The 461,373-nt window shown below is 63.4% G+C and carries 408 protein-coding genes, 2 pseudogenes and 1 riboswitch (2 of these 411 running past the window's edge); of the genes and pseudogenes, 148 read left to right on the top strand and 262 right to left on the bottom strand.

Features of this window, described 5'->3' with window-relative positions:
* The 5 genes from MUU55_RS17610 to MUU55_RS17590 form a co-directional block, all read right to left on the bottom strand.
* Nucleotides 1-1,063, bottom strand: partial view of a nucleotide disphospho-sugar-binding domain-containing protein gene (locus tag MUU55_RS17610; protein ID WP_244762047.1) — the 5' portion only. 230 nt of this gene lie to the left of the window's left edge; only the first 1,063 of its 1,293 coding nucleotides appear in the window; the start codon lies at nucleotides 1,061-1,063; its stop codon lies off the left edge, out of view.
* A complete protein-coding gene (locus tag MUU55_RS17605; protein ID WP_244762046.1) occupies nucleotides 1,012-2,127 on the bottom strand; it encodes an ABC transporter ATP-binding protein in 1,116 nt (371 codons plus the stop codon). The genes MUU55_RS17610 and MUU55_RS17605 overlap by 52 nt, the downstream gene beginning before the upstream one ends.
* The gene (locus tag MUU55_RS17600) at nucleotides 2,124-2,915 is read right to left on the bottom strand and encodes an ABC transporter permease (protein ID WP_244762045.1); all 792 of its coding nucleotides are present in this window, start codon (nucleotides 2,913-2,915) and stop codon (nucleotides 2,124-2,126) included. Before MUU55_RS17600 ends, MUU55_RS17605 begins: the two co-directional genes overlap by 4 nt.
* The gene (locus MUU55_RS17595) at nucleotides 2,912-3,712 is read right to left on the bottom strand and encodes an ABC transporter permease (protein WP_244762173.1); all 801 of its coding nucleotides are present in this window, start codon (nucleotides 3,710-3,712) and stop codon (nucleotides 2,912-2,914) included. Before MUU55_RS17595 ends, MUU55_RS17600 begins: the two co-directional genes overlap by 4 nt.
* Before the next feature lie 174 nt (nucleotides 3,713-3,886).
* The gene (locus MUU55_RS17590) at nucleotides 3,887-4,945 is read right to left on the bottom strand and encodes a polyamine ABC transporter substrate-binding protein (protein ID WP_244762044.1); all 1,059 of its coding nucleotides are present in this window, start codon (nucleotides 4,943-4,945) and stop codon (nucleotides 3,887-3,889) included.
* A gap of 204 nt (nucleotides 4,946-5,149) precedes the next feature.
* On the opposite strand from MUU55_RS17590, the gene MUU55_RS17585 reads away from it, so the two are divergent.
* The 3 genes from MUU55_RS17585 (at nucleotide 5,150) to MUU55_RS17575 (ending at nucleotide 8,837) form a co-directional block, all read left to right on the top strand.
* Nucleotides 5,150-6,082 (top strand): GntR family transcriptional regulator, encoded by a 933-nt coding sequence (locus MUU55_RS17585; protein ID WP_244762043.1) that lies wholly within the window; start codon nucleotides 5,150-5,152, stop codon nucleotides 6,080-6,082.
* A gap of 6 nt (nucleotides 6,083-6,088) precedes the next feature.
* The gene (locus tag MUU55_RS17580) at nucleotides 6,089-7,366 is read left to right on the top strand and encodes a glycosyltransferase (protein ID WP_244762042.1); all 1,278 of its coding nucleotides are present in this window, start codon (nucleotides 6,089-6,091) and stop codon (nucleotides 7,364-7,366) included.
* Between the two features lie 238 nt (nucleotides 7,367-7,604).
* Entirely contained in the window at nucleotides 7,605-8,837 is a 1,233-nt protein-coding gene (locus MUU55_RS17575; RefSeq protein ID WP_244762041.1) for an AGE family epimerase/isomerase, read from the top strand.
* A 747-nt stretch (nucleotides 8,838-9,584) separates the two neighbouring features.
* On the opposite strand, the gene MUU55_RS17570 is transcribed toward MUU55_RS17575, so the two are convergent.
* On the bottom strand, nucleotides 9,585-10,625 hold the full coding sequence (locus MUU55_RS17570; protein WP_244762040.1) for an AI-2E family transporter: 1,041 nt from the start codon (nucleotides 10,623-10,625) through the stop codon (nucleotides 9,585-9,587).
* Nucleotides 10,626-10,901: 276 nt separating this feature from the next.
* Here MUU55_RS17570 and MUU55_RS17565 point away from each other — a divergent pair, with 276 nt between their 5' ends.
* On the top strand, nucleotides 10,902-12,095 hold the full coding sequence (locus tag MUU55_RS17565; protein ID WP_244762039.1) for a M14 family metallopeptidase: 1,194 nt from the start codon (nucleotides 10,902-10,904) through the stop codon (nucleotides 12,093-12,095).
* A gap of 193 nt (nucleotides 12,096-12,288) precedes the next feature.
* On the opposite strand, the gene MUU55_RS17560 is transcribed toward MUU55_RS17565, so the two are convergent.
* Nucleotides 12,289-13,698, bottom strand: a complete 1,410-nt coding sequence (locus MUU55_RS17560) for an amidase (RefSeq protein ID WP_244762038.1) — start codon at nucleotides 13,696-13,698, stop codon at nucleotides 12,289-12,291.
* A gap of 97 nt (nucleotides 13,699-13,795) precedes the next feature.
* On the opposite strand from MUU55_RS17560, the gene MUU55_RS29390 reads away from it, so the two are divergent.
* Nucleotides 13,796-13,969, top strand: coding sequence for a LysR family transcriptional regulator (locus MUU55_RS29390; protein WP_367892194.1), 174 nt, complete (start codon nucleotides 13,796-13,798; stop codon nucleotides 13,967-13,969).
* 469 nt (nucleotides 13,970-14,438) lie between these two features.
* On the opposite strand, the gene MUU55_RS17555 is transcribed toward MUU55_RS29390, so the two are convergent.
* A complete protein-coding gene (locus tag MUU55_RS17555) occupies nucleotides 14,439-16,310 on the bottom strand; it encodes a calcium-binding protein (protein ID WP_244762037.1) in 1,872 nt (623 codons plus the stop codon).
* 470 nt (nucleotides 16,311-16,780) lie between these two features.
* On the opposite strand from MUU55_RS17555, the gene MUU55_RS17550 reads away from it, so the two are divergent.
* Nucleotides 16,781-17,188 carry a DUF3307 domain-containing protein gene (locus MUU55_RS17550; protein ID WP_244762036.1) on the top strand — a complete coding sequence of 136 codons (408 nt, stop codon included), beginning with the start codon at nucleotides 16,781-16,783 and terminating at the stop codon, nucleotides 17,186-17,188.
* A gap of 36 nt (nucleotides 17,189-17,224) precedes the next feature.
* Here the strand turns inward: MUU55_RS17550 and MUU55_RS17545 are convergent, their stop codons facing one another.
* Nucleotides 17,225-18,097 carry a hypothetical protein gene (locus MUU55_RS17545; RefSeq protein ID WP_244762035.1) on the bottom strand — a complete coding sequence of 291 codons (873 nt, stop codon included), beginning with the start codon at nucleotides 18,095-18,097 and terminating at the stop codon, nucleotides 17,225-17,227.
* 251 nt (nucleotides 18,098-18,348) lie between these two features.
* On the opposite strand from MUU55_RS17545, the gene MUU55_RS17540 reads away from it, so the two are divergent.
* From MUU55_RS17540 to MUU55_RS17525, 4 genes are all read left to right on the top strand, one after another.
* Nucleotides 18,349-19,398, top strand: a complete 1,050-nt coding sequence (locus tag MUU55_RS17540) for a helix-turn-helix domain-containing protein (RefSeq protein WP_244762034.1) — start codon at nucleotides 18,349-18,351, stop codon at nucleotides 19,396-19,398.
* Between the two features lie 79 nt (nucleotides 19,399-19,477).
* Nucleotides 19,478-20,851, top strand: a complete 1,374-nt coding sequence (locus MUU55_RS17535) for a transaminase (RefSeq protein ID WP_244762033.1) — start codon at nucleotides 19,478-19,480, stop codon at nucleotides 20,849-20,851.
* On the top strand, nucleotides 20,848-22,236 hold the full coding sequence (locus MUU55_RS17530) for a glutamine synthetase family protein (protein WP_244762032.1): 1,389 nt from the start codon (nucleotides 20,848-20,850) through the stop codon (nucleotides 22,234-22,236). Before MUU55_RS17535 ends, MUU55_RS17530 begins: the two co-directional genes overlap by 4 nt.
* Nucleotides 22,237-22,238: 2 nt before the next feature.
* Nucleotides 22,239-23,273, top strand: a complete 1,035-nt coding sequence (locus tag MUU55_RS17525) for a histone deacetylase family protein (RefSeq protein WP_244762031.1) — start codon at nucleotides 22,239-22,241, stop codon at nucleotides 23,271-23,273.
* A 3-nt stretch (nucleotides 23,274-23,276) separates the two neighbouring features.
* Here MUU55_RS17525 and MUU55_RS17520 read toward each other — a convergent pair whose 3' ends face one another.
* From MUU55_RS17520 to MUU55_RS17465, 12 genes are all read right to left on the bottom strand, one after another.
* Complete coding sequence (locus tag MUU55_RS17520) at nucleotides 23,277-23,567, bottom strand: type II toxin-antitoxin system RelE/ParE family toxin (RefSeq protein ID WP_244762030.1); 291 nt, start codon at nucleotides 23,565-23,567, stop codon at nucleotides 23,277-23,279.
* 6 nt (nucleotides 23,568-23,573) lie between these two features.
* Nucleotides 23,574-23,810 carry a CopG family ribbon-helix-helix protein gene (locus MUU55_RS17515; RefSeq protein WP_244762029.1) on the bottom strand — a complete coding sequence of 79 codons (237 nt, stop codon included), beginning with the start codon at nucleotides 23,808-23,810 and terminating at the stop codon, nucleotides 23,574-23,576.
* Between the two features lie 41 nt (nucleotides 23,811-23,851).
* On the bottom strand, nucleotides 23,852-25,000 hold the full coding sequence (locus tag MUU55_RS17510; RefSeq protein WP_244762028.1) for an alpha-hydroxy acid oxidase: 1,149 nt from the start codon (nucleotides 24,998-25,000) through the stop codon (nucleotides 23,852-23,854).
* Between the two features lie 222 nt (nucleotides 25,001-25,222).
* Nucleotides 25,223-26,266 carry a class II fructose-bisphosphate aldolase gene (gene fba / locus MUU55_RS17505; RefSeq protein ID WP_244762027.1) on the bottom strand — a complete coding sequence of 348 codons (1,044 nt, stop codon included), beginning with the start codon at nucleotides 26,264-26,266 and terminating at the stop codon, nucleotides 25,223-25,225.
* Nucleotides 26,267-26,513: 247 nt separating this feature from the next.
* The gene (locus tag MUU55_RS17500) at nucleotides 26,514-29,219 is read right to left on the bottom strand and encodes a DNA translocase FtsK (RefSeq protein WP_244762026.1); all 2,706 of its coding nucleotides are present in this window, start codon (nucleotides 29,217-29,219) and stop codon (nucleotides 26,514-26,516) included.
* 107 nt (nucleotides 29,220-29,326) lie between these two features.
* Entirely contained in the window at nucleotides 29,327-30,394 is a 1,068-nt protein-coding gene (locus MUU55_RS17495) for an ABC transporter ATP-binding protein (RefSeq protein ID WP_244762025.1), read from the bottom strand.
* 11 nt (nucleotides 30,395-30,405) lie between these two features.
* Entirely contained in the window at nucleotides 30,406-31,239 is an 834-nt protein-coding gene (locus tag MUU55_RS17490) for a carbohydrate ABC transporter permease (protein WP_244762024.1), read from the bottom strand.
* 4 nt (nucleotides 31,240-31,243) lie between these two features.
* Nucleotides 31,244-32,167, bottom strand: coding sequence for a carbohydrate ABC transporter permease (locus MUU55_RS17485; RefSeq protein WP_244762023.1), 924 nt, complete (start codon nucleotides 32,165-32,167; stop codon nucleotides 31,244-31,246).
* An 86-nt stretch (nucleotides 32,168-32,253) separates the two neighbouring features.
* A complete protein-coding gene (locus tag MUU55_RS17480; protein WP_244762022.1) occupies nucleotides 32,254-33,513 on the bottom strand; it encodes an ABC transporter substrate-binding protein in 1,260 nt (419 codons plus the stop codon).
* A 37-nt stretch (nucleotides 33,514-33,550) separates the two neighbouring features.
* Nucleotides 33,551-34,723, bottom strand: coding sequence for a PLP-dependent transferase (locus MUU55_RS17475; RefSeq protein WP_244762021.1), 1,173 nt, complete (start codon nucleotides 34,721-34,723; stop codon nucleotides 33,551-33,553).
* The gene (locus tag MUU55_RS17470) at nucleotides 34,720-35,442 is read right to left on the bottom strand and encodes a FadR/GntR family transcriptional regulator (RefSeq protein WP_244762020.1); all 723 of its coding nucleotides are present in this window, start codon (nucleotides 35,440-35,442) and stop codon (nucleotides 34,720-34,722) included. The genes MUU55_RS17475 and MUU55_RS17470 overlap by 4 nt, the downstream gene beginning before the upstream one ends.
* A 175-nt stretch (nucleotides 35,443-35,617) precedes the next feature.
* Nucleotides 35,618-36,466: an ATP-grasp fold amidoligase family protein gene (locus tag MUU55_RS17465; RefSeq protein ID WP_244762019.1), complete on the bottom strand. Its 849-nt coding sequence runs from the start codon at nucleotides 36,464-36,466 to the stop codon at nucleotides 35,618-35,620.
* Nucleotides 36,467-36,643: 177 nt separating this feature from the next.
* Here MUU55_RS17465 and MUU55_RS17460 point away from each other — a divergent pair, with 177 nt between their 5' ends.
* A complete protein-coding gene (locus tag MUU55_RS17460) occupies nucleotides 36,644-38,152 on the top strand; it encodes a lipopolysaccharide biosynthesis protein (protein WP_244762018.1) in 1,509 nt (502 codons plus the stop codon).
* A gap of 6 nt (nucleotides 38,153-38,158) precedes the next feature.
* On the opposite strand, the gene MUU55_RS17455 is transcribed toward MUU55_RS17460, so the two are convergent.
* From MUU55_RS17455 to MUU55_RS17425, 7 genes are all read right to left on the bottom strand, one after another.
* Nucleotides 38,159-39,277, bottom strand: coding sequence for a GumK N-terminal domain-containing glycosyltransferase (locus tag MUU55_RS17455; protein WP_244762017.1), 1,119 nt, complete (start codon nucleotides 39,275-39,277; stop codon nucleotides 38,159-38,161).
* A 127-nt stretch (nucleotides 39,278-39,404) separates the two neighbouring features.
* Nucleotides 39,405-39,803: a monovalent cation/H(+) antiporter subunit G gene (mnhG, locus tag MUU55_RS17450; RefSeq protein ID WP_244762016.1), complete on the bottom strand. Its 399-nt coding sequence runs from the start codon at nucleotides 39,801-39,803 to the stop codon at nucleotides 39,405-39,407.
* The gene (locus tag MUU55_RS17445) at nucleotides 39,800-40,081 is read right to left on the bottom strand and encodes a K+/H+ antiporter subunit F (protein WP_244762015.1); all 282 of its coding nucleotides are present in this window, start codon (nucleotides 40,079-40,081) and stop codon (nucleotides 39,800-39,802) included. Before MUU55_RS17445 ends, mnhG begins: the two co-directional genes overlap by 4 nt.
* Entirely contained in the window at nucleotides 40,078-40,554 is a 477-nt protein-coding gene (locus tag MUU55_RS17440) for a Na+/H+ antiporter subunit E (protein WP_244762014.1), read from the bottom strand. Before MUU55_RS17440 ends, MUU55_RS17445 begins: the two co-directional genes overlap by 4 nt.
* Nucleotide 40,555: 1 nt before the next feature.
* Nucleotides 40,556-42,187, bottom strand: coding sequence for a monovalent cation/H+ antiporter subunit D (locus MUU55_RS17435; protein WP_244762013.1), 1,632 nt, complete (start codon nucleotides 42,185-42,187; stop codon nucleotides 40,556-40,558).
* Complete coding sequence (locus tag MUU55_RS17430) at nucleotides 42,184-42,522, bottom strand: Na+/H+ antiporter subunit C (RefSeq protein WP_117370310.1); 339 nt, start codon at nucleotides 42,520-42,522, stop codon at nucleotides 42,184-42,186. The genes MUU55_RS17435 and MUU55_RS17430 overlap by 4 nt, the downstream gene beginning before the upstream one ends.
* The gene (locus MUU55_RS17425; RefSeq protein WP_244762012.1) at nucleotides 42,522-45,440 is read right to left on the bottom strand and encodes a monovalent cation/H+ antiporter subunit A; all 2,919 of its coding nucleotides are present in this window, start codon (nucleotides 45,438-45,440) and stop codon (nucleotides 42,522-42,524) included. Before MUU55_RS17425 ends, MUU55_RS17430 begins: the two co-directional genes overlap by 1 nt.
* A gap of 176 nt (nucleotides 45,441-45,616) precedes the next feature.
* On the opposite strand from MUU55_RS17425, the gene MUU55_RS17420 reads away from it, so the two are divergent.
* Entirely contained in the window at nucleotides 45,617-45,787 is a 171-nt protein-coding gene (locus tag MUU55_RS17420; RefSeq protein WP_244762011.1) for a hypothetical protein, read from the top strand.
* 531 nt (nucleotides 45,788-46,318) lie between these two features.
* On the top strand, nucleotides 46,319-46,636 hold the full coding sequence (locus tag MUU55_RS29385) for a DUF2934 domain-containing protein (RefSeq protein ID WP_425314191.1): 318 nt from the start codon (nucleotides 46,319-46,321) through the stop codon (nucleotides 46,634-46,636).
* Here MUU55_RS29385 and MUU55_RS17410 read toward each other — a convergent pair whose 3' ends face one another.
* From MUU55_RS17410 to MUU55_RS17400, 3 genes are read right to left on the bottom strand one after another with little or no spacing between them, the layout of a single operon-like run.
* The gene (locus tag MUU55_RS17410) at nucleotides 46,637-47,683 is read right to left on the bottom strand and encodes a glutathione synthase (RefSeq protein WP_244762010.1); all 1,047 of its coding nucleotides are present in this window, start codon (nucleotides 47,681-47,683) and stop codon (nucleotides 46,637-46,639) included.
* A gap of 11 nt (nucleotides 47,684-47,694) precedes the next feature.
* On the bottom strand, nucleotides 47,695-49,587 hold the full coding sequence (locus tag MUU55_RS17405) for a flavohemoglobin expression-modulating QEGLA motif protein (protein ID WP_244762009.1): 1,893 nt from the start codon (nucleotides 49,585-49,587) through the stop codon (nucleotides 47,695-47,697).
* Nucleotides 49,584-50,396, bottom strand: a complete 813-nt coding sequence (locus MUU55_RS17400; protein WP_244762008.1) for an N-formylglutamate amidohydrolase — start codon at nucleotides 50,394-50,396, stop codon at nucleotides 49,584-49,586. Before MUU55_RS17400 ends, MUU55_RS17405 begins: the two co-directional genes overlap by 4 nt.
* 141 nt (nucleotides 50,397-50,537) lie before the next feature.
* Here MUU55_RS17400 and MUU55_RS17395 point away from each other — a divergent pair, with 141 nt between their 5' ends.
* Together MUU55_RS17395 and MUU55_RS17390 are read left to right on the top strand one after the other, a co-directional pair.
* Nucleotides 50,538-50,903 carry a YbaN family protein gene (locus tag MUU55_RS17395; RefSeq protein WP_244762007.1) on the top strand — a complete coding sequence of 122 codons (366 nt, stop codon included), beginning with the start codon at nucleotides 50,538-50,540 and terminating at the stop codon, nucleotides 50,901-50,903.
* A 4-nt stretch (nucleotides 50,904-50,907) separates the two neighbouring features.
* Nucleotides 50,908-52,347 carry a cryptochrome/photolyase family protein gene (locus MUU55_RS17390; RefSeq protein WP_244762006.1) on the top strand — a complete coding sequence of 480 codons (1,440 nt, stop codon included), beginning with the start codon at nucleotides 50,908-50,910 and terminating at the stop codon, nucleotides 52,345-52,347.
* Here MUU55_RS17390 and phnN read toward each other — a convergent pair.
* From phnN to phnG, 14 genes are all read right to left on the bottom strand, one after another.
* Nucleotides 52,344-52,949 carry a phosphonate metabolism protein/1,5-bisphosphokinase (PRPP-forming) PhnN gene (gene phnN, locus MUU55_RS17385; RefSeq protein ID WP_244762005.1) on the bottom strand — a complete coding sequence of 202 codons (606 nt, stop codon included), beginning with the start codon at nucleotides 52,947-52,949 and terminating at the stop codon, nucleotides 52,344-52,346. The genes MUU55_RS17390 and phnN overlap by 4 nt on opposite strands.
* Nucleotides 52,946-54,079 carry an alpha-D-ribose 1-methylphosphonate 5-triphosphate diphosphatase gene (locus tag MUU55_RS17380; protein WP_244762004.1) on the bottom strand — a complete coding sequence of 378 codons (1,134 nt, stop codon included), beginning with the start codon at nucleotides 54,077-54,079 and terminating at the stop codon, nucleotides 52,946-52,948. Before MUU55_RS17380 ends, phnN begins: the two co-directional genes overlap by 4 nt.
* A gap of 1 nt (nucleotide 54,080) precedes the next feature.
* Nucleotides 54,081-54,788 (bottom strand): DUF1045 domain-containing protein, encoded by a 708-nt coding sequence (locus MUU55_RS17375; protein WP_244762003.1) that lies wholly within the window; start codon nucleotides 54,786-54,788, stop codon nucleotides 54,081-54,083.
* A gap of 96 nt (nucleotides 54,789-54,884) precedes the next feature.
* Complete coding sequence (phnE, locus tag MUU55_RS17370) at nucleotides 54,885-56,387, bottom strand: phosphonate ABC transporter, permease protein PhnE (protein WP_244762002.1); 1,503 nt, start codon at nucleotides 56,385-56,387, stop codon at nucleotides 54,885-54,887.
* Between the two features lie 9 nt (nucleotides 56,388-56,396).
* Nucleotides 56,397-57,353 carry a phosphonate ABC transporter, permease protein PhnE gene (gene phnE, locus MUU55_RS17365; protein ID WP_244762001.1) on the bottom strand — a complete coding sequence of 319 codons (957 nt, stop codon included), beginning with the start codon at nucleotides 57,351-57,353 and terminating at the stop codon, nucleotides 56,397-56,399.
* A gap of 160 nt (nucleotides 57,354-57,513) precedes the next feature.
* Nucleotides 57,514-58,419 (bottom strand): phosphonate ABC transporter substrate-binding protein, encoded by a 906-nt coding sequence (gene phnD / locus MUU55_RS17360; RefSeq protein WP_244762000.1) that lies wholly within the window; start codon nucleotides 58,417-58,419, stop codon nucleotides 57,514-57,516.
* Nucleotides 58,420-58,498: 79 nt separating this feature from the next.
* A complete protein-coding gene (gene phnC / locus MUU55_RS17355; protein WP_244761999.1) occupies nucleotides 58,499-59,347 on the bottom strand; it encodes a phosphonate ABC transporter ATP-binding protein in 849 nt (282 codons plus the stop codon).
* Nucleotides 59,348-59,501: 154 nt separating this feature from the next.
* The gene (locus MUU55_RS17350; protein WP_244761998.1) at nucleotides 59,502-60,116 is read right to left on the bottom strand and encodes a DapH/DapD/GlmU-related protein; all 615 of its coding nucleotides are present in this window, start codon (nucleotides 60,114-60,116) and stop codon (nucleotides 59,502-59,504) included.
* A complete protein-coding gene (phnL, locus tag MUU55_RS17345) occupies nucleotides 60,113-60,820 on the bottom strand; it encodes a phosphonate C-P lyase system protein PhnL (RefSeq protein ID WP_244761997.1) in 708 nt (235 codons plus the stop codon). Before phnL ends, MUU55_RS17350 begins: the two co-directional genes overlap by 4 nt.
* A 2-nt stretch (nucleotides 60,821-60,822) precedes the next feature.
* Nucleotides 60,823-61,599, bottom strand: a complete 777-nt coding sequence (gene phnK / locus MUU55_RS17340; protein ID WP_244761996.1) for a phosphonate C-P lyase system protein PhnK — start codon at nucleotides 61,597-61,599, stop codon at nucleotides 60,823-60,825.
* Nucleotides 61,596-62,495: an alpha-D-ribose 1-methylphosphonate 5-phosphate C-P-lyase PhnJ gene (locus MUU55_RS17335; RefSeq protein ID WP_280518993.1), complete on the bottom strand. Its 900-nt coding sequence runs from the start codon at nucleotides 62,493-62,495 to the stop codon at nucleotides 61,596-61,598. The genes phnK and MUU55_RS17335 overlap by 4 nt, the downstream gene beginning before the upstream one ends.
* Nucleotides 62,492-63,598, bottom strand: coding sequence for a carbon-phosphorus lyase complex subunit (locus tag MUU55_RS17330; protein ID WP_244761995.1), 1,107 nt, complete (start codon nucleotides 63,596-63,598; stop codon nucleotides 62,492-62,494). Before MUU55_RS17330 ends, MUU55_RS17335 begins: the two co-directional genes overlap by 4 nt.
* Before the next feature lie 4 nt (nucleotides 63,599-63,602).
* Nucleotides 63,603-64,211 carry a phosphonate C-P lyase system protein PhnH gene (gene phnH / locus MUU55_RS17325; protein WP_244761994.1) on the bottom strand — a complete coding sequence of 203 codons (609 nt, stop codon included), beginning with the start codon at nucleotides 64,209-64,211 and terminating at the stop codon, nucleotides 63,603-63,605.
* Nucleotides 64,211-64,690 carry a phosphonate C-P lyase system protein PhnG gene (gene phnG, locus MUU55_RS17320; protein WP_244761993.1) on the bottom strand — a complete coding sequence of 160 codons (480 nt, stop codon included), beginning with the start codon at nucleotides 64,688-64,690 and terminating at the stop codon, nucleotides 64,211-64,213. Before phnG ends, phnH begins: the two co-directional genes overlap by 1 nt.
* 93 nt (nucleotides 64,691-64,783) lie before the next feature.
* On the opposite strand from phnG, the gene phnF reads away from it, so the two are divergent.
* Entirely contained in the window at nucleotides 64,784-65,527 is a 744-nt protein-coding gene (gene phnF, locus MUU55_RS17315) for a phosphonate metabolism transcriptional regulator PhnF (RefSeq protein WP_244762171.1), read from the top strand.
* Here the strand turns inward: phnF and MUU55_RS17310 are convergent.
* From MUU55_RS17310 to MUU55_RS17285, 6 genes are all read right to left on the bottom strand, one after another.
* Nucleotides 65,524-66,306: a class I SAM-dependent methyltransferase gene (locus tag MUU55_RS17310; protein ID WP_244761992.1), complete on the bottom strand. Its 783-nt coding sequence runs from the start codon at nucleotides 66,304-66,306 to the stop codon at nucleotides 65,524-65,526. The genes phnF and MUU55_RS17310 overlap by 4 nt on opposite strands.
* Nucleotides 66,306-67,112: an ABC transporter ATP-binding protein gene (locus MUU55_RS17305; protein ID WP_244761991.1), complete on the bottom strand. Its 807-nt coding sequence runs from the start codon at nucleotides 67,110-67,112 to the stop codon at nucleotides 66,306-66,308. The genes MUU55_RS17310 and MUU55_RS17305 overlap by 1 nt, the downstream gene beginning before the upstream one ends.
* On the bottom strand, nucleotides 67,109-68,137 hold the full coding sequence (locus MUU55_RS17300) for a FecCD family ABC transporter permease (RefSeq protein ID WP_244761990.1): 1,029 nt from the start codon (nucleotides 68,135-68,137) through the stop codon (nucleotides 67,109-67,111). Before MUU55_RS17300 ends, MUU55_RS17305 begins: the two co-directional genes overlap by 4 nt.
* Nucleotides 68,134-69,171, bottom strand: a complete 1,038-nt coding sequence (locus MUU55_RS17295) for an ABC transporter substrate-binding protein (RefSeq protein WP_244761989.1) — start codon at nucleotides 69,169-69,171, stop codon at nucleotides 68,134-68,136. The genes MUU55_RS17300 and MUU55_RS17295 overlap by 4 nt, the downstream gene beginning before the upstream one ends.
* A 179-nt stretch (nucleotides 69,172-69,350) precedes the next feature.
* Nucleotides 69,351-69,583: riboswitch (cobalamin riboswitch) on the bottom strand.
* Nucleotides 69,584-69,619: 36 nt separating this feature from the next.
* A complete protein-coding gene (locus MUU55_RS17290; RefSeq protein WP_244761988.1) occupies nucleotides 69,620-70,474 on the bottom strand; it encodes a MurR/RpiR family transcriptional regulator in 855 nt (284 codons plus the stop codon).
* A 67-nt stretch (nucleotides 70,475-70,541) separates the two neighbouring features.
* Nucleotides 70,542-71,534: a polyamine ABC transporter substrate-binding protein gene (locus tag MUU55_RS17285; protein WP_244762170.1), complete on the bottom strand. Its 993-nt coding sequence runs from the start codon at nucleotides 71,532-71,534 to the stop codon at nucleotides 70,542-70,544.
* 230 nt (nucleotides 71,535-71,764) lie between these two features.
* Here MUU55_RS17285 and MUU55_RS17280 point away from each other — a divergent pair, with 230 nt between their 5' ends.
* The 4 genes from MUU55_RS17280 to MUU55_RS17265 are packed head-to-tail and all read left to right on the top strand — an operon-like array spanning nucleotide 71,765 to nucleotide 75,711.
* Entirely contained in the window at nucleotides 71,765-72,847 is a 1,083-nt protein-coding gene (locus MUU55_RS17280) for an ABC transporter ATP-binding protein (protein WP_244761987.1), read from the top strand.
* 1 nt (nucleotide 72,848) lies between these two features.
* On the top strand, nucleotides 72,849-73,751 hold the full coding sequence (locus MUU55_RS17275; RefSeq protein ID WP_244761986.1) for an ABC transporter permease: 903 nt from the start codon (nucleotides 72,849-72,851) through the stop codon (nucleotides 73,749-73,751).
* 11 nt (nucleotides 73,752-73,762) lie between these two features.
* Nucleotides 73,763-74,593 carry an ABC transporter permease gene (locus MUU55_RS17270; RefSeq protein ID WP_244761985.1) on the top strand — a complete coding sequence of 277 codons (831 nt, stop codon included), beginning with the start codon at nucleotides 73,763-73,765 and terminating at the stop codon, nucleotides 74,591-74,593.
* A gap of 2 nt (nucleotides 74,594-74,595) precedes the next feature.
* A complete protein-coding gene (locus tag MUU55_RS17265; protein ID WP_244761984.1) occupies nucleotides 74,596-75,711 on the top strand; it encodes a DmpA family aminopeptidase in 1,116 nt (371 codons plus the stop codon).
* A gap of 17 nt (nucleotides 75,712-75,728) precedes the next feature.
* On the opposite strand, the gene MUU55_RS17260 is transcribed toward MUU55_RS17265, so the two are convergent.
* The 5 genes and pseudogenes from MUU55_RS17260 to MUU55_RS17240 form a co-directional block, all read right to left on the bottom strand.
* Nucleotides 75,729-76,100 (bottom strand): hypothetical protein, encoded by a 372-nt coding sequence (locus MUU55_RS17260; RefSeq protein ID WP_244761983.1) that lies wholly within the window; start codon nucleotides 76,098-76,100, stop codon nucleotides 75,729-75,731.
* A gap of 59 nt (nucleotides 76,101-76,159) precedes the next feature.
* Nucleotides 76,160-77,578, bottom strand: a pseudogene (locus MUU55_RS17255) (NAD(P)-dependent oxidoreductase); the annotation flags it as partial.
* A 126-nt stretch (nucleotides 77,579-77,704) separates the two neighbouring features.
* On the bottom strand, nucleotides 77,705-80,881 hold the full coding sequence (locus MUU55_RS17250; RefSeq protein WP_244761982.1) for an error-prone DNA polymerase: 3,177 nt from the start codon (nucleotides 80,879-80,881) through the stop codon (nucleotides 77,705-77,707).
* Nucleotides 80,878-82,401 (bottom strand): DUF6504 family protein, encoded by a 1,524-nt coding sequence (locus tag MUU55_RS17245; protein ID WP_244761981.1) that lies wholly within the window; start codon nucleotides 82,399-82,401, stop codon nucleotides 80,878-80,880. Before MUU55_RS17245 ends, MUU55_RS17250 begins: the two co-directional genes overlap by 4 nt.
* Entirely contained in the window at nucleotides 82,316-83,077 is a 762-nt protein-coding gene (locus tag MUU55_RS17240; protein ID WP_244761980.1) for an ImuA family protein, read from the bottom strand. Before MUU55_RS17240 ends, MUU55_RS17245 begins: the two co-directional genes overlap by 86 nt.
* A gap of 174 nt (nucleotides 83,078-83,251) precedes the next feature.
* On the opposite strand from MUU55_RS17240, the gene MUU55_RS17235 reads away from it, so the two are divergent.
* The gene (locus MUU55_RS17235; protein WP_244761979.1) at nucleotides 83,252-83,557 is read left to right on the top strand and encodes a hypothetical protein; all 306 of its coding nucleotides are present in this window, start codon (nucleotides 83,252-83,254) and stop codon (nucleotides 83,555-83,557) included.
* 54 nt (nucleotides 83,558-83,611) lie between these two features.
* Here MUU55_RS17235 and MUU55_RS17230 read toward each other — a convergent pair whose 3' ends face one another.
* The 3 genes from MUU55_RS17230 to MUU55_RS17220 all read right to left on the bottom strand — a co-directional run bounded on the left by MUU55_RS17230 (nucleotide 83,612) and on the right by MUU55_RS17220 (nucleotide 86,008).
* Nucleotides 83,612-83,935 carry a hypothetical protein gene (locus MUU55_RS17230; protein WP_244761978.1) on the bottom strand — a complete coding sequence of 108 codons (324 nt, stop codon included), beginning with the start codon at nucleotides 83,933-83,935 and terminating at the stop codon, nucleotides 83,612-83,614.
* Nucleotides 83,936-84,003: 68 nt separating this feature from the next.
* The gene (locus MUU55_RS17225) at nucleotides 84,004-85,023 is read right to left on the bottom strand and encodes a GlxA family transcriptional regulator (RefSeq protein ID WP_244761977.1); all 1,020 of its coding nucleotides are present in this window, start codon (nucleotides 85,021-85,023) and stop codon (nucleotides 84,004-84,006) included.
* Between the two features lie 121 nt (nucleotides 85,024-85,144).
* Complete coding sequence (locus MUU55_RS17220; RefSeq protein ID WP_244761976.1) at nucleotides 85,145-86,008, bottom strand: DMT family transporter; 864 nt, start codon at nucleotides 86,006-86,008, stop codon at nucleotides 85,145-85,147.
* A 142-nt stretch (nucleotides 86,009-86,150) separates the two neighbouring features.
* On the opposite strand from MUU55_RS17220, the gene MUU55_RS17215 reads away from it, so the two are divergent.
* A complete protein-coding gene (locus MUU55_RS17215; RefSeq protein WP_244762169.1) occupies nucleotides 86,151-87,512 on the top strand; it encodes an aminotransferase-like domain-containing protein in 1,362 nt (453 codons plus the stop codon).
* Here MUU55_RS17215 and MUU55_RS17210 read toward each other — a convergent pair.
* From MUU55_RS17210 to MUU55_RS17185, 6 genes are all read right to left on the bottom strand, one after another.
* Entirely contained in the window at nucleotides 87,509-88,291 is a 783-nt protein-coding gene (locus tag MUU55_RS17210) for an ABC transporter permease (protein ID WP_244761975.1), read from the bottom strand. The two genes, MUU55_RS17215 and MUU55_RS17210, sit on opposite strands and share 4 nt — an antisense overlap.
* A gap of 2 nt (nucleotides 88,292-88,293) precedes the next feature.
* Entirely contained in the window at nucleotides 88,294-89,472 is a 1,179-nt protein-coding gene (locus MUU55_RS17205) for an ABC transporter permease (protein ID WP_244761974.1), read from the bottom strand.
* Nucleotides 89,469-90,575 carry an ABC transporter ATP-binding protein gene (locus MUU55_RS17200; protein WP_244761973.1) on the bottom strand — a complete coding sequence of 369 codons (1,107 nt, stop codon included), beginning with the start codon at nucleotides 90,573-90,575 and terminating at the stop codon, nucleotides 89,469-89,471. Before MUU55_RS17200 ends, MUU55_RS17205 begins: the two co-directional genes overlap by 4 nt.
* A gap of 50 nt (nucleotides 90,576-90,625) precedes the next feature.
* Nucleotides 90,626-91,678: an ABC transporter substrate-binding protein gene (locus tag MUU55_RS17195; RefSeq protein ID WP_244761972.1), complete on the bottom strand. Its 1,053-nt coding sequence runs from the start codon at nucleotides 91,676-91,678 to the stop codon at nucleotides 90,626-90,628.
* A 188-nt stretch (nucleotides 91,679-91,866) separates the two neighbouring features.
* Nucleotides 91,867-92,607, bottom strand: coding sequence for an SDR family NAD(P)-dependent oxidoreductase (locus MUU55_RS17190; protein WP_244761971.1), 741 nt, complete (start codon nucleotides 92,605-92,607; stop codon nucleotides 91,867-91,869).
* Between the two features lie 78 nt (nucleotides 92,608-92,685).
* Nucleotides 92,686-93,366, bottom strand: a complete 681-nt coding sequence (locus tag MUU55_RS17185; RefSeq protein WP_244761970.1) for a GntR family transcriptional regulator — start codon at nucleotides 93,364-93,366, stop codon at nucleotides 92,686-92,688.
* Nucleotides 93,367-93,554: 188 nt separating this feature from the next.
* Between MUU55_RS17185 and MUU55_RS17180 the strand changes: the two genes are divergently transcribed.
* Entirely contained in the window at nucleotides 93,555-94,619 is a 1,065-nt protein-coding gene (locus tag MUU55_RS17180) for a phosphotransferase (RefSeq protein ID WP_244761969.1), read from the top strand.
* A 2-nt stretch (nucleotides 94,620-94,621) separates the two neighbouring features.
* Entirely contained in the window at nucleotides 94,622-95,938 is a 1,317-nt protein-coding gene (locus MUU55_RS17175) for an aspartate aminotransferase family protein (RefSeq protein WP_244761968.1), read from the top strand.
* A gap of 55 nt (nucleotides 95,939-95,993) precedes the next feature.
* Here the strand turns inward: MUU55_RS17175 and MUU55_RS17170 are convergent, their stop codons facing one another.
* From MUU55_RS17170 to MUU55_RS17140, 7 genes are all read right to left on the bottom strand, one after another.
* Complete coding sequence (locus tag MUU55_RS17170) at nucleotides 95,994-96,332, bottom strand: RidA family protein (RefSeq protein ID WP_244761967.1); 339 nt, start codon at nucleotides 96,330-96,332, stop codon at nucleotides 95,994-95,996.
* Between the two features lie 321 nt (nucleotides 96,333-96,653).
* A complete protein-coding gene (locus MUU55_RS17165; protein ID WP_244761966.1) occupies nucleotides 96,654-98,666 on the bottom strand; it encodes a putative bifunctional diguanylate cyclase/phosphodiesterase in 2,013 nt (670 codons plus the stop codon).
* 147 nt (nucleotides 98,667-98,813) lie between these two features.
* On the bottom strand, nucleotides 98,814-99,746 hold the full coding sequence (locus MUU55_RS17160; RefSeq protein ID WP_244761965.1) for a phosphatidate cytidylyltransferase: 933 nt from the start codon (nucleotides 99,744-99,746) through the stop codon (nucleotides 98,814-98,816).
* Nucleotides 99,746-100,396 carry a lysophospholipid acyltransferase family protein gene (locus tag MUU55_RS17155; protein WP_244761964.1) on the bottom strand — a complete coding sequence of 217 codons (651 nt, stop codon included), beginning with the start codon at nucleotides 100,394-100,396 and terminating at the stop codon, nucleotides 99,746-99,748. The genes MUU55_RS17160 and MUU55_RS17155 overlap by 1 nt, the downstream gene beginning before the upstream one ends.
* Nucleotides 100,396-100,833 (bottom strand): hypothetical protein, encoded by a 438-nt coding sequence (locus tag MUU55_RS17150; RefSeq protein ID WP_244761963.1) that lies wholly within the window; start codon nucleotides 100,831-100,833, stop codon nucleotides 100,396-100,398. Before MUU55_RS17150 ends, MUU55_RS17155 begins: the two co-directional genes overlap by 1 nt.
* Nucleotides 100,830-102,164, bottom strand: coding sequence for a phosphatase PAP2/dual specificity phosphatase family protein (locus tag MUU55_RS17145; RefSeq protein WP_244761962.1), 1,335 nt, complete (start codon nucleotides 102,162-102,164; stop codon nucleotides 100,830-100,832). The genes MUU55_RS17150 and MUU55_RS17145 overlap by 4 nt, the downstream gene beginning before the upstream one ends.
* Nucleotides 102,165-102,171: 7 nt before the next feature.
* A complete protein-coding gene (locus MUU55_RS17140) occupies nucleotides 102,172-103,908 on the bottom strand; it encodes a bifunctional alpha/beta hydrolase/class I SAM-dependent methyltransferase (RefSeq protein ID WP_244761961.1) in 1,737 nt (578 codons plus the stop codon).
* Between the two features lie 122 nt (nucleotides 103,909-104,030).
* On the opposite strand from MUU55_RS17140, the gene MUU55_RS17135 reads away from it, so the two are divergent.
* The gene (locus MUU55_RS17135) at nucleotides 104,031-104,630 is read left to right on the top strand and encodes a CDP-alcohol phosphatidyltransferase family protein (RefSeq protein ID WP_244761960.1); all 600 of its coding nucleotides are present in this window, start codon (nucleotides 104,031-104,033) and stop codon (nucleotides 104,628-104,630) included.
* Nucleotides 104,631-104,649: 19 nt separating this feature from the next.
* Here the strand turns inward: MUU55_RS17135 and MUU55_RS17130 are convergent, their stop codons facing one another.
* From MUU55_RS17130 to MUU55_RS17100, 7 genes are all read right to left on the bottom strand, one after another.
* Nucleotides 104,650-105,966, bottom strand: coding sequence for a replication-associated recombination protein A (locus MUU55_RS17130; protein ID WP_244761959.1), 1,317 nt, complete (start codon nucleotides 105,964-105,966; stop codon nucleotides 104,650-104,652).
* A gap of 102 nt (nucleotides 105,967-106,068) precedes the next feature.
* Nucleotides 106,069-106,614: a flavin reductase family protein gene (locus tag MUU55_RS17125; RefSeq protein WP_244761958.1), complete on the bottom strand. Its 546-nt coding sequence runs from the start codon at nucleotides 106,612-106,614 to the stop codon at nucleotides 106,069-106,071.
* Nucleotides 106,615-106,793: 179 nt separating this feature from the next.
* Nucleotides 106,794-107,186, bottom strand: coding sequence for a RidA family protein (locus tag MUU55_RS17120; RefSeq protein ID WP_244761957.1), 393 nt, complete (start codon nucleotides 107,184-107,186; stop codon nucleotides 106,794-106,796).
* Nucleotides 107,187-107,208: 22 nt separating this feature from the next.
* A complete protein-coding gene (locus MUU55_RS17115) occupies nucleotides 107,209-108,297 on the bottom strand; it encodes a D-TA family PLP-dependent enzyme (RefSeq protein WP_244761956.1) in 1,089 nt (362 codons plus the stop codon).
* A 124-nt stretch (nucleotides 108,298-108,421) separates the two neighbouring features.
* Entirely contained in the window at nucleotides 108,422-109,171 is a 750-nt protein-coding gene (locus MUU55_RS17110) for an SDR family NAD(P)-dependent oxidoreductase (protein WP_244761955.1), read from the bottom strand.
* 10 nt (nucleotides 109,172-109,181) lie between these two features.
* A complete protein-coding gene (locus MUU55_RS17105; RefSeq protein ID WP_244761954.1) occupies nucleotides 109,182-109,961 on the bottom strand; it encodes an SDR family NAD(P)-dependent oxidoreductase in 780 nt (259 codons plus the stop codon).
* A gap of 34 nt (nucleotides 109,962-109,995) precedes the next feature.
* Nucleotides 109,996-110,727: a GntR family transcriptional regulator gene (locus tag MUU55_RS17100; RefSeq protein WP_244761953.1), complete on the bottom strand. Its 732-nt coding sequence runs from the start codon at nucleotides 110,725-110,727 to the stop codon at nucleotides 109,996-109,998.
* A 202-nt stretch (nucleotides 110,728-110,929) separates the two neighbouring features.
* On the opposite strand from MUU55_RS17100, the gene MUU55_RS17095 reads away from it, so the two are divergent.
* Entirely contained in the window at nucleotides 110,930-111,943 is a 1,014-nt protein-coding gene (locus MUU55_RS17095; protein WP_244761952.1) for an SIS domain-containing protein, read from the top strand.
* A gap of 95 nt (nucleotides 111,944-112,038) precedes the next feature.
* Nucleotides 112,039-112,851: a PfkB family carbohydrate kinase gene (locus MUU55_RS17090; RefSeq protein WP_244761951.1), complete on the top strand. Its 813-nt coding sequence runs from the start codon at nucleotides 112,039-112,041 to the stop codon at nucleotides 112,849-112,851.
* A 3-nt stretch (nucleotides 112,852-112,854) separates the two neighbouring features.
* Here the strand turns inward: MUU55_RS17090 and MUU55_RS17085 are convergent, their stop codons facing one another.
* From MUU55_RS17085 to MUU55_RS17035, 11 genes are all read right to left on the bottom strand, one after another.
* On the bottom strand, nucleotides 112,855-113,724 hold the full coding sequence (locus tag MUU55_RS17085) for a DMT family transporter (protein WP_244761950.1): 870 nt from the start codon (nucleotides 113,722-113,724) through the stop codon (nucleotides 112,855-112,857).
* 7 nt (nucleotides 113,725-113,731) lie between these two features.
* Nucleotides 113,732-114,703, bottom strand: a complete 972-nt coding sequence (locus MUU55_RS17080; RefSeq protein WP_244761949.1) for an amino acid ABC transporter permease — start codon at nucleotides 114,701-114,703, stop codon at nucleotides 113,732-113,734.
* Nucleotides 114,704-114,732: 29 nt separating this feature from the next.
* Nucleotides 114,733-116,013, bottom strand: a complete 1,281-nt coding sequence (locus tag MUU55_RS17075) for an NAD(P)/FAD-dependent oxidoreductase (protein ID WP_244761948.1) — start codon at nucleotides 116,011-116,013, stop codon at nucleotides 114,733-114,735.
* 61 nt (nucleotides 116,014-116,074) lie between these two features.
* Nucleotides 116,075-116,902, bottom strand: a complete 828-nt coding sequence (locus tag MUU55_RS17070) for a transporter substrate-binding domain-containing protein (RefSeq protein ID WP_244761947.1) — start codon at nucleotides 116,900-116,902, stop codon at nucleotides 116,075-116,077.
* 221 nt (nucleotides 116,903-117,123) lie between these two features.
* Nucleotides 117,124-117,882, bottom strand: coding sequence for an iron ABC transporter ATP-binding protein (locus tag MUU55_RS17065; protein WP_244761946.1), 759 nt, complete (start codon nucleotides 117,880-117,882; stop codon nucleotides 117,124-117,126).
* Entirely contained in the window at nucleotides 117,879-118,820 is a 942-nt protein-coding gene (locus tag MUU55_RS17060) for an iron chelate uptake ABC transporter family permease subunit (protein ID WP_244761945.1), read from the bottom strand. The genes MUU55_RS17065 and MUU55_RS17060 overlap by 4 nt, the downstream gene beginning before the upstream one ends.
* On the bottom strand, nucleotides 118,813-119,790 hold the full coding sequence (locus MUU55_RS17055; protein WP_244761944.1) for an ABC transporter permease: 978 nt from the start codon (nucleotides 119,788-119,790) through the stop codon (nucleotides 118,813-118,815). Before MUU55_RS17055 ends, MUU55_RS17060 begins: the two co-directional genes overlap by 8 nt.
* Complete coding sequence (locus tag MUU55_RS17050) at nucleotides 119,787-120,689, bottom strand: siderophore ABC transporter substrate-binding protein (RefSeq protein WP_244761943.1); 903 nt, start codon at nucleotides 120,687-120,689, stop codon at nucleotides 119,787-119,789. Before MUU55_RS17050 ends, MUU55_RS17055 begins: the two co-directional genes overlap by 4 nt.
* Before the next feature lie 33 nt (nucleotides 120,690-120,722).
* On the bottom strand, nucleotides 120,723-121,022 hold the full coding sequence (locus MUU55_RS17045) for a DUF2218 domain-containing protein (RefSeq protein ID WP_244761942.1): 300 nt from the start codon (nucleotides 121,020-121,022) through the stop codon (nucleotides 120,723-120,725).
* A gap of 94 nt (nucleotides 121,023-121,116) precedes the next feature.
* Nucleotides 121,117-122,730 carry an alpha/beta hydrolase-fold protein gene (locus MUU55_RS17040; RefSeq protein ID WP_244761941.1) on the bottom strand — a complete coding sequence of 538 codons (1,614 nt, stop codon included), beginning with the start codon at nucleotides 122,728-122,730 and terminating at the stop codon, nucleotides 121,117-121,119.
* The gene (locus MUU55_RS17035; RefSeq protein WP_244761940.1) at nucleotides 122,724-124,883 is read right to left on the bottom strand and encodes a TonB-dependent siderophore receptor; all 2,160 of its coding nucleotides are present in this window, start codon (nucleotides 124,881-124,883) and stop codon (nucleotides 122,724-122,726) included. The genes MUU55_RS17040 and MUU55_RS17035 overlap by 7 nt, the downstream gene beginning before the upstream one ends.
* 228 nt (nucleotides 124,884-125,111) lie before the next feature.
* On the opposite strand from MUU55_RS17035, the gene MUU55_RS17030 reads away from it, so the two are divergent.
* The gene (locus MUU55_RS17030; RefSeq protein WP_425314190.1) at nucleotides 125,112-125,984 is read left to right on the top strand and encodes a helix-turn-helix transcriptional regulator; all 873 of its coding nucleotides are present in this window, start codon (nucleotides 125,112-125,114) and stop codon (nucleotides 125,982-125,984) included.
* A gap of 6 nt (nucleotides 125,985-125,990) precedes the next feature.
* Here MUU55_RS17030 and MUU55_RS17025 read toward each other — a convergent pair whose 3' ends face one another.
* Nucleotides 125,991-127,286, bottom strand: coding sequence for a GGDEF domain-containing protein (locus MUU55_RS17025; protein WP_244761939.1), 1,296 nt, complete (start codon nucleotides 127,284-127,286; stop codon nucleotides 125,991-125,993).
* Nucleotides 127,287-127,453: 167 nt separating this feature from the next.
* Between MUU55_RS17025 and MUU55_RS17020 the strand changes: the two genes are divergently transcribed.
* The 5 genes from MUU55_RS17020 (at nucleotide 127,454) to MUU55_RS17000 (ending at nucleotide 132,531) form a co-directional block, all read left to right on the top strand.
* Nucleotides 127,454-128,380, top strand: coding sequence for a bifunctional enoyl-CoA hydratase/phosphate acetyltransferase (locus MUU55_RS17020; RefSeq protein ID WP_425314189.1), 927 nt, complete (start codon nucleotides 127,454-127,456; stop codon nucleotides 128,378-128,380).
* Nucleotides 128,377-129,480, top strand: coding sequence for an acetate/propionate family kinase (locus tag MUU55_RS17015; protein WP_244761938.1), 1,104 nt, complete (start codon nucleotides 128,377-128,379; stop codon nucleotides 129,478-129,480). The genes MUU55_RS17020 and MUU55_RS17015 overlap by 4 nt, the downstream gene beginning before the upstream one ends.
* Before the next feature lie 94 nt (nucleotides 129,481-129,574).
* The gene (locus tag MUU55_RS17010) at nucleotides 129,575-130,231 is read left to right on the top strand and encodes a helix-turn-helix domain-containing protein (RefSeq protein ID WP_244761937.1); all 657 of its coding nucleotides are present in this window, start codon (nucleotides 129,575-129,577) and stop codon (nucleotides 130,229-130,231) included.
* 15 nt (nucleotides 130,232-130,246) lie between these two features.
* Nucleotides 130,247-131,350 (top strand): M24 family metallopeptidase, encoded by a 1,104-nt coding sequence (locus MUU55_RS17005; RefSeq protein WP_244761936.1) that lies wholly within the window; start codon nucleotides 130,247-130,249, stop codon nucleotides 131,348-131,350.
* A 158-nt stretch (nucleotides 131,351-131,508) separates the two neighbouring features.
* Nucleotides 131,509-132,531, top strand: a complete 1,023-nt coding sequence (locus MUU55_RS17000; RefSeq protein ID WP_244761935.1) for an LLM class flavin-dependent oxidoreductase — start codon at nucleotides 131,509-131,511, stop codon at nucleotides 132,529-132,531.
* 5 nt (nucleotides 132,532-132,536) lie between these two features.
* Here the strand turns inward: MUU55_RS17000 and MUU55_RS16995 are convergent, their stop codons facing one another.
* A complete protein-coding gene (locus MUU55_RS16995) occupies nucleotides 132,537-132,971 on the bottom strand; it encodes an Lrp/AsnC family transcriptional regulator (protein WP_244761934.1) in 435 nt (144 codons plus the stop codon).
* 126 nt (nucleotides 132,972-133,097) lie between these two features.
* Here MUU55_RS16995 and MUU55_RS16990 point away from each other — a divergent pair, with 126 nt between their 5' ends.
* Nucleotides 133,098-136,148 carry an aminotransferase class III-fold pyridoxal phosphate-dependent enzyme gene (locus MUU55_RS16990; RefSeq protein ID WP_244761933.1) on the top strand — a complete coding sequence of 1,017 codons (3,051 nt, stop codon included), beginning with the start codon at nucleotides 133,098-133,100 and terminating at the stop codon, nucleotides 136,146-136,148.
* 46 nt (nucleotides 136,149-136,194) lie between these two features.
* Here the strand turns inward: MUU55_RS16990 and MUU55_RS16985 are convergent, their stop codons facing one another.
* The 7 genes from MUU55_RS16985 to MUU55_RS16955 form a co-directional block, all read right to left on the bottom strand.
* Nucleotides 136,195-136,959, bottom strand: a complete 765-nt coding sequence (locus MUU55_RS16985; protein ID WP_244761932.1) for a gamma-glutamyl-gamma-aminobutyrate hydrolase family protein — start codon at nucleotides 136,957-136,959, stop codon at nucleotides 136,195-136,197.
* Between the two features lie 8 nt (nucleotides 136,960-136,967).
* The gene (locus MUU55_RS16980) at nucleotides 136,968-137,930 is read right to left on the bottom strand and encodes an ATP-binding cassette domain-containing protein (protein ID WP_244761931.1); all 963 of its coding nucleotides are present in this window, start codon (nucleotides 137,928-137,930) and stop codon (nucleotides 136,968-136,970) included.
* Nucleotides 137,927-138,838 carry an ABC transporter ATP-binding protein gene (locus tag MUU55_RS16975; RefSeq protein ID WP_244761930.1) on the bottom strand — a complete coding sequence of 304 codons (912 nt, stop codon included), beginning with the start codon at nucleotides 138,836-138,838 and terminating at the stop codon, nucleotides 137,927-137,929. Before MUU55_RS16975 ends, MUU55_RS16980 begins: the two co-directional genes overlap by 4 nt.
* Nucleotides 138,835-139,656 carry an ABC transporter permease gene (locus MUU55_RS16970; RefSeq protein ID WP_244761929.1) on the bottom strand — a complete coding sequence of 274 codons (822 nt, stop codon included), beginning with the start codon at nucleotides 139,654-139,656 and terminating at the stop codon, nucleotides 138,835-138,837. The genes MUU55_RS16975 and MUU55_RS16970 overlap by 4 nt, the downstream gene beginning before the upstream one ends.
* Before the next feature lie 3 nt (nucleotides 139,657-139,659).
* Complete coding sequence (locus tag MUU55_RS16965) at nucleotides 139,660-140,595, bottom strand: ABC transporter permease (protein WP_244761928.1); 936 nt, start codon at nucleotides 140,593-140,595, stop codon at nucleotides 139,660-139,662.
* Between the two features lie 80 nt (nucleotides 140,596-140,675).
* Complete coding sequence (locus MUU55_RS16960) at nucleotides 140,676-142,268, bottom strand: ABC transporter substrate-binding protein (protein WP_244761927.1); 1,593 nt, start codon at nucleotides 142,266-142,268, stop codon at nucleotides 140,676-140,678.
* 59 nt (nucleotides 142,269-142,327) lie between these two features.
* Nucleotides 142,328-143,953, bottom strand: a complete 1,626-nt coding sequence (locus MUU55_RS16955) for an amidohydrolase (RefSeq protein WP_244761926.1) — start codon at nucleotides 143,951-143,953, stop codon at nucleotides 142,328-142,330.
* A 183-nt stretch (nucleotides 143,954-144,136) separates the two neighbouring features.
* Between MUU55_RS16955 and MUU55_RS16950 the strand changes: the two genes are divergently transcribed.
* A complete protein-coding gene (locus MUU55_RS16950; RefSeq protein WP_244761925.1) occupies nucleotides 144,137-145,078 on the top strand; it encodes a LysR family transcriptional regulator in 942 nt (313 codons plus the stop codon).
* Here MUU55_RS16950 and MUU55_RS16945 read toward each other — a convergent pair whose 3' ends face one another.
* The 4 genes from MUU55_RS16945 to katG all read right to left on the bottom strand — a co-directional run bounded on the left by MUU55_RS16945 (nucleotide 145,079) and on the right by katG (nucleotide 150,154).
* Complete coding sequence (locus MUU55_RS16945; RefSeq protein WP_244761924.1) at nucleotides 145,079-145,879, bottom strand: M55 family metallopeptidase; 801 nt, start codon at nucleotides 145,877-145,879, stop codon at nucleotides 145,079-145,081.
* Nucleotides 145,876-146,913 (bottom strand): DmpA family aminopeptidase, encoded by a 1,038-nt coding sequence (locus MUU55_RS16940; protein WP_244761923.1) that lies wholly within the window; start codon nucleotides 146,911-146,913, stop codon nucleotides 145,876-145,878. The genes MUU55_RS16945 and MUU55_RS16940 overlap by 4 nt, the downstream gene beginning before the upstream one ends.
* Before the next feature lie 27 nt (nucleotides 146,914-146,940).
* Nucleotides 146,941-147,792: a D-amino-acid transaminase gene (locus MUU55_RS16935; protein WP_244761922.1), complete on the bottom strand. Its 852-nt coding sequence runs from the start codon at nucleotides 147,790-147,792 to the stop codon at nucleotides 146,941-146,943.
* 178 nt (nucleotides 147,793-147,970) lie between these two features.
* Complete coding sequence (gene katG, locus MUU55_RS16930) at nucleotides 147,971-150,154, bottom strand: catalase/peroxidase HPI (RefSeq protein WP_244761921.1); 2,184 nt, start codon at nucleotides 150,152-150,154, stop codon at nucleotides 147,971-147,973.
* A 167-nt stretch (nucleotides 150,155-150,321) separates the two neighbouring features.
* Here katG and MUU55_RS16925 point away from each other — a divergent pair, with 167 nt between their 5' ends.
* Nucleotides 150,322-151,242 (top strand): hydrogen peroxide-inducible genes activator, encoded by a 921-nt coding sequence (locus MUU55_RS16925; protein WP_244761920.1) that lies wholly within the window; start codon nucleotides 150,322-150,324, stop codon nucleotides 151,240-151,242.
* 198 nt (nucleotides 151,243-151,440) lie between these two features.
* On the opposite strand, the gene MUU55_RS16920 is transcribed toward MUU55_RS16925, so the two are convergent.
* The 15 genes from MUU55_RS16920 to MUU55_RS16850 all read right to left on the bottom strand — a co-directional run bounded on the left by MUU55_RS16920 (nucleotide 151,441) and on the right by MUU55_RS16850 (nucleotide 166,938).
* On the bottom strand, nucleotides 151,441-152,127 hold the full coding sequence (locus MUU55_RS16920) for a TetR/AcrR family transcriptional regulator (protein WP_244761919.1): 687 nt from the start codon (nucleotides 152,125-152,127) through the stop codon (nucleotides 151,441-151,443).
* 69 nt (nucleotides 152,128-152,196) lie between these two features.
* Nucleotides 152,197-153,624 carry an amidase gene (locus MUU55_RS16915; protein ID WP_244761918.1) on the bottom strand — a complete coding sequence of 476 codons (1,428 nt, stop codon included), beginning with the start codon at nucleotides 153,622-153,624 and terminating at the stop codon, nucleotides 152,197-152,199.
* A gap of 38 nt (nucleotides 153,625-153,662) precedes the next feature.
* Nucleotides 153,663-154,694, bottom strand: coding sequence for an extracellular solute-binding protein (locus MUU55_RS16910; protein WP_244761917.1), 1,032 nt, complete (start codon nucleotides 154,692-154,694; stop codon nucleotides 153,663-153,665).
* Between the two features lie 245 nt (nucleotides 154,695-154,939).
* A complete protein-coding gene (locus MUU55_RS16905; protein ID WP_244761916.1) occupies nucleotides 154,940-155,254 on the bottom strand; it encodes a hypothetical protein in 315 nt (104 codons plus the stop codon).
* A complete protein-coding gene (locus MUU55_RS16900; RefSeq protein WP_244761915.1) occupies nucleotides 155,251-157,545 on the bottom strand; it encodes an FdhF/YdeP family oxidoreductase in 2,295 nt (764 codons plus the stop codon). The genes MUU55_RS16905 and MUU55_RS16900 overlap by 4 nt, the downstream gene beginning before the upstream one ends.
* Before the next feature lie 84 nt (nucleotides 157,546-157,629).
* Complete coding sequence (locus tag MUU55_RS16895; RefSeq protein WP_244761914.1) at nucleotides 157,630-158,049, bottom strand: EVE domain-containing protein; 420 nt, start codon at nucleotides 158,047-158,049, stop codon at nucleotides 157,630-157,632.
* Between the two features lie 3 nt (nucleotides 158,050-158,052).
* Nucleotides 158,053-158,421 carry a VOC family protein gene (locus MUU55_RS16890; protein WP_244761913.1) on the bottom strand — a complete coding sequence of 123 codons (369 nt, stop codon included), beginning with the start codon at nucleotides 158,419-158,421 and terminating at the stop codon, nucleotides 158,053-158,055.
* Between the two features lie 65 nt (nucleotides 158,422-158,486).
* On the bottom strand, nucleotides 158,487-159,182 hold the full coding sequence (locus MUU55_RS16885) for a helix-turn-helix transcriptional regulator (protein ID WP_244761912.1): 696 nt from the start codon (nucleotides 159,180-159,182) through the stop codon (nucleotides 158,487-158,489).
* Nucleotides 159,183-159,241: 59 nt separating this feature from the next.
* Entirely contained in the window at nucleotides 159,242-159,985 is a 744-nt protein-coding gene (locus tag MUU55_RS16880) for an ATP-binding cassette domain-containing protein (protein ID WP_244761911.1), read from the bottom strand.
* A gap of 11 nt (nucleotides 159,986-159,996) precedes the next feature.
* Nucleotides 159,997-161,196: an alanine racemase gene (locus MUU55_RS16875; RefSeq protein ID WP_244761910.1), complete on the bottom strand. Its 1,200-nt coding sequence runs from the start codon at nucleotides 161,194-161,196 to the stop codon at nucleotides 159,997-159,999.
* Nucleotides 161,197-161,207: 11 nt separating this feature from the next.
* Nucleotides 161,208-162,200: an ABC transporter permease gene (locus MUU55_RS16870; protein WP_244761909.1), complete on the bottom strand. Its 993-nt coding sequence runs from the start codon at nucleotides 162,198-162,200 to the stop codon at nucleotides 161,208-161,210.
* A 59-nt stretch (nucleotides 162,201-162,259) separates the two neighbouring features.
* A complete protein-coding gene (locus MUU55_RS16865) occupies nucleotides 162,260-163,324 on the bottom strand; it encodes a substrate-binding domain-containing protein (protein WP_244761908.1) in 1,065 nt (354 codons plus the stop codon).
* Between the two features lie 55 nt (nucleotides 163,325-163,379).
* On the bottom strand, nucleotides 163,380-164,435 hold the full coding sequence (locus MUU55_RS16860) for a substrate-binding domain-containing protein (RefSeq protein WP_425314196.1): 1,056 nt from the start codon (nucleotides 164,433-164,435) through the stop codon (nucleotides 163,380-163,382).
* A gap of 38 nt (nucleotides 164,436-164,473) precedes the next feature.
* The gene (locus MUU55_RS16855; RefSeq protein ID WP_244761906.1) at nucleotides 164,474-165,727 is read right to left on the bottom strand and encodes a M20 family metallopeptidase; all 1,254 of its coding nucleotides are present in this window, start codon (nucleotides 165,725-165,727) and stop codon (nucleotides 164,474-164,476) included.
* Complete coding sequence (locus tag MUU55_RS16850; protein ID WP_244761905.1) at nucleotides 165,724-166,938, bottom strand: ROK family transcriptional regulator; 1,215 nt, start codon at nucleotides 166,936-166,938, stop codon at nucleotides 165,724-165,726. The genes MUU55_RS16855 and MUU55_RS16850 overlap by 4 nt, the downstream gene beginning before the upstream one ends.
* A gap of 328 nt (nucleotides 166,939-167,266) precedes the next feature.
* Between MUU55_RS16850 and MUU55_RS16845 the strand changes: the two genes are divergently transcribed.
* The 7 genes from MUU55_RS16845 to MUU55_RS16815 are packed head-to-tail and all read left to right on the top strand — an operon-like array spanning nucleotide 167,267 to nucleotide 175,102.
* A complete protein-coding gene (locus tag MUU55_RS16845) occupies nucleotides 167,267-168,937 on the top strand; it encodes an ABC transporter substrate-binding protein (protein WP_425314195.1) in 1,671 nt (556 codons plus the stop codon).
* Between the two features lie 14 nt (nucleotides 168,938-168,951).
* Complete coding sequence (locus tag MUU55_RS16840; protein ID WP_244761904.1) at nucleotides 168,952-169,935, top strand: ABC transporter permease; 984 nt, start codon at nucleotides 168,952-168,954, stop codon at nucleotides 169,933-169,935.
* Complete coding sequence (locus MUU55_RS16835) at nucleotides 169,932-170,831, top strand: ABC transporter permease (protein ID WP_244761903.1); 900 nt, start codon at nucleotides 169,932-169,934, stop codon at nucleotides 170,829-170,831. The genes MUU55_RS16840 and MUU55_RS16835 overlap by 4 nt, the downstream gene beginning before the upstream one ends.
* Nucleotides 170,831-171,646, top strand: a complete 816-nt coding sequence (locus tag MUU55_RS16830; protein ID WP_244761902.1) for an ABC transporter ATP-binding protein — start codon at nucleotides 170,831-170,833, stop codon at nucleotides 171,644-171,646. The genes MUU55_RS16835 and MUU55_RS16830 overlap by 1 nt, the downstream gene beginning before the upstream one ends.
* On the top strand, nucleotides 171,643-172,575 hold the full coding sequence (locus tag MUU55_RS16825) for an ABC transporter ATP-binding protein (RefSeq protein ID WP_244761901.1): 933 nt from the start codon (nucleotides 171,643-171,645) through the stop codon (nucleotides 172,573-172,575). Before MUU55_RS16830 ends, MUU55_RS16825 begins: the two co-directional genes overlap by 4 nt.
* A gap of 11 nt (nucleotides 172,576-172,586) precedes the next feature.
* Complete coding sequence (locus tag MUU55_RS16820; protein ID WP_244761900.1) at nucleotides 172,587-173,060, top strand: GNAT family N-acetyltransferase; 474 nt, start codon at nucleotides 172,587-172,589, stop codon at nucleotides 173,058-173,060.
* A gap of 23 nt (nucleotides 173,061-173,083) precedes the next feature.
* On the top strand, nucleotides 173,084-175,102 hold the full coding sequence (locus MUU55_RS16815) for a beta-N-acetylhexosaminidase (protein WP_244761899.1): 2,019 nt from the start codon (nucleotides 173,084-173,086) through the stop codon (nucleotides 175,100-175,102).
* Nucleotides 175,103-175,110: 8 nt separating this feature from the next.
* On the opposite strand, the gene MUU55_RS16810 is transcribed toward MUU55_RS16815, so the two are convergent.
* The 3 genes from MUU55_RS16810 to MUU55_RS16800 all read right to left on the bottom strand — a co-directional run bounded on the left by MUU55_RS16810 (nucleotide 175,111) and on the right by MUU55_RS16800 (nucleotide 179,082).
* Entirely contained in the window at nucleotides 175,111-176,307 is a 1,197-nt protein-coding gene (locus MUU55_RS16810) for an ROK family transcriptional regulator (RefSeq protein WP_244761898.1), read from the bottom strand.
* A gap of 164 nt (nucleotides 176,308-176,471) precedes the next feature.
* Complete coding sequence (locus MUU55_RS16805; RefSeq protein WP_244761897.1) at nucleotides 176,472-177,182, bottom strand: YczE/YyaS/YitT family protein; 711 nt, start codon at nucleotides 177,180-177,182, stop codon at nucleotides 176,472-176,474.
* A 160-nt stretch (nucleotides 177,183-177,342) separates the two neighbouring features.
* Entirely contained in the window at nucleotides 177,343-179,082 is a 1,740-nt protein-coding gene (locus MUU55_RS16800) for an amidohydrolase family protein (RefSeq protein WP_244761896.1), read from the bottom strand.
* 180 nt (nucleotides 179,083-179,262) lie between these two features.
* Between MUU55_RS16800 and MUU55_RS16795 the strand changes: the two genes are divergently transcribed.
* Both MUU55_RS16795 and MUU55_RS16790 read left to right on the top strand, forming a co-directional pair.
* Entirely contained in the window at nucleotides 179,263-180,192 is a 930-nt protein-coding gene (locus MUU55_RS16795; RefSeq protein ID WP_244761895.1) for a LysR family transcriptional regulator, read from the top strand.
* A gap of 26 nt (nucleotides 180,193-180,218) precedes the next feature.
* On the top strand, nucleotides 180,219-181,394 hold the full coding sequence (locus MUU55_RS16790; RefSeq protein WP_244761894.1) for an ATP-grasp domain-containing protein: 1,176 nt from the start codon (nucleotides 180,219-180,221) through the stop codon (nucleotides 181,392-181,394).
* On the opposite strand, the gene MUU55_RS16785 is transcribed toward MUU55_RS16790, so the two are convergent.
* The 8 genes from MUU55_RS16785 to MUU55_RS16750 form a co-directional block, all read right to left on the bottom strand.
* Entirely contained in the window at nucleotides 181,379-182,368 is a 990-nt protein-coding gene (locus tag MUU55_RS16785; protein ID WP_244761893.1) for a Rieske 2Fe-2S domain-containing protein, read from the bottom strand. The two genes, MUU55_RS16790 and MUU55_RS16785, sit on opposite strands and share 16 nt — an antisense overlap.
* The gene (locus tag MUU55_RS16780; RefSeq protein ID WP_244761892.1) at nucleotides 182,365-183,486 is read right to left on the bottom strand and encodes a GNAT family N-acetyltransferase; all 1,122 of its coding nucleotides are present in this window, start codon (nucleotides 183,484-183,486) and stop codon (nucleotides 182,365-182,367) included. Before MUU55_RS16780 ends, MUU55_RS16785 begins: the two co-directional genes overlap by 4 nt.
* Nucleotides 183,483-184,754, bottom strand: coding sequence for a CoF synthetase (locus tag MUU55_RS16775; protein WP_244761891.1), 1,272 nt, complete (start codon nucleotides 184,752-184,754; stop codon nucleotides 183,483-183,485). The genes MUU55_RS16780 and MUU55_RS16775 overlap by 4 nt, the downstream gene beginning before the upstream one ends.
* Entirely contained in the window at nucleotides 184,751-185,572 is an 822-nt protein-coding gene (locus tag MUU55_RS16770) for an MBL fold metallo-hydrolase (RefSeq protein ID WP_244761890.1), read from the bottom strand. Before MUU55_RS16770 ends, MUU55_RS16775 begins: the two co-directional genes overlap by 4 nt.
* Complete coding sequence (locus tag MUU55_RS16765; protein ID WP_244761889.1) at nucleotides 185,569-186,549, bottom strand: NAD-dependent epimerase/dehydratase family protein; 981 nt, start codon at nucleotides 186,547-186,549, stop codon at nucleotides 185,569-185,571. Before MUU55_RS16765 ends, MUU55_RS16770 begins: the two co-directional genes overlap by 4 nt.
* 6 nt (nucleotides 186,550-186,555) lie before the next feature.
* Nucleotides 186,556-187,515, bottom strand: coding sequence for a 3-oxoacyl-ACP synthase III family protein (locus MUU55_RS16760; RefSeq protein WP_244761888.1), 960 nt, complete (start codon nucleotides 187,513-187,515; stop codon nucleotides 186,556-186,558).
* A gap of 271 nt (nucleotides 187,516-187,786) precedes the next feature.
* Complete coding sequence (locus tag MUU55_RS16755) at nucleotides 187,787-188,296, bottom strand: NUDIX hydrolase (protein WP_244761887.1); 510 nt, start codon at nucleotides 188,294-188,296, stop codon at nucleotides 187,787-187,789.
* A 115-nt stretch (nucleotides 188,297-188,411) separates the two neighbouring features.
* Complete coding sequence (locus MUU55_RS16750) at nucleotides 188,412-189,491, bottom strand: LacI family DNA-binding transcriptional regulator (protein ID WP_244761886.1); 1,080 nt, start codon at nucleotides 189,489-189,491, stop codon at nucleotides 188,412-188,414.
* A gap of 175 nt (nucleotides 189,492-189,666) precedes the next feature.
* Between MUU55_RS16750 and MUU55_RS16745 the strand changes: the two genes are divergently transcribed.
* From MUU55_RS16745 to MUU55_RS16730, 4 genes are all read left to right on the top strand, one after another.
* Entirely contained in the window at nucleotides 189,667-190,647 is a 981-nt protein-coding gene (locus tag MUU55_RS16745) for an ABC transporter substrate-binding protein (protein ID WP_244761885.1), read from the top strand.
* Between the two features lie 121 nt (nucleotides 190,648-190,768).
* Nucleotides 190,769-192,259: a sugar ABC transporter ATP-binding protein gene (locus tag MUU55_RS16740; RefSeq protein WP_244761884.1), complete on the top strand. Its 1,491-nt coding sequence runs from the start codon at nucleotides 190,769-190,771 to the stop codon at nucleotides 192,257-192,259.
* A gap of 1 nt (nucleotide 192,260) precedes the next feature.
* The gene (locus MUU55_RS16735; protein ID WP_244761883.1) at nucleotides 192,261-193,271 is read left to right on the top strand and encodes an ABC transporter permease; all 1,011 of its coding nucleotides are present in this window, start codon (nucleotides 192,261-192,263) and stop codon (nucleotides 193,269-193,271) included.
* An 11-nt stretch (nucleotides 193,272-193,282) separates the two neighbouring features.
* Nucleotides 193,283-194,266, top strand: coding sequence for an ABC transporter permease (locus MUU55_RS16730; RefSeq protein WP_244761882.1), 984 nt, complete (start codon nucleotides 193,283-193,285; stop codon nucleotides 194,264-194,266).
* 51 nt (nucleotides 194,267-194,317) lie between these two features.
* On the opposite strand, the pseudogene MUU55_RS16725 reads toward MUU55_RS16730, so the two are convergent.
* The 6 genes and pseudogenes from MUU55_RS16725 to MUU55_RS16700 all read right to left on the bottom strand — a co-directional run bounded on the left by MUU55_RS16725 (nucleotide 194,318) and on the right by MUU55_RS16700 (nucleotide 203,600).
* Nucleotides 194,318-196,116, bottom strand: a pseudogene (locus MUU55_RS16725) (NAD(P)/FAD-dependent oxidoreductase).
* A gap of 64 nt (nucleotides 196,117-196,180) precedes the next feature.
* Nucleotides 196,181-197,254, bottom strand: a complete 1,074-nt coding sequence (locus MUU55_RS16720) for a 2,3-butanediol dehydrogenase (RefSeq protein WP_244761881.1) — start codon at nucleotides 197,252-197,254, stop codon at nucleotides 196,181-196,183.
* A gap of 166 nt (nucleotides 197,255-197,420) precedes the next feature.
* A complete protein-coding gene (locus MUU55_RS16715) occupies nucleotides 197,421-199,292 on the bottom strand; it encodes a sigma-54-dependent Fis family transcriptional regulator (protein ID WP_244761880.1) in 1,872 nt (623 codons plus the stop codon).
* A 68-nt stretch (nucleotides 199,293-199,360) separates the two neighbouring features.
* On the bottom strand, nucleotides 199,361-201,301 hold the full coding sequence (locus tag MUU55_RS16710) for a MacB family efflux pump subunit (RefSeq protein ID WP_244761879.1): 1,941 nt from the start codon (nucleotides 201,299-201,301) through the stop codon (nucleotides 199,361-199,363).
* A gap of 7 nt (nucleotides 201,302-201,308) precedes the next feature.
* Nucleotides 201,309-202,565, bottom strand: a complete 1,257-nt coding sequence (locus MUU55_RS16705) for an efflux RND transporter periplasmic adaptor subunit (RefSeq protein WP_244761878.1) — start codon at nucleotides 202,563-202,565, stop codon at nucleotides 201,309-201,311.
* A gap of 129 nt (nucleotides 202,566-202,694) precedes the next feature.
* Nucleotides 202,695-203,600 carry an SMP-30/gluconolactonase/LRE family protein gene (locus MUU55_RS16700; protein ID WP_244761877.1) on the bottom strand — a complete coding sequence of 302 codons (906 nt, stop codon included), beginning with the start codon at nucleotides 203,598-203,600 and terminating at the stop codon, nucleotides 202,695-202,697.
* A 139-nt stretch (nucleotides 203,601-203,739) separates the two neighbouring features.
* Between MUU55_RS16700 and MUU55_RS16695 the strand changes: the two genes are divergently transcribed.
* The 12 genes from MUU55_RS16695 to argE all read left to right on the top strand — a co-directional run bounded on the left by MUU55_RS16695 (nucleotide 203,740) and on the right by argE (nucleotide 216,921).
* A complete protein-coding gene (locus tag MUU55_RS16695; RefSeq protein ID WP_244761876.1) occupies nucleotides 203,740-204,324 on the top strand; it encodes a tyrosine phosphatase family protein in 585 nt (194 codons plus the stop codon).
* 128 nt (nucleotides 204,325-204,452) lie between these two features.
* The gene (locus MUU55_RS16690) at nucleotides 204,453-205,709 is read left to right on the top strand and encodes a flavin-containing monooxygenase (RefSeq protein WP_244761875.1); all 1,257 of its coding nucleotides are present in this window, start codon (nucleotides 204,453-204,455) and stop codon (nucleotides 205,707-205,709) included.
* Between the two features lie 152 nt (nucleotides 205,710-205,861).
* Nucleotides 205,862-206,821 (top strand): LysR family transcriptional regulator, encoded by a 960-nt coding sequence (locus tag MUU55_RS16685; protein WP_244761874.1) that lies wholly within the window; start codon nucleotides 205,862-205,864, stop codon nucleotides 206,819-206,821.
* Nucleotides 206,818-208,299: an aldehyde dehydrogenase gene (locus MUU55_RS16680; protein WP_244761873.1), complete on the top strand. Its 1,482-nt coding sequence runs from the start codon at nucleotides 206,818-206,820 to the stop codon at nucleotides 208,297-208,299. The genes MUU55_RS16685 and MUU55_RS16680 overlap by 4 nt, the downstream gene beginning before the upstream one ends.
* Before the next feature lie 299 nt (nucleotides 208,300-208,598).
* Nucleotides 208,599-210,680, top strand: coding sequence for an oxidoreductase (locus MUU55_RS16675; RefSeq protein WP_244761872.1), 2,082 nt, complete (start codon nucleotides 208,599-208,601; stop codon nucleotides 210,678-210,680).
* A gap of 10 nt (nucleotides 210,681-210,690) precedes the next feature.
* On the top strand, nucleotides 210,691-211,764 hold the full coding sequence (locus tag MUU55_RS16670) for an ABC transporter ATP-binding protein (protein WP_280518990.1): 1,074 nt from the start codon (nucleotides 210,691-210,693) through the stop codon (nucleotides 211,762-211,764).
* The gene (locus MUU55_RS16665) at nucleotides 211,761-212,690 is read left to right on the top strand and encodes an ABC transporter permease (RefSeq protein WP_244761871.1); all 930 of its coding nucleotides are present in this window, start codon (nucleotides 211,761-211,763) and stop codon (nucleotides 212,688-212,690) included. The genes MUU55_RS16670 and MUU55_RS16665 overlap by 4 nt, the downstream gene beginning before the upstream one ends.
* Nucleotides 212,687-213,496 carry an ABC transporter permease gene (locus MUU55_RS16660; protein ID WP_244761870.1) on the top strand — a complete coding sequence of 270 codons (810 nt, stop codon included), beginning with the start codon at nucleotides 212,687-212,689 and terminating at the stop codon, nucleotides 213,494-213,496. Before MUU55_RS16665 ends, MUU55_RS16660 begins: the two co-directional genes overlap by 4 nt.
* Nucleotides 213,497-213,531: 35 nt before the next feature.
* Nucleotides 213,532-214,548 (top strand): extracellular solute-binding protein, encoded by a 1,017-nt coding sequence (locus MUU55_RS16655; RefSeq protein WP_244761869.1) that lies wholly within the window; start codon nucleotides 213,532-213,534, stop codon nucleotides 214,546-214,548.
* Nucleotides 214,549-214,606: 58 nt separating this feature from the next.
* A complete protein-coding gene (locus MUU55_RS16650; RefSeq protein ID WP_050743390.1) occupies nucleotides 214,607-215,029 on the top strand; it encodes a RidA family protein in 423 nt (140 codons plus the stop codon).
* Between the two features lie 10 nt (nucleotides 215,030-215,039).
* Nucleotides 215,040-215,717, top strand: coding sequence for a DUF1028 domain-containing protein (locus tag MUU55_RS16645; protein ID WP_244761868.1), 678 nt, complete (start codon nucleotides 215,040-215,042; stop codon nucleotides 215,715-215,717).
* A 49-nt stretch (nucleotides 215,718-215,766) separates the two neighbouring features.
* A complete protein-coding gene (gene argE, locus MUU55_RS16640) occupies nucleotides 215,767-216,921 on the top strand; it encodes an acetylornithine deacetylase (RefSeq protein WP_244761867.1) in 1,155 nt (384 codons plus the stop codon).
* On the opposite strand, the gene MUU55_RS16635 is transcribed toward argE, so the two are convergent.
* The 8 genes from MUU55_RS16635 to MUU55_RS16600 form a co-directional block, all read right to left on the bottom strand.
* On the bottom strand, nucleotides 216,918-218,594 hold the full coding sequence (locus tag MUU55_RS16635) for an ABC transporter ATP-binding protein (protein ID WP_244761866.1): 1,677 nt from the start codon (nucleotides 218,592-218,594) through the stop codon (nucleotides 216,918-216,920). The two genes, argE and MUU55_RS16635, sit on opposite strands and share 4 nt — an antisense overlap.
* Entirely contained in the window at nucleotides 218,591-219,535 is a 945-nt protein-coding gene (locus MUU55_RS16630) for an acetamidase/formamidase family protein (RefSeq protein WP_244761865.1), read from the bottom strand. Before MUU55_RS16630 ends, MUU55_RS16635 begins: the two co-directional genes overlap by 4 nt.
* 68 nt (nucleotides 219,536-219,603) lie before the next feature.
* Nucleotides 219,604-221,220: an ABC transporter substrate-binding protein gene (locus tag MUU55_RS16625; RefSeq protein ID WP_244761864.1), complete on the bottom strand. Its 1,617-nt coding sequence runs from the start codon at nucleotides 221,218-221,220 to the stop codon at nucleotides 219,604-219,606.
* 21 nt (nucleotides 221,221-221,241) lie between these two features.
* Nucleotides 221,242-222,162, bottom strand: a complete 921-nt coding sequence (locus MUU55_RS16620) for an ABC transporter permease (RefSeq protein ID WP_244761863.1) — start codon at nucleotides 222,160-222,162, stop codon at nucleotides 221,242-221,244.
* On the bottom strand, nucleotides 222,162-223,010 hold the full coding sequence (locus tag MUU55_RS16615) for an ABC transporter permease (protein WP_244761862.1): 849 nt from the start codon (nucleotides 223,008-223,010) through the stop codon (nucleotides 222,162-222,164). The genes MUU55_RS16620 and MUU55_RS16615 overlap by 1 nt, the downstream gene beginning before the upstream one ends.
* Nucleotides 223,010-223,594 (bottom strand): ANTAR domain-containing response regulator, encoded by a 585-nt coding sequence (locus MUU55_RS16610; RefSeq protein WP_244761861.1) that lies wholly within the window; start codon nucleotides 223,592-223,594, stop codon nucleotides 223,010-223,012. The genes MUU55_RS16615 and MUU55_RS16610 overlap by 1 nt, the downstream gene beginning before the upstream one ends.
* The gene (locus MUU55_RS16605) at nucleotides 223,591-224,727 is read right to left on the bottom strand and encodes a transporter substrate-binding protein (protein ID WP_280519009.1); all 1,137 of its coding nucleotides are present in this window, start codon (nucleotides 224,725-224,727) and stop codon (nucleotides 223,591-223,593) included. The genes MUU55_RS16610 and MUU55_RS16605 overlap by 4 nt, the downstream gene beginning before the upstream one ends.
* 175 nt (nucleotides 224,728-224,902) lie before the next feature.
* Nucleotides 224,903-225,307 (bottom strand): MerR family transcriptional regulator, encoded by a 405-nt coding sequence (locus MUU55_RS16600; protein ID WP_244761859.1) that lies wholly within the window; start codon nucleotides 225,305-225,307, stop codon nucleotides 224,903-224,905.
* Nucleotides 225,308-225,358: 51 nt separating this feature from the next.
* Here MUU55_RS16600 and MUU55_RS16595 point away from each other — a divergent pair, with 51 nt between their 5' ends.
* The 7 genes from MUU55_RS16595 (at nucleotide 225,359) to MUU55_RS16565 (ending at nucleotide 232,905) form a co-directional block, all read left to right on the top strand.
* A complete protein-coding gene (locus tag MUU55_RS16595) occupies nucleotides 225,359-226,138 on the top strand; it encodes a glutaredoxin family protein (RefSeq protein ID WP_244761858.1) in 780 nt (259 codons plus the stop codon).
* Nucleotides 226,139-226,302: 164 nt separating this feature from the next.
* Nucleotides 226,303-227,379, top strand: coding sequence for a hypothetical protein (locus MUU55_RS16590; protein ID WP_244761857.1), 1,077 nt, complete (start codon nucleotides 226,303-226,305; stop codon nucleotides 227,377-227,379).
* Nucleotides 227,380-227,386: 7 nt separating this feature from the next.
* Nucleotides 227,387-229,318, top strand: coding sequence for an asparagine synthase (glutamine-hydrolyzing) (asnB, locus tag MUU55_RS16585; RefSeq protein WP_244761856.1), 1,932 nt, complete (start codon nucleotides 227,387-227,389; stop codon nucleotides 229,316-229,318).
* 18 nt (nucleotides 229,319-229,336) lie between these two features.
* Entirely contained in the window at nucleotides 229,337-229,591 is a 255-nt protein-coding gene (locus tag MUU55_RS16580) for an acyl carrier protein (RefSeq protein ID WP_244761855.1), read from the top strand.
* 11 nt (nucleotides 229,592-229,602) lie between these two features.
* A complete protein-coding gene (locus MUU55_RS16575) occupies nucleotides 229,603-231,123 on the top strand; it encodes a class I adenylate-forming enzyme family protein (protein WP_244761854.1) in 1,521 nt (506 codons plus the stop codon).
* The gene (gene nadE / locus MUU55_RS16570) at nucleotides 231,123-232,103 is read left to right on the top strand and encodes an NAD(+) synthase (protein WP_425314188.1); all 981 of its coding nucleotides are present in this window, start codon (nucleotides 231,123-231,125) and stop codon (nucleotides 232,101-232,103) included. The genes MUU55_RS16575 and nadE overlap by 1 nt, the downstream gene beginning before the upstream one ends.
* Nucleotides 232,104-232,143: 40 nt before the next feature.
* Nucleotides 232,144-232,905 carry a response regulator transcription factor gene (locus MUU55_RS16565; protein ID WP_244761852.1) on the top strand — a complete coding sequence of 254 codons (762 nt, stop codon included), beginning with the start codon at nucleotides 232,144-232,146 and terminating at the stop codon, nucleotides 232,903-232,905.
* On the opposite strand, the gene MUU55_RS16560 is transcribed toward MUU55_RS16565, so the two are convergent.
* From MUU55_RS16560 to MUU55_RS16530, 7 genes are all read right to left on the bottom strand, one after another.
* A complete protein-coding gene (locus tag MUU55_RS16560) occupies nucleotides 232,894-233,988 on the bottom strand; it encodes a polyamine ABC transporter substrate-binding protein (protein ID WP_244761851.1) in 1,095 nt (364 codons plus the stop codon). The two genes, MUU55_RS16565 and MUU55_RS16560, sit on opposite strands and share 12 nt — an antisense overlap.
* A 10-nt stretch (nucleotides 233,989-233,998) precedes the next feature.
* Nucleotides 233,999-235,111 carry an agmatine deiminase gene (aguA, locus tag MUU55_RS16555; RefSeq protein ID WP_244761850.1) on the bottom strand — a complete coding sequence of 371 codons (1,113 nt, stop codon included), beginning with the start codon at nucleotides 235,109-235,111 and terminating at the stop codon, nucleotides 233,999-234,001.
* Nucleotides 235,112-235,190: 79 nt separating this feature from the next.
* Nucleotides 235,191-236,915 (bottom strand): acetyl/propionyl/methylcrotonyl-CoA carboxylase subunit alpha, encoded by a 1,725-nt coding sequence (locus tag MUU55_RS16550; RefSeq protein WP_244761849.1) that lies wholly within the window; start codon nucleotides 236,913-236,915, stop codon nucleotides 235,191-235,193.
* Between the two features lie 9 nt (nucleotides 236,916-236,924).
* Nucleotides 236,925-238,517, bottom strand: coding sequence for a 5-oxoprolinase subunit B/C family protein (locus tag MUU55_RS16545; protein ID WP_244761848.1), 1,593 nt, complete (start codon nucleotides 238,515-238,517; stop codon nucleotides 236,925-236,927).
* A gap of 7 nt (nucleotides 238,518-238,524) precedes the next feature.
* Complete coding sequence (locus MUU55_RS16540) at nucleotides 238,525-239,334, bottom strand: putative hydro-lyase (protein WP_244761847.1); 810 nt, start codon at nucleotides 239,332-239,334, stop codon at nucleotides 238,525-238,527.
* A 9-nt stretch (nucleotides 239,335-239,343) separates the two neighbouring features.
* Nucleotides 239,344-240,111, bottom strand: coding sequence for a LamB/YcsF family protein (locus tag MUU55_RS16535; protein ID WP_244761846.1), 768 nt, complete (start codon nucleotides 240,109-240,111; stop codon nucleotides 239,344-239,346).
* 18 nt (nucleotides 240,112-240,129) lie between these two features.
* Nucleotides 240,130-241,395 (bottom strand): NRAMP family divalent metal transporter, encoded by a 1,266-nt coding sequence (locus MUU55_RS16530; RefSeq protein ID WP_244761845.1) that lies wholly within the window; start codon nucleotides 241,393-241,395, stop codon nucleotides 240,130-240,132.
* 243 nt (nucleotides 241,396-241,638) lie between these two features.
* Here MUU55_RS16530 and MUU55_RS16525 point away from each other — a divergent pair, with 243 nt between their 5' ends.
* A complete protein-coding gene (locus tag MUU55_RS16525; protein WP_244761844.1) occupies nucleotides 241,639-242,298 on the top strand; it encodes a GntR family transcriptional regulator in 660 nt (219 codons plus the stop codon).
* Here MUU55_RS16525 and MUU55_RS16520 read toward each other — a convergent pair.
* Complete coding sequence (locus tag MUU55_RS16520; RefSeq protein WP_244761843.1) at nucleotides 242,295-244,307, bottom strand: putative bifunctional diguanylate cyclase/phosphodiesterase; 2,013 nt, start codon at nucleotides 244,305-244,307, stop codon at nucleotides 242,295-242,297. The genes MUU55_RS16525 and MUU55_RS16520 overlap by 4 nt on opposite strands.
* A gap of 547 nt (nucleotides 244,308-244,854) precedes the next feature.
* Here MUU55_RS16520 and MUU55_RS16515 point away from each other — a divergent pair.
* Nucleotides 244,855-245,661, top strand: coding sequence for an alpha/beta fold hydrolase (locus MUU55_RS16515; protein WP_244761842.1), 807 nt, complete (start codon nucleotides 244,855-244,857; stop codon nucleotides 245,659-245,661).
* Here the strand turns inward: MUU55_RS16515 and MUU55_RS16510 are convergent.
* From MUU55_RS16510 to MUU55_RS16450, 13 genes are all read right to left on the bottom strand, one after another.
* Nucleotides 245,658-247,283: a GMC family oxidoreductase gene (locus MUU55_RS16510; RefSeq protein ID WP_244761841.1), complete on the bottom strand. Its 1,626-nt coding sequence runs from the start codon at nucleotides 247,281-247,283 to the stop codon at nucleotides 245,658-245,660. The two genes, MUU55_RS16515 and MUU55_RS16510, sit on opposite strands and share 4 nt — an antisense overlap.
* Nucleotides 247,280-248,809, bottom strand: coding sequence for an FGGY-family carbohydrate kinase (locus tag MUU55_RS16505; RefSeq protein WP_244761840.1), 1,530 nt, complete (start codon nucleotides 248,807-248,809; stop codon nucleotides 247,280-247,282). The genes MUU55_RS16510 and MUU55_RS16505 overlap by 4 nt, the downstream gene beginning before the upstream one ends.
* 77 nt (nucleotides 248,810-248,886) lie before the next feature.
* Entirely contained in the window at nucleotides 248,887-249,729 is an 843-nt protein-coding gene (locus tag MUU55_RS16500; protein WP_244761839.1) for a class I fructose-bisphosphate aldolase, read from the bottom strand.
* Nucleotides 249,702-251,447 (bottom strand): glycerol-3-phosphate dehydrogenase/oxidase, encoded by a 1,746-nt coding sequence (locus MUU55_RS16495; RefSeq protein WP_244761838.1) that lies wholly within the window; start codon nucleotides 251,445-251,447, stop codon nucleotides 249,702-249,704. The genes MUU55_RS16500 and MUU55_RS16495 overlap by 28 nt, the downstream gene beginning before the upstream one ends.
* 12 nt (nucleotides 251,448-251,459) lie before the next feature.
* Nucleotides 251,460-252,455: an aldo/keto reductase gene (locus MUU55_RS16490; RefSeq protein WP_244761837.1), complete on the bottom strand. Its 996-nt coding sequence runs from the start codon at nucleotides 252,453-252,455 to the stop codon at nucleotides 251,460-251,462.
* Nucleotides 252,452-253,450, bottom strand: coding sequence for a sugar-binding transcriptional regulator (locus tag MUU55_RS16485; protein WP_244761836.1), 999 nt, complete (start codon nucleotides 253,448-253,450; stop codon nucleotides 252,452-252,454). Before MUU55_RS16485 ends, MUU55_RS16490 begins: the two co-directional genes overlap by 4 nt.
* 1 nt (nucleotide 253,451) lies before the next feature.
* Nucleotides 253,452-254,441 (bottom strand): ABC transporter permease, encoded by a 990-nt coding sequence (locus MUU55_RS16480; RefSeq protein WP_244761835.1) that lies wholly within the window; start codon nucleotides 254,439-254,441, stop codon nucleotides 253,452-253,454.
* A 22-nt stretch (nucleotides 254,442-254,463) separates the two neighbouring features.
* Nucleotides 254,464-255,990, bottom strand: a complete 1,527-nt coding sequence (locus MUU55_RS16475) for a sugar ABC transporter ATP-binding protein (protein ID WP_244761834.1) — start codon at nucleotides 255,988-255,990, stop codon at nucleotides 254,464-254,466.
* A gap of 61 nt (nucleotides 255,991-256,051) precedes the next feature.
* A complete protein-coding gene (locus tag MUU55_RS16470) occupies nucleotides 256,052-257,080 on the bottom strand; it encodes a substrate-binding domain-containing protein (RefSeq protein ID WP_244761833.1) in 1,029 nt (342 codons plus the stop codon).
* A gap of 256 nt (nucleotides 257,081-257,336) precedes the next feature.
* Complete coding sequence (dmeF, locus tag MUU55_RS16465; RefSeq protein WP_425314187.1) at nucleotides 257,337-258,317, bottom strand: CDF family Co(II)/Ni(II) efflux transporter DmeF; 981 nt, start codon at nucleotides 258,315-258,317, stop codon at nucleotides 257,337-257,339.
* A gap of 25 nt (nucleotides 258,318-258,342) precedes the next feature.
* Complete coding sequence (locus MUU55_RS16460) at nucleotides 258,343-258,615, bottom strand: metal/formaldehyde-sensitive transcriptional repressor (protein WP_244761832.1); 273 nt, start codon at nucleotides 258,613-258,615, stop codon at nucleotides 258,343-258,345.
* Nucleotides 258,616-258,761: 146 nt separating this feature from the next.
* A complete protein-coding gene (locus tag MUU55_RS16455; RefSeq protein ID WP_244761831.1) occupies nucleotides 258,762-261,203 on the bottom strand; it encodes a GcvT family protein in 2,442 nt (813 codons plus the stop codon).
* Nucleotides 261,200-262,111 (bottom strand): phosphotransferase family protein, encoded by a 912-nt coding sequence (locus MUU55_RS16450; RefSeq protein ID WP_244761830.1) that lies wholly within the window; start codon nucleotides 262,109-262,111, stop codon nucleotides 261,200-261,202. Before MUU55_RS16450 ends, MUU55_RS16455 begins: the two co-directional genes overlap by 4 nt.
* A gap of 225 nt (nucleotides 262,112-262,336) precedes the next feature.
* Here MUU55_RS16450 and MUU55_RS16445 point away from each other — a divergent pair, with 225 nt between their 5' ends.
* Complete coding sequence (locus MUU55_RS16445; protein ID WP_244761829.1) at nucleotides 262,337-263,098, top strand: DeoR/GlpR family DNA-binding transcription regulator; 762 nt, start codon at nucleotides 262,337-262,339, stop codon at nucleotides 263,096-263,098.
* Between the two features lie 72 nt (nucleotides 263,099-263,170).
* Here the strand turns inward: MUU55_RS16445 and MUU55_RS16440 are convergent, their stop codons facing one another.
* The 8 genes from MUU55_RS16440 to MUU55_RS16405 form a co-directional block, all read right to left on the bottom strand.
* Nucleotides 263,171-265,330, bottom strand: coding sequence for a TonB-dependent siderophore receptor (locus tag MUU55_RS16440; protein WP_244761828.1), 2,160 nt, complete (start codon nucleotides 265,328-265,330; stop codon nucleotides 263,171-263,173).
* A gap of 180 nt (nucleotides 265,331-265,510) precedes the next feature.
* Complete coding sequence (locus tag MUU55_RS16435; protein ID WP_244762164.1) at nucleotides 265,511-266,395, bottom strand: helix-turn-helix domain-containing protein; 885 nt, start codon at nucleotides 266,393-266,395, stop codon at nucleotides 265,511-265,513.
* 127 nt (nucleotides 266,396-266,522) lie between these two features.
* Nucleotides 266,523-268,028 (bottom strand): tripartite tricarboxylate transporter permease, encoded by a 1,506-nt coding sequence (locus MUU55_RS16430; RefSeq protein WP_244761827.1) that lies wholly within the window; start codon nucleotides 268,026-268,028, stop codon nucleotides 266,523-266,525.
* 10 nt (nucleotides 268,029-268,038) lie between these two features.
* Nucleotides 268,039-268,500 (bottom strand): tripartite tricarboxylate transporter TctB family protein, encoded by a 462-nt coding sequence (locus tag MUU55_RS16425; protein ID WP_244761826.1) that lies wholly within the window; start codon nucleotides 268,498-268,500, stop codon nucleotides 268,039-268,041.
* Nucleotides 268,501-268,593: 93 nt separating this feature from the next.
* On the bottom strand, nucleotides 268,594-269,577 hold the full coding sequence (locus tag MUU55_RS16420; RefSeq protein WP_244761825.1) for a tripartite tricarboxylate transporter substrate-binding protein: 984 nt from the start codon (nucleotides 269,575-269,577) through the stop codon (nucleotides 268,594-268,596).
* A gap of 199 nt (nucleotides 269,578-269,776) precedes the next feature.
* Nucleotides 269,777-271,132: a sigma-54-dependent transcriptional regulator gene (locus MUU55_RS16415; RefSeq protein ID WP_244761824.1), complete on the bottom strand. Its 1,356-nt coding sequence runs from the start codon at nucleotides 271,130-271,132 to the stop codon at nucleotides 269,777-269,779.
* Nucleotides 271,129-272,952: a sensor histidine kinase gene (locus tag MUU55_RS16410; protein WP_425314186.1), complete on the bottom strand. Its 1,824-nt coding sequence runs from the start codon at nucleotides 272,950-272,952 to the stop codon at nucleotides 271,129-271,131. Before MUU55_RS16410 ends, MUU55_RS16415 begins: the two co-directional genes overlap by 4 nt.
* An 88-nt stretch (nucleotides 272,953-273,040) precedes the next feature.
* Nucleotides 273,041-273,541: a heme-degrading domain-containing protein gene (locus MUU55_RS16405; RefSeq protein WP_244761823.1), complete on the bottom strand. Its 501-nt coding sequence runs from the start codon at nucleotides 273,539-273,541 to the stop codon at nucleotides 273,041-273,043.
* Between the two features lie 162 nt (nucleotides 273,542-273,703).
* Between MUU55_RS16405 and MUU55_RS16400 the strand changes: the two genes are divergently transcribed.
* Nucleotides 273,704-274,285, top strand: coding sequence for a LysE family translocator (locus MUU55_RS16400; protein ID WP_244761822.1), 582 nt, complete (start codon nucleotides 273,704-273,706; stop codon nucleotides 274,283-274,285).
* Nucleotides 274,286-274,294: 9 nt separating this feature from the next.
* Here the strand turns inward: MUU55_RS16400 and MUU55_RS16395 are convergent, their stop codons facing one another.
* The 5 genes from MUU55_RS16395 to MUU55_RS16375 form a co-directional block, all read right to left on the bottom strand.
* Complete coding sequence (locus tag MUU55_RS16395; protein ID WP_244761821.1) at nucleotides 274,295-274,588, bottom strand: DUF6074 family protein; 294 nt, start codon at nucleotides 274,586-274,588, stop codon at nucleotides 274,295-274,297.
* Nucleotides 274,589-274,680: 92 nt separating this feature from the next.
* The gene (gene repC, locus MUU55_RS16390) at nucleotides 274,681-276,003 is read right to left on the bottom strand and encodes a plasmid replication protein RepC (protein WP_244761820.1); all 1,323 of its coding nucleotides are present in this window, start codon (nucleotides 276,001-276,003) and stop codon (nucleotides 274,681-274,683) included.
* A 157-nt stretch (nucleotides 276,004-276,160) separates the two neighbouring features.
* Nucleotides 276,161-277,189 carry a plasmid partitioning protein RepB gene (repB, locus tag MUU55_RS16385; protein WP_244761819.1) on the bottom strand — a complete coding sequence of 343 codons (1,029 nt, stop codon included), beginning with the start codon at nucleotides 277,187-277,189 and terminating at the stop codon, nucleotides 276,161-276,163.
* 1 nt (nucleotide 277,190) lies between these two features.
* On the bottom strand, nucleotides 277,191-278,399 hold the full coding sequence (gene repA / locus MUU55_RS16380) for a plasmid partitioning protein RepA (protein ID WP_244761818.1): 1,209 nt from the start codon (nucleotides 278,397-278,399) through the stop codon (nucleotides 277,191-277,193).
* A gap of 266 nt (nucleotides 278,400-278,665) precedes the next feature.
* Entirely contained in the window at nucleotides 278,666-279,250 is a 585-nt protein-coding gene (locus MUU55_RS16375; RefSeq protein ID WP_425314194.1) for a DUF2585 domain-containing protein, read from the bottom strand.
* Nucleotides 279,251-279,339: 89 nt separating this feature from the next.
* Between MUU55_RS16375 and MUU55_RS16370 the strand changes: the two genes are divergently transcribed.
* Nucleotides 279,340-280,356: a fumarylacetoacetate hydrolase family protein gene (locus tag MUU55_RS16370; protein WP_244761817.1), complete on the top strand. Its 1,017-nt coding sequence runs from the start codon at nucleotides 279,340-279,342 to the stop codon at nucleotides 280,354-280,356.
* A 4-nt stretch (nucleotides 280,357-280,360) separates the two neighbouring features.
* On the top strand, nucleotides 280,361-281,005 hold the full coding sequence (maiA, locus tag MUU55_RS16365; RefSeq protein WP_244761816.1) for a maleylacetoacetate isomerase: 645 nt from the start codon (nucleotides 280,361-280,363) through the stop codon (nucleotides 281,003-281,005).
* A gap of 145 nt (nucleotides 281,006-281,150) precedes the next feature.
* Here the strand turns inward: maiA and MUU55_RS16360 are convergent, their stop codons facing one another.
* Nucleotides 281,151-282,632, bottom strand: coding sequence for an NAD-dependent succinate-semialdehyde dehydrogenase (locus tag MUU55_RS16360; RefSeq protein ID WP_244761815.1), 1,482 nt, complete (start codon nucleotides 282,630-282,632; stop codon nucleotides 281,151-281,153).
* Nucleotides 282,633-282,727: 95 nt separating this feature from the next.
* Nucleotides 282,728-284,005 carry a 4-aminobutyrate--2-oxoglutarate transaminase gene (locus tag MUU55_RS16355; protein ID WP_244761814.1) on the bottom strand — a complete coding sequence of 426 codons (1,278 nt, stop codon included), beginning with the start codon at nucleotides 284,003-284,005 and terminating at the stop codon, nucleotides 282,728-282,730.
* A 248-nt stretch (nucleotides 284,006-284,253) separates the two neighbouring features.
* On the opposite strand from MUU55_RS16355, the gene MUU55_RS16350 reads away from it, so the two are divergent.
* The gene (locus MUU55_RS16350; RefSeq protein ID WP_244761813.1) at nucleotides 284,254-285,069 is read left to right on the top strand and encodes a MerR family transcriptional regulator; all 816 of its coding nucleotides are present in this window, start codon (nucleotides 284,254-284,256) and stop codon (nucleotides 285,067-285,069) included.
* Between the two features lie 61 nt (nucleotides 285,070-285,130).
* Nucleotides 285,131-285,526: a VOC family protein gene (locus tag MUU55_RS16345; protein ID WP_244761812.1), complete on the top strand. Its 396-nt coding sequence runs from the start codon at nucleotides 285,131-285,133 to the stop codon at nucleotides 285,524-285,526.
* Here the strand turns inward: MUU55_RS16345 and MUU55_RS16340 are convergent, their stop codons facing one another.
* From MUU55_RS16340 to MUU55_RS16300, 8 genes are all read right to left on the bottom strand, one after another.
* A complete protein-coding gene (locus MUU55_RS16340; protein WP_244761811.1) occupies nucleotides 285,527-286,426 on the bottom strand; it encodes a DMT family transporter in 900 nt (299 codons plus the stop codon).
* Nucleotides 286,427-286,537: 111 nt separating this feature from the next.
* Nucleotides 286,538-287,416 carry a DMT family transporter gene (locus tag MUU55_RS16335; protein ID WP_303276387.1) on the bottom strand — a complete coding sequence of 293 codons (879 nt, stop codon included), beginning with the start codon at nucleotides 287,414-287,416 and terminating at the stop codon, nucleotides 286,538-286,540.
* A gap of 149 nt (nucleotides 287,417-287,565) precedes the next feature.
* Nucleotides 287,566-288,999, bottom strand: coding sequence for an aldehyde dehydrogenase family protein (locus tag MUU55_RS16330; protein WP_244761810.1), 1,434 nt, complete (start codon nucleotides 288,997-288,999; stop codon nucleotides 287,566-287,568).
* A 12-nt stretch (nucleotides 289,000-289,011) separates the two neighbouring features.
* Nucleotides 289,012-289,740, bottom strand: a complete 729-nt coding sequence (locus MUU55_RS16325) for an MBL fold metallo-hydrolase (protein ID WP_244761809.1) — start codon at nucleotides 289,738-289,740, stop codon at nucleotides 289,012-289,014.
* A gap of 5 nt (nucleotides 289,741-289,745) precedes the next feature.
* Nucleotides 289,746-290,831, bottom strand: coding sequence for an ABC transporter ATP-binding protein (locus MUU55_RS29380; RefSeq protein ID WP_367892196.1), 1,086 nt, complete (start codon nucleotides 290,829-290,831; stop codon nucleotides 289,746-289,748).
* Complete coding sequence (locus MUU55_RS16310; RefSeq protein WP_244761808.1) at nucleotides 290,828-291,616, bottom strand: ABC transporter permease; 789 nt, start codon at nucleotides 291,614-291,616, stop codon at nucleotides 290,828-290,830. Before MUU55_RS16310 ends, MUU55_RS29380 begins: the two co-directional genes overlap by 4 nt.
* 2 nt (nucleotides 291,617-291,618) lie before the next feature.
* Entirely contained in the window at nucleotides 291,619-292,482 is an 864-nt protein-coding gene (locus MUU55_RS16305) for an ABC transporter permease (protein WP_244761807.1), read from the bottom strand.
* 187 nt (nucleotides 292,483-292,669) lie between these two features.
* Entirely contained in the window at nucleotides 292,670-293,746 is a 1,077-nt protein-coding gene (locus MUU55_RS16300; protein ID WP_244761806.1) for a polyamine ABC transporter substrate-binding protein, read from the bottom strand.
* 130 nt (nucleotides 293,747-293,876) lie between these two features.
* On the opposite strand from MUU55_RS16300, the gene MUU55_RS16295 reads away from it, so the two are divergent.
* Together MUU55_RS16295 and MUU55_RS16290 are read left to right on the top strand one after the other, a co-directional pair.
* The gene (locus MUU55_RS16295; protein WP_244761805.1) at nucleotides 293,877-294,503 is read left to right on the top strand and encodes a TetR/AcrR family transcriptional regulator; all 627 of its coding nucleotides are present in this window, start codon (nucleotides 293,877-293,879) and stop codon (nucleotides 294,501-294,503) included.
* Nucleotides 294,504-294,510: 7 nt separating this feature from the next.
* Nucleotides 294,511-294,903 (top strand): YybH family protein, encoded by a 393-nt coding sequence (locus MUU55_RS16290; protein WP_244761804.1) that lies wholly within the window; start codon nucleotides 294,511-294,513, stop codon nucleotides 294,901-294,903.
* 50 nt (nucleotides 294,904-294,953) lie between these two features.
* Here the strand turns inward: MUU55_RS16290 and cueR are convergent, their stop codons facing one another.
* The 6 genes from cueR to MUU55_RS16260 all read right to left on the bottom strand — a co-directional run bounded on the left by cueR (nucleotide 294,954) and on the right by MUU55_RS16260 (nucleotide 301,107).
* Entirely contained in the window at nucleotides 294,954-295,364 is a 411-nt protein-coding gene (cueR, locus tag MUU55_RS16285) for a Cu(I)-responsive transcriptional regulator (protein WP_244761803.1), read from the bottom strand.
* The gene (locus tag MUU55_RS16280) at nucleotides 295,361-297,850 is read right to left on the bottom strand and encodes a heavy metal translocating P-type ATPase (protein ID WP_244761802.1); all 2,490 of its coding nucleotides are present in this window, start codon (nucleotides 297,848-297,850) and stop codon (nucleotides 295,361-295,363) included. The genes cueR and MUU55_RS16280 overlap by 4 nt, the downstream gene beginning before the upstream one ends.
* Before the next feature lie 74 nt (nucleotides 297,851-297,924).
* Complete coding sequence (locus MUU55_RS16275; protein WP_244761801.1) at nucleotides 297,925-298,134, bottom strand: heavy-metal-associated domain-containing protein; 210 nt, start codon at nucleotides 298,132-298,134, stop codon at nucleotides 297,925-297,927.
* 78 nt (nucleotides 298,135-298,212) lie between these two features.
* Nucleotides 298,213-298,680: a MarR family winged helix-turn-helix transcriptional regulator gene (locus MUU55_RS16270; RefSeq protein WP_244761800.1), complete on the bottom strand. Its 468-nt coding sequence runs from the start codon at nucleotides 298,678-298,680 to the stop codon at nucleotides 298,213-298,215.
* 219 nt (nucleotides 298,681-298,899) lie between these two features.
* Nucleotides 298,900-300,072, bottom strand: a complete 1,173-nt coding sequence (locus tag MUU55_RS16265) for an aminotransferase (protein WP_244761799.1) — start codon at nucleotides 300,070-300,072, stop codon at nucleotides 298,900-298,902.
* An 18-nt stretch (nucleotides 300,073-300,090) separates the two neighbouring features.
* A complete protein-coding gene (locus tag MUU55_RS16260; RefSeq protein WP_244761798.1) occupies nucleotides 300,091-301,107 on the bottom strand; it encodes a LysR substrate-binding domain-containing protein in 1,017 nt (338 codons plus the stop codon).
* Nucleotides 301,108-301,293: 186 nt separating this feature from the next.
* Here MUU55_RS16260 and speB point away from each other — a divergent pair, with 186 nt between their 5' ends.
* The 6 genes from speB to MUU55_RS16230 all read left to right on the top strand — a co-directional run bounded on the left by speB (nucleotide 301,294) and on the right by MUU55_RS16230 (nucleotide 307,068).
* A complete protein-coding gene (speB, locus tag MUU55_RS16255; RefSeq protein ID WP_244761797.1) occupies nucleotides 301,294-302,343 on the top strand; it encodes an agmatinase in 1,050 nt (349 codons plus the stop codon).
* 68 nt (nucleotides 302,344-302,411) lie between these two features.
* Nucleotides 302,412-303,500, top strand: a complete 1,089-nt coding sequence (locus tag MUU55_RS16250; RefSeq protein ID WP_280518988.1) for an ABC transporter substrate-binding protein — start codon at nucleotides 302,412-302,414, stop codon at nucleotides 303,498-303,500.
* A 101-nt stretch (nucleotides 303,501-303,601) separates the two neighbouring features.
* The gene (locus MUU55_RS16245; protein WP_244761796.1) at nucleotides 303,602-304,636 is read left to right on the top strand and encodes an ABC transporter ATP-binding protein; all 1,035 of its coding nucleotides are present in this window, start codon (nucleotides 303,602-303,604) and stop codon (nucleotides 304,634-304,636) included.
* Nucleotides 304,633-305,487: an ABC transporter permease gene (locus MUU55_RS16240; protein WP_244761795.1), complete on the top strand. Its 855-nt coding sequence runs from the start codon at nucleotides 304,633-304,635 to the stop codon at nucleotides 305,485-305,487. Before MUU55_RS16245 ends, MUU55_RS16240 begins: the two co-directional genes overlap by 4 nt.
* A complete protein-coding gene (locus MUU55_RS16235; RefSeq protein ID WP_244761794.1) occupies nucleotides 305,484-306,281 on the top strand; it encodes an ABC transporter permease in 798 nt (265 codons plus the stop codon). The genes MUU55_RS16240 and MUU55_RS16235 overlap by 4 nt, the downstream gene beginning before the upstream one ends.
* 4 nt (nucleotides 306,282-306,285) lie before the next feature.
* On the top strand, nucleotides 306,286-307,068 hold the full coding sequence (locus tag MUU55_RS16230; RefSeq protein ID WP_244761793.1) for a carbon-nitrogen hydrolase family protein: 783 nt from the start codon (nucleotides 306,286-306,288) through the stop codon (nucleotides 307,066-307,068).
* Between the two features lie 54 nt (nucleotides 307,069-307,122).
* Here the strand turns inward: MUU55_RS16230 and MUU55_RS16225 are convergent, their stop codons facing one another.
* The 7 genes from MUU55_RS16225 to MUU55_RS16195 form a co-directional block, all read right to left on the bottom strand.
* Nucleotides 307,123-308,004 (bottom strand): DMT family transporter, encoded by an 882-nt coding sequence (locus tag MUU55_RS16225; protein ID WP_244761792.1) that lies wholly within the window; start codon nucleotides 308,002-308,004, stop codon nucleotides 307,123-307,125.
* A gap of 72 nt (nucleotides 308,005-308,076) precedes the next feature.
* The gene (locus tag MUU55_RS16220) at nucleotides 308,077-309,747 is read right to left on the bottom strand and encodes an amidohydrolase (RefSeq protein ID WP_244761791.1); all 1,671 of its coding nucleotides are present in this window, start codon (nucleotides 309,745-309,747) and stop codon (nucleotides 308,077-308,079) included.
* Between the two features lie 114 nt (nucleotides 309,748-309,861).
* Nucleotides 309,862-311,043, bottom strand: coding sequence for a serine hydrolase domain-containing protein (locus MUU55_RS16215; RefSeq protein ID WP_244761790.1), 1,182 nt, complete (start codon nucleotides 311,041-311,043; stop codon nucleotides 309,862-309,864).
* Between the two features lie 74 nt (nucleotides 311,044-311,117).
* Nucleotides 311,118-312,152, bottom strand: a complete 1,035-nt coding sequence (locus MUU55_RS16210) for an extracellular solute-binding protein (RefSeq protein ID WP_244761789.1) — start codon at nucleotides 312,150-312,152, stop codon at nucleotides 311,118-311,120.
* Nucleotides 312,153-312,168: 16 nt separating this feature from the next.
* Nucleotides 312,169-312,981, bottom strand: a complete 813-nt coding sequence (locus MUU55_RS16205) for an ABC transporter permease (protein ID WP_244761788.1) — start codon at nucleotides 312,979-312,981, stop codon at nucleotides 312,169-312,171.
* On the bottom strand, nucleotides 312,974-313,897 hold the full coding sequence (locus tag MUU55_RS16200) for an ABC transporter permease (protein WP_244761787.1): 924 nt from the start codon (nucleotides 313,895-313,897) through the stop codon (nucleotides 312,974-312,976). The genes MUU55_RS16205 and MUU55_RS16200 overlap by 8 nt, the downstream gene beginning before the upstream one ends.
* Before the next feature lie 4 nt (nucleotides 313,898-313,901).
* Nucleotides 313,902-314,999, bottom strand: coding sequence for an ABC transporter ATP-binding protein (locus MUU55_RS16195; protein ID WP_244761786.1), 1,098 nt, complete (start codon nucleotides 314,997-314,999; stop codon nucleotides 313,902-313,904).
* Between the two features lie 259 nt (nucleotides 315,000-315,258).
* Between MUU55_RS16195 and MUU55_RS16190 the strand changes: the two genes are divergently transcribed.
* A complete protein-coding gene (locus MUU55_RS16190) occupies nucleotides 315,259-315,945 on the top strand; it encodes a GntR family transcriptional regulator (RefSeq protein ID WP_280518987.1) in 687 nt (228 codons plus the stop codon).
* Between the two features lie 86 nt (nucleotides 315,946-316,031).
* Nucleotides 316,032-316,193 (top strand): hypothetical protein, encoded by a 162-nt coding sequence (locus MUU55_RS16185; protein ID WP_244761784.1) that lies wholly within the window; start codon nucleotides 316,032-316,034, stop codon nucleotides 316,191-316,193.
* 6 nt (nucleotides 316,194-316,199) lie between these two features.
* On the opposite strand, the gene MUU55_RS16180 is transcribed toward MUU55_RS16185, so the two are convergent.
* From MUU55_RS16180 to MUU55_RS16135, 10 genes are all read right to left on the bottom strand, one after another.
* Complete coding sequence (locus MUU55_RS16180) at nucleotides 316,200-318,188, bottom strand: oxidoreductase (RefSeq protein ID WP_244761783.1); 1,989 nt, start codon at nucleotides 318,186-318,188, stop codon at nucleotides 316,200-316,202.
* Between the two features lie 32 nt (nucleotides 318,189-318,220).
* A complete protein-coding gene (locus MUU55_RS16175; RefSeq protein ID WP_244761782.1) occupies nucleotides 318,221-318,580 on the bottom strand; it encodes a cupin domain-containing protein in 360 nt (119 codons plus the stop codon).
* A 21-nt stretch (nucleotides 318,581-318,601) separates the two neighbouring features.
* A complete protein-coding gene (locus tag MUU55_RS16170) occupies nucleotides 318,602-319,987 on the bottom strand; it encodes an NAD(P)/FAD-dependent oxidoreductase (protein WP_244761781.1) in 1,386 nt (461 codons plus the stop codon).
* A 17-nt stretch (nucleotides 319,988-320,004) separates the two neighbouring features.
* Nucleotides 320,005-321,120 (bottom strand): ABC transporter ATP-binding protein, encoded by a 1,116-nt coding sequence (locus tag MUU55_RS16165; protein ID WP_244761780.1) that lies wholly within the window; start codon nucleotides 321,118-321,120, stop codon nucleotides 320,005-320,007.
* Nucleotides 321,121-321,122: 2 nt separating this feature from the next.
* The gene (locus tag MUU55_RS16160; protein WP_244761779.1) at nucleotides 321,123-321,908 is read right to left on the bottom strand and encodes an ABC transporter permease; all 786 of its coding nucleotides are present in this window, start codon (nucleotides 321,906-321,908) and stop codon (nucleotides 321,123-321,125) included.
* A gap of 3 nt (nucleotides 321,909-321,911) precedes the next feature.
* Entirely contained in the window at nucleotides 321,912-322,802 is an 891-nt protein-coding gene (locus MUU55_RS16155) for an ABC transporter permease (RefSeq protein WP_244761778.1), read from the bottom strand.
* 60 nt (nucleotides 322,803-322,862) lie between these two features.
* The gene (locus MUU55_RS16150) at nucleotides 322,863-323,933 is read right to left on the bottom strand and encodes an extracellular solute-binding protein (protein WP_244761777.1); all 1,071 of its coding nucleotides are present in this window, start codon (nucleotides 323,931-323,933) and stop codon (nucleotides 322,863-322,865) included.
* A gap of 45 nt (nucleotides 323,934-323,978) precedes the next feature.
* Nucleotides 323,979-324,596, bottom strand: a complete 618-nt coding sequence (locus MUU55_RS16145; protein ID WP_244761776.1) for a helix-turn-helix domain-containing protein — start codon at nucleotides 324,594-324,596, stop codon at nucleotides 323,979-323,981.
* A 97-nt stretch (nucleotides 324,597-324,693) separates the two neighbouring features.
* Nucleotides 324,694-326,256: a D-aminopeptidase gene (locus MUU55_RS16140; protein WP_244761775.1), complete on the bottom strand. Its 1,563-nt coding sequence runs from the start codon at nucleotides 326,254-326,256 to the stop codon at nucleotides 324,694-324,696.
* Between the two features lie 110 nt (nucleotides 326,257-326,366).
* The gene (locus MUU55_RS16135; protein ID WP_244761774.1) at nucleotides 326,367-328,418 is read right to left on the bottom strand and encodes an oxidoreductase; all 2,052 of its coding nucleotides are present in this window, start codon (nucleotides 328,416-328,418) and stop codon (nucleotides 326,367-326,369) included.
* A gap of 121 nt (nucleotides 328,419-328,539) precedes the next feature.
* Between MUU55_RS16135 and MUU55_RS16130 the strand changes: the two genes are divergently transcribed.
* Nucleotides 328,540-329,157: a TetR family transcriptional regulator C-terminal domain-containing protein gene (locus MUU55_RS16130; protein WP_244761773.1), complete on the top strand. Its 618-nt coding sequence runs from the start codon at nucleotides 328,540-328,542 to the stop codon at nucleotides 329,155-329,157.
* A 95-nt stretch (nucleotides 329,158-329,252) separates the two neighbouring features.
* Here the strand turns inward: MUU55_RS16130 and MUU55_RS16125 are convergent, their stop codons facing one another.
* The 11 genes from MUU55_RS16125 to corA form a co-directional block, all read right to left on the bottom strand.
* On the bottom strand, nucleotides 329,253-330,155 hold the full coding sequence (locus tag MUU55_RS16125; RefSeq protein ID WP_244761772.1) for a siderophore ABC transporter substrate-binding protein: 903 nt from the start codon (nucleotides 330,153-330,155) through the stop codon (nucleotides 329,253-329,255).
* Between the two features lie 47 nt (nucleotides 330,156-330,202).
* Entirely contained in the window at nucleotides 330,203-331,036 is an 834-nt protein-coding gene (locus MUU55_RS16120) for a sugar phosphate isomerase/epimerase family protein (RefSeq protein WP_244761771.1), read from the bottom strand.
* Nucleotides 331,033-332,328, bottom strand: a complete 1,296-nt coding sequence (locus tag MUU55_RS16115) for a DUF6005 family protein (protein WP_244761770.1) — start codon at nucleotides 332,326-332,328, stop codon at nucleotides 331,033-331,035. The genes MUU55_RS16120 and MUU55_RS16115 overlap by 4 nt, the downstream gene beginning before the upstream one ends.
* Nucleotides 332,325-335,318, bottom strand: a complete 2,994-nt coding sequence (locus MUU55_RS16110; RefSeq protein ID WP_244761769.1) for an IucA/IucC family protein — start codon at nucleotides 335,316-335,318, stop codon at nucleotides 332,325-332,327. Before MUU55_RS16110 ends, MUU55_RS16115 begins: the two co-directional genes overlap by 4 nt.
* A complete protein-coding gene (locus MUU55_RS16105) occupies nucleotides 335,302-337,068 on the bottom strand; it encodes an IucA/IucC family protein (RefSeq protein ID WP_244761768.1) in 1,767 nt (588 codons plus the stop codon). The genes MUU55_RS16110 and MUU55_RS16105 overlap by 17 nt, the downstream gene beginning before the upstream one ends.
* An 89-nt stretch (nucleotides 337,069-337,157) precedes the next feature.
* The gene (locus tag MUU55_RS16100) at nucleotides 337,158-337,445 is read right to left on the bottom strand and encodes a DUF2218 domain-containing protein (protein ID WP_244761767.1); all 288 of its coding nucleotides are present in this window, start codon (nucleotides 337,443-337,445) and stop codon (nucleotides 337,158-337,160) included.
* Nucleotides 337,446-337,508: 63 nt separating this feature from the next.
* The gene (locus tag MUU55_RS16095) at nucleotides 337,509-339,836 is read right to left on the bottom strand and encodes a TonB-dependent receptor (RefSeq protein WP_244761766.1); all 2,328 of its coding nucleotides are present in this window, start codon (nucleotides 339,834-339,836) and stop codon (nucleotides 337,509-337,511) included.
* Nucleotides 339,837-339,967: 131 nt separating this feature from the next.
* Complete coding sequence (locus MUU55_RS16090; protein ID WP_244761765.1) at nucleotides 339,968-340,900, bottom strand: FecR family protein; 933 nt, start codon at nucleotides 340,898-340,900, stop codon at nucleotides 339,968-339,970.
* 152 nt (nucleotides 340,901-341,052) lie between these two features.
* Entirely contained in the window at nucleotides 341,053-341,565 is a 513-nt protein-coding gene (locus MUU55_RS16085; protein ID WP_244761764.1) for an RNA polymerase sigma factor, read from the bottom strand.
* Nucleotides 341,566-341,743: 178 nt separating this feature from the next.
* Nucleotides 341,744-343,588: a potassium transporter Kup gene (locus MUU55_RS16080; protein ID WP_280519004.1), complete on the bottom strand. Its 1,845-nt coding sequence runs from the start codon at nucleotides 343,586-343,588 to the stop codon at nucleotides 341,744-341,746.
* Between the two features lie 188 nt (nucleotides 343,589-343,776).
* Nucleotides 343,777-344,742, bottom strand: coding sequence for a magnesium/cobalt transporter CorA (gene corA, locus MUU55_RS16075; RefSeq protein ID WP_244761762.1), 966 nt, complete (start codon nucleotides 344,740-344,742; stop codon nucleotides 343,777-343,779).
* A 377-nt stretch (nucleotides 344,743-345,119) separates the two neighbouring features.
* Here corA and kdpF point away from each other — a divergent pair, with 377 nt between their 5' ends.
* From kdpF to MUU55_RS16000, 16 genes are all read left to right on the top strand, one after another.
* Complete coding sequence (gene kdpF / locus MUU55_RS16070) at nucleotides 345,120-345,209, top strand: K(+)-transporting ATPase subunit F (RefSeq protein WP_244761761.1); 90 nt, start codon at nucleotides 345,120-345,122, stop codon at nucleotides 345,207-345,209.
* A 31-nt stretch (nucleotides 345,210-345,240) separates the two neighbouring features.
* Nucleotides 345,241-346,947: a potassium-transporting ATPase subunit KdpA gene (gene kdpA / locus MUU55_RS16065; protein WP_244761760.1), complete on the top strand. Its 1,707-nt coding sequence runs from the start codon at nucleotides 345,241-345,243 to the stop codon at nucleotides 346,945-346,947.
* A 21-nt stretch (nucleotides 346,948-346,968) separates the two neighbouring features.
* Complete coding sequence (locus tag MUU55_RS29125; RefSeq protein ID WP_280518986.1) at nucleotides 346,969-347,103, top strand: hypothetical protein; 135 nt, start codon at nucleotides 346,969-346,971, stop codon at nucleotides 347,101-347,103.
* A 33-nt stretch (nucleotides 347,104-347,136) separates the two neighbouring features.
* Entirely contained in the window at nucleotides 347,137-349,185 is a 2,049-nt protein-coding gene (kdpB, locus tag MUU55_RS16060) for a potassium-transporting ATPase subunit KdpB (RefSeq protein ID WP_244761759.1), read from the top strand.
* 12 nt (nucleotides 349,186-349,197) lie between these two features.
* Nucleotides 349,198-349,764, top strand: a complete 567-nt coding sequence (gene kdpC, locus MUU55_RS16055; RefSeq protein WP_244761758.1) for a potassium-transporting ATPase subunit KdpC — start codon at nucleotides 349,198-349,200, stop codon at nucleotides 349,762-349,764.
* Nucleotides 349,765-349,823: 59 nt separating this feature from the next.
* The gene (locus MUU55_RS16050) at nucleotides 349,824-352,529 is read left to right on the top strand and encodes a sensor histidine kinase (RefSeq protein WP_244761757.1); all 2,706 of its coding nucleotides are present in this window, start codon (nucleotides 349,824-349,826) and stop codon (nucleotides 352,527-352,529) included.
* Nucleotides 352,526-353,218 carry a response regulator transcription factor gene (locus tag MUU55_RS16045; protein WP_244761756.1) on the top strand — a complete coding sequence of 231 codons (693 nt, stop codon included), beginning with the start codon at nucleotides 352,526-352,528 and terminating at the stop codon, nucleotides 353,216-353,218. The genes MUU55_RS16050 and MUU55_RS16045 overlap by 4 nt, the downstream gene beginning before the upstream one ends.
* A 28-nt stretch (nucleotides 353,219-353,246) precedes the next feature.
* Nucleotides 353,247-353,687, top strand: a complete 441-nt coding sequence (locus tag MUU55_RS16040) for a PTS sugar transporter subunit IIA (protein WP_244761755.1) — start codon at nucleotides 353,247-353,249, stop codon at nucleotides 353,685-353,687.
* Between the two features lie 148 nt (nucleotides 353,688-353,835).
* Nucleotides 353,836-354,045: a hypothetical protein gene (locus MUU55_RS16035; protein ID WP_244761754.1), complete on the top strand. Its 210-nt coding sequence runs from the start codon at nucleotides 353,836-353,838 to the stop codon at nucleotides 354,043-354,045.
* Complete coding sequence (locus MUU55_RS16030; RefSeq protein WP_244761753.1) at nucleotides 354,038-354,457, top strand: hypothetical protein; 420 nt, start codon at nucleotides 354,038-354,040, stop codon at nucleotides 354,455-354,457. The genes MUU55_RS16035 and MUU55_RS16030 overlap by 8 nt, the downstream gene beginning before the upstream one ends.
* Nucleotides 354,458-354,471: 14 nt before the next feature.
* A complete protein-coding gene (locus MUU55_RS16025; protein WP_244761752.1) occupies nucleotides 354,472-355,392 on the top strand; it encodes a dihydrodipicolinate synthase family protein in 921 nt (306 codons plus the stop codon).
* A gap of 11 nt (nucleotides 355,393-355,403) precedes the next feature.
* Nucleotides 355,404-355,556 carry a hypothetical protein gene (locus MUU55_RS16020; protein ID WP_244761751.1) on the top strand — a complete coding sequence of 51 codons (153 nt, stop codon included), beginning with the start codon at nucleotides 355,404-355,406 and terminating at the stop codon, nucleotides 355,554-355,556.
* A gap of 69 nt (nucleotides 355,557-355,625) precedes the next feature.
* Entirely contained in the window at nucleotides 355,626-355,844 is a 219-nt protein-coding gene (locus tag MUU55_RS16015; RefSeq protein ID WP_342346060.1) for a hypothetical protein, read from the top strand.
* A gap of 119 nt (nucleotides 355,845-355,963) precedes the next feature.
* On the top strand, nucleotides 355,964-356,827 hold the full coding sequence (locus MUU55_RS16010; RefSeq protein ID WP_244761749.1) for a bile acid:sodium symporter family protein: 864 nt from the start codon (nucleotides 355,964-355,966) through the stop codon (nucleotides 356,825-356,827).
* A gap of 300 nt (nucleotides 356,828-357,127) precedes the next feature.
* On the top strand, nucleotides 357,128-360,769 hold the full coding sequence (locus MUU55_RS16005; protein WP_244761748.1) for a TonB-dependent receptor domain-containing protein: 3,642 nt from the start codon (nucleotides 357,128-357,130) through the stop codon (nucleotides 360,767-360,769).
* A gap of 399 nt (nucleotides 360,770-361,168) precedes the next feature.
* Nucleotides 361,169-361,717 carry an RNA polymerase sigma factor gene (locus MUU55_RS16000; protein ID WP_244761747.1) on the top strand — a complete coding sequence of 183 codons (549 nt, stop codon included), beginning with the start codon at nucleotides 361,169-361,171 and terminating at the stop codon, nucleotides 361,715-361,717.
* Nucleotides 361,718-361,773: 56 nt separating this feature from the next.
* Here MUU55_RS16000 and MUU55_RS15995 read toward each other — a convergent pair whose 3' ends face one another.
* The 9 genes from MUU55_RS15995 to MUU55_RS15955 all read right to left on the bottom strand — a co-directional run bounded on the left by MUU55_RS15995 (nucleotide 361,774) and on the right by MUU55_RS15955 (nucleotide 372,999).
* On the bottom strand, nucleotides 361,774-364,128 hold the full coding sequence (locus MUU55_RS15995; protein WP_244761746.1) for a polysaccharide biosynthesis tyrosine autokinase: 2,355 nt from the start codon (nucleotides 364,126-364,128) through the stop codon (nucleotides 361,774-361,776).
* 84 nt (nucleotides 364,129-364,212) lie between these two features.
* A complete protein-coding gene (locus MUU55_RS15990; protein WP_244761745.1) occupies nucleotides 364,213-365,118 on the bottom strand; it encodes a UTP--glucose-1-phosphate uridylyltransferase in 906 nt (301 codons plus the stop codon).
* Nucleotides 365,119-365,122: 4 nt separating this feature from the next.
* Nucleotides 365,123-366,133 (bottom strand): glycosyltransferase family 2 protein, encoded by a 1,011-nt coding sequence (locus MUU55_RS15985; RefSeq protein ID WP_280518985.1) that lies wholly within the window; start codon nucleotides 366,131-366,133, stop codon nucleotides 365,123-365,125.
* Nucleotides 366,130-367,053, bottom strand: a complete 924-nt coding sequence (locus tag MUU55_RS15980; RefSeq protein WP_244761744.1) for a glycosyltransferase family 2 protein — start codon at nucleotides 367,051-367,053, stop codon at nucleotides 366,130-366,132. Before MUU55_RS15980 ends, MUU55_RS15985 begins: the two co-directional genes overlap by 4 nt.
* Entirely contained in the window at nucleotides 367,050-368,048 is a 999-nt protein-coding gene (locus tag MUU55_RS15975) for a glycosyltransferase family 2 protein (protein WP_244761743.1), read from the bottom strand. The genes MUU55_RS15980 and MUU55_RS15975 overlap by 4 nt, the downstream gene beginning before the upstream one ends.
* Nucleotides 368,038-369,243, bottom strand: a complete 1,206-nt coding sequence (locus tag MUU55_RS15970; RefSeq protein WP_244761742.1) for a glycosyltransferase family protein — start codon at nucleotides 369,241-369,243, stop codon at nucleotides 368,038-368,040. The genes MUU55_RS15975 and MUU55_RS15970 overlap by 11 nt, the downstream gene beginning before the upstream one ends.
* Nucleotides 369,244-369,255: 12 nt before the next feature.
* The gene (exoK, locus tag MUU55_RS15965) at nucleotides 369,256-370,032 is read right to left on the bottom strand and encodes an endo-1,3-1,4-beta-glycanase ExoK (RefSeq protein ID WP_244761741.1); all 777 of its coding nucleotides are present in this window, start codon (nucleotides 370,030-370,032) and stop codon (nucleotides 369,256-369,258) included.
* A 2-nt stretch (nucleotides 370,033-370,034) separates the two neighbouring features.
* The gene (locus MUU55_RS15960; RefSeq protein ID WP_342346059.1) at nucleotides 370,035-371,156 is read right to left on the bottom strand and encodes an acyltransferase family protein; all 1,122 of its coding nucleotides are present in this window, start codon (nucleotides 371,154-371,156) and stop codon (nucleotides 370,035-370,037) included.
* Nucleotides 371,157-371,520: 364 nt separating this feature from the next.
* Entirely contained in the window at nucleotides 371,521-372,999 is a 1,479-nt protein-coding gene (locus MUU55_RS15955) for a lipopolysaccharide biosynthesis protein (protein ID WP_244761740.1), read from the bottom strand.
* A gap of 124 nt (nucleotides 373,000-373,123) precedes the next feature.
* On the opposite strand from MUU55_RS15955, the gene MUU55_RS15950 reads away from it, so the two are divergent.
* Entirely contained in the window at nucleotides 373,124-374,083 is a 960-nt protein-coding gene (locus MUU55_RS15950) for a glycosyltransferase family 2 protein (RefSeq protein WP_244761739.1), read from the top strand.
* Between the two features lie 23 nt (nucleotides 374,084-374,106).
* Nucleotides 374,107-375,030, top strand: coding sequence for a polysaccharide pyruvyl transferase family protein (locus MUU55_RS15945; protein WP_244761738.1), 924 nt, complete (start codon nucleotides 374,107-374,109; stop codon nucleotides 375,028-375,030).
* 51 nt (nucleotides 375,031-375,081) lie between these two features.
* Here MUU55_RS15945 and MUU55_RS15940 read toward each other — a convergent pair whose 3' ends face one another.
* Both MUU55_RS15940 and MUU55_RS15935 read right to left on the bottom strand, forming a co-directional pair.
* Nucleotides 375,082-376,074: a glycosyltransferase family 2 protein gene (locus MUU55_RS15940; protein ID WP_425314193.1), complete on the bottom strand. Its 993-nt coding sequence runs from the start codon at nucleotides 376,072-376,074 to the stop codon at nucleotides 375,082-375,084.
* Nucleotides 376,075-376,175: 101 nt separating this feature from the next.
* On the bottom strand, nucleotides 376,176-376,499 hold the full coding sequence (locus tag MUU55_RS15935; RefSeq protein ID WP_244761736.1) for an exopolysaccharide production repressor protein: 324 nt from the start codon (nucleotides 376,497-376,499) through the stop codon (nucleotides 376,176-376,178).
* 708 nt (nucleotides 376,500-377,207) lie between these two features.
* On the opposite strand from MUU55_RS15935, the gene MUU55_RS15930 reads away from it, so the two are divergent.
* The 4 genes from MUU55_RS15930 to MUU55_RS15915 all read left to right on the top strand — a co-directional run bounded on the left by MUU55_RS15930 (nucleotide 377,208) and on the right by MUU55_RS15915 (nucleotide 381,535).
* Nucleotides 377,208-377,885, top strand: a complete 678-nt coding sequence (locus MUU55_RS15930; RefSeq protein WP_244761735.1) for a sugar transferase — start codon at nucleotides 377,208-377,210, stop codon at nucleotides 377,883-377,885.
* A gap of 137 nt (nucleotides 377,886-378,022) precedes the next feature.
* Nucleotides 378,023-379,246 (top strand): polysaccharide biosynthesis/export family protein, encoded by a 1,224-nt coding sequence (locus MUU55_RS15925; RefSeq protein WP_244762157.1) that lies wholly within the window; start codon nucleotides 378,023-378,025, stop codon nucleotides 379,244-379,246.
* Between the two features lie 7 nt (nucleotides 379,247-379,253).
* Nucleotides 379,254-380,507: an O-antigen ligase family protein gene (locus tag MUU55_RS15920; protein WP_244761734.1), complete on the top strand. Its 1,254-nt coding sequence runs from the start codon at nucleotides 379,254-379,256 to the stop codon at nucleotides 380,505-380,507.
* Nucleotides 380,504-381,535 carry an acyltransferase family protein gene (locus tag MUU55_RS15915; RefSeq protein ID WP_244761733.1) on the top strand — a complete coding sequence of 344 codons (1,032 nt, stop codon included), beginning with the start codon at nucleotides 380,504-380,506 and terminating at the stop codon, nucleotides 381,533-381,535. Before MUU55_RS15920 ends, MUU55_RS15915 begins: the two co-directional genes overlap by 4 nt.
* Here the strand turns inward: MUU55_RS15915 and MUU55_RS15910 are convergent.
* Nucleotides 381,507-381,968, bottom strand: a complete 462-nt coding sequence (locus MUU55_RS15910; protein WP_244762156.1) for an Lrp/AsnC family transcriptional regulator — start codon at nucleotides 381,966-381,968, stop codon at nucleotides 381,507-381,509. The genes MUU55_RS15915 and MUU55_RS15910 overlap by 29 nt on opposite strands.
* A 115-nt stretch (nucleotides 381,969-382,083) precedes the next feature.
* On the opposite strand from MUU55_RS15910, the gene MUU55_RS15905 reads away from it, so the two are divergent.
* From MUU55_RS15905 to MUU55_RS15895, 3 genes are read left to right on the top strand one after another with little or no spacing between them, the layout of a single operon-like run.
* Nucleotides 382,084-383,283 carry a diaminopropionate ammonia-lyase gene (locus tag MUU55_RS15905; protein ID WP_244761732.1) on the top strand — a complete coding sequence of 400 codons (1,200 nt, stop codon included), beginning with the start codon at nucleotides 382,084-382,086 and terminating at the stop codon, nucleotides 383,281-383,283.
* Entirely contained in the window at nucleotides 383,280-384,518 is a 1,239-nt protein-coding gene (locus MUU55_RS15900) for a Zn-dependent hydrolase (RefSeq protein ID WP_244761731.1), read from the top strand. Before MUU55_RS15905 ends, MUU55_RS15900 begins: the two co-directional genes overlap by 4 nt.
* Before the next feature lie 2 nt (nucleotides 384,519-384,520).
* Nucleotides 384,521-385,675: a M20 aminoacylase family protein gene (locus tag MUU55_RS15895; protein WP_244761730.1), complete on the top strand. Its 1,155-nt coding sequence runs from the start codon at nucleotides 384,521-384,523 to the stop codon at nucleotides 385,673-385,675.
* A 78-nt stretch (nucleotides 385,676-385,753) separates the two neighbouring features.
* On the opposite strand, the gene MUU55_RS15890 is transcribed toward MUU55_RS15895, so the two are convergent.
* Nucleotides 385,754-386,605, bottom strand: a complete 852-nt coding sequence (locus tag MUU55_RS15890; protein ID WP_244761729.1) for a MurR/RpiR family transcriptional regulator — start codon at nucleotides 386,603-386,605, stop codon at nucleotides 385,754-385,756.
* A gap of 153 nt (nucleotides 386,606-386,758) precedes the next feature.
* On the opposite strand from MUU55_RS15890, the gene MUU55_RS15885 reads away from it, so the two are divergent.
* The 3 genes from MUU55_RS15885 (at nucleotide 386,759) to MUU55_RS15875 (ending at nucleotide 389,683) form a co-directional block, all read left to right on the top strand.
* Entirely contained in the window at nucleotides 386,759-388,219 is a 1,461-nt protein-coding gene (locus MUU55_RS15885; RefSeq protein WP_244761728.1) for an MFS transporter, read from the top strand.
* Between the two features lie 5 nt (nucleotides 388,220-388,224).
* The gene (locus MUU55_RS15880; protein WP_244761727.1) at nucleotides 388,225-388,902 is read left to right on the top strand and encodes an aspartate/glutamate racemase family protein; all 678 of its coding nucleotides are present in this window, start codon (nucleotides 388,225-388,227) and stop codon (nucleotides 388,900-388,902) included.
* Between the two features lie 169 nt (nucleotides 388,903-389,071).
* Nucleotides 389,072-389,683 carry a TerC family protein gene (locus MUU55_RS15875; protein WP_244761726.1) on the top strand — a complete coding sequence of 204 codons (612 nt, stop codon included), beginning with the start codon at nucleotides 389,072-389,074 and terminating at the stop codon, nucleotides 389,681-389,683.
* A 70-nt stretch (nucleotides 389,684-389,753) separates the two neighbouring features.
* Here the strand turns inward: MUU55_RS15875 and MUU55_RS15870 are convergent, their stop codons facing one another.
* Entirely contained in the window at nucleotides 389,754-390,455 is a 702-nt protein-coding gene (locus MUU55_RS15870) for a GntR family transcriptional regulator (RefSeq protein ID WP_244761725.1), read from the bottom strand.
* Between the two features lie 124 nt (nucleotides 390,456-390,579).
* Between MUU55_RS15870 and MUU55_RS15865 the strand changes: the two genes are divergently transcribed.
* From MUU55_RS15865 to MUU55_RS15835, 7 genes are all read left to right on the top strand, one after another.
* Entirely contained in the window at nucleotides 390,580-392,094 is a 1,515-nt protein-coding gene (locus MUU55_RS15865; RefSeq protein ID WP_244761724.1) for an aldehyde dehydrogenase family protein, read from the top strand.
* 124 nt (nucleotides 392,095-392,218) lie between these two features.
* Nucleotides 392,219-393,169, top strand: a complete 951-nt coding sequence (locus MUU55_RS15860; protein ID WP_244761723.1) for a sugar ABC transporter substrate-binding protein — start codon at nucleotides 392,219-392,221, stop codon at nucleotides 393,167-393,169.
* 72 nt (nucleotides 393,170-393,241) lie between these two features.
* On the top strand, nucleotides 393,242-394,261 hold the full coding sequence (locus tag MUU55_RS15855) for an ABC transporter permease (protein ID WP_244761722.1): 1,020 nt from the start codon (nucleotides 393,242-393,244) through the stop codon (nucleotides 394,259-394,261).
* Nucleotides 394,261-394,992: an ATP-binding cassette domain-containing protein gene (locus tag MUU55_RS15850; RefSeq protein WP_117370010.1), complete on the top strand. Its 732-nt coding sequence runs from the start codon at nucleotides 394,261-394,263 to the stop codon at nucleotides 394,990-394,992. Before MUU55_RS15855 ends, MUU55_RS15850 begins: the two co-directional genes overlap by 1 nt.
* Nucleotides 394,993-395,016: 24 nt before the next feature.
* The gene (gene kduI / locus MUU55_RS15845) at nucleotides 395,017-395,859 is read left to right on the top strand and encodes a 5-dehydro-4-deoxy-D-glucuronate isomerase (RefSeq protein ID WP_244761721.1); all 843 of its coding nucleotides are present in this window, start codon (nucleotides 395,017-395,019) and stop codon (nucleotides 395,857-395,859) included.
* A complete protein-coding gene (gene kduD, locus MUU55_RS15840; protein ID WP_244761720.1) occupies nucleotides 395,856-396,611 on the top strand; it encodes a 2-dehydro-3-deoxy-D-gluconate 5-dehydrogenase KduD in 756 nt (251 codons plus the stop codon). Before kduI ends, kduD begins: the two co-directional genes overlap by 4 nt.
* Nucleotides 396,612-396,619: 8 nt before the next feature.
* Nucleotides 396,620-396,946, top strand: a complete 327-nt coding sequence (locus MUU55_RS15835; RefSeq protein WP_244761719.1) for a cupin domain-containing protein — start codon at nucleotides 396,620-396,622, stop codon at nucleotides 396,944-396,946.
* On the opposite strand, the gene MUU55_RS15830 is transcribed toward MUU55_RS15835, so the two are convergent.
* Both MUU55_RS15830 and MUU55_RS15825 read right to left on the bottom strand, forming a co-directional pair.
* A complete protein-coding gene (locus MUU55_RS15830; RefSeq protein ID WP_244762155.1) occupies nucleotides 396,947-397,894 on the bottom strand; it encodes a GGDEF domain-containing protein in 948 nt (315 codons plus the stop codon). It lies immediately after the preceding gene.
* 148 nt (nucleotides 397,895-398,042) lie between these two features.
* Nucleotides 398,043-399,791, bottom strand: a complete 1,749-nt coding sequence (locus MUU55_RS15825; protein ID WP_244761718.1) for a peptidoglycan D,D-transpeptidase FtsI family protein — start codon at nucleotides 399,789-399,791, stop codon at nucleotides 398,043-398,045.
* 272 nt (nucleotides 399,792-400,063) lie between these two features.
* On the opposite strand from MUU55_RS15825, the gene MUU55_RS15820 reads away from it, so the two are divergent.
* A complete protein-coding gene (locus MUU55_RS15820) occupies nucleotides 400,064-400,732 on the top strand; it encodes a DUF2161 domain-containing phosphodiesterase (RefSeq protein WP_244761717.1) in 669 nt (222 codons plus the stop codon).
* 71 nt (nucleotides 400,733-400,803) lie between these two features.
* A complete protein-coding gene (locus MUU55_RS15815) occupies nucleotides 400,804-401,859 on the top strand; it encodes a bifunctional transcriptional activator/DNA repair enzyme AdaA (RefSeq protein WP_244761716.1) in 1,056 nt (351 codons plus the stop codon).
* A gap of 9 nt (nucleotides 401,860-401,868) precedes the next feature.
* On the opposite strand, the gene MUU55_RS15810 is transcribed toward MUU55_RS15815, so the two are convergent.
* The 12 genes from MUU55_RS15810 to MUU55_RS15755 all read right to left on the bottom strand — a co-directional run bounded on the left by MUU55_RS15810 (nucleotide 401,869) and on the right by MUU55_RS15755 (nucleotide 414,927).
* The gene (locus MUU55_RS15810; RefSeq protein WP_244761715.1) at nucleotides 401,869-403,353 is read right to left on the bottom strand and encodes an MDR family MFS transporter; all 1,485 of its coding nucleotides are present in this window, start codon (nucleotides 403,351-403,353) and stop codon (nucleotides 401,869-401,871) included.
* A 132-nt stretch (nucleotides 403,354-403,485) separates the two neighbouring features.
* A complete protein-coding gene (locus MUU55_RS15805; protein ID WP_244761714.1) occupies nucleotides 403,486-404,385 on the bottom strand; it encodes a DMT family transporter in 900 nt (299 codons plus the stop codon).
* Nucleotides 404,386-404,425: 40 nt separating this feature from the next.
* Nucleotides 404,426-405,772, bottom strand: a complete 1,347-nt coding sequence (locus tag MUU55_RS15800; protein WP_244761713.1) for an NAD(P)/FAD-dependent oxidoreductase — start codon at nucleotides 405,770-405,772, stop codon at nucleotides 404,426-404,428.
* A gap of 147 nt (nucleotides 405,773-405,919) precedes the next feature.
* Entirely contained in the window at nucleotides 405,920-406,309 is a 390-nt protein-coding gene (locus MUU55_RS15795; RefSeq protein WP_244761712.1) for a DUF983 domain-containing protein, read from the bottom strand.
* 140 nt (nucleotides 406,310-406,449) lie between these two features.
* Complete coding sequence (locus tag MUU55_RS15790) at nucleotides 406,450-407,850, bottom strand: aminotransferase-like domain-containing protein (RefSeq protein WP_244761711.1); 1,401 nt, start codon at nucleotides 407,848-407,850, stop codon at nucleotides 406,450-406,452.
* Between the two features lie 160 nt (nucleotides 407,851-408,010).
* A complete protein-coding gene (locus MUU55_RS15785; protein WP_244761710.1) occupies nucleotides 408,011-409,291 on the bottom strand; it encodes an FtsX-like permease family protein in 1,281 nt (426 codons plus the stop codon).
* Nucleotides 409,288-409,974 (bottom strand): ABC transporter ATP-binding protein, encoded by a 687-nt coding sequence (locus MUU55_RS15780; RefSeq protein WP_244761709.1) that lies wholly within the window; start codon nucleotides 409,972-409,974, stop codon nucleotides 409,288-409,290. The genes MUU55_RS15785 and MUU55_RS15780 overlap by 4 nt, the downstream gene beginning before the upstream one ends.
* A gap of 2 nt (nucleotides 409,975-409,976) precedes the next feature.
* Nucleotides 409,977-410,441 carry a hypothetical protein gene (locus tag MUU55_RS15775; protein ID WP_425314184.1) on the bottom strand — a complete coding sequence of 155 codons (465 nt, stop codon included), beginning with the start codon at nucleotides 410,439-410,441 and terminating at the stop codon, nucleotides 409,977-409,979.
* A 75-nt stretch (nucleotides 410,442-410,516) separates the two neighbouring features.
* On the bottom strand, nucleotides 410,517-412,271 hold the full coding sequence (locus tag MUU55_RS15770) for an alkaline phosphatase (protein WP_244761708.1): 1,755 nt from the start codon (nucleotides 412,269-412,271) through the stop codon (nucleotides 410,517-410,519).
* A gap of 85 nt (nucleotides 412,272-412,356) precedes the next feature.
* The gene (locus tag MUU55_RS15765; RefSeq protein WP_244761707.1) at nucleotides 412,357-413,016 is read right to left on the bottom strand and encodes a class I SAM-dependent methyltransferase; all 660 of its coding nucleotides are present in this window, start codon (nucleotides 413,014-413,016) and stop codon (nucleotides 412,357-412,359) included.
* Between the two features lie 5 nt (nucleotides 413,017-413,021).
* Nucleotides 413,022-414,392: a BtaA family protein gene (locus MUU55_RS15760; RefSeq protein ID WP_244761706.1), complete on the bottom strand. Its 1,371-nt coding sequence runs from the start codon at nucleotides 414,390-414,392 to the stop codon at nucleotides 413,022-413,024.
* 238 nt (nucleotides 414,393-414,630) lie between these two features.
* The gene (locus MUU55_RS15755) at nucleotides 414,631-414,927 is read right to left on the bottom strand and encodes an antibiotic biosynthesis monooxygenase family protein (protein ID WP_244761705.1); all 297 of its coding nucleotides are present in this window, start codon (nucleotides 414,925-414,927) and stop codon (nucleotides 414,631-414,633) included.
* Between the two features lie 265 nt (nucleotides 414,928-415,192).
* On the opposite strand from MUU55_RS15755, the gene MUU55_RS15750 reads away from it, so the two are divergent.
* The 3 genes from MUU55_RS15750 (at nucleotide 415,193) to MUU55_RS15740 (ending at nucleotide 420,470) form a co-directional block, all read left to right on the top strand.
* Complete coding sequence (locus MUU55_RS15750) at nucleotides 415,193-416,584, top strand: sigma-54-dependent transcriptional regulator (protein WP_244761704.1); 1,392 nt, start codon at nucleotides 415,193-415,195, stop codon at nucleotides 416,582-416,584.
* Nucleotides 416,577-418,586 (top strand): sensor histidine kinase, encoded by a 2,010-nt coding sequence (locus tag MUU55_RS15745; protein ID WP_244761703.1) that lies wholly within the window; start codon nucleotides 416,577-416,579, stop codon nucleotides 418,584-418,586. Before MUU55_RS15750 ends, MUU55_RS15745 begins: the two co-directional genes overlap by 8 nt.
* 231 nt (nucleotides 418,587-418,817) lie before the next feature.
* Nucleotides 418,818-420,470, top strand: coding sequence for an OFA family MFS transporter (locus MUU55_RS15740; RefSeq protein WP_244761702.1), 1,653 nt, complete (start codon nucleotides 418,818-418,820; stop codon nucleotides 420,468-420,470).
* 78 nt (nucleotides 420,471-420,548) lie between these two features.
* Here MUU55_RS15740 and MUU55_RS15735 read toward each other — a convergent pair whose 3' ends face one another.
* The gene (locus MUU55_RS15735) at nucleotides 420,549-421,178 is read right to left on the bottom strand and encodes a TetR/AcrR family transcriptional regulator (protein ID WP_244762153.1); all 630 of its coding nucleotides are present in this window, start codon (nucleotides 421,176-421,178) and stop codon (nucleotides 420,549-420,551) included.
* Nucleotides 421,179-421,324: 146 nt separating this feature from the next.
* On the opposite strand from MUU55_RS15735, the gene MUU55_RS15730 reads away from it, so the two are divergent.
* Nucleotides 421,325-423,361, top strand: coding sequence for an NADH:flavin oxidoreductase (locus MUU55_RS15730; protein ID WP_244761701.1), 2,037 nt, complete (start codon nucleotides 421,325-421,327; stop codon nucleotides 423,359-423,361).
* 236 nt (nucleotides 423,362-423,597) lie between these two features.
* Here the strand turns inward: MUU55_RS15730 and MUU55_RS15725 are convergent, their stop codons facing one another.
* From MUU55_RS15725 to MUU55_RS15710, 4 genes are all read right to left on the bottom strand, one after another.
* The gene (locus tag MUU55_RS15725) at nucleotides 423,598-424,875 is read right to left on the bottom strand and encodes an ArgE/DapE family deacylase (protein WP_244761700.1); all 1,278 of its coding nucleotides are present in this window, start codon (nucleotides 424,873-424,875) and stop codon (nucleotides 423,598-423,600) included.
* 73 nt (nucleotides 424,876-424,948) lie between these two features.
* Nucleotides 424,949-426,322: an aspartate aminotransferase family protein gene (locus MUU55_RS15720; RefSeq protein WP_244761699.1), complete on the bottom strand. Its 1,374-nt coding sequence runs from the start codon at nucleotides 426,320-426,322 to the stop codon at nucleotides 424,949-424,951.
* Between the two features lie 34 nt (nucleotides 426,323-426,356).
* Nucleotides 426,357-427,853 (bottom strand): NAD-dependent succinate-semialdehyde dehydrogenase, encoded by a 1,497-nt coding sequence (locus tag MUU55_RS15715; RefSeq protein ID WP_244761698.1) that lies wholly within the window; start codon nucleotides 427,851-427,853, stop codon nucleotides 426,357-426,359.
* Between the two features lie 116 nt (nucleotides 427,854-427,969).
* Complete coding sequence (locus tag MUU55_RS15710; protein ID WP_244761697.1) at nucleotides 427,970-428,452, bottom strand: Lrp/AsnC family transcriptional regulator; 483 nt, start codon at nucleotides 428,450-428,452, stop codon at nucleotides 427,970-427,972.
* A gap of 102 nt (nucleotides 428,453-428,554) precedes the next feature.
* On the opposite strand from MUU55_RS15710, the gene ehuR reads away from it, so the two are divergent.
* The 10 genes from ehuR (at nucleotide 428,555) to doeB (ending at nucleotide 438,144) form a co-directional block, all read left to right on the top strand.
* Nucleotides 428,555-429,940: a MocR-like ectoine utilization transcription factor EhuR gene (ehuR, locus tag MUU55_RS15705; protein ID WP_483315989.1), complete on the top strand. Its 1,386-nt coding sequence runs from the start codon at nucleotides 428,555-428,557 to the stop codon at nucleotides 429,938-429,940.
* 122 nt (nucleotides 429,941-430,062) lie between these two features.
* Entirely contained in the window at nucleotides 430,063-430,848 is a 786-nt protein-coding gene (gene ehuA / locus MUU55_RS15700; protein WP_244761695.1) for an ectoine/hydroxyectoine ABC transporter ATP-binding protein EhuA, read from the top strand.
* A gap of 87 nt (nucleotides 430,849-430,935) precedes the next feature.
* Entirely contained in the window at nucleotides 430,936-431,763 is an 828-nt protein-coding gene (ehuB, locus tag MUU55_RS15695; RefSeq protein WP_425314192.1) for an ectoine/hydroxyectoine ABC transporter substrate-binding protein EhuB, read from the top strand.
* A gap of 72 nt (nucleotides 431,764-431,835) precedes the next feature.
* Nucleotides 431,836-432,495: an ectoine/hydroxyectoine ABC transporter permease subunit EhuC gene (ehuC, locus tag MUU55_RS15690; RefSeq protein WP_244761693.1), complete on the top strand. Its 660-nt coding sequence runs from the start codon at nucleotides 431,836-431,838 to the stop codon at nucleotides 432,493-432,495.
* A 2-nt stretch (nucleotides 432,496-432,497) separates the two neighbouring features.
* The gene (gene ehuD, locus MUU55_RS15685) at nucleotides 432,498-433,160 is read left to right on the top strand and encodes an ectoine/hydroxyectoine ABC transporter permease subunit EhuD (RefSeq protein WP_244761692.1); all 663 of its coding nucleotides are present in this window, start codon (nucleotides 432,498-432,500) and stop codon (nucleotides 433,158-433,160) included.
* Nucleotides 433,160-433,942, top strand: a complete 783-nt coding sequence (gene eutA / locus MUU55_RS15680) for an ectoine utilization protein EutA (protein WP_244761691.1) — start codon at nucleotides 433,160-433,162, stop codon at nucleotides 433,940-433,942. Before ehuD ends, eutA begins: the two co-directional genes overlap by 1 nt.
* Nucleotides 433,939-434,940 carry a hydroxyectoine utilization dehydratase EutB gene (gene eutB / locus MUU55_RS15675; RefSeq protein ID WP_244761690.1) on the top strand — a complete coding sequence of 334 codons (1,002 nt, stop codon included), beginning with the start codon at nucleotides 433,939-433,941 and terminating at the stop codon, nucleotides 434,938-434,940. Before eutA ends, eutB begins: the two co-directional genes overlap by 4 nt.
* Entirely contained in the window at nucleotides 434,937-435,929 is a 993-nt protein-coding gene (gene eutC, locus MUU55_RS15670) for an ectoine utilization protein EutC (protein ID WP_244761689.1), read from the top strand. Before eutB ends, eutC begins: the two co-directional genes overlap by 4 nt.
* Nucleotides 435,930-435,963: 34 nt before the next feature.
* Nucleotides 435,964-437,145 carry an ectoine hydrolase DoeA gene (gene doeA, locus MUU55_RS15665; protein WP_244761688.1) on the top strand — a complete coding sequence of 394 codons (1,182 nt, stop codon included), beginning with the start codon at nucleotides 435,964-435,966 and terminating at the stop codon, nucleotides 437,143-437,145.
* Nucleotides 437,146-437,148: 3 nt separating this feature from the next.
* On the top strand, nucleotides 437,149-438,144 hold the full coding sequence (doeB, locus tag MUU55_RS15660; RefSeq protein WP_244761687.1) for a N(2)-acetyl-L-2,4-diaminobutanoate deacetylase DoeB: 996 nt from the start codon (nucleotides 437,149-437,151) through the stop codon (nucleotides 438,142-438,144).
* 55 nt (nucleotides 438,145-438,199) lie between these two features.
* Here the strand turns inward: doeB and MUU55_RS29120 are convergent, their stop codons facing one another.
* From MUU55_RS29120 to MUU55_RS15625, 5 genes are all read right to left on the bottom strand, one after another.
* Nucleotides 438,200-446,245: a cadherin domain-containing protein gene (locus tag MUU55_RS29120; RefSeq protein WP_280518984.1), complete on the bottom strand. Its 8,046-nt coding sequence runs from the start codon at nucleotides 446,243-446,245 to the stop codon at nucleotides 438,200-438,202.
* Nucleotides 446,246-446,554: 309 nt separating this feature from the next.
* Entirely contained in the window at nucleotides 446,555-447,229 is a 675-nt protein-coding gene (locus MUU55_RS15640) for a spermine/spermidine synthase domain-containing protein (RefSeq protein ID WP_244761686.1), read from the bottom strand.
* A 320-nt stretch (nucleotides 447,230-447,549) separates the two neighbouring features.
* Entirely contained in the window at nucleotides 447,550-448,323 is a 774-nt protein-coding gene (gene dapB, locus MUU55_RS15635; RefSeq protein ID WP_244761685.1) for a 4-hydroxy-tetrahydrodipicolinate reductase, read from the bottom strand.
* Nucleotides 448,324-448,333: 10 nt separating this feature from the next.
* Nucleotides 448,334-449,365 (bottom strand): ABC transporter ATP-binding protein, encoded by a 1,032-nt coding sequence (locus MUU55_RS15630; RefSeq protein ID WP_244761684.1) that lies wholly within the window; start codon nucleotides 449,363-449,365, stop codon nucleotides 448,334-448,336.
* Complete coding sequence (locus MUU55_RS15625) at nucleotides 449,362-450,885, bottom strand: ABC transporter permease (RefSeq protein ID WP_244762151.1); 1,524 nt, start codon at nucleotides 450,883-450,885, stop codon at nucleotides 449,362-449,364. The genes MUU55_RS15630 and MUU55_RS15625 overlap by 4 nt, the downstream gene beginning before the upstream one ends.
* Nucleotides 450,886-451,161: 276 nt before the next feature.
* Here MUU55_RS15625 and MUU55_RS15620 point away from each other — a divergent pair, with 276 nt between their 5' ends.
* Nucleotides 451,162-452,169 (top strand): iron ABC transporter substrate-binding protein, encoded by a 1,008-nt coding sequence (locus MUU55_RS15620; protein ID WP_244761683.1) that lies wholly within the window; start codon nucleotides 451,162-451,164, stop codon nucleotides 452,167-452,169.
* Nucleotides 452,170-452,222: 53 nt separating this feature from the next.
* On the opposite strand, the gene MUU55_RS15615 is transcribed toward MUU55_RS15620, so the two are convergent.
* Entirely contained in the window at nucleotides 452,223-452,573 is a 351-nt protein-coding gene (locus MUU55_RS15615; RefSeq protein WP_244761682.1) for a putative quinol monooxygenase, read from the bottom strand.
* A gap of 79 nt (nucleotides 452,574-452,652) precedes the next feature.
* Here MUU55_RS15615 and MUU55_RS15610 point away from each other — a divergent pair, with 79 nt between their 5' ends.
* From MUU55_RS15610 to MUU55_RS15570, 9 genes are all read left to right on the top strand, one after another.
* Nucleotides 452,653-452,970 carry an ArsR/SmtB family transcription factor gene (locus tag MUU55_RS15610; RefSeq protein WP_244761681.1) on the top strand — a complete coding sequence of 106 codons (318 nt, stop codon included), beginning with the start codon at nucleotides 452,653-452,655 and terminating at the stop codon, nucleotides 452,968-452,970.
* Between the two features lie 159 nt (nucleotides 452,971-453,129).
* Nucleotides 453,130-453,954 carry a transporter substrate-binding domain-containing protein gene (locus MUU55_RS15605; RefSeq protein WP_244761680.1) on the top strand — a complete coding sequence of 275 codons (825 nt, stop codon included), beginning with the start codon at nucleotides 453,130-453,132 and terminating at the stop codon, nucleotides 453,952-453,954.
* Nucleotides 453,955-454,006: 52 nt separating this feature from the next.
* Nucleotides 454,007-454,804 (top strand): amino acid ABC transporter permease, encoded by a 798-nt coding sequence (locus MUU55_RS15600; protein WP_244761679.1) that lies wholly within the window; start codon nucleotides 454,007-454,009, stop codon nucleotides 454,802-454,804.
* The gene (locus MUU55_RS15595; protein WP_244761678.1) at nucleotides 454,801-455,724 is read left to right on the top strand and encodes a homocysteine S-methyltransferase family protein; all 924 of its coding nucleotides are present in this window, start codon (nucleotides 454,801-454,803) and stop codon (nucleotides 455,722-455,724) included. Before MUU55_RS15600 ends, MUU55_RS15595 begins: the two co-directional genes overlap by 4 nt.
* Before the next feature lie 146 nt (nucleotides 455,725-455,870).
* Nucleotides 455,871-456,821, top strand: coding sequence for a sulfonate ABC transporter substrate-binding protein (locus MUU55_RS15590; protein WP_244761677.1), 951 nt, complete (start codon nucleotides 455,871-455,873; stop codon nucleotides 456,819-456,821).
* Nucleotides 456,821-457,660, top strand: a complete 840-nt coding sequence (gene ssuC / locus MUU55_RS15585) for an aliphatic sulfonate ABC transporter permease SsuC (RefSeq protein ID WP_244761676.1) — start codon at nucleotides 456,821-456,823, stop codon at nucleotides 457,658-457,660. The genes MUU55_RS15590 and ssuC overlap by 1 nt, the downstream gene beginning before the upstream one ends.
* Nucleotides 457,657-458,400: an ABC transporter ATP-binding protein gene (locus MUU55_RS15580; RefSeq protein ID WP_244761675.1), complete on the top strand. Its 744-nt coding sequence runs from the start codon at nucleotides 457,657-457,659 to the stop codon at nucleotides 458,398-458,400. The genes ssuC and MUU55_RS15580 overlap by 4 nt, the downstream gene beginning before the upstream one ends.
* A 41-nt stretch (nucleotides 458,401-458,441) precedes the next feature.
* Nucleotides 458,442-458,777: a protein tyrosine phosphatase family protein gene (locus MUU55_RS15575; protein ID WP_244761674.1), complete on the top strand. Its 336-nt coding sequence runs from the start codon at nucleotides 458,442-458,444 to the stop codon at nucleotides 458,775-458,777.
* A 141-nt stretch (nucleotides 458,778-458,918) separates the two neighbouring features.
* The gene (locus tag MUU55_RS15570; protein WP_244761673.1) at nucleotides 458,919-460,286 is read left to right on the top strand and encodes an FAD/NAD(P)-binding protein; all 1,368 of its coding nucleotides are present in this window, start codon (nucleotides 458,919-458,921) and stop codon (nucleotides 460,284-460,286) included.
* A 28-nt stretch (nucleotides 460,287-460,314) separates the two neighbouring features.
* Here MUU55_RS15570 and MUU55_RS15565 read toward each other — a convergent pair whose 3' ends face one another.
* Nucleotides 460,315-461,268: a carbohydrate kinase family protein gene (locus tag MUU55_RS15565; protein WP_244761672.1), complete on the bottom strand. Its 954-nt coding sequence runs from the start codon at nucleotides 461,266-461,268 to the stop codon at nucleotides 460,315-460,317.
* A protein-coding gene (locus MUU55_RS15560) for an ureidoglycolate lyase (protein ID WP_244761671.1) crosses the window boundary here: on the bottom strand, nucleotides 461,265-461,373 show its 3' end. It continues 401 nt past the right edge of the window; the window shows 109 of its 510 coding nt (coding positions 402-510); its start codon lies off the right edge, out of view; it ends in the stop codon at nucleotides 461,265-461,267. Before MUU55_RS15560 ends, MUU55_RS15565 begins: the two co-directional genes overlap by 4 nt.

The raw sequence follows: 461,373 nt of genomic DNA, 5'->3' as shown, positions 1-461,373 counted from the left end.
CCCAGACATAAGGCATGATGATCGCCGGCTTGCCGAAATAGAGGCATTCCGTGAACGAGTTGTTGCCGCCATGATGGATCGCCGCATCGACCTGCGGGATGACTGAAGGCTGCGGGAACCAGCTGTCGACGATGACATTGCCCGGCAGGTTCTCATACTGGTCCTTGTAGTCGCCGACATTGACCAGCGCTCGGTAAGGCAGCTTGCCGATGGTCGCAATCAGCCGCTTCAGAAGGTCCGTATCCCCGGCCCCGAGCGAACCGAAGGAGATGTAGATCAGCGGCTTGTCGTTATTTTCCGCGAAGGCCGGCACCTCATAGGGCTTCTCCTTACGCACGCAGCCTTCCAGATACTGGAATTGTTTCGGATCGAGCGGGTGTTCGCGGTCGAACTTCACCGCCTCCGGATAGAGCAGCAGGTTCATGAAGGGCGAGGCCTCGAAGAACTGGCCGATCGGGTAGGCCGCCTCGCCGTTTTCGCCAAGGAAGCCGTTGAAGTCGTCGTGGATCGGCTTGATCACTTCGTTGAAGTGATCGCGATAGGCGGCATGGCCGGCAAAATCCTTCTCGCCGCAGCCGGAGAGATGCGGCGGGATTTTCGGATCCTCGATCTCGTTTTCCGAGCAGGAGATGATGCGCACCCAGGGCGTGCCATATTGCTTGATCGCCGGGAAGAGGATGACATTGTCGACGCAGATCAGGTCCGGCTTGATCTTCGCCAGCACGCCCGGCAGGTCCTTCTGCGCCCATTTCGCGCTGTCGACGATCGCCGTCCAGCAATCCTTCACATAGTTGTCGACCTGGTCGTAGGGCGATTTGCGGAAGTTCGGGATGTGACCATTGATGAAATCCTCCCAGAATTTTGCCATCTGCTCGGGCGGCATGGGTTCGGAAAGGTTCACCGGATGGGCCTCGAAACCGTAGCCCTCATAGACCGAGACGAAACCGGGATCGGAGAGGAAGACGGCCTTGTGGCCGAGCGCTTCGACGGCCTGGGCGATGCCGACGGAATTCAGCGCCGGGCCGAAGGCCGCTTCCGGGAAGAATGCAATGGTCTTGGACATGGTGTTCCCCTCTTTATTGATTGGAAGAGCCGGCATTTCGCCGGATCGATCTTGAGGCTCAGCGCATCGCCGATCTTCCAGTTGCCCGCCCCGCTGGCGGGAATGCGGACCTGAAGCGGCGTGGCCGTCGCGGCCGTCTTGACGTGCAGCACCCGGTCGAGACCGTGATAGGCGATATCGACGATGGCGCCGGATACCGGTTGGTCGCCGGGCGGGCCGATGACAATGTTCTCAGGGCGCACGGCAAGCGTCGCCGGACCGGCATTGCCCGTTGCCTTCACCTCAAGGCCCTCCGCGCGGAAAAGACCGTCCGCGCCGACTGCGCCCTCGATGAAATTCATCACGCCGATGAAATTGGCGACGAAGCGGTCGGCGGGGCGCTCATAGACCTCCTCCGGCGCGCCGACCTGCAAAAGGCGGCCGTCCCTAAGGATCGCCATACGATCAGCCATGACCAGCGCTTCCTCCTGATCATGCGTGACGATGATGAAGGTGATGCTGGCCTCATGCTGCATGCGCTTCAGTTCGAGCTGCATCTTTTCGCGGAGCTTCTTGTCGAGTGCACCCAGCGGCTCGTCGAGCAGCAGCACCTTCGGCCGCTTCACCAGCGCGCGGGCGAGCGCCACGCGCTGCTTCTGGCCACCGGAGAGTTGCTCGGGCTTGCGGTCGGCGAATTGCGTGAGGTCCGTCGTCGCCAGGGTCTCGTCGACTCGGCGGCGGATCACGGCCTTGTCCAGTCGCTCCATTTCGAGGCCGTAGGACAAGTTCTGCCGCACCGTCATATGCGGAAACAGCGCATAAGACTGGAACATCAGGTTGAGCGGCCGCTTTTCCGGCGGCAGCGGCGAGATGTCCTTTCCTTCCAGCAGGATGCGGCCGGCATTCGGGCTTTCGAAGCCGGCGAGCATGCGCAGCAGCGTGGTCTTGCCGCAGCCGGAAGGGCCGAGCAGCGCGAAGAATTCGTTCTCACGGATGTCGAGCGTCACATTGTCGACCGCCGTCACCGGCCCGAACGCCTTGCCGACGCCTTCGATGCGCAGGATCGGATTACTGGATGCGTTCATGGGACCTGCTGTTCTCTGTTGAGCCATTGCGAGATCAGGAGCGCCGTCGCACTGACGCCCATGACGATGGTGGCGAGCGCATTGACCTCGGGCGTGATGCCGAAGCGGATCATCGAATAGATCTGCATGGGAAGGGTGATGGACGAGCGCCCTGCGCCCGCCGTGAAGAAAGCGATGATGAACTCGTCGACCGAGAGTGTGAAGGCGAGCAGGCTGCCTGCAACGATCGAGGGCAGCAACACTGGAAAGGTGACGCGCCAGAAGGTCGTCCAGCCGGAGGCACCGAGATCGCGCGAGGCTTCGACGATGGAGAAGTCGAAATGCTTGAGGCGCGCCCGAACGACCGAGCAGACGAAGGCGAGGTCGAAGATGACATGGCTGATGACGATGGTGTGCAGGCCCATCGCAAGGCCGAGGCGCGAGAAGAACGTGAGCAGCGCCACGGCGAGCACGATATCCGGAATGACCATCGGCGCGAAGGCGAGCGCTTCCAGCCCGTTGCTCTTGCGGCGACGCGTCTCCATGCCGAGCGCCATGAGCGTGCCGAGCACGGTGGAGATGACGGTGGCGAAGACCGCGACGATGAGCGTGTTGCCGGCGGCGCGCAGGATGTCGGTGTTGGCGAGCAGCGCGCCGTACCAGCGGATGGAGAAGCCCGACCAGGAGGTCGGCAGGCCGCTGTCGTTGAAGGAGAGCAGCACGAGCACGGCGATCGGCAGATAGAGGAAACCGAAGACCAAAAGCAGCACGATCCGGCCCGGCAATTTTCCGGAAAACGAGGCGTTCATTGCGCCGCCTCCCCCTTGCGCTCGCCGCTAGCATGCGCCGTGGCGCGGGCCTGCAGGAGAAGCAGCGCGATCATGGTGAGGATCAGCGCCGCACCGAGTGCTGCGCCGAAGGGCCAGTCGTTCGCCGTCAGGAACTGGTCATAGACGAGGTTACCGACCATCTGGAACCGCCCGCCGCCGAGCAGCGCCGGCGTCACGAAATTGCCGATGGACAGCACAAAGACGAAGACGCCGCCGGCCGCTACGCCCGGAAGGGTGAGTGGCAGCGTGACGCGCAGGAAGGTGCGGATGGGACCGGCCCCGAGATCGCGCGAGGCTTCCATCAGCTCCGGACTCAGCCGCGACAGCGTGGAATAGATCGCAAGGATGACGAAGGGCAGGTAATTGTAGACGAGGCCGGTGATGACGGCGCTCTCGGTATAGAGCATCGACAGCGGCTCGCCGGTGTAACCCAGCCAGCGCAGCAGATTGTTGATCAGGCCCTCGCGGTTCAGCAGCACGATCCAGGCATAGGTGCGGATCAGATAATTGCTCCAGAAGGGCAGCACCGCGAAGAACAGCAGGATCGGCTGCGACATCCTCGGCGCACGGGAAATCGCGTAGGCCGCGGGATAGGCGATGAGGATCGCCACCACCGTCGCCGTCAGCGCGATGCGCGCGGAATTGAGGAAAATCTTCGCATAGAGCGGGTCGAGGACGCGGGCGAAATTCTCGAGCGTAAAGGTGTATTCCACCCCGCCCCAGACGCCGCGCTGGAAGAAGGCATAGCTCAGCACCAGCACGCATGGCACCACCATGAAGGCGACGAGCCAGGCGACGCCGGGCGCGGCGAGCAGGTTCGGTCTGGTGGCATTGAAGGACAAGGCTTCGCTCCCGCGATGCCGTCACGGCACCGCGCATAAAGGGATTTCAGATGGAAAATCACCCGTGGCGGCGGGCCGCCTCCCGGCCGCCACGGGAAGGGGTCGAGCTTAGTTCGCGGCCTTGATCTCGCTCACGATGCGCGAATAGTCCTTCTGCGCCGTCCCGAGATCCCGCAGCAGCTCGTATTTCACGAGATCGGCCGGCGCCATCGCCATGGTAGGGTATTGCTCGGACAGCGCCTTATCGAGGCTCTCCATCGCAGCTTTGTTCGGCACCTTGTAGAGAATGTTCTGCGCGGCCCAGGCATGGTTCTTGGCGTCGAGGATGAAGTTGATGAACTTCAGCGCCGCTTCCTGCTTCTCTGAGCTTTTCAGCACGACGATCGTGTCGATCCAGAGGTCGGAACCTTCCTTCGGCACGATGAATTTGATGTCCTTGTTCTCGGTGATGCCGTAGTTGCACCAGCCGTCCCAGGCATGCACCAGCGACGCTTCGCCCGAAACGAGCTTGGAATAGAAGGTCGTGTCGTCATAGGCGAGCAGAGTCTTCTTCGCCTCGATGAGTAGGTTCTTCACCTCCTCAAGCTTGGCCGGATCCTTCTCATTGACCGAATAGCCCTTGGCGAGTTCGCCCGCCGCCATCAGCCAGCGGTCGGTCGCCAGCATGGTCGTCTTGCCCTTGATGGCGTCGGCAGGCTGGAGCAGGTTCAGCCAGCTGTTCGGCGTGTCCTTGACGAGATCGGAGCGGTAGCACAGGCCCGTCGTGCCCCAGGTGTAGGGCACAGAGAAGGTGTTGCCGGGGTCGTAGGCGAGCGTCGTCGCCTCCAGGTAGAGATTGGCGAGGTTCGGCACGGCGGCCTTGTCGATCGGCGCTGCGAGCCCCTGCCCGTTCAGGATTTCGGCGAAGGGCGAGGAGACGAAGACGACGTCGTAGCCCTTGCCGCCGCTCGCCATCAGCTTGCCCATGACTTCTTCATTGGTGGCGTGATTGACCACCTCGATTTCGAGCCCCGTCGCGGCCTTGAACTGTTCCGCAATATCTGGGGCCATGTAGCCGGCCCAGTTCGAGATGACGAGATCGGCGGCGGACGCCTTCCCCGCCGCAAGGCATGCGGCAACGAGCGCCGCGGCCGCGCAGGTCGCAGTCAGTCGGTTCTTCACGGTCACGGAAGACTCCCTTGTTTTACGTTGTTCCAACCTCTTCGACGGGCGCGCCGGTTCTCCGGTCTCATTCCCTGTCGTCTGGCAGTATTATTTAGAAAAAAAATACGTCAATAGGCCAAGTGCATTTTTGTGGCGCGCGTATTTCCGGACTTGCGAAACCACGGCTCAAAGGGCAGCATGCAAGGCAATGGAAGGCAGACGCGAACAATGACCCCCGAGCCGAAACGCCCCAATTTCCGCCATGTCGAATTGGCGCAAAAAATACTGGATGTCGCCGGCGAACGCGGCATGGCGCCCGGGGAACGGCTCGCCGAGCAGGCGCTGGCGTCGCTCTGCAAAGTCTCGCGAACGCCGATCCGCAAGGCTTTGCAGATACTTGCCGAGCGCGAGATGGTGACCTCGGACAGCGAGGGCGGCTATCTCCTGGCGGTCGATCCGGCCGCGACGGCGCGGCTCGAAGATATCGCGGACGGTGACGGCGACAGCGAAATCTATGCCGCGATCCTGCGGGACCTCGCCGCCGGACGCATCGCGGAAAACCAGACCGTCGCAGCACTCCAGCGTCGCTATGACGTCTCACGCCAGACGGTACAAAATGCTCTGATGAAACTGGCGGAGGAAAATCTTGCCGAGCGCGGCGCCGGGCAACAATGGCTGCTGAAGCACTTCGCGATCAGCGGCGATGCGGCAGCGAAAAGCTACGAGTTCCGTCTCGCGACCGAACCGCTGGCACTGACCTTGCCGGACTTCAAGCGCGACATCCCGGCAATGACGGCACTGCGCCAGTCCATGCTGATCCTGCGTGGCATGAACGAGACGAATTTCGACCGCAAACTCTTCGACCGGACGGACTACGATTTCCACCTGCTGATCGCCCGCTCCTGCGGCAATCCCTTCATGGCGGAAGCACTTGCCAATCACCATCGCCGCCGCCGCGCCAGCCCGCCGGCCGGCCACGTCAACGCCTACAGGTTGATGCAGTCCAACCTCGAACATATCCAGATCCTCGAGCAGATCGAGCGCGGCCAGATGGAGCTTGCCGCCGATCTGATGCGTGTGCATATACAGCTTTCCCAATCGCAGCGCCCCCGGCTCGCCGGCCGCGGCGTTCCCCCCGCCTTCAAGCTTGTCGTGCGTTAGTCCTCCATGGCGCCAGCAAAGACCATCGCCCTCTTTCCGGAAGCAAGCTACGGCGCCGCGCTCAACTGCGTCGGCATCGCCCAGGAATTGCGGCGTTTGGGCCATCGCCCGGTCTTCCTGTGCCACCCCGGCTTTTCCGGCGTCTTCGCCGAATACGGCTTTGCCGAATACCAGCTGACCGAGGCGGATGCCGCACCGACGGACTGGACGGAATTCATCGAGCGCCACCAGGACGCCTTCCGCCAGACACCGCTCGACCAGCTCGAAAGCTATGTCGGCCCAACCTGGGAGGCGATTGTCGACACCGCGATGCGGGTGGAAGAGCCGCTGCGCCAGCTTCTGGCCCGGCTGAAGCCGGATGCCATCGTGCTCGACAACGTCGTGATGTTCCCCGCCATCGCCAATGCCGGCGTGCCCTGGATCCGCGTCGTCTCCTGCGCCGAAACGGAGATTCCCGACGAGAATGTGCCGCCCTATCTCTCCGGCTGCGGCGACAACGAGCGCACGGCCTGGACTGTCTTTGCCGGCCGCTATGAGAAGACCGTCGCCCCCGCCCACAGACGCTTTTCCGCCTTCATGGCCGAATGTGGCCTCAAGGCCCCGGCCGCGCCGACATTCCTCGATCTCTCCCCTTGGCTAAACCTGCTGCTCGCGCCCGAGATCATCCGCCATGCGCGCCGCGCGCCGCTCGATCCGCAAAACGTCGTTTTCCTCGATGGCTGCGTGCGCCACGAGGCACCCTATACGCCGCCGCGTTTCGCCAGCCACAACGATGCCCCGCTCGTGCTTACGAGCTTCGGCTCGCTCGGTGCGATGGATGTGGCGATGACGAAACGCATGATCGCCGTCTTCGCGACGCTGCCCTATCGCTTCCTCGTCAATGCCGGGCACTGGCGCGAGGATTATCGCGACGTGCCTGACAATGTCTTCATCGATAGCTGGTTCCCGCAGCCCTCCGTGGTCGAGCAGGCGAGCCTGTTCATCCATCACGGCGGCAACAATTCCTTCTGCGAGGCGCTCTATTACGGCGTGCCGTCGCTCGTCATGCCCTATTGCTGGGATGGCCACGACAATGCGGCACGCGCCGCCGAAACCGGCGTCGGCCGGCGGCTTAACCGCTACGACTGGAGCGATGCCGACCTCACCGCCGCGATCGAAGGCCTGCTCGGCGATCAGGCCATGCACAAGCGCCTCAAGGCGAATGCGGTGAAAATGCACAAGGCTGCGGGCGTTACCCGGGCCGCGCAGGAAATCGACGGACTTCTGACCGGCATCTCCCGCTGAAGAGGGATGGAACCCGGAGCGCGCGGATCAAGCCAGCCTGAGATGAGACCTGCCACTGGCGGGTTGCGACGCCATGCGTTCTGGGCCATAAATCGCTCCCCACCTGTCGAAGGCCAGCCGTCATCATGAGTGTTGCGGGCCGTGCGTGATCTCTCACGCCACGGCAAATCCCCCCGCGCTCCGGTCTGGCCCCGGCATGGGAAACGACAATGCGGACCGACAAAAAGGAGAACGCATCATGGGACACCTTGGCACGGCCTGGCGCAAACGCGACTACCATCGTCAATGGCTTTGGCGGGAAGCAAACCGCCTCTTCGATTTCTTCCAGAACAGGGCCTTCAACCCGCTCGGCGGCTTCCACGAACTCGACGCCGAGGGGCGGCCGATCAATCCCGGCAATCCGATCCGCGGCATCCATTCCACCGCGCGCATGGTGCATTGCTTTGCGATCGGCAGCCTGCTCGGCCGGCCGGGTTCCGACGACATCGTCGACCACGGCATGAAATTCCTCTGGGAAAAGCACCGTGACCACGAGCGCGGCGGCTATCACTGGTCGCTCGACAATGCCGGCCTGCTCGATGCGAGCAAGCAGGGCTATGGTCATGCCTTCGTGCTTCTGGCCTCCTCCAGCGCCAAGCTCGCCGGCCATCCGGATGCCGACCGCATGATCGCAGACGTCACCGACGTGCTGGAAAGCCGCTTCTGGGAAGCCAAGCACGGCGCGATCGCCGAGGAGTTCGAGGCCGACTGGTCGCCGGTCCCCGGCTATCGCGGCCAGAACTCCAACATGCACCTGACCGAAGCTCTGATGGCCGCTTTCGAGGCGACCGGCGAGAAAAGCTATCTCGACAAGGCCGAAAGCATCGCCGACCTCGTCATCCGCCGTCGCGCGGGTGAAAACGGTTTCCGCGTGCCCGAGCATTTCGACGAGAACTGGGTGCTCGACAAGGAGTATCGCGGCAACGAGATGTTCCGCCCCTCCGGCACCACACCCGGCCACTGGCTGGAATGGTCTCGCCTCATCCTCCAGCTCTACGTGCTCGGCGGCAAGAAGCATGACTGGATGCCGGAGGCCGCGAAGGCACTCTTTGCGCAGTCTATCGCGCTTGGCTGGGACAAGGAGAAGAGCGGCTTCTTCTATACGCTCGATTGGGCGGACGAGCCCGCCAAACGCAACAAGCTGTGGTGGCCGATGGCCGAGGGCGTGGGTGCGGCGGCGTTCCTTGCCGAACATCTGCCGAGCGATTTCCACGAGACCTGGTATCGCAAGATCTGGGACGGCATTTCCCGCCATTTCCTGGATCAGGACCGCGGTGGCTGGCACGAGGAACTGACAGAAGATCTCGTGCCGAGCTACACCCTCTTCGCCGGCAAGGGCGACATCTATCATGCGCTCCAGGCCTGCCTGATCCCGCTCTATCCGGCGACCGGCAGCCTGACAAAGGGTATCGTCGAGGCGAGCGGCCACTAAGATCAGGCGTCACGAAGCAGTCCGAAGACGGCGGCCGCTGCATGCATATCCCGAAGGAGGGTATGCATGCAGCGACCGTTTCAGGTGGTTGCCGTTGGCATCCATGATCAAAAATCGATCCGTCACATACGTATCGGCGGGTCTAGAGTGACGGACCTGCCGGACAAGCGTGATCGAGACTGAATTGGGTAGCAACGATCCTGTCCTATGCGTCCTTGGGCAGGCTGCTGGCAAACAGCTATCCGCTCAACAGCGCTTCCTGACAGAACCGTCCCCAAAATTGGCCCCTCGCCCCAAAATCGCGGATTTTCCTTTGCCGCGCCTTGACAAGTTGGCACGCGCGGAACCTATCGTTACAGAGCTGAAAATCAGTGGAGGACGAAGATGCGCAAAAACACGTGGTCGGCATTGGCTCTCGCATTCAGCCTCATGCTCCCAGTCGCGACACCCGCACCGGCTCTCGCCGTGTCGGTGGACATTCACGTCGGGTCCAGCCTCAATTTCGGACGCGCCATCACCTGCCGACAAGGGCAGAGGCTTATCGAAAATCGTGGTTTCCGAAGCGTACGCCGCATCGATTGCAGAGGGCGAACGTATGTCTATCACGCACGGCGCGGTGATCGCCATTTCGAAATCGCCCTCAGCTCGCGGACCGGCCGCGTCGTCGACGTTCGTCGCCTTCGCCGATAGGGTTCGTGAATTTCGACAGACAGCGTGGATGCTCGCGACCGGGACGACGCGATGGTCTTATGCCGCCTGATCGTTTTGTGACCCGGTCGGCGCGCCGAAGATTTCGGCGATCCATCGCGTCGAAGGAAACTGCGCACAGAACGTCAGGATCGCGATCGTGATCGGAACGCCGATGAAGGCTCCGAATACCCCCCAGACGAACGACCAGAAGAAAACCGAGAAGAGAACGAGGAACGGCGACATGCTGAGCGCATAGCCCGCCACTCTCGGTTCGATGTAACTTCCAATTACGAACTGGATGACGTTAAGACCGCCAAAAATGAGGATGGCTGCTTCCGGCGATCCGAATTGCGCGAGCGCGTAGGCGCTCGGCAGCAGCGTCGCCACGAACGGCCCCATGAAGGGGATGTAGTTGAGGGTAAAGGCAATGACGCCCCATTCCGCGGCGAAGCGAAGCCCGAAGACCTCGGCCAGTGCCCAGACCATGACGCCGGTGATAAGGCTCATGACGGTTCGTACGAGCATATAGCGGCGCAGCTTGGCAGCGGTGAGCGCCCCGCCCTCGATCACGGCACTTGCGGTTCCCTCGGCAAGCGCCCTGCGGATATTCCGTGTGACGGCTTCCGTATCGAGCAGGCCGAGCAGCACATAGACGACGACGACGATCCAGAACGAGATCGTGGTGTTCAGCCGCGCCGTCACGCCCTGTAACATGCGCAGCAGCCAGCCGACGTTGAAATGCTCGGCCCACATGCCGGCGACCACGATGCCGTGCCCCTCGAGCCATTCGGCAAGCTGGCCGTAGAGTATCTGGAGCCGCGCGCCATCGGCGACAATGGAGCGGCCGATGCGCCCGAACCCCCAGGCGGCAATCGACGTCAGCACGACGAAGACACAGACAATAATGCCGACCACAAGCGCCAGTGCCAGCAGCTTCGGCAGGACCCGTTGCAGGTTCTTCTGAAACGGCCAGACAAGCGCGATGACGAAAAGCGCGCCGGCTACTGGAGCAAAGACCGCTGCGGCGATCTGCAAGGCAGAGACGAACGCAATCACCGCGACGATGAGAACGGAAGCAAGCAGTGCTCGGTGACTCATGAAGGCGATGTTTCCTAACGCGCTGCCGGCACGATCCGTGGCCAAGAGAAATATCGCCCAACCTACAACCGCTCGTCGCACAGGACAACCGGTGAATCGGCATTTTCACAGCAGCATCGGCGGTGCAAACACGCTGATGTCGCGCGCCCGGCACTCGCGCGGATTGGTCGCAACGTCGATGACAGTCGTTCCTGATCGACGACAAGCCGCAGGTGGCATAAAGTTTATTGCACCGGCCGGCCTGGCCGATGGAAAGAAAGAGCGAGGGACGGAACGATGGCAGCGCAGGACAATGAGGGCGTGGATCGCCGCAGCTTCATGATCGCTTCGGTTGCCACGGTGGGCGCAGTCGGCCTGATGGCAAAGACGGCTGGTGCTCAAACCGCCTCCGGCCAGGACAGCAGCCCGCCGGCAAACGCACAGGGAACCGTCTATACCGGCGACGTCATCGACGGAAAGCGGGTGATTTCCTCGCTCGACATCGCGGACCTCGAACCGGGAAAGAAGCATAGCTTCTATTTCAAGGGTGTGCAGATGCCGACCGGCCAGACCTGGCACGTCTCCGTGATGATCGCGAAAGGTGCTACGCCGGGCAAGCGGCTGGGGCTGATCGGCGGCGTCCATGGCGACGAGATGAGCCCCGTCCGCACGATCCAGCTGGTGATGGATCAGCTCGATCCGGCCGCGATGTCCGGAACGGTGATCGCGGTCTTCGACATCTCCCGCCCCGCTCTTGAGGGCATGGCCCGCCGCTGGCCGAGTTCGGGGAGAGGCATGGATCTGATCGATATCAACCGCGTGTTTCCAGGCAATGAGCAGGCGCCGGAGGCCGCTGTGCGCCATGCGGGCCTCGTTTTCAACCGGCTGCTTCGCCCCAACCTCGATTACGGCATCGACTTCCACACGGCCGCCACCGGGATGGACATGACGACCTTCCACCTCGCCCGGATGGACCTTCCGGAGGTCCGCGCCATGGCCGAACTCTACCCGATCAAACAGATTTTCGACAACAAGGCGGAGCCGGGCCTTCTCGCCAACGCCCTCATCGACGCCGGTATTCCCGCCTTCACGCCAGAAATCGGCCGGCCGCGCGTTTTCGACTACGAAATGATCGATCTGTTCGTCGAGGGCACGATGAACGTGGCCAAGCACCATGGCATTGTGTCCGGAGCCATAGGTCGTACCGGCAAGGACTCCAACATCTTCATCGCCGACGGCATGTTCCCTGTGATCACAACACACGGCGGCTTTGTCGAACTTCTGGTACAGCTCGACGAGACCGTAGAGGCCGGCCAGAAGGTCGCAATCCAGAGAAATACGTTCGGCGAGGTGGTAGCGGAGTATGAGGCGGCACGTGGCGGCAAGGTCGGCGCGCGGCGAACGGACGCAACGGCAGAACCCGGAACACCGATCGTCTTCATCATATTCGACAGCGCAAGCGCCGTCGGTGGCGATGTCGTGGTCGAATAAACCGAGATCACGGCGTCTCGAAATCGGAAGGCAACCGCGATTTTGCGGATCGGAAAGAAGTTCAGCCACCTTGTCCATGATGGTGCATGCGGCTGCTACGGCCCCGCTCTTCGATGATGGCAGGCCGAGAGCGACGAGATCAGGATGCTCATCAGCGTCAGTGCATTGAGGGAAAGGGAGACGATATCAGGTATCAAGCGCCTCCCAACAGACGGCCGGCCGCTTCGGCGGCATCGAGCACGAAACCGTCCGCCCCGCGCGGGCCTACGATCTGCAGGCCAACCGGCAATCCTTCCGCCAATCCGCAGAAAAGGGTGCAAGCCGGCTGCTGGGACAGGTTTATCGGGTAGCTGAACCCGGCCCACTCGGTCCAGCGCGCCATGCCGGAGCCTTCCGGAACCTCCCGGCCCGCCGCAAAGGGCAGGCAGGCGGTGGTCGGCGAAAGGAGAAGATCATAATCGGCAAGCAGCTGGTCCATCGCAGCGCCGAAGCGCGCGCGGGCCTGCTGGGCGGAGATATAGTCCCCCAGGCTGAATCGGCTCCCCTCCGTCGCGGCCTCGATGAAGCCGGGATCGATGTCTTTGCGCGCCTCCGGGGAAATCTGTGAAAGACGGCTTGCCGCTCCCGTCATCCAGTGCGCGTGGAACATTTCGTGCAGGCTGTCTCCCGGCAGCAGAATTGGCTCGACGATCGCGCCGGCCGCCTCGATCTGCCCGGCGGCATCCGAAATCACCCGCTTGATCGCAGGGTCGAGCGTGCCTGCTGGCGGCACCATCCAGAGGCCGATTTTCCGGCCTTTCCAATCGAACGGCCTGGTGTCGAGCGAAGGCATCGTGCCCCATGGCTGGCTCCAATCGCGAAGGCTCCGGCCACCCATCGCGGACAGCATCGCCCTTGCATCCGCGGGGCTGCGCGTCATGGGCCCGATATGGGCGACCGTTCCGAAGACGCTCGGCGGATCCGCGGGCACGCGACCGAAAGTCGGCTTCAGGCCGAAGGTGCCGGTGAAAGCCGCAGGCACCCGGATCGATCCGCCCCCGTCCGTGCCGAGATGGAGAACACCCGCACCCGTGGCGGAGGCAACTGCGGCGCCGCCCGACGACCCTCCAGGCGTGCGCTCGGGATTCCAAGGATTGCGCGTGATACCGAAGGCCGGGCTGTCGGTCACGGCTTTCCAGCCGAATTCCGGCGTCGTGGTCTGGCCGACGAAGACGGCGCCCGCGGCCCGGAGGCCCGCAACCGACGGCGCGTCCTGAAGCATCGGCGCAGCATCCGTCGCCCGGCTCCCGTAGCGGACTGTCCACCCCTCTACATGCACGATGTCCTTGAGCGTCGTGGGAACGCCGTCGATGGCCGACAGCGCCGCCCCCGCCCGCCAGCGGGCCTCGGCGGCGCGCGCGCCTTCCAGCGCACCGGCGCGATCGATGAAGGTGAAGGCGTTAAAGCGTGGCTGAACATCCTGAGCGCGGGCAAGCGCGGCTTCGGCAACCTCGACCGGAGACAGTGCGCCGGATGCGAAGGCCGCCGTCAGGGCGGCGACATCCAGTCGGCAGAGGTCCGGGGCGTCGGAAATTGGCGGGATGGGCTGACGGCTGCTGTTCAACGGTGTCTCTCCTGAAAACCGGTGAAGGCACCATGGCCGAAAAACTGAATTCCATAAAATGCAAAATATGAAGCTACTTGTTACACAGGATAGTTGAATGAACCTGCCCCCTCGTCAGCTTCGCTCCCTTGTGTTTGTCGCCGAGACAGGAACGATCTCGGCGGCGGCGCGTGCCTGCCGTATCGCCCAATTCTCCGTCCTGGCGGCGATGGCCGAGGCAGAGTGCGAGGAGGCTCGCGGCTCTTCGAGCGAGGGCCCTCCGAGGGCGTAACGCTCACACCCACCGGCGAACGCTTCACGACCTCGGCGCGCCGCCGAGACGGAATTTGAGTGCATCTTGGACACACCCGGGATGCCTCCGGTCCTAAAAATCGGTTGTTTCGAGCTCTTCGGCGCCCTCTTCATACCGAAACTGCCGCACCGTTCGTTGGCGTAAGCAATACAAAAGTCCAGCTCGTCGAAGGAGAGCAACCGCAGCTCCTCACATGGCTGGAATTGAACACACTCGATGCGATCGTCGCTGATGACATCGGCCCCCTCGGACGCCGTGCCCCTCGCCCATGTGCCGGCCCATGCCGTGCTTTACGCCGACGATCCGCTGGCCCGCAAGGCATGTCTCCGCCTCGAGGTAGATTGGCTTTCTGATCGACCAGCACCGGCATCGCCCGCGCTTCGTACGTATTTCCCCGCCGTGATCGCACGGCGGGGACTTTCAATCGATGACGTTACGGTAGCCGGCCTTACAGCAGGAAATCCGAGCCGGAGACGCCAGCGATACCGATCAGATCGATCCGGAAATCGGCCGCGCCGTCGCCGCTGAGATCGCCGTAGACGGTTGTGTTGCCGTTTGCCTTGGTCGTCCACAGGGCGCCGGCGGAGGCGTCCGCCGGTTTGGCGCTGGTGAAACTGAAGGCATTGTTGCCCCCGGCGGTGAGATCGGCGTCGATCGAAGAGAGATCGATCTTGTCCAGCCCGCGCTCGAAATCCTTGATCGTGTCCCAGCCCGTGGTCGCGCTGTCGGAAATCGACTTGAACTTGAACGTATCGGCACCAGTGCCGCCCCAGAGGCTGTCGCCGAGTGCGCCGCCAACCAGCGTATCGTTACCCGCATCGCCGTGCAGGGCGTCGATGTCGGCACCGCCGTCGAGCTTGTCGTTTCCGTCGCCACCCCAGAGTATGTCGATGCCGACGCCACCATTGACGAAGTCGTTGCCTGCGCCGCCATAGACTTCGTCATAGCCGTCGTCGCCGTTGAGGATATCACCGCCGGCACCGCCGTCGATGATATCCTTGCCGGTGCCGCCCCAGATGAAATCGACACCGTCCTGGCCGTAGAGGGAATCGTCGCCGTTTTCGCCGTAGATCAGGTCGTCGCCAACGCCGCCGCCGATACCGTCGTTTCCGTCGCCGCCATGCAGCGTGTCATTGCCGCCGATACCGAAAATCGTGTCATTGCCGGCACGACCGTCGATATAGTTGTTGCCATTGCCGCCGGAGAGACTGTTGTCGTAGCGATTGCCATAGCCGCTTTGGTCTCCTTCGCCGCCAAGCGAGAGGTTTTCGATGTAGTCGCCGATCGTGTAGCTCGCCACCTTGGAGATGATTTTGTCGCTACCGCCGCCACCGCTTTCGATTGCCTTGTCCGCAAGGGTGTCGATCACATAGGTGTCGTTGCCCAGGCCACCCCACATCGTATCCGCGCCGGTGCCGCCATCGATGATGTCATTGCCGTCGCCGCCATCGATCCGGTCGGCGTCGCGCCCGCCGTTGAGGTGGTCGTTGCCGGCGCCGCCATAGAGATTGTCTTTACCGTCATCGCCCAGCAGCGTGTCATTGCCGCTGTCGCCGAACAAGCTGTCATGCCCGTCCTTGCCGCTGATGTAGTCATTGCCGGCGGCGCCACGGAAGGTCTCGCTGCGGCCGGCGCCCGTCATGCGGTTCGCCAGTTCGTTGCCCTTCAGTTCGCCGCCACCGTCAGGCGTTTCGAAATCGGCAAGCGTCATCGTGGTTTCCTTGTAGATGTAGTCGTCTACCTCCAGGTTCTCCACATTGGCGTCGAGCTTATAGTCGATGCCGAGCAGCACGCGTACCGTGTCTGTGCCACCATTGGCGTCCTCGTGGATGCGGGTTTTGAAGTCGCCGCCGATGTCGATATAACGGTCATCACCGGCGCCGCCATAGAGATCCATATCGAGGTTGTCGTCGACATCGCCGATATTGAACGTGTCGTTGCCATTGCCGCCATAGGCCTTGCCATAGCCGGCCAGGATGAACTCGTCGTTGCCATCCTCGCCATAGAGCTTGGCGCTGCTGTCGGTATAGTTGATGATGGTATCGTCCCCGCTGCCACCGTAGACGATGCCCTCTCCGGTCGGGAAAAATTGCGCGATCGTGCCGATGCGGATGGTGTCATTGCCGCTACCGCCGTAGATCATGTCGTAGCCGTCTTCGGATTTGATGATATCGTCGCCGATGCCGCCATAGATGTAGTCGTCGCCGTCGCCGGTGATGATCGTGTCGTTGCCGCCTTCACCTTCGATGTAGTAGTTGTCGTCGTCCGGGGCTTCCCACTTGTTGTCGCCCGATCCCAGTTTGATTTGATACTGTCCCATCTGATGTCCACCTTCTGATTGGTTTCGAAAATCCGCATGTCGGTTGCTACCGACTGGATGGGAGCACTATCCTTCGATTTCATTTCAGTTTGAGATCGTTTTACTTTCGGAAATGTTTCAATTGTTTCAACAGCCCGCCCAGATCGCAAGAATCGAAGAAATCCACTGGGTCCTGTTCGTTTGCGCGCATGCCTGTCGAGGCCGGCAGCGCTTTCGGCAGCCTCGCCATTACGGCTCGCGTACCGTCAGCGCACTCAAGAACAGTCGATGACGGTCGTCATGGTATGGCGCACCGTTACTTCCGCGCTCGATTTGACGGGCGCAGATATCCGATGCCCCATTGTCATACCCGAAGCGGAGGTTCACCCTCGATCGCCGGACAGGGATGAGCGTTTCCGCGTTTCTTCGAATCGCGAAAACATTCTATTCCTTCGTTTCTGCGCAACGCATCGTCGGCAGACGGGAGTGGAATGATCGACATACCGAACCAGATCTCGACCGCATGGTTCGCCGCCGCCTCGGTGGCGTTTCTCGTAAAACACTACCTGGCGGATTTTCTCCTGCAGACGGACTGGATGGCCACGGGCAAGGATCGGTCGGAAGGCTGGCTCCTGCCGCTTGCCGCCCATGCCGGCATGCATGGCGCGATGACCGCGGTTCTCTTTCTGGTCGTCGCCCCGCCTCTGGTCTGGCTGGGGCTTGTCGATATGCTGATCCACGGCGCCATCGACCGCCTGAAGAGCGTTTCGACACGCCGCAAGGCTCTGACGCCGCGCCAGACCGCATTCTGGTGGCTGTTCGGTCTAGACCAGACGCTGCATCACCTAACCCATATCGGTCTTGCGATCATTCTCGCCGCCGCCGGGTCCGTCGTCTAAAGAATTTCTGGTGAACTCTCGCTAACCGGAAATGCTTCAGGACAGCGCCTCGCGCAACAAGAGATCGGCAAGCGCAAACTGATCGGCAAACCAGCGATCCGCCGCATGCCACATCAACGGCGTCAGCCTGATGTCGTGGCCGCCCCGCGCATCCGTCTCGACAAGACCCGCATCACGCGCCGCCTCGACGATACGGCGCACATGGGTGCGTGAGACGCCGGTCTGCATCGCCAGCCGCTGATAACCGGTCGTGACAGTCGAACCATCATTTCCCCGCGCACCTCGCAGAAGCAGCAGCATGACCATGTAGCCGCAGTCATGCGCAAGGAACGGCGCGAGCGGAAGATGCCGGCGGATCAGGCGGCTGATATCAGGCAGATGCGCCAGCGTCGCACGCCGCATGCTCCGGTGCAGCGCCGGCTCCGGCGCGCCCTTCCGCCCTTCCATCGGCGACAGACCGAGCGACGAAAGCCCATCGAGAAGAAGCCCGAGAACCTTCGCGTCGCGCGCCAGGAACGCATTGCTCGGCACCAGCAGGCGCACGCGCCGGTCGGAGGCGTGGGGTTGCTGGGAGAGAAAACCATATTTGCGCAGGTAGGAGACCTGTGCCTCGACGCGGTTGCGGCTGGCGACACCGAGCTCCGTCACCTCCCGCTGCAGGCGGCCGAGCGTCAGCCATGTGGAGGATTGCGCGGTATCCTGGCCGGCATGCAGCGCCAGGACGGCAAGATAACAGAGAAAACGTCCCTCCTCGAGGATCAGCCGGTTGAAAAGGTGGTTTCCCTCATAGAGCGCCAGCTTGCCGTCAATCAACCTGTCGCGTGCCTCCGCGAATCCCGGCGCTGTCAGGAATTGGTACGAGGGCACATGAAACGCCACCGAGGCATCGTCGAACGTCACTTGATCCATGCTGCTTCCCCCATCCGGATCAGCGCCCTGCCCGGCGCCGTGGCCCAAAAGACCCAATATTTTCCATGGGGTTCGAGTGCACGCGAACTGTCAATCGTGGCTGTTCGCGCCTGAACCAATATGAGACGTAGCGACAAAAGAATGATACGCAGTGCCAAACCGTTCAAACGCTAGGCCTTGTGAATTTCCAGGAACCTTCGCTCGTCCCGGGACTTAAAGACATGTACGTTTCCCAACAATCGTGAGTCGCAATGAGTCCTGCCGACAAGCTGCCCTCCAATTCCGTAGCCGCACGGGCCGGCGCAGACGTCCGCCATGCAAGCCACCTTTTTGCCGAAACGCTCGACCCGGTGTTTCGGACCACGCTTCTGACACCGGAACGGCTGGACGGTTTTCGCGCGGACCTTTCCACCTTCTTCCTGGGGCCGGCTCTGTTCTTCGCCGCCGACATGGCAGGTACGACCTATACGTTCTCCCGCGATCTGCGCCGGATCGCCCGCACCGGGCTCGACCTCATCCTTGTGCAGGTGACGCTTGACGGCAGCGATATCCGCACCGTCAACGGCGAGATTATGCGTGTCGAGGCCGGCGATATCTCCATGTTCGATCTGTCGCGCCCCATGCAGGCCGAAACCCAGGGCTGCCGAAATCTCACCCTCGTGCTGCCGCGCCATATGCTCTTCAGCAAAGACGTACAGAATGACGCCCTGCACGGTCTCGTTCTGAAACGTTCGACCAGCACAGCCCGGCTGATCGGCAGCCACCTGCGCACGCTCTTCGACGACATTTGCGATATTACCCCTGCCGAAGCGCCGGCAATCGTGACGGCCACGGCAAATCTCGTCACCAATCTCGTCGGCACGCAGCTCAACGATCGCAGCCAGCGGTCTCCGACCGTGCGTGGAGCCGTCATCATGGAAATCCGGCGATACATCGAACAGCACATGGCCCTTCAGGACCTTGGTCCGGATCATCTCTGCAAGATGTTCGGCCTGTCTCGCGCCTCGCTCTACCGGCTTTTCGAGCCGGTCGGCGGCGTTACCGACTATATCCGGACCAGGCGCCTGCGCGCCGCATTCGACATGTTGGCAAACGATAGCAAACGCACCGTCGGCGAAATCGCCTACGCCTCCGGCTTTCCTGATATTTCGACGTTTTCCCGCGCCTTTCGACACCAGTTCGGCATGAGCCCGAGCGAGGTTCGCGAGACGGGCGACCGCGGTCCCCGTACCCTCAACGCCGCCGAGCGGCAGGCCGCCGCGTCGGTCCACGAGTGGTTGCGCATGATCGGCTCTCTGTAGGCATCTTGCCGTTTGACAGCTGGCATCACATCAAACAATATGTGATCACATTTCTTGAATGCACCAGCTGGAGAACGGGATGGAGAGGGCGAACCTGGAGGCGCGCGCCCGCGCGCTCATCGAGGCGGAAGCGGAAGTGTTTCGCGCAAAGCGGCCGCGCTGTGCGGCAGCGCATGACGAGGCGACCTCCGGTTTCTTCGACGGCGTGCCGCAGCACTGGATGCTCGACTGGCCGACACCCTTCCCGCTCGTCGTCGATCAGGCGAGCGGCGTCGAACTCGTCGATCTCGATGGCAACCGCATCGTCGATGTCTGCCTCGGCGATACCGGCGCCATGTTCGGCCATGGGCCGGCGCCCGTGCTTGAGGCGCTGAAGAATGCCGGCACGCGCGGCCTGACCACCATGCTGCCCTCCTCGGATGCGCAGATCGTCGGCCACCTGCTGGTCGAGCGCTTCGGCCTACCGCGCTGGCAGCTGGGAGCGACGGCCAGCGATGCCAACCGTTTCGCCATTCGCGTCGCCCGCGCCGTCACCGGCCGTGCCAAGCTTCTGGTCTTCGACGGCTGCTACCATGGCGCCGTGGATGACACGCTGGTCGATCTCGTCGACGGCAGGACCATTTCGCGCCGCAACCTGCTCGGCCAGGTGCGCGATCTCGGCGAACTCACCGTCTCCATTCCCTTCAATGACGAAGCCGCTCTGGAAAAGGCGCTTGCCACGCACGATATCGCCTGCGTGCTCGCCGAACCGGTCATGACCAATTGCGGCATGATCCCGCCCGCCTCCGGCTTCCACGATGCGCTGCGCCGCCTGACCCGCGCCGCCGGCACGCTGCTGCTGATCGACGAGACGCACACCATTTCCACCGGTCTTGGCGGCTATTCGATGGTGCATGGGCTGGAGCCCGATCTCGTCGTCATGGGCAAGCCGATCGGCGGCGGGGTTCCCGTCAGCGTCTGGGGCATGACCCAGGCGATTTCCGACAGGCTGCATGTCATCCGCCGCGAGCAGAGCGGTCACGGCCATTCCGGCATTGGAACGACGCTCTCCGGCAGCGCGCTTCAGCTCGCCTGCCTGCGCGCCTGCCTCGAACACGTCATGACCGAGGACGCCTATGCCAAGATGCAGGCCAACGCCGATCGCATCGAGACGGGTTTCAGGGCCGCGATTGCGGCTGCCGGTCTCGACTGGACGGTTTCGCGCGTCGGCGCGCGGCTGGAGGTCGTCTTCTCGCCCGTCCCGGTCACGAACGCCGCCGAGGCCCGCGCCGCCGCCTCCGATGTCATCGAAGCCGCGCTGCACCTCTCCATGCTGAACCTCGGCTATCTCCTGACGCCGTTCCACAACATGGTACTTGTCAGCCCCGCCCTTTCGCATGAACAGGCCGACGGTCTCGTCGCCGCCTTCGCGACCGTCATCGGCCGCCTCGCGGAACGGAGGGCCGCAGCGTGAGCCGTGACCTCGCCACCCGCCCGCCACAGGCCGCGGATATTGCCGAAGCGGAAGCCTTCCTTGCAGCACATCCGGAGATTACATCCTTCGATCTCGTGCTGATCGACCTCAACGGCATCGCGCGCGGAAAGATCATCCGCCGGCATGAACTGCTGCCGATCTTCCGTTCCGGCCGCCACCTGCCCGGCTCCATTCTCGGTCTCGACGTGACCGGCGAGGATGTCGAGGAAACCGGCCTCGTCTGGGCGGACGGCGATGCCGACCGCCGCGCCTGGCCGATACCGGGCTCGCTGGTTCCCCTGCCCTGGACGTCGCCTTCGCGCGGCGAAGTCCGCCTCGCGCTCTACGAACTCGACGGCACGCCGATGGCGGCCGATCCGCGCCATGCGCTGGCACGCCAGGTGCAGCTGCTGGAGGCCGATGGTTTCCACCCGGTGCTCGCCTATGAGCTGGAGTTCTACCTGCTCGACCGCGAACGCACCGCCGACGGCAATTTCCAGCCGCTCCGCCTGCCGCTGTCGGGCGAACGGCCGGATGGTATCCAGGTCTATGGCGTCACCGAACTCGACCGGCTGGAACCCTTCATAGACGCAGTCTATCGCGGCGCGGAAGCACAGGGCCTGCCCGTCGAGACGATGATCTCGGAATATGCCCAGGGCCAGTTCGAACTGACCTTGCGCCATGGCAGCGCGTTGCGGGCTGCCGATGACATCGCCATGTTGAAGCGGCTTATCCGGGCGCTCGCCGTGCGTCACGGCATGATGGCATGCTTCATGGCCAAACCCTTTGCCGGCCGCGCCGGCTCGGGCATGCATGTCCATGCCAGCCTTGCTGACAGCGCAGGCAACAACCTCTTCGCAGACCAGGGCGAGGCACTGTCGCCGCTCCTGAAACAGGCCATCGCGGGCCTGCTTGAAACCATGCACGAGTCCATGCTGGTCTTCGCCCCGCATTTCAATTCCTGGCGCCGCTTCTCCGCGCAGAGTTATGCACCGACTACGCCGACCTGGGGTACCAACAACCGCAGCGTCGCCGTGCGCGTCCCCGCCGGCTCGCCCGCCGGCCGCCATCTCGAGCAGCGCGCCGCCGGTATCGATTCCAATCCCTATCTGGTCGGTGCAACCGTGCTGGCCGGCATGCGTAAGGGGCTTATCGCCAAGGCTGACCCCGGCCCGGAAACCACCGCCTATGCCGAGGCCTCGGGCGACGAGCTGCCGCCGGATTGGCGCGGTGCCATTGAGACGGCAACCCGCTCCACCTTCCTCAAGGAAGCACTCGGCGAACGCCTTCATCACGTCTACCTCGCCCTCAAACGCGCCGAATACCGCCGCTTCGCCAGCGAAGTGACCGCGCTGGAACGCGCGCTCTACGGCGAGATCGTCTGACCATGAAAACCTTCTACACCGCCGACCATCATCTGCATCACAGCGGCATGGAGCTCTCCTTCGGCCGCATCGTCGAAACCTTCGAAAAGCCGGTGCGCGCCGAAATCGTGCTGAAGCGCGTGCAGGATGTCGGCCTCGGCCCGGTGCTGGAGCCGGCTTCCTACGACCGCGCCGCCATCGAGCGCATCCACACGCCCGACTATCTCGACTTCCTGGAAAACGTCTTTGCCGAATGGCGGGCGGCAGGACGTGACGGCGAGGTCTGGCCCTATAGCTGGCGCCACCGCTCCATGCCGATGATCGACGCCCCGCCATCCGGCCTCGACGCACGCCTGTCCTACTATTCCTTTGACATGGCGGGCTCGATCACAGAGACGACATGGCGGGCCGCCAAACGGGCCGCCGATACGGCCCTCGCCGGCGCCGACGCCGTGCTCTCCGGCGAACGCGCGGCGTTCTCGCTCTGCCGCCCGCCAGGCCATCATGCCGGCCGCGATTTCTTCGGCGGCTATTGCTATCTCAACAATGCCGCCATCGCCGCCCAGCGCTTCCTCGACAACGGCCACGCCCGGGTCGCGATCTTCGATGTCGACTACCACCACGGCAACGGCACGCAGGAAATCTTTTACGATCGCGACGACGTGCTGCTGGCGAGCCTGCACGGCGACCCGGATTTCGAATTCCCCTTCCATCTCGGCTATGCCCGCGAACGTGGCGCCGGCAAGGGCGAAGGCTACAACCTCAACTACCCGCTGCCGGCAGGCACGCCCTGGAGCGAATGGCAGGCCGCCTTCGAGGACGCCCACGAAAAGATCCGTGTTTACGCCCCGACCGCCCTCGTCATCTCGCTCGGTGTCGACACGTTCAAGGACGATCCGATCTCGCAGTTCAAGCTGGACAGCGAGCATTTCACAACCATCGGCCGCCGTATCGCCGATTTCGGCCTGCCGACGCTCTTCGTCATGGAAGGCGGTTACGCCGTCGATGCCCTCGGCATCAACGCGGTGAACGTACTGCAGGGATACGAGGGCGCCTGACGGTCAGAACGCGTCCGGCCACTCGCGCGCACCATGCTGCATGAAGAGCACTTCGACGCGCGTTTCGAGGACACGATAGGCAACAACATAGGGCGTACCCGGCACAACGAGTTCCCGGGTTCCCTCGATCTCTCCGGTACGGCCGATAAAGGGATTACCGGACAGTAGGCGTTCCGTGCGCCCATGAATATTCGCGACGACTTTGCCGGCAGCAGCGGGATTGCGTTCAGCAATATAGTCGCCGATCGCCTGCAATTCGCGGAGATAGCGGCGGGTCCAGACGACCGGTGTCATCTGCAATCAGCGCGATGCGTATCTGTTGAGGACGGCGGCGATCTCTTCCTCACTGGCGAAGTCGCCTCGATCCGCATCCGCAAGCCCGGCTTCGACACCCTCGATCCATTTTTCCTGCCAGGCGAGCGATCGGCCATGCGTGAGCGCGTCCTCAATGATCTGGCCGCGCGTCAGGGACGACCGCGCGGCAAGGGCATCGATGCGGCGGTCGAGGTCAGCGGATATGTCGTTGTGCTTGTCCATGCCGCATTCTCGCATGAACCGCCCGACCTAGCCAGCCCGCCTCAAACGTCCTTCAGCAGGTTGTTGCGCGACAGGTTCTTCACGTCGCGCTCGCCGCAGAGCGCCATGGTGATGTCGAGCTCCTTGCGGATGATCTCGAGCGTGCGGCGCACGCCGGCTTTGCCGCCGGCACCGAGGCCATAGAGGAAGGGGCGGCCGATGTAGGTGCCCTTGGCACCGTAGCACAGCGCCTTCAACACGTCCTGGCCAGAGCGGATGCCACCGTCGAGATGGACTTCCATCTGGTCGCCGACGGCATCGACGATGCGCGGCAACATGCTGATCGAGGAGGCGGCACCATCAAGCTGGCGGCCTCCGTGGTTGGAGACGATGATCGCGTCCGCGCCGCTGCCGAGCGACATGCGCGCGTCTTCCTCATCAAGGATGCCCTTGAGGATCAGCTTGCCGCCCCAGCGCTCGCGGATCCATTCGATATCCTTCCAGGACAGCTGCGGATCGAACTGTTCCGAGGTCCAGGAGGAGAGCGAGGCAAGGTCGCCGACACCCTTGGCATGGCCGACGATGTTGCCGAAGGTCCGGCGCTTGGTGCCGAGCATGTCGAGGCACCAGAAGGGCCGCGTCGCCATTTGCCAGAGATGTTTCGGCGTGAAGCGCGGCGGGGCGGAGAGGCCGTTGCGCAGGTCCTTGTGGCGCTGGCCGAGGATCTGCAGGTCGAGCGTCAGCACCAGCGCGGAGCAACCGGCGGCCTTCGCCCGGTCGATGAGGTTGAGCACGAAATCCCGATCCTGCATCACATAGAGCTGGAACCAGAAGGGTTTTGACGTGACGGAGCGCACATCCTCGATCGAGCAGATGCTCATCGTCGAGAGCGTGAACGGCACGCCGAATTCTTCGGCCGCCTGCGCGGCCAGCATTTCGCCGTCGGCATGCTGCATGCCCGTAAAGCCGGTCGGCGCAATGGCGACGGGCATCGAAACCTTCTCGCCAATCATCTCGCTGGCGAGCGACCGATTGGTCATGTCGACGAGCACGCGCTGGCGCAGCTTGACCTTGTGGAAGTCCTCTTCATTGGCGCGATAGGTGCCTTCGGTCCAGGCGCCCGAATCCGCGTATTCGAAGAACATTTTCGGCACACGACGACGTGCCTGTTCTTTAAGGTCGGCGATCGTCAGGGCCTGTTCTACGCTCATCTCGTCCTCACAAGTCGCGGCGCTGCCACGACATTCCGTCCATCGGGGATGTGAAATCTTTAAGAGCAGGATGGGGAGGCGGCAAGGGTTCGCACGCACAATCCGTCGTGAATGATCTATTTATCAATAAAATATTTTGCCGATATGCATCAACAAGTGCTCTAAAACGCAAACGCCCTCCCGGCAGGGCCGGAAGGGCGCGGAACGATACTGCGATCGCACTTACTTGGTGGCGTAAAACTTCGCCATGTCGGGCAGGCGCTTGGTGCGGATGCTGGAGGCCTTGCCGGCGGTGCGGAAGGCTTCGAAACGCTCGCGGCAAACGTCCTGCATGCGGGCGGTGGCCGGCTTCAGGTAGGTCCGCGGGTCGAAATTGTCAGGCTTTTCCTTGAAATTCTTGCGGATCGTGCCTGTCATGGCGAGGCGCAGGTCGGTATCGATATTGACCTTGCGCACGCCGAGCGGGATTGCCTTCTGAATTTCTGCGACCGGAACGCCCCAGGTCTGCTTCATCTCGCCGCCATAGGCCGTGAAGAGATCCTGCAGGTCCTGCGGAACCGACGAAGAACCGTGCATGACAAGGTGCGTGTTCGGCAGCTTCTTGTTGATCTTGGCGATCGTCTCGATCGACAGGATGTCGCCGTCCGGCGCGCGGGTGAACTTGTAGGCGCCGTGGCTGGTGCCGATGGCGACGGCGAGTGCGTCGACGCCGGTCTTGGAGACGAAATCGAGCGCCTGGTCGGGATCGGTCAGGAGTTCTTCACGCGTCAGCTTGCCTTCGAAGCCGTGGCCGTCTTCCTTTTCGCCGGCGCCCGTTTCCAGGTTGCCGAGACAGCCAAGCTCACCTTCGACCGACACGCCGGCCGCATGCGCGATCTTCACGACCTCGGCTGTGACATCGACATTGTATTCGTAGCTGGCGATCGACTTTCCGTCGGCGAGCAGCGAGCCGTCCATCATGACGGAGGTGAAGCCGTTGGTGATGGCCGAGATGCAGGTCGAGGGCTGGTCACCGTGGTCGAGATGGAGGCAGACCGGGATGTGCGGGTATTCTTCGGCCGCACCGAGGATGAGGTGACGCAGGAACGCATCGCCCGCATAGGAGCGCGCACCGCGGCTGGCCTGCAGGATCACCGGGGAGTCCGTCGCATCCGCTGCGCGCATCACCGCCTGGACATATTCCAGGTTGTTGACGTTGAAGGCCGGCAGTGCGTAGTCGTTCTCCGCTGCGTGGTCGAGCAATTGCCGCATGGTGATCAATGCCATTCCTGTCCTCCTTTAGGATGCTGATTTCACGGGTTGGCGGCACTATTCACAGAACACTCCGCCATATGCAACAGGCCTCAAAGACCCCAGTGTAAGCCAAATCGATTAAATGGCATAAGCGAAATAAATTTCCCGTGGACAGGGTAAAAATCCGGCCCGCTCGCGCAGGCCGGATCCGGAAAATCCATCCATTTCAAATAAGTAGGACAAATGCCCGGCGATCGGGCATTCGCCGCTGGAAAAGATGTCAGTCGTCTTCGGCCGGTTCCGGCGCCTGGAAGCTGCCGCGTTCACCCGAGATGATCTCACGTTTGCCGACATGGTTTGCGGGGCCGACGAGACCTTCCTTCTCCATGCGCTCGACGAGAGACGCAGCGCGGTTGTAGCCGACGGCAAGACGGCGCTGGATATAGGAGGTCGAGCACTTGCGGTCGCGCAGCACGACCTTGACGGCCTTCTCGTAGAGATCGTCGCCGTCTTCGGCAGCGATATCGCCCTTGTCGAAGACGGCACCACCGGCAGCCGGCTTTTCCTCTTCCTCTTCTTCCTCGTCGGCCGTCACCGTTTCCAGATATTCCGGACGGCCCTGGGCCTTGAGGTGCAAGACGACCTTCTCGACTTCCTCGTCGGAAACGAAGGGGCCGTGGACGCGCGAGATGCGCCCGCCACCGGCCATGTGCAGCATGTCGCCCTGGCCGAGGAGCTGTTCGGCCCCCTGCTCACCGAGGATGGTGCGGCTGTCGATCTTCGACGTCACCTGGAAGGAGATGCGCGTCGGGAAGTTCGCCTTGATCGTGCCGGTGATGACGTCGACCGAGGGACGCTGCGTCGCCATGATCAGGTGGATACCGGCGGCACGGGCCATCTGGGCGAGACGCTGGATCGCGCCTTCGATCTCCTTGCCGGCGACCATCATCAGGTCGGCCATCTCGTCGACGATGACGACGATATAGGGCATGGGCTCAAGCGAGAGTTCCTGCTCCTCGTTGATCGCCTCGCCGGTTCCCTTGTCGAAACCGGTCTGTACGCTGATCGAGATCGTCTCGCCCTTGTCGCGGGCGGCGGCAACACGGGTGTTGTAGCCGTCGATATTGCGCACGCCGAGGCGCGACATCTTGCGATAGCGGTCCTCCATCTCGCGCACGGCCCATTTCAGTGCCATGACGGCCTTCTTCGGGTCGGTGACGACGGGGGTCAGGAGATGCGGGATGCCGTCATAGATCGACAGTTCCAACATCTTGGGATCGACCATGATCAGGCGGCACTCTTCCGGGCGGAAGCGATAAAGCAACGACAGGATCATCGTGTTGATGGCGACCGACTTGCCCGAGCCGGTGGTGCCGGCGACGAGCAGGTGCGGCATCTTCGCGAGTTCCGCGATGACGGGTTCGCCGCCGATGGTCTTGCCGAGGCACAATGGCAGCTTGAAGCCGGTACGGGCAAAATCCTGGCTTTCGATCATCTCGCGGAAATAGACCGTCTCGCGCGTCTGGTTCGGCAGTTCGATGCCGATGACGTTGCGGCCGGGCACGACCGCCACACGGGCCGAAAGAGCCGACATCGAGCGGGCGATATCGTCGGCAAGGCCGATGACGCGGGAGGATTTCACACCCGGCGCTGGCTCGAATTCATAGAGCGTGACGACCGGGCCCGGGCGGACATGGATGATCTCGCCGCGAACGCCGAAATCTTCCAGAACGCTTTCGAGGAGGCCGGCATTCTGCTCAAGCTGTTCCTGTGTCAGAACGAAGCCGACGGTGCGCGGCGGCTCCTGCAACAGGTCGCGCGGCGGATATTCGTAGGTATCGCCGGCCGGCGTCGCCAGGGTAACCTGGAATGGCTTGGCACGGGAGAGAACCGAGGACGGCATTTCACGCACGGGCTCGGCAAGCGCAACCGGGGAAACGGCGGCGGCCGGCGTCGGCTTGAATTCGAAAACCGGCAGGACGACCTCGGCAACGGTTTCGACGACCGGCGACGGAGCGATCGCAGCCGGCTCGACCTTCACTTCGGGCACAATGACGACAGCTTCGGCGATGATGGAGCGGGCCGTTGCCGGACGGCATTCGACGACACGGAAGAGTGATGCGATTGAAGACGGTTCTTCACGTGTCTCGGCGGCCGGCATCGGTGCGGGCGGGACGACGATAGGCGCCGGCGTTGGCAGCGGCATGCGCACAACGGTGGCGACCACAGCAGGTTTTGCCCGGACCTCGACGGCATCTTCGTCGGGAACGAACGTCTCCCAGAATGCATGGTCCGAGAGATTGGCAAAGCCGGCGATGGCGGCGCGGACATCCGCCTTCACGGCGGGGTTTGCTGCGGCAACGGCGGGTGCAGCCAGCCGCGGGGCAATGGGCGCACTCGGCTTGAACACCACGGCGGCATCTGCCGGCGTACCGGTGGTACCGGCGGCAACCACGGCCTGGACGAGCGGCGGGGCGGGTTCGGCCGGAGCGGGCGCAGCCGCAGCGGCCTCTGCCCGCTGCTCTTCTGAGCGGCGGCGGCGATCCTCGAGAGCCTCGCGCAGGCGCTGAAGCAATTCGGCCTGGCTGAGCTGCGGCGTCAGGACGGGCTGGGCGGCCTCAACGGGCTGCTCAGCCGTTTCGGCGACCGACTGGCTCCGTTGTGCTTCTTCGGCAGCAGCTTCCTCGATCTTCGCCGCGACCTTGTCGGGCGTGCGGGTGAAACGCACGTTCGGGGCCATGTAAAAATGGCTCTCCCAGCTGCCGTCGGAAAACTGGCCGGGATCGTAGCTGCGCAGCGCCGGCGAGCGGAACCTCGGATGATAGGCCTCGTCGTTCGCCACCGGCTCATCCGCGGCGTGCCAATCCTCTATTTCCGGCGCAATATCCGGCAAAGCGTTGTTTTCATAGGAGTAGTTCGGCGAGTGCTCGCCGTTCTGCTCTTCGGTTTCGAGGATGGGATAGAAGTTTGTTCTGGAAATACGCATGAACCTGCACACTCGACGATCATTGCCGATAGGGATGCGTAGATGGTTAGGAAATGAAGGTTAACAATGTCTTTGGACCGGACGGAAATCGTGTTCCCATTCCCGTTTCAATCCACCCGTTTCCCATCGCTCTCGAACAGATGCAGCTTGTCCTGCGGCAGGTCGACGCGGATCGTGGGACCGGGTTTCAGCATCCGCCTGTCCTGTGAAAATATTTTCATCGGGATACCGTGGATCGTCACGTGCATGATGATTCCGAAGCCCGTCGGCTCGATGAGATCGACCTTAGCCTCCAGCGCACCGTTGTCGGCGAGAATCACATGCTCCGGACGGATGCCGAGCGTCGCCGCCGAACCTGATTCGACACCATCGCGCTTGCGCACCGGCATCGTCGTGCCATTCGGGAGCCTGAGGTCGGCATGATCGCCCGAAACGAGATACCGCCCCTCGAAGAAGTTCATGCCGGGAGAGCCGATGAAGCCAGCGACGAAGAGATTGGCCGGCCGGTCGTAGAGCTCGAGCGGCGAGCCGACCTGCTGGACGATGCCGCCATGCATGGCGACGATGCGGTCCGCCAGCGTCATCGCCTCGATCTGGTCGTGCGTGACGTAGATGGAGGTCGCGCGGAGATCGCCGTGCAGCTTCTTGATTTCAGCGCGCATCTGCTCGCGCAAGCGCGCATCGAGATTGGACAGCGGCTCGTCGAACAGGAATGCCTTCGGCTGGCGCACGATGGCGCGGCCCATGGCGACGCGCTGGCGCTGGCCGCCGGACAGCGCCTTCGGGCGTCGTTCCAGCAGGGGTTCGAGGCCGAGCTTTGCGGCGGCCCCGCCGACGGCACTGGCGATCTTCTCCTTGGTGGAGCGGCGCAAGCGCAGGCTGTAGCTCATGTTGTCGGCGACGCTCATATGCGGATAGAGCGCGTAGGACTGGAACACCATTGCGATATCGCGGTCTTTCGGCGCGAGGTCGTTGACCCGCTTGCCATCGATGCGGATATCCCCCGACGTCACGTCCTCAAGCCCCGCAATCATGCGCAGCAGGGTGGACTTGCCGCAGCCGGAGGGGCCGACGAGCACGATGAACTCGCCGTCACGGATGGTGAGATCGACGCCGTGCAGGACGGGGAACGCACCGAAACTCTTGCGGATGCTCTGGATATCGATGGAAGCCATGGGAAAACCTTTCAGCCTTTGACCGCACCGGCCGTCAGGCCCTGCACGAGGTAGCGCTGGATGAGCAGGAAGAAGAGGCAGGCCGGGATGAGCGCGAGAATGCCTGCCGCCATCATCTGCCCGAAATCGACCGAGAATTTCGAAACGAAGGTGAGCAGCCCGACGGGGAAGGTCGCCGCATCGTTGCCGGAGATCAGCATCAGCGCGAAGAGCAGTTCGCTCCAGGCGGCGGTGAAGACGAAGCCGAGGGTGGCGGCGATGCCGGGCAGCGTCAGTGGCAGGATGATCTGGCGGAAGGCGACGAACTGTGTCGCCCCGTCGATCATCGCCGCCTCCTCCAGATCCTTCGGAATACCATCGAAGAAGGACTGCATGAGGAAGGTGGCGAAGGGCACGTTGAAGGCGGTGTAGACGATGACGAGGCCGGTCAGACTGTTGGTGAGGCCGAGCGGCGAGAGCATCTTGAAGATCGGCGCCACCAGCATGACCAGTGGGAACATCTGCGTGATCAGCAGCAACGCGACGATCCAGTACTTGGCCCGGAAATTGAAGCGCGACATCGCATAGCCAGCGAGCGAGGCGAGGATGGTCACGGCGACGGCCGTGGAGCCCGCGACGATCAGACTGTTCTTGAAGAAAGTCGGAAAGGCGCTGTGCGCGATGACGAAAGTGTAGTGCTCGAAGGTCGCGCGCGACGGCCACATCCGCACGCCTTCGCTGTAGAGCAAATCGTTCGGCGTCACCGAGACCTTCAGCAGCCAGAACAGCGGGAAGAGCGCCACGACGATATAGGCGAGGATGGCGAGGCGGTGCGCGACGGTGAGGAGGAGCTTGCTGGTTCGCATGGCGTCAACCCTTGTTCAGCAGCGTCTGGCGCAGCACCACGATGAGCATCGAATAGGCAAGCAACAGGACCAGCAGCACCAGCGCGATCGCCGACGCATAGCCGAAATCGAGCCGCTTGAAGGCCTGCGTGAAGATGTAGCTCGCGACGATCTGTGTTCGGTCCGCCGGCCCGCCATTGGTCATGACCACGATGAGGTCGGCGAAGTTGGAGATCCAGACGGTGCGCAAGAGAATGGTGATGGCGATGGTTGGCGCCAGAAACGGCAGCGTGATCGAAAGGAAGCGCTGCACGGGCCCTGCCCCGTCTATGCTGGCGGCCTCATAGAGGTCGCGGGGGATCGCCTGAAGGGCAGCGAGCAGCGTGATCGCGAAGAACGGAATCCCCCACCAGACATTGGCGACGATCGGCCCCCACATGGCGAGATGCGGATCGGAAAGGATATTGTTCGGCGCATCCATGATGCCGAGCGCATACATCCAGTGTGGCAGCGGCCCGATCACCGGATTGAACAGCCACGCCCAGTTGAGGCCCGCGAGGAAGCTCGGCACCGCCCAGGGCAGGAAGACCAGCGCCTGCGCAAGGCCACGGCCGGCAAAGGGCTTATCCAGAAGCAGCGCGAGGATGAGGCCGAAGAAGAATTGCAGAAAGACCGAAGCGCCGGTCCACCAGAGCGTGTTGCGCAATGCACGGAAAAATGCCTGATCCTCGGAGAGCGCGCGAAAATGATCGAGCCCGATAAAGCCGCCGGAAAACGGGTTCAGCAGCTGGATATCGCGGAACGCGTAGGAAATGCCGAGCACCAACGGCACCAGCATGACCGTGACGATGAGGATCAGCGCCGGGGCACTATAGAGATAGGGCTCCGACGCGTCGGCGATCCGCTTCCTGAGCGGCTTGGCGGCTTTCTGATGGGCGACAATGGTCATCGTCTCGCTTCCGTTCCCGGGTTGCGCGGCGTTTCAGAAGATGGCTTCGGGCGGAGCCTCGTTTCTCCGCCCGGAAGTTTCCCGGCCTATTTCTTGGCCAGGAACTTTTGCTGTGCCTTGGTGAGGTAATCGGCCCACTGGTTCGCAAGGTCTTCCGGCGTGATGTCGCCGAGGAGCGCTTCCTGCGAGGTCTTGATGACCAGCGAATCCTTGAAGAAGGCGAATTCTTCGAGATGCGTCGGCATCACGGTCGGCACGGCATCCTTGTCCTCAAGCTCCGCGAACCAGCCTTTGAACTGCTCGCTGGCATAGAAGGGATCCTTCTCCGCCGAGGTGTGCACCGGCAGCGCGCCCGTGCGCTTGTTCCACTCGATATTGCCTTCGGGCCCCTCGAGCGTCTCGATCAGCTTCCAGGAAAGGTCCTTGTTTGCGCTGGAGGCAAACATCGACCAGCCGGCAAAGCCGATCGTCGGGAAGGTCTTGCCGTCCGGGCCCTTCGGCATGGTCATGATGCCGTAGTCTTCCGCCTTCATGCGCTCGGCAATGGCGATGAGCGCATCCGGGTCCTGGTCGAGGAAGGCGCAGGTGCCGGAATAGAAGCCGGCAACGATCTCGTTGAAGCCCCAGTTGACGCTGTCCTTCGGCGCATAGCCATTCTTATATAGGTCGATCACCCAGGTGAGACCCTTGACCCAGCCCTCGCTGTTGAAGGTGGAAGTGCCGTCCTCGTTGAAGAACGTGTTGTCGCCGGCCATGGAGGCACCGAACATCACCCAGCCGTTCAAGCCGCCCGGACCGCCGCGCAGGCAGTAGCCGTATTTTCCTGGCAACGCCGACACCTTCTTGGCGGCTTCAGCGAATTCGTCCATGGTCTTCGGCGGCTCGGAAACACCGGCTTCTGCCAGCAGCTTCTTGTTGTAGAACATGGCCCGCAGATAGAAGCCGTAGGGCAGCATATAGGCCGTATCCTTGATGTCACGGCCGAGCTCCAGCGCGCGCGGCGTCAGGCCCGCCGTGTGCTCCCACTTGGCGAGGTAGGGCTCCAGGCTTTCGAGCATGCCGTTATTGGCATAGAGCGACAGCCAGGTGTCGGGCATTTCGATGACATCCGGCACTTCGCCGGCCGACACCATGGTGGCGAATTTCTGGAACGCCTCGCCCCAGGGCAGCGAGATGATCTCGACCTTGGTGCCGGGGTTGGCGGCCTCGAACTTGCCGACGATGGATTTCAGCGTCTCGGTGCGCTCGGGACTGGTGATCACCTCGACGAGCTTCAGCGTCGTGTCGGCCAACGCGCTCGTCGTCATCAACGCGGTGAGCAGGGCTGCGGTCAAAAGTCTCTTCATGGTCGTTCCCTCTTTTCGTTTGCTTTGGATTTCGACGTCAGGTTTCGGTCGCGGCGGCCATCGCCGCTTCCAGATCACTCCACAGGGCCTCGGTTCCCTCCAGGCCGATATGAAGACGCACGGACCGCGCATCGATGCCGAATGTATGCGCGGAATTGGGTTGGGCCTTCTGCTCCAGCACGACTTCGCCCGGCACGATCAGGCTCTCATGCCCGCCCCAGGAGACGCCGAGCTTGAAGAGCTTGAGGTGATCGGCGAAGGCGCGCACATCGACGCCCTCGCGGAAGATGAAGGAGAACAGGCCGGAGGTGCCGGTGAGGCCCGGCGGCAGGCGGTTGGCGAGCGCGGGATGGCAGACCGTCTCGACGATATCGAGCGCCTGCAGCCGTTTGGCGATCTCCAGCCCCGCCGCCTCATGCGCCTTCATGCGGATCGGCAGGGTGCGCAGGCCGCGGATCAGGAGCCAGGCATCGAAGGGCGAGAGCTTGCCGCCGAGATAGGGATAGGCCTCGGAGCGGATGCGCCCGATCAGTTCCTTCGAGCCGGTCACGATACCCGCAACCACATCGCTATGGCCGCCGAGATATTTCGAGGCCGAATGCAGCACCAGATCGACGCCGAGCGTCAGCGGACGCTGGAAGATCGGGCTCGCCCAGCTGTTGTCGATGACGCTGACGGCGCCATGGCGCCTGGCAATCGCGGCGAGCGCGCCCACGTCATGCGCCTCCATCACCCAGCTCGTCGGACTTTCGAGATAGAGCAGCTTGGCGCCGGGCATGGCCTTCTCCATGGCCTCCTCGTCGCGCCCGTCGATATAGGTCACCTCGATCTTCATGCGCTTCAGATGCGTGCCGAACAGGCGGAAGGCATCCGGGTAGCAATGGCGCACGGCGACGATGCGGTCGCCCGGCTCGACGAAGGAGAGCACGGTGGAAGAAATCGCCGCCATGCCGCTGGCAAAACCCAGTGCATCCTCGCCGCCCTCAAGCTTGGCCAGCATCTCCTCGAAGGCACGCACGGTCGGGTTGAGGCCGCGCGTATAGATCGGGCGAACGATTTCGCCGCGATAGGCCGAGACCATCTCGTCATAGCTGCCGAAGGTGAAGAGCGAGGTCTGTACGATGGGCGGCACCACGGCCTCGAAAGCGTTCGCCTCGTCGTGAGCGACGATGAGCGAGGCAAGGTCAAACGGATCGGCTCCGTTGGTCATTTGGACATTTCCTTGATGTCTTCCTCGACGACTTCGAGGATCTTGAGCGTTTCGATGCGCGCGGTCTCGGGATCCTGCGCGGCTATCGCATTGAAAAGCGTGCGGTGGAACGGGAAGGAGCGGCGGGCAAAGTCCTGCCGGTCGAAGGGCTCTTCCCAGAAGCGCTCGAAGGCGCCGCGCATCTGTTCGAGAAGCTGCTTGAACAACGGGTTGTGCGTGGCGTCGTAGATGGCGAGGTGGAATGCCAGATCCTCGGGACCGGAGGTGCCCTTGGCGATATGCACGCGCTCCATCTCGTTGAGCTTTTCCTCGATGATGACGAGGTCCTCGGCCGTGCGGCGCTTGGCAGCCACCATGTTGGCCTCGCATTCGAGACCGCGGCGGACCTCCAGCGTCTGCAAGAGGATGTCGCGCAGATGCGCCGCATCGAAGGAGAGCGGCATGTGCACGGTCGCCGTGGTGATCGGCTTCAGGAGATAGGTGCCGCTGCCCTTGCGGCTTTCGATGACGCCGAGCGCCTGGAAATGACGGATCGCCTCGCGGATTGTCGAGCGCCCGACCACCAGCGCCGCCATCAGCTCGCGCTCGGCCGGCAGCCGGTCACCAGCCTTGAGGCTGGCCCGGTCGATATAGGACGCCAAAGCCTCCGTCACCTGCCGCGCACGGTCGATGGGCGGCAAAGGCGCGATCTGCGGCCTGCTGCTCGGTTCTGTCGGCATGACGCCGTCCCCTGTTTGATGTCAGCTTCTCAAATTGGTCTGACATCTTAGCATTATGCGGCGACCTGCCGGTGTCAAGGCATTAATCATCCGCAAGCAGACGGATCACCCATGAAAACGCGAAGGGCCGCTCGAGAGAAGGGCCCTTTATCGATAGTTCGGAGGCGAAGTCGGTTCAGTCAGGATGGGGGATCTCAAAACCGAGAGCCCATCTGTCGCCGAAGATGCGATCGTATTGCGGAGGGTCGAACAACTCGAAACCACCGCCAGGATAAAGGGTCAGTTCGCCAAGCTTGATCCAGTCGTCGCAGGCATAGAGGTCGATGCGCAGGAAATCGAAGCCTTTCCCGATCGTTTGCGCAATGCGCATCATCTCGTCGAACCGGGCCGGCTTCGGCACCTCGCCGGGATATGGCGCGAGATAGTCAGGATCCTGAAGAGGCAGGCGTATCCAGTCGGCGGTGTAGCAGCAATCGTAACCCTTGCCGTCGACGCGCAGATTCACCTCGATATGCGAAACCACGCCGTCGAAAGTAAAGAACCGGTAGTCCCACGGCACCCCGCCATCAACGACCAGCATCGCCTCGATCAAAACCTGCGGCTTTACCTGGCTATAGGCCCATTCGCGATTGAACCGCGCGTGATCGAGCGCCAGCCATGCCGGGAGCGGGTTTTCGTCGAGCAGGCGGCGAATGTCTTCCTGGGTGTAGAGGAAGCGCCCCTGTGCACTGGCATGCGTGGGCTTCACGACAGCCGGCAGCGGCACCTGAGACCAGTCCACCGTCGAAAGATCGGTTCCGACCCAATATGTCGGCACCACATAGGCAGGCCCAAGTCGTTCTTCGACGAAGGACTTCACAGCAGCCTTGTCGACCAGTGTGGCATAAATCGGCTTGCGGTCGTATAGTTTGCGCGCCTGAACCTTCTCGCTGAAGGTTTTAGGGTGATCGACGTCGGGCCAGCTACCCTTGATGACCCAATATTTCAGCCTTATGTAATATTTATCCGGCAGCGGTGCGATCACGCGCCAGATCAGATGGTGGAACATCTCTCTGAGCGTTCGCCGCTGATAGCCGGGAACAAGGAACGTTTCCTTGCGAACCGGGCTTTCCATGTTCGCCCCCAATATCTTTATTTTGCCCCCCTCACCAATGCCCGGCTTTATTTAATTCAAAGTTATCTTTTCATGCGAAAAGGGCGGATGACCAGCGTCCTCAGCTCCTCCCTGCTCAACCTGGCGGCAACGATCGTCTCGCTGGTCGCCGGCTTCCTCGTCAGCGTCATCAATGCGCGCGTGCTCGGTCCGGCGGGTTCCGGCCTCGTCGCCTATGCCATGTGGGTCATCGTCTGTGCGGCCGCCGTGGCGGATCGCGGATTTCCGCAATTGGTGCTGCGCTACGTGGCGGCCGCAAGCGACAAGGGCCAGCATGCCTGGGCGCCGCTCGTGCGCCGCGCCTTCGCCGTCTTCCTGCCGGCGGTGGTCGTTACCTTCCTCCTGTTGCTTGCCTATGGCGTCCATCATCATCTGTCAGGAGCGCCGGCCTCCTGGTTGTGGATCGGCGCGAGCCTGCTGTTCCTCGCCTATACGCTCTCGGCCTTTTCCGTCGCCGTCGCCCGCGGACGCGGACGCTTCGGCGAGGTGGCCGCCACCACGGTGGTCGGCAGCCTGCTCCAGGTACCGGTCGTCTTCGCGGGCGCCGCCATCATCGGCCCAGGCGGCGCGCTGCTCGGCATGCTGACCCGCTACCTGCCGCAGGTCTTCTGCCTGTCCGGTCATCTCGACCGCCGCACACCCGCCCCGCCCTCGGCCCTGACACGCGAGATGCAGGCCTATCGGCGCAACATGTGGACCAACGATGCGATCGACATCGTACTCCTCACGCGCATCGAGTTCCTCGTCGTCGGTTTTTTCCTTGGCGAGGCGGATATCGGTTACTTCGCCGCAGCCATTGTCTTCTCCGGTCTGGTCAGCCAGTTGACGCTTCAGCTTTCGCCGGCCTTCCTGGTCGGCCTTGCCGCGCGCGCGGCAACCGAGGACACGGCTCCGCCCCATGCCCTCTATCGCAATTGCCTGCGGTTCGCGGCGCTTTTCGTCATGCCGCTCGGCATCGGCGGAGCCGCAATCATCCCCGCACTCATCCCTGTCGTCTTCGGCGCGGACTTTGCCCCCGCGGTGAATTCCGGCGTGCTCTTCATGCTGGCTTCGGTTCCGGCGGGCCTTGCGGTCGTGCCCTGGGCGTATCTCGCGGCCCGCGAGCAGGGCAACCGGCTGCTTCGGGTGACGCTCGTCTCCGCCGTCCTCGTTTTCGTCCTGCTCCTCGTCGCCGTCCCCGCGGGCGGCCTGCTCGGCGCCGGATGGGCGCGCATCCTCGCCGAGAGCCTGACGTTCGGGCTTCTGCTGATGGCGGTCAGTACCCATGGCGGCCCCACGGCTCCCTGGGGCGCCCTCTCCCGCACATTCGTCGCAGCGAGCGCATGCGGTGGTGGCGCCTATGTCGTGACGGTTCTGCTGCCGGGCCTTTTGGGGCTACCGGTCGCGGTGACGTTGGGAGCGTTGGTCTATGTCGCCGCCGCACGCGTGCTGGGATTGATTGCCCCAGAGGAAGCGGTACGGATCGTCGGGATGGTCGAAGGGCGCCTGCCGGGCGGCCTTCGACCGCTGGCACGCCGTATCGCCGGCCTCATCGCGCCTGCGCCAGGTTCCGGCTGATGCCTCTCAGGCATGCACCGTGGCCAGCGTCTGCCGCGCCACGTCGTCCCAGGTCAGGATGCCGCGACGATAGGAATCGCTATGCGGCCAGGCAAGAGCAGCGTCGATGATCGCCCGCCAGTCGTTCTCTCCATCCAGCGAGTAGGTGATCTCGTTGCCGCGCGATACCGGAATGATGTCGGGCAGAAGGACGGGTAGACGGCAATAGGCATATTGCAGGAGTTTCAGGCTCGATTCGGCAAGATAGACTTCGCTGCTTTTCACGCGATAAGGCGCAAGGCCGATATCGGCATGCCGGATATACCCCGCCAGCGTCTCGAAGGATTGCTCGCCATGCACCCGGATGTTGCCCGGCGCATCGCCGACCCAGCGTATGCCGAACAGATGGAAGGTCACGTCAGGCGCGGCCGCGGCCATTCCGGCGATGGAACGCTGATCGAAGAGCATGTCGCCGACCGCAATCGCGTTGCGACTGCCAACTGGATAGGGTGAGGCCGCCGCACGGTCGAAAACCTCGCCCTCGATGCCCTGCGGCACGAAATGCACCTTGCCGCCGGGTGGCAGCATCTCGCCCAGTCGGCGCGAGGGGACGCAGACGCTGTCGAAAAACCCGATGCCCCGTTCTTCCACCGACCGCAGATAGGGCGCCGCCCCGACACTGCGCAGCAGGTCGCGGCAGAAATAGAGAAGCTTCGCCTGCGGGTTCAGCCGGCGCACGAGATCCAGGAAGACGACAGGCGTGCCGCTTTCGATCACGACGAGATCGGCACCGACAATCTTTTGACGAACGAATTCAGGCAGGTGACGACCGTAGAGGGCAAAGAGCGGCTTCACCAGCGCATTGACGAGCGGCCTGCCCGTGCTGAAGGCGTGCAATGGCGGCAGATAGGCACCGGCAAACAGCCGGGGCTCGACCTCGGCATAACGATTGTCCTGTGCGCAGCGCAACGCTTCAAGGCGCTGCTTCTGCTTGAAGCGGCTCATCCAGCTATGCCCGACGGTGGTGAAGAAGACCTCGCTGCCGGCAGAGGCCCAGCGCCGCGCCACGAAATGGATGCTCGCTTTCCGGAAGCCGTCCAGAAAGACATGCGACGACAGGATGACGATCCTCCTGCCATCAAGCATAGGCGTCCCTCGGATCGACGTCTCGCGATCGACGGAAAATGAGCGACTGTGGTCCATGGGGAAAAAGGTATACGAAACAACCTTAACATTACCGGAATAATGCCTGCGAGTTTTCGCGCGCCCTCGGTCAATCCGCCCTGGTTGCCGCGCCCTCCCGGTTCCCTGCTTCCACCGGCTCTTCAGCCGGAACACCCGGATTTCCTTCAGCTCGGTCCCGGTGCAAGGTCGCACGGGCAAGCAGCATCAGCGTCACCGGCGTCGTTACGGTCACAAAAATACCGATCAAAATCTCGTGAACGACGGGCCTCGTGGACAGAACCGTGAAGAAGATCATCGAGGCCATGACGATGCCGCCCGTGCCCCAGCTCGTGCCGAGCGTCGGCGCGTGGATGCGCTCATAGAACGTCGGCAGACGGACAAAGCCGATCGTACCGATCAGCGTCAGGCCCGCGCCGATGACCAGGAAGAAGGAAACGGCAAGCGCCGCCCAATCCGGCAGGTCGCCTGCATGCTCGATCGTGCTCATTCGATCACCTCGCCGCGCATCAGAAATTTGGCAAGCGCCACGGTGGCAACAAAGCCGAGCATGCCGATGACGAGCGACGCCTCGAAATAGATGACCTTGCCGGTGCGGATACCGAAGACCATCAGCAGCAGCATCGAGTTCACATAGAGCGTGTCGAGCGCAAGGACACGGTCCTGCGCACGGGGGCCCCGCGACATGCGCAACGCGGCAAGCGCCATGGCGGCGACCAGGCACACCTGCGCGAACACCATGGACCAGGAGAGGATCGTCTGGCTCATTCGAAAATCTCCATCAGCAGCGCCTCGTAGCGCCCCTTGATCAGGGTCTGCCATTCCGCCTCGTCGACGAGATCGAGAACGTGGATCAGCACGGTCCGGCTGAGCGAATTGTATTCAAGCCACGCGGTGCCCGGCGTGCTCGTCACCACGACGGCCAGCACCGCGAGCGCCGTCGGGTTCTGCAGGTCGAGCGGCACGGTGATGAAGCCCGACCGGAAACGCCGTCCCCGTCCCGCCACCAGGATCGAGGCGACCGCAATGTTCGAGCGCACGATATCGTAGAGCACAATGGCGACGAGTTTCGGCAACAGATACCATTTCGGCATGCGCGGCTTGACCGGACGCAGCGAGGCCATGCCCCATGAGGCGAAGACCGCGACGATACTGCCGAGAATGAGATGGCCGAGCGTAAAGCCGTTGAGGGCGAGCCACATGAGGAGGAGCGAGGCGCTGAGCAGCGGATAGGGCAGCATGTCAGATCCCTCCCCCGCCATCCGGCCCGCTCGCCTCCGCGACACCGGCACGGCGCGCATTGATCACGGCGTCGATATAGGTGCCGGGCTGCTGCAGGTTGCGTACGGTCTCTTCCATGTAGTGCATCGCCGGGCCGGCCTTGATGGTCAGCATCAGCGTGAGCGCGATCAGGAGCATGACGGGCGCCATTTCCATGACGAGCACGCGTGGCACCGTTCCTTCCATGGAAGCCCAGAAGGTGCGGATGCCGGCACGCGTCATCGAGATCAAGGCGGCAAGGCCCGACAGGATGAGCAGAGCGACGATCCACCAGACGGAGGCGGGGATCGGCTGGTCGGCCACCGCTTCGGTCCCGATCATGCCCGTCAGCATGGCGAATTTCGCGACGAAGCCGGAGAGCGGCGGCAGGCCGGACAAGAGAATGCCGCAGGCGGCAAAGCAGGTGCCAAGCACCGCGATCGTTCCCGGCATGGTCACACCGATCTCGACCTCCTGCTCCTCCTCGTCCGCGTCGCCATAGGCTTCCATGGTGACGGCGAGAACCGAGGCGCCGGCATCCTGACCGCGCTCGACGAGCTCGATCAGCATGAAGAAGGCCCCGATCGTCAACGTGGAACTGACCATGTAGAAAAGCGCGCCGGCGGTGACCTCCCCGTTGCTGAGGCCGAGAACGGCGAGCAACGTACCGGACGACACGAGCACGCTGTAACTCGCCAGACGCCCGAGCGCCTGGGACGCGAGCACGCCGATCGTACCAAAGGCGATTGTAGCCATGCCGCCATAGAGCAGGACATTGAGCCCGAGGCCGGCGGAATCGCCCTGTCCGAAGACGAGGAGCGACAGACGCAGGATGACGTAGATGCCAACCTTGCTCATGATGGCGAAGATGCCGGCGACGGGCGCTACCGCCGCGCTATAGGCGCCAGGCAGCCAGAAATTCAGCGGCCACATGCCGGCTTTGATGAGGAAGACGACGCCGAGAATGGCAGCACCCGCCTCCAGCAGCATGCGCCGCTCGCCCTCGATCTCGCCGATGCGCACGGCAAGGTCGGCCATATTGAGCGTGCCTGCGGAACCGTAGATCGCGCTGACGCCGATCAGGAAGCACAGCGCGGCGGCGAGATTGACGGCGATGTAGTGCAATCCCGCCTTGACGCGCATGGGGCCGGAGCCGTGCATCAGGAGCCCGTAGGACGCGGCGAGCATCACCTCGAAGAAGACGAAAAGATTGAAAAGGTCCCCCGTCAGGAAGGCCCCGTTCAACCCCATCAGCAGGAATTGGAACAGCGAATGGAAATGCGCGCCGGCGGCGTGCCAGCGGGCCAGCGCGAAGACCAGCGCGGGAATGGCGAGGATAGAGGCGAGCACCAGCATCAGCGCCGAGAGCCGGTCGACAACCAGCACGATGCCAAAGGGGGCCGGCCAGTTGCCCAGCAGATAGACGCCTTCGAAATCGCCGCCATTGGCAAGCCGGAACAGGTTGATCGCGACAGCCGCCAGCGCCAGCGACGAGACGACGCTGATCATGGCTTTGACGACGCGCTGACGCTCGTCGAAGAACAGGAGAAGCGCGCCTGCGACCAGCGGAATGACGATCGGCGCGATGATGAGATGTTGCTGCCAGCCGCTCATTTCGGTTGCTCCCGGCCATCGACATGGTCCGTGCCGGTCAGCCCGCGAGCGGCGAGCAGCACCACGAGGAAGAGTGCCGTCGTCGCAAATCCGATGACGATTGCGGTCAAGACCAGCGCCTGCGGCACGGGGTCCGTCAGGGTCGAGACATCAACGCCTTCACCCAGCAATGGGGCGGCATTGGACTTCACGCCACCAACCCCGAAGATGAAGAGATTGACGGCATAGGAGAGCAGCGACAGGCCGATGATGACCTGATAGGTGCGCGGGCGCAGGATGAGCCAGACGCCCGAGCCGGTCATGATGCCGATACCGATTGCAAGAACAAGTTCCATCAGGCTTCCTCCGCCTTGGGGGCGTCGAGACTGCGAACCCGATGCATGCGTACGGACTGGTGGGCAAGCGCGATGAGGATCAGCACCGTCGCGCCGACGACGAGCGAGAAGACACCCAGATCGAAGAGCAGCGCGCTCGCTGCCGGTACCTTACCGATGAACGGCACCTCTATGTATTGCGAATGGGTGGTCAGGAACGGATAGCCCAACAGCCAGGCTCCCATGCCCGTCGCCGCCGACATCAGCAGGCCGAAACCCATCCAGCGCAGGGGCAGGATGCGCAGGCGATCCTCCGCCCAGCGCACGCCGCCCGCCAGATATTGCAGCAGGAAGGCGATCGCCATTGTGATGCCAGCGGCAAAACCGCCACCCGGCAGATCGTGGCCACGCATGATGAGATAGACCGAGAAGGTTACGATTACGGGGAACATCCACTGCATGATGACCGAGGGCACGAGCAGATAGTCGCGGACCGTATCGCCGGCCGAGCGCTCGGGGCGCTCCGCGTCATACGCGTTCTGGATGCGTTGTTGTTCCGGCTTTTCGATACTGTCCGGCGCCGGACGGAAGCGGCGCAACAGCGCGAAGACCGTCAGCGCCACGATGGCCAGCACCGCGATCTCGCCCATCGTGTCGAAGCCGCGGAAATCGACGAGGATGACGTTGACGACGTTGCGCCCGCCACCTTCGGTGTAGGCCTTGTCGAGGAAGTAGCTCGCAATCGCATCCGGCACCGGCTGCGTCATGATGGCATAGGAGAACAGGAACATGCCGAAGCCGCAGGAAATCGCGAGCAGGAAATCGCGGAAACGGCGGCTTCGCGCGGCAAACGAGACGGAATTGTCGACCTTTTCCGAGCGCTTCGGCAGCCAGCGCAGGCCGAGCAACAGGAGAACCGTCGTTACGATTTCCACGACGAGCTGCGTGATGGCCAGATCGGGCGCCGAGAGCCAGACGAAGGTGATGCAGGTGGTGATGCCAGCGCCGCCGAGCAGCACCAGGGCTGCGAGCCGGTGGTACTTTGCCTGATAGGCCGCCCCGAGAGCGCAAAAAGCACCGATGCACCAGACGGCGGCGAAGATCGGATCGACATCCCCGAAGGACAAAGGCTTCGGAGAAAACCCCGCGAGATAAAGCGACACTGCGCCGGCCAGGAAGCCCGCGGCCGCGATGAGGCGAAGCTGCGGCTGAAGATGGCGCGTCCCGAGATTGCTTTCCAGCCAGCGCGCCCATTTCCAGGAAACGGTGACGAGGACACGTTCGAAGATGCGCTGGCCGGCAAGGTGCCGGAAAAGCGGCGGCCCGTCGTCGCATTTGGCGAGATAGTCCTTCATCACGAAGTATAGCGCCGCGCCGCCGACCAGCGCGATCAGGCTCATGATCAGCGGCGTGTTGATGCCATGCCAGACGGCAAGGCTGTATTCCGGAGTGCGGTCTCCGAGAACGGAGATGACCGCCGAGTGCAGGAACGGACCGATCGACAGGCTCGGAATGATGCCGACGACCAGGCAGGCGAGCACGAGGAACTCGATGGGGAAACGCATCCAGTGCGGCGGCTCGTGCGGCTTCGGTTTCGGCAGATCCGTAGGTTCGGGGCCGAAAAACACCATATGGATGAAGCGCAGAGAATAGGCGACGGAGAAGGCGCCGGCGAGCGTCGCAACGTAGGGCAGGATGCGGTCGAGCACGGAATCGGCATGCGTTTCCACAGCTTCGGCGAAGAACATTTCCTTGGAAATGAAGCCGTTGAGCAACGGCACGCCGGCCATGGCCGCACTCGCCACCATGGCAAGCGTGCCCGTTATCGGCAGGTATTTGAGCAGCCCGCTCAATCGTCGCATGTCGCGTGTGCCGGTCTCGTGGTCGATGATGCCGGCGGCCATGAAGAGCGAAGCCTTGAAGGTGGCGTGGTTCATCATGTGAAAGATCGCAGCGACCGCAGCGACGGGACTGCCAAGGCTGAGCAGCGTGGTGATGAGGCCGAGATGGCTGATCGTCGAGTAGGCGAGCAGGCCTTTCAGGTCCTGCTGGAACATGGCGAAGTAGGCGCCGAGAAGCAGGGTACTGATACCAGCGATGCCGACCAGCATGAACCACTCATAGGTGCCCGACAGCGCCGGCCAGAACCGCACCAGCAGAAAGACGCCCGCCTTCACCATGGTGGCGGAATGCAGATAGGCCGAAACCGGCGTCGGCGCGGCCATGGCGTTCGGCAGCCAGAAATGGAATGGCACCTGCGCGCTCTTGGTCAGCGCGCCGATGAGGATGAGCACGAGCGCCGTGAGATAGAGCGGATGTGCCTTGATCAGGTCGCCGGAGGCGAGCACGACATCGAGATCGTAGCTGCCGACGATATGGCCGAGCACGAGCAGACCGGCCAGCAGGCAGAAACCGCCGATACCGGTGATCGTCAGCGCCATGCGCGCGCCGTCGCGGGCCGCGGCATTGTGATGCCAGTAGCTGATCAGCAGAAAGGAGAAGATGCTGGTCAGCTCCCAGAAGACGGAGAGCAGGATGATGTTGCCCGACAGCACGATACCGAGCATCGAGCCCATGAAGGCAAGCAGGAACGAGAAGAAGCGCGGTACCGGATCCTCTTCCGACATGTAGTAGCGAGCATAGAGCACGACAAGGCAACCGATGCCGGTGATGAGCATGGCGAAAAGCCAGGCAAATCCATCCATGCGCAGCGTGACATTCAGGCCGAGTTGCGGCAGCCATTCGAGATCGAGCCGAACCTTGCCGCCTTCGCGCACGGCGGGATAGAGCGCAGCCGTCAGCAGGAGTGCGGCAAACGAGACGACGCCCGACATGCGCGCAGCAAGAATGCGGGAATCCGTCCGCAAGAGAATGGTCGCGGCAAGGCTTCCCGCGAAGGGGAGGCAAACCAGCAGGACCAGAATCAATTCGCCAGTCATCGGTTGGTCGGTCGCTTTCGAACGTCAGAGCTTCTCTGGAGTGCCGGAGCGACACCCATCGGAAAGGCAGCGCGATCGATGTCGGTGATCGATGCGGCCGTCAGGTGAAAACCATCGGAGGCGCGCGCGCCCTATGCGTTTCGACGCCTCCCTTGCCGGCCGCATCTGGCGGAACCATGGCAACGGAAACCCGCTCCACCGCCTTCAAACGAAAGCCGAAACTCTCCGGCAGGCAGGCAGGATCGACGCCCACGCTCGCCGGAGAGGCGATCTTTCCGGCACTGGTACGCTTGCGGCAGTCCCGCTCGTCGATGGAAGCCTGTCCCGTCGGCTTCTGCGTGCCGTAACGAAGCACTTTTGCAGCAGCGCTGGCGGCAGACGGTGACGGCGCCGTGTTTATCAACAGAAGAAGACAGGTCAACGCTGTGCAAAGAAGGCCAAAAGCCCGACGAACCGGTCGATGCTGTTGCTTCGTTGCTGCCAAACGCCCTGCCTCTCGATGCCGTTGCCCAGTTTGAAGATTCTCTCATTCGGACAATACGTTGGCCGGATCGGCGCTGTCCACCCGCGCGGGAAAAGTTTTGCAAAATTTCGCCGATTTATCGCACATCCCGTAAAGATTCGCTTCGACCGGCCACGGCGAGAGAAAGGATGTCGCGGTCGCGCGCCTTGAAGCACCCCGTCTTTGGGCGCATTCTACCTGCGCGAATCGCTTGAAGCAGACCTGCTCCAGAGAGGCCGTGGCCCGGAGCAAAGGTGCGTCGAATATCTGGACCTGCCGGTCATCCCGGCCGTCCAGCGAGTTCCGTTTTCCGGTTCTGCCGGCACAGCCCGCGGCACCGGCACGGCGTCAGTTCACTCTCAAACGGGGATATACGATGACGGATGCACGCAAGGAATGGATCAGCAAACGGGCCTACTCGATCTGGGAAGAAGCGGGCCGGCCCCATGGCCATGACAATGCCCATTGGGAGCAGGCCGTGCGCGAGCGCGACGAACTCGAGCGCGTGGCCCTGAAACCGGATGCCGCCACCGCCAAGGTGAGCAAGAAGCCGCTGATCGAGATTTCCAAGACCAAGGACGCCGAGGCCGCGAAGCCGAAGAAGAAAGCCGCCGGCGCTGAAAAGCCGGCCGCTGCCGCCAAGGCCATCGCGAAAGTGAAATCCGCCAAGGCGGCGAACAGCAAGCCGATCTGATCAGAGCGCCGCCAGGATCCTGTTGGCGATCGCCCCATCATAGGCGTCGCGCTGGGCGACCTTGCTTTCCAGCGCGACGATGATGTTTTCGGAAAAATCCACGCCATAGAGGTCGAGCATCACGCTCAGCCCGCCGGGCGTGAAGACGTTGATTTCCAGGATCTTGTCGCCGACAATGTCGAGGCCGACGAGAAACATGCCGTCCTCCACCAGCTTGGGCCGCACCATCTCGGCGATCGCCAGAATTTCCGGCGTGATCTCCACCTTCACGGCCGTGCCCGCAGCGTGAATGTTGGAACGGACCTCGCCTTTCGCCGGCACGCGGCGGATCGCGGCATAGGTGCCATCTTTCTCCAACGGACGGCCGTTCATCAGGAAGAGGCGGATATCGCCCTCGGTCGCAGCCGCCAGGTAATTCTGGGCGATCAGGTAGCCCTCGCCGCTGACGGCCTCGAAAATCTGGTTCAGATTGGCTTCCCCTGTCGAACCGATCTTGAAGACGTTCCGGCCGCCGGACCCCTGCAGCGGCTTCATGATCACCCCCTCCTTGTGCAGATCGATGAAGCCGCGGATTTCATCGATGCTCTTGGAAATCAGCGTCCGCGGCCGCACGGCCTGCGGGAAACCCTGAAAATAGAGCTTGTTCTGGGCGAGCGACAGGCCGTCGGGATCGTTGACGACGAGTGTGCCGCGCGCAGCGGCCAACCGCCCGAACATTGCTCCGACATGGGCCGCCCACGGTCGGCCGTCGGCGTCGAGCGAAGGGTCGTTGCGCAGGAACAAAACGTCGACCTCGCCGATGTCCATGGTCTCGACCGTCGCCTCGTCGCCCTGGAGGGCGGCGTGAAAACTTTCCGCTTTCTTGTAGCGCTTGCCGGGCAGCACGCGGCCGCGCACCGAAAGACTGTCATCCGCCCTGAGCACGAAGTCGCCCGGCGTCAGATAGCAGATGTCATGCCCTCGCGAGAGCGCGGCCATGGCAAGTGAGGTGGTGGTGAAGGTGGGAGTCTCGTCTTCGATCGAATTGACGAAAAAGGCGATACGCATGGTTGCTCTCCTCAAGCTTCGAGCATGGCAAGGGGGGTGAGGCCGTCGCGGGCGCGCTCCAGCCTTGCGCGCCCGCGTTCGGTTTCAAGACAAAGGGGCCGCAGGACCGGCGCCTTCAGAAGGCCACGCGCACCGAGCTCTTCCATCACGGTGAAATCGGCCGCGGAAATCTTGCCCATCCAGAATGGATCGAGCGCCCCCCCGCCCTTGAAATGGCTGAGCAGAGACAGGAGCCCGCGCAGATAGATTGCGTCCTTCGCAAGCCCTCCTCCTCGGAAGACGCGCAGCAGCAGGCCGAAGGCGGTTTCCGCGTCAAAACCGTAGCGATCCGTCAGATGCCGGAAGCTTTCGACGAAGGAGGCACCCGACAGCATGAGATCACAGCCGATGACGCGCGCGGCCAGCAGCCGCAGCCGCTCCGGCGTGAAACCGCCGGCCAGGAACTCGGCGAAGACCGCCAGCCCCTCCTGCATGCCCTCGTAACCTGCAAGGCCCGTGCGAAAGACACGCAGCCCCTGCGCCGAGCCGTTGAAGTAGGTCAGAAGATGCACGCCGACCTCGTGACTGAGCAGAGCATCGACGCGCTGGCGCATCATGCGTGTGCGGCGGGAGATGAGCAGCCGCGGCCCGGAGACGAGCAGGCCGGGCGGCACGTCGTCGCGAAGTTCGATCGATGCATCGAAGCCTTCATGGCGCCGCTGATAATCCGCCATCATCGACCGGGCACGGTGCTCGACAAAAAAGCAGTCAACGACGTCGTCATCGGACGCGAGCGCGGATATGCGGCTTGCCTCTCCCGTACCATCGAGAACCTCTCGCGCGGCCTTCAGCAGCGACGGTTCGACCGGACCGTAGAGCGCACGGCCGAACTCGACGAAACGGGCTTTTTCCCGATGACCGATGAGGGTGAGCTGGAGGTCGAGCTCCTGCTGCTTTTCACGATAGATCTGGTGCAGGACGGGGTCTTCGAGATGATCGAGCGAAATCGAATAAAGGCGGCGCTTTTCCCGCTCCACCAGAAGGCTCAACGGCCGGTAGAGAAAGCGCGGAGGCTTGTCGTGATGATTTGCCTTGAACTCTTTCCACGCAGCGTTCGCATTGATCGGCGTCACACAGAGCAGGAAATCGAAACTGGAAGCGACATCGTCCATGCCGCGATCCGCCCGCTCCACCGCATCGACAAAAGCCTTGCGGCCGAAGGCGCGGTAGGTGACGGGCTTGGGAAAACCGTCCGCATCGAGAAAGGCGGCGACGGCCTGCAGACCCGCATCGAGGAAATTGCCGACGAGGCGTTCGCGCAAATCCGGATAGGTCGCATCCGACCCGGTGACGCGGTAGATCGGGGCAAACCGCAGGGTGAGGAGCGGCAGCCGCAATTTCAGAAGCTCCGGCCGCGCGCAAGGATCTTCCTGCGCCTCGCAAAGATCGACATGCGGCGTGCGGAATCGCGCCTCGAAAGCCTTTACCGCCGCACCGAAGGCTTTTACCGCCCGGTTAGCCGCAAGGCCGCGTGTCGCCGAAAGGGTCACCTCGAACGGCTGGAGAAAGGGAGCGTCATCGGAGAGCAACCGGTCGCGCTCCAGCTCGTCGATATCGACAAGCACGAACGTGCCAAATGCCTTGCGCAGGATACCGGCAATCGGCCCGAGCAGCGCGACGGCATCGTCGATCTCTGCTGTCACCAGATGGGAGGCATTGGCGCTTGCCACCTCGCGCGCCACCACATGCTTCTCGGGATCACCGACATGCAGGAAGAGAAAGGGCTGCGGACGGTCGATGTGCAAGCGTCCGCCCTCGAATTCGCGGCGCACCGGCTTGCCAGCCTCCAGCGCCGCGATCACATCCTCGACGAGGCTCTTTTCCTTCTTTGCGCGCGGCCTGCGCGCCGCCCTGGTTAGGCTCATGCAACCTCCCGCAGCGCACTTTCGAGCACCGGCACCGAGGCGGCGATCAGCGAACGAAGTGCAGAAATCGCCTGCCAGTCCGGCACGCCGGTCCATTCGTCCATAAAGATCTTCTTGAACTCGATGGCGATAGCACAGCCGCTTTCCGGGAACCGCTCATGGATGAAGCGGGTCTGCTCGCCGCGTCCCTGGAAGGCGACATTCTCGCGCACGTCCAACCGACGCCCAAGGAAATCATAGTCCGCGCAGAAATCCATGAACGTATCGACGACGGGCGCCCAGCGGGTGCGGTCCATGGATATCGTGCCGATATTGATATCGGGCGCTTCGACCGCCTGCGTCGGCGCACCCGAAGCTCCGCCACGACGGTGGTTGTAGCTGTGGATGTCGAGCACGACGAAGGCGCCGTACTGCGCTTCCACATCGCGCAGATAACTCTCCAGCATGCTGTAGTAAGCATCGTGCAATGCAAGGCTCTCGGCCAGTTCGGTGGCGGAGAGCGGTTCACGCCAGACATTCAGGCCCCAGGCCTGCTCCGGCCGCTGATAGACGGCGGCATCTCGCGCACGATTGAGATCGATCTCGAAACGAGAGCGCTGGAAGACGATGCGGTTGGCAAGGTCATGGATGGTTTCGGCCGTGAAGGGGTCCTCCTCGCGCAGTCGCGCGTCGCCGTCGAGCGCCATCCGCGAGGCAAGCGCTCCCCTGACGGCGTGACCGTTGTGGATAGCAGTGCCGACGATGCGCGATGGCCCGCGCGAGGTCATCCACCACACATGGTCGCCGGTAAATTCGCTGTCATCCAACATGCGTCATCACACTCCAGTCCCAGGTCCACCAGGAATGCCCGACAATCATCTTCGTTCCACCGCCGCGGCACCTTGGCCCCTTGGACAGGAACGCAAAGCACTCTATCTGAACGCTCGACGCGATTTTCGGCGAGGAACCCTGTGCGCACGATCTATTTGCTGGCCGGCCTGCTGATGACGGCGCTCGGCATCGTCGGTGCGTTCCTGCCGCTCCTGCCGACGACGCCGTTCCTGCTCCTCGCGGTGTGGTGCTTTTCGCGTTCCTCGCCCCGGCTGGAACAATGGCTGATCACGCACAAGACGCTCGGCCCCCCATTGACGAACTGGCAGCGCGAGGGCGCGATCTCCGGCCGCACCAAGGTCGTCGCCGTCAGCCTGATCGTCGCGAGCTACGCCTTCTTCGTCTACCGCACCCAGCCTTCGGTCCTGCTGGCGGTCGTCGTCGGCCTCGTGCTGTCCTGCAGTGCCCTTTTCATTCTCACCCGCCCGCTGCCAAAAGGAAAATGAGACGATGCCGGACAAAAGCAAGCCGCCCGTCATCGTCTGGTTCCGCCGTGACCTGCGCACGGATGATAACGCAGCCCTTTCCGCAGCCGCCGACAGCGGCCAGCCCGTTGTGACGCTCTACATCCGCGAAGCGGCCGACGGAACCGGCCCGCTCGGCGCGGCGCAGGACTGGTGGCTGCACCATTCGCTGACAACGCTCGGCACGTCGCTCAGGGCGCTCGGCACGCCGTTGATCCTGCGCAGCGGCGATGCGGGCAAGGTTCTGGACGACCTGATCGAAGAAACCGGCGCCGAAACGGTCTACTGGAACCGCCGGCACGACCCCGCCGGCATCGAAATCGATACGGACATCAAGGCCTCCCTGAAGGGACGAGGTCTCGCGGCGAAGAGTTTTGCGGGCGAGCTGCTGCACGACCCGACCCGCCTTCTGACCGGGGAGAAGAAACCCTACCGCGTCTACACACCCTTCTGGCGCGCCTTCGAGCGGGATGGTGAGCCGCATGAGCCGATCGATGCACCGGAAAAACTCGTCGCCTTGCATCCCGCGCCGAAATCCGAAGCGCTCGACGACTGGAACCTTCTGCCGAGCAAACCGGACTGGGCGACCACGTTCAGCGACATCTGGACGCCGGGCGAAGACGCGGCACGGGAGCGCCTCGAAACCTTCGTCGACGGCGCCATTAATGGTTATCAGGCCAAACGCGACCATCCCTCCATCGACGCCACCTCCATGCTGTCGCCGCATCTGGCCATGGGCGAAATCTCCCCGGCGCGGGTCTGGCATGCAACGCGCGGCCTGAAGGCGCCGACGGACGACGTGATCCATTTCCGCAAGGAGCTGGTCTGGCGGGAATTCTGCCACCACCTGCACTTCCATTTTCCGGCTCTGGCGGAGAAGAACTGGAACGACCGCTTCGATGCCTTTCCCTGGGAAGGCAGCACAAAGGAATTCAAGGCCTGGACGCGTGGCAAAACCGGCTATCCCATCGTCGACGCCGGCATGCGGCAGCTCTGGCAGCACGGTTTCATGCACAATCGCGTGCGCATGATCACCGCCTCCTTCCTCATCAAACATCTCATGATCGACTGGCGACGTGGCGAACAATGGTTTCGCGATACGCTCGTCGATGCGGATGCAGCGTCGAACGCGGCGAACTGGCAGTGGGTCGCCGGCTCCGGCGCCGATGCCTCCCCCTTCTTCCGCATCTTCAACCCGATCCTGCAGGGCGAGAAATTCGATCCTGACGGCACCTATGTGCGCCGCTTCGTGCCGGAACTCGAAAAGCTGGATGCTGCCTTCATCCACAAGCCCTTCGACGCCCCCGAAAGCGTGCTGAAGAAGGCGGGCGTGGTGCTGGGCAAAACCTATCCGAGGCCGCTCGTCGACCATGCCAAGGCCCGCGAACGGGCGCTCGGTGCCTACAAGACGTTGAAGGACGGCTAGTTGCCGCGCGACAGTCTCGAGACAAGCAGCGAGACGAATGCTTCGCCAGCGTCCTCCAGCGCACCGCTGTTGTCTATGACAACGGTATCGGCGGCGATCACGATTTCCGGCACTGTGCGGTCGAGGCGTTTGGCGATGGCCTCGGCGCTTTCCCGGCCGCGTGCGGCAAGGCGAGCCGCGAGGATTTCCGGGCGCGCGGTGATCAGCACGACCACGAGCTTCGCATAGGCTTCAGCAAAAGCCGGCAGCGCGGAGCGGCTGCCATTGGCAATCAGCGTCACGCCGTCAGCAAGATCATCGAGCGTTTCGCGCGGAATGCCGTAGGAAAGACCATGGGCATCCCAGGAGACCGCAAACCCGCCCGCGGCCTCGCGGCGGCGGAATCCATCTGCATCGATCGCCTGATGCGCCTCCCCGCCGGCATCCGCCGGGCGGGTGACGATACGGCGCACGAATTTCACCCGCACCTCATCGTCGAACTGTCGGGCAGCATAGGACATGACGCTGTCCTTGCCCGCCCCGCTTGGACCGACCACCACCACCATCGTGCCGGCCGCAACCGGCAAGGATGGTGTGACAACGATATCGCCGGCCTTGCTCATGCCACCCGCTTGCCTTGCCGCCAGACCGAGCGCACGACCGGCACGCCCTCAGGGCGACGCACGCGCACGATATCGGCGCGAAGCCCCCTGGCGATGGCGCCGCGATCATCGAGACCGACGGTACGGGCAGGCGTGGTCGAGACCATGGCGATCGCCTTGGAAAGGTTCATGCCCTCGTCGGCAAGGATGAAGGGCGCATGCATCAGACTGAAGGGCACGTAGTCTGACGAAAGCACGTCGAGAACGCCCATCCCGGCGAGATCGCGCGCGGCGATATTGCCGGAGTGGGACTTGCCGCGCACGATGTTCGGCGCGCCCATCAGGACACTCATGCCGGCACCGTGCGAGGCCTTGGCGGCTTCGACGCTCGTCGGGAACTCGGCAAGACGGATGCCGTAGCCGATGGCTTCCTCGACATGCTCGAGCGTCGCATCATCGTGGCTGGCGACCGAGATGTTTCGGGCCGCGCAGGAGGCGGCGATGGCGTCGCGGTGCGGCTTGGCATAGCGGGCGGAGAGATCCTGCTGACGTTTGCAGAACTCGGCGAACTCGGCATCCGAAAGGCCACGCTTCTTCTGATAGTAGAGCACATACTGCTCCATCGTCTGGAACTGTCGCTGGCCGGGCGCATGGTCCATAAGCGAGACGAGACGCACCAGCGCATCGTCCTCGAACTCCTCATAGTGATCCAGCACATTGTCGGTCGAGACCTCGCAACGCAGGTGGATGAGGTGCTCGGCGCGCAGGCGATCCTCGTTCTGGGCTTGTGCGATGGCGTCGGCCATACCCCGCATCTCCCCCTTCTCGAAGCCGCCATCGGCATCCGAGCCCATGCGCAGGCAGTCGAAGACCGTGGTGATGCCCGAGGTCACGACCTGCGCATCATGCGCCTGGATCGCCGCCGTCAGGCCCCAGCGCACGCCGGGACGCGGCGAGTAGTGCGCTTCGAGGTGGTCGGTATGCAGCTCGACGAGGCCGGGGATCAGGAAGTCGCCTTCCATATCCTCGCCGGCCGCCGACGAACCTTCGGAAATATCGGCGATGAGACCATCGCGCAGCACCAGCGTGCCGTCGAGGATCTGGTCCTCCAGCACGATGCGGGCATTGGAAAGAACGGTTTCGCGGGTCATGTCAGGCGGTCTTTCTGTTGGCGGCCCCACCCAGCGGGAAGAGCGAATGGACGGTGAAGTCGGCGCTGCGCGAGGGTTCCCGGAACAGCGCAAGGCCTGAAACCGGCAGCGCCTTGCCGTGGAATTCGGCGAACTGATTGTGAAGCACGCCTTCGACGGCATCGCGGCGGTCCGCCGGTACGCGCCCTGTCAGCGTCATGTGGAAGCGGAACTCGTCGAACACGTAGGGGTAGCCCCATTGCACGAGGTTCCGGCGCTCGTCCGTCGTCAACTCGTCCGGCTTTCGGCGCGCGATGTCGGCCGAGCTGAGCGGCGCGCGGAAGCGTTCGAAGCGACGCACGACCTCTCCGGCGAACGCCTGCAGCGGATCGCACTGATCACCCGGCACGAGCGCGAAGAACGAGCCGAGACGTCCGACGACGACTTCGGGAATCTCGAAGGGGTCGATCTCGGATACGAAACGGCCGATCTCGGCGATCAGTTCGGCCTCGCTGCGGCCCTCGGCAAGCGAGAACGGCGCTTTCAGCGTGGCGTGAAAACCATAGCGGCGCGGATCGGCGGTCAGGCCCGCAAGCGCCTCGGCTTCGAAACCGCTCACGGCCGGCTGTTCCAGGCGTGCCCCCGTAAAGGCGTTGCGGCCCAGCCAGCGCTGCGCGGCAAGGGTCAGCGGATCGCTGGCGGACGGGGTGAAGTAGAGGGCGTAACGCAAGGGCTCATTCCTGTAAAAGTCGTTTGACGCCGCCTTGAAGGGCGACGCCGGAGCTTGAAGGGATTCGTGTGGCAGCATCATGCCGCCACGGCGATATCAATGCGCCGGCTTGCCCATCAGGCGCGAGCGAAGCGCATTTGAGATTCCGTCGAAGACGAAGACGACGATGAGGATCAACAGCACCATATAGGCGACATTCTCCCAGTCCGAATTGGTGCGCATCGCTTCCCAGAGTTTGAGGCCGATGCCGCCAGCCCCGACCGCGCCGATGATCGTGGCAGAACGGGTGTTCGATTCCCAGAAATAAAGCGCCTGCGAGGCAAAGAGCGGCATGACCTGCGGCAGCACACCGTAGCGCTGTACGGCGACGGGTGCGGCACCCACGGACTTCACACCCTCGCGCTGCTTGTCGTCGATGTTTTCAAGCGCTTCGGAATAGAGTTTTCCAAGCGTTCCGGTATCCGTGAAGAAGATCGCCGAGATACCGGCGAGCGGTCCGGGGCCGAAGGCACGGGTGAAGAACAGCGCCCAGATCAGCATGTCGACGGAGCGCAGGAAGTCAAACAGACGCTTGGTGATCTGGTTGGAGAACCAGTTGCGCGTGATGTTGCGCGCCGCAAGGAAAGCGAGCGGGAAGGCGAGCAGCATCGCAAAAAGCGTGCCGACAAAGGCCATGACGATGGTCTGGAGCAGTTTGGTCCAGACGTCGAGATGCTGCCATTCCGCATTATAGAGAATGTTGTTCCAGGCAAGCGACAGGTTCGACTGCTTCGGGTCGATCCGGTCGGCCGAGGCGATCAGCGAAAAGACCTCCGACGTCGACTTGCCGTGGAACGGCGAGTTCGTGTCGAAGATGAAGTTCGCCCAGCCGAGGAAGCGCCTGCGAATGCTGACGTCGCCGGCCTCGATTTCGCCCCAGCCGGCAAATCCGAAGGCGAGCGTGATTTTCTCTCCCGGCCTTTTCTGCGTCGCCCAGGCGGGCAGATCGCCATCGATTTTCATCGCGCCGTTATCAAGAGCGACGAGAAGCGTCTGGCCGGCATGCTCAACGGTCACACGATCCGGCACGACCTCGACGCTCGTCGAGGAGTTGAGCGTGATCCTTGCCCGTTTGACCACCTCCTCCTCGCGTGTCGTCGCTGTCGCCATGCCTTCCGCAGCAGCGGCCGAGCCGCCCAGGACGGCACCCTCGCCCATGAAGCCCATGGAGGCTGGCTTCTTGACCGTGGTGCTCGAAGCTTCCGCGGCCGGCATCGTGCGGGTCATCGTGCCACGCTCGATTTCCACCCAGTCCGGCTCGGCATTCGGCCCGAGCGGCGAAAAGCGCGGATAGGTGAGCTTCATCGCGCCATCGGGCGCGATCGTCACTTCCGGGCGGACCTCGTAGGACACCCAGTCGGCGAGATAGGTGCCGGCGATGTTCCAGTTGGCGGTGCCGAGCACATGGCCGATAGCGAAGAACCACCAGCAATAAAGGGCGTAGAGCACGAAGCCGCCGGCGATGATGGCGACGCGGAAACGCTGCCAGAACGAGCGGTGGAAGACGGCCGGATGGCGTGCCGCGATCTCATCCATCTCAGCGGGATTGAGGGTCGTCATGGCGCACTCCTATTGGGCCAGCCGAAAGGCTTGATCGCCGACGAGCCTGCGGCGCAGCCAGGCGGAAAACTGGTCGACAGCAATGATGGTGATGAGCAGCAAAAGCACGATGGCCAAAGTTTTCGCCTGATGGTTCTGGCCGATCGACAGGCGCAGCAGCTCGCCGATGCCGCCGCCGCCGACGGCGCCGATGATCGTCGAGGCGCGCACGTTGATTTCAAGGCGCAGCAGGAAATAGCTCATGAAGTTCGGCATGACCTGCGGCACGATGCCAAACCAGACACGCTCGATCCAGCTCGCGCCGACAGCGCGAAGCCCCTCCTCCGCCTTCATGTCGGCATTCTCGACCACCTCGAAGAACAGTTTGCCGAGCGCGCCGACCGTATGGATCGACACGGCGATAACGGCCGGCAACGGCCCAAGCGAGAGGATGGCGAGGAAAAAGCCGGCGAGAACCACTTCCGGAAAGGCACGGAGGATTTCCATGAAACGGCGCACGAAACCGCGCAGCAGACGATTGGCGACGAGATTCTTGGCCGCCAGGAAACAGAGCAGGAAGCCGAAGAACATGCCGATAATGGTAGAGAACAGCGCGATGTTCAGCGTCTCCAGCATCTTGTGAAAATATTCCGGGATGTAGAAGCTCTCGGCAATGTAGAGCCGTCCCTCGGGATAATTGTACTTGAAGCTGCCGTCGTCATAGGGCGAAGGCAGATCGAACAGGGCGCGGAAGACCTCAAGGCCATCGCGCGGCACCATGTCGCCGACGAAATCGAAGAGATGGGGCAGCCGGTCGAAGAATTTTCCGGCATTCGTCTCGTTGGCGAACCAGAGCGAACCGGACAACGCAACCGCCAGGATGGCAAGGCCGAGCCAGGTGTAGAGGCGGCGCCGGGCGTTCAGCTCCTGCCAGTGCCGCTCGATGAGCGCGCCCTTCTCGCTGAAGCCGTCGTGAAGCGTGTTCATGGCCATGGTCTGTCCGCCTTGCGGTTCCCTGCACAGTTCCGGCCAACGCACCCCTCCTCCGTCATCCTCGGGTCAAGCCCGAGGATGACGGAGGAGGGGTAATGGCATCGGCAAAAAGCGCCGGCCGGTTGTCCAGCCGGCGCTTGAAGCATCGTTGCGATCAGCCGCCGATCGTTGCCTTGCGGGCGTCGATGATCGGCTTGTAGAAGTCGACGTTCACTTCCGTGAAGGACGTGAAGTCACCGCCCATGACGGCTGCGAAGCAGGCGGCGTCCTTCTTCGGCAGGTCGAGCATGAACTGCTTGAACTTCGCCTTGGTCTCGTCGGCAAGCGACGTGCGAACGACGATCGGGCCGTTCGGGATGAGCGGCGACTTCCACAGTTCGACGATGTCGTTCATGTCGAGAATGCCTTTCTCGACCATCTTGTGCAGGTTGCCGGACGTGTAGCCGTCCTTCCATTCGCCAACGCCCGAACCGAAGGTCGTGCCGGCGTCGAAGGTGCCCTTCAGCACTTCGAGAACGAGGTTTTCGTGACCGCCGCCGAAGCCGGTTTCAGCGAAATATTCCTTGACCGGGCCGCCGATGGCTTCCGGCAGGGTAACGAGCGGAACGAGGTAGCCCGAGGTCGAGTCCGGGTCTGCGAAGCCGAGCTTCTTGCCCTTGAGGTCTTCGAGCTTGGTGATGCCCGAATCCTTGCGGGCGACCATGATCGAGTGGTAGCCGGTCGAGCCATCGGTCTGGACGGTCGTCAGGATCGGCTCGACGGCATCGGCCTTGGCGAGGTAGATCTTGGCAAAGCCGGAAGCGCCGAGTTCGGCATAGTCGAGCGTACCGCCGAGCAGGCCCTGGATGACGCCGTCATAGTCGGCGGCCGGGAAGAACGAGACCTTCTCGAAGCCGAGCTCGGCCTTCAGGTGATCGCCGAGGCACTGGTAGTTGCGCAGGCGGTCGGCTTCGTTTTCACCGCCGATGATGCCGACGCGGAATTCCTTGAGGTCTTCAGCCTGGACGTGACCGGCAAGGGCGATGAGCGCGACGGCGCCCAGAAGGATCTTCTTCAGCATGGTCTCTCTCCTGTTTGGCCGGCTTTGCCGTGCCTTGAAGTGTATGGCCCTTTACGCGGGCCGTTCGATCCCGGCGGGGTTAAAGCCCGGCCAGTGCCAGCGGTGTCGGGCTGGCGGATTCCTTGATGTTGTCCTGGCGCGCCGGATTGCGGATCGCCGTGGACGTGAGGCTTTCATCGATCTCGGCGCCATCGGCGCCGGTGCCGTAAATCGTGCGCACGGCCTCGGCATCGAGCTCGCGCGCCGGACCGTCGAAGACGACGCGGCCGCCGGACATGCCGATGATGCGTTCGCAATAGGCGCGCGCCGTATCGAGCGTGTGCAGGTTGGTGACGACGGTGATGCCGTCGCGCTCGTTGATGTCACGCAGCGCGTCCATCACGATCTTGGCGTTGAGCGGATCGAGCGAGGCGATCGGCTCGTCGGCGAGCAGCATCTTCGGGTTCTGCATCAGCGCACGGGCGATTGCCACGCGCTGCTGCTGGCCGCCCGAAAGCGTGCCGGCCGGCTGCAGGGCCGTCTGCTCGATGCCGAGCCGCTCCAGAGCCGATATCGCCATGATGCGCTCTTCACGGGTGAAGAGATTGAGGATGCTCATGACCGTCGAGCGATGGTTCAGGCGGCCGAGCAGCACATTGGTCAGCACATCGAGGCGCGGCACCAGATTGAACTGCTGGAAGATCATCGCGCAATCGCGCTGCCAGTTGCGCAGCGCCGAACCACGCAACGACGACACCTCGACGTCGTTAAAATGGATCGTGCCTTCGCTCGGATCGGCGAGACGGTTGATCATGCGCAGCATGGTGGACTTACCGGCGCCCGAGCGGCCGATGACGCCGACCATCTGGCCCTGCGGAATGTCGAAGGTCACATTGTCGACCGCGACGCGCGTGCCGAAACGGCGGGTGACATTCTTCAGTCGGAACATGGCGGGATCCCTCTTCCTTAACTTGCGGCCCAGGGTCGGGTCCTGTCGTTTTCGGGACTGGCTCTAAACGCTGTTGATGAAGGGGCGATGTCAGTTCGATGTCGGAAAAATAACAGTCCACAGGCCTGATTTTCCGGTGTCGGAACGAGCTTTCTCACCCGTCGTGACGGGCGAGAAAGGCTTCTGCGTCAAGTTTGCGAAAGTCGTCCAAAGCCCCGCGCAGCCGGGTGTGATCCCAGTCCCACCAGGCGAGTTTTTCCATGCGTTCGGCGATGCTTCGCGGGAACCGCTCGCGGATGACCTTCGCCGCCACGCCGCCGACGATCATGTAGGGTTCGACGTCTTTTGTGACGACGGCGCCGGAACCTATGACAGCACCGTTGCCGATCGTGACACCCGGCAGGATGGTCGATCCATGACCGATCCAGACGTCGTGGCCGATGGTGACGCGATGCTCGCGCCGCCACGAGAAGAATTCGGCCTCGGGCTCCGCATCCGGCCAGTAATCGTTGGCGCGGTAGGTAAAGTGATGCAGCGTCGCACGCCACATCGGATGGTTCGTGGCGTTGATGCGCACGGACGCCGCGATATTGGCGAACTTGCCGATCGTTGCACACCAGACGGAACCGCCATTCATGATGTAGGAATAGTCGCCGATCTCGGCCTCGCTGACGCGGCAGTTCTCGTCGATTTCCGTATAGCGGCCGAGAACGGTATCGGAGACCACGGCCGTCGGGTGGATCAGCGGCGTTTCGGAGAGCTTGGTCATGCGGCGGACTTTCGCGGCGAGAAGGCGGAGACGTCGACGATGCGGTCGGCGACCTTTTCGCGCACATCCTCGTCGTGGAAGATGCCGAGAAGCGCGACGCCGGCCGCCTTCTTCTCCTCGATCATGCCGACAACGACCGCGCGGTTCTTCGCATCGAGCGAGGCCGTCGGCTCGTCGAGCAGCAGGATGCGGTGATCGGTGATGAAACCTCGGGCGATGTTGACGCGCTGCTGTTCGCCGCCGGAGAAGGTGGCGGGCGGCAATTGCCAGAGTTCGCGCGGCAGGTTGAGGCGGGCCAGCATCGCTTCCGCCGTCTCTCGCGCCTCGGCGGCATCGACACCGCGAGCGGTGAGCGGTTCGGCCACGACATCGACGGCCGCGACGCGCGGCACGGTGCGCAGGAACTGGCTGACATAACCGAGTGTCGCCCGGCGCACCGACAGGATGGTGCGCGGATCGGCGACCGCGAGGTCGAGCAGGCGACCGCCGTGCTCGATCAGGATCTGGCCGCTGTCGACGGCATAGTTGCCATAGACCATCTTGAGCAGCGAACTCTTGCCGATGCCGGACGGACCGCCCAGCACGACGCATTCGCCCGCCTTCACCGAGAAGGACACATTGGACATGACCGGCAGGCGGATGCCGTCGCGAAGGTGCATCGTAAAGCTCTTCGCAACTTCGGAAACAACGAGCGGAGTAGCCATGGTCACACCTGAAGGATCGAGGAAACAAGGAGCTGGGTATAGGCTTCGCGCGGGTCGTCGAGCACGCGGTCCGTCAGGCCCTGCTCGATGACGAGGCCATCCTTCATCACCATCATGCGGTGCGACAGGAGGCGCGCGACGGCAAGGTCGTGCGTGACGATGATCGCCGAAAGGCCGAGGTCCTGCACGAGGCCGCGCAAGAGATCGAGCAGGCGTGCCTGCACCGACACGTCAAGGCCGCCGGTCGGCTCGTCCATGAAGATCAGGCGCGGCGCGGTCACGAGGTTGCGGGCGATCTGCAGGCGCTGGCGCATGCCGCCGGAAAAGGCGCGCGGCTGGTCATCGATGCGGTCGGTGCTGATCTCGACCCGCCGCAGCCAGTCGCCGGCCGTCTCGCGGATCTTGCCATAGTGCCGGTCGCCGACGGCCATCAGCCGCTCGCCGACATTGGCGCCGGCGGAGACCGCCATGCGCAGGCCATCGGCCGGGTTCTGGTGCACGAAACCCCAGTCGGTGCGCATCAGGAAGCGGCGCTCCGCCTCGCTCATGCGGGAGAGTTCGCGCATCTCGCCGTCGCGCATACGGTACTCGACGGCACCCGATGTGGGCATCAGCCGGGTGGCGAGGCAATTGAGCAGCGTCGTCTTGCCGGAACCGGATTCGCCGACGATGGCCAGCACTTCACCGGGCCAGAGATCGAAAGAGACATTCTGGCAGCCGATGCGCGCGCCGTAGAATTTCGAGATGTCGCGGACTTTGAGAAGCGGCGTGTCGGTCATTCGGCAGCCTCCTTGTTATAGGCGAGATGACCACGGTGGCCGTGGGCGCAGCGGTCTTCGCAATGGTCGGTATCCGAGCAGACGAACATCCGCCCGCCCTTGTCGTCGAGCACCACTTCGTCGAGATAGACATTCTCCGCGCCGCACAGCGCGCAGGGCTTGTCGAAACTCTGGATCTCGAAGGGATGGTCCTCGAAATCGAGGCTGACGACTTCCGTATAGGGCGGCACCGCATAGATGCGCTTCTCGCGGCCGGCACCGAACAGCTGGAGCGCCTCCGACATGTGCATCTTCGGATTGTCGAATTTCGGCGTCGGCGACGGGTCCATTACATAGCGCCCCTCGACCTTCACCGGATAGGCATAGGTCGTGGCTATATGGCCGTTGCGGGCGATGTCCTCGTAGAGCTTGACATGCATGAGGCCGTATTCTTCCAGCGCATGCATCTTGCGCGTCTCGGTCTCGCGCGGTTCGAGGAAGCGCAGGGGTTCGGGGATCGGCACCTGATAGACCAGCGTCTGGCCTTCCGTCAGTTTCTCCTCGGGAATGCGGTGGCGCGTCTGGATGATCGTCGCCTCCCGCGTTTTGGTCGTCACCGCCACATTGGCGACCTTCTGGAAGAAGGCGCGGATGGAGACGGCATTGGTCGTATCATCCGCCCCCTGGTCGATGACCTTCAGCACGTCCTGCGGTCCGAGGATCGCCGCAGTGACCTGCACGCCGCCAGTGCCCCAGCCATAGGGCATCGGCATTTCGCGCGAGGCGAAGGGCACCTGATAGCCGGGGATCGCGATCGCTTTCAGGATTGCGCGGCGGATCATGCGTTTCGTCTGTTCGTCGAGATAGGCAAAATTATAGGTCGCCAATTCTGCGCTGCTCATGTCTGCCGTACTCATTCTGCGGCCTCCGGAAGATCGGTGTCGGTGTTTTGAGCGGCCTCGTATTCGCGGCGCATGCGGCGCACGAGGTCGAGTTCGGCCTGGAAGTCCACGTAATGCGGAAGCTTCAGATGCTCGACGAAGCCGGTCGCCTGCACGTTGTCGGAATGGGAGATGACGAATTCCTCATCCTGCGCCGGTGCCACGATGTCCTCGCCGAACTCCTCCGCCCGCAGTGCCCGGTCGACCAGCGACATGGCCATGGCCTTGCGCTCGCTCTGGCCAAAGACGAGACCGTAACCGCGGGTGAACTGCGGTGGGTTCTTCGCCGAGCCCTTGAACTGCGCGATCATCTGGCATTCGGTGATCTGGACGCGGCCGAGCGAGACGGCAAAGCCGAGTTCCGGCATATCCAGCTCCACCTCGACCTCGCCGATGCGCACTTCGCCGACGAAGGGATGGGTGCGGGCGTAACCGCGCTGCGTGGAATAACCGAGCGCCAACAGAAAGCCTTCGTCGCCACGGGCGAGCGCTTGCAGGCGCAGGTCGCGGGCCATCGGGAATTCCAGCGGCTCGCGGGTGATATCGCCGGCGACATGGCCGTCCGGCATGTCGCCGTCATCCTCGACCAGGCCTTCGCCGGCCAGAATGTCGGAGACGCGCATGACCGGCTCACTGGCCTCGTCGCGTTCCAGCGGCGTATCCACCGCTTCATCGTTCAGAAGCGAGGGATCGAGCAGACGGTGTGTATAGTCGAAGGTCGGGCCAAGCAGCTGACCGCCGGGCAGATCCTTGTAGGTCGCCGAGACACGGCGCTCGACGAGCATGGCCCCCGTCTCCACCGGCCTGGAATAGCCGAAGCGCGGCAGCGTCGTGCGGTAGGCGCGCAGAATGAAGATCGCCTCGATCATGTCGCCCCGCGCCTGCCGGACGGCGAGGGCCGCAAGCGAACGATCGTAGAGCGAGGCTTCCGCCATCACGCGATCGACGGCAAGCCCGAGCTGGGCGACGATCTGCTCGATGCCGATGGCCGGCAGCGAACGGTCGCCACGGCGGCGATCAGCCAGAAGGCGGTGGGCGTTGGAGATGGCGGCTTCGCCACCCTTGACGGCAACGTACATGGACTTACGCCTCCTTCACGCTGATGACGGTGGTGCGCGGCAGGCAGATGATCTTGTCGCCGGCAACGAGGATCAGATCGACGCCGCGCGGAAACTTCTGGCGGTTCTCCGCCCAGAACTGCGGGAACATGTCGGGCAGACCGACGGGCGCGATCTCCTCCTGCGTGCGGATGCCCGGCCCCTTCAGGACGAGCGGCCGGCCGCCTTCGAAGGCTTCGATCTCGACGACCAGCGTCGTGGACAGGTCCGGATATTCCTGCGTGCCCTGCGCGAAGAGGCAGAAATTCGGCAGCATCGCGCCCTTTTCGATGAAGGCGAAGCGGGCGTTCTGGCGCTCATCCGCCAGCACCGCGCCGGCATTGAAGGCGAGCCAGCCGGGCAAGGCTGAGGCGGCAAGCGCCGGCGTCAGCCAGACGGTGGTGTCGTGGTCGCAGAGCGTCAGCGCGATGGCACCGGCAGCCGGCGTCAGCGGCTTGGGCGGCGTGACGGTCGCGGCGATAGCGCCGATCGTGCCCGGACGAGCCATGCAGTCCATCAGCGTGCGGAAGACGGCCTGGGCCTGAAAGACCGGCTCCTGAAAACCGCCGGAAAAGGCGAGCGTATCCAAAGTCATCAGTCCTCTCCGCGAACCATGGTGAAGAAATCGACGCGGGTGGCCGCCGTCTGGCGGGCCTTCGCGGCATCCTCGTCGGCAACGCGCGCCGCGATGGCATTGAGCAATGCGTCCACCTCGGCCCTGTGCGCCGGCTGCTGGAAGAGCGCGTCGAAAATCGCCGAAAGCCGGGCCTTGGCACCGTCCGTGCCGAGCGCCTGCCCGTGACCGACCGTGCCATCCGCAAGACGGATGCTGGCGCGGCTCACCGTCGCCTCGCCGAGATTGAACGGCGCACCGCCGCCGCCGATCCGGCCGCGCACCATGACGAGACCTGTCTCTGGACCGCGCACCGGCTGCACGACCGGCTTTTCCGCCAGCGCGTCGAATGCCGCTTGCAATTCCGCCCGGCTCGCCTTCGCAAGCAGGCCCATCGCCCTCTGCCGGTCCGCCGTCGCACCTTTCGCGGCGGCCTCGGCTATTTTCTCAACTGATGCCATTGCCTCATCTCCAAATGTCTATTAATCTAGACAACCGAACATCTAAGTCTTGTCTTAATCGGCCGGAATGACAAGGGTGTGACAAAGGGTGAAATCGCGGGGGCGAAAATGGTGGAACGGCAATCGGGCGTGGCCCTCTGGCGGCAGATCGCCGACCGCATGCGCCTTGCGATCAACAACGGCGATTTCGACGAAACCGGTATGATGCCGCCGGAAATGACGCTTGCCGCCCGCTTCGGCGTGAACCGCCACACGGTACGCAGCGCCATGGCGGCCCTTGCGGAAGAAGGCATCGTGCGCCCCATCCAGGGCATCGGCACCCGCATCGAGCGGCGCGACCGGCTGCGCTTTCCGATTTCGAAACGCACGCGCTTTTCGCAGGGCCTCGGCAATCAGGCACGCGATATCGAAGGGAAGATGCTGGAGGCGGCAACAGAGGTTGCGCCGTCGATCGTCGCGGAAGCCCTGGGACTGCCTATCGGCACGCTCTGTGTGCGGATGGAAACCGTCAACAGCGCCGACAAGCGCCCGATCTCGCGTGCAACGCATTATTTCCCGGCGGAGCGTTTCGGCGAGATGGGAACGATCTACGATCGGACGCGCTCCGTCACTTCAGCCTTCCGGGAGCTTGGCGTCGCCGACTATGTGCGCCGCTCGACGGAAATCTCGGCCATCCATGCCGAGGGCGACGATATCCGGCACCTGAAGCTTTCGCCCGGCGCGATCATTCTCGTCACGACGGCCGTCAACACTGACCTTTCAGGAACGCCGATCCAGTTTTCCCGCACCCGCTTTGCCGCCGACCGCGTGAAGTTGACGGTGGAAACTGATGTCTAGTCCGGCTTGCGGCAGCAGAGGATGAAACGGCGATAAAGCAGCGTTCGCAGCTTGTTGCGCAGATCCGTCGTCCGCCTTTGTGCCCTGGCGATAGGCGCATGGGAGCCGATCGTCATATCGCGGAAACCGGCCGCGTCCAGCAGAGGCAGCACGCGCTCAACCGTCAACCCATCGCCAAAGGGCAGCCGCTGCATGATGCTGGAATGCCGGTCACTCATCGCACCGTCATAATGCGGGTCGGTTCCGATGAACCGGTCGAGCACGGCGATGGCACGGCTTGCCAACCGGCCGAGCCGCGTCGGGGCGGCCCAGTCGCCGTCGAAGAACAGCAGCGTGCCACCAGGCTTCAGCATGCGGTGCCATTCCGCAAAAGCCTGATCGGGCGTCGTCAGCGTCCATACGAGATGGCGGCAGACGATGGCATCGTAGCTTTCGTCCGGCTCCATCGGATTTTCCGCATCGGCGAGCAGGAAGCGGAGGCCCTTGGCCCCCGCGTGCTTCTTGCGCGCTACCGACAGCATTTCCTCGGAAAAATCGAGCGCGGTCACGTCATGACCAAGCGACAAGAGCAGGCGCGTCACCTCCCCCGTGCCGCAGGCCAATTCCAGCACGCGGCGCGGCTCCGGCCCGAGACGCTCACGGATCGCCGCCGCCCACGCGTCGAATTCCGGGCCTTCGGGAATGCGGTGACCGAAGGCGAGATCGAAGGTTTGCGAGCGGCGGGACCAGTAGTCCCGGATATCTTCCTTGAGGTGATCGTTGGAAAGCGTGCCGTGCATCACTTGCCCTCGCTGGCGACGAGTTTCAGCCGCGGCGGCCGCGGTTCCGGGCGACGATAGCGGATGAAGCAGCCGCCGGTGCTGTCGCGCTCCACATCCACGGTGACGCCAAAAACCTCCAGCAGACGCTGCGGCTCCAGCACCTTGGCCGGCGTGCCCAGCGCCACGATGCGACCGCCTTGCATGACGGCAATGCGGTCGCAGAACATGGCGGCGTGGTTGAGATCGTGCAGGGCCGCAACGACGGTCAGATCTTGCTCGCGCACCAGCTGGAGCAGGCTGATCTGGTGGCCGATATCGAGATGGTTGGTCGGCTCGTCGAGTAGCAGGATCGGCGATTGCTGAGCCAGAGCACGGGCGATGTGCAGCCGCTGCCGCTCGCCGCCGGAGAGCGTGTGCCACAGCCGATCGGCAAAATGCGCCATGTCGACCTCCTCCAGCGCCCGGTCGACGATGGCGTCGTCAGCCCGCGACCAGGGCGTGAGCGCGCCCAGATGCGGCGTGCGGCCAAGTTCGACGGCCTGGCGCGCGGTGATGCGCTCGGTGGTTTCCGCCTGCTGTTCGACAAAGGCGATGCGCCGGGCAATGGCTTGCCGGCCATGATCCGAAAGCGGTCTGCCGTCGAGCAGGACGGCACCGGCCTGCGGTTTGCGGATGCCGGACATCAGCGACATCAGGCTCGTCTTGCCAGAGCCGTTCGGGCCGATAATGCCGAGAAATTCACCGGGGCGCACATCGAGCGAGACATCCCGCAGGATCGTCGCGCCGCCGGCCGACCAGTGCAGGTTTTGGGCAGACAGCGTCACAGGGCAGACCTCCTCTGGCTGAGGATGAGCGCGAAGGCCGGCGCGCCGAACAGCGCCGTGATGACGCCGATAGGCAGGACCTGGCCGGGAATGATGACACGCGACAGCACGTCGGCCGCAATCATGAAGATGGCGCCGATCAGCGCCGATGCGGGCAGAAGCAGGCCGTGGCGCACGCCGACGACCATGCGCGCGGCATGCGGAATGACGAGACCGACGAAGCCGATCGAGCCGACGATCGAGACCATGGTCGCCGTCATCAGCGCGGAAATCGCAATCAGCACGACATAGACCCGGCGCACGGGAATGCCGAGCGAGGCCGCCGATTCCGTGCCGAAGGTGAAGGCATCGAGCGCGCGGGCATGCCAAAGGCAGACGAGAAGCCCGAGGATCGCCACCGGCAGCGCCAGCCAGACATCCGGCCAGCGCACGCCGGAGAGATTGCCGAGCAACCAGAACATAATGCCGCGCGCCTGTTCGGCACTTGCCGCCTTGGTGACGATGAAGGAGGTCAGCGCATTGAAGAGCTGCGAGCCTGCGATGCCGGCCAGGATGATCGCGCTCGTGCCGCGGCCTGCCCGCAAGGCGAGCGCGCTGACAAGACCGAAGGCGACGAGCGCGCCGAGGAAGGCGCCGGCCGGCAGCGTCAGGGCGCCGGCCCCGATGCCGAGGATCGCCACGCTGACGGCGCCGGTCGAGGCGCCGGCGGAAATGCCGAGGATGTAGGGATCGGCCAGCGCATTGCGCAGCAGCGATTGCAGGATGACGCCGCAGAGCGCGAGCGCCGAACCACAGCAGGCCGCGACCATCGCCCGGCTCAGCCGGTAGTTCCAGATGATGCCCTCGTCGATCGGCTCCAGCGGGTAACCGGCCTGCCAGAGGCGGTTCGCCACGGTCTTGGCGACCACGTCGAGCGGGATCGCCGTCTCGCCGACCGCGGCGCCGACGCCGAGCGCAAACAGCAAGAGGAGGAGCGCCGCGAAAGCGGCGCCCGTCCGGAGCAGAATGGGGCGATCGGAGATCACTTGGCGAGACCAGCCTTTTCAATGGCGTCGGCCAGAAGCTCGATGCCTTCGATGGTGCGGATCGTCGGGTTCATCGCCTGGGCGTCCATGTCGAAGACATGGTTGTTCTTCACCGCCGGCATGAGGCTCGCGACCGGGTCGGTCTTCAGGAAGTCGAGCTTGGCTTCGAGGCTATCGAGCGGATAGCGGCGGCGCTCCATCGAACCGGCGACGATCATCGTCGGTGCTGCCTTGGCGATGGTTTCCCAACCGACCGTCGGCCATTCGTCATCGGTCTTGATGATATTTTCGATGCCGAGCGCCGACATGATGTAGCCCGGCGCCCCGTTCTTGCCGGCAACATAGGGATCGGCATCGGCAGCGCTGGAGAACCAGAAGACGGCGGAAAGCTTGTCCTTCGCGGCGGCGACCTTGGCGCGGGCAGCCTCCTCGCGCGCCTTCAGCGCAGCAACGACTTCCTCGCCCTTGTCCTGAATATCGTAGATCTGCGCCATCTCGCGGATCTCCTGATAGACCAGCTCCATGGTGAAGACCTGATGGCGCACGCCGTCGCTGGCCGCATTGTTCTCCTTGCCGACGCAATCCGCCGGCGAGGTGTAGACGGGAATACCGAGCTCCTCGAACTGCTCGGGCTTGGCGACGACGCCTTCCGGGCCGACCTGCCACTGGAACTGCACCATGACGATGTCAGGCTTCTTGGCCAGCACGCTTTCGAAGCTCGGCTCGTTGTCGGCCAGGCGGTCGATCTTGGCGTTGACGTCCTCATAGCCCTTGAGAACCGGGCCGACCCAAAGTGCCGTGCCCACCACCTTGTCGGCGAGGCCGAGCATGTAGAGGATTTCGGTCGAGCTCTGGCCAATCGAGACGGTCTTCGTCGGCGCTTTCTGGAAGGTGACCGGGCGGCCGCAATTCTGCAGCGTCAGCGGGTATTGCGTCGCGGCGGCCTGGGCCGCACCGGAAGCGATAAGGGTCACCGCGCCGGCAACGGCGGAAACGAGGGATGCGGCGCGCAGGGCCGCGGAAAACAGGGTCATGGATTTCTCCCGGAGAGTGAAGGCGTGCGGGCTCAGCCGATGAACCACGAAGGGCGCACCGAATGCGGTCGGGAGAAAACGAATGGTGGTCTGCCGCAGGCGGCAGGCTGGCTCGTCATGGCGTCTCCTGTTCCGGGCTTCCCCGCCCGTGACTTGGATTCTCGAGTGCAGGACAAACAGCACTCTCGGCTCTGACGGCAGGTCTCCTGGCTCACGGATATCTGCTGCCTGTCTGCCTTCCCGCGCAAAATGCGCAGTGGCATGACGCTAGAATGCGCCACGAGGACAGGCGGCAATCCGCCTACAGTTGCGGGGGCAGCCACGGCTTCGGTCCCTGTTGGGTCGTCCGCACCGTGTTCCCTATTAATCCCCTGGGAGTCATCCTTCGGGGAGCCGTCGCGCCATCCTTAGTCCGCCCCATTCGACGGCGTCAAGGTGACGGCGACAATCAGCTTTCGAAATCCCCGAAGACGTCCTGAAGCTGCGTCAATCGGTCGACGCGTTCGCTCACCGCGTCGCCCATCTCGACGATGACATTGCTGAGCATGAGATCCATGACCGCCGTCATGGTCGCGGCACCATCCCACAGCGGTCCATGCGAGCCGGGCACGATGAGGCAGATATCGGAAACTTCAGGCCCCCAGGGGCAGAATTCATCGGTCAGCAGCACGACCTTCACGCCCGCCCGCCGCGCCTCCAGCGCCAGCGGCCGGGCCTTGGCGGCAAAGCGGCGCACGTCGTGCAGGAAGAGCAGCCGACCCTCGACGGAGCCGTCGAGCACTTCGGCATAGGTGCCGTTCACACCATCGACGAACTGCACGCGCGGGCGGGTATAGGAGAGCTGGCTTGCAAAATACTGCGCAATGCCGCGCACGTTCTGATAAGCCGCGACATAGACCTCGGTCGCGCCGATCAGCGCGTCGATCGTCTGCTGCCATTCCGGCGCGGTGGTAATGGCGTAGATCTCGCCGAGATTGTCGATCTGCTGCTGGATGAGGCCGGCGAGCAGCTTGCCATCCTTGCGGTCCTGCTCAAGCCGGCCGACCTGGCCCTTGACCTGCCAGGCGGGATTGGAACTGCTGCGGCGCAGCTCGCTCTTCAGCTCGTCGAGCCCATCGAAACCCATGCGGCGCAGGTAGCGGCCGATGGTCATGGGCGAAAGCTCAAGACGCTGCGCGATCGACCGTGCCGTCTCGAAGGGCAGCTCGGCGATGTTGCGCTCGATGTAATGAGCGATCAGCTTGTCGGATTTGGACCGCCTGAGGTCGTCGGACTGAACGAGCTTCAGAATGCGTTTCGACACGTCGCCCCTCTCTTCGAAATCCCGCCCGTCCAAAGACGGGCGGGTATCAACCGCACTCACACCGGACTCATTGCGCCGTCTTGACCCGCGTCCAGACACGGTCCACCTGACGCAGGGCCGGGCCCAGATCCTCGAATATCTGGAGACGCGCCATCGTCTCGGCCGGCGGGTTGATTTCCTTGCTATTCTTGATCTTTTCCGGGGTCAATTCCCGTGCCGGCACGTTGGCGGTGCCGTTGGTCTGCTGCGTGACGTTGAGAGCGACGATTTCCGGACGCGTATAGAACTGGAGGAACTTGATCGCATTGTCCTTGTTCGGCGCGCTCTTCAGCACGCAGATGTCCTCCTGATACATAGTCGCCCCCTCCTCGGGGATCACGTAGCCCAGGTCTTTCTCATTGGCGAAGATATCCACCATCGCGCCGACGAAGGCATGACCGGCGGCAACGTCGCCCGCCTGCACCATCGGCCGCTCGTCATAGGTGAAGGCCGCCACATCCGGCTTCATGGCGATGATCGTGTCGGCCGCCTGCTGCAGCTCGGCCGGATCCGTCGAGTTGATCTTGTGGCCGTTCAGAATAAGGCCGACCGCCAGCACTTCACGCATGTCATCGAGCAGGGTGAACTTCAGGCCCTTTGCCTTCACCGTCTCGATCAGGTCCTTCCAACCCGTGATATCCTTGCCGATGATCTTGCGGTTGTACATGATACCGACCGAGCCCCAGGCATAGGGCAGGCAATATGCGCCGTCCGGATCGCTTTTCGCGCGCAGGAAGGCGGGATCAATATTCTTGAAGCCTTCATACTGGTTGATGTCGGTCTTCTCCAGAAGGTCGAGCTTGGCCATGATGTCCTGCATGTGCACGGACGGGAAGACGATGTCATAGCCCGTGGCGCCGCCCTGGATCTTGGCCAGCATTTCCTCGTTGGAGGAATAGGTCGAGAGGTTGACCTTGATCGAGGTCTCCTCTTCGAACTTCTTCAAAACTTCCGGATTGATGTATTCGCCCCAGTTGTAGACGTTGAGTTCCGCGGCGCTGGCCATGCCCGTCGTGGCCATGAGCACGGCGAGCGAAAAAGCGGCGCGGCGAAAGCCGGACAGACCGGCATCATGCGATTTCGGCATAAAATACTCTCCTCTGATGGTTCGGCCCGTCGTGGCCCCGGCGCTTTCCTTTGCGCCGCATTTCCCGTCCCGGCTTCTTTCGGCCGTTGACTTGGATGAACAAATGGTATCCAAATATCTAAATCGCACAAGCGTTATTTTAATAACATTAATGGGGAACGACGATGCGAGATTCCATAGTCCGCCTGGAAAAGGCGGCGAAGGCCTTTGCCACGCCGGAGGGACAGACCGTGACGGCGCTCGACGCGATCGATCTCGACGTCAGCCGAAACGAATTCCTGACGCTGCTTGGGCCGTCCGGCTGCGGCAAGACCACCCTGCTCCAGGCGATCAGCGGCTTCGTCCAGCTCGATGGCGGCCACATTCTGATCGACGGCGAGGACATGACCGACCGGCCGCCCTACCGCCGCCCGGTCAACACGGTGTTCCAGAACTATGCGCTCTTCCCGCATATGACGGTGGGCGAAAACACCGGCTATGCGCTTGAAGTCGCCGGTGTCGCGAAAGCCGAGCGCACGAAGCGCGTCGGCGACGCGCTGCGCATGGTCGGGCTCGAGGGCATGGAGGGCCGCAAGCCCCGTCAGCTCTCCGGCGGCCAGCAGCAGCGCGTGGCGCTCGCCCGCGCCATCATCGCCCGGCCGAAGCTGCTGCTACTCGACGAACCGCTGTCGGCGCTCGACAAGAATCTGCGCCAGTCCATGCAGATCGAGCTGAAGACGCTGCAGCACGAGCTCGGCATCTCCTTCATCTTCGTGACGCACGACCAGCAGGAGGCGCTGACAATGTCGGACCGCGTCGCCGTGCTCTCGGGCGGCCGCATCCAGCAGCTCGACACGCCGCGCGCCATCTACGACCAGCCGAAGAACAGTTTCGTCGCCACCTTCGTCGGCGCCAGCAATCTCTTCGAGGGCGAGGCCGGCAGCGGGCAGCTCGTCACCAAGGACGGCCTATCCATTTCCCATGGCCGGCAGGGTGCAACGGGCGCGGCAACCGCGCTCATCCGCCCCGAACAATTCTTCATCGCTCAATCCGGCGACAGCGCGCCGGGCCTCGACGTCGATCTCGAACAGATCGTCTTCGTCGGCTCGACCTTCGAGCTGTTCGGCCGGACAGTGACCGGCCGGCGCGTCATCGCGGAAATCCCCGCCATGCGGCGCAGCCTCGTCGGCGAAATCGAGCAGTCGCGCCGCGCGCGCCTCGCCTATGATCCTGCCGCCGTGCACCTCCTTCCGGCGGAGGCGGCCTGACATGACGTCGATTGCCTTTCGCCGCCGCGCCCAGCTGGCCGTCCTGCTCGGACCCGTCTCGCTGTTCCTGGCGGTCTTCTTCCTCGGCCCGCTCGCCATCATGATCGTGACGAGCTTCCTCGCGCCCGGCCTTTACGGCGGGGTGGAATGGACCTGGTATCCGCACAATTACGGCCGCATCCTCGGCTTCGCCGACCCCATGTTCGAGGATTTCGACCCGATCTACATCGCGATCTTCCTGCGCTCGCTGAAGATCGCGGCGATGACCGTCCTGGCGACACTCCTCGTCTGTTACCCGGCCGCCTTCTGCATCAGCCGGCTCTCCGACCGCTGGAAGAATTTCTGCCTCTTCCTGATCACGCTGCCTTTCTTCACCAGCCTGATCGTGCGGCTGTTCATCTGGGTGCTCATCCTGCGCCCGACCGGCCTCGCCAACGAAGTGCTCATCGGCACCGGTATCGTCAGCCGACCGCTCGACCTCATCTATACCGACGGCGCGATCATTCTCGGCATGGTCTATGTCTTCATTCCGTTCATGTTCATGCCGGTCTATGCCAGCGTCGAGAAACTCGACTGGACGCTGGTGCGCGCCTCGCTCGATCTCGGCGCCGGGCCGATCCGCACCTTCCTGCGCATCATCCTGCCGCTGACGGCGCCGGGCATTGCCGGCGGCGCGGTCATCGTCTTCATTCCCGCGCTCGGCAATTTCGTCGTGCCGGCCATTCTCGGCGGCGCGAAGGTCATGATGCTGGGCAATCTCATCGAGCAGCAGTTCCTCGCCGCGCGCAACTGGCCCTTCGGCTCGGCGCTCGCCATGATGGTGATGACCGTCATGCTGGTGCTGCTCTTCATCCACGTCGTCGTTTCCGGCCGTCGCGGCTTCGACCCCGCGACCGGACATTGAGGAGAGCGGCCATGAAGATTTTCGCCACGCTGGCCCGCGGCAGCCTGATCGCCTATACCGCGCTGTTCTTCGCCTTCATCTACATCCCGCTCGCGCTGATCGCCGTCTATTCGTTCAATGCGAACCCGGTCAACATGATGACCTGGACCGGCTTCACCACCGAATGGTACGCTCAGGTCCTCGGCTTCAAGACGAAGATTTCGGAAAACGCGCTCTATCTGGAATCGACGAGCCAACTCGTCGAGGCGCTCTGGAACAGCCTGATCATCGCAACCTCCACCACGGCGATCGCCACCGTGCTCGGCACGGCAATCGCGATCGCCGTCTACCGTTTCGACTTCTTCGGACGGCGCTTCTACCGCACCATCATGTTCATGCCGATGCTGATGCCCGATATAGTGCTCGGCATCGCGCTCCTGATCTTCTTCGTCAATTCCGGCATCAATCTCGGCCTGAAGACGATCATCATCGGCCAGTGCACCTTTCTGATCTCCTATGTCTTCATCGTCGTCTCGGCACGGCTCGCCGGCATGGATCGCACGCTGGAGCATGCCTCCGCCGATCTCGGCGCCAACGAATGGACGACCTTCCGCAAGGTGGTGTTCCCTCAGCTGCTGCCCGGCGTCGTCGGCGGCGCGCTGCTGGCCTTCATCATTTCGATGGACGACCTCGTCATCACCTATTTCATCGCCGGCGTCGATGTCACGACGCTGCCGATGTTCATCTTCGCCATGCTCCGGCGCGGCATCAAGCCGGAGATCAACGCCATCGCCGTGATGATGCTGACCTTCTCCTTCGTCATCGCCTCGCTTGGCCTCTACCTTCGTTCCCGGCAGAAATGATCATGACCCAGACGACCAAACCCCGCGCCCGCGCGCTCGGCCTGCCTTTCACCGGCCGCACCGGCCCGCTCAATGCCATCACCGATGTCGACGGCATTGCCGTCGGCTTCCAGACCATCCGCGAGGAAACCCCGCGCCCCGGCCGCAAACTGCCGGTGCGCACCGGCGTCACCGCCATCCTGCCGCACAGCGAAAGCGAAACGCCCGTGCCCGTCTATGCCGGCCTGCACCGGTTCAACGGCAATGGCGAGATGACCGGCACGCACTGGATCGAGGACGGCGGCACCTTCCTCGGCCCGGTCATGATCACCAACACCCATGGCGTCGGCATCACCCATCACGCGACGATCCGCTGGATGCTGGAGCGCTATCCCTCGACCTACGACATCGGCGATTTCCTCTGGCTGATGCCGGTGATTGCCGAGACCTATGACGGAGCCTTGAGCGACATCAACGGCATGCCGGTGACGGAAGCCGACGCCCGAGCGGCGCTGGAAAATCTCTCGCGTGGCCCCGTCTCCGAGGGCAATTGCGGCGGCGGCACGGGCATGATCACCTACGGCTTCAAGGGCGGCACAGGCACGTCCTCCCGCGTCGTCTCCTATGGCGACAGGGATTATACGATCGGCACGCTCGTGCAGGCCAATCATGGCCAGCGCGACTGGCTGACGGTCTGCGGCGTACCCGTCGGCAAACACCTCACGGACAATACCCCACAGAGCCAGTTGAAGGAGCGTGGCTCGATCATCGTGGTCATCGCGACCGACTTACCGATGGCACCGCACCAGCTGAAACGCCTCGCCCGCCGCGCCTCGATCGGCATCGGCCGCAACGGCACGCCCGGCGGCAACAATTCCGGCGATATCTTCCTCGCCTTTTCCACCGCCAATCCACGGCCCATGGCACACCGCGCCCCGGCCCGGCTCAACATCGAGATGGTCAATGACGAATATCTCGACCCCGTCTATGCGGCGGCAGTCGATAGTGTGGAGGAAGCCGTGGTCAACGCCATGCTGGCAGCGGAAAGCGCCGGCGGCACACCGCACGACCGCCTGCGCGTCGATGCCATCGATCACGAAGCGCTGATGGCCGTCATGCAGCAGTATGGCCGGCGCTAACGCGCCGGCTTTTCAGATCAGTTCGCAGTACCGCCAGGCGTGACCTTCTGGCTATCGCCGTCGGTCCCGGATTGCTGCGTCGGAGAACGGTCGGTCGGCACCGCTTCGCCGCCGCCGGGCACGCTGTTGTCGATCGTGTCCTGCGCCGGCTCGCCGCTGGTGGTGGACGAGGTCTGCGTCGCATCGACAGGCGCGGAAGGATCGATGCGTTCGCCGAAGATTTCCACCGCGCCCCAGGCGATAAGGGCGAGCGCAAGGCTGATGCCGAGCACTTTCAACACCGGCCTGCCAGGGCCGCCCTGCCGGGTCTCGCGGGCGGAATAATCCTTGCGGACGGGATCATGCGTGAGGGTGATCGGATCGCCGCGTTCGTCTTGCTGATGGGTCATGGCGGACACTCCCTGAATTTCATCTCAGGAGCAAAACTTACGGGCAGGACGAAAGTTCCTCAGGCCTCCGCCGGCCCGTCCAGCCCCAGCGCTTCGAGAAGCCGGCGCTGGCGCAGCAGGAGATGGGTCAGCGAGGCGACGTCGCCATGCGCCGGCTGGTGCGTCATACCCTCGTCCACCGCCTCGACGATCGCCTCGAACGTATCGGCGATCTCGCGTGAAATGCCGTTGAGCTCGGCAAAACGTGGATCGACCGCCGCCGCCGCAAGTGTTGCCGTCGTCACGCGGCCGATGCCATGCGGCACTTTCGCCCCGGCATCGACATAGCCTTCGGGAAGATCGCCCTTCCGGTTCGTCACCCGCCGGAAATGGATGACATCGATGATCTGGTCCACCGCCTGGCAGGCGCCGGCAACCCGCGAGGGATGGTCCGTATCGGCCGCCGCATGGGGCAGCAGTTCAAGCCTGTCCGGATGGCGCTCGGCGAGTTTGAGATAGGGTAGCATCGGGCCGCTTAGAGCGCCGCTCGTCGCGTTCCTGAAGAGATCGGCATCGATGGCCGCATGGCGCACCTGCCCCGAGGCCAGCGCTCGGTCGAGGGCCGCTGTATCCACCACCTCGCCGCGATCGTAGTTCACGATGACGGCGCCACGGTTCATCGCCACCATCACCGCCTCGCCGACCATACCAGCATTGGCATGGATCCGCGTCTCCTCGTCCAGCCGGCCAAGACCGACATGGACGGAAAGCACATCCGCCCCGTCGGCCGCCTCCACCGGCGAGGCCGCATAGCCAAACCCCTCGGCCTCGATCCATTGCCGATGCTTCGGTCGGGCATAAATCGTCACGAACATCCCGAAAGCCCGGGCGAGCCGGGCCACCTCACGGCCGATATTGCCATAGCCGAGCACCGCCATGCGACGCCCCTCGAGCTTGGCGGTCGGGAAGGATTTGAGGTCACGGCCGGTGTCGAAATCACCCGTTACCACGCGCGCATGCAGCTGCGCGACCGGCAGGTCCGGCATCACCTTCAGGATCGCCTTCATAACCATCTGCGCCGTGGCGCGGCTGTTGATGCCGGGCGTGTTCATCAAGGGGGCATCACCACCCTCGCCATTGCCGCCGCCCCAGGAGGCCGAGCCCATATTGCCGGTGCCGGCACCGATACGCACGCCGCCGAGCGGAAAAATCGCCTGTTTGGGAATGAAGGTCGCCGCCGCGATCAGTGAGTCATAACGCCCGTCCGCCGTCTGGGCGATGATCTCGGCCTCGGCGCTCAGATCCGGCTGGTAGAAGAAATGCAGGCCCGGCGGCAGGGGCTCGCGCTGATAGACGCCCTCATGAAAGGTGCCGCCCTTCGCCTCGATATGCGCGCGCACCTCGCCGGGATCGGGATTACCATCCGCATCGAAGCGCAGTCCGACGAGATCGGCGATCAGGATTTTATAGGCGCGCTGCGGGTCGTCCAGCCGTCCGTCCGAAGCTGTGAGTTCTTCCTGCATGGCGCCCTCCCTCGCTACCATTTTCGTAGGCGAGTTTTGCAGGTGGGGCAAGGCGAGACGCAGGCCTTGAAGACGTGCGAATCACTGCCGCCGCCGACAGGATCAATGGAAATCGCGGGACTTGACGCGGATCGCCTCCACCTGACCCGCATCATTTCCAGCGGCGGCGCCGCGCCGGCCGATCGTGGCGAAATCGGCGGACAAATCGGTGAGGTGCTGCACGACAAGATGCACCACCTCCCCTTCCCGTTGGATATAGCCTTTCACGCCGATCATCGGCGCGCCCATCACGATGGGGCGATAGGCGAGGAAGACCTTGCGCCAGACGACGAGGTTGGCGATTCCCGTCTCGTCCTCGATGGTCACGAAGATGACGCCCTTGGCCGAACCCGGCTGCTGGCGCACCAGCACGATGCCCGCCGTCTCGACCTTTTGCCTGTCGCGCAGCCGGATCGCTTCCGCGCAGGGGAGGATGCGCCGCCGCTGCAGGCTTTCGCGCAGGAAACTGACCGGATGGGCCCGGAGCGTCAGGCCGACATGGCCATAATCCTTCACCACCTCGCCGCCCACCGCCATCGGGCGCAGCGCCACGGCCGGCTCGGTGATTTCCGGGACGGTCGCCGCCTCGCGCTCGGCAGCGGCAATGAAGAGCGGCAGCGGCTCGTCGCGCAGGCCGCGGATCGCCCAGAGCGCTTCACGGCGAGACAGGCCGAGCGAGGGGAGAAAGGCGTCCGCCTCTGCCAGCCGGACCAGGACCTCGGCCGAGAGCCCCGAACGGCGCCAGAAATCGTCGATCGAGACGAACGGCTCCTCTTCCCGTTCGGCGAGAAACCGACCGGCCTCCTTGTTGTTGAGCCCCTTCACCAGCCGCAGCCCGAGCCGCACGGCAAAACGCCCCGCCACGTCCGTCGGCTCCAGCGTGCAGTCCCATCGGCTCTTGTGGATGCAGACAGGCCGCACCTCCACCCCATGCTCCCGCGCATCGCGCACGATCTGCGCCGGCGCGTAGAACCCCATCGGCTGGGAATTGAGCAGGGCCGCGCAGAAGACATCCGGGTGATGGCATTTCACATAGGACGAGGCATAGGCGACGATGGCGAAGCTGTAGGCATGGCTTTCCGGGAAACCGTAGGAGCCGAAGCCCTCAAGCTGTTTACACATGCGTTGGGCAAATTCGCGCGGATGCTTGTGCTTAACCATGCCTTCGATCAATTCCTCGCGAAACTTGTCGACCCCACCGGTCTGCTTGAAGGTCGCCATGGCACGGCGCAACTCATCCGCCCTGCCGGGAGTAAAGCCCGCGCATTCGATGGCCACCTGCATGGCCTGCTCCTGGAACAGGGGCACACCCAGCGTCCGCTCCAGAACCTTGCGAAAAGCCGGGCTGGGATAATCAACCTTCTCAAGTTTTTGCCGGCGCCTCAGATACGGATGCACCATGTCACCCTGGATCGGGCCTGGCCGGACGATCGCCACCTGGATGACGATATCGTAAAACTCCTGCGGCCTGAGACGCGGCAGCATGGACATTTGTGCGCGGCTCTCGATCTGGAATGTGCCAAGCGTGTCGGCCTTCGAGATCATCTCATAAGTCGGCTTATCTTTTTGCGGAATGGTCGCTAGCGTATAGTTCAAGCCCTTGTGCTCTTTCAGAAAATCGAAAGCGCGACGCATGCAGGTGAGCATGCCGAGCGCCAGCACGTCGACCTTCATGAATTTCAAATATTCGATATCGTCCTTGTCCCATTCGATCACTTGCCGTTTGTCCATGCTGGCAGGCTCGACGGGCACCAGATCGTCCAGCCGGTCGCGCGTCAGTACGAAGCCACCCGGATGCTGGGAGAGATGGCGAGGGGCGTTGATCAATTGTCGAGCAAGATCGAACAGCAGTTTTATTCGCCGATCATCCACATTCAGGCCGGCCGATCCGGTATAGGTTTGCGGCACGTCATTCGACCAACCCCACACTTGCGAGGATAGGGCTTTTAAGACATCTTCCGGCATACCGAGCGCCCGACCGACATCGCGCATCGCCGCACGCGAGCGATAGCGAATGACGGTCGCGCAGAGCGCGGAGCGCTGCGTTCCATACGTCTCATATATCCACTGGATCACCTCCTCTCGGCGCTCGTGCTCAAAATCCACATCGATGTCGGGCGGCTCGCCGCGTTGCTCGGAGACGAAACGCTCGAAAAGCAGGCCGTTCACCGTCGGTTCGATGGAGGTGATGCCGAGGACGAAGCAGACCGCGCTGTTGGCTGCCGAACCCCGGCCCTGACAAAGGATCGGGATAGGAAGTGAGCGTGCATGGCGCACGATGGCGTTCACCGTGAGAAAATAGGGCGCATATTTCATCTTGCGGATCAGCTCCAACTCGTGAAGGAGCTTTTTGCACACCATGTCCGGAATGCCCTCTGGATAGAACACCGCCGCTCCCTCCCAGGTATATTTCTCCAACGCCTCCTGCGGGGTCAGCTCGGTATATTCCCGTTCCTCCGGATATTGATATTCCAGCTCATCCAGCGAAAACCGGCAGCGTTCCACGATATCGAGCGTGCGGGCAAGGGCCTCCGGGTAACGCGCGAACAGGCGGTGCATTTCTTTTGGCGGCTTGAGGTAGCGGTCGGCGTGGCGTTCGCGCAGGAAGCCGGCATTGTCGATGACGACGTTGTGATGGATACAGGTGACGATGTCCTGCAGCATGCGACGGGCCGGTTCGTGGTAGAGCACATCGTTGGTGACGACCGTGGGCACGCGATACTGCGCAGCGAGGTTGGAGAGGTCGAAGAGGCGCAGCTGGTCGTTCGGCCGACGGCGGAGCGTCAGGGCGAGGTAGCAACGGTCCGCAAACGCCTCCGAGAGGCGGCGCAGGTTGAAGGCGGCGGTGTCATCGGCCTCGTCGGGCACCAGCACGGCAAGCAGGCCTTCGTTCCATTCGACGACATCCGACCAGTCGAGATGGCATTTTCCCTTGCCGGCTTTTTTCTTGCCGATGGTGAGCAAGCGGCAAAGCCGGGCATAGGCATCGCGGTCGGTCGGATAGACGAGCAGCGACGTGCCATCGACAAGATCCAGCCGGCAGCCGACGACGAGGCGAACGCCGTTTTCCTTCGCCGCGCGATAGGCCTGCACGACGCCGGCCAAACTGTTGCGGTCGACGACGGCCATGGCTTCAATGCCGAGCGCACTCGCCTGGGCAAACAGCTCCGCGCAACTGCTCGCCCCGCGCAGGAACGAGAAATGCGAGGTGACCTGGAGTTCGGCGTAGCGCGGCGTCATGCGAAAATTCCGTGCAGGAACCAGCGACCCGCGCCGGTGATGATCTGCTGCTCCTCGCCCGAGCGGAACAGCCAGAAGCGCTCGCCCTCGGCGTCCTCCACCTGGAAATAGTCGCGCACGGCGGAAAGCTCGGCGTCGCGCTTCCACCACTCGCCGAAGATGCGCTCGGGACCATCCGCCCGCTGCACGCGCCGGCGCACGCCACGCCAGATGAAGAAGGCGGGCGGATGGTCGGGCAGCAGCGCCATGACCTCGATCGGCTCCGGGCGGGCGAGAAGCCGCGCCGGGCGCGGCCAGCGGCCCGGCCAGGTCATGCCGTCATCCGGAGCGAGTGGAGGGATGCGCTGGATGGAGCGCTCCGGCACATCGCTTTCGACCGGCGCCAGGCGATAGAGCCGGCGGGCGCCGATGCGGTTGGCGATGACATCGACGAGGCCGGCAAGATCGGCCTGCGCCTCTTCGATCAGCGAGGAGGCCTTCTGCTGCAGAACAAGCGGTTCGGCAAGCGTCGCGGTCAGATCCATGATCTCGATGCCGAAACCCGGGTCGATTGTCTCTATACGATCGCAGAGCAGCCGCACGAGACGCTTTTCATCGCGCACCGCCCGTGCCGTACCGATGCGGATTGCCTGTCGTGAATTGTCGACGCGATGGAAGAGAAGGTCGAGCCGGCGCGCGCCGAGACTGCGCTTTTCGAGCGCCTTGCAGAGATCGCCGACGAGGGCGGCCGTGTAACGTCCGATGGTTTCGGGGGCACCGATGGGCTCGCCAAAAACTTTTCGCACGCTGACGTGTTCGGGAGCACGCAGCGGATCGACGGGCTCGTGGACCATGCCCAGCAACTGGTCCATCCGGCGGCCGATGAGCGTGCCGAAACGCAGGACCAGAGGCGCGCGCGGCACGGCCAGCACCTCGCCGATCGTGGCAAAGCCTAGCACATGCAGGCCTGTCACGGTTTCCGGCGGAATCCGGAGGCCGAAGATGGGCAGTGGCGCCACGACCTTGCCGGCCGCGCCCGGCGGAACGATACAGACGGGCGCGGCCAGGAAACGGGCGGCGGCATGGGCCGCTCCCCACGTATCGGCCACCGCCGCGCGGGCGAAAATGCCGGACGCCCCGAGCCGGTTGACGAGACCGGTCAGCATACGCTCCTCGCCGCCATGCAAGTGGTCCGCGCCGGTCGTGTCGATGACGAGGCCATCCGGTGGATCGGGCGCGACGACGGGCGCATAATGCTGCAAGGCCCAGAGTGCGAGGCGCTCCAGCGCTGCGGAATCGGCCATGGGATCGGCAGGCATGGTGAGCACGTCGGGCACCAGCGCATGAGCCTTGGTGAGCGGCATGCCGACGCGCAGGCCGGCTTGCTCGGCCACGCGGCTGACCGCCGTGAGGATCCGGCGCGCGCCCTCGCGCCCGACGAGAACAAGGCGCTGATCAGGCGCTGGCGCCGAAGGACCAAGGGACCGTCGCAGGCGATCGATCGGCCAGCCGGGAAGAAAAAGCGATACGACCCTCGGCATCGGTAGCCTCCACGTCAAATTCGGCCGCGGCGCCGGACCGGCAGCGAGTCAGTTCCAGCAGCCATCGCGCCCGGCCGACCCCAGGAACGGGAAGGGGCGAGGACGGCGCGGCGGAAACCCGCCAGCGCGTTACGGCAGCCGTCGGCTGATCAAAGGTTGCCGCTTCCTTCAGGTGCCGGAAGCGCCGAAGGGCAAGGCCGAGCGTGCCGCCGGCTTCCGCCGCCAACTGCAGGCGCCGCGAAGCGGTCATTGACAGACGGGCGACCTCCGCCACCACGGCACCGAGCCCGCCATGGCGCAACCCCTCTTCGAAACAGAGGAGCAGGCTCTTTTCATCGCCCGCCTCCACATAGATGACGCGGCCAGGAGCGAGCCCCGCCTGCGCCAGCGCCGGCGCGAAGAGGTCCGGCTGCGTTAGGCACCAGAGCACCTGCCCCTTGGTACGCGCAGCGATGCCGGCGGCAAAGAGCATGGCGGCCGCGCCCGCCACGGCATCGTTGCCACCGCCGCAGACCTCGTGCAGGCTGGCAAGCGCCAACCCACTACCCGGCAGGCGCTCATCGATCTCGGGCACACCGAAGGGCATTACCACCCGGTCGCGCGCCGCGCGGCCGTCGAACTGCCGGATGCGGTCGCGCAGATCGGCGACAACGGCACTGGCGGCGAAGGCGGACATTGGACGGGCGGCTCCTTGATGAGGACAGTATGTTCTCTTTTTGTTCTTAAACGAAAAGAGAGTCAATCGCTCTTACCGGCTGCAACGATCACAGTTTGAATCAGAGGCGGGAACCAAGTGGCGCGGCGGAAGTTCTCCCTTTTGCCATTCCATTCAATCCAGGGAGACATGTCCATGGCTGACGAAAAGAGCACCGGAAAGCGCACGCTTGGCGTCGTCGAGGGGCGAGACAGCATTTCGGAAGAGGTCCGCGCCGCCGAAGCGGAAGCCTCGATCAATGAGCAGATCGACGCCTTGAAATCGGAGATCAGCAAGCTGAAGGAATCCGCCGGCCTGATTGCGGAAGGCACCGGCCAGCTCGCCGTCGCCAAGGCTGAATCGCTGCGTGAAGACCTGCGCCAGACCATCCAGGCCAACCCGCTGGCAACACTCGCGGGCGCCGCCTTCATCGGCTACCTCTTCGGTCTGCGCCACCGCTGATCATCCCCATCCGGCAGCATAAAAAAAGCCCGGCAATGCCGGGCTTTTCCGTGTTCAGAACCAGCGTTGGCGGCGCGGGGGCTCGCTTTCGAGGGAGCCGAGCAGATAACCCAGCACGACACCGGCGAGACCGGCCGTCAGGACGACGGTCGAAAGGCCGGCCGGATGCTCGCGAGCGGCCTGCGCGACGGCAGCACCCTCGGACCGCACATATTTGGTGGCCGAGCGCACGGCCGGGCGGGCCGCATCCACGGCATTGCCGGCGCGATCGCGGATCGTCTCGTAGGCCTCGCTGCCGCGGTCGCTGAGATCCTTCTGGAGCGTGGCGATCTCGGCGCGAAGAGCGGAAATCTGGGATTGAACGTCAGTGCTTGCCATTGCGGTCTCCTTGTCAGAATAGAGGCCGAACGGATGGCGGGCGTCTTGGTTCCCGGGAAGCGGCGATTTCAGCTTGCCTGGCGGCGACCGTCGCGGCGTATCTGCGAGGGCGTGTCGCCGAAAGCCGCGCGAAAACGGCGCGTGAAGTGAGACAGGCTCTCGAAGCCGGTTTCGAGCGCGATCTCGATCAGCGGCTTGTTGGTGCGGATCACCATGTTGAGCGCGGCGGCCATGCGGATCTTCATGTAGATCGCACTCGGCGAGGCCCCCATGTCGCTTTCGAACAGGCGCTCCAGCTGGCGCCGAGAGACACCGGTCATCGTGGCGATGCTGTCGATGGACAGAAGATCCTCGGTATGCTGCTCCATCATCATGATGGCGAGATGCACGCGACGGTCGCGCGCTTCGAGGCCGAGCGGATTGCGCGGCTGGAGATCCGTCGCATCGCGACGGTGGCGGATCTGCAGGATTTCCAGCGCATTGCGCTCCGCTGCCTCACCGACATGATGGCGCACAAGCGTTGCGGCCAGATCCGCGACGCTGCTGCCGCCGGCACAGGTGGCGACCTTGCCGTCGAAGCGGAAGATCTGCTCGGAGGTCGCCTCGATATCGGGGTAGCGGGCGCGGAATTCACGGTGGTGCAGCCAGCTCACGCAAGCGGTATGCCCCTTGAGCAAGCCGGCCTCTGCGAGAATGAAGCTGCCGGTACAGAGGCCGATCAGCCCGACGCCGGCATTGGCCGCCTTGCGCAGATAGGCGCTCGCATAGCTGTCGATCGGCTCATCGACCTTGAGCAGACCACCGACCACGGCGATGTAATCGAAAGCTGAGGGATCGGCGAAGGGCGCTGTGGGTGCGACCTGAATGCCGCTCGACGAAGAGATAAAATTGCGCGTGCTGCTCAGGACGTCCCAATCGCAGTTGACACGGCGCGAGCGATCCTCGCTGTCGCTGGCAAGGCGCAGCGTATCGACGAACAGCGCAAAGGCGGAGAGCGTAAAACTTTTCGACAGGATGAAACCGACACGCAATGCCTTGGGCGCCGCGTGGTTGCCCGTGTCCCGCGATGTCCGCACATCCACCGTCATCAGCATCTCCCGGGCCGTCTGCAGGGACAGGATCGTCGCCAACCAGAACCGCCGACGATATCCATAGCAGATTTCGCCGCATGGCTCCATTCCCTGGACGGCGTTTGTGTGCGGATTAAGCCTATCGCGCGAATTTCCGCGCACCGGCAACGCAGGCGACGATGGCAAGCGTCGTCAGCAGCATCAACGGACTGACCTGTTCGTGCAACAGGGCGGCGGCAAGCAAAAGGCCGAAGAAAGGCTGGAGCAGTTGCAACTGTCCGACAGCGGCGATACCGCCGATCGCCAGCCCGCGATACCAGAAGACGAAGCCGACGAGCATGCTGAAAACCGACACATAGGCCAGGCCCGCCCAGGCTCCACCGCCAATCCCCGCCCAGCTTTCCGGCAGCGTCAGAAGGGCAATGACAGCCATCAGCGGCAAGGCGAGGATGAGCGCCCAGGAAATGACCTGCCAGCCGCCGAGTGTGCGGGAAAGCTTCGCGCCCTCCGCATAACCGAGCCCGCAGGCAACAATCGCCGCCACCATCAGAAGATCGCCGATGAGCGAGACCTCCGCGCCGGAATTCAGCGCGAAGCCCACCACCATCGCGCTGCCGAAGACGGAAAACAGCCAGAACAGCGGCTTTGGCCGTTCCCCGCCCCGGAGGACCGCGAAAATGGCGGTTGCCAGCGGCAGGAGGCCGACGAAGACGATCGAATGGGCGGATGTGATGTATTGCAGCGCCAGCGCCGTCAGCAACGGAAAGCCGACGACGACGCCGAGCGCGACGATGGCCAGCGAAAGGAGATCGTCACGTGCGGGTTTGTTCTGGCGCAGCACAGCCAGAAGCGCCGCGCCCAGAAGGGCCGCGATGACCGCACGCGCCGAGGTCAGGAAGAGCGGCGAGAAATCCGCCACCGCAACACGGGTCGCCGGCAGAGACCCGCTGAAGATGATGACACCGGCAAGCCCGCTGCCCCAGCCGTCCATGGATGTTTTCATATTCACCTCGCATTCGCCGTGAATCTACGTTTGCGGGGCTGGTCAGGACAGAAACAAAACCATACAATTTTTAATAACTGTACTGGTAACGGAAAGCATACACTTGAGTGAGAAGATCGCCGGAAACCGCATCGAAAGCGTGATGACCACCATCCGCAACCGCGTTGCCGGGCGCACTCTGGCACCGGGTGACCGCCTGCCCTCCATCCGCGGTCTTGCCGCATCGATCGGCGTCTCGCCGTCGACGGTCGTCGAAGCCTATGACCGGCTGGCCGCAGAGGGGCTGATCAGAGCGCGGCGCGGCTCCGGCTTCTACGTGTCCGATACCGCACCATTGCCGCTGAAGCTCGCGGAGGCCGAAACGCCTAAAGCGCGCGCGGTCGACCCCTTCTGGGTGTCGCGGCAATCGCTCGATGCGGAGGACGGCGTGCTGAAACCCGGCTGCGGCTGGCTGCCGGCGGAATGGATGCCGAACGAGGCGCTGCGCCGGGCAATCCGCAGCCTGGCGCGCGCAGACGACGCCATGCTCGCCTACTACGGCAATACGCGCGGCTCCAACGCGTTGCGCAAGCTGCTGCTTGGCCGCCTGGCAGAAGAAGGCGTCGCAGCCGGGCCGGAACATCTGATGCTGAGCAACACGAGCACGCAGGCGCTTGACCTCATCTGCCGCTTCCTGCTCAGGCCCGGCGATACCGTTCTGGTGGACGATCCCTGCTATTTCAATTTCCAGGCCCTGCTGAAAGCCCATCAGGTGAACGTGACCGGCGTCGCCTATACGCCTGCCGGCCCCGATATCCTCGCCTTCGAGGCTCTGCTTTCGGCGGAACGGCCACGGCTCTACATCACCAATTCTGCACTTCACAACCCGACCGGCGCGACACTCTCGCCACAGGTGGCGCACCGGCTGCTGAATGCAGCAGCGGCCAGCGAGACCGTTATCATCGAAGACGACATCCTCGCCGATTTCGAGCCGGATCCCACGACCCGGCTTGCAGCGCTCGACGGCCTGCAGCGCGTCATCCGCATCGGCAGCTTTTCCAAGACACTTTCGGCCGCTGCCCGCTGCGGCTACATCGCGGCACGTCCGGACTGGATCGAGGGGCTGGTGGACCTGCAGATCGCCACCAATTTCGGCGGACCAAGCCCCATTTCCAGCGAGATCATCGCCCATATGCTCGCGGGCGGCGGCTATCGCAAACATATGGAAGAGTTACGCCGCCGTCTGGTGCGTGCCCGCCGCGAGACGGCGGACCGCCTCGCGAGGCTGGGCATCGCGCCATGGCTCATGCCGCGCGGCGGTTTCAATCTCTGGTGCCGACTGCCGGAAGGACTCGATTCCGGCGAAGTCGCGCGGGCCGCAGTCGCCGAAGGCCTGGTGCTCGCCCCCGGCAATGTGTTCAGCATCTCGCAGACCGCCGCCGGCTTCATGCGCTTCAACGTCGCCCACATGGCCGATCCGCGCGTCTATCAGGTACTGGCGGAGGCGCTGAAGCGCGCCGCCTAGCGCCGCTTCGCCAGCATCGAGCGCGACAGCACGACGACGAGGCCGATGAGCACAGTCGCGACGATGAAGAGGAAGGCGGCGGCGGCGATGGCCGGGCTGATGTTCTCGCGGATCGAGGAGAACATCTGCCGCGCCAGCGTACGCTGGTTGGGGCCGGCGACGAAGAGCGTCAACACCACCTCGTCGAGCGAGGTCGCGAAGGCGAGCACTGCCCCCGAGAGCACGCCGGGCATGGCAAGCGGCAGGGTGATGCGGCGGAACACCGTGGCCGGTGCCGCACCGAGACTCTGCGCAGCCAATTCCACCCGCTCGTCAATGCCGGCCAGCGCCCCGGTGACGCTGACCACCACGAAGGGCACGGCGACGACCGTATGGGCGATAATCACGCCCAGATAGCTGTTCGTCAGACCGAACCCCGCCAAGAGAACCTGCATGCCCACGCCGAGCACGACGGCCGGAACCACCATGGGCAGCAGGAAGAGCGTTCGCATCGTGCCGCGAAAGAGGATCAGCCGGTTGCGCAGGCCAAGCGATGCCGCAGTCCCCAGAACGGTGGCAAGAAGGGTCGTGCCCGTGCCGATGATCAGGCTGTTGACGATGGCGCGGCGCCAGGCGTCGGCGAAGAACAGTTCCTCGAACCAGCGCAGCGACCAGGACGGGATCGGATAGGTAAGGATGACGCTCGAGGTGAAGGCGAGCGGCAGGATGGCGATGAGGGGTGCCACGAGAAACAGGACCGTCAGCGTGGCGAAGGTGGCCTTGGCGATTTTCATCGGCATGGTCAGCGCCTCCCCGGTTCTTCGCTGGAGAGCCGCGCATAGACGCTGTAGAGCACGAGCGTCGCGACGAGCAGCACCATGCCGAGCGCACCGGCCATGCCCCAGTTCGCCGATCCCGTGGCATAGAAGGCGATGATGGACGAGATCATCTGGTCGCCCGGACCGCCGATCAGCGCCGGCGTGATATAGTAGCCGATCGCCGAGATGAAGACGAGCAGACCACCGGAGGCGACGCCGCGCAGGCTGAGCGGCAGGAGCACGCGCAGGAAGGCGCGGAGCGGCGGCGCACCGAGCGAGGCTGCGGCCGGCATCAGGTTCTTCGGAATGGTGATCAGCACGGAATAGATCGGCAGCACCATGAAAGGCAGAAGCACATGGGTCATGGCGATGATGACGCCGGTACGATTGAAGATCAGCGCCAGCGGCGAGTTAATGATGCCGAGCGTCAGCAGGAGATCGTTGATCAGGCCCTTTTCCTGCAACAGGATGAACCAGGCGGCGGTGCGCACCAGAAGCGAAGTCCAGAGCGGCAGGAGCACTGCGCCGAGCATCAGGTCGCGCTTCCAGCCATCGAGCGACGCGGCGATGATGGCATAGGGGAAGCCGATCAGGGCGCAGAAGAACGTGACGAGCCCGGCAATCCAGAAGGTGCGCGCGAGGATCACGCTGTTGACCGACTGATCAGGCGGCAGATGTTCGATCTCGCCGGCGGCATTGCGGCCGAAATCCACGGCGGCGAGCAGGTTGCGGTCGGTATAGGGCGAGAGTGCATCGGCGATCGCCAGCCAGAATTCCGGTTTTTCCCAGCGCTTGTCGATGGAAACGAGGTCGGCGGGCGGGTTTGTCGTGTCGTCGAGCGCGCCCGTCGTCTTGCCCATCAGCGTGCGGAAGCCGGAGCGGGCGCTGTTGAGACGGCGCACCATGTCGCCGAGCGCCTGGTCGTCATCGACGGCTTTCAGATCCTCCATCAGCGCCGTTTGCATGGCGGCCGACGGCGGCGACTTGCGGTCCCAATCGGCGAGAACCTCGGCGCTGCGCGGCAGAAGCTTGAGCACGGCCGGATCCGACACGGCCTGCGACATCATGCTGAACAGCGGCCAGACGAAGAAGCCGATGAGGAAGAGAAGCAAGGGCGCCAGCAGCAGGAGCGACCGCCCCGTTCGGGAGGACGCTGCACTCATGGCGCGATGACCCGGCAATCGCCGGCCGAAAAGGCCGCGAAGACCTTGGTGCCCGGCGGATATTCGCGCGACCGGCGGCCGAGCTTGGCGATCAGCGGATGGGTAGCATTCTGCAGCTGCACACGAAGATGATCGCCCTGATAGACGCTGTCGGTGACTTCGGTTTCCAGCACATTGCGCGCCTCGCCGCGCGTCTCGCTGAGATCGACGCGTTCCGGGCGGATGGACAGGAAGACCGGCTGGCCGGAGGCGACGGTGCCTGACACGGCGGAGACGATTTGCGCACCCGAGGGAAGGCGCACGGTGGCCTCCTGTCCTTGCACGGCTTCCACGACGCCCTCGACAAGATTGGTCTCGCCGATGAACTCGGCGACGAAACGCGTCGCCGGCTCGTCGTAGACTTGCCGCGGCGTGCCTATCTGCTCGATCTTGCCCTTGTTGAACACGGCGACCCGGTCCGACATGGTGAGCGCTTCGGACTGATCGTGCGTCACGAAGACGATGGTCAGGCCGAGACGGCGATGCAGGTCGCGGATGTCGAGTTGCATCTGTTCGCGCAGGTTCTTGTCGAGCGCGCCGAGCGGCTCGTCCATCAGCACGACGCGCGGCTCGAAGACGAGCGCACGCGCGAGCGCCACGCGTTGCTGCTGGCCGCCGGAGAGTTGCGAGGGGCGCCGGTCGACAAGGGCGGAGAGCTGCACCATGCCAAGCGCACGCTTGACCCGCTCGCCAACCTCCGCCTTGCCGATGCCGCGCATCTGCAGGGGAAAGGCGATATTGTCGCCGACGGACATGTGCGGGAAGAGCGCATAATTCTGGAAAACCACGCCCATATCGCGCTTGTGCGTCGGCACGGCGTTGATGGCGGTTCCGTCGAGCAGGATATTGCCCGAGGTCGGCTGCTCGAAACCGGCAAGCATCATCAGAAGCGTCGTCTTGCCGGAGCCGGACGGACCGAGCAGGCTGACGAACTCACCCTTCCCGATGCTCAGATCGAGGTTTTCGACCACGCAGAGTGGGCCGTAGAATTTACTGATGCGGTCAAATCGAATGAATTCGGCCACGAGAGACTCCATCGCTAGAGGCGGAGGATGCAAAAGCATCCGGCCAGCAGGAAGGACGCTCCTCAGAGCGCCCTTCACCACGGATGTCCTTACTGGGCGAGCCAGGCGTTGAAGCGGGCCGTCAGCGTCTCCGCATTGTCGATCCAGAAATCGACGTTGAGCGAGATCGAGTCCGTCATGTTGGCGGGATCGGTCGGCAGGTCCTTGGCGAATTCCGCCGGCACCTTGGCAGCGGCTTCCTTGTTCGGCAGACCATAGGCGACGAATTCCGGCAGCTTGGCCTGATTTTCCGGCAGGCTCGCAAAGGCGATGAAGTCCTGTGCCGCGTCCTTGTTTTCGGCGTCCTTGAGAACGACCCAGCTGTCGACGGCATAGATGCTGCCGGGGAAGACGACCTTGAAGTTCTTGCCCTCGGAACGGTTGATGCCGGTGATGCGGCCATTATACGCCGAGGCCATGGCAACTTCCCCTGACGCGAGGAACTGCAAGGGCTGCGCACCGGATTCCCACCAGACGATGTTCGGCTTCAACTCGTCGAGCTTCTTGAAGGCGCGCGCGATGCCCTCTTCCGTGCCGAGCACGTCGTAGATCTCGTCCTTGGAGACACCATCGGCAAGCAGCGCGAATTCCAGCGTGTATTTCGGGCCCTTGCGCAGCGAGCGCTTGCCGGGGAATTTTTCGACATTCCAGAAGTCCGCCCAGGAGGTCGGGCCTTCCTTCAGCTTGTCGCCGTCATAGGCGATCGCGGTGGACCAAACGATGGCGCCGACGCCGCAGTCATTGACGGCGCTGTCGAGGAACTTGTCCTTGCCGCCCATCTTGTCCCAGTCGATCTTTTCATAGAGGCCGTCGGCACAGCCGAGCGCCAGCTCTTCGGCTTCCACCTGCACGGCATCCCAATTCGGCGCGCCGGCCTTGACCTTCGACTGGATCACGCCGATGCCGCCATCCCAGGCTTCGTCCAGCACCGGCTTGCCGAGCTTTTCGGAAAACGGCTTGAAGTAGATGTTGCGCTGGGCGTCCTGATAGTTGCCGCCCCAGGACACGACGGTCAGGTCGCGTGCGAACGCGGGCGCAACGATGCTGGCCGACAGAACGATGGCGGCTGCCGCCAGAACACCCGATTTCAGAATTGACTTCATGGTACTCCCCTTTTCTTCATTGTGATGGAGCCTTCGCTCCGATGACGATCTCATGCGGACCGCTCACCCCGCCTTTGCGGCGTCGGCTGCGGCCTCTCCGGTCGTCGCGCCCTTTCCCCTGGGCGTTCGGCCGATTGATGCATTCCAGTCATTGCCGGTCAACGGGGATTTTCCCCTTTTGACCCTTGTCAGACGTGCTGCCCTCCATTGATGTGGATTTCCGCGCCGTTGATGTAGGAAGACTGCTCGGTGCAGAGGAAATGGATGGTCTCCGCGACTTCGCGCGGTTCGCCCAGCCGTCCCATCGGCACTTCCGCCGCCACCAGTTCATCGGTCCCCGGCGAGAGGATCGAGGTTTCGATTTCGCCCGGCGCGATGGCATTGGCCCGCACGCCGCGCTTGCCGAATTCATGCGCCATTTCACGCGTCAGCGCCGCAAGCGCCGCCTTCGAAGCCGCATAGGCGACACCGGCAAATGGGTGCACGCGCGAGCCGGCAATCGAGGTGACGTTGACGATCGAGCCCTTGGCCGCCTCCAGTTCCGGCATCAGCGCGCGGGCGATCAGTGCCGTCGAAACGATGTTGACGTTGAGGACCTGCGTCCAGACGTCCGCATCCGTCTCCAGCACGCCAAGGCGGCTTCTGCCCGGTCCCTTCGGCGAGATGCCGGCATTGTTGACGAGGGCATGCAGCTTGCCGTGCGGCAGACGCTCACGCACCGTCGCGGCAAGACGGTCGATCTGGCTAAGGTCGGCAAGGTCGGCCTGGATATGGCTTTCGCGGGCCGAGGGCCAGGCACATTCCTCGGAGAAGGCCTGACGCGAGACGGTGAAGATGCGCCAGCCCTTCGACTGGAAAAGCTTGACCGTCGCATGGCCGATGCCGCGGCTCGCTCCCGTCAGCAACATGTAGCGGCGTTCTTCGGTCATGCGGAGGCGTCTCCATTGATGCTTGATACATCGTAATCGGCGGCCCGCGAATTGCAAGCCTCCTCGTTAAAGGCGGCGTCAGGCGCGTCGCGCCTCCCGTTCCTCGCCATGCGCGATGCGGTCCAGGATAGGTTTTCCACCCAGCAGGATATCATCGACGATGGCCATAGAGGCGGCCGGAGAGTCATGTCGCTTCAGCGCCTCGACGACGGGATAGTGATGGTCGATCATCGCCCGGCCGCCCGCCAGATAGGCATCGGAAATGTGCGGCCCCATCTGCAACCACAGCCGGCGCAGGATGGTGGTCAGCACCGGCAGGCCGGCGATCTGCGGCAGCATGAAGTGGAAGGCTTGGTTGAGCTGGGTGCCCTTCAGACGGTCGCCGTCGGCGATAGCCTGCTCGTTTTCCCGCAAAATCTGCTCCAGCGCGAGAATGTCGGCGCTCGTCGCAACCTGCGCGGCGGTTTCGGCGGCCAACCCTTCGAGGCGCACGCGGATGGCGCGGATTTCGCGGTAACGCGCCTCGCTCAGACCGGCGATGCGGATATCGCGCGGCGAGCGGAAGGTGATGGCCTCGTCATTGGCAAGCCGCAGGATCGCATCGCGGATCGGCGTGACGCTGGTGCCGAACTGCTCGGCGAGATCACGGATCTTCAACCGATCACCCGGCTGGAACCGGCCCTGCATAAGCGCATCGCACAGCGCGGCATAGACCACGCTGTTGAGGTTCTCATATTCCAGTGTCGCGAATTCGGGCATGGAACTGGTCCGCAAAATCGAGTAACAAGATACTTGATGCATCTTTTTTGACGTGTTTCAAGTATGGGCTGCTGCCGCATGTATTCTCTGGGCAAGAAATGCCCGTGGCAATGGTTGTGAAAGCGCTGTCAACAGCGCCGGAAACCGTCCTCGACGAACCCGCGGGAAACCGCCAGAACGGAGCAAGCATGACGGAGCCAGCGCCCGCCGCCCAGAAAAAGGACTCCCCAAAACCGGACTCGATGTCGGCGACCTGGAGCGTAACCGCAATCGAGGACGCCGAGGCATCCGTCGCCGAGGTCTATGGACTGGCCGGCGAAGTAAAGCGGCTCTCCAGCGAGCGGGACGAGACCTTTCTCTTCAAGCGCGCCGACGGCACCGATTTCATCCTGAAGATTGCCAATCCCGCCGAAGACCCAGCAGCGCTGGAATTCCAGGACGGCGCCCTGCTGCATCTCGAAGCTGTCGCGCCCGCCGTGCCCGTGCCGCGGCTGGTGCCGACGCTGTCGGGCGAGCCGAGCCACACGCTCTCGACATCGGACGGCCCGCGCATCATGCGCCTGCTCACCTTCCTCGACGGTGAGCTGCAATACCGCACGGAGGCCTCGGAGACGCAGAGCCGCAATGTCGGGCGTTCGCTTGCCGAACTCGGCCTTGGCCTCAAGGACTATGACGGCCGTCCGCCCGAGGGGAAGCTGATGTGGGACATTTCCCACACGCTCGACCTGCAAGCCGTCGTCGGCGATGTCGCGGGGGAGCGGCGCACGCAGGTGGAAGCCGTGCTTGCCGAATTCGATCGGTCACTGCCGGCCATCGCCGCACTCGAGCGTCGCCAGATCATCCACAACGACTTCAACCCGCACAACATCCTGCTCGATCCGGCGGAACCGACGACGGTCGTCGGCATCATCGATTTCGGTGACATGGTCCATGCCACGCTGATCAACGACCTCGCCGTCGGCATTTCCTATCACATGGCAACCGACAACTGGGCCGCCCGCACCGGCGCCTTCCTCGACGGCTTCCTTTCCGCGCGCCCGCTGCTGTCCCCGGAAATCGAACTGCTGCCCCTCCTCATGCGCTGCCGTCTCGCCATGTCGATCATCATCGCGGAATGGCGCTCGGCGCGCTTCCCGGAAAACCGGGCTTACATCATGCGCAACCACGCCACCGCCTGGCGCGGCCTGCAGAATATTGCCGATCTCACTCCCGCCGGGCTGAAACGGCTCGCGCCCAACCTGACCGAGGCCTGATCATGTCGATGGTGAATGCATTTTCGCGCGAGGATTTCGAACGGCTGAGCGACGCCGAACAGGCGTTGATCGCCCGCCGGGAAAAAGTGCTCGGCCCCGCCTACCGCCTGTTCTACGAGAAGCCGCTGCATCTGGTGCGCGGCGAAGGCGTCTTCCTCTATGACGCGGCCGGCGAAAAATATCTCGACGCCTACAACAACGTCGCCTCGCTCGGCCATTGCCATCCCCGCGTGGTGGATGCGATCACCAGCCAGACCGCCGTGCTCAACACCCATACGCGCTACCTGCACGAGGGCATCGTCGACTATGCCGAAACGCTGACGGCGACCTTTCCGGCGGCGCTCAGCCAGGCGATGTTCACCTGCACCGGCAGCGAAGCGAACGACCTTGCCGTGCGCATCGCCCGCTACGTCACCGGCGGCACCGGCATCATCTGCACCGATCTCGCCTATCACGGCCTGACGAGCGCGGTCGCCGAATTCTCGCCGTCGCTCGGTGAATCCGTCACGCTCGGCCCGCATGTGCGCACCGTGGCAGCACCCGACAGCTACCGTCATTCTCCGAAAGAGATGATGGAAAAGTTCGGCCGTGACGTCCGCGCCGCCATCGCCGATCTCAAACGTCATGGCATCAAGCCGGCCATGCTGATCACCGATACGATCTTTTCCAGCGACGGCATCTTCGCCGGCCCCAAAGGCTTCCTGAAGCCGGCGGTGGATGCCATTCACGAAGCCGGCGGCCTGTTCATAGCCGACGAGGTGCAGCCCGGTTTTGGCCGCACCGGCGAGACAATGTGGGGTTTCGAACGGCATGGCGTGGCGCCCGACATGGTGACGATCGGCAAACCGATGGGCAACGGCTATCCGATGGCCGGCATCGTGCTTCGCCCGGAAGTGATCGCCGAATTCGGCCCGCGTGCGCGCTATTTCAACACGTTCGGCGGCAATCCGGTCGCGGCGGCGGCCGGCAAGGCGGTGCTCGACACGATCCGCATCGATGGCTTGCAGCAGAATGCGCTTGAGGTCGGCAATTATCTGATGGAGGGCTTGAGGGCGCTTTCCGGGCGCTACCACGCCATCGGCGACGTGCGCGGCTCCGGCCTGTTCATCGGCGTCGAGATCGTCGCCGATCCCGCCGTTAAGAGTCCTGACGCGGCACTGACGACCCGTATCGTCAACGGCCTGCGCGAACGCCGCATCCTCATCAGCGCATCCGGCCCGCGCGCCAACGTGCTGAAGATCCGCCCGCCGCTCGTCTTCTCGCGCGAAAATGCCGACATGCTGATCGACGCGCTCGCCGACGTCCTGAAGACACTCTAAAGAGAAAGGGTGAGGCCGCGCGTGCAGCCTCGCCCCGAAATCCGCTTTAAAAAGCTCAGACGAGCGCGGTGACCTGGATTTCGACCAGCAGTTCCGGTGCAGCCAGACGTGCCTCCACGGTGGCGCGGACCGGCAGGTTGTCCTTGTCGACCCACTGATCCCAGACTTCGTTCATCTGGCTGAAATGCGCGATGTCGCGCAGCCAGATATTGGCGCTGATCAGCTTGGCCTTGGACGTGCCGGCCTCGGCGAGCAGGCCGTCGATCCGGGCAAGGATGTCGCGGGTCTGGGCCGTCGTGTCGGCACCGTCGCCGGTCACGCCAGCGGTGGTGACGATGCCGTTGACGACGACGGCTTCGCAGAAGCGCTTGCCCGGCTTGATACGCTTGATCATGAAAAATCTCCCATTGTTATGATCAGAGAATGGTTTTGCCGAAGGCCGATAAAATGAAGTCGGCGCGTTCCGCGCCGATCGGCGATAGCAGGCGCGGCATCAATGCAGGAAATGGCGAGGGAGCGCAACTTTCCGCCGAGCGCCGCCATTTCCATCCTCGAATGGGTCTCGCGCACCGTAATACCGCCAATGCCCTCAGCCTGGTGCGGCAGGTGTGCGCGGAAGGCTTCACAACCTACGAGAACGGCGGGGCTTTGACCTATCTCGACAGCCTCGGTCCGCTCGCCCGTCGCCGAAGCGGGGCGAACGCTCGGCAATGTATTAACCCGCACGCATGGCGATGGGCCGGGCCCGTTCCATCGGCATCGGTTTTCCAAGATGGTAGCCCTGCGCTTCCGCACAGCCTTCAGCGCGCAGTCGCGCCAGTTGGTCGGCCGTTTCGACCCCCTCGGCAAGGACGGGAATGCCGAGACTGCGGCCAAGCGCGAGCACGGAGCGCAGAATCGCCCGCGCCTCGGAGCTGCGGTCCGCATCGCGCGTGAAGCAGCCGTCAATCTTGATCTTGTCGAAGGGAAAGGAGCGCAGCGTATCGAAGGATGAATAACCGACGCCAAAATCATCGATCGACAGGGAAACGCCGAGCGCCTTGACCTGACGCAGCACGCGCAACGCCTTCGCCTTGTCTGCAATGAAGGTCGATTCGGTGATCTCCAGATCGAGCCGCTTCGGCGACAGCCCCGTCTCCACGAGGACGGCGCGCAGCAGGCCCGGAATATCGGCGTTGATGACCTGGACGGGCGAAAGATTGACGGCGACCTTGTGCGGCGCGTCCCAGGTGGCGGCCTCCGCACAGGCGGTGCGCAGCACCCATTCGCCGATCGCCAGAATATGACCGGTCTCCTCGGCGATTGGAATGAACACCGCCGGTGAAATGCTGCCTTGAAGCGGATGGTTCCAGCGCAGCAGCGCCTCGTAGCCGACGATATCGCCCGAAGCCACGCTCTTCTGCACCTGGTAGTGCAAGGTGAACTGGCCAAGGTCCAGTGCACGGCCGAGATCCTGCGCAAGCGCGAAACGCTCAAGCGTCGCCCGTTCCATCGCCTGCTCGTAGAAGGAAATGCGGCGGGAGAGATCGTGTTTGGATTGGTACATCGCCATGTCGGCGTGGCAGATCAGCATCTCACGATCCGCCCCGTCGTCCGGATAAATCGCAACGCCGATACTCGCCGTGCTCGGCAGGGCGCTGCCGGCAACGCTGAGCGGCATGCTGAGCGCCGCATCAAGCCGGACGAGGAAACTATCGAGGGAGGCGTGATCCGAAAAGCGCTTCACCGCCATGAACTCGTCGCCGCCGATCCGCGCCACGAACTCGCCCTCGCGCAGGAGGTCCGCCAGCCGGCCGCTGATCGTCACCAGCACATCGTCGCCGGCCTTGTGGCCATAGACGTCGTTGATTTCCTTGAAGCGGTCGAGGTCGATCCCGATGACCGCGACTTTCTCGCCGCTCTTGTCCGCCTGCGCAAACGCGCCGTCGAGATGGGCAAGCGCGCGCGGGCGATTGGCAAGGCCTGTCAGCGCATCGTGCAGGGCAAGGTGTTCGAGGCGCCGCAAGGTTTCCTGCGAGGCCTGTTCGTCGAGCAGGTAGCTGATGACGCCGGAACCCACGACCAGCATGCCGACGCCCACGACCGCGAAGGCGGCAAGCGCGGCGGAGATCGACTCGCCGCCCGCCGCGATGGGCGTGACCGCAAAAGCCGCCATACCGGTGAAATGCAGGCTGACGACCGCAAGCACGAAGAGCCCGACCACGAGATAGCCGGATTCGCGGACAAAGGGCCGTACTGCTTGGCGTAGCGTGAGCACGCCGAAGAAGACGGCAAAGGCAACCGAAAGCAGGATGTAGCCGGCCTGCCACTCGATCAGGCCATCGATGCGGAACGCCAGCATACCGCTGTAGTGCATGGCGGAGATGGCGAGGCCGACCACGGCGCCGCCCATTTCCGGCGCGGCGCGGAATCGGTTCGAGAGCGCGATCCAAAACCCATAGGCGCAACCCGTGACGGCGACGAAGAGCGAGACCATAGTCCAGGCGGGATCGAAGGTGAAGGCCGCCCCCGCGTCATAGGCGACGACGGCAATGAAATGCATGCACCAGATCGAGGATCCGGCTGCCTGCGAGGCGAGCAGAACCCATCCGGCCCGCTGGCGTCCCTGGCGTGCCTGCGCCTGCCGGAACAGGCGGAATGTCACCCAGCTGCCGGCGATGCCGACGAGAAGCGCGAGCAGAACGAGCCAGAGATTGTGTGCCACGACGAGGCACGAGAGGATACGCATCCGATTCACTCCCGGGGCGGGCGGCGGTTACACGCGCCGAGTATGTTACCCATCCAGATCCGCACGCCAGACGAGAATCGAGGATGCGCACAACTTCCTAACATCCGGATAGCGGCAATGGTTAACGCTTCCGGGCCACAGCCTTCGTCACGTCCAGGCATACCGCACGATGTGGAAGAAAACGGGAGCCGCGAAAACGAGGCTGTCGGCACGGTCGAGCATGCCGCCATGGCCCTCGATCAGATGGCCCCAGTCCTTCACACCGCGGTCGCGCTTGATCGCGGAGGCGACAAGGCCGCCGAAGAAACCCATGATGCAGGCAAGACCCGCGAGTACACCGGCCTCGACGGGTGAAAAAGGCGTCAGCCAGTAGAGGCCCGCACCCAGCGCCGATGCACTCAGGATGCCACCGATCAGACCCTCCCACGTCTTTGACGGCGAGATATTGGGCGCGATCTTGTGGCGCCCGAAGAGTTTTCCGAAGATGTATTGCAGCACATCGCTGCCCTGCACCGTCGCGATCAGGAAGGCGATCAGCAGCAGACCCCGCCCCTCGTTACCGGGAATGGGCAGCGTCACCAGCGCCGGCACATGGCTGATGCAGTAGACGGAGAGCATGATGCCCCACTGCTGCTCGCTGACCCGCTCGAGAAAGCGGGACGTGTCGCCACGGATCGCGGTCAGCGCCGGCATGGCGAGGAAGCAGTAGACCGGGATGAAGATCGAATAGAGCCCGTACCAGTCGATCCAGATCAGGTAGTATTGCGTGGGCACGATGATCAGGAACATGCCGAGCAGCGTCCAGCGATCGGCATGGCGCGTGCTGGTGAGGGTCACATATTCGCGCAACGCCGCGAAAGAGACGAAGGCGAAAAGCAAAATCACACCGCCCGTGCCAAACAGGAAGGCGATGCTGATGCCCGCCACCATGATCCACCAGGCTTTGATGCGTGCATTGAGGTTTTCGAGCGTCGCCGGCAGGGGCTGCGGGCTGCGGAGGGACAATACGCCCGCGACGAGGCTTGCCGTCAGGAGCACGCCGACGAGGCCCAGAAAAAGTCGCGTGGTATCGTCGCTCATCAGCGGGTTCCATCCTTGTTGGGCGCGAGCATGAGCAGTGCCGTGCGGGCGCGTTCGAGAAAGACCTTGCGGTCCTCGCCCTCCTCCAGCGCGACGGGCGCGCCGAACACGACACGGCAAAGCAGCGGGATCGGCAGTACGGCACCCTTCGGCAAAACGCGCGACATGTTCTCGATCCAGCAGGGCACGAGCTCGACATCCGGCCGGGCGCAAGCGAGGTTGTAGAGGCCGGAGCGAAAGCGCAGCAAAGGCTCCTCCGTCATATTGCGCGTGCCCTCGGGAAAGAAGATCAGCGACTGGCCGGCATCGAGCGCCGAGAGCATCACCTGCATCGGATCGGCGGTGCGCTCCACCCAGTTTCGCTCGACGAGCACGGTTCGCAGCAGCCGGTGGGCGATGAAGCGCCGGGCAGTGCCGGCATTCCAATAGTCCGCACCGGCGACGGCGGCGGTGCGGGCGCGCTCGGGAGGCGTAAGGCAAGTCGAGACGAGGATGAAATCGCCATGGCTCGCATGATTGGCGAAGTAGATCCGCTGCCGGCCGTTCGGCCCGGTGCCAGCCCAGATCGGCCGAACGCCCGTCACCGCGCGGGAAAGTCCTGCCAGCACGGCGCCGGCCGCCGTTTGCAGAAGGGATGCACCGTTCCTCATCACACGCCCCCTCCGGCCACCATGTCCAACCACAGGACGAGGTAGAGCGCGACGCCGATTGCCAGCGACAGGCGTTGCAGCCGGACAAGCCGGCGGCATCCGGCGAGCCGGTCGGTCAACGGCGCCGGAACCGGGCTTGCGGAGCGCAGCCCCATGCGGGCGAGCACATCGTCGATCGCGGCCAGCCCTGTCGCCTCATCGTCATGGGACGAAGCGAGGCGGAACAGCGCGGCATCGAAAAGAAGATGAACGGAGACGGCGAGCGGCAGAAGGCAGAAAGCAAGCAGCAGCCACCAGGCAAGCGGCCCGGTAAACCCCTCGGCACCGGCGGTGGGCGGAGCGATGGCGAGGACCAGCAGCGCCGCCGCGCCGCCGGCAAGGCCGTTGCGGCGCAACCACCCGGCAGCATCGCCCGCAACCGTCTTCCAGCCGCTCATCGCGCCGCCTCGTCGATGGCGGCAAGGGTTTCGAAGCGCAAATGGACGGGGCGCCCCGCCGCCTTGATCCGTTCGCCGGCGATCGCGGCATTCGGCGCAAGCCCCGAGCGAACCAGCCAGCAGGTGGCGACGGCGGCGCTGCGTTGGAAGCCGAGGGCACAGCAGATAAGGACCGGACCATGCTGACTGGCCGCCGCGACGACAAGCGCCGCCTCGCGTATGCGCCCCGCATCGAGGGGCAGCAGGTCCATCGAGGGAAAGGCATGCCAGGCCAGGCCGGGGGCGGCAATAGCCGGCATTTCAGCCGTCATGTCGATGATGGCGACATAGGTCGAGAGCTCGGAACGCCGCGGGCCACGGCCGAGAAAAACCCCGTCCGCAAGCTCGACGGCCGGCGCGAGCCTGTGTGTCCACCAGAAAACGTTCAGTCGGGCACCGAGGCGATAGGGCAACAGCAACCAGTAGCTGGCAAGGCTGATGCGGCCATTCGCCTGTTTCTGGAAGACGCCCGGACCGGCGCCGGCATAGCCGAGTGCGACAATCGCAAGCGCCAGAGCCGGCCACAGAAGGAGAAGACCCGCGCCGTTATCCCGCGTCACCAGAACGCTCGCCAGCAGGAGGCCCATCGCACCGGCAGCGTAATAGATCGCGAGCCGCCTTGCCTTGGCGTCTCTTGTCAGGCGAAAACCGGCGAGCGGCGACGGGCCGTCTGCCGGAAAAAGCCAGAGGGCAAAAAGGCCAAGCAGAGCCCCTGTCGGGATGTCGATGACGTGGTGCTGCCAGGTCGTGAGCACCGACAGGCCGATCAGCAGGCTCCACGCGTGCCAGAGGGCAAGTGCTGCCCCGCGCAATCGGCGTCGCCAATGGTCCCAGATGATGACGAGTAGCGCGATGTGCAGCGAGGGCGCCTGGTTGAACGGCTTGTCGAAGCCGCCGAGCACATCGAACATGAAGCCGGGCAGCCCATGTGTCTCCGGCCGCACAAAAATCGCCTGCAGCGGGAAAGCGATGAAGCAGGTGACGGCGACGATCTGCGCCGTCAGATAGCGCCGCCCGAGGCGCCCGACCGCCTGGGGCGTCTCGTTGACGAAGAGCGAGAAGGCGTAAAAGGCGTTGATCGACCAGTAGGGCACGATGGTCCAGGCGAGGAAGGGAACATGCCGTTCCCAGCCGAAGGCGAGGTTCGGCACCTCGGCACGCTGGGAAGCCAGCCAGTTCGCCACGCCATAGGTCAGGTAGAAGAACGGCGCGAGGAAAGCGAGCCAGAGCAGCGCCGCACGCAAAACGGCGCGACGATCGACGGTCGGCACGGAAACAACTCCCTCTCCCATCGCGGCCTCAGATACGCTCGGCAAGCGAAACGGTGAAAATGCCCCAGATATCGATGCGCTGCTCGATCTTGCGGAAGCCGGCAGCGGCAACGAGCTGGTCCATCTCCTGCTGCGTGCGGCGGCGCATGATCCAGGCCTCGCCGCCGCGATGGGAGGTGAGCGCACGCGCGATCATCTCAAGCTGCGGATGCCAGGGCTGTCCGGTATAGATGAGAAGCGATCCGGGCTCCAATGCTTGCGCGAGGCCGGCAAGAGAGGCCTCGATCTGGGTGTTGTCCGGGAAAAGTTCGTAAAGTCCGGAGACGATGGCGAGCGTCGGCCGCGGTTCGATGGCGGCCAGGCCCTCGGTGTCGAAGGCATCGGCACGGTGGAAGGCCGCGATGTCCTGCAGGCCGCGTTCGGCGATCAACGCCGCCCCCTTCTCCACATTGATGGGCGAATAGTCCTGCAGGCGGATACTGTCCGGTCTTGTCTCAGACAAGGCCACCGCGTCGAGCACGTAACGTCCATGGCCGGCAGCGATATCGAGCACGCGCAGCGGTTTTGCATCGTCCCTGAGGCGTTTCAGCGCCTTGGCGATCAGCTCCTCCAGATGGACCTTGCGCTGACGGATTCCACGCCAGCCGATGGCATCGAGAAACTGCCGGTCGATCAGCCGGCCACCGGGGCCAAGGCCTCGTGCCTCGTCCTCGTAGACATAATCCAGCGTCGAGCCGGAATCGAAGCCGGTGCGCATACCCGTCGCGATGCCCTTGGAGAGCAGTCCGCCGAAGCGGATCGAGGCGCGCGTCATCGCCCAGTAGAGGCCGCGCGGGGAAAAGAGCGGAAGCGGCGTCGCCAGCCGGTCGGCCTCGTCACGGGTGTAACCCACGCGGTGGGCGTCGCGAACATCGGCGACGACGGGCGGCGCGGCAAAACGCGCCAGGATGAAGGTGCGCACTTTCTCCAGCGCCTTGGACCGATCCCGCTCGCCGAGCGTATCGTGGAAGAAGCCGGGCAGCACGTGGCGTTCCTTGATCGTACCGCCGAGATTTTCAAAGAAGCGGTGCTGCGGTGCGTGGCGCACGACGAAATCGCTGCCGGAAATGAGAAGCTGCGTCGGCACGGTGATGGCGCGGGCATCCGCGACCACACGATCCGCCGCCTCGTAAAGCTCCAGCAGGATGTTGGAGGCGATGGGGCGGGTGATCAGCGGATCGGCCTCGAAGGAGGCGATGCGCTCCGGGTCGTGCGTCAGGAAACGCGCCTTGACGTAGGAATTGACGAAGAAGGTGCCCTTCAGCTTCTGCCAGAGCGCGATGCCCTCGCGTGCGAAGGGCACGTAGAGCTTGACGCTGAAGGCCGGCGAGGCGAGCACCAGCGCGCGGATATCCGGCGCATAATCATGCACCCAGGTCGAGGCCAGCACTGCGCCGACGCTCTGCGCGAGCACCACGACCTGATCCATGGCAAAGCCACCGGTTTCCCTGATATGGCGCACGAAGCAATCGAGGTCGCGCACCGAATGGGCGAAAGACGGCGAATGACCGCGCTCACCGGGCGAACGGCCATGACCACGCGCATCCCAGGCATAGAAGGCAAAATCGTCAAGGCCCAGCTCTTCGGCGATATGGGCGACGCGGCCGCTGTGCTCGTGGCCGCGATGGAGCAGCACGATTGCGCCTTTTGCCGTGCCGGAGCGGGCGGGCCAGAAGCGGTAGAATAGCTCCACGCCATCATGGCTCGCAAAGGCCTTTTCGATCATGCTGTGTCCCCTCATGCGGATGTCATTCTCACCCTATACGGATGAGGCCTTATATTTGCAGTTGATTTCCCGTCGATTGCACATTCATTTCAATCCAAGCAATCGAGCGGATTCGAGCATTGATGTCGATCTATAAACTGAAATCGTCTTTCCAGTCCCTGCTTCGCCCGCTGGTGGGACGGCTGGCGGCCATGGGCCTTACTGCAAACCAGGTGACGCTGGTCGCTGCCATCGTGTCGGTGGCGATCGGTGCGCTGCTGCTTGTCCGTCCCGAGCCGGCGCTTTTCGCCCTCGTGCCGGTCTGGATGGTCCTGCGCATGGCGTTCAACGCCGTTGATGGCATGCTCGCCCGCGAACATGGCCAGCAGAGCGCACTCGGCGGTTATCTCAACGAGATCACGGACGTGGTATCCGACGCCGCGCTCTACGCGCCCTTCGCGCTCATCGCACCGTTTTCGCTGCCCTGGCTGACGGCGATCATCTTTCTTGCGACGCTCACGGAATTCGCCGGCGCGCTCGGCGTCGCCCATGGCAACGGGCGGACCTACGAAGGACCGATGGGCAAGAGCGATCGGGCGCTGCTTTTTGGCGCGCTTGGCGCGCTCGTCGCCGTCTTCGGCGTGCTGCCCGCGTGGACATGGCATATCCAGCCCATGACCTGCGTGCTGCTGGTCTGGACTGTCGTCAACCGGGTGCGTGCCGGGCTGGCGAACGGCACGTAAGGCACCCTGTTTTCAACACTTACCGCTTGCCGCCGAACCGGCCTGGCGTCGGCCGGCCGGTCACCTGTTCCCAATGGTCATCGGCGCGCCGCTCGAAGGTCGCGGCGTCCCGCGCATCGCTCTGATAGAACCCGCCGCGCGGCACGTCAGGCGCATAGACCTGTTCGCTCCAGCCGCGACCGTCATCATGCGGAAAGGCGTAGCCGACATGGCCGAGTGCGGCAGCGCCCTTGTAATGCGCGTCGCGCAGATGCATCGGCACGGCGGACGGAGGCTCGTTCGCGACATGAGCGAGCGCGAGCGAAATCCCGCGGCAGGCGGAGTTGGATTTTGGCGCGCGGGCGACATGCAGGGCGGCATGGGCAAGAATGATCTGCGCCTCGGGATAGCCGATCTTCTCGACCGCATGGAGTGCGGCGACCGCCGTCTGCAGCGCCGTGTTATCGGCAAGGCCAACGTCTTCCGACGCATGGATCATGATCCGGCGCGCGATGTAGCGCGGATCCTCCCCGCCGTGGATCAGCCGGGCGAGCCAGTAGAGCGTCGCATCGGGGTCCGAACCGCGCATGGATTTCACGAAAGCCGAGACCACGTCGTAATGAGCATCGCCCGAGCGGTCGTGGTTGACGGGGGCGGCCGCATAGGCTTCTTCCACCATCGCCTCTGTCAGAACGACCGGCCGACCGGGCGCATGGCCGACGGCGAGGCTTTCCAGCACCGTCAGCGCGCGGCGCGCATCGCCGCCGGACCGGCCGGCGATGCGGCGCAACTGCTCCGGCTCCAGCCGCACCTCGATGCCGCGGCTTGCCAGATGCCTGACGCCGCGGCGCACCACCTCCTCCATCTCCTCGATGGTGAGCGGTTCCAGCTTGAGGATCGTCGAGCGCGAGATGAGCGCAGGCGTCAGCGTATGATAGGGATTGCCCGTCGTCGCACCGATGAAATCGGCGACCCCCTCCTCGCAGAGCGCGAGCAGATGGTCCTGCTGCGTGGCGCTGAACCGGTGCACCTCGTCTGCGAAGAGCAGCGTCGGGCGCATGCGTGCCTCGTCGGCGATCTTCCTGATATCGGCAACATTGTTGTGAGCGGCGTGCAGCGGTCGGAAATTCTTGCCCAGCATGTTGCCGATGGCGCGCGCGATCGAGGTTTTCCCGAGGCCAGGAGGGCCGTAGAGGATGATGCTGCCAAGCCGGCCGGCCGCGATGCGCCGGCGCAGCATGGTGCCGTCGCCGATGACCTTTTCCTGGCCGATCACGTCGTCCAGCGTTGCCGGCCGCAGCTCGGCGGCAAGCGGCATCGAACCGGTGCGCGGCGCAGCGTCGAAAAGATCGGTCATGGGAACCCCCGTCGAAAGGCCTCTTCAGTCCGATCGCGGGGCGAAAACCCGTATGCGGCCGGACGACGCTCGTCTAGCGGCCGCAACAGGCGGGGTCAAAGCCTATCGTGCGGCGACGTCGTGATAGCGGCCGTTCTGGTAGAGCAGCGAGTGGCCGGTACCGATGCGGATGGCCACGACCCGGCCGATGACGATGACGTGGCTGTGCCGTTCGATCGCCTCCTCGACGACGCAGTCGATCGCCGCCACGGCATCGACGAGCAGCGGCGCACCGCTGACGGCGGTCGTCCATTCGCCGCCGCGATAGCGGTCGGGGCCCCGCAGGCCCCCACGCCCGGCGAATTGGTCGGCAAGCGTCTCGTGATCGGCACCGACGATGTTGATGCCGAGGTGACCGTAGCGCTCGACGACGGGCCAGGTGGAGGAAGAACGGTTGAGCGACACGAGCATGCGTGCCGGCTCGACGGAAAGAGCCGTCGCCGATGTGACGGTGGCGCCGGTGCGGGCTTCGCCCTCGCCTGCCGTAATGATGCTGACGCCACCGCCCAGCGTGCGCAACGCCGCCTTCAGATGATCGGCATCGGCGGGGTGATCGAGCAAAGCCGCATTGCGATCATTGAAGAGGGTGTTTTCGACATGCGCATTCATCGTGTCCGCTCCGCTTTAAACCCCGGATATTGTCTAGGGATAACAAAGGAAGACGGGAAGCAGCAGGCATGTCTTTTCTTATTTGACTATTTTTATAGAAAATATGCGCAACATAGGAAGCGCACAACATGCTTCTCGTGCATGGAGCCGCGCACCGAGGCGGCACGCGGCAGCCGCCGTCAGAGCGATTTACGGCGTGCGGCGATGGCCGTCACTTCCACCTTCATGTCCGGATCGGCCAGTGCTGCGACACCGACGGCGCAGCGGACCGGATAGGGTTTTCGGAAATAGGCGCAATAGACCTCGTTGAAGGCCGGACGCTCGTTGATATCGGTGAGGTAGATCGTCAGGTGCATGACGTCCGCCAGGCTGCTGCCGGCCTTTTCCAGCGAGGCCTTCAGGCTTTCCAGCGTGGCGATGCTCTGGGTCCGGATGTCACCGGTCTCGATCGAGCCATCGGCGCGCAACGGAATATGCGTCGTGAAGAGCAGGTTGCCGAGGCCGGTCGTGTCAGAGGAAATCTCGCTCTCGTCCGTATCCTCGATGAAGAAGGGGGCGTTGTCGTCAGCCATCGGCTGTTCTCCTTGTTTGATTTCACCAGACCGTGCCGCGCGCGGCGACATCCTCCACGCGCGTGACGATGCCGTCCCGGTGGAAGACCATACGGTCGAAAAGATTGCTGACGACGCAGGTGTGGTTGGGCACGATGCGCACCACGCTGCCGATCGGCGGAAAGCCCTCCTTGCACGCGCTGATATCCACCACCGCATGCTCCTCCGACAGCGAGACGATGCGCGCAGCCTCGAAGCCGTCGATTTCGCCATAGTCGGTGAAACCGAGCAGATCGGAGGTCAGCGCCTTGGAGCCCGCATCGAGCACGGCGCGGTTCTCCTCCGGGCGCGACACGACGGTGGCGAGGACATGCATGGCAAGATCGGCACGCGTGCAATGGCCGGCGCGCACCATGCTTCTGTCATTGTAGACATAGGTTCCCGCCCGGTGCTCCGTCGCCGAGGGCACGAGATGGGCCTTCAAGAGATCCGGCGAACCGCCGCTCGAGCGGACGGGGCAATCGATGCCCTTTGCCGCAAGCAGCGCCATCGTGCCGGACAGGAAGGCCTCGATTGCCGCAGCACCGCCGGGGGCGGGATAGGTCAGGAGACCGCCGAAGCGCAATGACGGCGCTGCCGATATCGTTTCCGCAAGCACCGCTGCCGCCTCCGGCGTCTGTACGCCACAGCGCCCGCCGCCCGTATCGCATTCAACCAGTACCCTCAGCGGATGCGCAGCATCGAAGGCGCCGGCCAGTCCCGCCACGGTGGCATTGCTGTCGGCGACGACACCGAGATGCGCCACGCGCTCATGCAGCATTCGCAGGCGGCGCAGCTTTGCGGCGCCGAGGATATTGTAGGTGATGAGGATGTCGTCGAAGCCGGCATCGGCAAAGGCCTCCGCCTCGCTGACCTTCTGGCAATTGAGGCCGACGGCGCCGGCGGCGCGCTGCGCCCCGGCGATCGCGACGATCTTGTGTGTCTTGATATGCGGGCGGAAGGCCTTGCCGTGCTGGTCGCAATAGGCCTGCGTGCGCCGGATATTGGCCGCGAGGCGATCCTCGTCGATGACGGGCATGGGGGTTGCGACCTGATCGAGCGGCGTGCCGACTTCGGGCCAGGGAGAATACATGGCAGAACCTTCGGATTGTCGCGACGCCGGTGAACCGGACGGCGCATGTTTGATGCCGCCGCACTATGGTACGAAACACTTCAGGAGGAAACGGCTTTGCGTCGCCGAGTTTCCAAATGGACTCTCAGGCCTTGCGTTCCTGCAGGATGTTCCCGCCATCCACCACGAGCACCGCACCGTTGATGTAGCTCGCCTTTGGCGATGCGAAGAAAACGACGGCGGCCGCCATCTCCGCCGGCGTGCCGGCGCGGCCGCAGGGCGTTGCCCGTGCCGCGCGGCGCTCCTCCTCGGTGGAGGCGCCCGTATCGACCCATCCGGGCGCGATGGCATTGACGGTGACGCCGCGCGGACCGGCTTCAAGCGCCAGTGCGTGGGTCATGCCCACCATCCCGGCCTTGGCGGCTGAATAGGCCGTTTCGCCCGGATTGGCGACGTAGGGACCGGTCACCGAGGCGACATTGACGATACGGCCATAGCCGTCGGCATACATGTCGGGCAGATAGATGCGTGTCGCGAGGAAGGCGGTTTTCAAACTGACGGAAATGCCGCGATCCCAGTCCGCCTCCTCCAGATCGACGAATTCCCGCTGCAGCGCCGGCTGCGAAATACTGCCCATGCCGGCATTGTTGACGAGGACCGCCGCCGGGCCTGTCCCCTGGCGCAGGCGCTCGGAGGACGCTTTGTCGGTGAGGTCGCAGATATGGCCGGTCGCAGCGAAGCCCTGGCCACGCAGCTCCTCGGCCCGCTCGAAAATGCGGTCGCTGGTCGCGACGAGGTGGACGTACAACCCCTCCTCCGCGAGGCCTTTCGCGCAGGCGAAGCCGATGCCGTCGGCGGCACCGGCACCGGTGATGATCGCGGTCTTGCGCTGCATGGAGGCTTCCTCAGTAACCGGCCGTGACGCCGAAATCGATGGATAGCGCGGCCCCCGTGATGGGCGCGCCGTCCGGCTCGCAGAGGAAGGCCACCATGCGGGCGATCTCTTCCGGCTTGATGAAGCGCGCGGCGTCCCGCTGCGGATAGTTGGAGAGCAGCTTTGCCTTGTAGCCGTCGGGATCGCCCTCACCGTAGCGCTCAGCCTGGAATTCGATCATCGGTGTCGCGACGTCTCCGGGGCAGACGGCGTTGACGCGAATCTGGCGCGGCGCGAGTTCCAGCGCCAGCGCCTTGGTGAGCAGCACCAGGCCGCCCTTCGAGGCGCAATAGATCGCAGCACCGTTGTTGCCGACAATACCGGCATCCGAGGCGATGTTGACGATGCAGGCACCAGCGACGAGATGCGGGATGGCCGCCTGAATGAGGAAGAAAGCCCCCTTCAGATTGACGTCGAAGACGATGTCCCAGTCCGCTTCCGTCATGCTCACGCTCTCGCCCTCGCGCCAGACGCCGGCGGAATTGACGACGACATCGAGGCGACCCCGCCACGCCAGAACGGCATCCACGGCTGCGGCACAGGAGCCGATCCGGCGCATGTCGAGCGGCACGGCAAGCGCTTCGCCGCCGCCGGCAGTGAGGATATCGACCGTTGCCGTCAGTCGTTCGGATTCCAGGTCCGCGATCGCTACCGCATAGCCTTCGGAAGACAGCCGGGCGGCGATCGCCGCTCCCATGCCACCGGCCCCGCCGGCAATGAGCGCTACTCTTGGGGTCGCCTGATCGATCATGTCTGCCTCTGTCGGGATGGGTTTGCCGGCCGCATTACTTGCGGGTCAGGCTGAAGGAAAAATGGCTGCCACGATGGTAGTCGATGGCATAATTGACCGGCAGGCCGGCCGCATTGAAACAGGTCTCGGTGATGAGCAGCGCCGGTCCGAAGTCCCGGAGACCATGTCGCTCGATCACGTCGTGGGGCAGCATGACGGCCGAAACGCTTGCCGCCGACATGCGCGGACGGTTGGCATGCTCCTCGAGGATCTGCATCAGCGAGCCGCTCCACTCGATATCGTACAGCCGACCTGCTATGATGCTGCGCGGCACGTAGTCGATGCAATAAAGGATCGGTTCGTCGTCGTGCAGGCGGATCCGCTCGATGCGGATCACGCGATCATTGGCGCCGAGCCTCAGGCTTTCGGCCACGCGCTTGTCCGGTATTTCCTCGGACATCGAAAGCACCTTGTTGATCGTCCGATAGCCGTAGTGGCGCGCCATGTCGGTGACGCTCTCGAAAACGGTTATCGGCCGGTCGACCTGCACGGCCGACAGCGCCGAGACGAACCGGCCGCGACCATGCTCGACATAGATCACGTCGTCCTGTTCGAGCAGTTTCAGCGCCTCGCGCAATGCCGGCCGTGAAATCTTGAACCGTTGCGTCAACTGCGCTTCGGTCGGCAGCTTGTCGCCTGGCGTCAGCCCCTCGTCCTTGATCAGATCGGCAATCCGGTCCCGCAACTGGACGGCGAGGGTGCGTGAATCGCGAAGGGGTTCCTCCACCGGATACCTCGTTTGGTCGTTGTCGCCTCACCTTTCTTGTCTGACAAATCCTGCATGGTCAAGTAGACGCAAGGCAAGCGGTAACCTTGCGCAATATGTTACGCTTCTGTCTTCAGGAAAATTCCGACGGTCCGCTTGACTCCGACACACCATGATGTCAGTTGTCTTACAACATTGAAACTATCATCACGAGGGCATGTCCATGCTGAACTTCGACGAACAGAGATTCCTGCGCATCCAGTCGGGCGCCGTCGGCCTGCAGAAGCGGCTGGAAACGGTGATCGCATCGTGCCTTGCGGGCGGCGCTGAAAACATCTTCTTCCTCGGCACGGGCGGCGCGGCAATCCTCATGCAGCCGGCAGCCCAGCTCCTGCAGCGCCGCTCGCGTTTCCCCGCCTTCATCGACATGCCGGCGGAACTCGTGCTCACCGGCTCGGCCAATCTCACGGAAAAATCGATCGTCGTCATGCCCTCGCTCTCCGGCACGACCAAGGAGAGCGTCGCGCTGCTTGCCAAGCTGAAGGAAATCGGCGCGACGGTCCTGACGCTCGTCGGCCACGAGGAAACGCCGCTCGGCAAGGGTGGCGACCATGTCTTCGTCAACTTCGCCGAAGACGACACGTCCTGCGAATCCTTCTATCTTCAGTCGCTTTTCGTGGCCCTGGCGGTCCTCAAGCACCGCGGCGAGATCGACAACCACGATGCCATCGTCGCGGAACTCGCACGCTTGCCGGCGCTGCTGCTGGAAGTGAAACGCGCCTATGAGCCGAAGGCCGAAGCCTTCGCCAAGGTGCTCGCCGGCTCCGATTTCCACATCATCACCGGCGCCGGAAATGCCTGGCCGGAGGCCTTCTATTACGGCATGTGCATTCTCGAAGAGATGCAATGGATCCGTACCCGTCCGGTCCATGCGTCCGACTTCTTCCACGGCACGCTGGAACTGGTCGACAAGGACGTGAGCGTCATTCTCTTCAAGGGCGAGGATGCCCTGCGTCCGCTGGCCGAGCGCGTCGAGAATTTCGCGCCGAGCTACACGGACAAGCTGACGGTGCTCGATACCGCCGACTTGGACCTCCCCGGCATTTCACCGGAGGTGCGCGGCCTCATCTCGCCGGCGCTGCTTGCGACCGTTCTGGAGCGCATCAGCGCGCATCTGGAAGTCATGCGCAATCATCCACTGACGACCCGCCGCTACTACAAGCGCGTCGCCTACTGATTGAGCGACCAGGAATCGCCGGCTAGACGTGAGAGCTTCCGAGCCGTGAATGCGCCTGTCGCGTTCGCGGCTTTGCCGCCCCTGAAGAGAACCGCATGAAGACCCTTCGCTTCGCCGCCGTCGGCGACAATTGTATCGACCGTTTCCGGCCGCCCCTCTCGATATCACTCGTCGGCGGCAATGCGCTGAACGTCGCCGTGCAATTGGCGCGGCTCGGCCAGATATCGTTCTACTTCGGCGCGGTCGGCCCGGACGGAGCCGGTCATCGGACGCGTGGACTGCTTTCGGAAAACGGCGTCGACATCACTCATCTGAAGGAACGGCCCGGCATCACCGCCTATACGGACATCGATGTCCTTGGCTCCGGCGAACGCATTTTCGTCCACGAGGATTTCGGCGTCTGTGCCGGCTACAGGCCGGACGAGGCCGATATCGATGCGCTGAAAACCATGGATCATGTCCATATCGGCTGGATGGACGACGGTGGCGCCTTGCGCCGCACACTGGCCGCTGCCGGCGTCAGCGTCTCCCAGGACATATCCGTCAACGCGGACCCCGCCAATCTCGGTACCGGGGGCCTCGCCATCGCCTTCGCCTCGGCGGGCGGCGAGACGGGGGCCGCCGATGCGCAGCTACAGCGCCTGCTTGGCGACGGCGTGCCGCTCGCCGTCGTTACGCGCGGCAACGGAGGCTCCGTCGTCAGCGACGGCACCCATCGTTTCGAAGCGGGTATTCGTCCGGTCGAGGTGGTCGATACGACCGGTGCCGGTGACAGCTTCATCGCCGGCTTTCTCGCCGCCCGACTCGCCGGAAAGCCGCTGCCCGATTGTCTTGCGGCCGGGCGCGACCAGGCGGCACTCACCTGCACCCATATCGGCGGCTTCCCGCAGGTCGCCCAGCCGCACTGACGGTTACTTCAGAACGAGCCAGCTGGAAAAGATGATGATCGCCGCGCCGATCAGCGTGTGCATTTCTATCGGCGTCGAAAAGAGAAAGAGGCTGTAGAGACAGCCCCAGATGATTTGGCTGTACTGGAATGGCGCCACCACAGAAGCCTCGCCGACCCGGAAGGCGCGAACCAGCAGCGCATTGCCGACGATCATGAGCACGCCGCCCGCCAGCGCAAAGCCGAGATCGGAACGACCGAGCGGCGCCAGTTCGCCCGAGATGGTGGCAACGGCAAAAGCGACGGGCGTCATGACGACGAGCAGGCTGGCGACCAGCGCCTCATCCGTTTCCGCCAGTTTGGTCCTCCGCAACAGGATCAGTGAGAGCGAAAAAAGAACCGCCGACGCGAAAGCCGCGAGATGACCGAGATTGAGCGGCGCTGCACCCGGCTTCAGCGCCACGGCGACACCGGCAAAGCCAACCAGCACGCCGACCCAGCCGATGCGCGACAGCCGCTCGCCCAGAAAGACGAAGCTCAGCATGGCAACGAGGATCGGGGTCAGGAAGGCGATGAGATAGGCCTCGGCCATCGGCAGCTTGGCGAAGGCGTAGTGGATCAGCAAAGTGTCGAGCGCCAAAAGCAGCGCGCGCCAGAAAGCAAGCGACGGCTGACGCGGGATCAGGCGGCGGACGCGGCCCGTGACGAGCGCGTGAACCAGAAGCAGGATCAGCGCCGCCAGCGTAATGAGGAATGTTACCTGCGGCGCCGGAATCGTGCCGGCCATGATCTTGACGATGGCATCGGTCGCGGAAAACACGAAGAAAGCCACGAGCACGATCAACGCGCCCTTGCCGTTCGACGGCACGACCGGCGTGCCATCGCCGCTTGCCACGGATGCCTCAGCGGACATTGAAGCGGCCGAACCTTTCCTCGATGCGGGCCTGGGCATATTCCAGGCCGATCGAAAGAATCCAGTAGATCATGGAGGCGGTGATCAGCATTTCGATATGACGGAACTCGGTCTGGCCCTGCGTGCGCGCAAGATACATGATTTCCCAGACGCCGACTACGGAGACGAGCGAACTATCCTTGAGCATCGCGATGAACTGGTTGCCGGTCGGCGGGATGATGACGCGCATGGCCTGCGGCAGGATGACGAGCATCATCGTCTGCGCCGGGCTGAGACCGAGCGCGGTTGCTCCCTCCGTCTGCCCCCGGTTGATGCTCTGGATGCCGGCACGGAAAATTTCCGTCATGTAGGCGCCGTAGCAGAGCGACAGCGCAAGAATGCCGGCCGGCACAGCACCGATCACGTAACCCACCTGCGGCAGACCGAGATAGATGATGTAGATCTGCATCAGCAGCGGCAGGCCACGAAACAGGGACGTGTAGAAGGTCGCCAGGCCATAGACAACACCATTGCTGGAGAGCTTGGCGATGGCGCCGGCCAGCGCGATGGCCGTGGCGATGATGATGGAGATCGCGGAAATGTAGAGCGTCGTCGTCACGCCCTGCGTGACGAGGAAACCGATCTTCTTGGCGATGAAGGTAAAGGAAAGATCGAACGAATAGAAGAACAGCATCAGCAGGACGAAGAGCTCAAGCCAGACGCCGACGATCTGCCAGCGGCGCGGCAACTGCCGCAGCGCTTTCCAGTTTGCAGCGATGATGAGTGCGATCAGCACCGAAGAGACGATGCGGCTGATGACCGGGTTGGCCTTCAGCCAGTCGGTGGAGGACGGCAGGAGATGGCCGATCCAGGCGGAACTGACCCCGATGGAGTAGAGCATCGCAGCCACGACGGCGAGGATCAGCAAGCCGCCGGCCCTGCGCGATGCTTCGGGATAGGTGAGTATCAGTCGACCAATCATGCTCCGCCCCTTTTTCTTTCTGAAATCGCCTACGCCGCGCGCTCGCGCCACCAGTCCTGCGCCTGGAGCTTCCAATAGGTGAGCTGCGCCACCGCAAGGCCCGCAAGACCGCCCGCCCAAACGAGGCCGAAGGGCTCGAAAAGCCTGTAACGCTCGGTCTCGCCCAGAATGCCTTCGGCGATGACCTTGCCGCCGATCGCCGTCGTGTTGAGGCCGTGCCCGCCGAAGGCGGTGCAATACCAGACACCGGGGCTCATGCGCCCGATCTGGGGCATCAGGTGGCGGGCATAGGACATCAGGCCGGACCAGGCGATTTCCGTCTTGAGGTCGGCAAGCTGCGGATAGGTGCCGACCATTTCGGCGCGCAATTCCTTGACGAGGCCGGCCGTGGAAGCAGCGTGGGTGGTGATGCGGCCGCCCCAGAGAATGCGGCGCCCACCGTCGACGAGGCGGTAATAGTCACCCGCCCGCCTGTTGTCGCCGATGGCGTTCTTCGTGGCGATCGCCGTAGCGATCAGTTCGGGCGCGTCCTCGCTGACCATCACATAGGTAGCGATCGGCAGGTAGGAACGCTTCAGCTTGCCGTTCAGCGATCCGGTATAGCCACCGGTCGTGAAGACGACATCCTTGGCCCTGACTTCACCGCCGGATGTCTTGACGCGTTTTTCAGCGCCGGAAAAATCCACGGAGACTGCCGGAGACTGTTCGCAGATACGCCCACCAAGCCGCTCGATTTCGGCGGCGATGGCGCGCAGATAGTTGAGCGGGTGCATATGGAAGGCATGGGGATTGCGCAGCGCCTGGAAATAGCGCTCGGATTTCAGTACCGCGCGCACGGCGTCCCGGTCCATGTATTCCAGCTCGTAGCCGTATTCCCGGCGGGTCTCTTCCGCATAGGCCTTGAGGCTCGCGCCGTCATCGTAGCGCAGAACGCTCATGATGCCAGGCTCGGGCCTGGCATCGTCGATGGCAAGCGACCTGATGGTCTCGCGGATGAAGTCCATGCCTTCGATGGAGAGATGGTGCAGTTTGCGCGCCGCCTCCTTGCCGGTCACACGCGCAATGTCGTCGCCGCCCGTCGCATAGCCGGGGCCGACGAAGCCGCCATTGCGCCCGGAGGCACCGAAACCGACGCTTTCGGCTTCCAGCACCGTAACACGTTTGCCGGCGCGGGCCAGCTGCAGCGCCGTTGTAAGGCCGGCAAGGCCGGCGCCGACGATGACCGCGTCGCATTCGACCGTGCCCGAAAGCGCCGGGCGCGCCGTCTGGTCCGCCATGGTTCGTTTGTAATAGGTGTCCGGATAGGCCATCGCATGCTCCCCTCGAATAGAAAGGCGCGGGCGAAAAAGCCGCCCGCGCCTAAAAAATGCGTCAGTCGGCGCTGTAGTCCTTGCCGTACCACTTGGTGGTGAGCTGGCCCAGCGTGCCGTCCTTCTTCATGTCCTCGACGATCCCGCCGACCTTGGCGGTCCATTCCGGATCGACCTTCTCGGCGATGACGACGAGCGGTTCACGGAAGGCGTATTCGCCTTCGAGAGCCCTGACCGGATACCCGTTCTTGATGGCGTTCATCGCGGTCTGCTCGGGCGCGATCACCGCATCGAGGCGAACGCCGGCGCCGAGGCGCAGATCGTCGAAGGGCAGCATGGAATCGGCGAAGGTGCGCACCTCGCCTGGTTCCAGCTTGTACTCGATCGGCGGCAGGCCCGGCGCGTCGATTTCCAGCTTGCGATTGATGAAGTCTTCCGAGGTCGTCGCCGTTTCGACGCCGATCACCTTGCCGTTCAGGTCGGTGACCGTCTTGGCCTCGCTGTCCTTGTGCACGACATAGACATAAGGGCTGTAATAATAGATGCCGACGAAATCGATTACCTGGGCACGTGCCTTGGTGGGCGTAACCGAACCGACGCCGAGGTCGTAGCGGCCCTGCCAGCGGCCGCCCGTCAGCGTCGCCCAGTCCGGCGTCTCGAAACTCACCTCGACGCCGAGGCGCTTGGCGATCTCGCGCGACACGTCGATGTCGAAGCCGACCATCTCGTTGTTGTCGTCGAGATAGCTCTGGGGCGGCCAGCCGCTGTTGGTGGCGACGACCATCGCCTTCTTTTCCATGACGCGGTCGAGCGTCTCGCCGGCCTGGGCCGAGACGGCGGCGGCGACGAAGGCGGCGCCTACGGCCAGTCGCATGAAGAGCTTTTTCATGTGGTCCTCCTTGTGATCCGTCAGCTCGGATCCCCTTTTATGTAAGATGTCTGACAACTAAATGTGTCAGGGGAAGGCTCATCGAGTCAAGGGCACAATAGGGCCGACTCATGAAACGATGAGATGAGCCCATAGATTTCCGTTATGAATTCGTCACAAACAGACGCTCGCCCCTCACCACCTGCCGCCGCCGAGTTGTCGTACATCCCCCCGCGAGGATGTCAGAACTGGTGCAGCGCGAAGGGCGTGCCATCAATCGTCTCCACGCGCATGCGAAAGCCGAAGACGGCATCGAGGACATCGGATGTCAGGATTTCGGCAGGCGTGCCGTCGGCGACGATCCGTCCGCCCTTCATCGCGACGATCCGGTCCGCATGGGCACTCGCCTGATTGATGTCGTGCAGCACGATGACCACGGTCTTGCCGTTGACATCGGCGACCGACCGCAGCGAACGCATCAGGGCGCGGGCATAGTACATGTCGAGATTGTTCAGGGGTTCGTCGAGCAACAGATAATCCGTGCCCTGGGCGAAAGCCATGGCGACGAGTGCGCGCTGGCGTTGGCCGCCCGAGAGCGTCTCGATGAAACGGTCGGAGAGATCGGCAAGGTCGAACTGGGCGATGGCGCCATCGACGATGGCATTGTCATCGTCCGTCAATCGGCCCCGGCCGTGCGGGAAGCGGCCGAAACCGACCAGTTCGCGCACGCGCAGGCGGCTTGCGATCGTCGTATCCTGCCGCAGGATGGCGAGGACCTTTGCGAGATCCCGGCCAGGCGTCGTATCAACCGGCAGGCCATCGACGGAAATGGAACCCGTCTGCAACGGCTGGAGCCGCGCGACGAGCGAAAGCAGCGTGGATTTGCCTGCACCGTTCGGGCCGATCAGCGCCACGACACCGCCCTTGGGGATATCGAGGCTGATATCCGTGAGGATCGGCGTCGCCCGGTGCTTGAAGGAGACGTTTTCTATCCGGATCATTTGCGGCTCCCGAGGACCAGCAGCAGGAGGAAGACCAACCCGCCGACGAATTCGATGACGACGCCGAGCGCCGTCGCGCTGCCGAGCGCATGCTGGAACAGCGTCTGTCCGCCGACCAGAACGACGACGCCGATGAGGGCAGCAGCCGGCAGCAGGACGGCGTGGCGACGGCTGTCAACGATCCGCTCGGCAAGGGCTGCCACGAGCAGGCCGAAGAAGGCGACCGGTCCGACCAGCGCGGTGGAAACGGCAACGAGGGCCGAGACGAGCAGCAGCAGGCCGGTCACCGTCCCCGCCCAGCCGACCCCGAGGCCTGTCGCTGCATCGGGGCCGAGCGAAATGACATCAAGCACATGCCGCGCCCGCCAGGCGATGATCAGGGCGGCAACGGTCACGATAGCCGCAAAGACGAGCAGATCCGTGCGTACCGCATTGAAATTGGCGAAGCTCGCCGATTGCACGACGGCGAACTCGTTGGGATCGATGAGCCGGGCGAGCAGCGACTGCAGGCTGCGGAAGAGAACGCCGAGGACCACGCCGCCAAGCAGCATCAACCCCATGTCGAGGCGGCTTCGGAGCATCGGCAACAGGAGGGCGCAGGCCAGGCCCATGAGAAGCAGCACCTCAAGCCCGAACTTCATCTGCGGATCGAGCGTCACATAGCCGACGCCGCCGAGCAGGAAGACCAGCAGCATCTGGCCGAAAAGATAGAGCGCATCGAGCCCCATGATCGAGGGCGTCAGGATGCGATTGCCCGTCACGGTCTGGAAAATCACCGTTGAGACGGCTATGGCGACGCCGACCTGCACGAGCGCTGCCAGTTTCAGCAGGCGCAGTTCCAGCACGAAGGCGATATTGCCCTTCAGGCCGATCGCGAGGAAGGCGGCGGCCACGACGAGCGCAGCAACGCCAAGGCCGAACAAACGACGTTCAGCCATGGCCGCCCCGCCGGAACAGAAGCCAGAGGAACACCACGCCGCCGACCACGCCCATGACCGTACCGACGGGAATTTCATAGGGGTAGCGGATGAGCCGGCCGGCAATGTCGCAGGCCAGCACCAGGCCTGCGCCACCAGCGGCGACCCAACCGAGTGTGCCGCGCACATTGTCGCCCATCAGCCGGGAGACGATGTTGGGCACGGCAAGGCCAACAAAGGGAATCATGCCGACGACGACGACGGCCAGCGCCGTGATGACGGAAACGATGACGAGGCCGATCTGCATCATGCGCGCATAATCGATACCCAGCCCTATGCTCGTCTCGCGGCCAAGCGCCATGATCGTCAGGCGGTCTGCGACGATCCAGGCGACGGCGACCATCAGGGCCGCGATCCACAAGAGTTCGTAACGTCCGCGCAGCACGCCGGAAAACTCGCCGTTGGTCCAGACGGAGAGGAACTGCAGAAGGTCCGCCTGCCAGGCGGCAAAGGTCGCGACCGCACCGATGACGCCACCGTAGACGATGCCGAAGAGCGGCACGAGAAAGGGCTGCTGGGGCGGCAGACGGTGGGCGGTCGCGAGGAAGATCGACGTACCAACCAGCGCTACGCTCCCCGCAAACAGGGTCTTCACCCAAAGCGCGGCGGCGGGAAAGAGCAATGTGACGAGAAGAATGCCGAGTTCCGCGCTTTGTGCCGTGCCGGCCGTCGCGGGTTCCACGAAGCGGTTGCGCGAGAGCGTCTGCATGATGAGGCCGGCAATCGCCAGACCCGCACCGCAGAGCACGGCGGCAAGCGTACGCGGAAGGCGGCTGACGGCGAGAAGCTGCATCGCCTCCGGATCGCTCAACATCCTGTTTACGGGCAGCGGACTGACACCGACAGCGAGGCTCAACACAAAAAGGACCGCGAGCCCGAGGCCCGCGATCAATCCTGTCCAGGGAGACGGCTTCGAGACGGCTGCTGTCATTTCGCGGCGGCGAAGGCCTCCGTGATCGTCGTCAGAACCCGCTCGAGTGATTGTACGCCGCCGGCCGCGATGTAAAAATCAGGCGCGGGCAGATAGACGACCTGGCCCTTTTTCCACGCGGTCGTCGCAGCGATAAGCTCGTTGTCGAGCGTGACCTTGGCCGCCTGCTCGTTCGAGCCCACGGCGGCGGCACGGTCGAGTACCAGCAGCCAGTCGGGATTGGCCTGGCGGATGAATTCGAACGAGACGGCCTCACCATGCGTCGCCGTCTCGATCTCGCTGACGGCCGCCGGCAGGTCGAGCGCGGCATGAACCCAGCCGAAACGTGAACCCGGCCCATAGGTCGATACTTTCGGGCCGTTGGACATGACGATCAGCGCCTTGCCCTTGCCGGCGATGGCAGCCTTTGCGGCAGCGAGCCTGGCGTCGAGCTCATCGGCAACGGCCTTGGCCTCAGCCTGCTTGCCGAAAAGTTCGCCATAGGCGGCAAGCCGCTGCTTGGCCTGATCGAAGAGGTCGTCGCCATCGATGGTCATGTCGATCGTGGGAGCGACTTTCGCCGTCACGTCCGCCTTTGAGGCCGAGCGGCTGCCGACAATGATCAGATCGGGATCGAGCGCGCTCAGTGCTTCCAGGTCCGGCTCGAACAGCGTGCCGACCGGCGTCGCGCCCTCCTTTGCCGGCTCCAGCTCGGGAACGTAGAGCTTGTCCGGCAGGCCGGCGAGGTGGACACCGAGCCGGCTGAGCGTGTCGATCGCCGCGACGTCATAGACGGCGACTGTCTTGGGCGTGCCGTCGATTGTAATCGGCCCGCGCGCCGTCGCGACGTCCATGGCGTTTGCCGGAAAGGCGAAGAGGACGGCGGCAGCAACGGCTGCGATGCGATGGATATGTTTCATGAAGTCACCTGTGGGCTGATGGAAGGCATGCGCTCAGGCGGCCTTGTCCGACCGCTGCCAGTCGAGCGCGTCGAACGTCTCGCGGAAGGCGAAACGCGCGAGATGCGACTCGATGATCGACTGTGCCTGCGCAAGCCCCTCGTCATCAACGGAGGTCACGGCCATACGCAGGCCCTGTGCATCCGCCTCGAGGCTCGCCGTACCGCAGGCGAACTGACATTCGCCCTGGGTTTCCGTGTAGGAAACCACGATCTTGTGCGCGAAATGCTTGCAGAGCTGGACCAGGTATTTCGGTCCGTTCGCGGTCTCAAGATAGGTGGCGGATTGGGGCATGGCCTTTCCTTTCAGCGTAGGATCGCAACCCTTCCGGGTTCCGATCAAAACATAACGTCTTTACTCATGTTTTTCCGGCAAGGGAAGTCGGCCGCTAGGGCCGGTTCCCGCCAAAGAGCACGATCAAGCCATCCGGCAGGACGCCCTGCCAGACGAGATAGTCGTGTCCGCCGGCGTAGTCGCGATAGGTAACGGGAATGCCCTTCGCCTGCAGCACGTCCCGCAGATGCCGGCTCGTATCGAGGATGCCGGCCGTCCCATGGGCGCCGGTCTCGAAGAGGCCGGCGGCAAGGAAGAAACGCAGCGGAAGCACCCCGCCTGCGGCAATCAGCCCCGCCACATACTCCCTCTGGTCTTCCGGTGTGCCGGGCGGGCTCCACCAGAACGAACCGGACATGGACAGCACATTGCCGAAGACCTCGGGGTGACGCATGGCGACCGTGGCGGAGGCCAGTCCGCCATAGCTCGACCCCGCAAGCACCGTGCGCCCCGCCGGCACGGTGATCCCGGTCTCCTTGACGACCAGCGGATGAAGTTCCGTCGCCATAAAATCGGCGAAAGCGGGATTGGCCGGCAGTTCGCGTGTCCGCGCGGCCCGGTCGGGATTGGCGACGAAGACCGCGACGACAGGCGGCACCGCGCCAGCGGCGATCATGTTGTCGAGCATGCGCGGCACCGGCACGCGTTCCAGATACTGGTCGGCATCGAAGACGAAGAGCAGGATCGTATCCCTGCGCGCCGGGTCGAAGCCGGCCGGGCGGTAGATCGTGATGTCTCGCCGATTGCCGAGCGCCTTGCTTTCTATGGAAAGCGTTTTCAGCGTCCCGGCGGGAGCGCCCTTTTCCGCGACCCATGGCTGCGGCGGCGCGCCCTCGAGTTCCAGCACGCTATCCTGATTGTAGGCATCACTCGCCGTGGCCGGCCAAGGATGGCGGTTGAGCGGGTCGGCTTTGGCGGTCGCTAGGATGGCAACGCGCCGGTCGCGCGCCGTGCCCGGCACATCGGGCACGTCGAAGGCGAGCTGATAGGAAAGCCGTGTGCCGCCGGGAACCTCGAAGCTCTTGAACCAGACGTCCGAACCGCCGAGCCGCTGCAGTTCCTCATGGTCCCCACTCGGCGCGCCGAACAGGCGAATGTTGCGCTGCGCGCCACGACCGAGGAAGGTGACGATCTTGCGGCCCTCCTCCCCGTCCTCGACGAGCGGCGTGCCCCGCGCCGCGACCATCGACCAGAAGCCGTCCGTCGCCCTGCCGGCGGCAACGGTCTCGGCAAGGCCGGCAATCGTGGGGCTGAGATAGGTCGGCGCTGCCGGCAGCTGATCTGCACGCGTCACCAGACGATCAAGCGTCAGCGTATAGGCTCCGGGCTCCCTTCCCGTCACGATGAGCCGGTTACCCGACGTTTCCGCAACAAACTGGAATTCGGCCGCTCCGCGCGCGCCCTCGACAAGCCGTCGCAAGTGGCGGCCGGACGCATCGACGAGATCGAGATCGAAACGCCCCGTGGCGACACGCAACTGACCCTTGACGTAGGCCCCGTCGGGCGCGGCCGGATCGACGATCTGCGCCATTCCGACCGTTTCGGCCTTGCTTTTCACCACTGCATCCACGGCAAGCGGCAAGACCTGCGGCGTCTCCGCCGCAGGCGCCGGTGTCATCGACAGGACCATGGCCACGAAGCCCAGCCCGATCGTCAGCCGCACTACCATTGCTTCTTCAACGTCGCGACGATGCTGCGGCCTTCGCCGTAGAAGCAGGCATAGGCATTGGCGCAGGAAGAGACATAGCGCTCGTCGCCGATGTTCTTGACGTTGACCTGGAGGGACAGGCCCTTCAGATCGGGGCTCGCAGCGCCAAAGTCGTAGGAGGCCATCGCGTCGAACAGGGTGACGGCGCCAACCTTGAACGTGTTGGTGCCGTTGCCCCAACTGGAGCCCATGTAGCGCACGCCACCGCCGACCGTCAGACCCTCAAGGGCGCCGCTATCCACCGTATAGGTCGCCCAGAGCGCTGCCTGATGCGCCGGCACGCGCGACGGGGTCTTGCCGATGATGCTGCTGTCGACAGAGGCCTTCACGACGCTATCGATATAGCTGTAGCCTGCGATCAGGGAGAGATTGTCCGTTACGTCCGCCCGAGCCGAAAGCTCGACGCCGCGGTTATGGATCTCGCCGATCTGCGAATAGACCGTCTTGCCGGCGACCGGATCCCAGGCGCCATCGACCACGTCGTTCTGCGTCAGATCGTAATAGGCGGCCGTCAATAGCACACCCGTTCCCTCCGGCGCATATTTCACGCCCACTTCGAACTGGTCTGCGGTCGTGGGTTTGAAGGCCGGCTCACCCGTCGGCGGCGAGTAGAGAGCCGGCTCGAAGGATGTCGCGTAGCTGACATAGGGCGCAATACCGTTGTCGAATGTATAGAGCGCACCTGTACGCCAGGTGAACGCGCCATCGTCGTATGACTGACTGGTGCCGGCGAGAAGGTCGTCGATCTCCGTCTCCGCACGATCATAGCGGATGCCGGCGAGCAGGTTCAGATTGCCGATCTCCACCTGGTCCTGAAGATAGACGCCAGCCTGGCGCGCAGTCGTCTCGGTCAAGTCGGTCGTGGCAAGCGCAATCGAGTCATAGTCGATGCCGCCATATTGCGGATCCGTGAGATCGAGCGTCGGCGCAGACGCCGAGCCCCATTGGTAATCACGTTTGCGATACTGGTAGTCGATGCCGGCAAGCAACGTGTGCTCCGCAGGTCCCGTGGAGAATTTCGCTTCGAGCTGGTTGTCGATGGCGAACTGGCTCCAGTCGTCGGTACCACCGCGCGCACTGCGGTTGAGGATCGTATTGTTGCCCGTCACAGGATCGGCGGAAAGCCAGCCATAGACCAGCGTATGGTGCAGCCAGTCGGTACGATGATAGCGCGCGTTCTGGCGGAAGGTCAGGTTATCGTTGATCTCGTGCTTGAACTCGTAGCCGATCCAGGCCTGCCGGCGCTCGGCGCGCTCGAAGTCAGGATCGGACACGAAGAAATCAGGCGAAATGAAACCGAAGCCAGGGATCGGATCGATGGTGCCGGCAGCATCGAGGAAGTTGCGGAAACCGGCATCCGGCTCGTTCTGATAACCGCCAAGCACCGTCAGCGACGTGCCCTCATCCGGCGACCAGGTTATGGAGGGCGCGATGGCGAAAGAACTCTGCTTTGCATAGTCTTCCTGAAGATCGCGCTTCAGGCCGGTTGCGGCGATCCGATAGCTGAAAGCATCGTCGAAGCGGTCGCTGATGTCGAAACCGCCGGAGAGATAACCATCCGTACCAACGGAGACTTCAGCCTCGCGCAGGGGCTCGTCCGTCGGCTTCTTGCTGACCATGTTGACGATACCACCCGGATTGGCCTGACCGTAGAGCACGGAGGCAGGACCGGAGATCAGCTCCACACGCTCGAGCAGATAGGGATCGATCTTGGCATAGGACAGGTCGCCGCCGAGGAAGAGCCCGTCGAGATATTTCGGCACATAGTAGAAACCGCGCACGAACATTTCGTCGCGCAGATTGGACGCTCCGCGATATTCGGTAACGACCCCCGGCGTGTAGCGCAGGGATTCGGCGACGGAGAGCGCGTTCTGGTTCTGGATCTGCTCTTTCGGAACGACGGCGATCGTCTGCGGGGTCTTGGCGATCGGCGTCTCCGTCTTGGTGCCGGTCAGGCTCTTTCTGGCGACATAGCCGCCAACGGGGCCATCGCCCCTTTCACCCGCGCCGCCCTCGATCACGACGGCCTCCAGCGCGGTGCTGCCCGCAGCTGCGTCTTGATCCTGCGCCGCGGCCGCATTCAGCGTCAGAATGCTGGCCGCAGCCAAAAGCATGATACGACGTCGCCCCATGGACGGCGAAAAAGTGCCCCACATATCCCAAACCCACATGCCACTGGGCCGGCTCCCGCGCCGGCGATTAAACTTGATTAACGTAGTCAACTATGCCAGTAGCTGAGTTGATCTGTCGACGGCAAAGACTTTCGCTGAAGCATCAAAAAACTTTGCACAGACGGCAGCGGGCCATTCCATGCGGGGAAGGCAATGCAAGGGGGCGGCATCTTGAACATCAGGATCAAACCGGAGATTCCCGAACACCTGTTCGTCGGCGCCATGGATGGGCCGGCAAGCTGCACGCCCGACGACAACCTCTACGATGTCTGGCCGAAATTCCTCATCATGGTGCTGCTGCAGGGCCAGCAGCATTTCGTGATGGACGGCGAGCATTTCCGCATCGATGCGGGCGATGTGGAGAACCCGGAGCCAGTCGTGTTCATGCTGAACGTGGCGCGCGACTGCAAACTGCAATTCGTGAACGAAACCGCGACCCCTCTGCGCAAGGTGATGATTTCGGCGCCGCTGCCCTGGGTCGATCGCCTGATCCGGTCACAGCCGACCAGCATGCCGAAGCTGCGCGCCTTCTTCTCGCGTCATCTTGCGACGTTCAGCTTCGCCCCCAACCGGCATCTTTCACAGATCGCCGAACACATCCTGAAGCCCCCGGGCACCATGGCGGGCGAACTCCTGACGCTCTACCGCAACTCCCACGCCTTCGACATCATGTGCCAGGCCTGCTCGGTTCTCGTCGAAGAGGACACAACGGCGCACCAGCCCACTGTTCTCAGCCGTCGTCTGGGTGAGAAGGTGCGCGACTACATCCTCGCCCATGTCTACGAGGACCTGACGCTCGACCGCATCGCACGCGAGGTCGGCATTAGCACCTCCTCGATCCAGCGCCATTTCAAGGAACATTTCGGCACGAACGTGTCGGATTTCATCCGTCAGGAGCGGCTGGAGACGGCGCGCGCCGCACTGGAGCGGGACGGCATCCCGATCTCGCAGGCCGCCTATCTTGCCGGCTACCGCAACCCCTCGAGTTTCACGACGGCCTTCAAGAAGGCCTATGGGGTCTCCCCGAAACACCGGCGGGCATGAAACGCCTCAGCGAACGATGACGCGATCCCGGCCGGTCTTCTTTGCATCGTAGAGGGCGTTGTCGGCGCGGGAGATGGCCGAGCCGACGCTTTCCGTGAGATCGCAGACGGCACCGCCGACGCTGACGGTCACCATGAGCGAATCCGTGTCGATGACGAAGGGGAGCGTGCGCACGACCTCCCGCAGACGCTCTGCGGCGGCGTGAACCGAACCGTAGTCCGGCCTTTTAAGCACCACGGCGAACTCCTCCCCGCCCATCCGGCCAAACCGGTCTTCCGGCTGGAGAATATCACGGCAACGCTGCGTGAACGCGACCAAGACCTGGTCGCCAACGCCATGGCCATAACGGTCGTTGATCGTCTTGAAATGATCGATGTCCAGCATCAGGAACGTGACGGATGTACCGTTCTTCCGGCATTCGGCGTGAATGCGATCCGCCTCCTCGAAGAAACGGCGGCGGTTCATCGCGCCGGTCAACGGGTCGGTGTCGGCGAGAACCTTCAGCTCCTTGGCGTAGCTGCGTTCACGCGTCACGTCGATATACATGTTGACGTTGAAGTTCCCGATCGTGCGGTGACGGAACTGGATCGTGCGGGTTTCGCCGCGCGCCGTCGCCACATCAAGATCGAAGGGCGTCATCTCGCGGTTTTCCGCGCGGGCCGCGGTGATGGAATCGTACCATTGCGTGCGGGCGAATTCGCGGTATTCCGGATCAGGATAGGCAAGCCGCCACCAGTCCTCGATGTTGGAGATCTCGTCCTGCGTGTAGCCGAACAGTTCCTTGAATGTGGAATTGGCGAACTGGATCTGATCGTCCGTGCCCGATATCTCGAAGCCGAATGGCAACCAGTTGAGCAGCGAGATGACGTTCTCCTGCCAGCCGGCCAGCGTCACGGAACCCTGCGGCGGCGCATCCAGGAAGGTGAAGAGCCGCAGGATTTCGCCCTCCACGGCAATCTTGGTAACCTGCACCATGAGCACGCGCTCCTGTCCCTGGACATGAGCGCGGATGAGGAAGGGCTCGCCGGGGACGCCAACCGGCGCGACGCTCCAGATCTGGCCGAGCATCAGGGTTGCTTCCGGGCCGACGAGCTCCTCGACCGGGCAATCTCCGAAACCTTCAAGGCCGCGGCCAAACAGGATCGCAGCATTCGCGTTGGCGTAGCGCACCGTCAAGGTCTGCTTTTCCATGAGGACGAGCGGCGCGCCGACACAGTTCATCCAGAAGTCTGCTTCCTGGCGGGACTTGCCGGACTGGGCTTCGCCCGGCAAGCGGGAAAGCTGGACTGCGGTGTCGGGCATGCTCATACGCTTGCTACTCGCTACACGGATACGGTGTGATCATTGCACCTTCACAGGAAGCTAATGGTTGGGCGTAAGGATTTGGTTTACGCGGCGTGAGCACGTCATGGCGCGGCGATATAAATCCTCTATGCTGCGCAAAAGCCGCAAATCAGGAATGCCGCCGCATGAGCCGACAGACAGACGCCATCCTCCATCTCTGCCATGCCCTGCCGCCGACGCGCACGGCAATCGTGCATCCGGTAAAACCCAACGTGGTGGAGGCGGTTGCCGAAGCCGTGCGGGAAAAGCTGATCCTGCCCGTGCTGATCGGCCCGGCGACACGGATCGCTGCCGCTGCGCAGGAGGCCACCATCGACATTACCGGTTGGGAAATCGTCGATGTGGAGCATAGCCATGCCGCGGCAGCGAAGGCCGCAGAACTTGCCGCCGGTCGCCATGTCGATGCGATCATGAAAGGCTCCCTGCACACCGACGAACTTTTGAGCGCCATCGTCAGAGCCGATGCGGGGCTGCGCACCGAGCGACGCGTCTCGCATAGTTACCTGATGAGCATTTCGACCTATCCTAAACCGTTCATCATCACCGACGCTGCCGTCAACATCCTGCCGGAACTGCCGGTCAAGGCCGATATCGTACAGAACGCGGTCGATCTCTGGCGGGTCGTCTTCGGCGACCGGATGCCAAAAGTCGCCGTGCTCGCCGCCGTGGAGACGGTCAATCCGAAGATGCAGGCGACGCTCGACGCCGCCGCACTCTGCAAGATGGCGGACCGCAGGCAAATCACCGACTGCCTCATCGACGGGCCGCTCGCCTTCGACAACGCGATCAGCGTGGAGGCAGCGCGGGAGAAAGGCATCGTCTCCGAAGTCGCCGGCACGGCCGACATCCTCCTCGTACCCGACATCGAGGCCGGCAACATGCTGGCCAAGCAGCTGACCTTCCTCGGCGGGGCGGAAGCCGCCGGCATCGTGCTCGGTGCGCGTGTCCCCGTGATCCTCACGAGCCGCGCCGACAACGAACGCACGCGCCTCCTCTCCTGCGCGCTCGCCGTGCTCCTCGCCGATGCCCGCACGAAGGGACGCATGCTGTGATCGACGTCCTCCTTGTCCTCAATACCGGCTCGTCCAGCCTGAAGTTCGAGGTTTTCGGCTATGACAGGCTCGACAGGCTCGCCAAGGGCAAAGTCACCGGCATCGGCAGCGGCGCGCGGCTCAGCGCCATCATCGAGGAGACCGGCGCCATCGTCGACCGGCCGCTGACCGACGACGACCACGACACCGCGATGGGCGCGGTGATCGACCTGATCGACCGCTACGACGATGGCTGGCACATGGTCGCGACCGTGCACCGCATCGTGCATGGTGGCGAAACCTTCGCCGATCCGGTCATCATAACCCCGGAAATCCTGTCGGAACTGGAAACGCTCGTGCCGCTCGCCCCGCTGCACCAGCCCTACAACCTCGCCGGTATCGCCGCGTCGGACCGGCTGGCCGACGCGCCCGACATCGCCTGTTTCGATACGGCCTTCCATGTCGGTCAGGCGCCGGTGTTCAAAGCCTTCGCGGTGGAGGAAGCCCTGCGTGAAAAAGGCATACGCCGCTACGGTTTTCACGGTCTGTCCTACGACTGGATCTCCCGCGTTCTCGCCCGCGACTACCCCGATGTCGCGCGGGGCCGGGTGGTCGCGGGTCATCTCGGCAACGGCGCCAGTCTGTGCGCCATGGCGGGCGGCAGGAGCATCGACACGACCATGGGCATGACGGCGCTCGACGGTCTGCCCATGGGCAGCCGCACGGGCGCGATCGACGCCGGCGCCGTCACCTATATGATGCGCAGCCTCGGCCTCTCGGTGGACGAGGTCGAACGGATGCTCTACGAGCGCTCCGGTCTCAAAGGGCTTTCCGGCCTCAGCAACGACGTCAAGACGCTGCTCGAGAGCGCCGATCCGCGTGCCGCTTTCGCACTCGACTACTTTGCCCTCAGGGTGGCGCAATATGCGGCCATGATGGCGACATCGATGGGCGGCATCGACGCCTTCGTCTTCACAGGCGGCATCGGCGAGAATGCCGCACCGGTGCGCGAGGCCATCCTGTCCCGGCTCGCCTTTCTCCAGCCCTTCCGCACACTCGTCATCGCCGCCAACGAAGAGCGCATGATGGCGATGCACGGCAAAACGCTTTTGGAAGCCTGACGCGATCCCGACTTTTTAGTCAGACTAAAAAACGATTTGACAATGCCTTTGTCTTTCGCATTATTGAAGTAATACTAAAAATTCGGTGGTCTCGATGGCGAGCACTGCAAAGCAACCGGCAGTCGACACGCAGGCCGTGGGGGCGCGTCTGCGCGCCTGCCGGCGGGCCCTGAAGATGACCTTGCAGGAAGTGGCGGATGCCGCCGGTTTCTCGGTCGGCTTCATCTCTCAGATCGAGCGCGGCATCACCGTTCCCTCGCTGACGTCCCTCATCGCGGTCTGCCGTGCGCTCAACACCGATGTCGGCTCGTTTTTCCAGCCGCCGCGCGTGGAAACGCCGATCACCCGGCATAACGGACGCGCCGTCTATGGCCTCGGCGGCACACCGGATAGCGCCATCACCTATGAACGCCTTTCGGCCTCCTTCCCCGGCAGCGTCTTGTGCTCCACGCTCATCCATGCGCCGCCGGGCTTTCACAGCGAGCCGATGTCGCATGAAGGCGAGGAGATCTATTTCATCGTCGAGGGTGCTCTGACCATCGAGATCGACGGCGAGCAAACCGTTCTGGAAGCGGGCGATTCCGCCCATTTCCTCTCGACGCTGACGCACACGACCTGGAACCACACGAGCACGCCGACGACGATCTTCCATACCTGCACCATGGACGTCTTCGGTGCCGCCGAAGCGGCGGGCCGGACACCGGCGAGTTTCGTCGTCAAACGCAAATCCCCCTTTTCCGACACTCCGTAATCACAAGGACAGATCATGACCGAACAGACCGCCACGCGCCTGAAGGCGCTGCGCCAGCGCATGGCCGAAACCGGCACCGGCCTCGTCGCCATCGCGCCCGGCTCCCATATGGACTGGGTTCTGGGCTTCCATCCGCATCCCGACGAGCGGCCCTGCCTGCTGTTGATCGGCCCGGAAAAGGAAGCCTTCCTGATGCCGGTGCTGAATGCCGAGGGCACACGCGAATTCACCGACATCGCCTTCCACAATTGGGCGGATGAGGTCGGCCCGGTTGACGCCCTTACCGCCGCCCTTGCCGATATCGGCGCGGAAGCACCTGGACTCGTCGCGCTCGACGAAACCATGCGCGCCGACTTTGCGCTGCTGCTGCTCGATGCGCTGCCGGCCGAGACGCGCCGCGATTTCACGCCCTCGACACTCGGTGGTCTGCGCATGCGCAAGGACGCTGCGGAATACGCCAAGCTGAAGATGAATGCCGGCATCGCCGACCGTGCCATGCAGGCCGCCTTTGCCACCATCCGTCCCGGCATGACGGAGAAAGAGGTCGCCGCCGCCATCCGCGCGCATTTCTCCTCCGAGGGTGCCTCGCCGCAGTTCTGGATCGTAGGAGCGGGCGGCAACGGCGCCTTCCCGCATCATTCGGCCAGCGAAAAGGTCGTGCAGGAAGGTGATGCCGTCGTCATCGATATCGGCGGCCGCAAGGAGGGGTTCCCCTCCGACATGACCCGCATGGCCGTCATCGGCATCGCACCGGAAGGCTATGGCGAAATTCATACCATCGTCGAAAAGGCCGTCCAAGCGGCGCTGAAGGCCGCGAAACCCGGCGTTCTTGCCCGCGAGGTCGACGCGGCCGCCCGCGGGGTCATCACGGATGCCGGCTACGGCGAATACTTCGTGCACCGCACCGGCCACGGCATGGGCATCGACGGCCACGAGCCGCCCTATATCACCGCCACCTCGGAGACCGTGCTGGAAGAGGGCATGGTCTTCTCCATCGAGCCCGGCATCTATCTGCCCGGCCGCTTCGGCATCCGCCTGGAGGATATCGTGATCCTGCGCGCCGACGGCCCGGAAATCCTCTCCGAACTGCCCCGCACGGTGCATGTCGTATCGGTCTGATTGTCAATGGATCGGGGCGGCGTGCGAGCGCCGCCCCGTCTACAAGGGCCGTTTTGTGAACAATGCGTTCTCATGCGGCACCTTTCCAAGCCCAACGCGATGCACCATGTTCCGCCCGACACATCTTGCAACGGACGCTCGGCGTCGAGGCGAACATCATGAAGAAAATCGGCTTTCTCTCCTTCGGCCACTGGACACCCTCTTCCCAATCCCAGACCCGCTCGGCGGGCGATACGCTCCTCCAGTCAATCGACCTTGCCGTCGCGGCCGAAGAGCTGGGCGCTGACGGCGCCTATTTCCGCGTCCACCATTTCGCCCGGCAGCTCGCCTCGCCCTTCCCGCTGCTCGCCGCCGTCGGTGCACGCACGAAGAAGATCGAGATCGGCACTGCCGTCATCGACATGCGCTATGAGAACCCGCTCTATATGGCAGAGGATGCCGGTTCGGCCGACCTCATCGCCGGCGGCCGCCTGCAGCTCGGCATCAGCCGCGGCTCGCCCGAGCAGGTCATCGATGGTTGGCGCTATTTCGGCTACGAACCGCAGGAGGGCATGAGCGACGCCGATATGGGCCGCCGCCACGCGGAGGTTTTTCTCGACGTCCTGAAGGGCGAAGGCTTTGCCCAGCCGAACCCGCGGCCGATGTTCCCCAACCCGCCGGGCCTGCTGCGCCTCGAGCCGCATTCCGAGGGTCTGCGCGAGCGCATCTGGTGGGGCGCCGGCTCGAACGCGACGGCGGTCTGGGCCGCTCAGCATGGCATGAACCTGCAAAGCTCGACCCTCAAGGACGACGAAACGGGCGAGCCCTTCCATGTCCAGCAGGCCGCGCAGATCCGCGCCTATCGCGAGGCCTGGAAGGAAGCGGGCCACAGCCGCACGCCGCGCGTCTCGGTAAGCCGCAGCATCTTTGCGCTTACCGACGATCGCGACCGCGCTTATTTCGGCCGGGGCGGCAAGGAAGAGGATTCCATCGGCTTCATCGACGACAAGACCCGCGCGATCTTCGGCCGTTCCTACGCCGACGAGCCGGACAGGCTGATAGCACAACTGGCCGCCGACGAGGCGATCCAGGAGGCCGACACGCTACTGCTCACCGTGCCCAACCAGCTCGGCGTCGAATACAACGCCCATGTCATCGAGGCGATCCTGAAGCACGTCGCACCGGCGCTGGGCTGGCGTTAAACCGCCTATACCCGTTCGATGTCGCGGCGCAGCACGATGGAGGTCGTCAGATCCTCCACATTGTCGAGCGTCGCGACCTCGTCGCGCAATTCGTTGAGCGCATTGATCGAGCCGACCTCGACCTCCACCACGAGGTCGAGCTGCCCACTGACCGACGACACCCGCCGCACGGCGGGAAAACCGGCGAGCCGGTCTAGCACACCGATCGAGGGCGTGCGTTTCAACGTCACCAGCAGGAAGGCCTGAATCTGGCCGTCGTCGAGCTGGCCGATATCGGCGCGGTAGCCCCGGATAATGCCCGCCTTTTCCAGTCGCGTGACGCGCTCGGTCGTCGCGCTGCGCGACAGCCCGATGCGCCCGGCAAGCGACTTCATGGGGATGCGCGCTTCCTTCGTGAGGATGCTGAGGATCGCCCGGTCGATATTATCCGTGCCCTGCATGATGCCTCTCTCCGCTACGCCGACAAGATGACGGTTATTACAGACAGAGTGCCGGCACAACCGGCATAATGCCGGATGCGCCAAAGCGTCGTCCATGCAAATCTTCAACCCGAAAAGAGGATTGCCATGAACGATATGCTGAAGACGACCCCGGATTTTTCCCTCGACGCCGCTGCCGCCCTGCTCAAGGAGCATTATGGGCTTGCCGGCAGGCTCTCGCCGCTTGCCAGCGAGCGCGACCAGAATTTCAAGGTGGAAACCTCGGAGGGGACCTTCATCCTGAAGATCGTCAACGCCGCCGAGCCGGCCGTCGAGAGCGATTTCCAGACGGCGCTGCTCGCCCATCTCGGCGTGCATGCCGGCGATCTGCCGGTACCGCATATCCGCCCGACGTTGTCAGGTGAGAGCCTGGCCACCACCACGAGCCCCCACGGCACGGCACACCGCGTCCGCCTTGTCAGCTGGGTCGAGGGCGAACCGCTCGCCGAAACGGGGCGCAGTGAAGCCGCGCTCGAATCCCTCGGGCACATGCTCGGCCGCTTCGATGCCGCCCTGAAAGGTTTCATGCATCCCGGCGCGCTGCGTGATCTCGACTGGGACATCCGCACTGCCGGCCGCTCGGCGAGCCGCCTTTCGCATATCGCGGATGCCGAAGACCGCGCCCTCGTCGAACGTTTCCTCAAGCGCTTCGCCACCATCGCGCCGCGCCTCGCAACGTTGCGCGCCGCCGTCATCCACAATGACGCCAACGACTGGAACGTGCTGGTCGATGCCGCGAACCATGACCGGATTTCCGGCCTGATCGATTTCGGCGATGCGCTGCACACACCCGTCATCGCGGAGATGGCGATCGCCGCCGCCTATGCAGGCCTCGACCATGCCGACCCGATCGGCGCCGCCGCCGCCATCGCGCGCGGTTTCCATGCGCAATATCCGCTTATGGAAGAAGAAGTCGACCTGCTCTTCGACCTGATTGCAGCCCGCCTCGTCACCTCCGTCACTATGTCGGCCTCGCGCCGCATCCACACCGAAGACAATCCATACCTCGCGATCAGCGAACGCCCGGCCTGGACGCTGCTGCGCAAGCTCGACCGCATGAACCCGCGTTTCGCCACCGCCATCCTGCGTAAGGCCTGCGGCTTCGAGGCCGTGCCCGGCGCCCGCGTGGTGGCCGAGTGGATCGAGAAGAACCGCAAGTCGCTCGCGCCACTGCTGGAAAAGCCGGCCGCGACCTATCCCGCCGCGCTCGTGCCCTATGGCGATCCAACCCACCCGATGACCGTCAAGTCCGCCGCCGAACAGCCGGATGAAGCGCAAGCGATCTGGGACGCCTATTGCCGCGAGACCGGCGTTGAGCTCGGTATCGGTCCCTTCGCTGAAGAGCGCACGGTCTATGCGGGCGAGATGTTCGTCTCGCGCTTTATCGAGGGCGCGCGCCGCACGCACCATCTCGGCTTCGATCTCTTCATGGCCGCCGGCACCAAGGTCTTCGCGCCGCTTGCCGCCACCGTCGTCAGCGTCGAGGTCGAAAAGGACCCGCTCGGCTATGGCTGCCTGATCGCGCTGCGCCACGACCCGGAGGGCTGCCCGCCCTTCATCTCGCTCTGGGGCCATCTCGCCCATGAGGCCGTCAACCGCCTGAAGGCCGGCGACAGGCTGGAAGCCGGCGCGCTGGTCGGCGAAATGGGTGCGCCGAAGGAAAACGGCGGCTGGGCGCCGCATCTCCACCTGCAGATCTCCACCGACACGACACTGTCGGCCACCGAAATCCTCGGCGTCGGCGAGCCGCGCTATCTCGATGTCTGGGCGGAACTCTTCCCCAATGCCCGCACCTTCGCCGGTGTCGCCAGGGAATTCTTCGAGCGCCAGGGCCGCTCGCATGAGGAGATCGTCCAGAAACGGCGCGAGCTGCTGCTGCCGAACCTCTCCATCTCCTACGACAAGCCGATAAAGTTCGTGCGCGGCGAAGGCGTCTGGCTGATCGACGACAGCGGCCGGGCCTATCTCGACTGCTTCAACAATGTCTGCCACATCGGCCATGCCCATCCGGCCGTGGTGGAAGCGATGGCCAGGCAGGCCGCGACGCTCAACACCAACACGCGCTACCTGCACGACAATATCGTCGCCTATGCCGAGCGCCTGACGGCGACGCTGCCGAAGGAGCTGACGGTCGCCGGCTTCGTCAACAGCGGCTCGGAGGCCAACAGCCTGGCGCTGCGCATGATGCGCGCCCATACCGGACGCGAAAACGCCATCACGCTCGACTGGTCCTATCACGGAACGACGCAGGAACTGATCGACATCAGCCCCTACAAGTTCCGCCGCAAGGGCGGCAAGGGGCCGAAGCCGCATATCCATATCGCCGCCGTGCCGGACAGCTATCATGCACCGGCGGACTGGCCGATCGAAGAACACGGCAAGCGCTTTGCCGAAAGCGTCGCCGAACAGATCGCCGTCATGAAGGCCAAGGGCGAAGGTCCGGGCTTCTTCATCGCCGAATCCATCCCGAGCGTCGCCGGCCAGGTCTTCCTGCCGGAGGGTTATCTCAAGGAAGTCTACCGGCTCGTGCGCGAGGCGGGCGGCGTCTGCATCGCCGATGAGGTGCAGGTCGGCTTCGGCCGCGTCGGCAGCCATTGGTGGGCCTTCGAGACGCAGGGCGTCGTGCCCGACATCGTCACCATGGGCAAGCCGATCGGCGACGGCCATCCGCTCGCCGCCGTCGTCACGACCCGCGACGTGACCGACAGTTTCAACAACGGCATGGAATATTTCAACACGTTCGGCGGCAACCCGGTCTCCTGCGCCGTCGGCCTCGCCGTGCTCGACGTCATCGAGGGCCAGGACCTGCGCGGCAATGCGCTCACCGTTGGCAACTACCTGATGGACGCTTTCCGCGACATGCAGAAGCGTTACCAGGCCATCGGCGATGTGCGCGGCCTTGGCCTCTTCCTCGGCATCGAACTCGTCACGGACCACAAGACCAGGGCGCCCGCGACCGAATTCGCCCGCGCCGTCTCCAACGGCGCGCGCCGCCGCGGCGTGCTGATGGGCACCGAAGGCCCGCATGACAACGTGCTGAAGATGCGCCCGCCGATGATTTTCTCTAGGCGCGACGCCGATCATCTGATCGCCGTGCTCGAAGAAACCTTCGCCGACGTCGAAAAGACGCTCGGCTAGGGCCGGCAGACCCGGGAGAGCCTGGCTCTCCCGGTTGGCTGAAATCCTATCGGCTTGCCGCGCTCACGAACGCGTCGAATATCCGGGCGCCGGGATGGCTTTCCGCATCGAGCCGCTCGGCATGCCATTGCAGACCCATGGCGAAAGCATAGGCTGGCACCTCTATCGCCTCGATGACGCCGTCGGTTCCCCGCGCGGTCACGGTCACAGCGTCGGAAACCTCCACGATAGCCTCGCGGTGGAAGGTGTTCACACTGAAGGTCTCGGCATTGAGGATAGCCGACATCCTCGTGCCCCGGGAGACATGGACGTCATGACGCATATCTGCGTTGTCGTGCTCCAGCGCGCCCGCAAGGGAAGCGCGAATATCGGAGACCATGCGGCAACCGTGCAAACATCCGAGCATTTGCATACCGTTGCAGATGCCCAGCACCGGTTTGTCATGCGCAAGGAAGCCTTGCATCAGCGCCATTTCGACCGCAAGACGATCGGACGGCGGATACTGCGACCGGTCGCCTTCGACATACCATTCGCCCGGAAAGTTGATCCGGCCGCCGACACTCAGGAAACCGTCGAAAGCCTCGATGACATATTCGACCAGGTCTGGTGCGTAAGGAATGCCGAAAGCGAACGCGCCGGCCCGGTCGAGAGCGGAAAAGTAGCTCTTGGATATATCATAGCGGTCACCACCCGAGCTGGTATTCTCGTCCATGATCACGGCGATCTTCGGCTTGCGATCCATTGCGTTCCACCTGTTTGCGCAATCAACTTCAATAGGATCGAGCCGAGCTTCAAACGCCGCCGGGCTCATCCATCGGATCAGGCTGAAGCCAGCCGGACTCTGTGGTTTTCACCGATCTCGACCAGTTCGGAGAGCGCCGGCGCTGTAAAGACGTCCGGCGACGTGCTGCCGTCGGAAACGAAGCGGCGGCCGGTAAACTGCGGCAGGTCGGCAAACCGATCCTGCTTTCCCGTCGGATCGAGTGCTGCGGCCGGATCCGGAATGGCGGCGATCAGCCGGCGTGTATAGGGATGAGCAGGCGCTTCGAAGATGTTACGCCAGCCACCCTCCTCCACCACCTCGCCGAAATACATCACCAGCACGCGATCACTCATATGCTCGACAACGCTGAGATCGTGGCTGATCATCAGATAGGAGAGGCCAAGCTTCTCCTGAAGATCGAGCAGCAGGTTGATGATCTGCGCGCGGATCGAAACGTCGAGCGCAGAGACGGGTTCATCCAGCAGCACGATTTCCGGCTCGAGGATCAGCGCACGCGCAATGCCGATACGCTGGCGCTGGCCGCCGGAAAATTCATGCGGATAGCGCGCCGCCTGCTCCGGTGTCAGGCCGACATTCTTCAGCATAGCCTCGATGCGGCCCTCGATTTCCGAGGCTGCGGTGACGCCGTGCAGGCGCAGCGGCGCGGCCAGCGAGGTGCGTACCGACTGGCGCGGATTGAGCGAGGCATAGGGATCCTGGAACACCATCTGCACCGCCTTGGCGCGCTCCATGCGGCCCGGCGCACCGGGACCGGTCAGCGGCTGGCCGCGATAGCGGATCATGCCCTCGCTCGGTGTCTGAAGGCCGAGGATGGACAGCGCCGTCGTCGACTTGCCGCAGCCGGATTCACCGACGATCGACAGGCATTCGCCCTTGGCAAGCTCGAAACTGATGCCGTTGACGGCATGCAGCACGCGCTTGCCCGTGCCGAGCAGGCCCCCGCCGGAAATCGGGAAACGTACGTGGAGATCGTCCACCTGCAACAGAGGGGCGGTCATGGCTGACTTCCTTCCGGTCCGCGCGGCGCGATGAAGCGGGTTTCCGTCAGCTTCGAACGGTCGGCGATGATGCTGTCGATGTCGACCAGCCGCTGGCGGCCATGTTCACTGCGGCTGCCGAGGCGTGGCAGGGCACCGAGAAGGCCGCGCGTATAGTCGTGCTTCGGATCGGCAAAGAGCAAGCGTGTTTCGTTTTCCTCCACGAGGCAACCGGAATACATCACCCCGACGCGCTGGCAGACGCTGGCGATGACGCCGAGATCATGGCTGATGAAGAGCACCGCCGTGCCCCGCGCTGCACAGAGTTCCTTGATCAGCCGAAGCACTTCCGCCTGCACCGTCACGTCAAGCGCGGTGGTCGGCTCGTCAGCGATCAAGAGGTCAGGGTCGCAGGCGAGCGCCATGGCGATCATCACGCGCTGGCGCAGCCCCCCCGACATCTGGTGCGGGTAGTTTTTCGCGCGCCGGTCGGGATTGGGCACGCGCACGTTCCCGAGCGCCTCGACGGCGAGTTTTTCCGCCTCACCCCAGCTCTTGCTCTGATGCAGCACGAACATTTCGGCGATCTGCCGGCCGACGGTTGACAGCGGATTGAGCGCCGTCATCGGCTCCTGGAAGATCATGGCGATACGGTTGCCGCGCAGCCGTCGCATCTCGCGTTTCGGAAGCGCGAGCAGGTTCTGGCCCTTGAACAGGATCTCGCCGCCGGCAATCGCGAGCGGTTTTTTCAAAAGACCCATGACGGCGAGCGACGTCACGGATTTTCCCGAGCCGGATTCGCCGACGAGGCCATAGGCCTCGCCCGGCATGATCTGGAAGGAGACGCCCTTGAGCAGCGGATGGTGGGTGGAGCGATTGATCGCTACGCCGAGGCGCAGATCCCTGATGTCGAGAAGCGGCGCGGTCATGGCTTGCGCGTCCTCATATGCGGGTCGAGGCTGTCGCGCAGCCCGTCGCCGAGAAGGTTGAAACCGAGCACCGAGAGGAAGATGGCGAGACCGGGGAAGATCGCCACCCAGGGCGCCAACTGGATGAGCTGGCGCGCATCCGTCAGCATCGAGCCCCAGCTCGGGAACGGTGGCTGGATACCGAGGCCGAGGAAGGAAAGTGCCGCTTCCGACAAAACCGCCGAGCCCATGCCGAGCGTCGCCATGACGAGGATCGGCCCCATCATGTTGGGCAGGATCTGCGTGAACATGATCCGCAGGTCGCCATAGCCGAGCGTCTGCGCCGCCTGCACGTAGCCCTGCGATTTCAGCGAGAGCGTCGAGGAACGGGCGATGCGGCAGGTCCAGCTCCAATTGGTGAGGCCGAGCGCGATCAAAAGCGACGGCAATCCGGGGCCAAGCACCGCCATGACGGCGAGCGCGAAGATCAGCGAGGGAATGGCGAGCATGACATTCGTCAGGCCGTTGACGAGATCGTCCCACCAGCCGCCCCAATAACCGGCGGTCATGCCGAGCGTGATGCCGATCATCGAGTTGATGACCTGCGAAACGATGCCGACGGTCAGCGATATCTGCGCCCCATAGAGGATGCGCGTATAGACGTCGCGCCCCTGCGCATCCGTGCCAAACCAGAAGGTGGCGTCGGGCGGCAGTTCGGAACTCATCAGGTCTGCGTCGAGCACCGGGTCGAAGGGCGCGATCCAAGGCGCGAGGATGCCGGCGAGGATGACCAGCACCGTCAGCCCGGCGCCGAGCCAGAAATTGAAACCGAAGCGCATTTGTCACTCCTGCTTTATGCGCGGATCGATCGCGGCATAGATCAGATCGACGGCGGTATTGATGAGGAGGAACCACAGCACGATGACGAGGATCGTGCCCTGCACAACGGGAATGTCGCGGATCGCCACGCTGTCGACGAGCAGCGAGCCGATGCCAGGCCAGGCGAAGAGCTTTTCGATGACGACGGCCTGGCCGATCAGCGAGCCGAACTGCAGGCCGACCGTGGTGACGATCAGCACCAGCGCATTGCGCGCCACATGCCAGCGCACGACCTTCATCTCGCTCATGCCCTTGGAATGGGCGGTGCGGATGAAATCGGCATTCAGCACATCGAGCACGCCTGCCCGCGTGGTGCGCGCGAGAAGCGCCAGCGGCGTTACGCCGAGCGTCACGGCGGGTAAGATGAGATTGCGGAAAGACCCGTCGCCATAGCCGAAACTGGGTAGCCAGTTCAGTTGCAGGGCGAAGAGATACATCATCAAAAGGCCCAGCCAGAACTGCGGCATGGAGAGGCCGGAGACCGCGCCGATCATCGTCACGGTGTCGAGCACGGAGCCGGGCCTGAGCGCCGCCAGAAAGCCGAGCGGCACACCGACGACCAGCGCGAAAACCATGGCGGCAATGGCCAGTTGCAGCGAGGCGCCCATACGGTCGTTGATCAGGTCGATGACCGGCTGGCGGGTGCGGAAACTGGTGCCGAGATCGAACTGCGCGAGATCCGTGACATAGGTCACGAAGCGCTCCATCAGCGGCTTGTTGAGCCCGAATTCCTCATTGAGGCGGGCAATCATCTGCGGGTCGGCGGCGCGTTTTCCATCGGCGAACAGGCTGGCCGCGAAGGTGCCGGGCACGACCGAGAAGATGACGAAGATCAGGAGCGCCACCACGACGACCGTCGGGATGACCTGCAGGATGCGGCGCAGGGTGAAACGAAGCATTGACGGTTCCGTTTTTGCCGCCCTTGCGGGCGTGATAACAGATGCGGGAGCGGCCGAGACCGCCCCCGAACCCTCAAGGCTTACTTGCGCGCGTCGGGTGCGTTCTCATCGATCCAGATCTCGTCATAGGGCTGAACCGCCAGTTCGGTGGCGTTCGGCACGAGGCCGTGGACCCACGGCTGATGCGCCATGACCGCCTTGTTGTAGTTGAAGAACCAGACCGGTGCATCGTCCTGAACGATGTTGTTGGCCTGGCGCAACAGGTCGTTCTGCTTGGCCGGGTCGCGTTCCTGCTGGGCGGCCTCATAGAGCTTGTCGAAATCCGGGCTCGCATAGCTCGTATAGTTGCAGGCCGACTGCGCCGTCTTGGAATAGTAGCAGCGCAGTGCGTTCAGCGGATCGGGACCCGACAGGTTCGACCAGATGAAGGCCTGGAAATTGTTCGACGTCACGGCATCGCCGAGTGCCGAACTTTCGACCGGCTTCGGCTTCACGGTGATGCCGACCTTCTTCAGCATCGGCAGGATCGCCTCGACGATCGGCACGCCCCAGCTCTCGTTCGGGCTCGCCGTCACCTCGAATTCGAAGCCGTCGGCATAACCGGCTTCCGCCAGCAGCGCCTTGGCCTTTTCCGGATCGAAGGCATAGGCCGCCTTGTCCTTGTCGAAGGCCGGCGAGGAAAGCGGCAGCCAGCCGGAGGCCGGATAGGCCTTGTTCTTGACGAGGCGTTCGATGATCAGCGGCGCGTTGATCGCATGGTTGATCGCCTGGCGGACACGCTTGTCCTTGAAGGGCTCGAAGGCCGGGTTGAAGCCGATATTGCGGGTATAGACCTCGGCGACTTCGAGCAGGTGGTCCTTCAGGCCCTCTTCACCCTGATAGGCCTGGTATTGCGTGGGTCCAAGGATCGAGACGTCGATTTCCTTGTTGCGGAAGGCGACGTCGCGGGCGGCGTCTTCGGCCATCAGCACGATGTTGATGCGGTCGAGATAGGGCTTGCCCTCCTCGTAATACTTGTCGAATTTCTCGACCACCACCTGCGAGCCCGGCACATGCTCCTTGAAGACGAAGGCGCCGAGGCCGACCGGGTTCTTCGCAAACGTCGATTCGTCTTCAACATTCGACGGATAGATTACCGTCGTGTTCTGCATCAGCGGGAAGCCGGGATTGATCGGGCCGGTATAGGTGATCTCCAGCGTGTTGTCGTCGATCTTCTTGAGGCCGGAAATCTCCTCTGCCTTGCCGGCGATGAACTCTTCCGCGCCCTTGATAACGGCGATGAAGCTGGCGCCCGGGAAGGCGTTCTTCGGATTGGCGATGCGCTTGTAGCTGTAGATGATATCGTCAGCCGTCAGCGGCTTGCCGTTGTGGAACACGGCGTTCTTGCGCAGGTGATAGGTGTGCGTCAGGCCGTCCTCGGAGACATCTTCGGAATCGGCCAGCTCCAGCACCGGCTTGTTCTCGATGGAATTCCAGCTGTAGAGGCCGCGGTGAATAGCCTGCGTGATGAACTCTTCCTGCGTATTGGGGCTCGCCTGCACGTCGAGCGTGGCGAAGCTCGAGCCATAGGGCGCAGTGAAGACGAGCGTTCCGCCGGAACGTTCGCCGGCGGCCAGCGCCCCGGTTGCGACGCTTAGGCTCAGCATGGCGGCGAGTGTCAGTTTTTTCAGCATTTCGTCCTCCCTCTCGTGCCGTTTTCGGCATCGTTTCGATGATTCAGTCTGACAGGCCCCTACCGCGCATCATGCACGACGCGGCCTGCAAGCAGGGTCAGCAGGCAGCGTGTGCCTGAGAGAATGGTGTCGGTCGGAGCCTCCAGAAGGTCGTTGTCGAAGACCGCGATGTCGGCCCACTGGCCGGGCACCAATCTGCCCTTCACGTCTTCGGCTTTCTGCGACCAGGCGCCGAATTCCGTATAGGCCTGCAGCGCCTCCTCGCGCGTCAGCCTTTCCGTCTCATCCATGACAGTGCCCTTGCCGGTCTTGCGCGTGATCATGGCGTGCAGGTTCGGGAAGGGATCGGGCGAGCAGACCGGCGCATCCGAGCCGGTCGAGGGCTTCAGGCCCATGCGCATCCAGCTGCCGATCTGGTAGGACGGCTTGCCGCGCGCCGCGCCCAGCACGGAAATGTAGCTGTCGCCGAAATCGTGGATGAAAGCCATTTGCGGCGCGGGCAGGATGCCGGCCGCTTTCATGCGTGCGTCCTGTTCGGCCGTCGAGAAGCCGCAATGCTCGACGCGGTGGCGTCGATCCGGATCGGGCGTCGCGGCCAGCGCCTTTTCATAGGCGGTGATCAGCTGCTCGATCGCACCGTCGCCGATGGCATGGCACGCCATCTGGTAGCCACGATCGTGGAAGGATTTGACGAGCGCCTCGACCTCCGGGGTCGGCAGCATCTGCACGCCGATATTGTCGGGCTCGCCCTCATAGGATTTCGTCATCCAGGCGGTGCGCCCACCGGCCGAGCCATCGAGGAAGATTTTGACCGCGCCGACGCGCAACATGTCGTCGCCGGCACCGGAGATCAGCCCCGCGCGCCAGCAATCCTCGACGATGGAAATGCCGGGATCGCCGAGCAGCGTCAGCCAGACGCGCACCGGCAGGCGGCCCGCAACCTTTGCCATCTCGTAGGCCTGGATTTCAGCAAAGCCCGAGAGCTGGCCGACCGCCGCATCCATGCAGCTGGTGATGCCGAGCGAGTTGAGGTAGCGCCCACCCCGCTCGATGCCGTCGATCAGCTCTTGCGTCGTCACCTCGGGCATGGCGGCCTTGACGAGGTTGATGGCATTCTCGGCCAGCAGGCCGTTGAGGCGACCGTCGGTAAGACCGATCACGCCGCCATCCGGGACAGGTGTCGCTTCCGTCACGCCGCCAAGCTTCAGTGCCAGCGAATTGGCAATGGCGACGTGACCGCAGGCACGCGACAGAAGCACCGGATGATCGGGGACCGCACGGTCGAGATCCTCGCGCGTCGGATGCCGGCCCGTGTCGAGCTTGACCTGGTCATAACCCCGCGCCTGGATCCATCCGCCCTTCGGTGTGCTGGCAGCGCGTTCGGCGAGCGCCGCCGTCAGGGCGGCAAGTGTCGGCGCGGCAGCGGGTGTGGCATCCACCCAACCCATCGTGATACCGGTCGAGATGAGGTGCAGGTGGTTGTCGATAAGGCCAGGGCTGGCGAACCGCCCCTGAAGATCGATGACCTCGGTGCTCGGGCCCTTCAGGCTCAGCATGTCGGCGCTGCTGCCGGTGGCGAGAACCTTGCCCTGCCAGACGGCGACAGCCTCGCTGATGCCCTCCTCCCGGCCGCGCCATATGCGGCCATTGTGCAGGATCAGATCGGCTTCGATTGCAACGGACATGCATCACTCCTTTGTCGGGGCGGCCGAACCGGCGCCCCGTTCCTCCTGACGCAACGTGAAAGGTTGCGGCTGGCTTGGCCAATTCGCTTTTGGCACCACCCCATGCCGAAACGGCATACTCTTTTCGATTGAATGACTTATGATCGATCTTACGGGTGGACAGGATCGGGAGGGCGCGCGGCGATGGAGATCAAATGGCTGGAGGACTTCGTGACGCTCGCCGACACGTCGAGTTTTTCGCGCGCTGCGGATCTGCGTAACGTCACGCAGCCGGCCTTTAGCCGCCGCATCAAGCAGCTTGAAAGCTGGCTCGGCGCCACGCTGATCAGTCGCGCCACCATGCCGGCCGAGCTGACGCCGGCCGGCCGCAATTTCCTGCCGGTCGCGCAGGAGGCGATCCGCACCTTCTATGCGGCGCGCGAGGCACTGCGCCCCTCCCACGAGCCGGGGCTGGTGCGCTTCGCCGCCCTCCATACGTTGACGGTGACGTTCTTTCCGCGCTGGCTGCAAACCCTCGAAAAGGCCGGCGGCGCCTTCAGCACCTCGCTGATTGCCGACCGCGGCGGTATCGAGGCTAACTTGGATGCGCTAGTCGGCGAAGAGGCGGATTTCTTTCTCACCTACGCCCATCCGGAAGTGCCGTTCCATCTTGATCGCGGGCAGTTTTCATCGCTGACGGTCGCGCATGACCGGCTGGTTCCGCTTGCCGCGGCCCATGTCTCCATGCCCGGCGGTTCGCAGCCGGGACTGCACATTCTCGACCGCGCCGTCGCGCAGCCGCGGCTTGCCATTCCCTATCTGAGTTACGGCTTCAATTCGTTCTTTGGCGTGGCGCTGTCGCGCCTCATGCTGCGCCGCCCGCCCTTCCGCCGCCGCATAACGCACGAAAACACCATCAGTGCCGGGCTGATGAACATGGCGGTGACGGGAGCGGGTATCTGCTGGCTGCCGGAGAGCCTGGCGCGCGACGAGATCGAAAGCGGACGCCTCGTACCCGCTTCCGCCGATGCCGGCTGGAACCTCGATCTTGAAATCCGCCTCTACCGGCATGCAGCAAGCCGCAGCCGCAAGATCGAAGACCTGTGGCATACGGCAAAGCTGCTCCTGGAGCGCGAAGTGGCCTGATCAGACCTTGAGGAAAAGCAGCGCACGCAGGATCTCGGAAAAATCTCTGTGCTCGAAGGCGATGGCGCGAAGGCCATGTGTGCGGGCACCGGGATACCAGCTGGCGCGATAGGCCTCGCCCGGTGTGTTGAACTCGATGATCACCTCGTAGTGCTCGGCCTTTGCGGGCAGCGCCTGCGCGAAATCGCCGGAAAGGGCCGCGGCCACGCCCTCGCGAATGAGGCGCCGCGACCAGGCGGGCGAGATGGATGTCGTGGCATGGCCACGGCCGTCCAGCGTCTCTACCGCCGCAAGGCCCGGCACCATGGCCCGCGCCTCGGCACAGATGCCCTCGTCGCCGGCGAGGAAGACCGACGGCACCCCGTAGCCGGCCGCACAGAGCGCGTTGAAGGTGAATTCCGAGGCGACCTCGCCATTCAGCAGCAGGCGCGAAATGCGCATGTTGGAGGTGTGGGCGAGCGGATTGACCTCCGTGCCGGCCTTGGAGTGATAGCCGGTATAGATCGCGGCGGCGAAGCCGGCGTCGATGCCGTACATCATTTCGTCCGGATGGCCCGACCAGCCGCGCACGATGCGCGCATAATCGGGCAGCCGGTCGAGGATGAGGTTGCGACCGCTGCTGTGGGCGTCCTTGATCACGACCTCCGTCGCGCCGGCGGCCCGCGCGCCCTCGCAGGCGGCAACCACTTCGGCGGTCATCAGTGCGCGGAACTCGTTCCAGTCCGGATGGTTACGGTCGGCCTCGTCCCATTGGGCAATGCCGGCGGTTCCCTCGATATCGGCGGAAATGAAGACTTTCATGGGGTCTGGTTCTCCTTCAGCCAGTCGGCCAGGGCGGGGTAGATGCGGCCATTGCGGGCCAGGGTGGCAGGCGCCATGCAGAGCGCATTCAGCACGGCCTCCTGCGTGGCCTCAGCGGCGGCGCGGAAGGCGAGGTCGATATGGTCGTCTGACAGGCGCTGCTGGCTGGTGATCGGTTCTACCGAATCATGCGCGACGGGATCGGCCGTCGTGAAACAAAGCACGACGTCGCCGCTGCCATGGCCCCAGAAGGCCCCGAGCCGGGCAAGCCCCGCCCCGCCGCGCCGGGCGACACGTTGCAATTGCCGATCGCCGAGCGGCAGGTCCGTCGCCATGATGACGATGACCGAGCCGCGCTCGGGCGTGGCCGGTACGCGCGGATCGGGACGACGACCATCTGGCAGCACAAGATCGCCGGCCGCACCGAAATTGGCGAGCACCAGCGTGCCGAGCGTGAAATCGCGTTTGGCGATGCGCATGATGCACGAGGCCGTGCCGATGCCCGCCTTGAAGCCGAACGCCGTCATGCCGGAACCGGCACCCACCGCCCCCTGCTCGACCGGACCGGGTCGCGCCGCATCCAGCGCGGCCATCGCATCATCAGGTGTCACCGCCAGCGCCTGGATATCGTTGATGCTGCCGTCGTTGCATTCGAAGACGAGCGGATTGACCGTCGAGGTCTTGCGCCCGATCGCCGGATTTGCGGCAATCGCCCGGCGGATCAGCGCCTCCGTGCAGGCCGCGACGCCGAAGGTGTTGGTGAGCAGGATCGGCGTCTCGATCGTGCCGAGCTCGGCCACCTGCATCAGGCCCGCCGACTTGCCGAAGCCGTTGATCACCTCGACAGCCGCGCGCGGCTTCACCCGGAAAAGATCGCCCGCATGGGGAAGCACGGCCGTGACGCCGGTAAAGAGACCCTCGCCGCGCAACGAACGATGTCCAACGGCAACGCCCGGCACATCCGTGATGGCATTGTCAGGCCCCACCGCAAGCCGGCTTTCCGGCATCAAACCCCATTCCCGCGCCGTCTTCATAGCTGCACTCCGATGTCCCGATTTTTCTTAGGCCGGAACGCCGGCCGCTTCCAGATAGAGCGACTGTAGCCGCCGCGTCATCGGGCCGGGCCGGCCATCGCCGATCATTCGCGCGCCGATCTTCACGACCGGCATGACGAGGCTTGAGGCCGAGGTTTGGAACGCTTCAGCCGCGTCCTGCGCCTCCTCGGGCGTGAAGGCGCGCTCCTCGATGCGCAGGCCTTCAGCTTCGCAGAGGCGGGCCAGGGCCCGCTGCGTACAGCCCGGCAGCGTCGCCTTCGAGGCGGCACGGGTGAGGATGCGTCCGTCAGCGGTGATGACATGCGCTGTCGAAGAGGCCCCCTCCGTCACCAGCCCCGCCTCGACCAGCCAGACATCGTCGAAGCCGCGCGTCCGCGCCGTCTGTTTGGCCATGACCTGCCCGAGCAGCATAGCCGTCTTGATATCGCGCCGATGCCAGCGCGGATCATCGGCCAGATCGACGGCGATGCCCTCGCGCTGCGCCTTCGTGCCAGTCAGCGTCTTCGTCTGAGTGAAGCCGATGAGTTTCGGCGCCATGTCTTGCGGATAGAGGAAATCGCGGTCCGCCTCGCCGCGCGAAACCTGTAGATAGACGGTGCCGTCCGTGAGGCGGTTGCGGACGATCAGTTCCGCTTGCAGGGCTTCGATTTCCGACCTAGGCAGCGGCAGGGCGATGCCGAGTTCGCCCAGCGAGCGTTCGAGGCGGGCGAGATGCAGGTCGTTGTCGATCATCCGCCCGGCGATGACGGCCGTCACCTCATAGACGGCATCGCCGAACAGGAAACCGCGATCGAAAAGCCCGATGCGGGCCTCTTCCTCCGGCACGAAATCACCGTGGATGTAGACGATCCTACCCATCCGTTCCTCATTGCGCATTGGTTGTCACTGGCGCGGAACATTGGTGCGACTTGCCTTGGCTTGCCAATTCAATTTGGGCAAAACCTCATGCAAAAACGGCCTGGGTTTTTTGTTTTCAAAGGCTTGAACGAAAATGGCCGGCAAAAGCCGGCCATTTCCATCCTCTTGAGCGGGCCGATCAGACGAGATCGAAGCGATCGGCGTTCATGACCTTGTTCCAGGCGGCGACGAAGTCCTTGACGAACTTCTGGCCGGCATCCGACGAGCCGTAGACTTCGGCGAGCGCGCGCAGCTGGGCATGCGAACCGAAGATCAGATCGACGCGGGTGCCGGTCCACTTGGCTTCACCCGTCTTGCGGTCGCGGCCTTCATAGACGCCCTTCTTGTCGGCAAGCGGCGACCAGACCGTGCCCATGTCGAGCAGGTTGACGAAGAAATCATTCGTCAGGGCTTCGGGACGGTTGGTGAGGACGCCGTGTTCCGGCGCACCGGCGTTCAGAACGCGCAGGCCGCCAACGAGAACCGTCAGTTCCGGCGCGGTGAGCGTCAGCAGCTGGGCGCGGTCGATGAGCGCTTCCTCGGCCTTCAGGAACTGCTGGCGATTGGCGTTCACATAGTTGCGGAAGCCATCGGCGCGCGGCTCAAGCGCTGCAAAAGAGGCAGCATCGGTCTGTGCGTCGGAGGCGTCGGCACGGCCCGGCGTGACGGCAACGGCGACGTCGTAACCGCCGGCCTTTGCCGCCTTCTCGACGCCGGCCGCACCGGCAAGCACGATGAGGTCGGCGAGCGAGACCTTCTTGCCGCCCGTCTGGGCTGCGTTGAAGTCCGCCTGGATGCCTTCGAGCACGCCGAGGACCTTGGCGAGCTGTGCCGGCTGGTTGGCTTCCCAGTCCTTCTGCGGAGCCAGGCGGATGCGCGCGCCATTGGCGCCGCCGCGCTTGTCGGAGCCGCGGAAGGTCGAGGCCGAGGCCCAGGCGGTGGACACGAGTTCCTGCACCGTGAGGCCGGAGGCGACAACCTTGGCCTTGAGGTCGGCAATGTCCTTGTCATCGACCAGCGGGTGATCGACGGCCGGGATGACGTCCTGCCAGATCAGGTCTTCGGTCGGGACTTCCGGGCCGAGGTAGCGGGCCTTCGGGCCCATGTCGCGGTGGGTCAGCTTGAACCAGGCGCGGGCGAAAGCGTCGGCGAACTGATCCGGATTTTCCAGGAAGCGGCGCGAGATCGCCTCATAGGCCGGGTCGAACCGCAGCGCGAGGTCGGAGGTGAGCATGCGCGGCAGGTGCTTCTTCGTGGAATCGAAGGCATCCGGGATGGTCGCGCCTGCACCCTTGGCCACCCACTGGTGAGCGCCGGCCGGGCTCTTTTCCAGTTCCCATTCGTAGCCGAACAGGTTCCAGAAGAAGTTGTTGCTCCACTTGGTCGGCGTCGAGGTCCAGGTCACTTCGAGGCCGCTGCCGATGGCATCCTTGCCGACGCCCGAGTTGAACTTGCTCGCCCAGCCGAGACCCTGCGCCTCCAGCTCACCACCTTCCGGATCGATGCCGACGAAGGACGCGTCGCCCGCGCCATGCGTCTTGCCGAAGGTATGGCCACCGGCGATCAGCGCGACAGTCTCTTCGTCGTTCATCGCCATGCGGGCGAAGGTTTCGCGGATGTCACGGGCCGAGGCCAGCGGGTCCGGGTTGCCGTTCGGGCCTTCCGGGTTGACGTAGATGAGACCCATCTGCACGGCGCCGAGCGGTTCGGCCAGCTGGCGCTCGCCGCTGTAGCGCTCGTCACCCAGCCAGGTGCCTTCCGGGCCCCAGTAGAGTTCTTCCGGCTCCCAGACGTCGGCGCGGCCGCCGGCGAAACCGAAGGTCTTGAAGCCCATGGATTCCAGCGCGACATTGCCGGTGAGGATGAGCAGGTCGGCCCAGGAGATCTTGTTGCCGTATTTCTGCTTGATCGGCCACAGCAGGCGGCGGGCCTTGTCAAGGTTGACGTTGTCAGGCCACGAGTTGAGCGGTGCGAAACGCTGCTGGCCCTGGCCGGCACCGCCACGGCCGTCGGTGATGCGGTAGGTGCCGGCGGAGTGCCATGCCATGCGGATGAAGAGACCGCCATAATGACCGAAGTCGGCCGGCCACCATTCCTGCGAATCCGTCATCAGCGCGTGAAGATCCTTCTTCACCGCGTCGAGATCGAGCGACTTGAAGGCTTCGGCATAATCGAAATCCCGGCCCATCGGGTCGGAAAGGGTGGAATGGCCGTGCAGGACCTGGACGTCCAGCTGGTCCGGCCACCAGTCGCGATTCGAGCGACCCTTGGTGACCGAATGGGCGACGGGACACTTGCCCGCGGTGTCAGTTTTCTGGTCCATGGTTTTCTCCTGTTGTGTCCATTGTCTCGTCGAAGGCAAACACATTGCAGCCTTGACCGCCTTGCGGAGCCGCAAATGTGCCCGGAACTCCTTCCTTGCCTTCTCCTTACCGGAAGCATGTGATAAATTTAAGTTGGATTTTCTGATCGCTTCGATAAGCTTAAATTATGACGAACCTGACCCTGAAACAGCTGCGCTATTTCGAGGCACTGACGCGGCACGGCCGCTTCCGCCTCGCTGCCGATGCCTGCGCCATCTCCCAGCCGGCGCTCTCCATGCAAATCAAGGAGCTCGAGGAAGAACTCGGCAACAATCTCTTCGAGCGCAGCGCCCGCGATGTGAAGCTCACCGCCTTCGGCGAGACCTTCGCACACCGGGTGCGGGATATCCTGCAGGCCGTCGATGAACTGGGCGAGCTTGCCCGCGCGGCGCGCAATCCTTTCCTCGCGCGCCTGCGCATCGGCATCATCCCGACCGTCGCGCCCTATCTGCTGCCGGTCATCATAAACGATCTCAACCGCGCCTTCGACGGAATTCAGATCGATGTGCGTGAAACGCAGACAGCCAAGCTCATCCAGGAGTTGACACAGGGCGAACTGGATATCGCCATCGTGGCGCTACCGGTTTCTGAGCCTTCGCTGACGGAAATGAAGCTGTTCGACGAAGACTTCGTGCTGGTGCGGCGCCGCGAGGACGACGGCAAACCGGTGCCCGAGCGAGACGCGCTGCGCGAAATGCGGCTGCTGCTGCTTGAAGAGGGGCACTGCTTTCGCGATCAGGCGCTGTCCTTTTGCCGCGTCGGTTCGGCCAGGCCGCGCGAAATCATGGAGGGCAGCTCGCTTTCGACGCTGGTGCAGATGGTGGGCGCCGGCATCGGCGTTACCCTTATTCCGGAAATGGCGGTTCCGGTGGAAACACGCTCGGCACCGGTCTCCATCGCTCGCTTTCCCTCGCCCCGACCCTCGCGCACGATCGGCATGATCTGGCGAAACTCGACGCCACTGGCCAAACAGCTCGGGGAGATCGCCGAGGTGGTGCGCCGCTCGGCCGACGGCATGCGCGGCGCATCGCAGGTGAACGCTTCATAGGCATGCACGCGGTCAAAATGGCTGCATTTGCAGTTTATTTGCACGGGCGTACCGGAATCGCCGAATCAGACCTTCCCTGCCGAGGGGCAAGAGCATAGGTGGAGATCACTCGCGCAACCCGCGAGCTTCCCCGCGTCATTGGGAGCCAAACCGTGGCGCTTGCTGCCCCGCTTCGTGCGGGGCTCTTTTTTTGCCCGCTCAGAAACTTTTCGGAAATGCCTGGCGCAACAGCGTCAGCGCGGTCGCATGCAAGGCATCGGACCGGACCGTGTCGGGATTGAACGTGTCCCAGTACCAGGCGCCATGCACGAGATAGTTCAGCCCCTCGGCCAGCGTATCGATATCCACGTTCTCATAGCCACCCTCGCGCGCTATTTCGGTCAGGAAGGCGCGGGACTGGGCGAGATAAGCCTGGTCGCTCGGCAGGCTGATGATGCGGTCGAGCTGCGTGGTCTGACGGTCGCCGCCGAACAGCACCCAGACGGTGACCCAATCGGGATGCTGGACGCGGAAATGTCGGGCGCAATCGATGGAGGCCACCACGCGCTCCGCCGCCGAAAGACCGGGTTTCCACACGGTCCTCTGCCAGAGGCTGTCGAACTGATCGTTGAGATATTCCAGCACGGCGCGGAAAAGCTTTTCCTTCGAGCCGAAGTGGAAGACGACGAGCGCATTGGACGAGCCGATCTCGCGGGCGATGCGCTGCATGGTGACGCCGGAGATCCCCTCCTCGGCAATCAGGCGGATGGTGGTGTCGATGATGCGCTGCACGCTCGCCTGCCCGCGCACATGCCGGCCGTCCTTGCGGCCGGTTTTGGTCATCGGCGTCGCCATTTTGCCGGGTTCATCCGGCGTGATCGCAAGGGCGGCCTTCGGTGTCTTCAACGCATCATTCCAGACTCTTAAGCGGTCCACCGCCCTTATCGGACGGTGGACCGTGCCGGTCAACGGTTCTCAGAGACGCGGACGGCTCGACGCATTGCCGTACCAGCCGCCGACCGCCTCTTCGAAGGCGAGGCCGGCGCGGAAGACGTCGGCATCGCGATAGGTGCGACCAACGATCTGCAGGCCGGTCGGGACCCCGTTTTCGGCATGGCCCGTCGGCACCGACAGCACAGGGCAGCGGCTCATCATGTTGAACGGCGTGGTCATGACCCAGCCGAGTGAGGGATTGACCACCTTGCCGTTGATCTCGAGCGTTTCTGTGGAATGGTCGAAGTCGGCCCGCACGGCGGGCAGCGCATTGGTCGGGCAGACGAGCACGTCGTAACGCGCGAGGATCGGGCCGAGCGTCTTGTACATCTCGCCGACGACCTCCAGGCTGTGGACGAAATCCGTGGATTTCGAGGCGCGGCCGAACTCCGCGAACTGCCTTGCATAGGTGGTCATCTTGTCGCCGTGCTCGTCAAGCAGCGTCGAGAGATAGGCCCCGAAGATGTGCTCGAGATAGCCCATGCCAGCCTTGAGGATATGCGGCGGCCAGCCGAGATCGACCTCCTCCACGGTCGCGCCGAGCGAGCGGAAGACATCAAGGGCGGCAAGCGTGTTCTTCTGCACGTCGGGATCGACCTGGAAGACGCCGAGATCCATGGAAAAGGCGATCTTCCAGCCCTTGATCGGCTTGTAGTCCGTCGGCAGGCGCAGCTTCGGTCTGAGCGAGACGATATCGTCGGGGCTCGGGCCGCACATCACGTTCTGCAACAGGATCGCATCCTTGACAGTGCGGGCCATCGGGCCGGTGTGGCAGAAGAAGTCGAGGTTGAAGGGCGTGTCGTCGGGGTTGCGGCCATAGGGCGGCTTGTAGCCGACGACGCCGCAGGCCGAGGCCGGAATGCGGATCGAGCCGCCGATATCTGACCCCGTCGCCAGCGTTGAGGTGCCGGAGGCGAGCGATGCGCCTGCCCCGCCGGACGAGCCGCCGCAGGTGAAGTCCGGGTTCCACGGATTGCGCGTGACGCCCCAGAGCCGCGACCATGTGGTACCGGCGCAGCAATATTCCGGTGTGGCGGTGCGCGCATGCACGATGCCGCCGGCCGCCATGACGCGGGCATTCATCGTCGAGGTGCGCTCCGCGATATGATCCTTGTGGATCAGCGACCCGATCGAGGTCGGCTTGCCCTTGATCTCGCTTTCATCCTTGATGCCGACCGGCAGGCCTTCGAGAACGCCGGTACGCGCGCCCTTGGCATATTTCGCTTCCGCCTTGCGGGCGAGGTCCATAGCCTCGTCGAAATGCGTATAGGTGAGCGCGTTGACCGAGCCTTTCAGCACCCCGGCCCGGCGGATCGTCGCCTCCATCAATTCGACGGGGGAGAGTTTTTTACGCTTGAAGAAGTCTATGGCCTCATGGGCACTGAGGTAACACAGGTCGAGATCGTCCATGGAGGGCTCCGGGGTTTGAATTTTGTCGGCCTGGCGCATCACTTCAGCACCTCGGTCCAGATCTTCGTGTAGAGGTCGTTGACCGCCTGCGGGCAGGCCGGCGAGAAAACGCCCTTGGCGAAGAACTCTTCCGGCACGTCGATTTCCGGGGCGTTGCGCATCTCCTCCGGCATGAACTTTTCAGACCCCTTGATGCCATTGGCATAGCGCGCATAGGCGGAGATCAGCGCGGCATTCTCCGGATCCATGATGAAGTTCTGGAACAGTTTTGCATTCTCGACATTCGGCGCCGTCTTCAGCACGGCGACATTGTCCATCCAGATCGGATAGCCTTCCTTCGGATAACCATAGACGAAACGGTCGCTCTTCAGCCGCACGCGCATCGCCGCTCCGCCCCAGCTGACGCCCGCGGCATAGTCGCCGGAGGTATATTTCTCGATGCTGGGATAATCGAGCGCGATCCACTTGTCGCGCGCGGCCGCCAGCCGGTCGCGCACCTTGCGCAGAATATCCTTGTCGGCCGTGCAGGCGCCGCCACCCTCGTGGTAGATGGCAAGGGAGAGGATATCCCCCATTTCCGGGATGACATTGATCTTGCCGATAAGCTCCGGCGGCGGATCGAGAAAGATCGAGGACGTGTTGGGGTCACCGGGATAGACCGACTTGTCGACCATCACGCCGGTCGTGCCCCATTGCCACGGCACGGTATAGTGCCGGCCGGGATCGAAATCGACATTCACCCAGCGCGGATCGATATTCTTGAAGTTCTCCATCTGGTCAGGGCGCGATTCCAGAAGCAGCCCTTCATCGATCCAGATCTTCACGAAGGTCGAGGACGGCACGACGATGTCGAATTCATTGCCGCCCTGCCGGGCCTTCGCGATCGCCGTGTCGTTGGAATCGAAGTCGGTGAGCGTCACCTTGACGTCGTAGGTCTTCTCGAACTTCCTGACGAGCTCCGGATTGGTGTATTCGCCCCAGTTGTAGATGTTCAGAACCCCGGCCGCCTTGGCCTGCGCAAGCGGCAGAAGCGCGAGGATCGACACGGTAGCAGTCAAAAGCAGGCGCATAAAATACTCCCTCTGTTGAACGGTTCGGGAGGCCTGCCGTCAGGACAGCCGTCCTCATCGGCGCGGCAGCACCGCACCGGCTGGAAACAACCGTCGACGTCATGGCGTCCGCGGTCCGGGCTCCTCTCCCCGACCATCGGTTCCGCATTACCCTCCCAAGGAAAGCGCTGGCGGCAGAAGAAAACAAACTGAATGTTTAGTCAAATAGTTTTTGCGACAGATGCGCGACCGGTAGCGATCACCGATCAGACCGTGTCGTTTCTCTGGAAAAGAACAGCATATCGGGCGGCGGCCTCGCCCGGCACGAAATGGCTGCGCATCGTGCGCCCGTCGCGCTTCGTCACGCGCAGGAGATCGTGGGCGGAAAGGGCCGTGAGTTCCCGCAACACCAGCGCATGGGCAAGGCCGAGCAGACGGGCAAAGGTGCGGCTGTCGCCGGCAATGCCGAGACCGGCGGCCACGACCAGTCCCGCCTGGATCGGCGTCAGGAGCGGATCGTCCGCCCGAAGCCTTGCGACGAGCGCCATGAAGCGCTCGGTTTCGGGTGTTTCCCCGTTCACGCGGCCTCGCGCTTGCGGAAGGTCACCATGATCGACTTGGAGGTCGGCGTATCGCTCTCCTCGCCGGCGCTGCCGAGCGGCACCAGCACGTTCAGCTCGGGATAATAGCCTGCGATGCTGCCGCGCGGGATATCATAGGGCACGAAGCGAAAATCGGGAGCGATGCGCTCGATGCCGTCGTCATGGTCGCCGACGATGTCGACCCGCTCGCCCGCCGCAGCACCAAGCGCCTTCAGATCTTCGGGATGAATGAACACGACCTGCCGCTCGCCATAGACGCCGCGATAGCGGTCGTCGAGACCATAGACGGTGGTGTTGTACTGGTCGTGCGAGCGGAACGTCTGGAGCGCGAAACGCCCGCCGCCGCGCTTGGCGCGCTGATGCACCGTTTCCTGCGGAAGCGGACCGGAGAAGAAGGCCGCCTTGCGCTCCGGCGTGTCCCATTCCCGGTGTGCCGCGCTGTTGCGCAGATGGAAACCGCGCGGCTTGCGCAGCCGCTTGTTGAAGTCCTCGAAACCCGGAATGGTCGCCTCGATATGATCGCGAATGCGGTCGTAATCGTCGGCGAGCGCCGCCCAGTCGACCGTGCCGTTACCGACGGTCGCCGCCGCAATACCGGCGATGATGCCGACTTCCGAGAGGAGGTGCGGCGAGGCCGGGCGGTTGATGCCGGCGGAACCGTGCACCATGCTCATGGAATCCTCGACGCTAATGAGCTGTGAATTGCCGGCCGAATTGAGGTCCATCTCCGTACGCCCGAGGCAGGGCAGGATGAAGGAGACCTCGCCCGGCATCAGATGCGAATGGTTCGGCTTGGTGGCGATATTCACCGTCAGCTTCAACCGGCGCAGCGCCTGTTCGACCAGGGCGCTATCCGGCGTCGCGCGGGCGAAGTTGCCGCCGAGACCGATGAAGACCTTGGCCGAGCCATCCAGCATCGCGCCGATCGCGGCAAGCACATTGTGCCCGTCCTTGCGCGGCATGGGCACGCCCAGATGCTTCTCCAGCGCATCAAGGAAGGCGGCCGGCGGCTTTTCGTTGATGCCGACGGTGCGGTCGCCCTGCACATTGGAATGGCCACGCACGGGGCAAAGGCCGGCGCCCGGCCTGCCGATATTGCCGCGCAGCAGCATGAAATTGGTGATTTCGCGGATCGTCGCCACGGAATGCAGATGCTGGGTGACGCCCATCGCCCAGGTGCAGATGACGCGCTCTGCGGTCATATAGACATCCGCCGCCCGCTCGATCTCGGCGCGGGTCAGGCCGGACTGGTCCTCGATGGTTGCCCAGTCCGTCGCCGCCACGGCGGCGCGGTAATCGTCCAGACCGACGCAATGCTCCGCAAGGAAGGCATGGTCAAGCACAGACGGCAGGCCCATCGCAACGGCGGCCTCCTCGGCGGCAAACACCGCCTTGGCCATGCCGCGCACCGCCGCCATGTCGCCGCCGAGCTGCGGCTGGAAATAGTGGCTGGCGATATCCGTGGAACCGCCGCGCAGCATCTCGATCTTGTCCTGCGGATCGGAGAACCGCTCCAGTCCGCGCTCACGGATGGGGTTGAACACGACGATGCGCGCGCCGCGCAGGGCCGCGCGGCGCAGGTCGCCCAGCATGCGCGGATGGTTGGTGCCGGGGTTCTGGCCGATCACGAAGATCGCATCCGCTTCCTCGAAATCCTCCAACAGCACAGTGCCCTTGCCGACGCCGACCGACTGGCGCAGGCCGACACCGCTCGCCTCGTGGCACATGTTCGAGCAGTCCGGAAAATTGTTGGTGCCGTAGAGCCGCACGAAGAGCTGGTAGAGATAGGCCGCCTCGTTGCTGGCGCGGCCGGAAGTGTAGAACTCGGCACGATCAGGGCTGTCGAGGCCCTTGAGGATCCCGCCGATCTCGCCGAACGCGTCCGCCCAGGAAACGGGCAGGTATTTGTCGCTGGCCGCATCATAGCGCATCGGATGGGTCAGCCGGCCGTGCAGTTCCAGCTCGTAGTCTGTCAGCTTGCGCAGCTCCGACACGGTATGCGCGGCGAAAAAGGCCGGCGAGGCGCGCTTTTCCGTCGCTTCCCAGGCCACGGCTTTCACACCGTTTTCGCAGAATTCGAAGGAGGAGCCGTGTTCGGGATCACCCCAGGCGCAACCGGGGCAATCGAAGCCGTCGGGCTGGTTGGCCTTGAGCAGGGTGCGCGCGCCGGAGATCGGCATGCCGCTTTGCAAAAGCTGCTTGCCACAACTCTTCAACGCCCCCCAGCCGCCGGCCGCAGAGGACTTCTTTCCGATAAAAGGTGCGTTCATGCCTCCTGTATTTGCCATCCGGCCCGGCGTATCAAGGGGATGGTTCGTATGGCTTGATAGAAAACAACTATCGAAACCACGCCATCAAAGACCGTTTTGCATGGCCACCGCGATGCGAGACGCGTCCTCCGGCTCGATGGTGAAGAGACCGAAGCGCAGCTGGTACCCCCAGTTTCCGGCCCGCGTGAAGGCGAGTTGGTCGAGAAGCGGCCGGATCGGCATCGCCGCCGCCGTCCACCACGCGACATCCCGGCGCCAGGGCAGGAGGCCGGGCGCCATCTCCGACTGATAGGGCAAGCGATCGACAATCGTGCCGATCGCCGTGAAGGCCTGCAGGCGGTCCTTGCCGCGCATGGTCTCGGCGGGCGAATAATAGATGACGGTGTCGCCGGCAGCGGTCCGCCGCAGCGGGCCACTCTTGCCGTGACAAACCTGCATGAAACCCTGAGCGCGCCCGATGCGCACATGTTCGGCCGAAGCGACAGCGATCCAGGCGCGCGCCATGGCTCAGCCTCCATCCGTGACGGTATAGACGCGCAGGCGATGCCCGTCGGGATCGGTGGCGACGAAGCTGCGACCGAAATCCAGCTCCGTCGGCGGCATCAGGATTGTGGCGCCATTAGCGCGCCATTCGGCATGCCATTGATCGACCTCGGCGGCGCTATCGACCTTGAAGCCGATTTCCGATCCCCCGCCCGGAACCGACGGTGCCGGCTCGACACCATCGCGCCGCCACAGGCCGAGGCCGAGACCGGATTTCAGGACGAAGATGACGAAGGTCGGGCTCGCCTCGACCGGCTTCTGGCCGAGGATGCGTTCGTAGTAGCGGCCGCTCTCGGCCGCGTCCTCTACGTAGAGAAGAAGGCTGTTGGACATGGTGTTCTCCTGTCTTGGTTGGATAGGAGAAAGCTAACACCGCATGCTGTCAGTTTCTGGCAGCATCATGCACCACGAAGCGGAATGCCTTCGGCCTCGCGCCATGCCCGCAGCATGGCCTGCCGCCGTCTCGGATACCGGATATCCAGAACGTCGGCCTTTTCGATCCGGTCGGTTCGGAAATGGCGGAAATTCTCGCGCAATTCGCACCAGCCGATGACCACGCGGGCATGATCGAAGAAGGAGAGCGCAAAGGGCCAGATGGTGCGGGCCGAAGCTTCGCCGGAACCGCTGCGGTAGGTAATCGCCAATTTGCGCTCCATGCGGATCGCTTTGCGCAGCAGCGCGACATCGATGGTATCGGCGGGCAGTTTTGCACCCGGCCCGACGAGCAAGGGCGAGGTATCCAGTTCATTGCGCAGGTCGGCCGGCAGCACGGCGGCGATCCTTGCCAGCGCATTGCGCGCGGCACCGCTCAGATGACTGTCCGCCCGGTCGGCGACCCAGCGGGTGCCGAGCACCAGCGCCTCGATCTCCTCGGCAGAAAACATCAACGGCGGCAGGAGAAAGCCGGGTTTCAGCACATAACCAACGCCCGGCTCACCCTCGATATCGGCACCCTGCGCCTGGAGGCTGGCAATGTCGCGGTAGAGGGTGCGGAGGCTTACGCCGGTTTCATCCGCCAGCGCCTTGCCGCTGACCGGCCGGCGATGGCGACGCAGGGCTTGCAGGAGATCGAAAAGGCGCTCGGATCTGGACATGGCGCCAGTCTATAGAAGAGGCCTGCCGCCAGAAAGTGGCAGCAGGCCTCAAACGGCTCTCAGTTCAGGCCTGTTATCATCGAGACGATCTCGTTCTTGTTCGTTTCGGCCGTATTGCGGATGCCGATCTGCTTGCCGCGGCGCAGGACGCAGATGCGATCCGACAACTTGAACACCTGATCGAGACTGTGGCTGATGATCAGCACGCCGATATTGCGCGATTTCAGCGACTGCACGATCGCCTCCACCTTGGCCGTCTCGGCAACGCCGAGCGCCGCGGTCGGCTCGTCGAGCAGGATGAGCTTGCTTGCCCAGCGCGTCGCGCGCGCAATCGCCACGCCCTGCCGCTGGCCGCCGGAAAGGTCGCGGATCGTGGCGTGCGCGGAGGGAATGCGCACGTCGAGTTCCTTCACCAGCTTTTCCGTTTCGGAAATCATGGTGCGCCGGTCGAGCAGGCCGAAACGGTTCACCGGTTCGCGACCGAGGAACATATTCATATAGACGGTCTGCTGATCGGCGAGCGCGAGGTCCTGATAGACCACCTCGATGCCATGGGCGCGGGCCATGCTGGCGCTCGCCATCGACACCGTCTCGCCCTCGATGGTGATCGAGCCCGAGGTCGGCGCATGCACGCCGGAGATGATCTTGATCAGCGTCGACTTGCCGGCGCCATTGTCACCGACGAGTGCCACGATCTCGCCCGGACGGATATCGAGCGAAAAATTCTCGATGGCCGTGACGGCGCCGAAACTCTTGCGGATATCCTTCAGGACGAGAACGGGTTCGGAAGATGAGGTCTGCATCGCGCGTACTCCTAGACCGGCCAGGCGGCGGTTTCGCCGAAACTGTTTTCGATAGTCTCGACCTTTGGCGCCCCCTTCGAGATGCCGGAGACGCCGACGACAAAGGCACGCGTGACGAAGGCCTGTCCGCGGAAGCCGAAGACGGCAGTGTCGCCGGGTTGCGGCGCGGCGGGGCCTCCGGCATCGATCATCGCATAATAATCGATGGCCGAGGGCGGCGGCACCTCGACGCTGCGTAGCGCACTTGCCGCAACGGTCGGCTCGCGGCCGACGATGGCCTTCACATCGTAATCGGGGAAGATCGGATCGATATAGAAGCCGCCGCCGAAGCAATAGGCCTTGCCGCCCGAAAGGTGCGAGACCTCGGTGAGATAGAGCACGGCGGGCAGTTCCGGCAGGTCTTCCATGACATGCAGCGCCGTCGTGCCGTGCAGGCCGTTGCCCGGCTCGCATTGCGTCGCACCGGCCTCGGCGAGCGCGGCAAGCAGCACCGACGAGGTCGTGCCGGGGGCGTTGACCTCGATATCACGGCGCCCGGCCTTGGCCAGCGCCTCGGCGGCCTTCGTCAATGTCGCAAGGTTCGGCGTCGGCAGGACCTTGCGGCTGGCATGATCGAAAAGCAGCGCCGGGAAGGTGGTGATGCCGGCGAAGCGACCACCCTCGAGCGCATCCAGACGGTCGGCGACGCCGGCAACATCGGCCGCATCGAAACCGCCCTCATGGCCGCGATAGAAGGTATCGCCCTCGGCGCGGATGCGGGCGAGCAGGTTCTGCACGTAGCCGGCAGCTTTTGCGCCGGCGGCAGCCTCCTCGGCCTTCGTGTCATTAAAGACGGTCCAGTAATCCGGCCGGAAGCGGTCTGCCGCCGCCTTCGCCTCATGGCGGGCGACCTGCTGGAGATGGCCGAGATGGCCGACCTTGAGGCCGGCCTTGTGTGTGGCGCGGGCGCAGGCCATGTCGACGGCGACGGCGCGGTCGATGCCGCCGCGCTGCACGGCAGCGCAGAAGGAACTCGCGCGGCCGACCTGCTTGGTCATGGCGAAGGTCTTCAGGCCGTGTTTGTCGGCCTCGGCCTTGATCACGCGGGCATTGGCCTCGACGGCATCGAGATCGAGCACATAGGCATTGGCGGGAATCCGGCCCTGCTGGTGCAGTGCCATGGCGGCCTCGATGAAGGCGGGGTTGCGGCGGCGCAGAACGTCGAGAAACATGAAATCCTCCTTCAGCGGGCTTTTTCGCGCAGCGAGACGGCGACTGCGGCAAGAATGATCAGACCACGAACGATCATCTGGTCGGAAACGGACAGACCCATCAGGATGAGGCCGTTGTTGAGCATGCCCATCATCAGCGAGCCGACGAGCGCACCGACGACTGAGCCCTTGCCGCCATTGAGCAGCGTGCCGCCGACGATGACGGCGGCGATGACCGTCATCAGGTCGGTCTCGCCGAGCGTGTACTTCGCCGCCTGCAGGCGGCCGGCATAGAGCAGGCCGGCAAGCGCCGCGAGACCGCCCGAGAGCATCATGACGGCCAGCCGGATGCGCGGCACGCTGATGCCGGAGACACTCGCCGCGCGGTTGTTGTCGCCGGTCGCCAGCACATGGGCGCCGAAGCGGGTTTCGCGATAGACGATATGGCCGATGAGGATGGCGATGACCGTCCACCAGACGAGTGAGGGGATGCCGAGCAACGCGCCGGAGCCGAAGAAGCCGGTGAAGGCGCTGTCGGTGACGGGGATAGATCGCAGGTCGGTCAGCGACCGCGCCACGCCGGCAAAGAGCCCCATCGTCGCCAGCGTCACCAGGAAGGACGGCAGGCGCACATAGGCGACGAGCACACCGTTGACGAGACCGATCGCAAGGCCCGCACCGAGCCCGACGGCAATACCGGCAAGCATGCCATAGGCATTGATGGTGACGGCGGCGGCAAGGGCCGAGACGGCGACGATCGAGCCGATGGAGAGATCGATCTCGCCGGCCGAAAGCACGAAGACGAGGCCGATCGCCATGATCGTCGCGGGTGCGGTCTGCAACACGATGTTGGAGAGGTTGCGCACCGTCAGGAAGCCGCTGTCGCGCAACACGATGGCAAAGAACAGGAAGATCGCCAGGAAGCCGAGATAGACGACGTATTGCTGGAGATTGATGCGCTTCAGAAGAGGCGGTCTCTCCATCGGCGCCGACAACGGCGTGGCCGTCTGCTTTTGTTGGGACATGGCGATCATCCTCACGGGAGCCGGGTCGTTCGGCGGGAGACGTGCTCCCGCCAAGGGGCTTATTTCAGCGCTTCGACGATGCTTTCGGGCGCATCCTTGTTGAGCGAGGCCTTCCAGCCGTCGAGCACGCTATCCTTGGTGACGGCAAGCGAATCCACGACGAGGAAGGGCGCCGCCTCCTTGCCGATCAGCGAGCCGGCAGCAGCGCGTGCGGCCGTGCGGCCGATATTGTAGGCCTCATCAGCGACGATCGCCGCGAAATTGCCGCCCTTGACCATGTCGAGTGCTGCCGGCTCGTTGAGGTCGAGCGTGACGATCTTCGTCTTCGTGTTGCCGGCGGCCTTCAGGCTGGAGAGCAGGCTGAGCGCCGGTTCGGCCCAGGTGACGTAGATGCCGTCGAGATCCGGGTTCTGGGTGAGCAGGCCCTGGGCGATCTCCTCGGCGCGCGCCGGATCGGCCATGCCGGCCTCGGCAACGATCGACATGTCGGGATAATCCTGCTCGATCGTCTTCTTGAACGCCTGGTCGCGCTGGTTGGTCACGTAGAAATCGGCATCGTGGAAGATGTAGCCGAGCTTGCCCTTCTTGCCGAGCGCGGCGGCCATGGCATCCGCCGCCTTGCTGCCCATCTGGAACAGGTCGTCGGAGACGATCGTCACATAGTCCTTGCCGTGTTCGTAGCCGGCGGGCGAATTGTCGACGAAGGCGAGCTTCACGCCGGCCTTGCGGGCGGGATCGTAGACAGCAGCAGCCGTCGCCGGGTCAACCGGCAGCGACAGGATGATGGTCGGCTTCTTGGCAAGCACCGTCTCGACATCGGCCTGCTGGCGGGCCGCATCGAAACCGGCATCCGTCTGCGCCACCACTTCGATGCCGAGTGCTGCAAGCTCATCCTTGGCGCCGCGATCGACCGCGCCGGTATATTCGCTCATCTCGTGCCAGACGAGGGCGGCGGAATATTTGCCCTCCTTGATCTTGGCGATCTCGGCGTCCGTCAGCGTGACGGAGGCAGCCGGGGTGGGCTTTTCGCCATGCGGACCGATGGTCGCGCCATCGGCGGCAAACAGGCTGGTGGAAACAAGGCACGCGGCAGCGAGCGCCGACAGTCCTGAAAATCTGGGCATCGTTTTTCCTCCAATGAAACCGGTGATGGGAGGGCGCCGAAGCGCCCTCCGGGGATCACTTCGCGGCGTCGAGAATGCTCTGCGGCGCGTCGCGATTGAGCGATTCTTTCCAGCCTTCCACCACGTTGTCCTTGGTGACGGTGAGCGCCGGGGCAACAATGAAGGCGGGCGTTTCCTGGCCGAGCAGCGACTTCAGGCCGGTCGCGGCCATGGTGCGGCCGAGTTCATAGGCCTTGTCCGCGACGAGCGCGACGACGGCACCATCCTTGACCATATCGAGGCCGACGGGTTCGGCAAGATCGAGCGTCACGATCTTCGTGCTGGTGTTGCCGGCTGCGCGCAGCGCCGCGAGCACGCCGTCAGCCGGTTCCGCCCAGGTGACATAGATGCCGTCGAGATCGGGATGCTTCAGCAGCATGGCGCTGGCAAGCTCCTCAGCACGGGCCGGATCGGTGATGCCCTGCTCGGCAACGATCTTGATGTCAGGGTAATCCTTCTCGATGGTCGACTTGAAGGCGTTGTCTCGCTGGTTGGTCACGTAGTAGGTCGCATCGTGGAAGATCCAGCCGACCTTGCCCTTGCCACCCATCGCCTTGGCCAGCGCATCGGCCGCCTGCTTGCCCATCTGGAAGAGATCGTCTGTAACGATCGCCGCATAGTCCTTGCCGTGTTTGTAGTCGGCCGGCAGGTTGGACAGGAAGACCAGCTTGCTGCCATCGGTGACCGCCTGGCGGAAGGCTTCCGCCGACGTGACCGGATCGAGCGGCAACGCCAGAATGACATTCGGCTTGGCGGCGAGCGCCGTCTCGATGTCCGAGCGCTGGCGTGCGGCATCGAAGCCGGCATCCGTCTGCACCACGACCTCGACGCCCGCACGGGCGAATTCATCCTTGGCGCCCGCCGTCACGGCGTTCACGAAATCGGAGGAGGTGTGCCAGAGCAGCGCCGCCTTGTAGCCCTTGTCCTTCAGCGCCGCGATATCCGCATCCGAAAGCGTCACTTCGGCGCTCGGGGTGGCCGCTTCGCCGGCCGGGCCGACGGTCTGGGCAAAAGCAGGCGCCGTCGAAAGTAGCAGGCCCGCCAGCACGCTGGCACTCAGAAATTTCCGCATGAACATGATGTCGTTCCCTCTTTTGATTGTTCGTTCACTCAGTCGATCACGCCGCAATAGCCGGCCATGAAGCTCGCGAAGGCGACGATGCCGGCGAGATATTCCTCGACATCGACATGCTCCTCGAATGTGTGGCAGTTCCGGATATCGCCGGGCGCGCAATAGACCGCGGGCACACCGAGCCGGTTGACGAAGAACGGCGATTCCGACCAGAAGGGCGCCCCTTCAACCAAGCCGCGGCCGGGCATGGCGGCGGCCACGGCTGCCGACAGCAGGGCGACTTCCGGACGATCCGATGCGATCTCCGCCGCGGTGCCACCGAGCGCATGGTCGCGGCCGGCGGGATAGGCGATCTCGACGCGGATCTCGGAATCTTGGACGGCGCCGCGGATGACGGCCTCCATCTCGGCCGCCGCCGTATCGAGCGATTCCCCCGGCAGGAGCTTGCGGATCAGCGAGAGTTTGCAGGTCTCCGGCACGGCGATGAAGCCGCCGCCTTGCAGGCCGGTGATGAGCAGGAAACCGCGACCGATCAGGTCATGTTCGGCGCGGGCGGAAATCGCGTCGGAGTGGCGCCAGAGGGCAGACATGACGGCATGGCTTGCCTTCAGCGCATCCTTGCCGAGTTCCGGCACACCGAAATAGGCGGATTTGCCGGTGATGGTGATGTCGGCAATGAAGAAGCCGATCTGCGCGGAATAGACGGCAAGGCGGGTCGGCTCGACATAGACGGTGAAATCGGGGCGGTCGACGGCGCCGCTTTCGATGCGCGCGACATAATCCTTCACGCCGGCCGAGACGCCGGAGCCGGGCTCGCCACTCTCCTCGTCGCCGACAAAGGCGAAGCCGATATCGCCGGCGAGGCGGATGCCGGCTTTGTCCAGCAGGGAGAGGGCGGCAAGCGAGGTGCAGATGCCGGCCTTCAGATCCCCTGCCCCGCGCCCCCAGATCGCGCCGTCAATGATCGGCGCACCGAAGGGGTCTTCGCGCTCGGTGCCGGCCCAATGCTCGCGCCAGCCTTCGACATGGACGGTGTCCGTATGGCCGATGAACAGCAGGCGGCGGTCGCCGGTCACGCCCTTGCGCTCACCCCAGACGTTGGGGCGGCCCGGCAGGAACTCCGCGGTCTCGACGGCCTCGATGCCGCGCGCACGCATCTGCGCTTCGAGATAGGAAACGACGGCCGCCTCGTTGCCGGTGACGCTGTTGCAGCCGATGGCGCCGCGCAGCAGCGCGATGGCGTCATCATGGTCAAGGGCGGCGCGCAGGCGCTCGGTGAGGATAGCCGTCATTGGGCGACCTCCCGCAGCGCGACGGTGCTGGCCGGTGGCAGCGAGATGCGGCTGTCAGGCGTATCGGCACCAAACAGCGTGTTGTGCAGGTGGCCAAGCCCGATGGCGGCGGCGCCGACCAGAGCCGCACGCGCGCCGAGCGCGCTTGCCTCGACATCGATCGGATAGGGGAAGCACTGCGGCAGGAAAATCTTGACCCGCTCCAGCATTTCCGGGCGCAGGCCGATGGAGCCGCCGAGGATGACCTTCTGCGGATTGGCGATGACGGCGATGGCGCCGATGCCGCGCGACAGCAGGCGCGCCGTGTCGTCGAGCACCTTCAGCGCATCGACATCGCCTTCGGTCGCAAGATCGAAGATCGCCGGCACCGACAGCGTCTTGCCGCTTGCCGCGCGAAAACGGTCGATGATGCCAGCGGAGGCGACGACGCGCTCGAAAGCACCGTAATGCAGGGATTCGGGCTCGAAGGGATCGGCACCGAAGGGCAGGAAGCCGAGCTCGCCCGCCGCATGGCTGGCACCGCGCACCAGATTGCCGCCAACCATCAGGCCGCCGCCGATACCCGTGCCAAGCGCGATGTAAGCAAGATTGTCGATACCCTGCCCCTGCCCCAGCCAGTTCTCGCCGAGCACGGCGAGGTTGACGTCGTTTTCCAGCATGACATCGAAGCCGAACCCTTTTTCGAAGGCGGCGGCGACGTTCATCGTGTCGAGATGGGGAATGTTCGGGGCAAGCAGGATGCGGCCGGTCTTGTCATCAGGCGCGCCGGGCGCGCCGATCACGGCAAGCCGGATGCGCTCGCGAGCGATCCCCTGCGCATCGGCGGCGCGAAAACACATGTCGACGATCTGGTCGACAACCGCCTGACCGCCGCGCGGGTCGGTCGGCGCGACGTCCTCGGCGAAGACCTGGCAGGTGAGATCGGCGATGGCGACGCGCACCTTGGTGCCGCCAAGATCGACGGCGGCGATATAGGCGGCATCCGGCACCAACTCGTAGGTCACGGCGGTGCGGCCGACATGGCCGCTGGTGCGTCCGGTCTCACGCACCCAGCCCTCGATTTCGAGCTGGCGCACGATTTCCGAGATCGTCTGCTTGGAGAGGCCCGTCTGCTTGGAGATCGAGGCGCGCGAGATGGGGCCGCCCTGCACGATCGTTTCCATGACCGCCCGCTGGGAGAATTTCCGGGATATCCGAAGGGTCTCGCTCACATTCGCCTCATTTAATTCGTTCAGTCACCGAACTAAATAACGGTTTCGAATTTCCGTCAAGGGCACCACAGAAAAAATCGCGCCGGGCAACAGCCGACGGCTACGGCTCGGCGCCCCAGAAACCGGAGCAGACGCGCGTTGTCACCACCATCTTTCCGGACGACCTAGCCTCTCAAAATCGACGGCCAGCACGCCCCAAACATTTTTTTCGGACCCCGATTGACGGCGCGGAAAAAATCAGCCTTTGATTAAATCAAATTGATTGACTCTTAAAAACGAGAGCGAAAAGGGGAATGAAATGCCAATCAATACAAAGGATTATCTGTCCATGACGCGGCGGGCGCTGCTTCTGTCGGCGGCGGCGATGATCACCGCGCTGATGGCCGGCGGGGCTTTCGCGACGTCGGCGAATGCCGAGGCCGTGCTCACCATGCACATCGAGGAACAGACGAGCTGGGTGCAGAATTTCAACCCGTTCGACCTCGGCGGACGCCGCCAGAGCACGATGGATTTCATCTACGAACCCCTGGTCATCTTCAATCCCGATGACGGCGGCAAGCCGGTCTTCCGCCTTGCCACGGACTTCAAGTTCTCCGACGACATGACATCGATCACCTATACGATGCGGCCCGACGTCAAATGGTCCGACGGCCAGCCGCTGACCTCAGCGGACGTCAAATACACGCTCGACCTGATGCTGAAGAACCCGGCCCTCGACACCGCCGGCGTCGGCGAGACCATCGCCTCCGTCGAGACGCCTTCGCCGGCCGAGGTGGTCATCCACCTCAAGGGCGTCAACAGCCAGTTCCCGGAATCGATCTCCGATCTGGCAGTCGTGCCGGAGCACATCTGGAAGGATGTCAGCGATCCCGTCGCCTTCAAGAACGAAAAGCCGGTCGGTTCCGGCCCGATGACCGAGATCCGCCGGTTCACGCCGCAGGTCTATGAACAGTGCCGCAACCCGAACTACTGGGATGCCGCCTCGCTGCATGTCGATTGCCTGAAGCTGCCGCAGATCGCCGGCAACGACCAGATGCTGGCGCTGCTGCCGGAAGGCAATCTCGACTGGATCGGTTCCTTTCTGCCGGAAATCGACAAGACCTTCGTGGCGCTCGACCCCGAGCATAACGGTTACTGGCAGCCGCCGGCCGAAACCGTCGCCTTCCAGATGAACCTGAAGAGCAGCGACGAGGCGAAGAAGGAAGCCTTCGACGACATCAACTTCCGCCGCGCCTTCAGCCTTGCCATGGACCGCACTGCCATGGTCGATATTGCAAGCTTCGGTTATCCCAAGGTGAACCTGCATGCGAGCGGCCTGCCGCCGCGCTTCGAGGCCTGGCGCAACCCGGAAGCGGAGGGCGCCAAGGACGAATGGATGACCTTCGACGTCGAAAAGGCCAACACGCTGCTCGACGAGGCCGGTTACGCCAAGGGCGATGACGGCATGCGCAAGACGAAGAGCGGCAAGCCGCTTGCCTTCACCATCATCATCCCGAACGGTTGGACCGACTGGATCGACACCGCGCAGATCGCCGCCGAAGGCCTGCGCGCCGCCGGCCTCAACACCTCGGTCGCGACGCCGGAATACGAACAGTGGCAGAAGCAGCTGCTCGAAGGCAGCTTCGACGTGGCCTTCCAGTCACGCGCCGACGGCTCGACGCCGTTCCGCGGCTATTACCAGTCGATGTCAACAGCCTTTGCCGGCCGCATCACCACCGCACCGTCGCGTTACTCCAATCCGAAGCTCGACGCCCTGTTCGATGCCTATCGCAAGGTGACGACGGATGAGGAGCACAAGAAGCTCTTCAACGACATCCAGGTGATCGTCGCCGACGACCTGCCGATGGTTCCGATCTTCAACGGCCCGACCTGGTTCCAGTATTCGACCAAGCGCTTCACCGGCTGGGTGACGGACAAGGAACCCGTCATGAACCCGGAGAACCATGACAACAACCGCATGCGCCTCGTGCACCTGCTCCGCCTGAAGCCGGTGGAATAAGGCAGGATCACGGGATGTACATCTCCTCCCGGCGCCTCGGCGTCTATGCGGTGGCGCTCGGCTTTGCGATCGTCATGAACTTCACGGTCCCCCGGCTCATGCCGGGGTCCCCCGTCGATGCGATGATCGCCCAGCTCGGCCCCCGCGCGACGCCCGCCGCCGTCGAGGCGATCAAGGCAAGGTTCGGCGCCGTCGAGGCGCCGCTCGCCGCCCAGTTCCTCGATTACCTCAAAGGGCTGGCGACGCTCGATCTCGGCGTCTCCGTCAAATATTACCCGCAGACCGTGACCGAGGTGCTCGCCCGCTCGACGCTCTGGACGCTGTTCCTCGTCGTGACGGCGATCACCTTCTCGCTCGTCGTCGGCACCCTGCTCGGCGCCATCGCCGCCTGGCGGCGCGGCGGACGGTTCGACACGGTCGTCTCGCCGTTTTCCGTGGTCATGATCGCCGTGCCACCCGTCATCATCGCGTTGACGACGCTCTTCGTCTTCGGCGTGGCGCTGCGTTGGTTCCCGGTCGGCTATGCCTATGATCCAAGCCTCGATCCCGGCCTCAACTTCACCTTCGCCGGCAGCGTCTTCTACCACGCCATCCTGCCCGTGCTGACGCTCTCGCCCTATCTCATCGGCGAGTTCCAAACGACCATGCGCTCCTCGATGATCTCCGTGCTCGGCGAGGACTATGTCACGATGGGCCGTGCCAAGGGGCTGACGGCCGCAACAGTCATGCTCGGCTACGGCGCACGCAACGCCATGCTGCCTGTGCTGACCAACCTCGCCCTGATGCTCGGCGCCGTCTTCGGCGGCTCCATCGTCACCGAGATCGTCTTCAACTATCCGGGCCTCGGCCTCACCCTCTTCACCGCCAGCGTGGCGCGCGACTACCCCGTTATCCAGGGCCAGCTGCTCTTGATGACGCTTGCCACGCTCGGCGCCAATCTTCTCGTCGATATCATCTACGGCGTCATCGACCCGAGACTGAAGGACGGTTCCGCATGATGTCCGGCCTGAAAATCCTTCTTCAGCAGAAAAAGGCCGTCGCCGGCCTGATCATCATCGTGGCGCTGTGCCTGATGGCGCTCTTCGCCCCCATCATCGCGCCCGGCGCGCCGAGTGCCCGTGTCGGCCGTTCGCACCAGCCGCCGACCGTCGAGCATGTCTTCGGCACGACCAAAATGGGCCGAGACGTCTATACCCAGTTTGTCTGGGGTTCGCGCACCTCGCTCGCCGTCGGCTTCGCGACGGGCATCGCCATCACCGTCATCGGCACCGCCATTGGCCTGATCGCCGGCTATGCCGGCGGGCGCACCGATGCCGCCCTCGACCTTGCGACCAATGCGGTGCTCGTCATCCCCAACATCCCGCTCCTGATCCTGCTCGCCTCCTTTGCCGGCACCGTCGGGCCGCTCGCCATCATGGCGATCATCGCGCTGACCTCCTGGCCCTGGGGCGCGCGCATGACCCGCTCGCAAACCATGGCGCTGCGCAACCGCGATTTCGTCACCGCCGCGCGCATGATCGGCGAGCCGGCCTGGCGCGTGCTCTTCGTCGAGCTCCTGCCCAATCTCCTGCCGCTGATCGGCATCAATCTCGTCGGCAGCATCATCTATGCCGTCGTCGCCCAGACGACGCTCGAATATCTCGGTTTTGGTGATCCCTTGCAGGTGACCTGGGGCACGATGCTCTACAATGCGCAGAACTCCTCGGCGATCATCCTCGGCGCCTGGTGGGATATCGGCGCACCCGCCGCCGGCATCGCGCTGATCGGGCTCGGTCTTGCGCTCGTCAACTTCACCTTCGACGAGATCGCCAATCCGCAGCTGCGCTCCGGCCCGGCACTGACCCGCTGGCTGCGCCTCAACCGCCAGCGCAACCGAAGCCTGGGAGGTGCATAATGAGCGACACACTTTTGCAAATCCGCAATCTCGAGGTCGACTACCTCCTCGACAAGGGCGCCTTCCGCGCCGTGAAGAACGTCTCCTTCGATATCGGCCGCGGCGAGATCTTCGGGCTTGCCGGGGAATCGGGCTGCGGCAAGAGCACCATCGCCTTCGCCATCACCCGCCTTGCCAAGTCGCCCGCCTGGGTGACCGGCGGCGAGATCCTGCTCGACGGCCGCGACCTCCTGAAACTGCCGGAAGGCGAGATGCAGAAGGTGCGCTGGCGCCGCGTCGGCATGGTGTTCCAGAGCGCCATGAATTCGCTGAACCCGCTGATGCGCGTCGAGGCGCAATTCCACGACGTGCTGCACCGGCATACCGGCGCAACGCGGGCGCAATCACGCGAACGAGCGGAGGCCATGTTCAAGCTGGTCGGCATATCGACAAGCCGGCTCACGGATTACCCGCACCAATTTTCCGGCGGCATGCGCCAGCGCATCGTCATCGCCATCTGCCTCGCCTTGCAGCCGGAACTGATCATCATGGACGAGCCGACGACGGCGCTCGACGTGGTGGTGCAGCGCGAAATCCTCGAACAGGTCATCGACCTGCAGCGCAGCCACGGTTTTTCCGTGCTGTTCATCACCCACGACCTGCACCTGATGGCGCAGCTCTGCCACCGCATCGGCGTCATGCTGAAGGGCGAGCTGGTCGAGGTCGGTGATGTCAGGCAGGTGAGCCATGCACCGGTTCACGACTATACCCGCAAGCTCTGGAACGCCATTCCGCAGCTGCCCGGCCGCCGGGAACTCGCAGGAGGTGTGGCATGAACCTCGCGCCGAGCCTTTCCCTCCCGACGGCGGAGCCGATCATCCGCCTCGACGCTATCGAGCGCAGCTTCGGCGCCGTGCAGGCGCTGCGCGGCATCTCACTGTCGCTGACGCCAGGCCGCGCCCTGGCATTGGTCGGTGAATCCGGTTGCGGCAAGACGACCTGCGCCCGCATCATCGCGCGCATGGACCAGCCGACAGCAGGCCGCCTCTCCTTCCGCGGCCGCGATGTCACCGCAACGGACACGCGCGATGAGGAGAAGGCCTATCGCCGCGAGGTGCAGATGGTCTTTCAGGACCCATTCTCCTCGCTCAACCCGGTCTTTTCCATCGACCACCACCTTTCGCGACCGGTGCTTCTGCACCGCCATGCCGAAGGCACAGCTGCGGTCGCGGATGCGGTTTCCACCCTGCTCTCCGATGTCGGGCTCGACCCGACGGTAACGCGGCGGAAATATCCGCACGAGCTTTCGGGCGGCCAGCGCCAGCGTGTCAACATCGCGCGTGCGCTCGCCGTGCAGCCCGGCGTGCTTGTGGCCGACGAACCGACCTCGATGCTCGACGTCTCGATCCGCCTCGGCATCCTGGAGCTGCTCGCCCGCATCAAGCAGGAACGCAGTCTGGCGCTGCTCTACATCACCCACGACATCGCCACCGCCGCCCATGTGGCGGAAGAGATCGTGGTGATGTTCGCCGGCCAGATGGTCGAGTGGGGCGAGACCGAGGCCGTCATCGCCGATGCGCGCCATCCCTATACGCAGCTGCTGCTTTCGGCCGTGCCTGATGGCGACAGACCCTTTATCATCGGCGAGAGCGCGCGCTTCCTCGAACGGGCGGAAAAGGTCCGCGCGCTCTCGCGCCCGACCTCGACTGTGGTCGAGCAGGTCGGGAAAAACCATTTCGTGCGCGCGCTTGCGGCACAGAGTTAGAGGATTTCAGCTTGGACTATCTCGTCAATCTCTCGCTCCTCACCCCGAAGCCGGATCTCGACGCCAAAATGGCGGAGGCCGGCGTCACCATCCGCCGGCCACTGGCGCCGGAAGCGCGGCTGGTGACCGAATGGGTCGCGGAAAAATTCGGCAAGGGCTGGGCGAGCGAGACGGCCGTCTCGCTGTCGCGCCAGCCGCCGACCTGCTTCATCGCCACGCGCGGGCAAAAACTCGTAGGCTTCGCCTGCCATGAATCGATCGCCCGCGGCTTCTTCGGCCCGACCGGCGTCGACGAAGCGGTACGCGGGCTCGGCATCGGCCATGCGCTGCTGCTCGCCTCCCTCTTCGACCTGAAAACCATGGGCTACGGCTATGCCATCATCGGCGATGTCGGCCCCTCGGCCTTCTATGAAAAGACGGTCGGCGCCATGCCGATCCCCAATTCCGCCCCCGGCGTCTATGCCGGATTGCTCGATGTAAACTGATCCTCCAGACCGCAGAGACTGCCATGACATCCGCCCGCTCCACATTCGCCCTCGAAACCTCTTGGGCGCCTGCCACCGACGACCGCCCGCTTGCCTATATTCTCAAGCTGACCAACCATTCGAAATCCTCGCTTGCCGGTTTCCGCCTCTGCGTCAGCGGACCGGGCCGGGTCGATCCGGCCGCGAGCATCGATGGTGGCTCGCTCGGCACGCGGCTTTCCAACTTCACCGAGCTTCTGCCGCCGGAGGGTTTCGTGCTGGAGCCCGAGGCCACATGGACCGTCGCCGTGCACGGCCTCAGCTGGGCCTTCAAGCATTGGACGGACGGCGCACGCGGCGCCTATCTCGTGCTGGCTGATGGCGGCACGCTTTCGATTGGCACCGGGCCGACGCTCAAGGTCGGCGGCAATGCGCCGCCGAAGCGCGGCGTCGCCGCCTTTCCCGTTCCCATGAGCCCGCCGGTCCCCGTTTCGGTAATCCCCTGGCCGAAAGAGGTCGCCGTGTCCGGCCGGCGTGCCGCGCCCGCCGGTTTCACGCTGATCGCCGGTGGCGCCGAGGCGACGGCCGCCGCCGAGGCATTCACAAAGCTCACGGAGGACCTGTTTGCCGTGGAGGGCATCGTCCGCTCCGCGTCGGAAGGCGGGCTTCCGGTGCAGCTGCACCGGAAGGAAGGGTTTGCAGCGGAAGCCTATGAGATCGTCTTTGCCGTGGATTCCGTTTCGGTTGCCGCCGCCGGGCGCACCGGCCTGCTCTATGGCCTGATCACGCTCGGCCAGATCTGGCGTGGCGCGCGGCACTTCCCCGATGCCTACAGCTTCCCCGCCGCGGGCACGATCACGGACGCCCCCACCATGGACTGGCGCGGCCTACATCTCGATGTCGCGCGCCAGTTCTATGGCGAGGCGGAGATCCGCAAGCTCCTCGCCATCCTCGCCTGGAGCAAGCTCAACCGCTTCCACTGGCACCTCTCCGACGACGAATCCTGGCGCGTCGAAATCGACGCCTATCCGGCACTGACCGAGATCGGCGCGTGGCGCGGCCATGGCCTCCCCGTCCCGCCGCTGCTCGGCACCGGACCGGAGAAGACCGGCGGCTTCTATACCAAGGCCACGATCCGCGGCATCGTCGCCTATGCCAAGTCCATCGGCATCGAGATCGTGCCGGAGATCGACGTGCCCGGCCATTGCTTTGCCATGCAGATGGCCATTCCGGAACTGCGCGATCCGGACGAACAGGGCAGCTACTATTCCGTCCAGGGCTTTCGGGACAATTGCCTGAACCCTGCCCGTGAGAAGACCTATGAAGTGCTGGAGACGATCTTCAAGGAACTGATCGAGCTCTTCCCCTTCAAGACGATCCATGTCGGCGCCGACGAAGTGCCGATCGGCGCCTGGTCGGGCTCGCCGGAGGCGCTGGCGAAACTGCGCGACATCAGCGGCGCGGCCATGGCCGAGGCCCATGCCCGCCGGCTGAACGTCATCACCAACACGCATGGCGCCGACGCGATCGACGGTTCGGGTGCCGCCGTCTTGCAGGCGATCTTCCTCAAGCGGATCCAGACCTTCCTCGCCTCGCAAGGTTGCGTCACCGGCGGCTGGGAGGAAGCCGCCCACGGCAATGTCATCGACAAGGCCGCGACCTATCTCTGCGGCTGGCGCGACATGGACGTGTCGGCGGCGCTCGCCGGCGAGGGCTATTCGATGGTCGTCTGCCCCGGCCAGGCCTATTATCTCGACATGGCCAACAGCCCCGACTGGGACGAGCCCGGCGCCAGCTGGGCCGGCTGGTCGGCGCCGGAAATGACCTACCAGTTCGATCCGGTCGCCGGCTGGAACGACGCGCAGAAAGCGAATCTCCGCGGCGTGCAGGCCTGCATCTGGTCGGAGCCGATGAAGGACCGCGCCGTCTTCGACCGTCTCGTCTTCCCGCGCCTCTCGGCCATCGCCGAAACCGGCTGGACGCTGCCGGAGCGCAAATCCTGGGAGCGCTTCAAGGCCGCCGCCGGCCTGATGCCGGTGCTCTACGGCTTCCCGATCGCGTAAGCCAGAACTTACGCGACGGGCTTCTGCAACACCGCAAACTGCGGGTTCGTTTCGGAAAAGACCGGCAGAGCGGCTGCGCCCAGAATGGACGTGTCCTTGCCGGTCGCCGCAATCATAATGCGGGGAATGCGCCGCTCTTCCGTCGGATCGACCGGCGGATAGAGCGGTTCCATGCGCGCGGCCAGCCGCGCCAGCAGCCCCGCAGGCATCGGCCCCCCAAGCACGATGGTCTGGGGATCGAAGGCGAGCTCGAGGAAATCGATGGTTCGGCGCATCGGCTCGGCCGCCGCATCGAGCCATCCGTCGAGCGCCGGTCCGGCTCCCTCCACCATAGCCTCGAGTTCATCGGCCGTGTAAGCGCCGGGATCTGATATCTCCAGGTGCTCATAGGCCGCGCCGAGCGAGACGTAGCGGTCGAGACACCCCCGCTTGCCGCAGATGCAGCGCAGGCCATTCGGCTCTACGACGATATGGCCGATCTCGCCGGCATTGGCCCGGCTTCCGCGATAGAGATGCCCATCGAGAAACATGCCCGCGCCGATACCGCCGCCAAGGAAGAGATAGACGAAGCTGCTGAGGCCACGGGCAACACCGTAGAGCCGTTCGCCGATCGCCGCCGCCGTCGCATCGTTTTCCACCAGGACCGGCACGCCGACGAGCCGTTCGAGTGCCGGCCCGACCTCGAAATGTTGCCAGCCCGGCAGGGCGATCGGCGTCAGCGAGGTCACGCCCTCCGCCGCATAGCGGCCGGGCATGGCGATGCCGACACCGAGCAGACGGTTGCGGTCGAAGGCAAGGGCCTCCTGTAGTTCTTTGCTGATCACGGCGAGGATCGGGATCGCCTGCTCCGGCGTCAGCGGGTCGATAGGCCTGACAATGCGGGCGCGGATCGTGCCCGAAAGGTCGGTCAGCACGCCTGCCGCATGGTCGCGCTCCAGCTCCAGGCCGATCGAATAGGCACCGTCGGGATTGATCGAATAGGGCGTGAAGGGCTGGCCGCGCGCCAGCTTCTGCGGGCTGTCGGCCTTCAGGAGTTCCGACCCTTCCAGCTCCTCGACGATGTTCGACACGGTCTGCGCCGTCAGCGCTGTCAGGCGGGCGATCGCGGCGCGCGACAAGGGACCGTTGGTGCGGATCGCCTCGATCACGACCCGCCGGTTGTGCGCTTTCGCTTGTTCGAGATTGGTGCCGGAAATGGCTTTCATGATGGGGATAGTTTCACCGGATGCACCCGCGCCCGCAAGCGCTTTCAATCCATCCGGCATAAGCGGGAATCCGCAACATGGCCAGCGAATTGGCACGTTATCCCGCAAAAGGCGGCAGGGCACCCCTTCGAGCGCCCTGCCTTGGAATTCCGAAGGCTCTGGCGTTACTTCGATGCCGGTTCGAGCGTACCGGTCTCGGGCGCGCTCTTCCCGGCGCTCATCTTCTTGTGGAGGAAGAAATAGAGCCTGATGTACTGACCGATGAGGATGGCATTGATGATCGTACCCTCGCGGATGAACTGGATTTCGCCGAGGAAGCCGAGGCCGATCAGCGCCGAGGTCACGAGCAGCGTGCAGTCGAAGCCAGTCTTGATGTTGCCCCACTTCCAGCCGGTGCGCTTGAAGATCGTGTTGACGAACATGTCGATCGGCATCAGCACGAGATTGGCGCGGATCATCAGGAAGAGGCCGAAGGCAAGTGCCGCATCGGCGAAAACCAGCAGCGCGACGCGCAGGTAATATTCCTCAAGTACCACGAACTCGGTGAATTTGAGATTGAGATCGAGGAAGACTGCCAGCACGAAGGCCGGGATGAGCGAGGCGAAGTTCTTGAGCTTGAAATCCTTCGGCAGCACGAAATAGGTCAGCGCGAGCATGATCAGCTCGAGTATGAAATTGTACGTGCCCTGGCTCAGCGGCGGAAAGACCAGCGTCATGGTACGCGTCAGGCTGCTCTGCGGCGAGATGCCGATGCCGGCGCGGATCGCCAGGCTGACGCCGAAAGTCAGGATGTAGATTCCGAGAACATACATGATCCAGCGGCGGGTGAGACTGCCGGTATCGACGATTTCGGCTTCCGCCGCATTATGTGCCATGGTTTCCTCCCAAGGGCGTTGCGCGGAGCCTCCCGTCACTCCCGGCCTGCCGCGCTCAAAAAACGTTTTCGCGGATGTCCCGGAACTCCTCCTCCGGGTCAATCCGTAACTTCTGGGTACCGGCAGGCGCCGCCTGCGACCGCCGGTACGTTTCTTTCCATCAGTGCATCAAGCGGAAGCGGTGCAACGAGATGAACAGGCTGAGCAGCTTGTTGACCACGGGCTCACCTTCGTTGCGGTTGCCCATCGCCTCGAGCGCCGCATCGATGGACCCGGCTGCCGCCGTCAGCTCGGACACGGTCATGTTCGCCATGACGCCGTAGATATCGAGCGGCATCACCGCCTTCTCCACCTTGTTTTCGGTGACGATGCAGGCGCCGGCATAGGTGTCGACCTGCTTGACGCAGTGGCACATTTCCGCGCTCTCCTCGCCCACCACGACGAAGTAGGGTTTTGGCGCCGGCCAGAAGGTCGCAACCGCGCCGCGATCAATCGACACGCCCTTGAACAGGCCATTGACGATGTGACGCTTACCATTGGCATAGCGCTGGATGACCGAGAGGCGCGAGTATTTGACGCCGTCGACCTCCGGCACCACCTTGCCATCGCGCAGCGGCACCCAGACCTCCTGGTAGAACTTCGCATGGCCGCGGCCATAGACGTCGAACAGATAGACCTTCGCCTTGCTGCCATCCTCGGAGATTTCGAGCGGCACGATATCGAGCTGGTCCGCCGTGAGGTCGGCAAGACCCGGAACGCCCTTTTTGCACATGCCGGAATAGTCGATCTCGGCATTCGTCAGCAGCTTGCGGTCCTTGGCGACCAGTTCGCCGTCCTTGAAGACATAGCGCGGATTGATCTTCGACAGGCTGTCGGTCAGCACGATATCGGCGAAGCGGCCGGGTGTCAGCGAGCCGAGCTTGTCTTCCATGTGGAAGGAGCGCGCCGTGTTGAGTGTCGCCATCTTGATCGCGTGGATCGGATTGATGCCCATCTCGGCGCAGAGCGAGATGATCCAGTCCATATGGCCCATGGTCAGAAGGCGCTCGATGGAGATGTTGTCCGTGCAGAGCATGAAATTGTCGGTCGGCCATTTACGATCGACAATGGCGCGCAGCAGCACCTTGATGACCTCGGCGCTGCCGACACCGAACTTGATATGGGTCGGGAAACCGTAGCGGACGCTCTTTTCCAGGTCCTTCTCGTTCCAGACGTCGTGGTTGTTCGAGCAGCCGATGGCCGGCAGGTAGTTGAGGATCATGTCGGAGAGCGCGGTGACGCCCCAATGGCCGTTCATGAAGCCGCCCTGCGCGCGCACCCAGGCCGCCTTGCGGAAATCGTCGTCATTGCCCGAGGAATAGGTGAAGTGCTCGAATTCGCCGAGACCGATCACCGGCTCCATCTTCAAGACCGCCTCTGTAACATTGGCCGCCGTCTTCTTGCCCGGCGCGAACGCATAGAGGCGATAGGGCAGCTTGTCATAGTCCTTGAACAGTTTCTGCGCTGCCTCGACGCCCTCTTCGCCGGCCGCGCTCAGGAGATCGAGGCATTCGGAATAGATCGTCGTCGTGCCGCAGGGCACCATCGCCTCGGCAAGTGCCGTCGGATGGGCAAGCTGGGATTCGAAATGGATATGGGCATCGATCAGGCCGGGAATGGCATAGAGCCCCTCGCCATCGAAAACCTCCTTCACCTTAAGGATGCTCTCGTCCGGATTGAGCGCGATGATGCGTTTGTCATAGACGAGGATCGAGCCGTGATAGACGGTCTCGCCGTGAACATCGAGGATATTCAGGTTCTTCAGGAGCAGGTCGGCTTCCCTCTCGCCGTTCAGGATGGCGAAGATCGCCCGCACCTTGTCGTAGTGCGCGGCCTCCGCGATGGTGACATGCTGGTTCATGATGGTCCTCCGGTCTCTTCGACCCGTCGCCGGGCCGGCAATCGTTCGGGGTTTCCCCCGTAAGCGCGGCTCCTGCCTCCGCACCTCTCGAAAACCATAAGACGTCATTGAACCGCTTCCGAAAAGCAGTATTTTACGCGCGAAGCGTACGCTTTTCGAGAACACTTGTAGGGGGCCAAGATGCTGCATTCCCGCGTGCTGCGCTATATCGACGAGGTGGCGCGGCTGGGTTCGATCCGCGCGGCCGGGGAACGGCTGAACGTCGCGCCGTCGGCCATCAACAAGCATGTGCTGCAATTGGAGGAGGCAATCGGCGAGCCGCTGTTCGAACGCCTGCCGCGCGGCCTGCGGCTGACGCCGGCGGGCGAAATCCTGCTTGCCCATGTGCGCCGCACGATCAAGGAATACAGCCAGGTCGAGGCGGAAATCCGCGACATCAAGACCCTACAGAGCGGTGAGGTGATTATCGCCACCATGAACGGCCTGGCCGGCGGCATCGTGCCGAAGGCGGCAGCGAGCTTCTGCGCCCGCCACCCGCGGCTGAAAATCTCTATCCGCGTTATGTTCGTGCGCGATATCGTACAGGCGGTTGTCGATGGTGAGGCCGATCTGGGTCTTGCCTTCAACCTGCCCACCATGCCGCAGCTCGAAACGCTCTGGAAGATGGACACGCGGCTCGGCGCCGTCGTCTCGCCAGAACATCCGCTCGCCGGCATGGAAACCCTGCCGCTCTCCTTCTGCGAACCCTATCCGCTGATCTTCGCCGACAAGTCGATGCTGATCCACGGCATCGTCGCCGATGCCTTTTCGGAGGCCGGGCTTGCCGTGGAACCGGCCTTCCTGACCAACTCCATCGAGGCGATGAAATGCCTCGCCGCCAGCGGCGACGGCATCGCCTTTTTGAGCAAATTCGACATCGCCGAGGAGCAGCGCAACGGCCTGCTCACCTATGTGCAGATCCGCGACCGCACCTTCGGCAAGAACGTGCTCTCCCTCGTCCAGCGCGAAAAGCGCGGCCGGGCGCTGGCCGCCTCCATGTTCGCCGACGAGATCGCGCGGGCACTCAGGGCTGCGGTGGAGTGCCCCCCCGCGCGCGAGAATCGTCTATAGAACAGAACCGTCAGAAACCGGACCCGATGACAGCCTCCACGCCGACCAAATCCGTCCTGATCACCGGCGCACGCGCACCCGTCGCGCTGCATCTGGCGCGGCTGTTCCACGGTGCGGGCTGGCGCGTCGTACTGGCCGATACGCCGGCTTCTCCCCTCTCCGCCGCCAGCCGTGCCTGCGCCAGCTACGTCCGCCTACCGCCGCCGCGCTTCGAGCCGCAAGCCTATGGCGACGCCGTCGAGGCTCTGGTGAAACGGGAAGACATCACGCTGGTCCTGCCCACCTGCGAGGAGGTGTTTTACCTCGCCGCCGTCTGGCGCGAGCGGCGCCTGACGGCAAAGCTCTTTGCTCCCGGCAGTGATCTGCTTGCCCGCGCGCACAACAAATTCGATTTTATCGAGCTCTGCAAAAGCCTCGGCCTTGCCGCGCCGCAAACGACGCTCATCAAGGATCGGGCCGACCTCGCCGCCGTCCGCGGATCGGCGTCAAAACTGGTCTTCAAGCCGGCCTGGTCGCGTTTTGCCAGCCGCGTCCTGCTTCGCCCCCGGCCGGAAGAACTCGATGCGCTCATCCCAACGCCCCAGGCGCCCTGGGTCGCCCAGGAGTTCCTCGAAGGCGAGGAACTCAGCGTCTATGCCCTCGCAAAGGACGGCCGTTTGTCGGCCTTCTCGCTCTACCGCTCGGTCTATCGGGCCGGCAAAGGGGCTGGCATCTATCTCGTGCCGGTGGAAAACAGCGCTGCCAAGGCGTTCGTCACCCGCTTCGCTGCCGGCACCGGCTGGGCCGGCCAATTGTCCTTCGACCTGATCCGCCGGCCTGACGGCACCGTGCTGCCGCTGGAGTGCAATCCGCGCGCCACGAGCGGCCTGCATTTCTTCCGAAATCCGCAAACCTTCGCGGCAGCGATCGACACTGGAGGAGGAACCGTCGAACCCGATGTCGCGCGCCCGCAAACGGTCCGCCTCGCGCTCTGGCTTTACGGCCTGCCGGCCGCGTTGCGGTCCGGTGCGATCGGCAGTTTCCTGCGCAACCTGAGGAGCGCCGACGAGCTTCTCGACTGGCCCGACGACCCGGCCCCAAAACGGGCGCAGTGGCGGGCGCTCGGCGAGATCACCGTGCTGGCGCTGCGCCACCGGATTTCCCTGCAGCGCGCCTCTACCCGCGATATCGAATGGGACGGGCCGGATCAAAGTTCGATGTAAAACGTCTCCGGCTTTTCCGCGACGGGTGGCAGGGCACCGGCCATGATGGCCTCGATGCTCCGGCGCAGGAAATCCAGGGGGCCGACGATGGGTGCTGCCTCCGGCCAATGGGCCGCGTTGAGGCTCGCCGAGGTCAGCACCCGGCGGTCCTGTTCCAGCGCGATGCGGAACATCGGCCGGAAGGCGAGGGATTTGAGGTGATCGAGCAGCCCGCCGCGCGGGCCGATCAGGCAACCGATGCCATCCACCTGGTTTTCCGCCGCCTGCCGCAGATGGAAGGTCGTGGCAAGCGCCAGCCCCTTCGGACCCCAATATTCCAGTTCGGCAATGCCGGGCGCGCGAAAACGTCCGATCGTCTTGACCCGGTCGCCCTCCAGCAGCCGGCTGATCAGGCCATGCTGGCGCTCCTCGCCTGTATAACACGCCTCGACCCAACCCGGACCACCGGACACATCGACCCGAACGCGCTGGCGCTCGTTGCTCAGGCCGCGCAATAGCCCCTTGTGGGTGAAATGCGTGTGCGTGGCATCGAGAATGTTTTCGGCCGTATCGACCAGTGTCGAACGCGTGCTGCTCTCCACGAGCTTGAGGATGATCTTCTGCCCCTCCGCGCAATGCAGATACGGTTCGCCTTCCGGCTCGCCGCGCGCGACGAAGACGACGCCGTCCTTCACCACCGTCCTCAGCCTCGGAACCCGATAACCCGGCACCGCGCCTGCCAAGCCCGGAACGACCGTGCAAACACCGGCGGCGTTGAAGCGCCAGCCGTGATAGGGACATTCGATCTCGCCGTTTTCGATCTTGCCCTTCGACAGTTCCACATGCCGGTGCGGGCAGCGATCGTGCAACGCGGCGATCTCCGTTCCGCTGCGAAACAGCACGATTGGCAGGCCGGACAGCAGGATGCGCCGCGGCGTCTTGCCGATCGTGGCCGCAATCGCCACCGCCTGCCATTCATCGGGAGAATAGCTCATAGATCGAATGCCTCCAGAAGCGGAATGCCGATACGCCGCAACAGCCCCTCCATGAAGCGCACTGCGAGACGCTGTCTCAGTGGAAGATGGGCGACATAGACGGCGTTGTACTCGATAACGGGTTCTGCGCCGCGCAAGCTCTTAAATCGGCCAGCGCCGGCACTCATGTTGAAAAAGAGACCGCGTTCGGCGGCAATCGCCTGCCCCGTCGCCATCACCAGCCGGTAGAGCCCATCCTTCTGCGGAAGGCTTGTGTCATAACCGACAATCGGTTGCGTCAATGTGCGGCCATTGGCGAAGAAGCCGGATACCGCCACCAGCCGCCCATCACCATCCCGGAAACCGATAAGGTCGAAAAGGCCGCGGCGATGCATTTCACGGATATAGAGTGCGGAATACTGCGGGTTCAATGGCGTATATTTGTCGAGATAGAGCAGCTTGTAGAGTTCTGCGGAGCGCGCATAGTCCGCCTCCGTAAAGCTCTCCCCGGATGCGAGACGGTAGGGCGTGCGGTGGAGCAGTGTCCGGTCGTAGTGCCTGTTCTGCGTGTCGCGTCCAATCTCACCGGAGAACAGATAAATGCGGCGCGCGGCGAGAAAACGAAAGCCCGCCATGCCAAGACTGCTGATGGACGGCCCGTCGGCCGTCTTGTTGAGAGAACGGATGACGATGGCCCTGTCGGGAAAACGCTCGCGCAGCCGGGCAACAAGCTCCGCGGCCGCCGAGGGACCGATGGCCGGCACCGGATTGGTCGACAGCAGCCAGTTGTTCACTTGCACCTGCCGGTCGAGGCCGCTTGCTCTCACCAGCGGGCCGCAGGCACGGATCAGGATACGCGCCATGCGGCGCACCACTGGGGCGGCCGCGAAGTTGCGGGTCTCGTCGATGGCATAGTCGATATAGGCGCTGCTGGGAGAACAGATATAGCAGGTCGGCGCATCCATGCGGTCATTGATGCTAACGGGAAAGTGCCGCCCCTCGACCTGAATGGAATCAACCCGGGTTGTCAGGTTGCCGATGAGATCAGACACGGGGTGGGTGGTGAAAAGTTCCGCGAAGCGGCGAACCATCTCCGGCTCGTTATGCGCCACCTCGCTGCCGCCGGGAAGCCCTCTCATCGACCATCCTCCGGCCGGAAGCGGTTTTCCACCCGCCGGAGCTTGCGATGCCCCTCGAACGCCATCGTCTCCCGCCGCACGGCGATTTCGGGGAAGAGACCACGCCCCGAAAAAACCTGTTGAAGCGCGCACTGCGCGGCCCGCGCGCTTTCTTCTCCAAGCTTCGGTTCCAGCACGAGCACAACCCGGTCACGCTCCTCCCGCAGGATGCGGAAATCGGTGATCCTTCTGGCTGCATCGAGCACGGCGTTGCGCATCACGTCAGGCGTCAGCAGAAGCCGCACACCATCGGGCCGGTCGAAGAGGAACACGTCGTCCATCCGGCCCACCACCTCGTCCACCACGCGCAGCGGCGAGCCGCAGGCGCAGGGGCAGCCTGACAGGCGCAGAAGATCGTTCATACGGTAGCGCGCCATGATCTGGAACCGCCGGCGAAACCCCGTCACCAGTGGCGTGACCAGCCCGTCAGCGACGGGCTCGAACTCGAAGAGGTTGGCGTCTTCTGCCAGATGCAGCCGGCCTTTCGCACAGGAAACGGCCAGCAGTCCCTCGGTCGCCATGTAGATCTGCCCGAGTTTCCCGCCGAAACGCGCCTCGATGACGGTTCGGTCCACGGGATCCAACGTTTCCGCCGCAGCGAAAAGCCGGCGCGGCTTCAGCCGTTCGGATTGCTCGGCGAGATGACGCAACACTCTCGGCGGCGCGACGATGGTGGTGGGCGCGAAGGTTTCCAGCGCGCGCAGCCAGCTTTCAAACCCCTGCCGCAGGTCGAAGAACTGCAACCGCAGCAGGCGAGAGCGGTTTGCACCGTCATAAAGTGCGGAATTCTGCGGCAGGATGACGGCGACACGCTCGGGCTCGACGAGAAAACGGGGCACCGCCTTGGCTACAATGGTCCCGAGCCACCGATCCTGCTCGGCTTCGGTGATGGCGTAAAGGGCGCGATTGCCGCTCGTTCCGGTGCTGGCACCGATGCTGACCGCATCGATCCGACCGGTCGTTTCGAAAGCGCGCCAGCCGTCTTCAGCAGGGATGCGCCCCCGGTTGAAGGCCGCAAAATCCGCCATGACGGTGGCCTTGTCGATGACCGGCAAGGCGGCGAGCCGGGGCGGCGCGGCGCGGTAAAAATCGACGGCAGGAAGATCGCGTTCGAGCCACCGGCGCAGGATGCCGGCCTGCCAGCTTTCGAAGGCGGCGCGCGAGCGATCGGCACGGCCGGCCCAGAGGGTTTGCACGAAGGCCGAGGCGATGCGCAGATGCCCGGTCATGGCCTCTCCTCCGGCAGGTCAAAGGGTGCAACCGCCGGGTCGTGGCACAGAAGCACCTTCCCCCCTGCACGGCGGAAGGCGAGGACGCGGCGGGTGCTTTCGGCAAGCGCGGAAGGGGCGTCGGCAATCAGGCTTGCCGGGAAGCCGGGGCGGCGCTCGTCCTCAAGCGCTTCGGCGCACCATTGGGCATCGACAGCATAAAGCAGCGGCTCCGCCAGGCCAGCGAAGCAGAGACCGAAATGGCCGTCGGCATGGCCGGGAAGATCGATGGCGAGCAGGCTGCCATCGCCCAGAAGGTCATGGCCGGACCCAAGCCCAAGTGGCGCCGGCCTGAGGGCATACCCGTCGATATCAGCAACCCGGGACGCAAGATCGGAGGGGAGGAGTTCGGTGAAAATACCGTGCCGCAGGTTTTTCCGGGTGCGCTGGTTCAGGACGCGGCCAAGAACCTCAGCCTTTGTAAGGATCCGGGCCTTCGGAAAGAGATCAAGGCCGGCGACGTGATCGGCGTGGAAATGCGTGACGATGACGGTCCCGACATCGTCGAGCGTGAAGCCAAGCTTTCGCAGGACGCTCCCGGGCTGCCCCTCCTTCGCCAGTTCCGGGCGCAGAATCGCGTCGTAGAGACGCAGTAACAGACTGCGCGGCCCGCAGGTCACCCTTGGCCCATAGCCGGTATCGATAAGCACGGGCCCGGCCTCCGGATGTACGAAGATGCCGTAACGCACTTTCAGCCGCACCCGCCGCCAGGTTCCACCGCGCAGGAACAAGCGTTCCGGCACGGTGACGAAGGCGCTGTTGGCAAAGACCGGGTTCATGGCGCCTGCCGTCCACCGAGGGTCAGGGCGAGCCCTTCGTCGAGCGAAATCCGGGGCTGCCAGTCGAGCATCCGGCGCGCCTTGGAAATATCGAGGCTCTGCCGGAAGGCGAAGAGACCCAGCGTATAGGGCGTGACCAGCGGCTCCTTCGAAGCAGAGTGCGCAAGACTTGCCAGTTCCGCCAGCCGTGCGGCCATCAGCGCCGGGCGGAACGGCACCCGCTTCCAGCGCAGCGGAACGGCGAGCTCCGCGCAGACGCGCGTGACGATCTCTTGAACCGGCACCGTCTCGCCACCGGAAATGTTGAAGGTCTCACCTGAAATCGCCGGGTTGGCCGTCAGCGCCGCCGTGATGGCCGCCACCACATCGTCGACATGGGTAAGGTCGATGGCGGCGGCGCCGTCCCGCAGCAGCGGCAGGGGACCGCGCCGGGCGGCAGCGACAAGGCGCGGCAACAGCGTCTCCTCCCCTGCGCCATAGATGCCGCGCGGCCGCAGGTTGACCGGACCGAGTTTCTGGCGCGCGAGAACCAGCCGCTCGGCCTCCCCCTTGGTGCGCGCATAGGCGTTGATCGGGCGCGGCAGGGGGGCTGCTTCGGCAACGTCCGTCTTGTCCTTCAGCTCGAAGTAGACCGTCGGCGAGGAGATGTTGACGAACCTGATGGCGCCGAGCATCTCGGCAAGATCGAGCGCATGCCGCGTTCCCTCGACATTGGCCGCACGGAAGGCGGAGAGACGCCCCCAGGGTGCCGAGAGCGCGGCGCAATGGACAACCGCATCCACCCGACCGATGACGCTCGCCAGATGCGGGGTGGGCCGAGAAAGATCGGCGCGCACGGTCTTGAACCCGGTTTCCTGGAGGGCGCGGCAGCGGCTTTCATCCCTCCCGAGAGCAAGGGAGTCAAAGCCGCGCGCGCTGAGATGCCGGATCACCGCGCCGCCTAGAAATCCCGTTGCTCCGGTCACAAGCACCCGCATTGCCGGTCAGACCTCGATAGCCATGCCGCCGAAGGAGACGCCGGCCGACGTGCCGAGCAGCAGAAGCCGCGTCCCCCTCGTTATCCGGCCGTCCCGCCAGGCGATGTCGAGAGCGGTCGGAATCGAGGCGGCGATCTGGTTGCCGAAACGCGCCGCGATATTGACCACACGCTCGCGCGGCATGCCCGTCTGCTCGATCATGTGCTCCAGCGCCAGCGGGCTTGCCTGGTGCGGCACGACAAGGTCGATATCGGCGGGCGTCCATCCGGCAGCGGCGAGCACGTCATCGACGAAGCGGGGAAAATGGCGATGTGTGACGCGGAAGAGTTCCCGGCCATCCATGCGGAAGGCGGCGTGAGCGGCAAACTCCGCAGGCTCCCGCTCAAAATCGAAACGCGTGCCGCCTGCGCCGATCTCGCAAGCCTCGTAGGCCGAGGGATAGGTGCGCATGAGGCTGGCGCGGATTGCGCCCGTCCCCTCAGACGCTGCCGTCAGCACCGCCGCGGCCGCGCCGTCACCGAAGAGCGCTGCGACATCCGGCTGGCTCTTCCACGGCAGCGCCCGCGAGGCGATATCAGCGGAAAACACGAGCGCCGTGCGGGACTGTCCGGCGGCAATGCGGCCGGCCGCCAGCTCCAGGGCAGATAGGAAGCTGAGGCAGGTGGCATTGACGTCAAAGGCTGCGGCAGCACCGTCGGGGATACCGAGCCGGCGCATGACGAGCGGCGCGGTCGCCGGCAGGGTCTGGTACGGGATGCCACAGGCGCCGAGCACGAGGTCGATACTCCCAGCGGCGACCTCGGCCTTCTCCATTGCAAGATGAGCCGCGGCGGCGGCAAGGTCGATCTGGTCTTCCGTCTCGCAGACGTGACGGCTGCAAACCCCCGAAATCCTTTGCAGGTGGCCGGCAGAAAAACCCAGCTGCCGGTCGAGTTCCTCCGAGAGAACCACCCTTGCCGGCACCACGTGGCCCGTTCCTGCTATGCGGATAGAAAAAATAACACCCATCTCCGGTCGCAATTCGGTCGAGGTGGGCTTCCCGCCCCACGACATGGGAACGTTTCAAATGCCCTCGATGAAGTCCCGCCGTACCAAAAACATCGGGGAGGCCACACACGTCATCGCGCCGCCCCTTCGTATAGCGCCGTTGCTGCGGACGGGAAAACCCCCAGCCACTTATCGATCGACAGTCATCATATCAACGGTTCAGCGCGCCGGCCATCACGGCGATCGAGCGTCAGCGCGGCTCGAACTCCACCAGCAGCGATTTCAGTTCGATTTCGCGCACACGCCGCGCCGCCTCGTCGGGATTGACCCAGGCAAGGATACGCTCGCCCTTCTCCTTGAATTTTTCCATGGTCGCAGTGACTTCGATCTGGAAGACATCGACGATGCACGGTGCGACATCGCCATCGTCGAGAAGCTTGAGGTAGGTATAGCTGCCGACCGGTTTCTTGCGGATTTTCCCGGAAACGCCGGCCTCCTGCAGGGCTTCGACGGCGGCCGCCTCGTGAGGTTTCTTCCCCTTCATCGGCCAACCCTTGGGGATGATCCAGCGTCCGCTGTCGCGCGAAGTCACGACAAGGATTTCGATGCCGGCGTCTTGTGGGAGATAGCGAAAGCACAGGGCGCCATATTGCTGACGAAACGCCCCGGAGAACAGCTTCTCGGGCTTGGCCGCCAGCTGTTGCAGCAGGGTTTTCTGCTTGCGGGGCCGCGGCACCTTGGCTTTCTTCGTGTTTTTCAAGATTTCCCGTCTCGCGGCACCGGCTCGCACACCATGGTCCGGCAATATCAGCTGAAATCAAGCAGCGCAGCCGGCATGTCAAAGGAAATCCCGCAAAAATGTGGATGCGGACACCTTAGAGGTGCGCAGAACGCTGTACCGCCGTCGTCTCGCGCACGACAAGCGGGCCGTCGACCTTGATGGTCATGGCGCGGGTCTGCTTGCCATGGATGGCCATGTCGATAAGGATTTCAGCGGCCTTCTGGCCCATTTCGTAGTTGGGCAGCACCAGGGTCGAGAGCGGGGGGTGCGTGTAGCGGGCAAGCTCCTGGTCGTCGTAACCCATGACGGAGACGTCCTGCGGCACACGAAGCCCCTTCTCCTGCGCCGCTTCCATGACACCGATCGCCATGAGATCGTTGCCGCAGAAGATCGCCGTGGGCGGATTGTCCATCGAGAGTAGGTCAAGGCCGGCCTCGTAACCGCGCAGCGGCAGCCAGTCGCCGTCACGCACGAGGCTCTCGTCGAAGGCAATATCGGCAGTGGCCAGCGCCTGCTTGTAGCCCTTGAGACGATCCATCGCCGCATCCATCCAGGGCTCGCCATTGATGAAACCGATGCGCTTGTGCCCGAGCGCCGTCAGATGCGCCGTCGCGGTAAAACCGCCCGCCACCTCGCCCGGCACGATCGCCACATGCTGGCGGGGATCGCCATAGCAGTTGAGAAGCACGGTCGGGATGGATTTCAACGCTTTGGGAACCGAGACCTTTCGCGTGAAAATCGTTGCATAGATGACGCCGGCGATCGACGGGTCGCGCAGCACGGAACGCAGGACGGCCTCTTCGAGATCGGGATTGGAACGCGTTGCGTGGGCGGAAACGAGAAGCCCCTGCTCGAAGGCGTAGTCGCGAATACCATCAAGACTGACGACCGGATGCGGGCTGGTGGAGATTTCATCCACGATGAAGGCGATCGTATCCTTCTCGACCGTCGGGGCGGCTGCGACCGGGCTGCGGGTCGATGGTAATTTATAACCGATTTTATGAGCAGCCTCGCGCACCTTCTGCTGCGTTTCCGGCGAGATGCGCGAGCCGGACATTTCATTGAGCACGAGCGACACGCTGGACTGGGAAACACCGGCAATGCGCGCAATATCCGTCATTGTCGGGCGCCCACTACCCTCTTTGTCCGTGTTGCGCCCATTTCCCTTGGCCATGCGTCGTTCCTCGCCCCTCGGCGTGCTTTGCACTGCACGCGGATTTTTTGCAAGTGCTCATAATTTTGGCTCTTGACTGCTCATATTATTAGCGCAAGATTTGCGCATGTGAAGCACGAATTTGCTCACGTCCGGTAGAGGAGCACCGGCCAGACCCTGGGAGGAGAAACCGCTCATGACCACCATTACCCGTCGCACCTTCATGCTTGCGGCAACGGCCATCGGCGCGCTTGCCGTCGCCGGCGTAGCCATTGCCGAAGTGCCGAAGCTGGCACAGAAGGACACCTACAAGGTCGGCTTCGCGCAGACCGAATCCAACAATCCCTGGCGCATCGCCCAGACCAACAGCATGAAGGCCGAGGCTGAAAAGCTCGGCTACCAGCTGGTCTATACGGATGCTGCCGGCTCGGCCGCCAAGCAGGTCGCCGACGTCAATTCGATGATCGCCCAGGGCGTCGACGTCATCTTCCTCGCGCCGCGCGAAGAAAAGCCGCTGATCCCCGCCGTCATGGCCGCCAAGAAGGCCGGCATTCCGGTCATCCTGCTCGACCGCTCGGTCGATCCGTCACTCGCCAAGGCCGGCGAGGACTACCTGACCTTCATCGGGTCGAACTTCGTCGAGGAAGGCAAGCGCGTCGCCGAATGGCTCGCCAAGAACGCCAACGGCAAGTCGAAGATCATCGAGCTGGAAGGCACGACTGGTTCGTCGCCGGCCAACGACCGCAAGAAGGGCTTCGACGAGGCGATCCAGGCCGCCGGCGGCTTCGAGATCGTCGCCTCGCAGACCGGCGACTTCGCCCGCGACAAGGGCCGCCAGGTCGCCGAAGCACTGCTTCAGGCACATCCGGATGCCGACATCATCTACGCCCACAACGACGAAATGGCGATCGGCGCCATCGCGGCGCTGGAAGCGGCCGGCAAGGTGCCGGGCAAGGATGTGCTCGTGCTCTCGATCGACGGCGGCAAGGAAGCCGTTCAGCTCGTTGTCGATGGCAAGATCGCGGCGGTCGTCGAGTGCAACCCGCGCTTCGGACCCAAGGCCTTCGAAACGATGCAGCGCTACGCCAAGGGCGAAACCATCGAGCCGACCTTGGTCAACGAAGACAAGTTCTACGACGCGTCCAACGCGGCTGCCGAACTCGCCAACGCTTACTGATCGAAGACTCCCAAGCCTTTCGCGGCCGGGGCGGCAAAACCGTCTCGGCCGTTTTTTGAACGACCTTCGGCCGCTTCGGGTGTAGGCTCGTCACGTGGGCGGGGATGTGAGGAGGAACTCGATGCTGCTGTCCATGCAGGGCATTTCCAAGGCGTTTGCCGGCGTCGCCGCGCTGAAATCCGCCGCGCTCGACGTCGAGCCGGCCGAAATCATGGCGCTTGTCGGCCAGAACGGCGCCGGCAAGTCGACGCTCATCAAGATCCTGACCGGCGTCTATCGCCGGGACGCGGGCGACATCACCTTTGATGGCAAACCCGTCGATTTCACCATGCCGGCAGAAGCGCAGAGCGCCGGCATTGCCACGATCTACCAGGAAATCAACCTCGCCCCGCAGCGCTCGGTGGCGGAGAACATCTACCTCTCCCGCGAACCGAAGCGCTTCGGCATGATCGACCATGCCGCCATGCGGCGCGGCGCGGCGGCCGTATTGAAAACCTTCAACCTTGCCATCGACGTCGACCGGCCCGTCGCGCATTTCGATGCCGCGACACGGCAGATGGTGGCGATTGCCCGCGCCGTCACACAGAACGCCCGTCTCGTCATCATGGACGAGCCGACCTCCTCGCTCGACGAACGCGAAGTCGCCGTCCTCTTCGAAACGATCCGCACGCTGAAACGCTCCGGCGTCGCCGTCATCTTCATCGGCCACCGGCTCGACGAACTCTATGCCATCTGCGATCGCGTCACGATCATGCGGGACGGCCAGACGGTCGCGAAAAGCCCGATGGCCGACATGCCGAAGATGGCGCTGGTGCGCCATATGCTCGGCAAGGAGCTTGCCGCCTTCCAGGCCATGGCGCCCGATCAGGACGTGCCCGAGCGCCCCGTACGCCTTGCCGTCCAAAATGCCGGTGCGGGCGTGCGGGTCCGCGATGTCAGCCTCGACGTACGCGAAGGCGAGATTTCGGGTCTTGCCGGCCTGCTCGGCTCCGGCCGAACGGAGACGGCGCGCCTCATCTTCGGCGCCGACCGGATGCAGCGTGGCACCCTTCGCATGGATGGCCGCGAACGCACCTATCGCGAGCCGGCGGATGCGATTGCCGATGGCATCGGCCTCGTTTCCGAGGACCGGAAGATCGACGGTATCGTGCCCGACATGAGCATTCGCGAAAACATGACGCTCGCCCTGCTGCCGAAATTGAAGAAGGCCGGCATCGTCGATCGCACCAAGCAGGACGCGATCGTTACGAAGTACATCCGCGCGCTCGGCGTCAAATGCGCCTCGCCCGACCAGCCGATCAAGGAACTGTCGGGCGGCAACCAGCAGAAGGTGCTGCTGGCCCGCTGGCTCGCCACCGATCCGCGCGTCCTCATCATCGACGAGCCGACCCGCGGCATCGATATCGGCGCGAAATCCGAAATCCTCAAGCTGCTGCGTAGCCTAGCCGATGAAGGGCTGAGCGTGCTGATGATTTCTTCCGAACTGGAAGAACTGCTGGCCGCCGCCGACCGCGTCACCGTGCTCAGTGATGGTACGTCGGTCGCGACTCTGCCGCGCAAGGAACTCAGCGAGGCGGCGCTGCTGTCCGCCATGGCCCATCAGGTGGAATGACATGACGACGATCGAGACCCCTGCCCCGCAGCCCTCTGGCACGCTCTCCTCCGGCAGCCGGCTGTTTTCGCTGGCAAGCCGCTACGGCACCTTCGTCGCCTTCCTGGTGCTTATCGTCTTCAATATCGCGGTCACGCCGAACTTCCTGTCCTGGCAGACGCTCAACGTGAACCTCACCCAGGTCGCCACCATCGTCATCGTCGCAACCGGCATGACGCTGGTCATCGCCACCGGCGGCATCGACCTGTCGGTCGGCTCGCTGATGGCGATATCGGGCGCGCTCGCACCGATGATCTTCATGGGGCAATTCTGGCAAGTCGACAACATGGCTTTCGCCGTGGCGCTCGCCTTCCTGATCCCCGTCGTGGTCGCCAGCCTGCTCGGCCTGTTCAACGGGCTGCTCGTCACCCGCTTCGCCATCCAGCCGATCATCGCGACGCTGGTGCTGTTCATCGCCGGCCGCGGCATCGCCCAGGTCATGACCAACGGCAACCTACAGGTCTTCAAGAACGAGGGTTTCCAGTTCATCGCCATGGGCCGCATCGCCGGCATTCCGGCGCAGGTTGTGCTGATGATCATCATCGTCATCCTCGCCTCGGCGATGATCCGCTACACCGTCATCGGTCGCCAGATCATCGCCGTCGGCGGGAACGAGAAGGCAGCAAGACTGACCGGCATCCCGGTCAAGCGCGTCAAACTGTTCGTCTATATGATCAGCGGAGCGCTCGCCGGTCTTGCAGGCCTCGTCGTGGTCGCACGCAATTCGGCGAGCGACGCCAATCTCGTCGGTCTCGGCATGGAGCTCGATGCCATCGCGGCCGTCGCCGTCGGCGGCACGCTTCTGACCGGCGGGCGGGCCAATATCATCGGCACCGTGCTCGGCGCCTTCGTCATCCAGCTCGTGCGTTACACGCTTCTCGCCAATGGTGTGCCGGATGCCGCAGCCCTCATCGTCAAGGCGGGATTGATCGTCCTCGCCGTCTTCATCCAGCAGCGCGCCGACAGGCATTGAGGGGACCATCCATGCAAACACTCCTCCGCCCCTTCGCCATCAAGTCTTCAGGCGATCTCGCCCGCATCGGCGTCATCCTCGCGCTCGCCGGCCTCATTCTGTTCGGCGCCCTGCGCTATGACAACTTCCTGTCGCCCTTCAATATCCTGAGCTTCCTGCGCTACAATTCCATGTTCGCGCTCATCGCACTCGGCATGGCCTTCGTCATCATCACCGGCGGCATCGACCTTTCGGTCGGTGGTACGGCGGCGATGGCGAGCGTGGTGGCGGCTCTGCTTTCGCCCTACCATTGGGCGGCCGGGCTTCTCGGCGGCATGGCGGCAGGTTTCGCGGTGGGCGCCCTGAACGGCTTCATCATCACCAAAATGCGCATCCAGCCCTTCATCGGTACGCTCGCGACCATGCTTGCCGCCTATGGAACGGGTCTCCTGCTCGCCAACAACCAGTCCGTCTCCGTCTCCTACGACACCGGTTTCACCGTCATCGGTCAGGACGATTTCCTGGGTTTCCCCATTCCTGCCTGGATCGGACTTGCCGCCTATGTTCTGGGCTGGCTGGTGCTCGAAAAGCTGCCCGTCGGCCGACATATCCTCGCAATAGGCGACGGCGAGGCGACCGCCGGGCTGATGGGTCTGAAAGTCGAACGCACGCTCGCCGCCGTCTATCTGGCCTCGGGCACGCTCGCCGGCCTCGCCGGCGTCATCCTGGCCTCGCAGTTCGGCGCGGGCCAGCCGACGGAGGGCGTGGGCTGGGAACTCTTCGCCATTGCCTCGGTAGTGGTGGGTGGCACGCTGCTGACCGGCGGTTCGGGCTCCGTCGGCGCGACTCTTGCCGGCGCACTCCTGCTCGCCATGGTCTTCAACATCCTGAACTTTGAAAACGGCCTCGGCTGGATTTCGCTCTCGGCCTACTGGCAATCCGTCATCCGCGGCGCCTTCCTGCTTGTCGTCGTCGTGCTGCAGGCCAAGCTGATGGCGCGGCATCGCGCCATCTAGCCAGAGGAAAGAGCGGGCAGCGGGAGGAAAGCTGCCCACCCGGGTGCCGGTCTATTTCCGGTGGTGAACCGGTTGGAGGCTATAGACCGGCGTGGGGATGTCCTCGAACCGGGCCTTCAGCTGCAAGGCGAGATACTGTGAATAGTGACGCGACTGGTGCAGGTTGCCGCCATGGAACCACAGCGCCTCCTGCTGCGTCGGCTTCCACATGTTGCGCTGCTCGCCTTCCCAGGGGCCGGGATCCTTCGGCGTCTCAGAGCCGAGCCCCCAGACCTTGCCGACCTTATCGGCCGTCGCCTGGTCGATGAGATCGGCGACCCAGCCGTTCATCGAGCCGTAGCCGGTGGCATAGACGATGACATCGGCCGCGATCTCCTTGCCATCGGCAAGCTTGATAGCGTTCTCCGTGATCTCTTCGACCTGCCCCGCCGCCAGTTTCACCTTGCCGTCGATGATGAGCTGCGACGCACCAATATCGATATAGTAGCCTGAACCACGGCGGAGATACTTCATGAAGAGACCCGAGCCGTCCGCACCCCAGTCGAGCTGAAAACCGGCTTTCTCCAGCGCAGCATAGAAATCGGCGTCGCGCTCGCGCATCTTGTCGTAAAGCGGGATCTGGAACTCGTGCATGATCCGGTAGGGCAGCGAGGCGAAGATCAGGTCCGCCTTGCCGGTCGTCACGCCGTTCGCCAGCGCCTGCTCCGAATAGAGCGAGCCGAGGCCAATATCCATCAGCGTATCGGATTTCACGATATGGGTCGTCGAACGCTGGATCATCGTGACATCGACACCCGCCTCATAGAGGGCGGCGCAGATGTCATGGGCTGAGTTGTTCGAACCGATGACGGCAACCTTCTTGCCCTTGTATCCGTCCGGTCCCGGATGCTGCGAGGAATGGTGCTGTTCGCCTCGGAAGCGCTCGCGCCCCTTGAAATCGGGAATATTGGCCTTGCCGGACATGCCCGTCGCAAAGACGAGCTGCTGGGCTTCAGCACCACCTCCTCGCCGTCGCGATCGACGATGATGGTCCATTCCTTCGCCGCCTCGTCCCATTTGGCCGATTTGGCGGTGGAGCGGGTCCAGTAGTTCAGCTCCATGACCTTGGTGTAGAATTCCAGCCAGTCGCCGATTTTGTCCTTCGGCGCGAAGACCGGCCAGTTCTTCGGGAAATCGATATAGGGCAGATGGTCGTACCAGACGGGATCGTGCAGGCAGAGCGACTTGTAGCGCTTGCGCCAGCTGTCGCCCGGCCGATCGTTCTTCTCGAGGATGATGGTGGGCACGCCGAGCTGGCGCAGCCGCGCACCGAGCGCGATGCCGCCCTGCCCGCCGCCGATGATCACGACATACGGCTGCTTCTCATAACCAAGCGTGCGCTCCTCGTGCTCTCGCTCCTCCTTCCAGGTCCTCGCACCGAGATTCTGGCCGTGCTTGGCACCGAGCGGACGGGTGAAGCCGGATTTCTCCTCATGGCCCTTGAGTTCGGCAAGCGCCGTGAGCAAGGTCCACACGAGGCCGTTCTTGAAGCGCACGAGACCGTAGCCACGCCCGGTCGCCGTCTCGAAGGAAATCCAGCTTTCGAGCACGCCATCGGCCTCCGTCGCCTCCTCGCCGGCGGCGACGCGCCAGTTGGATGGCTTCGCACCGGCAAGCTGCGCTTGCAGCATATCCCGCACCTGATCCCGCCCCTCGACGGTCTTGATGTTCCAGGTGAAGGCGACAAGGTCGCGCCAGTAGCACTCCTCTGCAAAGAGATGGACCGCATCCTCGATGCGGCCGGTTTCCAGCGCAGCGCCAAGCGTATCGAGAAGCGCCTGGACACGGGTTGTAGGTGTCTTGTCGAGCATCGTTTTCTCCTCCTGCTCAGTTGGAAACGGGACGGCTCCTCAACCGCCCCGCAAGACGGATCGCCTATCGGGACAGGTCGATCAGGATTTTCAGGTGTTTGCCGGCGGGGTCGAGCAACTGGTCGAACCCTTCCGTGACCGCCTCGCTGAGCGAGACATATTTGGTGACGATCCGGCTCGCCGGGATCTGGCCACTGGCGATGAGGCGGGCGACACGGGGCCAGTAGTGGGTCGGGTAGGCCCAGGAGCCGCGGATATCGATGTCCTTGAAGGTGACGTCGAACCAGTTCAGCGGGTTTTCGCCGGGGTGAAGCCCGGTCTGCACGACGACGCCCTGCTTGCGAACGGCATCCGCGCAGCTTTTCAAGGCATGCTCGTTGCCGACGCACTCGATGGCGACGTCGCAGCCGACGCCGCCCTCCGTCTCGGCACGCACGACCTCGCCGACCTTTTCCGTCTTCGGATTGATGGTGCGCACCTCGCCGAGCGCCTCCCGCGCCAGCGAAAGCCTGGTATCGTTGAGGTCGGACAGAAAAATCTGCGAAGCACCGGCCGCCCGCGCCGCCATCGCGACGAGGATGCCGATCGGCCCCGCGCCGGTGACGAGAACGCTGTTGCCGGCCGCAACGCCGCCGCGGTCGCAGGCATAGACCGCAACCGCGGCCGGCTCGATCAGCGCTGCCTCCTGGTCGCTCAGCGCATCGGGAATGGGCTGGACGTTGTAGTCATTGACGAGAGCGGCCTCGGCCATGCCGCCGGAATGCCAGGAAAGACCGGCGAGCGCGAGGTTTCCGCTGAGGTGAAAGAGGCCACGGTCGGCATAATAATCACCCTGGCGGGGCATGATCAGCGGCTGGATCGACACCCGGTCACCCGGCCTCACATGGCTGACGCCTTCGCCGACAGCTTTGACGACACCACCGAACTCGTGGCCAAGGATTTGCGGTCCGTGTGCACCGGTAAAAGGGTGCGGCTCCTTCGGCACGAAAATCGGCCCATAGGCATATTCATGCAGATCCGTACCGCATATGCCGCAGAAGCGGTTTTCGACCAGAACCTCGCCCGGACCGGGCGACGGTGGCGAGTCGACGGTTTCGATGCGCAGATCCTTGGCAGCGTGAAAGCGCAAAGCCTTCATTTGCATTTCCTCCTCGTGTTGTTCTTGCACAAGAGGGACAGCAAGCATCGTGCCAGAACGGCGCCGGGCTTATATGTTCAGTTTTCTCAATGGATTAGAGATCACCAACCTGGAAGGGGGCGGGGGATGCAACAGGTGACCCGCCACAGGTGTTGCAGGCGTTGCATCAGTTGAGACGCTTGAGGCGGCGGTGGATGGTTGAGCGGTTGACACCGAGTTTGCGGGCAAGCGCCGAGACATTGTCGCCGCAGGCGCTGAGCGCCTGACGCAAGGCGTCGTCATCGCCGGAAGCCGCCAAAACGGGTTTGGCAAAAAGGTGGTCCGGCAGGCAATCCGGTGTGATGAGACCGTCGTTGGAAAGGGCGGCGGCGACACGCAGGGCGTTGGAAAGCTCACGCAGATTGCCCGGCCAGCCATGTGACAGCAACGCGCCGCGCGCCGCCTTGTCGATGCGGTAGGTCTCGCCGTTTTCCTTCTCGATGCGGCCGAGGAGCTGGCCGATCAGCCAGCCAAGATCCTGCCGCTCGCGCAGCGCCGGCAGGTTGAGCGTCGCGGCATTGAGGCGATAATAAAGGTCCTGCCGGAAACGGCCCTCCCGCACCAACTCGCCAAGATCGCGGTGCGAGGCGGAGAGGACTCGTAGACGCACCGCCCGTGCCTTCAACGCACCGACCGGCTGCACCTCGTTTTCCGAAAGCACCCGCAGGAGCCGGCCTTGCAGCAAAAGCGGCATGTCGCCGATCTCGTCCAGGAACAGCGTGCCGCCGCTCGCCTCCTCGATCAGGCCGCGCTTTCCCTTCTGGCTCGCGCCGGTGAAGGCGCCGGGTGCATAACCGAAGAGTTCGGATTCGATGAGATGTTCGGGGATCGCCGCGCAGTTGACCGCGACGAAATTGCCGGGGCTTTCGCAGCTGTCATGAATGGCACGGGCCAAAAATTCCTTGCCGCTGCCCGTCTCACCCTGGATGAGGATGGGGATGTCGCGGGCCGCAAGTTTTACCGCACGCGCCTGTACCCGTTCCATAGCGGCATCGCCCCCGCTCAGGTCTCGCAGCGCGCGCGGCAGGCGGAGCTCCGGCATCGCAGGCGCGCGCAAATTGACGGCCGGCGCGATGGCGCTGGCGAACAGCACCAGTCCGTTTCGCGCCCGGATCAGCCGTTCGCCATTCGGCCGGCCACGCATGAAGCGCGGCAGGTCGTCGACATCGATGTCGAAGACCTGCGAGATCGGCTGGCCGAGGAAATCGCGGGTGGAAAGGCCGTGCAGATTCATCGCGCGGGCGAGCGCGCCGAAGCCGCCATGGGTCATGCCGGTGATGCGGCCGCTGCCGTCGAGCGCAATCGCCGCGTCAGGGTCCACGTCGAGAAACTCCGGAGACCGGGCAAGACGCAGCACCCAGTCGTTGCGGGTGCGGGTCATCAGATTGGCAAGCTCGATGCGCCGCGCGGTGGAGGCGACAAGATGCAGCGCCAGCTGCTGGCTGGCCTTGGCGGTCGGCGAGCGAAGCTGCGAGATGTCGAGCACCGCCGTCAGGTCGCCGAGCGTATCGAAGACGGGGGCTGCGGTGCAGGTGAGGCCGATATGACTGGTATCGAAATGATCGTCCTGATGGATGATCACCGGCTCGCCCGAGACGAGACAGGCTCCGACCGCGCAGGTACCCGCCCGGTTCTCCGACCATTCCGAGCCGAGATAAAGGCCGGCGCGGCGCAGCTGGTTGTCGAAGGTCGGGTCGCCCATGAAATCGACGGTGACGCCGCGCGCATCCGACAGGAGCAGCACGTAATTCTGTTCGGCGATCTGGTTGAACAGGGTTTCGAGGCCGGACCGGCCGATGCGGATCAACTCTTCCGCCTGCTCGCGGTGCTCGCGCAGCTTCAATTCGGGAACGATATAGGCTTCCTGCGCAACTGTCGGGTCGAGCTTGTAATCGTTGAGGCAGCGCAGCCAGGACTGGACGACGGGCGCATCGCGCGGGCTGACCGCGCCCATGCCGACGCGCTCGATCTCCCGTATGTGCGACAGCGTCGACACCATCCAGTCATCCTCCCGCGCACATGGTCGCACAGGAAGGGGCCTGCGACAACAGTCCTGAAGTCGTAGGCTTAGTCCGCTCCGAGCGCGACGGCCGGCTGGAGATGCGAGGCGTTGCGCGCCGGCAGGTAGCCGAAGACGAGGCCGGTCAGGAACGAGCAGGCGAAGGCGAGCGCGACGGGGCCAAGGGTGAAGCTGACCGGCATGCCGAAAAACTTCGCCAGCGCGCCGGCGGAAAGGCCGAGCCCCACGCCGATTGTGCCGCCGATCGCCGACACGACCAGTGCTTCGATGAGGAATTGCAGCAGGATATCGCGCCTTCGAGCGCCGGTGGCCATGCGCACGCCGATCTCGCGGGTGCGCTCGCGCACGGAGACCAACATGATGTTCATCACGCCGATACCGCCGACGAGCAGCGAGATCGCCGCGACGGAGCCGAGGAACAGCTTCATCGTGTTCGAGGTCTCGGTAAAAGCCTCGCGAATGGAGGACATGTTGGTGATCTGTGTATCCTCGGCCTTGTGACGCGCGTCGAGCAGGGTCTGGATAGCATCCTGCGTCAGGTCGATCGCTGCGGCATCTTCGACCTGCACGGTGATCGTGCGCACGTTGCGCTGGCCAAAGAGCCGCATGCTCCCGGTGGTGAGCGGCACGAGCATGATATCGTCCTGATCGTTGCCGCCGGCGCTTGCGCCCATCTCCGCCATCACGCCGATGACCTGGAAGGGGATCTTGTTGACCAGCACATATTGGCCGAGCGGGCTCGCGCCATCGGGAAACAGGGTCTTCGCCACGGTCTGGCCAAGCACAGCGACGGGTGCGTAGGTATCCATGTCGTCGGCATTGAGGAATTCGCCTTCGGCGACCTTCCAGTTCTTCGCCTGCGTGAAGGCCGGCACCGTGCCGTTCGCCGTCGTCTGGTAGTCGATATTGCCATAGCGCAGGGTGACGGAACTGGTCATTTCCGGCACGGCGAAAGAGACATTCGGCAATTCGAGGATCGCATCGGCATCGGACGGGATGAGCGTCACGGGAGCACTGCCCCCGCCCCGGAAATTCGCCATGCTCGGGCGCACCAGGAGAACGTTCGAGCCCATGGCGGAAATGCGGTCGAGCACGGAATTCTGCGCCCCCGTGCCGATCGCCAGCATGGCCACCACGGAACCGACGCCGATGACGATGCCGAGAAGCGTCAGCACGGTGCGGAAGAGATTGGCGTGCAGCGCGCGGATCGCCATCTTCACGGCCTCGGAAACGTCGGCAATGGCCGCCGATCCCTCCTTCACGGCCTTCTGCAAGCCGGCTGCCGCTTCTGACGAGGTTCGCGCCGTCTTGGCGCGGTCGGAGATGATCCGCCCGTCGCGGATCTCAATCAGACGATCCGCGGCTTCCGCCACCTCGCGCGAATGGGTTATGAGGATGATCGTGTGGCCATCCTCATGCATCCGCCGCAGGAGCGCCATCACCTCTTCGCCGCTCTGGCTGTCGAGCGCGCCGGTCGGTTCGTCAGCAAGGATGACGCGGCCGCCGTTCATCAAGGCGCGGGCGATGGAGACACGCTGCTGCTGGCCGCCGGAAAGCTGGTTCGGGCGATGGTCGAGCCGGTCGTCGAGCTTCAGCGAAGACAGCAGCATATCCGCCCGCTCCTGCCGCTCGCGCGCTGGAAGACCGGCATAGATCGCGGGAACCTCGACGTTTTCGCGGGCGCTCGCCGTCGGAATGAGGTTATAGCTCTGGAAGACAAAGCCGAAGGTGCGACGGCGCAGCGCGGCCAGCTCGTCCGTCTCGAAATCCGAGACCGGCTCGCCATCGATGCGGTATTCGCCCGAGGTCGGCTGGTCGAGGCAGCCGAGGATATTCATCAGCGTCGACTTGCCGGAACCGGACTGGCCGATGATCGCGACGAACTCGCCCGCCGCGATATCGAGCGACACGCCATGCAGGACCTCGACGGCAAAGCCATCGTTGAAGAAGGTCTTGGTGACGTCCTTGAGCGAGATGAGCGCGGTCATGGCGGCCTCAGAACATCGGTGGCATGCGGTTGTTGCGCCGCGCGTTGCGCGCGGCCACATCGCCTGCCGAACCGGCGGTGACGACAACCTTGTCGCCCTCGGCAAGTCCGCTCTTCACTTCAACGCTGACGCGGTTGCGGATACCGGTCTCGATCTTGCGCACCTCTTTCGCACCCGAAGCGGTGACGACGGAAACCTCGGCGCCGTCTTTCGTGGCGCTGACAGCGCCGGCCGGCACGAGCAGCACGTCGCGCGCCGCCGCCTGCACGAAAAAGACCTGCGCACTCATCGACATCATCAGCTCGCCGTCCGGATTCGGCACGTCGAACAGCGCGTTGTAGAGCACGACATTGTTCTCGACCGTCGGCGTCGGCTCGATCTGCCGCAGCTTCCCGGTGAAGCGCTTACCCGGCTGGCCGAGCAGGGTGAAATAGGCCTCCATGCCCACCTTCAAGCGGCTGACATCGGCCTCGGAGACTTCGGCCCGCACGGTCATGGTCGAGAGGTCGGCGATGGTGACGATGGTCGGCGCACTCTGCACGGCGTTGAGCGTCTGGCCTTCCTTGACCGGGTTGGAGACGACGGTGCCCGCCATCGGCGCATAGATCTTGGTATAGCCGAGGTCCACCTCGTCGCCGGCCAGCGTCGCCTGCTGCTTGCGGATCTGTGCATCGGTGGCGTTGACATCGGCCTCGGCGGCAGCGAGGTCGGCGACGGCCTGGTCGAGCGCCTGTTGTGCGGCAGCATTGCCGGCCACGAGATTGCGCTGGCGGGCAATATTGGCCTGTTTCAGCGCGAGCTGCGCCTTCTTCGAGTCGAGCTGCGCCTGTAGGTTTGCCAGTTCTGCGCGGTTGATCTCGATGCGGTTCTCGATGGTCGCCGGATCCATCTCGGCGAGCAGCTGGTCCTTCTTCACGGTATCGCCGATCGCTACATGCAGGGTCTTCAGCTGGCCGGAGACCTGCGCGCCGGCATCGACGGATTTGACCGCCTCCAGCGTGCCGACGGCCGTCACGGCGTTTTCGATATCGCCGCGCACCACCGCCTGTGTGATGACGGCCGTCGTGGTCTCGGCAGGCACATAGGCATGCCAGCCGTAATAGCCGGCGCCCGCGAGCACGGCGGTGACCGGCAGCCAGATCCAGGCGCGCGAGCGGCGCTTGCGGCGGGCCGGCGGTGCGGCACCGGGCATAAAGGTGACATTGGTGTGCCCCGCCTCCCCGGCGGGCTTCTCGTCCTTCTGCGGTCGTACAGTCCTGGTCATCGGCAATCCCATGGCGAGGCCGCGCCTCGTCCGTCCCTTTCCATCTCATCTGGAGCCACCCATAGCGGAGGGAAAGGCCAGTGCCTCGTTATATTTTTGTAATGTTTGTATTTTGCCAGCCGAGCGGCCTCAGCGCGCGGGTCGCACCGCACCGCGAATGGCAAGCGAGACGGCATAGAGCGAGGTCGTCGCGGTGATGAACAGGCGATGGCCCTGCCGGCCGCCGAAACAGATGTTGGACACGGTTTCCGGCACCAGGATGCGGCCGAGACGCCGCCCGTCCGGCGCGATGCAATGCACGCCGTCGCCCGCCGAAGGCCAGAGATTGCCCGCCGCATCGACGCGCATGCCATCCGCACAACCCGGCGAGATCGTGTGGAAGACCCGGCCACCCGTCAGCGCCCAGTCGACCCCCACATCGAAGACGCGGATATGACGCGGATCGTCCTGGAACATCCGGCCGGTATCGGCGACGTAGAGACGCTTTTCATCCGGGCTGAAGGCAAGACCGTTCGGGCAGTGGAAATCGGTGAGCACGGCGCGGATTTCGCCGGAGAGCGCATCGACGCGATAGACGTTGCAGGGCAACTCCTGCTCGGCGCGCGTGCCCTCGTAGTCGGAGGCGATGCCGTAATGCGGATCGGTGAACCAGATCGCGCCATCGGAGGCGACAACCACATCGTTCGGCGAATTCAGCCGCTTGCCTTCGAAACGGTCGGCGATGACGGTAATCGTGCCGTCATGCTCGGTACGGGTGACCCGGCGTGTACCATGTTCGCAGGTCACCAGCCGCCCTTCCCGGTCGCGGGTGTTGCCGTTCGAGAAATTCGACGGCTCGCGAAACGGGGTGATGCCGGTCGCGGGGCTCCAGCGCAGGATGCGGTTGTTGGGAATATCGGAAAACAGCAGGCAGTCGTGATCGCCGAACCAGACCGGCCCCTCGACCCAGTCGAAGCCGCCGGCCAGTTTTTTCAGCGGCGCATTACCCAGCACGAAAGTGGAGAATTCGGGCTCTTCCGCAGCAAAAAACGACATCCCGTACTCTCCTTTTTGAATATACCGCGCCGCAGGATAACGATCGAAACGCTTCGGGCAAGATCGGCCAAGAAACGCCTTCGTTTCCCCACAGGCCGCCTGTATCCTGCGCAAATCAATTGCTGTGAAGGATTTTGAAATGGACGTCGTATTTTCTCCGGAGCTCACCATCTGCGGCATCGAGGAGCTGCCCGGCCAGAGCGCCCGGAACGTAACCCATGTGCTCTCGCTGCTCGATCCGGAACTCCCGGAACTCGAGGCTTTCCAGAGCTATGGCAAGCACCTGCGTACGACGCTGCGTTTCCACGACATCATCGACGACCTGCCCGAACGGGTGCGGCCGCGGCCCGACCACGTCACGTCGATCCTCGCCTTCGGGCAGGATTTCCTGAACCGGCAGGACCGCAACGCTGCGAGCCATCTGCTCGTCCACTGCCATATGGGCATTTCCCGCTCGACGGCCGCCATGCTCACCCTGATGGCGCAGGGCAATCCGGACGAGGAGGCCGAAAACCTCTTCACCCGCCTCGCCGTCATTCGCCCGCAGGCTTGGCCGAACTCGCAGATGATCGGCTTTGCCGACGAGCAGCTGGGCCGCAAGGGCGACCTCACCGCAGCCCTTCGCCGCCACTACGGACGGCAGATCCACAAGCAGCCGCAATATGTGGAATGGATGACGAAGCTCGGCCGCAAGGCGGAGCTCGATATGGCGATCCTGGATTAGAGCCGGCTTAGCGGCCACCTAATCAGCGCTGAACCAAACTCTTATGTCGGGCAAAACGGGCTTCCTCTACACCTTTCGCATGTCGCGGCCGCAAGGGCCGCCGCACCGGAAAGCAAGGGGAAGCCGGCATGTCAGTGGAAAAAGTGGACACGCTCGTCATCGGCGCCGGCCAGGCCGGCGTCGCCATGAGCGAACATCTCGGCAAGCGCGGCGTACCCCATCTGGTGCTCGAAAAGAACCGCATCGCCGAAAGCTGGCGCACTGCGCGCTGGGACAGCTTGGTGGCCAACGGCCCCGCCTGGCACGACCGTTTCCCCGGCATGACCTTTCCCGGCCTGGAAGACGATGCCTTCGCCCCGAAGGAACAGGTCGCCGATTATTTCGTCGCTTACTCCGAAATGATCAACGCCCCGATCCGCACCGGCGTCGAGGTAAAGAGCGTCTCCCGCGCGGGTGACAGCTTCCGCGTCGAAACCTCCGATGGCGTCATCGAGACGAAGAACGTCGTCTCCGCCACCGGCGCCTTCCAGCGGCCGGTCACGCCGGCGCTGGTACCGGCGGAAGAGGGCCTCACCCAAATCCATTCCAACACCTACCGGAATCCCGGCCAGATGCCCGAGGGTGCGGTGCTGGTGGTGGGCGCCGGCTCCTCCGGCACGCAGATCGCCGACGAATTGTTGCGCGCGGGACGTCGCGTCTATCTCTCCATCGGCCCGCATGACCGCCCGCCGCGCCGCTATCGCGGCAAGGATTTCTGCTGGTGGCTCGGCGTGCTCGGCATCTGGGACCTCAAGGTGCCCGCGCCGAACACCGAACACGTCACCATCGCCGTCAGCGGCGCCTATGGCGGCAACACCGTCGATTTCCGACGCCTCGGCAATCGCGGCATGACCCTGCTCGGCCGGGCGGAGAGCTTCAAGGACGGCGTGCTGCAGATCGCGCCCGATCTTGCCGACAACATCGCCCGCGGCGACGCCAACCAGCTGTCGCTGCTCGACCGCGCCGATGCCTATGCCGCGGAAAACAATCTCGACCTGCCGGAAGAGCCGGAAGCCCGCCACAAGGAGCCGGACCCGGCCTGCGTGACCGATCCGATCCTCGCGCTGAACCTCAAGGAAGCCGGCATCACCTCCATCATCTGGGCGACGGGCTATGCGGTCGATTACAGCTGGCTGAAGCTCGACGCGCTCGATAAAAAGGGCCGGCCGGTGCATGAGCGCGGCGTTTCTAAGGTGCCCGGCCTGTTCTTCATCGGCCTGCCCTGGCTGTCGCGCCGCGCCTCCTCCTTCATCTGGGGCTGCTGGCACGATGCGGATTATCTGGCCGGCTATATCGCCGAGCACCGCAGCGATGAGAAAACCGGGGCCGCAACCGCGGCCTCCTGAGGGTGTTGAACGCGGCCGCAGGAGGGGGCGAGCATGCGATGATGCGAGACCAGGATCCCGGCACGAGCCGGCTCATCCACAGCCCGGAGAGCCACGCTCTTCCCGCGCAGAAAAATCTGTTCCTTAATTGGGGCCTCAACAGGGGAACAGACATGGTGTTGCGCTTCACGCTCCGGCAACTGGAATATCTCGTCGCGGTCGGGGAATACGGCTCCGTCACCGAGGCGGCCGAGCGGGTGAACGTTTCCGCCCCCTCCGTCTCGGCGGCGATCTCGCAGCTGGAGAAGGAATTCGGCATCACGCTGTTCGTGCGGCGCCATGCGCATGGCCTGTCTCTGACGCAGGCCGGGCACACCTTCGTCGACCAGGCGCGCCAGATTCTCGGTGAAGCCGCCAAGCTGAATGCACTCTCCAACGAATTGACCGGGCAGATTCGCGGGCCGCTGCATGTCGCCTGTCTCGTCACCTTCGCGCAGGCCGTCATCCCTGCGCTGCGACGCGCCTTTTCCGACGAATATCCCGATGTCGATTTCTTCCAGTACGAGCGCGACCAGGCGCGCATCCTGGAGGGGCTGCGCATGGCGCGCTTCGACATCGCGCTGTCCTACGATCTCGACATTCCCGCCGACATCGCCTTCCATGAGCTGGCCGTGCTGCCGCCCTATGCGGTGCTGCATGAGGATCACCCGCTCGCCGGCCGCAGCGCCGTGACGATCGAGGATCTCGCATCCCATCCGATGATATTGCTCGACCTGCCGCACAGCTCGGCCTATTTCCTCTCGCTGTTCCGCGAGGCGGGGCTTTCGCCGCAGATCGTCGAGCGCACGCGCGACATGTCGGTGATGCGCGCCATGGTCGCCAACCGCTTCGGCTATTCCATCGCCAATATCCGCCCCGTCTCCACTTATGCGCTCGACGGCGGCAAGCTCTCCTTCGTGCCGCTCACCGGCAACCTGCGCCCCATGCGCATGGGCATCCTCTCCATGGGTGGCGTGAGCCCGGCGCTGACGGTGCGGCGCTTCATCGATTTCTGCGGCGAGAAGATCGGCGACATGGTCATGGACCTGCCGGTCTCCGCCGCTCGCCCCAAAGACCAGAAAGGCAGTTCATGACCACGACGATCGATTGGCGCGCCCGCGCCCAGAGCCTGAAATTCCGCAACGGCGTCTATATCGACGGCAAGTTCCGCGAAGCGGCGAAGGGCAGCCGGTTCGAGACCATCAATCCGGCCAACGCGCAGGTTCTGACCGCCGTCGCACGCGGCACCGCCGAGGATATCGACGCCGCCGTCGCCTCCGCGCGGCGCGCCTTCAATGACGGCCGCTGGTCGGGCAAATCGCCGGCTGAGCGCAAGGAGGTGCTGCTGCGCCTTGCCGCCCTCATCCGCGAGAACATCCCGGAACTGGCACTGCTCGAAACGCTCGATGTCGGCAAGCCGATCGGCGACAGCTCGACTATCGACGCGCCCGGCTCGGCGCATTTCTTCCAGTGGCATGCCGAAGCCATCGACAAGCTCTATGACGAAATCGCCCCGACGGGACGCGGCGACCTCGCGCTCATCCGCCGCGTGCCGCTCGGCGTCATCGGCGCCGTCGTGCCGTGGAACTTCCCGCTCGACATGGCGACGTGGAAACTCGCGCCGGCGCTGGCGACGGGCAATTCCGTGGTGCTGAAGCCGGCCGAGCAATCGCCGCTCTCCGCCCTGATGCTCGCCGAACTCGCTTCGCAAGCCGGCCTGCCGGATGGTGTGCTGAACGTCGTGCCGGGCTTCGGCGAGGATGCCGGCCGGGCGCTCGGCCTGCATCCGGATGTCGATGCGCTGGTCTTCACCGGCTCGACCAAGGTCGGCAAACTGTTCATGACCTATGCCGGCCAGAGCAACATGAAGCAGGTGTGGCTGGAGACCGGCGGCAAATCGCCGAACCTCGTCTTCGCCGATGCCGATCTCGACAAGGCCGCCGAGATGGCCGCCTTCGGCATCCTGTTCAATTCCGGTGAGGTCTGCTCGGCCAATTCGCGCCTGCTGGTGCATCGCTCCGTGCAGGAGGAATTCACGCAGAAGGTCATCGCCGCCACAGCCGCCTGGCCGCTCGGCGACCCGCTCGATCCCGCCACCCGCATGGGACCGCTGGTGGAAAGGGCCCATGCCGACCGTGTCGCCTCCTATATCGACATCGGCCGCAAGGAGGCCCGCCTTGCCCATGGCGGTGCGCGCGAGACGCGCGACGGCTCGGACTGCTACATCCAGCCGACCATCTTCAAAGACGTCGCGCCGGACGCCCGCATCGCGCGGGAAGAGATTTTCGGCCCCGTGCTCGCCATCATGCCTTTCGACAGCGACGAGGAGGCGCTGCGCATGGCCAACGACAGCGAATACGGCCTCGCCGCCTCCGTCTGGACGAAGGACCTGTCGCGCGCGCTCTCCGTTTCCGATCGGCTGAATGCCGGCACGGTCTCGGTCAACACCGTCGATGCGCTCTCGGCCATGACGCCCTTCGGCGGCATGAAACAGTCCGGTTTCGGCCGCGACCTGTCGATCCACAGCTTCGACAAGTACTGCGCGCTCAAAACCGTGTGGGTGAAATACTAGGCAGGCGCCTGTCCGGGCGGCAGCGCGCCGCCCGGTTTTCGCGCATCGGAGGCGGCATGGTGCGATCCCGCATGTCTGCGGGGCCGAAACGCATGTCTTCTCCCTTCACAACACAATGAAAATAAAAGAGAATTTTCTAGCCGCCGCGGCGAAGTCACGCCTTCGCGCGCAGATTGAAATTAGGAAGCCGCCACACGGCAGACCCTGATTAGTCTGAACCTAATCCATGTTTCCGGAACGCGTCATTTACCGGAAGCTCGTTGCCCAATCCTATAGACCCAGAAACTCCGAGGACTGCCATGCGCGACGCCAAATACGATATCCTGTTCGAACCTCTCGCGATCGGCCCGCACATCGCGAAAAACCGGTTCTATCAGGTGCCGCATTGCAACGGCGGCGGTTACCGCGATCCTTCGGCGGCCGCGGCCATGCGCGGCATCAAGTCGGAAGGCGGCTGGGGCGTCATCTTCACCGAGCAGACGGAGATGCACCACACCTCGGAAATCACGCCGTTCATCGAGCTGCGCCTGTGGGAGGACAAGGACATTCCCGGCCTTCGCCGCATGTCCGATGCCATGAAGGTGCACGGCGCGCTCGCCGGCATCCAGCTCGCCTATTCCGGCATCAACGGCCCGAATTTCTATACGAAGGAAGTGCCGCTCGCCCCGTCGGCCCTGCCGATCCGCACCTTCACCAACGACCCGGTGCAGGCCCGCGCGCTCGACAAGGCCGAGATCAAGGACCTGCGCCGCTGGTTCGTCAATGCCGCCAAGCGCTCCAAGATCGCCGGCTTCGACCTGATCTGTCTTTACGGCGCTCACGGGTTCGGGATCTTCCAGCACTTCCTGTCGCGCGCCACCAACCAGCGTACCGACGAATATGGCGGGAGCCTCGAAAACCGCTCGCGTTTCGCCCGCGAGGTGATCGCCGATATCCGCGACGCAGTCGGCGACACGACCGCGATCACGCTCCGTGTCAGCCTCGACGAGACGATCGGCGAACTCGGCTTCTCCAATGCCGAAGTGCGCGAATTCGTCGAGATGAACGCCGACCTGCCCGATCTCTGGGACCTCGCGCACGGCGCCTGGGAAGACTGTTCCGGCCCCTCGCGCTTCAAGGAGGAGGGCGCACAGGAACTGCTGGTCAGGGGCATCCGCGAACTCTCCTCGAAGCCCGTCGTCGGCGTCGGCCGCTTCACCTCGCCGGATGTCATGGCGCGCATGATCCGCCAGGGCGTGCTCGATTTCATCGGCTGCGCCCGCCCGTCGATCGCCGATCCCTTCCTGCCGAAGAAGATCGAGGAAGGCCGCATCGAGGACATCCGCGAATGCATCGGCTGCAACATGTGCATCACCGGCGACATGACCATGTCGATCAGCCGCTGCACGCAGAACCCGACCTTCATGGAGGAATGGCGCAAGGGCTGGCACCCGGAACGCATGAACGAGAAGGGCGACAGCCAGACCGTGCTCGTCGTCGGCGCCGGCCCGGCCGGTCTCGAAGCCACCCGTGCGCTTTCGATGCGCGGTTATGACGTGACGCTGGCGGAAGCCACGACCACGCTTGGCGGCCGCGTCGCCCGCGAGCGCTTGCTCCCCGGCCTCTCCGCCTGGGGCCGCGTCGTCGACTACCGCCAGTACCAGATTTCCCAGCGCACCAATGTCGAGACCTATTTCGACAGCCGCCTGACGGCCGACGACGTGCTCGGCTTCGGCTTCGAGCATGTCGCCATCGCCACGGGCTCGCACTGGCGCCGCGACGGTGTGGCCCGCCAGCATGTCGTGCCAATGTCGATCGATCCCGGCATGACCGTATGGACCCCCGATGACGTCATGGGCAAGGTGCACCCGGAAAACCTCGCCGGCAAGACCGTCGTGGTCTATGACGACGACCACTATTACATGGGCGGCGTCATGGCCGAGGTGATGGCCAAGGCCGGCGCCAGGGTCATCCTCGTCACGCCTTCGGCCTATGTCTCCGACTGGACGCGCAACACGCTGGAACAGGGCGCGATCCATGTGCGCCTCGACGATCTCGGCGTCGATATCCGCCTCAACCGCGGCGTCACCGCCATCCGCGCCGGCGAGGTCGAGACGAACTGCACCTATACCGGCCGCAAGACCGCCATCGGCTGCGACGCCGTCGTCATGGTCGCCTCGCGCCTTTCGGATGATGCGCTCTACAACGACCTGATCGCCCGCAAGGACGATTGGGCCGACGCCGGCATCAAGACGGTGAAGATCATCGGCGATGCCGCGGCACCCGCCCCCATCGCCTGGGCGACCTATGCCGGCCATCGCTATGCGCGGGAACTGGACACGCCCGATATCGGCGATGCCCTGCCCTTCCGCCGCGAAGTCACCCAGCTCGAGCCGGCGTGAGGATTACAGCATGACCCAAGCCAAGGCCATCGAAGTCCAGTCCGTCTCCAAGCACTTCGGGGCCTATCAGGCGCTGAAATCGGTCAGCTTCCATATCGGCAGCAACGAGTTCTTCACGATGCTCGGCCCGTCCGGCTGCGGCAAGACCACGCTTCTGCGCATGCTCGCCGGCTTCGAAAGCCCGGATACGGGTTCGATCCTGCTCAATGGCCAAGAGGTCGTCTCGATCCCGCCGCACAAGCGCCGCGTCAACACGGTCTTCCAGAGCTACGCGCTCTTCCCGCATATGACGCTGGAACAGAACGTCGCCTACGGCCTGGAAAATCTCGGCTGGGAGAAGGGCCGCATCAAGGCCCGTGTCGGCGAGATGTTGGAGCGCGTCCACATGTCGGCGATGGCCAGGCGCAAGCCCGCCCAGCTTTCCGGCGGCCAGCGCCAGCGTATCGCGCTTGCCCGCGCGCTCGCCCCCGAACCGGAAGTGCTGCTGCTCGACGAGCCGCTGTCCGCCCTCGACCTGAAGCTGCGCCAGGCGATGCGCGACGAACTGCGTACCCTGCAGCGGGACACCGGCATCACCTTCGTCTTCGTCACGCACGACCAGGAAGAGGCGCTCGACATGTCCGACCGCATCGCCGTGCTCGGCGGTGGCGAGGTGCAGCAGATCGGCACGCCGACGGAAATCTACGAGGAGCCGGTCAACCGCTTCGTCGCCGATTTCGTCGGTGAGACGAATTTTTTGGATATCGAAGTGCTCGAAACGCTTGGGGGGCAGGCGACGATCCGCACACCCTTCGGCCTCGATATCACGGTACCGGCAACCGGCAGCGCCGCGAAGGGGCGCGCGACCCTTTCCGTGCGGCCGGAAAAGATCAATCTCGGCAACCAGGCGCAAGGCATCACCTTCGAGGGTCGCGTCACCAACAAGAACTATATGGGCGGCTACACCCACTACACGCTCGACGTCGCAGGCACGGAGCTGCGCGCCTCGCGCCGCAACGCCTCGCGCGAGGGCGACACGATCCCGCTCGGCGCGACGGTTCCGGTTGGCTTCGTCGCGGGCTCCGCACGGGTGCTGGCGGCATGACGGACAGCGCCCTCCACGCCCCCGCCGGACTGGAGCGCGCGCCGCGCGCCCGGTTCTGGCACGACCTTTCCTTCTGGGGCCTGTTGCCGTCGCGGCTGCTGATGGGCTTCGCGCTGATCCTGCCGATCTTCATCATCGCCGCCGTCTCGGTCGCGACCCGCGGCGCCTATGGCGGCTTCACCTGGGATTTCAACCTCGCCGGCTATAGCCAGATCCTGTTCAACGAAGGCTGGACCGGGGAACTGGAATTCACCCCGCAATATCTGCTGATCATCGGCCGCACCTTCCTTCTGGCCGGCGCCACGACGCTGATCTGCCTCCTCTTCGCCGTGCCCGTCGCCTATTTCATCTCGCGCCAGCCGGCGAGCCGCAAGGCTGTTCTCGTCTATCTCGTCACCCTGCCCTTCTGGGTCTCGATGATTCTGCGCGTCTATGCCTGGATGATCATCCTCGGCAAGGACGGCACCCTGCCCAGCCTGCTCGAACAGCTCGGTTTTCCCGCCGGCATGAGCTTCATGTTCAACGACGGTGCGACGCTGACGGCCATGGTCTATACCGCCATGCCGCTGATGGTGCTGCCGGTCTTCGCCTCCATCGAAAAGCTCGACGGCACGCTGATCGAGGCTTCGCACGATCTCTACGGCGACCGCTGGGTGACGCTGCGCCGGGTCATCCTGCCCTTGACCGCCCCCGGTCTCGTCGCCGGCGCCATCCTCGTCTTCGTACCGGCGCTGGGCGCCGTGCTCGAACCGACGCTGATGGGCGGCGGCAAGCAGATGATGATGGGCTCGCTGATCCAGCTGCAATTCGGCGGCGGCCGCAACTGGCCTTTCGGCGCCGCCATCGCCATGACGCTCATGGCCCTCGTCATGCTCTTCCTGATCGCCACGGCACTGCGCGCCGCGCGCCGGGAGGTCCGGCCATGAGCATCCGTCACGACGTCAAGCGCTATCCCGGCCTCGGCCCCCTCACGATCTTCTTCTTCCTCTATCTCTACGTGCCGCTCGCCGTCATCGTCGTCTATTCCTTCAACGCCAATCGCGTTGCCGGCGTGTGGACGGGCTTTTCGCTTAAATGGTACGGTTCGGCGCTGAACAATGCCGCGCTGATGAGCGCGCTGGAAACCTCGCTGACCATCGCCGCCGTGGCGACCGTCGTCTCCACCCTCATTGCGCTCTCGGCGGCCCTCGCCATCATCAGGGGCAAGAACGTCCGTTTCCGCAAGCTCTCCGAAACGGTGGTCAACCTGCCGCTGCTCCTGCCGGAAATCGTGCTGGCTGTCGCGACCCTCATCCTGTTCTCATTGCTCGACATCCAGAACGGTCTTGTCCGGCTCATCGTCGCCCATTCCGCCTTCTGCACGCCCTTCGCCTTCCTGCCGATCCGCGCACGCCTGCAGGGCATGTCGCTCGACCTGGAAGAGGCGAGCGCCGACCTCTATGCCAACAGCTGGACGACCTTCCGCCGTGTGACGCTGCCGCTGATTTTCCCGGGCGTGTTCTCCGGCGCGATGCTCGCCTTCCTCATTTCGATGGACGATTTCATCACGTCAAACCTGCTCGCCACCGGCGGTTCGACGACGCTGCCTGTCTATATCTTCTCGCTGATCCGCGCCGGCACCTCGCCGGAACTGAACGCCATCGCGACGCTGCTGATCCTCGCCTCGCTCGTCCTCGCCACCGCAGCGCTTCTGGTTGCCGCACGGGGTACACGCGACAATCCCGAACACTAACCTGGCCGAACCATAACCAAAGAGAGGAACATAAAATGAAAAAATACTTTGCAGCCACAGCCCTCGCCCTCTGCTTCGCCACCAGCGCGCAAGCTGCCGGCGAGTTGAACATCTACGCCTGGGCCGAATCCATCTCGCCTGCACTCATCGAAAAGTTCTCCAAGGAGAACGACGTGAAGGTGAATGTCGACAGCTTCACCTCCAACGAGGACCTGCTGACCAAGCTGCAAGCCGGCTCCTCCGGCTACGATATCGCCACCCCCTCGCAGCACTTCCTGCGCGTGATGATCGACCAGGGCATCATCGAGAATTTCGGGGCCAGCAAGCTGAAGGCCTATGAGAATATCGAGGAGAAGTGGCGTAACCAGTGGTGGGACGAGACGCAGGATTATTCCATCCCGCTCGCCTATGGCACCGCCGGCTTCGTGGTGAATACCGACCAGTACAAGGGTGCGACTGACAGCTTCAAATACTTCTTCGAGCCGGAAGGCGAGCTGAAGGGCAAGATCGCGCTGCTCTCCTATCCCGACGAAGTGATCGGCGCTGCCCAACTCTATCTCGGCGTGCCCTTCTGCTCGGAAGACCAGGCGGAAATGAAGAAGGTGCTCGATCTGCTGATGGCCCAGAAGCCGTCGGTTGCCGTCTATTCCTCCGACAATATCGCAAGCCGCCTCGCCTCCGGCGAAGTCTCCGCGCATTTCTGGTGGGACGGTGACTCGCTGCGCGCCCGCAAGACCGGCTCGCCGGTTAAGCTCGCCATGACCAAGGAAGGCCTCGTCGGCTGGATGGACAGCTACGTCATCCCGAAGGGCGCACCGAACCACGACAATGCGGTGAAGTTCATCGAGTTCATGTCGACGCTGGAAAACGCCACGGAGCAGATGAACTTCTATTCGCACTCCTCGCCGATGAAGGTCATCGAGGACAAGGTGGAGAACACGAAGGAGACGGCACCGGAGCTCTATCCCGACGTGCCGATCACCTTCTCGCGCACCTGCTCGGCCGCCGCGCAGGATCTCGTGACCCGCGTCTGGACGCAGCTCCTCCAGTAATCCCGCCCCTGCGCCGCGGGAAACCGCGGCGCCAACCATCGCCATCAAGGAGACCAACATGCCCGTGCACACCCGTATCCGCCCCTTCAACACGAAGGAAACCTATCCCGAGCAAAAGCTGAATAACGACCTCTGCCAGGCGGTGGTGGCGCGGGGGGCTACGGTGTTCGTGCGCGGGCAGATCGCGCAGGACCTCGACACGCGCGAAAGCCTGCATATCGGCGATGCCGGCGCACAGGCCCGCAAGGCTATGGAAAACATCAAGATGCTGCTGGAGGAGGCCGGCTCCGACCTCAGCCATATCTGCCGCGTCGTCGTCTATCTCATCGACATCCGCTACCGCGAGGCCGTCTATACCGAAATGGGCAAGTATCTCCAGGGCGTCTTCCCGGTCTCGACCGGTCTTGTCGTCTCCGCGCTTGCCCGCCCGGAATGGCTGGTGGAGATCGAGGCGACCGCTGTCATCCCCGACGAAGCCTGAGGAGAGCGGCATGACCTTCTCGATCTCCGGACGCTGCGAGAGGACCGGCATGTTCGGCATCGCCGTCTCCTCGTCCTCGCCGAGTGTCGCGGCGCGTTGCGCCCATGTGCGCGCCGGCGTCGGTGCGGTCTCGACCCAGAATGTTACCGATCCACGTCTTGGCCCGAAAGGGCTGGACCTGATGGCAACAGGCCTTTCCGCCGAGGCGGCGTTGGCCCGTCTCGTCGCCGAGGCCCCGAATATCGAATACCGCCAGCTGGCGCTCGTCGATGCGGCAGGTGGGACGGCAAGCTATTCCGGCGCAAAGACCCTCGGCACCCACGCGACGGCGCGCGGCAACAATGTCGTTGCGGCCGGCAACATGCTAACGACGACAGACATCCCGCAAAAGATGGTGGATACCTTCGAGGCCGCGAAAGACCAGCATCTCGGCGACCGGCTGATATCAGCCATGCGCGCGGCGATCGCGGCGGGCGGCGAGGAAGGCCCTGTCCATTCCATGGGCCTTGTCATGGTCGACAAGGTCTCGTGGAATGTCGCGGACCTGCGCGTCGACTGGACCGAGGGCGACCCTATCGAGGAATGCGCAGCACTCTGGGAGCGCTGGCGCGGCGAGATGGACGCCTATGTCACCCGCGCGCTCAACCCTTCGGGCGCGCCGAGCTACGGCGTGCCGGGCGATCTCTGATCGATGGAGGGGCGATCCTGCCCCTCGCCATTTTACGACGGATGGGCGCATGATCCCCTCGACCCCGGAAATCCTCGCCCGCCTCGTCGCCGAGCCGACGCTCTCGCGGACCTCCAATCTCGCGCTGCTCGACTATGTAGAAGGCCTGTTGCGTGCCGCTGGTGCGCGCATCGAGCGCTTTGTCCATCCCGACGGCAGCAGGGCCAATCTCTTCGCGACCATCGGTCCGGATGGGCCCGACGGCGTCGTGCTCTCAGGCCATACCGATGTCGTGCCGGTCGAGGGGCAGGCCTGGACGGGCGATCCCTTCACGCTGATCGAGCGGGACGGCCGCTACTACGGTCGCGGCACGGCGGATATGAAGGGCTTCGTCGCCTCGGCGCTCCGCGCCATGTTGCTCGCCGCCGAGCGTCCGCTGAAGCGCCCGCTGCATCTTGCGCTCTCCTATGATGAGGAGATCGGCTGCATCGGCGTGCGCGGCATGATCGAGGCGCTCGCGGCGCGATCCGACCGGCCGGCGCTCTGCATCGTCGGCGAGCCGACGGGCATGAAGATCGCGACGGGCCACAAGGGCAAGCTCGCCTTGCGCGCCTGCTGCCACGGGCAGGAAGGCCATTCGGCGCTCGCGCCGAATGCGCTGAACGCGCTCCATCTCGGCGCCGCCTTCATCAAGGCGCTTCAGGCACGGCAGGAGGCGCTGGCCAACCATGGCGCACGCGACGACGCTTACGACATTCCTTATTCCACCATCCATGCCGGCATGATCCAGGGCGGCACCGCCCTCAACATCGTACCGAACCGCTGCGAAATCGATTTCGAGATCCGCAACATCGCCGAGGACGACCCTAACGCCATCCTCGCCGGTATCGCGGCCGATGCAGAGACCATTGCAAAACCCCATCGCAACCGCTTTCCCATGGCCTGCATCGAGATCGCGTCCGTCTCGGGCTATCCCGGTCTCAATACCCGCGCGGATGCACCGGTCGTGACACTCCTCAAAAGGATTCTCGGCGACGACGGCACGCTCAAGGTCGCCTTCGGTACGGAAGGCGGGCTCTTCGATCAGGAATTGGGCATGTCCACCGCCATCTGCGGCCCCGGTTTCATGGACCAGGGGCACAAGCCGGACGAATTCGTCAGCGCGGAGCAGCTTGCGCGCTGCGATACGATGCTCGCCCGCCTCGTCGATGAACTGGAAGCCTAAGCGGTAACTGCCTCTCGGTAGTGCGTCGGATCGGGGATCGGCACGGCGGCCATCAGGTTGCGGGTGTAGTCGTCGGCCGGGTTCTCGAATACCTGCCGGCGCGTGTCCATCTCGACGATGCGACCGCCGCGCATGACCGCCACATGATGTGACATCTTCTCTATGACGGCCATGTCGTGGGAGATGAAGAGATAGGCAAGGCCCATCTGCTCCTGCAATTCCAGCATCAGGTCGAGTACGCGGGCACGCACGGAGACATCCAGCGCGGCCACGCTTTCGTCGGCGACGATCAGCTTCGGCTCCAGCGCCAAGGCGCGGGCGATACAGATGCGCTGCCGCTGGCCGCCGGAAAACTCGTGCGGATAGCGGCTGACCGCATCCCTGGGCATGCCGACGCGGGTCAGCAGCGCCGCTACCCGGTCCTGCCGTTCCGAGGCATTGCCGACATCGTGGATGACCAGCGGCTCGGCAATCGCCGCGCCCACCGTCATGCGCGGATCGAGCGAGGCGTAGGGGTCCTGGAAGATCATCTGGGCGATACGGCGCACGGGGCGCATCGCCGCCGGTTTCAGACCGGCCGTTTCCCGCCCGTCGATCTCGACGCTGCCTTCGAAGGGAATGAGGTTCAGCACCGCTTTGCCGGTAGTCGACTTGCCCGAGCCGCTTTCGCCGACGAGGCCGAGCGTTTCGCCCGCCTTTATGGAGAAGGAAATGCCGCTGACCGTCGCCGGCGCGATCTGTGACCGGTTGAACCAGCCTTTGCGTGCACCATAGGTAACGCTGAGATTCTTGACGACGAGCACCGACTTTTCGGCGGCGGGTGACGTGGCCTGCGTCAGGCGCGGCGGCGCGTCCGTACCCGCATGGGCGCCAAGCCGTGGTACGGCGGCCAGAAGCTGGCGCGTATAAGGCTCTGTCGGGCGGGCAAAAATATCGAGCGCATCGCCCTGCTCAACGATCTTGCCCTGCTGCATGATCGCCACCCGGTCGGCCATCTCCGCGACCACGCCCATATCATGGGTGATCATCAGGATGGAGGTGGAAAACTCGCGCCGCAGCTCCCGCATGAGCGTCAGGATCTGTGCCTGCACCGTGACATCGAGCGCCGTCGTCGGCTCGTCGGCGATCAACACCTTGGGGCGGCAGGAGAGCGCCATGGCGATCATCACGCGCTGGCGCATGCCACCCGACAATTCATGCGGAAATTGTTTCAGCCGGCGCGCCGCTTCGGTCATGTGCACGGCGTCGAGCATGGAGCGCGCGATCGTCTCCGCGCCGTCGGAAATATCCTCCCGGTGCTCGCGGATCGCCTCCACCATTTGGTCGCCGATGGTCATGACCGGGTTCAGCGAGGTCATCGGCTCCTGAAAGATCATCGCGATCTCGCCGCCGCGGATTTTCCGCAGCGCCCGATGCGGGATGCCGAGGATATTGCGATCCTCCAGCCGGATTTCACCCGAGGAGACCTTCAGCGACGCCTTCGGCAGCAGCCCCATGATGGCAAGCGAGGTCACGGATTTGCCCGACCCTGATTCCCCCGCAAGACAGAGCGTCTCGCCGGCGGCGAGATCGAAGCTCACCCCGTCGAGGATGCGTTTCAGCCCTTCGGGCGTACGCGCATCGACGGAGAGGTTGCGGACGGACAGAACCGGGGCGGCATTGCTGGAGTTCACGCGAAGACGATCCTCGGGAAGTAGAAGGAGACGACCCAGTTCGGCATGTCGACGATCTCGCTGATCCGGAGATCGCCGCAGACCGAGCAGAGCATATAGGCATCGACGGGGCTGTAGCCGTGTTCGGCGACGAGCAGGTCGATCATGCGCATCACCGCCTCGCGCGCACCCGTCATCAGGTCCGGGCCGATGCCGGTCGTCACCTCGTAGCCGGCGCCGTCAAGATGGCGCGTCACCGGCTCGGTCGTGGTGAAGCGCGGCGTCTGCAGATTGGCGCCCTTCACGAGGTCGAGGGTCAGCTCGACATTCATCTGGCTTTCGATCGCCGTGCCGCAGACCTCACCGTCACCCTGCGCGGCATGGGTATCGCCGACGGAAAACAGCGCGCCTTCCACCTCGACCGGCAGATAGAGTGTGACGCCGGCCGTCAGGTCGCGGATGTCCATATTGCCGCCGACGCGGCGCGGCGGGACGACGGAATGCAGGCCGGCTTCGGCCGGAGCCACACCGATTGTGCCGGTAAACGGCTTCAGCGGCACCCGGCCGCCGGGGCCGAAGGCCGAGGGCGCCATGGAGGCCGTGTCATAGGACCAGATATGCAGCGCCGGGTCCTTGAACTGGTCGGCGAGCAGGCCGAAGCCCGGAATATTGGCCGTCCAGCCGTGGCCGGAGGGATGGAACTTGCGGATCGTCACCTTCAGGGCGTCGCCGGGCTCCGCACCCTCGACATAAACAGGGCCGGAAACCGGGTTCACCTTGCCGAAATCGAGCGCCGCCAGCGTTTCCAGCGTCGCATCCCTGCCGAGCTGGCCGCCGGAGGAATCGAGGCATTCGAAGAGGATGGTCTCGCCGGGCTTGGCCGTCAGTGCCGGCGGAAAATCGCGGTTCCAGCCGAAATTATGCTGCGCGCGGTGGATGGTATAGGTGCAGGCGACGCACATGAAAGCCTCCCGTCATAGTGTTCTTGGAAAGCCCTCCCCACCGAGGCGGGGAGAGCGACATCAAAAGCTTAGGGCTTCACGAAGATCGCGTCGTAATTGATGACGCGCGTCGGATCGATGTAGATGTTGTCAGGCCCGCCCATGCGCAGCGACTTCGCCACGACACGGCGCTCGTTGATGACCGGGACCCAGGGCGCATCCGCCATGACATCCGTGAAGATCTTGCCCCAAGCCGCCTGGCGCTCCGCGGCCTTGGCCGGATCGGACATGGCATCGGCTTCGCCGGCGCGCTTGTCGATCGTCTCGTTGCAATACCACGGCCAGTTCCAGCCACCCGAGACCGCGCCCGAGCAACCGAGGATCGGGCCGTAGAAGTTGGACGGATCCGGGAAGTCGGCGATCCAGCCCATGCCGCCGGACCAGATCATCGGCGCTTCGCCTTCCGTGCCGCCGGCGGCGATCACGTTGCCCTGCGCCAGCGCGCGGACCTCGGCCTTGATGCCGATGGCAGCGAGATCCTGCTGGATCGCCTGGGCGATGCGCGGCTGCGGATCGGTGTTGGTGGAATAGAGCACCGTCTCGAAACCATCCGGATGGCCGGCCTCAGCGAGCAAGGCCTTGGCCTTCTCCACATCATAGGCATAGCCGGTGAAGGCCTTGTCGTAACCCGGCATCAGCGGCGGCAGGATCTGGTTTGCGGCGGTGGCGCGGCCGTTCAGGATGCGCGTGATACGCTCCTTGTTGATCGCCATGTTGACGGCCTGGCGCACCTTCACGTCGTCAAAGGGTTTTACCTTGGTGTTGAGCGTGATGTAGCCGGTGTGCAGCTGCTCGCCGTCGACGATCATCGCCGCACCCTCGGGCGAGTTCTTGATCTCCAGGAACTTTGCCGGCGGAATGCCGTCACCGGCAATATCGACCTCGCCCTTCTGCAGGCGCAGCAGCGCAACCAGCGGCTCCTGGCCGACCTCAACCGTCACCTTGTCGACATGCGGCACATCCTTGACGAAGTAATCGGGGTTGCGTTCGAAGACGAGCTTCTGGCCGATCGTCCAGTCCTTGAGGACAAGCGAGCCGGAGCCGACCGGCTTCTTGCCGAAATCACCCGCTGCGGCTTCGACAGCCTCCTTCGGCACGACCGAGGCGAAGTTGATCGCCATGACATGCAGGAAGGTCGCATCGGGGCGCGAAAGATGGAAGACGACAGTCTGGTCGTCGGGCGTCTCGATGCCGGAGAGCAGTTCCGACTTGCCGCCCGTCAGGTCGTCAAAGCCCTTGATGGCACCGAAGAAACCGGCACCGGGGCCCTGCGTCTTCGGGTTGACGGCACGTTCGATGGAATATTTCACGTCGCCGGCGACAATCTCGCGGCCGTTGGTGAACTTCACGCCCTTGCGCAGCTTGAACGTATAGGTGAGGCCATCGGGCGCGACCTCGAAACTTTCGGCGAGCGACGGTACGAGATTGGCGGTGCCCGGCTCGTAATCCATCAGGCGCGAGAACAGGCTCTTGATCATCGACCAGTTGACCCAGTCGTAACCGATATGCGGGTCGAGCGTGGTGATGTCGTCCTTGTAGGTCACGACGATCTCGCCACCCTGGGCGGGCGTTTCGGCATGGGCCAGCAGCGGAGACAAGGCGAGCACGGCCGCCGTCGTAGTGGTCAAAATCCAGCGATTGAACATTTTAAAGTTCCCCTTTTGGTTTCAATGCGAACGGATGCGTGGATCGATCATTGGCGCGATCAAATCGGCGACGAGATTGCCGACGATGATGGCGAAGGCGGAGGTGAGCGTGACGCCCATGATGATGGGAATGTCGACCTGCTGGATCGCCTGCCAGGCGAGCTGGCCGATGCCCGGCCAGCCATATACCGCCTCGACCACCACGACGCCGCCCATGAACTGGCCGATATCGATGCCGATCATCGCGACGATGGGCAGGATGGCATTGGGCAGCGCATGGCGCAGCACGACGCGGCGGCCGGAAAGACCCTTGGCGCGGGCGGTGCGGATGAAATCCTGGTTCAGCACATCGATCATCGCCGAGCGCGCCATGCGTGCATACCAGCCGGCGCCGAGAATGCCGAGCGTCATGGCCGGCAGCACGACATGGGCGGCCGTGCCGTAGCCGCTCATCGGGAACCAGCCGAGCGTGGCGGCAAAGACGTAGAGCAGCAGCAGCGCGACGACGAATTGCGGGGCGGAGACGCCGACGAAGGCGGAAGCCATGACGATACGGTCGATGGCGCCGCCGCGGTTCAGCGCCGCGACGATGCCGAAGGTGAGGCCGAGCAGCACCTCGACGAAGATGCCGGCCGCCATCAGCGTCAGCGTCGCCGGCAGGCGGGCGGCGATCAGCGTCGCCACCTCCGTCTTCTGGGCATAGGAGCGGCCGAGATCGCCCTGAACGAGATTGCCGAGATAGTGCAGGAACTGGCTGAGAAGCGGCTGGTCGAGGCCGAGTTCGCGGCGGATGTTCTCCACCGTCTGGGCCGTCGCGCTGCGGCCGGCGAGCATGCGCGCAGGGTCCGCCGGCAGTGCATAGAGCAGCACGAAGGTGATGGCGGCCACGCCGAGCAGGATCAGGCAGGATTGCACGAGACGTTTTGCAAGCAGCGTCGCCATCAGCCGCGCCCCCGCTGCGTCGGGTCGAGGATGTCGCGCAACGCGTCCCCCACCAGATTGAAGGCGAGCGCCGTCAAAAGGATCACCGCGCCGGGGAAAAAGACGAGCCAGGGAGCGGCCTGGAAATAGCTCTGGCTCTCGAAAATGATGTTGCCCCAGGAGGGCTGCGGCGGCTGCACGCCTATGCCGAGGAAGGAAAGCGTGGCCTCGAGCAGCACCGTCGTCGCGATGCCGAGCGTGCCCCAGACGATGGCCGTCGGCACGAGATGCGGCAGGACATGCAGCAGCACGATGCGGGCATTGCCCGCACCGAGCGCCCGTTCGGCCATGATGAAATCGCGCTCCACCAGCCCGCGCGTCTCCGTATAGACGATGCGCGCCACCTGCACCCAGTTGACCAGCGCGATCACCATGGCAACGATCCAGAGGCTGGGCTTCAGGATGGCGGCGAGCACAATGGCGAGCAGCAAGGCCGGAAAGGCCATCATCAGGTCGGTGAAGCGCATCAGGAGGCCGCCGACCCAGCCGCGCATGTAACCGGCAGTCACGCCGACGAAGAGGCCGATGGCAACCGCGATGCCGTTGGCGACAAGGCCGATGATCAGCGAGGTGCGCGCGCCATAGAGCAGGCGCGAGAGCAGATCGCGGCCGAGCGTATCCGTGCCGAGCGCGAACTGATCGCCGGGCGGCATCGGCGCACCCTCCAGCGTCAGGCCATCGAACATCTGGTTGTCGGGCTCATAGGGTGCAAGCCACGGTGCGGCGATGGCCGCAGAGACCACGGCGAGAACGATGACGAGACCGAAAACCGCGGCGGGCTGGCGGCACAATTCCTTCAGGACCCGCATCAACCGACCTCGCGCAAGGTTTCGGAACCGCCGAGGAAGAAGGCGGCAAGCTGTTCAATGGGCATGCGGCGGCGCATCGCGCAGTCGCGCAGGATGGCATAGGCCTTCTCGTCATCAATGTGCCGCTCGGCCTTGAGACGGACGATGGCGGCGAAGACGATGGGCCTGAGCTTCAACCGCTCTTCGAGATGGTCGATGCGGCGGCGGGCTTCAACCCGCTCGGCATGGATGGAGACGGCAAGCACCAGCGCCGGATAGACGGCGGAGGCTGCGACCGGCTTCGAGATGATCGCGCCGGCACCGTGCCGCAGCGCAAAGGAGATGCGGCCCGGCGCTTCCGACCCGAGCAGCGCCACCACCGGGCAGGCCGGCGCAGCATCGGAAAAGAGCAGAAGCTCGTCCCAGCCGCGATCGGCATCGATCAGCACCAGATCCGGCAGGTCGGCCGCCGCAAGCGGTGTCCACTGGATAGACACGGCTATGCCAAGCAGGCCGAGCTGGCGGCACAGGCGATCCGTGTTGCCATCCGCCTCGCTGAGGATGACGGCACGCCAGCCGGTGAAATTCGGGGTCCTCGTCGTCATGACACAACCCTCAGGCGCGGCGCCGGCTTGGTGGGCGCTCCCGTCAGATAGGGATCGGCGGCGAGTGCCGGGGCGGAGGCGATGACATCGAAACCGCGCCGGTCGTTGATGCGGCCGAGCAGGAAGGGCAGCGCGGCATGATTGGTCGCCGTATCCACCCGCATAGCGCCGAAAAGCGACGGCCAGTCGCGGGCGAGAACTTCTGCGCGCACGCGCTCTGGCGCGTCGGAACCGGCGGCCTCGATGGCGGCGATGCACAGGCTGACGGCCGTGTAGGCACTGGCGAAAAGGCTGGAGACGACACGCTCGCCGCCACTCCAGGCAGTCAGCCGCGCCTTGAAGGCCTTGTTGTCGGGCGTGTCGAGCGTATCGAAATAGGAGGCGGCGCAGAGCTGGCCGAGGGCGGCACCGTCCCTGATGTCGCCGAGTTCGCATTCCTGCAGGTCGCAGCTGGCGACCGGGCAGTTTTCCGGCAGGAAGGCCGGGTCGCGCTCACCCAGTTCGCGCATGGCAGCAAGGAAGGCGTAGCTCGACGGCCCCACGAGATTGTTCAGCACGAAACTCGGCCGCTTCTCGGCGATATCGGCGACGATGCGTTCGACGGCGGTTTCCTCAAGCGGCAGATAACGCTCGCCGAGCACCGTGCCGCCGGCATTGTGGATCAGTTCACGCGCCAGCCGGTTCATTTCCCAGCCCCAGACGTAGTTCGCACCGACGAGATAGGGCCGCGCGCCGTGGCGGGGCAGCAGATAGTCGAACAGCGGGATCAGGTGCTGGTTGGGGCAGCCGCCGATATAGATGACGTTCTCGTTCGCCTCGAAACCCTCATAGGGACACATGTACCAGAGCAGGCCATCATGTTTCTCGACGAGCGGAATGACTTCTTTCCGCGCCGACGACGTGATGGTGCCGACAATGTGTCGGCAGCCATGGTCTCGGATCAAGCTGCGCGCGCCCTCCAGATAGGCCGAGAGATCGGCACGCGGATCGAAGAAGACCGGCTCGATCTCGGACCCGCCGCGGGCGCGATAATCGTGAAAGGCGAATTCCGCGCCGGCATGCGCATCCCGCCCCATCGCCCCATAGGGTCCGGAGGTCGAATAGAGGATGCCGATCTTCACGCTTTCCTGCATCAGCCACCAAAACGAAAAGCCCACAGCGGGAAGCCCCGGAAACCGGGCCGCTGTGGGCGCTATTGCCCTTCGACAAACGAAGTCATGTGAGAATAACGGGAGAACCGATCCCGCTTATTGCAGAGGATTGAAATACGCTCGTTCGACCTTTGTCAAGGACCTCGGCCGGCAGGCCTCAGGCACCAAAGGATTTCAGGATCGGGCATGGCCCGGTCTTGCCGATGGCACATTCGGACACCAGCTTCTGCAGCGAGACCCGCGCATGCTGCAGCGCCTCCATGCGTGCATCGAGCTCGGCAAGGCGTCTGGACGCCATCTCGCGCGCCGCCGCGCGGTCCTCGCCGGAATCGAGAGCCAGAAGCTGGCGGATCTCCTCCAGCGTGAAACCGGCCGCCTGCGCATGGCGGATGAAGCGCAGCCGGCTGACGTCGCTTTCGCCGTAGTGGCGGATGCCGCCGACGCGCTTCGGCGTCGGAAGCAGGCCTCGACGCTGGTAGAAACGCACCGTCTCGACGCCGACATCGGCCGCCGCTGCAAATTTTCCGATCGTCAGGTCTTTTGGCTGTTGACTCCGTACCATGATACGGAACCTATAGTCCTGCCAACGATTTCACAATACAGGAGATGTGAGATGTTGGACAAAACCCAGGATGCCAAGAAGGCCGTTCTCTACCGCATGGTGATGGAGAGCCACACCTGCCCCTATGGCCTCAAGGCGAAGGATCTGCTCAAGCGCTCGGGCTATGTGGTGGAGGACCGCCACCTGACGACCCGTGAGGCGACCGACGCGTTCAAGGCAGAACATGGCGTCGCCACCACGCCGCAGGTCTTCATCGGCGGTGTCAGGGTCGGGGGCTATGACGACCTGCGCCGCTATCTCGGCAAACCCGTCGCCGATCCGAAGGCCACCACCTACCGGCCGGTCATCGTGCTCTTCGCCCTGACGGCGCTGACTGCGATGGCGGCAAGCTATGCCGTCAGCGGCTCGCCCTTCACGCTGCGCGCCGCCGAGTGGTTCATCGCCTTCTCGATGGTGGTGCTGGCGCTGCTCAAGCTGCAGAACGTGGAAAGCTTCGCCACCATGTTCCTCAACTACGACCTGCTCGCCAAGCGCTGGGTGCCCTACAGCTACATCTACCCCTATGCGGAAGGCTTGGCCGGCTTGCTGATGGTGGCGGGCGCGCTGAACTGGCTGTCCGTCCCCGTCGCCCTCTTCATCGGTACGATCGGCGCCGCCTCGGTGTTCAAGGCTGTCTATCTCGACAGACGCGAGCTGAAATGCGCCTGTGTCGGCGGCGCAAGCAACGTCCCGCTCGGCTTCATCTCGCTGACGGAGAACCTGATGATGATCGCCATGGCGCTCTGGATGGCGGCGGCCTCGCTGGGCTATATCGGCACCCACGCCATGTAAAACAGATCGGCGGCGCCCCAAGCGGCGCCGCTTTTCCATTCTTGACCCTTTCTTCATGCTCCTCACGTAAGGGAAACTGACGGCAATTCTTCGCCGGGAGCCGGAATGGGGCAGGTTCTGAGTGGGTCGCGATGTCGAGCGTACGTTCATTTGAGGCAAGGGATGTGGATGCGGTCGCCGACCTCTTCCAGCGATTGCTGCGCAAGAGCGGCCAGCCGGCGAACGACGACCTGAAGGCCTATATCCACACCCTCTTCCTTGACGGCGCCAACCGCGAAGCCGGGCTTTTCTCGCGCGTGCATGTGCGTGCAGACGACACCGTATCGGGCTTCCTCGGCGTGCTGCCTGTCGAGATGCATTTCGACGGACGCCGCCTGCTGGCCGCCAATTGCGGCACCTTCGCCTGCGACGACCGCGACAGCGACCCCTTTGCCGGCGCGCGCCTCTTGCGCGACGTGCTGTCGGGCCCGCAGGACCTTTCCTTCAGCGAAACGTCGAACGATGTCTCCACCGACATGTGGCGGACGATGCGGGCAGGCGTGCTGGCGCCTTACAGCCTGGAATGGCTGCGCATCCTCAGACCCGCCGCCTTCGCGCTGGAAGCAGCGTCGGCGAAAGTTTCGGCTGCGCGCCTGCTGTCGCCCGTCGCCAAACTTGGCGACGCCGTCCTGCGCCGGCGCGGCGGCAAGCAGAGCTGGTCGCACTATACGCCGTTTGCCGGCAAGGCCGACGCCCTCGAGGCGAAACCTGCCGACAACGCCGAGTTCGCCGCCCTCTGCGTTGATCTCGTCGCACGGTTTCCCCTGCGCCCTGCCTGGGACCGGCCGACGCTCGAGGGGATGCTGAAACACGCCGAACGCAAGGCACTGCATGGCGAGCGCATCCAGCACATCGTGCGCACCCGCTCCGGCAAGCCGGTCGGCCTCTATCTCTATTACGGCAATCCCGGCGGCATCGGCCGCGTCGTGCAGATCATGGCGGCGCCGGGGCACGAAGCGATCGTCATCGACTGCCTTGTTCGCAATGCCTATGACCGCGGCCTCGTCGCGGTCAGGGGCCGCACGCAGCCTGAGCTGTTGCAGGCGATGATCGGCAAGAAATGCGCCTTCCTGCACACGTCCTCGACCGTCGTGCACGCCCGCGACCCCGCCATTCTCGCAGCGCTGACGCATGGCCAGCCCTTCCTCAACGGCCTTGCCGGCGAGGGCTGGACGCGCCTCATCGGCGATCGTTTCGGGTAGGCCGGCCATGTGCGGGATCGCTGGATATCACGGAGGGAATTTTTCACCGGAACGGGCCGCGGACCTGCTCGGCCGCATGGTCGCAGCCCTGCGCCATCGCGGGCCGGATGCCGAGGGCATGCTTATCAGCGGCGATACCGGCCTGGCCCACACCCGCCTTTCCATCGTCGGCCTTGCCGACGGCGCCCAGCCGATGGCAACGGAGGACACGTCACTCGCCGTTTCCTTCAACGGCGAGATCTTCAACTATGTGGAACTGCGTGCAGACCTTGCGGCGCGCGGACACCGCTTCCGCACGACCTCCGATACCGAAGTGCTGCTCAAGGCCTACGAGGCGAGAGGCATCGACTGCCTGCAGGATTTCAACGGCGACTTCGCCTTTGCCCTGCACGATGCGCGCAACCGCACGCTGCTTCTGGCACGCGATCGCATGGGTGTCCGCCCCCTCTTCTATGCCGAACACGAGGGCGCACTGTTCTTCGCCTCGGAGATCAAGGCGCTGCTCGCGCTTCCCGGCATGACGGCGCAGATCGATCCGCTCGCGCTCGACCAGGTCTTCACGCTCTGGTGCCCCATCCCGCCCCGCACCGCCTACCGGGGCATCCACGAACTTCCGCCCGGCCACCTGATGCTCGTGAAAGACGGCGCGCGGACGATCCGGCCGTGGTGGCAGCTCTCCTTCCCCGATCGCGCCGACATGCCGCCGGCCGGCCGAAAAGGCGAGCAGGTCGAAGAACTGCGGGCGCTTCTCTCCGACGCCACCCGTATCCGCCTGCGCGCCGACGTGCCGGTCGGCGCCTATCTCTCCGGCGGACTCGATTCATCGCTGATCTCGGCGCTTGCCACGCGAACGGTCACCCATGGCCTGCGGACCTTCTCCCTGACCTTTCGCAGCGGGGAACATGATGAAAGCGACTGGCAGCGGCAGATGGCCGCGACGCTCGATGTCGCGGCCGACAGCGTGGAATGCACGACGGCGGCGATTGCGGCCGACCTGCCCGCGGCGATGCGGCATATCGAGTGCCCGATCCTGCGCACGGCACCCGTGCCGCTCCATATGCTCGCGGCCCGCGTGCGCGAGCGCGGCATGAAGGTCGTCCTCACCGGCGAGGGCGCGGACGAGATCTTTGCCGGCTACGATCTTTTCCGCGAGGCGCGCGTCCGGCGCTTCTGCGGCGGCCAGCCCGCCTCCACCCGCCGCCCCCGCCTCTTCCAGCGGCTTTATCCGTACCTGCCCGGCCTGCACCAGCAGACGCCGGAATATCTCGCGCGCTTCTTCGCCTTCGGCGCCGAGGCGCTCGACGATCCGCTCTATTCCCACCGCCCGCGCTTCCGCTCGACGGCCGCCGCCAAACTGTTCTTCTCCGCCGACCTGAAGGACACGCTCGGCGACTATGACGCCGCCGCCGACCTCGCCGCCCAGCTGCCGCGCGATTTCGCCCGGTGGCACCCGCTGCATCAGGCGCAATATCTCGAAACGGCTTTCCTGTTGCCCGGCTATATCCTTTCCAGCCAGGGGGACCGGGTAATGATGGCAAATGGCGTGGAGGGGCGCTTTCCCTTCCTCGACCATCGCGTCGTCGCCTTCGCCGCAAGGCTTCCGCCCGAGGCGAAGCTGCAGGGCCTGCGTGAAAAACACATTCTCAAGGAAGCCGCGCGCGGCCTCGTGCCCGAAGCGATCATCAACCGCCCGAAGCAGCCGTACCGCGCGCCCGACAGCGAAAGTTTCGCCGCGCCCGGCACGCCGGCCTATCTCGACGATGTGCTTTCGCCGGCCCGGCTTGCCGAAAGCGGCCTCTTCAATGGCCCGGCGGTCGGCAAGCTGAAGGACAAGGTCCTCAAGGGCCAGGCGAGCGGTTTTCGCGACAACGCCGCCTTCATCGGCATTCTTTCGACACAGCTTCTCGGCGCTGCCGCGCCATCGACACCTCGCGCATAAAGGATCGGGATCCCAGACATGTCCGACGAAAGCAGAACCGCCATCCGCGCCTTCATCGTGGAGAACTTCCTCTTCGGCGACGACAGCCAGCCGCTTGCAAACGACCTCTCGCTGATCGACAACGACCTCATCGATTCCACCGGCATCCTCGAACTGGTCGGCTTCCTGGAGGAACGCTTCGCCATCTCCATTGCTGACGCGGATATCGTGCCGGCCAATCTGGATACGATCGACCGGATTGCTGGCTTCATCGCCCGCAAACAGACTGCCTGACGGCATCGGCGATGCGGATCGAGCACTATCTCCAGGCCAGCGTGGAACGCGACGGCGCCAGGACGGCGATCGTCTCCGGCGAGACGCGCCTGAGCTACGACCAGCTGCTCGACCTGTCCAGACGTCTTGCGACGACGCTCCGCGACCACGGCGCCGGTCGCGGCGAACGCGTGCTCATTTTTCTCGACAACGGCTGGCGCACCGCCGTCGCCGTGCTGGCGACATGGATGGCGGGCGCTGCGATCTGCCCGGTCAATCCCGCGACGAAGGCCGAACGGCTGGCCGCCATCGCACGCGATTGCGAGCCCGTCGCCCTCATCCTCGAAAGCCGCCTGCAACACCTTGTCGAAGAAATCCCCTCTCTCGCCGCCCGCCCCCGGCTCGTTGCAGGCGAGGCCGGCAGCTTCGACGCCGCGCTTTCAGCAATGCCTCTGATCCCGGCCGAAAACCGTCCCGACACCGACCTCGCCGCACTTATCTACACCTCCGGCTCGACGGGGGAGCCCAAGGGCGTGATGCATAGCCACGCCACACTCGACGCCGCGGCCCGGTCGATAGCCCGCTATCTCGAAAATACCGCCGACGACGTCCTGCTGGTTGTCTTGCCGCTGTCCTTCGGCTACGGGCTCAACCAGCTCGTGACCGCGATACTGTCAGGCGCGACGCTCGTCATCGAAAAGTCCTTCGCCTTTCCGCAGGCCGTCTTCGAGACGATCCGCACGGAGCGGGTAACGGGGTTTCCGCTCGTCCCGGCCATGGCCGCGATGATGATGCAGGCGCGCGACCTCGATGCGTCGTTCTTTTCGAGCCTGCGCTACATTACCAGCGCCGCAGCGCCACTGCCGCTCGCCCATCTCGACTGGCTGCGCAGCTTCCTGCCCCATGTGCGGATCTATTGCATGTACGGCCAGACCGAATGCACCCGCGCCACCTGGCTTCCACCGGAAACGATCGACGCGAAGCGAGGGTCGGTCGGCATCGCCATACCGGGCACCACCGCCGCGGTGGTGGACGAGGCGGGTGAGGCGGTTTCGCCCGGCATTGTCGGCGAACTCGTCATCGGCGGGCCTCATGTCATGCGCGGCTATTGGCGCAAAGCGGACGCTACCAGCCGAGCGCTGCGGCCGGCGCCCCACACCGGAACGCTTCGCCTGCATACCGGCGATCTCTTCACGGCCGATGCCGACGGTTACCTCACCTTTGTCGCCCGCATGGACGACATCATCAAATCGCGCGGCGAGAAGGTCGCACCGCAGGCGGTGGAAGAGGTGCTGTGCCGCATGCCCGGTATTGCCGAGGCGCTGGTCGTCGGCGTGCCGCACGATGTGCTTGGCGAGGCTGTCAAAGCCGTCGTCGTCGCCTCTAATGCCGATCTCACGGAACGCGAGATCCAGCGCTTTTGCGCTCGCCATCTCGAAGACCATATGGTGCCAAAGGTCGTCGAATTCCGTGACAGCCTGCCCCGAACCGACAGCGGCAAGGCCAGCCGTAGTCTCGCCGCCCTGCCCGCCAACCCGACAGGATCGAAATGATGTCCCATATCCCCGCCTTCGCCCCGCTCGTGCTCGATCCCGCCGCCGAGGTGGAGCGCATCTCGCAATGGCTGCGCGAGAAGCTGCGGCTCGATCTGCGCAAGCGCGGACTGGTGCTCGGCCTCTCCGGCGGCATCGATTCCAGCCTGTGCGCCGCGCTCGCCGCCAAGGCGCTCAGCGCGAAGAACGTCTTTGCCCTCTATATGCCGGAAAACGATTCCGATCCGGAAAGCCTGCGGCTTGGCCGTGCCGTCGCCGAAACCTTCGGCATCGACAGCACTCTTGAGGATATTGGCCCGGCACTCGCCGCCATGGGCTGCTACGCGCGCCGCGACTCGGCCATCCGCGAGGCCGTGCCCGAATACGGCGACGGCTGGGCGTCGAAGATCGTCTTCGACAGCACGATGACGACAGGCGGCTACAACATCTCCTCGCTCGTCGTGCGCACGCCCGACGGCGAGATGCGCAAGGTACGCCTGCCGGCCAGCGCCTATCTCGGCATCGTCGCGGCGACGAACATGAAGCAGCGCAGCCGCAAGCAGCTCGAATATTACCATGCCGACCGGTTGAATTTCGCGGTGCTGGGAACACCTAACCGGCTGGAATACGATCAGGGCTTCTTCGTGAAGAACGGCGACGGCGCAGCCGATATCAAGCCGATCGCCCATCTCTACAAGTCGCAGGTCTATCAGCTCGCGGCCCATCTCGGCGTGCCAGCCGAAATCCTCTCACGACCGCCGACGACCGACACCTATTCCCTGCCGCAGACGCAGGAGGAGTTCTACTTCGCCCTGCCCTACGACAAGATGGATATCTGCCTCTACGGGCTGAACCACGGGCTGCCGGCCGAGACGATTGCCGCGGCGACGGGCCTCAGTTCAAGCCAGGTCGAGCTGGTCTGGGCGGACATAACCGCCAAACGCAAGGTCGCCCGCTACCTGCATTGCGCACCGCTCGTCATGGATGAGCCCATCGGCTAGGGCCGCTTGAATTCCCGGCCGCCCCGTCTATCCTGTCGCCATGCGCCCGAACCTTACCTTCGAACAGCTCCAGCGCTGGAGCAGCGGCATCGCTTCCGCCGTCAGCGCCACCTTGCCCGAAGAAATCTCGGCGCATTTCACGGCTGGCGCGCGGGATCTCATCGCCTCCGACCAGGTCTATATCGGCCTCTATCTGCGCGACAGCGCCTCGATCACCATTTACGAGCGCGATCCGGACCACTGGAACCACAATTACGACACGCGCAAATACCAGCAGGATCCGTTTTTCCGCCGGTTCGTCGGCTCAAAGCAGGATTTCCTGCTGCCGCTCTCCGCGCTCGACAAGGGCGACTTCCACACCAGCGCCTATTACCGGGATTTCTACGAACCGTCGGGCAGTTTCGATGAGATCACCGGCGTCTTCAATTTCGACCGCAATGCTGCGGGCTTCGTCACCTATCTGCGCCGTCGTGGTGCCCGCCCCTTCGGCGCCGAGGATGTGGCGATGGCTGAAGCCACCGCCGAGGCCACCCGCCTGGTGTTGGAGCGCCTGTGGCGGCAATGGCGCCCGGCGGGGGGAAGTCCACTCTCGCTTGGCGAATTAAGCACGAGGGAACGTCAGATCGCCCTCCTCCTCATCGATGGTGGCTGCGCGAAAACCATTTCGCGCGACCTCTCCATCTCACCCGGCACGGTGCGCAACCACATCAAGACGGTCTATCGCAAGCTCGGCATCCACTCGCAGGTCGAGCTGATGGCCGCCGCACGCGACGGCGGCCGCGCGCCGCTTTCACTGCCCTGAAACGACCCGCGTCCACAGGCGGTTTTGCAGCCGCAGCAGCTTCGCGTCGCTCGTTTCCACCACGAAGAGCTTTGCCTTGACGTCATCCGGTGGGAAGACGCCGGGATCCTTCGCAACAGCCTGATCCATCAGCGGTAGCGATTCCGGGATCGGATTGGCATAGGAGACATAACTGGAATTGGCCGCCGCGATCTCAGGCCGCATGTTGAAATCGATCCAGGCGAGCGCGTTTTCCGGATGCGGCGCATCCTTCGGCACGGCCATCGTGTCGAAGTTGATCAGCGTGCCCTCCTTCGGAATGGCATAGGCGATCTCCAGCTTCTTCTCGCTTTCGGCTGCCCGCGCCTTGGCCTGCAGGATATCGCCTGACCAGCCGAGCACGACACAGATGTCGCCATTGGCGAGGTCGTTGATATAACGCGAGGAATGGAAGTAGCGGATGTGCGGGCGCACCTTCAGGAGCAGCTCTTCCGCCTTGGCGATATCATCAGGGTTCGTCGAATGCGGATTGATGCCGAGATAGTTCATCGCCATCGGGATGATTTCGGCCGGCGCATCGAGCATGGCCACACCGCAATCGGCGAATTTCTCGACGATCGCGGGGTCGAAGACCATGGCGAAGCTATCGACCGGCGCGTCCGGCATGCGCTCTTTCACCGCCGCGATATTGTAGCCGATGCCATCGGTGACGGACATGTAGGGCACGGCGTGGATGTTGTCGGGATCGGCGCCCGAAATCAGCGACAGCGCCTGCGGATCGAGCTTACCGATATTGCCGAGCTTCGCCTTGTCGAGCGGCTGGAAGGCGCCGGCCTTCACTTGGTTCTTCAGGAACGGATAGGCGGAGGGGTAGACGACGTCGTAGCCCGAGCCGCCGGTTAGCATCTTGGTTTCCAGCACCTCGTTGCCGTCATAGACGTCATAGACGACGCGGATGCCGGTTTCCCTCTCGAACTTTTCCGCGGTATCCGGCGCAATGTAATCCGACCAGTTGTAGACATTGACGACCTTTTCCTCCTGCGCCTGCGCGCCGCCAATGGCAGCGAGCAGAGCGAGGGCCGAGACGAGAGCTGTCTTGCGCATGGTCTTCTCCTCAGGCTTTCGTCTGGCCAGCATAGACCGGCAGGGTGATGCAGGCGACATTGCCGCCGCCGAGCAGGATTTCACGGGAATTTTCGATGCCGGTTATGCGGTGTTCGGGGAAGAGTTCGGCGAGCTTGGCCTTGGCGGCAAGGTCGAGTTTCTCGTCGTCGAACTGCGGCACGACGACGGCGGAATTGCCGGGATAGTAGTTGATATAGGTGGCCGCGATGCGGTTGCCGGCCGGACGCGCCCAGGTGCTGTCGACCTGATCGACGCCCGCCGCCTCCTCCGCCGTCATTTCGATCGGACGGGGATGCAGGATGCGATGCACCTCCAGCGACCGGCCGCGCGCATCGCGGGCCGAACGCAAGACGTCCTCCACCTCACGCACGATATCGTATTGCGGATCGTCGCGGTCCTCCGTCCAGCTCATCGCCACGACGCCCGGCCGCACGAAGCAGCAGACGTCGTCGACATGGCCGTCCGTCTCGTCGAAGCAGAAGCCGCGCGGCAGCCAGATCACGTGTTCGAGGCCGAGGTAATCGGACAGCTGCTTTTCCACCTCGGCCTTGCCGAGATGGCCGTTGCGATTGGGGTTCAAAAGGCACTGTTCCGTGGTGATCAGCGTGCCCTGCCCGTCGCATTGCAGGCCGCCGCCCTCGGCGATCAGCGTCGAGCGGTAGCGGTCCATATTCTCGGTTTCCAGCACCTTGCGGGCGGCGAGATCGTCGAGGTTCCACGGCGCATAGAGGCCGCCGTCATTGCCGCCATAGGCGTTGAAGGTCCAGTCGACGCCGCGCACCGCACCGTGATCGTTGATGACGAAGTTCGGGCCGCTGTCACGCAGCCAGGAATCGTCCGTCGACATTTCGACGAGGCGCACGTGCTCCGGCAGCATGGCGCGGGCATTCAGCCACTGGCGGGAGGAGACGGCGATGGTGACCGGTTCGCTTTCGGCAATCGCCGCCGCGACCCGTGCAAAGAGCTTCTGCGCGGGCTTAGCGCCGAGCCGCCAGGTATCCGGCCGTTCCGGCCATATCAGCCAGCAGCCGGCCTTCGGCTCGAATTCTCCCGGTGCGCGAAAACCATCGGCCTTCGGCGTGCTTTGAAGCGTGCGTACCATGTATCCCCCAGATGAAAAATCCGGGGGGATTAAGGCAAGTGCTGCCCGTTTGGGTCAATGTCCCATTTGGGATGGGCGCTCAGCTCTCGAAGACCATCAAGGTATCGCCGGCCTGAAGATAATCGCCTTCCTTGACGCGCAGACGCAGACGGCCGGCCTTGGGGGCGAGCACCTGCGTCTCCATCTTCATCGCTTCCATGACGGCGACCAGCTCACCCTCGGCAACCATGGCACCATCGGCGATCTTGAAGGCCTGCAGCGTGCCTGAGACCGGGGCGGCGATGCCATCCTCGACGGGCTTGCCACTGCCGACCGATATCGTGCCCTGCCCCGCTGTGCCGAGGCCGGCCAGCAGCAGGCTCGGCAACGCCAGCGAAACCCGCTTGCCGTCGATTTCGAGATGGGTGCGGATCAGCGTCGGGTCGAACGCCGGCTCCGGTCGGGTCGCCGCCTCCGGCATCGCAGCGAAGTCGGTCTCAATCCAGCGAGTGTGCACCTTGAATCCATCGGTCCCGATGAAATCCTCGGTGTCGATGGCCGCGCGATGGAACGGCAGGACCGTCGCGACACCCTCGATGCGGAATTCCTTCAGCGCCCGGCGGGCGCGGCGCAGCGCCTCGTCGCGGGTGGCGCCGGTCACAATGAGCTTCGCCATCAGCGAATCGTAGACACCGGGGATGGTCGAGCCGGTGACGACGCCGCTGTCGAGGCGCACGCCGGGGCCGGAGGGCGGATCGAAGGCGGTGATGGCGCCCGGCGTCGGCAGGAAGCCTCGGCCGGGGTCCTCCGCATTGATCCGGAACTCGATCGAATGGCCGCGCGGCGCGGGTGTTTCGAGCAGCGTCAGCCGCTGGCCTTCGGCGACGCGGAACTGCTCGATGACGAGGTCGATGCCCGTCGTTTCCTCGGTGACGGGATGTTCCACCTGCAGGCGGGTGTTGACCTCGAGGAACGAGATCGTGCCGTCGACGCCGAGCAGGAATTCCACCGTGCCGGCACCGGAATAGCCGGCGGCCGCGCAGATCGCCTTGGCGGCGGCGTGGATCCGTTCGCGCTGTTCAGGCGCGAGGAAGGGCGCCGGGGCCTCCTCGATGAGCTTCTGGTTGCGTCGCTGCGCGGAGCAGTCGCGGGTGCCGAGAACCAGTACATTGCCGTGTTTGTCGGCGATGACCTGCGCCTCGATATGGCGCGGACGATCCAGGAACCGTTCGAGGAAACATTCACCGCGGCCGAAGGCAACGGTCGCCTCACGCACGGCAGACTCGTAGAGATCGGCCACCTCTTCCATTTTCCACGCGACCTTGATGCCGCGTCCGCCACCGCCATGCGCGGCCTTGATGGCAACCGGCAGACCGTGTTGTTCCGCAAAGGCAATCACTTCCGCCGCCGAGGAAACCGGACCGTCGCTGCCGGCCACGAGCGGTGCTCCGACGCTCTGCGCGATGCGCCGCGCCTCGACCTTGTCGCCAAGCGCCACGATGACGTCGGGATCGGGGCCGATCCAGGTCAGGCCGGCCTCCTGCACCGCCTTGGCGAAGCGGGCGTTTTCCGACAGGAAGCCGTAGCCCGGATGGACCGCGTCAGCACCCGAGCGCTTGGCGATCGCGATCAGCTTGTCGATATCGAGATAGGTTTCCGCCGGGCGCACACCGTCAAGGCCGTAGGCTTCGTCGGCCAGGCGCACGAAGAGCGCATCGGCATCCGGATCGGCATAGACGGCGACGGATTGCAGGCCATAGTCCCGGCAGGCGCGCAGGATGCGCACGGCGATTTCGCCACGATTGGCAATCAGCACTTTCTTCATGGCGCTCTCCTAGCGGCTTGCTGCGATATCGGCGAAGGGGCCGATCGGGCGGAAACGGATCTTTGCGTTGATGGGGATCTGGCCGGCCAGATCGAGATGGTATTCGGCGACCGCGCCGATGACGGGATAGCCGCCGGTCAGCGGATGGTCGGCGAGGAAGAGCACCGGCTGGCCGCTGTGCGGCACCTGGATCGCCCCCGTTGCCGTGCCTTCGCTCGGTAGCTCAGCACTATCCTTGCGCTCCAGCGGCACATCGCCGGCAAGGCGGATACCGACACGGCTCGATTGCGGCGTGACCTGCCAGAGCTGGCTCGTCAGCGTTTCCAGGCCCTTCTCGGTGAACCAGTCCGTGCGCGGGCCAAGCACTACGTCGAGCGTCACCACCTCGCTTGCTGACGGCGCATCGAAGGCTGGGATTTCATCGGTGGAGACGCTTGTCAGCCCTTCATTGCGGCCTTTCAGCGCCAGCACCGTTCCCGATGTGACCGGCTCCGGGCCGACAACGGCGAGTGTGTCGGTCGCCGCACTGCCGAGGACCAAAGCAACGTCGAACCCGCCGCGCACGGCGAGATACGCGCGCATGCCGGTTTTCGGATGGCCGATGGTGACGACGTCGCCGGGCTCCAGCGCGATCGGCTGCCAGGTCTGAAAATCCCGATTGCGACCGGCGGCATCGCGCACCGTCACCGGACAGGGTGCGCCGGCAAGGCCGATCACGGCGCGCGCATTGCTCTCGAAGGAGAAGCCGCCGAGGGTCAATTCGAGAGCCGGCGTGTTGCCCGGGTTGCCGACGATACGGTTTGCGGCGTTGAAGGCGCCACGGTCGAGCGCGCCGGAGGCGGAGACGCCCTGTCCCGTCTGACCGAAACGGCCGAGATCCTGGAAGACCGCAGGCATCGGTGCGGCAAACACCTTGAACTGCGGGTCGTCGGCTGCGACAGCGCGCTCCGCGCGGGCGGCCGGTTCGGGGATGCTAACGGTCTTGCCCGCCTTCGCCATATCGAAGAAACGCACGCGGTAGCCGGGCTGGAACAGCGCACCGGGGTCGCGGTCGATATCCCACATCTTGACGGGCGTGGTGCCGATGATCTGCCAGCCGCCGGGGCTGTTTTGCGGATAAACACCGCTGAAGGCACCGGCCAGTGCTACGGAACCGGCCGGAATACGGGTGCGCGGGCTTTTGCGGCGCGGCACATGCAGTGCGGTATCACCGCCGACGAGATAGCCGAAGCCGGGCGCGAAGCCGCAGAAGGCAACTGTGAATTCGCTTTCCGTGTGACGGCGGATGACCTCCTCGACGCTGAGGCCGGTCAGCTCGGCGACATCGCCGAGATCCTCGCCGTCATAGCGCACGGGGATTTCCACCAGATGCTCCGAGGGCGCGATTTTCGCCGAGAGATCGCGCGTCGCGATGCCTGCCGCAAGATCCGAAGACGAGACCTTTTCCGGGCGAAAACGGATCATCAGCGTGCGGGCGGCCGGCACCATTTCCGCGATGCCGTCGATCGGATCGGCCTGCAGCGAGGCGAAAAGGGCAAGCGTCTCGTCGAGATCGGCAAGCTCGACGAGGATGGTGGTCAGGCTGACGGGTAGAAAACGCATCGAAGCCTCACGCGTGATAGGCGGAATCGGGGATATCGGTGATGAACATGTAGCCCGGCGCATGGGTGATGGCGAAGGGCACGCCCGAAGCCATCACGGCCGCCTGCGGGGTGACGCCGCAGGCCCAGAAAACCGGCACTTCGCCCGGCTCGATGCGCACCGCATCGCCGAAATCCGGTTTTGCGAGGTCGGCGATGCCGATATCCGCGGGCGAACCCACATGCACGGGCGCGCCGTGCACGGCCGGGAAGCGGCCGGAAATCGTGGCGGCATCGGCAACGCGCGAGGCCGGGATCGGCCGCATGGAAACCACCATGTTGCCCTTCAGCCGGCCCGCCGGGCGGCAGGCCGTGTTGGTCAGGTACATCGGCACATTGCTCTTGTCCGTCATGTGGCGGATCTCGATGCCCGCCTCGACCATCGGCGTCTCGAAGGTGAAGGAGCAGCCGATCAGGAAGGCGACGAGGTCGTCGCGCTCCGCCCAGGCGGCGGTGGCGTCAGGCGTTTCCTCGGCAAGCTTGCCGTCACGCCAGATGCGATAGAGCGGCAGGTCGGTGCGCAGGTCGGCACCGGGCGCCAGAAGCGTCGTCGGCGAGCCCGGATCGGAAACATCGAGCACCGGGCAGGGTTTGGGATTGCGCTGCGCATAGAGCAGGAAATCGAAGGCCCAGTCGCGCGGCAGCACGATCATATTGGCCTGGGTGAAGCCCGGCGCGATGCCCGAGGTCGGCGCGACGAGCCCATCCCGGTAGGTCGCCCGCGCCTGACGGGCGGCCGTGGCGTTGGCGTGATCCAGATAGGCGGTCGGCAGCGTCATGACGTCACCTCAGACCTTGTTCGCGAAGGAGCGGATAGCAATACCTTCCGCCTCGAAGCGGCGGCGGATTTCCTGGGCGATGGCAACGGCACCGGGGCTGTCGCCATGCACGCAGATCGACTGCGCCTCGATGCGGATCGTGCTGCCGTCGATAGCCTCCAGCGTGCCCTCGCGGGCGAGCTGCACCATGCGATCGGCGATTTTCTTCTCGTCATGCAGCACGGAGCCGGCCTCGCGGCGCGAGACGAGTTCGCCCTTCGGTGTGTAGGCCCGGTCGGCAAAGGCTTCCGCGACGACGGCAAGGCCGGACGTGCGGGCGAGATCGAGGATGGGCGCATTGGCGAGGCCCATCAGGATCAGCGAGGGATCGATAGCCTTGATGCCGTCGATGACGGCCTGGCCCTGCTTCGCATCATAGGCGATGCGGTTGTAGAGCGCGCCGTGCGGCTTGACGTAGCGCACCGTCGTGCCAGCGGCGGCGGCAACGCCCTTGATCGCGCCGATCTGGTAGATCACGTCGGCGATCAGCTCCTCGGGCGTGGCATCGAGATCGCGGCGACCAAAGCCGACGCGGTCCGGGTAGGAGACGTGGGCGCCGATGACGACGCCGTTTGCGGCCGCAGCCTTCACCGTGCGGAAAATGCCGGCCGGATCACCGGCATGGAACCCGCAGGCGATGTTGGCGGAGGAAACGACGGCGAGCATCGCCGCGTCATCACCCATGCGCCAGGCACCATAGCTTTCACCGAGATCGCTGTTGAGATCGATCGCTGTCATGATGTCCTCCCTCGTCTTTTACAGACCCAGCAGGCCGAAGATCGTGCCGGCCGACTTGTAGCCCATATACCATGTGAGCGCGCAGACCAGTGCACCAAGCACCAGCAGCCAGCGCGGGTAGCGATAGCCGCCCATAAGGTCCTCCCGCTTCCATGCGGCGAAGAGGAAGATGGAAAGGCCGATAGGCAAAATGAGGCCGTTGAGACCGCCGACGAAGACCAGCATGGCGGCCGGCGGTGTGGTCATCAGGAGATAGCAGACCAGCGAGAAGGCGATGAAGACCACGGTAGCGAGGTTGCGGGCGCGCTCGCTGATGTCCTGCTTGAAGATGGTGATGAAGGAGACCGACGTATAGGCCGCGCCGATGACGCTGGTAATGGCGGCCGCCCAGAAGATGATGCCGAACAGACGCAGGCCGAAATCACCGGAAGCCGCCTGGAAGGCCTGTGCGGCGGGGTTTGCCGCTTGGCTTGCCGTGTCGATGATCACACCGCTTGCGACAACGCCCAGGATCGCGAGGAAGAGCACGTAGCGCATGAGGCCCGTGACGGCGATACCCGTCAGCGCGGCGCGGGTGACCGCCGGAAGATGCTCCTGGCCGACCATGCCGCGATCCAGCAGGCGATGCGCGCCGGAATAGGTGATGTAGCCGCCAACCGTACCACCGACGATGGTGGTGATCGTCGCGAAATCGATCGTATCGGGCAGGAATGTCTGGAACAGCGCGTCACCGACCGGCGGGCCGGAGACGAAGGCGACGTAAACCGTCAGCACGATCATCAGGATGCCGGCGAAAATGATGAAGCGATCGACGGCCATGCCGGCACGTTTCGACAGGAAGATACCGATCGAAAAGACCGCGCTGATTGCCCCGCCGATCTTCGGGTCGAGACCGAAGACAGCGTTGAGGCCAAGACCCGTGCCGCCGATATTGCCGATATTGAAGAACAGGCCGCCGACGATGACGAGTATGGCGAGCAGATAGCCCGAACCGGGGATCGCGGCATTGGCGACGTCCGAAGCCCGCATGCGCGTCAGCGTCACGATGCGCCAGATGTTGAGCTGGACCACGAAATCGATGAGAATGGAAGCGAGGATGCCGAAGGCGAAGGCGGCACCGAGTTTCGTGGTGAACGTCGCCGTCTGGGTGATGAAGCCGGGACCGATGGCACTGGTCGCCATCAGGAAAATCGCCGCGACAAGCGCCGAACGACGGGATTTGACGGTTTCGAGGCCCTGCGCGACCACGCTCTGGCCCGCGGGTGCTGCTGCGTTCCGTTCCATGAGATTTCTCCGCTCTCACGCACCCGCCCCTCGCGGATGTTTCATGCTCCAATGATGAACCGCTACACAAAAATGTCAATATTGTTCAACAATATTTCCATATCGTTCCTTATTCCTGCCGTTTTACCAATCACATAGCGCGGGATTCGCCACAATTTCCGACGCCACCGTCCCCGCATTCATGCTAAGGGCAGAGTGGAAAGAGGGTAACCGGGCAGAATTTGCCCGGGCGGGGAGAAGAGCATGACGGAAGACGACGAAGGCCTGCCGCTGGCGGACCGGTTGGCACGGCACATTCGCACACTGCTCATTTCGGGTGAGCTTGCGCCCGGCCAGCGCCTTTCGGAAGCCGCCTTCAGCGAGCGTTTCGACGTCTCGCGCAATTCGTTGCGCGAAGCCTTCCGCCTGCTGACCAAGGACGGACTTCTGCGCCACGAGGCCAATCGCGGCGTCTTCGTCACCGTGCCCTCCATGGCCTCCGTCATCGATATCTACCGCGTGCGGCGCATGCTGGAATGCGGGGCGCTGCGTCAGGCCTGGCAACAGCATCCGGCCATCCGCGTGATGCGACAGGCCGTCGCCGACGGGCAAAAAAAGCGTGATGCGGGCGACTGGGTCGGCGTCGGCAGTGCCAACATGGTCTTTCACACTGCCATCATCGACCTCTCGGACAGCGCCCGGCTGACCGAGTTCTACGAGCGCATCTCGGCGGAACTGCGTCTCTGCTTCGGGCTCCTGAACGACCCCGAGCATCTGCACTCGCCCTTCGTCGACATGAACGACGCGATCGTCACCCTCGTCGAGCAGGGAAAGCCGGCTGAGGCCGCCACGCAGATGGAGACCTATCTCAACCTTGCCGAACGCACCATGCTGAAGGCGCTGGAGCGCGCCGAACAGGCCTAGGCGACGCCGGCACGGCGCAACGGGATGACGGAACCGGCAGTCTCCGGCAGGAACGGTTCCGGGCGGCCGATGAAATAGCCCTGGGCGTAATCGACGCCGATCGTGCGGAGTGCAGCAAGGATATCGGCGGTCTCCACGAATTCGGCGATCGTCTTGCGCCCGGCAAGATGCGAGATCTGGTTGATCATCTCGACCGTCATCCAGTCCGTCTTGTCCGCCAGCATGTCACGCACGAAGCTGCCGTCAATCTTCACATAATCGACCGGCAGACGCTTCAAATAGGTGAGCGACGACATGCCGACGCCGAAGTCGTCGAGCGCGAAGCGGCAGCCCATGGCGCGCATGGCGTTCATGAAGGCGACGGCCTCGTCGAGGTTTTCGATGGCGCTGGTTTCGGTGATCTCGAAGCAGAGCACATCGGCCGGCACGCGGCTGCGGCGCAACGCCTCCCGCAGAAAGGGCAGGAACGTGTCGTCCTTCAGCGTCAATCCGCTGAGATTGATCGAATAGGTGCCGGTTGTGCGCCCTTCGCGCCGACCGATGACGTCGAGCGCATGACGCACGACCCAGCGGTCGAGGGCAGGCATCAGGCCGAAACGCTCCGCCGCCGGGATGAAGGCACCGGGCGCCAGCAGTTTGCCGTTCTCTTCCAGGCGCAACAGGATTTCGCGGTGCTCGGCCGGGGCGCCATTTCCGTCGATGGTGTCGATTTTCTGGGAAAACAGCCGGAAACGGTCCTCCTCCAGCGCCCGATGCAGACGCTGCACCCAGTTGAGATTGGCGGTGAACTGGGTCTGCGCCGCATCCGTCGTCTCGAAGACATGCACACGGTTGCGGCCCTTTTCCTTGGCCATGTAGCACGCGATATCGGCCGCGCGCAGCGCTTCCTGCAGCGTGAAGCGGCGTTCGGCGAGATGGACGACGCCGATGCTCGCACTGATCGAATAGCGATGCCCGTTCCAGACGAAATCGATCGCTTCGGCAATCTCCCGCAATCGAAGTCCGATACGCAAGGCATCCTCCGGCGCGCAATTCGGCAAAATGATGCCGAATTCGTCGCCGCCCAGACGGGCAAGCAGGTCCGACCCGCGGATCGCCTTGTCGAGGTCGCGCGAGATGCGACGCAGCAGTTCGTCACCGGCCGCGTGGCCGCCATTGTCGTTGACGGCTTTGAACTGGTCGAGATCGATGAACATCAGCGCATGGCGACTGCCGGGTTGCTCCAGCGCGCGGGCCAGCCGCTCTTCGAAGAGCCGGCGGTTCGGCAGACCGGTGAGGGCGTCATGGTGGGCATTGTGGGAAAGCTGGTCCTCGATGTTGCGGCGATGCGCAAGAAAACTGTTCAGCCGCCAGACCGTCAGCAGAATGAAGACCAGCGCCATCGCGACATTGCCGACGAGGAGTACGGCCTGCACCTGCCGTGTGCCCTCACCCAGCCGGTCTGAGAAGCGCTTCGTAAGGGGTGTGACAAGCGCGTTGATCTCGTCGAGCTGGCGGGTAATGTCGCGACGATCGGCCTCGTTGATGTGCGGCGAGGCATCGATCGCCTCACCGATCGGGATCAACTGCATCAGCACACCCTCGGCCGTTCGCCAGTCGCGGATGCAGGCTTCCATCACCGGCAGCCACCGGAAGTACCGGAAGAGCCAGATGATGTTGGGGATATCGTCAGGATGATTGCCTGCGGCGAGGAAGCCCTTGAACGCCGCATCGATATCGGGCGGATCGGCTTCCAGCGCCAGCCGCGCCGCACGGTCGCCCATCGGCATCGCCATCGCCTGGTGATAACGCGCGACGAAGGAGCGATTGCCGGATTCGGCATAGCGGTTGAGATAGTAGAGGGCGTCATGCTGGCCCTTGGACCAGAGGCTTTCGCCGGTCACGAAGGCGCGGAGCGACGACGTCACCTGCAAGCTGAAGGTGGCAAGCACGGTCTGCAGGAGGACGATGAGAACGAACGGCCAGGCGACGGTGATGAGGCGCGGCGTTCTCCCGGGTGCCTGTGTCATGCCAGCCCCCTGACTTGAGGAGAACAGGCTGACAAAGCGCGCTTTTGCCGCGTTGAGACCCCCGCCGTCCTGACTATCCATCCCACCATGCGCATCCTTGCCCGTGGCGCCGCCCGGAAATCCGGGCTTCGCGTATTACGTCGGCAGGGGGATTGGAGCACAAGAGCGTGATGAAAGTGCTAATGCAACCATGAGATTGCATTCGATCTGCGTCATTTCGAGCGCATCTTTTGGCACAACGCAAATGCAGGCAAAAAAAATGGGCCAGCGAAAACCGCGGCCCATTGAAGTGTGAAGGTTAAAAAACCTCCAGAGGGGAACAGCTGATGCGGCGGCACTGGGAGGAAAACCGCCGTGTGCATCGACTGCATGCACTATGCCCAATTCTTGACCAGATGGAAAACATTTATTGTGCAATGCAGCTATGCAAATGCCGCGCTGCTCCTCGCGCGATTTCACGACCGGCCCTGTCCGCTGTTTTTTTTCAGGATCCTGTCGGAAGGTGCCCGGACCGTGCGTCCTTTGCAAAAGACAGAAGGAGAGACCGATGCTGATAACCGATGACGATCTCATGCGTTTCGAGCGGGACGGTGCACCACCGCTGCCCACCGCCGTCATGGAAGGTTATGTGGAAAACGACGGCGCGCGGATCTGGCATGCCGCCTTTGGCAACGGCCCTGCCGTGATCCTGCTGCACGGCGGGCTCGGCCATGCCGGGAACTGGGGCAACCAGGTGCCCGCCCTTGTCGCGGCGGGCAAGACCGTCATCGCCATCGACGGTCGCGGCCATGGGCGCAGCACCCGCGACGCCGAACCGTTCAGCTATACCCGCATGGCCGGCGACGTCCGGGCGGTGATGGATCATCTGGATATCGAAAAGGCCGCTCTCGTCGGCTGGAGCGATGGGGCCTGCACCGCGCTGATCCTGGCCGACCGGCATCCGGAGCGTGTCAGCGGCGTCTTCTTCTTCGCCTGCAACATGGATCCGACCGGCACGCTCGACTTCCAGCCGACACCCGTGCTCGACCGCTGCTTCCACCGCCATCGGCTGGACTATCAGGCCCTGTCCGCGACGCCCGACGCCTTCGACAGCTTTGTCGCGGACGTTTCCCGCATGATGCAGACCGAGCCCAACTATACCGAAGGCGATCTGGCCGGCATCACGATTCCCGTCGCTATCGTGCTCGGCGAGCACGACGAGTTCATCCGGCCGGAGCACGCCGCCTATCTCGCAAACACGATTCCGGGCGCCACGCTCACCAGCCTGCCAGGCGTCAGCCATTTCGCACCACTGCAACGGCCGGCGCTCTTCAACCACGCCGTCCTGCATTTCCTCGACCGGGTCGTGCGCTAAGCCCGCGCCAGCATCGTCTCGGCCGCCTTCTCCGCAATCATGATCACCGGCGAGTTGGTGTTGCCGGACACGATGGTCGGCATGATCGAGGCGTCGACGACGCGCAGCCGGTCGAGCCCGTGCACGCGCAGCTTCGCATCGACCACCGCCATGGGATCGCTGCCCATCTTGCAGGTGCCGACCGGGTGGAAGATCGTCGTGGCGATATCGCCGGCGCGGCGGATCAACTCGTCCTCGCTCTGGTACTCGCGACCGGGCAGCATTTCCTCAGGGCGGAATTTTGCGATCGCGCTCGCCTGCATGAGGCTGCGGGCATGGCGGATGGATTTGGCGGCCAGCAGCCGGTCGCCCGGCGTCGAGAGATAGTTGGGCCGGATTTCCGGCGGCAGCACCACATCACGCGCCGTCACATGGACCGTCCCGCGGCTTTCGGGCCTGAGATTGCAGACCGACACCGTGACGGCCGGGTAGCGATGCAGCGGCTCGCCGAGCCGGTCGGTGCTGAGCGGCTGAACGTGATATTCGAGATCTGCCGTGGCGACCGCCGGATCGCTCTTGGCGAAGATGCCGAGCTGGCTCGGCGCCATGGAGAGCGGGCCGGAACGACGGAAGGCATATTGCAGCCCCATGCCGGCGCGGCTGAAGAGGTTGTGATAGAGCTGGTTCAGCGTGCGCGCGCCCTCGATCTTGAACACCGTGCGGATCTGCAGATGATCCTGAAGATTTTCGCCCACGCCCTTCAGATCGTGCTGCACGGCAATGCCGAGACCGGACAGCAGGTCCGGCCGTCCGACACCCGACAGTTCCAGGATTTTCGGCGAATTGATCGCCCCGGCCGACAGCGCGACCTCCCGCGTCGCTCGGGCGACACAAAGCCGGCCTTTGAAACGGAAGCGCACGCCCGTCACCGTCCTGCCGTCGAATTCCAGCCGCTCGGTCTCGGCGCCGGTCAGGACGCGCAGGTTCTTGCGCTTCATCGCCGGGCGAAGAAACGCCTTCGTCGTGTTCCACCGCACGCCGCCGCGCTGGTTGACCTCGAAATAGCCGGAGCCCTCATTGTCACCCTCATTGAAATCATCGGTCTTGCGGATGCCGAGCTCTTCCGCCGCATCGCGGAAGGCATCGAGGATCGGCCAGGAGAGGCGCTGGCGCTCGACGCGCCATTCGCCGCCGGCACCGTGCATCTCCGACCGGCCGCGATAATTGTCCTCTGACTTGACGAAATAGGGCAGCACATCATCCCAGCCCCAGCCGGCATTGCCCGCCTGTCGCCATCCATCATAGTCGGCCGCTTGGCCGCGCATATAGATCATGCCGTTGATCGACGAGCAGCCGCCCAGCACCTTGCCACGCGGATAGTTAAGCGCGCGGCCGTTGAGGCCGCTCTCCGATGCCGTCTTCATCATCCAGTCGGTGCGCGGATTGCCCATGCAGTAGAGATAGCCGATCGGCACATGGACCCAGTGATAGCGGTCCGAACCACCGGCCTCGAGCAGCAGGACACGATTGTTCGGATCGGCCGAAAGGCGGTTGGCCAGCACGCAGCCCGCCGAGCCTGCACCCACGACGATGAAATCGTAAGTGCCCTCATCGACAGGCGTTTCATGGACAGGATGGTTCACGCCGCAACTCCCGTTGCCATCTTTTCCGAAGCCGCCAGCCGCCGCCAGAGCGGCGTCATCGCTTCGGCAATGTCCGTGTAGAGCGCGTAGCGCCGCGCATAGTGGGCGGCAAGGCCGGCATTCGGCTTATAGTGCCGTTCCGTCCGCACCATCGCCTCGGCGCCTTCAGTGAAATCGGCGAAGAGGCCGACGCCCGTGCCGGCTGCAATCGCCGCGCCGAGAGCACCCGTCTCGCGCGATGCGGCCACCGAGACCGGCACGCCGAGCACATCGGCAAAGATCTGCGGCCAGAGCGTGCTGCGCGAACCGCCGCCCGACAGAACCGCCGCCTCGAAGGTCGCGCCCGCCTTGCGGATTGTCTCGATATGCTGGCGGTGGCCGAAGGCGACGCCCTCCAGCAGGGCGCGGATCAGATGGCCCTTGGTGTGCCAGCCGGCCATGCCGTAAAAACCCGCCCGTGCATGGCCATCCTGCTGGGCGCCGTAGAGATAGGGATGGTAGAGCGGATCGTCCGCCGCAGGCTCCACGGCCGCCGCAAGCGCGCAGCAGGCATCGAATGGCGAGACCTCGGCATGGTGATCGCCCTCGAAGAATTCCCGCACAAGCCATTCGAGATTGGCCGCCGAGGTGGCACTGTTTTCCATCGCCATATAGCGGCTGCGATCGAAGGTGGAGGACATGAAGACCGGGCCATCAAGGTCCGGGCCGTCGATGATCACCTGATTGATGCTCCACGTGCCGGCAATGATCGAGGCGCTGCCCGTGCGCGAAACACCGGAGCCGAGTGCCGAGGCGACGACATCGAAGAGCCCGCCGATGACGGGCGTGCCGGCGGCAAGCCCGGTTTCGGCCGCCACGGCCTCCGTCACATGCCCGGCAATGTCAGCGCTTTCGATCAGCGGCGGCAGCAGGTCCATGCAATCGCCGAGACCGTAGGCCTCCATCAGCGTCCGGTCATAGCGACGGGCCGCCAGATCGAGCAGACCTGCCCCGGACATGTCCGAGACCTCGCTGACGCGCTTTCCCGTCAGGCGGTTCACGACGAAATCCTTGGAGTAGAACACCGTTCCGATGCGCTTGAAGACATCGGGCCTGAAGCGCTTCAGCCAGGCGAGTAGCGTCGGCGTCTGCGCCGGCCAGGGGCGCTGGCGGGCGATCGGATAGGTACGGTCGCCCACGCCCTCGGCCAGCCATTCCTCGACCAGACCGGTCGCACGCGTATCGATCGACTGGATGCCAATCAGCGGGGCGCCCTCCCGATCGAGCGCATAGAGCCCGTTGCCGTGGCCGGCGCAGCCGATGGCGGCGATGTCGCTGGCCGCGATGCCCGCCTTATCGAGGCAGGTGCGGATGACGCGCTTGGCATTGGCCCAGAGCTCGCCGAGATCGCGCTCGACATGGCCGGGCTGCAGCATACGGCTATGCCCCTCCTCCCCGGCATGCGCGAGTTCACGGCCCTCGAGATCGAAGATGACAGCCTTGATGACCGTGTTGCCCGCATCGAGCCCCAGAAGATATTTTTGCATGCAGAACCCCTCCCAGGTTCACTTCACTCACACGATTGCGGGACATCGCCATGTATGCCCCGCAATCGTCCGGCATCTCACCCCTGCTGGTAGAGCGCGTAGGCCTCCTCGCCGCTCGCGTCCTTATGGATGATCGCCATCAGCCCGCGCACCACGGCGCTCGGATTGGCGTGCTGGTAGATGTTGCGCCCATAGACCATGCCCATTGCGCCCTGTTGCATCAAGGCGGCAGATTTCGCAAAGACCGCGGAAAGGTCTTCCTTGCCGCCACCGCGCACCAGAACCGGGCAGCGCGCCGCCTCGACGACGCGGTGGAAATCCTCGGCATTGGTCGTGGGATCGGCCTTGACGATATCAGCACCCATTTCGCGGGCTAGCCGCGTCAGGGTGACGATCTTGTCGGCATCGCCATCGACCATGTAGCCGCCGCGCTCGGTGACGGGCTGCATGACGAGCGGCTCGATCATCAGCGGCATGCCGTATTTCTCGCAATCGGCCCGCACGCGCGCGATGTTCTGCACGCATTGGCGGAAGAGATCCGGCTCGTCCGGCAGCATGAAGAGGTTCACGACCACGCAGGCCGCATCCATCTGCATCGCACCGATCAGCGGTTCGGTCTCGTTCTGCAGCACCGCCCACATGGCGCGATGGCGGATGCGGTTATAGGGGTTGCCCATGTCGATGCGCATCACCAGCGCCGGCTTGTCCTTGCCGGGCAGGTCCTGCAACAGGTCGGCCTGGCCATAATTCATCTGGATCGCATCCGGCCCGGCATCGACCAGCGCCTTCACCACGGCCGGAACATTCTCCAACCCGTCGAGGAAGGATGGTTCGTTGCAGACGCCGTGGTCGATCGCCACGTCAAGGCAACGCCCGTTGCCGAACAGCCGGTTCATCCGGACTTTGCGGTTGTCTCGCATAGTTCACTCCTGTGTTCATTCCGTGTGGAAAGGGTTTGTTCGGTGACGCCATGGCGTTCACCCATGAGATTGAGAAAACGGCTGCGCTCTTCGGCGGCCCGCTGCGCGGACCAGCCCTTTTCGGCGGCGAGCAGATCCAGTACGGCCTCCGCCATGGCGAGCGAGAGATCACCCGAGATCGCCAGCGTCGTGCGGCGTAAAAGCAGATCGTCCAGATGCTCCACCGCCTCGGCGCGAATGAGGTACTGAAGCTCCCGCGCGCTGTAGAGAGCGTGCGGCAGCGCGTGGTCCGGCTTCGCCGCGATGAAGCGGGCGATGTCCTCGGCCTCCGTGCCGTAGCGTTCGAACAGAAACGCGAGACGTGCGACGGGAAGGCCTGTCGATGCGGCAAGGTCGCGGATCCAGCTCTCTCGGTCTTTTGGAAAGACGCGCCCGCCGCCGATCGCCCGCTCTGTCGTATCGACACGGCGTTTCACGCCCAGCTGATCCAGCGTCATATCGGCGGCAAGTTCGCCGAAGGAACGGAAGGTCGTCCACTTGCCACCAATCATGCAGAGCACCGGCGGCCCGCCGTTCTTGCCCTCCAGCACCGTGCAGAAATGATCACGCGGGATGCGGCCGGTAAAGCTGTCCTTGCTCGCCGGCAGCGGACGCACGCCGGCAAACTGGAAGACGATCTCCTCCGACCGGATTTTTACGCCCGGCAGCACGAAGGCGAGCGATTGCAGGATATAGTCGCGCTCGTCCGCCTCGCAGCGCACCGCGCCGGGATCGTCGACGCGGATATCCGTCGAGCCGACCAGCACCTTGCCGAGATAGGGGAACAGGATGCAGATGCGCCCATCCTCGTTCTCGTAGTAGATCATGTGGCCATCGAGCATGTCCCGCAGCACGGGATTGTCGATGATGAGGTGCGAGCCCTTGGTGCCGCCCATCAGCGGTGCGGGTCGTGCCTCATCCGCAAACAAAGTACCATTGGCAATGTCGATCCAGCCGCCGGTGGCATTGATGATCAGCCGCGGCTGGACAGGCAGCGCCTCGCCGGTGAGACCATCGCGCAGAACATAGCCGCTGCCGTTGGCCTCCACGGTCGCGTAGTTCAGCGCCCTGGCATTGGGGCCGGCCGACAGGCCGTCGCGCAACAGCTCGATGCCGATGCGCTCGGGATGGCTGACCCAGGCGTCGTAATAGGTGGCGGAATTGCGGATCGACGGATTGAGCGCCGGCCATTTCGACAGCGTCGCCCGGCGGTTGCGAAACTCGTGTTTCGGCATCAGCGCGCGCTTGCGCGTCAGGAAATCATAGATTCCGAGGCCCGCCTTGATGGCGATCGCGCCGCGGCGGCTCGGGCGGCGGGTGAGGCCGAGGAAGCGCACCACGCCATTGGCAAGACCGGAAAAGGTATCGAAGATCGGCACCGTGGTCGGCAACGGTGCGACATAATGGGGCGCGTTGCGCAGAAGCCGGTCACGCTCGACGAGCGATTCCTTCACGAGGCTGAACTCGCCGTTCTCCAGATACCGCAGGCCACCATGAACCATACGCGAGAGCGCCGCACTCGCGCCGGAGCAATAATCCGCCTGTTCGACGAGCAGCACATTGACCCCCTGCAGCGCCAGCTCGCGAAAGACGCTGAGCCCGTTGATGCCGCCGCCGAGGACGCACACGTCCACCTTCGGGCTCTGGCGGAGCCCGTGCAATGTCTCTGTCCGGTTCATGATGACAGTCCGTTATCCGTCCATATTGGCCAGTTTTGCCGCGATACCGGCATCGATGGCCGCAAGATCGTCCCTATCGAGCCGAAGCGTTCCGGCCCGTGCATTGTCGAGCGCTTGCGCCGGATTTCGGGCGCCGCAGAGCGCGAAGGTCACACCCGGCTGCGCCAGCGTCCAGGCGATCACCACCTGCGCGATGCTGGCGCCATGCCGGTCCGCGACCGGGCGGATCGCATTGGAGAAATCCTTCGCCCTCTGCCGGTTGGAAACGGAGAAGCGCGGATTGTCCTTGCGCTGGTCATCGCCGGCAAAGACCCGATCCGGGCCGATCATGCCGGAGAGCAGGCCGAGCGCCAGCGAAGAATAGCTGAGCGTCGCCACGTCGTTCTGATGGGTGAGCGGCAGCAGGTCCGCCTCGATCTCGCGATCGATCATGCTGAACCGCTCCTGGATCGCATCAAGCGATCCGGTAGCAATATACTGTTCCAGTTCCGACCGGTTGACGTTGCTGGCGCCGATCGCCCGGATCTTTCCGGCCTTCTTCAGCTCTTCCAGCGCCGCGACGGTCTCCTCTATGGGGGTCGTCGGGTCCTGCCAGTGGGTGATGTAGAGGTCGATATAGTCAGTGCCGAGCCGGCGCAGGCTTTCCTCGACCTCGTGGATGATCTCGTCACGGCCGAGATACCGGTGAACCGGCTTGCCGTCCTGATCGAAGAAATGCTTGCCCTTCTGCGTGTGCCAGACGAGGCCGCATTTCGTGGCGATGATGGCCTTGTCGCGGCGGCCGGCAATGGCCTTGCCGACGATTTCCTCCGAGCGGCCGAGACCATAGGCGGGGGCCGTGTCGATCAGCGTCACGCCGGCATCGAGCGAGGCCTGGATGGCGGCGATGGATTCGGCCTCGTCCGTGCCGCCCCACATCCAGCCGCCGATGGCCCAGGTGCCGAGGCCGACGGCGGAAGCTTCTACGCCGGAACGTCCGATCGGACGGGTCAATTGTTCACCGCTCATGCGGAAAGTCCTTCTTCGGATGCCAGTTCGAGAATGCGCGCGCCAGTCGCCTCGTCGGTAACGAGCGTATCGAGATGGTTGCCGCGCAGCACGCTGAGAATGGAGCCGGCCTTGTTGAGGCCGCTGGCCACGCCGATCTTCATCGGGATGGATTCGAATTCCTCGAGCGTCAGCGAAACGAGCGCGCGGTTGAGGGAATAGTCGCAGACCCGGCCTTCGCCATCGAGCAGATGGGCGAGCAATTCGGCACTCGCGCCGGAATGTTCGATGGCGTTGCGGTCCTCGCTGGAGGAGGGATGCAGGTCGTAATATGTCGAGTCTTGGCTGAGGATCGAGCCGATGCCGACCACCGCTACCTTGGCTTCGCGTGCCCGCTGGAAGACATCGGCGACGGAGCGCATGTTGATCAGCATGGCGCGCTGCGCGGCATCGTCAGCAAAGAGCGGCGCGTGGATCTGCCAGGAGCGACCGCCCAGCCGGTCGGCCATCAGCGTCGAGACGTGGTTGACGTCGGTATAGTGTTTGCCCTGCACGCAGCCCGTCGCCGGGATGACCTCGACATCGTAGCGGCGCGCGGCCTGCAGGCCGGCAACGACGGCGCTGACGCCCTTGCCGCCGGTGATGCAGATCGTGTCGCCATCCGCGATCTCTTCGAGTAGCAGGCGCGCCGCCGCCGCCCCCACCGCCAGAAGCGCGGTCTGCGGATTGTCGGAGACGGTTGGCACCACCACGGCGCGGCTAATGCCGCCGAGCGCCAGCAAACGCTCCTCCAGATCGACCAGCGGCTCCATCGGCGACTTGATCTTGATCTCGACGAGACCGAGCTGACGGCCGCGCTTGATGAGGCGGTTGACGGTGGCGTGCGACAGGCCGAGTTGGTCGGCGATCTGCGCCTGCGTCAGACCTTCCAGGAAGTGCAGGACGAGCGCCTGGTGCATCTGGCGGGCGATTACGATCTCTTCGCGCGGGGCGGGCTTCAGTTTGGCGATGGGCATGTCAGCTGGCCTTCCGCTTGTGCATGAAGTGATCGATGGAGACGGCGGCAAGCAGAATGCAGCCCTTGATCATGTCCTGCCAGTAGACGGACACGTTGAGCAGGATGAGCGAGGACGTGACGAGCGAGAGCAGCGCCATGCCGAGGATTGCACCGAGCACCGTGCCCGAGCCGCCGCTGAGCGAAGCTCCGCCGATGACGGCGGCGGCGATGATGTTCAGCTCCATGCCGGCGCCGAAGGTAGGCGTGGCGGCCCCGAATCGGGACATGTAGATCACACCGGCCACGCCTGCGAGCGTCGAGCACAGCACCGTTACCCAGAACTTCACTTGATTCGTCTTGATGCCGGAATAGAGCGCAGCCTTCTCGTTGCTACCGGTGTAGAAGACCTTGCGGAAGGCGGTCGCCCGGCGCAGCAGGAAATCGAACAGGATGACGACGGCGACGAAGATCAGGATGACATAGGGAATGCCGTAGAAAGTACCCTGCCCGACTGCCTTGAAGCCTGCCGGCAGCGTGAAGAGCGACAGCGGCGTGCCCTTGGTGATGATGAGGCAGAGGCCGCGCACGATCACCATAGCCGCCAGCGACGTGATGAAATGGTTGAGGCCGACGACCGTCACGAAGAAGCCCATGGCGCCGCCGATGGCGCTTGAGGCGAGAATGCCGATCAGCGAGGCCGTCCAGGGATCGAGCCCGGCGAGGAAGAGCGAACCCGACAACACCATCGCAAAGCAGACGACGGAGCCGACGGCAAGGTCGATACCGCCGACGATAAGCAGGATCGTCATGCCGACGACGACGATGCCTTCGACGGAAAAGCTCATCAGCATGGCGCGGAAATTGCCGAGCGTCAGGAAGTGCGGCGAGGCGAAACTCATGATGATGCCGAGCGCCAGGATGATCGCGATCAGCCCGGCCTCGCGCATCGAGCCGATGCGCTTGAAGGACGATGTTTTCGGCGCTCTCCCCGCCATCGTGTCGATTGCCATTTCCCGCTCTCCCAGTTTCTTCTCACGCGGCATGATCGGCCGCCCTTGCCGCGCCGAGCCCGGAGGCAAGACGGATCACGGCTTCTTCCGACATTTCGTCGGCTCCCAGTTCGCCTGCGATGCGTCCCTCCCGGACGACCAGCACACGATCGCAAAGGCCGAGCAGTTCCGGCATTTCCGAGGATATGACGACAATGCCGATGCCCGAGCGCGCGAGATCGCGCAGCAGGCGGTGAATTTCGGTCTTGGCGCCGACATCGATGCCGCGCGTCGGTTCATCCATCAGGATGACCTTCGGATTGACAGCCAGCTGCTTGGCGATCGCCACCTTCTGCTGATTGCCGCCGGAGAGTGATTTGACCGGCGCTTCGACGCTGCTCATGCGCACGGCGAGTCTTTTTGCAAAGTCCTCCGCCAGTGTCGCCTCGGCGCGGCCGTTCAGCAGGCCCGCAGCATTGGTCAGCGCCTTCAGGTCGAGCACGGAAATGTTCTGGGCGATGGACATGTCGAGAAACACGCCGGAGCCCTTGCGGTCTTCCGAGAGATAGACGACGCCCGCCTTCACCGCATCGGAATAGGATGATATCCTCTGCGCCTCGCCGTGCAGCCGCACCGCGCCCGATGTGCAGGGACGAAGGCCGCAGATGCCCTCGGCAATCTCCGTGCGGCCGGATCCGATCAGGCCGCCGATGCCAAGGATTTCGCCTTTTCGTAAGCTGAAGCTGACATTTTGGAAACGCGCGCCATCGCCGATACCATCCACGTCCAGAATGGTTTCGCCGGAGGCTTCATCGGCACCGAGCTTGTCGGGATAGAGCTGCGTGATCTCGCGGCCCACCATGCGGCGCACCACGTCATCGGGCGTGATATCGGCAATGCGGTCCGTGCAGACGTAGCGGCCATCGCGGAACACGGTCACGCGGTCGCAGAGCGAAAAGATTTCGGCCATGCGGTGGCTGATATAGATGATCGAGATGCCGTTCGCCTTGAGGTCGCGGATAATGGAAAAGAGCTGCTGTGCCTCGGTTTCGGTCAGCGCCGCGGTCGGCTCGTCGAGGATCAGCACGCGGCAGTCGAGCGTCAGCGCCTTGGCGATCTCGACAAGCTGCTGGCTGGAAATCGGCAGATCCGCGACCTTGCGGCGAACATCGATGGCGGCGAGACGATTCATCACGGCCTGCGCATCGCGCTCCAGCGCGCGGTAATTCATGAAGGGCGAGCGGCGGCGGTTGGTGGCCGCCATGAACATGTTTTCGGCGACCGTCGCATCCGGGCAGAGCGCAATTTCCTGATGCACCAGGCCGATGCCGAGCGACTGAGCGACGGCGGGAGACGCGATTCGCACCGGCTGGCCATCGACGCGGATTTCGCCCTCGGTTGGCTGTAGCACGCCGGCGATGATGTTCATCAGCGTCGACTTGCCGGCACCGTTCTCGCCGCAGAGCGCATGGACCTCACCGCGTTCGAGCGTGAAGCCGACATCCGTCAACGCCTTCACCGCCCCGAAATGCTTGGTCACGCCATGAATGGTGAGCACCGGCTCCGCCATCGTCTTCCTCCCACTCTCCAAGTCCATCCGCGCCATAAGGCGCGGATGGCGTTTTCGGAGCTTACTCCTCGATACCCTTGGTGCCGCGGCGCTTCAGGTACTTGTCCCAGTAGAAGTCGTCGGCATTTTCGGCCGTGACGATCGACAGGCCGTTGTCGACGACCGGGATGCTCATCGGGTTGAAGCCCGAGCGCTTGGCGTCGTTCATCGGGTCGATGAGTTCCGGGTGCTTGGCGAGCCACAGCAGCATGAAGCCCATATAGCCCTGCATGCCCTGGTTCGGGTTGATCGAACCGAAGACTTCGCCGGCCTTGATCATGTCGAGGATGTTGGCATTGACGTCCGCGCACATGACGAGGACCTTGCCGCCGGCTTCCTTGTTGGCCTGTGCGGCGCCGATCGCCGAGTTGGCTTCCGGCATGAAGACCGCACCGAGGTTCGGATTGGCCTGGATGAGGCTCGACAGACCCTGATAGGCCTTGGTCGGATCCTGGTTGGAGGCCGCGCGTCCGACCAGCTTCATGTCCGGCCATTTCTCTTCCATGCGGGCGATGAAGGCGGTGATGCGCTTGTCGTGGTTGTCCTGACCCGGATTTTCCAGAACCGCATATTCGCCCTTGCCGCCCATCTTCTCGGCGATCGCGTCGGCCGCATAGGAACCTTCGCGGTTGTTGTCCGAGGTGATGAAGGAAACGCGCTTGGAGAGCGGCGAGTCCGCGGCGAAGGTCACGACGGCCGTGCCCTGGTCGATGGCGCGGTTGATCGGCTCGATGAACGGATCGGAGTTCATCGGGTGCACGAGAATGCCGGCCGGGTTCTGCGCCAGCGCCTGGTCGAAGGTGGCGATCTGCTTGTTGACGTCATATTCCGGCGTGCCGGTATATTCGGTCTCGCAGCCCAGCTGCTGGCCGGCCTGCTTGAACATTTCATAGACCGGGAACCAGTATTCGACGCCCGATACCATGACGTTCATGACGTATTTTTCGCCCGGCTTGCAGCGGAACGGATTTTCCGTTTCAGCAGCGGCAGCGCCGGCAAAAAGCGTGGTCGCAAGGACCGCCATGGCGGTCGTCGTGAAAAAAGTGCGCAAGTGTCCTCCTCAGGGCGCAAAGCCCTTCCCAAAAAGCCCGTGAGCGTCGGTTTCGACGCCTCTGATCTCAGTGAAGACCGGGCTTCCTCCTCGAAGTCCGGTATGAGCACCTAAACGCAGGATGCATTGCGTGTCAATATAATTCACACAATGAAATATATTTCAGATTGTAGGGCTGAAATCAAGGTCGCCCACTGAAATATCTTTCACGGGCAACGATAGCAGACGACGCGCCCGGCGTCGCCTGCAAGTTCGTTCAGGCCGGCTGAACTTCGACGGTCACATGCGAAAGCGCACCGAGATGGGCAAGGCGCGCTTTGTAATCGGCAGGCGCCTTCGGTGCAGGCGAGGCGATGGAGACGATCGCCGCGTGATGGCCGGGGCCGACCTGCCAGACATGCAGGTCGGTGATGCGGTCCTCGCCGCACTCCAGCGCCGTGCGGATATCCTCCACCAGCCCCTCCCCCTGCGGCACCGCATCGATCAGCACGCCGCCGGTTTCGCGGATGAGGCTCCAGGACCAGCGCACGATGACCAGCGCGCCGACGACGCCCATGGCCGGATCGGCCCAGAGCCAGCCATAGCTGCGACCGAGCAGGAGGGCGGCGATGGCGAGCACGGAGGTCAGCGCATCCGCCAGCACATGCAGATAGGCGGCGCGCAAGTTGTTGTCGCGACCGCGATGCCCGTGGTCATGCTGTTCCCGGGCATTGTGGTGGTGGTCATGATGATCATGCGGATGCGCATGGGAATGGCTGTGCCCGTGGTGATGATGGCCGTGATCGTCGCGCAGCAGCCAGGCGCTCAGGAGGTTGACCAGAAGGCCGGCGACCGCCACCGCAATCGCCTGCTCGAAGCTGATGGCGACCGGATGGGCGAGCCGCACAAAACTCTCCCAGCCGATGAGAAGCGCGATCAGCGCCAGCACGATGGCGCTCGCGAAACCGGCGAGATCGCCGAGCTTTCCGGTTCCGAAGGTGAAGCGTGGGTCGCGGGCATGACGGCGGGAATAGGTATAGGCAAGGGCCGCGATCAGCATGGCACCGGCATGGGTTGACATGTGCCAGCCATCCGCCACCAGCGCCATCGAGCCGTAGATCGTGCCCGCGACGATTTCCGCTACCATCATGCTTGCCGTCAGCGCGATGACGAGCCACACGCGGCGCTCGTTGCGCTGGTGGTCGGCACCGAGGAAGACGTGCTCGTGCGCGAGGCCTGCCGTGGAGTTCATTGCCATGCGTTTCGTCCTTCCATCCCGCGCGCTATTTCAGATAGGTCCTGATGACATCGATCAGTTCCTCGCCGCCCTGGCGGCGATCCACCTCGGTTTCAGCTCCCATGACGTGGTGCCGCAGGTGATCTTCCATCACCTCGGCGGTAAGGCCGCCCAATGCGCCCCGCACAGAAGCCAGCTGGCGCAAAATCTCCGCACACCCCGCCTCACCCTCCAGCGCACGTTCAATGCCCTCCAGCTGCCCTCTGAGGCGCCGTACGCGGGCAATCAGCTTGTCTTTCTGGTGAATTGTGTGGCTCACGGCCGCCTCTCAATGAAATATAATATACCCCCCTATACTATATTTGACAGAATAAAGGAAGACGCCCAAGGCAAACCGGCTTCAAAGCAAAAATCCCCGACTTTCGCCGGGGATGATGAAGACGGTGCCCTGATAACAGATCGCGATTACGCCTTCACCCGCGCAGCAGCAGGGTCATAGAGCGGCTCCAGGTGAATTCTGGCCGGCGTACGCTCCATGGCGACGACAAGCTCATAGTCGCCATCGCCCAGAAACGCGTCGTCGACACCGTCGGTGCGGCGCACATAGCCGTAGCCGACATTCTTGCCGAGTGTGTAGCCAAAACCGCCGCTGGTGAGGTAGCCCACAGGCTCGCCGTTGCGCAGGATCGTCTCGCGGCCGACCAGCACGATATCGGGATTATCGACCGTGAAGCCGGCGAAGGCCTTCTTGCGCGGTTCGCCCTGCGCGGTTTCCAGCGCCCGGCGACCGAGGAAGTCGGTGTTCTTGCGCAGCTTCACCGCCCAGCCGAGACCGGCATCGAAGGGCGTGTCGTTCGGCGTGATATCCGAACCCCAGGCGCGATAGCCCTTTTCGAGGCGCAGCGATTCCAGCGCGCGATAGCCGACAGGGCGGATATCGAAGGGCGCTCCCGCCGCCATCAGCGCGTCGAAAACGGTTCCGATGGCGGCGATCGGCACGTGCAACTCCCAGCCGAGCTCGCCGACATAGGTGACGCGCAGCGCCCGGACGGTATGGCCGGCAATCGCGATTTCCCGCACATGGCCGAAGGGGAAGGCGGCGTTGGAGACATCCGCATCGGTGACGGCCGCGAGCACGTCACGCGCCTTCGGCCCCATCAGCGAGAGCGTGCCGAAATCCTCGGTCACATCGCGCAGGGTCACGTCGAGGCCCTCGGGGATATGGTCCTCGATCCAGCCCAGATCGTGCGTGCGGAAGCCGGTGCCCGTGACGATGTAGAATTTCTCTTCCGCAAGGCGCGCCACCGTCAGGTCCGCCTCGATGCCGCCGCGGCTGTTGAGAAGCTGGGTATAGGTGAGCCGCCCGGCCGGCTTGCCGACGTCGTTGGCGCAGATCCAGTCGAGCGCCTTCAGCGCGTCGGGCCCCGTCATCTCGTATTTGGCGAAGGAGGATTGGTCGAAGATGCCGACGGCCTCGCGCACATGGCGGTGCTCGTCGCCGACGGCGGCAAACCAGTTCTGTCGGCCCATGGAATAGATATCCTTCGGTTCCACGCCCTTGGGCGCGAACCAGTTCGGCCGCTCCCAGCCAAGCTTCGAGCCGAACACCGCGCCATGCGCCTTCAGGCGCTCATAGAGCGGCGAGACGACACGCGGGCGGCCGCTCTCATATTCCTCGTGCGGGAAGCCGATCGTGTAGTGCTTGCCATAGGCTTCCAGCGTGCGGTCGAGCACCCATTGGCGATCGCGATGCATGCCGGCGAAGCGGCGGATATCGACCACCCAGAGATCGAGCGGCGCTTCGCCATCGACGACCCATTGCGCCAGCACCCACCCTGCCCCTCCCCCGGAGGCGATGCCAAAGGCATTGAAGCCTGCGCCGACGAACATGTTTTTGCATTCCGGCGCAACGCCGAGAATGAAATTACCGTCGGGTGTAAAGCTCTCGGGACCGTTGATCATCTGCTTGACGCCGACCGTCTCCAGCGCCGGCACGCGGGCAATCGCCTGCTCCATATGCTGCTCGAAATGGTCGAAATCGTCGTCGAACAGGCGGAAGGCCCATTCGTCCGGCACGTCGCCGGTGGTCCAGGGCTGCGGGTTCGGCTCATAGCCCCCCATGACGAGGCCACCGACCTCCTCCTTGAAATAGGTGCGGCGATCCGGGTCACGGATGGTCGGCGCATCGGTCGAGAGGCCCGGCACCTTTTCCGTGATGATATACTGGTGCTTGACCGGTTGCAGCGGCACGTTGATGCCGGCCATCGCCCCCACCTGCCGCGCCCATTGGCCCGCGCAGTTGACGACCTTCTCGCAGGCGATATCGCCGAGCGTCGTGCGCACGCGCCGTATGCGCCCCTCCTCCATGTCGAAGCCCGTGACACGCACGTTCTCGACGATCTTGGCGCCATGCATGCGCGCGCCCTTGGCCAGCGACTGGGTGATGTCGGAGGGGCTTGCCTGCCCGTCGGTCGGCAGCCAGCTCGCACCGACGAGATCGCCGACCTCCATCAGCGGCCACATCGCCTTGACCTCCTGCGGCGTCAGCAGATGCATGTCCATGCCGAAGCTCTTGGCGGTCGTCGCGAGGCGGCGGAATTCGGTCCAGCGGTCCTGGTTGGTGGCAAGGCGGAGGCAGCCGCTCATCTTCCAACCGGTGGCAAGGCCGGTCTCGGCCTCCAGCCCTTTGTAGAGATCGACGGAGTATTTCAGCACGCGGGTGATCGAGGCCGAGGAGCGCAGCTGGCCGACAAGGCCGGCGGCATGCCAGGTGGAACCAGAAGTCAGCGTGCCCTGCTCGAGCAGGACGACACTCGCCTTGTGGTCGCGCGCCAGGTGATAGGCCGTCGAGCAGCCGATGATACCGCCGCCGATGACAACGATCTCGGCATGGGATGGCAGGGTCATGTCTTTGGTTTCCCGTATGAGCGTCTGTAGTGGTCGAGGGCCTTTTCCAGGCGGTCGAGATTATAAGCGGTGTAGCTGACGTAATCGGCGCCGGGCGCGGTGAGGTGCAGTTCAGACACCATGCTCCACATCGCCTCGCGCAGCAGCGAGGCACATTGCATGGCTGCATGCGAGCGATGGATCGCGGGGTCCGGTGCACCGCCGAAATAGGCGTCGAGGAAATCCTCCGCCTCGTCGGGCGAAAGCCCGGCATTGGAGGTGGCGCCGGCCAGGTCGAACATGGCGGTGGAGAAGCCGGCATATTCGAAATCGATCAGCCAGAGCTTCTGGCCATCATCGAGAATATTAGCCGGCAAAAGATCGTTGTGACCGAAGACAATCGGGAGCGGCGCCTGCGCCGCTTCCAGCTCATCGGCCAACGCGATGTACTCAGGCAGATGCGGCACCATGCGGCTGTTTCCGGCTTTCAGCGTGCGGGCATAGTCGCGCACCACATGGAAGGGCCAGAAGAGGAAGGCGGCGCCGCTGATTTCCTGCGGCATCCGCGTGTGGAAACGGCAGAGCAGATCGGCAACGCGCCGCCGCTCGACGACGACGTCACCCGCCCTATAGGTTTTCGCCCCGAGATAGGCCGACACCATGACGCCGGGCTCGGCATAGCGCACCTCCGGCCCGAAGCCGGCCGCATGCGCGGCCCGCGCCGTCATCAGCTCGCGGTCTCGAAAGACGTGATGGAAAGGGTAGTCTTTGCCGAAGCGCACGACATGGCGTCCGGCGCTATCGCCGACGACGTAACTTTCATTGCTGATCCCGCCTTTCAGCGGCGCGATCTCGATCCGGCCATGCCAGCAGGGCATCGCACGAATGCGATCCTCAACGGCGCGGCTGAGTTCGACGTGTCCGTCCATCAACTCCCTCCCCAAGCGGCATTGCGGATGCGCCGCATGCCTTGCCGGAGCGCCGTTCCCTGTGGTCTTGTTGGTCGCCCTGCGTCGTCAATCTCGTGCAGGATGAAAGCAGGTGTCAATCCTCAAATGTGGCTTTTTCTGTTTTTGTGACCGGTTTTGCGGCTTTCTTGCCAGATGGCGTCGATAAGATTATGAAGAAGGCAACGTCTCCGCGGACCAACCGACATGAATCATTCCAAGCGCCATAACGACATCCTTCGGCTCCTCCAGCAGGACGGCACGGTGACGATCGCCGATCTCGCCAAGAAGCTCGACGTTTCCCTGGAAACCGTGCGGCGGGACATCCGGCCGCTGACGACGAACGGCGCGGTGGTGAAGATGCACGGCGCCGTGGCACTGCCGTCGATTCTTGGCGAAGCGCCGTTCGAAAAGCGTATGCGGGAAAACAGCGATGCGAAGAAGGCGATCGCCATCGCGGTCGCCGCGACGATCCGTGACGGTGATTCGATCATGTTGGATACGGGCACGACGACGAGTTATCTCGCCCGTGAACTGCTTGGCCACCGGCGGCTGACGGTTGTGACCAATTCCTCCGACATCGCCCGCACGCTCTCGACCGTCAACGACAACAGGGTCTACATGGCCGGCGGCGAACTTCGCAGCGACAACGGCGCCGCCTTCGGCATTTCCGCAATCGAATTCATCAGTCACTTCACCGTCGGCCATGCGGTGATCTCGACCGGCGCGATCGACGCCACCATCGGCGTGATGGACTACGATCTGGAAGAAGCGGAATTCGCCCGAGCCGTGGTAGCGCAGGGCCGCCGCGCCGTCGTCGTCACCGACCACACCAAATTCGGCCGGCAGGGGCTGGTGCGCGTCTGCGACTTTGCAGCCCTCACCGACCTCTTCACAGACAAGGCCCCGCCCCGCGACGTCGCGACCGCCCTCAAGACCGCCGGCGTCAGCATCACCCTCACCACCTAAGTTGCCTGCAGTAAACTGAAAAACCCGGCGAATCGCTTCGCCGGGTTTTCGATTCGGGAATGCCGGAACGGCTTACCAGGAGGTGCTGGCCTTCAGCATGAAGGTACGGCCCGCGCCGTAGCCGCAGGACGTGACACTCTGGCAGCTCGCGACATATTCCTTGTTGAACAGGTTGGACACGTTGAGAGCAACGCTCCAGTTATCCTTTTTGTAGCGGATCGCCGCATCGACCACAGTGGCATCAGGCACCACGAACTTGTTGGCGGTGTCAGCGAAGGTTTCGCCGAGATACCGCACACCGACGCCTCCGCTCAGGCCCTCGAGAGAGCCGGCTTCCACGGCGTAGTCCAGCCACAGCGAAGCCGTCAGGTCCGGGATCTGGACCGGCGTCGTTCCCGCTGCAGCCGTCGGACCGCCCTCCGTCACCTCGGCGTCGAGATAGGTCAGACCGCCGATGATCTTAAAGCCGTTGTCGAGGTTGGCCTGTGCTCCGAATTCGATGCCCTTGATGTTCACCTCACCCAGCGCCGCCTTCAGCCACGGATTGGCAAGATCGGGTGCGGCAACAGCGACATTCTGCTTGGTCAGGTCGAAGACGGCGGCAGTGAAGAGACCATCGAACCATGTCGGCGCATATTTGACGCCAGCCTCCCACTGCTGGCCGGTCTCGGAATCCATCAGCGCGCGCTGGCTGGGAACGGTCGCGCCGTTGTCGCTGGGCGATGGGTTGAAGGACGTCGAATAGCTGAGATAGGGCGTCAGTCCATTGGCGAACTCATAGGCTATGCCTGCCCTGCCTGAGAATTCCCCGTCGCTACGCTTGATGTTAGCCGTGTCGAGTTTGCGCGAGACGAAATCGTAGCGGCCGTTCAGCGTTGCCAGCCAGCCGCCAAGGCGGATCTGATCCTGCGCATAGAGGCCGAACTGGCTGAGCGTTGTCTTGCTTTCCGGCCCCAAAGCCGGCGGCCCGAAGGCGCCGCCATAGACCGGATTGAGGATATCGATAGACGGCGTCGTACCGGGCCATGCAGCGTCTGCCGATGCATCGAAGAAGGTCGATGCGCCATGACGATACCAGCGGTAATCCGCGCCCAACAGCAGGGTATGTTCGAGAGCACCGGTTTCAAACGTGCCTTCGAGCTGGTTGTCGACGGTGAAGGTATTGACGTTGGTGTCGTGTGCCCAGCGATACCGTTGCAGGGTCGTGCCCGTGAGGACGCCGTTGCTGTAGAGACCATCCTCCTGCAGCGACACCGTGCCGTAGCGAAGGTTCTGGCGAACGGTCCAGTCATTGTCGAACGTGTGCGAGAATTCGTAGCCGATCATCGCCTGCGTGCGGTCGTACTGCTCCACGTCCTTGTCGCCGTAGAAGAAATCACGCGGGACTTTGTAGCCGGCAGCATTGGGAACGACCGCTCCCTCATAGGGCAGGAAACCGGTGCTGGTATGGACGAGATCCGTGCGCGACAGAGAGCCGAGAACCGTAAAGCTGGTCGCATCATCCGGCTGCCACTTGAAGCTTGGGGCGATTGCACCGCGCAGGTCCTTGGAATGGTCCGTCTCCCAACCACCGCCCGAGACCTTTCCGTTCAGGCGATAGGAAAATCCGTCCTGCAGTTCGTCGCCGATATCGGCGGCAAGGTAGCCGTTGCCGAAGCTGTTGACGCCCGTCTCGATATAGCGATGACGTTCACCGGGGCGCTTGCTGACATAGTTGAGGAAGCCGCCCGGATTGCCGCCGCCATAGAGCGCCGACGACGGACCCTTTACCACCTCAATGCGCTCGAGGAAGAACGGATCCATCAGGAAGGTGCCGAAGCCCGTCTGGTAAAAGGACAGGCCGTCGAGGAAGACGCCGCTCTGGTCGGCCTGGAAACCACGGATGAAGACCCAGTCGGTGTCGGAATCGGTTCCGTATGTCGATGGATTGACGCCCGGCGCGTAGCGCAGCGCCTCATCGATCTTCTGCGGGCTCTGCATTTCCATCTGCTCGCGGCCCACGACCGTGACCGATTGCGGAATCTCGGTGAGTGCGGTGGCGCTCTTGCTGCCGGAACGCGTGGATTTCGCCACGACGCCCTTTACCGGCTCCACGCCCGTCTTGGCCGTCTCGCCGCCCTGCTCGACCCGAATTTCTTCCAGCCGCGTTGCATCGCCACTATCTTGCGCGAACGCGCCCATTGGCGCCAGGAGCGCGATTGCCGCCGTACCGCAGGCAAGCGCCAGTCTCATCCGCTGCTCTTTCCCGATCTTCTGCATTCTATGACACCCCACTCACGCCGCCCCTCTCCGGGCAGGCTACGATAAGATGAGTGATTAACTCAATTTTAACAAAGGGGATTGTCACATTCCGCGAAAATAGAACATTCTTGGGCAATTTTCCGCAATGCGAATATTCGCCCACAGCCTTCATCAGGCCAGATTCGCTTTCTGCCAATGGGCCGGCGTCGTGCCGAAGTTTTTGCGGAAGACACGGGTGAAATGCGCCTGATCGGCAAAACCGGTTTCGGCCGCAATCTCCGTCAGGGATTGTTCGCCCTTGAGAATCAGTTGCTTGGCATGTCGAAGCCGCGCGTTCACCTGCCATTGATGTGGGGCAACGCCCGTCGATGCCTTGAAGGCATGGCTGAAATGGGATTGCGACAGGCCCATGAGACCCGCAACCTCTTCCAGCCTGATGCTGCGCAAGCAGTTTTCTTCAATGAAGTCCGTCGCGCGGCGCAGTTGCCAGGCGGCAAGTTTGCTGCGCTTACGACCCGGCGCCTTGGCGAGTTTCATCACATCGATGATCAGCGCCAGCGAGAGCCCGTCGCCGTAAAGATCATGCAGTGGCTGCGGATTGGTGCATTCGGCCGCGATCAACTGCGCGAGCGACAGGAGCCTGGTATCGGCAAAGAAGAGTTGCGGCGTCCCGAGACGCTCCGGATCAAGATCTTCGGCAAGCCGCCGGCTGATGGTTTCCACGTCGAAATGCAGGTCGAGGTGACGCAGGAACCGATGGTCGGGGAGGTCGGCCCAAAGCTCGAAGTCCGCCGGGATGAACGAAATCGGCCGGCTTGCCCAATCACCGACGGTCTCCTCGCCGCCCGGCGCCACGCGGGTGCGGGACGCGCCCGGCCCCCGCTTGTCGAGGAGAATGAAGAGCCGTGGATCGCGTCCGACATAGTAGCCGCCGGCGCGGGGCGCGCATTCCACGTCCCACACATCCGCCACGATACCATTCCAGTGCCGCCGGTTGAGCCCGCCGACCACCGAAAATCCTTCGATCTTGTTTTGCATGCGCGGCTGGAACGTCATAGCGCCGACCAAGAATTCCTTCATAAAGTTGTCAAGTTTTATCCCGAACGCTACTGCATTGCAATATCGGCACAAACGGAAGGGGCGGCCCGCTGGACCGCCCCTTCCGGCACTCACTGGAAACGCCTCAGTCCTCCTCCTGGAACACCTCCTCGCGTTTCTTTTTGACCGAGGGCAAAAAGACGACGACGAGAACGGCGAGCGCGATGGCCAGCAGGATCGCACTGATCGGACGCGTGACAAACGTCGTCGGGTCCCCGCGCGACAGGATCATCGCACGTCGCAGGTTCTCCTCCAAAAGCGGGCCGAGCACGAAACCAAGCAAGAGAGGCGCAGGCTCACAGCGCAGTTTCACCAGCAGGTATCCGCCAAGACCGAACAGCGCGACCGCATAGAGGTCATAGACATTGGAGTTCACGCTGTAGACGCCGATCGAGCAGAACGCCATGATGATCGGGAAGAGCACATAGTAGGGCACCGTCAGAAGCTTCACCCACAGTCCGATCAGCGGCAGGTTCAATACCACCAGCATCAGATTGCCGATCCACATGGACGCGATGATGCCCCAGAACAAGGTCGGCTGTTCGGTGGCGACATTCGGGCCGGGCACGATGCCTTGGATAATCATGGCGCCGACCATGAGCGCCATAACGGGATTTGCCGGAATACCAAGCGTCAACAATGGGATAAACGACGTTTGAGCACCGGCGTTGTTGGCCGATTCCGGGCCTGCGACGCCGGCGATTGCACCATGCCCGAACTCCTCCGGATGATCCGAGACGCGCTTCTCCACCGTGTAGGACGCGAAGGCGGCAAGGATGGCGCCTCCCCCTGGCAGGATACCGAGTGCCGAACCGATGGCCGTGCCGCGCAGCACGGGTGCAGCCATGCGCTTGAAATCCTCTTTGGTGGGCCAAAGCCCCGACACCTTGGCCATCAGAACGGTGCGGTTCTTCTCGCCTTCCAGGTTTCGCAGGATTTCAGCAATGCCGAAAACGCCGACGGCGACCGCGACGAAGTTGAGACCGTCGGCATATTCGCGAATGCCCAGGGTAAACCGCGGCGTACCCGTATAGATATCCGTACCCACGAGACCCAGCAGCAGACCCAGCGCGACCATGGCGAGCGCCTTGACGATGGACCCATGGGCAAGCGCGATGGAGGAGACGAGGCCAACGACCATCAGCGAAAAATACTCCGCCGCACCGAATTTCAGCGCGATGGCCGTCAGCGGCAGGGCGAAGATTGCAACGAGGAACGTGGAAACCGTGCCGGCAAAAAAAGAGCCGAGCGCTGCGATCGACAGCGCCGCCCCCGCCCTGCCTTTGCGCGCCATTTGGTAGCCGTCGATGGCGGTCACGGCGGAGGACGACTCGCCCGGCATATTGATCAGGATCGCCGTGGTGGAGCCACCGTATTGCGCGCCGTAATAGATGCCTGCAAGCATGATCAGCGACGACACCGGCTCAAGCTGGAAGGTGATCGGCAGAAGCATGGCGATCGTCGCGGTGGCACCGATGCCGGGTAGAACACCGATAAGCGTACCGAGAAGAACGCCGATGAGGCAGAACGCGAGATTGGCGGGAGAGGCGGCCGTGGAAAAACCAAGCGCCAGATTGCTGATGAGATCCATGCCGGGCCTCCTAGAGCCGTGTCCAGGGGCCGAACCGCACGAAGGGTAGGCCGAGGGCGTAGCTGAACACCACGACAGAAAAGAGCGTGATGGCAGCGGCGAGGACCACCGCCATGCCGGGCTTCATACGGCTGGAGGCGAAGGCGGCGATGAGTGCCGCGAAAAACAATGACGGCACGAAGCCAAGACCGCGGACGGTCAACCCGAAAAAGACCGGAGCGGGCAGGATGAACAGCATGCCACGAACGGCGATTGGGCCGATCGGCTCGCCTTGAACCCGCGTAGACTGCCCAAGGACCACAACACCGAGAAAGGTCAGAATCGTTGCCAGAGCCAGTGGAAAATACCCCGGCCCCATGCGTAAAGCGGTGCCCAGCTCCAAGCTAAGGCATTGATAAATAAAGAAGCCACCAAGAGCGATAAAGGTTAGGCCGCATATCGCATTGGTGCTGTCGAACTGCAGGTTTTTCATGGAATCCCCTCCTCCGGGAACCCGGAAAGATCGCGCAACAGCAGGAAACGCAACGGCGTTGACCGCCGTCACGTTTCCATTTCTCAAACAGGATCAGTCGGCATATTGGCCCGCAGCCTCGATGACAGGCTTCCAGCGTGCGATTTCGCTCTCAAGCTTCGCCTTGAGACCGGCCGGCGTAGCATCGGCATCAGAGGAGGGGGCAGTGCCCAGTTCCGCAAAACGGGCGACCACGTTCGGGTCCTTCAGCGCGAGCTGCAATGACTTCGAGAGCCGCTCCGTCACCTCCGCAGGCGTGCCCTTCGGCGCGTAGATGCCATGCCAGATACCAACCTGAAAGCCCGGCAAGCCACCTTCCTCCGCCGTCGGCACATCCGGAAGATTGCCGAGACGGGCAGGGGAGGTCACGGCATAGGCCTTGATGGTACCGCCCTGGATCTGCTTCGTCGTGTTGGTGGTCTGGTCACACATCACATCGACCTGGCCACCGAGCAGATCGGTCATTGCCGGGCCGGTGCCCTTGTAGGGAACGGTGGTAAACTGTGTCTGCAGCGCGCTCATCAGCATCATGCCGCAGAGATGCGATGCCGCGCCGATCCCGGCATTGGCGACCGTCACCGTGTCCTTGTTTCCCTTCATGTACTCGATCAGGCCCTTGAGATCCGTCGGCTCAAGGTCCTTGCGCGCAACGATGGTCATCGGTACATCCGTGACAAGGCCGACATATTCGAACGCACCGAGGGTATCGTAGGCCAGCTTGCGATAGAGCGTGGCACTGGTGGCCATGCCGATGTGGTGCAGCAGAAGCGTGTAACCGTCTGCATCAGCGCTCGCGACACGCCCCGCGCCGAGCGTGCCGCCCGCGCCGCCGACATTCTCCACAACGATCTGCTGACCGAGGTCCTTCGACATGGCTTCAGCGACAAGGCGGGTGACCGTATCGGTGGGGCCGCCGGCAGAGAAGGGCACGACCATGGTGATCGTGCGTTCCGGATAGGTCTGCCCAAGTGCTGAGGTTGCAAGCAGGCCGGCTGCCAACACAGCCGACGCACCAAACAGGGCTTTCAAGATCTTCATCAAATCCTCCCGAGATGAAACGACCAGCCGGCGCAGCTCCTCCCGCACCGGGTCTGGTTGTCTTTAGAGTGGAGGAAGGGTCGAACGGAGCAAGCCAATTGACCTGTTGACGGGCAAGTTTACCGCCGTAAACCATGTCCAATGGGTAGCTTTGGGGACATTGGAGGCAATCTATGGGTGGAAATCCACCCACCTGCGATCACGGATCGTCCAGAAAAGCATCGGACCGCACGTCCTTGTCGAGTCCATATTTCTGCATCTTCTCGTAAAGCGTCTTGCGTGACACGCCAAGCTGTTCATAAACCGGTTTCAGACTGCCGCCATGTACGGCCAGTGCGCTGGCGATCAAACCACGCTCGTAGGACGCAACCTTGTCGGCCAGCCGCTGCGGGGCCAGATCGGGCAAATTTTCCAGCGACGTCGCGGGGAGGCCGAGCACCAACCGATCGGCTGCATTTCGCAGTTCGCGAACATTGCCCGGCCAGCCGCGCGCCGCGATCTCGGTCAGCACCTCCGGCGTTACGTCGATATCACTACGCCTGTAGCGCGCCGCCGCTTCGCGCACGAGCTGGAGGAAGAGGAGAGGGATATCGGCCCGACGCTGCGACAGTGAGGGCACATGAAGGGTCGCGACATTGAGGCGATAGAGCAGGTCGGCACGAAAGCGACCGGCGGCAACTTCGGCTTCAAGATCGACCTTGCTCGTCGCAACAAACCGCACATCCAGAGCAACGGGTTCGTTCGAGCCCAGGCGCGTGATGACACGTTCCTGCAGCACACGAAGGAATTTTGCCTGCAAATCGAAGGGCATGGAGCCGATCTCGTCTAGCAGGATCGTGCCGCCACGGCCATGTTCAAATTTGCCGTAGCGTGGACGAAGCGCGCCTGGAAAAGCGCCCGCCTCATGGCCGAAGAGCTCGCTCTCGATCAGATTTTCAGGAAGCGCCGCGCAGTTGATTGCGATGAACGAACGGCCGGCGCGACCGCTGATATCGTGTAGCGCCCTGGCGACGACCTCCTTGCCCACCCCCGTCTCGCCGACAATGAGCGTATCCGCATCCGTCGCCCCGATAGCTCTGAGCCTGTATCGCAGGTCGACCATCACCTGCGTTCGCCCGGGTAGCCGCGCCTCGATATCATCGCGCTTTCCAGCTACGGCACGCAGGCGACGGTTCTCCAGAACGAGGCTGCGCCGGTCCATCGCCCGGCGAATGACGCCTGCCAGATGCTGGGCCGCGAAGGGCTTTTCAACGAAGTCATAGACTCCGGCGCGCATGGCGCTGACCGCAAGCTGCACATCCGCATGTCCCGTCACCAGAATGACCGGCACTTCAGGATCGACCTCGCGGATACGCTGGAGCAATGTCATCCCGTCCATGCCGGGCATGCGGATGTCGCTGACCACGACACCATCGAAAGCATAGCCGACACGCTCCAGCACCGGTTCGGCTGCCGAAAACGGTTCGACCGTGAAATCGAAGAGTTCCAAAGCCTGGGCTGACGAGCGGCGCATTTCGTCATCGTCATCAATCAGGAGCACACGAGGGGACGTCATTCCGCCGCCTCCTGAACATTATCGGCCGGGGCGAGTACGATACGAAAGACCGCTCCCCCATCAAGATGGTTTCCGACTGTGAGGTCTCCATCGAAGTCTTTGATAATATTATAAGAAATCGAGAGGCCAAGTCCCAGCCCCTTGCCAACGCCTTTCGTTGTGAAGAACGGGTCGAAAATCCGCTCGGCTATGGCCGCCGGCACACCCGGTCCGTGATCTCGCACCGAAATGACAATACGCCCATCAGTGCGACCGGCCGAAAGCAGGATCTTCCTGTTCTCCAATCCCTCGACGGCATCCGCCGCGTTGCTAACGATATTGACCAAGACCTGCTGCAATCGCACCGGCCCGGCCTGAACCGCCAGGCCCTGCTCCTCGAGCAGCAACACCAGCTGCGCATCGGCCGCCTTGAGTCTCGGCGTAACTATTTCGAGCGTGTCCGCTATGACATCCGAGAGCAAAACCGGCCCAAGCTTTTCATTCGGTTTGCGAGCGAAATTGCGTAAGTGCCGGCTTATGGAAGCCATACGGTCGATCAAACCGGAAATACGGCGGACATTGTCCTGCGCCTCGGGCACTCGACCGCGATCAATCAGCAGGCTGGCGCTGTCCGCATAGGTCTTTGCCGCGGCGAGGGGTTGGTTGAATTCATGCGAGAGAGCAGCCGACATCTGGCCGAGGCCTGCAAGCTTCCCCGCCTGGATCAGGTCGGCTTGGGTTTTGCGCAGCTCCTGCTCCGTCAACCGGCGCTCCGCGACTTCAAGCTCTATCTGTTCGTTGACCCGCGCAAGATCTGCAGTACGCTCTTCAACCCGCCGCTCCAGCTCAACCTGGGTTTCCTCCTGCAGGCGCAGGCGCTCCACCACGCGAGCGCGACGCTGCCAAAGCACGGCACCGCCGAGCCCCGCCAGGCAGATGAAAAGCAAAATGGCAATCAAGGTGGTGCGTGCTTGTGCGCGCACCGATGCGGTGTCGAGAAGAACATTCACCGTCCAGTCCGCCTCCGACATGTACTGGGAGAGCCGGAGATATTCCCGACTCGCTCCGTCGGAAGCTATGCTCATCAGATGTTGACCATGGTAAACCGTCTCACTCACGGGGAGGGGGCGCAAATGCGCCTCGGCGTAGCGGCGCGACGCCTGCGTGCGGGAAAGTCGATCAGCATCCAAGGGTAGAATACCGGTATAAAGCCATTCCGGGCTCCCGGTCATGAAGATAATCCCCTCGGGATCCGCGACGAAGATCTTGTATTCGCCGCCACGCCAGGACGTCTCGATGGAGTCGATATCCACCTTGAAGACAATGACGCCGAGGATCTTCCCGGCAACCTCCACGGGCGAGGAGAAATAATAGCCTCGCTTCAGCGAAGTGGTTCCAAGCGCATAGAATCGAGCCTGTTTTCCCGCGATCGCATCCTGGAAATAAGGACGATAATGAAAGTTCTGCCCGACGAAGGTTGCTGGCTGGTCATAATTGCTGGCTGCGATCGTATTGCCGTCGGGCGTCATGACATAAATATCAGACGACTCCAGTAATCCGTTGATTTCCCTCAGGTAGTCATTCGCCACACGGCGAAAGGCCGGATCGCCCGGGTTCTGAAGGAGCGCTTCGATGTCGTCATGGTCGGCGATCAGCGCGGGCAGGGGTTCGTATCGGCTGAGGTGTCCACCGAGGGCGGCAACGGCGAGACGCAGAGCAGAGCCTGCCTGCAACGACGCTTCGTCCATGTAGCTGCGCGTCATCAGCGTTCCGCCCTGCAGGATCGCAAGGACGATGGCGATCGGCAAGATCGCAAACGCCAGGGCTTGACCCACTTTCACGGAATGGGGGCTCCTCTCCTCCACCGGCCGAAAGAATCCGGCCGGACCATCCTACCAGCCCCTCATCCGTTTTCCAGAGGGGGAGGGGTCAGTCCGGCAGGCGGCTATCGCCAAGATCAACCTTCAGGAAGGCGGCGATCGCATCGACCACGATCGCGTGATCCGTCCGCTGTGGCACGCCCGAAACCGTGACCGCACCGACACATCCCAGATCAGCCACAAAAAGCGGGAAGCTGCCGCCGTGAACGGCGAAATCCGCCAAAGGGAGATTATGCGCTTCCTCCTGGTTCCGACCTGAAAGCGCCAGGCGACGGCCAACCAGATAAGATGAATGCCAAAGCCGCAGCACGGTATTTCGCTTGCGGCGTATCCATTCGACATTGTCCGTGGAAGTTCCCGGAAGCGCGCAATGGAAAAGAATCCGATCCCGCAAGGAAATATCGATCGCCACACCGGCTCCCATGGCCCGTGCGGTATCTCGCACGCAATTGCCGAGTGCCCAGGCGTCGTCCGGGCTGAACCGATCAAAACGCAGAAGCCGCTCCTGCTCCTCAATCCGGCGAATATCGTTTGCAATCATGTCCGTCATCGTCTTCCCCCTGCACCAAACGCCTCCTGTTCCTAGCGGGACATAAGGGAGAGGGAAAGAGCGATCTTGCACGCAACCAATCTCTTGACGGAGATCAAGGTTGCTCTCGAGGTGGAAACGTAGAAAGAGGAGTAGAGATCGCGCCTTCCCTGGGAACCATCGATGCCGGACAGCCTGTTCATCTTCGCCATCCTCGCTTTGCTCCTGACGCCGGGGCCGACCAACACTCTGCTGACGGTTGGTGCGGCGGCGCGCGGGTTTCGCGAAAGCCTGCCGCTGCTTCTCGGCGAATTGGCCGGCTATCTTGTGGTGGTCGTTCCCCTGGCGACAGTCGCCGCTGCCCTCTTTGAGGGGCGCCCTGTGCTCTCCGCCGTTCTGCGCATCCTTGCGGCCTGCTGGGTTCTTCTTCTCGCCATTCGCCTCTGGCTTGTTTCAGCGAGAAAAGAAGGGGAGGGGGCGTCAAAAACCGTAACGGTCGGTCAGGTTTTTTTGACCACCACGCTCAACCCGAAGGCCCCGATAATAGGGCTCGTCATCATGCCGCACGGTCCATTCATGGAAATCGCGCCATCGCTCGGGCTTTTCTGCCTGCTGGTTGCGGCGGCAGGAACAAGTTTCCTTGTGCTCGGCAGTCTTGTCGGCCGCGTTCCGATCCTGCCGACAAGACTGGTCTATCGGATTGCCGCGGTCTTCCTGGTCATCTTTTCACTCGGCCTTGCAAGCAGCGCAACAGGCCTGCTTTAAGCTCGGTGATCAGGCTTCTTCCACAAGGTGCATGCGCATAAGCTCTTGCTGCACCTCGTCCTGAAATGCAAAGACGGCGGCACGGGCACCGTCGTCACTCGACCCGAGCCTTCGCATCTCATCGGCCAGCTCCCGGCAAACCTTTCTCCAGTAAAGCAGCGCATCCTCGCCCTGCAAACCATCGAGTTCGCCAGCGCACTGGCGAATTTGTGCCGTGCGACGCTCCGCGGGGAAGGGCACAACCGGGCCCGTATCGGTGGCAACAAAACGGCGGTGCATCTGGGCGGAGGCGTAGGGGGGCATTGATTCGGGCTTCCTTGTCTTGCCCCCCATGATTACGGATTGCATGGTTAACACGCAGTTTCCAAAGCCGAATTCCCTGTTCCGATTTGTGATCATCCCGCCCGTTTCGCCGGTGTCTGATTGGCCCGCGCCAACGCCATCAGCATCGGACCGAGCGTGAACTCGCCGCGCTCCGCCCGACGGCTAAGGTCCCGCAGATAGCCGCCCGCCGAATTGATATGGCCGGAACGCTCCAGAATGCAGGCTATAACAGTCGCCGCATTCTCCGGTCCCAACACCCCGCAGGCATCTTCATACGCAGACGGGCTTATCGCCAGCATCGAGCGAACCACCACGGCTGCCGTCATCAGATCGCGCCAGCTGGAGATCGTGCCGCCGGGACCAAATGGAACAATTTCCGGGCAGGCCTGCAAAACGAGGGGGAGGGGATAGGGCTTCTGCGGCTCGGGCCCGGCACCAAGAGGACGCTGCCGCCTGTCATGTCTCTCATCACCGCGGGAATTTTCCGGTTCTGCCGGCCCTGCAGGTTTGGCCAACGCCGCCATGTCAGCCATCACCGGCGTATCCGATTGAATTTCGACCTTTCCGTCCTGCTTCGTTTCGAAGCGAGGTTCAGAATCAGAGGTGGATTCGGGTTTTGAATTCTGTTTGTGCCGCTCAGTTTGGTCGGGATAGCCAGCCGAATTATGAACAATAATCTGCTTTTCCATGCAGTTGAGTATCTCGACCCGCAACGCTTCGAGCGCCGTGAGGATCGGATTGAGAATTTCAGGCGTCGCAATACGCGGCAATCCCAGAATTTGTACGCGATATTCGGCTTCGAACTGCATCCAGTCGCCAGAAAGGCCGTCTTCCAGTGCCGTTTCTATCAGTTTGACGATATCGCGGCGAACAAGCGTGATGCGCTCACGGAGGCGCTGCAGCAGCATCCGTTCCGCTGTAACCGATGCCGCAAGCTGCTCGATCTCTCCTGCTCGTGCCAGCAGAGGCGTCAATGAAAAGCCATAGGCCTCCCCGATCTCCCCTCCCCTGTCGCGACGGACATATCGTTTGCCATTGGGGCTGTCCCGCCGCACCAGGAGACCGGCGTCGACGAGAGCCGCGAGATGCCGGCGCAGCGTCGTTTCCGCCATGCCATGCGTGCGTAAGGAGAGCTGCATGTTGGAAGGGAAGACAACGAGGTTATCGCTGCCTGAAAGCTCCGTCTTCGGATAGAAACTCATCAACGCGTTCAGGACAGAGAGCGCGCGATCGCTGACGCGCAGTTTCGGCCGCGCCTCGCAAAGCCAACGATAGAGCTTCCACTTGTCGATACTGGCCTCCGGCGAGACCGTCTTGGCGATAGCCTGGCTTGCCAACATGCCAAGCGTCATCGCTCGGCGCCCAAAGGGCGTCGTTATCCCATCCGTTTCCATGTCTCTTCACCCTCAAAAAGGCAAAAGAGACCCCTTCATCGAAAACCGATGCCAAAAACGCTTGACTGTGATTCGGGGAAGTGCGACTCTCAGGCTGCTAAACGATGAGAAGGGCTTCCGCGACGGTAACGTTGAGGGGGCCTTTTTCTTTTGCGGATCAATCTCCCGATTTCTGTTTCTTTTCAGCCCGATACGCCTCGTAAAGGCGATCCAGGTTCTGCGTGATATAGGCCCCGAAGGCCGCGGCTTCCGCGGCTTTCAGCGCAATCGTGTACTGACGGCCATTGGCCTTGATGCTCGCTCGAACGGCTCCGTCCTTGCGTTCCCAGGCAGCGGGGGCAGGCCTTGCGGCATGCGCCGGCGTTTCCATTTTTGCGAGGTGGCCACTGACAAGATTGAAACGCTCCTCCGGCGAGCGAATCCGGATCCGCTCGCGCCCGAGGAACTCGATGGCCTTGTCCTCATTGGACGCCTCATCGAAACGGGTCGCGAGCTCGTGCCAGCGATCGCGGCCGATGGCCAGCGCCGGGCCGATACCCAATCGCACCGCCTTCGGAATCCTGTTCACAACCGACAACATTTTTGAAACTGTCGTCTTGTCGATACTGAGTGCAGCCATGATCGTCTCACGATCAAAGCCGCGGCTTTCCAGTTCACCGGCAAAGGTCGCGCGTTCCAGGAACGAGAGGTCTGCACGTGCACTGTTTTCCTGACCCTGCGCGATAACGTGATCGCGGTCAGTAAGGGCCTTGACGACGGCGCGCACCGGGCGACCGAGCAGGCGTGCCGCTTTCGCGCGTCGGTGACCGAAGGCTATCTGATAGACACCGTCCTTCGTCGGATGCGGACGCACGAGGATCGGCGAATCCTGGCCACGCACCCGCATCGCATCCACCAGTTCCTGAAACTGCTGATCGGAATGTGCGAGACGGTCCGAGACGAAGGAGTCCTCGATCTGATCCGGTTCAAGCTCTATGACGACCTCGCCGGCCGTCAGTTTTGCTTCGATCTCCTTGGCCGCATCCGCCTTCGCCGCTAGCGCATCGATGCTGCGCGTCACCGCGCCGAGTGCGCCGATGCCCTTGTAGGTGACATGCTGGCGTTGCTCCTCCGCCACCGGGTTTACCGGCGTCAACTTGTCATTGGCGGGGGCCATCAGATTGGAAAGAACGTTCTTGCGCGCCATATCAACGCCCCCATGCCTTGTGGATCAGTTCGACGAGTTCCGAATTGACCGCTTCCATGGATTCGAACGCGCGGTCATAGGTCGCACGCGTGAACTGACTGCGATCGACCTCATAAAGCGTCTGGTTGGTCAGCGCGGCATCGGCAATGGCAACACTGCGGACCATCGGACTGGTCAGCACATGCTGCTTGAACATCGAGCGCATGAAAGCGACCATCTGGGTCTGCGGCCCGTCCGCCGGATCGTAACGGGTGACAAGATAGCGCAACCAGTCGAGATTCATATTGCCACCCGCGCTCTTCAGCGTGTTCAGCACTTCGCCAAGCATCTGCAGGAACTGGCACATCGACATGACGTCGAGCATCTGCGGATGCACGGTGATCAGCACCGCCGTCGCGCCACAGATCGCACTCATCGTCAGGAAGCCGAGCTGCGGCGGGCAGTCGATAACCACCACGTCATAGTCGTCGGCGACGGAGGAGAGCGCCTCGTCGAGACGGGCAAAGAAGATGCGGCCGTAGTCGCCCCGGTTGCCCTGTGCCAGAACACGCGGCGTATCGTGCTCGAATTCCATGAGTTCGAGATTACCCGGCACGATATCGAGGCCCGGAAAATTCGTCTTGCGAATGATCTCCTTCAGCGGCCGGCGCTGGTCGTCGTAGCGAATGGCCGCGTAGAGCGTCTCGTTCTCATTGACGTCGAATTCCGGCTGGAAACCGTGAATCGCCGAAAGACTGGCCTGCGGGTCGAGATCAACGGCAAGGACACGGTGCCCGGTAAGCGCCAGATGTTGCGCCAGATGCGCCGTCGTCGTGGTCTTGCCGGAACCACCCTTGAAATTCACGACAGCCACGACCTGCAGATGCTCACTGCCTCTGCGATGCGGGATATAGCGCTGGCCTCGGCTGTTCTGCTCCAGATATTTGCGCATCTCCTGGAGTTGATCGGCGGAATAGGAGCGGCGGCCGGAGGGCGTGACCTGCGGCAGCGGACCCTTCGATTCAAGGGAGAGATTGCGCAGATAACCGCTGGTGACACCAAGGAAATGGGCGGCTTCGCTCAGCTGGAACTGGCGCAGGGACTTCTGCGCAACGGGTGGGAACATTTCCAACCGATGTTGCTTCAGCTTGTCCGACAGCTCATGGGCCTGACCGATGATCAGTTGATCGACCTCGGAAATTGCCTGCCCGAACATTGCAGCCATATTCATGTCGCGAATCTCAAAATGCGTTTCAAAGCCTATTTGGCGATTTAAACCGCATTTAGAACCGATTCGGAAGGAAGGGCAAGGCCGGCACGGCGAATGCACGGCACGGGAAAGCCGTGACGCTTCAATAATTTGCAGCCTAGCTTATTGACCTCGCGTCACCAATCGGCGTCGCACGATTCGTGTGGGCAAAAACACAAGACGAGCCCCGGAGAGACCGCTTACCACATCCCGACTCGCGCCGGCCGCGGGGCAAGCGCAAAATGACGTCAGCCGCCTTGCCAGGCCTTCACCGCTTCCATCGGCCAGACGAGCATCAGAATATTCAGCGTCAAGCCATCACGAATGAGATAGGTCGTCGTGGCCTCAAAGACCACGATGATCACGATGCTGGCCCAGACCGGCAGGCGTGAGGCAAGGAAGAACCCAACCACCATCGCCAAGATATCCATGCTCGAATTTATGACGCTGTCGCCGAAATAGTCGAGCGAGATGGTCGACTCGCGATAGCGGTTGATGATCATGTCGGTGTTTTCGAGGATTTCCCACGCGCATTCGACGATCAGCGACAGCGTGAGACGAAGGTTCATGCTCGCCTTTGGCAGGACCAGCGTGAACAGCCCGAAGAACAGAATGCCATGGATAATATGGCTCGGCGTGTACCAATCGGTCAGATGCTGCGAGTTTTCCGAGGAAATAACGACGCCATGCCACAGTTTGACATATCCGCACTTGCAGATGAGCGGCTGACCCATCGTATAAAGGATGGCGGCCGTCGCGGCGATGAAGGCCATGACGATCAGCAGGGAGTTTCGGACCGTGCGGTTCACGCGGGATTTCCTTGAAGAAGCGATGTGCCGCGACAGTGGCACACGAGGGTGGAGACAGGCGGCCGGAGGATGACACGATCTGGCGGCCGCAAACAAGATCGGGAGAGAGACGTATGAAACTTGCGACGCTGAAAAATTCCACCCGTGACGGCCGGCTGGTCGTCGTTTCGCGCGACCTGACGCGCTGCTCGGAAGTGGGTCATATCGCCCGCACCCTGCAGAACGCGCTGGATGATTGGGAGCATGTCGCGCCGCGGCTGGAGCGCGTCGCCGAGGGGCTTGAAACCGGCGCGCAGCCGACCGCTCGCTTTCACGAGCATGACGCAACCTCGCCTTTGCCGCGCGCCTATGCATGGGCGGACGGCTCCGCCTATGTCAATCATGTCGAACTGGTGCGCAAAGCGCGCAATGCCGAAATGCCGGAGAGTTTCTGGACCGATCCCCTGATGTACCAGGGCGGCTCCGACAGCTTTTTGGGGCCGCGTGATCCAATTCTCGCAGCCGACGAGAGCTGGGGGATCGACATGGAAGCGGAGATCGCCGTTGTCGTCGGCGACGTGCCCATGGGCGCGAGCGTCGAGGAAGCGCGCGCCGCCATCAAGCTCGTCATGCTCGTCAACGACGTGTCGCTCCGTGGCCTCATTCCCTCCGAACTCGCCAAGGGTTTCGGCTTCTTCCAGTCCAAACCCTCATCGGCCTTCTCCCCGGTCGCCGTGTCGCCCGATGAGCTGGGCGACGCGTGGAAGGACGGCAAGCTGCACCTGCCGCTGCTGGTTTCGCTGAACGGCAAGGCCTTCGGCCGCGCCAATGCGGGTGTCGACATGACCTTCGATTTCGGCCAGCTCGTCGCCCATGCCGCAAAAACCCGGCCGCTCGTCGCCGGCACCATCATCGGTTCCGGCACGGTTTCCAACAAACTCGATGGCGGGCCTGGCAAGCCGGTCTCGGAAGGCGGCGCCGGCTACTCCTGCATCGCCGAACTTCGTACCATCGAGACGATCGCGACAGGTGCCCCCAAAACGCCCTTCATGAAGTTCGGCGACATCGTGCGCATCGAGATGAAGGACAAGACCGGCCATTCGATCTTCGGCGCGATCGAGCAGACGGTCAAAAAATACGAAAAGGAATGAAGTCTTGACCGATGACGTCGTTCTGTTCGACTATTGGCGCTCATCCGCCAGCTATCGTGTGCGCATCGCGCTCGAAAGCCTCGGCCTTGCGTATCGCCGGGAATCCGTCGATCTGCTGGCCGGTGCCCAGCGTTCCGCCGAACACCGCGCCCGCAACCCGCAGGGGCTCGTGCCGGCGCTTGCCATCGACGGGCACATGATGACGCAGTCGCTTGCGATCATCGAATATCTCACAGAAACGCGCCCTGAGGCGCGTTTCCTTCCCGCCGATCCGCTCGGGCGGCAGCGCGTGCGCACAATCGCCTACGCCATCGCCATGGAAATCCACGCCGTCTGCAACACGGGCATCGTCGGCCATGTCATGGAAATCACCGGAGGAGGCGACGCGATCCGTATCGCCTGGATGAAGAAATTCATCGGGGAGGGGCTAGCCGCGGTGGAAGTCCTGTTGAACGATCCCGCCACCGGCACGTTCTGCCACGGAGATAGTCCCACCATGGCCGATTTCTGCCTTGTCCCGCAGGTCTACAATGCCGAGCGCTGGGGAGCCGACATAACCGGCCTTGAGCAGGTAAAGTGCATTGCCGCAAATTGCCGCGCACTGCCGGCTTTCAAGGCGGCGCATCCCGAAACGGTGAAAGGCGCCTGAGGATCACAAATCGCCAGCCGCTCCCAGAGACACCGCGTGCATTGGCATCGATCGCACTTTTCCGGCGGATGCCCGGCGATTGTCATATCTGCACGGACAATTCAACAAAATCGCCCCGCACCAGGCGGGGCGATTTTTGGGTTCATCAGGCGACGTCGCCCATGCAAACGTATTTCAGCTCGAGATAGTCGTCGGCACCGTGCGCCGAACCCTCGCGGCCTAGACCGGACTGTTTGATGCCACCGAAAGGCGCAGCTTCCGAGGAAATAAGGCCGGTATTGACGCCGACCATACCGTATTCCAGCGCTTCTGTGACTTTCCAGACCTTCTTCAGATCACCCGCGAAGAAGTAGGCGGCAAGGCCGAATTCCGTGTCGTTCGCCTGCTCGATAACGTCTTCCACCGTATCGAAGCGGAAGAGGGGCGCGACGGGACCGAAGGTTTCCTCCCGCGCGACCGTCATGCCGCGCACGACGCCTTTGAGCACCGTCGGCTCGAAGAACGTGCCGTTGCCGGCAATGCGCTTGCCGCCCGCAACGACGGTAGCTCCCTTGGAAACGGCATCGGCGATATGGGCCTCAACCTTGTCGATGGCCGCTTCCTCGATCAGCGGGCCAATGGTCACGCCCTTGTCGAAGCCGTTGCCGACCGAAAGCTCGGCGACTTTCCTAGCCAGTTTTTCGGCGAAGGCATCATAGACATTCGACTGCACATAGATGCGGTTGGCGCAGACACAGGTCTGGCCCGCATTGCGGTATTTCGAAACCATGGCGCCTTCGACGGCCGCGTCGAGATTGGCGTCGTCGAACACGATGAAGGGCGCATTGCCGCCGAGTTCCAGGCTCACCTTCTTGATCTGGTCGGAGCACTGGCGCATCAGAATGCGACCGACTTCCGTCGAGCCCGTGAAGGAGATCTTGCGCACCTTCGGATTGAAGCAGAGCTCCTTGCCGATCGCGGGACCATCGGTGCCGAGGATCACGTTGAAGACACCGGCCGGAATGCCGGCCTTCTCAGCCAGCACGGCAAGGGCGATCGCCGAGAGCGGGGTCTGCTCGGCGGGCTTGGAGACCACCGTACAACCGACGGCAAGCGCCGGGGCGATCTTGCGGGCGATCATTGCGGCCGGGAAGTTCCATGGCGTGATCGTGCCGACGACGCCGACCGGCTGCTTGATGACGAGCATGCGCTTGTCGGCGGACGGCGCAGGGATCGTTTCGCCATTGATGCGCTTGGCTTCTTCCGCATACCATTCGACATAGGAGGCTGCATAAAGGATTTCGCCCTTGGCTTCCGCCAGCGGCTTGCCCATTTCGGCAGTCAGGATGGCGGCGAGCTCATCGGCATTGGCGATGATCAGGTCGTGCCATTTGCGCAGAAGCGCGCTGCGATCCTTGGCCGGGCGGGCAGCCCAGCTGGCCTGTGCCTTGTAAGCGGCGTCGATCGCCGCGGCCGTCTCGGTCGCGCCCATTTCAGGCAGGGTCGCAAGCTTTTCGCCCGTTGCGGGGTTGAGGACGTCAAATGTCTCCGCACCGTTGCCGCCGATCCAGTTGCCATTGACATAGCCTGCATCGCGCAGGAATTCGGTCGACTTCAGGTGCCGGGTGAGAGCGTCGTAGAAGGCCATAATTGCGTCCCTTTCGGACATAGACAGTCGTTCACCCGGAGCGATTGCTCCGGGTGTCGTCTTGAGAGATTTGATTTAGTCGTTTGCGTCGCCGGTCAGGCGGCGCGGGCCTCGATCATCGCGGCTTCGAGGATGTCGAGCGCCTCGGCAAAAACCTCGTCCTGGATGGTGATCGGCGCGAGGAAGCGGATGACGTTGCCATGTACGCCGCAGGTGAGCAGGATGAGTCCCTTTTCCAGGGCCTTCAGGCGCACCTTGTTGGCGAAATCGGCGCTCGGCTGCTTCGTGGTGACGTCATTGAACTCGACGGCATTCATGAAGCCCGGGCCGCGGATGTCGACGATCTCGGGGATCTTGTCCTGCAGGGAGGCGAGGCGCTGCTTGAGGCGCGCACCGAGATTTTCAGCGCGGTTGCAGAGATCCTCGTCCTTGATGACGTCGAGAACGGCGTGGGCCGCCGCCACGCCGATCGGGCTACCGGCATAGGTGCCGCCGAGACCGCCGGGGCCGGGGGCGTCCATGATTTCGGCGCGGCCGGTGACAGCTGCGATCGGGAAGCCGCCGCCGAGGCCCTTGGCCATGGTCATCAGGTCGGCAGCGATGCCGTAGTGCTCCATGGCAAACAGCTTGCCGGTACGGGCAAAGCCGGTCTGCACTTCGTCGGCGATCAGCAGGATACCGTGCTGGTCGCAGATCTCGCGCAGCGCCTTCATGAAGTTGACCGGAACCGGATAGAAGCCGCCTTCACCCTGCACCGGCTCGACGATGATCGCCGCGACGCGGTTCGGATCGACGTCGGCGGCAAACAGCTTCTTGAGCACGGAAAGTGACTGCTCGACGGTCGTGCCATGCATCTCGACCGGGAAAGGTGCATGATAGACGTCGGCTGGCATGGCGCCGAAACCAACCTTGTAGGGCACGACCTTGCCGGTCAGTGCCATGCCCATGAATGTGCGGCCGTGGAAGCTGCCGGTGAAGGCGATCACAGCCTGGCGGCCGGTCGCGGCACGGGCGATCTTCACCGCATTTTCAACAGCCTCCGCTCCGGTCGTCACGAAGATCGTCTTCTTGGCAAAGTTGCCGGGCGTGATGGTGTTCAGGCGCTCGGCGAGTTCGACATAGTTTTCGTAGGGCACGACCTGATGGCAGGTGTGCGTAAAGCGGTCGAGCTGGTTCTTGACGGCTTCGATGACGCGCGGATGGCGGTGGCCGGTATTGACCACGGCGATACCGGCGGCGAAATCGATATAGCGGTTGCCTTCCTTGTCCCAGATTTCCGCGTTCTCGGCGCGATCCGCATAGATCTGCGTGGTCATGCCGACGCCGCGGGAAATGGCGGCGTTCTTGCGATCGGTAAGGGGCGTGGCAGTCATGGCGCTATCCTGAATCTGGGGGCTTCGTTTCGCTCTGTCTCATCGCAATTCCGAACGCAAAACCGCTGAGTGCCTTTGCTGAAATTGCGTTAACTTACATTTTTTCTGCAAGTCTCAAGTGGAATTCCTACATTTTTTCTGTAAGAATGCAATATGGATTTTACGCCGGCAATGCGACGGTTTTTCGGGCCATACGCGGCTGGCCGGATGCTATAAGCGAACCATATACAGAATCAGGGATTGGCGCGATGGGTTCCGAGGAACCGGTGCACTACAAGGTGGCGGAAGCCGCGCGGCTTGCCGGCGTTTCCGCCTCGACACTGCGACTTTGGGAAACCCAGGGGCTCGTCGTTCCGGGCCGCTCCGAGACCGGCCACAGGCAATACAGCGCCGACGATGTCGCCCGGTTGAAACGCATCGCCTGGTATCGCACCGAACGCGGCCTGAACCCCGCCGCGATACGCGAGGCGCTGGAGGCCGAGGATCCCGCCGTCGACAGCACCGCCGCCGAAAGCGATACCCCGCAGGGTGTCGGCCGCAAGCTGCGCAGTCTTCGTCACGATGCCGGCAAGACGCTGGATCAGGTCGCCGGCGATATCGGGATTGCCACCTCCGTGCTTTCCACCTTCGAGCGAACCTCGCAGGGTGTGACTTTTCGCGTGCTGCACGATCTGGCGGAATACTACGGCACGACCGTCTCGAAACTCTCCGGCGAGGAGGAAAGCGACAACCGCTCCGTTGTCCGCGCCGGGGAATGGAAGTTCTGGCCCGAAACGTCCCCCGGCGTCACGGTTCAGGTCCTGGCCGACGGCCGCAACATGATGGACTGCCACCGCTTCGTGCTTGCACCCGGCGCCTCCTCGGACGGCGCCTATAAACACGAGGGCGAGGAGTTCGTGCATGTCCTCTCCGGCCGCGTCGAGATGGTGCTCGACGGCCAGGAGTTCCACGACCTCGGCCCCGGCGACAGCCTCTACTTCGAAAGCGCCCGGCGCCACGCCTGGCGCAACCGTCACGACGGCGAAACGGTGCTCATCTGGATCAATACCCCGCCAACCTTCTGATCTTGACGCGGCGCCACCCATGGGTTTCTTGGCTGCACGAAGCGAACCTGCGGAGAAAACCATGGCGAAATGCATCCATTCGATGATCCGCGTGCTCGAAGAGGCACGATCCGTCGATTTCTATCAGAAGGCATTTGGCCTTTCCGTTGCCGAACGGCTCGATTTCGAGACCTTCACGCTCGTCTATCTCAGCAACGCGGACAGCGAGTTCGAACTGGAACTGACGATCAACAAGGATCGCACCGAACCCTACCACCTGGGGGACGGCTACGGCCATTTCGCCGTTTCCGTGGACGATCTCGATGCCGAACATGCCCGCATCACGGGCCTTGGCCTCGCACCCGGCAAGATCATCGCATTCAACCGCGATGGCGGACTACTCGCCCGTTTCTTCTTCGTCACCGATCCGGACGGCTACAAGATCGAGGTCCTGCAGCGGCACGGTCGCTACAAATGATCAGCCGCGACGCTTGAGCTGCTGTTCGCGGAAGAAGATGAAGAGGCCGGAGGCGACGATAAAGCCGGCGCCGACCAGCATGGCCGGGCGCGGCGCATCGCCGAAGAACATCCACCCGAACAGAACCGCCCAGAGCAGCAGCGTATATTGCAGGGGTACGACGGTCGCGGCATCCGCGAGCTTCAGCGAGCGGTTGACCAGCATATGCGCGCTCATCGCCACGATGCCGAGCAAGCTCAGCAAGCCGAAATCCACGCTGCGTACCGGCGCCCAGCCCGCGGGATCGGCAAGGCACCAGATGCCGGAAAAGATCGCGGCACCCGCCACCTGCCAGAAGACCAGCGTCGTATCGGGGGCGGCGCGCAAGGATCGGCCGAGCACCATGGCGAAGCTGAAGGCAAGACTGCCGGCGATAGCGATCAAGGCGGGCAGCGTGAATGTATCCTTCGACGGTTCAAGGGCGATCACGACGCCGATGAAACCGACGAGAATCGCCGTCCAGCGCCGCCAGCCGACCTTTTCACCCAGCAGCAGCGGCGACATGGCCGCGACATAGATGGGTGCGGCAAGCCAATAGGTCATGGCATCGGCGAGCGGCATGTAGGCGACGGCGAAATAGAAGCCGGACGCTTCGAAGGCGAAGAGGAAAGACCGGAGGAGGTGCAGTTTCGGCCGCTCGACTTCCACGAGGCGACGAAAGCCGACGCGCCAGAAGAATGGCGCCAGCACAACGAGGGCCGCGATGCTGCGGATCAGCATCAACTGGCCGACCGAGTAAGTGGCAACCAGCCATTTGCCGAGCACGTCGTTCAGCGAGAACATGACCATGCCGAGCAGCATCAGCAGCACGCCGAGGCGCGCGGTGCCGGTGGCGGACGAGGGGGCGGCGATGTCGGTCATATCAGGCACTCGGGTCTCGGGAATGCTGCGGCTGTGACACATTCCGCACAAGCGATCCAGTCAGCAATTTTGATCGCTGCATCAAACGCAGTGCATTCATGTGTTCGGGCGTCAACCACGGCGCGCAACAAGGATGCCCGCCAGCACGATCAGGCCGCCCACGGCCTGCATCATGCCGAGCGGTTCCGACAACAGGATCCAGGCGAGAAGGGCGGCGACGACGGGCTGGAGCAGCAGCGTCAGCGCGGAGAAGGCGGTCGGCAGATAAGCGAGCGCATAGGTGAACAAGCCCTGGCCGCCGACATGGCTGATCAGCGCAAGGCCTATGACCATCGCCCAGCCGAACAGTGTCGAGGGCACCAGACCACCTTCGAAGACAAAGGCGATGGGCAGCATGCAGACGGCGGCGGAAACGGTCGTCCAGACGAGAATGCGCGGCGCGGAGAACCGCGCACGAACATGGCCGAGCGCCAGCATGTAGCAGGCGTAGAAAAAGGCGGCTGTGATGGCAGTCGCATCCCCCGCCAATTGCCCGCCGCCAATCGCCTGGGGACCTCCCTTCAGCACGACGATCCCGACGAGAGCGAGTGCAAGCCCGGCCAGAAAGATCGGCGTGATGCGGGCACGGAAGAACAGCCAGGAGCCCAGTGTCACGAAAACCGGCGCCAGATTGGCGAGCAGCGTCGCATTGGCAACCGATGTCATGTGCAGAGAGAGATGCCAGGCGACGAGGTCGATGGCGAGGAACACACCGGGCAGCAGCAGGAGGATGTAGTCTCGGAGGCCGGACGGCTGTTCGTCCGCCGGCTTTCCCAGACGGGACATCAGGAAAAATGGCAGGATGGCAAGCGAGACTCGCCAGAACGCCGTTGCCAGCGGGCCGACCTCGGAGAGCCGCACGAAGATGGGCGATCCACCGATGGCCATGCCTCCGAGAAGGAGGGCGGCAACGGCAAGGCGGGTCTGGGAGGAAGAGGCAGTCTGGGACACGAGGGCAGTCCGATCATCGCGAAAGCAGCGGGCTATCAGACCGCGCCGCCAGGAGCCAGATGGAGCCTGCTTATTTAATCGGAATTTTTTGGACATATGCGAAAGGCGGCACCGTCTCCGGCACCGCCTTCCAAGTCTGGGTTCAACGATTACGCCGCATCGGGGCGGTGAACCGTCTTCACTTCCAGGAAGTCCTCGAGGCCGAACATGCCGCCTTCGCGACCGTTGCCCGACTGCTTGTAGCCGCCGAAGGGACTGCCATAGCGGTGCGGACCACCGTTGATATGCACCATGCCGGCGCGCAGGCGAGCCGCAACGCGCTCTGCACGATCCGGGTTACCGGTCTGGAGGTAGGCCGCAAGGCCGTAGGCTGTGTCGTTGGCAATCGCGATGGCTTCCTCTTCCGTGTCGAAGGGAATGATAGCGAGAACCGGACCGAACACCTCTTCACGCGCGATACGCATCTCGTTGTTGACGTCGGCGAAGATCGTCGGCTTGACGAAGTAGCCGGTCTCGAACCCTTCGGGCTTACCGGGGCCGCCGACGAGAACACGCGCGCCCTCCGCCACACCCGCCTCGATCAGCGCCTGGACGCGGCCGAACTGGATGTGCGAGACGAGCGGGCCGATATGCGTGCCTTCTTCTTCCGGATTGCCGACGACGGCTTCCTTGCCGACGCGCTCGGCAATCGCGACCACCTTGTCATAGGCGGAGCGCTCGACGAGCATGCGGGTCGGCGCGTCGCAGGACTGGCCGGAATTGTTGAAGCATTCGCGCACGCTGCCTGCGACACGGTCTTCGAGATCCGCATCGGCGAAGACGAGGTTCGGCGACTTGCCGCCGAGTTCCAGCGTCACGCGCTTGACCGTCTCGGCCGCATCCTTGCTGACGGCGATGCCGGCGCGGGTGGAACCCGTGAAGGACATCATGTCGACGTCCTTGTGCTTGGAGAGCGTCGCGCCGCATTCGAGGCCGTCGCCGTTGACGAGGTTGAAAGTACCCGCCGGGAAGCCGGCCTCGTGCACCATCTCGGCATAGAGCATGGCGTTGAGCGGTGTGAATTCCGAAGGCTTCAGCACGCAGGTCGAGCCCGTGGCAAGCGCCGGCACGACCTTCAGCGCGATCTGGTTGATCGGCCAGTTCCACGGCGTGATGAGGCCGCAGACACCGATCGGCTCGCGGCGCACGACGTCGCCATTCGGCAGCACATCGCGGCTCTTCAGACGCTTCAGCGCGTCGATGAAGCCTTGGAGATGGCCGACGCCGACATCGGCCTGCTGCTCGGTGCTCATGGTGATGGGCGCGCCGAGTTCCAGCGTGATGGTGCGGGCCATCTCGTCATAGCGGCGCTTGTAGATGTCGAGCAGCTTTTCGAGCAAGGCAAGGCGCTCTTCGACGCTGGTCTGGCTATAGGTCGCAAAGGCCTTCTTGGCGGCGGCGACCGCGCGGTCGATATCGGCGGCCGTGCCCATGGTGATGACCGCGATCGGCTTTTCCGTCGCCGGGTTGATCACCGCGAGGTCATTAGCCTTCAGCGGATCGACCCACTGGCCGTCGATGTAGAATTTGCGCTTGTCGAGCATGCGTGTCTCCCGTCACTTCTGTTTTTCATCGAGCCAGCCCTTGATGAGCTGGCGGTAGCGTTCGCCGCTGAAACTCGGAAAATGGCCGCCATGCACCAACCGCACCGGCAGGGACATGAGCCGTTCCATCGAGGCGATGTAGTCTTTCCCATCGGAATGATAGGTATCCTCGATCAGCGGACCGTCGTAGACGATGTCGCCCGAGAACAGAATTTCGGATGCCTTCTCGTAGAGCGCAATACCCCCCGGGGAGTGGCCCGGCGTGTGTATGACCTCAAAATAGCGATCACCGAGATCGATCACATCGCCGTCTTCAAGGATGCGTGTCGCCGGTGCCCGCTTCACGGCATAACATTTCGAGCAATATGGTTCCGGCGGCAGGGCGTCGAAAATCTCGTCGGTGACATAGGGATCGGCCAGCGTGTTTTCCCGTGTCGGATAGGCGAGAAGATCAGCCTCGGCGGAATGCACGGCGCGGCATTCGAACTCGTGGTGGCAGCCGATATGATCGAAATGGGTGTGGCTGGCCACCGCGATCAGATCGCGCTCCGTCACCAGCGGCACCCATTGCGTGAGCGACACGACACCCATACCGCTATCGACCAGCATGTCGCGGTCGCGCCCGCGCACATGCCAGATGTTGCAGCGGTAGAATTCCTGGATATAGGGCTCGCAGATATAGGTCACGTCGTCGCCGAGACGACGCACGCTGTACCAATCCTCCGGGCGGATGCGCTGCATGACCCTTATACTCCCGCTCCGTCCTGAAGCACGACGATGCTATCCGCCTTCAGCCGAAGGTCAAGCTCGGCGCCGGCTTCAGGGTTGTCGGTCTGGGGAAGATGGGCCGTCAGGACCGTATCGCCCGCCGCGACATGGCAGCGGTGATGCGTGCCGAAGAAGGCGCTGCCGGTGATGCGGCCGCGACCGAGCGAGACGGTTGGCACGTCGGCGTTGGCGTTGCGGAAATGCTCCGGGCGAATGCAGAGCGTAACGTCCTTGCCGACCGCAGGCGAGCCTGAAACGAAGGCAGATGCGGGGAGAGCAACGCGGCCAAGCGTGGTTTCCACCTGGGCTTCGCTGCCGGAGGTGCCGCGCACCGTGGCCGGCAGGAAATTGGCCTCGCCCATGAAGCCGGCGGAGAAGAGCGAACGTGGGCGCATGTAGATCGAGGCAGGCGTGCCGACATCCTCAATGCGGCCTTTGTTCATGACGACGATACGGTCGGCGATAGCCATCGCCTCTTCCTGATCGTGCGTAACATGCACGAAGGTCGTGCCGACGCGCTTCTGGATCGCCTTCAGCTCATCCTGCATCTGCCGGCGCAGTTTCAGGTCGAGCGCGCCGAGCGGTTCGTCGAGCAGCAGCACATGTGGATCGACGGCAAGCGCGCGGGCGAGCGCCACGCGCTGCCGCTGGCCACCGGAAAGTTCATGCGGCTTCTTGGCCGAAGACGCCCTGAGGCCGACGAGATCGAGATAGGAAAAGGCCTTCTCGAAGCGCTCGGCCTTGCCCATGCCGCGCATCCTCAGACCGAAGCCGACATTGTCGCGCAGGCACATATGCGGGAAGAGAGCATAGTCCTGAAACATCGTCGTCGTGGGGCGCTTGGCCGGCGAGACATGAGTCATGTCCTCGCCGCCGATGGAAATGGTGCCCGAGGTCGGTTCGATGAAGCCGCCGAGGATGGAGAGCAGGGTGGTCTTTCCGCAGCCGGAGGGGCCGAGCAGCACGATGAACTCGCCGGCGGCGATATCGAGCGAAACATCGTCGAGCGCCCGGAACGAACCGAAGACCTTGGTGGCGTTGCGAATGGAAACGTCGGCGGTCATGAGGATTTCCCGGTTTTACGGAAGACGGTGAATTCCATCACGACAAGGAACGCGACGGAGATGAGGAAGACGACGCTGCCGATGGCATTGGTCTTGGGATCGAGGCCGGAGCGCAGCATGCTCCAGATTTCGACAGGCAGCGTCACGTCGAAGCGCGACAGCAGGAAGGCAACGATGAACTCATCCCAGCTGAAGGTGACGGAGAGGAAGAAGGCCGCGAGGATAGACGGCAGCAGCATGGGGGCCGTGACGAGCAGCATGACCTGCCAATCTTTCGCGCCGAGATCGCGCGCCGCGCGCTCGATATTCACCTGATGCCCACCCATCGAGGCATAGATGATGGCAAAGCAGAGCGGCAGGTTGATCACCACATGGCCGATGCCGACGGTGACCAGCGACAGGCGCATACCGGTAATGTTGAGAATGGAGAGCAGGCCAAGCCCGATGATCAGCGTGCTGACCGTCATCGGTGCGACGATCAGGCCCCGCAGCAGGCCGGAGGCCGGCAGTGTATAGCGGGCGAAGGCATAAGCCGCGAGGAAGCCGAGCACGCAGGCGACCGCAGAGGAGATCAGCGCGACCAGCAGCGAATTGCCGAGCGCGGCCATCAGCTTGCCGTCAGCAAAAATCGCCTCGTACCAGCGTAGCGTCAGCCCGTTCAGTGGCGGCACGGGCAGGGAGCCATCCTGGAAGGAGAACAGTACCAGCACGACGACAGGCAAGAAGATGAAAAGATAGATCAGGCCGGCGTAGAGCGTGACGAGGATGGTTGAAAGATGGCGCATGATCAGGTCCTCTCCATCTTCAGCCAGCGTGCGCAGGCGATATAGGCAAGCGTGACGACGACCATCAGCACCAGTGAAAGCGCAGCCGCCATCGGGAAATCCGCCCTTCGGCCGAGTTGCAGCATGATGACCTGCGGCAGCACCAGTTCATTGTTGCCGCCGAGGATCTGCGGCGTGATGTAGTCTCCGATGCACAGGACGAAAGTCAGGAAGGCGCCGACCATGATGCCGGGCAGCGTCAACGGCAGCACGACGAACCAGAAAGTCTGGAAAGCATTCGCCCCAAGGTCCGCCGCCGCGCGGCGATAATTCGGCGAAAGCTGGATGAGATTGGCATAGATCGTCAGCGTCAGCAGCATGACGAAGAAATGCACGAAGCCGATGACCGTGCCAGTACGGTTGGCCGAGAGTTCCAAGGGTTCGGCGATCACGCCAAGCCATAGCAGCGCCTGGTTGACCACGCCGCCCTTGGAAAGCACCAGCAGCCAGGAATAGGAGCGCACCACATAGGAGGTCCAGAACGGCAGGATCGCCATGATGAGCGCGAAACGCTGCCATTTCTTCGGCACGCGCTCGGCGATGATCCAGGCAAGCGGATAGGCGAGCAGGATGGAGATAACCGTCACCGTCGCCGTGATCTCCAGCGAGACGACGAGGCCCTTGAAGAAATGCGCCTTGCCGAAGAAGGCGATGTAGTTGTCGAGCGTCCAGGTCGCGACGATCTCGCGCCCCTGCCGCGTCCAGAAACTGATCGCCGCCATATAGGCGAAGGGCACGATGAAGAAGAACCCCGTCCAGAGCAGCGCCGGCAGGGCGAAGGCCCAGGCCTTGCGGCGCTCCATACGTTCGAGGGCAGTGGCAGCCATGAGGCAATCCTTAAACGTGAGTGCCGGGAGCGTGGATCCTCGGGTCAAGCCCGAGGATGACGAAAGAGGAGATGTGCGATGATAAAAGCAGCGGCAGTGCATGACAAATCGTTCGAGGAGGAGGCGCCAACACCTCCCCACCGTCATCCTCGGGCTTGACCCGAGGATCCACCCATCCGCACCAACCTTACTGCTGGAGCGTTTCCGTCCAGATGTCCTGCATCGCCGCATCCATATCGGCATCGGCGACCGGGTAAAGCTGCGAATTCTTTAGATACTCCGGCTGCTTGTCCCAGCGCAGCGCCGTCTTCTGCTGGTCGCTCAGGTGTTCGCCCGCCTTGGCATTGGCCGGCATCGCCCAGTAGCAGGAGGACGTCGCAAGCCGCGCCTGGCCCTCCGGGCTGACGATGTACTGCACGAATTTCAGCGCGAGATCCTGCTTTTCGCTGTCCTTGAAGACGCCGATCGACTGCGCCCAGCGCAGTGCACCCTGTTTGGGGATCGTCCAATCGAGGTTCGGCTTTTCCGCCGAAAGGCCGGCCGTCAGCCACTCGCCGCCGCCCACCACAATATCGACTTCGCCGGTCGCCAGCGCCGTCTGCGAGGCAACGACGTCACTTGCCTGGCGGGCGACCTTCTTCATTTCGAACAGCTTTTCCTTGATCGTCGGCAGATCGTCCAGCTTGAGGTCGGCGGTCTTCTTGCCGATGCCGACGGCCGTCAGGCCGACCATGGGAAGATAATAATCATAGAGCGCGATACGGCCCTTGTACTTGTCCGACCAGACGACGGAGAGGTCTTCCATATCCGCCGGATCGACCTTGGTCTTGTCGTAGGAAATCGTGTTGTAGCCGAACTTTTCCGTGACCGCGTAGACCTTTCCGTCCTTGGTCGTCGTCGCATCCATGCGGACTTCTGGGAAGAGGTCGTTCAGCGGCAGCTTGTCGGCCGGCATTTCGCCGAGAATGTCCATGTCGATGGCGCGCGGCACATCGACGGCGTCGATGACCAGCACGTCCCAATCACCGGGACGGGATTGCTCAATGATCGAGATCGCAGCGCCCGTGCCCTCATATTCCTTGAGATTGACCTTGACGTTGTTGGCCTTCTCAAAGGGCTCGACCAACGCCGGGTCGGTATGATCGCACCAGACGAGCGCATTCAGCTCGTCCTGCGCGCTGGCTGCGGCGGGTGCAAGCGTAAGCGCTGCTGCGGTGGCAAGAAGCATGCGGCGGGAGAGTCCGCCCAAAACGGTTTTCGTCATTTTCGTTCCCTCTGAGTGAAGGCTTTTGGCCTTGGCGAATGGCGTTCATCACGACGCCTTGAGAAAAAGATTGAACGAGTTCATTTTTTAAGTCAATCTCATTTTTGAGGAGATTCCAACGGAGGTTCTGATGGCCGGATTGCGCGCAAAACAGAAGGCGGACAAGACCCGCCGCATTCTCGAATCCGCGACAACGCTGTTTCGCGAGCAGGGCTATGACAGCGCTCGCATCGAGGATATCGCCGAAATGGCGGAAGTCTCCGTCGGAACGCTCTACAACTACTATCAGAACAAGGGGGATATCCTTGTAGCGACTGTCGCCATGGAAGTGACGGAAGTGCTGGAAGCAGGTACCCGCATCGTCGCCAACCCGCCTCTCAACGTCGCCGAGGCGCTGCGCACGCTGATCGAGCAATATTACGACCACTCGCTGTTCTACCTCTCCAAGGAAATGTGGCGCACGGCTATGGCCATCTCCATCCAGCAGCCGGAAACGCCGCTCTCCCGCCGCTATACGGAACTCGACAGTCAGCTCTGCGCACAGGTCGTGCAACTCGTACAAACGCTGCAGACCCGTGGCGTGGTGCATGCCAGCATCGACACGCAGGCCATGGGAGAAGTGTTCTTCAACAACCTCAATGCGATGTTCACGGAATTCTGCCGGGTGGACGCCATGCCGCTCGAGGACCTGAAGGCCCGCGTCAACGCGCAGCACGAGCCCATCGCCGCACTCATCAGCACCGTCAAGATCGTTTGAGGCCCGCATGACTGATATGGAATCCACCGTCCTTGCCGCCGCCGATGCATTGGTAGGCGCCTTCTCCCGGCATGATCGCAATGCCTACTTCGCAGCTTTCGCGCCGGAGGCGACCTTTCTCTTCCACAATCTCGATCACACGCTGAATGACCGTGCGGCCTATGAAGCGGTGTGGGCGCTTTGGGAGGAACAGGACGGTTTCCGCGTGCTGGCCTGCCGCTCGACGGATCGCAAGGTTCAGCTTGTGGGCGATGTCGCAATCTTCACTCATTCCGTCGAGACAGACGTTTCCGTCGGCGGCGAGACGGTGAAGAACAACGAGCGCGAAACCATCGTCTTTGCGCGAAATACCGCAGGTCGCTGGCTCGCGGTGCACGAGCATCTTTCTGCTAGCGCCTGATCCCGAGCGTTTCCGGCCGCAAAACCGCTTCGCAATCTTGCGGGGATGTTCTAGCAGCAACTGCCCTCGGCCTTGCCAGCTGCCAGTTGCTCTATGATCGGGCAATCCGGCCGGTCGTCACCGTGGCAGTGAGCGGAAAGGTGCTCCAGCGTGTGCACCATCTCCTGCAGTAGGCGCATCTTCTCCTTCATTTCATCGATATGGGCGCTGGCGATACGCTTGACGTCGCCCGAGGCGCGTGCCCGGTCCTGCCAGAGCGCCAGAAGGTCGCGGATCTGGACGATGGAGAAGCCGAGATCCCGCGATCGGCGGATGAAGGACAGCGTCGAGAGATCCTTCGGACCATAGGTGCGATAGCCCGCCCCGGTGCGGCCGGCCTCGCGGATAAGGCCGATCTGCTCGTAGTGACGGATCATCTTGGCGGTGACGCCCGTTGCGTTTGCTGCTTCGCCGATATTCATGCCCGGCCTCCTTTCTGGAACGGCAACTGGAAGCGCTTGAGGCGCAACGCATTCGAGATGACAAAGACGCTGGAAAGCGCCATGGCGCCCGCCGCAAGGGCCGGCGAAAGCTGGATGCCGAACGCCGGATAAAGGAGCCCGGCGGCGACGGGGATCAACGCGGCATTATAGCCGAAGGCCCAGAACAGGTTCTGCCGGATGTTGCGCATGGTCGCCCGGGACAGGGCGATCCCGATGGCCACACCCCGCATGTCGCCGGCCATGAGCACCACATCCGCGCTTTCGATGGCGACATCCGTGCCTGTGCCGATGGCGATGCCCGTATCGGCCGCGGCCAGCGCTGGCGCATCGTTGATGCCGTCACCGACGAAGGCGACTTTCTTCGCCCCGCCGGCAGACAGCGCCTTCACGGCCGCGACCTTGCCGTCCGGCAGCACCTCCGCCATGACCCGGTCGATACCGAGCGTGGCTGCGACAGCCTCGGCGGTGCGGCGGTTGTCGCCCGTGATCATCGCGACCTCGAGACCAAGTGCCTTCAGCGCGGCAACCGCATCCTTCGTCGTCGGTTTGACCGGATCCGTCACGGCAAAGAGGGCGGCCAGCCTGCTATCGATAGCCGCGTAGAGCGGCGAGGCGCCTTCAGCGGCCAACCGATCGGCGTCATCGGCAAACACCGCGACATCGAGGCCGATTGATCGCAGGAAGCCGACGGAGCCGACCGCGACCCTGCGGCCGCTAACAACCGCCGAAATGCCTTGGCCGGAAACGGCCGTGAAATCGCCGGCAGGGGGAACATCCATCCCCTCCGTGACTGCGGCCTCATGGATGGCCATGGCGATTGGGTGTTCGGAATGCACCTCGGCGGCGGCGACGAGGGACAGAACCTCATGGCGCGAAAACCCTTCTGCCGGCACGATCTCCGTCAGGGTGGGGTGGCCCAGGGTCAGCGTTCCGGTCTTGTCGACGGCAACGATGTCGGTTCGCTCCAGCGTCTGCAACGCTGTGCCCTGCCGGAAGAGCACACCGAGTTCGGCCGCCCGGCCCGTGCCCGTAATGATGGATGTCGGCGTCGCGAGACCCATGGCACAGGGGCAGGCGATGATGAGCACGGCGACGGCGTTGACCAGGGCATGGGCCAGAACCGGGCTCGGCCCAAAGGCGAGCCAGATGCCGAAGGTGAGGAGTGCAGCCCCCATTACGGCAGGCACGAACCATTGTGTGACGCGGTCGACCAGCGCCTGTATCGGCAGCTTCGCCGCCTGGGCGTCCTCAACCATGCGGATGATCTGGGACAACACCGTGTCGGCCCCGACGCGGGTGGCGCGGAAGGTCAGAGAACCCGTCGTGTTGACCGTACCGCCGGTGACCATGTCCCCAGCCGCACGCGCAACGGGCATGGGTTCACCCGTGATCATCGATTCGTCGACATAGGAACTGCCGTCCGTCACCTCACCATCGACGGGAACCTTCTCACCTGGCCGTACCAGCACCATATCGCCGGGAGCGACGCTTTCCAGCGGAACGTCTTCCACCTTGCCCTCGCGCAGGACACGCGCGGATTTCGCGCGCAACCCCGCCAGGTGCCGGATTGCTTCCCCGGTGCGCCCCTTGGCGCGGGCCTCGAGGAAGCGGCCGGCAAGGATAAGCGTGACGATGACGGCCGCAGCCTCGAAATAGACATTCGCAGTACCGCCCGGCAACAGTTCCGGCGCGAAGGTGGCGACCGTCGAAAAGCTCCAGGCAGCAAACGTGCCGATAACAACAAGCGAGTTCATGTCGGGTGCAAGGCGCAGCAGGCTCGGGATACCCTTGCGGAAAAAACGCAAGCCCGGCCCGGCGAGAACCAGCGTCGCCAGAAGGAACTGGATGATGCGGCTCGTCTGTATCCCAAGCATTTCATGGATGAAGTGGCCAAACGACGGGAAAGCATGCGCCCCCATCTCCATCACGAAGAGCGGTGCCGTCAGGACCGCCGCGATCGTGAGATCACGGCGCAGTTTTTTGACCTCCGCAGCCCGACGATCCTCCTCGACGGGTGCTACCTCCGTTTCGCGAATCGCCTTGTAACCGGCCCGTTCGACCGCCGCGGCAAAGTCGTCAAAGGAGGCGGCGCCTCGAAAGAAACGGACCCGGGCGCGCTCCTGCGCGAGGTTTGCGGCCGCATCCGTCACGCCCGGAATAGCCTTCAAGGCCTTCTCGACACGGCCGATGCAAGAAGCGCAGGTCATCCCTTCGACAGGAAATTCGAGCACCTCTTCCGCAACACCGTAACCCGCCTTGCGCACCGCCTCGGCCACGGCAACAGCATCTGGCGCGGCCGCGAAAGTCACATCGGCCTTCTCCGTCGCGAGGTTGACGGCAGCGCCGGATACCCCCGGCACCGCCTCAATCGCCTTTTCGACCCGGCGCACGCAGGACGCACAGGTCATGTCGGAGATGGAAAGCTTGATCGTTTGCCGAGCTTGCGGCGGCACGGTGGTGAGCATGGGGGCACCTTTCATCCTGTTTGGATAGATCGTGCACCTTCCCACCATGTCAAGGTCAAGCGGCCTTTTGTCCTTCAGTCCACAGCGACAGGTGTATAACCTTCCGCTTCGATAACGGAGGCGACGGCGGCGCGGTCACCGGCGTTGTCGATCGAGACGCGCTTGGCGGAAAGGTCGATTTCCACCTTCGCAGCCGGGTATGCGCCAAGCACGGCGCCGGTAATGGTCTTGGCGCAGTGGCCGCAGGTCATGTCCGATACGGTGAAGGAAAGCGTGGTGCTCATGGGCAGTCTCCTGATTTGCCCGGACATGCTGAAGCCTTCCCCCATGGCAAGGTCAAGCCCCGACGGCAAGGATCTCGCTCAACCGAAAAGACGAGCGAGAAGTGCCAGAAACTGCTCGCGGGCCGGTGTCCCTCCCAATCGCTCCAGGCATTCGGCCTCGAAATCAGCCTCGGCCCGCCGCGCGTCACTGAGGAGGTTTTGGCCTGACGCCGTCAGATAAAGCGCGTGGGAGCGGCGGTCGTTCGGAACACTGCGCCGCTCCGTCAGACATCGCCCTTCGAGATCGTTCATAAGCGACACGAAATTGGCCCGCTGAATCCCAAGGGTGGCCGCAATTTCAGATTGTTTGCGCCCGGGATTCTCCGCAATCAGCGCCAGCGCGCTGTATTCCGCAGGACGCAGGTTCACCGCTGAAAAATGGTGAAGGAACCGGTGCATGAACCGGCCGTGTGCCCGGCGGAGTTGATGCACCACGCTCTGGGAGACCGTGGAGGCAGCCAGCGCCTCGGGTGAAGTGGCATTGTAAGTTTCGCTTATCTTTTCCACGACTTGGCCACCTTTCCCCTATGCCGGAGAAATCCGGCATGCGGCCTGTGTATGACCATAGAAGCCCGCGCGGTCGGCGCAAGGCACTTCATACGCGATTGCAGGCTTTTCCAACGCAATCAAGGCGTGAGGAACGATTTTGCGAATTTGCAAGCCCAGCGTAACGCTCCGAGTATATTTCAGGCCGTCCTAACTCGACCAAAAGGGGAGTACCCGCGATCAATCCATTGCGAATCGATTGAGGCGCTCCCTCAGCAACCCGATCGTCTGCGTGTCGGCATTGGCAAAGGCGAAGCGCAGGTAGCCCTCCTGGCCGGCACCGAAATAGCTTCCGGGAAGGCAGAGGATTCCGGCTTCCTTGGCAAGTTTTTCTGCAACGCGGGCCGACGGAACGCCCTCGAAAGGATGGCCGATGAAGGCGAAGTAGGCGCCGACGGCACCGACCTTCCAGGCCGGCGCGCCAGCCATGGTGGACAGCAGTGCCTCGACGCGGCGCGCGATCTCCAACCGGTTCCCGTCGCGCCAATCGGCCAGAAGCGGCAATGCGGTGGCGACCGCCGCCTGCGCCGAACGCGGCGGGCAGATCTGCAGATTATCCATGATCTTTGCCACCTGCTCGATCACGTCCGCACCCGCCGTGATGGCGCCGAGGCGATGGCCTGGAATGCAGAAGGACTTCGAGAAGCTGTAGAGGCTGATCAGCGTATTCTCCCAGCCCGCCCGGCCAAACAGATCATGCGGACGGCCCGCACCGACCGGCCGAAAATCACGATAGGTTTCGTCGAGGATCAGCCAGATGCCGCGCGCTGCGCAGAGGTCGTAGATCTCAGAGAGCAATGCCGCAGGATAGACGGCGCCAGTCGGATTGTTCGGCGAGACGAGCGCCAGCGCCCGCACATCCGGCGTGATCGCCGCGGCAATTGTCGCGACGTCGGGCAGGAAACCGTTTGCGGCATCGCAGGCGGCAAAACGCGTCTTGATGCCGAGCATCGAGAGCGTGGTCTCCTGGTTGAAATAATAGGGATCCGTCATCAAGACGGCATCGCCAGCGCCGGCAATGGCCATGGCGGCACAGATGAAGGCCTGGTTGCAGCCAGCCGTGACATGGACATTGCCAGCGGCGAGCGGCAGGCCGTAGGTTTCGGAAAGATGCGCCGCATAGGCCTTGCGCAGGCTATCCTCACCCTCGATTGGACCGTAGCCGGTATAGGCGCGCGAAGCGGCATATTCGCCAAGAAGGCGCAGCATGTCGGGATGTGGCGGATAGCCGGGAACGGCCTGCGAAAAATCGATCATCGGGCCGTTGCGGCCGTCATAGGCATCGCCCCAGGCGAAGACATGCGGGATCGGCGGGGCGGCAAGGGTTTCGACGAGCGGGTTGAAACGAGACATGGTCAGTTCCGTCAGAAATCAGGCGCGGGTCTTGCGCTGGGGGGTGGATACGGTCCGGCGCTTGACCGGAGCCGGGATCGGGCGAAAGGGCTCGGCCGTCCGCGTACCGCGACCGCGCAGCAGCATACGGGCGGAGGTCTGCGGCTCGGGCAGGCTTTCTTCGAGCGAGGCGAACAGCCAGTCGATGAAAACCTTGACGATAGGTGCCTGCCGCATGGACTGCCGGCAGGCGACATAAAAGGCGTCATTGGCCGGCACAGTCAGATCGAAAGGCACAACCAGTTCGCCGCGCGCGATGAGATGGCCGGCGGTAATCGTGTCACCAAGCGCAATTCCCTGCCCATGCAGGGCGGCCTCGGTGGAAAGACGGGCATCGCTCATGAAATGCTGCCGGCCGCGCACGATGTCGATCGCATCTGCGGCCGAGAGCCAGGTACTCCACTCGCGGCCATCGTCGCCATGAAAGAGCGTATGGTCGGAAAGGTCACGCAGAGACCGCAACGGTCGATTGTTGAGCAGGGTCGGGCTGGCGACAGGAAAGAGTTCCAGTCGAGACCAAAGCCGCGTCCAGTAATCCGGCCAGTTGCCATCGCCATAGAGCACGCTGACATCCGTATCGAGCGAACGCAGGTTTTCCGGGTCGTTCGACGCGATCAACGTGACGCGCACGCCGGGGAACTGGTCGGTGAAGGTGTTGAGGCGCGGAATGAGCCAGAGCGAAAGCAGGGCCGGCACACAGGTAATGGTGAGATCGCCACTCGTCTCCGGTTGCTTCATCAGGGCGGTCGCCGCCGCTATCTCGCCGAAGGCATTGGTGACGGCGGGCAACAGCAGAGCACCCTGCGGCGTCAGCTTCAAGCGCTTGCCGCCACGTTCAAAGAGAGGCGTTCCGAGCGACTCTTCGAGCGCCTTGATCTGATGGCTGACGGCCCCGTGCGTCACGTTCAATTCCCGTGCGGCGGCCGACACGGCGCCGCGGCGGGCGGTCGCCTCGAAGGCACGGAGCGGGTTGAGCGGCGGAAGGCGCGCAGTCATGAAGGGGAAGACCCGATATGTGAATTTTTCTCACGCCAATCGCTATAACAATGTCAATTGCTTTTCTAGCCGTTTTGTTACGATACTACGCGGAACGAGGGCAAAGACCCCGGGGGAACACATCGAAACGCTTTTGATCCGGCCCCCGGTCTGCCCGCATCTTTCATTTGCGATGAGGTAGGCACGATGAGCAGCAAGCTGGACGAACTCAAGGCGAAATACGGCGCGAGCCATGGTGGGGAGATGTTCGACCCCGCCTTCCGCAAGGTCGCCGACAAGATCTTCACCAAGAATGGCACCCGCCTTGCACCCTATGCCGGCGTCCCGACCTTCCTCTCCGCTCCCTATATGCAGGTCGATGCCAATGAACCGGATTTCGGCAACCTGCAGGTCGCCATCACCGGCGTGCCGATGGATCTCGGCGTCACCAATCGCCCGGGCTCGCGCTTTGGGCCCCGCGCCATGCGCACGATCGAACGCATCGGCCCTTACAACCACGTTCTCGACTGCGCGCCGGTTCACGACCTGCGCGTTGCCGATATCGGCGATGTGCCCTTCCAGAGCCGCTATCGCCTCGAACTCAGCCATGACGACATCGAGAAGCGCTTCAACCAGATCGTTGATGCAGGCGTGATCCCGCTTGCCGTCGGCGGCGACCATTCGATCACCCATCCGATCATGAAGGCCGTCGGCAAGAAGCAGCCGGTGGGCATGATCCATATCGACGCCCATTGCGACACCGGCGGCCTGTTCGACCAGACGAAGTTCCACCATGGCGGCCCGTTCCGCAACGCGGTGCTCGATGGCGTGCTCGACCCGACCCGCACCATCCAGATCGGCATCCGCGGCTCGTCTGAATACCTCTGGGAGTTCTCCTACGAGTCCGGCATGACCGTCATCCATGCGGAAGACGTGAGCGGCCTCGGCATTCCCGCCATCATCGAGAAGGCGAAGGCCATCGTCGGCGACGGCCCGACCTATCTCTCCTTCGATATCGACAGCCTCGACCCGAGCTTTGCGCCCGGAACCGGCACGCCGGAAATCGGCGGCCTCACCACCCGAGAAGTGCTCGAACTCATCCGCGGCCTCAAGGGTATCAACCTCGTCGGCGGTGACGTGGTGGAAGTCGCCCCGCAATATGACGCGACGACCAACAGCGCCCATGCCGGCGCGCAGGTTCTGTTCGAAATTCTGAGCCTGATGGTTTTCAGCCCTTCCGTGTCGCGGACAGCCTGACGTAGAATAACAACAACGGGAACGCTCCGGCCGGATGAACCGGTCGGCCCAACAGGAGAAAGACCACGATGCGTGATATCCTCAAGACCAATGTCAGCCGTCGCGCCGTGCTGGGCGCGGGCGTTGCCGGCGCCTCGCTGCTCGCCATGCCGGCGGTGCTGCGCGCGCAGGACAAATCGCTGAAGGTCGGCGTCTACGGCGGCTACTTCAAGGATTCCTTCGACAAGAACATCTTTGCGGATTTCACCAAGGAGACTGGCATCGCCGTCGAATCGGTCGCCGAGCCGACCGGTGAAGCCTGGCTCGTCCAGCTCGAGCAGGCCGCCAAGGCCGGCCAGGCACCGGCCGATGTCTCCATGATGTCGCAGGTCGCCATGCTCAAGGGCCAGTCGACGGATCTCTGGGCAACGCTCGACACGGCGAAGATCCCGAACGCGTCGAACCTCATCGACCATTTCGTCAACAAGTACCCGGATGGCCGCATTGCCGGCATCGGTGCCGTTGCCTGGTACATCACGCTCGTCACCAACACCGATGTCTTCAAGGAAGCGCCGACGTCCTGGTCGGCCCTGTGGGATCCGGCAAACGCCGACAAGCTCGGCCTGCTGGCGCTCGTTTCCAACTCGTTCCTGCTCGAAGTGACTGCAAAGACCCATTTCGGCGGCACCAACGCGCTCGACACAGAGGAAGGTCTCCTGAAGGCATTCGAAAAGCTCGCCGAAGTGAAGCCGAATGTGCGCCTCTGGTATCGCGACGAGGCGCAGTTCGAGCAGTCTCTGAAGTCGGGCGAAATCCCGATGGGCCAGTACTACCACGACGTGACGGGCCTTGCCGCTGCCGATGGGCAGCCGGTCCGCTCCACCTTCCCGAAGGAAGGCGGCATCATGGACTCTGGTTGCTGGGCGCTGTCGCGCGCCTCGAGCAAGGTCGAGGAAGCCCACACCTTCATAAACTATATGAGCCAGCCGAAGATCCAGGCGCTGCTGTCGCGCAAGGTCGGCACCGCGCCCACCGTCAAGCGCGACCTGCTCGACCTTACGGCCGAAGAGTTCGCAGCCGTATCGTCGGATATCGATCCGATCATTCCGCGCTATGACCTCTACACGTCCAAGGCCGACTGGCTGAACCAGAAGTGGACGGAAATGATCGCAGGCTGATAAGAGCCCGATCAAACGTCTGCAGCCTTCGATCGGCCGCCAGCGAAAAGGCTATGCTGGCGGCCGAGTGCCTTGAACCAAACGCGCCGAGCGGAGAACCAATGTCCGGACTGACCCTCCAGAACGTCACCAAGCAATTCGGCACGTTCACGGCCGTAAAGAATGTCGAACTGACTGTGCCGCACGGCACCTTCGTCTGCCTTCTCGGTCCATCCGGCTGCGGCAAGACCACGCTCATGCGCATGGTCGCCGGTCTCGACCTGCCAACCGGCGGCGCGATCAAGCTCGACGGCAAGGACATCACGAATGTCCCGACCCACAAGCGCGATCTCGGCATGGTCTTCCAGTCGCTGGCACTTTTCCCGCACCTGACGGTCGGCGAGAACATCGCCTATTCGCTGCGCATCCGCGGCGTCGGCAAGGAGGAGCAGAAGAAGCGCGTCGACGAGCTTCTGTCGATGATCCACCTTTCCGGCTATGCCGACCGGCCGGTCGCGAAACTCTCCGGCGGCCAGCGCCAGCGCGTGGCGATTGCCCGCGCACTCGCGATTTCACCGAAACTCTTCCTGCTCGACGAGCCGCTCTCGGCCCTCGACGCCAAGCTGCGCGAGGCCATGCAGGTCGAACTGCGTCAGCTGCAGCAGCGTCTCGGCATCACCACCATCGTCGTCACCCACGACCAGCGCGAGGCCATGACCATGGCCGACACCGTCGTCGTGATGAGCGGCGGCGAAATCCGCCAGGCTGCCGCGCCGGTGGAAATCTACCGCCGCCCGGCCGATACCTTCGTCGCCGACTTCATCGGCATGACGAACCTCATCGATTTCAACGCTGATGGCTCCGGGGCCAGCGTACTCGGCGCATCGATCCCCGGCCTTGCCGTTCCCGCCGGCCTGAAATCCGGCATCATCTCGATACGCCCGGAAGACGTGCATCTCACAGCACCGGGCAATGCGCCGGTCACCGGCACCGTTACCTTCGTGCGCGACCTCGGCGGCACGATCGAAACCTTCGTAGAAGCCGGTGGCAAGCAGCTCGTCGCCGTCTCCATGCCGAACGCCCGACCGGACGTGTCCGTCGGCCAGTCCGTCGGCGTCCAGCTCAACCCAGGTGACTGCGTGGTGCTCAAGTCATGAGACGCGAAGCCCCGCAAAAACTCACGGACTACGGCCCGCTCGTCTTCCCCGCGGGCATGCTGATCACCTTCTTCGTCGTGCCCTTCGCGACGATGATCGCGGTCTCGTTCTTCAAGCGCAATCCGTCCGGCTTCTACACGCCGGATTTCGTCTTCGAAAATTACGCTCGGTTCCTCAGCCTGTTCTTCGGCAAGGTGCTCGGCTTCTCGCTGTTTCTCGCCGTCACCGTCGCGATCTGCTGCATCGTGCTCGCCGTGCCCTTCACCTACCTGCTATCGCGTGCCAAGCGCAGAACGCAGGTGCTCTGGCTCGTTGCGTTGCTGTCCATCCTGTCGCTGTCTGAAGTCATCATCGGCTTTGCCTGGTCGACGCTCTTCTCGCGCACCGCCGGCATTACCAATCTTCTCGTGATGCTCGGGATCCTGGACCAGCCAGTGGCGCTGAATCCTAGCTTCGGCGCGGTGCTGACGGCCATGACCTATCAGGCGCTGCCCTATACCGTGCTCGTGCTCTATCCTGCGCTGGTGCGGCTCGATCCGACGCTGACGGAGGCCGCGCGCACGCTTGGGGCCTCGCCGATCAAATCCTTCTTCACGGTCGTCGTGCCGGCGCTCAGGAATACCATCGTCGCCACGCTGATCATGGTCTTCATCTTCGCGCTCGGCTCCTACCTCTTGCCGCAGATCCTCGGCCGACCGCAGCATTGGACGCTCTCGGTGCTCATCACCGACCAGGCGATCTACCAGTCCAACATGCCGTTCGCCGCCGCCATGGCCGTGTTCCTCGTGCTCGTCACGCTCGGCCTCGTGGCACTCACGGTCATTGCCGGCCGCAAGGGAGAAGCCGCATGAACGGGTTTCTGCAGAAGGCCTATTTCGGGCTCATCGGCCTCTTCCTGTCGCTGCCGATCATCGTCGTCGCCGGCGTTTCGGTGAATGAGAAGCAAGATCTCGCGTTCCCGCCCAAGGGTTTCTCGCTTGGCTGGTACGGCGAAATCTTCGCCAATGTCGAATGGCGCAACGCGCTGTTTGCCTCAATAACGCTGGCGGCGCTTTCCGCCGCCGTGGCGCTCCTGATCGCGCTGCCGCTCGCCTGGTTCCTCTGGCGGCGCCATGCACCCTGGGCGAACATCTTTCAGCTGCTCGGCATCGCGCCCTTCACGCTGCCGCCCGTCATCACGGCGCTTGGCCTGCTGACATTCTGGGCGGCAACTGGCTTCTACGGCCAGCCGGCCACCGCCGTCATCAGCCATGCCATCTTCTTCGTGACGCTGCCGCTGGTGACCTTGTCGCTCGGTTTCTCCTCCATCGACCGTTCGCTGGTGGAGGCCGCCGCCACGATGGGGGCGGATGACCGCACGATCTTCCGCACGGTTGTCCTGCCGCTGATCCTGCCCTACCTCATCTCCGGCTATGCCTTCGCCTTCGTGCTGTCGCTCAACGAATACATCGTTGCCTACATGACAATCGGCTTCACGATGGAGACGCTGCCGATCAAGATCTTCAACGCCCTGCGCTACGGCTATACGCCGACCATGGCCTCGGTGACGATTCTGTTCGTGGCGATCGCAGCCACCATCTTCGGCCTCGTCGCGCGCTTCGGCGATCTGCCGAAACTGCTCGGCGCCATGTCGTCAAAGGATTGAGACCATGCGGATTGCCGCCCTTCAGATGCACGCGATCGCCGGCGACGACGAAGCGAATATCGAGCGTATTGCGGCGGCAGCTGCCGATGCTGCCGCAGGTGGCGCCAAGCTGCTGATCGTGCCCGAACTGGCCGTCACTGGCTACGGGGCAGGGCAGGCGGCTTTCGAAAACCTCGCCTCGCCCGCCACGGGCGCGGTGGCCGAGAGCCTCAGCGCCATCGCACGGGAAAACCGGATCGCCATCGTCGCCGGATTTGCCGAACAGGAGGGCACGTTGATCTACAACAGCGCGCTGTTCACCGATGGCATTGGCACCAATGCCGTCTATCGCAAATCCCATCTCTATGGCGATTACGAGCGCGATGTCTTCAAGCCCGGCGTCCCGAATTCCGTGATGGTGGAGCTCGGCGGCCTCAGGCTCGGCATGCTGATCTGCTACGATGTCGAATTCCCGGAAAACGTCCGCAGGCTGGCGCTTGCCGGAGCGGACCTCATCGTCGTGCCGACGGCTCTACCGAAGGGCTCTTCCGGCACGTTCATCGCCAACCACATGATCCAGGTCCGCGCCTTCGAAAACCAGGTCTTCGTCGCCTATATCAACCATTGCGGCGCCGACGACAATTTTACCTATGCCGGCCTGTCGCGCATCGCCGCACCCGATGGCAAGCTGCTCGCCGAAGCGCCAGCGGAAGGTGAGACGCTGCTGTTCGCGGAAGTGCGCCCCGAGGACTACGCTAAGTCGCGCGCGGAAAACACGTATCTCGTCGATCTCGGCCGGCCAGCCTAGAGCAATTCCAGTAAAAGTGTGCAGCGGTTTTGCGTCCGGAATTGCGGAAACACTCTAAAGGCTGATCAGCGCCGTTCCGAATACCGCGAGCGCTGCGCCGATCCAGGCGGGGGCCGGCGGCACGATGCCGCTCCTTGCCCAGACCATCGGCAGGATAACGACGGGCGTCATCGACGACAGCGTCGAGACGACCCCGACATTACCGTGCGCCAATGCCGCCATCAGCAGCGACATGCCGAGGCCGACGCCGAGGAACGCGGAGCCGACGGCAAAACCAACCGACCGCTTGGTAATATGAGCCGACGGCTTCAAGGCAGGATGCGGCACGGCCATCAGAAGCAGGAAGAAGACCGCGGCGAGGCCCGAACGCACCGCCATTGCGGTAAAGGGCTCGACGCCACCGGCCATGGCCGGCCGGGCGGCAAGGCTGCCGAGCGCCTGACCGAAAGCGGTGACCACGCCCAGCAGGATGCCGAGCCAAGGTGTCTTGTTTTGACTGCCCTTGACCTTCGAAGACGACCGAGCACCGATGGCCAGCATGATGCCTGCCAGCACGCAGGCAATGCCGATGCCCTGCTGGCCCGACAGGGTTTCCCCGAGAAAGACGTAGCCAAGTACAACCGCGAAGGGCGAGGCGAGCGAAAAGAGCAGGGCCGTGGTGCGCGGGCCGGCCGTATAGATCGTCGCGAAATAGGTGGTGCTCGCTATGATGATGCCGAACAGGCTGGAGACGGCGAGATAACCGAACTGCCAGAGTTCCACCGTGCGCCAGCCGCCGAGGACAAGCGACACCGCAGCGGTCATCAGAAAAGCCGCGATCATCTGCAGGCGGGCAAGATCGAAGAGCGGCAGACGGCCCTGCAATTCGCTGACGAGCATGCCACTCATCGCAATACAGACGGCAGCAGAAAGAGCGAGGATTTCAGCGATATACATGGAAAGGCCGGGCAATTGACTTGCCCGGCCTATGACACGGATTGGCCCTAGACGATAGGGCCGTTTTCGGGATTACGCCTGGTAGGTGACGCGACCGTCGCAGATGGTGGTGACCGGGCGAACCGTGGCGAGCTTGTTGAAGTCCGTCGCCTCGACGTCAGCGTCGAGCACGACGATATCAGCGAGGTAACCCGCCTTCAGCACGCCCTTACGGTCTTCCATATATTCGACCCAGGCGCCATTCTTGGTATAGGCGGCCAGCGTCTCGTGCAGCGACAGGCGCTCGTCCTTCATGCCCTCCTTCCACACCTCGCGCGACATGGCGCACTGGATGCAGTTCATCGGATCGAGTGGCGAGACCGGCCAGTCGGTGGCGAACACGATCGGCGCGCCGGCATCGACCAGCGTGCGCCAGGCGAAGGCATAGGGCCAGCGGTCTTCGCCGATATAGGAGAGATACGGCTCCAGCGGCAGGCCGGCGCTGCCCGGCGGATGCGTCGGCTGCATGGATGCGACAGTGCCCAGCTCCTTGAAACGCTTGATATCGTCGGGATGCACCACTTCGATATGCTCGATGCGGTTGCGGCTATCGCGCTTGCCATTGGCCTTTATCGCCGCCTCGTAGCCGTTCAGCACCATGCGCACCGCACCGTCACCGATGGCATGCACGGCGACCGGCAGGCCGAGCTTGTCGGCGGTAATGGCGACATCGTTGAAATGCTCCTGCGAGAAGAGCGGATCGCCCTTTAGGCCGGGCTGGTGGCAATAGTCGTCGACGAAGACGGCGGTGCCGGATTCCGTGACGCCGTCCATGAAGAGCTTGACGAAATCCGAGCGCAGACGATCCGAGTTGAAGCGGTCGCGCCAGGCGGCGGCCTTGGTCTCGATGTCTGACAGCGGCATGAAGTTCTTCATGTGGAAGGGCATGCGCATGCGAACCGGCAGGCCAACGGTCTTTTCGATCTCGTCGAGCATTTCCAGCTGGTAGAGGCTGCCATCCATGTTCTGCACCGAAGTGATGCCAAGCGAGGCGACATAGGCGAGGCCTTCCTTGAGGATCTCGATATCGCCTGCGCGCTGTTCGGCCGTCACGTGCTCGGGATCGCCGCCCGTGCCCACGCCGAGCATTTCGCGGCCACCCGTTTCGCTGAGCGCGGAGACCGGACGGATGGCGTTGCTTTCGCGCAGCTCACCATTGGCAAGGCCGTCATCGCCCATGACGATCTCGTTGCCGACGCCGACGTCGCGGCCCTCAAGAATGCCGCCCATCTTCAAGGCGAGCGTGTTGGCCCAGGCGGTGTGATGGTCCGGCGCGAAGATCAAGACGGCACGATCCGGCAGGATGCGGTCGAGATGATGGCGCGTCACGCGTTCGTCGTCGGAGAGGATCGTATAGTCGGCATGCTGGGCGATCAGCAGCTGGCGCTCCGGATACTCGGCGGAATAGGCCTTCAACGCCTTGTCCAGCGCGTCAAAGCCCTTCATACCGTAGAGCGACAGTTCGCGCAGTTCGGCCGAACCGCCGAAAATATGCATATGCGCCTCGTTGAAACCCGGCAGGACCGTCGCGCCTTTGGCGTCGATCACATGCGTATCGGGGCCGGAAAAGGCATCGATCTGCGCTTCGGAACCGACGGCCAGAATGCGGTTGCCGGCAACGGCGACCGCGCTTGCACGCGGATTGGCCTCGTCCATGGTCAACACCCGCGCATTGCGGATGATAAAGCTCGCTTCGGTCTGCATGGTGTGTTCCCTCGATATTTTCCGGAGTATTTCCGGTTCGCCGGAAATACTCCGAGGTTTTTGGATTGCCGCATTGTCCGACGCCGAAGCGATCTCGCTTCGGCTGGAAATGCTCTAGATTGCCCGGCGGCAGAGCGCCCGGAAGAAGGTAAAGACGTCCTGGTTTTCTTCGTCGCCCAGCGGTTCGGGCTGCGAGGAGAATTTGACGATGACCGTTTCCGTGCTCGGATCGACATAGAGCCATTGGCCATGGATGCCGATAGCACAGAAGGCTTGGTCGGCCTCGCCGGACTGGTACCACTGGCTGCGGTAACGGCCGTTCGGCAGGTCGACATTGCGGCCCTGCTGCCAGGCTTCCCGGTCGCCGTTCTCCTGCATGTCGCGGATCCAGGCGATGGGGATGATCTGCTTGCCGTCGCGCGCGCCGTCATTGCGCAGGAGTTCACCGAGGCGGGCGAGATCGCGCGCCGTCATGGAGACGCCGCCGGCCGTGCGCGGCGTGCCGATCGCATCGACCGTGATATCGGCAAGTCCCTTCGCACCCATCGGCTTCCAGAGCAGATCGGAGGTGAGGTCGGCAAATCGGGCACCGGTCGCGCGCTCGATGATCACGCCGAGCAGGTCGGCATTCGGCGAGGCATAATAGAACGGGCCGCCATGCGGGCGTTCAGCCTTCTGCAAGGTCAGCAGAAAGGCCGCGAGGTTTTCCGGCTCGGCGCCGGGCATCGGCGGGTTCCAAAGCATGGAACGGCGATAGCGGGCGAAGGCGCCATAGGGATCGAGATAGGCCTCTTCGAAATCCAGGCTGACGCGCATGTCGAGCACGTCGCGATAGGTGCAGTCACCATAGACGCTGCCCTTGGCCTCCGGCAGGTAATCCGTCACCGGGCGATCGGGATCGAGAATGCCGTCCGCCTCCAGAATGCCGGAGATAACAGCCGTCAGCGACTTGGAAATGGAAAAGACGAGATGCGGCGCATCGGGATTGGCGTGCGCGGCATAATATTCCGCGACGATCTCGCCCTTTCGCATCATCACGAAGGCATCCGTGTGGGCGAATTCCAGAAAGGCACGCGCGGAATCAGCCCCGGCAAGGCCGGTTTCCATGGCCGCATCCAGGAACGTATCGCTGGCAAGCGGCTGTTCCGCGACGACGGCTTCGGCAGCGATCACGGCCGTCGGCACGAAGTCGCGCACGTTCTGGAAGGTCCAGCGGCTGTAAGGGGAGGTGCGCCAATTGGCGAGCGTCACATCGGCGCGGGCGAAGCCGTGCCTATCCTGAAAGGTCTTGATCATGAAAAATCCAGCCAAGGCGCGGGAAGGCGCATGGCCTTCCCGCTTGGACCGTCCTCGTTGTGCGGTGAACCCGCTTACTTCTGCAGTTCGGTCCAGAGCTTCGTGTAGAGTTCCTGCACATCCGGCGGGCAGGCAAGGTTGAACTTGCCAGCTGCCTTCAGCTCTTCCGGCACGACGATTTCCGGCGCGTTCTTCATGTCTTCCGGCATGAAGGCTTCCGAGCCCTTGATCCCGTTGGCATAACGGCCGAAGGCCGAAAGCATGGCGGCGTTTTCCGGATCCATGATGAAGTTCAGGAAGAGCTTTGCGTTTTCGACGTTCTTGGCGTCCTTCAGGATCGAAGCATTGTCCATCCAGACCGGATAGCCTTCCTTCGGATAGCCATAAATGACGTCCGGATTCTGAAGACGTGAACGGAAGGAAGCGCCGTTCCAGTTCGTACCGGCTGCGATATCGACCTTGGAGTATTTTTCGATGTTGCCGTAGTCCATCGAAAGCCACTTCGGCTTGGCGGCGGTGAGAATGTCGCGCGCCTTCTTCAGGACCGTCAGATCGCCCGTGCACGGTTCGCCGCCCGCATAGGTGACGACCATGTGCATCACGTCGGACATTTCCGGCAGCACGTTGATCTTGCCGACGAGCTCGGCCGGAGGATCGAGGAAGATAGCCGAGGTGTTCGGATCACCCGAATAGATCGACTTGTTGACCGTCACACCGGTGGTGCCCCACAGCCACGGAACCGAATAGTGACGACCCTCGTCGAAGGGAACCTTCACCCACTGCTCGTCGACGTTCTTGAAATTCTCCATCTGGTTCGGCTCGGACTGCAAAAGCAGGCCTTCCGAAATCCAGATCGGCATGACGCTGGCCGAGGGAACGACGATGTCGAAGCCATGGCCGCCCTGGCGGACCTTGGCAAGGGCGGTGTCGTTCGAGTCATAGTCGGTGATCGTCACCTTGACCTTGAACTTCTCTTCGAACTTCTTGATCATCTCCGGGCTGGTATAGTTGCCCCAGTTGAAGATGTTGAGTTCGCCTTCGGCACGCGCAATGGCGGTGGAAGCCATCATGCCGGCGGCAAGCGCCATCAATCCCAGTTTCATTTTCATCAGCTGTTCTCCTTTTCTATTCGTTGTTCTTCTGAGGCTCACGGCTCAGGAAGAAGAAGAGGGTGACGATCGCAAGCGACAGCACAAGAAAGACTGTCGATATGGCGTTCATCTCCGGTGTCACGACGCGGCGCAACTGGCCGAGCATATAGGTCGGCAGCGTGTCCTGTCCGCCGGATTTCACAAATTCCGTAATGACGACATCGTCGAGCGAAATGACGAAGGCGAGCATAAGACCGGCGAGAATGCCAGGCCACAGCAACGGCAGCGTGACATAGCGGAAAGTCTGGAACGAGGAGGCGTAGAGGTCGGCCGCCGCTTTTTCTAGAGAGAGGTCCATGCTCTCGAGACGAGCCCTGATCGGCATATAAGCGAACGGAACGCAGAACGCCGAATGCGCGACGATCAGGTAGCCGAGGCCTGAATAACCCGTCCACACTTTGACGCGCGAGAAGAGGATCAGCAACGCCACGGCCGTGACGATTTCAGGCACCAGAAGCGGCATATTGATGACGGAATATTTGAACGTCAGGCCGCGATAGGGTCCCGTGCGCGTCGTGGCGATAGCGGCCAGCGTCGCGCAGGCCGTTGCGATGATCGCAGCGACGGCCGCAATCTTCAGGGAACGCCAGGAGGCTTCCACGACCTGCTGGTTGTTCCAGGCGCTTTCGAACCATCGGAACGAAAAGCCCTCCCAGGTGGCGATCGACATGCCGGAATTGAACGAATAGACGACGAGGGTCGCAATCGGCAGGTAGAGAAGGAAGAAGCAGAACATCGCAATGGTGGCGAAGCCCGGCTGGCGCTTGATCGAGAAGGATTTAGCCATGGGCGCTGCCTCCGGACTTCGATGCATTACGGACATAATAGAGCATCGCGAAAAGCACGATGATCACGAGCGTGACGGACAGTGCGGCACCGAGCGGCCAGTTTCGCCCCTGACCGAATTGCAGCTCGATCAGGTTGCCGACCATCAGGTTCTTGCCGCCGCCCAGAACGCGCGGCACCACATAGGACGACAGCGCCGGCACGAAGACCAGGATGGAGCCGGCGATGATGCCGGGCTTCACCAGCGGAATGACGATCCGCCAGAGTACGCCGAAACGCGAGGCATAGAGATCGTAACCCGCCTCGACCAGACGGAAATCCAGCTTTTCGAGACTGGCATAGAGCGGCAGCACCATCAGCGGCAGGAAGACATAGGTCATGCCCAGCATAATGGCGAAGTCGGTGAACATCATCTGGATCGGTGCGGAGATGATGCCGATCTTCAACAGCAGCGTGTTGATGATGCCTTCCGAGCGGATCACTTCCTGGATGGCGAAGGTGCGGATGAGCATGTTCGTCCAGAAGGGAATGGTGATCAGGAACAGCCAGAGCGAACGATTATGCGGCGCACGCGTCGCGATGAAATAGGCCGTCGGGAAACCGAAGATCAGGCAGAAGATCGTCGTCGCGAAGGCAAGCTTGACGCTCCGCCAGAAGATCAGAAAATGGGCATCCGCGAGTGATACGGTATCGTCGAAGATATCGCGGCTGAAGAGAACGTTGAACCAGCCCTCCGTCGAAAACTCCCATTTCACATCGCCGTAGTTTCCGGGCGCGAGGAAGGAGTAGAGCAATACGATGACGAGCGGGCCGACACTCGCGGCCAGGATGAGGATGAGTGCGGGAGCGCTGAGAAACCAGCGATCCCGGATTTCTTTCTTTTGCCGCTGTTCGCTGACGTCCTGAGGGCTGACCATATGGCTAATCCCTCAAGATCTGGGCGACGTCGTCATTGATGGCGATGCTGACGCGCTCCTGCTCGGAGAAGCCGCAATGACCGCTCTTGGCATTCTGCTGGCGTACGATGAAGGTGCTGCCGCCATCGACCTTGACGTGGAAATGGTTGTCCGTGCCGAGATACACGATATCGTCGAGCACACCCTCCAGCATGCCCGAACCGGACGAACCGAGACGCGCATGTTCCGGGCGCACGACGATCGTCACCTTGCCTTTCGGCGTGATGCCTTCCGGATAGGTCGCATTGATTTCAGCGCCGGAGGACAGGCGAACACGGGCCTTCTCTCCGGAGACCGAGATGACCTCCGCCTCGAGGAAGTTGGTCTCGCCGATGAAGTCGGCGACGAAGCGTTCGGCCGGGCGATCGTAGATATCCCAGGGTGAGCCGACCTGACGAACCGTACCCGTCGACATAACGGCGATACGGTCGGACATGGTCAGCGCTTCTTCCTGGTCGTGCGTGACGAAGACGAAGGTGATGCCGGTTTCGAGCTGGAGGCGCTTCAGCTCCATCTGCATGGATTTGCGCAGCTTGAGATCGAGCGCCGACAGCGGCTCGTCGAGCAGGAGAACCTTGGGCCGCGGCGCAAGCGCGCGGGCGAGCGCCACACGCTGCTGCTGGCCGCCGGAAAGCTGCGTGACCGGATTGTTGCCGCGCCCGTCGAGATGAACGAGCTTCAACATGTCCTTGACGACGCTGTCGATCTCCGACTTCGGCTTGCCGAGCATCTTGAGGCCGAAACCGATGTTTTCGGCCACCGTCAGATGCGGGAAAAGCGCGTAGTTCTGGAAGACGGTGTTGACCGGCCGCTGGTTCGGCAGGAGGCGGGAAATATCCACGCCGTCGAGGAGGACCTGACCTTCGGTCGGCAACTCGAAGCCGGCGATCATGCGAAGGAGTGTGGTCTTGCCGCAGCCCGAAGGGCCGAGAAGAGTGAAGAATTCGTTCGAGCGGATATCCAGCGACACATTGTCGACGGCCTGGAAGGTGCCGAACCATTTCTTGATGCCGTGCAGGCCTATGGCGCCGCCATGGGCTGCGGTCGTTCGGGTGTCAGTCATCGGTTCCCCGTTTGTGAACCGGCGTGCCCCGAGCGTCCTCTGCCCCAAACCGCCGGCTGTCCTCTGTCCGGCCGCTAATCACGGCTCTTATGTGATAGGCTTGTCTTGCTTATGATCACAACAAACCATAATTTGATCAAATCTGTAAAGGGTCATTTTCAGCTTTGCGACATTATCAGTTCTGCGTGCAAAGCCCAGAGAATTCAGCCCAAAGACGATAACCGGCACGACCGGGTCTGGCAGACGGGAGGATATAAGCATGCTGGTCGCAGCCGGGAGGGAAGCGTCCGAATCCGCTAAACAATGGGTCTACCGCGTGTTGCGGCGGAACATCATGACAGGACAGTTCGAGCCGGGGGAACCGGTAACGATCAATGGTCTCGCCGACGCGCTCGGCGTCAGCGCAATGCCGGTGCGCGAGGCGCTGCATCGTCTCGTCGCCGAGGGCGCACTGGAGCTTCTCGACAACCGTCGCGTCCGCGTCCCGGATCTCGATCCACAACGCTTCGAGGAGGTGTTGGAAGCGCGTATCGCACTGGAAACCCGGGCCGCAGAGCGCGCCATGCCCTTCATCGATGACGTCAGGCTGGCCCGCCTCAAGGCCTTCGACCAACAGGCGGACCAGGCCCTTGCGATCGGCAATTTCAAACGGCTGGTGGAGGCGAACTTCGATTTCCACCGCTGCCTTTATGAAGCGCGGCCGGGTACCATCATGCTGCCGCTCATCGAATCCCTCTGGCTGCGGCTCGGCCCCTTCATGCGCCGGGCGGGGGAAACGCTGTCGCAAACATATCAGGTGGACCGCCATGCGGAAGCGCTCGCGGCCATCGGCAGGCGCGATGCGGAAGCGCTCAAGGCCGCCATCACTGCCGATATCCGCGACGGCACCGGCCATCTCGGTCGTGGTCATTTCGAGCGGATCGGCGTGCTTGGCAATCCGGATTGAACGCGCTTTTCTACACTCCGATACTTGCAGTCGCCCCCTCACCGCCGCTAAGTCTCTTGCCGACTCGCAGCGCGACGGAGGACGCCTTGAACGACAACAATGTTCTGAAATTCGAACCCCGCAAACCCAAACAGGAAAAGAAGCCTGTTGCGCCGGGACCGAAAAAGGGACTGGTCTGGCTTGCCGTTGTCGTCGTGATCGCCCTTGTCTGGGCCTATTATCAGTTCGTCGCGCCGGCGAGCCTGTAAGCATCCTCACAGTTTCGCTGCCACCTTCAGACCTTCATAAACGGCCTCTTCCGCCGTACGCGGCGCGAGACTGTCGCCGATGACATGCACTTCCGGCACGAGATCGTGCAGGATGCTCGAAAGATCATCGACCGGCGCGTGTCCGAGACAGAGAACCAGCGTGTCCACATCCTCGAAGAGGATCGGCTGGTCGCTCGTCGTATGCTGCATATAGACCGTACCGCTGTCACAGCCGTAGAGCCGCGCATAAGGCGTCACCCGCACGCCAATGCGGTGCAGTTCGGCAGCGATGTTGTCGCGCACATAGAGCGGCAGAAGCTCACCGGGATGCGTGCCATTGACGGCGAGATCGACGCTGCAGCCCTCGGCGACGAGACGTTCGGCAATGCCGGGGCCGATCCAGTCGCAGCGCCAGTCGACAACGACGACACGGCTGCCCGTCTTCACCTCCTTGCGCAACACCTGCCAGGCATCGACGACCTGAACGCTGTCGTCGATCGGCAGCTCAGGCCGATAGGGTTTCGCGCCGGTGGCGAGGATGACGGCATCCGGCCGTTCCGCCTCGACCAAGGCCCTGTCGACATGAACGCCGCGCTGCACGCGCACATTGGCAAGCTCAACCTCTCTGGAGAGGTTGGTGACGATGCCACCGAATTCCGAACGCCGTGGCAGAAGCTGGGCAAGCTGCGCCTGCCCGCCCAGCTGGTTCGCGGCTTCATAGAGCGTGACCTTGTGACCCCGCGCGGCGGCGACGGAGGCCGCCTTCAGTCCGGCCGGCCCGCCGCCGACCACCATAACGGATTTCGGCTTGGCGGCCGGTTCGAGCGTGCCAAATTTCAGTTCGCGGCCGGTTTCGGGATGCTGAATGCAGGAGATCGGCACGCCGCGATGGAAATGGCCGATGCAGGCCTGGTTGCAGGCTATACAGGCGCGGATGTCGTCCATACGCCCCTCCTGCGCCTTGCCGGGCATTTCAGGATCGCAGATCATCGCCCGTGTCATGCCGCAGACATCCGCAGAGCCGGCGGCAATGACGGCCTCGGCCTCCTGCGGCTGGTTGATGCGACCGGTCACGAAGACGGGAATGCCAAGCGTCTTGCGGAAGCGCGCCGCATCTCCTGCCAGATAGGCGGCACGATAGGCCATAGGGGGGACGATATGCACGGCGCCACCGAGCGAGGCGGACGTACCCGTCGTGATGCTCACATAGTCCAGCAGCGGCTCCAGCCGGCGACAGATTTCCAATGCTTCGTCGTTGGCCAGCCCCTCTTCGTCACGCTCACCGGCGCTGATGCGCATGCCGATGACGAAATCCTCCGACGTTGCGGCCCGCATGGCGGCAAGCGCCTCCTCGGCAAAACGCAGCCGGTTTTCCAGCGAGCCGCCATAGTCATCCTCACGACGATTGACGCGCGGATTGAAGAACTGCGCCGGCAGGTAACCGTGGCTGGCGACGAACTCCGCGCCATCGACACCCGCCGCATGCATGCGGCCGGCCGCCGACGCATAACCGGCGACGATCTCGTCAATCATGCGTTTGTCGAGCGCGCGCGGCATGACTCGGAAACGTTCGTTCGGCGAGACGGAGGGGGCATAGGCGACGGTCAGAAGACCGTCACCGCCCTCCATGATCTCGCGGCCGGGATGGAAGAGCTGCGAGAACAGCACGCAGTCCTCGGCATGACAGAGCTCCGCGAGACGGCGATAGCCGTCGATACAGTCGTCCTCTGTTGCCATCAGCATGTGCGAAGTGTAGCGCGCCGTCTCATGAACGCCCGCCACCTGGCTGACGATGAGGCCCACGCCGCCCTTGGCACGGGCGGCGTGATAGGCAAGCACGGCTTCGTTGACGAGGCCGTCCGTCGGCAGCGTCGTGTCGTGACCGGACGACATGATGCGGTTCTTCAGTACAACGCCGCGGATTTTCAGCGGCTGGAACACATGTGGAAACGCTGATGGCACCATCGCGCCATCGGAAGGTTCTGCTTGCGTCATCGGGATCCTCCTCCCAAACCTGTCAGGCAGCGTCAGACATCGTTCGCGAGAAAAGTATAGATCTTGCGGGTCTGCTCGTGGATCGTCCATTCGCCGCGCCAGCCGAGCGGCAGCGCGAACATTTCGCCGGCACTGATCTCCTGCGAGGTGCCGTCGCTGTTGTGCAACGTCACGCGACCGGTGAGCAAATGGCAGACCTCGGCGTTCTGCGTGCGGTCGGCGGCGAAGCGGCCGGGCGTGCATTCCCAGATGCCGGTTTCCATCTTCGCGTTGGCGCTGGTCCAGAGCACCAGCGTCGCTTCCTTCTGGTCGCCCTCGATACAGGTCGGCTTTGCCGCGAAGGCGCCGATGTCAAGCTTCAGGAGGTCGCCGAAATTCTCAAAACTGATCATGGAAATATCCTTTGAATGGGGTCAGTGACCGGTAATGCTGTCTGCAAGGCCGGCGAGTTTGGATGTATGGTCGAGGCCGGCGAATTCGCGTTCGTCCGCCATGCGATAAAGCTGGTACATGGAATGCACGCCGAGCCAGCGGAACGGTTCCGGCTCCCATTTGCGCACGGTGCGATTGACCCAGGGCAGGCCGGTCAGTTCGGTATCGCGATTAAGCACGAGATCGGCCAGCGTGCGGCCGGCGAGGTTCGTGCTGGAAACGCCGAGACCGACATAGCCGCCCGCCCAGCCGATGCCGCTGTCGCGATCAAAGCCCGCCGTCGTGCACCAGTCGCGCGGCACGCCGAGCACGCCGCACCAGGCATGATCGATCTTCAGCGATTTCGTCTGTGGAAGCAGGCGCGTGAGAATAGTGTGGAGCGCATCGATGGTTGCCTGTTGTGTGCGGCCATTGACGTCCGTCGCCGAACCGAAGCGGTAGGGCACGCCGCGCCCGCCCATGGTGATGCGGCCCTCGCGGGTACGCTGGGCATAACAATAGGCATGCGCGGCATCGCCGAGCAGTTCATGGCCTTCCCAGCCGATCTCCTTCCATAACGCCTCCGGCACCGGTTCGGTGACGATCTGCGCGCTGTTCAGCGGCAGCCAGGTGCGCTCGTGGCCGGGCAGGCCGGCGGTAAAGCCTTCGGTGGCGCGGATGATGACGGGCGCGCGCACCGTGCCGCGATCGGTCTCGACGCGGCCCTTCTCGAAGCGGGTGACGGCTGTGCCCTCGAAGATCGAGACGCCGAGCCCTTCCACCACTTTCGCAAGGCCGCGCACCAGCTTGGCCGGCTGGACGCGTGCCATGTCGCGGATGACGAAGGCACCCAGCACATTGGCAACGCGGATGCGTTTGGCCGCCGCCTCGGCGGACAGCATTTCGATGCGTTCCGACGGCATCTCCCAATCGAGATAGAACTGGTATTCCTCGCGGGCGCGCTCGAGCTGCGGCTTGTTGGTGGCGAAGGTGATGTTGTCGACGCGCAGGATATCCGCGTCGATGCCTTCGGCCTCCGTCACGCGGATCACCTCGTCGACGGTGCCGGCCATCGCGCGCTGCATATCGACGACGGCGCCACGGCTGGAGGTCTTGAGATATTTTTCACGCGACCAGCTGAAGCCGCCCGACAGCCAGCCGCCATTGCGGCCCGAGCCGCCGAAGCCGGCGAATTCGCGCTCGACCATGACGATGTTGAGCGAGGGATCGGCCTTCTTCAGATAATAGGCCGTCCAGAGGCCGGTATAGCCGGCACCGATGATGCAAACATCGGCTTCACGATCGCCGGGCAGGGCAGGGCGCTTCTGCGGCACGCCGCCGATATCGGCATACCAGAAGGAGATGTTACCGTTGGTCTTGACGTCCATGGCGGGGGCTTTCGGGTTCAGGTCAGCGTCACGTCGGCGCTGGCGTCGTCGGGGAGAAGGATGAGATCGGAGGGGAGGAAGGCGATATCAACCGTATCGCCAATGCCGAAATCGGCGGCGCCGAGCGGGCTGCGCACCACGGCCACCGTGCCATCCGCCAGCCGCACCTCGTATTTCGAGCCGGAACCGAGATAGATCGCTTCCGCAATCGTGCCCGTGAGGCGGTTTTCGCCGGGAACGACATCCGCGCCGGGACGCTTCAGGGCGACGCGCTCGGGCCGCAGCAGGATCACCGGGCGGGCATCGCCGGCAAGGCGACGATTGGCGACAACCTTCTGTTCGCCGATCGTCATGACCGTTTCATCACCCGAAACCTCAGCCGATCCACGCAACACCGTGGATTCGCCGATGAAACGGCCAACGAAAAGCGTTGCCGGACTGTCGTAGAGTTCACGGCCCGTGCCGATCTGCTCGATGCGGCCGCCGTTGAAGACGGCGATACGGTCGGAGAGGACGAGCGCTTCCTCCTGATCGTGCGTGACATAGACGAAGGTGGTGCCGAGTTCCCGATGGATACGCTTGATCTCGAGCTGCAACCATTCACGCAGCTTCTTATCGAGCGCACCGAGCGGTTCGTCCATCAAAAGCAGCGGCGGATCGAAGACGAGCGCGCGAGCGAGCGCCACGCGCTGCTGCTGGCCACCCGAGAGTTCGTTCGGATAGCGATGGGCGAAATCGGCCATCTTCACCATGTCGAGCGCGCGCTTGACCCGTTTTTCGCGGTCGTCGCCCTTGATGCCGCGCAGCGCCAACGGATAGGCGACGTTCTTGCCGACCGTCATGTGCGGGAAAAGCGCGTAGTGCTGGAAGACGACGCCGATATTGCGCTTGTGCGAAGGCAGGCCGGTCACGCTCTTGCCGCCGATCTCCAGCGTGCCGGAACTGATGTCGGTAAAGCCGGCGATCAGGTTCAGCGTCGTCGTCTTGCCCGAGCCGGAGGGGCCGAGCAGCGTCATGAATTCGCCGGGGCGGATATGCAGGTCGATATCGTTGAGGGCCGTGAAGGCGCCGTAGCGTTTGGAGGCCTTCCGGATTTCGATCGCGGCGCCGGCTGAACGTTGGGGAGCGTGCATGGTCAGGTCCTTCCGCGGCGCATGCCCAGGAGCAGGCCGGCGATGATGATGAGCGACGTGGCGATGAAGAGCAGCGTGCCGACGGCCGCGACGGTCGGATCGGCATCCCGCGTGATGGACGAATAGATCTGTACCGGCAGCGTCTTGAGATAGGGGCTGGTGATGAACAGCGCGACGATGATCTCGTCGAACGAGGTGATGAAGGCGAAGAGCGCGCCGGAGAGAACGCCGGGCAGGATCAGCGGCAGCGTCACCGTGCGGAATACCGTCAGGCGGCCCGCACCGAGGCTCGACGCCGCCGTTTCCAGCCGCCGGTCGAAGACTTCGAGGCTCGCCTGCACGGCGATCAGCACGAAGGGGATGGCGAGCATCGTGTGGGCCAGCACGAAACCGGTGACAGTGCCGACGAGATGCGTATCGAGATAGACAGCATAGATGCCGATCGCCAAAACCACGCCCGGCACGACCATCGGCGTGATGAGTAGGGCGCGCAGCAGGCCACCGGTGCGCGCCGCAGCACGGGTGACGCCGAAGGCGGCGAGGGTGCCGATGACGGTCGCCACCACCGCGACGATGAGGGCGACGATCAGCGAATTGGAGAAGCTCGTCGTCCAGTCCGGGTTGCTGAAGAAGTTTTCATACCATTGCCAGCTGAAACCGACCGGCGGGAAGGCGAGGGACTTGTTGCCGTTGAACGACATCGGGATCACGACCAGCGTCGGCGCAAGCAACAGGATCGCGACGAGCAGGCAGAACAGACCGAGGAAAATGCGGGAGAACGACGGCATAGCCTAAGCCTCCCTGCGCGAGGATGCGTGTTTCTGGCGCATCAGCGGAGCGGCCAAGGCGAGAAGCACGAAGGTCGCGACCAGCAGCACCACGCCCATGGCGCCACCACGGCCCCAGTTGAGCAGGCTCAACACCTGGTTCTGCACCAGCGAGGACAAGAGAATGCTGCGCGGACCACCGAGCAAAGCCGGGGTGATGTAGAAGCCGAGCGACAGGATGAAGACGATGATCGCACCGGCATAGACGCCGGGCAGCGACAGCGGCACGTAGATCTGCAGGAAAGCCTTCCAGGGTTTCGCGCCGAGGCTGCGGGCGGCCTGCAACAGGCGTGTATCGATGCCCTTCATCACGGAATAGATCGGCAGGATCATGAACGGCAGCAGCACCTGCGTCATGCCGATGACGACGCCCGGCAGGGTGCGGATCAGCTTGACCGGCGACAGGCCGAGGCCGCGCAGGATGGAATTGATGACGCCGGAATCCTGCAGGAGGATCACCCAGGCGAGGGTGCGCACAACGCCGCTCAGCCAGAAGGGTACGAGCACGCAGAGGATGAGCGCCAGCCGGACGTTCTTGCCGACGATGGTCATGGCGTAGGCGTAAGGATAGGCGCAGATGAGGGAGACGAGCGTAACCCAGGCGGCGACGACGAAGGTGCGTTGCAGCACCGTGCGGTTCACCGCGGATTGGAAGAACCAGACGTAATTGTCGACGCCGACGGTGGGATCGGTGAAGGAGCGCCACACGACGATGCCGAGCGGATAGGCGAGCACAACGAGCAGCACCAGCACGGCGGGCGCGGCAAGCCAAACCGCCCCGCGCGGTCGGAAACGGGACAAAAAGGCCGATCGAACAGCGGCAACCCTCAAGCCTTCATCATGTGTCGCGGTCATGGGCATCTCCCGTTTTCGAGACAGGCCCGGCCGAAACCGGGCCTGCGATTGCTCAGCTGCTCAGTTGCCGGAGAGAAGTGCGTTCCACTTCTCGGCGGCGAGATCGAAGTTCTTCACCCAGAACGGAATGTTCTGCTGATAGCCCTGCGCGTTACGCTCGGGCGTCGAGGTGAGGAAGGCTGCCGTCGCATCGTCGACCTTCGGCTTGGCGTCCGTGTTGATCGGCGTGTAGGAGGTCTTTTCGGTCAGGACAGCCTGGGCGTTCGCGCCGAGATAGGCGTTGAGCAGCGCATAGGCCGCATCCGTATCCTTGACGCCGACCGGGATGGTCATCTGGTCCATCACGACCAGCCAGTCCTGCCAGACCGGCGTGTAGGCGGCACCGTTCTTCACGGCGGTCATGGCGCGGCCGGTCCACATCATGATCATGTCGGCCTCGCCGGACTCAGCCAACTGCTGGCTTTCCGCGCCGGTCTTCCAATAGATTGTATCCGGGCCGAGATCGCGCAGCTTCTGGATGCCCTTCTCGATATCGTCAGGCGTCATCGCCTTCGGATCGCCGCCCGTCGCCTTGAAAGCCTGTTCAATCAGGCCGCCGGTCGGATCACCCGAACCATCGATGGCGCGCGAGCCGGGGAACTTTTCCGTGTCGAAGAAATCGACCCAGTTCTTCGGCGGGTTATCCTTATAGGTCTCGTTCTTGTACATCAGCACGACGCCGTAGTTCATCGCCGGAACCGAGCATTCGCCGACCTGGCCAGGCGGGATTTTCGAGACGTCAAGCTTGGAAAGGTCGAGCTTCTGGAAGAGCGTGCCGCAATGCACATAGGGCGGCAGGTCAGCGGTATCGACCACGTCCCAGGTGACGTTACCGGCATCGACCTGCGCCTTCAGCTTGGCGATCTCGGTCGGGCCGTCATTGAGCAGCGTCACGCCTGATTTGTCGACGAATTCCTTGAGGGCGGCGACCTGGCCGTCCTGATAGATGCCGCCATAGGAGACGAAGGTCAGCGTCTTGCCCTTCAGCGAGCCTTCCTTGACCTCGCCGGCGACCGGCTTGTCCTGTGCGAATACCGGCAACGCCAGGGCGCACGTCATCGTCAGGGCCAGAGCCCTCGCAAATTTCTTCATGTTGATACTCCCAGTAGCGCTCGCGTTACGTTGTTCCTGCCGGGGCTACGAGCCGGGCCGGGGCAGGTATTTGTCGAGATCATCCGCGACGCTGGTCGGCGGCGCGATCATCCAGATGACTTCAGCGGTTTCCGTGCCGATATTGACGGTCTTGTGCGGAACCGAGCTTGGATATTCGATGCTGTCGCCGGAGGACAGCACATGGCGCTCCTCGCCGAGGGTAAGCTCCACCTCGCCGCGGATAACAAAGAAGAGTTCCTGCGAATCCCCGTGGCTATAGGGCTTCTCACCCGTCGAGCCACCGGGATCGAACTCGCCGATATAGACCTCCATGTCGCGGATCGGACGCCGCGACAGGAGCATCTTGCGATAACCCTCCGCCGGCGGTAGGGCCGGACGCTCATCCTTGCGCAATACCCGGCCGACTGGCGGCGAGCCGTCGTCGAAAAGGTCGGTGAGGCTGATGCCGAGCGCGCCTGCGATACGCATCAGCGTGCTGATATTGACGCCGCTGAGACCGCGCTCGAGCTGACTGAGGAAGCTTGCGGTCGTGCCCGTTGCATCGCCGAGCGCCCGTAGCGACATGCGTCGGGCCGCACGGAAGGCCTTGACCTTCTCGCCGATGACGGCCTGATTCTTTGTCGCTACCGCGATGTCATCCATAGCCTCACTCCTCACTTAACAACATATTAAGTGGAGCGGGGATTAGCAATCGCGAAATGCGCATTGACGCAGATTTTTTCCCGACCAGCCTATCGGGCTATATCACACGGCGATAGCCTATGTTCCGCGCCAGCCAGCAGCCGACGCTAAGGCCCGTTACCGCGCCGGCAGCGTCGCGCCGGATCAGCACTGTCCAGTCACCCGGGGCGGCTGCATCGAGCGCGCGGCGGCTGGTGACGACCCAGATGTCCTCGGCCAATGCATACATGCGCTCCATCGGCCCTGTGCCGTACGTGCCTTCAAAAACCGCGAAGGCCGCACCGTCGCGCGCCTCGATCTCCAGAAAGGCCTCCAGTTCATCGGACCAGTAGCGCCCCGAGATTGGCTTCGCATCCGCCCATTCCACCGGTTCGATCCGACGGGCGGTGACGGTAAGATTTTCGCTCCGCCGCTGCATGAGCAGATGCTCATCCCCTTTGCGGAGCGAAAAATCCTGCCCGTAAGCAGCGCCGTCGGATGCAACGACCGCCCGCGCGGCGGAAGGGCCGTAGTGGAGTTTCACGCCTTCGGCGTCCGCCACGGTGCGCACGACAAGCCCCTGCGCTTCATCCAGCCACAGCCCATTCCAGTTCGCCGGAGGGAGCGCTTCGTCGGCTTTGCCCAGGCCGAGCGCGGCATCGACGAGCATGGTTGCGGCATTGTAGGCACTTGTGCCGTGGTTGAACATCACGACCACGGACAGACGCTCCGCCGCCACATGCATGCGGTAGGAACCGAAGCCGCGCAGACCGCCGCCATGCCCGGTGAACGTCAAGCCGCGATAAACATCCTGACGCAAACCGTAGGCGTAGGTCGCGGGCGCGCCGTCAGCATAGAAGACAGGGGCCGAGAGGCGATTGTAGAGACCATCGGGATCGTCCCGCGTCGCATCGATGTAGCACTCCCAGGCAAGCATGTCGTCGAGCGCAGCGGCGATACCGGCATCACCGAACCAGTAGATGCCGTTATCCGCCGGAAGGAAGCCGACATCGTCATTGCCTTCATAACCGATGACGCCGTCGGGTGGCACACGCGTGTTTGGGGACAGAACGGCGGTGGACATGCCGGCGGGCCTAAACAGACGTTCTGCCAACAGGCCGGCAAGATCTCGGCCAGTGCCGCGCTCGATCAGCTCGCCAAGAATGCGGAAATTACCGTTGCTGTAAGAATAATGCGCACCGGCCGGAAAATGCCCGGTCTTGGCGCTAGCGATGAGCGGCAAGGCATACTCGCGGCAGAACTCGCTCTCGGGATAGGCACCCTGCAGCACGGTCAAGGCCCAGTAATCACGCAGACCTGACTGGTTGTGGCAGAGTTCCGTAACCGTCGGCAGCCGGTCGCGATAGAGGGGCAGGAAGTCGCGGACCCTGTCGTCCAAGGCGGCGGGATCACCGAACTGGTCAAGCAACAGGGCGCAGGTGAATTGCTTGGAGATCGAGCAGATCGGCAGGCGTGTCTCCACCGTCATCGGCAGGCGACGATACATGTCCGAAAAGCCCCAGGCACGACGCGCCACGACCTTGCCATCCTTGACGACACCCGCGACGCCACCCGGTCCGTGAAAACGGTAGGGAAGGCGGTTCAGCGCCCGGTCGAGCGCCGCAGTATCGAGCATCGTCATTCCATCATCCTGTCAAACCATCGAACGGCGCCGAAGACGTGCTGCGGTTCCGCGCGCAACAAACGCCAGCAACATCGCCTTGGCAAGGGTCAAGCACCTTCTTTTGCCGCTCATCGATAGGCGTCGCAGCCCTCGTTTTGCGCACTGGCCAGCTTTCGGGCATAGAAGTGCCCTGCATAATTGGCGGCTGCGATGATACCGGGGGCGAGACAGTCGCCAATGCGCTCCACGGTTTCGATGCCGTGATCGGTCCAGACCTCCGCACGAGCCGACAGGTCATGCCAGAGCCGGGCGACCGGCAGGCGCGCCGTTACAGGCACGACGATGGAACAGTCGATTTCCCGCCGCCGTCCGGAATAGATGCACTCGACGCTCAGGACATCCGGCCTGAAATCACCGAGCTGATGCAGCAGCACGATGTCGATGCCGAGCTCGATCAGGCGGGTCTGTACCCGGCGCTGTTCCAGCGTGTGATCCGTCCATGGCGCGACGATGGACGCAGGCGTGACGAAGGTCACCCGGCGACCCGACAGCGCGATCATTTCCGCGAGCACGCTTGCCATGTAATACCGGTCGTCATCGAAGATCACGACCGGACCGTTACCTGAAAGAGCAGCCGTTCCGCGTTCGAGAAGCGCGTCGACACCGACAACGGCATTGCCCGACAGGAAGGGCAGGGCAGAGCGGTGCAGGCGGCCGACCCCGTCGGTGCGCCAGCGGGCTCCGGTAGCGATCGCCACATGCCGGATACCGTAGGAAAGCACATCCTCGGCGGTGAGGGGACTATCGAGATAAAGCTCGACATTCGGAGCCTGCCGCAGCTGGCCCATGCGCCAGTCGCGCACGCGCGCCCAGGTCGCAAGTCCCGGTAGTTTCGCCTCCTTTGTGACGCGGCCGCCCCATTCGCGACCGGCCTCCGCGACCGTGACGTCCGCGCCGCGCTGGGCAAGGGCGCGCGCCGCCTCAAGCCCTGTCGGCCCGCCGCCGATGATAAGCACGGCTTCGGGTTTTGCGAGCGACGGAATGATCTCCGGATGCCAGCCCTTACGAGCCTCCTCGCCAATGGTCGGGTTCTGTGTACAGCGTATCGGCACGACGGTGTTGTCGCCGGCGGTACAGATGTTGCAGCCGATGCACTCCCGGATATCGTCGATGCGGCCCTCCTCGATCTTCTTCGGCAGGAAAGGATCGGCGATGGAGGGACGCGCGGCTCCGACCAGGTCGAGCACGCCGGAGCGGATCGCCCGCACCATCGCATCCGGTGACGTATAGCGGCCGACGCCGACGACGGGCTTCGTCGTCACCGTCTTGACGAAGGCGGTATAGGCTTCCTGGAAACCTTCCTGCGAGAAACGGGCGGTCTGGCTGTCATTCGACCAGTTGGAAAGGTTGACATCCCAGAGGTCCGGCTCTTCCGCCAGCGCCGCGACAACGTCGCGTCCCTCACCGTCATGCTGCAGGCCGTCGGCCCCCAGCAGTTCCTCGACGGCGAAGCGCACGGCGATGGCACAGCGATCACCGACGGCATCGCGTGTATCGGCCAGAACCTCGCGGAACAGACGCAAGCGATTTTCGAAACTGCCGCCGTATTCATCGGTGCGGGAATTGTGCCGCTGGAGCAGGAAATGCTGGAGCAACGTCATGTCGTGCCCGGCATAGACATAGACGATATCGAAACCCGCCCGCTTCGCCCTGAGCGCCGCATCGCGGTGCCATGTCCGGAACGCCGCGATATCTGCCTTGTCCATGGCACGCGCCTGCACAGGATCCTCGACGTCCACCACCATGTCCGAAGGGCCATAGGGGGCGATACGGGTCAGCCGATTGGCGGTGTGGATGCCGTTGTGAACCAGCTGGATCGCGGCAAGGCTTCCATGCTCGTGCACAGCCTCTGTCAACTTCTTCAGCCGGTCGACATCGTGATCGTCCCAGATGCGCTGCTGGTTGGAAGGCGAAATGTCGGAGGAGGGGTGGATTTCGGTTTCCTGCGTGGAGACGACGCCCCAGCCGCCCTCGGCTTTCATGCGCCGAAGAGAGAGGTCCGCCTCGGGATAGCGGTGGCCCATGCCGCTACAGTGCGGCACCTGGTAGAAGCGATTGCGCGTGGTCACCGGGCCGATCCGAACCGGCTCGAACAGGATATCGTAACGTGGATCGCGCATGGTTCCTCCCCCGGCGTCTCATTCGACTATACACTTGCATAGCAACTATGCGACTGTATAGTCGAAATCTGGATATCCGGGATGTTTGCGCGTAGGAAACCTCCGGGCAAGGAGTATGGACATGACAGAGGCCGGCGACGTTTTGCCCCCTGGCGGGAAGCAGCGCGACCTCATCGAGGCGACGCTCGAATGCATAGCCGAACTCGGCATCCAGGGTACGTCCGTGCGCGCGGTTGCCGCGCGGGCGGGCGTGTCCAACGGGCTTATCCGCCATCATTTCGACGCCAAGGCGAACCTCATCCTCGCCGCCTACCGCCGCACCATCGAACTGATTTCCACCAACTCCACGCGTGAACTGAAATCCACCGAGGGTACGCCGCGCGCGCGGCTGCGCCGCTTCATCGTCGCCACGCTCGACACACCCGCCTCGGATCCACGATTGCTTTCCCTGTGGGCGACGTTCATCAGCCAAAGCCGCGTCGATCCCGAGATCGCCGCTGTCCGCGAAAAAAGCTACCTGGCGCTCCGCCGCGCCACCGAACCGCTCATCGCCGCCGTCTTTGCCGCGGAAGGGCGACCGCTTTCGGCCGAAGAGGTCGAAACGACGACCGTCGTCGTTCATGCAATGCTCGACGGCCTCTGGATCGAGGCTGGCCTCAGCCAATCGCCAGACGGCGTGGAGAAACTGATCGCGCTTGGCATCCACTCTGTCGAGAAACTGCTGGATATCAAACTCTAGCGGACCATGGCGAGGGACGCGTCCCGATGGAACGCGCCCCCTGGCGGCGCCTGTGGGGAAACGCCGCCGCGACGGACAAAGACGCCGAACCGGCGTCAGTCCACCTTGCCAAAGCCCTTGGTGATCGCGTCGAAGACCCGCACCATGGCGCGCGCGCCGCCGGCGGCAATGTAGAAATCCCCCGAGGGCAGATAGATGACCTGTCCCTTCCGCCAAGCGGTGGTTGCGGCGACGAGTTCGTTGTCCAGCGTCGTTCTGGCGCTCTGCTCGCCCGCACCGATTGCCGCGGCGCGGTCAAGGACGATCAGCCAGTCGGGATTGGCACTGCGGATGAACTCGAAGGACACCGCCTCGCCGTGTGTCGCGGCCTCGACATCCTCGATCGCCGCCGGCAGGGCAAGCGAACGGTGCAGCCATCCGAAACGCGAACCGGGACCGTAGGCCGAAATCTTCGGGCCGTTGGTCATGACGATCAGCGCCTTGCCCTTGCCCGCAACGGCAGCACGCGCCGTCCCCACTGCGGCATCCAGCTCGCCACGGGCTTCGGCCGCCTCGCTCTCCCTGGCGAAGAGCTTGCCGTATGTCTCGATACGCTGGCGCGCCTGTTCGAGGAGATCGTCGCCATCCATGGTCATGTCGATGGTGGCAGCAACCTGCGCGGCGGCGTCCACCTTGGTCGAGGAGCGACCGCCGAGGATGATGAGGTCCGGGGCAAGCGCGCTCAGTGCTTCCAGGTCCGGCTCGAAGATATCGCCGGCATCGGTGGATTTCTCCTTCAGCGGGGCGAGTTCCGGCAGGTAAAGGTTGGACGGAAGACCCGCCATCGTCACACCCAGTCGGTCGAGCGTATCGACGGCGGCGATGTCGAAGACGGCCACCGTTTCGACGGGTAGCGATACGGACCTGGGGCCAGCCGCGGTCGCAATCTCCAGCTCCTCAGCGGAAGCCGCGGTAACGCCAAACAGCATCAGAGCGAAAAGGGCAAAAAGTTTGTGCATTGGGTTCTTTCTCGACGACACGTCGGGCGCCGTATCCTTCCGGGATGTCAACTCGCGGTGCGAAGCAGGACGGCGCTGGCTTCGGTGAGCTTCTGCCGGTCGTGACGCAGCACGTCCAGGCAATCAGCCCCAAACCATTCCAGCGAGGCCTCGACCGAGCCATCACCGGCAAGCGTTTCAAGGAACGGCCTGTAGTCCACCGCCCCCTCGAAAAGCCGCGTCATACCATCGCGCCGCCCCGCCGGAGCATAGACATTCGCCGGCTCGAAGACCGTGAGGTCGGCGCGGGCACGGATGTTCTTGAAATGATAGTGGCGCACATGTGGCCGGATCAGCCGGTGGAAGGTCACCGGGTCGTCACCGCCCTCCCAGACATGCAGCGTATCGAAATTGATGCCGAAGGCTGGATGGTCCACCTCCTCGAGCAACCGCAATGTCGAGGCTCCGCAATCGGCAAGCGTGTTCGGATGGGTTTCAGCAAGCAGCGACAGGCCGTGATCGGCGGCAAGGGTCGCGAGTTCCCGCAACCGCATGGCAATAAGACGGCGCTCCGGCGCCTCCGTGCGCGCGCTGGCCTTGCTGCCGGCGAAGGTGCGGATCTTGCGGGCCTGCCAGCGCCGGGCAAGCCGGACCAGCGCAAGCATGCGCCGACGCAATTCCATCGGATCGGCGTCCAGCGGCAGGTAGTCGCTGACCATGGGCACGCCGAGGCCGAGCGCGGCGAGCCATTCACCGTTCCGTTCCGGCCGGTGATCGAGGCTGCGGGCGTGAACGCCCCACAATTCGATGCCGTCGAAGCCATTGGCCCGGGCGAAGGCGGCGATCTCGTCGAGCGAGATGAGATGGTGGCGGAACGTGATGGTGCAGAGCGAGAGCCTCATCGCGCAGCCCTCCGGGCATAGGACGCAAGATCGGCAGGGAACCGTTCTACGCACCATTGCCCAAAAATCGCGCCGAGCTTGCGCTTCAGCTTGAATTCCTGTGCGTCGATATCATCGATACGCGCGAGCACGGCGTCGGCAAGCCCGGCATCGGCCGTTTGCCCGAGCTTCATGCAATCATAATGCAGGGTCTTCAACTGCTGAATCAGTGTCTCGATCTCGTCGCACCACGGATCGAACTCGGTCGCCGGCAGTTTCAGCGCGCGCCAGAAGTAGGCGAAGCCGTGCTCGTAGGCGTATTTGCGAATGGTGATGACCGGCAGCTCGCGCACGGCAAGCGGTAAATCGCCGAGCGTCAGCCCGTCGCGGCCGGCGAGGTGGGCACGCACGATCTCGCGCAGGCGATCGGCGAGCGGGTTCTCATGCGGGCGGAAGCAGGCCTCGAAATAGGCCCGCACGTCCGCATCCTCCGGCGGATGCGCCGCACTGCCGTCAAAGGCATAGCCACCGGCCACCGTTGGCTGGCGCACGGCATTCAAGACCGTCTGCCGGGCGATCTCGCCTTCCCAGCGATAGTCCGGGTCGAGCACACCGAACGTCGCCGGGTTCCCTGAATCCTCCAGCATCAGATAATGCGGGAAGGGATTCTGGTTGAACTTGTTCTCGCGCTCGGGGAGGTGGAACATGTCGAGCATGACCATGACGCTGCCCTCCGTCGGCCGGTGGGCGATCCGCGCCAGCAGCGTCTCGATATTCTGCTCTTTCGAGCGAGCGGCATCGTACCAATCCTCGATGGCCACACCGTAGAGGCGTTCAAACCAGACCTTGAAGAAATCCTGCGCGATACCCGGGCCGTGATACAGCAGCTGTGCCCGTTCGCTGACGGCGAAGGGCGTGTCCCATATACCGAAATAGAACGGCCGGTGATCGAGCTTGCGCTTCTTCAGCCCGTCGCAGAGGCAACTGACGAAGCAATGGACCTTGATGTCGTAATCCAGCTCGCCATGCACGCCTTCTCCTGCCGCGGGCTGCGGAACAGGCGCCGCGCTGCCACGGGCCAACAACACCGCGAGGTCCGCGACGGTGGCGATGTCCTGCCGGCTGATGATCTCCTCCGGCACGCTGAGACCAAATTCGAGCTCGAGGTTGAGAAAAATCTGCAGGACCAGCACGGAGTCGAGATAGAGGTCCTCGTTGAGCCGGGCCTCGGGCGCGAAGCCCGCGAGATGAGGGTGATTCATGTGTTCGGCAAGCACCGTTCGGACGGCGGCGATGATCTCGGTCTCGTTCATTCGGCGGCCTCCTTGCCCGGATGGAACTCGCCGGCAGCAAAACGTGCGGCAACTTCGCGCCGATTGATCTTGCCGTTCGCCTGACGCGGTACGGCCTCGACTTGCACGGTCTCGGTCGGCAACTGGTGAGAAGCGAGGCGAGGCATGCACCACGCGCGGATATCCTGCGGCGATACGGCGACCGTCGCCGAGAAGACCAGCCCGACGCGCTCCCCGGCAAAGCGATCCTCGCGGCGGAAGGCGACCGCATCGGTGACGCCGGGCATCGTCATGACGGCCTCCTCGACCTGCGCCGGATAGACATTGAGGCCCGAGACATTGATCATGTCGTCGAGCCGCGAGACGAAGACGAGCATGCCATCGGCGCGCCGGTACCCCAGGTCCCGCGTGGCGATCGGACGACCGTTGCGGGTCACGACGATTTCGCCTGGCGCATCTTCGTCAATGCCCGTTTCGAGCGAGAGGTGCGGCAGCACATAGCCCATGTCTCCGACGGCCGTCAGGTCCGGATTGATCGCGATGCAACCGGCCTCCGAGCAACCGTACTGCTGGAAGACATGCTCGGCCCTGGCACGGATGGTCTCGAACCAGGCCTCCGGCAACAATGTGCCCGAGGTCATCACGGCGTGCAGCTTTTCCCCTTCGGGTGTCAGCCGCGCCAGCGTATGCAGGATGGCCGGAGAGGAATAGAGCAGCGGCCGCGTGGTTTCACGCAGACGCCGCAGCAGGTATTTCGGGTTCGCGGTGTTCAGGATGAGCGGTGCCTGGCCACGCTCCAAAGCGACCAGGATGCCGCAGATGAGGCCGTAGGAATGGGTCGTCGGGCACGCGACGACAGGCGTCATCGTTTCCGGCGCGCGGAAAGTATCAACATAGCTGCGCACCTCCGCATCGATCTCCGACCAGCTGCGGGCAATGCATTTCGGCGCACCGGTCGTACCCGAACTCATCTGCAGAAGCTGGCCCTCGCCACCTATGGGCTCGCCGATGTGCTCAGGGATCACGCTGTTGTAGTAGAGCCGGTCGCAGCCTGCGGTGCGGGCGAGTTTCAATGCAGCGTCGTAGGGCGTGCCCGGGTGGATCGGCAACACGCTCGCGCCGCGAGCGCGTATGGCGAAGAAGAGGGCGAGCCAATCAGCCGTTTCGGGGAAGCAGACGGCAAGCCGCCCGCCCGCCGCGCCATCGAGGCCGGCCGCGTCCGCCATCGCCTCGATACGGTCTTCGAATTCGGCCTGTCCATAGATCCGGTCGTCAATCTGCAGCATGGGTCCTCCTGTGGCCCGCTTCTCGGGCGCAAAGGGATTGAGAATGGCGTGGTGATATTCCGGCGCCGCCGACAAGAGTTTGCGCACCATCAGCGATTCCGTGCGGATGGTGCGGGCACGGTGGCCGAGCTTTGCCTGACGTTCGGCAAGGCCGTGTTCGGCGGCATAAGCTTCGAGACGCTGGGCAATTAACGCCCAAAGCACGTCCTCCTCGCCATAACCGGCAGTTTCGAAGAGATGGGTGAGGTCGGTGAAGTTGTGGACGAAGAGCGTGTCCATGACGAGTTCGCGCAACATGTCGAGCGAGTTCGTCCAGTAGTAGTCATCGGGCTCGGCAGCCGCATAAACGGGATTCAGCGCGGCGAAGTCCGGGGCAAGCTGCGGATCCCGCAGAAAGGCCGGAACGTATTCCATGCTTTCGTGAAAATCGCGCAGGATCAGCCGCTCCGGCCAGCCGTCACGATGCACGAGCAGCATGTTCTGGGCGTGGGCCTCCAGGGCGATGCCGTGGCGCACCAGCAGGTGCCACACGGGAAGCACCGCGACATCGATCAGACGCGAAAACCACGCATCGAAGCCGTGGCGCGCGAGCCACGGCGCGACGAAAGGCTTTTCGTCCGCCTCGAACACGGCGAGCGCATTGAACGGCACGATCGCCTCACCGGGGCACAACGTTGCCTCCGCGCTTTCGCGCCAGATCACGGCAATTTCGCCGGCAAGCGGACCGTCGCGATCGGCAACGATGCCCGCATATTCCTTGAGGATCGTCAGCCGATGGCGCTCCGCAAACACGGGATCGCCGGCCAGGACCCCGCCGATCCAATCCGAGAGGACAGGCGCAGTGCAGACGGAATGCGGCGCAAGGATGCGGCGTGACGACGTATTGACGATGCCAAGCGACAGCTTGACGCTTGCCTGCTGCGGATTGTCGAGATTGTGCAGCGAACGGACGGACTGGCTTGCGACATAGCGGTCTCCCGCCACTCCAAGGAAATGCGCCTCGCCGTTTGCCAGCCAATCGGCGAGGCGGTCATCCTTCAGATGGCACCACTGCCAGGGATGCAGGGGAACAAAGCCGAAATCGGCCGCGGAAAGGCCAAGCGCCGCTCGCCGGAACTGAAGGTCGGCATATGTTTCCGCTCCGACTTCGGCAATCCAGAAGTCTGCCTCGTCAACGGGCAATGCCTGGCTGAGGTGCCGGCGGGCGACGAGAAGCCAGTCGAGGCGGAAGGGCGCGCCAGCCTCCGGTCCATAGGCACGATTGTCCGCTTGCGTGAAGCCGGTGCGCGCCTTGTAGCAGGGATGGTAGGGATGACCTTCGTCAAGAGCACCTTCGATGCCGGCAAAGGACATCGCGCGGCGGTCGCGCGGCGGGATTTCCGCGCAATTCCAGCGGGCGAATGCGACGGTCAGATTCAGTTCGCGGAGCAGCGTCTCACGGTTTTGCGCAGAACCCGGCAGCGCTGCCGTGACGTCCGAAAGGGTGGCCGCAGCCCAGTTGCCCGCAATCCTGCATTCGACGGAGAAAGGCTGGATGCGCGGACGACCGAACGGGCCGATGGCGGCGCGGCACCGATAGGTACGCTCGCCAAGGCGCCAGACGAGACCATCCGGCAAGGTCTGATCGCGCATTGGTGCCACAAGCTTCTCGAAGATGAGCGCGGCGACCAGCTGGCGCAGGACGCGGTCGTCGGGACGATCGGCGTGTTCAAGAGGCAAGGGCATGGCCACGCCTTTCCGCTGCACCGGCGTTCCAGAGCGGATTTTCGATATGCCGATAGAGCGGGCGCGTATCCTGTGCCTGCAATTCGTCCACCCCGAAAAGCCGCGCCCTGAGATTCCCCTTGGCGGCAATGGTCGGCACATGGATGAGGCTTTCGGCAAAGCGCCGGCCTGGCCCGGTCAACACGCGCGCGAGGTTTTCAAGACGCCGGTGGAGAATCCTCAACAATGCCGCCTCTTCGGCAAGGCCATCATGACCCATGCGCGAGATGACGGAGAAAATCTGATTGACGACGGCGTAGTAGGCGAAACGGTCGCGGATATCGGCCTCCGGGAAATAGAGGCCTTCGATCTCTTCCATTTCCGGCACAAGCCGGGCCAGTGACGAACGATGCCGTTCCGCCAGGTAGAAGCCCTGATTGTCACGATAGTAGTAGGCGGAGGGGAAGCCGCTCGACAGGTCGAGCAGGCTGTTCTGCTGGTGGGCTTCCAGCGCGATGCCGAAGTCGTCGTAGAGTGTCAGCAGAGGATCGAGCGCATGGTCGAGATAGCGTTCGAACCAGATAGCCGCGACGCCGGCAAGATCCCGCTCACCGCCTGTCGAAAGCCGGCGGAGAATGGCCTCCAGCAGCGAAACCGCGCCCGGCAGCGGATCGGCCGTCAGCGCTGCCAGCGTGACGATCCCGCGGTCGCGGCCGGCGCGGAACGGGTTTTCCCGTATGATCACCTCGAAGCCGCTTTCCTCCCGGCCCGGCAGAGCAAGCGAGATATGCGCGGGGTCCCGGACAATGTGGAAACCCGGATAGCGTCCGGCGATGCCGGCACGGTCGATGAGGCGCGCGACGGCGATTCCTGCCTTCAGTTCGTGCAGCCGGTTGACGCGCAGCGAATTGGTGATGCGCACCGGCAGCGAAAATTTCAGCATGAAGGGCAGGGCGGCATTGTAGACGGTGCGCACCGAAGATGTCGCGGCAAAGCGCGGGCCGCTTGAGCCCAGCAGCCGCAGTGCACCGTCGTCGATCAGCGCCTGCACGGCAGGATCGAACATCAATGCCTCCGCCTGCAGCGGATGCATCGGGATGAGGGTCTCGCCCGGAGCAAGCGGCGCATGCGCGGCGAGCGTGCGCACGATGTCCGCCGCACTTCTGCCGATTGCGCTGTCAGCCCGAACGATATCGTTCGCCGCAGCAAAATAGCGCAGCGGGAAATCGCCGCCGAATTCGGGAGCGTAGCTGCCCTGCTGCCAGAAGCTCATGCCCTCTCGACTTTTTGGCGTCGGATGCAACCAATGGCCATAGGCGATGGTGCGCTCGGCATCGAGAAAGGTGAAGCCGTCGGCCGCCAGCGGGCGGGCGACGGCAAGGTTTTCCGCCGTCCCCTGGTAACTCTGCAGAACCCGCTGCATCAGGCCGAGCTCATAGGCACGCGCACTCTCGTGCCGGCTGCCCTCGAAAAGCCGGCTGGCATCCTGGATGAGGAAGGGTAGCGCGCTCATCGGCTCAATTCTGCGCCATTGCGGATCCGCCGCCGGACGTGTCCATAGCGACCCGAAATGAAGCGGGCCGCAAAGCGAGCGCGAGGAAATTTCGGCACGGAGCACGAGACGCTGGCTGGCCAGCGTCCATTCGATGCACTCGCAGCTGCGCGAGCCCTCACGATGGATCACGGAAATGCCGGGATTGATCTCGCGAAGGAAGCAGTTCGCAAAGCTTTGGAAGGTTGCCGTTTCGGCAGTCTGTTGTGCAGAAGACATAACTCACCTGGAACGCCGGCCGGCGGCGCCGCGCGATACGGCGAACCGGTCCGAAATTGACGACGGGGTGTCAGATGACGGGCGTGCGATCAGGTGACGGGGCGCCAGGAAAACGGCGGCGGAGCTTCGCGGAAGGCGAAGCGCAGGAGGTGATCCTCAATGACGGCCTTGGTATCACGAAGACCGTCTTCGTCGGCAGCAGAGACATGGATGTCGAGGCCGTTCTCTACGATGGTGAGCACCGAGGTGCCGCAGGAAAAGCGGCATTCGCCGCTGGTCTCGCCAAGGGTCACATCGACCTTGTGGGCGAAATGTTTGCAGAGTTGCTGCAGGTATCTTGCACTGTTTTCGGTTTCGAATCGGGTGGTGGCTTCCATGGAGGGTCCTCCTCTTTCCGATGGTCCGTTCCCGGCGGCACCGCGCCGCCGGGAACGATGGCGTTAGAAGGTGGCGCGCAGGCTCACGAGGAACGAACGGCCGGGCTGGTAAAGCGGATCGACCACCCCGAATTCCTGGCCATAGGTTGCGCGGTCTGCGTAAACCTCGTTGAAGACGTTCTTCACATCGGCGCGCAGCGTCAGATTCTTGTGGCTCGGCGGCTTGTATTCGAGATAGGCGTTGAACACCTGGTAGGCCTTGAAGGGCTTGTAAGCCGGCTCGCCCTCAGGCGCCGCGGGCAACTTGTCGTATTTCAGCGCGAATTCGATGTCGCCGCCGATCGTGACACCGTAGTCCGAGAAGGTATGCGCGGCCGCAACGGTAATAATCTCGCCGACAGGCGTCGTGAGATACGTACCGGTGTCGGAATCCGCCGGCTGCCCGTCGATCAGCGTGTCCGTGTTGACATATTTCACGCGCACGAAGCTGTCGTTCCACTCGTAGCCGGCAGCAACGGAGAAGCCCTCCGACTCCACATGGCGAGCCGTATAGGCGGTGCGATAGCGCGCCGACCGTACATTCTCCATATCCGTCCGGAAAATGGAGCCCTCAAGCGTGAAGCCATTGTACTTGGCCTCGAGGCCCACCGTGTAGTTGTCGGCAGTCGCCGGCTCGGGCTCCGGCAGATAGACCCAGTTCGGGTTCATGATGAAGTTTTCCGCAAGCGGGATGCCGGACCAGACATGGGAGTAACCGGCCTTTGCCGTCAGCAAATCCTCGATGATGTCGTATTCACCCGAGATGTTTCCGCTGAGGCCGGCATTATCGAATTCCTGTCCTCCCGTGCCCGTAAACCATTGCTGGTCGGCACGGCCGCCAAACGACAGGCGCGTGCGGTCGAACGGCTCGAGGCGCGCTTGCACATAGGCGCCGACGTTCTGCGCCTTTTCCACGGCCGGATCGAAAAGATCGTCCAGTTCCGCGCGATCGCTGTAGAAATCGACGCCCGCCGTCACCGTACCGATGCCGACATGGAAACGGTTTTCGAACTTGCCGTTGAACGTCGATGTCATGCCTTCAATCGGGTATTTCTCCGGCAGGCTGCCAGGCGGAAGGTAAACCGTCGTGCCGACATCGGTCGTGCCGTAGGCCAGGACAACTCTCGGGTCCCACCACCCCTCGGGGGTTTCATCGGTATAGGTGAGAACCGTGTTGTTCCTGTCGAGGCGGTAATCGCGGACGACGGGTTCACCCGGCTTGCTGCCATCCGTGTGGCGCATGTTGGCACGGAAGGGCCGCGGCGCATCGTCCCGGATGCCTTCATGGCTGATCTCGATTCGGTCGCCGCTTTCGAATTCGTAGGCAATCTTGCCGAGCCCGCTCAGGAAGTTCGAACGCGTTCCCAGCACCTTGTCGCCATTGGCGTCGGAAAACTCGCCGCCGCGGCTGAAATTGAGATAGCCGAGATATTCGAACCCCTGATGGAGACCGTAGGCGGAAACACCGGTGCCGAAGACCCCGCCATTCGAGTTGTAAGTGGAATTGACGAAGCCGCCGAAACCATCGCCGTCGAGCAGATCGCGCGCATCCTTCGTCTCATAGGCGATGGCGCCGCCAAGGGCACCCGGACCGGCATCGGCTGGCGCCACGCCCTCATCCACGCTGACGGCCTTCAGAAGCGCCGGATCGATGAGCGTCGTCGCGTTGTGATGGAAAACCTTGTTGTTCTGCCGGCTGCCATCGATCGAGACGGCAAGGTTGGTTTCCTCGATACCGTTGACATAGACCTTCTGCGACATGGGCAGGGAAGAGCCGACCTTGACGCTCGGTTCGTCGCGGAAGACGTCCTGAAGGTTCGAAGGATTCTTGCGCTCGAGATCCTTGGCCGTGATCTTGACCTTGCCGACACCGCCCTGGCTAGCGCCTTCCCCCTCGACCGTCACCTGCTGCAGCGTCGTCGAGCCATCCTCCACCGAGCCGGTGACGAGCGGCGAAATGTTTTTCGGCGTGACGATGGCGGTGCCCTCGGGCGTGATCGCATGTCGGGCCTCGGTGCCCTCGAGCAAGGCGGCAAGCGCTTGCTCTGGCGTATAGGTACCCTTCACCGCCCGGGAGGTCACACCACGGGACGTGGAGGCCGCGAGCGAAACCTGCAAGCCGGACTGCCGGCCGAACGCGTTCAAGGCGCTTGCCAGAGATTGCGCCGGAATGTCGAAAGCAATGGTGCCGACGCGCGCCGTCTTCTCCTGCGCCATGGCCGGCTGCAACGCAGCGTGCGGCAGGCTGAAGAGAAGTGCGGCCGCCGTGGAAACCATCAGCCTGGCGAAGAAGACATTGCGAACCCGCGCCCCGGCGCGTGTTCCCTTCGATCGATCGATATGCAAACGCATTTTACCCCCGGTGTCCTAACCCTGGGACGCGCCGCCCCGGCGCGCATTCCCGGTGCAATGACGACCGGCTCCGGAATCTTTTTCACGTCCGGGGCGAATTTCTTGATTTTTTCAGAAAACTTTTCGTGAACCTAGAAACGCGAGATCACGCGCACATAATCGGACACGGCCCGGACCTTGCCGCCAAGCGGCTGGACGAGCGCACGCAAGGCCCGGTCGGGATCGCGCAGATCATAGAGGCCCGTCACCCGCTGCCGTGCGAGTCTCCGGTCGGGCAGGCCGATCCAGGCGGAATGATAGCGCTGCAGGCGTGCGACGACGCTTTCCACGGGAACGTCATTGACGAAGAGCAAGCCGTTGCGCCAGGCGCCGATCTCGCCGACCGGCACGGTTTCATGCAGGATTTCGCCTGTATCGTGATCGACCGTCGCCATGTCGCCCGGTGCCATTTCGGTGACCGCAGACGCGGTGGTTCCGGAAATGCCGACGACACCCCGCGCCAGCTGCACCGTCGTGGAAGAGGGGTCGAGCGCCACGTCGAAGGCCGTGCCGAGAACGACGACCTTGGCGCCACCGGCTTCCACGGTGAAGGGGCGAGCTGCATCATGTGCCACGTCGAAGAAAGCCTCGCCCGAGAGCAGGCGCACCCGGCGCCCTTCCGCCGTGATATCCACGCCGATCGCGCTTCCGCCCGAGAGATTGACCTCGGTGCCGTCGGCCAGCGTCACCAGACGGCTTTCGCCCGTTGTCGTCATCACATCCGCCTGAAGGCGCAGAAGCAGCGCGGGGCCGGCAAGAACGAGCGCGATCGCCGCCGCTATGGCAAACACGCCTCCGGCCACCCAACGACGCCGACGCCAGGCCGGATGGACCACCACGGTTGCATCCGGCCTGGCGGACCAGAGATCGGTGTATTGCGGCTTGACCTCGCCGAGCAGCTCCCAGGTGCGTAGCGCCGCCTGCCATGCCGTACGATTGTCATCGGAATGCTCCAGCCAAGCATGAAGCCCGCGGGCGGCCTCCTGACATTGCGGCTCGGCCTTGAGGCGCAGAAGCCAATCCATGGCTTCTTCCATCGCACGCCGCCTGTCTGTGTCGTCCCTGATCAAAATAATACCTGTGCCCCGGCTTCCCGCGCCGTGCAGCGAGTTCTAGCCGAATAATCAAAATCTGCGTAGGGACGATTTACTGACAATTTTTTTTCATGCCGCCAAAATCATGAGGCGGCATCGGCAAGACGAAGCGCAATTTCCACTAGTGCTGCCCGAACGTGCCGATGCGCGGTGGCGACCGAAATGCCAAGATGCGCAGCCACCTCCTCGAGGGTATGCCCGCCGAAGCGATGCATTTCGACCGCAACCCGCACATCGAGCGGAAAGCCATCGAGCACGTCGCGTATAACCTGCAGCTCCTGTGAAACCTGGACGTTTTCCTCCGGTGTCTCGACAGCGCGCGGGATCGACCAGTAGGGTGGCTCGCTATCCCGCTCCCTCATCTCGATTTTCCGTCGCTTGATGACGTCGAAGCAGAGGTTGCGCACGATACGGTAGAGATAGGCGAGTGTCTGGCCTGCGGTCGTGGCGGTCGTGTTGGCGGGGCCAAACCGGATGAAGGCATCCTGGACGATATCCTCCGCCGCCTCCCGGGAACCGAGAATGCGCGTGGCGTATCGCACCAGAGCGGGCTTGTGGGTGGCGTAGAGCAGCGCCGTCGCATCCCCGTCCTTCAAGACGACTTGTTCCCTCTCCTGCTTGCGCTTCTTGCAGAGCGTGAACGCCTGCGCGCGATCCCTTGCAAGACATGGCCATAACCTAAGTTGAGAAACTTAGTCAAGTTTAATGCGTTACCATGGGGATACCGTCCACCATGCCGAGTGGACTCGTCCCGCCGACAAGCACGGCCGATCTTCAGATCGCGACCTGCTCGCCGAGTTCGACCACGCGGTTGGCGGGCAGCTTGAAATAGTCCGAGGGATCGATGCCGAAGTCGGCAAGCGCGATGTAGAGCCGCTCCTGCCATCCCGGCAGGCCAACATTCGGCGAGCGCACGAGCACGCGCCGACCGAGGTAGAACGAGGTGTTCATGATCTCGAACTTGAAACCCTTCTTGCGGCAGGCGCTGAGAGCCTTGGTGACATTGGGATCCTCCATGAAGCCAAATGTCAGGTCGATGCGCATGAAACGGTCGCTGAGGGTCTGTATCTGGATGCGCTCTGAATCCGGAACGTAGGGCTTGTCCTGGGTCCAGACCGTCAGGATGACGTTGCGCTCATGCAGTACGTGGTTGTGCTTGATGTTGTGCAGAAGGACGGCAGGGGTGCGGTCCGGCACGCTCGTCAGGAAGATTGCGGTCCCCGGTACGATCGCGGGCGCATGCTTCGACTTCTTTTCGACGGCCGCGATGAAATCCGTGAGCGGAATATCGCTCTGCGCGATCTTGTTCTTGAGGTATCGCGTCCCGCGCGTCCACGTCCACATGACGAGCATGATGGCGACGGCGAGCACGACAGGCACCCAGCCGCCGTCGTGGATCTTCGTGAGGTTGGCGATCAGGAACACACCTTCGACCAGGAGCAGCGGCAGCAGCAGCAGGCTCGCGGTGACCACCGAGTATCCCCAGACCTGCCGCAGGAACTGGTGCGCCATCAGCGTCGTCACCACCATCGCTCCCGTTACCGAGATGCCGTAGGCCGTCGCAAGCGACTCTGAATCGCCGAAGGAGAAAATGAGCACGATGACCCCGATGAACAGCACGCCGTTGACAGCGGGAACGTAGATCTGTCCCGTATTGGTCTCGGAGGTAAACTTTATCATCAGGCGCGGCAGGAAGCCGAGATGCACCGCCTGACGGGCCAGTGAAAAGGCGCCTGTTATCACGGCCTGGCTGGCAATGATGGTCGCCATGGTGGCGAGAATGACGATCGGCAGCAGCGCCCAGTCGGGATAGAGCAGGTAGAACGGGTTCTCGACGGCCTCGGGGTGGGTCAGCACGAGGGCACCCTGCCCGAGATAGTTGAGCGCAAGCGCCGGGAAGACGAGAATGAACCATGCCACCTGGATCGGTTTGCGGCCGAAATGGCCAAGATCGGCGTAGAGCGCTTCGGCGCCGGTGACGGTGAGGAAGACAGCCCCGAGCACGATGAGCCCCACGATGCCGGCATGGGTGATGAACCAGAGCGCATTCAGCGGGTTCAATGCTTGCAGGATCGTCCAGTCGTCGCCGATATGGATGAGGCCGCCCCAGGCCATGGCCAAGAACCAGACGACGGTGATGGGGCCGAAGAATTTCGAAACGGCGGCCGTGCCTTTCGACTGCACGAGGAAAAGCCCCACCATGATCGCCGCGGAAAGGGGGAGCACATAGTCGGCGAAGGCCGGCGTCACCAGCTTCATGCCCTCCAGAGCCGACATGACGGAGAGCGCCGGCGTAATCATCGCATCGCCGATAAAAAGGGCTGCCCCGATGACCCCGGCGAAGAACAGAACAGGCATATAGCTGCCGGATTTCTTCATCAGCAGGGCCAGCAGCGAGAGCGTTCCGCCTTCGCCATCATTGTCGGCGCGCAGCAGGAACAGCACATATTTGAAGGTCACGATGATGGTGAGCGTCCAGACCATCAGCGAAATGAGACCGATGACGACCTCCTCGCGGATCACGCCATCGGAGACGAACGGCCGGAGCGCTTCACGAAACGCGTAGAGCGGGCTCGTGCCGATGTCGCCGTAGACGACGCCGATCGAACCAAGCAGCAGAACGAGAAACTTGCGGGTGTCGGAACTGCGATCGTGCGAGGTGGCGTGCGACACGTTGAAAACGTCTCCGGCGTCGGTTTATGCGGTGGCGCGAATATGGTGCAGCGCGAGATGGAACGCAAACCGTGTCTCGGCCATTCTGTGGCGGCAGGCATGTTTCCCACCGAAACCGGTTTTGGGACGGAAAACTACAGCCAGCCGGCCGCCTTGAAGCGCTGATAGAGAATGGCGCAGATCACCACGATGACCCCGAGCACGACGAAGTAACCATACTGCGTTTGAAGCTCCGGCATGTACTGGAAGTTCATGCCGTATATACCTGCAATCGCGGTGGGTACGGCAAGGATGGCCGCCCAGGCCGCCAGTTGCCGTGTGATCGTGCCCTGACGCTGCTGTTCCAGGAGGTTGCTGGCCTCGAAAACCGACGTGATCACCTCCCGCAGCCCCGCCACTATCACTTCGACGCGCCTGATATGGTCGTGCACGTCCCGGAAGTACGGTTTGGCATTATCGTCGATGCAGGGGAGGTCGAGATGGCTGAGTTTGCCGAGCATTTCGGCCATCGGGCCCAGCACGCGCTGGAATAGGATGACCTGCCGCCGCATACGGAAAAGTCGGCGGATCTGCTCGCGCTCCAGGAAGGACGCGAGCATGTGCTTTTCCATCGTCAGCACGTTGTCCTCCATCTTCTCGACCATCGGCAGGTAACCGTCCACGATGAAGTCGATAATGGCGTGAAGCACATAGTCCGGCCCGTGCTCCAGCAGTCTCGGTGACTGCTCGAGTTGCTCTCGAAGCTCCTTGTGAGCGCGGGCGGAGCCGTGCCGCACCGTGATGATGTGTCGCTTGCCGACGAAGATGCAGGTCTCTCCGTAGGCGATCTTGTCGCCCTCCAGATGGGCGGTCTTGGCGATCACGAACAACTGGTCGCCATAGACTTCCACCTTGGGCACCTGGCGACCCTTCAGTGCATCCTCGACGGCGAGTGGGTGGAGGCCGAACATCACCCGCAGCTTCGCCATTTCGTCCTCCGATGGCGCAGTCAGGCCGATCCAGACGAACTCGTCTTCTGCCGTCGTATAGCGCTCATCTTGAAGCTCCACGGGATTGGCACGGTTTCCGTTCCTATAGGAAAAGGCTGCGACGACGGTCATGGGCGGATCCGAAAAAATCAGGCGGTGGCGAGAGCCATAGGTGGCCCGCCTGGCGCGTCGGGGCAAGCGGCAGTCCATGCTTGTCCCGTGCTATTCCGGCAGGGGCGATGGGCGACCTTCAGCAACGGGCCGAAATTCCTATAGGATTCCTATTTCTTTTCGCCCCGGCCACTCTCGAACGCCTATTCGGTTCGGACGCATATCTGGTGACGAGACGTGATCGTCTCCACGCCGGAAAGCCCACGGGCTTGTCCTGGTCTCTGGCAACAAAGGAGTCCGGATCGATGATGGACATCATTCTAATCGGCACGGCAGTCGGCTTCTTCGGCCTCTGCTTTGTCTACACCCAAGCCTGCGACAGGCTATGAGGAGGCACCATGCTGTTCGACTACGTCTTCAGCGGTGCGGTCACCGTTTTCCTTACCCTTTATCTGACCTATGCCCTCATCCGCCCCGAGCGCTTCTGATGAAGCAGCCGGGCTTTGAAAGTTTCCTCCCATGACCCTATTCGGCTGGCTGCAAATCCTCCTTTTCTGCGGGATCGTCGTAGCGCTCGTCAAACCGCTCGGCGGCTACATGACGCGTGTCTTTGCCGGCGAGCGCACGTTTCTTTCCCCCCTCCTCGTTCCGATCGAACGGGGCCTCTACGCGTTGGCGGGGACCAGTGAACGCGAAGAACAGCGCTGGACGGCCTACGCCTTCGCCATGCTGGCCTTCAATCTCGCCGGCCTGCTGTTGCTCTACGCGCTCCAGCGCCTGCAGGGCGCGCTGCCGCTCAACCCGGCCGGCATGACCGCAGTTGGCCCGGAACTGTCGTTCAACACCGCCATCAGCTTCGTCGCCAACACCAACTGGCAGAATTATGGTGGCGAAAGCACGATGTCCTATCTCACCCAGATGGCGGGGCTGACGGTACAGAACTTCGTCTCCGCTGCCACCGGCATGGCGATCGCCGTCGCGCTCATCCGCGCATTCGCAGGTTCTTCTTCGGGCAGGGCGCTCGGCAACTTCTGGGTCGATATGACCCGCGCCACGCTCTATGTGCTCCTGCCGGTCTGCATCGTGCTGACACTCGCCTATGTCGCGCTCGGCGTGCCGCAGACCTTCGGCCCCTACGTGGAGGCGACGACGCTGGAGGGCGCAAGGCAGACCATCGCACTCGGCCCGGTCGCCTCGCAGCTCGCCATCAAGATGCTCGGCACCAACGGCGGCGGCTTCTTCAACGCGAACTCCGCCCACCCGTTCGAGAACCCGGATGCCATTTCGAACATGATCCAGATGGTGTCGATCTTCGCGATCGGCGCGGCCTTCACCAATGTCTTCGGCCGCACGGTCGGCAACCAGCGCCAAGGTTGGACCATCCTCGCTGCCATGGGACTGCTGTTCGTCGCCGGCGTTGCCATCACCTACTGGGCGGAGGCCTCCGGCAATTCGCTGATGCACGCCTTCGGCCTGCAGGGTGGCAACATGGAAGGCAAGGAGACCCGTTTCGGCATTGCCTTGTCGTCGCTCTTCGCTGTCGTCACGACGGCGGCCTCCTGCGGTGCGGTCAATGCCATGCACGGCAGCTTCACGGCGCTGGGCGGTCTCATCCCACTCCTCAACATGCAGCTCGGCGAAGTGATCGTCGGCGGCGTCGGCGCGGGCTTCTACGGCATCATCCTGTTCATCGTCGTCGCCGTCTTCGTGGCAGGCCTGATGGTCGGCCGCACGCCGGAATATCTCGGCAAGAAGATCGAGGCGAAGGAAATGAAGATGGCCGTGCTCGCCATCCTCTGCCTGCCGCTCGCCATGCTGGTCTTCACGGCCATCTCCAGCGTCATGCCATCGGCGGTCGCTTCAATCGGCACGGCCGGCCCGCACGGCTTCTCCGAAATCCTCTACGCCTATACGTCGGCGGCGGCCAACAACGGCTCGGCCTTCGGCGGCCTGACCGGCAACACGCCCTGGTACAATGTGACGCTGGGCCTCGGCATGCTGATGGGACGCTTCCTCGTCATCATCCCGGCGCTGGCGATTGCCGGTTCGCTGATCGCCAAGAAGACGGTGCCGGCTTCCGCAGGCACGTTTCCCACGGATGGCCCGCTCTTTGTCGGTCTTCTCGTCGGGACGATCCTTATTGTCGGCGGCCTCACCTTCTTCCCGGCACTCGCCCTTGGTCCCGTGGTCGAACACCTCGCCATGCTCGCTGGACAGACCTTCTGAGGAACGACCATGACGCGTCCCGTGACAAGACCTTCCTCGTCCGCCCCGGTTCGCCGGGGCGGAATGCCGCGCCGATGGTGTGCATCCAACGTCATCCTCGTGATGCTGGCCGCCATGGTCGCGATCGTCTCAATCATCGAATTCGTGCGCGGCTGACCGCGCCCTCTGTCAACGCTGGAGTCTCTTATAATGAGCCAGGTTAAATCCGCGAGCATTCTCGATACTCACATTCTCGTGCCGGCGATCGGTGCCGCGTTCACCAAGCTCGATCCACGCACGCTCGCCCGCAATCCCGTCATGTTCGTCGTAGCGACGGTCTCGGTGCTCACCACCGTGCTTTTCACGCGTGACCTCCTCACGGGCCGCGGCGATCTCGGCTTCTCCTTCCAGATCAACCTCTGGCTCTGGTTCACCGTGCTCTTCGCGAACTTCGCCGAAGCCGTTGCCGAAGGCCGCGGCAAGGCGCAGGCCGATTCCCTGCGTCGCGCACGCAGCGAAACCCAGGCCAAGCTGCTGGCCGCCAACAGCACCACAGACTACAGGATGGTGCCCGGCGCCAGCCTCAAGGTGGGCGACCTCGTGCTTGTCGAGGCGGGCGACATCATCCCCTCCGACGGTGAAGTCGTCGAGGGTATCGCCTCCGTGAACGAAGCAGCGATCACCGGCGAATCCGCTCCGGTCATCCGTGAGTCCGGCGGCGACCGCTCGGCCGTTACCGGCGGCACCCAGGTCCTGTCCGACTGGATCCGGGTGCGTATCACCGCGGCCGCCGGCTCCACCTTCCTCGACCGCATGATCTCGCTCGTCGAAGGTGCAGAGCGACAGAAGACGCCGAACGAGATCGCGCTCAACATCCTGCTCGCCGGCATGACGCTGATCTTCGTGCTGGCGACGGCGACCATTCCGAGCTTCGCCACCTATGCCGGCGGTGCCATCCCGGTCATCGTTCTCGTCGCGCTGTTCGTGACGCTGATCCCGACGACCATCGGCGCACTGCTCTCGGCCATCGGCATTGCCGGCATGGACCGTCTCGTGCGTTTCAACGTGCTCGCCATGTCCGGCCGCGCTGTGGAAGCGGCAGGCGACGTCGATACGCTGCTGCTCGACAAGACCGGCACCATCACGCTTGGCAACCGTCAGGCGACCGCCCTGACGCCGGTGCGGGGCGTTACCGAGCGGGCTCTTGCCGATGCCGCACAGCTCGCCTCGCTTGCCGACGAGACGCCCGAGGGACGTTCCATCGTCGTGCTCGCCAAGGAGAAATACGGCATCCGCGGTCGGGACATGGCAAGCCTCAAGGCGACGTTCGTGCCCTTCACCGCCCAGACGCGCATGAGCGGCGTAGACCTCGAAGGCGCCCAGATCCGCAAGGGTGCGGTCGATGCCGTGCTCGCCTATGTCGGCAACACCATATCTTCGGAGGTCGTGCGCGAACTGCAGGCAATCGCGGAAGAGATTGCCCGCGCCGGCGGCACGCCGCTCGCGGTCGCCCGTGACGGCCAGCTGCTCGGCGTCATCCACCTGAAGGACATCGTCAAGGGCGGCATTCGCGAGCGTTTCGCCGAATTGCGCCGTATGGGTATCCGCACGGTCATGATCACCGGCGACAACCCGATGACGGCTGCAGCGATCGCCGCGGAAGCCGGCGTCGATGACTTCCTCGCCCAGGCCACGCCGGAAAACAAGCTGCAGCTGATCCGCGAGGAACAGGCCAAGGGCAAACTCGTGGCCATGTGCGGCGACGGCACCAACGACGCGCCGGCTCTCGCTCAGGCGGATGTGGGCGTTGCCATGAACACCGGCACGGTCGCCGCCCGCGAGGCCGGCAACATGGTGGACCTCGACAGCGACCCGACCAAGCTCATCGAGATCGTCGAAATCGGCAAACAGCTCCTGATGACCCGTGGCGCTCTGACGACCTTCTCCATCGCCAACGACATCGCGAAATATTTCGCGATCATCCCGGCCATGTTCCTTGCCTTCTATCCGCAGCTCGGCGTCCTGAACATCATGGGCCTCTCGACACCCCAGAGTGCGATCCTGTCCGCGATCATCTTCAACGCGCTCATCATCATCGCGCTGATCCCGCTGTCGCTGAGAGGCGTGAAATACCGCGCCGTCGGCGCCGGTGCTCTGCTCTCCCGCAACCTTCTCATCTACGGCCTCGGCGGCATCATCGTGCCCTTCATCGGCATCAAGGCGATCGACGTCGCCGTTACCGCCCTCGGCCTCGTCTAAGGAATGAACACCATGTTCAAACAACTGCGTCCCGCAATCGTCATGATACTCGCCACAACCGCTATCACCGGCCTGCTCTATCCCGCCGCGATGACCGGTATCGCGCAGGCCATTTTCCCCGCCCAGGCGAATGGCAGCCTGATTGAGAAGGATGGCAAGGTGGTGGGCTCCATGCTCATAGGCCAGGCTTTTGCAGGCGACACCTATTTCCACGGGCGTCCCTCGGCGGCCGGCGACGGCTACAACGCCGCCGGTTCCTCCGGCTCCAACCTTGGACCGACCAGCCAGAAGCTGATCGACCGCGTGAAGACGGACTACGAGGCCGCAAAGGCGAGCAATCCGAATGCCGACGTGCCGATCGATCTCGTCACCGCGTCGGGCAGCGGCCTCGACCCGCACATTTCACCGGAAGCCGCCTATTTCCAGGTCGCGCGCATCGCCAAGGCGAGGGCGATGGAGGAGGCGGCAGTGCGCACCCTTGTCGAGCAGCACGTCGAAGGTCGGCAGTTCGGCTTCTTCGGGGAACCTGTGGTGAATGTCCTGCGCCTCAACATGGCGCTTGACGAGGCCCGTTCGTAACCTGAAATGGGCGTCTCCGACCGGCCTACTGGCCGGTCGGAGAAACTGGGTGAAAAGTCATGCCGGACGACAATCGCAAGAGTGAAAACAGGCCGTCGCCGGACGCCCTGCTGGATCGCGCCGAGCGGGACGCGCGCGGCCGCCTGAAAATCTTCCTCGGTGCGGCACCGGGCGTCGGCAAGACCTATGAAATGTTGATGTCCGGCCGGGCGCGGCAGGCCGATGGCGCCGATGTCGTCATCGGCGTCGTCGAAACACATGGCCGAAAGGAGACGGAGGCGCTCGTCGACGGCTTCGAGGTCATCGCCCGCCATCAGATCGACTATCGCGGCCAACAGCTCGAGGAGATGGACCTCGATGCTGTCCTCGAGCGACGACCGACCCTCGTTCTCGTCGATGAACTCGCCCATACCAACGCTCCCGGCAGCCGCCACCCCAAGCGCTATCTCGACGTGCAGGAAATCCTTTCCCACGGCATCGACGTCTATTCGACCCTCAATATCCAGCATGTCGAGAGCCTCAACGACGTCGTCGCGCAGATCACCCGTATCCGGGTACGCGAGACCGTTCCCGATTTCATCATCGACGGCGCTGACGACATCGAGATCATAGACATCACGCCCGACGACCTGATCAAGCGGTTGGGCGACGGAAAGGTCTACCTGCCGAAGACCGCCAAGCGCGCGATCGAGAACTATTTTTCGCCCGGCAATCTGACGGCGCTTCGCGAACTGGCCCTGCGGCGCACCGCCCAGCGGGTTGACGAGCAGCTGCTCAATCATATGCAGGCCCATGCCATTTCCGGGCCATGGGCGGCGGGCGAACGCCTGCTGGTCTGCCTTGACCACGGTCACGAAGGCGCCAGCCTGGTGCGTTATGCCCGGCGCCAGGCAGACCGGCTGCGTGCGCCCTGGACCGTGCTGCATCTCGAAACGCCGCAAGCCATCGGCCTTTCGGACGAGGACAAGGATCGGCTTGCGGCCAATATGCGGCTTGCCGAACAGCTCGGCGCCGAGACGGTGACGCTCCCAGCGCTCTCGCCCTCACGCGAAATCATTGCCTATGCCCATGCCAACAACTTCACTCATATCGTCGTCGGCCGACCGGGCCGGTCGCGCTGGCGGCAAATCTGGCACGGCTCCGTCACTCAGGACCTGATCCGTTATGCCGGCGATATCAGCGTCCACGTCATTTCCGGCGAGGCGAAGCAGAATGATCCGCAGCGCGGCGTGAAGAGCGCCCAGCCGCCGCAACCCTTCCGCGTCAGAGCCTACCTCCTCGGTGTACTCTTCGTACTGCTTGCGATCCTTGCCGGCATCGCGCTCGACCAGACGCTCGACGTGCAGAACCTGGCGCTGGTCTTCCTGATGGCCGTACTTGCAGCCTCCGTACGCGGCGGGCTCGGCGCCGGCCTCTTCGCCTCCGTGCTTGGCGCGCTCTCCTTCAATTTCTTTTTTCTGGAACCGCGCTACAATTTTACGGTTCGCGATCCCGAAAGCGTCGTCGCGCTGTTTTTCTACTTCAGTGTTGCCCTTGTGGCCTCCAACCTCACCGCCGCCGTGCAGCGACAGGCCGCCGCCGCGCGGCAACGGGCACGCACGACGGAAGGCCTCTATCTCTTCTCCAAGAAACTCGCCGGCACAGGCACGCTTGATGACGTACTCTGGGCGACTGCTTTCCAGATAGCCTCCATGCTGAAGGTCAGGGTCGTCATCCTGCTGCCCGAAGGCGGTTCGGTTGTGGTCAAAGCCGGCTATCCGCCCGATGACACGCTGGTCGATGCCGATATCGCCGCGGCGAAATGGGCCTGGGAGCAAAACCGCCCGGCAGGCCGTGGCGCCGATACGCTGCCAGGTGCCAAACGGCTCTATCTTCCGTTACGCACCGGGCGCGAGGCGGTCGGTGTCATCGGCCTGGACAACGACCGGCAAGGGCCGATCCTGACACCTGACCAGCAGCGGCTGCTCGACGCCTTGTCGGATCAGGCGGCACTCGCCATCGAGCGCGTGCAACTGGTCTCCGACGTGGACCGCGCCAGGCTCGCGGCAGAGACCGACAGGCTGCGCACCGCGCTGCTGACATCCATTTCGCACGATCTCAAGACACCGCTCGCCGCCATCATGGGGTCGGCAGACACACTGAAGGACCTCGGTGCGCAACTTGACGAGGGCGCCCGACACGAGCTTCTCTCAACCGTCATCGACGAATCCGAGCGGCTCAACCGCTTCATCGCCAACCTGCTCGACATGACCCGTATCGGCTCCGGCGCGATGGAACCGAACTATGCCTGGCACTATGTCGGCGACATCGCCGGCTCGGCGCTCGCCCGCGCCGGCAAGATCATCTCCCACCACAGGATCGAGGTGCGCATCCCGCACACATTGCCGATGCTCCGGGTCGATCCCGTGCTCTTCGAGCAGGTGCTGTTCAACCTTATCGACAACGCGGCCAAATACGCGCCAGAGGACACGCTGATCGAGATCAGCGGCCGACAGGACGGGAATACCGTTCTCCTTTGCGTCGCCGACGAAGGCCCCGGTATTCCGCCCGACGATATCGAGCGCATCTTCGACAGTTTCTACCGGGTGCGCAAAGGCGACCATGTGCGGGCCGGCACAGGGCTCGGACTTTCCATCTGCCGCGGTTTCATTGAAGCCATGGGCGGCAAGATAACGGCTGCGAACCGCACCGAGCATTCCGGCGCCATCTTCACGATCCGCATGCCGGTTCCTGCGGAAATCCCCCTCCTGGGAGGCAATGAATGACCAACACCGCCGTCCGCATTCTCATCGTCGATGACGAGCCGCCCATCCGCAAGCTGCTGCGCGTCGGGCTCGCCACGCAGGACTATGCCGTCAGCGAGGCGATGAACGCCAAAGTGGCGATGGAAATGGTCAAATCGGAAAAGCCCGATCTCGTCGTGCTCGATCTCGGCCTGCCTGATATGGCGGGGCATGACCTGCTCGCCAAATGGCGCGGGGAGGGGCTGGACCTGCCGATCGTCATCCTGTCCAGCCGTACCGACGAGGCCGGCATCGTGAAGGCGCTGGAGCTCGGCGCGGACGACTACATCACCAAGCCCTTCGGCATGAACGAACTGGTCGCACGCATCCGCGTGGCGCTGCGTCACCGCCTGCAAGCCCATGGAGAAAAGCCGGTCTTTCAGGTGGGAGAGCTCTCCGTCGACCTCGTCAAGCGTATCGTCAAGGTGGCGGGACAGGAGGTAAAACTCTCGCCGAAGGAATATGACATCCTGCGCATCCTGGTGCAGCATGCGGGCAGGGTACTGACCCATCGCTACCTGCTGGAACATGTTTGGGACGGCCTGACCGATGTGCAATATCTGCGCGTCTATGTCCGCCAGCTCCGCCAGAAGATCGAGCGCACGCCGGACCAGCCGCAATACATCCTCACCGAGACGGGCGTCGGCTACAGGCTCGTCGACGCGAGCTGACGAACGCTATCTTATCACGGAGCCCATCATGCAACTCAGCGACCACCTCGCCTTGGAGAACGTCGCCGTGGACCTGCCGTCCACGTCGAAACACCAGCTCCTTAGGCAACTGGCCGACATGGCCGCCCGGCAGACAGGCATAGAGGCAGGCGTCCTCGCCAAAGCCCTTTCTGCCCGGGAACGTCTCGGCTCGACCGGTATCGGGCGGGGCGTAGCGATACCGCACGCACGGATCGACGGATTGCAGAACAACCTGGCCATGGTCGCCCGGCTCGCCCGACCGATCGACTTCGAGGCCGTCGACGACATTCCGGTCGATATCGTCGTGCTTCTCTTATCGCCAACCGCGGGGCAGAGCCTCAATATCCTCTCCTGCTTCGCGCGCCAACTGCGCGACGACGCCATGGTCAATGCCATTCGCGCTGCGACGAGCGCAGAAGAAGTTTTCGTTCTGCTAACCCGGCCCTAGTCACGACGGACTTCCCCCTATGCCTTTCCTATTTTTTCGCTCCGACACTCCAATCGAGAAACTATCCGCCGGCGCTTAGCTTGGGATCGACGTGATTGGCGCCTCTTCCCGGCGGCCGGTCGCGGCGACCCACAGCAGAGGTAACGCCATGCGCAAGGAACTGACGGAACATCATTTTCAACCGCTGTCGACGCGGATGATCTTTCTCCATCATCGGGTGCGCATGCACGACCGGGCGGGCCTGAACACCCCGCACGGAGATGAAACAGCGCGCGCCATGTCTTCGGCCGCGCGGTTCGCGCTTGCAGCGTTTCCTGTTGCCGCCGTGGTGCTGCTCGGGGTCGTCTTCCATGCCTAGGCTTTCATCAGCGCACGGCACCCTGCGCAACTCTGCGGTAGCGGCCGATCGCGTGCCGGCCGAGGCGCTTGCGGATCGCCTCGCCAATGTCACGCGCCTGCGGGAACATCATCTGTGGGAAATCCTGCGCACCCTGCCGTCTCTCACCGCGGCCCGCGACGACAGCGATTTCCGACACCTCTTCCGCGTCCTGATGGAACGCGAAGACCTCGTGGCGGCAAGCCAGGCCCTCATCGATGCCGCGCGCCCGGCCTGCCGGCTCGACCGGCTGGAATGCGTGGACGGCTACTGGATCGCCCGCATCCTGTCGGACGGTGCCGTGCCCCGCGCCGTCGCCATCCACGTCGACCGCGTGGCAGCCGTCATGGCCGCGCTTGTGACGCTGGACCGGCCTGCCCCGGTCAAACAATGAAAGGAACCCAGATCATGCCGGATTTTCGGCGCCGCATCCCCATTCAGGGGCTCATAACGGATCTCGTCACACTTTTTGCAAATGGCAGTCTGGATCTTCAGGGGATTGCCACACTCGTCAACTGGCAGATCGCCAGCGGCGTTTCCGGCCTCGCCGCCTGCGGCAGGCTTGGTGAAGCCACCTCCCTAAGCCGTGAGGAGCGACGGACCGTGCTTGCCGCCGTCGTGCAGGCCGCCGGCCTTTCGGTGCCGGTTATCGCCTCCGTCGGCACCTATGCGACCGAGGCGACGATAACACTTGCCCTCGACGCGGAAGCGGAGGGCGTGGATGCCCTGATCGTCACCACGCCCTACTACAGCAAACCGACGCAGAAGGGCATCATCGCTCACATGCGCGCCGTGGCGGACGCCTGCGCTCTTCCCATCCTTGTCCTTGCTGATCCGGCAGCGACCAGCTCGGATGTCACGGCCGAAACCCTCTGGGCGCTCAGCGATATTCCCGGCGTCCATGGTTTCATCGACGCCTCGGGCGATATCGCGCGCCTCGCCGTGATCGATCGAAAGCTGCGCGAACGACTGGTGCTCTATTCCGCTCACGACACGACGGCTTTCGCTTTCAATGTGCTCGGCGGAAGCGGCACGTTTTCGACCGCTGCGAACCTCGCGCCGCGCCTGACGAGCGCCATGCACCAGGCGCTGCGCACCCGCAATGTGGATCTTGCGCTGGATTTGAAGGACCGTCTTGCGCCGCTCTTTTCTGCGCTCGGCGAAACGCCGGATCCAGCCAATATCAAACACGGGCTCGCCTCGATCCTCGGCCTTGCCGAAACGGTGCGGTTGCCGCTCGTGCCCGTCGCGCCGCTGGCCAAAGCCGCCATAGACAGCGCGCTTGCCGGCCTGCCGGAATGTGCCGTGCCGCTGGCGAGGGTAAGCTGAAGGAGACGGGCATGGCGAACAAGAAGAACTCCCGGAAAACGGTGGCGATCGCTGCCGCCGTTCCACAATCGAAGCCGCAGCTGCCGATCCCGGCGCTCCTGCTCCGCGTCGGCCTGATTCTTGCCGCCGCCGGCATCGTGCAGCAGTTTCTCCCCCATCCCTAAGCGCGCAAAGCCGCTGCATCTCTCCCAACGAAAGGACCACCCATGCGCCCCCGCACCCGACACCTTCGCTTGCACCGCCCTCCCGCTGCCATCGAACCGCCCCGTTTCACGGTCGGGCGCGACCATCACGGCTGGTGGGTCGTCGAGGATCGCCTCGGCCGCGTCGGCGGCATCTTTGTCACCGAAGACGCCGCCATGCACTACGCCCTGGAGGAGAGCAACCGGGACCGCAACGCGGTGCAATGCCGGACGTCAAGCAATCCTGTCGAATTCCGCCTCGGCGGTTGAGTGACCCGCGCGCCAGCGCAGACGCCGCTACGCTGACGACATCCCAAGTTAATGGCTCGAACACACAACCTTGATACTTTGTGGATGGGATAGGTCATTTCCAGGGGAGGGGAAACGGAATGGAGCAGTCGGCTCTCATCGATATCGGCTTGCCGGCAGTCGTGTTCATCATCATGACCGGTATCGGCATGACGCTCTCTCCAACAGATTTCGAGCGTGTGGCAACGCGCCCGAAAGCCTTGATCTGGGGCATCACAGCCGCTCTCGTCATTCTTCCTCTTCTTGGTCTTGCGCTCGCCATCATCCTCGATTTGCCGCAGGAGATTGCCATCGGGCTGGTCATCACAGCCGCCTGCCCGATCGGCACGACAACGAGCCTGTTTTCCTATCTCGCGCGGGGAGATGTCGCCCTTTCCATCGCTCTCAGCGCCATTGGCTGCGTCGTCGCGACGGCGACACTTCCGCTCTTCGCGAACTTCGCTATCGACTATTTCGGCAATGGCGACATGCAGGTGCATCTCCCCATCCTGCGCACGATCGGGATGATGCTTCTGATCATCCTCTTTCCTGTCCTGCTCGGAATGGCCATACGCCGCAAGGCTCCCGGTTTCGCTGCCCGGGCAGAGAGGCTGCTTGCTGCCTTTGGCATCCTGGTGCTGGTCATACTCATCGTCGGAATAGGCGCCTCCGTATACGACCGATGGGTGAGCATACTTCTCAGCGCCGGACCGGCCGTTGTCGGATTGACTGCAACGGGTATCGCCGTCGGTCTTGCCGGCTCGCGCCTGCTGGGTCTTACGTCAGCCGAGGCGACAACGGTCGCCCTGTCGGTCAGCATTCGCAACGCCGCGATCGGCATGGTTCTGGCCATTACCATGATGCGCTCACCGGAGGTGGCCGTACCGCCGGCGCTATTCGGCCTGCTCATGTACGCTTCGGGGTTCGCGCTGGTCGCGTATGGTCGCAGAAAGACAAGGGTTTAGGGCCGAAGGCTCTCTGCATCCCGATAGAGCGATAGCGTCGTTGCCAACGCCAAAGAGGGCGATCAACACGAAGATACCGGAGCGTGCGCGCTCACGTCCGTCTCGTCCGGCTTCGTTTACTTCGAGGTCCGACAGTCTAGCGAAATCCGGCCGAATCGTTGACATAGTGCAACACTGACGCGCAAACGAAACGCGTTGCACGCCCTTCCACGACCTTTGCTCCTGCTCGCGTTGACAATCGCGAAGCGCCCCGCCTACGTGCGGCTTTGTTCATGACGATTTCGATTAGCGGTGCGGCAAATGCGATCTGGTTCACGGCAGTTGGCGTTGATTTCGTTTGGCCTGGCGATACCGGCAATCGCCGTCGCCGAGCCGCAGCCGCGTACGCCGCTGATCAGCGGCCAGATTGTGCAGACGCGGATCGGTGAGGACATCTCGTTCATCGAAACACCCGCCCTCCGGCCGCTTGAAATCGGCCAGGATGTGAAGGCGGGCGACGTGGTCCGCACCAACGAGATCGGCCAGGTCGCCCTCGTCTTTGCCGATCGAACCCAGGTCAGGGTTGGCAGAAACTCCGTTCTCGTAGTGAAGGATGTGCGCGCAGACGGCGGCGTCTCACTGGAATTGCGCAGCGGCCAGCTCTACGGCCGCGCGGCACGCGGAGGCTCCGGCGTCACCGTCGAGACACCGGCCGCCACCGCGGCGATCCGTGGAACGGACTGGGCGATGACGGTCGTTTCCGAACGCACCACGCTCAGCGTCATCGAAGGACTGGTCGATCTGTCCAATGCAAGTGGTCTGGTCAGTGTCGGCACGGGCGAAGCGGCGGTTGCGACACTCGGCGGTGCGCCCTCCAAGATCGTGATAGCGGGCGGCGATATTCGGCAGCAGATGCTGTACAATCTCAGCCTCCGCGAAGCCTTCGGCGGCAGCGGGATCGTCAAGCCGCGTCGCAACGGTGCCGATGAAGAAGCGTCCGGGTTAACACCCGAGACGCCGGTGTCGACCCAGGACATGGTTGCCGCGGCCGAGATCAGTTTCGAGCTTTACGGCAAGGCCGGCACGATCGAGGCGATCGCCGCCGCCCGTAAAGGTTCGCTCTCTGCCGCACAGCAGGCGCGGCTGGACTACCTCGAGGGCAGGATGCTTGCAGGCGCACGCCGCTATGCCGAAGCGGCAGCGCTTTTGGACAGGGCGCAGAAAGGACTTTCCGGCGAAGACCGCATCAGCGCCGGATATCTCGCGTATTTCGCCCATTCGCTGGCCAATCCGACGGTCGTCCATCCGAAGCCCAGACCGGTTTCGGCCTCCTTCGCCTCCCTGATGGGCGAAGAGACAATCGCTGCCATGCTGAAATCTCCCCGCGACGCGATGGAACTGCTGCAGCAGGCAGAGCCGCGTTTTGGCGGCGATATTCGCTTGCAGATCGCAATCGCCGAGCGAGCGATGCAAACCGCTGATTTCGGCGTCGCCTTGAGGGCAATTCGCAAGGCAGAGCAGATCGATCAACGCGACCCGGCGCTTCTCCATATCCGGGCGCAATATCGATCCCATGTCGAAGGCGACGTGCGCGGTGCCGTGCGTGACCTGGAGGCCGCAACGGATCGTTCTCCCGGTAGATGGGAGTACTGGCTGAGCCTCGGACAGGAACAGGTCGGACGGCTCGCCACCAGGGAAGCCGAAGCCGCCTATCGCAAGGCCCTCGAACTCGACCCGGATGCGCCTGAAACGCTGGCGAGCTATGCTGGGCTTTTGCTCTATGCCGGGCGCAATGACGAAGCACGCCACCTGGTCGACCAGGCCCTGGCGGACGATTCCTCGTTCGAACTCGCGCTCTACCAGCGTGGCCGGGCGAAGCTCCAGTCGGGTGATCCGGATGGCGGGCTCGATGACATGCTGCGCGCGACCGCGGCCAATCCCACCTATGGGCGTGGTCTCATCGCTCTCGGGGCAACCTACGCAGCGCGGGGGGAAATGGAGCCGGCTGCTCAGTCTTTCGAACTTGCCGACAGACTCGATCCGACATCGCCGATCATGGCGCAGTATCGAGCGCTTCTGGAACTCTATAACTACGAACTGGACCAGGCGATCGAACTGGGCCAGGAATCGGTCAAACGGGCACGAGCGCGCGGTGGCGACTACAGTTCGGTGGAAGCCAGCGACGATTTCGGTTCGACGCTCGGCGGCATCTACCGAACAGCCTCCCTCAATGCGTGGGCGCGATACTGGGGCGATCGGGCTTTTGATCCGTTCCAGGGCGCGAGCTACTTCGATCAGAACCTGACCGGCAGCGTATCGCCATTCGCCACCGCTCGCGGCCTCGTGGCGGTGACCGAGCCGAACACCGGCGATGATGCGGCGTTCTCGGGCTACATTCAGGGCGCCCTGCTTGATCCGCTCGCAATTGTCAGCCCTCGCCGCCGGCCGGCTTTTTACCGGTTCCCCTTCCAGGAAACCGAGATCGGCGTCGGCATGACGACCATGGGCCGAGACATCCAGCTGACGGGGTCGGCGAGCTACCAGAAACTGGGCTACGATCCGCTCCCCTATGCGCTGACGACGGATCTCACCTATTTACACATGAATCCGTCCTTCGCCGACCAGACGGCGCAGAACCTCACCTCCCTCACCGTGTTTGGCGCCCAGTTGACGCCGGACGATCGCATCGTCGGCTACCTGAACGGCGGGCATGTCGAAGGCGGAGTGTCAATCGACGGCGCCATCAGCGACGGGCACGACGTGACCCGCCGCGACACGCTCAATGCCGATGGCCTGGATATGTTTCTCGGCTGGAGCCACACGTTCGAATATCGCAACGTCCTCAATGTCGGGCTCTTCAGCACGATCCTTGACAGGTCCGGGCGAGACTCCCTCGTTCGATACTCGACCGACGGGGATCCCATCGGCGAAGATAGCGATGTGGACGAAGACGAATTCTCCATGAAGCTGGGCGTCTCGCATCTCTTCGAGGTTGCGGACGACGTCACCTTGCGCTGGGGCCTGGAGGGCGGCCAGTCGGAATATGAGGTATCATCCTCCCTGTTCCGGTACTTCATCTTCGACCCGACCATCAACGTGCGGGACCCCGCCATCACAACCCATGTCGAAGGCGAGAACGTGCGCGCGTGGATCGGCGGCATGGCCAAGCTGACACCTGACGTCGAGGTGGAGGCCAACCTGTTTGTGGATTGGTACAATCAGAACGATGTCGAGGATACAAGTTTCAATCCGCATGTTGGCATCGCCTGGGAAGTGACGGAAGGGCAATATCTGCGGGCGGCCTATGCAGAACGCACGCCGCTCAGCGAGCGAAGCACGCTTTCACCGCTGACCATCGTAGGGCTCAGGGCCGACAACCCTCCGGCCTTTGGCGAAACGAAGACCGCGATGATGCGTTGGGATGCCGAATGGACTGATCGCTTTTTCACCGCGGTCGAGTATCAGCATCAGGAAATCGAGAACCTCTCGGTCGGCGTACCCGTCTACAACTATGCTCTGAACCTTCCCGAAGCCCGGATTGACCGTTTGACATTCAATGCGAACCTCTGGATCGGCGGCGGCGTTACCTTCTTTGCCAACTATTCGCGCATCTGGGGCGGCAACCCGGTTCCCGATTGGAACGACTGGCTGCCGACGGTTCCCGAGCATACCGGCCGCATCGGCTTCAGCTACATGAGCCCGGAGCGTTTCACGTTCTTCGTCGCGGAAAGCTACATCGGCAAGCGGGTATCCTTCACGACGGATGTTCATGGCGCATCCAGAGAAACCGTGTGGATGGATGACGCGTTCGTCACGGACATCGGCGCAGGCTGGGAATCGGAGGATCGCCACCTTTCGCTCTCGTTCAGCGTCTCGAATGTCTTCGATGAAGATGTCGATGTCGCACCGCTCGTACCCGGCCCCGGGCGAATGTTCAGCGCGTCCATAAGGGGCCGCTTCTGATCGCACAGATTGGCACTCGCCGTATCAGGGGTGCGGGGAAAGAGAACACCGCAGCCGCTTCTCACTGGTCGTAACGCCTGATCGCCGGAGCCGGGGAGCGTGTACCGCCCTGATCGGTTGCGCCCAAAAGATCGTTGCAAAAATGCCGCACGTCTCGGCATTCTCATCATGGGTTTCAGCAGCGGCATGCCCGACGCAGATCGAATTCTGGCAACGAAATCAGACATAAGATGAGTTTTTTCATCTTGTTTTAATCGCCTCGGTATTCGCGTCATGCGAATATTGTAAGCTATTGCACTTGCAGCGATTTTATCAAACGGATAGCCATTCCACATCACCGCGAAAACCCTCGGTTTGTCCGAGCCACGGTCATCATATTGAATCTGGAACAGACTGCCGATGTCGCGCTCCCCTTCTCCAATCGCCTGGGACGTCCTTGACGGCAATGACCTCCTGAACCGAGCGATGGAGGCGCACTATGCCGACATCACGAAGGCTGTGCGTCGCAAGGGCCATCCGCTTTCCACCGCCAGGGATGTCGTTCACGACCTCTACATCAAGCTTGCGGCTCAGCCGGATGTGCTTCGCAACAAGCGGTCGATCAAGGCCTTTCTCTGCCGATCCGCCGTCAACCTCGGCATCGACCGGCTGCGGCGGGAAAACAGGGAAGCGCGACTTTTCTCCGGCACCGAGAAGGAGGCGATGGCCGTCCCCAGCCTTGGGCCTGCGCCGGACCTGGCGCTCGAAATAGAGGCGCGCGTGGCAATCCTCCGCGATGCGATCGGCGAACTGCCGGAACGGCGCCGGGTCGTCTTCATCCTGCACCGTCTGCACCATCTTTCGCCGGACGAGATTTCAAGGAAACTCAAGATTTCGCGCAATATGGTCGACCGCCATCTGCGGCGTGCGTTTGCCCATTGCCTCGACCGCCTTCTCCACGTCGACTAGGAGATCGTGGTCGAAGGACCGTGCACCACATTTCTCATCAAATCGATAGGCCGGGCCTAACCGGTCATGCCTTTCATACTGTCGGTATAATACTGCTCGTAAAGATCCCGGTACTGCTCCGCGCCCCCGGCATCACTATAGCGGGCCAATGCGGTCATGTCGGTCTTGTTGAGGATCACGCCGAGTGTCTTCCCCTCGATGCGGTGTTCGGCGGCAAGGAGGTCGCGCACGAAGTTCGCGGATGTCTTGCCCCATTCGACGACGAACAGGAAACCGTCGGCCAGCGGCTCGAAAGCCTTAGCATCGACCACGGGACCAAGCGGCGTCAGATCGACCACGACATAATCGAAATTCTGCCGCGCCTCGTCGATGAGGTGCGCCATCGCTGCGGAGGACATCAGCTCGTTCGCTTCATTCCGCCGAGCCTCGCCCGGGTGTAGCGCAATCGGAAGGATGGCGAGCTGGGAGCGGCGATCGGTCTTGACCGCCTGCGTCCAGGGAACCTCGCCGCGCAGCACCTCGACGAGCCCGGTTTGCGGGGTCGGCTTCATCATGGCGCTGAGACCCGGCCGGCGGACGTCCGCATCGATCAGCAGCGTGCGTTTGCCGCTGACGGCAAGAAGGGCCGCAAAATTGGTCGCAACCGTGGACTTGCCTTCACCCGGCAGCCCCGAGGTGACGCCGATCACGCGGCTCTGGCGGCCGTGCAGCATGGTTTCGGCCGTGAGCTTGGCGTTTCGCAGGGTCTCGGCGAAGGCAGAGCGGGGCGCGTCCAGCACCACGCGCGTCATGCGCTCGAGCGGAATGACATCGTCATCCTCCGCCGCGGATGGTGGCTCTGCCTTGACGGGCATGGCGCCGATCATCGCGGGCTTGCGCTTCGTCTGCCTGCCACCGACGAGCGGCAGATAACCGAGCGGCTTCAGACCCAGGATGGTGCGAACATCGTTCTCGAGGCGGAAGGCGCGCTCGCGCATTTCCTGCACCAACGTCAGCGTGCCACCGGCCATCATGCCCAGCACCAGCGAGAGGCCCAGCACCATGGTCTTGCTGGGGCTCGACGGCGAAACCGGCACGCCGGCATCCGAAATTACCCGCGCCTTTGCGATCGGGAAGGACTGCTTCTGCGAAGCCTGCTCAAAACGGCCAAGGTAACTTTCCGAAAGCGCCTTCAGCGCCGTCGCCTTCTGCTCCAGTTCGCGCAGACGCACCGAGGAGCGGTTCGCATCGGCATTGTTGCCGGCAACCTTCTGGATATTCTCCCGGAGCGAAACCTCGCGCGAACGGGCGACGTCGTATTCGTTGCGGTAGCTTGCCGTCAATTGCTGAAGCTCGCGGTAGATCTGTCCGGCGATATCCTCCTTCTCCGCGCGCAAGGCAGTCGCCTGCGGATGATCGGCACCAAAAGTCTTCGTGATGTCCTCGGCGCGTTTGAGGACGGAATTGTAGCGGCCGCGCAGTTCCTGAAGCGCGGAGGCGTCGGCTCCCTGCGCGGGAACGGTCGCGTTGTCGATCGCCTTGTCCGGCCCCTGCTCGACGATCGCCTTGAACTGGGCGTAGCGGGCGGACGCGCTCGCGGCATCGGCCTGTGCCAGGATGAGCTGACTGTTGAGGTCGGAAAGCTGCTGTTCCGACATCAGCTCACCGCGGGCAGTGGTGAGGCCGTTTTCCGCGCGATACTGCTCCACCTCGAGGGACGCCTCCTGCGCGCGTGCCTGAATATCCGTCAGTCGTTCCTGAAGCCAGGCGGATGCCTGTTCCGTGGCCGTGAAGTTGGCGCTCAACTGGTCCTCGAAGAAGGCTTCCGCATAACGTTTGGTAATCGCGGCGGCGAGCTGCGGATCGGTCGAGCGGAAGGAGACGGCGAGCACGGCGCTGCGCGACACACGCTCCACCGTCAATGCCTGTTGCAACACCGCGGCCGCTTTCTCGCGGCGCCCGCTGGCAAGGGCCTCCTTAGAGGCCTGTGGTCCGGCATCACCGAAGGACGTCAGGGACTTGATCCATCCCTTGACGATCGCGACGGGCGATTGCGGCGGATTGGAGATGGTTTCGTTATCGGCAAGTTTCAGATCATCGACGACGCGCAAGGCAAGACGGCCGGATTTCAGAATCTCGGCGGCGCTGGCAATGCGCATGTCGACCTGCTGGCTGCTCTGCGGCGCCGGCTCGCTTTCCTCCGCGTAGCGCGACAGATCCTCGTCGAGCAGGATCTGCGTCATCGACGTATAGACCGGCGTTGCAAACACGAGGTAGGCCACGCCCAACGCGAGCGCGAGCGCGACGGTGAGGCCGATCAGCCGCGCCCGACGAACGAGGATCGTCAGCAGGCGGTTGAGGTCGATGAAGGAATCGGATGGATCCGGTTCCCGTCTCAGGATGCTGCTGTGCGGTACGGTGCTTTGATGCATGGGGCTCCGTTCTGCCTTTCGGGCGCGATGGAAACTCTGTCCTCCCGGAGACGGCCCCGGGTCCTCCCATCCAGGGCCTTGCTCTTATGCCGCGCGAATCCGGCCCTCGTGCGACGACATCATCTCACGCAGGGACTGGTAGACCGCGCCGCCGATGTCCGGTCGGGCCAGTGCGAAGGCGACATTGGCCTCGATGAAGCCGTGTTTGGAACCGCAGTCATAGGTCCGCCCCTCATAGACATGGGCGTGGAAGGGCTGGGTTCCCGAGAGCTTCAACATGCTGTCCGTCAGCTGGATCTCGTTGCCCGCGCCACGCTGCTGGCGGGCGAGATGACCAAAGATTTCCGGCTGGAGGATGTAGCGGCCGTTGAGGAAAAGATTGGACGGGGCGTCATCGACCCGCGGTTTCTCCACCATATGGGTCACGGCAAAACCGTGGCGCACGGCAGCACCCTTGCCGACGATGCCGTATTGCGAAACCTCTTCCGGCGCGCATTGCTCGACACCGACAACATTGCCGCCCACCTCGCCATAGAGATCCATCAGCCCGGCAAGGCAACCGCGCGGGCCAAACGAGATCATGTCCGGTAGCAGCAGCGCAAAGGGCTCGTCACCGATAACGTCCCGGGCGCACCAAACCGCGTGACCAAGGCCGAGCGGCGCCTGCTGGCGCGTAAAACTCACCGAGCCGGCCTGCGGCAGAAGTTCGCCCAGTTCGCGGACCTTGTCGCCCTTGCCGGATTTTTCGAGCGAAGAAATCAGCTCCGGCGTGTCGTCGAAATGATCCTCGATGACCTGCTTGTTGCGGCTGGTCACGAAGACGACATGCTCGATTCCGGCCTCGCGCGCCTCGTCGAGGGCATATTGCACGACGGGTCGATCGACGATGGTCAGCATTTCCTTGGGCATGGCCTTGGTGGCCGGCAGGAAGCGCGTTCCGTTGCCGGCGACGGGAATGATGGCCTTGCGGACAGTTCTGGTTCGCTGCATGGCATTATCCTTTGTTTCTGAGCGCGCGGTCCTGCGCTGTCGTTGGGGACGAGGCGGCATTGCACGCGGCCGTCTTGCGAAGGGATGGCGCGATGAAACGACGCCACCGGGCGGCTACCGGCATTGAAAGATGCCGGAGTGCGAGGGGATCGCCGAGCGCCACTTTGATGGCAGGCCCGAACGAACGGTTCTGAAGATGCTGGACGAGCGTGAGGAAGGCCCGCGTTTCCTGAAGGTTGCGCGTGCGGCGGCGTTGGGCAGAGCCGGCGGCGCCTGTCGTCAGCGGGAAGCGGGCGAGAAACCGCTGGTCGCCGGCAAGCATCGCCTCGACGTGATGCCGGTGCAGCAACCGCGAAATCGAGCCTTCGCGTATATGATAGACATAACCGGCCGCCGGTGAGACCACGCACCGGCCACCCGCGGCAAGGGCGGAGGCGAACAGCAGATAGTCCTCGCCGATCCGCAGCGCCTCGTCATAGGCGAGGTCGTTGTCCTCGAGGAAAGCACGCCGGAAGATCGGCTTCATATAGCCGAAATTGTGCGTGCTGCGGAAAATCCGGTTGGAATCGATGAAATCGGGAAGCGTGATCTGCGGTGTTCGAGCCAGCAGGTCGTCCGGGAACATGGTTTCGATCCGGCCGTCGAGATGCAGGACGAAAAGATTATCGACAGCAAGTGCGGCGTCTTCACGCTCGGCCGCCGAGACCATACGGCAAAGCCGCCCGGGCTGCATCGTATCGTCCGCGTCGAGAACGGCGATCCAGCGCCCACGCGCGGCGGCAAAACCGGCATTGCGCGCGCCGCCAGGGCCGCGATTGCGGTCCAGGGCGAGCAGGCGGACGGCCGGATCGCCAAGAGCGGTGACGGTGGATCGCGTCGTGTCCGTCGATCCATCATCGGTGACGATCACCTCGACCGTTACGCCCTGTTGTGCGAGGGCGCTTCTGATGGCGCGCTGGATCGTATCGGCCGCGTTGTAGGCGGCGATGACGATGCTGACATCGGGGCCGGTCATTGGGCCGTCTCCAGCTTGCCATAGGGTTCGATGGCACGCGCACCGAACAGACCGCCGATGGCGCCCGCATGCAGCAGGCCGCGCAGCAGGAACCGGTTGCGGCGAATGGGGAAAAGCGCGAAGGCGGCAGCACCTGTCAGGCAGATGGCGCATTTTGCACCGGCCAGGGCCGCGGCCTTGGTGCGTGCCAGACCATCACGCCGCTCGGCAAGCAAGCGCCCATGCGTCTGGCCCATGCGCAACCGCCTCTGGGCGAGCCAGGTGAACCGGGCGCGCGCGGCGGGGACGGGCTCCTCCACCCACGCATCGGCGGCAAAGACGATGCGGCCACCCGCATCGTAGACACCGCTGAAAAAGGCGGAATCCTCGCCGCCGCTGCGGCCGAGTGAACGATCGAAACGGCGACCCGCGATCGCCGGCGCCGTGAGGCGCATCAGGACGTTGCAGGTATAACCCGTGCGGATTTCGCCCTTTACCCAGACCGGGCGGGTCGCATGAAAATCGCCGCGCCGCATCCAATCCGGAGCACCGGGCCCGTAGAGGGCGCGCACCGGTCCCAGTACGACATCCGCCCCGTTCAGCTCCGCAGCATAGAGCAGACGGGCCAGCCATTGCGGTTCGACCGTCTCGTCATCGTCTACGAAGGCGAGGAAATCCGCATCGCTGCTATCGAGGCAGGCATTGCGGGCAATCGAAATATTGCCAGCCGGGCAGTGGATATAGGCCAACTCCATCGGCAACCAGGCGACGACGGCCTCGACACGTTGATAGGCGCTCGGCTCGACATCGTTGTCGGCGACGATAACGCGAAGGCTGATACCCGGCGGGATCTTCAGGGTGGCCAGGGATGCAAGCGTTTCCGTCAACACCTCACGGCGGAAGGTGCAGACGGCAATGTCGATACGAAGCGGCGCCCTCATGCCGGCACCCTGCGCTGCCGGATATCGAGCATTTCACGCCAGAAGCCGGCCGACCACGCGAAGTGCATGATCATCGCCGACACGGCGGCGAGCGGGCCATAAGGATTGCGCTGACCGAGCGCCATCCAGGCGCCATAGCCGAGGCAAGCCGCCGCCCATAGCAGGAAGGGCACGGCTGCAACCCACGTCAACGCCGCGAGGAACGCACCAACGGCGACCGGCGCCACCATCAAGGGCAGCATCTGGCGTAGACTCGGTCGCGCGCGGTGTTTCAGGAAGTTGCGTGCCCTGCCGCGGCCATAGCCGAAATACTGCCTAAAGAGCGGGAGGGCGCTGGCGCGCGGATGATAGATCATGCTGGTGCGCGCGGTCATCCAGATGCGATACCCTGCTTGATTGAGGCGGTAGTCGCACTCGGCATCTTCGTTGGCCGTGAAATTTTCGTCATACCCACCGACGGCCCGGAACGCCGAGATGCGCATCAATGCATGATGACCGTGGTCGGCCCAATGGCTCTGTGCGCCGACGCGATGTTTGGCGCCGCCGTTGCCGAGCACGGAATTCTGCGCGACGGCGGTCGCTTTCTGGAAGAGGCCGAAACCAACGGTCTGCATGGCGACGACCACGGAATCGGCCCCCGTTTCCAATGCTTCCTCAACCAGCACGCGGCAGTAGTCCTGGGGATAGGTGCCGTGCGCGTCGATGCGGATCATGTAATCGTGCTCGACGCCAAAGGCTTCGATGGCGAGATTGATTCCCGCGCTCTGAACGCGTCTGGGATTGTCGAGCACGTGCATCATCGGCAGGCGTGCGGCGAGGCTGCGGGCGATATCGCGCGTGCCATCCGTGCTGCCGCCATCGACCAGGACGAGCGTCGCATTGAGCTCGGCAAGGGTCGGCTCGAGCTGGCTCACCAGCGATTCGAGATAGGGCGCCTCGTTGAGGCACGGAATCACGATCAGGCAGCGCACGGCTGCGACAGCATCAACGGTCATGGCAATCCACCTTGTTGGCGACGAGAGAGGGAATGGGCTGCGGCATCGCACCCTGCTCCACCGGACGGCGAAGGGCGGCGAGACGCTGGACGAAAGCAGCGCAATCGGCGCGGTCGAGAACCCATGGCCGTGTGCCGCGCCGGACGAGATTGGCGTGAAGCGCCTGGTAGGCGGCTTCATCGAAATCCGCGAAGCGGCCGATCAGGGCGTCCAGCCGTGCATCGGCAAGCGTGAGACCCACGCCGTGCTGCGTGGCAAGCCGCGCCGTCTCCGTCCCGTCGAGAACGATCGGCAGAGCACCATGGCGGCAGCCCTCGTAGAGCCGGTTCGGCAGAAGCCAGAGCGAATTCCGTCCCTCCTCGAAGAAGTCTATAGCCCAGGTGAAATCGACCTCGGCATAGATAGCGGCGAGGTCTTCCGGATTGCGGTAAGGACCTTCGAACCGAAGGAAAGGCTCACGGGCAACGAGAGCATCGAAGCCGTCAAACTCGCTGCGCACCGGCCGGCCGCGCAGCACAACCTCGAAGCGGCCCTCCATGCGCCGGGTGAAGGCAGCGAGCAGATCGAAGGACTTGCGGCAGCGGATCGCCCCGAACCAGCCGATGCGCCAAGGTGTGCCCGGCACTCTGCTGTGGGCCGGGATGGCCGTTTCGTGGCCATCGAGTTCCAACACCCGGTTCTCGAGCAGATGAACGGGTGTTCGGAGGCCGGACAACGGCTTGAAATAGTGCTCGACGAAGGCTGGTGAGCTTGTGACGAGAAGGTCGGTCTTGCGGCTGAAATGGCGCTCCGCCGCCCTGAGCGCCTTGCCGGTCACACCATCACCCAACAACAAGCGATGCACATCGAGGCATTCATAGGCAACGGGCACATCGCCGAAATGCGTGGAGGCACCACCGGCGAGCGCCAGCATTTCGAGATTGCGTGCAACGATGACATCGGGCCGTGGAATACCGGCCAGCAGCCGCGGGAGTTTCACGGCCGCGCCCGCCACGGCAACGAGACGCTGGACGAAACGGGCATCCGCAGTGGCACCGAGTTCGAACGGGGTAATGCCCTCGATGTCCGCGAGATGGTTTTCGCCGCGCCGGAAGCCGGCGAGCGTCACGGCAGCGCCGCCCGCGGCAAGCATGAGCACCCGCCTGCGGACGGCGGGATCGGAGAGGTCGTGAACGAGATAAAGAACCCTGGGCATCGGCTTCATCCGTCAGTTCACCAGGCAGGCGACGGAACCGTCGAACTGGCAGGGATCGCCTTCTGCCGTGAAGGCAATGCGCTCGACGTCGAGCGTCGCCTTGCCGGCAAAAGCGAAACGACCCATCCAGTCCGACAATGTGTCGGTGCCCCAGAGCGAGAGGAAGATTTTCTGGGCATTGGACGGCAGCTTCGCGGGGTCCGTCACGTCATGTACGAGCACGCCGTTGACGTAGTAGCGCAGGCGATCCTTTTGCCAGGCGAAGGCATAGTCGTTGAAATCGCTATCGGCGCCACCCTCTACGGGCACCAGTTTTTCGTTGCCGCCCTTGCCGGCGACATACTGGTTGACCTGCACGCGGCTCGTATCCTTGCCGAGAACCTCGAAGTCGATCTCGTCATGCGGCTTCTTGTCCGCGGGGCCGATGTAGCTGAAGAAAGCCGAGTTAAGGCCGGGGCCGGTCGCCGCCTTCATCCGCACTTCGTAAATGCCGTAGCCGTAGCGCTTGCGGGTTTGCACCTCGCCGCAGGAGAACTGTCGTTCGCCTTGAGGCTTGGCATCGAACGAGAGCGTGAGTTTGCCGCCATCGACCGCGACCTGATCCTTCGACCAGGTGCAGTTCTGGTGTCCTCCATTGTTCCAGCCGTCGGAAACGTACCAGCGGGCGGTATCGAGCGTATCGAACTCGTCAACGAAGGAGGTGCCGCTCGCGCCTTCCTGGGCGGCCAGCGGGCCGGCGGAAAGCAGGATCGTAGCGACGCAGAGTGTTTCTCTCAGGGGATAGGTCATTGTCACCTCCGGTGGGCGATGGAGCCATTGGGCTCCATCCGCGGATGGCTGGCCACGGGCCGTTTCTGGCTGCCTGCACGGCGGCCGGTGAGGATGGCGGCGAGGGTCGGCGTGAAGCGCCGTGCTGCTGCATGGGTCGAAATAAGGATGGCAAGCGCCAGCGCCGGGCTTGCCGCGTAGAACAGCGGATAGCTGTCAATGCCGAGCCGGTTCCAGACCATCCAGAACAGGATGAGCAGCGGATAGTGCCCGCAAAAAACCCAGAAACTCAGGCCGCCGAGCCGCGACAACGCTTGGCCCATATCCGTGCGGATGAGCAGCGCCGAGAGCGCCCAGGCAGCAAAAATACCGCCAATTGCCGCAAGAGCACGCAACATGTCGAGCCAAACAGGAAATTCCGGACCGAAGGCATAGAGGGCGAAGGAGAGCAGCAGCGCCATCGCGAGAGCGACGAGCACGACGGGCACGGCGAAACGGTCCAACCGCGTAATATCGACGCGATGCAGTGCAGCGGCAACGCCGAAGCTGAAGCCGAACAGGATGGATTTCTTCAGGAAGATGCCGTTTGGCAGCGGCAGCACCGCATAAGCCAGCATCAGGATGAGCACGGTGCGCGGATAGCGCATGACGGCCAAGGCGATAAGCGGCGACAGCAGCAGGCAGAGCAGCAGATCGCGCAGGAAATAGAGCGGGATGTTGATGGGCCAGGTTTCGATGGCAAGGCCTAGATTCAGCAGATCGCGCGGGCCGGCGTTCACCACATCCGGCAGATAACCGAAACCGATGCCCCGTGTCTGCGCAGCATAGACGAGGACGAGAAAGGCCGTGTTCCAGAGAAGGACGGGCAGCAGGATGGTCGAAGCCTTGCTGCGCATGGTCCGGCCATAGTCGAACCCCTCAAGGCCGCGATGGAAGAGCAAATAGCCGGAGATGGCGCTGAGGCACGGCACGCCGATGCGAAACAGGCTGTCGGCGAGGAAAACGCGCAGCCAGTCAAGCCCGCCATATGTGCCCGCGTAAGGGCTTGTCGCCGGATCATAGGGAACATGCACGAAGATGATCCCTGAAATCAGCACGATGCGCATCAGGTTGATGCGCGCTGAAACGGTCGCGTCGATAGTCACGATGTCCGTCACCCCTCTGGTGAGCCGATCCCCCCGGACGGCGTTCAAACAAGAGCAGACTGGAGCCTACGAAGAGAAGTGTGGGTGACGGGGCGGCAAAAAATATGGCGACGCAGCAATTTTATGAGCAAGGCAGGTTGCATCGCAGCATGCACTGTATGGCGACAGGCGCGAACAGGCGCTGTTCTTGTGGGCCGGCAAGCAAGTTACAGCGCCTGTCCTTCAGCACTTAAAAGACCATGCGAATATACTGATTTATTCGCAATCTCTGAGTGCAGACGTCTCTGAACTTTTTTGTGGCTCCGTATGCTTTTTGTCGAAGATCAAGATCTTTGCGGCCGTCGCCGGTCCAATTGGGGCAGGCTCAAGGCAGGTCGGCAAGGATCACCGGCTTGGGGCGACGGACAAGGTCGGCCAGCTTTTTCAGGAGCGGGCGCTCGGTGAGAAGCGTAAGGGCAGCATAGATCAGGCCGCCGAGCGCGATGCCGAGTCCAACCTGCAACACGGGATGGAAACGCCCGGCAAGATAGTGATCGAGCGCATAGCGAACCATAAGCGCCATCAGCGCGGCGGTCAGCATTGGGCGGATCGAGCGATAGAAGCCGGAGAGGAAGGGGGTCTGGTCCGCGCGAAAGACGACCCAGGAGTAGCCGACGAGAACGACCGCGTTGACAAGGCACAGCGCAACCATGGCCTCGACGAGCGTGCCGTTGTGGGCGCCGTAGGCCACGGCGGCGGTCGTTGCCACGGCACGACCGACGGCCCACCAGAACAGCGCGCCGCCATGGCCGGAGCCCTTGAGATAGGGGATAAACGTGCTGCATGGTGTCAGCAGCCCCTTGGAGAGGGCAAGCAGCCCGAGCACCGGCCAGGCGGCGGCCCATTGCGGCCCGAACAGCACCAGCATCGCCGGCTCGGCGAGCGCCCAGAGGCCGAACATCATGGGCGCGAGCAGCAGGGCCGTGACCTGCGTGCTCAGCATCAGCGCCTGAGAACGCCGCTGCCGATCGTGCACCATGGCGCTGAAGGCGGGAAACAATACGCCCATCACGCCCGACAGCACCACCTGATTCGGGATACTGGAAAAGCGGTTGGCGGCGGAGTAGGCGCCGGCGTCGGCAAGACCGAGAAAACGCGAGATCACCACCATGGGCGACTGGAAGGTGACGAAGTTGGCAACCTCCGAGCCCATGAGGCCGAGGCTGAAACGCGCCAGACGGACGACGCTATCCGTTCGGAACCGGAGGCGCGGCAGGTAGCGCGACACGAAGAACAGGCCAGCGAGGCGAATGATACCAGCAACGAAAAGCTGCGCGACGAGTGCCCAAACGCCGAAACCGCCGAGTGCAAGGATGACCGCGGCAATCGCCGCGACCGATTCGGAGATCATGCTCCATAGCGCATCCCGGCTGAACTGCATGCGCCGCGCGACGAGCGCATAGGCAACGTCGCCGGCAAGCTGAAGCGGAATGAGCAGGCACAGGAGCCGGAGAAGATAGGCCGCATCCGCCGCACCGAACCAGCCGGCAAGCGGTTCGGCCCAGAAGTACAACCCCGCCGCCATTAGGCAGGCCAGGGCGAGATTGGCCCAGAAAACCGAATGAATCGTTTCCTCGTCCTCCCTCGGCTCCAGGATCAGCGCAGAGGCGAGACCCGCCCCGCCGATCATCGCCAGGAACTGGACGACCGCCAGCGCGACTGCCACGCCACCAAACTCCTCCGGCGTCAGCAGACGAGCCAGAATTGGCACGGTGACAAATTTAAGCCCGAATGTGCCTGTCTTGGATAGAACACTCCAGCCGACGTTTCGGGTCACCGACTTTGCATTCACGGACTGGGACATGGCGGTATCCTGTATCGCAAGATGGAGCTTTGACGACGGCGACAAGCCTGCGCCGGAAACGGTCGCGCCCCGGTGGGAGGAGACCAGACGAACGTCTTTCTAGAGAAAACACAGGGACGAAAAAATGGCGAAGCTGACAGTTATCATTCCCTACTACCAGAAGGAGCCGGGCATTCTCAGGCGTGCACTTTCGTCCGTTTTCGCCCAGAATTTCAAAGGCTTCGATATCATCGTCGTGGATGACGAATCGCCCTATCCTGCCGATGGCGATGTCATCGGTTTTTCCGAAGAAGAGCGCGCGCGCCTTCGCATCGTGCGGCAGGAAAATGCCGGCCCGGGTGGTGCGCGCAACACCGGGCTCGACCATGTGTCCGGACAAACGGAGCTTGTCGCCTTCCTTGATTCCGACGACACCTGGACACCCGACCATCTTGGCGATGCCGTGCGCGCGATGTCGCAATTTGACGCGAACTGCTACTTCGCCTCGATCACCGGCAGCGACGCCTTTTACTATCATTTCGGCGTCGCCGACCTGGAAAAGACCGAACCTGTCGTGCGGCTTTCAGACGATCCGCAGCTGATCGAAATCCCCGGCTTGACGCAGGTCATGCTGAAGAACTGGAGCTTTCTGCACCTTTCCGCCATGGTCATCGGCCGTCCGCTTATCGATCATGTGCGCTTCGATGCGGCACTGCGGCTGGCGGCGGAAGATGTGCTGTTTTTCTGCGACTGCGTGCTTGCGGCCCGGCGCGTCGTGCTGAGCGCGAACGCCGGTGCAGTGCGCGGCGAAGGGCTCAATATCTTCCACGGTGTCGACAATGATTCACCGCAGTTCCTGCGGCAGCAATTCAACACCTGGGTCGCGCTGGACCGGTTGGAGCAGCGCTTCGCCGAACATCCCGTCGAAATCGCGTCGCTGCGTTCCTACAAGCAGACGGCACGGCGCCAGGCGCTGTGGAGCCAGGCGCGGCGTGTGCGCCGCCGAAAGCTGCCGCAATTTGACATGCTCGCACGATGGGCAGTGCGTGATCCCAGGCTCTTCACCAGCGTCTTCGAGCTCGCCGTCGGCAAGCTTTCCCGCTGATCCAACGTTTCCGAGGAGAGGACATGAAGCCCTATTATTGGGAATCCCAACACGGCAATTTCGGTGACGACCTCAATCTCTGGCTCTGGGATTTCCTGCTGCCGGGATTCCGGGACGTGCATCCGGATGTGCTTCTCGTCGGTGTCGGCACGGTGCTGAACAATACCCTTCTGCCCGCGGAGGGGCGCAAACTCGTGCTCGGCAGCGGCTTCGGCTATGGAAGCCCGCCGGATGTGGGCGACAAGGGTCTCTGGGACATCCGCTGCGTGCGCGGACCGATGACGGCCGAGAAGATCGGCGTGGCCGAGAGCCTCGGAATCGTCGACCCGGCGGTGCTGGTCGCCGACATGCCGGAATTTGCCGATCAGCCGAAGCGTTATCCTTGTGCGTTCGTTCCCCATTGGGAGTCGGCCGTGGCGGGGCTCTGGCCGGTCGTCTGCGCGACAGCAGGCATGCACTACATTGACCCACGCGGGGAGGCGAAGGCTGTGATCGGCGAGATCGCGCAGTCCGAGTTGATCATCGCGGAATCCATGCATGGCGCAATCCTCGCCGATGCGTTCCGGGTGCCGTGGGTGGCGGTCAGCACCTCGGTGAACATCAACAGCTTCAAATGGCAGGATTGGGCGCTAACGCTCGGCGTCGAGCATCGATCGCGCCGCATTCCCATCTCCACCCGCGCGGAGGCGATCATCAAAGGCGCCCGGTTCTGGGGCGTCGATTATGAGGGCGCGACATTTGCGGGGGCGGGAGACGTCGCGGTCGCTCAGGCCGCGCCACGATCGGGGCTGCGCCTGGCGGCCAAGCAGATGCTTGCCGCGCCGTCGACGCTGGCCCTGTGGCAGGCAAGCCGGGCGGAACCGCAGCTCAGCACCGATGCACGCCTTCTCGAGCGGAAAGAGCGGCTGTATGCGGTGCTGGAACAGGTACGGCGCGACTATCTCTAAGGCATCACCGCTCTTCCACTGATTGCCAATGCGCTCGGTTGCCGAAAACCCTCAATCGGTCTTGAGGAGATAACGCAGCCCGCCCTGCGCGGCGGGTTTCTCTGGCCGGACACGCCGATGGGCAGCATCCAGCTTGTCGCGGAAAACGCCACCGCAGATGGCCGGTATGGCCGACGGGTTCTTGAGCGCATAGGCGAGGGCCGCACCCGCGCCGCCATCCCGTTTACGGTCCAGGAAATGCCGCAGCGCATGCCGCCGGCCGATCTGTCGGCAGTGATGGCGCATAGCGCTTTCGGCTTGGGGCGGAATGTTACCGGCCGAAAGAAGCTGGCGCTCCGCGATGAACAGGGTTTCGAGATCTTTCGTCCGGTGCTGGCCACTCAGCGAATTGGCGCGCACCACCGCACCATAGCCGCAGCTTTCAATGACGGTGTAACGTGCGCCGGCGATCAGCGCGCGCGCATAGAGTTCGTAGTCCTCGCCAAGCCGCATGTCTTCGCGGTAGCGCAGGGCATGGGCATCGAGAAACGCCCGACGCATGACAGGCTTGAGGAAGCCGAGTTCTCCACGCGGCGCACCCCGGCGCGAAATGTTGCCGAGGACGAAATCCTTCAGATCGAGTGGCCGGGCGCGCGGCGAGAAATCCGCCGGCGGGTAAAGCGGGTCGGGCTTCTCCATGAAGGCGATGTTATCGGCGATGAAATCCCAGCCCTTGACGGCGAGCATGCGGCGAAAGCGGCCCGGAAAAAAGAAATCGTCCGCGTCGAGAATGGCGATCAGCGGTGCGCGTGAAACGGCGATCGCGTGGTTGCGGGCGGCCGAAGGTCCGCGGTTGGCCTTGAAACGGATGACATCGAGCCGCCTGGTGCCGTCATCAGCCGCCGCTGCCGTCGCCATGGTCTTGTCGTCCGAACCGTCGTCGACGACCACCACCTCAACCACTTCTGGTTCTGCAAGCGCCGAGCGCACGGCCCGCCCGATCGTGTCTTGCGCATTCTTCGCGGCAATGATGACGCAGACCTTTTCATCCCCGGTCACGGCAATCCTCCTTCACGCGTTGAAACAGGCGCGGAGCAACCCGCGCTGCAATGCAACATGAAAGGCGAAAGGGGCACAAAAACGGCTCCGCCTGGAAGGCGGCGGGATCAGGACTGCGAGTGGCCGGGTTCGTTCATCGAAACGGATACCGTCGGCTTGGAACCATCCAGCCCGGTTTTACCCCGCATTCCACCGTCCTGCTCAACCTTGCGCGCCTTTGCGGTGCGCCACGTGATGAGCAGCAGAGCGAGGAAATAGCCGATCTGGATGAGGACAGCGCAGACGATGGTCTGGATTGCAGTCGTTGCGAGAGAACCGGTGGAGATGAAGGTGATGATCGCGAAAGCCGCCAATGCGACAAACATGCTCAGGAGGAAGCGAGGCCCATAGGCCGGGCTGTCCCGCCATTTTGTTTCCGGCGCACGTTTCATCGATAAATCTGCCTTCTCCTCGAGGCTCACGGACACTATAGGATGCCGCCGTCCTCCGTGCAATCACTGGTATTAACCAGTCGGGAGCGGCCTGGGTTCCTGCTTTTCGCCCAATTGTGTTGTGCTTCCGTTAAGTCGGGGGCTCCGCGCGAGGGAATCATTTGCCCCATTGCTGCCCAGATTCCGACACGGTTGGACAAAGGCGGGATGATCACTACGCCGATGACGGGAAAAGGCGGTTTCCGACTGCATCCGGTGGGTTGCGGCTTGGCTCTGCCGCGATCACCTTTTGTTACAATTTGAGGAATGCCTAACGGAAAATTTTGCGATGCAAAATAATATTGCGATGCAAAATTTTCACAAAACCCAATGTATATCCTCCGGAAAAGCATTTTTAGGGAGGGCATCCTTATGTAAATTTCGGTAAATTTAGGGATCGCGACCACATAAAAAGATGTGATGTAAATAACGTCTCAGCGACTTAATTGATAAAACACCAACAACTTATTCTGCTGCGACCTAGAATATATTTTCCGTGCCGGAAAATCCCATAAAATTAGGACATCAAGATATTCTTAAATTCGGGCGCTGGATTCTTTATCCACCGATCACGCTTCAAAAAACAAACTGTGACCATACACTCTGCCTTGGATGTACGAACGCGTCCGAGGGACCCGACCAAATCGCAAATCCAATGGAGCCATCTCTATGAAGTCCGCGACCCGATCGGCCAGTTCGCCGTTTTTCAGTTCGTCAATATCAGGCGCTCCGCCTGTAGGGGGGATATCGAAACGGAGTTTTGACATTCTGGTGGCATTGGCCGCCCTTATCGTGCTCAGCCCGATTTTCATGCTGATCATGGCGCTTGTGAAAATGTCCGATGGCGGCAAGGTGTTTTACGGCCACCGCCGCATCGGCTACAACGGATCCAGTTTTCGGTGCCTGAAATTCCGCACCATGGCGGAAAACGGGGATGCCCTTCTCCATGCCTATCTGGAGGGAAACCCGACCGCCTATGAGGAATGGCGTACCACGCGCAAGCTGCAGCACGATCCACGGGTGACAGTGGTGGGGACTGTACTGCGCAAACTCAGCCTGGACGAACTACCCCAGCTCATCAACATCGTCAGAGGGGAGATGAGCCTTGTTGGCCCGCGCCCCGTGGTGGAAGACGAACTCGAGCTCTACGAGGCCTCCGCCGTCTACTATCTTCAGACCCGGCCAGGCCTCACCGGACTGTGGCAGGTCAGCGGGCGCAACGACGTGTCCTATGCTTCACGCGTCGCCTTCGACACCCACTATGTGCGCAATTGGTCGCTGACCCGCGACCTGGTGATCGTGGCGCGCACCATCCCGGCGGTCTGCCTTTCCCGCGGCAGTTACTGATCGAAGCGCTCCCGCCTCCTCATGGGATGCGGGGTACCTGAGCACGTCCGACCATTCCGGACGTGCGCAAACGCTCCAAGACAGGGGTTTTCATGAAGGCCAATTCGACCGCGGCCCTTGCCGCGACCACTTCTCCCATGAAATTGCTCGGCGGGCTCTGCCTGGCCTTCGTGCTTGCCGCACCACCGTCCGCTGTCCTTGCGGAGGAATATCGGCTGGGTGTGATGGACAAACTGCGTATCCGCGTCGCCGAATGGCAGACCGCGGAGGGCGTTGTTCGCGACTGGAGCGCCGTCAGTGGCGATTACAGTATCGGTGCCGACGGGGCTCTCTCCTTGCCGTTCATCGGGCAGTTACCGGCCGATGGGCGCACCTCTGCCGAACTTGCGCAGGATATCGGCGAGAAAATGCAGATCCTCTTCGGCCTCAAGGACCTTCCTTCTGCCTCCGTGGAAATCGCCGAATACCGGCCGGTCTATCTCTCCGGCGAGGTACAGACGCCGGGCGCCTACCCCTATGCGCCGGGCCTCACGGTGCTGAAAGCCGTCAGCCTCAGCGGTGGCCTCAAGCGTGGCGAGCCGGGCCAGCGTTTCGCCCGGGACTTCCTGCGTTCGGAAGGCGAGGCCGCCGTGCAGCTCGCCGAGCGCAACCGCCTCCTGATCCGCCGTGCCCGCATCTCCGCCGAGATGAGCGGGACAGGGGATATCGTCATGCCCAAGGAGCTGGGCAGCTCGGACGAGGCGCGCGCGATCCTTGAAAGCGAAAAGGCTCTGATGGTCTCGCGTGAAAAGCGGCTACGGTTGCAATTGACCGCACTCGCCGATCTGAAATCGCTGCTCAACAACGAGGTCGAATCCCTCGGCAAGAAATCCGAAACGCAGACGCGGCAACTGGAACTCGTGCAGGGCGACCTTTCCAAGGTGGATTCGCTTGCCGAAAAAGGCCTCGCCATCAGCTCCCGGCGTCTGGCGCTGGAACAGCGCACGGCCGATCTGCAGGCAGCACTGCTCGACATCGACACATCCTCGCTGAAGGCGAAGCAGGATATCAACAAGGCCGCGCAGGATGAGACCAACCTGCAGAACGACTGGGACGCCCAGCTTGCTCAGGATCTGCAGAATACAGAGCAGGAACTGGATACGCTGACGCTGAAACTCGGCACGAGCCGCGATCTGATGTCCGAGGCGCTGATGCAATCGGCCGATGCCGCTGTGCTGAAGGGCGGGATGCGCGCCGACAATATCGGCTACTCGATCCTGCGCACCGTCAAGGGCAAAGCCGAGCAGATCCGCGCCACCGAAACGACCCCGGTCCTGCCAGGAGATGTCGTGAAGGTGGAACTCGATCTGAAAACGCAGTGAGGCCTTGATGCGGATCGCCAAGACGCGCCTGATCAGCCCCGACGATAACGAGGCCTATGCCACGTTCGCCATTGCGTTGTCCTTCTTCGTCTTCGCCTATTCCTTCCGCTTCGGTCAGGCTTCGATACTCGCCTACTACGCCCTGTGGCTGCCGCTTGTCGTCATCGACTACCGGCGCGTACTCGGCAATTATACGCGCTATGCCTGGATATTCGCTTTTGCGCTGTTTGCCTGCCTTTCGGTCTTCTGGTCGCAGGCCCCGGGCGTAACGGCGCGCGCCGGGGTGCAATATCTCTCGCATGTCGTGTGCGCACTGATCGCCATGCGCGTCGTCGATACCCGCACACTGGTGCGCGGCGGACTGATCGGCACGGGACTGGTCCTGCTCTACTCGATGGCTTTCGGCGTCTATCATCTGGATCCACTCGACGGCACCTACAGTTTCGTCGGGGCCTTCGCGTCCAAGAACCAGCTCGGCTTCTACGCGTCGCTTGCGGTGCTCTTCGCGTTTGCCGCGCTCTTTCTGGGCGTCGAGCGCGGCCTCTGGAAACTTGCCGCCGTCGGCGGCGTGCTGGTCGCGCTCTATTGCCTCAAGGCTTCGCAATCGGCAACGTCGGTGCTGACGACAGTCGCCATCGCCGGTCTGTGCCTGGCGTTGCGGGCGCTCGAGAGGCTCGTACCCCGCCATCGCAAGATGCTGTTCGTGGCGCTTTGCGTGCTGACCGTGCTCATCGTCATCGCCGGTGCCTATGGCGGCGGCTATGAAATGGTGCTCGGCGCTTTCGGCAAGGATGCGACGCTGACCGGTCGCACCTATCTCTGGCAGCAAGGGGTCGAGACGGCAGGCGAAGCGCCCCTTGTCGGTATCGGCTACCAGGCCTTCTGGGTGCAGGGCTTTGCCCTGGCGGAAAAGCTCTGGGCGGATTTCTTCATCTCGACGCGCGGCGGTTTCCATTTCCACAACACCTTCATCGCCGCCACCGTCGAAACAGGCCTCATCGGCTGCCTGCTTCTGACAACGGTGCTCATCGTTACCCTTGGCGGACATCTCGGCCGACTGCTCTCGGCAGCGCGGGACGAGGAGGCGCTGGTGCTCTTCACTGTCGCGGCCCTGCTCGCGGTGCGCACCTTCGTGGAGATCGATATCCTCAATCCCTACCATGTCGGGTCGTTCCTGCTCTACTTCGCCGCCGGCAAGCTCGCCGATGGCCGAAGGAGCCGTTTCGCAGACACACTCCCGCGACGGGCCGCCTTCGCATGACGGCGCAAGGCAAGCCGGGCACACTGTACGGCATCCAGTATCTGCGCGCTCTTGCCGCGTTGGCCGTGGTCATCTTCCATGCGGCGGAGCGCACCGGACACGCCTTCGCCATCGGCGCGGCCGGCGTCGACATCTTCTTCGTTATCAGCGGTTTCATCATGTGGGTCATCGCGGAACGGCGTGCCATCGCACCCGGCCGTTTTCTCCTGGATCGTGTCCGCCGTATCGTGCCGGTCTACTGGCTGGCGACGAGTGTCATGGTGGCAGGCGCACTCGCCGGCCTCTTTCCCAACCTCGTGCTGACCGGCGAACACGTGACTGCCTCGCTGTTCTTCCTGCCGGTTCGTTCGCCGAGCAGCGGTGAACTCTGGCCCGTGCTCGTGCAGGGCTGGACGCTGAATTACGAAATGTTCTTCTATCTCGCCTTCGCCGCGTGCCTTGCGCTGCCGTCGCACCTTCGGTTGGCGGTCATTGCGGCGGTCTTTGGTCTGCTGGTGACGCTCGGCCTCCTTGTGAAAAGCGATGCCCCGCTCTTCCTCATGTATACGCGCCCGATCATCCTGGAATTCATCGCGGGCATGCTGATCGCCCGTTTATGGCTCAATGGCCATGTTCCAAGTCGCCCTTTGGCTCTCGCGCTCATCGGCCTTGGACTCGCCGGCTTCGCGACGATCGGCATCCTCCGGTTGCTCTTCGACGAATGGACATGCGGACCGCTCGCCTGCATGCTGGTCTATGGAACGGTCGCGCTTGAAAAACACGGCGGTATCGCAGGCCTCCCACTTCCCGTCATGCTCGGCGATGCATCCTACTCCATCTATCTCTGGCACACGTTTGCGATTTCCGTCGCAGCCAAGGCCGCCATCCTGCTTGGCCTTTCGCCCGCCATCGCCTTTGTCCTGTGCGTTTGCGCCGGCACCGCTCTGGGGATCGCGGGGTATCACCTCATCGAGCAGCCGCTGCTGCGTGGCAGCAGAAGAGGCTGGTTCGCCGGCCGGTTCAGGTCGGAACGCCAAGCCCGACCTTGATGCGGTCCATGGCCACGAACGTGCGGAAGCGCTTGACGTTGTTGTTGCCAAAGAACAGTCGGCGGGTGAGAGCCTCGTATTCGGCCATGGACGGCACGACGATGACAAGCACGAAATCGGCTTCGCCGGTGACGTAGTAGCACTGCTGAATCTGTGGCGCGGCGGCAAATTCCCGCTTCGCCTGTTCTATCTGTTCCGCAGTCTCGCTGATGACTTCCACTTCGACGAAGATGGTGATCGCCTGACCGACGGCCGCGGGATCCACAATTGCGACATTGGCACGGATCACGCCCTCTTCCGTCATGCGCTTGATACGCCGCTGGACTGCCGGTGCGGAGAGATTGACGGCCTCGCCGATCGTTCTTTGCGGCGTCGTGTTGTCCCGTTGCAGGATGTCGAGGATTTTGCGGTCGAAGGCATCGAGCTGGGGCATAAAAAGGGGCGACAAGGGCAGCTCCGCGAAACAAACTTGCAAAAACACCACCAAATATCAGCGCCGTTTTCGCCTGTTCTGCAATATGTTTCTGCGGGACAGCAAAGAGGGCCCCATGTTTCTTCTCAACACGCACCCCGATCATCGCAGCCCCCTGGACCTCATCGATGCCGATACGCTCGGCCTCGAAGCGTCCGAGGGCGTGGAGCGCCATCTCCGCTACCGCGACAACAATGCCGAGACGCCGCTCGTCTCCCTGCCGGGTCTCGCCGCGGCAACCGGCGTGGCCGCCATCCATGTGAAGGACGAGGGACAGCGGCTTGGACTCGGCAGTTTCAAGGCGCTGGGGGGCGCCTATGCCGTCATCCGGCTCGTGCTGGAAGAAGCGACGGCGCGGCTCGGGCAGGTTGTCGAAATGGAGAGGCTGCATTCTCCCGCCGTGCGGCAGATTGCACAAGGCATGACCTTCGCCTGCGCGACCGACGGCAACCACGGCCGGTCGGTCGCGCAGGGCGCCCAGCTCGTCGGTGCACGCTCCGCGATCTTCGTGCATGCCGGTGTCAGCGACGAGCGCGTGGCGGCGATTGCCCGCTTCGGCGCAGAGATGATCCGCGTCGATGGCAGCTATGACGACTCCGTCAAGGAGGCTACGCGTATTTCAGAAGAACGCGGCTGGACAATCGTCTCAGATACCTCCTGGCCAGGCTACGAACGTATTCCCGGTCTGGTGATGCAGGGCTACACGGCCCTCATTCGCGAGGCGCTGCGGCAAATCCCGGAACCGCCCAGCCATGTCTTCGTCCAGGCCGGCGTGGGTGGCATCGCAGCCGCGGTTGCCGGACATCTGGCGATCGCGTTCGGCGAACGGCGCCCGCTCTTCATCGTCGTCGATCCGGCGCGCGCAGCCTGCCTGTTCGAGACGGCGCGTGCGGGCCATCCTGTGGTGGTACCACATGGCGAGCCGACCATCATGGCGATGCTCGAATGCTACGAGCCGTCGCGCATCGCCTGGCGCATCCTCTCGCGCGCCGCCGACGCGTTCATGACCGTCGACGAGGAGGACGCGGTTTCGGTGATGCGCCGCCTCGCCGATCCGGCCGCGGGCGATCCGGCGATCGTGTCCGGCGAGAGCGGCGGCGTCGGCCTCGCCGGGTTCCTGAGGGCTGCCGCCAGTTCGGAAATGAAAGCCGCCCTTTCCATGGGCCCGCAATCGCGCATCCTCGTTATCAGCACCGAAGGGGCCACCGATGCCGGGCGCTATCGGGAACTGGTCGGCGTTTCGCCGACCGAAGTCCTGTCGCGAGGTGCCGCATGACGCTGTCTTCCATCGATGCGGCCCGGCTGCTTGGCCGCCTCCGTGAACTCGGCGATATCGGCCGCGATGCCGATGGCCGGCTGACGCGCCTTGCCGCATCGGATACAGAACGGGGCGGTCGCGACCGGTTCGTTTCCTGGCTTGAAGCAGCGGGGCTCGATGTGGCAGTCGATCGCATCGGCAACATCTTCGGCATCTGGGCCACGGAGGGCATCGCGGACCGTCCGCCGCTGATGCTCGGCTCGCATATCGATACGGTCATCAATGCGGGCATCTATGACGGGTGTTACGGCGTGCTTGCGGGGCTGGAGGTGATCGAGACGCTGAAAGCGTCAGGTTACATGCCCGGGCGGCCCATCGTCGTCGCCGCCTTCACCAACGAGGAGGGCGTGCGCTACGCGCCCGACATGCTGGGCTCGCTCATCTATTCGGGTGGACTGGATCTCGACGCAGCGCTGGCGACGATCGGAACCGATGGCTCAGTGCTCGGCGACGAGCTGCACCGTATCGGTTATGCGGGAGATCGCGAGCCGGGCTTCCTGAAACCGCATGCCTATCTCGAACTGCACATCGAACAGGGGCCGGTGCTGGAACGCGAGGGCGTCGCACTCGGGGCGGTGGAAAACCTGCAGGGCATCTCCTGGCAGAAGGTGACGATCGAAGGCGATGCCAACCATGCCGGCACGACGCCGATCTCCATGCGTCGCGATGCCGGCTACGCCGCTGCCCGCGTCGTTACCTTCCTGCGCGAGCGTGCCAAGGCGTCCAACACGCCGACGGTGGCGACGGTCGGCTGCATGGCCTTCGAGCCCAATGCCATCAACGTCATTCCCTCGCGGGCGACATTCACCGTCGATCTGCGCGATCCGGACGAGGCGCGGCTCCAGCAGGAGGAGGCGGCTCTTGCCGATTTTCTCGATACGCTTTCGTCCGAAGAGGACGTGACCATCTCGGTCGAACGGCTGGCTCGCTTCGAGCCCGTCATGTTCGATGCCGGCATCGTCGCGGAAATCGAGACGGCGGCCCGGGCGCGGGCGCTCTCCTGCCGGCGCATGACGTCGGGTGCGGGCCATGATGCGCAGATGATCGCGCGCATTGCGCCGGCGGCGATGATTTTCGTACCGAGCAAGGGCGGCATCAGCCACAACCCGAAGGAATTCACCGGCGACGACGAACTCGTGGTCGGTGCCAACGTCCTGCTGGATGTAACCCGCAAGCTGACGCAGGGGGAATAGCGATGGGTATCGAACAACTGGTTTCGGATATGCGCACGTGGCGCCGTCATCTTCATGCCCATCCGGAGTTCGGCTTCGAGGAGAAACTGACCGCGGCCTTCGTTGCGGCGAAGCTGCGGGAATTCGGACTCGACGCGGTTGTCGAAGGCGTCGGCGGAACAGGCGTCGTGGGCACCCTCAAGCGCGGCAGCGGCAATCGCTCGATTGCGCTGCGTGCCGATATGGATGCGCTCCGTATTCCCGAGCAGGGCGCTGTGCCTTACATCTCAAGGAATCCTGGTCTCATGCATGCCTGCGGTCACGACGGCCACACGGCGATGCTGCTCGGCGCCGCCCGGATGCTTACGGAAGAGGGCGGCTTCGACGGCACGGTGCGCTTCGTCTTCCAGCCCGCCGAGGAGTGGGGCAGGGGCGCGCTGGCGATGATCGAGGACGGCATCATGCAGCGTTTCCCTTTCGACGAGATCTACGGGATGCACAATATGCCGGGCCTTCCCGTCGGGCATTTCGAAACCCGTCCCGGCGCCATCATGTCTGCGGAGGACAATTTCGAGATCGTGCTGCGCGGTGTCGGCGGCCATGCAGCCCGGCCGCACGGCGGAAACGAGGTGCTGGTGGCCGCCTGCGCGCTCGTCACGAACCTCCAGACGATCGTCTCGCGCCGGCTGAACCCGACCGATATCAGCGTCGTCTCCGTGACGGAATTCCTGACCGACGGCACGCGCAACGCACTGCCGGGGCTGGCACGCATCCTCGGCGATGCCCGCAGCTTCCGCCCGGAAGTGAGTGCTGCGATCGAAAGGCAGATGCGCGTGATCGCCGAGGGGACGGCGCTTTCCTACAACATCTCGGCCGAGGTTTCCTATACGCGGGAATTCGTGCCCTTGCTGAACGATCCGGCACTCACCGACGAAGCCTTCGCCGCCGCCGCGGAGGTCTTCGAGCCTGAAAACATCGCGTTGCGCCGGGAGCCGATGACCGGTTCGGAGGATTTCGCTCGCTTCCTTGATTTCGTGCCCGGCTGCTTCGTCTTCCTCGGCAACGGCGCCCAATCCGCGCCGTTGCACAATCCGACCTATGACTTCAACGATGACGGACTGCTGTATGGCGCAAGCTTTCACGCGAGCATCGTGCGCAGACGCCTTCCGCTGACATGAGAATGGTGGTCCCGGCGGCTTTGGAGAAATCCTGTATCATCATGCACCGGAGAGAGGTGCCGTCCGAAACGGGGATGGCTACAGTTCCTCCAGCGCATCGCCGAAGCGCTCGATGCCTCTGAGGCGCGTGCGGCCTGCGGAGCCGGCGCGCTCGATGGCGCGTGTCGTGATGAGGTGGCAAACGGCCATGACCGAAACGTGGTTGAAGAGCGGGCCGGGCGCCAGCGTCTGACAGCGAAAGTGCCAGGTCGCAGTCGCGCGGTGGGGCACGCCCTCATCCGTGATGTAGAGAAGTTTGGCGCCGCTTTTTTCGATCGATGTCAGGATCGCGTCCATCTGTGCCACGCGGCGGCGCAGGCCGAAGACGATGGCGACATCCTTTTCCGTGACGCTAGCGAGATGTTCGCCGAGCGTCTGACCGGCGCCGGGGATGGCGACGATGTTCTCCACCACCTGGGTCATCTGCCACTGAAGATACTCGGCAAAGGCATGACTGCTTCGAAAACCGATCACCCAGGTCTTGCGCGCATCGAAGATGGCATCGGCAACGGCGTCGACCTGCGCGTCGGTAATCGTCGTGAAGGTGCCTTCGAGATTGCTGATACCCTGCGCGACATGGGCGGCGACGGATTGCGCCGCGGCGGTATCGCTGGAGACGGCGAGAAACAGGCGTGAACCGGTCTGCCGCTCGTCGCGCGCATGGCGGCGCGCCTCCTCGTAACTCTCATAGCCGAGCCTTCGAACGAACCGCGTCACCGTTGCGTTCGATACTTGCGCGAGCTTGGCGAGTTCGGAGGCGGAGTAGCTGGCAAGCTCGCCTGGAAAGTCGCAAACGAAATCGCCCAACCGCCGCTCGGCCGGATGCAGGCCGTCGAGCGCGTCGCGCACACGGTGTAGAAACGAACGATCGGTGGAACCCGTCTTGGTCACGCCTGCCTCCCATTGAAATCAAGGTTGTAACCGAGCCAACGCGCTTCGCAAGATGTGCCCGCCAAACTGCGATCAAAGTTTCTTGAAAATATGATTTCATGTATGTAGCATACGAAAATTGATTTTCACACTGAGGCCAAAGAGGAGGAGACTATGGCAGCAGAAGGAATGGTGCAGTCCGGCAAATCATCGCCGGCAATCCGCCAACTGGAGGGCGCGCTCACCCGCATCGGGGTTACGCGTGCGCATAAGCAGATCATCGCGCTGGTGCTGATCGGGTGCCTGTTCGATGCGTTCGAGCAGAATACGATCGGTGTGTCCGGCCCGCTCCTGAAGGAGCATTGGGGCCTGACAGGAACGGATATCGGCTTTTTGAACACCATCACCTTCGGCAGCGCTGCCATAGGCCGCCTGCTGTCGGGGATTCTCGGCGACCGCTACGGCCGCCGCGTCATGCTGACGTTCAATCTCCTGCTGTTTTCGCTCGGCTCGGCGGCCTGCGCAATTGCACCGGATTTCATGTTCCTGTGCATCGCCCGCGCCATTGTCGGCTTCGGCGTCGGCGGTGAAATCTCGACGGCCGTCACCATGCTGTCGGAATTCTGCTCGCCTAAATTCCGCGGAACGGCCGCCGGCCTCGTCAATGTGGGCGCGGGCGGTTTCGGCAACTTCCTGGCCCCTGTCTACGGCCTGATGATCTTTACCATTTTCCCCGGTGAAGATAGCTGGCGCTGGCTTTTCGCCTCGCTCGCGCTGCCGGCCCTGCTCGTCGTCTTCTATCGCCGCTTCGTGCCGGAAACACCGCGTTTCCTGGCCTCACAAGGGCGCATCGACGAGGCGAACCAGGTGCTTTCGGTGCTGGAATCCGGTTCGCTCCGGCCGAAGAACCTCGTGGTCCGCGAATACCTCTCAAAGGACAACGAACAGGACGCGCCGCGTGCCAAGGGCGCTTGGAAGGAACTTTTCCGCGCACCCTTCCTCGGGCGCATCGTGCCGGTATCCATCGCCATCCTGATGAGCTACGGCGCACAACTTTCCGTGCTCACCCTGATGCCGGTCATATTCATCTCGATGGGCTACACGCTGCAGGGCAGCCTACTTTACAGCATGATCATCCAGTCGGGCAGCGTTCTCGGCGCCATCGCGGCCTCCATGTTCGGCTATTATTTCCCCCGAAAGCGGGTGCTGACGGTCGGTGCGATCTGCGCATGCCTTGCCGCACTCTCCATCCTGCAGTTCGGCACGACTCTCTATCTCGTGCTGTTCTTCGGCGCGCTCTTCCAGTTCTTCGTGCTTCTTCTGAACACCTCGATCTGGATCTATGCGCCGGAACTGTTCCCGACCCGCATCCGTGCCTTCGGGGTGGCTTTCATCCTGGCGACGGGCTCGGCTGCGGGCTCCTTCGTGCCGACCATCTCGGGCGCACTGTTCGACACCTACGGCATGGGCGGCGTGTTCGGCCTGGCGGCTGCCATGTACGCCGTTTTCGCGGTCTGCATTCGCCTCGGGCCGGAAACCTACGGCATGTCGATGGAGGACATCACCCAGCGTGCGGACAATGCGGGCACGAGTGAAAACGTTGCGGCGATCGAACCTCTCAAGGCAGGAGCATAACCGGAATGACCCCGCACATACTGTTGATCAATCCCAACAGTTCGCTTGCCACCAGCGACATGATGCAGGCTATTGCGCTGAAGGCGGCGGGCGGCAGGCTCGATGTCCGCGCCGTGACGGCGGACCGCAGCCCGTCGATGATCACAACGCCCGAGCAGCTGGTGGCTTCCGCCGCCCAGGTGGTCGAGCTCGGCACGGCGCACGATCGCGATTGCGTGGGGATCATCGTCAGCGCTTTCGGCGATCCCGGCCTGGCCGAGCTTCGCCGCAAGGTGAACGTGCCGGTCGTGGGTATCTGTGAGGCCTCGATGATCGAGGCCTCGCAAGGGGGGCGCCGCTTTGCCGTCGCCACCTCGACACCGGATCTTGTCGACGCCATCGACCAGCGGGCGCGTGATCTCGGCCTCGATCATCTCTATACGGGCGTCCGGTGTACCGCCGGGGACCCGCTTGCCCTTGCCGCCGAGGCCGGACTTTTGGCCGAGGCGCTCGCCGGCGCGGTGCGGGAGTGCATCGAACGGGATGGCGCCGAGGCCGTGATCATCGGCGGAGGCCCGCTTGGCCAGGCGGCCGAACAGCTTCGTACGCGCTTCGGCCGGCCGGTGCTTGGCCCGATCCCCTGCGCCGTGGACCGGGTCTTCAGTCTGATCGATCGGGACGGAGTGATGCCACAGGCGATTTGAGGCGGGCTTGATGACAGGCTTTCTCATCGGCGGGCTCCGGCCCGCCGATCTGCGTTTTCACGAAAACGTGAATTCGTCTTGCAAACCGCGAATCTGAAAGGGTACTGATCGGAATCAGGCGGACAAGGGACGGTTCGTTCGAGCCCGAGCATTTCGGAAGGTGGGACGCATGGAAATTCTGACAGCGGCCGGTCTGACGGCGCTTCTGCAAGTCATCGCAATCGACCTGGTTCTCGCCGGCGACAATGCCGTCGTCATCGGCCTCGCCGCCGCCGGCCTTGAGCCGACGCAGCGTAAGAAGGCGATCCTCGTCGGGATCATCGCGGCGACCGTGCTGCGTATCCTCTTCGCAACCGTGGCGGTGCATCTGCTCGCCATCATCGGCCTGCTGCTCGCCGGCGGTCTGCTGCTGCTCTGGGTGTGCTGGAAGATGTGGCGCGAGCTGCGCGGCGGCCATGGCAGCGCGGAAGAGGCAAGCCTCGAAGACGCGCCGAAGAAGACCTTCTTCCAGGCCGCCACCCAGATCGTCGTCGCCGACGTCTCCATGTCGCTCGATAACGTGCTCGCCGTCGCCGGTGCCGCCCGCGAACATCCGAGCGTGCTGGTCATCGGCCTGGCGCTCTCCATCGCGCTGATGGGCATCGCGGCGAACTTCATCGCCAACCTGCTCAACAAGCACCGCTGGATTGCCTATGTCGGTCTCGCGATCATCCTCTATGTCTCGCTCGACATGATCTATCGCGGCGTGCTCGAGGTCATGCCCTACGTCGGCGCCGGCTGAACGCTCTCCGTTTCAGCCCAACCCGCATTTTCCGGCGCGCGATGAAGATCGCGCGCCTTTTTGCGTTCCGTCACTCGAAGAGATCCGGATTGGACGCCTCGATCTGCGGCAGATCGGTGAGGATGCCGTTCAGATGGCTGCGCATGGCGGCTTCGGCAGTGTCGGCGTTGCGCGTATCGATGGCGTCGATGATCGCCTCATGTTCGGCGATCAGCCGGCTCATGGAATCGGGGTGGCGGAGTTGGAGATTGCAGACCCGGTCCATATGCGCCTTGATGTCGGAGATGGCGTTCCAGGCAAGGCCGCAGCCAGCCCCCTCGGCAATGGCGATGTGAAACTGCTCGTCCTCGCGGCGGAAGGCGTTGTGGTCATCGACGTCGCGGGCGGCTTTCTGGCGGGCGAGGATCGTGTCGATCTTACGCCGCGTCCAGCTGTCAAAACTCTCGCTGGCGCGGCGGGCGACGGCGGTCTCGATCGCCTCGCGCACGAAACGCGCTTCCATCATCTGCCGTGCAGAGATGCGCACCACGACGGTGCCTCTATTGGGCCTGATATCGACGAGCTTCGATTTGCCGAGCGCGATCAGCGCCTCGCGCACCGGCTGGCGTGAGACGCCCATGCGGGTGGCGATTTCCTGTTCCGATAACCGCATGCCGGGGGCGAGCTCCAGGCGGATGATGGATTCACGCAGGTCCCGCTCCACCTGCGCTGCCGCGGTTTCGCCCGTGTCGATCTTCAGGGATTCAAGGTTCACGTCTTTTCCCGCCATCATGCGTTGACATCCATTTGGAGCCACCATACAGTACCATACAATTCATGTGCAACAGAAATCCGGTGGCCTGAAAACCGGATCAACAGGGAGGGGCTGGCGCACTATTGCCGGCCGGAAGACGATATTGCTGTCCAATTTCATTGCACCCGATTCCCGTGACCCGCGGCTGAATATTAAAGCCCGCTATCAGATGCTTGTCGATGGCAAGTCCGTCGATGCGGCATCCGGCCGGACGATCGATCGGGTCAGCCCCGGCCATGCCGGTGCGGTTGTCGGCACCTGGCCGGAAGCCTCGGCGGATGACGTACGCCTGGCGATTGCCGCCGCGCGTCGTGCCTTCGATACCGGCCCGTGGCCGCGCATGTCCGGTGCCGAGCGCTCGCGTCTGATGTTCAAGGTGGCGGACCTTATCCTTGTGCATCAGGAAGAGCTGGCGCTGGCCGAAAGCCTGGAGGTCGGCAAGCCGATCGCCCAGGCGCGGGGCGAAATCGGCTTCTGCGCCGACCTCTGGTCCTATGCCGCTGGCCAGGCGCGCGCGCTGGAGGGCCAGAGCCACAACAATATCGGTGACGACCGCCTTGGCCTCGTGCTGCGCGAACCGGTCGGCGTCGTCGGCATCATCACGCCGTGGAACTTCCCCTTCATTATCGCCTCCGAGCGCGTGCCGTGGGCGATCGGCGCCGGCTGCACGGTGGTGCTGAAGCCCTCGGAATTCACGTCGGGCACCTCGATCCGCATGGCGGAACTGGCGCGCGAGGCCGGCATTCCCGATGGCGTGTTCAACGTTGTCACCGGCTATGGCGATCCGGCTGGCCAGGTGCTGGCGGAAGATCCCGGTATCGACATGGTTGCCTTCACCGGTTCGGTGCGTGTCGGCACCAAGCTCGGCGAGATCGCGGCGCGCAGCGTCAAGCGCGTTGGGCTGGAGCTTGGCGGCAAGGGCCCGCAGATCGTCTTTGCCGACGCGGACCTCGAAGCTGCCGCCGACGGTATTGCCTATGGCGTCTACCACAATGCCGGCCAGTGCTGCATTTCCGGCAGCCGTTTGCTGGTCGAGGAAAGCATCCGCGATGCGCTGATGGAGCGCCTGCTCGATATCTCGCGCAAGGTCACCTTCGGCGATCCGCTAAACGAGCGCACAAAGATTGGCGCGATGATCTCCGAGGCGCATGCGGACAAGGTGCACTCCTATGTCGAGGCGGGCGTCGCCTCCGGCGCGAAGCTTCTGCTTGGTGGCGAAAGGGTCGGTAGGGAGACCGGTCTATACTACGCGCCGACGGTCTTTGCCGGCGTCACGCCCGATATGTCGATTGCCCGCGAGGAGATTTTCGGGCCGGTGCTTTCGACGCTGACCTTCAAGAGCGCGGACGAGGCGGTGGCGATGGCCAATGCCACGGAATTCGGCCTGTCGGCCTCCGTCTGGTCCACCAATCTCGAAAACGCGCTGCAGAGCATCCGCCGCATCCGCGCCGGCCGCTGCTGGATCAACAGCGTGATCGACGGCACGCCGGAACTTCCGATCGGTGGCTACAAGAAGAGCGGCCTTGGCCGTGAACTCGGCCGCTACGGCTTCGATGAGTATTCCCAGTTCAAGGGCGTGCACGTCACGTTCGGGCGCCCCGCGCCCTGGTTTGGGTAACAGGCTGCCCATAAGGGCGGTCATGAGGAGGAAACCTCGGCTGGCGAAATCTTTGGTCGGAGCCCGCCAGCCGAGACTTGGGTCTTTTGGACCCGCATTGCACATCCAAAGGGAGGATACGCAAATGAAAATGACCAGGTTAAAAGCCGCGGCAATGGCCGCGGGGCTTGCCACCATGATGGCATCTACGGCGCTTGCCGCAGACGTCAAGGCTACGATGATCATCTACCTCGATCCGAGTGTCCAGTTCTTTAATCCCGTGGTGAAGGGTGCGCAAGACGCCGCCGCCCAGTTCGGCGTCGATCTCGACGTGCAATATGCCAACAACGATCCGGTGCGCCAGAACGACCTGATCGAAAGCGCGACGGCGAGCGGCGTCGACGGCATCGCGGTCGCGATCTCGTCGTCGGATGCCTTCGACGAGAGCATCTGCGCCGCCACCAAGGCCGGCATCATCGTCATCGGCTTCAACAATGACGACCTCGACGGCGCCAAGGGCAATTGCCGCCAGGCCTATGTCGGCATGAACGAGTTCGCCTCTGGCGTTGAACTCGGCGAACGCATGATCAAGGAATTCGGACTGAAGTCCGGCGACGTCGTCTTCAACCCGCGCGAAATTCCGGAAGCGAGCTTCGCGGTTGCCCGTGGCGGCGGCATCGAGAAGGCGATGACGGATGCCGGCATCAAGGTGGAGACGGTGCGAGCCGGCCTCGACCCGGCCGAAGCGCAGAACATCATCGCGCAGTTCCTGATCGCCAATCCGAACGTCAAAGCGCTGTTCGGCACGGGTTCGGTCACCTCGACCGTCGGTGCAGGCGCCATCAAGGATGCCGGCGTCAATATCCCCTTCGGCGGCTTCGATCTTGCCGTCGAGATCGTCAATGCGGTGGAATCGGGGGCGATGTTCGCCACCATGGACCAGCAGCCCTACCTCCAGGGCTACTATCCGATCGCCCAGATCGCGCTTGCCAAGAAGTACGGCCTGACCCCGACGGATGTCGACACCGGACAGGGCGCGTTCCTCGACAAGTCGCGCATCAGCTCGGTCAAGCCGCTGATCGGCAGCTACCGCTAACCGGAATGCGCGGGAACCTGCCGGCATGCCCCGGCAGGTTCCTTCCCCCGAAAAAAGATCGAGTGCCAGACCGTGACACCTATCCTTGCCGACAGCGCCGCGCCCCGTTCGCGCACGCAAAGACAATCCATCCTCAAGCAGATCATGGGCATGCCCGCCGGAGCGATCTTCCTCGTCTTCATGGCTTTGCAGATCGTCTGCATCGCCGGCGCATTGCTCTATCCCAATGAGTTCCGCTATCTCTCGCCGCAGAACCTGACGATCCTGATGAAGGCCGTTCCGGTGCTCGGCTGCCTGGCGCTCGGCGCCGGCGTGCTGATGATCGCAGGCGAATTCGACCTTTCCATCGGCTCCGTCTACACCTTCACCGCCGTGCTGATGGCAAGCCTTGTCGGTGCAGGCGTCAGTGCCTTCGTCGCCGCCCCTCTGGGCATTCTGGCCGGCGTCCTGATCGGTCTGCTCAATGGCCAGATCACGATCCGCTTCGGCCTGCCGTCCTTCATCGTGACGCTCGGCGGCCTGTTGTTCTGGCGCGGCGCCGTGCTGCTCTACAATGGCGCCGTGCAGGTGCGTTTCGATCCCGAGCCGGTCTTCACCAGCCTGTTCTCCGGCACGTTTTTGGGCATCAACGCTGCCTTTATCTGGATCGTGCTCTTCGTCGTCGGCTTCCATTTCCTGCTGCACCGCCACCGCTTCGGCAACCACGTCTTCGCGACGGGCGGCAATCGTGGCGCGGCGGAGGCGATCGGCATCAACACCAATCGCGTCAAGCTCATCGCCTTCGCCATTGCCGGCGGCATGGCGGCGGTAGCAGGCATTCTTGCCACCGCCCGCGTCGGCAGCGTCCAGCCCGGCCAGGGTGCCGGCCTCGAGCTCCAGGCGATCGCCGCCTGCGTCATCGGCGGCCTGTCGCTGCGCGGCGGCCGTGGCTCGATCATCGGCATTTTCCTCGGCGTGCTGCTCATCCACACCATCACCGACGTGCTGCTGCTCCTGCGCGCGCCCGGATTCTATCTCGACATGTTCATCGCGACGCTGATCGTGCTGGCCGCCATCTTCAACCATCTCATCGAGCGGCGGGGTGTTGCGTGATGTCCAATCTTCTCGAACTGCACAACATTTCCAAAAGCTTTGGCGCCCTGACCGCGCTGCGCAATCTGAGCTTCCACATCGGTGAAGGCGAAGTGGTCGGTCTGCTCGGCGACAACGGCGCCGGCAAGTCGACGACGGTCAACCTGATCTCCGGCATCCACAAGCCGACGGACGGTTACCTCAGCGTCGATGGCCGGAAGACGCTTTTCACCTGCCGCTCGGATTCCGCCGATGCCGGCATCGAGACGATCTACCAGCACACCGCCCTGGTCGACAGTCTCTCGATCACCCGCAACATCTTCATGGGGCGCGAGCTGACGGATCGTTTCGGCTTCCTGCGGCAAGCGGAGATGCGCGAGATCGCCATGGAGGTGCTGCAGAACGCCGTGCATATCTCGGGCATCGACAGCCCGGATACGCTGGTCGGCAATCTCTCCGGTGGCCAGAAACAGGCCGTGGCCATTGCGCGTGCCGTCTATTTCAAGAAGCGCGTGCTGCTGCTCGACGAGCCGACCTCGGCGCTCTCCGTGCGCGAGACGGAGGCCCTGTTGAACCAGGTGCTGAAGCTGAAGGCGGAGAACGTCTCCAGCGTGCTGGTGACGCACAACATCTACCACGCCTACCAGGTCTGCGACCGCTTCGTGATCATGAGCCACGGCACCAAGGTCTTCGATGTCGCCAAGGCCGACACGACGATCAACCAGCTCACCGACTATGTCGTGCTCACCTGATCCCAATTTTGAAAGGCATATGCCGTGACACTTTCCGTATCCGTACGCCAGGTCGTTGGACCTGAAGACGCCGCAAGGCGCAACACGCAGGGCCTTCGCGACGGCTTCGTCATCGAGACGCTGTTCCAGCCGGGGGAGGTCAATCTCACCTACAGCCATCTCGACCGCATGATCGTCGGTGGCGTCGTGCCGACCGGCGGAAGGCTGGAGATCGACCGTGTCGCTGAAACCGGCACGGACCAGTTTCTGGAGCGCCGCGAGGCCGCCATCATCAATATCGGCGGTGCCGGGACGGTCAGCGTCGGCGGCAAGGACTATGCGCTCGGCTTTCAGGAGGGCGTTTATATCGGCATGGGCGAAGGCGCGATCGGCTTTGCCAGTAATGATTCCGCCGAGCCGGGGCTGTTCTATGTCCTGAGTGCACCTGCGCACCGAAAGTGCCCGACGGTGCACATCACTCGCGATATGGCAAAGAAGGTGCATCTGGGTTCGGCGGAGGAATCCAACCACCGCACCATCAACCAGTATGTGCATCCCGATGTCTGCGAGAGCTGCCAGCTTCTCGTCGGCCTCACCATGTTCGAACCCGGCTCTGTCTGGAACACCATGCCGGCGCATGTGCACGACCGGCGTATGGAGGTCTATCTCTATTTCGGCATGCAGGAGGCAACGCGGGTCTTCCATTTCATGGGTGAGCCAAGCGAGACGCGCCATGTCGTGCTGAAGAACCATGAAGCGGTCTTGTCGCCCGGGTGGTCGATCCATTCGGGTGCCGGCACGGGCCGCTATGCCTTCATCTGGGCCATGGCTGGTGACAATATGAGCTTCACCGACATGGACAAGGTGCCGATGGAATCCTTGCGATGACCGCCTTCGATCTTTCCGGCCGCTGGGCGATCGTCACCGGTGCCAATACCGGCATCGGCCAGGCCATCGCCGTGGGATTGGCGCAGTCGGGTGCCGATATCGTCGGCGTCGGCCGCTCCGCCATGACGGAGACCGAGGCGGAAGTCAAGGCGGCCGGTCAGCGGTTCGTGAGCGTGACAGCGGATCTCTCTCAATCGGGCAGTGCTGCCACCGTCCTATCCGAGGCCATGGCGGTCGGCGCGACGCCGGATATCCTCGTCAACAATGCCGGCATCATCCGCCGGGCGGATTCGCTCGATTTCACGGAAGAGGACTGGGATGCGGTGCTCGACACCAATCTCAAGTCCGTCTTCTTCCTCTGCCAGGCCTTTGCGAGGGCAGCGATTGCGGCGGGCCGACCGGCGAAGATCATCAACATTGCCTCGATGCTCTCCTTCCAGGGCGGCATCCGCGTGCCTTCCTATACGGCGGCGAAGAGCGGCCTTGCCGGCATCACCAAGCTTCTGGCAAACGAATGGGCGGCGCGCGGCATCAATGTGAATGCCATCGCACCCGGCTATGTCGAGACCAACAACACGACGGCGCTTCGGGCCGATGCCGAGCGCAATGCCGATATCCTGAAGCGCATTCCCGCCGGCCGTTGGGCACGGCCGGAAGATATGGCTGGCGCCGCGATCTTTCTTGCGAGCCCGGCATCCGACTACGTACATGGCACCATCCTGCCCGTCGACGGCGGCTGGCTTGCCCGATGAGAGGACCCATGCAGCCCTATACACTCCCTGAAGATACCGTCTGGACCGAAGTCGCCCCCGGAAACCGCCGCGCGGTGCTGAGCCACCGGCCGGAACTCATGCTCGTCGCCTTCCGGTTCGAGGAAGGTGCTATCGGCGCGCTGCATTCCCATCCGCACACGCAGGTGAGCTATGTGGCGGAAGGGGCTTTCGACGTCACGGTGGATGGTGTCACCACGCGGCTTGCCGCTGGCAGCAGCTTCATCGTCGCGCCTGACCTCGTGCACGGCGTGGTCGCGCTGATGCCCGGCCTGCTGATCGATACATTCACACCATGCCGTGAGGATTTTCTCTGATCATTCAGAAGTTGCCGCGATGGTCGAACCAAGGCGTCGGTCAGGCTGAATCTCGATGCTGATCTGGTCGCGGCCGCGCATCTTCGCGGCATAGAGCGCGAGATCGGCCCGGCGATAGACGGCGCCGGGATCGTCGCCGCGCGTGACCCAGGCGAGCCCGGCCGAGAAGGTGTAGCGGAAGCTTGCCTGCTCCGGCACCGGTCGGGAATGGCGCACCGCGACCAGCATGCGCTGGACGATCGCCTCGGCGTCCTCCATCGTGGTGTTCGGCAGGATGAGCAGGAATTCCTCGCCGCCGACACGGCCGAGAATATCCGTCTTGCGCACATGGCGCTGAAGCGTCACGCCGAAGTCCCTGAGCACGGCATCGCCAATACCATGGCCGAACCGGTCGTTGATATATTTGAAATTGTCGATGTCGAGTACGGCCAGGCAGCCGACATCCTGTTCGCCGCCGCCGGCCGAGCAGACGAGTTCGCCGAGCTTGCCCATGACGTAGCGGCGGCTGGGAAGCCCGGTCAGCTCGTCGGTCTGCGATGCCTTGATCGCGATGTCGCGATCCTGTCGCAGCGACCGCTCGTCCGGCCTGATGGAGCTGATGTCGCTTGCCACACACAGCATCCAGCCGTTGGGCTGCATCGTCTCGGCCATCCAGAGCCATCGGCCATCGTGAAGATCGGTCTCGAAGGCGCGAAAACCGCTTTTGCCGCGCCGCGCCTGTGTGGTGTGCAGCCAGGTCTCGAAGTTTGCAGTCTCGACGATAGTGCCGCGCCGGGCATGATAGTTGCGGCGCATCAGATCGGACCAGAGGGGCTCTTCGTCATCCTCAATGAACCATGCGGCGCGAAACGCCCGGTTGGCAAATCGCAGGCGATCCTCCGGATCGAAGACCGCAATGAGAGTGCCGGCGTGTTCCATCAGCTGCGCCAGTTGCAGCATCATTTGCATAGCGGCCAAGGGCGTCATGTCCTCAGGATGATTCTCGCCGGAAATCTAGAGCTGCCGGATAAACAAAGTCTTAGATGACATTCCCCCGACGCTGCCGTTTCGGGCGCGGATTGCGCCAGAACGGAACAGGCCGGCGGCCTTTGCCCCCTCAATAGTCGACCAGTTGCATGTCCGCCCCCGGATCGCCGAAGCGCGGCTGCACGCCGAGCAGCGGGGCGACGCGGCGGATGATCGCCTTGATCATCGGCGCCGCGGTGGAAGCGGCGGTGCGACCGCCGTTTTCGCCGGTCCGGGGCGCGTCGATGATCGACAGCACGACATAGCGCGGCTTGTCCATCGGGAAGGCCGCAACGAAGGCGTTGAAATTGATGTCACGCGCATAGCGGCCGTTGATCACTTTGTCGGCCGTGCCGGTCTTGCCGCCGACATGGAAACCCTCGACCTGCGCGTGGCGGCCGGATCCCTTGATGCCATTCCAGTCATAGAGCGTGCGCATGTCGGCGCTCGTCTTGTCCTTGATGACGCGCGTGGCGAGCGCCTGCGCCTCCTCCTTTGAGCGCGGCAGGAAGGTCGGCGGCACGAGATAGCCGCCGTTCATCAGGGCGGCAGCGGCGACTGCCGTCTGCAAGGGCGTCGTCGCCACGCCATGGCCGAAGGAGATCGTCACGGAATTGATCTTCTTCCAGGTGCGCGGCTGGGTGGGCGTCGCGACGCCGGGCATTTCCGTTTCCATTTTCGAGAGCAGGCCGAGCCGGGTCAGGAACTGCTGGTGGCCTTCGATGCCGACCATATCGGCCACGGCGGCAGTGCCGATATTGGAGGAATACTGAAACACTTCGGGGATGGAGAGCGGGCGGTTCTTGCCCTTGAAGTCGCGGATGGTGAAGCCGCCCATGCGGATGGGCCGAGAGGCATCGACGACCGAATTGAGATTGATCTTGCCCTCGTCCAGACCCATCGCGAGTGTGAAGCTCTTGAAGGTCGACCCCATCTCGAAGGTCGCGTTGCTGATCCGGTTGAACCAGCCCTTCTCGTATTCCTTGTCGATGCTGCCATCGGCGAGCCGTCGTGAGGGCTCGTTCGGATCGTAGTCAGGAACCGAGGCCATGGCGAGCACTTCGCCGGTCTCGACATCGATGATGACGGCGCCCGCCGCTTCCGCCTTGTAATCGACCATCGCCTTCGCGGCGACCTCGCGCACGATGTTCTGGACGCGCAGATCGATGGAGAGCTTCACCGGCTCGAGCCGCGTATCGTTGGTGAGGCCCGCCGCGCGAAGGTCCGCCAAGCCCTGGCTGTCGAGATAGCGCTCCATGCCGGCGAGGCCCTGGTTGTCGACATTGACATGGCCGACGACGTGGGATGCGGTGGCGCCGCCCGGATAGATGCGCCGCTTTTCCGGCCGGAAGCCGATGCCGGGCAGGCCGAGCGCCAGGATGTCGGCCTGCTGCTTGGGCGTCAGCTGCCGCCGCAGCCATTGGAAGGCGCTCTGCGAGCGCAGCTTCCTGTGCGTCTCGCTCCAGTCGAGGTTTGGCACGACCATGGCAAGCTTTTCCACCACCTCGTCGGCATCGATGATCCGTCGGGGCTCCGCATAGAGCGAGACCATGTTGAGATCGGTCGCGAGCAGCAGGCCGTTGCGGTCGATGATATTGGGGCGCGAGGCGACGGCATGGCCTGCGCCGATCGAGGCGGACTGAATGGGCTCCGAAATGCCATATTGGATGAGCCGCGCGCCGAGAATGCCATAGGCGACCGTGAACAGGCCGATCATGATGGCGAGACGCTGGCGCGCCTGCTTGCGGCGGCGGGCATTGGTGCCGAGAAGATGCGTGCCCTGTTGCGGTGCGACGACGAAATGCGCGCGGCTTTTCAGCCGCATGATGAAAGCGATCATTTCCCACCTGCACGAGAACGCAAACCCGCCGAACGGCGTGTCACGTCATCCGGCAGAAGCAAGCCTGCGGGCAAGAATGGCGGAAAACCAAGGAAAATGTCCGTGAACGGCGGCAGATCATTAAACTTACATTAATATACATTTAAAGTTGCCGAATGCTTGTTAACGCCTGATTTGCGATTTTCGGCCTGCACCTGAATACAGGGGGAGGTGACCCGCGAGGCGTGATCGCTATAGTCGGTGCATGATTCTCCGCATCGATCTCTAGGCTCATGGAAACGTCGCTCTACCTGCCGGTCAAAGGCTTCCTCGAAACGGCGGGCTATATCGTCAAGGGCGAGATCGGCGGCTGCGATCTGGTCGGCCTAAGCGCCGACGATCCACCCGTCGTGGTGATCTGCGAACTCAAGCTTAGCTTCAATCTCGAACTCATCCTGCAGGCCGTCGACCGCGCTGCCGTTTCCGACGAGGTCTGGATCGCCGCGAAGGTTTCGGCCAAAGGACGGGGCCGGGAAGCCGACAAGCGTTATCGCGATCTCTGCCGCCGGCTCGGTATCGGCATGCTCGGCATTTCCGATGCGGGTGATGTCAGCGTCATCGTCGGCTCGGTGACCCCCATGCCGCGGACCAATCCGAAACGCCGGTCGCGGCTGATGCGCGAGCACCAGAAGCGGCGCGGCGATCCGGCGCTGGGGGGCAGCACGCGCACGCCGCTGATGACCGCCTATCGCCAGCAGGCGCTTGGTTGCGCGGTGGCGCTGGTCGACGGACCCTTGCGGGTCCGCGATATCCGCGCCGTCGTTCCCGAGGCGGGCAAGATCCTGCAATCGAATGTCTACGGCTGGTTCGAGCGGCTCGACCGGGGCATTTATGGTCTGACGGATGCCGGCCGCGAAGCTTTGGCGAGGTGGCCGCAACCGTCGCCTGAGGTACGTGGCTAGCCGGTCGCGTATTTTAAATAGACGCCCGATTTTCGACGGACTGCCATCTGACGCAATGCTATCAGGATGTCATGCTGTTCACCCTTCCAGACCACGACACCCTCTATCAGGCGCTTGTCGCCCGCGATGAGCGCTATGACGGCCAGGCCTATGTCTGCGTCGCCTCCACCGGCATTTTCTGCCGCCTGACCTGCCCGGCGCGCAAGCCGCTTCCGGGCAACTGCACTTTTCGCGCGACGATCGGCGAATGCATCGAAGCGGGGTTTCGCGCCTGCAAACGCTGCCATCCGCTGCAGGCTGCCGCAAGCGCCGATCCAGCGATCGGCGCCTTGCTGGCCGCACTCGACGAGCGGCCGGACATTCGCTGGTCGGAAGAGCATGTCGAGCGGATGGGCTATGATCTCTCGACGATCAGGCGCAGTTTCAAACGGCAGTTCGGCATGACCTTCCTGGAAATGGCCCGGCAACGCCGCCTTCGCGAGGGCTTCGAGGCCTTGTCGGATGGAAGCAGCGTCATCGCCGCCCAGCAGGAGGCGCGCTTCGACAGCGCCAGTGCGTTTCGCACCGCCTTCGCAAAAATTCTCGGCTGTGCGCCTGCCGCGCTCAAGCAGGACGGTCTGTTACGAGCAAGCTGGATCGCCACGCCTCTCGGAGACATGGTTGCCGTCGCCAGCGACACCCATCTGCATCTCTTGGAATTCATCGGTCGCAAAGCCTTGCCGGCAGAATTGCGCAAGCTGCGCGCCGCCACCAAGGACGGCATTGGTATTGGCCGGACGCGGGTGACGGAGCAGGCCAGTGCGGAACTGGTCGCTTTTTTCGCTGGCCGCTCGGCAACTTTCGAAACGCCGCTGCATCAGGCGGGCAGTCCGTTCAGCCAGGAGGTCTGGGCGGAGCTCCGCCGTATTCCCGCCGGCACGACCCGCAGCTATGCAGAACTCGCCCGGCAGATCGGCCGACCCGCCGCCACGCGCGCCGTGGCCCGGGCGAACGGCGCCAACCAGATCGCGTTGATGGTGCCGTGCCATCGCGTGCTCGGCGCGGATGGTGCGCTCACCGGCTACGGCGGTGGCCTGTGGCGCAAACAACGCCTGCTCGAGATCGAGCGCGAATACCGTTCCGCTTGAGAGCGCCAGCTACTCGACGATGGCGGCGATCTCGTTTTCGGCGCGGCCACGCAGCGGCTTTTCCGGCATCAGATGGAAGAATACGAGCGATAGGGCAGTCGCAGCAGCGCACGCGATGAAGATATAGGTGAAAGGCAAGGCCTCCGCGACGGTATTGCCGACGACCTGAATATGTTCACCTCCGAGCGGCAAGCCATTGCTCAGCGCGATGGCGCCCAGCATGGCGACGCCCAGCGCGCCGCCAAGCGAGCGCAGGAAGGTGAGCACGCCGGTCGCGACCCCGAGATGGGCCTGATCAACCGCGTTCTGCACGGAGATGGTGGCGACCGGAAACGTCATGCCGGAGCCGAAACCGACGCCGAAGGTGAGAAGCTCCAGCGTGAAGAGCGTCGTGTGTCCGGACAGGAACGCCAGCGCGGCAAGGCAGACAACGCTGAATGCACCGCCCCCGATCGCGAGCCGCTTATAGTGTGTGAAACGCGGGATCGTGCGCCCGCTGGTCGTCGCGCCTGCGACGGTGCCGAGGAGCAGGCCGAGCATCACGATGCCAGAACTACTGGCGGAAAGTCCGTGGAAGGATTGTCCATAGACGGGAATATACACCGCAAGCCCAACATTGGCGGTCTGCCCGAGGAACATGGCCAATGTGCCGTATCGCACGATCGGGTTGGCGAGTACATCCAGCGAGATCAACGGCTCGGCGGCGCGACGGAGCCGGAGGGCAAACAGCGCCCAGAAAGCCACGGAGCAGCCAAGCAATGCGACGATCTCGGGCGACAGCCACGCATAACGGCTGCCGCCCCAGTTGAGAGCAAGCAGAAGAAGGGCTGTGGCGGTGACAAGCAGTGCGGCGCCCGCGCCGTCGATGCTGTGCGCGCGGCCGACGACGGGCAACTTCTTCAAGGGATTGTTGATGATGACAAGCGCCGCGATGCCGAGCGGAATATTGACCCAGAAGATCACGGACCAGTGGAGATGTTCGGCGAAGGTGCCGCCCATCAGCGGTCCCGCGATGCAGGCCACGGCCCATGTGCCGGAAATCCAGGCAGCGTAGCGTGCGCGTTCGCGCGGCGGCACAAGGTCGCCGATCACGATCTGGGCAAGCGCAAACAGCCCACCGCCACCCAAGCCCTGTACCGCACGACCGAGGATAAGCACGAGCATGTTGGGCGCCAGCGCGCTGATCAATGATCCGGCGAGGAAGATGATGATGGCACCGAAAATTGTCGGACGTCGCCCGTAGACGTCCGAAATCTTGCCGTAGAGCGGCGCCATCGCGGTCGCGGTGAGGAGGTAGCCCGTCACGATCCATGGCAGATAGTCGGCATGCCCAAGCGCCCTGCCGATCGTTGGCATGGCGGGTGCGACGATTGTCTGGTCGAGCGCAGCAAGAAGCATCGACAGCAGAACACCCGCGATAATGACGTTCTTTTCCGGCTCCGACAGGGTGATCGCCGTCGCCTGGCTTTCGTTCACACGGGTCGTCTCATTCATTCTGGCAGTCCGATCACAGTCCCTGGCCGTTTCGGCCAATGCATACTCAAGATGGGCAGGTACAGAGATAGTCAACCCTCGCGGCGCCCAACGACGGGCAAAAGGCCAGAATTCGCCTCAACGGCCTATCGGCTATGAAACCGCGCGGTTCCTAGCCGCGATTTCCCCGCGTCGTTCCCAGAAGACCAGCACCATGCTGGAGGCGACGATAAGGAGCGCGCCGACGAACACGTTAAGTGCCGGGATTTCCGCCCAGATGGTGTAGCCGTAGACGAAGGCCCAGATGAGGCCGGTATATTCGACGGGCGCCAGAGCCGAAGCCGGCGCATAGCGAAAACCTTCGTAAAGCAGGAACTGGCCGAGGGTCGCGACGAGACCGAGGGAAAGCATCAGGATCCAGCCTTCCGCGTCGGGTGTCTTCCAGATCCAGGGGAAGGAAGCGGCGCAGGCAAGCCCGAAAAGCAGACTGGTCGCAAACATCTGCGTCAGCGTGCTCTCGCTGCGGCTGACGAGCCTGATGAGGATCGTGCTCCATGCCCAGCAGAAGCCGGCCACAAGACACATGGCGGCGGGAATGAGATTCGGCGAATGCGACGGGTTCGCCGCGATCACCACGCCCACGAAACCGCCGACGCAGGCAATCCAGCGACCGGCGCCGACGGCCTCCTTGAGGACGAGGATCGACAGGAAGACGGTGATGATCGGGGCGGAGAAATAGAGCGTGGTGAGTTCCGCAAGACCGAGATAGCGAGCCGCATTGTAATAGAGAAGCCAGGCGATGAGCATCAACGCCGCGCGCAGCACGACGGTGCCACGATACGGGCTCTTGAGGATGGAGGGGTGCCGGTAGAACCGAAGCAGGATGCCGGAGACCAGCACGATCACGAGGCTTCGCATGAACAGGATCTGCGGAACCTCGTAGGTGGCGACCATCCATTTCACCAGGGCATCCTGCAGGGCAAAACAGGCATAGCCGGCGGAGGCGAGCGCGATGCCCGCCAGCGGTTTGGTATCGATCAATCCGGAACTCATGATGGCCTCGAGATGCGGTGAGTGTCGTCCGCCAGGCGGACTAAAGGGCGGGACCCAGCCGTATGGCGCTTCCATCGCTGAAACGGGAGAGGCGAAAACGGTGCAGGTTGTGGCCGGGGTCGTTGCCCTGGATCAGGTCGGCGACGATGCGGCCGATGCCGGGTCCAATGCCGAAGCCGTGGCCGCTCATGCCGGTGGCCACGAACAGGCCGGGAATCGACTGCGCACGATCGACTATCGGAACGACATCGGGCATGGCATCGATCATTCCGGCCCAGCTTGCCTTGATGGGGATGGCTTCGAACTGCGGAAAGAGCTGCTTGAAACCGCGTTCTATCGATTGCAGGCCGGATCGTTCGGGGGCGGGATCGAGGACGCGCATTTTCTCGAAGGGACTGATCGAATCCGGCGCCCAGTCACGCGGCGTCGACCAGCTGTCGGGATAGGATGCCGGAGCGGTCGGAAGATAGCGCACGCCGAACGGATTGGCGATCAATGCCGGGAGATATTTCGTGGCGTGCCGGAACGCATCCGGCCCGACATAAAGCAGACTGCTCCCGCCGGGAGCAAGCGTGTACCCGCCGTCCTGTCTGCGACGGAAGGCGACATGCGCGTCGGCTGCGGCACCCGCGTGGACTTCCGGCAACGGTCCGGTGGCTGCCACCGTCGCCCTCACGCTCAATTGCGGAATGGAAACACCATGTTTTCGCAGGAAGAGCGAAGACCAGGCTCCGCCCGCTACCAACACCGTGGAGGTCGCGATACGGCCCTTCTCGGTCCACACACCGGTAATCCGGCCGGCCGATACGTCCAGCGCACGGGCGGCGCAGTTTTCCACGATCGTCACGTCGGTTCGGGCAGCGAGGCGGGCAAGGGCAGGCACAGCAATCCACGGCTCCGCGCGCATGTCGGAAGGCGTGGTCATCGCCCCGGCATAACGCTGCGCTATGCTCTTGAAAAGCCCCGCCGTTTCGTCCGAGGCAAGCAGGCGGGTGTCGAGCGCGTGCTCGGCGGCGATTTTCATGAACGCGTCGAACGCCGCCATGTCCTTTTCCGACCGGGCAAGGTATGTCACGCCCGTCTGTGTAAGGCCGATATCCTCTCCGCATTCCTCTGCCAGCTGCCGCCACAGGCGGCACGCCTCGATCACGATCGGCAATTCGTCCGCATCGCGCCCCTGCTTGCGAATCCAGCCCCAGTTCCTGGACGATTGTTCCGCCGCGACCCGACCTTTTTCCACCAGCGTCACGGAGATATTCCGCTTCGCCAGAAACAGGGCCGTGGTGACGCCGATGACGCCACCGCCGATTATCACCACGTCGGATGTCTGCGGCATCGGGCCGGGATGGCGAATGGGATCGCTTTCTGAAAACGGAAAGGTGAGCACGAGCGGGTTCTGTGAAGGCGGGAAGGATTGAAACTTCTCTGCTGGAGGTATCAGAGAAAGCAAAACCAAACCACCGGATTCCGCAAAAACGTTCACAATCCTCGTTTCGGCGCTTGCCGCGGGGTCGCGTTTATCCGCCCCCCGTCGTCAGCCCGGTTCCGCGGTCCGGCGGACCAGTTTTCCTTCTTCCGCCTTGTAGAAATACTGGCTGGCAACGAGCCAGCCTTTCAGCGGCCTGAGAGGCGGGATGCAGGTCAGGAGCATAAAGGGCCCAGTGACCAGAAACTGCGTCAACAGTGATGCGCTGAAGGTAACCTCTAACCAGACGGCGAGCAGCACGCTCGGCACGCAGGCGAAGCAGATGACGAAGAAAGCCGGACCATCGGCCGGGTCAGCGAAGGCGTAGTCGAGCCCGCAGGCTTCGCATTTCGGAGCCAGGGTCAAAAAGCCCTTGAAGAGATGGCCTTGGCCGCAGCGCGGGCAGCGGCCACGGATGCCTGTCTGCATGGGCGGCAGCGCTGGATAATCCTTGTCCATGAATTGCACCCTTCCTGATGCTTTCAATGCATTCATTCAATGCCGCAATATAAATGCAATCATGCATTCAATATGTCCAGCAGACATACTGCCGCAGGCGCGTGCACCGCGAGCACTCGTTTGGAAAGGTGACTGCCGGATCAGAAGAAGGTGCCGGCCATTTCGGGCGGACCTTCCAGCGCATGCGCCATGAATTCGAGCGCCGTCTGGAGTTGGGAGCGCGACATCGGACCGCCAAGGCCGACGCGCACCGCCTCGGGCGGCGCGGCATCGACGGCGAAGGCGTCGCTGGTGACCGTGCCGAGGCTGGTGGCGCGCATATGCGCGCTGAAGGTGGAGCGCGTCCAGCCATGCGGCAGCGGCAGCCAGATGTTGAAGCTGAGCATGTCGGCCCGATAGCTGCCAGGGGGGAGCAGGCCGGCAACGAGCGCCTGACGTGCCACGGCTTCCCGACGCAGGAAATCGAGAATCGCATCCGCTGTGCCGTCGTCGATCCAGCGGGTGGCCAGCGCTGTCGTCAGCGGCGAGGCCATGACATTTGTGGACCGCATCGCGCTGGCGAAGGACCAGAGCGCGCGGCCGTCTTCTGGAGCGACGACATAGGCAAGGCGCAGGCCCGCACCGATGCATTTCGACAGCCCGCCGATATGCCACGTGAGATCGGGGGCCAGCGCGGCGAGTGGCGCGGGCCCGTCCGAAGGGAGGAAGCCGTAGGCGTCGTCCTCGACGATGGGCACGCGGTATTGCTGCGCCACGGCGGCAATTTGCGCCCGGCGGCCAGCCGACATGGTCAGGGTCAACGGATTCTGCAATGTCGGGTTGAGATAGAGCGCTTTTGGCTTTTCGCGTTCGCAGGCCGCGGCGAAGGCCTCGGGCAGGATGCCGTCGTCATCCATCATGAGGCCAGTGAGCCGCAAACGAAGCTGGGCGGCGATGGAGCGCATGCCGGGATAGGTGATGTTTTCGGAAAGCACCGTTTCCCCCGGCTTTGCCAGTGTACCGAGAATGGCGAGCAGCGCCGGATGAGCGCCCGGTGTGATGAAGATGCGCTCCTGGGAGGACACAAGGCCACGCCGCTTGAGCCACAGCGCGGCGGCCTCCTTGTCCATCGGCGCGCCCCCGAATGTCTGGTAGCGAAGAAGCGGAACGATGTCCGCCGAAAGCGCTGAAACCCCCTCGCGCATCCGCGCGATGAGATCGGGATCATCCGGCTCCGGGGGCATGTTCATGGAGGGATCGACGATGGCGGCACGGCGCGCGTCCGGCTGACCATCCATTGCCACTGCTGCGCGACTGACAGTCCCCGCCACGAAGGTACCCCTGCCGACATGCGCCTGCACGAGCCCCCGCTTCTGGGCTTCGACATAGCCCCGGGCAACGGTGGTAACATCAATTTCAAGGCGCTTGGCGAGATCGCGATGCGTCGGCAGCTTGTCGCCGGCAGAAAGCTGGCCACTCCGCAAATCCAGCTCGATCATGTCGGCGATGGCCATGTAGAGCGGGTTGTCGCTTCTGCCGAGATCAGGATCCCAGTTCTTCATGCCTACAGATTCCACACTGCGCGAATATTGACTGTATATTGCATGCATCCATGTTTGTCATCCACGCGCGAGGGCCAAAGCGTCGCGGGCGGGCGAATGGTTGCGGAAGCGATTGACAAGGGACCTAGGCCTGCTGGCCCAAACTCAGTAACCGCCCGGCTCAGCTTCTGAGAGCCTGTGCCGGGCTGAGGCGAAGAGTGGAGAGCGCCGGAACAGTCGATACCAGCACGGCGAGCACGACGAACCATAGTGCAAGCGAGAGGTCTTGCCATGCAAACTCCACCGGCATGCGGATGGCGGTCGTGGCTGTGAGCGTGGCGGAGATGAACTGGGCGGCGGCGTAGCCGATGCAGACACCGAGAGCAAAGCCCAGAAGAAACAAAAGGAAGAGTTCCCCCCAGACGATAGCGACGACCGCACGGCGCGGCGCGCCGAACGCTCTGAGCGCCCCAATCTGCCGCCGCCGGGCGCCGACATGCATGACGGTGACGAGCAAAACGGCGGCGATGACGATGATCTGCGTGCCGATGGCGATGGCAAGCAGCAGGCTGCGTGCATCGCCGAGCGTCGCGTAGAGACGGGTCAGCACTTCGGCCGGGAAAACGGCGAGTGTCGTCTCGCCTCGATACTCCTGACGCAGGCGATAGGCATCCGCGATGGTTTTCGGCTTGACAAGCACGGCCGGGATGCCGGGCGTTTCAGCGTCGAAATGCTCATCTACCCCAGCCCCGGCGTCGATATGCGGCGCATGATCATGATCATGATCATGATCATGGCCATGCTCGTTCGCCGCCACCGTCTCGGCTACTTCACCGGCATGATCGTGGTGTTCGTGCGCGGTCATGCCGTGCAGTTGCCACACAGCACGGATCGGCACCAGGATAGCACGATCCCAGGCGGTGCCCGTCGGCGCCATGCGGCCTGTCACCCTGTAGACGATCTCGGTGTGGGTGTGGCCACCCTCGTCGGCCGCGCCGTGCATCGGCTTGATTTCGGCACCGATCCTTCGGGCGACCTCGGAACCGATGACGGCATCGCCGAGATGCATGAAACCCGTGCCTTCGGCAAGGGTCGGGGAGAGGGCAGCGATCAGTCTGGTGGTCGTGCCGACGACAGGATGGCCATCCGCGGAATCGCCAAAGCCAACCGGAGCGGCGAACTCGACGCGCGGGTCCTCGGAAAGTTTCGCCAGGATGGCCCCGGACATCAGCGGAAGCGGCGAGGGCTGCAGAAAGACGGCGGACAGGGCCAGTTGCGTCTCGCTGCCGGCTGCACCGACCAGAAGATCGAACTTTTCCGCAGCGCGGGCGCTGCCGAGACGAACGGCGCGTTCCTGTAGCGTGACCGTGACGCTCAGCGCGACGGAAAGCGCGATCAGCACGATGACCGCGAGCGCACCCGCCTTGAAGCGGTTGAGATCGGCAAGGATGAAACGGATCATGCCGCCCACGCCTCCGCACTGTGTTCCACGATGCGGCCGCCCTCCAGGGTGATGTGCCGGTCGAGCCGCTCCCGGAAAACGGGGTCGTGGGTGACAACCACGAGTGTCGCGCCGTCTTGCCGGGCGAGGCGAACAATCAGCTCGGCGACCTCGTCCCCCGTGCGTCGGTCGAGGCTGGCTGTCGGCTCGTCCGCAACGATCACGCCAGGGTTGGACAGCAGCGCCCGGGCCACCGCGACGCGCTGCATCTCGCCCCGCGACAGCGTCTCGATAGCCTGGCTTGCTCGGGCAATCCCTGTCGTCTCAAGAAGACCGAGTGCACGTTCGCGGTCAATCTGAGTGAGGCGGCGGGCGAGGCGCACCGGCAACACCACATTCTCGAAGGCCGAGAGGCCGGGAAAGAGATGAAAATCCTGCATCACCAAGCCGATATGGGCGGCGCGAAAGGCATCGCGCTTGCCGGCGGAAAGGCGGGCGATATCCGTTCCGCCCCAGGAAACGGAGCCGGCGGTCGTCGTTTCGAGCCCGGTGACGGCATTGACGAGCGTGCTCTTGCCGGAGCCGGAGGCGCCGGTGATGGCAAGCTGCGCGCCTGCAGGCACATGCAGCCTGGGAATGGAGAGAACGGGGGTATCGATGCCCGGAAAGCGCATCTCCAGGCCGGAAATATCGAGCGCCAGCATGATCAAACCGTGTCGAAGGAAGCTTCGCGCAGGCGAAGCTGGCTGCGAAAGCCGGTATCCGGATCGGTCCAGGGACCATATTCCAGCGTGCCATGTGCCACGATGGGAGCATTGTACTGCACGAAGGTCTGTTTCTCGGCGAGGTAGACGACGACGATGTTGTCCGGCCAGTCCGCATCCGACGAGCAGAACGGGCAGAGCGACATCGGGATTTCCGTCAGCACGAAAAAATTCGCTTCCGCCTTCAGCGGCGGTGCCATGAAGCCTTTTATCGTAACGCCCTGACCGTTCAGTTGCTTCACCTTGTCGGAAAACTCGAGGCCGAGCACGCCGAAGCTCTTGTAGAGTTCGCCGAAGCCCAGCTTTTCGTCGGCTCGCGCGGGACGCGCAAGCGAAAGAGCGGGCATGGCTGCAAACCCCATAAGCATCCGCCGCCGGGTGAGAAACGTGCGGGGTGCATTCGTCATGGCCATGCGTCCTTCTTCCTTCATGATGCCGTGGACAGGCGGCAAAGGCCGCCTGTCCAACAAGGCAAAAGCCTTTTAGTCCTTGGCGGTGCCGAGCGCGAAGGCATCGGCGAGGACACGGTAGACGTCGCTCTGTTCCATGTAGCCTCGGAAACCTTCCGAGCCGGGACCAGCCGCCTGCAGGACGATATCGTCGACGGCGTGTACACCGCTATCCTCGTCCTTCGGAATATTGCCCTGCACGAAAACCGCACCGGGAACGTCCTTGTAGGCTTCGTTGGCAACGTATTCCTTCGCCTCGTTCTGCACGGCCGGAACGAACGGACCGTCGAGCTTAGGGCGGAAGGTCTCGTAGTGGTCCGGGCCATTATTGGCGGCCATGAACAGGCGGCGGGAGACGTCGACGCGATCCGGATAGCCGTTGCCGTCCTTGTCTTCGTAGTTCGGGAAGCCGGCATTGTCATAGGTGCCGACCTTCTCGCGCATGTCGGTGCCGGGCTTTTCATCATCGACCGTGCCGATGATGGCGACGCCGTGCGTATGGTCGCCCGTGACGACGATCAGCGTGTCGGGGTTCTTGTCGGCGAATTCGCGCGCGACAGCGACCGCCTTGTCGAACTCGATGGTTTCGACCAAGGCGCGGTCCCAATCGAGCGGATGGCTCATCTTGTCGACCGAGGCGGCCTCGACCATCAGGAAGAAACCTTCCGGATTCTTGGAGAGCTTGTCGAGCGCGGCCTGCGTCATGTCGACAAGGCCCGGCTGGTTCGGGAACTTTTCGACCGTGCCTTTCTTGAGGAATTCACGGTCGAGCGTCACATCCATGTTGCCGGTGTGGAAGAGGCCAAGCAGCTTTTCCTGGTTCGAGCCGGCAGCGGCGGCCAGTTCCGTCTTGTCGGTCGCGAGCGCATAACCGGCATTCTTGAACTCGGCGATGTAATCCTTGTCGTCCTTGCGCTTCGAGCCGGGAACGTCCTTGCCGAGGAAATAGGCCGAGCCCCCGCCGAACAGCACGTCCGGCTTGACGTCGAACATCATGCCGACGATCTCGGCCTTGTCGGCGCGCTTGCGCGTATGGGAGACGAGCGCGGCCGGGGTCGCATCCTCGACTTCGGCGGTCGTCACGATGCCGACGGACTTTTTCGTGGACCGGCGCAGTGCTTCGGCGATGGTCTCGACCTTCGGGTCGTCAAGGCTGTCGGGCGTGCGGTCCGCATAGACGCCGAGCGCATTGACGCGCGATTTGTGGCCGGTCATGTAGGCCGAAGCGGTGTTGGCGCTGTCGGTCGCGATCGAATGCGTCGAGGACGTACCGATGAAGGCGACCGGCGGGATGTCGTCCATGGCGAGGCGACCGTTCGCCTTGCCTTCGGTCATGCCCTTGGACATGATGCGTGCGCCGGTGCGGTGCGCGACCGAGAGACCGTCGGCGATCATGAAGATGATGTTCTTGGCCTTCGGTTCCGCGACGGTCTCGTAGACGTCCCAGGCGACCGACTTGGCTTCGTCGCCTGCGGAGACCTCGACCTTGTAGGCGCCGGCGGTGCCGATCGTCAGGCCGCGCAGAATGAGCGCCGAACCCAGCACCTTGTCTTCCTTGTCCTTTTCTTCCGCGACAAAGTCAGCCTTTTTACCGAAGATGGCTTCGTAGTCCTGGCCGTTGACGGTGACCTTCACATCTTCGGGCTTCACCACGGCGTCGAACTCGACCTTGAAGTCGAAGGGGGAGCCGACGAGGATCGTCGCGCGGTCGAGCGGATAGACGGTGGCGGCCTGGGCGGCGCCAGCGAGTATCGTGGCGGATGCCAGGGCGAAAAGAAGTTTACGCATGGGAGTGCCTCTCTTGAGCGGTGCGTTGCCCTTCTGCGATAAGAAGCCTCCGTGACAGGCGTATTACAAGAGGGCTATTAAGCGGTCAGCCTTTGCGGATCGTCGCAAGCCACGAGAATCCACGGTGAAGGCGCCGTTCCTCGCTGACGCTGTCGTGGGTTGCCGCCACCTGCGAAGACACCGCGAAAAGGTCGGTGCGCGGGGTGACGTGGTGCCAGCCGAGCCATGTATCCACGGCGTTTCTGCACCAGCGCGGCAGGTCCCGCATGTCGCCGAAATCGGCAATGTGCAGTTCACCGCCCGGCGGAAGACCGGCGACCGCAATCTCCATGACGCGCTGCCATTGCGGGATCATCGACACCGCGTAGGAAATGAAGATTCGGTCGTAGTTTGCCTGCCCGAACAGCATCTGCGGATCAAAGCAGGCAGCGTCCGCGCGGGCAACGCGGACACGGTCTTTCTGTCCGGCGCCGGCTATGGCTGCCTCGGCGGCTACGAGCATTTCCTGCGAAATATCGATGCCATGGAAGCGGACATGCGGATAGAGTTTCGCGGCCTTGACGAGATTGCGCCCCGTGCCGCAGCCTATTTCCAGCACGCAACCACCGGATGGAGGCGCGAGGCCCGCAAGCAACGGGTCACGGCCGAGCAGATAATATTTGCGGGTCGCGTCATAGATGCCGAACCGTCGCTGCCAGCGGTAGATACGATCCATCAAAAGGGCATGGTCGGATGCAGCACTCATTTCGCTCAGCCCTTGAACTCGTACAGATGGAAGCCGCCATAGATCGACGAGCGATCTCTCTCGTGGAGGGCGCGCGATTCTGCCTCGTGATAGGTCCAGCGGTCGAGGAGAGCGCCTGCGACCCGGCCCGGCAGCAGGCTTTCGGCCGGCGCGGTGCGGAAGATGACGCGTGCTCCGGGCGTAGCGGTGCGGGTGATCTCTCCCCACAATGCGTTGAGCTGAGCATCCGTCATCCAGTCCTGCGCGTCGAGCAGGATGAAGCGGTCGACCGTTTGCGGAGGTTTGGCGGCGAGGAATTCGGTCAGGGACGCGTTGGCGATGGACAGGCGTGACGCGCGGCCGCGAACGGCCTCGAAATTACCGCGCAGCAGATAGGGCGGCAGCGGCGCGTGTTCGTCATTGCCATAGCTGCGGCCGAAGGCCTGCCAGGCAAAGTAGTTCTCCGAAAGCGGAAAGCCGCAGGCGAGCTTCTCGACGCGGGCACGAAGGATCTCCGCCATGCCGTTACCGGCGCCCGACAGCGCCTCGTATTGCTGCGGCGGAATGCCGAGCCCGAACAGCGAGCTCTTGCGTCCCGTCGCCCAGCGGATCAGGCGCTTATCGAACAGCGGTGACAGCGTCTCTTCGAAAAAGCGCCTCTGGTCCTCCAGCGTGCGTGCCTGCAGCAGGCCACGCGGATCCGCGCCGTAGAAGCGGGCCATGGTGTGGCCGAGACCGATGAAGCCGCCGAGCAGACCGTGACGATAGAGACGGCGATGGAAGATGGAAATACGGCGCCGCCCGGTCAGCGTGCGACCTTCCCAGTAGCCTCGCGTCTCCTCGTCGAGATGCGGCCGCAAGTGCAATCTATAGGCTTCAAGGTTCTGCCGATCGTCACCCTTGCCGTAGAAACGGTGGAAGGCTTCGTAATCCGGCAGGTATCTGGCGGCAGCAAATTTCAGACGGTTGAAGGCGACATGCGCCGGGTTGAGGTCGACTGCCTCGATGCGGGCCGGGTCGGCGATGAGGTAGGACAATGCGTTGCAGCCACCCGAAGCGATAGTGACGATCGTGTTGCCCGGCTCTATCCGCAGAGCGGCCATGTCAACGTCGGGGTCTTCCCAGATCTGCGCATAGACGAGATTGCGGAACAGCCGCGAGAAGACATATTCGGACATGCCGGACGCCGAGAGTAGAGAATTGCGCCGCACAGCCCGGTTCAGACGCTTGCCGACCGCCTCCTTGCGCTCTGTGACGGGGGAGACGTGGGAAGAAGCGACCGTTTCGATCATCGGGCAGGGTTCCTGTGCTGGAATATCCGTATCCACCGCGCCGCAGCGGAAGCCGGTAACGCGTGCGCCCTCGTGCAGAGGACGGTCGCTCAGCGCAGCTGTCACGATTGCCCGATGGCATGGGGCAGCGTTTCATCAGATTGCGATGACATCAGCATGACATGCGCAGGGGATGAAGAGGTGCACGAGACAGGGAACGGCAGCCGGCTGCTATGCATCACACCCGAGGCCAGACAACGACGTACCTTTGGTCTATCGGACGATGAGGCACCACAGGCGGCGGCCGATAGGAATACCGGCTTGCCCCTTGCCTGCAACGCGTCTGCTTTTGCCGTCTGGACGGTTACTTCAGCGCCAGGACGACCGGCCCGGCCACCGGGTCCGTGACGCCAAGGCCGCCGCCGAGGTCTTCGAGCGTATCGCGAAAACGGTCGAGCGTGGCAATCATCTGCGGCCGGCATGCGGCGAGTGCATCCATGCTTTCCCATTCGGCGACGATGCAGTAGCGCCCATCGCAGGTCTGGATGATGCTGGCATGCCGCAAGCCCGTCCAGTCGGCGGCGACATTGTCATGGGCATCGAGAAAGGCCTTCTCCATGCCGGGTTTGATTTTGAAACGCACGATATTGAATGCCATCATGGCTGCCTCCAGCGCGCGAGAAGGTAACGACGAGGATGTGCTTTGTGGCAGGTGCAGGGCCGGATCTCTGCCGTTTTCCCGTATTCTCAGCTTACCGCGCCGGAAGAATGAGGGAAAGCTTAAATAATAAATGACGTCGATAATCCGCACGTCCCGTCACGTACCACCACAGGCGGGATACGCGGTGCATCCCGGACCGCCTTGTGCTTGCGAAGCTGGCTTCTTATGGTGTGCGCCCATGTGACAGACACCGGGAGGAGACCAGGTGCCGACTGAAGCCGTCCGGACGCTCCGCGACACGACCGCCGATCCGGAATTCGGCCCCTGGCTGGCGCAGGCCTCCGTTCTCGTCGTCGACGACGAGCCGGGCATGCGCAATTTCCTGATGCGCACGCTCGGGCCACGGTGCAAGCGGCTCGAACTGGCGGCCGACACGGACGAGGCATCGCAAAAACTCGATCAGCATCATTTCGACGTCGTCATCCTCGACAACATCATGCCGAGAAAGAACGGCGTGGAATGGCTTGCCGAGCAACGCGCGATCGGCCTGTTCGCCGACGCCATTCTGATGACGGCCTATGCCGATCTTGAAACGGCGATCCAGGCGCTCAGGGCTGGCGCAGTCGATTTCATCCTGAAACCGTTCCGCTCGAACCAGTTGCTGAATGCCGTCGCGCGCTGTCTCGACCGCAGCCGCCTCCAGCGTGAAAACTATGTGCTGCGATACGAGCTCAAGGCGACGTCGGACCATATTCTCCTGCGCGACCGGCTGATCGGGGAATCTGCGGCGATTGCCAGCGTGCGCGAGACGATTGCGCGCGTCGCGCCGCTTCCGACATCCGTGCTGCTGACGGGACAGTCGGGCACCGGCAAGGAGGTGGCTGCGCGCTCGTTGCACACGCTTTCCGACCGGGCGGCGAAACCCTTCGTGCCGGTGAATTGCGGGGCAATCCCGCCGGACATGATCGAAAGCGAGCTTTTCGGCCATCTCAAGGGCGCCTTCACCGGCGCCGAACGGGCGCGCGAGGGGCTGTTCCTGCATGCGCAGGGCGGCACGTTGTTCCTCGACGAGATCAGCGAAATGCCGCCTGCCACGCAGAGCAAGCTGCTGCGCGTTCTGGAGGATCGCAAGGTGCGGCCGGTCGGCTCCGAACGCGAGGTGCCGGTCGATCTCCGCTTCGTCTTCGCTACCAACGCGGAACTCGAGAAGGAGGTGCAGGCCGGACGGTTCCGCGCGGATCTCTTCTTCCGCATCAATGTGATGCAGATTCATCTGCCGCCCCTGAAGGAGCGAGACGGCGACGCGCTTGAGCTTGCAGCCCTCTTCATGAAAAAGCTTGCCGCACAGCTCGGCATGCCCGCCGTGCCGATCGACGCGGCGGCGCGACGCGCGCTTTCCGCCTATGACTGGCCGGGCAACGTGCGGGAACTGCGCAATCTCATCGAGCGCACGTTGATCCTTGGCCGTTTCCCGGATGGCTTCGGGTCGGCCGTGTCCGCGCCGGTCACCGGGGACGGCGGATCGCTGGCGGATGTCGAACGCCGGCATATTCTCTCGGTGCTTGCCGCCTGCAACGGGCAGCGCGACGAGGCGGCACGCCAGCTCGGCATCTCGCGAAAGACCATCGACCGGAAATTGGTCGCCTGGGATGGCTGACACCGGACGCGGCATCCGGCCGGCACGCTCCGTGCGCTACCGGCTCCTGGCCATTGCGCTTCTGCCCATGCTGGTCATCCTGCCGCTGCTGCTCGGCGTCACCGTCTATCGCTGGAACGAGAAGTTCGACGCGACCTTGATTTCCAAGGTCAATGGCGACCTAACCATCGCACATCAGTATCTCGCCCATATTCTCGACAATACCGGGGAGCACATCACCGCACTCGGCGGCTCGGCACGCTTTCGGGATGTCGCCAACGACGGCGACGGATTGAGGGCATTCCTTGCGGACGCCCGCGCACGGCTGGAGCTCGACTTCCTCTATGTCATCGATCCGGATGGAAAGCTCGTGACCTCGGTCACGTCGCAGACCGCAGCGTCGCTGCGCACGGACTGGCCTGTCATCCGCGATGCGCTTGCCGGAAAACCGGCAACGGGGATCGATATCCTCGACAATGCCGATCTCGAGGATCTTTCGCCGGATCTGGCGTCCCGGGCACGCCTGCCGCTCGTCCCGACACCGAATGCCGTGCCGACCGAGCGAACCGAGGAAACGCGTGGCATGGTCGTGCAGAGCGCCAGTCCGGTAACGCTCGGCGACGGACGCAACGCCGTGCTCGTCGGCGGCATCCTGCTCAACCAGAACCTCGTCTTCATCGATACGATCAACGACCTCGTCTACCGCGAGGCGAGCCTGCCGGAGGGCAGCCAGGGCACGGCCACGCTCTTCCTCGACGACGTGCGCATCAGCACCAATGTGCGTCTGTTCGAGGGACGCCGCGCGCTGGGCACGCGTGTTTCATCGGCGGTGCGCTCCGCGGTACTCGGGGAGGGGCGCACCTGGCTGGACAGCGCCTTCGTCGTGAACGACTGGTACATCTCCGCCTATGAACCGATCACCGACAGTCACGGCAAGCACGTCGGCATGCTCTATGTCGGCTTTCTGGAGGCGCCCTTCACCGCGGCGAAACACCAGACGGTACTCACCATCATCGTCGCGTTCCTCGCGATAACGGCAGCAAGCGTACCGATCTTCCTGCGCTGGGCGCGCGGCATCTTCGAGCCGCTGGAGCGCGTCGATGCCACCATCGCCAAGGTCGAGAGTGGCGACCTCGGCGCGCGCACCGGCCCGGTCGACAGTCGCGACGAGATCGGCCGCGTTGCCGTGCATCTCGACGACCTGCTCGATCAGCTCGAGCGTAGTGACCGGCAGTTGCGGCGCTGGAACGAGGAACTGAACGCGCGGGTCGACGAGCGTACGCGCGAACTGCAGCTCGCCAACAGGCGACTCGAGGCCACGACCAAGCAGTTGATCATGTCCGAAAAGCTAGCCGCCATCGGCGAGATTACGGCGGGTGTCGCACATGAGATCAACAACCCGATCGCCGTCATGCAAGGGAATCTGGAGGTCATCCGCGCCGTCGTCGGCGACCGGGCGGAGCTGGCGAAAGTGGAGTTCCAGCTTCTGGACGATCAGATCCAGCGCATCAGCCAGATCGTGACGAAGCTCCTGCAATTCGCAAAGCCCGAGGAGTTCGCCGGCTTTGCCGACCGGCATGCACCTGGCGCCGCTGCAGCCGATTGCCTGCCGCTCGTCCAGCATCTTCTCACCAAGGCGGCAATCGAGGTGCGGCTCGCCGATACGGCAACGCGGCTGGTTCTGATGAACAGGACGGAGCTTCAACAGGTCATCGTCAATCTCGTGGTGAACGCCATTCACGCCATGCCCGACGGCGGGAGGCTCGGCATCAAGACACGCGACAGCGACCGCGCAGACCGGACCGGCGTCGAGATCGTCATCAGCGACACCGGCGTGGGCATGGACCCCGATGTCGCGGCAAGGGTGTTCGACCCATTTTTCACCACCAAACGACAGGAAGGCACCGGCCTCGGCCTTTCGATCAGCCAGACGCTGGTGACGCGACAGGGTGGGGCCATCTCCGCCACCAGCCGGCCGGGCGAGGGCGCGACCTTCACGGTCTGGTTGCCCGAGGCGGAATAGACGGACAGTTTGTCTGATTGGCCGGACAAACTGTCCGCTTCCCGGCCCCTCTTCCCGTTAAATCGCTGATTTCAATAGTCATACTCTTTGGCACGCACTTTGCAGGGAGTGGGGCGGGAGGTGCGGCGGGCGCCGTCCGCATGGAGGTGCGGGCGGCTTTCGGACAAAGAACAGGTCCATCTCCCATTGATGACACCTGCGCATCGGAGAGGTGCGCCGCGGAGGAGACCCATGACTGTATCGACCGAGACCTATGCCGGCACCCATTCCGGCAGCATCCTCGACCGGGAGCGTATCATCGCGAAACCCGGCTTCAACCGCTGGCTCGTTCCGCCGGCAGCGCTTGCCATCCATCTCTGCATCGGCATGGCCTATGGCTTCAGCGTGTTCTGGCTGCCGCTGTCCAAGGCGATTGCGGGCACGCCGGACCCGGCCTGTGCCGATCTCAATCTCTTGTCCGCGCTTTTCACGACGACCTGCAATTGGCGCGTCGCCGATCTCGGATGGATCTATACGCTGTTCTTCGTGTTGCTCGGCTGTTCGGCGGCCATCTGGGGCGGCTGGCTGGAGCGCGTCGGCCCACGCAGGGCAGGCTTCGTTTCGGCCTGCTGCTGGTGCGGCGGCATCGTCGTCGCCGCGCTCGGCGTCATGAGCCATCAGCTCTGGCTGATGTGGCTCGGTGCCGGGGTCATCGGCGGCGTCGGTCTTGGCCTTGGCTACATCTCTCCGGTTTCCACCCTCATCAAATGGTTTCCGGACCGCCGCGGCATGGCGACGGGCATGGCGATCATGGGTTTTGGCGGCGGAGCGATGATCGGTGCGCCGCTTGCCAATCTTTTGATGAACGTCTTCAAAACGGATACGACAGCCGGCGTCTGGCAGACCTTCCTCGTCATGGCCGCGATCTACTTCTGCTTCATGATGGGCGGCGCTTTCGGTTACCGTATTCCGCCGTCCGGCTGGCGCCCGGAAGGCTGGACGCCGCCGGCATCGAAATCCACCATGATCACCACCCGGCACGTTCATCTGCGCGATGCGCACAAGACGGCGCAGTTCTGGTTGATCTGGCTGGTCCTCTGCCTCAACGTCTCCGCCGGCATCGGCGTCATCGGCATGGCGTCGCCGATGCTGCAGGAAATCTTCGGCGGCCGCCTCATCGGTCAGCCGGACCTGAGCTTCAGCCAACTCGATACGGACCAGAAGATGGCCATTGCCGCCATCGCCGCCGGCTTCACCGGCCTGCTGTCGCTGTTCAACATCGGCGGACGGTTCTTCTGGGCCTCGCTCTCCGACAAGATCGGCCGCAAGAACACCTACTACACCTTCTTCATTCTCGGTATTGTTCTCTATGCCCTGGCCCCGACGCTGGCCGACATGGGCAGCAAGGCTCTGTTCGTGCTTGCCTTCGGCATCATATTGTCGATGTATGGCGGCGGCTTCGCGACCATCCCGGCCTATCTCGCCGATATCTTCGGGACGCAGTTCGTCGGCGCGATCCACGGCCGCCTGCTGACAGCCTGGGCCACTGCCGGCATCGTCGGCCCGGTCGTGGTGAACTATATCCGCGAAGCGCAGATCACAGCCGGCGTCGAGCCCGGCCCGGCGCTTTACACCGGCACGATGTACATTCTCGCCGGCATGCTGGCTCTCGGCTTCATCGCCAACCTTCTGGTGCGACCACTGTCCGAGAAATGGTTCATGTCGGATGAGGAAGTGGCGTCCCTACAGGCCAAGTCGGCTGCGGCCAGCGTCGGGCCGACGGGTTCCTTCGGCATCGGCACAGGCGGGCTGGATGCCAAGGCAGCCGTCGCCTGGGCCGTGGTCGGCGTTCCGCTGTTGTGGGGAATATGGGTGACGCTGAAGAACACGGCAGCCCTGTTCTGACACTGCCGGCATCGGAAGAACAAGGCGAAGCCCCGGAATTTTGCGGGGCTTCGCTTCATCAGCGAAGACCACGTGCCGTCACTCCGGCTTGTAGGCATGGCGTGCGAAGAAACGGTCGAGTTCGCGCTGCTGGGGAACCTTTCCGGTATAGATCGCGATATATTCCGGAATGCGCTTCATGCGAAGCGCGAGGTCCTCGTCCGATTGCATCGAGATATACCCGATCTGGACCAGATAGGTCGTTCTTGCGCGAACGTCCGCAGCGCCTTCATCGTAACCGAACCGCATGAACATGCGGCCGATCGCTGCCATTCTCGCGTGGTCCGCCGCGTGCACTTCCGCCTGGATTTCCGGCGACTGCAGGGCCCAGCTGCGCACTGCGAACTCAAACTGGGAATCGAACATGTCCTTGTTCAGCCAGCAGTCGAAGACGTTCAGCATCGCTTCGGCGAGTGTTTCCGCATAAGCCTCGGACTGCTTGACGAGATTGCCCGTGTTCTTGTCTCTCCAGCGCGCGATCAGCACGCTCAACAGCTCCTCCCGGTCCTTGAAGAACCAATAGAAGCTGGTTCTGGAAAGATTGAGCCGCTTGGCGAGCGGCAGGATCTTCACCGAATCCACGCCGGATTCGAGCAAGGCCGTGTAGGCGGCCTCCAGCCATCCCTCCTGGGAGCCGCGCCAGCCGCTGTCGTTCGTCGCCTGTTCCATGATGCCAACTAACAAATTCATTCTGGCCTCGCAAGAAGAATGTACATCAATGTCCATGCCGACGACCATCTTGTTTTTGATTATTGACACATATGTACATTTCCAATTACCGTGACGTCGAGATCCCGCAAACCGGAGCCCGGCACATGTCGAACGACCCCCTGCTTCAGCCCTTCCAGCTCAAGCACCTGACCCTGCGCAACCGCATCATCGTCACGTCGCATGAGCCGGCCTATCCGGAAGACGGCATGCCCAAAGGCCGCTACCGCGCCTACACTCTCGAGCGGGCAAGGGGCGGGGTGGCGCTGACGATGACGGCCGGTTCAGCGGCCGTCTCGAAGGACAGCCCGCCGGTCTTCAACAACCTGCTTGCCTATAAGGACGAGATCGTTCCGTGGATCCGGGAAATGACGGATGCGGTGCACGAAGAGGGGGCTGCGATCATGATCCAGCTCACCCATCTCGGCCGCCGCACGCGCTGGGACAAGGGTGACTGGCTGCCGGTGGTCGCGCCGTCGCACCACCGTGAGGCGGCGCACCGCGCCTTTCCGAAGAAACTGGAAGACTGGGACATCGAACGCATCATCAAGGATTTTGCCGATGCGGCCGAACGCATGAAGGCCGGCGGCATGGATGGCGTCGAACTGGAGGCTTATGGCCACCTCATCGACCAGTTCACCTCGCCGCTCACCAACGAGCTCGATGGCCCCTATGGCGGCGATCTCGACAATCGCATGCGCTTCTGTTTCGACGTGTTCAGGGCGATGCGAAAACGGGTCGGTGAGGACTTCATTCTCGGCGTTCGCTACACGGCCGATGAATGTCTTCCCGGCGGGACCGGAAAGGCCGAAGGCCTGGAAATCTCCCGTCGTCTCAAGGAAAGCGGCCTGATTGACTATCTCAACGTCATCCGCGGCCATATCGACACGGATCCCGGACTAACCGACGTCATTCCGATCCAGGGCATGGCGAGTGCGCCGCATCTGGATTTTGCCGGCGACATCCGTGCTGCCACGAAGTTCCCGACCTTCCACGCCGCGAAGATCCAGGATGTCGCCACCGCACGCCATGCAATCGCCGCCGGCAAGGTGGATATGATCGGCATGACCCGTGCCCACATGACCGACCCGCATATCCTGCGCAAGATCATAGAAAAGCGCGAGGACGACATTCGCCCCTGCGTCGGCGCAAATTACTGTCTCGACCGCATCTACCAGGGGGGGCTTGCCTTCTGTATCCACAATGCGGCAACCGGCCGCGAAGAAACGATGCCGCACAACATTCCGAAGGCGGATGTACGCAGGAAAGTGGTGATCGTCGGCGCCGGTCCGGCCGGCCTCGAGGCGGCGCGGGTCTCGGCCGAGCGCGGCCATGAGGTCGTGGTGTTCGAGGCCGCGAACAATCCGGGCGGGCAGATCCGCCTGACGGCGCAGAGCGAGCGCCGCCGGGAAATGATCAGCATCATCGAATGGCGCATGAGCCAGTGCGAGAAACTTGGCGTCACCTTCCATTTCAATACCTGGGCGGATGCCGACACGGTCGGCGGGGAAAACCCCGATGTCGTGGTCATCGCGACCGGCGGGCTGCCGCATACCGACGTCCTGACCAAGGGCAACGAGCTGGTCGTTTCCTCTTGGGACATCATCTCAGGCGACGTGAAACCGGGCACGAACGTCCTCGTCTACGATGACGCCGGCGATCATGCCGGCCTGCAGGCCGCCGAATTCATCGCCAGGGCCGGCGGCAAGGTCGAGATCATGACGCCGGATCGGTCCTTCGCGCCCGAGGTCATGGCCATGAACCTCGTGCCCTACATGCGCTCGCTGCAGAAGCTGGATACGACCTTTACCGTCACCTACAAGCTGGAAGCGGCGGAGAAAAGCGGCAACCAGCTCGTCGCCCATGTCGGCAGCGACTACGGGGGCGTTTCGAAACAGCGCATCGTCGACCAGATCGTCGTCAACCACGGCACCATTCCGCTGGACGATCTCTATTTCGAGCTGAAACCTGCCTCGAAGAATCTCGGTGAAGTCTCCTACGACGAACTTCTATCCGGCTCTCCGCAGACCGTTGCGCGCAACCCCGAAGGCAGTTACCAGCTCTTCCGGATCGGCGATGCGGTCGCCGCGCGCAACACGCATGCGGCCATCTACGACGCGCTGCGTCTCGCCAAAGATCTCTGATCACGGCGCGCAGTGCTGATTTCCAGGGGGTCCGGATGCGGCTATCGCCGTATTCGACAGAGCCTCAACCGGTCTGGAAGCGCATCGCTCGCTTGACATGATCACATCTTGACGCGCCGCAGCCGGCGCGTCGGGACGTCGACAAGCGCCCGCCGGTTTGTGCCCACCCTTGGACCCTTCTCCCAGAACACTCCAAACACCGTGGAAAGTGCTCCACCTTCCAGCGAACGCTGGCGTCATGCCTTTTCGGCGATGCCGCACCAATCCGCGGTGAAAAGCGCAAGGGCCTTTGTCACGCGTTTCAGGGAAGAAAGGCTGACACGCTCATCGATGCCATGGATGTTTTCCGCGATCGGACCGTAGACGAGCGAGGGGATGTTGCCATGGACGGAGAACACGGCGGCGTCGAGATAGCAGGCCATGACATAGGTGTTGAGAGCGGCGGCATGGGTGGCGGCGTGAGCCACCCGGAGTGTCTCTTCGGCGGCGGTACCTTCCGGAAGTTCGTAGCCGGCATGCATCACGCCAACCCAGGTCAGCGTGACGAGGCGCTCCCCGGCGAAGGCCGGATCTTCGGCTTGAACTCGTTCTATAAACGCTTCGACTTCTTTCGCGCGGGCCTTCGGATCGTCACCGGGATAGAAGCCGATCCGCCCTTCCGCAACGCAGTCGCTCGGGATCGAGGCGATCCAGTCGCCACCTGATATTGTGCCGATCGTCAACGCCACGGGATTGGCAAGGTCCTTGAACCAACGCTTGTTTTTGCGCTCGGCGATCCATTTCCCTTCAAGTATCCGCAGGTGGCCGATCAGGCGGACCATCAAATCGATGGCGCTCTGGCCGGATTCAGGTTCGCGTGGATGGGCAGGGCGCCCACGTGTTTCCAGGCGGAACTTGATGACACCTGCATTGGCGCGCACAAGCTGTTCATCCGTCGGCTCCGGGCTGACCACCGCATCCGCCGTGAAACCGAGCGAAAAGGCGGTGGCGGCGCCGTTGCCTGTGATTTCCTCTTCGACGACGGATTGAACCTGAACGTCGCCAAGCAACGACAGGCCGGCTTTCGCAATGGCATCGAGGGCAAAGATCGATGCGACGAGCCCGGCCTTCATGTCACCGGCACCGCGTCCATAGAGCCAGTCGCCATCGCGTCGCGGTTCGAAAGGCGGGGATGCCCATCGCTGCGCGCTTCCGGCCGGAACGATATCGACATGGGAGTTGAAGGCAAGCGAGCGTCCGCTACCTGCACCGGATCTGCGGCCGACAAGGTTCCAGCTATCACCATAGTCGACTGTCGCCGGCGAAAAGGCCGGATGCCGGCCGATCTGGGCGGCGTCGGTGCGAAACCGACTGACGTCGAAGCCGCGCTCTTTCAATGCCGCTTCGATAAAATCCTGCGCGGCGGTCTCTTCGTTGCGTAGGGATTTGAAGCGCACCAATCTTTCCAGAAACAGGACCTGATCATCGAAAAGCCGATCGACGGCATTGAAAATTCGGTCTTGCGCGGATGTCATGGCAGGCTTTCGCTGGAATTTCCGGGTATTGGCTGGCGAGGCAGCGTAACCGCTGCCCCGTCCGTTTCAAGTCTCAGCCGAGAACAGCTTTCACGGCGTCGGATGCGGCCTTCACGACGATGTCGGCCTCTTCACGGGTAAGGCAGAGTGGTGGCGCGAAACCGAGAATATCGCCCTGCGGCATGGCGCGGCCGATGACGCCGCGCTCAAGGAGGGCCGCGGACACTTGTGGGCCGATCTTCCTGGCGGGATCGAAGAAGGCACGATCGTCCTTGTCTTCGACAAATTCCACGGCCGCCATCAGGCCATCGCCGCGCACCTCGCCGACATGTTTGTGCCCGCCGAGCGCCTTGGCCAGTTCGCTACGGAAATAGGCGCCCGTCGAACCGGCGTTTTCCACAAGGCCGAGTTCGTCGATGAGTTCAAGATTGGCGACACCGGCCGCAGCGCAGATCGGGTGCGAGGAATAGGTCCAGCCGTGGCCGATGGCGCCGAGTTCATCCGAGCCCTTCACCAGCACCTGCCAGACCTTGTCGGAAACGATGGTGCCCGAAAGCGGCGCGTAGGCGGAGGTAAGCCCCTTGGCAATGGTGATCAGCGCCGGCTTCATGCCGTAGTGGTCCGAGCCGAACATCGTGCCGAGGCGGCCAAATCCGGTGACGACCTCGTCGGCGACCAGCAGGACGTCGTATTTGTCGAGCACGGCCTGAATCTTCTGCCAGTAACCTTTCGGCGGCGGCACGATGCCGCCGGTGCCGAGGATCGGCTCACCGATAAAGGCAGCAACCGTATCCGGCCCCTCCGCAAGGATCATTTCCTCCAGCTTGTCGGCGCAATATTGCGAGAACTGCTCCTCATCCATGGAGCGATCCGGACGGCGGAAGAAATAGGGCGCTTCCGTATGCAGGATCGGTGCGCGCGGCAGGTCAAAGGCGTTGTGGAAGAGGTGGAGACCGGTCAGCGACCCCGTCATGACGCCGGAGCCGTGGTAGCCGCGCCAGCGCGAGATGATCTTCTTCTTCTCCGGCCGGCCAAGCACATTGTTGTAGTACCAGATCAGCTTGATGTTCGTCTCGTTGGCATCCGAGCCGGACAGGCCGAAATAGACGCGGCTCATACCTTCGGGCGCGCGGTCGATGATCATCTTGGACAGCGTGATCGAGGCTTCCGTGCCGTGGCCGACATAGGCGTGATAATAGGCCAGGTTCTTCGCCTGTTCAGCGATGGCATCGGCGATCTTCTGGCGGCCATAGCCGACATTGACGCAGTAGAGGCCGGCAAAGGCATCGAGGCTCGTCTTGCCGTTGGTATCGGTGATGTAGACCCCTTCGCCGCCGCCGATGACGCGCGTCGGCGTTTCGCCGCGCGCGTGCATGCCCATATGCGTGGACGGGTGGAAGAAGTGGTCGCGGTCCCACGCGGTGAGTTCGTTGCTTCCGTCGGACATGGTCTTTCCTTTCACGTGTTCAGTGGCGCCGCAATCAGGCTGCCGTATCGATGCAGAGATATTTGAGTTCGGTGAAGGCCTCCATGCCGTGGCGCGAGCCCTCGCGGCCGAGACCCGATTGTTTCCAGCCGCCGAAGGGGATCGGGCCACCGGTGATCTTTACACGGTTTATAGCGACCATGCCGTATTCCAGCGCACGGGCAAGACGCATCTGGCGTGCGCCGTTTTCGGTGACGACATAAGCGACGAGGCCGTATTCCGTATCGTTGGCACGCGTCACCACTTCCGCCTCACTGTCAAAGGCCGTCACCGCCGCGACGGGACCAAAGGTCTCCTCCCGCATGATGCGGGCATTGTCGGAAACATCCGAAAGCAAGGTCGGCTCGAAGAAGAGCGGCCCGGCCTTGTGGCGCTTGCCGCCGGTCAGAAGCTTCGCGCCGTGCTCCAGCGCATCGGCGACCTGCTCCTCCACCTTGGAAATGGCCCGTTCATGCATCAGCGGACCAATCTCGACGCCGGCCTCCAGTCCGGCGCCGACCTTCAGGGCCTCGATGCGGGCCTTGAAGGCCTTCGTGAAAGCCGCCAGGATCGGGCGTTCGACATAGATGCGATTGGCGGCAAGGCAATCCTGGCCTGATGTGGCAAACTTGGCATTGACGGCGATATCGGCCGCCTTGTCGATATCGGCATCGGCAAAGACGATCAGCGGGGCGTGGCCGCCAAGCTCCATGACGAGCCGCTTCATGGTGGGCGCGCACTGGGCAGCGATCAGCTTGCCGATCTCCGTCGAGCCGGTAAAACTCATGGCCCGGACGCGCGCATCGGCATTCATGCAGCCGACAATGGTTGCGGCATCGCCAGTCACGACATTGAAGACGCCGGCAGGCAGGCCGGCACGCTCGCCGAGTTCTGCGAGCGCCAAAGCAGAAAGCGGCGTCTCGCTCGAAGGATGAGCGACGACAGTGCAGCCGGCGGCGAGTGCCGCAGCAGCCTTGCGGGTGATCATGGCAGAAGGAAAATTCCAGGGGGTGACAATGCCCACAACGCCGAGCGCCTCGCGGCGCGCAATCATTTCGGCACCGGGCAGGTGACTGGTGACACTCTCCACGTTGAGGCGCTTGCCTTCCTCGGCATACCATTCGATGAAGGAGGCGGCGTAGTCGATCTCACCGCGGGATTCGGCGAGCGGCTTTCCCTGCTCCAGCGTCATCAGCAGCGCAAGATCGTCACGATGCTCCAGCATCAGACCGTGCCATTTACGCAGGATCGCGCCGCGTTGTTGCGGCAGCATGTCCCGCCAGACGGGAAACGCCCCGCTTGCGGCGGTGATGGCGTCCGCCGTCTGTCCAGCATCGAGCGATGCGATCCAGGCAAGCGTAGCATTCGACGCGGGGTCCTTGACCTCGAAACTTGCGCCCTCCCGACCGGCGATCCAGCGGCCGCCGACATAAGACAGCTCACGCCGCAGGTGTGGGTCGGCAAGGCGGGCGAGCGTGTCGTGAAAGGCTGTGCGGGCAAATAGCGCGGTCATGGCGGCCTCCTCTGATGGTTGGAGGAGTCTGCCAGATGAGGCGCGGCAGATTGTCTATTGCCGGGGCCGAGCACAGAGACTTTGGCCAAAGGTACGGGCGGTCGCAGACAATCTCTCTACCCCGAGACGGGAAGCAGGGTCGCAAGCGGCAGGACCGTCTCCTCCTTCACGGTCTTCGTGACGATGTAGGTGAAATAGCGATCGATGCCGAGCTCGCGGTCGAGCAGGCTATCGACGAGCCGCTGATAAGCGTCGATATCGGCGGTCATGATCTTCAAGATGTAATCGACGCCGCCGCCGACGGACCAGCAGGCGACGATATCAGGTGTTGCGGCGACTGCGCGTTCAAACCGCTCGAAATCCGCCTGCCTATGGTTGGCGAGCGTCACTTCCATCAGTACGCTCGCCACCGGCGCCAGGCGCCGCACCGCGACCCGCGCATGATAGCCCGAGACGATGCCCGCCTTTTCCAGCTTGCGCAGGCGCAGCCAGCAGGGCGTGGGCGACAGGCCCGCTTTTTCCGCCAGAGCCAGCTTGGTGATACGTCCGTTCTCCTGGATGACCTCCAGGATGCGCAGGTCTATGGCATCGAGTTTCATGCGGTCGCCCTCCGGGCGGGTATCATGTCAAAAGTAGGAAAAAGACAATGAAAACGCATTTTTGCGTTGTCAATTGAACTGAATTTGAGCACTGTCGAAATCATGACAAGTTGGCGTCCCGATATATCCCAATTGCGCCGGCCGGCCTATCTCTCCCTTGCCGAGCAGATCGCCCGAGCCATCCAGGAAGGGCTCCTGCCAAACGGTACACGCCTCCTGCCACATCGCAAGCTCGCTGACGACCTCAAACTCTCCGTGCAGACCGTCAGTCGTGCCTATGATGAATTGATCCGTCGCGGCCTCATCTCCGGCGAAATCGGCCGCGGCTCCTTCGTGCAAACAAGACCGAAGGAGCCGGAGCCGCCCTATCTTCCCGAGCGCCTCGGAGAGCTGGTTGACCTGTCGATCCTGAAGCCCGTCTGCGAGCAGCTTCACCTGGAACGCATGCGCGAGGCCTTCGGCTGGCTTGCGGAGAACCTGCCGTCGAGTTCGGCGCTTTCCTTCCGGCCGAACATGGTTTTCCCGCGCCACAGAGCCGTCGCGGCCGAGTGGCTGGCGCGCTGCGGCGTCGATGTTTCGCCACTCAACATCAGCCTCACCAACGGCGCGACCTCGGGCATGACGGTTGCCCTGATGAGCGTGGCGCCGCCGGGTTCGACCATCGCGACGGAGGCGATCAGCCACCACACATTGGTGCCGCTCTCCACCTATCTCGGCCTGCATCTCGAAGGCCTTGCGATCGATCGCGACGGCATGATCCCGGAGGCGCTGGACGAGGCCTGCCGCACGGGCGTCATTCGCGCCGTCTTTCTGCAACCTTCCGTCATCAATCCGACCGCCACGCTGATGAGCGCGGATCGCCGGCAGGCTCTTGCCGATGTCGCGCGACGGCATGACATCGCGATCATCGAAAACGACATTCTGGGGCCGTTGGTCGAGCACAAGCCGCCGCCGCTTGCCGCCTACGCGCCGGAGCGTACGCTCTACGTCACCAGCTTCACCAAGATCACAGTGCCGGGCCTGCGCATTGGCTATCTCGCCGCGCCCGACCGCTATGTCGCGGCCGTCGCCAACCGCCATCTTGTCTCCAACTGGATGGCGACGCCGTCGATTGCCGAAATTGCCACGCGCTGGGTCAGCGACGGTACGGCCATGGAACTCGTGACATGGCAGCGCCGGGCGCTGTTCGGGCGCCACGCCATCGCGGAGGAGGCGTTTGCAGGCCTGCCCTATCATGCGCATCCACAAAGCCTTCATGTCTGGTTGCCGCTGCCGGAGGGCCACACGGAAGAAGGTTTCGTTTCGCAGGCCCGTCTTCGCGGCGTCGCCATCGCCCCCGGCTCGTCCTTCCGCACCTGTGATCAGCCCTGGCATCCGGCAGTGCGGATTTCGCTCGGCTCGACGACCGAACAGGAACTTCGCACGGGGCTCGGCATTCTGGCCTCGCTGGCCAGCGGAAATCCCGAGGCGCTTCTGCTCGCAATTTGATGGAATTGCCCGCCAATCGGGCGTCAGAAGAATAATTGTACTGATATTATTATTCGGATTGACATGATTTCCATCGCCGCGCATCGTTAGGCCATCACTTGTCTCAACAGGGAGAGACATGCATGGCCGCCCCCATCATCCGCATCGACAACATCACGAAGCGCTACGGCGCGCTGACTGTGCTCGACGGATTGTCGATGGACGTGCTGCCGGGCGAGAAGCTCGCGCTCATTGGCCCATCCGGCTCCGGCAAGACGACGATCCTGCGCATTCTGATGACGTTGGAGGCCATCAGCGGCGGCCATATCGAGGTCGAGGGCGACCAGCTCTATCATATGCCGAAAGACGGCGGCCTCGTACCGGCGGACGACCGCCACCTGCACCGGATGCGCGAGAAGATCGGCATGGTCTTCCAGCACTTCAATCTCTTTCCGCACAAATGTGTGCTCGACAATGTCACGCTCGCGCCGATGCTGACCAAGGGCGTGGCAAAGGCCGAGGCGCAGAAGCGGGCGATGGAGCTTCTCGACATGGTGGGTCTTGCCGACAAGGCGAAAAGCATGCCCGCCCAACTGTCCGGCGGACAGAAGCAGCGCGTCGCCATCGCTCGCGCCCTCGCGCTCTCTCCGAAAATCATGCTGTTCGACGAGGTCACCTCGGCACTCGACCCGGAACTGGTCGAGGAAGTGCTGAACGTCATGCGCAAGCTCGCCGCCGAGACCGACATGACCATGCTGCTCGTCACCCACGAAATGGGCTTCGCCCATGACTTTGCCGACCGCATCCTGTTCTTCGACCGCGGAAGGATCGTCGAGGAGGGCAAGCCGGACGAGATTTTCCGCAATCCCAAACAGGAGCGCACACAGACGTTCCTGCGCAAGATCATCGCGGCCGGGCACCGCGTCTGAAGGTACTCCTTCGGAAATATGCTCCAAGCAACAACCAGGGAACAGCCAGAGGAGTTCGCGACAATGAGCATCAGGACAATTTTGAGCATGGCCGCCGGCGCAAGCGCGCTGATGGCAGTCATCACCTCCACACCCGCTTTCGCCGATGATGCAAGGCTGGAGGAATTGAAGGCGCAAGGGTTTGCGCGCGTCGCCATCGCCAACGAGCCGCCCTTCACGGCGGTGGCCGCAGACGGCAAGGTCTCGGGTGCCGCACCCGATGTGGCGCGCGAAGTGTTCAAGCGTCTCGGTGTCGCCGACATCGTCGCATCGATCTCGGAATACGGCGCGATGATCCCCGGCCTCCAGGCCGGCCGTCACGATGTCATCACCGCAGGCCTCTTCATGAAACCGGAACGCTGCGCGGCCGTCGCCTATTCCGAGCCGGTGCTCTGTGACGCCGAGGCGTTCGCGCTCAAGAAGGGCAATCCGCTGAAACTCAAGAGCTACAAGGACATCGCGGACAATCCGGATGCCAGGATCGGCGCGCCAGGCGGCGGCACGGAAGAAAAACTGGCGCTCGAGGCCGGCGTGCCTCGCGACCGCGTGATCGTCGTGCCGGACGGCCAGAGCGGTCTGAAAATGCTGCAGGATGGTCGTATCGACGCCTATTCGTTGCCGGTTCTCTCGATCAACGATCTCGTCGCCAAGGCGAACGACCCTGAAATCGAAGTCGTCGCTCCCGTCGAGGGGGCGCCGGTCTACTGCGACGGCGCGGCCTTCCGGAAAGGCGACGAGGCGTTGCGTGACGCATTCGACGTGGAACTCGCCAAGCTGAAGGAATCCGGTGAATTCGCCAAGATCATCGAGCCCTACGGCTTTTCCGCCAAGGCCGCGATGTCGACGAGCCGCGACAAGCTCTGCGCCGCCAAATAGGCGACGCATCGCAATCCGTCCTCTCCCCGGCGCGGGGAGGGGACAGCCAATCCCTTTGCACACGGAAACACCATGACCGACTGGTCCGGCTATATAGGACTGATCCTGCAGGGCGCGCTCGTGACGTTGCAACTCACCGTCATGGGTTCGGCGCTTGCCGTCGTCATGGCGTTTCTCGCCGGCCTCGGCCGTGTCAGCCGCTTCATGGCGGTCCGGGCTCTGGCCACGACCTATATCGAGTTCTTTCGCGGCACCTCGATCTTCGTCCAGCTCTTCTGGGTCTACTTCGTGCTGCCCTTTGCCGGTGTGACGCTATCTCCGTTGCAGGCCGGCGTGCTGGCGTTGGGACTGAATGTCGGCGCTTACGGTGCGGAGGTCGTCCGCGGTGCAGTCAAGGCGATCGGCCGCGAGCAGCGCGAGGCCTGCATCGCGCTCAATTTGACGCGCGGGCAGGCAATGCGCCACGTCATCCTGCCCCAGGCACTGCCGCTGATGCTTCCGACCTTCGGCAACAATGCAATCGAACTGCTGAAGGGCACGGCCGTCGTCTCGCTGATCTCGCTGACCGACATGACGTTCCAGGCACAGGTGGTGCGTGCGCAGACCGGCAACACGCTGATCCCCTTCGCCGTCATCCTCGTGCTCTACTTCCTGATGGCGCTCGCCATTTCCCATGGCATGCGCTGGCTGGAGCGCCGTGTCACCCGCGGTCTCGACGGTGTGAGGACCTGACGATGGAATGGGACTGGAATTTCGTCTGGCAGATCATGCCGACCCTCATCGACGGGCTGAAGATCACCATTCTGGCAACGGTGTTCGGGGCTGCCCTCGCGGCAGTTATCGGCCTTATCTTCGCCATCCTGCGCATGACCGCGCCCAAGCCGATCGCCAAGGCAACGGGCTTTGTCGTTGAGTTCATTCGTGGCACGCCGCTGCTGGTCCAGCTCTATTTCATCTTCTATGTGCTGCCGGATATCGGCATCCGCCTGCCGGCCTTGCTTGCCGGCGTCATCGGGCTCGGCCTGCACTACGGCACCTATGCGGCGGAAGTCTACCGCGCCGGCATCGAGAACGTGCCGCGCGGACAGTGGGAAGCTGCCAAGGCGACGAACCTTACCGGCCAACAGACTTGGATCCACGTCATCCTGCCGCAGGCGATCCCGCCGATGATCCCCGCGCTCGCCAACTATCTCATCGCCATGTTCAAGGAGACACCCTTGCTCTCGGCCATTACGGTGCTGGAACTGATGAACCAGGCGAAAAGCGTCGCCAACAGCAGCTACCGTTATATCGAGCCGATGACGCTGGTCGGGGTGTTCTTCCTGGTCATGAGCCTGATCTCCGTCGTCTTCCTGCGCTGGCTGGAAGAACGTTATGCCCGCGTGGAGGAACGCTGATGCAGACGCTCGACCTTACGCTGGCCTCGCACGCGCCAGAACTGGACGACCGGCCGGTTGAAAAACGCGTCGGCCTGATCATTCTTGCAACTGACCATACAACGGAAGTGGATTTTCAGCGCATGGTGGCAAGCGACCGGATCGGCATCTACGCGACCCGCATTCCCTATGCAAACCCGGTGACGCCTGAAAATCTGTGTGCGATGCAGCCATCGCTGACATCCGGTGCCGCACTTATCCTGCCGGACGAGCCGCTCGATGTCGTCATGTACTCCTGCACATCCGCCTCGGTTGTAATCGGCAATGCCGAGGTCAAGGCCGCGGTCAAGGCCGCAAAACCCACCGCCACGGTCGTGACGCCCACTGCCGCCGCTGTCGCGGCACTCAAGGCATTCAGCGCAAAACGCATATCAGTCCTCACGCCCTACACGGTCGAAACCAGCAGGCCGATGGCGGATTATTTCCTGGCGCTCGGCTTCGACATTGCCCGTTTCACCTGCCTTGACCTGACGGATGATCGCGAGATGGCACGGATTTCTCCGCGGGAGATCGTTGCGTTCGCGAAGGAAGCGACCGCACCCGACAGCGATGCATTGTTCATTTCCTGCACAGCGGTACGGGCAGCGGGTGTGGCGGCAGAGATCGAAGCCGTCATTGGCAAGCCCGTCGTCACCAGCAACCTCGCAACGGCTTGGGCATGCCTGCGTCTGTGTGGCGATCAGGCTGTGCGACCAGAGCTTGGCCGGCTGATGACACTTGCCTATTCGGGCCTTGAAGCATGACCGACCTTCCCGTCACATTGCCGGACATCGAGCGTGCGGCCCGCCGCATCGACGGACGTATTCTGCGCACGCCTTTCGTCCTTTCGGCCGCACTAGCGCAACGCTGCGGCGTGCCCGTCGGCCTCAAGCTCGAACACCACCAGACGACCGGCAGCTTCAAGCTGCGGGGAGCCACGAATGCTCTGCTTTCACTTCCGCCGGAAAAGCGGGCGCGCGGTGTCGTGGCAGCCTCCACAGGGAATCACGGCCGGGCGCTCGCCCATGCCGCCAGGGCCGAAGGCTCCGTCGCGACGATCTGCATGTCGAAACTCGTGCCCGACAACAAGGTGGCGGAAATCCGCAGGCTCGGCGCCAATGTCCGCATTGTCGGCAAGTCACAGGATGACGCGCAGGCGGAAGTCGAACGATTGGTCACGGAAAACGGCCTCGTCATGGTGCCGCCCTTCGACGATGGTGCCATCGTCGCCGGACAAGGCACGCTCGGGCTGGAAATTCTCGAGGCGATGCCCGACGTGGCGACGGTGCTCGTACCGCTCTCCGGCGGAGGATTGGCGGCAGGAATCGCTGCGGCGGTCAAGGCACGTTCGCCAAAGACGCGCGTCATCGGCCTGACCATGGAGCGTGGCGCGGCGATGAAGGCGAGCCTCGATGCGGGGCGACCGGTGCAGGTCGAGGAAGTCGAGAGCCTTGCCGATTCCCTTGGCGGCGGTATCGGACTCGACAATACCGTCACCTTTGCGATGTGCCGTGCCCTGCTGGATGACGTGATCCTGCTGTCCGAAACCGAGATCGCGGCGGGCATGCGGCACGCCTATCGCGAAGAGCGCGAGGTGATCGAAGGCGCGGGCGCAGTCGGCATCGCGGCGTTGCTTTCAGCGCGCGTTGGCCGGCTGGATGGGCCTGTGGCCTTGGTCCTCTCCGGTCGCAACGTGGACATGGCGCAGCACCTGCGGGTCATCAATGAAAACCCCGATCCGTTCCGGGAGGCAGCGGCATGACGAGGATGAATATACTGACCGAAGCGGACTTGCGGCGCATCGTTCCGCTCGACCTTGAAGCCATCGCCTGCATTGAGAAGGCGTTTCATGCGCTTGCCACCCAGGCCGTCGTCATGCCACCGATCCTGCGGCTCGACATGCCCGAGCAGCGCGCCGAGGTGGACGTGAAAACCGCCTACGTGCCCGGTCTCGACGGTTTCGCCATAAAGATCAGCCCCGGCTTCTTCGACAATCCGAAACTCGGCTTGCCGAGCACCAATGGCCTGATGGTGCTGTTTTCCACCAAGACCGGCGTCGTGCAGGCGGTGCTGCTCGATAACGGCTATCTGACAGATGTGCGTACGGCCGCGGCCGGCGCCGTCGCAGCGCGATATCTTTCACGCCCGGACGCCTCCATCGCCGCTGTCTTCGGCGCGGGCATGCAGGCGCGGTTGCAGCTCGAAGCCTTGAGCCTCGTCCGCCCCATCCGCGAAGCACGCATCTGGGCGCGCGACATGGCCAAGGCCGAGGCGACCGCGGCGGCGTTGACGGTGACGCTGGGCTTTCCCGTACGTGCAGAAGCCGACGGCAAGGCGGCGGTCGATGGTGCCGATATCATCGTCACCACTACACCGTCGGAAACGCCGGTACTCAGGGCCGCATGGCTGCAACCGGGCCAACACGTCACCGCCATGGGCTCGGACGCCGAGCACAAGAACGAGATCGAGCCGGCCGTCATCACGGGTGCCGGCCTCTATGTCGCCGACAGCCTGAAGCAGACCCGCCGTCTCGGCGAACTGCACCATGCCATCGAGGCCGGCCTGGTGACGGACGGCACGACCTTTCCCGAACTCGGCGAGATCATCGCCGGGCGCAAAACGGGCCGTAGCGGCCCCGAGCAGATCACCGTGGCGGACCTTACCGGCACGGGCATTCAGGACACGGCCATCGCAACGCTTGCTGCCGCTCGGGCGACAGCAGCGGGCGCCGGCACGACCTTCGAGAGTTGAGACCGGCTTTTCGCCGGGTACAGAGGAAAAACCGATGAAACAAGCGAACCTGAAGTTCTCACTTCCGGAGTATGAAACGCGTCTGCAAAAAACGCGGGCAGCCATGGAAGCCAAGGGTATCGATGTACTGATCGTCAGCGATCCCTCGAACATGAACTGGCTGACGGGCTATGATGGCTGGTCCTTCTACGTACACCAGTGCGTCGTCGTCCCGCCGACGGGCGAGCCGATCTGGTACGGCCGCGGCCAGGACGCCAACGGCGCGAAGTTCACCGCCTACCTGAAACACGAGAACATTATCGGTTATCCCGACCACTATGTGCAGTCCACCGAGCGTCACCCGATGGACTATCTTTCGGCGAAGCTTTCGGAGCGGGGTCTCGACAAGCTGAGGATCGGCGTCGAGATGGACAATTACTGGTTCTCCGCCGCAGCCTTTGCCTCCCTCGTCAAACACCTGCCGAATGCCCGCTTCGTCGATGCCACCGCGCTCGTCAACTGGCAGCGTGCAGTCAAGAGCGAGACGGAAATCAAATATATGCGCAATGCCGCAAGGATCGTCGAAAAGATGCACGAGCGCATCTTCGACACGATCGAGGTCGGCATGCGCAAATGCGATCTCGTGGCGGAAATCTACGATGCCGGGACGCGCGGTGTCGATGGTATCGGTGGTGACTATCCCGCGATCGTGCCGCTGCTTCCCTCCGGTGTGGAGGCCTCCGCGCCCCACCTGACATGGGACGACCGGCCGATGAAATCCGGCGAGGGCACCTTCTTTGAGATCGCCGGCTGCTATCATCGTTATCATGTGCCGCTGTCGCGCACCGTCTTCCTCGGCAAGCCGACACAGGCCTTTCTCGATGCGGAAAAGGCGACGCTCGAAGGCATGGAAGCCGGCCTCGAAAAGGCACGCCCCGGCAATACCTGCGAAGACATCGCAAACGCCTTTTTTGCGGTGCTCAAGAAGTACGGAATCGTGAAGGACAACCGTACGGGCTACGGCATCGGGGTCTCCTATCCGCCGGATTGGGGCGAGCGCACGATGAGCCTGCGCCCCGGCGACCGGAGCGAGCTTAAGCCGGGCATGACCTTCCACTTCATGACAGGCCTCTGGCTCGAAGACATGGGTTTCGAGACGACGGAAAGCATTCTGATCACGCAAACCGGCGTCGAGTGCCTTGCCGATGTGCCGCGCAAGCTTCTTGTGAAGGATTGAGCGATGCGTGCCTCTCCCATCAGCCCGACGGTCGATTTTTCGGCCGAGGGCGTGCAGCACGGCTTTTTGCGCCTGCCCTACAGCCGGGACGATTCCGCCTGGGGTTCGGTGACGATCCCGGTGACAGTGGTGAAAAACGGGGAGGGGCCGACGGCCCTTCTCACCGGCGGCAACCACGGCGACGAATATGAGGGGCCGATCGCGCTCTTCGATCTCGCGCGTACGCTGAGGGCGGAGGATGTATCCGGCCGCATCATCATCGTGCCGGCGATGAACTATCCGGCCTTTCTTGCCGGCACCCGCACGTCACCGATTGACAGGGGCAATATGAACCGCAGTTTTCCGGGCGCCCCGGATGGAACGGTCACGCAAAAGATCGCGGACTACTTCCAGCGCACGCTGCTGCCGCTCGCAGATGTCGTTCTCGACTTTCATTCCGGTGGGAAGACACTGGATTTCCTGCCCTTCTGCGCCGCCCATATCCTGCCCGACAAGGCGCAGGAGGCAAAGGCCTTCGACCTCGTCAGCGCCTTCGGCGCGCCCTGGTCGATGAAGATGCTGGAGATCGACGCGGTGGGCATGTACGACACGGCCGCCGAAGAAATGGGCAAGGTCTTCGTCACCACCGAACTGGGCGGCGGTGGTACGGCAACAGCCAGAAGCGCCGGCATCGCCAAGGCCGGAGTTGCGAACATGTTGAGGGCCGCGGGCATTTTCAAAGGCCCCGTGGAGAGCAAGAAAACCACGTGGCTCGACATGCCCGACGGAAACTGCTTTTCCTTCGCCGAGGACGGCGGCTTGCTCGAACCCCTCTTCGATCTCGGCGATACCGTGAGGAAGGACGACGCCGTTGCCCGCATCCATCCCGTCGGGCGTACGGGGGTGCAGCCACTGGACATCACGGCCAGGATGGATGGCATCCTCGTTGCACGCCATTTCCCCGGCCTCGTGAAATCCGGGGACTGCGTCAGCGTGCTCGCAACGATCGTTGGGGAATGAAGTCCCTAGTCACCATCGAGGCATGGGGTCCGCCATTCGCGTCTTCAATACAAGCTCAAAGAAGAGCGAAGTCGAGCGCACTGAGGCTGGGCTTCGTGTCGAGAATGGCGAAGAGCGTGGCTTTCCCCGCGTGTGATCCATCGGCATCGTAATAGAGCTTTCCATCCGACGTATCATAGACGATGCGATCCTTGGTATCTGTCGCAACACCCTGAATATTCGCGACGAACTGGTCGGTGCTGAGGACCTTCGTGCCGGCGATGGCCGAAAAGATGCTCTTGTTGAGCTGAATCGTGTCATCGGCGGCACTGAAGGAGATCAACGTATCGACATTGCTGCTCCCGAGGGGGGTGGAGAAGACGAAGGTGTCGCGGCCTGTCCCGCCTTCCAGGACATCGCTTCCGGCACCACCGTCCAGAACGTCGTTGCCCGCCAGCCCCTTGAGGCGGTCGATGCCACCATTGCCCTTCAGCGTATCGGCTTCGACGGTGCCGGATTTGGTTTCACCGCTGGCCAGGCCGTTGAAGGTGATACCCTTGACGTCGGTCACCTTCACCGCAAGCGTCTGCTTGTCGACAAGGCCCTTGTCGTCGGTTGCCGATACGATCAGGTCGTAGATGTTGTTTCCGCTCTTGTCGGTCGGCGTCTCGAAGTCCGGAGCGGATTTGAAGATGAGCCTGCCGGATGCCTTGTCGATCGAAAACCGCGCCGCATCCGTGCCGGAAATGGCATAGGTGAGCTTTGCACCGGCGTCATCATCCCTAGCGACGACCGTCGTGACCACTGTGCTGTTTTCGGCGACCGAGATCGTCGCTGACGATCCACCACCGTTCGAGGTGATGACCGGCGCATCGGCAGCATTGGTAACGGTGACGTTGAAGGTCTGGCTGTCGCTCGCGCTGAAGCCGTCGATAGCCTTGACGATGACGCTGTAGACGTTGTCCTTGTTGGCATCTGCCGGTTTTTCGAAGTTCACGCCAGCCTTGAACTTCAGGGCGCCGGTCGACGCATTGATGGAGAAGAAGGCCGCGTCGGCACCGCTCACCGCATAGGTGATCGGCTGGCTTTCCGGGTCGGTCGCCTTGACCGTCGCCAACAGCGCTGTGCTGTTCTCCGCCGTTGCGAGCGCTACGCTCGCGGCGCCTGAATTCGAGGTGATCGTCGGCGCCGTATTGACGAAGCTCGCACCCGTCAACGTCTTCCAGCCGATGCCGGCGAGCGTCAGCACGTTACCGGCAGAGAGCGTGATGACGGTGTTCGCCAGATCAGTCTTGTCGACCATGGTGAGAAGCTGCGCAACGGACTTGACGGCTGCCAAGCCCGAACCGGTCAGCTTGTCGACGCCAAGCTGGAAATCGGTGATCGTGTCCTTGCCGCTGGTATAGATGAACGTGTCCGCCCCGGCGCCGCCTGAAAGACTATCGTCACCTGCGCCACCGGAAAGCCTGTCGGCCCCGTCACCTGTCCGAATGATGTCGTTGCCGGCACCGAAGGTGACGTCGAATGTATTGACGCCTGCGAAATCAGCGCGATTGAGGTTACTGGCGTCACCGTAATAGGTGCGGAAGATGTTGCCGCTGTAGCCTGCCCCGCCGGTCGCCTTGGCCAGATTGAACACTTCCATGCTGTCGGAAATATTCGACCAGTCGATGACCAGTGTATCCGTACCGGCACCCATGTCGATATTGTCGCGACCGCCGGCAATCTTGACGGTATCATTGCCGTTCCCGGTCGTGAGGCTATCCTCGAGGAATTCCCTGCGGGTGGTGATCGTGTCGCTGCCGGAGCCCGTTTTCAACGTCAGGGCCTCGATGCGCGTGATGGAGCCCGTGAGGCCGCCGATGACATAGGTGGAGGACGACGCGTTGAGATTGATCGCCATTGCCACGGTCGCGGCAGACTTGTCCGCTTCCCAGCGGTCCTGGCCCGCCGATCCGTTCGTTTCGCTGCCGCCATCCACGATATCGGCGCCGGCACCGGTGTTGATATAGTCGTTGCCGGCCTTGCCGATCACCCGGTCGTTGCCGTCGCCGGTGCGGATGATGTCGCTGCCGGAACCAAACGTCAGGTCGAAATGGTCGATGCCAGCGAAATCGAGCCGATTGAGCGAGGAACTGTCGCCATAATATGTCCGGAAGATATTGCCGCCATAGCCCAGGCCGGCCGTCTTCGAGAGATTGAAGATCTCCATGTTCTCGGTGATGCTGCCCCAATCCAGCACCAGTGTATCGGACCCGCCGCCGGCATCCACCGTGTCGCGTCCACCCACGATCTTGATGCGGTCGTTGCCGAGGCCGGTTGTGATCTGGTCTTCGAAGAACTGGCTGCGTGTGGTGATCACGTCATCGCCGGAACCGGTTGTCAGCGTCAGCATCTCGATACCGGTGACGGACCCTGTCCGCCCGCCCACCGTGTAGGCCGCTGTCTTTGTGGTGTCGGTCAGATCGAGCGTGAAACCGCTCGTCATCGCGGACTGGATCGCCTTCCAGCGGTCGTTTCCTGTGCCGCCGATGACGATGTCGGCACCGGTATCCGTGTCGATGAAGTCGTTGCCGGCGCCGCTGGAAACCTTGTCGTCGCCGTCGCCTGTGCGGATGATGTCGTCGCCGGAGCCAAAGGTGATGTCAAACTTGTCGACGCCGGAGAAATCGGCGCGGTTCAAGCCGGAATTATCACCATAGTAGGTACGGTAGATATTGCCGCTGTAGCCGGTGCCGTCGCCCGCCTTCGACAGGTTGAAGAGTTCCATGCTTTCGGTGATGGCCGACCAGTTGATGATCAGCGTGTCGATGCCCTTGCCCATGCTGACATTGTCGCGGCCGCCGGCTATTTTCACCGTGTCGTTGCCGTCATTGGTTTCGAGCACATCTTCAAGGAAGTCCGAGCGGGTGGTGAGCACGTCGCTGCCGGACCCGGTCTTCAGGGTCAGGGCCTCGATACGTGTGACCGAGCCCGTCAGGCCGCCGATGACATAGCTGGATGACGACGCCGTCAGGTTGATGGTCATCGCCAGCGTTGCGGCGGACTTGTCCGCTTCCCAGCGGTCGCTGCCTGCGGTGCCGTCAGCCTCGTTGCCGCCATCGACGACGTCGACGCCCTTGCCGGTATTGATGTAATCGTTGCCGGCATTGCCGATCACGCGATCGTTGCCGTCTCCCGTACGGATGATGTCGCCGCCCGAGCCGAGGGTCATGTCAAAATGGTCTATGCCGGCGAAGTCGAGACGGTTCAGGCTGGAATTGTCACCGTAGTAAGTGCGGTAGATGTTGCCGGTATAGCCGGTGCCGTCGGAAGCCTTGGCGAGATTGAACACTTCCATACTGTCGCCGATGTTCGACCAGTCAAGGATCAGCTTGTCGTCGCCGGCGCCCATGTCGATTGTGTCCCGACCGCCGGCGATCTTGATCGTGTCGGCACCGGCACCGGTGGTGACCACATCCTGGAGGAAGTCCCGGCGAGTGGTGATCACGTCGCTGCCGGATCCCGTCTTCAGGGTCAGGGCCTCGATACGGGTGACCGTACCGGTGAGGCCGCCGATGACATAGCTGGACGAAGAAGCCGTGAGGTTGATGGTCATCGCCAGCGTCGCGGCGGACTTGTCCGCTTCCCAGCGGTCGCTGCCTGTCGTGCCATCAGCCTCGTTGCCGCCATCGACGACGTCGACGCCCTTGCCGGTATTGATGTAATCGCTACCGGAATTGCCGATCACCCGGTCGTTGCCGTCTCCCGTACGGATGATGTCGCCGCCCGAGCCGAGGGTCATGTCGAAATGGTCTATGCCGGCGAAGTCGAGGCGGTTCAGGCTGGAATTGTCCCCATAGTAAGTGCGGTAGATATTGCCGCCATAGCCGGTGCCGTCGGAAGCCTCGGAGAGACCGAACACCTCCATACTGTCACCGATACCCGACCAGTCGAGCACCAGCGTATCGGCCCCGCTGCCGCCGTCGACAATATCGCGACCGTTGCCGACGACCAGCCGGTCGTTGCCGCCGAGGCCGGCCAACGTATTGTTCCGATCATTACCAATCAGCGTGTTGGCCAGGCCGTTGCCGGTGATGTTGATCCGCCGGACATTGTCCTCGACCGTGACGTTCTCGACATTGGCACCCCATGAGGTGTCGAGCGAGAACGTTAAAAGCGGATCCGGATCCTGCTGGGTCGGCGTGACGAAATCCGTCGTGGCGAGGTGGATGGTGTCGGTGCCTTCGTTCGCCAGTTCTTCGACCTGATCGCCTGCGCTGTCGAACCAGTAATGATCGCTGCCGCCCTTGCCGACGAGCGTGTCGCTGCCCTGCCTGCCGTCCAGCGTGTCGCCGCCGCTCGTTCCCTCGATGCGATTGGCTTGCCCGTTACCGGTGCCGATGCGGGCCGAGCCGCTCAGCGAGAGATCCTCGACCGCCTCATTGCCGACGAGGGAGTAATTGATCGATGAAATGATCCTGTCGCGGCCGGCGCCGCCGGATGCGGAGCTTTCATCGACGATGTCGCTCAAGGAATCGACGTGATAGGTGTCATCGCCGGCGCCACCGACCATTGTGTCGATGCCGCCGTTGCCAAAGAACGTATCGTCGCCGGCAAGGCCGCGGAAATGATCTGCCTGGGTCGTTCCGTGGAACACGTCGTTCTTTGTCGATCCCTCGATGATTTCGACATCGGAACCGATGATGTCGCCCTCGGCCTCTCCCCCGACCTGGGACGTCACGCCCCGGTCGATCGTAACGCCCACCGCGGAACTGCGATAAGTGACGGTGTCAGTGCCCGCACCACCGACGAAGATATCGGCACCGCCGCGCCCCTCCAGCGTATTGTTGCCCTTGTCACCGGTCAGGAGCTGGCTGAGTTCATTGCCGGTCAGATCGCGGGTCGTCGTGCCGTTGTCGTCCGACGTGGCAAGCACTTCCACATGTGCGCCGGCCGTCAGCACATAGTTGACGGACGCCCGAACGGTGTCGGCGCCCTCGTCTTCCAACTCGACGACGGTGTCGCCGGCGTCGTCGACGCGATAGGTGTCGTTGTCGGCGCCACCGCGCAAGTCGTCGGCGCCGCTGCCACCGTCGAGGATGTCGTCTCCGGCCTCGCCGAAAAGCGTGTCTATCTGGTCGCCGCCGTTGAGCGTATCGGCACCGCCGCCGCCATGCAGTTCATCGATACCGCCGAGCCCGTTGAGCGTGTCGCCGTCGCTTGTGCCCGTCATGAGGTTGGCGAGACCGTTGCCGGTGCCGATGCGCGCCAGGCCGAGAAGGGTGAGGTTCTCGATATCCTGCCGGTCGGCGACATCCAGCGTATAGTCGATGCTGGCATAGATCAGGTCGGTGCCGCCGCTGACATTGACGGCGATTTCCTGCATCCGGTTTTCCTGCACGGCGTCGTCGAGGTCATCGACATAGTATATGTCGTCGCCGAGCCCGCCGATCAGAATATCCTGGCCGCCGAGGCCGTCGAGTGTGTCGTTGCCGGCGTTGCCGATCAGCACGTCGTTACCGTCGGTACCGGTCAGAACGTCACTGCCGCCGAGACCCGCCAGCGTATGGGCAACGCCGGCCCCGGTGATCGTATCGCCGTGGCTTGATCCTTCGATGATCTCGACGTTGGAAATCGTGTCGCCGGCGGCGTCGCCGCCGGTATTGATGCCGGTCGCCAGGTTGATGACGACTGCCGCGCTCGAATTGAAGTAGGAAACGATATCGTTGTCCGCCCCGCCGTCGATCGTGTCGCCGCCGGCACCACCGACAAGGATATCGTCGCCGGCCCCGCCGATCAGTTCGTCTTCGCCACCGTTGCCTTCGAGGTAGTCACGCTCGCTGCCGCCGTCGAGACGATCACCCATCGCGCCGCCGACCAGAACATCCTCACCGGCACCGCCAGAGAACTCCGCCCTGATACCGCTGACGTCGTCGCCCATGACGATCTGGTCGCCGAGCAGACCGCCGGCCGCGATGATCCGGGTAATGCCCGAAAACGACTGCTGCTCGCCGAACCCGAAGATGGTGACGCCGCCGGAGCCGGCGCCGATCTCGATGCTTTCAGCCCCGTCGGTCTTGTCGGGAACCGCACGCAGCGACGCCCGGTCGCCGATATTGACCATCAAGTCGGCGCCGACCTTCTCGCCCAGATCCGGCAGTACGGCCGGCGTTGTCGCATCGTCCGTGCGCGGGTCGTCGAAGGAGAAGGAGCCGAGCGTGACGCGCGGCGAGGTATGCCGCCAGACCTCGCCCCAGAAGACGGTGGCATAGGCCGTGAAACCGGCAGTGATCTTGCCGGATGTTTCGAAGATCTGGAACGGATTGCTGGACAGCAGCGCCGCCATCTCATCGACATAGATGCGGCCCACCGTCGAACCCACGTCGTCGGCGAGATCGAAATCCACCGTGCCGGTGATGTCTCCACCGCCGTACAGGCTGGCGATGAAGGCGTCGAGGGCGACGCCGAGCGTTATCGAGGCTGAAAAGGTGACTTCAGGGCCGGCACCGTCGATGATGTAAAAGCCGTCGATAGCCGAGCCGGTGCCCAGCAGGCCGCGCGTGTCGTAGCCGAAGGCGAGGTCGAATCCGAGGCCCACGCCCCCGCCGAGCTTCACGTTGATTCCCGGGAAGATCGAGAATGTCAGCATGTTGGTGTTGGTGAACGAGAAATCGACCTCCGGCAGGTCGATCTCCATCAGGTCGGCATTGCCGCCAAGGATGAGCTTGATGATCTGGGTCGGATCCGTGAGGATCGGCACCGAGAAGTCGCCGCCCTCGATGATCGCCTCGAATATTTCCTTGCCGGTGTCGCCGCCGGAAGACGTGTCACTCCAGCTGTCGCCCTGCAAGGCGCCGACGAGCGTGCCGAGATCATCGACGAAACCGCCGAATGTGGTGCTTGCCGAACCGATCTGGAAATTGAGGGCACGGACGTCGCCGTTGATGATGAAATCGCCGATCGTATAGGAGTCCGCCCCGAAATCGGCGTCGGCGAGGAATTCCGCCCAGTCGAGGACCTTCTGGGCAAGGTCGATGAACTTCGTCAGCGGGGTGAGGTCGGCGCCGGGGCTGGCGAGCTTGATCAGGTCGACGAAGGTGACCTTGCCGTCGCCGGTCTTGTCGAAAAGCGTCTGCCACTCTGGAATCGACTTGAGAGCCTTGACCTCGGAGTTGAGGACAGCGAGCACTTGGTTGATCGGTTTCAGGATGGGTTCGAGCTGCTGCAGGGCAGGCTGCACGAAGTCCGTCATGAAGCTGCCGAGGTCCATATGGATCTCCTTCACCTTCACCTGGGGGACCATGCCAAAGCCGCTGTTGTCGTCGTCTGGATTGATGGCAGTGCCGACATCGAAAGCCCAGTCGACCACCAGTGTCGCCGATATGCTCGGCAGTAGTTCGCTTCCCCCATCGGCCGAGAGAGCAACCTCGATATGGCTGCTGCCATTCAGCGTCGCGTCAAGCAGATCGTTGTCGAGTTCAGTCAGCCGGATCCTGCCGTCGCTGTCTTTCAGGTCGATGGCAAACATCGCCGACACATAGGAGCCCGCATCTGTCGCATTGAAATTGAGAAAACCGAGCTCTGCGACCGCATTGATAGCCGAGCCGCTGACCGTCAGCGACGCCTGGATTTCGTTGGCCTGTCCAGTCATGACGTAGAAGCCGTTCGCATCGACGCCGACGGAGAGATTGATGGCGTAACCCAACGTGGCTGTCGCCGTGCCGCTCGTTTCGACGCCAAGACCCGCAATGCCGAGATCGGAGGCAAGGGATATGCTGCCACTGATGAACTTGTTCGTTGACAAGCTGAGCAGCACGTCACCGTTGTCTACCGTCGCGGAAATGCCGCTGCCGATAAAGCCGCTATTGGCCAACGCGTTGTTGATGGCGCTCGCCACGACCGTGTCGAGTCGTTCGCCAGCAGTGTCTATGGCATCGAGTGCGGCAAACACGCTGTCTTTCAACGCCGTGATGCTCTTCATCCAGGCCTGGCCCTGTTCATAGGCCGATTTCAGCCCGGCCCCGACCAGAGGCAGCTTTTCGGCGTAGACCTGAGTGGCCATGGCCTGCTCGATCTTGGCGAGAGCCTGGTTCAGCCCGTCCTTCAGCGCATCAATCTTCGCCTGCTCGATCTCGGCCATGTTCTTCCCCCGCCCTGCGCTATTTTTTCGCAGCTCCCAGCTGACTGAAGAATCCATGAGCTATCGGCTGCGCTGACGCAAGCCGTATATTAAAATATCATTAACTATAGAAATTCTGATAGTGGGCCATCAGAATATGAAACCGCCCGCCAAGCCTCTTTCAACTTGGTCCATCGAATTCTGTATGTCGCAGCGGTTGCCCCGTTTCTCTCCGACTACGACGCGAGGGCCTCCATTGTCGAGCTTGCCCTGCCTTCATCTTGCTGGAGGCCCACAGGCGCCTTCACCAACAGGATCGCCGTTCGGGTGCTAGCGCTTGGTTGCCATCCATATGACATGGCGTGCGCCGCGCTGCTTGGTGCTGGCGCGCGCACTCACCTCCTCGACCACAAAACCGACATCGCGCAACCGGCGTGTGAAATGGCTGTCGGGCGCCGACGACCAGACCGCAAGCACGCCGTTGGGGCGCAGGGCTGTCTGGGCGGCACGAAGGCCATTGTGGCTGTACAGGTTGTCGTTGGACGCGCGCGTCAGACCATCCGGGCCGTTGTCGACATCGAGGAGAATGGCATCGAAGGCGGCCGCCTTCGAGCGGATAAGAGCGCCGACATCGCCGACATGGATTGTGACGCGCGGGTCGTCGAGTGTTCCCGCATGCAGGTCGGCCATCGGTCCGCGCGCCCAATCGACGACGGCAGGAACGAGTTCGGCGACGACGACGGAGACGTCATCGGGGAGGGCGGCCAACGCCGCCCGCAATGTGAACCCCATGCCGAGCCCGCCGATCAACATTCTGGCGCCTTTCCGACCAGCAATATGCGCGCAGCCTAGCGTCGCGAGCGTTTCTTCCGAGCCGCTCAGCCTGCTGTTCATAAGCTCTGTGGCACCGAGCATGATGGAGAATTCGCTACCGCGCTGTTTCAGGCGCAGTTCGCCGCCATCACCGGGAATGGTTGCACGATCAAGCTGAATCCAAGGAAGCATCGGGGTGTCTCACGGCGTTATTCAGCGCCTCGTAGCATGGCAGTCGGACCGAAGATATCAGATTGTCATCGAGCCGCGGCAACGATCACCGATCGGCGGCAAGCGTACTCCAGACCATCACGCAAAGCCCCCATCGACAGAGATTGGCAGAAATTCCTACACGCCACGAGGGCTTCCAGCTTACCATGGATCTGAAGAGGACTTGCGGCGCAGACGGAAGTTTTTCGTATCGATATGGGAGGCGGCGAAGCCGATGCGCTGGAAGCCTTGCACGCGAAAACGCGAAGACCATCGCGAGCGACACGCCCGCCGCCTGCGATTCATTGATCGGAATTGAGAACATCCGACATCGTATATTCGCCCGATGGTTTGCCGACGATCCAGCGGGTAGCCGCCAATGCGCCGCGCGCGAACATGTCCCTTCCCAGCGCCGCGTGGGAAATCGTGATCACTTCTTCCTCGGAGGCGAAAATCACACTGTGCTCTCCCACGATACCGCCCCCGCGGACGGCCGAAAAGCCGATTTCGCCTTGCGGCCGCACGCCCGTCAGCCCGTCCCGGCCTCGGCGTTCCACTGTTTCGAGCGGAACCGCGCGACCGAGCGCCGCCGCTTCTCCGATCATGAGCGCGGTTCCCGAGGGGGCATCGACCTTTCGGCGGTGATGGGCTTCAACGATCTCGATATCCCATGTTTCAGCCGGAAGGATTCCCGATAGCTGCGAAACGAGCCCTGTCAGCATGTTGAGACCGATGGAGAAATTACCCGATCGCAGGATGGGAATTTGGCGGGCGGCGGCCGCAATCCTGTCCTCCTCGCCGCGATCGAAGCCCGTTGCGCCGATGACCAGCGCCGGACCGCCTCGACGGGCGCAGCGTTCGGCAAGCGTGGCTGCTGACGCTGCCGTCGAAAAATCGATGATCACATCGGCGGTTTCGACGGCGGTTTCGATATCGATAAAGTCGGCATCAACCTGGCCGGGACGGCCAATACCGCCGATATAGTCGACCGCCTCGTCAGATTGCAGCACGGCGACGATCGTCTGGCCCATCCGGCCACGCGACCCTGCGACGGCAACTTTGATCGGAAGCGTCATGTCGTTTTCCCTAGGCAAGCACATGGGCAGGGCCGGCAACGGCGAGATGGACGATGTCGCCCGGCACGGGAAGGGCGAGGCCGGATGTCCGGATCAGAACGGGCGGCAGGGAGGTGTCCGGGAGGGCGAGGGCGACAGTCGAGACGGCGCCGCCGAACTGCACGTCGATTACGCGGGCACTGGTTTTTTGCGGCGCGTCGGTGACAATGTTGATCTGCTCCGGTCGCAGCATGATTTCCGCCTTGCCGGCATGGTCGCCATCGATAGCAACGCGTCCCAAGGCGCAATCGGCAAAGCCACCGTTTACGATGGCCGGCAGCAGGACTGCATCGCCGAGAAAAAGCGCGGTCTCCCGATCGCGGGGCTGCCGGTAGAGAGCCTGCGGCGAACCGGCCTGAACCAGCCTACCGTCACGCAATACGGCCACCTGGTCGGCGAAGGAAAGCGCCTCCGTCTGGTCGTGCGTGACGAGAATGGCGGTGATGCCGGCATTTTGCAGGACCCGCGCGACGGCCTTGCGCATGGATTCGCGCAGGCCCGTATCGAGAGCGGAGAAAGGTTCGTCGAGCAGCATCATGCGCGGCTGACGGCCAAGCGCGCGGGCAAGTGCCACACGCTGCTGCTGGCCGCCGGAAAGCTGGTGCGGCCGGCGCGTCGCCATGGTGCCGTCAAGCTCCACCATATCGAGCAGCCCGGCGACACGTTTCGCGCGGTCGGCGACGCCGCGCTCGAAACCGAAGGCGATGTTTTCGGCAACGCTCAGATGCGGAAACAGCGCGCCGTCCTGCGAGACGATGCCGATGCCACGCTTGTGCGCCGGCACGCCGACGGGGCCTTCGGCGAGCAGCGTTCCATCGCAGGACACCCGGCCACGATCAGGAAATTCGAAGCCGGCGATGATGCGCAGCAGGGTCGATTTGCCCGATCCCGAGGGGCCGACGACAGCCGTGCGGCTACCAGGGCCGACCGAGAGGCTGACGGACTCGAGCGCCTGTACCTCGCCGTAGCGCTTGCTGATGGCGTCAAGGGAGAGCAGCGTCATTGGCCGATGGTCCGTTTCGATTGGGCATGGAGAAGAAGGGTCAGCGGCAGCGAGAGCACGACCATCATGGTCGCGTAAGGCGCGGCGGCGACATAGTCGATCTCGCTCGTCAGCGACCAGAAGCGCGTTGCCAGCGTCTCGACACCGTTCGGCGCCAGCATCAGCGTGGCGGTCAACTCATTGGTGATCCCCAGCGCGACCAGGGCGACGCTGGCGGCCGCTCCCGGCGCGGCGAGCCTTAGCGTGACCTGCCGCAGCGCCTGTGCGGGTGTGCGTCCAAGTGCCATCGCAGCCCGCTCCAGTTCGACAGGCGCCTGCGCGATGCTGGCACGCAGGCCCACCATGGCGCGCGGCAGGAACAGAAGGACATAGCCGGCCAGCAGCATCGCGAAAGTCTGGTACAGTGGCAACAGGAAGCGCACCGTAATGGAGACCAGCGCCAAGGCCACAACGACGCCAGGCAGGGAGCCGACATAGTAGTGACAAGCTTCGAGAATACGTTGAAGCCGTCCCGGTTCGCGCACCGAAAGCCACGCCATGGGAACAGCGACGATGGTTGCGAGAATTCCGCCTGAGATAGCAAGCAGCAGGGTTTCACCCACCGCACGGGTGACCTCGCTGTCCCAGATCGCGGCGCCGCCCACCCAGAGCCAGCGACCAAGCGTGACCAGCGGCACACCGAGGGTAAGGATAGCGAGCCCCACCGGCAGGACGAGGGCAGGCAGGGCCAGGCGGCCAAGCCGTCGCCGTTCGGCCGGACGCGCAGCGCCGGCGCCGACACGCGCATAACGCTCATTGCCGCGCAGCAGGAGTTCGAGGGCGAGCAGGAACAGGCAGCAGCCGACAAGCACACCGCCGATCATATTGGCGGCGGGACTGTTGTAGGAGGACTGGAACTGATCGACGATGGCGGTCGCCAGCGTGTCGAAGCGGATCATCGCGAAGAGACCGTATTCCGACAGGAGATGAAGGCCGATGAGAAGCGAGCCGCCGCAGATGGCCAGCCGCAGCTGTGGCAGCACAACACGAAAAAAGACTTCGACAGGTGCAAGGCCGAGCGAGGCGGCGGCATCCTCCACGGCGGGATCGAGGCGCCGGAGGGCGGCTGCGACCGGCAGGTAGAGGAAGGGATAATAGGCGAGAACGGCGACGAACGTGCCCCCGGCGAGGCCGCGCATGCTCGGCACGAGGCTGACCCAAGCATAGCTGTGCACGAAGGCCGGCACGGCGAGCGGCGTTATCGCAAGCCAGGCCCAGAGGCGGGCGCCGGGTATGTCCGTGCGCTCGGTCAGCCAGGCCATGCCAACGGCAACGGCGATCGACAACGGGATCGTCAGGAGTTCCAGATAGAGCGTGCTGAGGAGAAGTTCGCCGACGCGCGGGCGCAGCACGAGCGTCTTCACCGTCTCCCAGCCGACATCGAAGGTGACCCAGGCTATGAAGCCGAGCGGCACCAGGCTGAACAGTGCGACGAGCGCAGCGAGCACGATGACCGGCAGATGCGGCAAGGACGTGCGCATTCGCTGGCGCACCGGCCAGGGCCGGTCGTAGGTTTCTGCTGTACTATCCTGCAACAAGGCCCATGCCTTCATGCCATGAAAACGACAGGGCGCGCGTTTCGCGATGAACAGGCGGCCCGTTTCTGCCCTAAGGATTTCCTGAGTAAAAGGCAATGGTTTCCGCAATCGGGCAGCCTGCCTGCGGCGTGGTGACACTGGCGCCGGATGTGGCCGCGCTATAAGTAGAGTTCGCCTGCCCAGTTTTGTGGATGGCCTTTCGATTCAAAAGGAGAACACATGATCCCGTCGATCCGATTGACATTCGCAGCCGTGTCGCTTGCCGCTTTGGCGTCGCTGGCATCCGGCGCCAGAGCGCAGGACGCGGGCGAGCTTGTCATCTACAACGCCCAGCACGAGGGGCTCGGCAAGGCGTGGATCGAGGCGTTCACCAAGGAGACCCGCATCAATGTCGTGGTCCGCAAGGGCAGCGACATGGAGTTCGCCAACCTCATCCTGCAGGAGGGTGATCTGACGCCGGCCGATGTCTTCCTGACGGAGAATTCGCCGGCCATGGCGCTGCTCGATGCGGCCGGGCGCTTTGCGCCCGTCGACAAGGAAACGCTCGATCAGGTGCCGGCAGACTATCGCCCAGCCGATGGCATGTGGACGGGCATCGCCGCGCGCTCGACGGTCTTTGCCTATGACAAGACCAGGCTCACCGAGGACGCCTTGCCGAAGTCGATGCTCGATCTTGCCGAACCCGCCTGGAAGGGCCGCTGGGGCGCGTCGCCCAACGGCGCCGATTTCCAGGCGATCGTCGGCGCGCTGCTCCAGCTCAAGGGCAAGGAGGCGACGACGGCATGGCTGACGGCGATGAAGGAGAACGCGACGCCTTACAAGGGCAACAGCATTGCCATGAAGGCGGTCAATGCCGGCGAGATCGAGGGCGCGCTAATCTATCACTACTACTGGTTCGGCGATCAGGCGAAGACCGGTGAAAACAGCGGGAACGTCGCGCTGCACTATTTCAAGCACCAGGATCCTGGCGCCTTCGTCAGCATTTCCGGCGCCGGTATCCTGAAGACCAGCACGCATCAGAAGGAGGCGCAAACCTTCCTGAAGTGGATCACCGGAAAGGCCGGCCAGGCGATCCTGCGTGACGGCACCTCGTTCGAATACGCGATCGCCGGCGATGCCAACCCAAAGCTCGTTCCGCTCAAGGATCTGGGCGCTCCGAAGGTCGAAGCCTCCACGCTCGACAGCAAGACGGTCGTCGAACTGATGACGGCTGCCGGACTGCTCTAAAGTTGGGAACTGCGCGGCTTCAGGGCCGCGCAGTGTGTGTTTGAGGCGCAGTCTCACGCCTGATAGGGGCTCGCCATCCGCAACCAGCGGACATCCATGTCGCCAGCCAGCAGGGTGTGACGCTGCGCCAGGAAATCCTGCACGTAGGGTTGCAAGAGATGTGCTTCCAGATGCGCGATGCTCGCCCATACCTCGTAGAACACAAAGAGATCCGCATCGGCACGGTCGCGATGCACGTGGTATTGCAAAACGCCCTCTTCCCTGCGCGTCGGCTCGACCAGAGCGATCAATGCAGCCTCCAACGCTTCTGCTTTTCCGGCCTTGGCACGCGCCTGCCCGGTCAGCGCATAGGGGCCGGCCTCGTCTGTGTCCGGTTCGGGAAGAGTGAAGGCAGGGCTCGACATGGCGTCTCCTTTTGGTATGAATTGCGCCATACCTAACACCACAGAAGGTATGATACAATCCGTACCTTGAGGTATTCGCATGGATCATGAAGGGCATCCCGCAGAGCACGAGATTACGCTCGGTGCCGTCCTGTCCGCATTGGCGGATCCCCTGCGGCGGCGCGTCGTCATGGAACTGGCACGGGCTCCTATCGGAACGGAGAGGACCTGCGCGTCTTTCGGACTGCCGGTCAGCAAGGCGACGCTGACGCACCATTTCCGCATTCTCCGCGAGTCGGGGCTCATCCGGCAGATCGACCGAGGCAATAGCCGTGCGGCAACGCTCAGGCGCGACGATCTCGACAGGCGTCTGCCCGGCCTGCTTGATCTCGTGGCAGCGGAGACGCCAGCGCCTTGAATTGATGTCGGGCAATCGGGCTGCCACAGAATGCGATTGGCAGAAAACGCCACGGTTTCGCATGCAAAGTCAAATTACACAAATATTATAGAATTAATTATCTACTTTGAGCAGATGCGCCCCGCTAAGCTCCGTTATCGGACACAGCTGGAGGCTATCATGTCGAAACTGCTCAAAAACACCATTCTCGCGTTTGGACTTTCCGCCATCGCCACTGCCGCCCACGCCGGCGAGGTATTTGATCGCGTCAAGCAGAAGGGCGAAGTGGTCAACGCCGTCGTCAACGACTATCCGCCCTTTGCCTATATCAACGACAAGAACCAACTTGACGGCTTCGACATCGATGTGGCCAAGGCGTTTGCCGAAAAGCTCGGCGTGAAGCTGAAGCTCGAGACGCCCGGCTGGGAAACGATCATCAGCGGCCGCTGGGCTGGGCGCTGGGATGTCGCGATCACCTCGTCCACTCCGACGGAAGAGCGGGCGAAGGTCGTCAATTTCCCGGTGAACTACTACAGCGTTCCCGCGGTCCTCGTCGTGAACAAGGACGAGCAGGCGATCAGGTCCGCGGCCGACCTGACGGGCAAGAAGGTCGGTGTCGGCACGGGCTCGTCCTATGAGGCCTATGTCAACAAGAGTTTCACGATTCCCGGGCAGGCGGCGATTGCCTTCCCGTTCGGCGCCGTACAGTCGGTACCGAACGATGAGACGGTCAACTTCCAGAATCTTGCGCTCGGCGCCGGTGTGCGCCTTGATGCCATCGTCGCCTCGCTCGGCACGGCGCAGGGCCAGATCGATGCGACGGGCAAACTCAAGCTCGCGGGCGAACCGCTCTTTGCCGAGCCCAACGCCGTCGTCACCGACAAGGGCGACCCGGAATGGGACGCCGAAGTGAAGCGGGTTATCACAGAACTCAAGGACGACGGCACGCTCGAAAGAATTTCGCAGAAGTGGTTCAAGGTCGATATCACCCGATATGCATTCTGACGTTGGTCTTCCTACCTTGCGGACATCGACCGGTGCCCGGCCACGGTTCGCCGTGACCGGGCCTGCCGGCTTTCGGCTGCGCGTCCAGTTGACGTGGCTGGCTCTGCTGGCGCTGCTTTTCTGGCTCTTCTACAATCTCGGGCTGGACTTCGATCTGATCGGACAGAAACTGCCCTTCATGCTCGGCCTGCGCCTCTCGCCCGATGGCTTCATTCAGGGCGTCGCGCTTACTTTGCTGATCACCGTCGTTTCCATGGCCATCTCGCTGGTGGTGGCTGTCCTGACGGCGCTCGGCCGCCTGTCGTCCAATGCACTGGCCTTCGGCGTGGCCACCTTCTACGCGTCCTTTTTCCGGGGAACGCCGCTCTTGGTGCAGGTGCTGATCATCTATCTCGCACTGCCACAGTTTGGCGTGGTGCTGTCAGGGCTCGCCTCCGGCATAGTCGCGCTGTCTCTGAACTATGGCGCCTACCTCGCCGAAACGATCCGCGCCGGCATTCTGTCCGTGCCTCGCGGGCAGGGGGAAGCTGCGGTGGCACTTGGGCTTGGGCGTGGCGTCATCGCCTTCAAGATCATTGCGCCGCAGGCGATGCGCATCATCATCCCGCCGGCCGGAGGCCACTTCATCTCGATGTTGAAGGATTCGTCGCTCGTCTCCATCATGGGGCTCTGGGAGCTGAATTTTCTGGCGCAGTCCTACGGCCGGGCCACCTATCACTACATGGAAATGCTGCTGACGGCGGCGGCGATCTACTGGTTTCTGTCGATTGGCCTCGAGCTCGTGCAGAACCGTCTGGAGCGGCATTTCGGTCGCGCATTCGCCGGCGATCGGCAAGGAGGAACAAAATGACCACAGATCGTGCATCCTTTACCATTCTCGATGGTGGCATGGGGCGCCTCCTCGAACGGCTCGGCGCCCCCTTCCGGTTGCCGGAATGGTCGGCGCTCTCGCTGATCGAGGCGCCTGACTATGTCACCCGAGCACATCAGGCCTATGTCGATAGCGGTGCCGACATCATCACGACCAATTCCTACGGTCTCGTGCCGCATATGCTGGGCGAGGACCGCTTCGCCGCGAGCGGTCGGGCGCTCGCCGACCGTGCCGGACAGCTCGCGCGCGCAGTCGCCGATGCCGCCGGCCGGCGGGTTCTGGTCGCGGGCTCGCTGCCCCCGCCATTCGAAAGCTACCGGCCGGAACGCTTTCACGCGGACGGCGCACCGCGCATCATCCAGAATCTCGTCGACGGCTTGAGGCCCCATATCGATCTTTGGCTGATCGAGACCCAGAGTTCGACAGTGGAGGCTTTGACTGCGTTGTCCGCGGTGATCGGCGATGGCAAGCCGGCTTATGTGTCCTATACGCTGAAAGACGAGGACGGGCGCACGGGGCCGGCGGAACTGCGTTCCGGCGAACCGGTCGAGGACGCCGTGCGTAAAACGCTTGCCGCGGGCGCCCGCGGGGTCTTTTTCAACTGCAGTCAACCGGAAGTGATGGGCGAGGCCGTGCGCGCCGCGCGCCAGGCAGTGGACGAAACGGGTGGCACAGCGACCATCGGCGTCTACGCCAACGCCTTTGCACCCGAACCGCCCTCCGATACGCCCTATGCCGGCATTTCCGACATTCGCGCAGATCTCGATCCGGCAAACTACCTGAAATGGATCGAGCGCTGGCTCCGCGATGGCGCGACCATCGTCGGCGGCTGCTGTGGCATCGGGCCGGAACATATCGATGCGATCCGCACATTCCGGAGCGTTCGGGAAGCGGTCTGAGTGGATGACATCGGCCAGGCGGAGGCTTGCGGCAAGAATAGGAGAAAAAACTACGCAGTCCGGTGAAAGTTGGAATAGGCACCCTCGCCGACATTTAAATTCTATAGATTATATAGTCTTTAGAAACTATCTCGAAGGGGAACGCCATGACGATGACACGCCGCCTTTTCTCCGCCGCGCTTGCCGCTACGATCACTCTGCCGCTTCTGGGTGGCGTCGCCTGGGCTTCCGACAAGGTCGTCCGGATCGGTTACCAGAAATACGGCACGCTCGTACTGCTCAAGGGCAAGGCATTGCTCGAAAAGAAGCTGGAGAAAATCGGCTACACCGTGACGTGGACCGAGTTCCCCGCCGGCCCGCAACTGCTCGAAGCGCTGAATGTCGGCGCCGTGGATTTCGGCACGACGGGCGAGACCCCGCCGATCTTCGCGCAGGCCGCCGGCGCACCGCTGGTCTACATCGCCCATGAGCCGCCGGCGGCGCGCGGCGAGGCGATCCTCGTGCCCAAGGATAGCCCGATCAAGACGGTGGCCGATCTCAAAGGCAAGACCGTCGCGCTCAACAAGGGTTCGAACGTACATTTTCTCCTGGTGAAGGCGCTTGAGGAAGCCGGCCTCAAATATACCGACATCAAGACGACCTTCCTGCCGCCGGCCGACGGTCGCGCCGCCTTCGAACAGGGTGCTGTCGATGCCTGGGTCATCTGGGATCCCTTCCAGGCGGCCGCGGAAGTCGCCATCGAGGCGCGCGAGCTGCGCAACGGCGAGGGCATCGTCCCCAACCACCAGTTCTATCTTGGCGCAAAGCCGTTCGTGGAAGACAATCCTGAAGCGGTGGATGTGGTGATCGAAGCCGTTGCGGAGATCGACGAATGGGCGAAAACCAACACCGCGGCCGCAGCAGCGGAACTTGCCCCATCCGTCGGCATCCCTGCAGATGTGCTGGCCGTCGCGCTGGAGCGGCAATCCTACGGCGTGAAAGCCATCGATGACAGCGTGGTCAAGCAACAGCAGTCGATTGCCGATACCTTCTTCGACCTCGGCCTGATCCCTGAAAGGATCTCGATTGCAGACGCCGTGCGCAAGGGCGGTGCCTGATGGCGGAGGCGTCGGTGGCCGGTGGCTATGCTGCCGGCGAAGGCCGTAAACTCAACCTGAAGGGCCTGGCGAGCGTGCTTGCCCCTTGGGCACTTCCCATCACGCTCCTCGTTCTCTGGGAGATTGCGTCGCAGAGCGGTTTCGTCAACGCCCGTCTCATGCCGGCGCCAACGAAGATCGCCACGACCTTCTGGCGGTTGCTGCTGGATGGCTCGCTGTTCTTTCACACGCTTGCCTCCACGCAGCGCGCCGTCATCGGGCTCGTCATCGGCGGCGGGCTCGGCTTTATCGCTGGCGTTCTCACCGGGCTCTGGAAACCCGCGGAGACTTTGCTCGACAGCACGTTGCAGATGGTGCGCAACATTCCGCATCTGGCACTGATCCCGCTCGTCATCCTCTGGTTCGGCATCGACGAGACGGCCAAGATCTTCCTCGTTTCGATCGGCGTCTTCTTTCCGATCTATATCAATACCTTCTACGGGGTGCGGACCATCGATCCGCAGCTCGTCGAAATGGCCTCGGTCTATGGCCTCGACCGCAAAGCCCTGATCCAGCGCATCATCCTTCCGGGCGCGCTGCCATCGATCCTCGTTGGCCTGCGCTACGCGCTCGGTTTCATGTGGCTCACGCTCATCGTCGCCGAGACGATCTCGGCCACCAGCGGCATCGGCTACATGACGATGAACGCGCGTGAATTCCTGCAGACCGATGTCGTACTTCTCGGCATCATCGTCTACGCGCTTCTCGGCAAGCTTGCCGACGTGGCGACCCGGGCGATCGAAAAGCGCGTGCTCGTCTGGCATCCCGCCTACCAAGTGAAGTCGGGGAGTGCGAAATGAGCGTAGCCGATGCCTATGAGCCCGAAAGCACCGGCGGTCTGCCGATCAGCCTTTCGCGGGTCGAAAAGTCCTTTGGCGCGCTGAATGTGCTCGGCAATTTCAACCTCGATATCCCGGCGGGCCAGTTCCTGGCCGTGGTCGGCCGGTCGGGTGGAGGCAAATCGACCCTGATGCGTCTCGTCGCCGGGCTCGATGGGGCGGACAGCGGCCGCGTCAATATTGGAGGTCGCAAGGTCGAGCGCCTTCATCCATCCGTGCGCCTGCTCTTTCAGGAGGCGCGGCTGGTACCGTGGCAGCGCGTCATCGAAAATGTCGGCATTGCCCGTGGCCCCAACTGGCAGGAGACGGCGCGCCGCGCGCTTGCGGACGTCGGGCTTGAGGGGCGTGAGAACGATTGGCCAAGCGTTCTTTCCGGCGGCCAGCGCCAACGCGTCGCCCTGGCTCGGGCCCTCGTCAGCGAACCGCAGATCCTGTTGCTCGACGAACCTTTCGGTGCGCTGGATGCGCTCACCCGCATCGAAATGCACCGGTTGCTCGAGCGCATCTGGACCGCACGCGGCTTCACCACGGTTCTGATCACGCACGATGTCGCCGAAGCAGTTGCGCTGGCGGACCGTGTCGTCGTCCTGCGGGAGGGGGCCATCGCGCTCGATATCGAGATCGCTCTCGATCGCCCGCGCCAGGAGCTCGCCGATCCGCGCGCCGTAGATCTCCAACGCCGCATCCTGGACGCGGTTTAGCGAGCCGTTCCTCTTCCGGCACCAAAATGAAGGAAATGCCCATGGATATTCGCAAGATCAACGACGACTATTCGGTCTCGCCGCAGATCGAGGCTGAAGACGTCGATATCGTCAGCCTGCTCGGCTTTCGCTCGATCGTGTGCCATCGCCCGGACTACGAACAACCAGACCAGCCGGAATTCGCCAGCATTGCCGCCCGCGCGCGCGAACTGGGCATCGAAGCGCGGCATATCCCTGTCGCGCCATCCGGACTGACGGCCGAGGCACTGAGCAGCATGACAAAGGCGCTCGCTGAGTTACCGGGGCCTGTCCTCGCCTATTGCCGGTCAGGTGCGCGCTCGACGAAGATTTTCGAACAGGCGCTTCTGCCGCTCTGATTGCCCAACCGGCTTGCAGCAAGGAGGACTTGATTTTCCGCGCGGTATTCTATTGTTTTAGTCGATAAAGCCGTGTCACCACTCGTCGGACAGGACGAGTTCTGGAAGCCGCCGCACATTGTGCAGGAAAGGAGCCTATCGATGACGCTTGTGCCCGCCCATTTCCTCCCGCAATCGCTGGATACCGGTTCTCTTGCCCGGATCGCCATCGTCGGACGCGGCTTTACCGGTCTCATGACGGCGATTGCGCTGCTGAAGACTTTTCATCGCCCTTTCCATCTCGTGATGTTCGATCCGTTCCCGAAAATCGACGGTGGCGAGGGCATCGGCCGTCCGGCTTCCGCACTGCTCAACAGCCGGGTACGCGATCTCTCGGTCGACCCGACCGCGCGCGACGATTTCCGGCAATGGCTGGAAACCAACGAGGACTGGCGCGATCACGAGGACGGCCTGTCCGGTAATGTCGACCACGCCTTCGTACCGGGAGAGGTGTTCAGCGCCTACGCCTATCAGCGCTTCTCCGAAGCCTTGCGGGCGCGCGCCGACGTCATGGTCCAGGTGCGTTCGGAAAGCGTGGCGACGATCGAGCGGCATCCGCAGGCAGGCCTGTCAGTTCTGTCCGGCGATGGCGAGCAGGCGCGTTTCGACACCGTGTTCCTGGCCACGGGTTACGGACTGCGCGACAGTCCCGACGGCACGGCGGGCCTTACAAGTGCGCGAGAAGTGCAGGTGATCGGTGGCGGCGTTCACGCCGTCGATCGCGCCTTGCGCCTGCTCGCGGCGGGAGAAGCGTCCCATGTGACGTTGATCTCCGCGTCCGGCTTCCTGCCGCAGCCACACGCATCGTCGGCCGTCGGCGCCATTGCGTCCGATCGTCCTTTCCCGAATACGCTTCGCGGCGCATTCCGCCATCTGCGCGAGGCGGCAAACCGGGCCGCGCTGGAAGGCACCGGCTGGCAGGGCATCATGAACGATTTTCGCCTGCGCGCACGGGACCTCTGGCAGGGTTTGACGCCGGAGGAGCGGCGCCGCTTCAAGCGCCATGTCAAGCCGATCTACGACAGCCACCGCAACCGTCTTCCGCTTGGCCACTACGAGCGCCTGCGCCAGGCGATTGCCAGCGGTGCAATCACGGTGCGGAAGGGCAGGGTCGAGCGCATCGCTACGAACGGCGTGCTGCTTTCAGGCGCGGCGGGGCTGCAGGTGCTGCCGGCGGACCGCACGATCGATTGTCGCGTGCGCCCGACCGATCTCGATTCCCCACTGTTCCGTTCGTTGCTGTCCGCGCAGCTCGTCAGGCGGGACGAACTCGACCTCGGCATCACCGTCGATCGTGACGGAAGGGCGCTGGCTGCGTCAGGAAGCTTCGAAGGCCTTTTTGCAATGGGGCCTCTCGGTCTTGGGAGCCTGCCGGATATCGACCTCGTGCCGCAGATCGTCGTCCAGGCTCACGCGGCGGCGGGGGCGCTCGAAACATGGCTTGCGACGGCGACCCCTCACACACATTAGGAAATCGGCTGCGTTGCAACGCGCAGGTTCAGCGGCCGAAATCCGCCTGGATCTCGCCTTGCGCGTCGCGCCATTGCCGTACGTCTTCCTCGCACGCCTTGCCGCCACGGGGGCCGTGAATGGTGACGGAACGAGAGGCCGCCGCGACCGCGAAATCGAGGGCTTCCGTGAAGGCATGGTTGCGGGCAAGGCACCAGGTGAGCGCGCCACCGAAGGTATCGCCCGCTCCGGTCACGTCGGCGACCGCAACCGGATAGCCGGCGACCTGCTGGCGTGCTTCGCCATCGAAGGCCTCCGCTCCGTCCGCTGCCAGTGTGCGCACCACGCGACCGATCCCGTGGTCGCGGATCCAGTCGCCGATAAGGGTTATGTCATCGTGGCCGAAGGCGGCGCGAAAGCCCACCTGGTTGAAGATGACGACGGCAGCCCCGGTCAGATAGGGCATATCCTCGGGGGTGCAGCCGCCAACGTCGAGATCGAATATGGCACGACGGCCGTTTTCCCGTAGATCGGCGATGAGCTCGGCCTGCTTGAGTACCCCCTCCTGCGTCTGGCTATGGAGCCTGCGGACACGGTAAAGCGTCGTGTAGAGGAAGCCGGGCTGGCGCAAGGCGGCCAGCGTCGCGGGTTCGAGCCACATCGGTTGCTCGCCCATTTCGACGGTGAGCACGACATGTTCGCCATCGATCAGGAAGATCAGGTTACGCGATTCAGCGATAGTGGCATCCGTCAGCATATGATCGACACCGACACCGTTCTGCCGGAGATCTTCAACAAGCCGCCGCGACAAAGGACTGTCGTTCAGCAGCGAGATGAACTGCGTGTCGCCGCCCAGCGTCGCGTGCACGACAGCAGCATTGGCGATCGAACCGCCGATTTCGGCGGGCAACTCCCGGATCATGCCCTTGTCGGCGGGGCCCGGCCAGCGGTCTGCCGTGTAATACTCGTCGAGTGCGACGTCCCCGATGAAGAAGGCGGTCATGCTACAGGCCCGTCTATAACCTGAACCAGACGCGGTCCGCCCGCGACCGGAACCCAAGGACTTTCACCGAGCCCGCAGATCGCCATCCAGTAGTAGGGTGTCGGA

Source organism: Shinella curvata, from assembly GCF_022899935.1.
In the GTDB taxonomy this organism is placed as follows: domain Bacteria; phylum Pseudomonadota; class Alphaproteobacteria; order Rhizobiales; family Rhizobiaceae; genus Shinella; species Shinella curvata.
This window is presented reverse-complemented; position numbering and strand designations above follow the sequence as displayed.

Coding starts and splice junctions, on each gene's coding strand:
- MUU55_RS17605 (WP_244762046.1), bottom strand. CDS start 2,127: ATGAACGCATCCAGTAATCCGATCCTGCGCATCGAAGGCGTCGGCAAG.
- MUU55_RS16535 (WP_244761846.1), bottom strand. CDS start 240,111: ATGACAGCGATCGATCTCAACAGCGATCTCGGTGAAAGCTATGGTGCC.
- MUU55_RS16825 (WP_244761901.1), top strand. CDS start 171,643: ATGAACCTCGCGCCGAGCCTTTCCCTCCCGACGGCGGAGCCGATCATC.
- MUU55_RS16860 (WP_425314196.1), bottom strand. CDS start 164,435: ATGCGGAAATTTCTGAGTGCCAGCGTGCTGGCGGGCCTGCTACTTTCG.
- cueR (WP_244761803.1), bottom strand. CDS start 295,364: ATGAATATCGGCGAAGCAGCAAACGCAACGGGCGTCACCGCCAAGATG.
- MUU55_RS17565 (WP_244762039.1), top strand. CDS start 10,902: ATGGCAGCGCAGGACAATGAGGGCGTGGATCGCCGCAGCTTCATGATC.
- MUU55_RS16455 (WP_244761831.1), bottom strand. CDS start 261,203: ATGACCCTGCCATCCCATGCCGAGATCGTTGTCATCGGCGGCGGTATC.
- MUU55_RS17005 (WP_244761936.1), top strand. CDS start 130,247: ATGACCGAACAGACCGCCACGCGCCTGAAGGCGCTGCGCCAGCGCATG.
- MUU55_RS16795 (WP_244761895.1), top strand. CDS start 179,263: ATGCTGCATTCCCGCGTGCTGCGCTATATCGACGAGGTGGCGCGGCTG.
- repB (WP_244761819.1), bottom strand. CDS start 277,189: ATGGCGCGCAAGAACGTTCTTTCCAATCTGATGGCCCCCGCCAATGAC.
- MUU55_RS15780 (WP_244761709.1), bottom strand. CDS start 409,974: ATGCTGGCGCTCGATATTTCCGGCCTGGAGATGCGCTTTCCGGGCATC.
- MUU55_RS15985 (WP_280518985.1), bottom strand. CDS start 366,133: ATGACCGGCCCCGATGTCAGCATCGTCATCGCCGCCTACAACGCGGCC.
- eutC (WP_244761689.1), top strand. CDS start 434,937: ATGACGAGGATGAATATACTGACCGAAGCGGACTTGCGGCGCATCGTT.
- MUU55_RS15925 (WP_244762157.1), top strand. CDS start 378,023: ATGAAATTGCTCGGCGGGCTCTGCCTGGCCTTCGTGCTTGCCGCACCA.
- repC (WP_244761820.1), bottom strand. CDS start 276,003: ATGGAAACGGATGGGATAACGACGCCCTTTGGGCGCCGAGCGATGACG.
- MUU55_RS16965 (WP_244761928.1), bottom strand. CDS start 140,595: ATGCTTCGTTTCACCCTGCGCCGCATCCTGCAGGTCATCCCGACGGTC.
- MUU55_RS16190 (WP_280518987.1), top strand. CDS start 315,259: ATGCTGGTCGCAGCCGGGAGGGAAGCGTCCGAATCCGCTAAACAATGG.
- MUU55_RS16595 (WP_244761858.1), top strand. CDS start 225,359: ATGTTGGACAAAACCCAGGATGCCAAGAAGGCCGTTCTCTACCGCATG.
- MUU55_RS15870 (WP_244761725.1), bottom strand. CDS start 390,455: ATGATGGCGGGAAAAGACGTGAACCTTGAATCCCTGAAGATCGACACG.
- MUU55_RS16645 (WP_244761868.1), top strand. CDS start 215,040: ATGACCTTCTCGATCTCCGGACGCTGCGAGAGGACCGGCATGTTCGGC.
- MUU55_RS17455 (WP_244762017.1), bottom strand. CDS start 39,277: ATGCTTGATGGCAGGAGGATCGTCATCCTGTCGTCGCATGTCTTTCTG.
- MUU55_RS15875 (WP_244761726.1), top strand. CDS start 389,072: ATGGAAATTCTGACAGCGGCCGGTCTGACGGCGCTTCTGCAAGTCATC.
- MUU55_RS17020 (WP_425314189.1), top strand. CDS start 127,454: ATGAGCCGACAGACAGACGCCATCCTCCATCTCTGCCATGCCCTGCCG.
- MUU55_RS17170 (WP_244761967.1), bottom strand. CDS start 96,332: ATGATCAAGCGTATCAAGCCGGGCAAGCGCTTCTGCGAAGCCGTCGTC.
- MUU55_RS16845 (WP_425314195.1), top strand. CDS start 167,267: ATGACGCGGCGGGCGCTGCTTCTGTCGGCGGCGGCGATGATCACCGCG.
- MUU55_RS17120 (WP_244761957.1), bottom strand. CDS start 107,186: ATGGCTGACGACAACGCCCCCTTCTTCATCGAGGATACGGACGAGAGC.
- MUU55_RS16475 (WP_244761834.1), bottom strand. CDS start 255,990: ATGGCGGAGCCGGTGCTCACCATTCATGGCGTGACCAAGCATTTCGGG.
- MUU55_RS17600 (WP_244762045.1), bottom strand. CDS start 2,915: ATGAACGCCTCGTTTTCCGGAAAATTGCCGGGCCGGATCGTGCTGCTT.
- MUU55_RS17145 (WP_244761962.1), bottom strand. CDS start 102,164: ATGGGAGAGGGAGTTGTTTCCGTGCCGACCGTCGATCGTCGCGCCGTT.
- MUU55_RS17285 (WP_244762170.1), bottom strand. CDS start 71,534: ATGGCCACGACGGGCATGGCCAGCGCCGCGGAACTCAACGTCTACAAC.
- MUU55_RS16985 (WP_244761932.1), bottom strand. CDS start 136,959: ATGAGCCCGGCGGCGTTTGAAGCTCGGCTCGATCCTATTGAAGTTGAT.
- MUU55_RS16095 (WP_244761766.1), bottom strand. CDS start 339,836: ATGCGTTTGCATATCGATCGATCGAAGGGAACACGCGCCGGGGCGCGG.
- MUU55_RS16880 (WP_244761911.1), bottom strand. CDS start 159,985: ATGCAGACCTCATCTTCCGAACCCGTTCTCGTCCTGAAGGATATCCGC.
- MUU55_RS16340 (WP_244761811.1), bottom strand. CDS start 286,426: ATGACCGACATCGCCGCCCCCTCGTCCGCCACCGGCACCGCGCGCCTC.
- MUU55_RS16140 (WP_244761775.1), bottom strand. CDS start 326,256: ATGACGATGCTCGATACTGCGGCGCTCGACCGGGCGCTGAACCGCCTT.
- MUU55_RS17025 (WP_244761939.1), bottom strand. CDS start 127,286: ATGCCCGACACCGCAGTCCAGCTTTCCCGCTTGCCGGGCGAAGCCCAG.
- MUU55_RS16720 (WP_244761881.1), bottom strand. CDS start 197,254: ATGAAGGCTTTGCGCTTTCACGCTGCCAAGGATCTGCGCATCGAAACC.
- repA (WP_244761818.1), bottom strand. CDS start 278,399: ATGAATATGGCTGCAATGTTCGGGCAGGCAATTTCCGAGGTCGATCAA.
- MUU55_RS17310 (WP_244761992.1), bottom strand. CDS start 66,306: ATGCACGGCACGCTTTCCAACGATCACCTCAAGGAAGATATCCGGGAC.
- MUU55_RS16560 (WP_244761851.1), bottom strand. CDS start 233,988: ATGCGCAAGACAGCTCTCGTCTCGGCCCTCGCTCTGCTCGCTGCCATT.
- MUU55_RS15860 (WP_244761723.1), top strand. CDS start 392,219: ATGAAAATGACCAGGTTAAAAGCCGCGGCAATGGCCGCGGGGCTTGCC.
- MUU55_RS16805 (WP_244761897.1), bottom strand. CDS start 177,182: ATGGCACATAATGCGGCGGAAGCCGAAATCGTCGATACCGGCAGTCTC.
- MUU55_RS15850 (WP_117370010.1), top strand. CDS start 394,261: ATGTCCAATCTTCTCGAACTGCACAACATTTCCAAAAGCTTTGGCGCC.
- MUU55_RS17500 (WP_244762026.1), bottom strand. CDS start 29,219: ATGCGTATTTCCAGAACAAACTTCTATCCCATCCTCGAAACCGAAGAG.
- MUU55_RS16580 (WP_244761855.1), top strand. CDS start 229,337: ATGTCCGACGAAAGCAGAACCGCCATCCGCGCCTTCATCGTGGAGAAC.
- MUU55_RS17010 (WP_244761937.1), top strand. CDS start 129,575: ATGGCGAGCACTGCAAAGCAACCGGCAGTCGACACGCAGGCCGTGGGG.
- MUU55_RS16540 (WP_244761847.1), bottom strand. CDS start 239,334: ATGACGCTGCCGACCGCCTATCTGGATCACGCCAACGCCACGGCCGCC.
- MUU55_RS15620 (WP_244761683.1), top strand. CDS start 451,162: ATGATCCCGTCGATCCGATTGACATTCGCAGCCGTGTCGCTTGCCGCT.
- MUU55_RS16855 (WP_244761906.1), bottom strand. CDS start 165,727: ATGACGGCTATCCTCACCGAGCGCCTGCGCGCCGCCCTTGACCATGAT.
- MUU55_RS16090 (WP_244761765.1), bottom strand. CDS start 340,900: ATGGATTGGCTTCTGCGCCTCAAGGCCGAGCCGCAATGTCAGGAGGCC.
- dmeF (WP_425314187.1), bottom strand. CDS start 258,317: ATGGCAATGAACTCCACGGCAGGCCTCGCGCACGAGCACGTCTTCCTC.
- eutB (WP_244761690.1), top strand. CDS start 433,939: ATGACCGACCTTCCCGTCACATTGCCGGACATCGAGCGTGCGGCCCGC.
- MUU55_RS15640 (WP_244761686.1), bottom strand. CDS start 447,229: ATGCTTCCTTGGATTCAGCTTGATCGTGCAACCATTCCCGGTGATGGC.
- MUU55_RS16200 (WP_244761787.1), bottom strand. CDS start 313,897: ATGGTCAGCCCTCAGGACGTCAGCGAACAGCGGCAAAAGAAAGAAATC.
- MUU55_RS16875 (WP_244761910.1), bottom strand. CDS start 161,196: ATGTTTCTCGACGTTCTGCGCCGCCGCAACCCCGCCTTCATCGAGGCC.
- MUU55_RS16605 (WP_280519009.1), bottom strand. CDS start 224,727: ATGCAGGAAAGCGTGAAGATCGGCATCCTCTATTCGACCTCCGGACCC.
- MUU55_RS17470 (WP_244762020.1), bottom strand. CDS start 35,442: ATGCCGACAGAACCGAGCAGCAGGCCGCAGATCGCGCCTTTGCCGCCC.
- phnD (WP_244762000.1), bottom strand. CDS start 58,419: ATGCTGAAGAAGATCCTTCTGGGCGCCGTCGCGCTCATCGCCCTTGCC.
- MUU55_RS17445 (WP_244762015.1), bottom strand. CDS start 40,081: ATGAGCCAGACGATCCTCTCCTGGTCCATGGTGTTCGCGCAGGTGTGC.
- MUU55_RS16740 (WP_244761884.1), top strand. CDS start 190,769: ATGCTGCTGTCCATGCAGGGCATTTCCAAGGCGTTTGCCGGCGTCGCC.
- MUU55_RS16955 (WP_244761926.1), bottom strand. CDS start 143,953: ATGTCCGTTGCAATCGAAGCCGATCTGATCCTGCACAATGGCCGCATA.
- MUU55_RS16675 (WP_244761872.1), top strand. CDS start 208,599: ATGCGCGACGCCAAATACGATATCCTGTTCGAACCTCTCGCGATCGGC.
- MUU55_RS16420 (WP_244761825.1), bottom strand. CDS start 269,577: ATGAAGATCTTGAAAGCCCTGTTTGGTGCGTCGGCTGTGTTGGCAGCC.
- MUU55_RS17330 (WP_244761995.1), bottom strand. CDS start 63,598: ATGTACGTTGCCGTCAAGGGTGGCGAAGCCGCCATCTCCAACGCCCAC.
- MUU55_RS17420 (WP_244762011.1), top strand. CDS start 45,617: ATGGCAACGGAAACCCGCTCCACCGCCTTCAAACGAAAGCCGAAACTC.
- phnN (WP_244762005.1), bottom strand. CDS start 52,949: ATGAGCAAGGCCGGCGATATCGTTGTCACACCATCCTTGCCGGTTGCG.
- MUU55_RS15595 (WP_244761678.1), top strand. CDS start 454,801: ATGACCACAGATCGTGCATCCTTTACCATTCTCGATGGTGGCATGGGG.
- MUU55_RS15990 (WP_244761745.1), bottom strand. CDS start 365,118: ATGCAGCGAACCAGAACTGTCCGCAAGGCCATCATTCCCGTCGCCGGC.
- MUU55_RS17195 (WP_244761972.1), bottom strand. CDS start 91,678: ATGAAGTCAATTCTGAAATCGGGTGTTCTGGCGGCAGCCGCCATCGTT.
- MUU55_RS16935 (WP_244761922.1), bottom strand. CDS start 147,792: ATGGGTAGGATCGTCTACATCCACGGTGATTTCGTGCCGGAGGAAGAG.
- MUU55_RS15935 (WP_244761736.1), bottom strand. CDS start 376,499: ATGAAACGTGCGCCGGAAACAAAATGGCGGGACAGCCCGGCCTATGGG.
- exoK (WP_244761741.1), bottom strand. CDS start 370,032: ATGACCTATCCCCTGAGAGAAACACTCTGCGTCGCTACGATCCTGCTT.
- MUU55_RS15900 (WP_244761731.1), top strand. CDS start 383,280: ATGACGCTGTCTTCCATCGATGCGGCCCGGCTGCTTGGCCGCCTCCGT.
- MUU55_RS16680 (WP_244761873.1), top strand. CDS start 206,818: ATGACCACGACGATCGATTGGCGCGCCCGCGCCCAGAGCCTGAAATTC.
- MUU55_RS15580 (WP_244761675.1), top strand. CDS start 457,657: ATGAGCGTAGCCGATGCCTATGAGCCCGAAAGCACCGGCGGTCTGCCG.
- MUU55_RS15755 (WP_244761705.1), bottom strand. CDS start 414,927: ATGATGGCATTCAATATCGTGCGTTTCAAAATCAAACCCGGCATGGAG.
- MUU55_RS17515 (WP_244762029.1), bottom strand. CDS start 23,810: ATGGACAAGCACAACGACATATCCGCTGACCTCGACCGCCGCATCGAT.
- MUU55_RS16350 (WP_244761813.1), top strand. CDS start 284,254: ATGGGTTCCGAGGAACCGGTGCACTACAAGGTGGCGGAAGCCGCGCGG.
- ehuB (WP_425314192.1), top strand. CDS start 430,936: ATGGCCGCCGGCGCAAGCGCGCTGATGGCAGTCATCACCTCCACACCC.
- MUU55_RS16830 (WP_244761902.1), top strand. CDS start 170,831: ATGAGCGACACACTTTTGCAAATCCGCAATCTCGAGGTCGACTACCTC.
- MUU55_RS17425 (WP_244762012.1), bottom strand. CDS start 45,440: ATGACTGGCGAATTGATTCTGGTCCTGCTGGTTTGCCTCCCCTTCGCG.
- MUU55_RS17000 (WP_244761935.1), top strand. CDS start 131,509: ATGAAGAAAATCGGCTTTCTCTCCTTCGGCCACTGGACACCCTCTTCC.
- MUU55_RS16120 (WP_244761771.1), bottom strand. CDS start 331,036: ATGAGGCTCTCGCTCTGCACCATCACGTTCCGCCACCATCTCATCTCG.
- MUU55_RS16990 (WP_244761933.1), top strand. CDS start 133,098: ATGAACGATATGCTGAAGACGACCCCGGATTTTTCCCTCGACGCCGCT.
- kduD (WP_244761720.1), top strand. CDS start 395,856: ATGACCGCCTTCGATCTTTCCGGCCGCTGGGCGATCGTCACCGGTGCC.
- MUU55_RS16000 (WP_244761747.1), top strand. CDS start 361,169: ATGTCGCGCTCCCCTTCTCCAATCGCCTGGGACGTCCTTGACGGCAAT.
- MUU55_RS16500 (WP_244761839.1), bottom strand. CDS start 249,729: ATGCGAGACAACCGCAAAGTCCGGATGAACCGGCTGTTCGGCAACGGG.
- MUU55_RS16670 (WP_280518990.1), top strand. CDS start 210,691: ATGACCCAAGCCAAGGCCATCGAAGTCCAGTCCGTCTCCAAGCACTTC.
- MUU55_RS17570 (WP_244762040.1), bottom strand. CDS start 10,625: ATGAGTCACCGAGCACTGCTTGCTTCCGTTCTCATCGTCGCGGTGATT.
- MUU55_RS16505 (WP_244761840.1), bottom strand. CDS start 248,809: ATGCAAAAATATCTTCTGGGGCTCGATGCGGGCAACACGGTCATCAAG.
- MUU55_RS17535 (WP_244762033.1), top strand. CDS start 19,478: ATGGAGAGGGCGAACCTGGAGGCGCGCGCCCGCGCGCTCATCGAGGCG.
- MUU55_RS15745 (WP_244761703.1), top strand. CDS start 416,577: ATGGCTGACACCGGACGCGGCATCCGGCCGGCACGCTCCGTGCGCTAC.
- MUU55_RS16710 (WP_244761879.1), bottom strand. CDS start 201,301: ATGACCGCGCTCATCTCGCTCAAGGACGTCACCAAGACCTTCTTCAAC.
- MUU55_RS17495 (WP_244762025.1), bottom strand. CDS start 30,394: ATGGCTTCCATCGATATCCAGAGCATCCGCAAGAGTTTCGGTGCGTTC.
- MUU55_RS17250 (WP_244761982.1), bottom strand. CDS start 80,881: ATGACGCCGCGCTACGCCGAACTCCAGGTCACCTCGCATTTCTCGTTC.
- MUU55_RS17280 (WP_244761987.1), top strand. CDS start 71,765: ATGCGAGATTCCATAGTCCGCCTGGAAAAGGCGGCGAAGGCCTTTGCC.
- MUU55_RS17150 (WP_244761963.1), bottom strand. CDS start 100,833: ATGAGCGGCTGGAAGACGGTTGCGGGCGATGCTGCCGGGTGGTTGCGC.
- MUU55_RS16245 (WP_244761796.1), top strand. CDS start 303,602: ATGTCCGGACTGACCCTCCAGAACGTCACCAAGCAATTCGGCACGTTC.
- MUU55_RS16105 (WP_244761768.1), bottom strand. CDS start 337,068: ATGTCTTCTGCACAACAGACTGCCGAAACGGCAACCTTCCAAAGCTTT.
- MUU55_RS29385 (WP_425314191.1), top strand. CDS start 46,319: ATGACGGATGCACGCAAGGAATGGATCAGCAAACGGGCCTACTCGATC.
- MUU55_RS15630 (WP_244761684.1), bottom strand. CDS start 449,365: ATGACGCTGCTCTCCCTTGACGCCATCAGCAAGCGCTACGGCGAGGTA.
- MUU55_RS16295 (WP_244761805.1), top strand. CDS start 293,877: ATGGCCGGATTGCGCGCAAAACAGAAGGCGGACAAGACCCGCCGCATT.
- MUU55_RS17580 (WP_244762042.1), top strand. CDS start 6,089: ATGGCGCCAGCAAAGACCATCGCCCTCTTTCCGGAAGCAAGCTACGGC.
- MUU55_RS16360 (WP_244761815.1), bottom strand. CDS start 282,632: ATGGCCTTCTACGACGCTCTCACCCGGCACCTGAAGTCGACCGAATTC.
- MUU55_RS16610 (WP_244761861.1), bottom strand. CDS start 223,594: ATGACGACGAGGACCCCGAATTTCACCGGCTGGCGTGCCGTCATCCTC.
- MUU55_RS15920 (WP_244761734.1), top strand. CDS start 379,254: ATGCGGATCGCCAAGACGCGCCTGATCAGCCCCGACGATAACGAGGCC.
- MUU55_RS16225 (WP_244761792.1), bottom strand. CDS start 308,004: ATGTATATCGCTGAAATCCTCGCTCTTTCTGCTGCCGTCTGTATTGCG.
- MUU55_RS16325 (WP_244761809.1), bottom strand. CDS start 289,740: ATGCAGCGCATCCGCCCGGAGGATTGGTACAGCGTGCGTCGTCTCGGC.
- MUU55_RS16685 (WP_244761874.1), top strand. CDS start 205,862: ATGGTGTTGCGCTTCACGCTCCGGCAACTGGAATATCTCGTCGCGGTC.
- MUU55_RS16630 (WP_244761865.1), bottom strand. CDS start 219,535: ATGTGCGTCGCCTGCACCTATACCATCCACCGCGCGCAGCATAATTTC.
- MUU55_RS17105 (WP_244761954.1), bottom strand. CDS start 109,961: ATGATCGATCAGGCGACCCCAAGAGTAGCGCTCATTGCCGGCGGGGCC.
- MUU55_RS16160 (WP_244761779.1), bottom strand. CDS start 321,908: ATGCCGTCGTTCTCCCGCATTTTCCTCGGTCTGTTCTGCCTGCTCGTC.
- MUU55_RS29120 (WP_280518984.1), bottom strand. CDS start 446,245: ATGGCCGAGATCGAGCAGGCGAAGATTGATGCGCTGAAGGACGGGCTG.
- MUU55_RS15905 (WP_244761732.1), top strand. CDS start 382,084: ATGTTTCTTCTCAACACGCACCCCGATCATCGCAGCCCCCTGGACCTC.
- MUU55_RS17065 (WP_244761946.1), bottom strand. CDS start 117,882: ATGATCCGGATAGAAAACGTCTCCTTCAAGCACCGGGCGACGCCGATC.
- MUU55_RS17405 (WP_244762009.1), bottom strand. CDS start 49,587: ATGAGCCTAACCAGGGCGGCGCGCAGGCCGCGCGCAAAGAAGGAAAAG.
- MUU55_RS17555 (WP_244762037.1), bottom strand. CDS start 16,310: ATGGGACAGTATCAAATCAAACTGGGATCGGGCGACAACAAGTGGGAA.
- katG (WP_244761921.1), bottom strand. CDS start 150,154: ATGGACCAGAAAACTGACACCGCGGGCAAGTGTCCCGTCGCCCATTCG.
- MUU55_RS16205 (WP_244761788.1), bottom strand. CDS start 312,981: ATGGCTAAATCCTTCTCGATCAAGCGCCAGCCGGGCTTCGCCACCATT.
- MUU55_RS16770 (WP_244761890.1), bottom strand. CDS start 185,572: ATGAACCCGGTCTTTGCCAACAGCGCCTTCGTCACCGTGCCGGAACGC.
- MUU55_RS16155 (WP_244761778.1), bottom strand. CDS start 322,802: ATGACCGCGACACATGATGAAGGCTTGAGGGTTGCCGCTGTTCGATCG.
- MUU55_RS16840 (WP_244761904.1), top strand. CDS start 168,952: ATGTACATCTCCTCCCGGCGCCTCGGCGTCTATGCGGTGGCGCTCGGC.
- MUU55_RS16235 (WP_244761794.1), top strand. CDS start 305,484: ATGAACGGGTTTCTGCAGAAGGCCTATTTCGGGCTCATCGGCCTCTTC.
- MUU55_RS15570 (WP_244761673.1), top strand. CDS start 458,919: ATGACGCTTGTGCCCGCCCATTTCCTCCCGCAATCGCTGGATACCGGT.
- MUU55_RS16785 (WP_244761893.1), bottom strand. CDS start 182,368: ATGAGCTATTCTCCCGATGAATGGCAGGCGGTGGCGATTGCGGCCACG.
- MUU55_RS16250 (WP_280518988.1), top strand. CDS start 302,412: ATGCGTGATATCCTCAAGACCAATGTCAGCCGTCGCGCCGTGCTGGGC.
- corA (WP_244761762.1), bottom strand. CDS start 344,742: ATGACCGTCGTCGCAGCCTTTTCCTATAGGAACGGAAACCGTGCCAAT.
- MUU55_RS16035 (WP_244761754.1), top strand. CDS start 353,836: ATGCGCAAGGAACTGACGGAACATCATTTTCAACCGCTGTCGACGCGG.
- phnH (WP_244761994.1), bottom strand. CDS start 64,211: ATGACTTTGGATACGCTCGCCTTTTCCGGCGGTTTTCAGGAGCCGGTC.
- MUU55_RS17035 (WP_244761940.1), bottom strand. CDS start 124,883: ATGCTTTTGGCTGCGGCCAGCATTCTGACGCTGAATGCGGCCGCGGCG.
- MUU55_RS16435 (WP_244762164.1), bottom strand. CDS start 266,395: ATGACGTTCCAGCCGCGCATGCAAAACAAGATCGAAGGATTTTCGGTG.
- MUU55_RS16885 (WP_244761912.1), bottom strand. CDS start 159,182: ATGTCCAGATCCGAGCGCCTTTTCGATCTCCTGCAAGCCCTGCGTCGC.
- phnE (WP_244762002.1), bottom strand. CDS start 56,387: ATGACGACCCTCAATCCCGCTGAGATGGATGAGATCGCGGCACGCCAT.
- MUU55_RS16115 (WP_244761770.1), bottom strand. CDS start 332,328: ATGAACGAGACCGAGATCATCGCCGCCGTCCGAACGGTGCTTGCCGAA.
- MUU55_RS16765 (WP_244761889.1), bottom strand. CDS start 186,549: ATGCGGGTGCTTGTGACCGGAGCAACGGGATTTCTAGGCGGCGCGGTG.
- MUU55_RS17350 (WP_244761998.1), bottom strand. CDS start 60,116: ATGACCAAGCTCTCCGAAACGCCGCTGATCCACCCGACGGCCGTGGTC.
- MUU55_RS15955 (WP_244761740.1), bottom strand. CDS start 372,999: ATGTCCCAGTCCGTGAATGCAAAGTCGGTGACCCGAAACGTCGGCTGG.
- MUU55_RS16450 (WP_244761830.1), bottom strand. CDS start 262,111: ATGGACGGACACGTCGAACTCAGCCGCGCCGTTGAGGATCGCATTCGT.
- MUU55_RS17275 (WP_244761986.1), top strand. CDS start 72,849: ATGACGTCGATTGCCTTTCGCCGCCGCGCCCAGCTGGCCGTCCTGCTC.
- MUU55_RS15810 (WP_244761715.1), bottom strand. CDS start 403,353: ATGAATGAGACGACCCGTGTGAACGAAAGCCAGGCGACGGCGATCACC.
- MUU55_RS17225 (WP_244761977.1), bottom strand. CDS start 85,023: ATGACGGTGGATGTGCGGACATCGCGGGACACGGGCAACCACGCGGCG.
- MUU55_RS16750 (WP_244761886.1), bottom strand. CDS start 189,491: ATGGCCAAGGGAAATGGGCGCAACACGGACAAAGAGGGTAGTGGGCGC.
- MUU55_RS17075 (WP_244761948.1), bottom strand. CDS start 116,013: ATGGCCTATCCGGACACCTATTACAAACGAACCATGGCGGACCAGACG.
- MUU55_RS17205 (WP_244761974.1), bottom strand. CDS start 89,472: ATGAGTGCAGCGTCCTCCCGAACGGGGCGGTCGCTCCTGCTGCTGGCG.
- MUU55_RS15815 (WP_244761716.1), top strand. CDS start 400,804: ATGCTGTTCACCCTTCCAGACCACGACACCCTCTATCAGGCGCTTGTC.
- dapB (WP_244761685.1), bottom strand. CDS start 448,323: ATGACGCTTCCGATCAAAGTTGCCGTCGCAGGGTCGCGTGGCCGGATG.
- MUU55_RS15975 (WP_244761743.1), bottom strand. CDS start 368,048: ATGACCGTTGATGCTGTCGCAGCCGTGCGCTGCCTGATCGTGATTCCG.
- phnE (WP_244762001.1), bottom strand. CDS start 57,353: ATGAACACGCTTCACGACGGCTTCAGCGAGAAGGGCGCGCTCATCGAG.
- MUU55_RS16210 (WP_244761789.1), bottom strand. CDS start 312,152: ATGAAAATGAAACTGGGATTGATGGCGCTTGCCGCCGGCATGATGGCT.
- MUU55_RS16925 (WP_244761920.1), top strand. CDS start 150,322: ATGACGAACCTGACCCTGAAACAGCTGCGCTATTTCGAGGCACTGACG.
- MUU55_RS16545 (WP_244761848.1), bottom strand. CDS start 238,517: ATGCGTTTTCTACCCGTCAGCCTGACCACCATCCTCGTCGAGCTTGCC.
- MUU55_RS17095 (WP_244761952.1), top strand. CDS start 110,930: ATGCTGAACTTCGACGAACAGAGATTCCTGCGCATCCAGTCGGGCGCC.
- MUU55_RS17380 (WP_244762004.1), bottom strand. CDS start 54,079: ATGACCCGCGAAACCGTTCTTTCCAATGCCCGCATCGTGCTGGAGGAC.
- MUU55_RS15995 (WP_244761746.1), bottom strand. CDS start 364,128: ATGCATCAAAGCACCGTACCGCACAGCAGCATCCTGAGACGGGAACCG.
- MUU55_RS16950 (WP_244761925.1), top strand. CDS start 144,137: ATGGAGATCAAATGGCTGGAGGACTTCGTGACGCTCGCCGACACGTCG.
- MUU55_RS17510 (WP_244762028.1), bottom strand. CDS start 25,000: ATGAGCGTAGAACAGGCCCTGACGATCGCCGACCTTAAAGAACAGGCA.
- MUU55_RS16525 (WP_244761844.1), top strand. CDS start 241,639: ATGACGGAAGACGACGAAGGCCTGCCGCTGGCGGACCGGTTGGCACGG.
- MUU55_RS15835 (WP_244761719.1), top strand. CDS start 396,620: ATGCAGCCCTATACACTCCCTGAAGATACCGTCTGGACCGAAGTCGCC.
- MUU55_RS15715 (WP_244761698.1), bottom strand. CDS start 427,853: ATGACCGCGCTATTTGCCCGCACAGCCTTTCACGACACGCTCGCCCGC.
- MUU55_RS17410 (WP_244762010.1), bottom strand. CDS start 47,683: ATGCGTATCGCCTTTTTCGTCAATTCGATCGAAGACGAGACTCCCACC.
- MUU55_RS17520 (WP_244762030.1), bottom strand. CDS start 23,567: ATGACACCGGTCGTCTGGACCCGCCGCTATCTCCGCGAATTGCAGGCG.
- MUU55_RS16600 (WP_244761859.1), bottom strand. CDS start 225,307: ATGGTACGGAGTCAACAGCCAAAAGACCTGACGATCGGAAAATTTGCA.
- MUU55_RS16620 (WP_244761863.1), bottom strand. CDS start 222,162: ATGGCGACGCTGCTTGCAAAACGTCTCGTGCAATCCTGCCTGATCCTG.
- MUU55_RS16815 (WP_244761899.1), top strand. CDS start 173,084: ATGACATCCGCCCGCTCCACATTCGCCCTCGAAACCTCTTGGGCGCCT.
- MUU55_RS17165 (WP_244761966.1), bottom strand. CDS start 98,666: ATGCGTATCCTCTCGTGCCTCGTCGTGGCACACAATCTCTGGCTCGTT.
- MUU55_RS16810 (WP_244761898.1), bottom strand. CDS start 176,307: ATGAAAGCCATTTCCGGCACCAATCTCGAACAAGCGAAAGCGCACAAC.
- MUU55_RS16515 (WP_244761842.1), top strand. CDS start 244,855: ATGCTGATAACCGATGACGATCTCATGCGTTTCGAGCGGGACGGTGCA.
- MUU55_RS17295 (WP_244761989.1), bottom strand. CDS start 69,171: ATGACCCTGTTTTCCGCGGCCCTGCGCGCCGCATCCCTCGTTTCCGCC.
- MUU55_RS16745 (WP_244761885.1), top strand. CDS start 189,667: ATGACCACCATTACCCGTCGCACCTTCATGCTTGCGGCAACGGCCATC.
- kdpF (WP_244761761.1), top strand. CDS start 345,120: ATGCTGTTCGACTACGTCTTCAGCGGTGCGGTCACCGTTTTCCTTACC.
- MUU55_RS16170 (WP_244761781.1), bottom strand. CDS start 319,987: ATGGACGTCAAGACCAACGGTAACATCTCCTTCTGGTATGCCGATATC.
- MUU55_RS15915 (WP_244761733.1), top strand. CDS start 380,504: ATGACGGCGCAAGGCAAGCCGGGCACACTGTACGGCATCCAGTATCTG.
- MUU55_RS16330 (WP_244761810.1), bottom strand. CDS start 288,999: ATGCTCGACAAGCGCAAATTCTACATCGACGGCCAGTGGGTCGATCCG.
- MUU55_RS15720 (WP_244761699.1), bottom strand. CDS start 426,322: ATGTCCGACGGAAGCAACGAACTCACCGCGTGGGACCGCGACCACTTC.
- MUU55_RS16125 (WP_244761772.1), bottom strand. CDS start 330,155: ATGCACAAACTTTTTGCCCTTTTCGCTCTGATGCTGTTTGGCGTTACC.
- MUU55_RS17430 (WP_117370310.1), bottom strand. CDS start 42,522: ATGGAACTTGTTCTTGCAATCGGTATCGGCATCATGACCGGCTCGGGC.
- MUU55_RS17485 (WP_244762023.1), bottom strand. CDS start 32,167: ATGACCATTGTCGCCCATCAGAAAGCCGCCAAGCCGCTCAGGAAGCGG.
- MUU55_RS16290 (WP_244761804.1), top strand. CDS start 294,511: ATGACTGATATGGAATCCACCGTCCTTGCCGCCGCCGATGCATTGGTA.
- MUU55_RS17435 (WP_244762013.1), bottom strand. CDS start 42,187: ATGAGCGGCTGGCAGCAACATCTCATCATCGCGCCGATCGTCATTCCG.
- MUU55_RS17335 (WP_280518993.1), bottom strand. CDS start 62,495: ATGAGTACGGCAGACATGAGCAGCGCAGAATTGGCGACCTATAATTTT.
- MUU55_RS16275 (WP_244761801.1), bottom strand. CDS start 298,134: ATGAGCACCACGCTTTCCTTCACCGTATCGGACATGACCTGCGGCCAC.
- MUU55_RS15805 (WP_244761714.1), bottom strand. CDS start 404,385: ATGAGTTCCGGATTGATCGATACCAAACCGCTGGCGGGCATCGCGCTC.
- ehuA (WP_244761695.1), top strand. CDS start 430,063: ATGGCCGCCCCCATCATCCGCATCGACAACATCACGAAGCGCTACGGC.
- MUU55_RS15785 (WP_244761710.1), bottom strand. CDS start 409,291: ATGATCCGTTTCATCCTTGCCGATCTCAACCGCTTCAAGGCGGGTGCG.
- MUU55_RS15730 (WP_244761701.1), top strand. CDS start 421,325: ATGTCGAACGACCCCCTGCTTCAGCCCTTCCAGCTCAAGCACCTGACC.
- MUU55_RS15825 (WP_244761718.1), bottom strand. CDS start 399,791: ATGATCGCTTTCATCATGCGGCTGAAAAGCCGCGCGCATTTCGTCGTC.
- MUU55_RS16415 (WP_244761824.1), bottom strand. CDS start 271,132: ATGACGTCCCCTCGTGTGCTCCTGATTGATGACGATGACGAAATGCGC.
- MUU55_RS16945 (WP_244761924.1), bottom strand. CDS start 145,879: ATGAAAGTCTTCATTTCCGCCGATATCGAGGGAACCGCCGGCATTGCC.
- MUU55_RS17055 (WP_244761944.1), bottom strand. CDS start 119,790: ATGACAGCAGCCGTCTCGAAGCCGTCTCCCTGGACAGGATTGATCGCG.
- MUU55_RS16575 (WP_244761854.1), top strand. CDS start 229,603: ATGCGGATCGAGCACTATCTCCAGGCCAGCGTGGAACGCGACGGCGCC.
- MUU55_RS16215 (WP_244761790.1), bottom strand. CDS start 311,043: ATGATCAAGACCTTTCAGGATAGGCACGGCTTCGCCCGCGCCGATGTG.
- MUU55_RS16890 (WP_244761913.1), bottom strand. CDS start 158,421: ATGTCCAACAGCCTTCTTCTCTACGTAGAGGACGCGGCCGAGAGCGGC.
- MUU55_RS16660 (WP_244761870.1), top strand. CDS start 212,687: ATGAGCATCCGTCACGACGTCAAGCGCTATCCCGGCCTCGGCCCCCTC.
- MUU55_RS16735 (WP_244761883.1), top strand. CDS start 192,261: ATGACGACGATCGAGACCCCTGCCCCGCAGCCCTCTGGCACGCTCTCC.
- MUU55_RS16405 (WP_244761823.1), bottom strand. CDS start 273,541: ATGACGGACATGATTGCAAACGATATTCGCCGGATTGAGGAGCAGGAG.
- MUU55_RS16165 (WP_244761780.1), bottom strand. CDS start 321,120: ATGCACGCTCCCCAACGTTCAGCCGGCGCCGCGATCGAAATCCGGAAG.
- MUU55_RS16020 (WP_244761751.1), top strand. CDS start 355,404: ATGGCGAACAAGAAGAACTCCCGGAAAACGGTGGCGATCGCTGCCGCC.
- MUU55_RS17090 (WP_244761951.1), top strand. CDS start 112,039: ATGAAGACCCTTCGCTTCGCCGCCGTCGGCGACAATTGTATCGACCGT.
- MUU55_RS15735 (WP_244762153.1), bottom strand. CDS start 421,178: ATGGAACAGGCGACGAACGACAGCGGCTGGCGCGGCTCCCAGGAGGGA.
- MUU55_RS15610 (WP_244761681.1), top strand. CDS start 452,653: ATGGATCATGAAGGGCATCCCGCAGAGCACGAGATTACGCTCGGTGCC.
- MUU55_RS16370 (WP_244761817.1), top strand. CDS start 279,340: ATGAAACTTGCGACGCTGAAAAATTCCACCCGTGACGGCCGGCTGGTC.
- MUU55_RS16970 (WP_244761929.1), bottom strand. CDS start 139,656: ATGCGCTTCGGTTTCAATTTCTGGCTCGGCGCCGGGCTGACGGTGCTG.
- MUU55_RS17110 (WP_244761955.1), bottom strand. CDS start 109,171: ATGCAGCGCAAGACCGCGATCATCACCGGTGCCGGTGCCGCCGACGGC.
- MUU55_RS17140 (WP_244761961.1), bottom strand. CDS start 103,908: ATGATCGAAAAGGCCTTTGCGAGCCATGATGGCGTGGAGCTATTCTAC.
- MUU55_RS16700 (WP_244761877.1), bottom strand. CDS start 203,600: ATGTCGTTTTTTGCTGCGGAAGAGCCCGAATTCTCCACTTTCGTGCTG.
- MUU55_RS16490 (WP_244761837.1), bottom strand. CDS start 252,455: ATGAGCGGTGAACAATTGACCCGTCCGATCGGACGTTCCGGCGTAGAA.
- nadE (WP_425314188.1), top strand. CDS start 231,123: ATGTCCCATATCCCCGCCTTCGCCCCGCTCGTGCTCGATCCCGCCGCC.
- MUU55_RS16010 (WP_244761749.1), top strand. CDS start 355,964: ATGGAGCAGTCGGCTCTCATCGATATCGGCTTGCCGGCAGTCGTGTTC.
- MUU55_RS16895 (WP_244761914.1), bottom strand. CDS start 158,049: ATGGCGCGCGCCTGGATCGCTGTCGCTTCGGCCGAACATGTGCGCATC.
- MUU55_RS16445 (WP_244761829.1), top strand. CDS start 262,337: ATGAATCATTCCAAGCGCCATAACGACATCCTTCGGCTCCTCCAGCAG.
- phnK (WP_244761996.1), bottom strand. CDS start 61,599: ATGACCGACACGCCGCTTCTCAAAGTCCGCGACATCTCGAAATTCTAC.
- MUU55_RS15575 (WP_244761674.1), top strand. CDS start 458,442: ATGGATATTCGCAAGATCAACGACGACTATTCGGTCTCGCCGCAGATC.
- MUU55_RS16400 (WP_244761822.1), top strand. CDS start 273,704: ATGCCGGACAGCCTGTTCATCTTCGCCATCCTCGCTTTGCTCCTGACG.
- MUU55_RS17490 (WP_244762024.1), bottom strand. CDS start 31,239: ATGCGAACCAGCAAGCTCCTCCTCACCGTCGCGCACCGCCTCGCCATC.
- MUU55_RS17060 (WP_244761945.1), bottom strand. CDS start 118,820: ATGGCTGAACGTCGTTTGTTCGGCCTTGGCGTTGCTGCGCTCGTCGTG.
- MUU55_RS17585 (WP_244762043.1), top strand. CDS start 5,150: ATGACCCCCGAGCCGAAACGCCCCAATTTCCGCCATGTCGAATTGGCG.
- MUU55_RS16265 (WP_244761799.1), bottom strand. CDS start 300,072: ATGTCTCGTTTCAACCCGCTCGTCGAAACCCTTGCCGCCCCGCCGATC.
- MUU55_RS17040 (WP_244761941.1), bottom strand. CDS start 122,730: ATGGTAGTGCGGCTGACGATCGGGCTGGGCTTCGTGGCCATGGTCCTG.
- MUU55_RS17080 (WP_244761949.1), bottom strand. CDS start 114,703: ATGATTGGTCGACTGATACTCACCTATCCCGAAGCATCGCGCAGGGCC.
- asnB (WP_244761856.1), top strand. CDS start 227,387: ATGTGCGGGATCGCTGGATATCACGGAGGGAATTTTTCACCGGAACGG.
- MUU55_RS17540 (WP_244762034.1), top strand. CDS start 18,349: ATGAGTCCTGCCGACAAGCTGCCCTCCAATTCCGTAGCCGCACGGGCC.
- MUU55_RS16005 (WP_244761748.1), top strand. CDS start 357,128: ATGCGATCTGGTTCACGGCAGTTGGCGTTGATTTCGTTTGGCCTGGCG.
- MUU55_RS15970 (WP_244761742.1), bottom strand. CDS start 369,243: ATGCCCAGGGTTCTTTATCTCGTTCACGACCTCTCCGATCCCGCCGTC.
- MUU55_RS16430 (WP_244761827.1), bottom strand. CDS start 268,028: ATGGATCTCATCAGCAATCTGGCGCTTGGTTTTTCCACGGCCGCCTCT.
- MUU55_RS15880 (WP_244761727.1), top strand. CDS start 388,225: ATGACCCCGCACATACTGTTGATCAATCCCAACAGTTCGCTTGCCACC.
- MUU55_RS16625 (WP_244761864.1), bottom strand. CDS start 221,220: ATGTTCAATCGCTGGATTTTGACCACTACGACGGCGGCCGTGCTCGCC.
- MUU55_RS16705 (WP_244761878.1), bottom strand. CDS start 202,565: ATGACCAGGACTGTACGACCGCAGAAGGACGAGAAGCCCGCCGGGGAG.
- MUU55_RS16135 (WP_244761774.1), bottom strand. CDS start 328,418: ATGCGCGATCCACGTTACGATATCCTGTTCGAGCCGGTTCGGATCGGC.
- MUU55_RS16780 (WP_244761892.1), bottom strand. CDS start 183,486: ATGAGAGGGCTTCCCGGCGGCAGCGAGGTGGCGCATAACGAGCCGGAG.
- MUU55_RS16690 (WP_244761875.1), top strand. CDS start 204,453: ATGTCAGTGGAAAAAGTGGACACGCTCGTCATCGGCGCCGGCCAGGCC.
- MUU55_RS17130 (WP_244761959.1), bottom strand. CDS start 105,966: ATGACCGATCTTTTCGACGCTGCGCCGCGCACCGGTTCGATGCCGCTT.
- MUU55_RS16900 (WP_244761915.1), bottom strand. CDS start 157,545: ATGAACGCACCTTTTATCGGAAAGAAGTCCTCTGCGGCCGGCGGCTGG.
- MUU55_RS16175 (WP_244761782.1), bottom strand. CDS start 318,580: ATGATCAGTTTTGAGAATTTCGGCGACCTCCTGAAGCTTGACATCGGC.
- phnC (WP_244761999.1), bottom strand. CDS start 59,347: ATGTTCCGACTGAAGAATGTCACCCGCCGTTTCGGCACGCGCGTCGCG.
- MUU55_RS17115 (WP_244761956.1), bottom strand. CDS start 108,297: ATGTATTCTCCCTGGCCCGAAGTCGGCACGCCGCTCGATCAGGTCGCA.
- MUU55_RS15590 (WP_244761677.1), top strand. CDS start 455,871: ATGACGATGACACGCCGCCTTTTCTCCGCCGCGCTTGCCGCTACGATC.
- MUU55_RS17230 (WP_244761978.1), bottom strand. CDS start 83,935: ATGGCAAGCACTGACGTTCAATCCCAGATTTCCGCTCTTCGCGCCGAG.
- MUU55_RS16870 (WP_244761909.1), bottom strand. CDS start 162,200: ATGTCCCAACAAAAGCAGACGGCCACGCCGTTGTCGGCGCCGATGGAG.
- MUU55_RS16230 (WP_244761793.1), top strand. CDS start 306,286: ATGCGGATTGCCGCCCTTCAGATGCACGCGATCGCCGGCGACGACGAA.
- MUU55_RS16110 (WP_244761769.1), bottom strand. CDS start 335,318: ATGCCCTTGCCTCTTGAACACGCCGATCGTCCCGACGACCGCGTCCTG.
- MUU55_RS16300 (WP_244761806.1), bottom strand. CDS start 293,746: ATGACGAAAACCGTTTTGGGCGGACTCTCCCGCCGCATGCTTCTTGCC.
- MUU55_RS16050 (WP_244761757.1), top strand. CDS start 349,824: ATGCCGGACGACAATCGCAAGAGTGAAAACAGGCCGTCGCCGGACGCC.
- MUU55_RS16995 (WP_244761934.1), bottom strand. CDS start 132,971: ATGCAGGGCACGGATAATATCGACCGGGCGATCCTCAGCATCCTCACG.
- argE (WP_244761867.1), top strand. CDS start 215,767: ATGATCCCCTCGACCCCGGAAATCCTCGCCCGCCTCGTCGCCGAGCCG.
- MUU55_RS15740 (WP_244761702.1), top strand. CDS start 418,818: ATGACTGTATCGACCGAGACCTATGCCGGCACCCATTCCGGCAGCATC.
- MUU55_RS16695 (WP_244761876.1), top strand. CDS start 203,740: ATGGACGTCGTATTTTCTCCGGAGCTCACCATCTGCGGCATCGAGGAG.
- MUU55_RS17050 (WP_244761943.1), bottom strand. CDS start 120,689: ATGAAACATATCCATCGCATCGCAGCCGTTGCTGCCGCCGTCCTCTTC.
- MUU55_RS16565 (WP_244761852.1), top strand. CDS start 232,144: ATGCGCCCGAACCTTACCTTCGAACAGCTCCAGCGCTGGAGCAGCGGC.
- ehuC (WP_244761693.1), top strand. CDS start 431,836: ATGACCGACTGGTCCGGCTATATAGGACTGATCCTGCAGGGCGCGCTC.
- MUU55_RS16615 (WP_244761862.1), bottom strand. CDS start 223,010: ATGCGGGTCCTGAAGGAATTGTGCCGCCAGCCCGCCGCGGTTTTCGGT.
- MUU55_RS15950 (WP_244761739.1), top strand. CDS start 373,124: ATGGCGAAGCTGACAGTTATCATTCCCTACTACCAGAAGGAGCCGGGC.
- MUU55_RS15710 (WP_244761697.1), bottom strand. CDS start 428,452: ATGAAACTCGATGCCATAGACCTGCGCATCCTGGAGGTCATCCAGGAG.
- MUU55_RS16150 (WP_244761777.1), bottom strand. CDS start 323,933: ATGAAGAAATTTGCGAGGGCTCTGGCCCTGACGATGACGTGCGCCCTG.
- MUU55_RS16530 (WP_244761845.1), bottom strand. CDS start 241,395: ATGGAACGGAACGCAGCAGCACCCGCGGGCCAGAGCGTGGTCGCGCAG.
- MUU55_RS16730 (WP_244761882.1), top strand. CDS start 193,283: ATGCAAACACTCCTCCGCCCCTTCGCCATCAAGTCTTCAGGCGATCTC.
- MUU55_RS16425 (WP_244761826.1), bottom strand. CDS start 268,500: ATGAAAAACCTGCAGTTCGACAGCACCAATGCGATATGCGGCCTAACC.
- MUU55_RS16030 (WP_244761753.1), top strand. CDS start 354,038: ATGCCTAGGCTTTCATCAGCGCACGGCACCCTGCGCAACTCTGCGGTA.
- MUU55_RS16655 (WP_244761869.1), top strand. CDS start 213,532: ATGAAAAAATACTTTGCAGCCACAGCCCTCGCCCTCTGCTTCGCCACC.
- MUU55_RS17190 (WP_244761971.1), bottom strand. CDS start 92,607: ATGACCGAAGAACGCCGCTACATGTTGCTGACGGGAGCGAGCCGCGGC.
- MUU55_RS15775 (WP_425314184.1), bottom strand. CDS start 410,441: ATGACGAATGCACCCCGCACGTTTCTCACCCGGCGGCGGATGCTTATG.
- MUU55_RS16940 (WP_244761923.1), bottom strand. CDS start 146,913: ATGAAGACGGCGCGGGAATGGGGTTTGATGCCGGAAAGCCGGCTTGCG.
- MUU55_RS17400 (WP_244762008.1), bottom strand. CDS start 50,396: ATGTTGGATGACAGCGAATTTACCGGCGACCATGTGTGGTGGATGACC.
- MUU55_RS17215 (WP_244762169.1), top strand. CDS start 86,151: ATGACCACCATCCGCAACCGCGTTGCCGGGCGCACTCTGGCACCGGGT.
- MUU55_RS17240 (WP_244761980.1), bottom strand. CDS start 83,077: ATGTCCGCCTTCGCCGCCAGTGCCGTTGTCGCCGATCTGCGCGACCGC.
- MUU55_RS17175 (WP_244761968.1), top strand. CDS start 94,622: ATGTCGATGGTGAATGCATTTTCGCGCGAGGATTTCGAACGGCTGAGC.
- MUU55_RS15605 (WP_244761680.1), top strand. CDS start 453,130: ATGTCGAAACTGCTCAAAAACACCATTCTCGCGTTTGGACTTTCCGCC.
- MUU55_RS17220 (WP_244761976.1), bottom strand. CDS start 86,008: ATGAAAACATCCATGGACGGCTGGGGCAGCGGGCTTGCCGGTGTCATC.
- ehuR (WP_483315989.1), top strand. CDS start 428,555: ATGACAAGTTGGCGTCCCGATATATCCCAATTGCGCCGGCCGGCCTAT.
- MUU55_RS15830 (WP_244762155.1), bottom strand. CDS start 397,894: ATGCAAATGATGCTGCAACTGGCGCAGCTGATGGAACACGCCGGCACT.
- MUU55_RS15910 (WP_244762156.1), bottom strand. CDS start 381,968: ATGCCCCAGCTCGATGCCTTCGACCGCAAAATCCTCGACATCCTGCAA.
- MUU55_RS17550 (WP_244762036.1), top strand. CDS start 16,781: ATGATCGACATACCGAACCAGATCTCGACCGCATGGTTCGCCGCCGCC.
- MUU55_RS15945 (WP_244761738.1), top strand. CDS start 374,107: ATGAAGCCCTATTATTGGGAATCCCAACACGGCAATTTCGGTGACGAC.
- MUU55_RS16980 (WP_244761931.1), bottom strand. CDS start 137,930: ATGACCGCCCCTCTGTTGCAGGTGGACGATCTCCACGTACGTTTCCCG.
- MUU55_RS15820 (WP_244761717.1), top strand. CDS start 400,064: ATGGAAACGTCGCTCTACCTGCCGGTCAAAGGCTTCCTCGAAACGGCG.
- MUU55_RS16040 (WP_244761755.1), top strand. CDS start 353,247: ATGCAACTCAGCGACCACCTCGCCTTGGAGAACGTCGCCGTGGACCTG.
- MUU55_RS15765 (WP_244761707.1), bottom strand. CDS start 413,016: ATGAGTGCTGCATCCGACCATGCCCTTTTGATGGATCGTATCTACCGC.
- MUU55_RS16790 (WP_244761894.1), top strand. CDS start 180,219: ATGACAGCCTCCACGCCGACCAAATCCGTCCTGATCACCGGCGCACGC.
- MUU55_RS16195 (WP_244761786.1), bottom strand. CDS start 314,999: ATGACTGACACCCGAACGACCGCAGCCCATGGCGGCGCCATAGGCCTG.
- MUU55_RS17135 (WP_244761960.1), top strand. CDS start 104,031: ATGTCGATCTATAAACTGAAATCGTCTTTCCAGTCCCTGCTTCGCCCG.
- eutA (WP_244761691.1), top strand. CDS start 433,160: ATGCAGACGCTCGACCTTACGCTGGCCTCGCACGCGCCAGAACTGGAC.
- MUU55_RS16910 (WP_244761917.1), bottom strand. CDS start 154,694: ATGCGCCTGCTTTTGACTGCTACCGTGTCGATCCTCGCGCTTCTGCCG.
- aguA (WP_244761850.1), bottom strand. CDS start 235,111: ATGGTACGCACGCTTCAAAGCACGCCGAAGGCCGATGGTTTTCGCGCA.
- MUU55_RS15980 (WP_244761744.1), bottom strand. CDS start 367,053: ATGAGGGCGCCGCTTCGTATCGACATTGCCGTCTGCACCTTCCGCCGT.
- MUU55_RS17160 (WP_244761965.1), bottom strand. CDS start 99,746: ATGAGCGACGATACCACGCGACTTTTTCTGGGCCTCGTCGGCGTGCTC.
- MUU55_RS17235 (WP_244761979.1), top strand. CDS start 83,252: ATGGCTGACGAAAAGAGCACCGGAAAGCGCACGCTTGGCGTCGTCGAG.
- kdpC (WP_244761758.1), top strand. CDS start 349,198: ATGTTCAAACAACTGCGTCCCGCAATCGTCATGATACTCGCCACAACC.
- MUU55_RS16715 (WP_244761880.1), bottom strand. CDS start 199,292: ATGGTGTCGACGCTGTCGCACATACGGGAGATCGAGCGCGTCGGCATG.
- kdpB (WP_244761759.1), top strand. CDS start 347,137: ATGAGCCAGGTTAAATCCGCGAGCATTCTCGATACTCACATTCTCGTG.
- MUU55_RS17545 (WP_244762035.1), bottom strand. CDS start 18,097: ATGGATCAAGTGACGTTCGACGATGCCTCGGTGGCGTTTCATGTGCCC.
- MUU55_RS16310 (WP_244761808.1), bottom strand. CDS start 291,616: ATGCGCCATCTTTCAACCATCCTCGTCACGCTCTACGCCGGCCTGATC.
- MUU55_RS16960 (WP_244761927.1), bottom strand. CDS start 142,268: ATGCTGAAAAAACTGACACTCGCCGCCATGCTGAGCCTAAGCGTCGCA.
- MUU55_RS16395 (WP_244761821.1), bottom strand. CDS start 274,588: ATGCCCCCCTACGCCTCCGCCCAGATGCACCGCCGTTTTGTTGCCACC.
- MUU55_RS17480 (WP_244762022.1), bottom strand. CDS start 33,513: ATGAAGAGACTTTTGACCGCAGCCCTGCTCACCGCGTTGATGACGACG.
- doeA (WP_244761688.1), top strand. CDS start 435,964: ATGAAACAAGCGAACCTGAAGTTCTCACTTCCGGAGTATGAAACGCGT.
- ehuD (WP_244761692.1), top strand. CDS start 432,498: ATGGAATGGGACTGGAATTTCGTCTGGCAGATCATGCCGACCCTCATC.
- MUU55_RS16345 (WP_244761812.1), top strand. CDS start 285,131: ATGGCGAAATGCATCCATTCGATGATCCGCGTGCTCGAAGAGGCACGA.
- MUU55_RS16100 (WP_244761767.1), bottom strand. CDS start 337,445: ATGGAAGCCACCACCCGATTCGAAACCGAAAACAGTGCAAGATACCTG.
- speB (WP_244761797.1), top strand. CDS start 301,294: ATGAGCAGCAAGCTGGACGAACTCAAGGCGAAATACGGCGCGAGCCAT.
- MUU55_RS16280 (WP_244761802.1), bottom strand. CDS start 297,850: ATGCTCACCACCGTGCCGCCGCAAGCTCGGCAAACGATCAAGCTTTCC.
- MUU55_RS16220 (WP_244761791.1), bottom strand. CDS start 309,747: ATGCAGACCGAAGCGAGCTTTATCATCCGCAATGCGCGGGTGTTGACC.
- MUU55_RS16240 (WP_244761795.1), top strand. CDS start 304,633: ATGAGACGCGAAGCCCCGCAAAAACTCACGGACTACGGCCCGCTCGTC.
- MUU55_RS17155 (WP_244761964.1), bottom strand. CDS start 100,396: ATGAGGAACGGTGCATCCCTTCTGCAAACGGCGGCCGGCGCCGTGCTG.
- MUU55_RS17210 (WP_244761975.1), bottom strand. CDS start 88,291: ATGCCGATGAAAATCGCCAAGGCCACCTTCGCCACGCTGACGGTCCTG.
- phnG (WP_244761993.1), bottom strand. CDS start 64,690: ATGGCATCAGTTGAGAAAATAGCCGAGGCCGCCGCGAAAGGTGCGACG.
- MUU55_RS16915 (WP_244761918.1), bottom strand. CDS start 153,624: ATGGACGATCTCGACCTGTGTTACCTCAGTGCCCATGAGGCCATAGAC.
- MUU55_RS15930 (WP_244761735.1), top strand. CDS start 377,208: ATGAAGTCCGCGACCCGATCGGCCAGTTCGCCGTTTTTCAGTTCGTCA.
- MUU55_RS16440 (WP_244761828.1), bottom strand. CDS start 265,330: ATGAGACTGGCGCTTGCCTGCGGTACGGCGGCAATCGCGCTCCTGGCG.
- MUU55_RS16180 (WP_244761783.1), bottom strand. CDS start 318,188: ATGACGCAAGCAGAACCTTCCGATGGCGCGATGGTGCCATCAGCGTTT.
- MUU55_RS16975 (WP_244761930.1), bottom strand. CDS start 138,838: ATGACCGCGCCGCTTCTCGACATCAGGGATCTGCGCCTCGGCGTAGCG.
- MUU55_RS16800 (WP_244761896.1), bottom strand. CDS start 179,082: ATGAACCAGCATGTCACCATCGCGGAGGCCGCGCACTACGACAAGGTG.
- MUU55_RS17460 (WP_244762018.1), top strand. CDS start 36,644: ATGACCAGCGTCCTCAGCTCCTCCCTGCTCAACCTGGCGGCAACGATC.
- MUU55_RS16025 (WP_244761752.1), top strand. CDS start 354,472: ATGCCGGATTTTCGGCGCCGCATCCCCATTCAGGGGCTCATAACGGAT.
- mnhG (WP_244762016.1), bottom strand. CDS start 39,803: ATGAGCACGATCGAGCATGCAGGCGACCTGCCGGATTGGGCGGCGCTT.
- MUU55_RS17440 (WP_244762014.1), bottom strand. CDS start 40,554: ATGCTGCCCTATCCGCTGCTCAGCGCCTCGCTCCTCCTCATGTGGCTC.
- MUU55_RS17125 (WP_244761958.1), bottom strand. CDS start 106,614: ATGAATGCGCATGTCGAAAACACCCTCTTCAATGATCGCAATGCGGCT.
- MUU55_RS16485 (WP_244761836.1), bottom strand. CDS start 253,450: ATGCCCATCGCCAAACTGAAGCCCGCCCCGCGCGAAGAGATCGTAATC.
- MUU55_RS15790 (WP_244761711.1), bottom strand. CDS start 407,850: ATGAAGAACTGGGATCCTGATCTCGGCAGAAGCGACAACCCGCTCTAC.
- MUU55_RS15725 (WP_244761700.1), bottom strand. CDS start 424,875: ATGACATCCGCGCAAGACCGAATTTTCAATGCCGTCGATCGGCTTTTC.
- MUU55_RS17525 (WP_244762031.1), top strand. CDS start 22,239: ATGAAAACCTTCTACACCGCCGACCATCATCTGCATCACAGCGGCATG.
- MUU55_RS16130 (WP_244761773.1), top strand. CDS start 328,540: ATGACAGAGGCCGGCGACGTTTTGCCCCCTGGCGGGAAGCAGCGCGAC.
- MUU55_RS15885 (WP_244761728.1), top strand. CDS start 386,759: ATGGCAGCAGAAGGAATGGTGCAGTCCGGCAAATCATCGCCGGCAATC.
- phnL (WP_244761997.1), bottom strand. CDS start 60,820: ATGGCTACTCCGCTCGTTGTTTCCGAAGTTGCGAAGAGCTTTACGATG.
- MUU55_RS17270 (WP_244761985.1), top strand. CDS start 73,763: ATGAAGATTTTCGCCACGCTGGCCCGCGGCAGCCTGATCGCCTATACC.
- MUU55_RS29380 (WP_367892196.1), bottom strand. CDS start 290,831: ATGACCGCCGACGTTTCCATTCGCAACGCCACCAAGGTCTTCGGTTCG.
- MUU55_RS16650 (WP_050743390.1), top strand. CDS start 214,607: ATGCCCGTGCACACCCGTATCCGCCCCTTCAACACGAAGGAAACCTAT.
- kdpA (WP_244761760.1), top strand. CDS start 345,241: ATGACCCTATTCGGCTGGCTGCAAATCCTCCTTTTCTGCGGGATCGTC.
- MUU55_RS17200 (WP_244761973.1), bottom strand. CDS start 90,575: ATGCTTTTGCATCCTCCGCCTCTAGCGATGGAGTCTCTCGTGGCCGAA.
- MUU55_RS16665 (WP_244761871.1), top strand. CDS start 211,761: ATGACGGACAGCGCCCTCCACGCCCCCGCCGGACTGGAGCGCGCGCCG.
- MUU55_RS17260 (WP_244761983.1), bottom strand. CDS start 76,100: ATGACCCATCAGCAAGACGAACGCGGCGATCCGATCACCCTCACGCAT.
- MUU55_RS16550 (WP_244761849.1), bottom strand. CDS start 236,915: ATGAAGAAAGTGCTGATTGCCAATCGTGGCGAAATCGCCGTGCGCATC.
- MUU55_RS16835 (WP_244761903.1), top strand. CDS start 169,932: ATGATGTCCGGCCTGAAAATCCTTCTTCAGCAGAAAAAGGCCGTCGCC.
- doeB (WP_244761687.1), top strand. CDS start 437,149: ATGCGTGCCTCTCCCATCAGCCCGACGGTCGATTTTTCGGCCGAGGGC.
- MUU55_RS16520 (WP_244761843.1), bottom strand. CDS start 244,307: ATGACACAGGCACCCGGGAGAACGCCGCGCCTCATCACCGTCGCCTGG.
- MUU55_RS16045 (WP_244761756.1), top strand. CDS start 352,526: ATGACCAACACCGCCGTCCGCATTCTCATCGTCGATGACGAGCCGCCC.
- MUU55_RS15625 (WP_244762151.1), bottom strand. CDS start 450,885: ATGCGCACGTCCTTGCCGCATCTGCCGGTCATCGTGCTCGCTGCGCTC.
- fba (WP_244762027.1), bottom strand. CDS start 26,266: ATGGCATTGATCACCATGCGGCAATTGCTCGACCACGCAGCGGAGAAC.
- MUU55_RS17475 (WP_244762021.1), bottom strand. CDS start 34,723: ATGACCAACGGAGCCGATCCGTTTGACCTTGCCTCGCTCATCGTCGCT.
- MUU55_RS15770 (WP_244761708.1), bottom strand. CDS start 412,271: ATGCGTAAACTTCTTTTCGCCCTGGCATCCGCCACGATACTCGCTGGC.
- MUU55_RS15615 (WP_244761682.1), bottom strand. CDS start 452,573: ATGTCGAGCCCTGCCTTCACTCTTCCCGAACCGGACACAGACGAGGCC.
- MUU55_RS15795 (WP_244761712.1), bottom strand. CDS start 406,309: ATGGACAAGGATTATCCAGCGCTGCCGCCCATGCAGACAGGCATCCGT.
- MUU55_RS16260 (WP_244761798.1), bottom strand. CDS start 301,107: ATGACTGCGCGCCTTCCGCCGCTCAACCCGCTCCGTGCCTTCGAGGCG.
- MUU55_RS15565 (WP_244761672.1), bottom strand. CDS start 461,268: ATGACCGCCTTCTTCATCGGGGACGTCGCACTCGACGAGTATTACACG.
- MUU55_RS17265 (WP_244761984.1), top strand. CDS start 74,596: ATGACCCAGACGACCAAACCCCGCGCCCGCGCGCTCGGCCTGCCTTTC.
- MUU55_RS17070 (WP_244761947.1), bottom strand. CDS start 116,902: ATGAAAAAGCTCTTCATGCGACTGGCCGTAGGCGCCGCCTTCGTCGCC.
- MUU55_RS16865 (WP_244761908.1), bottom strand. CDS start 163,324: ATGCCCAGATTTTCAGGACTGTCGGCGCTCGCTGCCGCGTGCCTTGTT.
- MUU55_RS17045 (WP_244761942.1), bottom strand. CDS start 121,022: ATGCCCCAATCCGCCACCTATCTTGAGACCGCGAACGGACCGAAATAC.
- MUU55_RS29390 (WP_367892194.1), top strand. CDS start 13,796: ATGAACCTGCCCCCTCGTCAGCTTCGCTCCCTTGTGTTTGTCGCCGAG.
- MUU55_RS17185 (WP_244761970.1), bottom strand. CDS start 93,366: ATGCCCGAATTCGCGACACTGGAATATGAGAACCTCAACAGCGTGGTC.
- MUU55_RS16355 (WP_244761814.1), bottom strand. CDS start 284,005: ATGACTGCCACGCCCCTTACCGATCGCAAGAACGCCGCCATTTCCCGC.
- MUU55_RS17595 (WP_244762173.1), bottom strand. CDS start 3,712: ATGGTGGTGCCATGCGTGCTGGTGCTGAGCTATGCCTTCTTCCAGCGC.
- MUU55_RS16495 (WP_244761838.1), bottom strand. CDS start 251,447: ATGAACCGGACAGAGACATTGCACGGGCTCCGCCAGAGCCCGAAGGTG.
- ssuC (WP_244761676.1), top strand. CDS start 456,821: ATGGCGGAGGCGTCGGTGGCCGGTGGCTATGCTGCCGGCGAAGGCCGT.
- MUU55_RS16145 (WP_244761776.1), bottom strand. CDS start 324,596: ATGGATGACATCGCGGTAGCGACAAAGAATCAGGCCGTCATCGGCGAG.
- MUU55_RS17575 (WP_244762041.1), top strand. CDS start 7,605: ATGGGACACCTTGGCACGGCCTGGCGCAAACGCGACTACCATCGTCAA.
- MUU55_RS16775 (WP_244761891.1), bottom strand. CDS start 184,754: ATGACCGGGCATCTGCGCATCGCCTCGGCCTTCGTGCAAACCCTCTGG.
- MUU55_RS16480 (WP_244761835.1), bottom strand. CDS start 254,441: ATGGCAATCGACACGATGGCGGGGAGAGCGCCGAAAACATCGTCCTTC.
- MUU55_RS17390 (WP_244762006.1), top strand. CDS start 50,908: ATGCCGGACAAAAGCAAGCCGCCCGTCATCGTCTGGTTCCGCCGTGAC.
- MUU55_RS15895 (WP_244761730.1), top strand. CDS start 384,521: ATGGGTATCGAACAACTGGTTTCGGATATGCGCACGTGGCGCCGTCAT.
- MUU55_RS17245 (WP_244761981.1), bottom strand. CDS start 82,401: ATGCCGAGGGTCGTATCGCTTTTTCTTCCCGGCTGGCCGATCGATCGC.
- MUU55_RS16305 (WP_244761807.1), bottom strand. CDS start 292,482: ATGGCTGCCACTGCCCTCGAACGTATGGAGCGCCGCAAGGCCTGGGCC.
- MUU55_RS17180 (WP_244761969.1), top strand. CDS start 93,555: ATGACGGAGCCAGCGCCCGCCGCCCAGAAAAAGGACTCCCCAAAACCG.